Here is a 461373-nt window from a genome sequence, read left to right as displayed (position 1 = left end):
AACGGGTTCCGCTGATGCGCTTGCCAAATAAATATTGTTTGACTATCTATATATGTGTGACGGCCATGGGGTCAACCCGTGCAGTCATAACTTTGAGAATAGGAGGAAAAACAATTTTTAAGAGCTAATTCCGGGAAACTTATCCCCTAAATTCGTTTGATATAATAATAATTTTGCAAACTAAGGATATTTGATAATATGGCGCAACTTTCTGAAGGATTTGAGTCGGTGCGTCTGTCTGCGGCGCATGCCGATACCTGGAGCGAAGACATGCAGGATCAGGCTGAAACAGCGCTTGTTGCGCTCCGGCGCGTATTGAAGGCGACCGCCAGCAACGTCAAAGCGGTGGCTACAAAGACGGGGCTGACGGCCTCGCAGCTTCTGGTGCTGCAGGTGCTGCGGACCCAAGGCGAAACGCTGACGGGTGACCTCGCTCGCGCGGTCGATCTCAAGCAGGCAACGATTTCCATTCTTATAGACAAGCTGCAGGAGCAGGAACTTGTCGTGCGCCGGCGCGGAGAGACAGACCGCCGCCGCGTATGGGTGAAGCTGACCGAGAAAGGCCTCGCGGCCCTCGATGGCGCGCCGGACCTTCTGCAGGACACCTTTCGCACGCGCTTCGGTCAGCTGGCCGAGTGGGAGCAGGCAAGCATCACCGCTGCGCTTCTGCGCGTCGTTTCGCTTCTCGACGCTGAGAAGATTGAAGCTTCACCTATTCTCGATGTTGCTGACGTGAACGATCCGCTGGTCGCGAACGGGCAATAATCGGCGATCGCTGTCGCTGGACGGATTTCTTTTCGGCTCGCATCTCATTTTCTTTTGCAAGCTGTGCGCGCTGGCCTAGTGTTAGGCGGTGATTACTGACCAGGTTGATGGGAGACACACCATGACACTACGCACGAGCATGATTGCCATCCTTCTCGCCGCCGGCCTCAGCGCCTGCGGGGGAAGTGAAGAGCCAGCCGCTCCGGAGGCATCAACGCCGCCGGCTGACATGGATGCGGATACGGCTGAGACGCCTGCCGAGACCGCGCCAGAAGAGGTTGAAACCGCTTCGGGCCCAGCCGAAGAAGGCACGCAGTTTGCTGGCTTTCCTGAGCCTTACGCGTCTGCAGACTACGCGACGGGCAAGCGTCTCTTCATGCAGTGTTCTTCCTGCCATTCGCTGACCGAAGGCGGCCCAACGCTGCTCGGTCCGAACCTTTACGGCATGTTTGACCGCAAGGTCGGTGAGCAGGAGGGTTTCGACTATTCCAAGGCTCTGCAGGACGCCGATTTCGAGTGGACGCCTGAGCAGCTTGACCAGTGGCTAGCCAGCCCGCGCAACTTCCTGCCCGGTAACCGCATGAGTTTTGCAGGCGTGCCGCGCGAAGACCAGCGCGCCGCTATCATCGCCTACGTCATGAGCGAAACGGGGTATACGCCCGGATAAGCATCCCGCCTATTGAGGCCTCAAAGGCGCGGCAGGCTGGTCAGGATGATGTCCTCCAGCCCGCCGCGCTTTTTTTCAGGCGCATTCGGGAGGCGCCGCAGGAGCGCGGCACTCGTCACGAAAGGTTTGATCAGCGAACTGTCCTGATCAGGTGCCGGATCGACGCTCAAACCGCCATCATCGGTAAAAGCCGCGAAGGCGCGCATATAGTGTTCGCGGGGTCCGTTAGGTTTGAGGTCGCAAGCGAGGCGCGCCTTGATGAGGCGATGGCGTTGGCCCGTAATGAGTGGCTTCAGGAAAAGCTGGGCGCAGACCAGCGCCGAGGCCGGGTTGCCTGGCAGTCCGAGGACGCGGGTGTCGCCGCGCGTTGAAAACCAGGTCGGCTTGCCGGGGCGCACGGCAATCTTCTCGAAAACAGGCTCAAAGCCCGCCGCGGCAAAAGCTGGGCGCATCAGGTCATGATCGCCGACGGAAGCGCCGCCGACGGGCAGGAAGATGTCGATGTCTTCGGCGCTTTCGATCCGTTCAGAGATCGCGTTCAGCGTGTCTTCTGCGATGCCGAGATCTACGGGTTCAGCGCCCCAGGAGCGGACAAGCTCTGCCAGCGCGACGGGGTTCGAATTCACGATCTCACCGCGCTTCAGCTCACTGCCGGGCGGCTTCAGCTCATTCCCGTTCGCAAGGATGCCGACGCGAGGGCGGCGACGCACTTTCACTTCGGCGATGTTGCCAGCTGCGAGCAGGCCGAGCTCTCCTGCGCCAAGGATGGCGCCGGCTTCCAGAAGCGTGTCGCCCTCAAGAAAGTCGCGGCCAGCCTTCCGGATGAATTGGGGCGCCTCGTAGCCTTCGGCGCAGGTGATTTCGTCGCCTGATCGGGAACTATTCTCCTGGATGACGATATGGTCCGCGCCCGCAGGGATTTCGCCGCCCGTGAAGATCCGGACAGCCTGCCCCTTTCCAAGCGTCTGCTCAAACGGGGTGCCCGCTGGCGCTTCGCCGATCACGCTCAGGCGAGACCCGGCCTTGCGGACATCCTCAAGGCGAACGGCATAGCCATCCATGGCGGACATATCGGCGGGTGGTCGACTGACATGTGCCGTGACGGCTTCGGCGAGCTGGCGGCCATGCGCCTGCTCAATGGCGACAGTCTCGGCGCGCGGGGGTAGGGCGTTCTGCGCGAGCGCATCCAGAGCGTCGGCAACACTGATGAGGCCGCTCATGTCGCTGCCTTCCGGTAGTCGCCGGACTTGCCGCCTGTCTTCTCCAGAAGCTCGACGGCGTCGATCCGCATCGCCTTGTCGACAGCCTTCAGCATGTCATAGAGGGTGAGGCAGGCAGCTGAAACAGCTGTCAGCGCCTCCATCTCGACGCCCGTGCGACCGCTCGTTTTTACCCTCGCCGTAACGATGAGCGCGTTCGCCTCGGAGTCCGGCTCGATCTCCACCTTCACCGATGAAAGAGCGAGGGGATGGCAGAGCGGAATCAGGTCTGAAGTGCGTTTGGCCGCCATGATGCCGGCGAGTTCCGCAATAGCGATCGGGTCGCCTTTCTTGGTGTCTCGGCCGATGGCGAGTTGTAGCGTTTCGGGCTGCATGTGCACGCGCCCATGCGCGAGGGCGACGCGTTCAGTGACGTCCTTGTCGCCGACATCGACCATGCGGGCGCGCCCGTCAGGCCCGATATGCGTCAGGCCGCTCAATGCGAATGCCCCATATGCTCCATCAGGCGGGGCATCAGTTCGACGAGGTTGCAGGGCTTGTGACGGCTGTCGAGCTGGTGCGAGATAACCTTGTCCCAGCCATCCTTCACCGCGCCGTTCGAGCCGGGCAGGCAGAACACGAATGTGCCGCTCGCAAGGCCCGCAATCGCACGTGACTGCAGCGTCGAGAGACCAACGCTCTGATAGCTCACCTGATGGAAGATGACCGAAAAACCATCGATGACCTTGTCGAAGAGGGGGGTGACGGCTTCCGGGGTGACGTCCCGGCCCGTCAGACCCGTACCGCCGGACGTGATCACTACGTCGACCGCAGGGTCTGCGATCCATGCCGAAACCTGCGCGCGGATAGCGGCCTTGTCGTCTGCAACGATCTTGCGGTCAGCGAGGATGTGACCAGCGTCCTCAATGCGTCGGGCGAGGGTGAGGCCGGATGTGTCGGTCTCGAGGGTTCGTGTGTCGCTCATCACCAGTACGGCGACGCGTACCGGATGGAAGTCGAGGCTTTCATTTATGCCGTGCATGGCGGTCAGTCTCCGTATCAGTCTGCGTCCAGCGGGCGCTGTCGCTATAGTCTTCAGCGCGCGGTTCTATCCAGCGGCTGCCAGTCTTGGTGAATTCTTTTTTCCAGAAGACGGCTTCTGTCTTTAGGTAATCCATCAGGAAGTCAGCCGCCTCAAATGCGGCTCGCCTGTGCGCAGAGGCGGTGGCAACAAAGACGATGGGCTCAAACGGGGCCATGTCGCCAATGCGGTGAATGATGCGCAGCGCCGTCAGCGGCCAGCGCTGACGGGCATCTGCGGCGGCTTTCTCGATGCCGTTCTCTGTCATCGGCGAATAGGCCTGAAGATGCAGGCCATCGACGTCAGTCTCACCTGCCCGGTCGCGGACGAGGCCGGTGAAGCTCACGATCGCGCCGGCGCCGCGCGCCTCTTTCTCAAAGGCGGCGAGCGCCTCCGATGGGCTGAAAGGGGAAGGCGTGAGCGTGATCATGTCTGGCAGGTCAGCCGCCACCGACGGGTGGCATGAAGGCGATCTCATCGGAGGGGGAAATGGGGTGCGGGTCGACGACGATTTCGCTGTTCACGGCAAGCCGGACGCTCGCTTCCAGAAAGGCGCCGCCCGCCGACTTTTCAGCGTCGAGCCAGCGGCGGAGCGCGGCGGTATCTGTAATAGCGGCAGGTATATCGAGCTTTTCGGCTCCTGTGCCCGCGACGTCTCCAAGTCGCCCGAAATAAAGGATGTCCGCCATCTCTTCAGCCCCCCGTTACGGACATGTGGCGATCGAGGGCAGGGCCCTGGCCGCGCTGGTTGATCTCGAAATCATGGCGCTCCGGCTTCGCGATCAGCGCGCGGTCCAACGCCTCGTCGAGGGCGGCCTGTGGGTCGCTGCTTTCGCGCAGCGCGGCGCGCAGGTCGACATGATCGTCCTGGCCAAGGCACATATAGATGCGACCTGTACAGGTGACCCGAACGCGGTTGCAGCCTGCGCAGAAATTATTGGTCAGCGGCGTAATGAAGCCAAGCCGGCCGCCGGTTTCCGCGATGCGCACATAGCGGGACGGGCCGCCATTCGCGTCGCGGGCATCTTCCGGGGTGAGCGTCCAGCGTCGTTCCAGCTCGTCTCGGATATCGAAGAGTGGAATATACTGGTCATAGCGGTCTTCGCCCGTAATCCCGAGCGGCATAACCTCGATCAGCGTCATGTCATAGCCGCGCGTATGCGCCCATTCGACCATTCGCGGTATATCGCCCGCGTTCTGGTGACGTAGGGCGACCGTGTTGATCTTGATCTTGAGGCCTGCTGCCGCGCCAGCCTCAATGCCGCGCATGACCTTCTCATAGTCGCCGCGGCGCGTGATCTCGCGAAACATGTCAGGGTCGAGCGTGTCGAGCGAGATGTTCACGCGTTTCACCCCGGCCTTAACCAGGGCTTCGGCGTGGGTTTCGAGCTGCGTCGCGTTCGTCGTCAGCGTCAGCTCATCAAGGCCGGATCCCAGTCTGTCGCCGAGCCCTTCAAACAGGCCCATAATATCCTTGCGCACGAGGGGTTCGCCGCCGGTGATGCGGATCTTGCGCACGCCGCGCCGGATGAACGCGTCTGCCACGGTCTGCAGCTCTTCCAGGCTGAGCAGATCCTTCTTCGGCAGGAAGGTCATGTGTTCTGCCATGCAATAGGTGCAGCGAAGGTCGCAGCGGTCTGTGACCGACAGGCGCAGATAGCTGATCTCCCGGCCGAAGCGGTCGGTCAGCGGTGCAGGCTTCAGGGCGGTATGTCCGTCAGGCATGCGTCAGTCCTTTCGCGCGTTCGAGATCGGCTAGCGTGTCGATATCGAGCGCATTGTCGGGTGGGAGGTCGACCAGGGCGGTATTGGGCAGCTTGGCGAACAGGGACTTCGCGCCTGCATCACCAGAGAGCGCCATAAGGTCGTCGAAGGTCGTTTCGTGAAAGATTGCGGGTGGACATAGGATGTCGCCCGCCTTGCTCATTGCCGCCCGGTGGCCCCGAGCCATTTCCGTCTGCAGCGCGCGCAGTTGGAGTTCGCCGATGTGGGGCATGTCGCCCAGCAGGATAAGCGCCGATTTTGCGCCCGAAGCTTTCGCAGCGCGGATACCAGCGCTGAGTGAGGTTGCCTGGCCATAAGCAGCGTCGGGGTTCTCGACCACCTCCCAGCCTTGCTCTTTGAGCGCGGCTGCGCGCGCCGTGTCGCTCGGGCCGGTCACGCCAATCCTGGCAGCCACTTTCTCATCCGCGAGCAGTCCGGCAACGTTCTCTAGGACGGGTTTACCTTCAAGCTCGGCCAGCAGTTTGTCACCGTGTTCAAAGCGCTTCGACTGGCCTGCGGCGAGCAAGATGATGGCCGTCTCGGCGAATGGCTGGCGAAGCGTTTCGTGATAGCTCGCCACGACTTCTGCGAGGACCGAGATCGCGAGCATGGATGCGTCGCGCATGGACGGGATGAGGCCGATGGGGCCGTGGATGCGGGCGATCGCTACCTCGTCGATACCGTCTGCTTTGAGCGCCTCGGTGCGGCGGGCATGCGTTTTCCGGCTTCCGACGGCGCCGATATAGAAAGCGGGGCCTTCGAGCGCCTGCTCCAGAAGCGGGCCTTCCCAATGGGTGTCGTGAAACATGAGGATGAAGGCGGTCCATTCATCATCATTGGCCGCGGGAATATCTGAAGGAGTCTCAAGCGCTGTCACATCGGCAAAGCCTTGTGCAGACGCGGCGGCTACGTCTTCGCCGTCACGCAGTTGTAGCCGGACATCCAGTCCAGCGGCGCTCGCAACACGGGCAAGGGCAAGGCAGTCCGCGCCACGCCCGGCAATACGAAGACGAGGCTTGGGAACGTAGTGAGGCTTGAAGTCACAAAGCGCCTCAAGGCTTAGCTGCGCGGCCTTCCGCGCGCTGAGCTGATCGCGAACGGTCTTGATCTCATTCCGGTCCGCATCCGGAATGATGATGACCTCGATCGCTCCGCCGCAGGGCAGGGGAAGGTCTGTGAAGGGAGAGCCTGCGCCATAGCGGAGCTGTTTGGCCTTACCGGCGCGCAACGCGTTCTGCGCCTGCAGGGCGACGTCGGAGTCGATACAGCCGCCAGAGATGTAGCCCGCCATGGCGCCGTCTTCGCGGACCGCCATCAGGGCGCCCGGTGCGCGCACCGCGCCGCCCTCGATCCCGGTGACAATAACGAGCGCCACAGGACCCGCCTCGTGCCAGTCCAGCCATTGACTGAGCACGTCTTCGGGGTGTTCTGGATAGGTTTGTTGCATCGTCACGATACCCGCCGTTCTAAACCATCATTTAGAACGATGCCAGCAGACTTCTATTCCTGCAGGCTGCAAAGCTTGCCTATGGCTGCAGATGAGGCGGTGCTGGCGGCGTCAGTTATCTCTGCATAGAGCGCCAGCACGTTTTCGCCCATTCGCGTGAGCTCGGAGCCACCACCGCTGGCGCCGCCATGGGTGGACGCGATAAGCGGCGCGGCGAAGTCGCCATTCATCTCATCAATCAGCTTGAGCGCGCGCGGATAGGACATGGCCAATGCGGCTGCGGCTTTGCGTATGGAGCCATGCTCTGCGATGGCGCGCAGGAGGGTCGCCTTACCTGGGCCAAAGCGCCCGCCATTGGGCAGGTCAATCCGCACGCTAAGCTTTGCTTTCCCGTTCATCGACGAACCCCCGGCGTTTCGATTTCAAGGCCTTCGGCGCGCTTTGCGAGATAGAGTTCGACGGCAAGATAATCGTCCGATCCATAGGGGCGCGGTTCTGCCCGTACACCTGCATCGCAATCGCGCAGGCGCCGGTGGAGCGAGCCGAGCGACTGCCATTCAAGCCGGTAGGCCGGAAATCCCGTCCCGTGGCCTTGGCTAATCGTATCGCCGCGCAGTTTCTTTCCCCAATTGTCGTCATGGCACTGGGTGCAGGAGAGATTGAACTGGCCGCGCCGTGTTTCGAAATAGTCGCGTCCACGGGCGTACCAGTCTGCCGCGGCACCTTCGATATCGACAGAAATGGGCGTGCCGCGCGAGAGGTAAGCGACATAGGCCGTCAGCGAGAGAAGCTCATCGCTCTCATATTCGAAGGCCGCTTCGTTCTGATGGCGCGTCCGGCAGAGGTTTATTCGCCCCTCCAGATTGATGAGGTCGCCGCTTTCGGCGTCAATCTTGGGGTAGTGGGCGGCAGCGCCCGCGAGCGGCAGCGACGCATCAGTGTGGCACTCGCTGCATGCGCTGCCAGAAGCGGTAGCTGTAGAGAACAGGGCCTCGCCCCGGTCGATCCAGAGAAAGCCCGGATTGGCAAAGTCATCATCCTGCAAGGCCTGCGTCTGCGGCTGCAGGAATTCATACCCAGATTGCAGGGGCTGAGGCTGTGCCGGGGGCGATTTAGTATCGGCCACGACATCTCCGCACGCAGTCAGGCAAAACGCCGAAAGGAGTGCGAGCCCCGCCTTCATTCCACGGTAAGGTCGTGCGTCTCTGACCAGCTTTCGCCGTCCTGGTCTGTCCACTTGAAGACAATCGGGCCAGAGGCGGTCGCGCGGGTGTAGAAGGTGAAGATCGGGTTGGCGGCGATGCCGGGCTGGAGGTCTGCCTCGAATACGGTTTCGCCGTCATAGGTGACTTCGAATTTCTCGATGATGTCGCGCTCGATCCGTTTCCCGTCGGGGCCGCTACGGTAGCCTGTTTCCATCGGATGCTGGATCAGCGCTTTCAGTTCGATGACTTCGCCAGCGCTCGCCGTGTCGGGGGCCGCTATACGTATGGTCGCCATGGGTTGCTCTCCTATCCGATCAGGCAGGCAGCCAGCGTGACCACCGTGCTTGCTGAGCCATGCCAGAGAGTGCCGTCGCTCATCTCGGCGACGGCGCGAATGCGCTGCGTCCCAGCCATGCGGATGCGGGTGGAAATCTCTGCCTTGCCTGCGCGTGGGCCGAGCTTGAACAAGGCGACCTCGGCGATCGGGTTGCGAGGCGAAAAGATCGCGATGCGGCGGACATAATCGTCAGGTGACATGAGGCTCTCTGCTGCCACGGTAATGGCGACGGAGTTTCCATTTTCGGCGATCGGCGGAAGCTTCACGCTCACGCGCCCTTCATTGAGCGGCTTGTCGCCGAAGATTTCGCGGATGGCCGCATCTGCGTCTGCTGCGTCGGCGGCGGCCTGGAGAGGGAGCGCTGCTGCAGCGATACCTGCGGCGCCAAGCTGGAGGAAGCTGCGCCTCGCGAGGGCTGTGTGTCTGCTAGGGGTCTTCATGTGCTTTCACCGTCGAGTTGTCCGAGGTAGGCAACGAGGTCCTCGATCTGTTGGGCCGAAAGTGCAGGCTCACCCGCGTAGGCCGGGGCGACCTGGTTCAGCCCGCCTGTTCGATAATATGATGGCATCAGCGTATCTGGCCAGAGGGGCTGGATGTCGGCGATACGAAGCCTGATCTGGCCCTCGCTCAGCCGGGCGCCAACGCCGGTGAGCGCGGGGCCGACATTGCCCTGGAATTCAGCGTCCAGACCTTCGACGGCGTGGCAGAGCACGCAGTGGCCTTGCTCACGTTCTGCGAACGCAGCTTCGCCGCGCGCCGCGTCGCCTTGCAGGCCGAGAAGTGGGGCCGTGATCTCGTCACCTGTTATCTCGACGGCTGTTGCGAGCCGCGACGTCGTTTCGCCGCTGCATCCAGCGAGGAGCGCTATCGTGAGGACAGGAAGCGCCGGTCTCATCCAAAGGTCTGCTGCGTGATCTGCTGGAACCAGGCTTCGGCTTCGGCAGCTTCTGCAGCGCGGACGCTGGACGCCGGGCCGGCCGGGCTGAGGCCGCCAGAGCCCTCGATGCTGGAAAGCTGTCCGCCTTCATTGCTGTAGACGCCCGTGATCGAGACGGCCGCACCCGGCGTGACATAGGAATAGCAGGTGTTGGCGAGGATGGTTGGCGCGAGCGCTTCGCCCTTCAGTTCCCGCGCAATCTGCAGCGCGCAAAGCTTGGCTTGCAGATTGGCTGAGAAGGCTGATTTCGGCATTGGCGCGGCGATGGTCGCGTCCCCGATCACATAAACGTCCGGCTGCAGCGTGGAAGAGAAGTCGACCGGGTTGATCGGGCACCAGCCCGTCTGGTCCGCAACGCCAGCGCGCGCGGCAATCTCACCTGCCTTTTGCGGTGGAATGACATTGGCGACATCGGCGTCATAGGTGTCGAAATCGGTCGAAAGCGTCATGGCGCCCGGGTCGACCGATATGACGCGCCCGAAGTCGCTCGCACCAATCCATTCAAGGTGATCCGGGTAGTGTTCGGCCCATGCCTCAAGGAAGAGTGGCTGTTTGGAAAACTCATCCTTGGCGTCGAGAATGATGAGCTTCGAGGCTGGCTTCTGCGTCTTGAGGTAATGGGCGATCAGGCTGGCGCGCTCATAGGGGCCGGGTGGGCAACGATACGGCGCGGTCGGAACGGACATGATGACCGTGCCGCCATCGGGCATGGCTTCCAACTGCTCGCGGAGGAGCGAGGTTTGCGGGCCTGCCTTCCAGGCATGCGGCATGATGCTCGCCGCCGCTTCGTCATAGCCTTCAAGCGCGCCCCAGCGAATGTCGATGCCGGGCGAAAGGATCAGCTTGTCATAGGAAAGCGTGTCGCCGGAGCTGAGTGTGACCGTCCGGGCCGGTGCGTCCACATCATCCGCCCTGTCGCCAATGACCTTGATGCCGATGGCCTTGAGGCCGTCATAGCCAAACTGCTGCGCCTCCAGACTGCGAAGCCCTGCGATGACGAGGTTGCTGAACGGGCAGGCAGTGTAGTGCGCCTGCGGCTCGATCAGCGTGACTGAGGCACCGGGCACATAGGTCTTCACAAAGCGCGCGGCGGCTGCCCCGCCAAAGCCGCCGCCGACGATCACGATCTTTGGTTGGGCCTGCGCAATTGCTGGGGAGCCGAGAAGCGGTAGTGACGCTGTTCCTGCAAGACCAGCAAGCACATCTCGTCGTTTTGGGGACCAGGCCATCACCCCTCCTCCGGCGCAGTCAGATAGGCAGCGACCGCGGCAATGTCGGCCTCGCCATAGCCGCGCATCAGACGATGCATGACTGTCGTGCCGCCGCTTTCGGACTTGTAGGCGAGGAGGCGTGCCTCAAGCGTCGCGCGGTCGAGAGCATTATAGTCCGGGATGTCATCGCCAGCGCCGCCATGGCAGCCAGAGCAGGTGAGGGCGAGTGTCTGGCCTCTCAACATGTCGCCATTGGCTAAAGAGGTCTCAGCCGCCTCTGCTGGCGTTTCAGCTTTGGTGTCCCCAGCGCTGCATCCGGCGAAAGTAAAGGTCATCGCCGCACTGGTGGCGGCGATGGAGATTGATTTCAGAGCTTTCGGGCTCACGCGTCCCTCAGGCTCTGATCCTTGATCGGCAGGTTGCGGATCCGCTTGCCGGTGGCTGCATAGATTGCGTTCAGCACGGCTGGCGCGGCCACGGCAATGGTCGGCTCACCGACACCGCCCCAGAACCCGCCCGATGGCATGACGATCGTCTCGACTTCCGGCATGTCCCGCAGTCGCATGGAGTTATAGGTGTCGAAGTTGCGCTCCTGCACCTCACCATTTTCGAAGGTGATCTCCTCGAAGAGAGCAGCCGAGAGACCATAGACGAAGGAGCCAGCGACCTGCGCATCGACCTGCTGTGGATTGACGGCGTAGCCCGGGTCGGTCGCGGCAACGATGCGGTGGATCTTCAGCTGGCCCGCATCGTCCACCGTCACTTCGGCGCATGCGGCGGTATAGGCGCCGAACGAGTAGAAGGCGCATAGGCCACGCGACTTGCCGTCATCATTGCCCCAGCCAGACCCTTCCGCTGCAGCGCGCAGGACGGCGGCCAGCTCAGGCGCGTCACCCATATAGGCGAGGCGGAACTCCAGCGGGTCCTTTCCGGCTGCATGGGCAAGCTCGTCCATGAAGCATTCCAGGTAGACCGCGTTCTGGTTCGCGTTCACGCCGCGCCAGAAGCCCGGACGCACAGGCGGATTACGCATGGCGTGGTCGAACTTGAGGGCCGGGAAGGTGTATTTCAGCGTCTGGTCCTCGACACGCTCATCGAGGCCACTTGGCAGGAGGCCCTGGAAAGCAAACGGGTCCATCCCATTCTGAAGTGCCTGTGGCATCAGACCAGCCAGAATGGACTGGCCCGCGATGCGGATCTTGATGGCGGTGAGATTGCCATCGGCGTCCAGCGCGCCTTCGCAACGTGCCCGCGTGGTCGGGTGGTAGAAGCCATGCTGCATGTCTTCTTCGCGCGTCCAGAGAAGCTTGATCGGCGTGCCAGGCATCTCCTTGGCGATCTTCACGACCTGGCTGACATAGTCGCTCATGCCGCGCCGGCCGAAACCGCCACCGAGCAGGAGCTTGTAGACGTCACACTGCTCAATCGGCAGGCCAGCCGCTTCAGAGGCGGCACCGAGCGCGGCCTCACCATTCTGTGTCGGGCACCAGACTTCGCACTTGTCCTCGGTCCAGATCGCCGTGGCGTTCATCGGCTCCATGCAGGCATGGTTCTGATGCGGGACGCGATAGGTCGCTTCGACCGTCTGGGCTGCGTTGGCGAACGCTGCGTCGACTTCGCCGCTCATATTGGCGACGGACGCGTCGTCTGCGGTTAGCGCGTTTTCAAGCTCGGTTTCAAAGGCGGCGCTTGAATAGTCAGCGCCTTCGCCGTCCGTCCATTCGACGGGGAGGGCGTCGAGCGCGGTCTTCGCTTGCCACCACCTGTCGGCGACAACGGCCACGGCGGTATCGTCGACCTGTACGACCTTGCGCACGCCCGGCATCGACATGACGGCATCGGCATCAAAGGAAGCGAGCGTGCCGCCGCGCTTCGGGGCCTGTTTGATGGCGGCATTCAGCATGCCGTCCATCTGGAGGTCAGCGCCATACTTCTGGGCGCCGGTGACCTTGTCGGCCGTATCGAGGCGTTTGACCGGCTGGCCGATGATCTTCCACTCGGACGGGTCCTTCACTTGCACACCAGTTGGCGGCGTCAGGGCGCTGGCGGCCTCTGCCACTTCGCCATAGCGCAGCGTATTGCCGCTCGGCCCATGCGTGATGACACCCTTCTCGACAGAACATTCGCTGACGGGGACTTCCCACTGGTTCGCGGCGGCCTGGATGAGCATGGCACGCGCAACGGCGCCGCCCTCGCGGACGTATTCCACGCTGCCACGAATGCCGCGTGAGCCGCCCGTGGAGAAGTCGCGCCAGACGCGGTCACGGGCAAGGTTCTCGCCGGGCGTCGGATATTCGGTGGTGACCTTGTCCCAGTCGCAGTCGAGTTCGTCGGCGACCAGCTGGGCGAGACCAGTCAGCGTGCCCTGACCCATTTCAGAGCGGGCAATACGGATCGTGACCGTATCATCGGGGGCGATGTGCACCCAGGCATTCACTTCGGGGTTTGGTTCGGCATTTGCGGCCTGGTCTGCTTCGGTGCCATCCTCACTATTGTTCGAACACGAAGCCAGAATACCGATGGTCAGACCGGCAGCGCCGGTGCCGATAATGAAATTGCGGCGTGAGAGCTTGATCGTATCAGCCATGTGTCAGCCCTCCCTCAGGCTTTTTTCGTCTTGGCGAGGTGGATGCCTTTGCGCACCCGTGCGAGCGTCCCGCAGCGGCAGATATTCGTGACCTGCGCGTCGATGTCCTCATCGGTTGGGTCCGGCGTGTTGTTCAGGAGGCCTGCGACCGCCATGATCATGCCGGGCTGGCAGTAACCGCATTGAGGAATGTCGAGTTCGACCCATGCCTGCTGCACAGGGTGGCTGCCATCTTCGGACAGGCCCTCAATCGTGGTGATTTCCTCTTCGCCCGAGAGCGCGCCGACCGGGTAGGTACAGGAGCGGACAGGCTGGCCATCAATGTGGATCGTGCACGTGCCGCATTGGGCGATGCCGCATCCATATTTTGCGCCCGTCAGCCCCAGATGTTCACGCAGCACCCAGAGAAGCGGTGTGTTCTCTTCTGCGTCGACGCTTACGGTTTGCCCGTTGACCTTGAGTTCTGCCATGCGCTGATCCTCCTCTCGCACTGCGAAAGACACCGGTTCGAAGCGATGGACGCTTGCTGAGCGCGCGAGCCGACTAGTCAGGCTTGGCCTGTGCCACGATGGCTGCGGCCCCCCTCATCCGGGCCTTAACATGGGTTAGACTAGTCCGCTTGGCGGTGGCCTGCCAGAGAGTTGACCAAAAAAATCGATCAATTCTGCTTGAGGCGGCCATAGCCGCCGCCGCCTGGAGTCTCGATCGTGATCGTGTCGCCAGCTTGCATGTCTTGTGTGACGATGCCTTCAATCGTGTCGCGGCGGCCATCAGCCCGCACGATCCATTGACGTCCGCAACTTGCATCCCCGCCCCCTTCGAGGCCGAAAGGTGCGGTCTGGCGCGACGAAGAGACGAGCGTGCAGACTGTCTCGGACAGCGCGCGGATGGTGCGTACGACGCCGTCTCCGCCGCGATGTTCGCCATTTCCGCCGGAGCCGCGACGCAATGAGAAGCGCTCAAGACGCAGCGGGTAGGTCATCTCCATGATTTCAGGATCGGTGATGCGGGTATTTGTCATGTGCGTGTGTACGCCGGACGTGCCGTTGAAGCCCGGTCCTGCGCCGCTGCCGCCGCAGATCGTTTCGTAGTATTGGTAGTCATCATTGCCGAAGAGCAGATTGTTCATCGTGCCTTGCGCTGCCGCGCTGACGCCCATGGCGCCGAACAATACATTGCAGACCGCCTGGCTGACTTCCGTATTACCTGCCACGACGGCCGCGCCATGCGACGGAGACAGGAAAGACCCTTCCGGTATCACCAGCTCCAGGGGGCGCATGCAGCCCTCATTGAGCGGCAATTCATCTGCCACAAGGCAGCGGAACGCGTAGAGCACAGCAGAGCGGCATACCACGGGCGGGGCGTTGAAATTGCCGGGACGCTGTGGGCCCGTGCCAGTGAAATCGATTGTCGCTGACCGGGCCTCTCTGTCGACCTTGATCGAGACGCAGAGCGGCAGGCCATCATCCATCGTGATCTGCATCTCGCCATCGCTCAGCCGGTCGATAACCCGGCGCACGCTCTCTTCGGCATTGTCGAGGACGTGGCCTGCATAGGAGGTGACGCCTTTGCGGCCATACCGATCGATCATGGCGAGCAGGTCCTTCGCGCCAGCGATATTTGCGGCCATCTGTGCGCGGAGGTCGGCGACGTTCTGATCCGGTTTGCGGGCAGGCCATAGCGCATCGCTGAGCATCTGGCGCAGGGCATCTTCGCGAAACTCGCCTTCGCTGAGCAGTAGGAAATCGTCGATGACGACGCCTTCCTCTTCCAGTTTCGTGGCGCGCGCCGGAGTCGACCCGGGGGTCAGCCCGCCAATGTCAGCGTGATGTCCGCGATTGGCGACAAAGAAGCGAATGTCCTTTCCGTCCTTGTCGAACACTGGCGCGATGACGGTAATGTCTGGCAGGTGCGTGCCGCCGTTGAACGGATTGTTGAGGCAGATCATGTCGCCGGGCTTCAGGCTCGCCCCGCGGCTTTTGAGGACGGTTCGGACGCTTTCGCCCATCGCGCCCAGGTGAACCGGCATATGAGGCGCATTGGCGAGGAGGCGGCCCTGCTCGTCAAAGACGGCGCATGAGAAGTCCAGCCGCTCCTTGATGTTCACGCTGGTCGCTGTGTCGCGCAGCACCGCGCCCATCCGCTCTGCGATTGCCATGAACATGTTGTTGAACAGCGACAGGAGCACCGGGTCTGGTGTGTCGGTGGCCTGGACCAGCTCTCGCCTTGCGGCGCCACTCCGCTTCATGATGATTTCGCCGCCGGGCGCGACGCGTGCCGACCAGCCGGCGTCGATGACGGTCGTGCCGGTTTCTTCTGTGATGAGGGCGGGGCCTTCGATCTCCCTGCCGGGTGACAGGGCGGCACGCGCAATCATAGGCGCATCGACCTCCTCGCCGCGGCTCCAGAGCTTGACCGTTTTCTGCTCGCCGGGTGCGCTACTCGCTTCTGGCGGCGCCTTCTCAAACGCGGGAGCCGGGCGGCGCGCTTCGCAGGTGAGGGATTCGAGGACCATTTCGCGCCCAGCGGTCCTGAAGCCGAAACGCGCTTCGTGAAGCGTCTCGAATGCCTCTCGCATTGAGGCCAGGTCGCCAAACTCTACAGGCAGGCTCGTATCGGTCCCGGCATAGCGGATTGCCGCACTGACGGTCCAAAAAAGTTCGCCAGCGCCAAGTCTTTCGCGCTGCTGGCCCTTCAGGCCTTCGATCCGCGTGTGGGCGCGCTCGAGCGACTGGTCATTGAGCGTTTCTTCGACGGAGGCCCGGGCAATATCGATTTCATCTGAAAGGCCGATGCCAAGCGCTGACAGGACGCCTGCCAGGGGGTGGATAATGACGGTCTGTATGTCGAGTTCATCCGCAACGAGACAGGCATGCTGGCCGCCAGCGCCGCCGAAAGCCTGCAGCGCAAAGTCGGCTGGGTCGCGGCCTTTTTCCAGCGTCACCTTACGGATCGCGCGAGCCATGTTTGCGACCGCGATCTGCAGGAAACCGGCTGCAAGCTCTTCCGGGGATCGGGCGAGCCCTGTTTCTGCCTCAACTTCCCGCGCCATCTGATCGAAGCCGGTGCGCACCGCATCAAGCTCGAGCGGCTGATCCTGCTCCGGCCCGAAGACGGGCGGAAAGGCGCTTGGCTGGATCCGGCCAAGCAGGATGTTTGCATCGGTGACGGTCAGCGGGCCACCCCGCCTGTAGGCAGCAGGGCCAGGATTTGCGCCTGCGCTTTGCGGACCTGCCTGCAGCTGGCCCTGATCAAAGCGAAGGACCGATCCGCCGCCTGCGGCAACGGTATGAATGTCCATCATGGGCACGCGGAGCGGCGCACCGGCAACTTCGGTTTCGGTGACGCGCTCAAACTGCCCATCATAGACAGAGATATCGGTTGATGTGCCGCCCATATCGAAGCCGATGATCCGGTCATGACCTAGCGCGGCTGCGGTCTTTGCCGCGCCAACGACGCCGCCAGCGGGACCTGACAGGACCGCATCGCGCCCCCGGAAGCGGCTCGCTTCCATCAGGCCTCCATTAGACTGCATGAAATGAAGCGATGCGTCGCCAAGACGGCTTGCCACCTGATCTACATAGCGTTGCAGGACCGGGGTGAGGTAAGCGTCAGCCACGGCGGTGGCAGAGCGCGCGACATAGCCCGCCAGCGGGTCGGCTTCATGGCTGAGCGTCACCGTCTCGAACCCGGCCTGCCGGGCGAGTGCGCCCACCTGCTGCTCAAGTTCTAGGTGTTTCCATGCGTGAAGCAGAGAAATTGCGCAAGTCTCGAGGCCGCGCTGGCGCGCCTCTGACAGGGCTTTCGCAACGGCTTTTTCATCCAGCGGCTGCAGGAAGTCGCCATCAAGATCGATGCGAGCGCCGATTTCGAGGACGTCGTCATTGAGCGGGGCGGGGCGCTGGATATCGAGGTCAAACAGACGCGGTCTCGACTGGCGCCCGATGATCAGCAGGTCGCCGAACCCCTCATTCACGACGAAGAGGGTCGGCGCGCCTTTCCGCTCCAGCAGCGCATTGGTGGCAACGGTCGTGCCCATGCGGACCTGATCGATTTCGTGGAAGGGGAGTGGCCGTCCTTCCGGCGCATTGAGCGACCGCCGGATGCCCTCAATGGCGGCGTCCTCATAGGCGCCGGGATTTTCACTGAGGAGCTTCAGAAGCTCATAGCGTCCCTGGGGTGTGCGAGCGACGATGTCGGTGAACGTGCCGCCCCGATCAATCCAGAACTGCCAGCCACTCATGCGCCAAGCACCGTGCTGAGTGCTCTCCAGATGCCGCGAAGGCCGATCATCAGCGTGATCAGGATGACCAGCCCGCCCGCAATGTTGGCCGCGAGCCCGTTCACGCTATCGCCGAGCAGAGCCTTGCGGTTCATCACATAGAGAAGAAATACCGCGATGATTGGCAGGAGCAGTCCATTGGCTGCCTGCGCAGTCACAATCAGGGAAACCGCATCGATACCAAGCAGTGAGATAGCCGCGCCGATGGCGACAATGGTCAGGGCGATCGCGCGGAAGCGTCCGGTTTGTCCGCTTTCCGATTTGGCCGGAAACATCTCGGTGATGGCATAGGCGGTCGCCATCGGGGCTGTGATGGCTGAGGTGAGGCCAGCTGCGAAGAGGCCGATGCCAACGAGATAGCGCGCCGTCGGACCGAAAGCCGGTTCCAGCGCGATCGCCATGTCGCGCGCATTGCTGACCTCCATGCCCGCCACGAACAGGCTACCCGCTGCTGTCGACAGGATCAGGATGGAGACAAGCCCGCCGAGCCCGATGGAAATGGCAGAGTCGCGCCGCGCCTCGCTGAGCTTGCTGGCATCGGTCCAGTGGTTTCGCGCCGCCGCCGCGTGCAGGAAAAGGTTGTAGGGCACGATCGTCGTGCCGATCAGCGCAACGGCTGTGAGCTGCGCGCCGTCCGGTATCGATGGCACAAGGCCCGCTGCAAAAGTCGAAAGGTCCGGTCGCACGAGAATGGCCGAGATGATGAAGGCGAGGCTCATCACGAGGACGAGCCCGATCAGGATACGCTCGATGGGCTTGTAGGCACCGATCAGCAACACGCCTGCCGCGATGATGGCGAGACCTGCCACCAGAAGCCGCCGCGTGCCCTCACCAAGCAGCGCTTCCAGCCCCATGACACCGCCTGCGAGGTTGCCGCCTTCATAGGCCGCATTGCCGACGCCAATCGCGAGCAGGACCAGAACCGCTGCGCCCGCCTTGCCGATGGGGCCGCTGACGCTGGCCATCAGCGCTTCGCCGAGACCGCGCCGCGCGCCTGCGCCAAGCCGCGCCGCCATGTCCTGCAGCACAATGGTCGCAAGCGTCGCAAAGACCAGCGCCCAGACGAGCGCATGCCCGAAACTCGCCCCGGCAACGGTGCAGGCAGTGACCGTGCCCGGCCCGATAAAGGCGGCGGCGACAAGTGCGCCAGGCCCGAAGGATAGTTTCATGTCGTGCCCCGCAGCGTCATGGGGCAGAGCCTGCACGGAGCAGCCTGATTTGTCGATATGGCTGGAGTGCCCGCCTGTCCTAGCTGCCGCCGTCGACGCGCAGGATCGTCCCCGTCGTAAAGCTCGATGCATCGCTTGCGAGGCAGAGCGCGGCGGTGACGATCTCTTCGGGCTTGCCGGGGCGTCCGAGCGCATTGTCAGCAGACTGGCGCATCTCTTCGGGCCACGCCTTCGAAATGTCGGTCAGGAACGGGCCGGCAGAAATCGTATTCACGCGCACTTTCGGCCCGTACTCGCGGGCAAAGGAGACCGTCATCGCGTTCAGCGCGGCCTTCGCGCCGCTATAGGGAACGACCTGCGGAAGAGGCATGAGCGCGCCGGTCGAGGAGATGTTGATGATTGATCCGCCATCACCGTCGGCCATGCGCTTGCCGATCTTCGCGCCGATCCGGAAGGGGCCCTTGAAGTTGAGGTTCAGCACGCTGTCGAACAGACTTTCCTCGACCTCGTGGCTCGGCACGCGCGGGCTCATGCCCGCATTGTTGATGAGGATGTCGATCTTGCCAAAGGCGTCATAGGCCTTGTCGATCATTGGGTCGATCTCTTCCCACTTGCCGCAATGGGCGCTCAGGGCCAGAGCCTTGCGTCCGAGACTGCGGACCTCTTCGGCAACTTCTTCGCAGGCGTCGAGCTTGCGGCTGACGATGATCGTATCGGCGCCCTGCTCAGCAAAGGCTTTCACCATCTGGTAGCCAAGCCCACGGCTGCCGCCCGTCACCAGGACCGTCTTGCCGGTAAAATCGAATAGCCTGCTTGCGAGGTCTGCCATCTGCTCTGTCTCCCTGTGTCTGGCGGCAAGTTCGCAGGAAGCCTTGCCCATGACAATCTGCCGTGGCGCTTTCCCGCGCGGCAGGCGCTCGACATCTCGTCGCCAATGACCTTAGGGTCGGCCACCAGCCAGAAGGAGACGCCCCCTTGCGCCAGATCGTGACCGGATTACTCGCAGCTCTGATACTTGCCCTGTCGCCGCCCGCAGGCGCGCAGTCGGGCGGCGGCGACGGCAACGGCTTCTTCGACCTGGCGATCAATGATGAGAACAAGGTCATCGCGACGCTGCCTCCGCCCGGCGATGACGGCGTCATGCTGCGGATGATCCATGCCGTCAGGCTGAAAGCTGGCCTTGGGTCCAACCCGGTAGGACTCGACCGGGGATGGGGCTCCAGCGGCGAAATCCTCGTCTTCCGCAAGATCGGCAACCGGGTCGTTCTGGAGGTCGAAAACCAGACCTATCGGGCAAACCCTGAAAATCCGCTGGAAGCGCGGGCCGTGGCTGAGAGCTTTGCAAATTCGTTCGTCGCCGCTGCAGACATTACCTCGCAGAGCGCGGGCTCTGTTTCCTTCGACATGACCGGCTTTCTAACCGGCGACCGGCTGAACCTCGTCCAGCATTTGAAGGATGCTGGCCAAGGCACATTCAGCCTGAAGGAAGACCGTTCAATGGTCGATCCGGACGGCATCCTCGCTTTTCCGGACAATGTCGAAATCGACGTGTTCCTGACCCTGTCGAGCAGCGATCCCGGGCGCGAGGTCGCAACCACGGCAGCCAACGGGACCGACATGACACTGGTCCAGCATCACTCCTTCGTACGCCTGCCCGAAGAGGGCTACACGCCGATCGAGTCCGACCCGCGTGCAGGCATCATTGATCAGGTTCGCTTCGATTATAGCGCAGGCCTTGCAGAGCCGGTCGTCACGCGGCTGGCCCGGCGCTACCGCCTGCAGAAGAATGACGCAGGCGAGACAATCAATCCGATCGTCTTCTACATCGATAGCGGCGCGCCGCCCCAGATACAGGACGCGCTTCTCGACGGCGCCCGCTGGTGGGCTGATGCGTTCGCAGCCGCTGGCTACCCAGACGGCTACCGCGTCGAAGTTCTGCCTGAAGACGCGCACCCGCTCGATATCCGCTACAATGTCGTCCAGTGGGTCCACCGCCAGACGCGCGGCTGGTCCTATGGTGGTGGCATTTCCGACCCGCGCACAGGGGAGATGCTAAAAGGCCATGTCATTCTTGGCTCGCTGCGCGTGCGACAGGACCGGATGATCTTTGAAGGCCTGACGGGGACCGGAGAGACGGGCACGGGATCTGAAACCGACCCTGTCGAGCTTGCCCTTGCCCGCATCCGCCAGCTCTCGGCCCACGAGATCGGCCATGCGCTCGGCTTCCAGCACAATTTTGCGGCAAGCACTTATGGCAAAGGCTCTGTCATGGACTATCCGGCCCCTGATGTTCGGGTCCGGCGCGGCGCGCTGGACTTCAGCAATGTCTACGGTGTCGGCATTGGCAGCTGGGACAAGTTCACGGCGACGTGGCTCTATGGCGACCTGACCGAGCAGGAGCGCGATAACCTCGTCCTGGAGGCGCGGTCCAATGGCCTTATCTATGTCGCCGACCAGGATGCGCGGAGCGCGTCTACTGGCCACCCCCTCGGCAATATCTGGGACAACGGGCCAGACCCAGTCGCCGCGCTCCGTGAGACGCTGGAAATCAGGCGCATCGCACTGGAGAATTTCGGCGAGGACCGCGTGCAACAAGGCCAGCCCCTGTCTGACCTCAACGATGTGATCGTGCCCATCTACCTCTATCACCGCTATCAGACGGCCGCCGCGGCCAAGCTCGTTGGCGGTATGAGCTTCAATTATGGAGAGCGCGGCGATGGCCAGCCTGCGGCAGAGATCGTCTCGCCGGAACGCCAGCTGGAGGCACTGGATGTGCTTCTGGAAACAGTGGCGCCCTCGCGTCTTGATCTTAGTGACGAGGTTCTAAACCTGCTGACGCCTGGCATGGCGAATTATGCGCTGGCCGATTGGGACCGCGAACAGTTCGCCGGATCGGCGAGCCCCGCCTTCGATCTGATCGCCGCAGCCGATACCGCCGCCGCGACGACATTCGGCATCCTTCTGGAGCCGCAGCGCGTTGCGCGCCTGATCGAGTTCAACCGCCGCGATCCTGCAAACCCGGGGGCAAGCGACGTGTTCGCGCGCATCCAGCAGGCGGTGATCGCAACACCCAACTCGGCGCGAACGCGGCCCATCGCTGAAGCCGTTCGGGCGCGCTACGCCTTCGCCCTGATGGACCTTGCAGGTGCCGACACGACGGCCGTCGTAAAGGCGTCTGCTTCTGCCGGCCTGGAGGATCTTTTAGGGGCGCTTGAAAGCAGGCGCGATAGTCATGCGGTCTGGCTCAGTGGCCGCATTGAGGATTTCCTCGACGCCCCGGCCGATATCGATCCGCCAGCTGTGACCGCGAAGGCGCTGCCACCGGGCGGGCCAATCGGTTACACGCCTTATGCGACCTGCTGGCACTGCGACTAGACCTCAGGCCATCGCGAAGAAGGCCTGCCAGCTCTTCTGGCCCGCCTCATTATACCGGCGCATGGTCTCGACCATGTTGAGGAACCCCTTCTGGTCCACCAATTCCGGTGGCAGAAGCGGGTCATAGTTAATTAGGCGGATGACGGCCTGCCCGATGAGCAGGGACTCACGGGCAGCGTCCGGCACTGGGAGGGCCCCAAGCCGCTCGAGGCTGTCCTTCATGGCGCGTGTCGCCTCGACATAGGTTGCGGCAAGCTCATCAGCTGACCAGAGATCTGGCCATACGGATGCATCTGGCATTTCAATTGCGTCGGCATGGAGCAACAGAATGTCTTCATCCGCGCCGATAGCGATAAGCTCGCGCCTATGCTCATCCAGAGGCTGTGACAGGTTTGCCGGGCGCGCCCAGACCCCTTCGGGCGTGCGTCTATAGCCTGAAAGGCCCAATGCACGCTCGCGGGCGGTGAGCTGCTTGCGATCAGTCCGTCCAAGATGCTGGGTCAGCGCAATAAGCCAGCCGCCATCCCAGCGCACAATCTTGCTGTCCACATTCTGCCAGTCCTGCAACCGGCGCACGAGTGAGCGCGATTTCGGACCGGGCTGATAGAGGCCGCGCGATGGGCTTTCGAGAAGGCCGTCCTTGATAAGCCGGGTGACCGCGACGCGCAGGGTGGAAGCTTCGATATCGAAAAGGCTCGCCGCTTGTATGAGACGCGAAATCGTCTCTGGCTCGCTTCGTCGGCTTGAGAGCAGGGACAGCACCATCGCGCGGGCCGTCATGTTGTTTCTGTCGAGAGGTTTAAAATAATACGACATTTGACAGAAACTTCTTATATATGTAACAAACGTGAAAGGCTAGGTATCAGGAGTCCGCTCATGCAACAGGGAATGAAGCTTTCGCAAGCGCTGTCAAAGAGTGAGCTGCGTGCCTTTCAGAAGAAATCGAATTTGCGGGCCCTTGGCGGCCTTGCCTTCAATTGGGGCATGATCGTCTTTGCATTCGCGATTGCGATTATCTGGCCGAACCCGCTGACGATCCTTGCTGGAATTATCCTCCTTGGTGGGCGCCAGCTTGGCCTCGGCGTTCTGAACCATGACTGCGCCCACCACGCTTTCTTCAAAAGCCCGAAAGTCGATGAGTTCGTCGGACACTGGCTTGCCGGCGCACCCATGAACACCTCGCTCAAGGCTTACCGCGCCTACCATTTGAAGCACCACAAGTTTGCGGGCACGCCGAACGATCCGGACATCGGCTTTGTGAAGAACTACCCGGTCTCCAAGTCGAGCCTGAAGCGCAAATTCATCCGTGATTTCACCGGCCAGACCGGTTTTCGCGACACGATGAATGACCTCAGAAAGTTCAAGCTTTCGCGCAATTATCCCTGGTTGATGTTTCACATTGCGTTGCTCGGCACACTCACACTGGTTGGTGCGCCTTGGGCATATCTCATGTGGTGGGCGGCGCGCCTCTTTGTGTTTCCGGCCATCGTGCGTCTTCGCCAGATTGGCGAGCATGGCACGGCGCTGGACCGCACCAGCCTCGATGCCCGGCTGAATACCGGCACGACGGTCGCGCCACTCTGGCAGCGCGTGATCGTAGCTCCGAATGATGTGAATTATCACCTCGAGCATCACCTGCTTGCTAGCGTGCCGCCCTACAGGCTCGGCCGCTTGCACAGGCTGCTCAGTGAGCGCGGCTATTATGATGGCTATGACTGTATCTCGAAGGATTATTTCGACGTGATCCGCCGGGCGGTCCGGCCCGATGAGCCAAAGATGGTTGCTGCCGAATAGACAAGCTTAGGCCGCGCCTTCGATTTCGACGGCGCGGCCCTCGACCTTCGCCTTAACGCCGAACACGTCTGCCATGTGCTCAGTGCACGAATGGCGAGATTAATCCCCTCCGACCACCCGTTCGGGTGATGCACGCCTCGTTCCGGGCCTCTAGCCTCGCACTCGGGACCAGACTGGGTGGGGGGACGCACATGTCCAACTCTGAAACTGAACGAGCAGGGCTGATCAGGGTGTCGGCGGTGGATCGGCTAGCCTCGGGTCTAAGCAGATTGAAACGCCTTGTTTCGCCGAAACGCCTGGTCGGCCTTTCGCTAGTGGCAGCGCTTTCTAGTCTTGCGTTGCCACAGGCAGCATCTGCACAGGTAAGCTGCCCAGACGCAGGAAATGGGTTTCGAACAATCGCGAGTGAGGTGACGCTTACCTGTTCCGAGTTTGATGAAAAGGGCGTAAATCCCGTCCCCTATATTGTTTTCGGCAATAACTTGCGCGACTACACTCAAGTAAGCGCCACCCAATCCACTTCGGGTGGGAGCGGTACACCGGCGGGCTGGAGCTGGACCTGCACAGGCGATGGTTGCGGGGCTGCCAGCGGTACCGCGCAGGTGATCCCTTGCAGTACCTATGGCGGACCGTCTTCAAGTTGCGCGGTTTCCTATTCTTTTCAGGATCAGAACAGCGATGTGGTGAGCGGTTCCTTTTCGGTGGCTGGTGGGTCATTCACGATGGAGTCCCACACGCTATCGGGCGGCGTTTTCACCCCTTCCAGCCCACCAACATTCAGCATGGCGATCAACCCGTCTTCGACGAGCGATAATGACAGCGCTCAGATTACTTACACGATCGGTAACGTGCTAAATTCAACTGCGACCACAGCATTGGACTTCGCGCACAATCTCAGCCCCAACCTTGTTGTTCATAGCTCGCCGAATGCGTCGACGACATGTACGGGCGGCACGCTGACTGCGGTGGCGGGCAGTAGCTCCATTTCTTATTCTGGCGGCTCCGTCGCGGCCGGCGCTTCCTGCACGGTGCAGCTTCTGGTGAGTTCGGATCAGGCGGGCACTTACAACGAAACAACAGGCGATCTCACCTCATCAAAAGGCAATAGTGGAACGGCATCGGGCACGCTGACGGTGACCGATGAGACCGCGCCGCGCGTGCAAGCTATTGAGCGTGCGGACCCATCGGGTGCCACGACCAGTTCCGACGAACTCACCTGGAGGATTACCTTCACCGAGGCGATGGACCTCGCAACAATTACATCCGACCAGTTCTCGCTCACCGCGTCGGCTGAAGCAGTCACGGCAGGCCTTACCATAGTGAATGTGAGCGGGACGCAAGTTGAAGTGCGCGCGAGCGGCGGGAACCTGCCCGATTACAACGGGACAGTTACTTTGGGATTCAATTCGCCATCATCCATTGCAGATGTGGCTGGCAATGTCCTGGTCAGCTTCAACCCAACGGCCATCAGGCAGGACACTTACGATCTGGTCAATGATACCACCCCGCCAATGGTGACGGCTTTCGAGCGCTACACACCGCTGGATGAAAACACCAATGCCGATGAGCTGGTCTTCAAGATCACGTTCAGTGAAACCGTTCGCAATGTAGGTACGGGTAGCTTTCAGGTGACGGGTACGACGGCGACAGGCACGGCACTCGCGACCTTTGGAGGCAAGGGAGAACTCGGCGGCGATATGGGCATGATGGTCCAGAAGCAGCGCATAGGGTTTCGGGGCCTAACCGGTGAGAGCTTCCTGCTAACCGTCTCAGGCGGGAATCTGGCGTCCTATAATGGCGTTGTCGGTCTTGACTTGGCGTTTGGCGGTGGGGCCACGGACGCGCGTGATGATGCACCACCAGCGCCGATCGTTTTCGGCGTTACCGACCTCTCCGGCAACGCGCTGCTGACGGGCGAACCGGCCACGGACGAAACATACACCGTCGACAATAGTGGACCTGTTCTCGCTTCCATTACGCGGTCTGCTCCAACGAACGAATTCACCAATGCCGATACGCTGGTCTGGGACTTCCAGTTCAGCAATATCTCGCCGCTCTATAATGTGAAGACGAGCGAATTCACGCTGACAGGGACGACGGCGACGCTGTCCGTCGAACGCTACAGCATCGGATTTTATGTGACGGCATCGGGCGGCGACCTTGCGAGCGTGAACGGCCCTGTCACGATCACGATGAAGGCTGGCTCAACGGATGAGTTCGGCAATGCCCTGCTCAGCGGTGAGCCGTCAGGCACGAATGAGAACAGCTATACGCTGGACAATACGGCACCGACCATCACCAGCATCGACCTTTTTGAAGGGACGCAGAGTCCGACCGATGCCGACACCCTGGCCTGGGGCGTGCGTTTCAGCGAGCCAATGGAAAGCGCGTCAGTCGGTGCGGCCGACTTCAGTATCTCTGGTACGACGGCAACGCTCAGCCTCGAAGCGATCAGTGCAGATTATTACAAGCTGACACTTGCGGGCGGTAACCTTGCCGATCTGAATGGGACGGTGACGCTTGCTGTCGCAGATGGAAGCGGGCTTCTGGACGCGGCAGGCAATGGGCTCGCCAGCAAGACGCCGACAGGGACGAACAACAATCAGATCGTCGTAGACAATGACTCCATCGGGCCATCGATCGTCATCTCAAGCTCAACAACGGGGCCGGTGCCGGGCGTCTTCCCGGTGACATTCACCTTCACTGAAGATGTCACCGGATTTGCCGCAGAGGATGTGACAGTCGGCAACGCAAGCCTCGCGAATTTCGCCTCAACCAGCGCGAAGGTGTTCACAGCCGATATAACGCCGTCGGCCGATGGTGAGGTAACGCTCAACATCGCGGCCAATGTGGCAACGGATGCGGCGGGCAATGGCAACAAGGTGGCAGCTCAATTCTCGATCCTCGCGGACGCAACACCGCCTGGCCTTTCCATCACCTTCCCTGACGCTGAAACGACAGGCGCTTTCACAGCGACGTTTACTTTCACCGAGGACGTGACGGGTTTCGAGCTGGCGGATATCGTTTTCGGGAACGCAGCGGCGAGCAATTTCTCGGCGACCAGCGGATCAGTTTATACGGCGCTGGTCACGCCATCGGCGCCAGGGACCGTCAGCATCGCGGTCGCGGCAGCGGCGGGTGTCGATGCGGCGGGTAATGATAGCCTGGAGGCGAGTGTGTCTCTGGCCGCTGTTTCCGAAATTCCTGAAGTGGTCATCGACCTAAGTTCCAACATCGCTGACCCTGAACAGGCCGCGACGGTTGCGACCATTTCCAATCCGGGCAGCGCGCCTTTGCCGTTCACCGTGCAGGTCGATGTGCCGTGGATTACGGTGACGCCGCTATCTGGCACGATTTCACCGCTTGGTACGTTCGACCTGTCGGTCAGCCTCAATGATGAGGTGAACAGCCTCGGTGCGGGCGACTATGTCGGCACGGTCACGGTGACGGTGGGCGATGCGCCTGTTGCGCTCGCTTCGCTCGGCGGCGCTAATGGTCAGCCTGTTCAGTCCGGCGGTGGCGGCGCGGTTGGCGTCGGCCTGACGGCAGGTACGATCCTGGTAGAGCTGCCGGTGAATGTCGCCGTGCAGGAACGCTTCGGTAATGTGCAGCTGATTGCGGCGACAGAGGCAGGGCCGTCTGGCGAGGCGAGCTTTACCTATACCTCCGACGTGCCAGCCTTTGACGGTCTCACGCTTTCGACACGCAATAACCGGGCGAGCGCCAGTAGCGGCGACATCCTGTTCGGCAGCTATGACATCACCCAGACGGCGCCTCCGGGCTGGCGGGTGAAGGCGTTCAACTGTTCGGGCGATCTGGATGGTGCGACGCGCTATGACGCGGCGACTGACACGGCAACTGTGGATGTCGATCCAGGTGAGAGCATTGTCTGCGTGTTTGAGAATGTGCGCGATGAGGATGCCGTGAGGCTCGCGACGCAGCGCGCGATCCGCAACTTCATGTTCCGCCGGGCTGACCGCATCATCGATGCCGCGCCGAAACTCTCGCGCCGTTTCGCTGACCGTAACTCAGCCCAGCGGGGCGGCATGTCGGCCAATGCATCGGGGGCAGGCTTCTACCAAATGGACTTCAGTGTCTCGCTGGCTGGCGCCCGCAACGCTGTCGCTGCTGAGGAGGCTGACACGGGGGCGCGGTTCGGCAATGCGGATGCGCCTTTCCTTGATGGCTGGGACATCTGGCTGGCGGCTGAGGCTTCTGGCGTGCGCGATGACAGGGCCGGTGAGCGGTCCAAGACCGACTTCGCGGCCGTGCAGCTTGGCGTGGACTATCTGGTCGGTGAGGACCTGATTGTCGGTGCGATGGCGCAGTATGACTGGATGGAGGATGAGGCGCGCGAAGTGTTCACCGATGCTGGCGCGGTGCGGGGGGCGCAGGTGCAGGGCACGGGCTGGATGGCGGGTCCATATGCCGTCTGGCGGGTGAAAGACAGCCTGACCGTCGACGGCCTCGCCATGTTCGGGGAATCCGACAACCGCGTGAACCCGCTCGGCCTCTATAGCGATGATTTCGAGACAGAGCGCTACATGGTTCAGGCCAATGTGACGGGGGAGATGCGCTCTGGCCCGTGGACGGTGCGTCCGCAGGCAGGCATCACCCAGTACAAGGAAACGCAATCTGCCTACACCGACAGCCTCGGCATCAAGATCCCGTCGCAGGATATCAGCCTTGGCCGCTTCCGGGCGGGGCCTGAAGTGGCGTGGCGCAATGAGTTCCGGGATGGCAGCTGGCTTCAGCTGAGCGGCCGGTTGGACGCTATCTGGGACTATGACAGCGCGGACCTACTGACTGAGCGCGGCTTCCTGAGCAGGGATGATACCGACCTTCGTGCAGATGCGCGGATCGGTGTGGCGGCGCAGACCAAGTGGGGCCCGCTGGTGCGTCTTGAGGTTGGGATCGCAGGTGTGGGCGCCGGAGACTTCCGGGCGGAGACGGCGCGGCTTGAGATCCGTATCCCATTTGGATCTGGCGGTCTGGCCCAGGGTGTCCAGCAGATGGCCTTCGGCCCGGCCACTATGGGTATGGGCGGACGCTGCGACGTGCCGGGCGGCGGCGTGCATAGCGCGTTTGCGAGCCAGTCTGGCTGCAGCGGCGGCGAAATGCGGGGTATCTGGTAGCCGGGGCAGTTCCCCTAGCTGCTAGCCCCAAGTCCGGCGGCGAAAGCGATACGAAGGGCGGCAGAAAGGCTATCGACGCCCAGCTTGTCCATCATGTTGGCCCGGTGAATCTCTACCGTGCGCGGTGAGATATCGAGCGAGTTGGCGATACCCTTATTGGTCAGTCCGTCGACGAGGCCATCGAGGATGTCGCGTTCACGCGGGCTGAGATGCGCGAGGCGCTTTTCGGCCTCGGCTTTCTGGACTGCGCCCTGATGGAGGCTGGCGAGGTGTTCGAAGCCTTCATTGATCGCCTGAAGCAGGACCTGCTTCTCATAAGGCTTTTCGACGAAGTTCACCGCGCCGGCCTTCATGGCCTGCACTGCGACAGACACGTCGCCATGCCCGGTGAGGACGATGATCGGCATTTCGCAGCCGCGTTCATTCAAGGCCTTTTGCACGGCGAGGCCGTTCATCTGCGGCATCTGGACGTCGAGAAGCACGCAGCCTGATTCCAGATCGTCGAGCTTGGCCAGAAAGCTCACGCCATCCGGATGGGTCTGCACGCGGTAGCCTGCGAGGCGCAGCATGAAGCTGGCGGAATGACGGATGGCTTCGTCATCGTCGACGAGGTGGACGAGTGGCTTTTCTGAATCGGTCATGCGTCGGTTTCTACAGGTTCAAGCGTGAAGGCGAAACGCGTTCCCGTGTCGCCTGCGGGCATTGCCTCGATGGTGCCGCCATGGGCTTCGACGATGGTACGGCAGATGGAGAGGCCAAGGCCCATGCCAGTGGATTTGGAGCTGGCAAGCGGGCGGAAGAGGTGTTCGGACACCTCCCGGTCTATGCCTGGGCCATTATCTTCAATGGTAACGAGGACCATGCCATTGCCGCCGATCATCGCGCGGATTTCGATCTTCGGATCGATTTGCGTCCCCATCGCCTCAATGGCGTTGCGCACGATGTTGATGATAACCTGCTGAATCTGGATCGGGTCGATCATCACATGCGGCGTGCTTTCCGCCACGCTGACCGAGATGGCACCTGTTGCTGTGCTCATTTCGGTCTGGACGAGGGCGACGGCGTCGCCGAGCAGTGGGACAAGATCTGTCGGACGCTTCTCGACTTCGCCGCGAGAGACATAATCCCGCAGCTTACGGACGATCTGGCCTGCACGAACAGACTGTTTCGCTGCCTCGCTCAGCGCTTCCTGCACCATCTTCATGGTTTCTTCGTCCGGCGCGTCGAGCAGGTCGCGGGCAGCTTCGAGGTAATTGGTCACGACGGTGAGCGGCTGGTTCAGCTCATGTGCGAGGGCAGATGCCATCGTGCCAACGGAACTCAATCTCGAGAAATGGACGAGCTCGGCCTGCAGGGCCTTCATGCGCGTTTCATTACGCCGCTGCTCGGTCAGGTCCCGCATGAATGCCGTGAAGAGATAGTGATCGCCGATCTTGGCTTCGCCGATCTTGAGGTCGATGGGAAACAGGGAGCCGTCTGAGCGCCTTGCGGTAACCGTACGGCCAATGCCGATGATCTGGCGCTCGCCGGTGCGAAGATAGCGCGAAATATAGCCGTCATGCTGCGACTTGTCGGTTGGCGACATGAGGATGCTGACATTGCGGCCGAGCAGCTGGTCCGCTTCGTAGCCGAACAGGGTCTCTGCCGCCTTGCTGACAGCCGTGATGATCCCGGCGTCATTGATGACGACCATGGCATCCGGCACCGATTGGAGGATGGACCGGAAGTGCTGATGGAGCGCATCAACGTCCATCTCCGCCATATCGTAGATTAGGTCCCGGCTTTTCAGTGTTCACACCCCGTCCGTCTGCACATTCGCAATGCGACAGGCAGGGCCGGGAGGTCAACAAGTAGCGTGACGGGAGGTGTTGAATTCTCATGGCATGACCCGGGCCAGTCGCTCCGCCAGCATCCGTGCATGCTGAAGGAAGGGGCTGACGATCATGACGGCGATACCGGAGACGAAAACCGGGCACCACACGCAGTGCATTCCGAAAAGGCTTTGCGTGCCCGGCGCCTGGCCTGACGATGAGCACCAGGCAAGCTGCAGCAACTCATCGCGCAGGTGATGCGACTGGACTTGTGGCCACGCGATCATCGCAATGGCCAATCCGACGGTGAAGATGATGACACGGTTCATGCGGGGGCCTCCTATTGCCCGCAACCTACTGTGTCTGCGACAGGCTGGCCCATACGTATGAGCCCGTATACCGGACATCCCGGTCCTTACGTAATCCCTCAGCCGTGATGAGGCAGCCGCCGCTTCCGGTGGCGTCTGAATGTTGAGGGGTAGGCAAATTGAGCACCAACATCCTTAAGAGAGGGGCAAGGGACAGCAGCACCGGAATGGTGTCGGCTTTCCTTTGCGTCTTCGCTGTCCTGGCGATCCTGATCGCCGGTAACGCAGCAGACAATCTGATGGGCGTTCACGCGCTCCTGTTCTTTTCCGCAATCATCGCCTGGCTGGTGGGGATTGCGCTCTGGGCCGGCAAGCTCGGCGACCGCAATCCCTTTGACGAGACCCTGTATGAGGACACGCTCGTCAAATTCGGTGTGGCCGCTGCCATGTTCTGGGGGCTCGCAGGCCTTCTGGTCGGCGTTCTCATTGCGTGTCAGCTGACCTGGCCAAATCTCTTCTATGTCGAGGAGCTCGGCTGGACGAACTTTGGCAGGCTACGTCCGCTCCATACGTCCGCCGTGATCTTTGCCTTTGGTGGCAACGTCCTTCTCGCCACCAGCTTCCACGTCGTCCAGCGCACCACGCGCGCACGCCTGTTCGGCGGCATGTGGCCATGGTTTGTTTTCTGGGGTTATCAGCTCTTCATCGTGATCGCCGCGACCGGCTATCTGATGGGCATCACCCAGTCGAAGGAATATGCCGAACCAGAATGGTATGCCGACCTCTGGCTGACCATCGTCTGGGTCGCCTATCTTATCATCTTCCTCGGCACGCTCTGGAAGCGGAAAGAGCCACATATCTATGTGGCAAACTGGTTCTACCTGTCTTTCATCGTGACCATCGCGATGCTGCACATCGTGAACAACCTTTCGCTGCCGGTCTCGCTCGGATCGTCGAAAAGCTATCAGCTGTTCGCGGGTGTGCAGGATGCACTGACCCAGTGGTGGTATGGCCACAACGCCGTCGGCTTCTTCCTGACGACCGGCTTCCTCGCCATCATGTATTATTACATTCCCAAGCGCGTGGACCGCCCGGTCTATTCCTACCGCCTGTCGATCGTGCACTTCTGGTCGCTGATCTTCATCTATATCTGGGCAGGTCCGCATCACCTTCACTACACCGCTCTTCCGCAGTGGGCGCAGACCCTCGGCATGACCTTCTCGATCATGCTGTGGATGCCAAGCTGGGGCGGCATGATCAACGGCGTGATGACCCTGTCAGGCGCCTGGGACAAGCTGCGCACCGACCCTGTAGTCCGCATGATGGTCGTCTCGCTCGCCTTCTACGGCATGTCGACCTTTGAAGGTCCTCTCATGTCGGTACGGGCGGTGAACTCGCTCAGCCACTATACTGAATGGGGCATTGGCCACGTGCATTCCGGTGCACTCGGCTGGGTTGGCTTCATTTCCTTCGGGGCGCTCTACTGCCTCACCCAGTGGCTGTACAAGCGCAAGAGCCTCTACTCGATGGCTCTGGTCGAGTGGCACTTCTGGCTCGCGACGATCGGTATCGTCTTCTACATCGTGTCGATGTGGTTCGCGGGCATCATGGAAGGCCTGATGTGGCGCGCCTATAACGACTTCGGCTTCCTTGAATACAGCTTCGTGGAAACGGTCGAGGCCAAGCATATCAGCTACATCATCCGCATGGTGGGCGGTCTGCTCTACCTCAGCGGCGCTGTGATCATGTCCTACAACCTGATCCGCACCGCGATGGGCCATGAGCGCATCAACCAGCCCGCCGATGCAAATCCCGTAAGCCAACCACCGGCAGCCGCTGAGCTGCAGCCGGCCGAATAGGAGCGTCGAAAACAATGGGACTGCTCAACAAACACGGCGTGTTCGAACGCCACTCGCTCATCCTGACGATCGGCATCCTGATCACGGTCTCGATCGGTGGGCTTATCCAGATGGCACCGCTCTTCTACATGGAGAACACCATCGAGAAGGTGGAAGGCATGCGCCCCTACACCCCGCTCGAAGTGGCTGGCCGCAACATCTATCTGCGCGAAGGCTGCTATGTCTGCCACAGCCAGATGGTGCGCCCGCTTCGCGACGAGGTGGAGCGCTATGGCCACTACTCTCTGGCGGCAGAGTCGATGTACGACCACCCGTTTCAATGGGGCTCGAAGCGGACAGGGCCTGACCTTGCCCGCGTCGGCGGCAAGTATTCCGACGAATGGCATGTCGATCACCTGATCGACCCCCGTGCCCTAGTGCCGGAATCGATCATGCCGCCCTATGCCTTCCTGGCGGAGAAGTCGCTCGACTTCCGCAATATCCAGGATGACCTGAAAGCGCTTCGTGCGGTCGGCGTTCCCTACACCGACGAGATGATCGAGAATGCCAGCATGGACCTTCGGGCCCAGGTGGACCCCGACATCTATTTCGATGAGCAGGACGCGCTGGTGGCTCGCTACACCGAAGCATCCGGCCGCGAAGGCACCGTCCAGATCCGCGACTTCGACCAGGATCCAGACCGGATCACCGAGATGGATGCGCTCGTCGCCTATCTGCAGATGACCGGCACGCTGGTGGATTTCTCCACCTACGAAGCCGAAGACCTGATGAACGCGCGCTAGGGAGAAAGTGACATGTACGAACGACTGTCCAGCTTCGCCCAGACCGGTGGCCTGATCTACTTCGTGGCGATTTTCGCCGCCGTTCTGGCCTACGCGCTCTGGCCCAAAAACCAGAAAAAATTCGACAAGGCGGCAAGCCTTCCACTTTCAGACCGGGAGCCGGGAGATGAGTGAACACCACAAGGATATCGACCAGCCAACCGGCGTAGAGACCACGGGCCATGAATGGGATGGCATCAAGGAGCTGAACAATCCGCTCCCGCGCTGGTGGCTCTATATCTGGTACGGCACCATCGCCTTCTCGATTGGCTATATGGTCGTCATGCCAGCCATTCCGGCCCTGCCGGGTCTTGGCACCAATACGCGTGGCCTTGCAGGCCAATCTGACCGGATCGCGGTGGCTGAGCAGGTCGAAAGCCTGCGGTCGCAGCGTAGCGCATCTGGCGCAGCCCTGTTGACGGCGAGCCTCGAAGAAATCGAGACGGACCGTGAGCTGCAGCAGTTTGCGATGGCATCTGGCGAGAGCGCCTTTGGCGACAATTGCGCCACCTGTCACGGCGCTGGCGGCCGGGGTGCCAAGGGCTATCCGACGCTCGCCGACGATTCCTGGCTCTGGTCAGGTACGCTTGAGGGCATCGAGTACACACTCCAGCACGGCATTCGGCATGAAGAGGATGCGGACACCCGGTTCTCCCTGATGCCAGCCTTTGGCCGCGACCGGCTTCTGGAGCGCCAGCAGATCGACGATGTCGTCAATCATGTCCTGTCGCTGTCTGGTCGCGAGGTGGATGAGGCAGCGAGCAAACGCGGCGCCGACATCTTCGCCGCGCAATGTGCTTCCTGCCACGGCGCAAACGGGACCGGTGACCGCACTGTCGGTGCGCCGAATCTGACGGACGATATCTGGGTGTTCGGCGGCGAGTACCGTGATGTCTACAACACCGTCTACAACGCCCGAAATGCGCACATGCCTGCCTGGGGTGAGCGTCTCGACGAAGCGACGATCAAGTCGCTGGCGGTCTATGTCCACTCGCTTGGCGGCGGGGAGTAGGGGCAGAGCCAATGAGCCGTGTCACCCTCATAACGCCAAAGTCTCCGCCACCGGCCCCTCCGCCGCAGGATCTCTATGCCAAGCGCAAGCAGATCTATCCGAAGCTTGCCCACGGCAAGTTCCGGACGGTGAAATGGGTCGCCATGGCGGGGATGCTGGGCATTTATTACCTGGTGCCATGGCTGCGCTGGGACCGCGGGGCAGGGGTTCCTGACCAGGCGGTGCTGGCGGACTTTGCGGGTGAGCGGTTCTTCTTTTTCGGGATCGAGATCTGGCCGCAGGAGGCTTATTATCTCGCAGGCCTGATGATCCTTGCCGCGCTTGGCCTGTTCCTCGTGACATCGCTGTTCGGGCGGGTCTGGTGCGGCTATGCCTGCCCGCAGACGGTGTGGACCGACCTCTATATCTGGGTCGAGCGGGCGTTTGAGGGCGACCGGGCGGCGCGTATGCGGCTCGATGCCAAGCCCGTGAGCTTCAACAAGGCCTGGCGGAAAGTTGGCAAGCATGCGGTCTGGCTGCTTATCGCCTTCGTGACGGGCGGCGCGTTCATTCTCTACTTCCATGACGCCCAGATGATCGCGCAGACCTTCTTTATCGGCGAGGCGCCGCTCTCGGCCTACTGGTTTGCTGCCATCCTGACGGGGACGACCTATGCGCTCGCCGGGACCATGCGTGAGCAGGTCTGCACCTATCTCTGCCCGTGGCCGCGTATCCAGGCCGCGCTGACCGATGAGCACGCCCTCAACGTCACCTATCGCTATGACCGGGGGGAGCCGCGCGGGCCTCACCGCAAGGGTGAGAGCTGGGAGGGGCGCGGTGATTGTATCGACTGCAAGCAGTGCGTTCAGGTCTGCCCGATGGGGATCGATATCCGCGATGGCGCGCAGCTGGAGTGCATCCACTGCGCGCTGTGCATCGATGCCTGCGACGAGATGATGAAGAAGGTCGAGCGCCCGACAGGTCTCATTGCTTATGATACGGACATTGCGGTTGCGCGGCGTGCAGCGGGCATGCCGGCGCAGTACCGCCTGATCCGTGCCCGGACCGTGCTCTACGCGGCGCTGATGGTGGCCATTGCGGTGCTAATGGCCTGGGGGCTGCTCAATCGCGGCACGTTCGAGGTCAATGTGCTGAAGGACCGCTCGCCGCCTTATGTGCGCCTGTCTGGCGGCGATGTCCGCAACGGCTATACGCTGAAGCTGGTCAACAAGTCCGGCGAGGCGCGCGAAATGAGCCTTGAAGCCAATGGCATTGATGGGCTTGAGCTGGAAGTGATCGGTCTCGAAGCCACTGAGGCAGGCCGTATCTTCCTGCCGGTCGCAGCGCATGGCGTGGACCGTTACCGCATCTTCGTGACCGTGCCGCAGGAAACCGCAGGCGGGCGCGACCACTTCACCCTTCTTCTTCAGGACACTGCCACAGGCGAGCTCCATGGAAACCGCACGAGTTTCATGGCGCCGGGAGACTAGATCATGACCACTGCAACGCTCATCGACGCCCCGCGTGAACGCCAGCTCAAGGGCTGGCACGTCCTCCTGATCATGCTCGCCTTCTTCGGCGTCATGTTCACGGTGAACGGCTTCTTTCTCTATTCGGCGATCACCAGTTTCCCCGGTGAGGATGTCGAGAAGTCCTATCTTCAGGGCCTCAATTATAATCAGACACTCGAAGCCCGCCGTGCGCAGGCAGAGCTTGGCTGGACAGTGCGGGCAGGCCTGTCGGGGCTGGAAGCGGTTGCTGTGCAGGTCGCAGATGCAGACGGCGCGCCTGTCGGTGGCCTCAGCGTTGAGGCGAAGCTGCGCCGTCTTGCGACGGGAGCGCAGGATGTGACCGTCTCGCTCACTGCTGCTGGCGCGCCCGGCCTCTACCGCGCCGACCTGCCAGAGCTTGAGAGCGGTCAGTGGGAGATGATCGTCACCGCTACGGATATGTCCGGCGACGTCACAATCGAAGCGCGCAAGGATGTGAGGGTGCCGTGACCGCTGCGGGAAATCCCTCTGCAGGCTGTCCCAGAGGGCTCGCGCCCGCTGAACAGGCGCATGCGAGCGACATCAGCGCGTTCGTCCGCCGCTCGCCTGAAGGCAATACGCTCCAGCTGACGGTGCGTGGCGCAAAATGCGCTGGCTGCCTTTCCAAGATCGAGAAGAGCGTGCAGGCCCTGCCCGGGGTGACGCAGGCGCGGCTCAACCTTTCCAATGGCCGCTTCGACGTGCGCTGGCGCGGTGACCTTTCGGCAAACGACGTCGCAGGAACGGTGTCTGCGCTCGGGTATGGGGTCGCGCCATTCGCACCCGACGCCGCAGACAGCGCCGCCAAGAGCGAGGAGCGCAAACTTCTTATCGCGATGGCCGTCGCAGCTTTCGCGGCAGCGAATGTCATGCTGCTCTCTGTTTCGATCTGGTCGGGTCATGGAGAGATGGGTGAGACGACCCGGCGGGTCATGCATGCGATTTCTGGCGCCATTGCGCTTCCGGCGGCGCTGTTTTCGGGCCGCATCTTCTTCCAGTCGGCTTGGTCAGTGCTTCGCCGGGGCCATGCGAACATGGACGTGCCGATCTCGCTCGCCGTTCTGCTCGCGCTCGGCGTGAGTGTCACCGAGACGATCCGGGGCGGCGAGCATGCCTATTTCGACGCCGCCGTCATGCTGCTCTTCTTCCTGCTGATCGGTCGCTTCCTTGATGCGCGCCTCCGCAGACGGACCCATGCCGCCGCGCAGGATCTGGCGGCCCTGCAGGCGCGTACCGTGACCCGTCTGGAAGGCACTGAAGCGCGCTCTGTGCGTGCCGATGAGATCATCGCGGGCGATATCGTGCTGGTCGCACCGGGTGAGCGCCTCACCGTCGATATCGACGTGCTGGACGGCGTCAGCGAAGCTGATGAGAGCCTTGTCAGCGGTGAGAGCCTGCCGCGTGCCGTTGCGCCCGGAGCGCGGCTCTTTGCGGGTTCAATCAACCTGACGCAGCCCCTGCGTGGGCGCGCAATCTCAGCCGCAAGCGACTCCCTGCTCGCCGACATCGCGCGTATGCTCGAGGCAGGTGAGCAGCGTCGTTCAAAGTATCGCCGCATCGCAGACAAGGCGGTCTCGCTCTATATTCCGCTGGTTCATACAACCGCTGCGCTGACCCTGATCGGCTGGCTTCTGGCCGGGGCAGGGGTGCGTGAAGCGATCATGATCGCTGTCTCGACGCTGATCATTACCTGTCCGTGTGCGCTCGCGCTGGCTGCGCCTGTCGTACAGGTGGTCGCCGCCGGTCGCCTGTTCCGCAAGGGCGTCTTCCTTCGCTCCGGCGATGCGCTTGAACGCATTGCAGAGTGCGATCACGTCGTCTTCGACAAGACCGGCACGCTGACCCTCGGAGAGCCTGAACTTGTGCGCAGTCCCCATGACCAGGACAAACTTCAGCGCGCAGCCCGTCTTGCGCGCGCCTCCCGCCATCCGCTGTCACGCGCGCTCGTCGCTGCGGCTGGCGCAGGCAGCGTGGCCGCCCACGTGAAGGAACATCCAGGGCTAGGTCTTGAGGCTGAGATTAATGGCGTGCGCTGCCGTCTTGGGTCTGCCGAATGGGTGGGCGAGGAAGCCTCTGCTGCCACCACCAGTCTTCAGCTCTGGTATGTTGAGGGCGATTCGTCCCCACATCGCTTCCTGTTCGAGGATGCGCTGCGCCCCGGCGCGGGCGATGTCGTCGAAACGCTGCGTCGCCGCGGCATTGGCGTCGAGATCCTGTCGGGCGATCGCCAAGATGCTGTGGCCACGATTGCATCGGCGCTGTCGGTGACCGATTGGCGTGCGGGCGCAAGCCCGGCCGACAAGGTTGAGCGACTGGAACAGTTGCGCGCTGAAGGCCGCAAGGTTCTGATGATCGGCGACGGCCTCAATGACGCTGCCTCGCTTTCGCTGGCGCATGCCTCGCTCGCGCCGGGCGGTGCCATGGATGTCAGCCAGTCTGCGAGTGATGGTGTCTATACAGGAGCGGGCCTCGGCGCGATCCTGACCATGATCGACGCGTCGAGCCTTGCCCGGCGCCGGATGGTGCAGAACTTCTCACTGGCTGCGATCTATAATTTCATCGCGGTGCCGATTGCGGTGGCAGGTTTTGCGACGCCGCTGGTCGCAGCGATCGCCATGTCCGGGTCGTCCATCATTGTAACGCTGAATGCGCTTCGCCCCGGCTGGAAGAGATTCTGATATGGAAATGCTCGCCTTTCTTATTCCCGTTGCTCTGATGCTGGGTCTGGTTGGCCTCGTCAGCTTCATCTGGGCAGTCCGCGAAGGCCAGTTCGATGACCCGGACGGCGCCGCAGCCCGCATCCTGATCGATGAGGATCACCCCGCCGAACAGGCCTGTAAGTAGGTCTACCTAAAGACCCTCAGCCTCGCCGCAGCTAGTTTTCTGCCAAGACCGAAACAAGGGATTGGCAGGCATGAGAGACGACTGGATCGAGTTCGCTGGCGCGCAGGTGCCCCGCTATACAAGCTATCCGACCGCGGTTGATTTCGATTCATCCGTGACCGCTGAAACCGTGAAGTCATGGCTGTCTGCAATCGAGGAAGGCGAAGGCCTCTCGGTCTATGTCCATATCCCGTTCTGCCGGAAGCTCTGCTGGTATTGCGGCTGCGCGACCTCTGTCCCGAACGGTTATGACCGGATCGCTTCCTATTTCGACGTCCTTCTGAAAGAGGTCGATCTCTGGTCGGAGCAGATCGGTGAGGGCAAGGTCCGTCATCTTCATTTTGGCGGCGGCACACCGAACGCGCTGTCGCCAGACGATTTCCGGCGCCTCACTCGGCATATCCGTTCACGGTTCCGAGTTGCAGCAGATGCAGAGTTCTCGGTTGAGCTCGACCCCCGCGTCCTGAGTGACGGGATGATCGAAGCGATGGCCGATAGCGGTGTGACGCGCGCCAGCCTGGGCGTTCAGACGCTGAGCCTGCCTGTCCAGAAGGCCATCAACCGGATCCAGCCGCGCTCGATGATCACCCGGCATATCGCATCGCTTCGACGGGTCGGCATCCGGGCGCTGAATGCTGACCTCATGTATGGCTTGCCCCTTCAGACCGAAGCCGATGTTGCGGAAGCAGCCGACTATTGCGCTGAGACCGGTATCAATCGCATTTCGGTCTTCGGCTATGCGCACGTGCCGTGGTTCGCCAAGCATCAGCGCGCCATCGCCGAGGCGGACCTGCCGGGGCTCGCTGAACGTATGCGCCAGGCTGAGGTCGCAGAACGCATTTTCGAGAAGGCAGGCTATTCGAGCATCGGCTTTGACCATTATGCCCTGCCGACGGACAGTCTTGCTATCGCGGCGGCCGACGGACGGCTGCGGCGCAATTTTCAGGGTTATACGGACGATCAGAGCCGCTACCTCATCGGTATCGGGCAGACAGCGATCTCAGGCTTCCCGCGAGGCTATGCCCAGGGCCAGAAGGGCCTTCTGGAATGGCGCAATAGCGTGCTGGACGGCGAGCTGCCCATCGCACGCGGCATTGCGAAGACGGGCAAGGATGAGATGCGGGCTTATGCGATCGAGCGGCTGCTCTGCGATCTGAAAGTCGATCTGGGCGATGTGCTGCATCGCTTCGGCTATGACCGCCATGAGTTCGACGCCGCGCTAGCGCGGATGCGCCAGCTTGAGGCGCATGACCTTTGCGTCATCGATGGTCTGAAAGTCAGCGTGCCTGAGACCGCGCGCCTCCTTATCCGCAATGTGGCGGCGGCCCTCGACCCGCGTCTCGTCCAGGCTGCCAAGCGCCACGCCATTGCGGGCTAGGCGCTGAGCGGCTTTTCAGTATTCAGGAATTCAGGGGCAGCCGATAGCGCGCGCGAGGCTGTTGCGGTGAATTTCGCTCGTGCCGGAATAGATCGTCGCGGCGCGGGTAAAGAAGTATTTCGCGAGTGCTTTTTCATCGTGCGGCGCAGCTTCGAGCGCGACTTCGGTGATCTCCTGATGCAGCTCGCTGGCGCGTAGTTTCATCATTGCGGAGCGGGCGGCGTCGTTGAGTTGGACGTGCTCCTTTGAGAGCCGTGCCTCCAGCGCCTCGAACCCGGTGATGTCTGCCTCGAGCACGTCCAGACGGCGCTTGAGGTCAGGGTCATTCTCTGCTGCGACCACGAACCGCGATGCAGCGCGCCAGGCCTGTCTCAGCGTCCCTGTGGTCGTGTTGTTTGAGCGGGCGATCTTCATAAGGACGCGCGCGATGCGCCAGCCATCGCCGGCCTTGCCGAGCGCGCTACTTGCAGGCGCCTTCACATTGTCGAAGTGGACTTCGCAAATCTCTTCCGAGCCGTCGATACAGCGGATCGGGCGGACCTTGATGCCGGGGAGCGACATGTCCAGCAGGAGGAAGACGAGCCCGTCGCGGCCGCTTGAGCCCGGCTCACTGCGGGCCAGCATATACATATGCGTCGCCATCTGGGCGAAGCTCGTCCAGAGCTTGGTGCCATTCAGCAGGAAATGGTCACCGGTCAGCTCTGCCTTCATCGATAGGGCAGGGAGGTCTGATCCGGCACCGGCCTCGGAGAAGCCCTGACACCATTCATGCTCGCCGGTCAGGATGCGCGGCAGGTAGCGGGCCTTCTGGGCTGGCGTGCCTTCCTGCATCAGCAGTGGTCCGATAGTGCGGATGCCGGACGACATGATGAGGGGCGCATCATTGGCGGCGCAGGCCTGCTCAAAGTAGAGCCGCTCCGCCGTCGACCAGCCTGCGCCGCCATGCATCTTTGGCCAGCTTGGCGCGAGCCATCCCTTGTCGAACAGCTTCTGGCGCCATTCCTTGCACGCCCATGAGGGTGATTTGAGTCCGGTCGTTGCGCGTCCGGCGTCTCTCAGCTCCGGCGTCAATTCTTGCATTAGAAAGCGGTCGACCTCGCGCCGGAAACGCTCCGTTGCGCCGCGATCTGTATCGGTCGCTGTCTGGCTAAACTGCGAAGAAAATGATCCATCCATGGGCAAGGGCCCTCACGTTTCAGCGTGCGCCCAGCAGACGCGTCATGAGGACAATCGCCAATGAGGAACACTACCTAGCGCGGCGTCAGGCGCACGCGCAGTCCATTCGGCCTTATGCCGCCCCCAACGAAAAGGCCCCCTCCCGGTGAGGGGAGGGGGCCTAATTTAGTAGATGCTCCGGGAGCCTCAGAAAGCGATGGCGATGCGGGCATTCACGCTTTGCTGCTCTGTTCCGTCGCCAAACTGACCTTGATAGCCAAAGCCTAATGTCGCAGCGGACGAAATATCCAGATCGAGCCCAGCATCGACCACCGCTGCATCGCGCGCAGCGGTCACGCCCTGAACCGTGAAAGCAACGCTGTTCGCGAACCTGTTGGTCGAGAAGGTATCAAGGTCGCCATGGGCACGCTGCCACCCGGCTGAGGCGTGGAATCTGCCCGTCATATTCGAGAGATTGAAGGCAGAGGAGGACAGCCGTGCGCCGAGTGTGGTGAGGGTCGTGTCAACTGTGTCGCCTTCCACAGTAAGTGCACTTGGCCCGCCATTTTCGGTGAAGCCGTCCGTCTCTAGATTGACGTAGGCGACATTCGCGAAAGGCTCGATTTCGATGCCTCCCGTCGCAAAGCTGTATCCGATCTCCCCGAAGGCTTGCGCCGTCCGTGCGTCTGTGCTGCCCTTTGTGCGATCGTTCAGGTTTGCGCTGACGATGCGGCGTGAAACCTCGCTGTCGTGCCAGCTATAGGCTGCGCCGGTGCGAAGTGACAAAGCCCCCCAAGTCTTGCCGCCATAGACGCCAAGATGGACATTGTTGCTGTCACCCGATGACGCGAGCGCCTCGACATCATGACCTGACTGGCTGAAGCTGCCCATGACGCCGGCGCGCCAGCCATTAGAGAAAGCTCGATCTGCGCCCAGCAACACCCCTGCGGCATCGGTGTCGAGGGAAGCAATGTTGTCGGTTCCGTCCGTATTGCCCCATCCGCCCAATACTGTTGACCAGACGGCATCCACCGAGGCGCTGCCTGTCTGGTCGACAGGGGCGCGCAAACGAAGGTTTACCGCGTCGCGGGTCAGGCGACTTTGCGCGATGTAGGCAGCTTTTCGTGAGGCGTAGATCTCACCGGACAGAAGATCATACGAGGCGCGCGCAACCGAAGCATCCTGCACGATGACTGCGCCGAAGAGGGCATCGCTGGTCGCGAGACCTGCAAGGCTGGTTGCGACGGAGAGCTGGTTCGCCGTCTGGGCGACATCCGTCAGCGCAACACCATTTCGGGTAAGCGTTAGAGCAACGGAGTTCGCGCCATAGCTGAGAGAAGCGTCAAGGAAAGCGAAGTCTGACGTGACGCCGCCAAACGTTCCGTTTACCCCACCATCAGCCGTCAGGATGGTGTATGTGCTCGTCGGCGCGTAGATGCCGTCTAAGCCGATGTGCTGGACCGACGTACCGCTATCGATGGTGGCAGTGCCGGAAACCGCAATCAGGTCACTTGCAGAGCCCGCCGGGTCCACTTCGACTTCATAGACGGCCCCCGCGCCAAAGCTTGCATCGCCCGCGACGGTCAGCGTTCCAATTGAGTTGCCCGGCGCGATGGTGCCGCTGACATCCAGACTGCCAAGTGACCCGCTCCCTTCAAGCGCGCCATTTTCGCCGATGGTGATGTCGCCGCCTAGTCCAGGCGTGGTTGCATCGCCGCCATTGATAATAAGCGTGCCCTCGGAGATCAGCGTGTTGCCGGAGAAAGGATGCAGGCCGTTCAATGTGACAGCGCCGCTGCCCGTTTTCTCAAGGGAGCCGTCTCCTGACAGCGTACCGTTGAAGTCGCCATCACCATCCTGATCAAAGATGAGCGCGCTTGCGTTCGCAATATCGCCGAACAGGGAATCGGTATCGCCGATCAATGTACCTGCCAGGATCTGCGTACCGCCCAAATGCGTATTTTTCCCGCTGAGGCGCAGGCGCGCATTCCCCTGTTTGATTAGAACGCCAGAGCCGGAAAGATCGCCGCTATACTCATTATCTATGCCCTGATCGAAGATCAGTACGCTGTCATTGACGATCGGGCCGACCAGCCTGCTGGAGTCGATGATGAGTGTGCCTTCGCGAATTTCCGTGACGCCTGTGTAGGTATTGAACCCGCTGAGCCGCAGACGACCGTCGCCAGTCTTGATGACACCGCCTTCGCCCTCAACGCTATTGGTAAATCCAAGTTCAGTTCCGTTGGCCACATCGACAATGCTATCGGCGGTCAGGATGACTTTTCGGTCGGTGTCAAAGGTCGCGGTGGTAAAGAGCCTACCGCCAGCGAGGACCAGTTCGCTGGCTACGTCACCAAGGTTGCGGTCCTCGGTTACCAGCAAGGTACCCGCTTCGATGATCGTGCCGCCGGTGTAAGTGTTATTGCCCAGAAGGCTGAGGACACCGTCGCCACGTTTGATGAAGGTGCCGCTGCCCGACACGTTATACCCATATCGACGGCTGGCACTCTGGTCGAAGACGAGCTCGCCCGAATTTGCGACGTCGCCCCGGATAGAGGATGAGTTGCCAATCAGCGTGCCTTCGACAATTTCGTGGTTGAAGACCCCATTCGCGCCGGTCAGGCGCAGCGTACCGCCTCCGAGTTTCCGGAACTTTCCTGAACCAGTCAGCCGGCCCGAAAGGTGGAGTTCGGTGTCGGCAGCGACATTCACGCTGCCGTTCGTCGAGATTAACACGGAGCGCGCGCTTTCGAAGCTCTCCGTCGTTGCCAACGTGCCGCCATAAAGCCGTAGGCTTCCGTGGCTATCCCCAAGATTGGCGTCAGACGAAACTGAAACGGTGCCGCCTTCGATACGAGTTGTACCTGTATAGGTATTCTGGCCCGCAAGGATAAGAGTGCCAGCCTCTCTCTTTATCAGGCTCGCGTGTCCGGTGAGACTAGACGAGATGGTTGCGGTCATATCTGGATCGCCCGATCCGTCGCCAACCCTGAATATGTTCTGGCCGTTCGAACCAGCAAGCCTTAGCGCGTCGCCCTGAACCAGGATGCCATCACTGGCGAACTGCATGCCGGATGTAGAGATCTCGCCGTTCGAATTATCGACAGTGATCGTGATGTCCCGGCCCTGAATGACAGCAAAACCGCCTTGCCATTCATCATTCGTATTCCCGTCAGGCCGGGTCCAGTTGGTCTGCCCAAGGCTCCAGGTGCCAGATCCTGTATCGATTGCGCCATTCGCCTCAGTCTGCGTCCCATCCCAGAATTGAACCGTGAGGACATCGGGGTCTGGACCCGGAGCAGCCGTGTCGACAACTAGATTGATGCGGTTGGCTAGCGCAGTCTGAACGATGACATTGTTTGTGCCGGCCGGCACCGAACCAACCTCCAGTCCATTGTCGGTGAGAGACCCGCCAAAATCCATCAGGCGATACACGCCGGGACCGAATTGGCCTGCGTCGGCAACGTTTACCGTGCCATCAAGTGTCAGATCGCCAGATATGTCGAACAGGGCAGTGTCTGAAGGCGTGCCGAGGGCAACATCTACATTTGAGCCCTCTGACAGTGTGAGGCTCCCCATTGAAAGAGTTTGGCCAGTATTGCCTTCTAGTGTGCCACCATCTGCGATGGTCACCAGTCCCCCCACGCTGCCAGCACCCGAAAGACTGGCGCCTGTGCTGACATCGGCATCACCTTCTATTGAGCCATCGACGATCAGCGTGCCGTTCGCGACGGTTGTGCCGCCTGAGTGTCGATGATTGCCAGTCAGGCGCAGAGCACCGACGCCTGTTTTCAAGACGCTTCCGCTCCCGATGATTTGCCCGTCAAATGTTAGCGCGTCGCTTCGGCTGAAAATCAACGAGCCATCATTGGTGACAACTCCGGTGATGGAACCGCTTGTGCCGCCATCGCCGATCTGGAGGGTGCCACCATCAATTGATGTACCCCCAGTATGGGTATTTTCACCCGTCAATATCGTCGTGCCTGCGAACTGCCGGATTACGCCACGTCCGCTGATGTCCGCTGAGAGAATATAGTCGTCTTCAGAGTGGCTGAGTGAAACTGCACTCCGCTCGCCTGTCACGACAATAGCGGCGGCATCTACATTGCCGGCACCTGCGGCTCCTGAAACTGAGCCGATATAGAGTGTACCACCCTCTCCACCAATCTTGATCGTTCCAGCGCCATCACCCGCGGAAATGGTCGCGCCCTCGCTGACTGTCAGCCAGCTGCTGTCGCTGATCCCGAAAGTGTTCGCGGCTGAAAGAAGCGAGTTTTCGCCAGAGACTGTCGCCTCCCCGTTGCTGATTACAACGTTGGTTGCTTCGACAACACCGCCATCGATGATGTCGAGATACCCTCGAGCTTCCACTCGTCCGATACCGAGGGTAGACGTAGTTATCGAAGTCCCTGCGCCACTGACGGAGATCCACGCAGATTCGAACGGGTCAAAGCCACCAGCAATTATTCTGTTGGCGGTGACGGTGCCGCCATCGAGAACTTTTAGCGATCCACCGCTGAGACTCACCGAATTCGTATGGTATGAAGCGCCGCTACCGGTCACTGTCACGCCGCCGCCGCGGCTAATATCTCCAGGAAACTCGGATACGCCGATCCGGTCGAAGCCGGATGGGCTGGACAGCGTGCCATTTTTAACGATGACTTCGCCGCCATTGATGGACATTCTCGACGCAGTCGTCAGTGTTGTATTGTCGATGATGACGTCACCCCCAGTGACAATAAAATCATCGCTAAGTGTGCTGCTCCCTGTCAGGGTGAGCGTTCCATCCTCTTCTTTTTCCAGCGTGCTGATATTCGACAGCCCATTGATCGTTGTGTCGCCATCTCCCCGAATGGTGAGTTGCTGGTCAGCCCCATTTCCCGTCACTCCGCCAGACAGGGTCAAGGATCCGTTGAAGGACAGGATATCCGCAGAGCCACCAAGATTGACCACACCGGAAAAAGAGTTGTCGCCGGTGTCGCTTTGAAGAAGCGCTAACGCCGTATTGTCACCGATGGAGTTGAGCGCCTGCTTGTCGATTGTGACGCCACCCCGAAGCAATAGCCTCCCGTCAGATAAAACATCGACGCTGCCCGATGCGGCACCAAGCGAATTGTCGCTCTGAGCGACGATCGTGCCGCCGGAAATAGAAGTATTGCCAGTATAGGTGTTGTTACCAGAAAGCCTCAGGATGCCTGTGCCCGACTTCGAAATGGATCCCGATCCGGAGATTTCGTTTGAGAGCGTGTAGGTTTCCTCAGTTGATATATCGAGCGCTCCATCGGTCCAGATACCGCCCGTAATCACGCCGGTCCGGTCAAGGGACAGCGAATTTGTGCCGCCCGTAAAGTGGAATGCGTTTGCCGTTTCCGTGCCTGCGCCGTTGGAACCGCCTGCCACCGTGCCGGCAAGCGTGACATCCAGATTTGCGCCTTCCATTCCGGTCCCGCCAGCACCCCCACCACCTGCGCCGTCGCCATCAGCGCCGCCATCGCCGCCGCTGATTATAGAGCCGGCAGCGATCGTCACGGATTTTTCGGATGGATCGGTAAAAACGAGGCCCTTGCCGCCATCTCCGCCGCGGCCAGCGGGCTGTCCGCTCCCGCCAAGGCCGCCATTCCCGCCGGTTACACTTGCTGACAGTGTACCGAGGGAGCCTGAGCCGGTGACAACATAACCATAGCCGCCAGCGCCGCCGCCCCCACCGCCGGAACTGGCTCCGCCGTGTTCGCCATTCCCGCCATTGGTGCCGGTAACGGATGCGGTGGGCAGGCTAGTCCCCACACCACCATGTGCACCGCCATCGCCGCCTGATGCGGGGCTTGCACCAGAGCCATCACCCCCATCGCCGCCGACCTCTCCGGCACCGCCGCCACCGCCGCCCGATGTCCCAGACCCCGCCGTTCCATTGTTGCCGCTGCCCGTGGCGACGCTTTGACCGCCCTCTCCGGCGTTGGCACCGCCGCCATCGCCACCCCTCTCCGCGTGGGCAAGGCCGACGGGAAGCGCAACTATAAGGACCAGTAGCGCAGTCGATTTCATCAACTGGCCTCTGACAGCCTTCGTGGATCGTTTTGTCATGGTCCCCTCCATCGCGAATTTCTGGCGCAACGCGACAGGTAATCCCGTAGCGCACGACAAATCGTCATCTAGAGGGGAGACGGTCTATCACCCAGAAATAGAATGCAAGCCAATTCAGATCGGCGCGAGACGGCTTGTGCTCTCAATATTCGCAATGGTCATGAGAAAAAGCCCCCTCCCGATCTTGGGAGAGGGCCTGATTTGGTGGATGCGCCGAGAGCCTCAGAAAGCGAAGGCGACGCGGGCGTTCACGCTTTGCTGGTTTGAGCCGTCGTCGAACTGGCCCTGATAGGTGATGCCGAGCTTCGCCGAGCGCGACAGGTCGAAATCGACGCCGGTTTCGACCACGCCTGTGTCGCGGGCCAGGGTGACGCCTTCGACTGTAAAGGCATCACCGCCGCTGAGACGATTAGTCGAGAAGCTGCGCACGTCGCCAAAAGCGTGTTGCCATCCGATTGAGCCTTTCAGGCGGCCGGTCACGCCGGCCACTGCGAATGGATAGGACAGGCGCGTTCCGAGCGTGGTGAGCGTGCTGTCTGCGGAACTGCCATTCACCGTAAGGGAGCTTGGCCCACCGACCTCGCTGACCCCGTCGAGATCAATATTGACGTAAGCGACATTGAGGAACGGCTCGATCTGAGCCACGCCGGTGCTCATGTCATAGGCGATTTCTCCATAGACCTGCGAGGTGGTGGCATCGGCGCCGGACCGTGCACGGTCGAACAGGTTCGCGCTGAGGATACGGCGGCTGGTCGAGATATCGTGCCACGAATAGTCAGCGCCGCCGCGCAGCGAGATCATGCCCCACGCCTTGCCGCCATACACGCCGAGGTGGACATTGTCGCTCTTCGCAGAAGAGGCGCGTTGGTCCACATCGTGGCCAGAATGGCTGACGCCGCCCATGATGCCGGCCTGCCAGCCTGAAGCGAACGTGCGGTCGAGGCCGAACAGGACGCCGTCAGTGTGGTTGTCCATCGTCGCGGTATTGCCCTCTCCATCAACGGTGCCCCAGCCGCCAAAAGCGTGAGCCCAGCCGGTGAAGCCCTGACCGTTCTCTGGCTGGGCAGTCTGTGAGCGCAGGCGCAGGCTCGCTGCGTCACGCGTATGGCGGCTGTCATTGATGAGGGCGGTCTTGCGCGAGGCGTAAACCTCGCCCGAGACCATGTCGTATGATGCGCGGGCCGACACCTCATTCTGGACGAGGATGGCGCCGTAGAGCGCGTTTCCGAAACCGAGGCTCTCAACGCTGCCCGCTGCAGCGCGCTGGTTCATCGTCTGGGCGACGTCCGCCAGGTCGATGTCATTGCGCGTGAGGGTCAGCGCGACCGAATTGGCGTCATAGCCAAGCGCCGCGTCGAGGAAGGCAAAGTCGGTATCGACGCTGCCGAACGTGCCGTTGACCCCGCCATCAGCAGTCAGGATCGTATAGGTGCTGGTCGGTGCGTAGACGCCATCTAGACCGATATGGCGAACAGATGCGCCGCTATCGATATTGGCGCTGCCCGAGACGGCAATCAGATCGCTTGCGGTGCTGGCAGGGTCAACTTCCACTTCATAGACAGACCCGGCGCCGAAGCTCGCATCGCCCGCTACGGTTAGAGTGCCGATGGAGTTGCCCGGCTTGATCGTGCCATTGACCACGAGGTCGCCAACGGAGCCGCTACCGCCGAGCACGCCATTCTCACTGACGGTCACTGTCCCGCCTAGCCCGGCTTCATCGGCGCTGCCACCATTCACGACAAGCATGCCGTCAGAGATCATCGTGTCGCCGGAGAAAGGATGGAGCCCGTCAAGCGTGACCGTCCCGCTTCCCGCCTTCTCAAGCGAGCCGGAGCCGGAAAGCGTGCCGTCGAAGGCGCCGTCTTCATCCTGATCGAAAATGAGCGAGGCCTCATTGGTGATCCTGCCCGAAAGCGACGTGGTGTTGCCGATCAGCGTCCCCGCGAGGACCTGCGTGCCGCCAGCATAGCTGTTCGCCGCGCTGAGGCGCAGGCTGCCATCTCCGAGCTTGATGAGGGCGCCAGCGCCTTCAATGGCGCTGGTGAGGTCGAGTTCGGTATCGCCAGCGACGTCGATATTGCCGTCGGCATTGAGGGCGAATGAGCGGGCAGACTCGAAGCTGGCTGTCGTTGCCAGCGTGCCGCCGTTGAAGGTCAGCGCGCCTGCGTCAGCACCGAGATTTTCATCGGCAGAGATCGAGAGAATACCGCCAGCAATCTCTGTTCCGCCTTGATAGGTGTTGGTGCCAGCAAGGCGCAGCGTGCCGTCGCCGCTCTTGGTCAGTTTACCTGCGCCCGAAACTTCGCCGTTCAGAGCGAGTTCGGTGTCGGCGTCGGTGCTGACTTTGCCGTCGCTCTCGAGCACGACGCTGCGCTCGCTTTCGAACGAGCCGGTCGTGATGAGTGTGCCGCCAGCAAAAGTCAGCGTGCTGCTGGCGCCGCCAAGATTGTTGTTGGCTGAGATAGAGAGGCTTCCGGCCTGGAGGCGCGTGCCGCCAGTGTACGAGTTGGCGCCTGAGAGCGTCAGGATACCGTCGCCGCTTTTGACGAGGCTTCCCGTGCCGGAAATCCGGTTAGCGAACGCGCCTGCAGCGTCCTGATCGAAGACCAGCTCACCCGCATTGGCGACGTCGCCGCGAATGGAGGTGGTGTTACCTATCAGCGTGCCTGCAGTGATCTCTGTGCCACCTGTATAGGTGTTCGTGCCAGTCAGGCGCAGCGTGCCATTTCCGAGCTTGATGAGACGTCCAGTGCCGCTCACCGTGCCGGATAGACCGAGGCTGGTATCGGCCGCGACGTCTACACCGCCACTGGCCTCCAGAAACACCGCCCGTGCACTGTCGAAACTCGCTGTTGTGGCAAGCGTGCCGCCCGACAGTGTCAGTGCGCCGGACGTCGCCCCGAGATTGCTGTCGGACGAAACCGACAGAGCTCCTGACGCGATATCGGTGCCCCGGGTATAGGTATTATCGCCCGAGAGAACGAGCGTCCCGAGGTCCGATTTGACGAGTTCGCTCGCGCCGGTGATCACCGATGAAATCGTAGCCGTCATCGAAGCTCCGGCCGCGGTGCCGTCACCAACACGGATGACGGTTCCCCCATTCGCGCCTGCCAGTGTCAGTACATCGCCTTCCACGGTCGTGCCGGTATTGGCGAACTGCATGCCGCCAATGGTGATCGCGCCGTTGGAGTTGTCGATATTGATAGTGCCAGCCGGACCCTGGAATACCGCGAAGCCGCCGTCCCATTCATCATTCGTATTGCCGTCGGCACGTGTCCAGTTGGTCTGATCCAGCGTCCAGGTACCAGAGCCGCCGTCGATCGCGCCATTCGCGCTGGTCTGCGAGCCATCCCAGAACTGGATATAGGGAGTCGGTGTCGGGCCCGGGGTTGGATCCGGCGTGGGCCCTGGACCTGCAGGAGGTGGAGGAGGGGGCGGCGGTGGCGGCGTCCCACCAACGACCAGATTGACCTGATTGGCCAGCGCGGTCTGAACGACGACATCGCTGCTACCTGCCGGTGTTGAGCCGACTTCCAGTCCATTGTCTGTGAGGTTGCCGCCATAGCTCATGAGGCGATAGACGCCGTCGCCATAGCCGCCTGCATCGGTCGCGTTGACGGTGCCGTCCAGGGTAAGGTCGCCTGTGACGTCGAAAAGAGCCGTGTCCGAGGGCGCACCAAGTGCGACGTCGATGCTTGATCCGCTTGAAAGCGACAGGGAACCCATCGAAAGGCTTTCGCCGCTGCTACCCTCCAGCGTGCCGCCATCCGCGATGGTGACAAGCCCGCCGACACTGCCATTGCCAGAGAGGCGTGCGCCGGTGCTGACATTGGCGTCGCCAGCGATTGAGCCATCAACGACAAGCGCGCCGTCAGAGACGGTCGTGAGGCCTGAATAAGTGTTAGCGCCCAGCAAGCGAAGCGTGCCTGCGCTTACCTTGGTAACGCTGCCATTGCCGGAGATGATGCCGTTATAGTTAAGGTCGTCACTACGGCTGAAAACGAGCGAACTATTATTGACCACATCACCGAGGATCGAGCCGGTGGTGCCACCATTGCCGATTTGAAGCGTACCGCCCGAAATGAGCGTCCCGCCAGCATAGGTGTTGGCGCCAGTCAGGATGGTTGTGCCGGCAATCTGACGAACTTCACCATCGCCGTCGATATCAAGCGCAAACGTGTATCCAGCGTCGGTGTGATTGAAAACGATTTCACCATCACCCGCGCCGAACTGAATTGACCCAGCCGATACTGTGCCGACGCCGGCGGCTGCATCACCTGCAGCGGCACCGATGTTCAGTGTGCCTTCGGACCCTGCATCTCTTGCGATAATCAAAGGTCCTGCGCCACCGGCAACGGATACGTTGCCGCCTTCGGCAACCGTCAGGGAACCTTGCCCGCCATAACCGAGGGTGAAGTCACCTGAAGAAGAGATCTCAGAATTCGCTCCGGTGACGAGTGTCGTTGCCTGAGAGCCACCATTCAGCGCGATGTGGAAGGTGTTTGCCGAAACCTCCCCACCATCAGCTACGGTCAAGTCTGCGATAGTCGAAAGGCCGTGGAAGAAAGTATCAGTTGCGGTCCAGCTTGACCCACTGCCACTTACAAGGGCGCTTCCGCTTGAAGGCCCGCCATTGCCTATATTGGAAGAGTCCGTGGACAGCGTGCCACCGCCCAGGATTTCAAGGCGGCCTTGTCCACCGGCGGCGCCAACGGAAAAGTCTCTCGCGCCTGTCCAGCTCGCATTCGGCCCATTGATTGTAAGGGTGGAAACTGTCGTGCCCAAACCAACAATGGTTTGGAAGCCATTCTGTATCACGGCCGAATTGTCGACGATAAGTTCGCCTTCCGATATCCGGAAGTTGTTGATGGTTTTGTCAGCGCCAGTGAAAGTCCAAGTGCCTGCGCCGTCTTTTCTGACAGCAATCGCATTGTCGAATGCGCCGAAAAATGTCCCGTCGCCTGCACCACCGAAATATACAGTGCCGGTGCCGTCGATGTTGCCCGTTAGCGTCAGGCGGTCAGCGTCGGAATTGATCCGCGCATCGGCGACGGTGATGTCACCGCCATAGGCGTTGTTGCCTGAGATATTCCGCAGCGCGCCGCCGTTTGACACGCCGGTACCGTTGAGAGTGAGCGCTTCGCCCGTAATGTTGATCCCGCCTGCGAGTTCCAGAGCGCCGCCGCTCTGCACGAGCGTGCCTTGCGCCGCGCTACCGAGTGCAGCGTCACTTTCAGCACGCAACGCGCCTGCCCGTATGGTCGTCTGTCCGGTATGAAGATTATTGCCGCTGAGCGTCCAGGTGCCGGCGCCATCCTTCAGAAGCTCAATGATCTGTGAGCCAAAAGTCCCACTTACGACCCCATTTCCTGCACCACCGAGTGCGAGATCGGCGTTCAGCGGGCTGCCACCCCCCGTTTCACCATTGATTTCACCGGCGAGGGTCAAGGTTCCAGCTTCAGAGTTGACGCGAGAATCCGCGTTCAGCACGAGATCGCCTGAGATTGTATTCGCCCCCGAAGCATTACGGATCGCCCCGTCGCTGGAAACGCCATCTCCGAAAAGCACCACTGTTTCGCCGGTCGTGATATTGCCTTCAAGCTCAAGTGCTGCGCCGTTTCTCACCGCGGTTTCAAATGCCCCGCCCAGAGCCTGATCGCTGCGGATGTTCACGACGCCCTCGCGAATATTTAGAAAACCGAGGAAGGTATTATCGCCGCTGAGGACAAGTGTACCTTCCCCCGTCTTTGCAAAGCCGAAGCCACCCGAAATTTCACCCGAAAGCGCGAGCTCAGTTGAGGCGGCAACATTGATATCGTCCATACCGCTGCCGATCAGGAGTGTTATGTCACGAGCAGAAGCAAAGCTTGCTGTTGTTGCCAGCGTGCCGCCGCCCAAAGTCAGCGTGCCAGACGATGCGCCGAGATTGTTGTCGGCAGAGACTGAGAGCGTACCGCCTGAGATGGTAGTGCCGCCGGAATATGTGTTAGCCCCGGTAAGCGTTAGTGTTCCCGTATCAGATTTGGAAATAGAGCCCGTTCCAGAGATCACGTTTGAAAGCGTGTAGGTCGCATCATCGTGGGCGATGTCTAGATCGCCGTCGGTGCGGATGCCGCCCGTGATAACCCCTGTAGATGTAATGGAGAGCGTGTTCGTGCCGCCGGTGAAGTTGAAGGCGTTTGCTGTCGCGCTTCCAATGCCATTCAGTCCGCCAGATACGGTCCCTGCGAGCGTAACATTGAGGTTGGAGCCTTCCAGACCGGTGCCGCCGGAGCCGCCTGCGCCCGCATAAGGTCCGCCATTGGTGCCGCCGTTGCCGCCAGAAACGGTGGTGCCGGATGCAATCGTAAAGGTTGCGCCTGCCGCGTCAGAGAAGACAAGCCCCTTGCCGCCATCGCCGCCGCGCCCGCCGGAAAAGCCATTTGCACCATTGCCACCATTGCCCCCCGTTCCGCCGTATGCATCCGCCGCAAGGTTGCCGAGATTTCCAGTACCTGTGACGACATAGCCATACCCACCAGCTCCGCCGCCGCCGCCATTGCCGGAGCCCGTAGCGTTTCCACCATCGCCCCCATCACCACCGGTGAAAGTCGCAACGGGAAGGCCAGCCCCAACGCCGCCATGCGCTCCGCCTCCTCCGCCCCCGCCACTGGTAGTACCATTTTCGCCGCGCCCGCCGTCGGCGCCCGCTGTCTGGCCGCCTTGGCCGCCTGCCCTGAAAGCGTCTCCTGCGCCGTCGCCGCCAACTTCCCCGGCACCACCGCCGCCGTGGTCTGCAAACGGTCCTCTTTGACCTGTCTGACCTGTGCCGAGCGTTCTGCTTTGTCCCCCACCGCCACCGCCACCACCATCACCGCCCTTTTCGGCATGCGCGAGCCCGGCAGGAAGGATGGCAACAATAGCCGCAAGCGCGGTCGTTATCATAAGGCGGCCTTTGACGGCCTTGGTGGTGCGTGCGGTCATTTCTGGTCCTCAGATGCTGGGGGCAGGCGCCGAATGTGGCGGAAACCGGTCGTGCGGATCGAGCAGACAGGGTTCACCCGGTGGTTCAGGCGGCATTTGAGCTCACGCGCGCCATCGCTACTTGAGGTCGTCTACCGTGCGGGAAATGAACCGGACGGGCGCGTCACGGCAATGGCCAGTATTTGAATATGAAATATTTTAAAATTGAATATGAGGCTTAGGGGGCGCCCAATTCGCGTGCAAACTGTACAGTATATTGCGTACCGCTGAATAACCTATAGAGGGGGTTATAGGTTATCGTTTATTCGTTTGGGGAATGATTTAACAATGGCTAAAGAAGTTGTAGCTGACCGGCATATCCGCGATTTGCGGCGTATCGATCTTAACTTGCTCCTGGTCTTCGAGGCGATCTTCAAAGCCGAGAGTGTCAGCCAGGCCGCCCAGACGCTTGGTATGGCGCAGCCGACCGTCAGCAACGCGCTCAACCGGTTGCGGGAGCAGTTTTCCGACCGCTTGTTCGTGCGCTCTGATCGGGGGGTCCGTCCGACGCCACTTGCCTTGAGCCTTGCTGGTCCGATCTCGGATGCGCTTAATCTTCTGCGGAGCGGCCTACAGGCAGAAGCTGACTTCGACGTTGCAACGGCCAACCGTCATTTCAAACTCATCCTGCATGATTACAGCGTGCCGTCCGTCCTGCCGCCGCTTCTGAAGCTGCTGGATCATCGCGAATCCAGCTGCAAGCTGGAGGTCATTACGCCGGACTGGCAGCGCCCGCATGACGCGCTGACGAATGGCGAAGCCGATCTCATGCTGGATGTGTACCCGGTAAAGACGCCGGGCCTTGTGTTTGAGCCGATCACGGATGTGGAAGCATCATATATCGTTCGCGAAGGTCATCCCGTCGTGACGCATGAGATGACGAGAGAGCATTTCGAAACGCTGGGGCACGCAGTGTTGCAAACGCCAATCCAGCAGCGCCTGCAGGTGCCTCACATGTTGATGGCCGAGCAGCTGAAGCGCAGGGAGGTCTGCATTCTACCGAATGCGTCGGATCTGGCGCTGACAATTGCGACCACTGACCTGATCGCGGCCGTTCCGAAGCGTTTTGCGACGCTGGTGGCGCCATTCTACCGGCTTCGGGTTCTGCCGGCGCCCTTCGATTATCCGAAATTCAAGATGTTCCTGTCCTGGTCTAGTGACAAGAATGATGACCCCGGCCTGCGCTGGATCCGCAATGTGATCCGCAACATCTTTATCGACTAGTCGAAAGAGGCTACCGCGCGAGGCCGGGCGTCTATATTCGGGCGAGTTTATTCGCCGCTGACGATGGTCATTTCCTCGATCAGGCGATCAGCGGCATCAACCTTGTCCATGACCCAGAGCATGTAGCGGGAGTCGACATGAATGGTGCGCGTGGTGCGTGGGTCGAAATCCCAGTCGGAATTCACGCTCTCGATCGTGCCATCAAAAAGAAGGCCGACCAGTTCGCCCTTGCCGTTCATCGTCGGCGAGCCGGAGTTGCCGCCCGTCGAGTCGAGATCAGACAGGAAGTTGACCGGCACAGAGCCGAGCGTGTCGAGCGCGTACTGGCCGTAATCGCCTGCTTCGATCAGGTCGAGCTGGCGCTGCGGCGAGTTGAATGGCTCTTCGCCTGTGTCTTTCTCGGTGATGCCTTCCAGCGTCGTGAACGGCGTGTAGACGAGGCCATCCTTCGGTGAGCCACCAAGGACGGTGCCGTAGGTAACGCGAAGGGTCGAGTTGGCGTCAGGATAAGCTGCGAAGCCTTCGCTGGCCTGCCAGTCGATGATGGCCTGCATATAGTCAGGGCGAAGCGAAGCCATGCGGCCTGCGCGGTCCTTGGCGGCGGCTTCCATCTCGCGGTCGGTTTCATAAAGGGCGACGGCGAGTTCGATGAACGGGTCGTTGCTCTCTCCGAAGAAGCTCGGCTCCTGCTCCATCAGGGAGAGGCGGAACTCGGTCTCATCGAGCTCAGTTTCGGCGTAATAGGTGTCGAGAATGTCCGACACCGCTTCTTCGTCCCAGTTTTCCGGCAGGCCGAGCGCTTCATCGAAAGCGGCGACGCGCACGGTGTCGCTCGCGGTCATGTAGTCCTTCAGGAAGAGCATCCACTCTGCCTTTTCGACGGCTGGGTCGAAGCGGCGATCGAGCGCCTGCAGACCCTGGCGGAAGAAGGTCATATCGCGTTCCTGATAGCCGCTTTCGCGTTCTTCATTCGGCTTCTGACGCTCCAGCGACAGGCGGTAGAGGCGCTTTGCTGCAGACAGGAGCTGCGACCGGTTGGCGTTGGAGTAACCCCAGTTCTCACGGCTGACCTCCGCGCTTTCGGCGCTGAGGGCGTCGAGTGCGGCAAGGGTCGCTGCATAGTCGGTGCCGCCGGACTGCTGGGCGATCCAGGTGTTGAGCGCCGCTTCGCGCTCTGCGCGCCGGCCCACGAGGTCAACGCGGCGCGCGCCTTCGATCTGGCCGCCAAGGTTCTTCATGTAGTTGTTGAGACCAGCAAGGCGCGACTCATACTTGATGCGCGCATCGGAGCCAGCAGGTGCGGCGTCTTCGATCGCAGCGATCCAGTCTGCGAGAAGCGCCTGAAACTCCGGATACTGCCAGTTGAAGGTCTGCTCGACCTCGGTCAGGCGGGTATAGCGCTGGGTGGAGCCTGGGTAGCCAGCTGCCATGACGAAGTCGCCATCATTCAGGCCGCCCGCTGACACTTTAAGGACGTGCTCTGGCTTAAACGGGACGTTCTCTTCGGCATAGTCTGCTGGCAGGCCGTCCGGGCCGACATAGGCGCGGTAGAACGCGAAGTCGCCGGTGTGACGCGGCCACATCCAGTTGTCGATGTCGCCGCCATATTTGCCGATGCTATCGCCCGGGCCGTAGACGAGCCGGACGTCGCGGATCTCCAGACGGTCGATCAGCTTGTACTGAAGGCCGCCATAGAAGGACGAGACCTGACAGCGGTGCCCGGCCTGCGCTTCACACTCAGCGACAATTGCTTTCTCGGCATTGTCGACGACGGCGAAGATTTCCTCGCCGGACATGCCTTGCTCGATATTGCCGCGCACGCGTTCGGTGACGTCCTCGACGTTCACAGTGACATAAACGCGGGTGCCGGGTGCTGCGGCGCGTTCGTCTTCAAGGCTGCCCGCCAGGAAGCCTGTCTCGAGGAAGTTCTCTTCCTCGGTGGAGTTGTACTGGATAGAGCCGCGGGCGCAGTGATGGTTGGTCACGACGAGGCCGGTCGGCGACACGAAGCTGGCGGTGCAGCCGCCGAGCGAAATGACGGCGCCCATGGGGAATGCGGTAAGATCGGTCAGCGAGGCGGGGTCAAGCTCCAGCCCTAATTCGCGAAGGTCATCAGCAATCTGAGGCAGTTGGTCCGGCGTCCACATGCCTTCCTTGGCTGAGGCCGTCTGGGCCATGCCAGCAATGCAAAGCGCGACAACTGAAACAGTGCCGAGGCGCGCGGCCAATTGTTTGGTCTCAGATTTTCTGGATGACATGAATAGCTCCGGTTTGGGCAAAAGGATGCAAATGAAACTATTCGATATCCGCCCAATCGGAGGCCCACAAGCCGGGAGCGGCAATGTGCCCGCTTCTGATGCAGCCATTACACAGCGAGGCTGCGCCGACTGTCGGTTCGCGCACTAAAAAACGGCCGGAAGCGGGCAAAGCTTCCGGCCGTCTTTGTTAGGCTAGTTAATCAGTTAGTGGTCGCCCTGGATCACAAGCGTGACATTGCCGCGACCAGACTGGCGGACATTGGCGGTCTGGCCTTCGCCAACCTGAATGACGCCGAGGCCGTTATAGGCGCCGGTCTGCGTGGTGACGGCGGTGTGGCCGTTGCCGATCTGGGCGACACCTGTCGTGCTGGCATAGGCGTTCTGATAGGTGTCGGCGTAGTTGTAGGCACCGTTCTGGCCAACGACCGTGGAGTTGCGGCGGCCATGCTGGGCCACGATGGCGTCATTGCTTCTGCCGTACTGGCCAACCGTCGCGCCGTTGCGTGCGCCGTTCTGATAGGTGCTGATGAACTGGCCATAGCCGTTCTGACGGACCGACAGCGACTGCTGGTAGCCGGTTTGACGGCCAGCGATCTCGTTCGAGTAACCGGACTGGTTGATGCGCACATTGTTGCGCGACTGGGCGTCGGCGGTCGAAACGGTGGCGGCGACGGAGACAACGCTGAGCGATGCGGCGAGAAGAATACGGAGGTTCATTTTCTGGTCCTTTCAGGGTCAAGTGCGCGCGATGACCGCGTCACAGATCCCTGTCTAGGAAGCCCGCACTTAACCAAAACGGAGTGGGGCGTTCACCTTCCGCTCACCAAGAAGATCGGGTGTCTGGGCTGCTGATCTTGTGAATGTTTCCGGCCCGTTCAAACGCAAAAAGCAGGAAAGGCGGGGCCTTTCCTGCTTTGTCGAAGCAGTCTGATTTTCGCAGTCTGTTCAGAAGCCGCCTTGAATGACGAGCTTCACTTCACCGTCCCGCGTCTGGGTGACGTTGGTCGTCTGGCCATTGCCGACCTGAATGACACCGAGCGCGCTGTAGGATCCGGTCTGCGTTGTCACGGCCGTGTTGTTCGACCCTATCTGGGCGACGCCGGTAATGTTGTTGCTGCCGGACTGGTAGGTGCTGTTGCGATTATAGGCGCCGAGCTGACCGATGAATGACCGGTTGCGCCAACCGTCCTGCGTCAGGGCCGCTTCGTTTCGACCGCCATACTGGCGGATTGCAGCGACGGTTCGGGCGCCTCGCTGGGCCGCCTGAATATATTGCCCATATCCGTCCTGCTTTACAGAGAGCGAAACCTGATAGCCGCTCTGACGGCCTGCGATCTGGTTATTGGTGCCGGTCTGTTCGATGCGGATCTGACTGCGTGGCTGTGCGTCGGCGAGTGGGGCGGCAGCGGCAACAGAGGCAAGGCTTGCTGAAGCGGCAAGAAGCAGGCGGAATTTCATTTTCGGTTTTCCTTTCAGGGTCAAAGGCGCGCTGGCAACGCGCAGTGATGCCTGTCTAGGAGCCTGGCACTTAACCAAGCCGGAGCTCGCCGTTCAGCCTGTGGTCACGTCTCGTGCCGCGAGCGGACAAGTTTGGTCGTGGCTCTGACCCGGCGAAAACGCTTGTGCACAATATCAGAACGTGTTCTAATTTTCTCAAAATTTGACGGGAGCGAAACATGTCTGACACCATACTATCGGTCGTCCGGAAATCCATCAGGCCACAGGCTGGCGACAGCTGGGCCACGATTGCCGAGCGGGAATTGCCAAAGTTGAAAACCGAAGATGGGGTCTCCAGCCTGCAGAGCTGGAACCTTCACGTTTATATGCGCGCACCGGCCCCGGAAGGCAGCCCGCGCGCCGGCAATCCGATCCTGCCGAGCGACGTGATCTTCATCGAGCCACCCATGGCGGCCGCATGAGCAGCGCAATCATCAAACACGTCCAGATCGCCGCCGCCCATGATGGTATCGCCGAACTGATTGTGACGCTCGCTTTTGAAAATGGCGGGCAGTCACTCGTGACGCTTGATGAGTACGCGACAAGCCAACTGATGGAGTCGACCGGCGCAGACCAGCCGGAAGACCTCACTGGAACCGGGTGGGAGCATGTGCGCGACGCACTCGCCGCCTCTTCGGCCCGATATCTCAACGAAAAAGAACAAGACCAGAGGGAAACGCCCCATGTATGATCTCATTATCCGCAACGGCACTGTCGTCGATGGCTCCGGCCTCCCAGGCTATCAGGCCGACGTCGCCGTCAAAGGCAACCGCATCGCCAAGATCGGCAAGATTGCTGAGACCGCAGACAAGGAAGTCGATGCGGCCGGCAAGGTTGTCGCGCCAGGCTTCATCGACCCCCACACGCACTTCGATGCGCAGCTTCTCTGGGATGGTGCGGCAAAGCCTGCGCTGTCGCATGGCGTGACCACCATCGTTCCGGGCAATTGCTCTCTCTCGCTGGCGCCGCTGAAAGCTGACCACCGCATGCGCCTCGTTGGCATGTTCAACCAGATTGAGGAAATGCCGTACAAGGCTTTCCGCGAAGGTGTGGTCTGGGACTGGGAAACCTTCTCCGAATATATCACGCGCATCCGCAAGGGCCTCGCGATCAATGTCGCGCCACTCGTCGGCCACAGTGTCATCCGTCTCTGGGTTATGAATGATGCGGCGACAGAGCGGACGGCGACGGACGCGGAAATTGCGGAGATGCAGGACGTCCTGCGCGAATGTCTCGACGCTGGCGCGGCGGGCCTTTCCACCAGCTATGTCGACATGGACGAGACGCTTCAGCCCGTGCCGAGCCGCTATGCCGATGCGCGCGAAGTTGATGCGCTCGCAGCTGTTCTCGGTGAGTATGGCCGCATGCTGCAGATCGTCCCGGAATTCTACGAGCCGGACCTCACGATTGCGCGTCTCGACCAGCTGGCAGAAATGTCGATCAAGTATCAGATTCCGACGACCTTCTCGCCGCTCTTCGTGAACTCGGACAATGTCGACGCTGTGGACAAGGTGATGAACCGCGTCGATGAGCAGTTTGCGCGCGGTGCCCGTGTGTGGCCGCAAGTCCAGACGCGCCCGATCGACATTTCATTCTCCTTTGCCGTTCCAAGCCTCCTCTTCATCCGCTACCCGAACTGGTACCGGATCATGCGCTTTGGCACCCCGGAAGAAATCAAGGCGCACTTTGCCGATCCGGAAAACCGCAAGGCGCGAGCCGCTGAGGTTGCAGACGCCAAGGACCTCTGGCCGCGCCTGGTGCTGCGTCAGGTCAAGACCGACGCCAACCAGAAGTATGTCGGCAAGACGCTCGCTGGAATCGCTGCCGAGCGCGGTGTCACACCGGTCGAAGCCATGATCGATATTTCGGTTGAAGAGGACCTCGAGGCGCATTTCCTTGCGGCTGACATGGGGCACAACAATGACGACAAGGTCGTCAGCCTGCTGAAGCATCCTCGCGTCCATATCGGCGCGAGCGATGGCGGGGCGCACATCCTGTCATTCTCGACCTATGGCGATACGGGCTACCTGTTCGGCCACTTCGTGCGCAATCTGAAGACCATGCGGCTTGAGGATGCGGTGAAGAAGGTAACGTCTGACACGGCCTCCATCTGGGGCATTCCGGAGCGGGGCCTGCTTCAGCCGGGCTATATCGCAGATATCGCTGTCTTCGATCCGCAAACGGTTGATCGCGGCGTTGAGAAGTTCGTCCAGGACGTGCCGGGTGATGGCAGCCGCTATGTGCGCGACTCCCGCGGCGTCGATACGGTCATCGTAAGCGGTGGCATCGCCTGGTCGGCGAAGGGCGGCTATCAGGAAGCTCGCGGCGCTGTCCTGCCGGGCGAGACGTCCCGGCAGCCTGAGCTGGTCGCAGCCGAATGAGCTGGCCGGGGGTGAGTGAGCGCCGTGTCGCAACGAACGGGATTGAGCTCAATATCGCAGAAGCAGGCGAGGGGCCTCTTGTCCTGCTTCTGCATGGCTTTCCGGAGTCGTGGTATTCCTGGCGCCATCAGTTCAAACCGATTGCTGATGCTGGCTACCATGTCGTGGCACCGGACATGCGCGGCTATGGCAAGTCCGACAAGCCGCATGAGATCGAGGCGTACAATCAGGTTGAAGTCCGCAAGGACATCATCGGTCTGATCCCAGCGCTGGGCTATGATGAGGCGATCGTCATCGGTCATGACTGGGGCGCGCCGACGGCGTGGGCGACGGCGCTCCACCATCCAGACAAGGTGCGTGCGGTGGGGGCGCTGTCTGTGCCCTTCATGCCGCGCTCTCCAGTCCAGCCGATGCCGGCCATGCGCGAGATGTTCAAGGGCCAGTTCTTTTACCAGCTCTACTTCTTTGAACCGGGCGTCGCCGAGGCTGAATTCGAAGCTGACATCCGTACGTCTCTGAAGAAATTTCTGGTTCTTGCGGGCGGTGAGACGGACCTTACACAACTCACGCCGAAAGGCCCGGACGACGACATGTTCAGTAGTCTGCCAGACCCTGAAACGCTTCCACCTTGGTTGAGCGAGGAAGACCTCGACTTTTATGCTGGCGAGTTCGGGCGGTCAGGTATGCGCGGGCCTCTCAACTATTATCGCAATCATGACCTTGCCTGGAAGCTGACCGAAGGCGCGCCTGAGCATATTGGACAGCCGGCCTTCTTTCTTGGCGGCGCAAATGACGGCGTGATCATGATGGCCGCTGAGGCCTATCAGGCGATGCCGACTTATGTGCGCGATCTGCGCATCAATGAGCTCATCCCTGGAATCGGGCACTGGACGCAGCAGGAAGCGCCCGAGAAGACCAATGAGGTCATTCTCCGCTTCCTGAAGGAGGTGGATGGATGACTGAAACAGTTCTCGTAATCGGCGCTGGCATCGGCGGTCTCTGTACCGCGCTGTCACTTGCGCCAACCGGCCGACAGATCACGGTGCTGGAGCGCGACGCGCCGCCGCCAGCCGATGACCCAGATGTCGTCTTCCTCGACTGGCACCGGCGGGGGGCAGGGCATGTTCGCCAGAGCCATGCCTTTCTAGCCCGACTTCGCAACATCATCAAACAGCATCACCCAGACCTGCTTGAAGAGCTGAAGGCCCTCGGCACCCGCGATCTCACTTTCGACATGATGTTGACGGAGCAGCAGCGGGATCAGTATGAGCCGCTACCGGAGGATGCTGATCTAACGATCATCACCAGCCGCCGGACGACGCTTGAGCTTGCCATTCGTCGTTATGTTGAGGGGCTCGAGAACGTCACGATCCGATCCGGCTTTTTTGTGCGCAAACTGACGACGCAAATGGCTGAGAAGGGTGTCATCAAGGTTTGCGGCGTTAGCGGTGAAGAAGGCGAGAAGCCGGCGGCGCTTTCGGCAGACATTGTTGTGGATGCTAGCGGCAAGTCTGGATTCCTGATCAAGCAGCTGATGGATGAAGGCGCGGCAATCGCTGAAGAGAGCGAGACGGCGGGTATTCTCTACTTCACGCGCCACTATCGCCTGCGGCCCGGCCAAGATGAACCATCGCGGACGGAGAACCCGCCGGCCAGCGGTGATCTTGGTTATATCAAGTTCGGTGTGTTTCCCGGCGACAATGGCTGTTTCTCCGTGACGATCTCTGTGCCCGAGGTTGAGCTTGAGCTTCGCAAGGCGATTATGAACCCCGACGTCTTCCACGCGATTACGCTTCAGCTTCCGGGAATTAAGCCATGGACCAATGACAGCCGGTCCGAACCACGCGGCAAGGTGCACGGCATGGGGGACCTTCATAGCCGCTGGCGGGACATGGTGGTCGATAATGTTCCGGCGACGTACAACTATTATCCGCTCGGCGATACGCTGGTGCGAACTAACCCGCTCTATGGCCGGGGGTGTTCATTCGCTGCGGTAAGTGCAGAAATGTTGCGCGAGACGCTGGAAGAAACGTCGGACGCGACCGAGCGGCAGCGCATCTATCATGCAAAGCTACGTACGGAGCTTCGGCCCTATTACATGAACCAGCGCGCGCAGGATCGCTCTGCGATCAAACGGGCTGAAGCGGCCCTGACGCCGGGCTACAAGAAGAGCTGGCGCGGCAAACTGGTAGAAAGCTTCTTCGAGGATGGCGTGCGGATCGCGCTGCGCTCTGACGTCGATCTTCTTCGTCAGGCCATGCGGGGCTTCCACATGCTGGAACACCCCAACAAATGGCTGGGCAAACCTGCAAATTTTGGACGCGTGCTCTGGTACTGGTCGCGCGGAAAGAAACGGAATGCGGCGGCCTATCCCCCCAAGCCCGGGCCCGAGCGCCAGCAGATGATGGTGGCACTTAAACTCGACCCGAAGGCCGATATGCGCCAGACACCCGTTGAGGCCGGACTTGCGGCCTGAGGGATCGGCAGTGAAGGGGCTTCAAACCGTGGAAGACTTGGGCAAGCGCGAGCAGGCCAAGGCGCGGCGGCGTACTGATATTGTGCGTGCGGCGCGCGACCTCATCCGCGAGACAGGCGAAACCGACCTCTCCATGCGGACGCTGGCCCAACGTGCAGGTGTCAGCCTGTCGACGCCCTATAATCTGTTCGGGTCTAAGCGCGCTGTCGTGCTGGCCGTCCTTGAGGATGAGCGCGATTTCGCTGAGCGTTTCCGTAAGCTCGATAGCGGCAACAGCGTCGACCGCATCTTCGGCGCCCACGACCTTGCTTTCAGCTATTATACAAGCGACCCGGAATTCTATCGCACGCTCTGGCGCGCGCTGCTGTCGACATCGGGGCAGGATGATACCGGACTCGCGACACCAGAGCGGCTCGCCCAGACGCGCGCGATCTGGCTCGGCCTTGTCAGCAACGCCGTTCGTGATGGCTATCTGGCGGAAGATATTCCGGCAGAGCTGATCATGCAGTCCATGGCGCACGTCACGGGCGGCGCGCTTCTTTCGTGGGCGATGGGAGGGCTACCGACCTCGGCGCTGACGGCGACTGTGGGCATTGGCTATGCGCTATGCCTGAAGGGATCAGCGACCGCGCAAGGCCTCAACCTGCTACAGGAGAGAATTGAGGCCTATCAAGCCAAGCTTTCCAAAGCCGGCCCAAAAGCGAGCGAGCGCGCGCCGGAAACGCTCTAACTCTGTAGTGATGCCTCAGCCTGAGGCGTCGCTTGGCTGGCCTTGAACGCGCTCATACAGGATCTGCGTCTCCAGCAGATTGGAGATGCGCAGAGCAATCTCGATTACATCGAATGGCTTGGACACGAAATCCTTAGCGCCAAGCGAAAGGGCGCGGCGGCGGGCTTGCAGAGTCGTGTCAGCCGTTAGCACGAGCACGGGCCGGAATTCATCTGGACGGCTCTGCCGCCGGAAGGAATCGAGGAGCTGATAACCATCGATGTCTGGCATCATCAGGTCCAGAAGTATGATGTGCGGATCGACCTCAACGAGTTTCTCGATGGCCTGTGAGGGGTCAGACAGGCAGTGGATGTGGGAGTATCCCTCTCGCTTCAGCAGAGTTTCCAGAAGCAGGAGGTTTGCTTCTTCATCATCGATGACGAGGATCCGGCGTTGCAGGATTTCCTCATAGGGGACGGCGATGGAGGTCATGGTTGCTCTTCAGACGTCTCGGCTGACGGGACTTTGCGAGGTGCTGCTTCAGCGCGGGCCAATCCTAGTGTGAACCAGAAATCGGCACCTTTCGGAATGTCGGTGCGATGAGTGTATCCGATTTCGCCGCCCATCGACTCGACTAACCGCTTTGAAAGCGCGAGCCCAAGACCGGTCCCCTCGACGCCCTTGATCTTTTGTCGACCCAGGCGGTCAAATGGCGTGAACAGGCGAGAGATATCGGCGTCTTTTACGCCCGTACCATCATCGAGAACATGGACGCGCACCGCGTTTTCAACCCGCTCGGCGGTAATCCGAACAGAGGTGCCCTCGCGATTATATTTCGCGGCATTTGAGACAAGATTCAGGATCACCTGAATGATGCGGCGGCGGTCTCCCATAATCAGCGCGTCCTCCGGCAGGAGAGACAGGTCATAATCGAGGTTTGCTGTCCGCAGGATCGGACCTGATAGATCATAGGCTTCAGCGAGAACGTCATTAATGCTGAGTGCTTCTTCCTTCAGTTCAGCGCCGCCCGCTTCGATACTGGAGATGTCGAGCAGATCATTGATGAGTGAAAGAAGGTGGCGTCCAGCCTTCAGAATCTGATCGACAGACGTCTGGTGCGTCTCAGAGAGTTCCTCCCGGTCAAGTTCCAACACCTGTGCGAAGCCGAGAATTGCGCTCATTGGCGTGCGAAGCTCGTGGCTGGTGCGAGATAGAAATTCGCTTTTGGCAACGCTCGCGGCGACGGCTTGCTCGCGCGCCAGTTTCAGAAACTCTTCGGCGCGCTTGCGCTCTGTCATGTCGCGCGTGACCTTTGCAAACCCTCGAAGCCTGCCGGTTTCGTCGCGAAGCGCAGTCACGACGACGTTGGCCCAGAAGCGCGTGCCATCCTTGCGCATGCGCCAGCCTTCATCCTCTGTCGTTCCATCGCGCCGCGCCCGTTCGAGGATTTCCCTTGGAAGGTAATCGCGCGTTTCTTCGGGATAGAAGGTGCCGAAGAACCTGCCCAGTATCTCCTCGGCGCGCCAGCCCTTGATACGCTCTGCGCCCGTGTTCCAGCTGGTCACATTGCCGTCCGGGTCGAGTGCGAAAATCCCGTAATCGCGCACGCCTTCCACGACCAACCGGAAGCGCTCTTCACCTTCGCGGAGATCGCGCTCACGCGCCCGCAATAGCTCGCTTGCACGGTCGACTTTCTTGGCCAGCCTGCCAATCTCATCGCGCTCATCGGGAAACGGATTCAGCGGGTCGCCAGCTTGCAGCTTCTCCGCATTCGCCTGAAGCATCCGGATGCGGCGCACGACGCCAGTGGAAAAGAGGAAGACCGCGGCCAAGCTGCCCAGAAGGCCGACCACAGCGCTGATGGCGGTCAGGGCGAGAAAGCGGGCGCGAACGGTATCGACCCGCGCGCGTCTGGCGTCGAGCAGAATGCCTTCCTGGCGCTGAATTTCTTCGATCTGGCTGCGCAGCTCATCCAGAACGGCCTTGTTCGCGATCAGCGCTGAAAGTACGGCGTCGGACCGCGCTGGACGTTCACCCTCGCTGCGGGCCAAGGCGATCAGGGCGTCGAGGCCAGACTGTTTTCTTTCGGTTATCTCCAGAAATCGCTCGAACTCCAGCCGCACGCCTTCATCTTCGATCGCGTCATCCAGCCTCGCCAGCGTCAGAGGTAATTCGCGTTCAGCCTTGTAGAATGGCTCAAGAAACCGGTTCTGATCTGTAAGAAGATAGCCACGCACGCCACTTGCGGCTTCAGCGAGCAGGGCATGTACTTGATAGATGTCGCGCTGAATGGCGAACGCCCGTCGGACATCATCCTCGGCCCGTGCTTCCGCATCGCTCGCAATATAGAGGCTGCCGAGCGATCCGATGAGAATGACGAGCGGCAGGGCGACGAGGACGAGACCCTTGAAAGGAAGGGAAAGGTCGGCCCAGTAGCAACCGATTCCCGACTTGCGTGCAGGCCCTTTAGACATCGTTCAGCCCTGCCTTTCGCGCCAGCGTGTTGCAAGAACCGCTGCCTGGGTGCGATCGGCCACGCCTAGCTTGGCGATGAGGCGTTCCACATGCGCCTTGACGGTGGCGGGACTTATCGAAAGTTCCCGCGCAATCGTCTTGTTCGTCATTCCTTCTGCGACAAGGTCCAGCACAGCGCTTTCTCGGGGCGTCAGTCGCTCCAGCGCCGCTTCATCATCATCACGACGCCGATCAGGTCTGGCGAGAAGCGAGGATAATAGCGCTGCGGGGATCGCGGTGCCGCCCGCCATGACCTGCCTCGCTGCTTCGCAAAGTTCATCCAGTGAGGCATCCTTGAGAACGTATCCGGTCGCGCCAGCGTCCAGTGCGGCGCGCACATAGTCCGGATCGTCGTGCAGGGTCAGCATCATGATCCGAGGTGCATTCGGCAGTTTGGATACCTCCCTTGCAACGCCAAGCCCGTCCATGCCCTCGCCGAGCCTGATATCGAGAACGACCAGGTCAGGCCCATGCTCGTTAATCATGTCTAGCGCTTCTGGCCCGTCTTTCGCCGCTGCGACCACGTCCATTCCGCCGCGGATGAAAGCCGATTTCAGCCCTTCGCGCGCCAATTCATGATCGTCGACAATAAGAAGCCGAATTGGAGCGCTCATCGAATGCCCTCGATTTCGGCGCGGACGCGAACGCCGCCGCCGGCCATCTCGGCGACATCAAGCGTTCCGCCAATCGCCAGCATTCTCTCTTTCATCATCTCTATGCCGACACGCTCGCCGGGGAGGTTGGAGGGCGCTTCGCCCTTTTTCAGGCCTATGCCATAATCGCGGACGGTCATGGTCCAGCGTCCGTCAGCGGGATCCGACTTCAGTGTGATATCTACCCGGCACGCACCGCCAGCATGCTTGCGGACATTCATCAAGGCTTCTTGGGCGATCCGATAATAGGCCGTTGTGAGGCCGGTCGGCCAATCATGGTCAGAACTGGTCTCGACGGAAATGTCGAAGCCCTCACCTCTCATCTGGTCACTCATCACCTTTAACGCGGAGGCCAGACCAAGATCGTCTAGCGCAGTCGGCCTTAGTCCTGCGATCACGGCACGAAGTTCGCGTATGAGACCCTGCGACATTGAAATCAGTTGAGAGCGATCATCGGGAGAAATTGCTTCACTGGTTGGAACGGCCTCGAGGCGGCGAAACAGGGCGCCTGCCGTCTGCGCGACACCGTCATGCAGGTCTCTCGACACCCGGCGACGTTCCTCTTCCTGCGCATTGAACAGATTGCCGATCACATGCTCCAGACGTCTCTCTCGCTCCTGTACAGCGTCCAGCAGAACGTCATTCTCCTGCTGCTTGGCAACGCGTTGGATCGCGGACGCCATCAACTGACATAAAAGAGCAAGGGCCTGGCGGTCTTCTTCGTCGGCGAGCGCATCAAGGCTCTCGAGCTCTGACAGACAAAGCGTGCCGACCCTCTCATCTGTAGTGCCCGGTGCAATGAGGGCAATGCCCCCTGCGTCAAGGTCATCCGACACTTTACCTTCACGGCTGCCTGCGAAATGAGCGGCGCGCATCGCGCTTTGCTGAAGCGTATCCGACAGCGTACTGGCCTCTGCCGCTGACAGGTCCCTGCTCGCTTCGACCAACAGTCGCAGACGGGCGGCCCGAGCCTCGGCTGACCTGTATAGGTCTCGCATTTCGGCAACTGTTTCAGGTTGGCCGGAGAAAGATGAAGTCTGCTTGGACACCCGGGTAATCTAGGTCGGCCTGGCGCAAACGCATAGGCCATTCGGCCTAGGCCGCGAGACCTGCTACCTAGCCGAATTCAACGAAGGTCCAAAAAGCCATTTCTTCGCCACGGGCAATGAAGCCCGCCAGAGATCGGCAGCAACGGCATGGGCCGTGCGCCGTCAGAAACAAAAGGCGAGTAATGACCATGATTAAATCAATCCCGAAGACCGCGCTTATCGCAGCTCCGCTGGCAATTGCCTTCCCTGCTTGCGCTCAGACCCAGGCAATCAGCTCGAGCGCTTCAACGGCTTCTGCCGCACCGATTACGAAGGCTGACGTTGCCGAAGCGCAACAGGCCTGGGGCGAGGGTATCGTTACCATCGGCAAAGCTTTCTCGGAGGGCGACGACTACACCGAAGCCGCTGAAGCGCACATTGAGCGTTTTTATGCCTACGGCTCGCACCCGGTCCTCTTCAAGCCGACCCTCGCGGCCGAGGAACAGTTCCGCGGCGACTTTGATGGTGCACTGTCCTACTTCGTTGGTGGCTCTATCGACGAGGACAATGGATTTGCGATCGCCCCTTACACCGATGTGCGCTGGGAGAATGAGGCAACCTTCGTCGACTCCGACAGCGCGATGGCCATGGGCAACTACTACTTCACCCGTACCAGCGGTGAGGAAGTGAAAGTTGAGTACAGCTTCGGCTATGTGCGCGACAATGAGGGCGATCTGAAGATCGTTCTTCACCATTCCTCACTGCCATATGCTCCAGAATAATTAGCACCTTTCATCCCTGAGAACTCGGCGCGCCAGAGTGTTCCCCTCACTCGCACACTGGCGCGCCTTTTTTGTTGAGGTCAAAATCTGAAATGTCGAAGTTCAACCTTCTATTCGCGCCCTCCATGCTTGCTGTTGGCGCATTCCTCATATCGCAAGCTGCCGAAGCTCAGTCCCTTACCGGTAATGTTGGCTCTGCTGGCATATCCGACGGTGAGCAGTCCATTGAGACCCGCTTCGGGATCAATGATGATGGTGATGCTGGCGCGCGCGTGCATTACGATTATGCGGCAACGGGCTGGTACCAGCTTCGCCTTATCAGTTCCTTTTCGCGTCCGGATGACGAGGACTGGGACTTCAGCGCTTTTACGGTCGAGAACTGGTTCCAGTGGAGCGAAGAAGCGCGCTCAGGCGAAGGGTTCAATGGCGGTCTTCGGTTCGCCTATGGCTTTGCCGATGGCGGCGGCCCTGACGAAGCTGAAGTCAGGCTGACCATAACTGACAAGTTCGCGGGCGACTGGGAGTGGCGCGCCAATGCCATTGGCGAAGTTGAAACGGGCTCGGGAAGCGAAGGTGGCGTTGAGATCGAAACGCGGGCACAGCTCACACGCGGGGTGGACACAAGCTTGCTCGGTGCCGCCGGAGCGCGCTTCGGCGTGGAAGTTTTCAGTGAATGGGGCAACAGCCGCGACATCGGAGGTCTCGATGAGCAGGCCCATCAGATCGGGCCAGTTCTCAAGCTTGATTGGTCGAACGGCGTTTTCCTTCAGTCGGCAATTCGCGCCGGTCTGACGGATGCGAGCGATGACGCCATGTTCAAGGTCTTCATCGGCCGCGAATTCTGAGGACTCAGTGTCCCAGATGAAGCAGTGAAAGCGTTAGCTGCTCGCAATAAAAAAACCGCCCGGGTTGTCCCGGGCGGTTTCGCTTTGCGGATAGCGCTTCAGCAAAGGCTGGCAGGTCTTTAGTGGTCGTCGAGCGTCCCGTTTCAGGCGAGCGCTTTTGCCCCGTCCGCTTGCGTCGCGGAGGTTGCGCCTGATTGAACGGTCATTCGCGCAGCCAGCTTGAGAGCAACGACGCCAGCGATCGCAGAGAGTAAGGAGCCTGCCAGCACGCCGATGCGGACCTGGTCGAGGCTGTCTCTCGCGTCGAAGGCCAGCATGCCGATGAAGAGGCTCATCGTGAAGCCAATACCGGTGAGGCATGCGACGCCATAAATGTGCGCCCAGTTCGTGCCTTCCGGCCGACGCGCGATCCCCGCTTTGACGGCAAGAAAGGTCGCGCCAAACACGCCGATCTGTTTGCCGATGAAGAGGCCTGCGGCCACACCAAGCGTAATAGGCTCAGCAAGATCCTCCAGCGAAAGCCCAGTGAGCGACACGCCGGCATTCGCGAAGGCGAAGATCGGCAATACGCCTAATGCGATCCACGGGTGCAGGCCATGCTCAAGCTTGTGCAGCGGTGACTGGGCCTCCTTCGTCTTGCCATGGATCGGAATGGCGAGCGCCGTCAGAACGCCGGCAAGCGTTGCATGGACACCCGATTTCAGGACGCATACCCAGATGAAAAGGCCGATCAGCGCATAGGGTGTGATCGTCTTCACACCGGACCGGTTCAGGACAATGAGTGAGGCGAGGCCCAATGCAGCCAGACCAAGCGCCGTTGTCGACAAGTCAGACGTGTAAAAGAGGGCGATCACTGTGATTGCGCCGAGATCATCGATGATGGCGATGGCTAGCAAAAACACTTTGAGCGAGGTCGGTACGGACCGGCCAAGGAGCATCAGCACACCAAGGGCAAAAGCAATGTCGGTGGCCGCTGGAATAGCCCAGCCGTTCATTATTTCCGGTGTCGACCAGTTGATGAGCACATAGACGAGCGCTGGCCCGGCCATGCCGCCAATCGCCGCTATGAGCGGAAGAGCCGCCTTGTCAAACGACGAAAGCTCGCCTTCCAGGATCTCTCTCTTGATCTCCAGACCAATCAGGAAAAAGAACACGGCCATCAGACCGTCATTGATCCATAGCAGGAGTGGTTTTGCGATTTCCAAGGCGCCAACCTGAACGACAACGGGCGTCGTGAGGAAACCGCCATAAAGTCCGCTCAGCATGGAGTTGCTGGCAATCAACGCCATCAGGGCGGCGATCATGAGTAATATTCCGGCGGATGATTCAAGTTTGAGGAAGTTCTGTATCCTCGCGGCAATCAGGGACATGTCAAAAAGTCCTTCCAATAGGGCAAGTTAGCCAGGATGCGCTTGGCAGCCTGGCTTTGATTGAGGGTTCAGTGTGCTGGAGAGAGATTACCAGTCGAAGTCGGCAAACCTGTCGGCGGCCCGCTGCTTCTTGTTTTTCTTCGCGTAATGCGGTGGAGGTTCAGGTGGATGCGCAAACTTGCGGCCTTCCTGACGATGCGACTTCCGTCTTTCCTCGAAAGGTTCGTTCTCACCCATGACTTTGTCGGAGAATTCCGAAAACATCTCCATTAGCCAGTTCATTTCGGTTATCCTTCTGTTTCGCAGATAAATTTGGCGAAACTGATCGATAACTTCCAATCCAACTTTTCTGTCACATGGATAGTAATAAGCTATCATTCGTGGGGCTCATCGATAGACCCTGGTATCAGGCGTAGGACCCTAGAAACGATCTGGCCTGAGGACGTTCACGTCGCTGACACTGAGGACGCCGATATGTGCGCCAAGAAGCTTCTGTAGCTCGTCTAGTGCGGCTTGCATCACGGCCTCGCGACTGATCGCAATCATGACCACCATGTCCTGGCTTGCCGACATGTCTCGGTCGCGCTGCCAGTAAGTTCCCTGGCCGAAGCCCGCAAGTGCGGGAACGACCGTGTAGCCCTTCACGCCGGCACTTTCGAGAATGCGGCCAGCGCGCTTCATGGCCATGCGCTCGATGATGAGTTCCAGCCGTTTCATTGCGTGCATGATCTACGCGCCTCCTTGGAGCCACTGTGCCACTGTCAGGTACAAAGGTATCCCGACGGCGATGTTGAATGGGAAAGTAATACCGAGCGACAGGGTTAGGTAGACGCTGGGTTTTGCCTCGGGCAGCGCGAGACGCATGGCGGCAGGGACGGCGATGTAGGACGCCGATGCAGACAGGACCATGAGCAAGGTCATGTCGCCCGTATCGAGACCGAGAAGGATCGATGCAACGGCTGCGAGTGATGCAGATATGAGCGGCATGTAGATGCCGAAGCCTAGCGCTGCGCCATCCAGTTGCCGCCAGCCATGCCGCAGGCCGCGCCCGGCCGATAAGCCCATATCGAGAAGGAACAGGCACAATACGCCCTGGAACGGGTCAACAAAGAACGGAGAGATCTGTGCGGCGCCATCCGTTCCAATAAGGGCGCCGATGATGAGTGCACCTACGAGGACGACGACGGACGCATTCAGAAGAACCTCTCGGAATAGCTCGCCGCTTTCGGAACCTGCGACAGGTTCAGATTTCTGTTTGCCGCGCGATGCTAGAAAGAGCGCCGTGATGATTGCGGGTGCTTCCATCACGGCAGCTACGGCCACCATGTAGCCGGAGCTCTCAATATTGGCGGACGCCAGAAGCTGCGTTGCCGCAACGAATGTCACGATTGAGATCGAGCCATAATGCGCGGCCGTTGCGGCGGCGTCCGTCCGGCTGAGCTTGCTTGTCACGCGCAGGGCGCCATAGGCGATTGCTGGCAGCGAAAAGGAAAGCGCGATTGCTATCGCAAATACGCCGATCATCGCCAGAGTGACCGGACTTTCCGACATCGCAATGCCGCCCTTCAGGCCAATCGCCATCATGAGGTAGATAGCCAGGCCTTTGGCGAAAGCTTCTGGAATGCTCATTGATGAGCGAAGCAATGCCGCGATCAAGCCCAGAACAAAAAACAGGACAACAGGGGACAGAAGGGTGGCGAGCGCCAGATCGAGCATTGCTGCGGCCTTTTCTTGCTTTCGTCAGAAAGCCGCACTTCGCGCGGCGTCTACGCTTGCTGGCAAACCAGCTCGGCAGCGTAAGTAACGGGGCAATTTATAAGCACAATTTCAAATAAGTTATGGTTTCGATAGCTAGAGGCTATGGGCTGGAACGGCCTGCCACCTGGCAAGGGAGTCGAGAACAGTCTTCACATTCTCGATAAGGCGCGCACGATCCCTGACTGGCCCGAAATAGCGGAATTTGCAAAGCCACTTGGCCTGGTCCGTCTCATCTATGATGGGAGTAGGGCGTTCCAGTATCTCTACAGGCGCCCAGCTGATCAGGGACTCAGCATGAAAAGCGAGACTTTCTCCGCTTCTTGACCACTCCGCCACCATCCAAAATTCATCACCTGAGCTCAGGATGCTCGAGTTGCCAGTTTCTATCGTGTCGGCATTTTCCGCCGCAATGTAAGCAAGCCTCACTGCGCGTGCGGGGGCTATCTGCTTTCTTGCAAAGCTCATGATCAGTCTCCTTCTGCGAAAGAAACCTATGCAGGCAGCATTGTTCTGAAAAATCGAATAAAACAGGCGAAGGCATAGCTTGATGCTATGTTAGGCCTCAGCGCCGGCCGACCAGGACGGACACGGCCGCTGTTTTCAACTCTTCCGCCAGCCTGACCAGCCGATCGCGAAGCGGCGACGTTTGGCGCCAGATCAACGAGATTTCACGTCGTGCCAGCGGGTCATCGATTTTCCTGACCACGAGGTCAGGATCGCGTCTTGCTTCAGTCAGCGCGTAAAGGCTCGGAAGGACGGCAACCCCGGCCCCCATCTCAGCCATTTGCCGGATTGCATCCAGACTGGTGCCTTCATACTCACTGCTGACGTGGGCCCCGGCTGCTTCAGCAATCGACTGGATCTTGAGGTTAAAGCGATGGCCATAGCCGAGCGTGAGGAGTGGTCTGTCTCTAAGGTCAGACAGTTTCACGTCGCCATAGCTCTGGGCGATCGGGTCGTCCGGCGCCGCGCAGATCCATAGCTCCTCCTCAAAAAGGGGCATGTGCTCGGCGTTTGCATGGTCTTCAATTGTCGAGATGACGGTATCGAAACGGCCGTCATGCAGGTGTTCCTCAAGGTCGATCGTGCGTTCCTCACGCACGCTCAGTCGAAAATCCGGATATTTGGCGTGCAGATGGCGGGTGACGCCGGGCAGCAAATAGGGCCCAATGGTCGGAAGTACGCCGAGCCTGATCCGCCCCGTCAGCGCATCATTCTCTGATGCCAGCACCGCTTTCAGATCCTCGACATCGCGCAGGATCATCCGCGCGCGCCGGACGGCTTCTTCCCCCAGAGGCGTGAGAAACGCGCCGTGCCGCCCCCGTTCTATCAAGACGTTCCCAAGATATGCTTCCATATCGGCGACCTGCGCCGAGAGACTGGGTTGGCTAACATTGGTGCGCTTGGCCGCTTCACCGAACTTTCCGGTGTCAGCAATCGCAACCAGATACTGAAGCTGTCTGAGTGTAGGACGCATGCATAACCTCTGCCTATGAAGTCGAGAGATAATTTCACTTTGAGCTATGGACTAGTTTGGCCCAAATCAAGGGCGTCCGCCACGGAGCGGATCTACAAACGGAGAAAAAAATGAGAAACCTGCAGTCGCCCCCTCCCGCCTACGCTTCGGCAAAGGCCGGTTCGCCGGCACTGCTCGCGCAGAGCCCATCCTTCCTACGTCGTCTCTGGCGGGAACGACGGGTGCGCCGATACGCATCCACGCGTTTCTAATGCTCTAGCGCTTCAAACACGCTGGGTTGGGCCTACCCACCCCTCATCCCCCCACCACCCAGCTGCCGCCCGGATTGAACATCCGGGCGGTTTTCGTTCGTATCGCAATGGATTTTCATGCTCTTGAGCCAGTTTACAATCTGAGTGCCAGGAAAGGGCCCGGAAGCGCCAATATGAGCACTGCTGAGCGATTTGTATTAGACTGATATGTGAATTCATCTATCTATAGCGGATGGATCGATCATTCCATGATGTGCTGGATGCAGCTTACGAGTTGCCGGAAGAACCAGAAGCTTTTGACCGCTTTTTGAACGAAGCCAAACGCTATCTCTTCGGCGATGAGGCAGGAGCGGTCATTGCAGATCATGTCGCCATGGTTGAGGACGATGATCCCTCGCTGGACCGTCACACCAACCGGCTCGACAGATTGATCCAGAAGCTGGTCCAGGCTGAAGGTCCGACAGCCACGCGCTTTCACGCCATCCTCAACATTTCATCCTCAGGTTCGGTCAAGGGTAATGGCGCGGCCGAGCGGCTGTTTCATTGCGAGTTTCCCATGACACTTGATGCCTTGCCGCTGGATCATGAGGCACTGAGGTTTATCCGCCGCTATCTGTCGATGACGCCCATCAATCAGGTCGACGATCAGGTGTTTCTGGCAACGGTCGAAGCCGATGACACACGATCATGTATGGCACTCATTCAACGGCCTGCAGATGCTGACGGTCTGGCGCGTATCAGTGTTTCGTACATCGACTGGTCTGAGCGTCTCCTGACCCGGATCGGCGCGGCTTTCGGCCTGACATCGACAGAAACCTCGGTGCTTTCCGGGTATCTTCATAACCAGACACCGGGTGACATTGCAGAGGAGAGGGGGCGCTCGCTCGAGACGATCAAATCGCAATCGAAGTCGATCCTGAGGAAGAGCGGTTGCGCGCGGATGAGCGATGTCATCCACATCGCAGCGAGCATCGCCTATCTGCTCCGTGAGATGCCCGACACGGCCGTCGAGAGCTCGGCGCCGCTACGCTGGGAAACCCCGAAAGACGGGCTCCAGTTCTGTCAGGATCGCGATGGCCGAGAGCTTGCCTGGTACCGCGTCGGGAGCGGGACCCGTCCGGCGCTCTTCATTCATGGTCTTATCCAGGGTCCTTTCTTCTCAGAAGCATTCATCCAGCGCCTCAATGAAAATGACCTCTTCCTCATCTGCCCGTCACGGCCAGGTTTTGGATACTCCCAGCCCAGTCTGACGCGGAAAGAGTATAACCAGACAGTCGTAAACGACTGCGTTGATCTGCTGGCACGTCTTAAGGTCTCCTCATTGCCGGTTATTGTGCACCAGGGCGGCTCCAGCCACGGTTTCCGTATTGCGACAGAGCTCGGAGATGCTTGCGAGGGCCTGTTGATCGTCGATGGCGGCGTTCCAGTGCATGACGAGGCAAGCCTCCGCTATATGGATAGCGGTTCTAGAATGATGGCCGCCGCGAACAGGCGTTCGCCCAGCTTCCTAAAGATGCTGACCCGACTTGGCCTCGCAACTTACCGCGTGCGGGGTATCGACGCCTTCCTGCGCGAGCTTTACGGCAATTCGGCGCCTGACATGGCTGCACTTGAGAATGCTGAAATCTCTCGCCTCGCCGCTGAGGGCATTTTTCACGTCACCGAGCAGTCAGCCGAGATCTGGGTCCGGGATGGCAATGCCGCGATGGCGGATTGGGAACAGGACTTCGAAGCCTATCGCGGCGCTCAGGCCTGGTTGCTCGGCGAGGATGCGAAGATCCTCGATCCGGCCTGGGTCCAGACGCGGCTTGATAAATGCGATCCGGAGAAGGTCAGCCTGTCCGTGATTGCAAATTCCGGGAACACGTTGCTGTACACGCACCCAGATACCATCGTGGCCGAACTGTTGCGTCTTCACGCACCTTGAACTTTTCTTTTCTGTTGTGGGGCTTGCTCAGTCGGCCTCCATTGCCTGAGCGAACAGCCAGCCCTGCCCCAGGGCAGGACTGGTCTTGGCGCGGCGTGATCGAGTGGCGTTCTAGTAGTCCGCACACTCCGGGCGCGTCGTGAAAAGACCATCCCGAGAGGTGATAGAGCTATTGCTGCAATAGCTGGGCTTCCAGTCTTTGAAGCTGTTGCCGAGCGCCTCGATCTGTTCACCTAGAGTCGGCGTCCGCTGAATAGGCTGCACAGGGCGTTGAAGGTCAGCGATCATCTGCTCATTGCGGCGATCGATTTCAGCGTTCCGGGCTGCCCGCGCATCAAGCTCCTCAACAAAAGCACACCCTTCAGCAAAGCCGAGTGAGCATGATTTTGCGTAGAGGTGCCGGTTGTGATTATCGCCATCCAGCCAGAACGTATTGCTGGCATAGGTGTAGCAAGCCCAGCCATCGCCGGTGTCGCAAGCAGCTCTCGCATATTCGGTCGTCTTGGCATTCTCCGCGCCAAACCCTCGATAGGCCGCGACGGCAGCCATGGGGCAGTTGGCGTCTGACGGCTCGGCGTCGCACGCCTGTTGATATGCGGCGAAACTCTTCGCGTAGTTTTCGTCGGTAAAGGCAAGCTGACCTTCAATGGCGCAGGCGCCCATATTGCCTAGTTCGCAGCCTTTCTGGGCCATTGTCCGGGCCGAAACGGGGTTCTTCTCGACGTTGTTGACGCCGTGATGAAATGCTGAGGCAGCAAACTCGCAGTTCTTCGCATTCCCCATCTCGCAGGAGCGATAGAGCGCGTGCTCAGCTTGCTCAGGTTCCGCTGGAACACCTTCGCCGCCGCGGAGGAAATAGTAGGACATATAGCATCCGAACGATACGTCCTCGGCGTCAAAATAGGCATCGTCACCGGGCTCTGAGATGCAGGCGCGCCTGTACCCGATCAGAGACTTCTCAGCATCCACCTGAACGCCTTCTTGCGGACTGTACGGACTGAACCACAGGCCTTGAGCGAAACATGCTGACGGTGAGCCACGTTCACATCCAATGGCGTAAGAATTTCCAACATAATCAGGGTCATAGGCGGCGTGATCTTCGTCATTGAACGTAATCGCGCCTGCAATGCAGGTGACCGGGTCACCATTTATGCAGCGTACGGCCATCGCCTCTTTGAAAACGCTGAGCGCGGCAGGTTCGTCGACCGGTTTGTTGTCATCGCCGACAACCATTCCGGTTGCATACTCGCACATCTCCAGATTGCCATAGCGGCAGGCCTTGAGAAGATAGTAGCCCGTATAGGTCCGGCTTACTGGGACGCCATCGAGTCCCTTCAAGTGTTGATTGGCAAGGTTCTCACAAGCCTGGTAGCCGCCTTCCTGACCGCATTGCGCAACCCACTCAGGATTGCCGCGGTCGGGCAGGTTGGCTGGCTCCATGGCCATCGCAGTCGGCTCGACAACACCGTGCAGGGCGACCACCGACGCAACCGCTTTCCAGTGGCGGATAAAAGGCATCATCTACTTCCTCCATCAAATGATGGAAGAATAGACGGTCCCTACTTCTCTTCGCCTCACCCCAGAGGGTGAAAACGCATCTGGAGGTCAGCGTGATCTGTAATGTTTCTGGACATGCTGGCGAGTGATGATCGAGTTGCGTTGCTACAGTGGCCAATCGGCGGACGGGACCTCACGAAAAAAAACTTTCTGGCTCTGCCCCCATCGGGACGATAGAGCGGCGGCATGACCATGCCCAATGAAGACTTTCAGACATCTCTGCAACGCGCCATTGATACCAAGACGAAGCCCGTCGGATCGCTTGGACGCATGGAGAAGCTGGCCGCCCGTATCGCTACGGTCCAGAACTCGCTGCAGCCTGTTATGTCACGTTGCCAGCTCTCGATTTTCGCGGCCGATCACGGGATGGCGGTGGCCGGCGTGTCTGCCTTCCCGCAGGACGTTACGCGGCAGATGGTGGCTAACTTTTTGGCCGGCGGGGGTGCAGCAAATGTGTTCGCGCGCACGCTGGATGTCGACGTGCAGGTGGTCGATTGCGGTGTGGCGGGCGAGCTTATGGCGAACCCCGCCCTCGTGTCGCGCCGGATAGACGCGGGGACGGCTAATGCGATAGCCGGGCCCGCAATGACAGCCGCCGAACGGGACCAGGCGCTGGCCAACGGCCACGCAATTGGCGGCGCCGGTGATCACCACGCTGCGTGTTTCGGCGAAATGGGTATCGGGAACACGTCGTCGGCAAGTCTTGTTGCTGCAAAGATTCTGGGACTTCCGGTCGAAGCGCTTGTTGGGCGGGGCACAGGTCTGGACGGGGAAGGCTTGCGGAAGAAAAAGGCGCTGCTGGAGGACGCGGCGGAGCGTACGCCAGACAAACTTTCGGCGGCCGCGGCGCTGATGGAATATGGAGGCTTCGAGATTGTCACCATGACCGGCGCCATGATCGGGGCGGCCGAAACCGGAAAGATCGTTATCGTGGATGGCTTCATTGCAACCGCTGCAGCGCTATGCGCGCGCCACATTGCACCAGACTGCGAGCGCAGCTTCATCTATGCCCACCGCTCCGCCGAAGCCGGACATTCAAGAGTTCTCTATGCACTGGGAGCCGATCCGCTGCTCGATCTCGATATGCGGTTGGGCGAAGGCACCGGCGCTCTGCTCGCCTGGCCGCTGGTGAAAGCGGCGGCAGCGATGTTGCGTGAAATGGCGAGCTTCGACAGCGCGGGCGTCAGCGGCCCGGCATGAAGCACGAATTTGCCAAACTTGCCCTTGCTATCCAGTTCCTGACGCGTATTCCCCTGCCGGTCGAGCCGGGTTACACGCCTGAGCGAATGGCGGGCACGCCTGCATATTATCCCTTGGTCGGGGCATTGGTTGGCGCTGTGTGCTCCGGGGTCTTCTGGTTAGCTTCACTTGGCCTTCCCGTCTTCGTTAGCGTCCTTTTGGCGCTCGGCGCGGGAATTCTGCTGACAGGCGCGTTTCACGAAGATGGCCTTGCTGACACGTTTGATGGCATCGGTGGTGGGCTGACCCGCGAGAAATCGCTCGCGATCATGAAAGATAGCCGGATTGGCACTTATGGCACGGCGGCGCTGGTGGTCATCCTGTTGCTGAAGACGGCGGCCTTGGCGGCCATGTCCGTTGGTATGATAGCCATTGTGCTTATCGTCGGCCAAGCTTTGTCGCGGCTTTCAGCTGTACTGGTGATCGCGACCAGCCGGTACGTGCGCGACGAAGGCACGGGCAAGCCAGTAGCGACGGGCCTGTCGCTTGCCGGACTCTCCGTTGCCTGTCTGACAGGTGCGCTGGTCATTTCCCTCTGGCCACTGCTGCAACCCTTCCCAGCGATGCTTTGCGGTCTCGCAGGATTGATGTCTGGTCATGTCCTCATGAGGCTGGTCTTCGAGCCCAAGCTCGGCGGTTACACGGGTGACACGCTGGGCGCGGTCCAGCAGGTCAGCGAAACCGGTTTCTATCTTGGTCTCCTCGTATGGCTGTGACGCTGCTGCGCCATACCCGCCTCAATGTGGCGCCAGGCATCTGCTACGGCGTAAGCGATATCGAGCTGGCAGAAAGTTTCGATCGAGAGGCCGGTGCGATCCTTGAGGAGCTTCCCGACTTCGACCGTATCGTGACCAGCCCGCTATCGCGCTGCCGGCGGCTGGCCGATTACATTGCCGCGCACACAAACCGGACGGTCAGTGAAGAAATCCGCGTGCGTGAAATGGATTTCGGTCGTTGGGAAGGCCAGCCATGGAGTGATATCCCGCGCGTCGAAATCGATGCCTGGGCGGAGGACTTTCTGCATTCTTGCCCACACGGCGGAGAGAGCGTCGCCATGTTGCGGGCCCGCGTGCTGGACGCGCTGCGCGATTATCGCACCACCGACGGGCATACCTTGATTGTCACGCATGCTGGCGTCATCAAGGCAGCCCTCGCCGCCAACGAGACCGCCGAAAGCCACGCCGTCGGCATAGACTTCGGCGCCTTTGTTACGCTGATCGACTGAAAGGACATCTCATGACTACCGAGCAGACTCATAGCGACAGGATGAAGGCGCTCCAGGCCGAGCAGCAAAAGAAAACCTCCGAGGCCCGAGATCCGGGCCGAGGCCTCGTGCTGGTTCACACCGGTAATGGCAAAGGCAAATCCAGCTCAGCCTTCGGGGTGATCATCCGGGCTCTTGGCTGGAAGCAGACAGTCGGTGTTGTCCAGTTCATCAAAGGCAAATGGATTACCGGCGAGAAACAGTTCTTCATGAGCTTCAAGGACCAGGTTGACTGGCACACTATGGGTGAAGGCTTCACTTGGGATACGCAAGACAAGGATCGCGATATCGCGGCCGCCGAAGCGGCATTCGCACGCGCCGCTGACATGATGCAAAGCGGCGCTTATGACCTCATCGTACTCGACGAAATCAATATCGCGCTGCGCTATGACTATCTCGATGTCGCTGCGGTTATCGAGACCCTTAAGGGCCGTTCGACACGCACGAGTGTCATTCTGACGGGCCGAGACGCAAAACCAGAACTCTGCGAGTACGCTGATCTCGTCAGCGAAATGACCGAAGTGAAGCACCCGTTCAAAGCCGGCATCAAGGCACAGCGCGGCATCGACTTCTAGGCGTTGCCGCCGCGTCAGAAGCGATAACAAGCCTATTGACAGGCGTTCGCACTTGCAACATCAGAGCGCTCAGATGGTGCTCCCCTAACAGGGGGCTAAGAGGGAAGCCGGTGTAAATCCGGTGCTGTACCCGCAACTGTCAGCCGGGAGCTGATGGCCAACCAAGCCACTGGGACACTTGACCTGGGAAGGCGGCCAAAGGCGATGATCGGCGAGCCAGGAGACCTGCCATCGCGTCGTTCGTCCGGAGGCCGGGAAAAGTTCTCAGCGGGCGGGAAGGCTGATGCCTCTCCTTTTGTAACGACATCCTGAAAAGAAACCGGCTGGCCGCCCGCATGAACCATTGGGTCATGGGCCAGATTTTGTCGTTATAAATAGCACCTGTCTTAACGGGCGGCGGGGTGCGAAGAGGGGAATTCCCATGTCGTACAAAACGGCACTTCTCGGCGCGGCTGCCATAAGCATTGCCATGCCTGCTTTCGCGCAAACCGAACAGACAGAGGAAAGCCGGCTGGGGCCGGTTATCGTGGAAGGCTCGCGGCTCGATCAGACCGCGACCGAGATTGGCTCGAGCGTCAGCATCATTTCGGAAGAGGATCTTGAGAAGCTAGACCTCGATTTCGCAATTGACGCGATCGCGACGGCACCAGGCGTCACGATTAATCAGAATGGTAGCTTTGGCGGCTCTGCCAGTGTCCGCATCCGTGGGGCTTCCTCTGGCCAGACTCTCGTCCTGATCGACGGTGTCCCTGTTGGCGACCCGTCCGCCACCGACGGCAGCTTCAACTTTGCCTTTCTCGACACCGCCAGCATTGAGCGGATCGAAGTTCTCAAGGGCCCGCAATCGACCCTGTGGGGCTCCGACGCCATTGGCGGTGTGGTGTCGATCACCACAAAAGAGCCAGAGCCTGGGTTTGGCGGCAACGCCTTTGCCGGATACGGTTCGTTTAATACGTTGCGCGGCGGCGCTTCGGTCGAAGGCGCAAACGAAACTGGCGACTTCCGACTTTCGGCGTCTGGCATTTCGACAGACGGCATCTCCAAAGCCGACGAAGACAACGGCAATACCGAAGACGATGGTTATGAGTCGACCACCCTGTCCGCGAAGGGTGGCCTGAACCTGCCAAGCAATGCGCGCCTGGAAGCCACTGTCCTCTACACTGACGCTGAATCCGAATATGACAGCTATTCGGGGGGTGCTCAGGGCAATGTCGCGGATGGCGACGAAGTTACCCAGAACGAGACACTGGCGGGCAACCTCTCGCTCCAGCTGCCGCTGTTCGACGACCGCCTGGAAAACCTCTTCCTCGTTGGTTATTCCGATATCACGCGCGAGAATTTTACCAACGGCGCCCAGAGCTATTTTGCTGAAGGCGACCGGTCGATATTCCGGTACCAGGGGACGTTCGAGATCAACGACATGAACACCGTGTCGTTTGGTGCTGAGCGTGAGGAAACTACGGCTAATGGCGAAGACGCCGATACCGACAGTCTGTTCGCCCTCTACGAATTAAAGCCTGTCCAATCGCTGACGCTGACTGCTGGCATCCGCAATGATGATGATAGCCGCTTCGGCTCCGAGACGACGGCGCGTCTGGCTGCGGCCTGGAACCCGACGGATCAGGTCACTGTCCGGTCAAGCTGGGGGCAGGGCTTCAAGGCGCCAAGCATATTCCAGTCAACTTATATTTGTACCTTCTGCGGCCTTACCGAGCCGAATGCGAACCTCAAGCCTGAGACATCGGAAGCATTCGATATCGGAATTGAATGGCGTTCGGCCGATGGACGGGCGGAAGCCGGCATCACCTATTTCGGCCAGGACACAGAGAACCTGATCGATTTCTCCTTCACGGCCGGATACGACAATATCGCAAAAGTCGAGAGCAAGGGTGTCGAACTCTTTGGTGCCTATGTTCTGACAGACTGGCTGAGCGTGAGCGGCAATTATACCGTGATCGACGCCGAGGACGGCAATGGCAATGAGCTGAGCCGGCTGCCAGAGCAGTCTGGCAATGTAACACTTGCCTTTGATCCGGATGGCCCATTCTCCGGTGCTGTCCTTGTCCGCTACAATGGTGATGAAGCCAATACCAATGGTACGACGCTCGATGGCTGGACCCGTGTGGACCTGACCGGCCGCTACGCACTCAATGAGAGTGTTGAGCTCTATGGCCGCGTCGAAAACCTGTTTGACGAGGATTACCAGCAGATTCTCGGCTATGGCACGCCGGGCCTGTCCGGTTCGGTTGGCATCCGGCTGCGTTACTAGGAGCAGCTCATGTCGAGACTGGCGACCCTTTCTCTTGCCGGACTTTGTCTGGCTGCCTGTGGCGCTCCTCCCACGCCGCAAGCGGGCAACACAGACCGTCCGATGCGGATCGTCAGTCTCGACTATTGCGCCGATCAGTATGTGCTGAAGTTCGCAGACCCGGAACAGATCCTTGCGATCTCGCCCGATGGTGTGAAGGACTTTTCCTATATGCGCGACCAGGCCGTCGGTGTCCCGACTGTGAGGCCTGTTGCTGAAGACGTTCTGATCCTGAAACCTGACCTCGTCGTTCGCGCCTATGGCGGCGGTCCCAACGCCGAAGCGTTTTTTGAGCGAGCAGGCGTGCCGGTTCTGACAGTGGGGTGGACATCGAACGTGGACACCGAGGAAGTCGGCTCGATTCCTAGCCTCATTCAACAAATGGCAGACGGACTTGGCCAGAGTGAACGCGGACGCGCGCTCGTGACCGATTTCCGCGCAAGGCTCGCGGCTATCGACAGGAGGGCAGGCGGCGAAGAAGCGCTTTATCTGACGCCCGCCGGTGTGACGACGGGACCGGGTGCCATGGTCCACGAAATGCTGGTCTCGGCAGGCTTCGAGAACTTTCAGGAGCAGCCAGGCTGGCGCTCCATTCCGCTGGAGCGGCTCGCCTATGAGCGACCGGACGTCATCGCCGCCGCATTCTTCGACCAGCAGACCAATCACCCGGACTCCTGGAGCCCGATGAATCATCCTGTTGCCGAACGGCACATGGACGAGGTGCCGGTCGTCCCACTGAAAGGCGCGTGGACGGCCTGCGGCGGCTGGTTCATCCTGGACGCAATCGAAGCGCTTGCAGAAGGGGGCGCATCTTGAGCGGACGTCTTCTCGTTCCCATTCTCGCTGCAGCCTCGCTTCTGGCTATATTCGCGGCCTGCCTGCTTGGCTCCACCCCTCTGCCGGCAGACCGCGTTCTTGCAGCCTTTTTCGGGGGGGCGGACGTCGGCGACCGGCTCGTCGTCTGGCAGATCCGGCTTCCGCGGGCCATTGCCGCATTTGTAACTGGCGCAGCTCTCGGGATCAGCGGCGCAGCGCTGCAAGGCCTGCTTCGAAACCCGCTCGCTGAACCGGGCGTACTTGGTGTTTCCGCCTCGGCCTCGCTGTTTGCCACCTTTTCTCTCTATTACGGTTTGGCTACGCTCTCCTCCTGGGTGCTGCCGATCGCAGCGATAGCGGGTGCCCTGGCCGCGACAGCGCTCATCGCACTGGCAGCAATCAGGACACGCTCGGTCGTGACACTCATCCTCATCGGTGTCGGCCTTTCAAGCTTCTCCGGCGCGGCGATGAGCCTTCTCATGAACCTCGCGCCGAACCCGTTCTCCCTGTCGGACATGATCAACTGGATGCTTGGTTCAGTTGCAAACCGCAGCTTTCAGGAAGTGGGGCTAGCGGCTCCTTTTCTCATTCTCGGCGGCGGCATTCTTCTGTTCTCCAGACGCGGGCTCTCAGCTCTTACGCTCGGTGAGGAAGCGGCAAGCGGGATCGGTCTGAACCTGCGCAACCAGCGCATACTGACGGTTCTAGGCGCTGGCCTTGCGACTGGGGGCTCGGTTGCTCTCGCTGGTGCGATTGGCTTTGTAGGCATTGTCGCGCCGCACATCATTCGCCCATTCGTCAGGCACGATCCGGCCCGCTCGCTCCTTCCCTCGGCACTTCTTGCCGGACTGATCCTTGTCCTCGCTGACATCGGTGTTCGCCTGCTGCCAACCTCGAACGAGCTCAAACTTGGTGTAGTTGCCGCACTCATCGGCGCTCCGGCCTTTGTCTGGATCGCAATCCAGAGGCGGGCGCTCAATGGCTGAACTCCTGACACGCGATCTCACGGTGATTGCTGGCAAGGCTACACTTGTTCGCGCAGCAAACCTGTCCCTCCGCACCGGGGAATTGGTTGCGTTGCTCGGACCGAACGGTGCCGGCAAGACAAGTCTGCTACGATCGGCCCTTGGTCTGGAAAAGCGAGCGACCGGATCCGCATTGCTCAACGGCGCAGACAGCGAACGCCTCTCTCCGATGCAACGCGCCCGCCAGGTCGCCTACCTGCCTCAGCAGCGTCCACTCGCATGGCCGAACACGGTCCGCGATGTCATCGCTCTTGGTCGCTTCGCGTATGGCGCGGCTCCCGGCCGGCTGAGTGCCGCGGATGCCGAGGCTGTCGATCGGGCGATTGGAGTATGCGACCTCTCGACCTTGACCGAGCGCCAGGCCGATACGCTATCTGGCGGCGAGCTCGCCCGCGTACACTGCGCCCGCGCCTTTGCAGCGGAAGCGCCGCTCCTTGTGGCCGACGAACCGGTCGCGGCGCTCGATCCACGCCACCAGTTCCGGATCATGGACATGATGCGGACCTTTGTGAACGATGGCGGCGGCGCCCTCGTAGTGTTGCATGACATCGCACTTGCGGCGAGATATGCCGACCGCATGGTCTGGATGAAGGATGCAGAAATCGTGGCGGATGGGTCGCCGGAAGACACGCTAACGACTGAACGCATGGCTGAGATCTATGGCGTCCGGGCGCGGATCGACGGGCGCTCGGTGGAGATCGAAGGCGCTATATGACGGCGAAAGCCTTGATGCTGCAGGGCACCGGCTCTGATGTCGGCAAGTCCGTCCTGACAGCAGCCCTATGCCGGATCGCGAAACGCCGCGGTCTCAGCGTGGCGCCGTTCAAGCCGCAGAACATGTCGAACAACGCTGCTGCCTGCGCGTCGGGGGGCGAGATTGGCCGCGCTCAGGCGCTCCAGGCACTAGCTTGCGGCCTGGAACCCCACACTGATTTCAATCCTGTTCTACTGAAACCTGAGACAGACAAACGCGCGCAACTGGTCGTGCACGGCAAGGCAATCGGGGCGATGGAAGCAGCGCATTACATGGCGCACCGAGGTGACCTCATGGACCGGGTCATGGAGAGCTTTGAGAGGCTCGCTGCTGCCCACGACATCATCATGATTGAAGGCGCTGGCAGCCCGGCGGAAATAAATCTACGCGCCCGAGATATCGCCAATATGGGCTTCGCCCGCCGCGCTGGAGTTCCTGTCTGCCTTATAGGGGACATCGACAAGGGCGGCGTCATTGCCGGCCTCGTCGGCACAAAGACTGTACTGGACCCGGCTGACGCCGCGATGATCACCGGCTTCCTGATCAACAAATTCCGAGGCGACCCGGCGCTGTTCGACGACGGTGTGACTGCAATCGAGGAAAAGACCGATTGGCCCTGCTTTGGCGTCATACCGTGGCTGAAGGCGACGTCGCACCTTCCAGCTGAAGACGCTGTCGTGCTGGAACGGCCCGCAGCGCTCTCGGGCGGTCAACTCAAGATCGCCGCGCCCATGCTGTCGCGAATGGCGAACTTTGACGATGCTGATCCACTCAAGCAGGAAGCCGGGGTGGAGTTTGAGTGGGTCCGTCCTGGCAGGCCAATCCCGCGCGACGCTGATGTTATCATTCTTTTTGGCACCAAATCGACCTTGGGGGATCTTGGCTTCCTGCGCGAGCAAGGCTGGGACCATGACATCATTGCTCATGCGCGCGGTGGGGGCCGTGTGCTCGGCATCTGCGGTGGCTATCAGATGCTCGGCAAGCGGATCGCAGACCCTGATGGGGTCGATGGGGAGCCCGGCGAGGCACCCGGTCTCGGACTTCTCAATGTTGAGACCCAGATGACAGGTCGAAAGCAGGTCGCGCCAGCGAGCGCTCACTGCTCTCAGACCGGGGCGTTTGTAAGTGGATACGAAATCCATACGGGGCGGACGACGGGTCAGGATACCGCTCGCCCAATGTTCGATCTGGCAGGAGCCATTGAAGGGGCGCGATCGGCAAATGGGCGCATCGAGGGCACCTATCTGCACGGTGCGTTTTCGAGCGATGTTTTTCGCCGCGATTGGCTACAGCGGGCTGGAGGTGTGGCCGATGCTGGGTACAGCCATGCCGCAGCAATTGAGCGTGCACTCGACGAGTTGGCCGATGGCGTCGAAGCCAGCGTCGATATAGACAGGCTCTTCAGCCTGGCGAGGCAGCCGGGTTGGAAACCGACACCCGGGTGACCTCAGCAATGCTCATGCTGATTGCCTGGGCTGTCGAGGCAGTCTTTGGTTGGCCTGACTGGCTTTACAGGCGCGTGCGCCATCCAGTTGTCTGGTTCGGGGTCCTTGTCGGTGTGCTTGAGAAGCTTCTCAACAGGCAGACTTGGCCGCACTGGACCCGGTATCTCCTCGGCGCAGCGTCCAGCCTGCTGGCGATCACACTCGTTGCGGGCTTGGCGCTTATGGTTGCGCAGGCTCTCTCCGATAGCTGGGCAGGTTTCGCGGTTCAGGCGGTGATCGCGTCCAGCCTTTTGGCGTCGCGCAGCCTCTACCAGCATGTCGCGAGCGTCGCCGCGCCCTTGTCGGCGGGCGACCTTTCAGCCGCGCGAAAGGCCGTATCTCTCATCGTTGGCCGCGACCCTGCGAGGCTGGATGAGGCGGGCATTGCGCGCGCCTCAATTGAAAGCCTCGCTGAAAATGCATCTGATGGCGTTATCGCGCCGCTTTTCTGGGGCGCGCTTTTCGGCCTTCCCGGCATCGCCGCCTACAAAGCCATCAACACGCTCGACTCCATTATCGGTCATCGAAATGAGCGTTACGCCGCCTTCGGAGGGTTTGCTGCCCGGCTGGATGATGCCGTCAACATTTTCCCCGCCAGATTGACAGGATTTCTCATCGCCGTGGCATCAGCAAGGCTTTTCACGCTCAGGGTTATGGTTCGCGATGCGCGAAAACACCGTTCACCGAATGCTGGATGGCCCGAAGCGGCAATGGCGGGGGCTCTCGGGGTTCGTCTCTCCGGGCCGCGCATCTATGGCGACAGACACACCGAGGAGCCCTGGCTCAATCGAGGCGCGCGCGATCCTCGCAGCACAGATATTCGCCGCGCACTTCGCCTCTATATTCTTGCACTGTTCGTGGCGGCGCTAGCCTTGATGGGCGTGGTAATAATAGGGGAGAGGCTGTGACACACGACTTGCTCCACGGGGGCGCGCTCGACCGAATGCGGGCCGCCTTCCCCAATGCGCCAGAGCCATGGATCGATCTTTCGACGGGGATCAATCCGTGGCCCTATCCGGTGGGCACCATCCCGGAAGCGTCGCTTCGGCATCTGCCCACACAAGGCGCCTACGAGGCTTGCCGCCAAGCGATGGCGAGGAGCATGATGGCACCGCCAGAGAGCCTGGTCCTCGCCCCAGGTAGCGAATTACTCATCCGCCTGCTGCCGACCATTATCAGGCCGAAGAAAGTTGCCGTTCTGTCTCCGACCTATGGCGATCACTTAGCTGTCTGGAGCCGCGCAGATACCGACATCGTGGAAACCGCCGACCCGCTAGCAATGCCGGGTGAGGTTGATGCCATCGTCATCTGCAATCCGAACAATCCTGATGGACGCAGCTTTGAACCAGGCATCTTGTTGCAGACCGCCGCCAGTCTCGCTGAACGAGGCGGCTGGCTCATCGTCGACGAAGCCTATGCCGAGCTTGATCCACGCTTGAGCCTTGCGTCGTCAGGAGGTGCAGACAGTCTCATCGTCTTGCGCTCGTTTGGCAAGTTCTTTGGCTTGGCAGGTCTCCGGCTTGGCGCGCTTCTGGCCCCGAAACCGGTTCGTGTCGCAATGCAAAACTTGTTAGGTGTCTGGCCGGTGTCCGGCCCGGCCCTTCATATCGGCGCCAAAGCCTGCGGCGACCTCGCATGGCAGGACAGGACACGTCATCAGCTGACTGAAGCCAAGGCGCGACTGGACACCATTCTCCGATCACATGGTGTTAAAATTGTCGGGGGAACGGCTCTCTTCCGTCTCGTCGAGACAGACGACGCAAGTGCCTTCTGGGAAAAACTCGCCCAAGCCGGGATATATGTGCGCCGGTTCGCCTGGAATGACCGGCTAATACGGATCGGGCTTCCAGAAAAACGAGCGGCGGAAGACCGGTTGGCGGCAGCCCTCAGCCCTTGAGCCTCAAGGGCAAGCCAGCGGCGACAAACTCAACCACGTCGCAGACGTTTGCTACCTGCTGATTGAGCCGGCCTTGCGCGTCGCGGAAGTTCCGGCCGAGCCTCGTGTCGGGTACCAGTCCCATCCCCACTTCATTGGAAACCAGAAAGACTGGCTGGGTCATCGCTTGCAGCGCCGAACAAAGCTTTTCTGTTTCGGTGTCCACGTCGCGCCCGTGATGCATCAGGTTGGAAAGCCACAAGGTCAGGCAATCAACGAGGATTGCGTTTTCCCCGCCCGCACTGCCCAGTGCGGAGACGAGATCCAGCGGCGCCTCCACGGTTTGCCATCCTTCGGAGCGGTCTGATTGATGCCGGGCAATCCGCTGCGCCATTTCATCGTCCAATGCCTCCGCAGTCGCGATGAAAAGGCGATTAGGCGACGCTAGCTCGGCCAAGTTCTGCGCCCGCCGGCTCTTGCCGGACCGAGCGCCTCCCAGAAGTAGTGAGACTGTCATGGGCGTAGCTACCTTGCACAGAAGCAGTGGTCCATAGGGCCCTTCGTAATTGCTCTTCGGCGATCTGAAATCAGAAGTGACATTCAGTCCGCTCAGCCTGGCAGATCAGCTTTTACAAATGCGAATTATTCTCAGTTGCAATCTAGGCAGGGTCAACTTGCAAGGTTATCCAGCAGCAGACCGGTAAGGCGGGCAAGCCGCATCATGACAAGGGGAATGAGATGATACGCACACCAGAACTGTTGAGAGCTGCAGCAATGCTGGGCACCGTTTTATTGGCGTCCTGCACGGCGACGCCCGAAGCACCGCAAGCTGCAACAAGCTCAAGCTCGCCGTCTGCGGCTGTGGAAGACGCCCAATTCCAACGCGATCGACAATCGATCCTTGCAATGGCCGGAAACTATGATGTGTCGTTCGATTTCACCGAAACCGTGTCCTTTGTCGAAGGCTATGACCTCAAGGAGCCGAAGCGTTCAGGTGGGCATGAGACAGTGATCGTGGTTGAGGACCGCGGAGATTTCATTTCGCTCCAGCACCTGCTTGTCGTCGGGCCGGATGAGGCTCCGTTCGTGGTAAAGCACTGGCGCCAGGACTGGCAGTACGAACCTGCGCGAGTGCTGACCTTCATTGGTGGTAACGCATGGGCCTGGAAGGATGTACCGTCCGAGGCCCGGGAAGGGGCGTGGTCCCAGACCGTTTACCAGGTCGATGACGCGCCAAGATACGGCGCCGTCGCCGAGTGGACATATGAAGACGGGCTCGCTGCCTGGTCGGCACCGCGTGAATGGCGACCACTGCCGCGGCGCGATATGACGACCCGTGATGACTATCATGCCGTCGACGCCGTCAATCGCCACGTCCTGACACCGACCGGCTGGGTACACGAGCAGGACAATTCCAAGCTCGTCCTCAGGGGAGAGCCGCAAGTCCTGGTGCGCGAGTCCGGACTGAACACCTATCGCCGTTTCGATGATTACCCGGTCGCCGAGGCAGAAGACTACTGGGCCGGGACCGCAGATTTCTGGGAAGGCGTTCGCGCTGAATGGAGTCGTATTGCCTCGGAGAATGACGGGTTCGCCATCACGCTTAAAGGCGAAACCGAGGATCTATATATGCCTCTTCTTGAGCTGGCTGGGCAGGTCCAGGCTGGCGAGATGGCTTTGGACCCAGCGCTCCAAGAAGCGCGGTCGGTGATAGGCAAGTACGTTACCGCTGACATAGGCGATTTGCAGGACCGGCTCCGCGAGACCGTAGCAGACTCCGTTTCGGCGAACTAGGCGAGTAAATCGCGCACACCATGCCGTTCATGGGGGAACGGCATGGTGGCGTAGCCTCTCGGATTCTCATGTCGAGGCCATTCAAGACAGGCGTGCAAACTACCGATTAGCACCTTTTCTGAAATTGAGAAGCATTTTCAATTGCATTGATTGGTTTGATCGTATACCCGCTCCGTATTGCGAATGAGTTGCATTAACGTTCATATGCTGAGGGGTTTATCATGAACATCACGACCTACCGCAGGGCTGCCCTGCTGGGCGCTACCGCACTGATTTCCAGTTTCGCTTTGCAGGCAGCAGCGCAGGCGGCAGACCAGCAAGCTGGCGAAGACGGGGAAGAGTTTATCGGGACCGTGGAACTGGGCGAGAGCAAGCGCGACGTCCAGACAGATACCGCAACGCCGGTCACCCGCATTGACAAGGACGAGATCAATGATCGCCAGGCGAGCTCGATTGCCGAGCTGATCGACTCCGTGCCCGGCGTCTCGCTCGTAAATGGCTCGACGCCGATCGGTTCGGGGATCAACATTCGCGGCTTCGGCGCGAATGGCACCTACGGCACCGACCAGAAGGTCGCGATCCAGATTGATGGCGCGAGCGTGGGCTCAGAAGAGATTTACCGCGTCGGCACCCAGCTCTTCACCGATCCCTATCTCTACAAGAACGTGGAAGTCATCCGCGGCACCGTTGGCAGCTTCGAATATGGTTCCGGCATCATCGGCGGCGTGGTTCGCCTCGAAACGATTGACGCATCGGACATGACAGGCGGAGAGCCGGGCTTCAAGCTGGGGCAGACCCTGGGAGCCTATTCGAACGAAGGCGGCTTCAGCACGTCCACGACCGCGGCCTGGCAGCCTACCCAGAATCTGGAGTTCGTCGGGAATTATTCCTATCGCGAACAAGGTGACCAGGAAGACGGCGACGGCAACGCGATCCTGAACAGCGCCTTTGAGCTTCCGTCATGGTTGCTGAAAGGCAAATACAGCACGGGCGCCCATAGCCTTACGGCCAGCTACACGGAAACGGAAACGCAGGAGCGTGACAAGCCATACGACTCCTTTGGCACGACAGGTGGGTCTTTCGGCAATGTGGACCGTGATACGAAGTCCCGGTCCGGCAGCCTGCGCTACAATTACAATCCGTTCGAGAATGATCTCGTCAATATCGATGCAATCCTGTCCTATGCTGATCAGAAGATCGACGCAGAATATGTCGCGGGGAGCTCTCCACTTCCGCCCTTCATCATCGAGCCTATCGTTGGCGCCGATAACCGCTACGAAACCACGAAACTGACAGTCAAGAACACGGCGTTCATTCAGACGGGAAGCCTCGTTCACGACCTGCGCACCGGCATCGAATACATCAAAAAAGATCGCAAAGATGCGAACTCGGCGCCCGGGGGCACTGATGATCGCCTCGCGGCTTTCATCGTTGACCAGATTGAGTTTGGAAATGGCTGGGTCTTCTCGCCTGCGCTACGCTACGAGACATCCGAGATTGAGGGCACGCTCGATAACGGTGCCGACGTCAGCTATGACAATGATGCGCTCATGGGCGGTGCTTCGCTTCGCTACGAGTTCACTAATGGCTTTTCACTCTTCGGTAGTTATGCCTACACTGAATCCCTGCCGATTATCGACGACCTGCAAAACCCTGCTTTCATGATGCAGCCGGAGATCGGCAAGACGGTGGAATTCGGTGGCTCCTATGACCGGGTTGGGGTCTTCGGCCCGAATGATCTTCTCGCCCTGAAGGTGAACTACTATCAGACCGATCTGGAAGACAACACGTCATACTCTGGCGTTGATTCCATCGAATTGCATGGCTTCGAAATTGAAGGCTCCTACGCCCGACGCAGTGGCTTCTACATCGACCTCAACGCCAATATCGTGGACGGCGAGCAAACCAGCCTCGCGGGCGCAGTGTCCGATTGGGTAAACGCGCCGGCCGATACGGTACGGCTGACCGTGGGCCAGCGGGTCTCCCGCTTCGCCGATATCTCAGCGGAGGTGCTTCACGCGGCAGATACCGAGGTCAACGGGACCAACAATGAGGGGTACACAGTCCTGAACCTGCGTACGACGCTTACCGCTCATGAGGGTGTGCTTGAGGGAACATCACTACGGCTTGGCGTTGAAAATCTGCTGGATGAGTCATTCACGCCCTACCTCTCAACCCGCCCAGCGCCGGGCCGGAATCTGAAGGTGACGATCTCAAAGGCTTTCTAGAGCTGGTCGCTCTTGAGCATGAACATCGAGGAAGCCGCCATGCTGACCGGCATGGTGGCTTCTGAGGTGAAAACGCTGGCCCGAGCCATTGGCTGGTCGGCGAACCCGGAAGGAGAGACGGATGACCAAAAGTCTCACAATTGTGTACGATACTGGCGGGCCGATCCTCGTTCTGCTGCTGCTCGTATCGATCTTCACTACGGCACTTGCCCTCTACAAGTTCGGGCAGTTCCTCACCGCAAGGGTCGGCCGCCACAAAGCGCTGAGCGAAGCGGTGAAAGCAATCGATGCGGGAAGGGACGCGGAAGCACGGATCTCGCTTCTGGCGGAAAAGCACTGGCTGGCGGCCATCCTTCTGCGCGGGATGGATCTGCGCCAGCGTGACGGTGTGGTCGACCGACTGGAGTCGGAGGCTGAAATGGCCTTGCAGCCGCTCGAGGGCGGGTTTCGTACACTCGACACCGTTGCGCAACTCGCACCTCTCTTGGGGCTGCTGGGTACGGTTATCGGCATGATCGAGGCCTTCCAGGCCCTGCAGTCGGCGGGCTCGCAGGTCGATCCTTCGACTTTGGCTGGCGGTATCTGGGTCGCCCTGCTCACGACGGCGGCCGGTCTGGCGGTCGCCATGCCGACGTCCATTGCTCTGTCGTGGTTCGAGGCACGCGCCGACCGGGAGCGCGCCTTTGCCGAACATGCTTTCGCTGTTCTCACAACGCCTGTCTCGGACAGGCCTGCAAAAGCGCAAGTCAGCTAGGTTTTCCCATGGCGCTTCGAAAGGTAAGGCCTCGAAAAGCCGCCTCGATCACATCTCTGATCGATGTGATCTTCCTCTTGTTGCTCTTCTTCATGCTGGCATCGACGTTCAGTCATTTCTCAGAGCTGGAAATCGTTGCGGCAGATGGTGGTAGATCAACTTCATCACCCGATGATCGCGGATTGAGCCTGCTTGTCAGTGCGGATCGTTTGAATCTGGATGGCCAATTCATCGAGGAAGCAGACTTGGCAGTAGCGATCGAGAGACGAATGGCGGGCCTGGGCGGGCAGGTAATGCTCTCGGTGAGTGTCGATGAGGGGGCTACCACACAGAGGCTGGTGGATATCCTGTCCAGCTTGCCCCGCAAGAGCAGTCTGGACGTCAAGGTCATGGAGCCAGCATGAAGAGGTCAAAGCGGCGAACGCGGCGCGATCCGGTCGTTTCGCTCATAAATATCGTCTTCCTGATCCTGATCTTCTTCATGGTGGCGGGCACACTTGCGCGCGCGCCAACGGATGCCATCAGCTTTGTTCAGACCTCCAGCAATGATTGCTGCGTCCCTCCCGACGCGCTCGCGATCACGCGTGAGGGCGCGTTGCTGAAGGACGGTGTGCCGCTACAGCGTCTCGACGCCGTTGTCGCAGCAGCGACACATGCCGGCGAGCCCGTACGCTTGCTTCCCGATCGGGATCTTCCCGCACGGATCCTGCTCTCAAGGGTCAGCGAATTGCGGGCTGCAGGTGCCGGAGCCGTTGTGATCCTGACAGAGGACACTGGCGAATGAGACACAAGAATGCGGTCAGATTTGGTGCCGCCATCGTGTGTGCATCCGCTGCACACGCCGCAATGGTCGTTTACATTGCCGATGGAACGCCGCCTGAGGCCAAAATAGCGGGCGGAGCTATAAGTGTAAGCTTTGGCGCATCTGACGCATCCTTGATCGACAGCGAGCCTCCCGATGATCGGGGCCGTGTGCCTGCGCCAGCGGAAAGTTCGTCCCCAGAGGCGCCAGATGAGGCGGTCGAGGAACATGTCCCGGCACCGTCAACCGCGGCGCCAGAACCGGTCCCCGTTCCACCCCCCGAACCAGAATTGGCCCCAACGCCAGATCCGGTGGAACCGATAGAGCCTTCAGAAACAGCAACCAGCAAGCACGATGCTCCGCAGCCTGCCCCGACTGAAGTTGAGCCCTCGCGGCAGGTCAAGGAGCGGGATGATAGCGGTGAAGGGCATCCAGGGCCGACACCTGCCGACGATGCGGTGGCAGACGCAGGCCGGTCTGAAACGACAGAAGAAAGAGCTCGCGATACTGAACCGCCGGTTCACGACCGGGGCGCCGACGCCGATCTGGATGCAGGGCCAACAGGTGGTCACGACAGCGAGATTGCTGAGCCCGACCAGACCGGAAATAGTGCGGACAATGCGGCCTATACGAACTTTGCGGGAGAGCTGATGCAGCACCTCTCGCGTCGCCGCCGACCGCGGGCTTCGGGGCCCGGGTCTAGCTATGTCACATTTTCACTCGATAGTGAGGGGCGGGTCAGAACCATCGAGATAAGCCGGAGCTCCGGGTCCGCCCGTTTTGATAGGGATGCTGTCAAGTTCGTCGATCGCGCATCACCCTTTCCTGCACCTCCACCGGGCGTTAGCCGGACTTTTACGGTTGAAATCAAGGGCCGCTAGCGCTCGCCGCGAGGCAATTAAGCCGATCAGGTTCACTTGCCCGTTCTCTCTATTTGACGGCGAATGACACCGTAGTTTCGCCGAGCTCTTCCCCGGCTTCGGCAGTCAGCGTGAAGGGCTCGTCGGCTAGCGAGAACGCCAGGCTCTCATGCTGGTGGCCGCCATGTTCGCGTGACGCTTCTATGTGAAGGACATAGTTGCCGTTCGGTACGGGCGCGCCGTCATCATCGAGCCTGTCCCATTGAAGCTCGTATTCTCCCGGTCTGCGCGTGGGGCCGGCGACTGCGTCTACCAGACTACCGGCCTTTCGGGCGAAGCGGCGATACCAGTAATAGTTTTCTTCCATCCAGCGGCTCTCATCCCCAGCGAGCATCAGGACCCTGACCAGATTTCGGCGTTCATCGGCAATCCAGACCGCCACATAGGGACGCTCATAGGCGGCCACACTTTTTGACGGAATTTCGAAATCAATCTCGAACGAGTACTTATCAGCCTCTGGGTCGGGTATTGGCGATGTCTCGCCCGTTGAGAACTGGCTCCAGCCCGATGACGCATGACGCCGGCCGTCATAGGTGACGATTTCGGCCTCAACGCTGTCCATTGTCTCGATATAGGCGAGACCGTCCTTGATCCCCATAACCATCAGCGCTGTTGCGAGCGCGTCTGCATCCATGGCTTTAGGGGCATAGACCGAGGCGGAAAAGACCTCTTCGACCGGCCATCCGTCTGCCGGTGACAGAACATGTCCAAAGAACTGACCCCCGATTTCCCGATCACGCAGGCCTTGCGCGCTGGTTGCGACAGCACCCTCATCAATCAGCATCATCTGACCTGGTGCGCTGGCGCCATCTCCGATCTGAGAGGACGAGGTTACAGCAATGCGCCACTTTCCCGCGTCTGGCCCTTCTCCCCATGTGCGGATGTCGCCGCCAATATTGACCAGCATGCCCGAGATGTCGGGAGAAGCTTGCCGCGCCGCTTCGAGTGCGGCGTCGAGGACGTAACCTTTGGCGAGTGCGTTGAGATCGAACAGGACAGAGGACGGGCGCTCAACAGTGCCAGCTGGGTCGTCGAGACGGACGTTGGCCCGTTTGATCTGGCCTGCCATGATCCTGAGGCTTGGCCGGTCTGGCGCAACGCCGGACGCTTCAGCTTCTGCCCACGTTTTGAGCAGGCTGCCGATCCGGCAACTGAAGGCATTTCCAGTTTCGTCCATATAGGTTTCGCAACGCGACAGCACCGTCAGCATGTCTGATGAAACACTGGAGCTCGCCTTGGCATTAAGCGCAGTCAGTTCCGAGGCGCGATACAGGCTGAAGACGAGGTCAAGGCGCTCAATCTCATCCAGAGCTGCCGCTTCTGCCGCGTCAGCATCGCTGGCCGTCGGGGCCATGATAACCAGGTCCAGCGAGGTGCCCAGAATACGCTCGTGGTGGCGCTTGAACGGTTCTGCCTCGGCAGGAGAGAGGAGGCTAGCGGACGATAGGCCTGAGAATAGTAGGCAGATAATGGCGTGACGGAACATGAGGGTGCCTGCGATTGAGAAGAGACAGCCCGACTTCCAGGCTGCCAAGAAATTCTTACTTGCGAATAAAACTCATTTGCATATGCTGCAAGCGTCGCCACTGAAATTTCTACTATCGAGGTCCCCTATGTCCGTTCTCAAGCTTGGAGCCGTGTCAGCAACAGCCTTCGGGGCTGTGCTAACGGCGAGTGCTCATACCTCCTATCTCCTACCAAACGTCTTCGTGACGACCGAAGGGGAGTACGTCACCCTTGAGGCATCGTTTACCGAAGACGCTTTTGTGCCCGAGATCGCTGTAGTGTCTGACGATTACCACGTGATCGCGCCGGATGGTTCGCGCGACGAGTACAGCGCGATTACGCCTTTCAGGCAGCTTGTCCTGCTTGAGGATGAGATGTCGGAAGATGGCACCTACCGATACACGACCGGCGTTCGCCTTGGACGCTCAAGCACAAAGGCGCTCATCGACGGGGAATGGCAAACGATCCTTGGCGCAGAGGCTGAAGTTCCCGAAAATGCGACGCAGGTCATGACCAGCCAGACCGAAACCGTTGCCGATGTTTATGTGACAAAAGGCGCATCCACCTGGGAAGCGGTCGAGGCATCTCTGGGGCGTCTCGTCATCAGGCCGCTGACCCATCCCAACGAGATCTATCTCGACGAAGGTTTCGAGTTCGAAGTGTTGTTCGATGGCGAGCCGCTCGCCAGTCAGTCGATCGAGATCAAGCGGGGCGGTGGGGCTTATGAGGCGCCGAAATACGAAAAGCATGTTGAAACTGATGCCGAGGGAAAGATCGCCCTCACCTTCGACAGGCCGGGGCCGTATCTCGTGATGACCCGGCATGCTGCCGACGCTCCGGAAGGGGCTGAAACCGATGAGCGTAGCTACACCACCTCGCTCACATTCGAAGTTGCCCGATAAAAACCCATCTGGATGGACCACATGCAATACAAGAGAATTCTAACTGTCGCCGCGCTGCTCGTGCTCTTTGCCGGTGTCGCCTGGGCCGATGATGCTGCCGCTGAAGCTGCGACCGATTCTGGCGCAGGGGTAGCATCGCAGGCCGTGCAGGACGTTTCCGCCGATGAAGCCGCGCAAGAAACCCCATCCCGAAGATCAGGCGGGCACAGCAAGCAGGCCTTTTTCGAGAAGTACGACGTCAACGGTGATGGCAAGGTCAGCGAGGCTGAGTTCATGGCCGAACGCCAGGTTGGCTACATCCGGCGCGATGCCAATGCCGACGGGGCAATTCACTCGGAAGAATATGTATCGGAATATGAGGTTCGTCTTCTGAAGGACCTTGAAGATCAGCGTAAACGCCAGATCGATCAGGCCGAATTCCGGTTCAATGTACTGGACAAGGACGAGGACGGCATCCTGTCCGAGGATGAATTTCACGCATCAGGAACCCGGATGTTCACTTCGCTCGACACGAATGGGGACGGCCTTGTGGACGAAGCGGACGGGGCTGACAGCTACTAGTTCGAGGACGATCTGGTTCCGCGCTGAACGATTAGGCGAAATTGACGGCTCAGGAATTCGGCGGGAAGGCTGCGGGTGACCGGAGTTTTCCCGCAAGACTGAGACCCGAAGAACAGGAAAAGGCCCGCCCAGCGACGGGCCTTTACTCCGTTTCCGCATCCAGTCTTCACCACCAGGTCAGGGCGGCGTTGTTGTCACGTTCTTCCAGATTGTAAGGTCTGATGCCTTACCTGTCGGTGGAGGGGTCGTCTTCACCGCCGACATGTTCCATCCAGGTTACTGCCGACCCGTTCTCGGCCTCAGCGATTGCAACGTGGCTCAAGCGAGCGTCCGGATAGGCGCCATGCCAATGCCGGCTATTCGGCGGGATCCAGACGACGTCGCCTTTCCTGATAGTTTGAACCGCATCGCCTTCGCTTTGCACTCGTCCGACACCTTCAGTCACGATGAGGGTCTGGCCAAGCGGGTGAGTGTGCCACGCAGTTCGAGCGCCGGGAGAGAAGTGCACGATTGCGCCGCCATGTCGGGCCGGCGGCTCGGCACTGAAATATGTGTCGACTTGTACCTGCCCCGTGAAATTGTCGGCCGGTGCAGTCACGCTGCGATTGTCCTCTGCCCGATTGACCTGCACCGAACCCGAATCGGCCTGGTCGTCGATGTTGAAGACGTCTTCCAGAACGCTGACCGAGGAGACCGCTTTCGGCCAACCAGCGTAAAAGGCAATGTGGGTAACAGCGCCAGCGATTTCCTCGCGCGACAGTCCGTTATCGAGGCCGCGCTGGGCATGGAAGCGAACCTGCTCCGCTTGCCCGGTTGCGACCAGTGAGACGATTGTTACCAGGCTACGGTCTCGGGGGCTGAGCTGAGGGCGAAGCCAGAGATCGCTGAAGAGTGCTTCATTGGTGTAATGGCTCAGACGAGGAAGGACGGGAGAGATCGAAGTGTCGACGCTGCGACGGCGGTCTGCTTCTGCATCAGCGTCTGGCGCGAGCTCTGCGGGCAGTTCCGTGGCATCGGAAATGCCATCGATGCCCCGTTCATCGAATACCTTCTCGACTTCAAACACCGAAGATATGGCGTTCGGCCAACCCGTGTAGAAAGCGAGCTGCGTAATCATCTCTCCGATCTCTTCGGGTGTAACCCCGTTATCCAGGGCTCGCCTCGTGTGGCTGCCAACCTGCGCGAACTTGCCGGTCGAGATAAGGGTCGTGACAGTCACCAGGCTTCTGTCGCGAGGTGTCAGGTCGGGGCTTTCCCAGACCTCACCAAAGAGCAGGTCATCCGTGTACTGTCCAAGCCCGGGGGCAACCTTGTACACGGCGGGAGGGGCGATGCGTTCTTTGGCTTGGGCAATGGCGCCGCAAGCCGATACAGCGAGGGCTGATCCCACCAGGGTACCTTTGAATGTCTTCATGATATCTCTCCCTCAGTCGACGCGCAGCATGGTTTTGATGGCGCGGCGTTCATCCATTGCCTTGTAGCCTTCGGCGACCTGATCCAGCGGAAGCACATGATCAAAGACCTTGCCGGGCTTGATGGTGCCTTTCAGCACTCGGTCCATGAGGTCGGGCAGGAAGCGGCGTACCGGTGCTGGACCGCCAAGCATTCGCTTCTGGGCAAAGAACATTTCCTGCCCGTCGAATGAGACACCGTGCGGAACGCCGACATAGCCTATGGTGCCGCCGGGGCGGCAAACGCCAATGGCTTGTTGCATGGACTGCTCCATGCCAACGCATTCAAGAACAGACTCCGCGCCGATGCCCTTCGTCAGCTCTTTCACACTTTCGATGCCTTCCTCGCCTCGGGCTTCAACGATGTCGGTCGCGCCGAATTCGAGCGCGAGCTTCTGACGGCTTTCATGTCGGCTCATCGCGATGATGCGCGCCGCGCCGAGCTCCTTCGCGGCCAGTACCCCCATTAGCCCAACCGCCCCATCGCCGACGACCACAGCCGTTCCGCCTTCGCGGACCTGCGCAGCGACCGCTGCATACCAGCCAGTGCCGAGTACATCTGAGACCGCAAGCATGTGCGGTATCAATTCCAGGTCGGGCATCTCACTGGTCGCCACGAGTGTACCATCCGCCAACGGTACGCGGGCGTACGGCGCCTGCGCACCGGTCATGAATTCGACCTGCTCGCAGGATGACTGAAAGCCGAATTCGCAATGCGGGCAGGTATTGTCAGACAGGCAAAAGGACCCGACTACAAACTGGCCAGGCTTCACGTTCCGAACCTCTGAGCCGACTTCTATCACGACGCCGCAGTATTCATGTCCCATCTGTGCGGGCTCATCCTGAGGCTGGAGACCGCGGTAAGGCCACAGATCAGATCCGCAGATGCAGGTGGCAGATAGCTGGATGATGGCGTCTGTTGGCTTAAGTAATTTCGGGTCGTCGATCTGTTCGAACCGAACGTCGCCAGGTCCGTGCATGACGGTTGCAAGCATGGGGTTTGCTCCTTGGATTTCACGATTAGCGCACGGGGGCGCGCTCACCGTGACCGAAGATGGCGGCTGAAACTCATATGATTAAGTGCAAAACCAATAAGGGGCTTATGCGCTTCGTTCATGAAACGCCTCGCGCGCTCAATGCGTTCGGCAGACTGCACCTGCTGCGTATTTATGAACCAGGCTCATAAGGCTTTGCAGTCTCATGATGGTTCGAATTGGTATCTTGCGCGTTAGGTCAATTCTGTACCCACGCAAAAATTGGAGCCTCAATTGATCCAGGACGAAGATTTCAAAGTCTCGAGGCGGGGTGTGCTGCTCGGCGGTGTCGCCACAACCGCCATAGCCTCAACACTATCGCCCACATCCTCCGCGCAGACTTCATTGCCTCAGGTCGAGCCGGTTTCTCTTCGTTTTACCGTCAATGGGCAGTCGCGTGAGCTGATGCTGGACACGCGGGTGACACTGCTGGACGCGCTCCGTGAGCACCTTGACCTCACCGGTACGAAGAAGGGGTGCGACCACGGACAATGCGGCGCCTGCACGGTGATTGTGAATGGCCAGCGGATCAATTCCTGCCTCAGCCTCGCTGTCATGCATGAAGGCGATGAGGTCACGACAATCGAAGGTCTTGGGACTCCTGAAAACATGCATCCGATGCAGGCGGCCTTCGTCAAACATGATGGCTATCAATGTGGTTACTGCACGCCCGGACAGATTTGTTCTGCCGTTTCCGTGCTCGAAGAGATCAAGGCTGGCATACCGAGCCATGTCACCGAAGACATCACCGCAGAAGTCGGCATGACGAACGATGAAATGCGTGAGCGTATGAGCGGTAATATCTGCCGTTGCGGTGCCTACTCCAACATTCTGGACGCGATGTCCGAAGTCGCAGGAGAAATCGCATGAGACCGTTCACCTATGAGCGCGCAACTTCCCCTGCAGATGCCGTATCCAAGGCAGCCGGGCGTCGGAACGTCAAATTCATCGCGGGCGGCACCAATCTGCTCGACCTGATGAAGCTGGAGATCGAAACCCCCACCCACCTGATCGACATCAGCGGGACCGGCCTCGACCAGATCGAGCCCACCGAAGATGGCGGGTTGCGGATTGGGGCACTGGTCTCGAATACGGCGCTCGCGGCTGATCCACGCATCAGGCGAGACTATGGCGTTCTGAGCCGTGCGCTCGTCGCCGGGGCGTCTGGCCAGCTGCGCAACAAGGCGACAACGGGTGGTAACCTTCTCCAGAGAACGCGCTGCCCGTATTTCTATGACACCAACATGGCCTGCAATAAGCGCGAACCAAATTCCGGTTGCGCAGCCATCGGCGGCTTCAGCCGTCAGCTTGGCGTGGTCGGAACCAGCAATGCCTGCATCGCAACCCATCCGAGCGATATGGCTGTAGCGATGCGTGTCCTTGATGCCGTCGTGGAAACGCAGATGCCCGATGGGGCGACGCGCTCTATCCCGATCGCGGAGTTCTACGAATTGCCGGGCGGTGCGCCCTATATCGAGACTGTGCTTGAACCTGCGGAGATGATCACGGCTGTCACGTTGCCAAAACCAATTGGTGGCAAGCACATCTATCGTAAAGTCCGCGACCGCGCCTCGTACGCGTTTGCCATCGTGTCGGTGGCTGCCGTCCTTCAGCCGGACGGATCAGGGCGTTTTGCGTGCGGTGGTCTTGCGCCACAGCCCTGGAGGGTAGAAGCGGCAGAACAGCTTCTGCCGCAAGGCGCATCCGCGGCGGCCCAGCGCCTGCTTCGGGACGCGCAGCCCACTGAGGGCAATCGATACAAACTGAAGCTCGCTGAGCGCACGCTCGCAGCTGTCCTGGCAGAAGCGAGGTCATAAGTCATGAAATTCATCAAACCCGCCCAACAGAACCCGATCGACCAGGGGCGCGTGGTTGGCAAGCCGACGACGCGAATTGATGGCCCACTCAAGACCACAGGTACCGCAGTCTATTCCTATGAATGGAAAGACGTCGCGCCCAACGCTGCCTATGGCTTTGTCGTCGGCGCCGCAGTCCCAACAGGACGTATACGCAGCTTTGACCTCGCGGCCGCCCAAGAGGCGCCGGGAGTTCTGGATATCGTGACCTATAAGAATGCTGGCCCGCTCGGTCTTGGTGACTTCAATACCGCGCCGCTGCTCGGCGGCCCAAAGATCACTCACTACCATCAGGCCGTTGCGCTCGTCATTGCAGAGACTTTTGAGCAGGCCCGCGCCGCCGCTGGCCTGGTGAAGGTCGACTATGCCAGAGGCGAGGGCGTCTACGAGCTCAGTGATCAGAAAGACTCCGCTGACCCGACAGATGCTGCACCTGATTCCTCGCAGGGTGATTTCCAGTCGGCATTTGAGAGAGCGGCGGTCAAAATCGACGAGACCTATGAGACGGCGAATCATGCCCATGCGATGATGGAGCCGCACGCCACTATCGCGGTTTGGGAGGGTGATGAGCTGACCGTCTGGTCGTCAAACCAGATGGTTGAGTGGGGCCGTCAGGATATTGCCAAGACGCTCAAGATATCGCCTGATAAGGTCAGATTGGTTGCGCCTTACATCGGGGGCGGTTTCGGCGGGAAGCTGTTTGTCCGGGCTGATGCGATACTGGCAGCGCTTGGCGCGAAGCTTGTGCAGCGGCCTGTGAAAGTGGTGCTCCAACGGCCGCTGATCTTCAACAATACCGTCCATCGCCCATCGACAATTCAGCGCATTCGTCTTGGTGCGTCTCAAGACGGCAACATCACCTCGGTCGCCCATGAAACCTGGTCGGGTGATCTTGAAGGCGGCGGCCCCGAGGCGTCCACGCAAGCAAGCCGCCCAGCCTATGCCGGCGAGAACCGCCTGATGCAAACCAGGCTGGCTGTCCTCAACTTGCCAGAGGGAAATGCCATGCGAGCGCCGGGCGACATGCCAGGCTCCATCGCCATTGAAGTGGCCATGGATGAGCTTGCTGAAAAACTCGGCATCGACCCGGTTGAGTTTCGCGTGATGAACGACACGCAGGTCAACCCGGACGACGGAAAGCCTTTCTCGCGTCGCAAACTGGTGGAATGCCTTCAGAGAGGCGCAAGCGAGTTCGGCTGGGAAAAAAGACCGTCCCCGCCCGCTAGTAAGCGCGATGGACGCTGGCTCGTTGGCATGGGCGTCGCAGCCGCCATTCGCGGCGGTCCAGCCACGAAATCTGCTGCGCGTGTCCGGCTTGAGTCCTCTGGAAAGCTGGTCGTCGAGACTGACATGACGGATATCGGTACCGGCTCCTACACCATCCTTGCGCAAACAGCGGCTGAGATGCTGGGGCTGCCCCTGGAGCAGGTCGAGGTCAGGCTTGGCGATTCTTCCTTCCCTGTTTCTGCGGGGTCTGGCGGCCAGTGGGGCGCGACAAGTTCGACGTCTGGTGTTTATGCCGCCTGTGTCGAGCTGCGCGAGAAAGTTCGCATGGCGCTCGGCCTCAATGCTGAGGCGGAGCTTAACTTCGCGGATGGATCAGTCAGTGACGGATCGGCTGAGAGGCCGCTCACCGACGCCCTTGCCACTGGTCCACTGGAGGCTGAGGGCGAGATTGATTTTGAGAGCAGGGGAGACGACCACTCCTACTTTACTTTTGGCGCGCATTTCGTCGAAATTGGCGTTGATGTGCATACTGCTGAGATCAGGATCCGCAGAATGCTCGCCGTGTGTGATGCGGGGCGGATATTCAACCCGGTATCGGCGCGCAGCCAGGTCATCGGCGGTATGACGATGGGCGCAGGCGCAGCACTCTTGGAAGACCTCCACGTCGATGCGAGGCAAGGCTTCTTCGCCAACCATGACCTCGCCTCCTATGAGGTGCCGGTCCACATGGATATCCCGCATCAGGAATGCATCTTCCTGGACGGGGATGATCCGCTTGCCTCTCCAATGAAGGGCAGCGGCGTCGGTGAGCTTGGTATTTGCGGTGTCAGCGCGGCGATCGGGAATGCGATTTATAACGCGACCGGTATCCGGGTCCGCGAGCATCCGATCACCCTCGACAAGCTCCTCGACCAGATGCCTGAACCTGTTTAGGGCGACGTTCAGAGTGGCAATGTCGGCATTCTTGGCGCCAAAACCTTCGGCGTGCGGAATGCGTTTAGGCCTGCGCTAGCTTCGTAGCCGGATTATGCGCTGGAGATATAAATGCGCCGCGACGAACTCGGAGACCTGATCGCCTTCCTCGCGGTTTGCGAGGAACGGAGCTTCACGCGCGCAGCGGCAAGGATTGGCACCTCTCAATCTTCGCTCAGTCACACGGTGAAGCGGCTGGAAGAGCGGATGGGTATTCGCTTGCTCACGCGCACTACGCGGAACGTGTCGCCGACGGAGGCGGGTGAGCAACTGGCAGAAACACTGCGTCCAGCCTTCGATAATATCGAGTCTACGCTCGATACGCTGAATGAGTTGCGGCAGAAGCCGGCGGGCACCATCCGGGTCACGAGCAGCCATGATGCTGCTATGCAGCTATTGATGCCGGTGGTCGACCAGCTGCTCGCCGAACATCCCGATCTGAATATAGAAATCTCGGTGGACAGCAGCCTGGTCGATATTGTGAAGCACCGGTTCGACGCTGGCGTCAGATTGGGTGAACGCGTCGACAAGGACATGATCGCTGTACGCATCGGGCCTGACGTCCGTATGGCGGTCGTGGGCGCTCCCGACTATTTCGCTGATCGGCCCACACCAGAGACCCCTTACGATCTGACCGATCACATTTGTATAAACCTTCGCCTGAACACCTATGGTGATCTCTACACCTGGGAATTCGAGAAGGACGGAAGACCTCTGAATGTTCGCGTGTCTGGACAGTTCACATCGAATGACGTCGAGGCGATCATAGACGCGGCCGTGCGGGGCAGGGGCCTCGCCTGCATGCCGGACTACCTGGTCGAGGACCTGGTGGCCAGGAAGAAGCTGGTCCGGGTACTGGCAGACTGGTGCCCACCGTTTCCAGGCTTCCACCTCTATTATTCAAGCCGACGCGAGGGGTCGCGAGCTTTTCGACTATTCGTCGATCACCTGCGGAAGCAGGCGAAAACCCAGCGCCGCTCAACCTAGGACGATAGCATAGCACCTGTCAGGCAGACTGACGGGGCCATGAGCGAGCAGCCCCCCACGCGGTCGTCTTGTCATGATGTTCAGGGAAAATGTGGCGGAGAGAGAGGGATTCGAACCCTCGGAGCCCTTGCGAGCTCACTAGTTTTCGAGACTAGCCTATTCAACCACTCTAGCACCTCTCCGTAGGGGCGGGGAGATAGCGTCACATGAGAGTGCATGCAAGCCCCCCGATTCATGCAGGACGGGGTTTGACATCACCGGGCTGATAGTGTTTATCCGCGCCTTCATGTCCGGCGCCATGCGCGTGCGGACACTCAACTAATTCACCTTCCGGAAGGATGAGGCCATGTTCGCGGTCATCAAGACTGGTGGCAAACAATACAAGGTTGCCGAAGGCGACCAGATTGTTGTCGAGAAACTCGCAGCCGACGCTGGCGCTGACGTTACGTTCGACGTGCTGATGCTGGGCGACGGCGACTCCGTCACGCTCGGTGCGCCTGTCGTTGATGGCGCAAGCGTCGTCGGTGAAATTGCCGCCCAGCGTAAGGGCGACAAGAAGCTGATCATGAAAAAGCGTCAGCGTAACACCTACCGCCGCAAGAAAGGCCATCGCCAGCTTGAGAGCGTCGTCACGATCACCTCGATCCTGACCGACGGCAAGAAAGCTCCGGCGAAGAAGGCTGCTGCGCCTAAGAAGGAAGAGGCTCCAAAGGCCGAAGCCAAGACCGAGGCACCTGCTGCCAAGAAGGAAGCGGCTCCCAAGAAGGACGCTGCACCAAAGGCAGAAGCCAAGGCTGACAAGCCGAAGACCGACGAGCGCGGCCGCCTCGCAAAGGCAGAAGGCAAAGCCGACGATCTGAAAAAGATCTCTGGCGTTGGCCCGGCCATGGAAAAGAAGCTGAACGCAGCTGGCATTTTCCACTTCTGGCAGGTTGCTGACCTCAACAAGACGCAAGCCCAGGAGCTTGACGACGAAGCCGGTCTCGGCGGTCGCATCGAGCGCGACGAGTGGGTCAAGCAAGCCAAACAACTGGCAAAAGACGCCTGAAGCCTGATATAGGCTTCACTTAAGGATCAAGGAGCGCCCTCATGGCACATAAGAAATCAGGCGGCTCGTCACGTAACGGTCGCGATTCAAACCCGAAATACCTTGGCGTGAAGAAGTATGGCGGCCAGCACGTGGTCCCAGGCAACATCATCATCCGCCAGCGCGGCACCAAGACCTATGCAGGCAAGGGTGTCGGCATGGGTAAGGATCACACTCTCTTCGCGCTCGAAGAGGGCCGCGTTGAGTTCAAGCGCACCCGTGGTGACCGTCAGTATGTGTCGGTCGTCCCGATGGCTGACGCTGCAGAATAAGCGATCGGCTGCAGGCGGCCGGGGTGCTGCCTGACAATCGAACCGCACAAGATGTGAAGGGGAGACAGGCGGCTGTCTCCCCTTTTTCTTATGCCGCTGGCCGTGAAGGGCCTGGAGAGAGACGGATGGTTCAGGAGTTGAAGACGCCAAGGCTGCGCCTTCGCCGCCCCATGGTGAGCGATGCGCCGCTCATCACCGCCTGCGTCAACGATCCGCGAATCTATGAGAAGGTCGCCCGGATTGCGCCGGGCCAGACGGTAAAAGTCACAACTGGCTGGCTGGAATCGGTCGCGCGCAATGAGGCGAGTGGCCTCGACCATGTCTTTGCGATCGAGGTGGATGGGGCCTTTGCCGGCGTTGTTGGCGCACATCGCACGCGCAATGGCGACCCGTTCGAGATCGGCTACTGGCTCAGCCCCGGCTTCTGGGGGCAGGGCATTGTGACCGAAGCCGCTGAGGCCCTGATAGACTGGCTGGAATCCACCGGCCGCGGCGAACGCTTCACGTCCGGCTATTTCGCCGACAATCCGGCGTCGGGCCGGGTGCTGGAGAAGCTCGGCTTCCGAAAAACCCATAACTCCCCTGTCTTCTGCCTTGGGCGCGGGCAGGATGTTGATCATGTCTTCATGGTGCGCGAGCCAAAGACGCGCTAAGGACCACAAAATGAAATTTCTCGACCAGACCAAGATCTATGTGAAAGCCGGCGATGGCGGACGGGGCAGCTCCTCGTTCCGGCGCGAAGCCTATGTCGAGTTCGGCGGCCCCGATGGCGGCGATGGCGGGCGCGGCGGTCATGTCTATGCCGAAGCCGTCGAAGGGCTCAACACGCTGATCGACTTTCGCTACCAGCAGCACCACAAGGCTGAACGCGGCGGCCACGGCATGGGTAAACAGCGCCACGGGCGCAGCGGCGAGGACAAGACGGTCAAGCTGCCGGTCGGCACGCAGATTTTCGAGGAAGATCAGGAGACGCTGATCGCGGACCTTACCGAAGTTGGCCAGCGCGTGCTTCTAGCGCGCGGCGGCAATGGCGGCTGGGGCAATCTTCACTTCAAGACGTCGACCAACCGCGCCCCGCGCCGCGCCAATCCCGGCGAAGAGGGCGAAGAGCGCACAGTCTGGCTGCGCCTGAAGCTGATCGCGGACGCGGGCCTTCTCGGCCTGCCAAATGCGGGCAAATCCACCTTCATGCGGGCGGCCACAGCAGCCAAACCGAAGGTCGCGGACTATCCCTTCACAACGCTTCATCCGGGTCTTGGTGTGGTCGAGCTCGGGCCGGGCACGCGTTTCGTGCTGGCGGACATCCCCGGCCTCATCGAAGGCGCGGCGGAAGGCGCTGGCCTCGGCCATCGCTTCCTTGGCCATGTGGAGCGCTGCAAGGTTCTGCTTCACCTGATTGACTGTACGCAGGACGATCCAGCCGGTGCATGGCGCACCATACGCAAGGAACTTGAGGACTATCAGCCAGAAATGGCGAACAAGCCTGAAATCGTCGCGCTGACCAAGATCGACGCCCTCACTGAAGAACTGGTCGATGCGCAGGCCGCAGAACTCGAAGCCGCCTGCGGCCATAAGCCAATGCGGCTCTCTTCTGTTGCCCGGACAAATGTGCGTGAGGCGCTGATAGCGCTCGCCCGTCATCTTGGCGATCTCCACATTGCAGAGATCGAGGCCTCTGGTGAGGAAGAAGAGGAATGGCGCCCCTGATGGGGTCTCCGCTCGATAGGGCCCGCCGGATTGTCATCAAGACCGGCTCTGCGTTGATCGCCGCAAAGGGCGCGCCGCGCCGCGACTGGATTGGCGGGCTTGCCGCTGACATCGCCGCCCTGCGCGCGGCAGGCAAGGAAGTTGTCTGGGTCTCGTCCGGCGCTGTGGCGCTCGGTCGCCCGCATCTCGGCAAGGGCAGCCAGAAGAAACTCGAGGAAAAACAGGCTGCCGCCGCACTCGGCCAGCCGCTTCTTATGTCGGCTATTGCCGACGCGCTCGCCCCGCACGGCATCAAGGCGGCGCAGGCACTCCTCACCCTCGAGGATACTGAACGCCGCCGACGTTGGCTGAATGCGCGCGCCACATTGGATACGCTTCTGGCCGCTGGCGCCGTGCCCATCATCAATGAGAATGACACCGTCGCGACCGAGGAAATCCGGTATGGCGACAATGACAGGCTTGCAGCTCGCGTCGCCCAGATGCTGAGCGCGGACGCGCTGGTGCTTCTGTCTGACATTGACGGGCTCTACACCGCAGACCCGCGCAAGGACCCCGAAGCCACCCACATTGCCGAAGTGCTGGAGCTGACAGAGGCGCATGATGCCATGGCGGGCAGCGCGAACGCCGATTCGGGTGTCGGCACGGGCGGCATGGCGACCAAGATCGCGGCGGCGAAAATCGCGTTTGGTGCTGGCTGCGCGACCGCCATCACGCTCGGCGACCGGCCACACCCGCTAGAAGCCCTCCGGTCAGGTGAGCGCGCGACTTGGATCACGCCTTCGGTCTCGCCAGATACCGCCCGCAAGGCCTGGCTCAAGGGGCACCTCACGCCGGAAGGCGCGGTTCTGGTTGATACGGGTGCGATGGGCGCGCTTCTAAAGGGCTCCAGCCTTCTTGCTGTCGGTGTCACCGGGGTTGAAGGCCGGTTTGAAAAAGGGGCAGCCGTCGCCATCAAGGGGCCAGACGGGGACGTCGTCGCCAAGGGCGTCACGGCCTATGACGCTGCCGATGTGCAGCGTCTCGCCGGGGCCCATAGCGACGACATCGAAGCGCGGCTCGGCTATCGCGGCCGGCCCGCCATCATCCACCGCGATGATCTCGTTCTGGGCAGCTGACCACCGCAAAGCTTGACGAAGCGGGCGCTCCCTGACCAGTGTCGGCGCGAAACGTCTTTGAGGGAGGACGCCCATTTCACCGAAGATTATCGGACTTTGGCTAGGCCCGCTCCTGGCGATCGGTATGGCTCTGGCCGGACCGCCCGAAGGGCTCGACTGGGCGGCCTGGGGCACGGGCTGCCTGCTGGCCTGGATGGCTGTCTGGTGGATGACAGAGCCGATCCCGATTCCAGCGACTTCTCTCCTGCCGCTTGTCGTGCTCCCGCTGGTGGGGGCGGGCAATCCGACTGTCGTTGGCGGTGACTATTTCAACCATATCGTCGTGCTTCTGCTTGGCGGTTTCATCGTCGCCATGGGCATTGAGCGCTGGGACCTGCACAGGCGGATCGCGCTTAATGTCGTGGTCCGTGTCGGCACTGAACCGCGCGCGCTGATTTTCGGCTTCATGGCCGCCACGGCGCTCCTGTCCATGTGGATCTCGAATACGGCGACGACGATCATGATGGTGCCGATTGCGCTTTCTGCCGCAGCGGCCCTGCCGGGCGACACCAAGATGTTCAAGACGGCGCTGCTGCTTGGGGTCTGCTATGCAGCCTCGATTGGCGGGGTCGGCACGCCCATCGGCACCCCCACAAACCTCATCGCGATGGACTGGCTTCAGAACAATGCGGATGCGCAGATCGGCTTTCCGCAATGGATGGCCTTTGGCGTTCCTGCGGCCTGCCTGCTGGTGCCGGCTGCCTGGTGGTCAGTGACCCGTGGGCTCGCCGCCCGTCGCAGCACAGAAGATGTGGCTGATGAGATCAAAGGCCAGCTGAGCGCGCTCGGGGCCACCACCAAGCCCGAGGCCCGCGCCGCGACCGTGTTCGCGATCGTCGCAACTCTTTGGGTCCTCCAGCTGCCTCTGCTTGCGTTGGCCGAACGCGCCGGTCTTGATCTCCTCGTGTCCTACAAGGGCGCCCGTATGGACATGATCACGGCCATCTTTGGCGCGGTACTGATGTTTATTGTGCCGGCAGGCAGTGGGGAGAAGCGCGCACTCCTGAACTGGGAAGAGGCGGAAAAGCTGCCCTGGGGCGTGCTGATCCTGTTTGGCGGGGGCATTGCGCTCGGCAAGGCGATCTCGCGCACGGGCCTGTCTGAGTGGATTGGGAACCAGCTGGAAGCCGTTTCGGTTCTACCGCCCCTCTTGATCATCGTCGCCGTCGTGGCGCTCGTCATTTTCCTGACAGAGCTAACCTCCAACGTCGCGACCATGACGACGCTCGCGCCCATCCTGGGTTCACTCGCGCTTGCCATTGGCGCTGCGCCTGAAAGCCTGCTTGCACCAGCCGCTGTGGCGGCGTCCTGCGCCTTCATGCTGCCTGTGGCGACCGCGCCTAACGCGATCATCTATGCGACGGGTGAGGTGTCGGTGGCGCAGATGATGAAACGCGGCCTGCGGGTCAACCTGATTGGCATTGTCGTGATCAGCGCGATTGGCTACTGGCTCGCGCCGATCTTCCTCTAGGCGGCGGGCCTAGTCGTCATCGTCGTTCTCGCCGAAGCCGTCCTCGATCATGGCGCAGACGGCGTCGACCGATGGGGCCGCATCAGGCCCGCTCGCGCGGACCTCAACCTCGCTGCCCTGATGGGCGGCGAGCATGAGGAGGTCCATGATGGAGTGGGCGTTCGCGGTCTCGCCGTTGCGCAGAACGAAGACCTGCGCAGGCAGGGTCATGGCAAGGCGCGCCAGCTTGGCCGAGGCGCGCGCATGCAGTCCCTTGCGGTTTACAATCTGAACGCGGCGCTCGACCAGGCTTTCTCCATCAGCGCTCATGCTGTCTTGTCCATGACTTCAGAGGCAATGCGGATATAGGATTGACCGGCATCGCGCGCGGCCTTCACCGCATCGGCCAGCTTTGCTTCGCCGCGAACTTCCACGAGCTTGATCAGCATGGGCAAGTTCACGCCTGCGATCACGTCGATCCGGGCATCTGGCATGACAGAAATGGCGAGGTTGGAAGGTGTGCCGCCAAACATGTCGGTGACGATGATGACCCCCTTGCCGGTATTGCAGGCGGCGACCGTCTCGCGGATCTGCTCCCGGCGGGCGTCGATATCGTCTTCGGCCTCAATGGAGATCGAGCGGAAATACTCCTGCTCCCCGACGACATGCTCGGTGGCCCTGACAAGCTCGCGTGCCAGTTTCCCGTGGCTGACGACAACAATTCCGATCATCAGATAGTCTAGTCCGTATTCCCTCTCATTAAGGATGCTGACAGGGTTTGGGAGAAGGTCAAGCTTTAGCTACGGCGCAGGCCTTTAGCTGGCTGGCAATTCGACCACGAACCGCGCGCCGCCGCTGTCGCGGTTCTCGGCCCACACCTTGCCCATATGTGTTGCCGCGATCTGCTGCACGATGGACAGGCCAAGGCCTGAGTTGCGCCCGAACGCAGAGCCCGCAGGCCGGTCGGTATAGAAGCGGTCGAAGATCTTCTCCAGCTTGTCGTCCGGAATACCGGGGCCGGTATCTTCCACCACAATCCGCGCGGTCGTCTGCGGGCCGATCCTGTCCTGCTCGACGCGCACGGTAACGGTGCCATCGACCGGGGAGAAAGAGAGCGCATTGTCGATCAGGTTGCGGATTACCTGTCCAAGCGGCCCTTCGCGCCCGCGCACCCGCAGGCCCGCACCCATCGTGGCGTCATCAAAGCTCACCGTCGGGCCTGCCTCGTCGAGTTTCAGGTGCTCATAGGTCGAGACAATGTCCTGCACGAAGCGCGCGATATTCATCGTCTCGGTCGGCACGCGGGTGATCTCCGCCTCAAGGCGCGAAGCGTTGGAGATGTCGGTGATCAACCTGTCGAGACGGCCAACATCATGGGCGATCACCTTGTGAAGCTTGGCCATCGCTTCGGGATTGTCTTTGACGCGCTCAGCGGTTTCGACAGCAGAGCGGATGGAGGTCAGCGGGTTCTTGATCTCATGGGCGACATCGGCGGCGAATTGCTCGTTCGCGCTGATCCGCTCGAACAGCGCATCCGTCATCGACTCCATGGAATTGGCGAGTGCACCGATCTCATCGCGGCGCTTCGTGATGCGCGGCAGGTCCAGCCTCTGAGTAGAGCCAGAGCGCACATCATCGGCAGCAGCTGACAGCCTGCGCAGCGGCCGCGCGATACCAATGGTGAGGAGGGTGGACGTGATCAGCGCGACAAGCACCGCCACGCCAATAAAAGGGATAAGCGCGGCGCGTTCTGCCCGGATGATCTCATCAATGTCATTGGATTCTACCGTCAGCACACCGACCACGGCCGACACGTGCTGGACGGGGACAGAGACGGAAATGATGCGCTGGCCGCGGTCATTGAAGCGCTGACTGGCAGCTTCCGCGCCAGAGGCCGCGACGGCAAACTCATCCTCAAAGGTCTGCGTGCGGACCGCATCGCCGCCGCGGTCGGGCACGATGGCGCCAAAAGTAGAGACCGCCCATTCAGACAGGGACCGGCCCCAGCGCGACAGGCGGCTTGGCTCCTGCAGCGGCGGCAGCGAGGAGACCACCACACGGTCAGACAGGAAATAGCTGTCGCCGATCAGCCCGCCTTCAGGGCCATAGACCTTACCGCGCACCGAGATGGGCAGCGACAGGTCAGCTAGCGTGGCCCGCGCCAGGTCTTCGTCCATGACGGGCTGGGGCTGGCCGAATGTGGCGCCTTCTGCCAGCAGGTTCGAGAAGACCTGCGCCTGGCCGACAAGGTCCTGCTTCTTGGCGACCACAAAGCTGGCACGCATCTCATTGAGCACCATGGCGCCCAGAATGAGAATGGCGAGACCGGCAAGGTTCGATGCAAAGATGAGCCGCGCAATGCGCGAGGAAAGCGGGTTTGCGCCTTTCAGGTCAGGCAGCCGCCATTTTCGCTTGGGCTCGTCCATCTGTTCCCTGCCGGGCCTCGATAATTAATCGGCTGATCAGGCGTCAGCTTCGACTTTCAGCGACTTGATGGAGTCCGGCTCGCGAACTGGCTCGCCGCGTTTCAGCTGGTCGATGTTTTCCATGCCTTCGACCACCTTGCCCCAGACCGTGTACTGCTTGTCGAGGAAGCGGGCATCGTCGAACACGATGAAGAATTGCGAATTGGCCGAGTGTGGCTGGTTCGTGCGGGCCATGGAGCAGATGCCGCGCACATGCGGCTCGTCATTGAACTCTGCCTTCAGGTCCGGCTTGTCAGAGCCGCCCGTACCGGTGCCATTCGGGCAGCCAGCCTGCGCCATGAAGCCGTCAATCACGCGGTGGAAGACGATGCCGTCATAGAAACCTTCGCGGGCGAGTTCCTTGATGCGGGCAACGTGATTAGGGGCAAGGTCAGGGCGAAGCTCGATCTTCACCGGGCCCTTGGTCGTCTCCATCAGGAGCGTGTTTTCTGCGTCTGCCATGATGTGTCTCCGTGTTTCATCTGGTTGCAGCTGGCATAAGCCTGACGGGCCTGCCGGGCAAACCCCCTTCGCACTCTCTTGCTACGGCCTACATTGATCTGTAGCCCTCACGCAAAGCTGCAATCACGCAAGGAGCCCTGCCAATGAGCCTCTCACTTTACGAAGCTATCGTCGTCCCGATGCAACAGATACTCGGCTCGGTGCAGGGTGTCCTCGAAAAGGGCGCCCAGCATTACGAAGCCCGCGGCCTCAGCCCGGATGAGCTTCTCGGTGAGACCATCCATTCTGACATGGCGCCGCTGCCTTTCCAGCTCCATTCGGTCATGCACCATTCGCTCGGCGCACTGGAAAGCGTACGCCGCGGCGAAGCTGGCCCGCCAAACAAGCTCGAAACACTCGACTATGCCGGTTTTCAGGCCAAGCTCGCCGAAACGGCCCAGACGCTGGCAGCTATGAAAGCTGATCAGGTCAATGAATGGACGGGCAAGGACGTGGTCTTCAAGCTTGGAGAGATGTCGCTGCCCTTCACGGCAGAAGGTTTCCTCTTCTCTTTCTCGAAGCCAAACCTCTATTTCCACGCTACCACAGCCTATGACATCCTCCGCATGAAGGCCGTTCCGATCGGCAAACGCGACTATCTCGGCCAGATGCAGCTGAAAGGCTAGTCGCCGAGGGCGGCGAGTTCGTCCTCGGTAAAGACTCGCGAGCGGGTGAGAAATCTCCGCTCGCGGCCATTATCGAGAGAGAACATGCCGCCGCGCCCCGGCACAACGTCTAGTATCAGCTGGGTGTGCTTCCAGGCCTCGAACTGGCTGCCGGAAATATAGACTGGCACACCTGCGACCTCACCCAGCTTCACATCCCGCTCGCCGAGCTTGAAGTCGCTCACCGGGTAGCACATCGGGCTGGACCCGTCGCAGCATCCGCCTGACTGGTGAAACAGGATATCGGGGTGATCGGCCCGTATCTCTTCGATAAGCGAAGCGGCGGCCTCTGTGGCCAGCACGCGCGGCGGCGCCTCATTTCGTCCTGGCATATTGAACACCTTTCCTGGCCAGCAAGAACATTGCCCCGGCCAGCTGCTTCTTCGGGGGAAAGAGGTCGCAGCGGCCGGGGCTCTGGGAGGAAACGCGTTCTAGAAGAAGCCGAGCTTCTGCGGGGCGTAGCTAACCAGCATGTTCTTGGTTTGCTGGTAGTGATCCAGCATCATGCTGTGGTTTTCACGCCCGATGCCGGACTGTTTGTATCCGCCAAATGCGGCGTGGGCCGGATAGGCATGGTAGCAATTCGTCCAGACGCGGCCCGCTTTGATGGCGCGGCCAAAGCGGTAGCAGGTGTTCGCCTCACGCGACCACACACCGGCGCCAAGGCCATAGAGCGTGTCATTGGCGATGGAGAGGGCTTCGTCATTATCCTTGAAGGTGGTGACCGAAACGACAGGACCGAAGATTTCTTCCTGGAAGACACGCATCTTGTTGTGCCCCTTGAACACGGTCGGCTTCACATAGAACCCGCCTTCAAGGTCGCCCGGCAGGGTGAGGCTCTCACCGCCGATCAGGACTTCTGCGCCTTCCTGGCGGCCGATATCGAAGTAGGAGAGGATTTTCTCTCGCTGCTCGGAAGAGGCCTGCGCGCCGACCATCGTATCGCTGTCCAGCGGGTTGCCCTGCTTGATCGCGGCGACGCGTTTCAGGGCGCGCTCCATGAACTGGTCATAGATCGACTCATGGATGATGGCGCGTGACGGGCAGGTGCAGACCTCGCCCTGGTTCAGGGCAAACATCACAAAGCCCTCAATGGCCTTGTCGAAATAGTCGTCATCCTCACGGCAGACGTCCGGGAAGAAGATGTTCGGCGACTTTCCGCCAAGCTCCAGCGTCACTGGAATAAGGTTTTCCGACGCGTACTGCATGATGAGGCGGCCAGTGGTCGTCTCGCCGGTGAAAGCGATTTTCGCAATCCGGTTCGAGGAGGCGAGCGGTTTGCCCGCTTCAAGGCCAAATCCCTGCACGACGTTGAGGACGCCCGGCGGTAACAGGTCGCCGATCAGCTCCAGCAGGACGCAGATCGAGGCTGGCGTCTGCTCTGCCGGTTTCATCACTACACAGTTGCCTGCGGCCAGCGCCGGGGCGAGCTTCCAGGTCGCCATCAGGAGCGGGAAGTTCCAGGGGATGATCTGCCCGACGACGCCAAGCGGCTCATGGAAGTGATAGGCGACAGTGTCGTGGTCGATCTCGCTAATGCTGCCTTCCTGTCCCCGGATGGCGCCAGCAAAGTAACGAAAATGGTCGATGGCGAGCGGCAGGTCGGCGGCCATCGTCTCGCGCACGGGTTTGCCATTGTCCCAGGTTTCGGCAATGGCAAGCGCTTCGAGGTTCTCTTCCATCCGGTCAGCGATCCGGTTCAGGATAAGCGCGCGCTCGGCAACAGATGTCTTGCCCCAGCTATCGGCGGCCGCATGGGCTGCATCAAGCGCTGCCTCAATGTCCGCTGCGTCCGAGCGGGCGATCTGGCAGATGATCCGTCCGTTGACCGGTGAGATATTGTCGAAGTAGCGGCCGGCTTTCGGCGCGGTCCATTTGCCGCCAATGAAATTGTCGTAGCGCGATTTGTAGGGGGCCTTCATCTGGCCGTGCCCAAGCGTTTGCGTGTCCATGTCTGTCTCCCTGATGTTGTCGCCGCCCTCTCTGTTGGACGGCCTGGAAGGAAGTATTCATCGGGGTGCTGGGCGCGTCACGAGCGCCGGGCGATGGCCCGGTGGTGACATGTCTCACCTCTGAGACAACGGGCCTCTAATTCAGGCGGTCGAGGTCGATACCGAGCCGGTTCATGCGCCGGTACAGGGTTGCACGGCCAACGCCGAGGGCGCGTGCGGCCTCTGACATATTGCCATTCGCACGCAGAATGGCGCGGCGGAGCTCTGCGCGTTCGGCGGCGGCAAGGTCGCTCTGGGCCGGTGTGCCCGAGAGGACATCGGCCGCCGGGCGGGGTTCAAGCGAGGGCGCATCGCCAAGCCCGAACTCAATTCGGGCCGCACGGGTCGCGCCGATCACGACATCGTCGCTATCGATGGCCAGCAGCACGGCGCCAGCGCGGCCATGGCGTTCGCCCATGACAATGCGGGCCCCTTCGAAATGGGCCCGGAAATTATCGCTCTCGATGCGGCGCGCGGTGTCTGACACGGTCGCGGCGATCAGTTGAGAGAAGGCCCCGGTGAGGTCAGCCCGGCAGGATGAGACGTCGAGCGCGGCGGCGAGCATGCCCTGATGGTCATAGATCGGCGCATCGATGCAGCTCATCGCGGTGTTGCGGCTATGGAAATGCTGGTCCTGGTGAATGGTGATGGGTCGCTTCTCGGCGAGGCAGGTGCCGATGCCATTCGTGCCTTCGCGCGCCTCTGACCAGTCGGCCCCTTCCCAGAGGCCCCATGAGCGGAACGCTGCGTCGTCGCCTGCCATGCCGCGCCGCTCGACGATGATCCCGTCAGCATTGGTCATCAGCACGCAGCAGCCTGCCTCTCCGACAGAGCCGAACAGTCGGTCCAGCGACGGTGAGGCAACACGCAGCAACTGCTCCATTGGCAGGCGTGCATCCTTGAGCGACTGCTGGGTCATCAGGTCGGGTGCGCGGCGCGTGTCTGGCTCAAGGCCGTAGCGCTTCAGAGAGCGGCGCCATGAGGCAACAAGGGCTGAGGCCGCCGCGCCGCTTCGGGACTCGGCAGCTTCGCGCACGCGGTCAGCATGCGCAGCTGGGGCAGGGTGGCTGTTTTGCGCCATCTATCGTTTCCTCAGCCCCGAGCATAGCAGATCGCGGCGGAAAGCGAATGACTTCTTTGCAAGGCGCTGGAGGCCAGCCCGTCCGGGCTCAGCTTTCGTTGTAGCGGTAGCCGACGCCGTAAAGGGTCTCGATGGCATCGAATTCGCCGTCCACTTCGCGGAATTTCTTGCGCAGACGCTTGATGTGGCTGTCGATAGTGCGGTCGTCGACATAGATCTGGTCGTCATAGGCCGCATCCATCAGCTGGTCGCGGCTTTTGACATAGCCGGGGCGCTGGGCCAGCGACTGCAGGATCAGGAATTCGGTGACCGTCAGGCGGACCGGCTCGCCATCCCATGAACAGGCATGGCGGTTCGGGTCCAGCGTCAGGCAGCCGCGAACGATCGGCTTCTGATCACCGTCCTCGACCTGTCCTTCGGTCGTGCGCGAGCGGCGCAGAACGGCCTTTACGCGCTCTGACAGGAGGCGGTTGGAGCAGGGTTTGCGGACAAAATCGTCGGCGCCGATATTGAAGCCGATTACTTCGTCGATCTCTTCATCCTTGGAGGTCAGGAAGATGACCGGCAGCTCTGAGTTCTGGCGCAGCCGCCGCAGCAGCTCCATGCCGTCCATCTTCGGCATCTTCACATCGAGGATAGCGAGATCCGGCGGCGTTTCGGTCAGCCCCGACAGCGCAGACAGGCCGTCATGATAGGTTTTGACGTCGTAGCCCTCGGCTTCGAAGAACATTTTAAGCGAGGCGACAATGTTCTCGTCGTCGTCCACCAATGCCAGCGTTGTCATCTTAGCCTCCTCTCAACCCATTCCGGCTATACGTTTTACAAGCCGAGGATTTCTGTCCGGCGTTGAACCACGGTTCGCGCCATCGAGGAAGCCCCCGGCCCGCCGCCAAGAGACCCCCGGCCTGTGGCAAGGCTTGGAAGGCTCTGGGGCAATTTGGGGGCATGTGGCGGCAGGGGCTGCCACAATTCGGGACGGCATATCCTGAAAAGTGAGCACAGATCTTGCAACTCGCCTGACAGGCTAGTCTTGAGAGACGAAAAATGACCAAGAACCGCATTGATTGGGTCGATTACGGCAAGGGTATCTGCATCATCCTCGTGGTGATGATGCATTCGACGCTGAATTATGGCGAGATGGTCGGGGGCACCGGCTGGATGCACGACGTCGTCGCCTTCGCCAAGCCCTTCAGAATGCCGGACTTTTTCCTGATCGCAGGTCTTTTCCTGTCGCGCTCCATCAATGGGCCGCTGGTCGACTATATTGACCGCAAGGTCGTCCATTTTGCCTATTTCTACCTGCTCTGGCTGGGTCTTCAGACGGTCGCTTTCGAGGCTGACCTTCTCCTGTCGGACCCGGCCGACGTCGCCCTTATCTTTTTGAAACAGCTGATTTTCCCGGCCTCCAGCCTCTGGTTCATTCACCAGCTTCTCTTCTTCTACGTGGTCACCCGCCTCATCGCCCGCGTGCCTGTGCTGGCTGTCTTCGCGGTCGCTGCGCTGGCCCATGTCGCCTTCTATGCAGGCTGGATCGCGCCGTCCTGGTCGGTGACCGAGCGGTTTGCCAATTGGTACGTCTTCTTCTTCGCGGGCTATGCCTTCGCGCCGCTTGTCTTCCGCCTCGCAGTTGCTGTGCGCGGACATGGCATGGTGGCCGTTTCAGCGCTTGCTGTCTGGGCGATCTGGAACGCGCAGCTTGTCAGCGTTGGCCTTGGTGACGCGCCAGTGATCAGCCTTGTCCTTGGTTTTGCAGGCGCTTTTGCCATTGTCAGCGTTGCCTCGCTGCTCGCCCGCTTCGATGTCGGCAATGCGATCCGCTATGCTGGCAAGCACTCGATCGTCATCTATCTGACCTTCTTCATTCCGATGAAGGTGGCCCAGAAAGGTCTCGCCATGACCGGGCTTATCCCGGATGTGGGCTGGGCCTCGCTGTCGATCCTGGTCTTCGCGCTGGCTGCGCCGCTTGCCTTCCACTTCGTGGTCCGCAAGACGCCGCTCGCCTTCCTCTATGAGCGTCCGGCCATGTTCCGGATCAACAATGCGAAGACGCCGCGCCCGGCAAAGGAAACCATCGGGCCGGTGGAAGCCTGAGGGAAACCACCGCGCCATACCGTCGGATCGTGGGGTTTCCATCCTGCAAAACCCATGGTGCAGTGACGGTGTACTGGCGGTGTTTCTGAATAGTGTTCCGAAGCGACTACCAACAGTTTCTGTGGAAATCAGAAGTGACGCCCTCTCGCAGCGATAGCTGACGTGGGCGTCACCTTTGCTTCGCCAGAGACTTGCTATACCTCTCGCCCGGCATGGGTGCTTCACCTCCTCCTTCGTCCGGGCAGACGCCCGAGACACCAGACGCAGCCGCCCCGGCTGAGCGGCGTCTCTCTTCAACAGAGCTGCTTCTCCTGACGCTGGCCTCTGCCGTGGTGACAGCGAATGCCTATTACATTCACCCAATCATCTCAGAGGTCGCGCGCGGCTTTGAGGTGAGAGACGCGGTGATCGGCATTGTGCCGGGCGCCAACCAGCTCGCCCTGGCGCTGGGCGTGTTCCTGCTTCTGCCGCTGGGCGACCGGGTCTCTAACCGCAAGCTGGTGACCATCACGGTGGCCGGGCAGTTCCTGTCGATCACCGGCATGGCCTTCGCGACCGATTTCAGGCTGTTCACGCTGGCCTCGACCATTCTCGGCTTCTTCACGATCGCGCCATACCTCCTGCCAGCCTATGCCTCAAAACGGGTCGATCCGGGGCAGCTTGGCGCGGTGACGGCGATGCTGACGACCGGCGTCATTGGCGGCATTCTCGTCGCTCGCGCCGGGGCCGGCATCGTGGCTGAGACCTTTGGCTGGCGCACCGTCTACTATATCGCGTCCAGCTTCATGCTGATCGTCTCGATCCTGCTTCCCTTCATCATGGATGAGCGCGAGGCAGGTAGCGACGACGCGCCAAAGCAGAGCTATCTCAGCCTTCTTTTCTCCATGGTCGCGCTGGTGAAGCGCTATCCGGAGATCATCATCTCCGGCGCCATGCAGGGGCTTGGTTTTGGCGTCTTCCTGTCTGTCTGGATGGGGCTTGGCCTGCACCTGCCGGACATGGGCTATGGCGTCGATGTGGTCGGCTATCTCGCCGCCTTTGCTGGCTTCAACCTGTTCACGACGCCGGCGCTCGGGCGATGGGCTGACAGGGTCGGGCCCTACAAGGCTCGCATCGTTGCGGCGGCCGTCAATTTCGTCGCGGTCTGCCTGCTCTGGCCGCTCGGCTACAATCTCTGGCTGCTCATCATTCCCGTCGTTCTGATGACGCTTCTCGGACCGCTGGTCGATATCTGTAACCGGATGACATTCCTCTCTCTCGAGAAAAATATCCGCACCCGGCTCATGACCATCTATATTGTGATGATGTTCATTGGCGGCGGCATTTCGAGTTCTGCAGGCACCGCCGTCTATGACTATGCAGGCTGGGCCGGGAATGCGGTTCTCGCCATGTGCATGTCGGGCGGCCTGTTTACGCTGGCCATCATTTCGTGGCGTGTGTTTGGGAGGAAGATTGATGGGGCGCCTGCCGGGTAAAGGCCTGCTGAAGGGCGGACTTGCCAGTCCGGCGCGTATCTTGCTTTGGGAGTGGCAGCGCGCCAGTGCGAAGGCGCTTTGACGAGGGATCACTATGCGACACGCCGCTTTCACTGCGATCATGTTCACCGCTGCCATTGCAGGCTGCCAGACTCTGCCGGAAGAGCTCGGGCCGCAGGATTATAGCGCCATTGAAGCAGCCTCTGCCGACTGGGTTGCGGCTTATAATGCAAATGACTGGGAGCTGCTCGCCTCCTACTTCACCTCAGACGCGATCCTGATGCCGCCAAACGGCCCTGCCGTGACCGGACGTGACAACATCGCGGCATGGGAAGCCGAGAATGAGACAGGCTACCGTATCGCGCTCGATATCGAAAACATCGGCGGCAGCGGCGACACCGCCTATGTGCGCGGGCGCTCCTGCGTCTTCGTTCCGCTGGATGAGGGCGAATACGGCGTCGATGCAGGCAAATTCCTCGAAGTGCGCAAGCTTCAGGAAGACGGCGCCTGGCTGGTCGATGTCGACATCTTCAATTCTGACACGCCTGAAGAAGCTGGCCTGCAGGCAACCTGTCCGTTCGCGGATGGGTGGGAGTAGGGCGGGCTAAGTTCGCTGGCAGCCGCGCCGTTTTCAAAAATACCGGATAACCTCAAGGGTCGTCACGCCCGATGGGCGTTAGCCCATCTGGGTGTCCACCTCCGGATAGTGAAACTGGCGCATGGGGTTACGGCGGAAGCTGGACCCTCAGACGGCTGCGCCGTCGAGGGTGACGCGTCGCTGGCGCGTAGCGCTCCCCCCGGCACTTGGTGATCTCTCTTCAGGCGGTCCACCATGGACCCCTGTCTTCACAGGGGTCTTCGGAAACGAGCTGTTGAACTAGCGTTCAAGGTACCAGACGAAGCACATTGCCGCGTTGAGATTGCCCCCAGCTTTCTCGTATTCGCGCACTGCGGGGAAGGTGCGCCCTTCCCTGAACCAACTGTCTTTCGAGTAAATTGCATGGAATTGTGCAAGCGTACGGCGCGCTGCTTCATCCGGGTCTACTTCAGTTCCAAATTGGTCAACTTCTATCCAGTAGATCTCGCAAGTTGCGTCCGGAAGTCTGAATTGAAGCTGACCTCCAAGGCTTTTCAGTCCTGCAACACGAGCAGCTTCTATCACTTCTGGTATGTCATCCGGATGCCAAGCATATTCCAGTCCTCGAAGACTGGATTTCTCGAGGATTGCCTTCGGCAGCGATTGTTCGGCACGGCGTCCGGCCATCAAACCCCGGTCACGAAGGTCGAGATGACCTTCTTGAGGCCGACATTCTTGAAGTTGACCTGTAGCTTGGTGCCGTCGGCGGCGAGGACCTGGCCGTAGCCGAACTTTTCGTGGTGGACGCGTTGGCCGATCTTGAAGCCGGACTTGCCGGAGCTGGTTGCGATGAGTTCTGCCTTGCCATCGATGACGGGGCCGGTCTTTGAGCCTTTGCCGGCATTTTCCTTGAGGCGGCGCCAGCCCGGGGAGGTGTAGTTGGAGCGCTCTCCCAGATCCTCAATCGTGCCCTGGAAACCCTGATCGGCGCCGGGCATGGTGGAATAGCCGGTTTCGCTGCTTGCCTCGACGTTGTCATGCGGGAGTTCGTCGACAAAGCGCGATGGCAGGACCGACTGCCAGCGCCCGAAGATCATGCGGTTGGCGACAAAGCTGATCGCGCATTTTTCGCGTGCGCGGGTGATGCCGACATAGGCGAGGCGGCGTTCTTCCTCGAGGCCCTTCATGCCGGACTCGTCCAGAGAGCGGCGGGACGGGAAGACTTCCTCTTCCCAGCCGGGCAGGAAGACCATCGGCCATTCAAGACCCTTGGCGGCGTGGAGGGTGAGGATCTGGACCTCATTGCCAGACGATTGCCCGCCGACATCCATGACGAGTTCGACGTGTTCGAGGAAGCCGGCGAGGCTGTCGAACTGGCCGAGGGCGTGGATCAGTTCCTTGAGGTTATCGAGGCGTGTCTGCGACTGCGGGGAGCGGTCCTTCTGCAGCATGTCGGTATAGCCGCTCTCGTCCAGGATAACCTGCGCGAGTTCATGATGCGGCATGCCGTTATTGAGCCGGTCGCGCCAGAGATTGATCTGGTCGATGAAAGTGGTGAGGCCGCGCTTGGCCGGGCCTTTGACTTCATCGGTCTGCAGCACCATCGGCACGAGGGTAAAGAGCGAGCGGCCATCGGCGCGGGCAAAGGTCTGCAGCTTCTGGATCGTGGTGGCGCCGACGCCGCGTTTTGGCTGGTTCACGACACGCTCAAAGGCGAGGTCGTCATCGGGGCTGCGCACGAGGCGGAGATAGGCGAGCGCATCGCGGATCTCGGCGCGCTCAAAAAAGCGCGGGCCGCCGATCACGCGGTAGGGGATGCCCAACATGATCAGGCGTTCTTCGAAGAGCCGCATCTGCCATGAGGCACGAACGAGGATGGCGCAGTCTTCATACTGGCCGCCCTTGTTGATGTAGCTTTCGATGTCATCGCAGATGAGGCGGGCCTCGGCCTCGCCGTCCCAGAGGCCGCGCACCTGGACTTTCTCTGCGTCCGGATTGCCCTGTTCGCCGTCACCGACATAGAGCGTCTTGCCGAGCCGGCCCTTGTTGAAGTCGATAACGGAAGAGGCGGCAGCGAGGATGTGCTTGGTGGAGCGGTAATTACGCTCCAGCCGGATGACCTTGGCGCCCGGAAAGTCCTTCTCGAAGCGCAGGATGTTGTCGACCTCAGCGCCGCGCCAGCCATAGATCGACTGGTCGTCATCGCCAACGCAGCAGATATTGTTCGAGCCGCGCGCGAGCAGACGAAGCCAGAGATACTGGGCGACGTTTGTGTCCTGATACTCGTCCACCAGGATGTATTTGAAGCGCTGGTGATAGTCCGCCAGCAGGTCGGGATTCTTCTGGAAGATGGTGATGTTGTGGATCAGCAGGTCGCCGAAGTCGCAGGCGTTCAGGACCTTCAGGCGGTTCTGATAGGTCTCATAAAGTTGGATCGCCTTGCCGTCGGCAAACTGCCAGGCTTCGTCCTTGGGCACCTTGGCCGGGGTGAGCGCGCGGTTCTTCCAGCCATCGATGAGGCTGGAGAGGTGGCGCGGGGTCCAGCGTTTGGTGTCGATATTCTCTGCCTCGATCACCTGTTTGCAGAGGCGGATGACGTCGTCTGTATCGAGGATGGTGAAGCTGGACTTCAGGCCCGCAAGCTCTGCGTGGCGGCGGAGAATCTGGGCCGAGATCGAGTGAAAGGTGCCAAGCCAGCGAAGGCCTTCGCCTGCATCGCCGATGAGCTTCAGCGCGCGCTCACGCATTTCGCGGGCGGCCTTGTTGGTGAAGGTCACCGTCAGCGTCTGGCTGGGCCAGGCAAGTTTGGAGGCGATGATATGGGCAAGGCGGGTCGTCAGCACGCGCGTCTTGCCAGTGCCGGCGCCTGCAAGCACGAGGAGCGGGCCCTCTGTCGTCTCGACCGCATCGCGCTGTTCGGGGTTCAGGCCGTCCAGATAATTGGCGTTCGTGTCTGGCACGGGCGCACGGGCAGCGGCCATTTCCGAGATAGATGGGCGGCGATTCGGGCTGGAACTCATGGAGAACATATAGCAGGGATTGGCCCCAATGGCAGGGGCCGACTGTGCCCTTTGCTGAGCGGCATCAGAGCGAAATCGGCAGGCTGTCTGCGAACCGGTGCCTGCGCGGCGCGTTAGGGCTTGATGACGTCCGGACTCAAACGATCCTTCAAGATTGCCGGGTGGGTAATTGGCATCGTGCTGCTCGCCTTCCTGCTCTTCCTGCTCGCGATGACGCAGCCGCGTTTTGGCACGCCTGTGGCCAACGCATTGCTTGGCGCGTTCGGGCCGGATGGATCACGCGTCGGAACTGCGCATACGCGGTTTCCAGCGGTGTTGGTGGTTGAGGGTGAAGGCCTCGTCGTGCCCGGCCGGGTGAGCGCCGAGCGGATCGAGGCGCAAGTCAATCTGTTTGGCTTCCTGCCATTCGTCAGCTGGCTGTCCTATCTCGAGGCAGAGAATGGCTCTGTCCGAATTGAGGATAGTGGCGAGAGCGATGGCGACGGGCCGGGGCTGAAATCTGCGCGCCGTATCGTCGACAAGGTGTCGCTCACCTCCGTGACCATGCAGGTGGTGCGCCCTGACGAGACGCGCGATGTCGAGATCGAGACCGCGCGCGGGTCGCTGCGGTCTGGCGCATTCATGCTGGAGGCGCGCGGCGCAGGCTCTCGTCTCAGCTTTGATGGGCGCACGTCTGACGCGTTCAGTGAGCTGGATGGCGGACTGCGGCTGCGCGGTGAGAACTTTGCAGATGTCGCGGATCTTGTCGGTCTCGCGGCGCCGGATACGCCGCCTTACGATATGCGCCTCACCGTCGATATCGGGCCGGAGCGCTGGACGCTGAATGTCGACCCGGAAACGCGGATCGGCGATAGCGACCTTTACGGTGAGATCAATGTGATGCCGGGGGGCGAGGTGCCTGTGGTGAATGCAGAGCTTACCTCTGCCGCGCTCGACGCCGATGACCTCGCCATCGTGTTCGGTATCCCGATTGGCGTCGGTGAAGGCGAGACGAGCGGCACGCGGGCGAAAGCGGCGCGCGCGGCTTTTGAGCAAAGCGGGCGGCTTATCCCGGATGTCGAGATCGACTTTGCAAGGCTGGATGCTGTCGATGGCAGTGTCAGCTATACGGCCGAGACAGTGACCGACTCCTTGTTCGACATTGAGGGGCTTGGTCTCGATGTCGAGATTGAGGGCAGGCTGGTGCGGGCGCCGCGGATACATCTAGACTTCGCACAAGGTGAGTTTCGCGGCTATGCGACGCTCGACGGTACGCAGTCGCCGGCCCATACCGATGCGCGCGGCGAGCTTTCCAATGTTGCCTTCGATAACCTCTCGCTCTCGCCATACCTGCGCGGCGGCGCGGATGGTGAGTTCGAAGTGACCACGGATGGCAATGGCTTCCGCGACGCGGCCGCGACGATGAATGGCACGGTTTCGATCTGGTCGACGGATGCGGACATATTGGCGCTGGCAGCTGAAGGCGCGGCGCTCGACTTTGGAGAGGCGATCACGCTGCTGGGTGAGGCGCCGGGCGACCGGACGTATGTCGATGCGCGGTGCGCGGCGATCGTGGCGAACTTCGAGAATGGCGTCGGCACGCTGTCGCCAGCCGTGGTCGACACTGATGACAGCCTCGTCGTCGTGCGCGGCGATGTGAACCTGTCTAATGAGGCCCTTCGTTTGAGTGTGCGGTCCGAGGCCAAGGATGCCTCGCTGGGTACGCTGATCGGCGATGTCGCGATTGGTGGTACGTTGCGCGATCCCTCAATCCAGCCGTTCAGCGCGGGGACGGTGGCCCAGTTCGGGATTGCAGGTATTCTGGCGTCCGTGAGCGGCGGGCTGGCGGCCCTGCCATTCATCGAGCCCGGCATGGCGCAGGACGCCCCGTGCGGTGAGCTTCTGGCCCGTGCGCAAAGCGCGTCGGCGGAGGCAGAATAGGCCGCTCAAACTGACTTAACGCCTTCTGAATTCCGGCACGGAAATTGCGGATGCCTTGTTCTTTGTGCTGACAGAATGGGGCAAGTCATGGCGAAACCAGAACGGATCGTTTTCGAATATGGGTATGGGGCGAGGATCGCCTCTGTATTCGTGGCACTTCTGATGTGGGCGCTGGTGCTCGCCTCGCTTGCTGGTGCGGTCTATCTTCTGGTTCAGGGCGATGCGCTTGCCGCGACGATTGCCTGCGCGATCGGCCTCGTCCTTGCGCCGCTGACCATTGGCCATCAGCATATGATGCGCCTGAAGCATAAGTGGCACCTGTCGCTGCGCCCCGGCCATGTCATGCTGGTGCTGCCAGCCCACCGCGCCGCCCATCACAAGACAGAAGGCTTCGAAGGCGAGATCAACTATCGCAGCATCAAGGGCATCTGCCGCCGCCGTGAGACCCACAGCGTGCTCGGCCTGCGCATGACGGTAATGGCCTACTGGCTGGAGCTTCAGGACGGCCGGATGATGCTTCTTGGCGAGGACCGTAACCCGGGCGCCCATGAGAATGGCCGCAAGACTGTGGTGGCCCGCGCGAGCGAAGCGGTCAGCCGCACTTCGGGCCTGCCGCTCCGCCGGGCTGAGCCTGCCAATACAGACCGGCGCTTCTTTGGTCTGATCGGCAGCGGCGCCCCTTCCTGGACGCAGGACGCCTAGCCAGGCTTGCGGAAGGCGATGGTGACTTCGCCGATACGCAAGCCAAAACGCGTCACATAGGCCCGGTTCAGCAGCACCCCGTCCTGCAGCAGATACATCCAGTCATCAAAGCCGACATTCCAGGTGCCATCGCCTACCTTGAGGTCGACCCGGTAGGTCCAGTTGAACGCATTGCCGACCGCCTGGCCTTGCGCTGTGCCCGGCACATCATTGGCCGTGCCGCGATAGCGCCCGTCGCCGAGGATATCGATTGTCCAGGTGCGTGTGTCCTGTTCGCCGTCGCTATAGTCAAATTCCTCTACCAGGGTCAGCGTGTCGCCTTCGACAGTGCCGGTAATGTCCACCTTGAATTGACGCCTGATCTTGCCGAACCGGTCCTCGAAGATGCCATACGCCGTTGTCTCGCCGAGGAAGTACTCTTCCAGCCTGAGTGTCTGGTCTGCGCTGGAGAAGTCGTCTAGGGAGTTTGAGACGCAGCCGGAAACGGCAACGCCAGCGGCGAGAATGGCTGGGGCTAGGCGGGCTTTGAAGCGCATGGCAGAGGTCCTTTCTGACCGGTCTACGCATTCTCCTGAACGACGGATCATTGGACCGGCATTCACGCGCCAATCTTGACAGATTCCCATAATGCGGTCTGATAACCTTAACGTGCATGCAGGCTGTGAGTGGGGGGAGCACATCATGGCAAAATCTCAGGACGAAATGCTCGCGGCTCATATCGCCGGCATGGAGGCCAAGACCGGCAAACCGCTGGCGCACTGGGTGAAAGTCGTCCAGTCGAGCGGGCTCGAAAAGCATGGCGATCAGGTCAAGATGCTGAAGGAAAAGCACGGCTTCGGGCACGGCCACGCCAATATGGTCTGTCAGGCCGCAAAGGGCCGATTTGAGGCTGATGAAGGCGACATGCTTTCGGGTCAGTATGAAGGCAAGGAGAGCCTTCGGCCGATCTACGATGCGCTGGAAGCCTATGCGAAGACGCTGGGCGATGATGTTGAGATCTCGCCGAAGAAAACGTCCGTCGCGTTTCGCCGCTCAAAGAACTTCGCGGTCGTCACCCCGGCAACCAAGTCACGTGTGGACCTTGGCCTGAACTTGAAAGGTGAGGACGGCACGCTTCGCCTCGCCGAAGAGAAGCCGGGCAGCATGTGCACCCACAAGATGAAGATCCAGGCGGTCGAAGAGGTCGATGACGAGCTCAAGGCCTGGATGAAAGCGGCATACGAGCGGGCTTAGTGCGCATGTCGCTTGAGCGACCTCGCCCTTCGACAGGCTCAGGGTGAGGTCCTTGGGGGATGCGGCTGCAGCAGTGACCTCATCCTGAGCCTGTCGAAGGATGAAGCGTTGTGGTGCGACGCCCGCGTGGTTCGACTTCGCTCACCATGCGGGCTTGAAGACCTGAGAACCTGCTCAGTCAATCTTCGCCTGTGCCTTGTGGCGTGCCGCCTTGAAGTCTGGGGCGCGTTTTTCGGCGAAGGCGGCGACGGCTTCTTTGTGTTCTGGCAGGGTGTAGCAGACCTCCAGACTTTCATGTTCGCGCGCCTGGATGCGGGCCGTGTCGGTGTCGCAGCTATTGGCGCTGAGAAGCTGTTTGGTCATGCGCAGCATGGGCGATGGATTGGCGGCCATCAGGCCGGCAAGTTCGAGCGCGTCGTCGAGCAGGGTTTCAGGTTCTGAGAGGCGGTCAGCGAGGCCAAGCTCAACGGCCTCAGCGCCTGATACGGGCCGCGCGGTAAGCAGGAGGTCATGTGCCTTGCCCCAGCCGACGCGCTGGACGAGGAAATGCGAGCTCGCGAGTTCCGGCACGATGCCGACGCGTACGAAGACGAGGCCGAACTTCGAGATGGTCGAGGCGACGATCATGTCGAAGGGCAGGATCTGCGTGACGCCGATACCGAAGGCCGGGCCGTTGACGGCGGCGATGCAGGGTTTGGATGAGCGGATCAGAGAGATCCAGTCGATCCCGCCATCGCGCTTGTGCGCCTTGGTCTCTGAGGCATCGATATTGTTCTGGAAGTAGGACATGTCCGCGCCGGCGCAGAAGCCGCGTCCTTCGCCGGTCATGACGATGGCGCCGATGTCTTCATCCTCGTTCGCAGCGGTGATCGCCTTGCCAAGCTCACGGCTCATGTCCGGGGTCCAGGCGTTCAGCTTGTCGGGGCGGTTGAGGGTGATGAGGCAAATATTGCCGCGCGTCTCTACCTTGATCTGTTCGTAATTCATGGCGGTCTCCCTGATTTCTTTTTCTGTCAGGGTGAGGGGTCTGCCGCTGGGGTAGTCACGCGAATTTTTTAGGTGTGGGTCTTCAACGGGTGGAGCCGGAAAATGGTTCGGCTTCGGAACGGCTCCGGGAGGCGGCGCGTTGCAAACATGTACAAAACGAAAGAATTATCGATGTCACTTCTACAGATCATCTTGTCTGTCATCCTCCCGCCCGTCGCTGTCTTCCTCAAGGCAGGTGTCGGAGCGCAGCTCCTTATCAATATCGTGCTGTGCTTCTTCTTCTGGCTGCCAGCCGTGATCCACGCCCTGTGGGTCAACGCCAAGGGCGAGGCCCAGCCGGTCTGATCAGGCGCCAGCTGACGCAATAAAAAAAGGGGCGGACCTTTCACGAGGTCCGCCCTTTCTGCATTCGGGGTTGCGGCACGCCTAGTAGAGCGTCGCCATCGCCTTGGCGTCATAGTCTGCCAGTTCTTCGGTGCGGCCGTCCTTCACCTTGGTGGCCCATTCCGGGTCCTGCAGCAGGGCGCGGCCAACGGCGACGAGGTCAAACTCACCCTTTTCAAGGCGCTCAACGACATCGGTGATCGGGCGGGTCTTGGAGCCTTCGCCGCGCATCGCGCCGGTGAACTCTGACGACAGTCCGACAGAGCCAACCGTGATGGTTGGAAGGCCGGTGAGCTTCTTCGCCCAGCCTGCGGTGTTGAGGCCATTCTCACCATCGACTTCAGGAAATTCTGCTTCCCAGAAACGGCGCTGGCTGGCGTGGAGGATATCGACGCCAGCATCGACGAAGACTTTCAGGAAGGCTTCAAACTCCTGCGGGGTCTCAGCGAGGCGGGCGGCGTAGTCCTGCTGTTTCCATTGCGAGAAGCGCAGGATGATCGGCATATCGGGGCCGACGGCCTTGCGGATTTCAGAGATGATCTCACCGGCAAAGCGGGCGCGTTCCGGCAGACCGCCGCCATACTTGTCCTCACGCTTGTTCATCACGTCCCAGAAGAACTGGTCGATGAGGTAGCCGTGGGCGCCGTGGATTTCGAGCGTGTCGAAGCCGAGGTCCTTTGCGCTTTTCGCGGCATCGGCATAGGCGGCCACCATGTCGGCGACTTCCTCATCGGATGGCTCGTCGAAGATCTGCTTGCCCTTGTGGGTGACGCCGGACGGGCTGTCGGATGGGGCGTCAGGATAGTGGCCGGTGCCGGACTTGCGCAGGAGGCCCTGGTGCCAGATCTGCGGGCCCATCTTGCCGCCTTCGGCGTGGACAGCGTCGATGACTTTCTGCCAGCCAGAAAGAGCTGCATCCGTGTGGAAGAGGGGGTAGTTCGGATTGTCGGATGCGCCCTTGCGGCGTACTAGCGTGCCTTCGGACAGGATAAGGCCAACATCAGCTGCGGCGCGGCGTGCATAGTAAGCAGCGACATCATCGGTCGGCACACCATCCGGGCTGAAGCCGCGGGTCATGGGCGCCATGACGATCCGGTTGTCGAGCTCAAGCGATTTCAGCTTGAAGGGTTCAAACAGGGCGGCGGCTGAGGACATGCGGATACTCCCATTGCAAACGTCTGGTCTGGCAGATGGCGTATGAGGGGGGGAGGTTCAATATTTTTCTTATTGAGAAAGTATTCAGGGTCAGTTCACTTGATGATTGCGAACACTGATGCCAGTCTCGACAGATCAAAGGGGGGCGTGAAATGAAATTAGCATATAGTTTGATAGCTGTTGCAGGACTTGCGGCGTGCGCAACGCCAGGCATCGACTATTCGGCGCGGCTGGTGCCCCCGAACACTGAAGCGGTAGAGACGCGGACCGTAGATGTCGGCCGGTTCAATGGCCCTGCTGGTAACTGGTATGCTGATGAGTTCGAGGCCATGCTGGCCAGCGCGACTTTTGACGGCATGCCCTGGTTCAGCATTGCGCGCTATGGCGACGGTTACGTTCCCGAAGGTCAGCGCGCCGGCATCTATGAAGGCAGCATCAATATCGATGGCTATGACGCTGAAGAATATTCAACGCGCGAGACCGAATGCGTCGAGTGGGATGGCCCGTTCGACTGTGAGCGCCGGGCCGAAGTCGAGAAAGTCTGCCTGCGCGAGACGGTGAACGTGTCGGTGCGGCCGCGTCTGATCGAGTATGGCACCGGGCGCATGATCTATCAGGATACGTTCTTCGGAAGCTCATCGGCAGAGAGCTGCGAGGAAGTCTACATTGTCGGGCGGCGTGGCCGCCGTGGCTATGGCGGCGGCTGGACCTACGGGATGTCGGCAGGCATGCAGCCGCCTCCGGGACTGGTGCGGGACGCGCTGGTGACGACGCTGGGCGATATCAGGAATGAGATTGCGCCGCGCAATGCGGTCATGCGGGCTGTGTTCGTGAAAGATGCAATGGACCCGGTCGTTGCGGCTGATCCGCGCTTTGAAACGGCCGTCGATGCGGGGAACCGTTCACCCGACGCGTCCTGCGCTGTCTGGCAGGACCTGCATGCGCAATACCCTTCGGCGCCTGCGGTGACGCACAATCTTGCGGCCTGTTACGAATCTGCGGCAAATTTCGATGAGGCGCATGCGCTTTATGCGGAAGCTGCGCAGCAGGCGCGCGCCTCAGGCATGCCGGTGGACCGCCAGTACAATGAGTCCCTGTCGCGCCTGTCGGCCTATCGCAATGGGCTGCAGGTGCTGGACCGGTTGACGGGCTATGCGCCCGCCATCAACTAGGTGGGGTGGGCGTCGTTCAGGCGGCGCCCATCAGGAAGCCGATCATGGTTGCCAGCAAAAAGCTGACCGAGACGACGCTGGTGGTAAGCAGGATGCGGGACATGGGCGTGAATTCCTTTCTGGAAGTTAACGACCAGAATTGAACGCCGGTTTGACCGCTACTGTTCCCGCTTCGCGCCGTCGAGGCCCTTACTAGCGCGCTCTTTCTCTGATTTTTGAGCCGTTTTCTCAGCCTTGGTGCGGCCGAACTTCACGCGGTTCTCAGCGGCTTTCTTCTCCGCCTCGGCACGTTGTTTCTGCTTGCGGGCCTTGTTGAGATTGATCGGTGTCGTCATGGCGCCTTGCCTCCATTTGCGAGCCGCGCGTCGAGCCTTTCCCGCACGGCTGGCCATTCCTCTGCAAGGATCGAGAAGACGACGGTATTGCGCAGGAAGCCATCTGGCAGGATGCGGTTGTGACGGAGGACCCCTTCCTGCGTGGCACCCAGCTTCAGCACGGCGCGGCGCGAGCGCGTATTGCGCTCATCGACATGGAAGTAGACGCGGATCGCGCCAGCGTCGAAGGCATTGGCGAGCAGAAGCCGCTTGCAGGCAGGATTGACGACGCCGCCCTGGAACTCTGGCGCGTAGATCGTCATGCCGACCTCGACATTGCGCCAGTCCGCATTCGGGTTGAGGTAGGCCGTCATCCCGGCGAAGCGTCCGTCGGGCATGAGGACCGCAAACGGCCTCAGCGTGCCCGCCTCAGTGCGCTGGCGGATCGTCTTCGTCCAGGGCGTGATCCAGTCGCCCGGCGGGTTGTAGAAAGGCCAGGTGGCGAGGCGCTCACCGGAGCGCTCTGCCATGTCACGCAGCTGGCTCGCATGCACATCAAGATCGAACGGGACGAGCCGGACGTAGTCGTTGGAGTAGGGTGCCTGCGGTAGCTGCACCGGACTAGTCCTGGTGTTGGTCGCGCCACTGTTCCATGGCCAGCGAGATGGCAAAAGTTTCGCGATATTTCGGGCTCGACGCCGGGCGCGGCGCGCGGGCCGAGGTGAGGGCCATGATCTCTGCGAGCTTGTTGTGCGCGGCGCCCGCCTGGCCTGCGCCAATATAGGCGTGCAGTTCGACCAGAGCGGAAGACAGCGGGTCGTGGGCACGGATCACGAAGTAGGGCTCGTCCTCACCAAGCTTGGACAGGACGTCAAATTCGGACGGGTTGGCTTTGGAGCCGACAGGAGCTTTCGACATGGTCAGGCGTGCCTTCTTCGTGATTCGGATTGAAGTCCAGTCCAGCATATCCCATCGCGCGGGGCACGCCCAAGATGTCAGGCCGGGCTTACCAGTTTCAGCTTTTTGAGCATCACCCCGATATTGTTGTGGGTCACGATCCCCTCAACGCGTTCGCCGCCTTTGAGGCGTGTCCCGTCCTCGAGCAGGGAGTTGTCGAGCACGGCGAGGACAGAGGTATAGTTCTCATACCCATCCACGATTTCGACCAGGCAGGCACGGCGCGACAGCACCCGGCGCACGAAACCCTGGCAGGGCTTTTCGCGGGCGCAGACGAGGTAGGCCGGTTCGCGGTCGCCATTCGCGGCCGTTTTCTTGTTAGACGTCATGAATAGGACGTCGTCGCCAGTGTCCGGGAAGCCTTCGCTGCAGAGGCTCACCCGGTTGAAATAGAAGCGCTCACCCAGCTCACTGAGATTGGTTGAGGCGTTTGCGACCCGCTCATCAATGAAGCCAAACCGGTCATTGATCGCGTTCTGTACGGTGCCGATCTGCCAGGCGCGCTGTTTGCGACCATCGCGTATGCCCTTTGCGAGGACGGTCGGCATCTCCTTGCGCGGCGGGCTGAGGAAGGAGCTGAACCTGTCACTGGTGGCGGGGGACACGGCCTCTTCGGCGTCAACATCCAGCTGGGCGTCGCTCTTGTTGCTGACATTCAGGCGGCGACGCTTGCTGAGTGTCTTTTCCTGCAGGCGGACGATTTCGGCGCGGCGACGCTCTTCCCACTGGTCCCAATTGGCGAAGGTGCGTGTCCAGAGCCATCGATGGAGGAGGGCGGCGAGGGCGATGAGCGCGAAAATGATCGCACCCGCGAGCGCCATATCCTCGAATGTAACGCCGAACAGCGCGATGCCCTGGAGGGGGCCATACGTCCGTAGCCAGCCAAGTGCGCTGGCCAGGATTGAGAAGAGCGAGAAGGCCGCGAACTTCTGGTCAAGCAGGGAGGCATGCAACTGAGGGCAGTCGTGGATCTTACGCTTGGCGTCATAGTCCGCCTGCAGCGCGGCGATCCGGGCCGGGCGGGTCCGCTCTTGCCAGCGCCTGACATAGATCGTGGCAATAAAGCCTGCGACGATGACGAGCGTAGCGCCGCCGAGATAGGCGGCAGCCGATGGGTAAGCCTCAATGAGACGGCTGACCTGCCCGGCGAGCGAGCTGATCACATTCAACATCTGCTGCATGAAATCGTTCACGCATGCCCCCCGCTAACCCCGGCGCGTGGCTACCTGCTTAAGGGTTAGGGGCGCGAAACCCAAAGTAAATTCAGGTCTCAGGGGAAAAGTCCCCCGCCCGTTCGCGCGAGGGGGAATGAGGCCGATACAGCCTAGTGCCCGCCGCCGAAGGCGCCGGTGCGAACAGAATAATCCACGGCGACGGCATAGTCCGGGTCATCATCGCTATCGACCATGAGCTGTCCGGCGCGTTTCAGCAGCTTGTGGCAATCGCGCGAGAGGTGGCGCAGGCGGAGCGTCTTGCCGTGAGCTTCATACTTGGCGGCGAGGTCTTCGATGGCCTGCAGGGCAGACTGGTCCACGACGCGCGACCGCATGAAGTCGACGATGACGACGTCCGGGTCGGTTTCCGGGTGGAAGAGCTCAGCAAAGCCATCGGTCGAGCCGAAGAAGAGCGGACCTTCGATTTCATAGACGTGAGCGCCAGGCGTGCGCACTGAGTCGCGCTCAATGATGCGGATGCGGCGGGCATTGTTCCACGCGTAGGCAAGCGCGGAAACGATCACGCCGACGACCACGGCCGTGGCGAGGTCATAGAAAACGGTGACGGTGGTAACGAGCACGATGACGAGCGCATCGGTCAGCGGGATGCGGGTCATGATGCGAAGGCTGTTCCAGGCAAAGGTGCCGATTACGACCATGAACATCACGCCGACCAGCGCGGCCAGCGGGATCTGCTCAATCAGGCTGGAACCGACAAGAATAAAGGCCAGCAGGAAGAGCGCGGCAGAAATGCCCGAAAGGCGCGTGCGACCGCCGGACTTCACATTGATCATTGACTGGCCGATCATGGCGCAGCCGCCCATGCCGCCGAAAAAACCGGTGACGAGGTTGGCCGCGCCTTGCGCGACACATTCCTGGCTCGCGCCGCCACGCTTATTGGTCATTTCACCGACGAGGTTGAGCGTCAGCAGGCTCTCGATGAGGCCGATGGCGGCAAGGATCACCGCATAGGGCAGGATGATTTCGAGCGTTTCGAGGTTCAGCGGCACAGCTGGTATGTGGAAGGCAGGCAGGCCGCCCTCGATCGAGGCCATATCGCCGACGCGCGGCACGTCGAGACCGAAGACGATAACGATGGCGGCGACAATGCCGATGCCGGCGAGCGGAGCCGGGATGACCTTGGTGAACTTGGGCAGGCCCCAGATTATTGCCATCGTAACGCCAACGAGGATCAGCATGAGCGCCAGCGGCCAGCCGCTCATCCATTCTCCGCCAGCCATGCCATGACCGGAAACTTCAGCCGTGCCGGGCACCTGAAACTGGGTCAGCTGGGCAAGGAAGATCACGATGGCGAGGCCATTCACGAAACCGAGCATTACAGGATGGGGCACCAGCCGGATGAATTTGCCGAGTTTGAAGATGCCTGCGCCAAGCTGGAGGATACCCATCAGCACGACCGTGGCGAAGAGATATTCCACGCCGTGCTGGGCGACGAGGGCGACCATCACAACAGCAAGCGCGCCAGTCGCGCCCGAGATCATGCCCGGCCGTCCGCCAATGCAGGCCGTGATGAGGCCGACAATGAAAGCGGCATAGAGGCCGACGAGCGGATGCACGCCAGCGACAAAAGCGAAGGCGACGGCTTCCGGTACCAGAGCGAGAGCTACGGTCAGGCCTGAAAGAAGCTCAATCTTGATCCGGTTCGGCGTGAACTTGGCGAGGTTTTCCTGAGAAAAATTCTGCGCGCCGAGGCGATCTGCGAAAGCAGCGAATGGGGATTTGCTGGTCACGGGCTGGCTCAGTCTGTTGGCGTTTAACGTCAGGCGTCCGTATGACGGTCTTTATATTGCGGCGCAACATGCAGGCCGTCATCGGAGCTGACTTTGGTGCTGCGTGCCGGCTAGCTCGACGAGACGATGCCGCCGTCGCATGGGATGGTGTGACCTGAGATATAGGCGCCCGCGCGTGAGGAGAGGAACATGGCAAGGCCTGCAATGTCCTGCGGCGTGCCGACACGGCCGGATGGGTTACGGTCGCCAATGGCCTGCCAGTCGACGCCTTCAGTCTCACCGCCATAGCCGACACCGGTGGAGAGCATCCATGTCGGGAATGGGCCAGGTGCGATGCCGTTGACGAGGATATGCTCACCGGCGTGGGCCGCGCCCATGAAGCGGGTGAGGTGGATGACGGCAGCTTTGGACGTGCCATAGGCATAGCCGCTCATCGGCGAGGTGTGCATGCCATCAATGGAGGCGATGTTGATGACCCGCGCCGGGTCTTCGGCGCTGGCGGACTTTCTCAGAAGCGGTGCCAGCTTTTGCGTGAGGAAGAAGATGCCCTTCACATTCACGTCCATAACCTTGTCCCAGCCGCTCTCTGGAAAGTCCTCGAACTTCGCGCCCCAGGCAACGCCTGCATTGTTGATGAGGACGTCGACCTTGTCTTCGCGCTTGGCGATCTCGTCAGCGAGGTGCTGGATGCCGACCATCTGGCCGACATCGGACGGGATGGCGTAGATCTCGCCGCCATACTGGTCTTTCAGGCGCTTTACAGTTTCTTCGCAGGCATCGGCCTTGCGCGAGGAGATGATGACCTTGGCGCCATTGGCGAGATAGCCCGCCGCAAGCATCTCACCGATGCCGCGCGATCCACCCGTGATGACCACTGTCTTGCCCTTCACCGAGAAGAGATTGCTGAAATCATTGCTCATGGCGTGTCCTCCGCTTCGTTTGCTTCCTGCGGTTTGGAGGAGGCGTGCGGCGCTGGCAAGAGCAGTGGGCGTCAGTTGCCCGAGAAGAGCCGGGAGAGGGCCCGCTGAATGTCGTATTCGTGATCGATAAGAGACCCGACGCGCCTGCCGATGAGCTGCTTTGGAAATGCCGAAAGCTGGTGTGTCGCCAATATGAAAGACTTATCCCGGACGACTACATCAATCGTGACGGGTGGGATCGGTCGCAGGATTTTGTCAGCGAGAAGGGGCGCAACGAGGACCGCTGGTCCAGTGTCCACACGAGGGTATTGGAGAAGTACGATCAACTGCTCCGGATCGTCACTGATCTCGTGAACTGCGAAGCGTTCATCCATCAGAAAAGCCGGTACTTTTCGTTCCAGAGGCCGTGCTTCTTGTAGTGCTCGTTCCAGCTCTCGATGGCTTCGCGATTTTCTTCCGAGAAGCGTTTCATGCGCTCGGTTTTTACAGCGCGCTCTACAGCTGCACGCGCGATTTCTCCGGCATCGAGGCCGTATGATGCGGCTTCTTCGAGTAGGGCATCGTCAGATGCCCCAAAGTCGAAACGCTTCGACTCCTCCATGACTCCGCGGCGTTCGCCAGCTGCGTTAATACCGAGAAGTTCGGCGGCCGTTACCTCGCCCTCCGTTACGACTTCTATCCGCCGCGCTGTTTCCACAGATGGAGAACTCGACCGTCGTTCCAGCCTGGATATCTGGATTGCGCTCACGCCGACTGCAGCGGCCAATTCGCGCTGCGTCAGTCCCGCTGCAGTACGCCATGTAAGAAGCTCCATGCGATGTAGCTTAGCTTACATGGCGTGTAACAGCAATCACCCCGGCGAGATCATCTTGGATGGGTCGACGATGGCGTCGAAGTCGTCTTCGGGGATGCCGTCCTTGATGGCTTCTTCCTTGAGCGTCGTGCCATTCTTGTGGGCGTTCTTCGCGATCGCCGCGGCGCGGTCATAGCCGTACTTTTCCTTGAGCGGGGTCACCAGCATCAGTGAATTTTTCAGGCCGCGCTCGATATTGTCGAGGCGTGGCTCGATGCCGACGACGCAGTTCTCGGTGAAGGACACGGCCGCGTCTGCCAGAAGGCGAACCGACTGGAGGAAGTTGTAGGCCATCATCGGGTTGAAGACGTTGAGCTCAAAATGGCCCTGGCTGCCGGCAAAGCCGATGGCAGCATTGTTGCCGTGGATATGGGCGCAAACCTGGGTGAGGGCTTCGCACTGGGTCGGGTTGACCTTGCCCGGCATGATGGAGCTGCCCGGCTCATTCTCTGGCAGGGCAAGCTCACCAAGGCCGGAGCGTGGGCCAGAGCCGAGGAAGCGGATGTCATTGGCGATCTTGAAGCAGGACATGGCGACCGTGCTGATCGCGCCATGTGTGAAGACCATTGCGTCATGGGCCGCGAGCGCTTCGAACTTGTTCGGCGCGGTGCGGAAATTGAGGCCGGTGATCTGTGCGATCTTGTCGGCGACCATTGTGTCAAAGCCTTTGGGGGAGGCGAGACCTGTGCCGACAGCGGTGCCGCCCTGCGCAAGCTCCATCAGCTTAGGCAGCGTCATCTCGATGCGCTCGATGCCATTGGCGAGCTGCTGTGCGTAGCCGGAGAATTCCTGGCCGAGCGTGACCGGGGTCGCGTCCTGGGTGTGGGTGCGGCCGATCTTGATGATGTCGGCCCAGGCCTTTGCCTTGTCGTTCAACGCATTGTGAAGCTGTTGTAGCGCCGGGATGAGGCGGTGGGTGACTTCCTCGGCGCAGGCAATGTGCATGGCGGTCGGGAAGGTGTCGTTCGAGGACTGCGACATATTGCAGTGATCGTTCGGGTGGACGGGCGACTTGGAGCCCATCTCTCCGCCGAGGATTTCGATTGCACGGTTCGAGATGACTTCATTGGCGTTCATGTTGGACTGGGTGCCCGACCCGGTCTGCCAGACGACGAGCGGGAAATGCTCATCGAGCTTGCCTTCGATGACTTCGTCGGCGGCCTCAACGATGGCCTTGCCCAGTTTCTCGTCCAGCTTGCCGAGTGCCATATTGGTTTCGGCGGCGGCCTTCTTCACGATGCCGAGCGCACGGACGATCGGAGCAGGCTGCTTTTCCCAACCGATCTTGAAGTTGCCGAGGCTGCGTTCTGCCTGCGCGCCCCAATACTTGTCGCCCGGGACTTCGACAGGTCCCATCGTGTCGCTTTCAGTACGTGGTTTCGGCTGCTTGTCGCCAAAGATGCCCATCGGGTCGGCTCCTGTTCGTGTGTCGGTTGAATCTGTAAGGTCCCGGGCGCTTTAGCATGGCGGCGCGCCAGCGCAAAAGCGCGTTTGCGCGCGCATGTCGCAGTGCGTGGACTTGTCGCCCGGCCTGCTGCCCTATCTATGATGCCATGAGACGCGGAGGGGTATCCGATGGCTGAGACAGACACATTGCTTGCAGGCAAGCCGCCGCACGCGCCGGAGGGGCATCCGAGCGTGACGCAGGGCAAGACTGGCTTGCTGCTGGTCAATCTCGGCACGCCTGATGGCACCGACTACAAGTCGATGCGCCGATACCTGTCTGAATTTCTGTCTGACCGGCGGGTGATCGAAGTGAGCCCGCTGATCTGGCAGCCGATCCTTCAGGGGCCAATCCTGACCTTCCGGCCAAAGAAGTCCGGTGAGGCGTACAAGAAAATCTGGACCGATGAGGGCTCTCCGCTGCTGGTCTACACCAAGCGGCAGGCCGGGAAGTTGAATGCGCGGATTGGCAGTGAGCGATTGATTGTCGATTTTGCGATGACCTATGGCAATCCGTCGATCGCTTCGAAAATCGCTGACATGAAGGCAAAGGGCTGTGACCGGATTGCGGTGATGGCGCTCTATCCGCAGTACTCTGCGACGACGTCGGCCAGTGTCTATGACCGCAGCTTTGATGCGCTGAAAGACATGCGCTGGCAGCCGGCCGTGCGCACGGCCGCGCCTTTCCATGATCACCCCGCCTATATCGAGGCGCTGGCAGCATCGATTTCAGAACATATTGAAGGCCTCGATTTCGAGCCGGACCGTGTGCTGATGAGCTATCACGGCATTCCGAAGGCCTATTTCGAGAAGGGCGACCCGTATCACTGCCACTGTCACAAGACGACGCGTCTGGTGGCCGAGAAGCTTGGTTGGGCGGACGGGTTTGCGATGACCACTTTCCAGAGCCGGTTCGGGCCGACCGAGTGGCTGCAGCCCTATACTGACAAGACGTTGGAAGCGCTGCCGGAGCAGGGCGTTAAGAAGGTGGTGGCGGTGTCGCCAGCCTTTATTTCCGATTGTCTTGAGACGCTCGAAGAGATCGCCATGGAAGGCCGCGACAGCTTCATGGAAGCGGGCGGGACGCATTTCTCGGTGGCGCCGTGCCTCAACGACTCAGAGCGGGCGATTGACCTGCTTGAGACGCTGGCGGAGCGGGAGCTCGCTGGCTGGATCTAGCGCGCAAAGGAAAAGGGCGCGCCTTTCGACGCGCCCTTTAATGATTCTCTGAGCCCGAAGCCTAGAAAGACTTGCGGATGCGTGCGCCGTAAAAGGTTGGCGTGCCTGCGATGAAGGTCGGGATGCCGAAGCCATCGCCGGTATTGCCTGCATCGATGATATAGTCTTCGCCGGTGAGGTTGTTGACGTACGCCTCGACGCCGAAGCCGTTCTCAAGGTCGAGCTGGACGTTGAGATTGACGAGGCCATAGGCTTCCTGGCTGATCAGCTCGCGCTCTGTGTTGTCGAAATAGACCTGCGACTGCCAGGTGTAGCTTGGTACGAGGCTGAGCGTGCCGAAGCCCGCATCCATCAGGAAGATACGGGCCGCGAGGCTGGCCTTGTGGTCTGGCGAGAGACGCAGTTTGTTACCGCCGAACGGGGCGCCCGGCTCATCGTCGAAGCGGGCATAGTTATAGCCATAGCTCGCGATGATGTTGAGCGCGTCGGAGAGGTACCAGTTGGCCTGCGCCTCAAAGCCTTCAGCCGTCGCATCGCCAGCATTGATAGGCTCGATCAGCCCCTGTGCGTTGATCTGCGTCGACTGGAAGTTGTTGTATTCATAGTAGAAGGCCGAAGCTTCGAGGCTGAGGTCACCACCGAGAAGCGAGCTTTTTGCGCCGACTTCATAGGCGTCGACGATCTCTGCATCGAGGATGGCAAAGCCTGCTGCTGGTGCAGATGCTGAAGCCGTGATGACTTCCGGGCGGCGGCCACGGGCATAGTTGGCGAAGAGGTTGACCGAGTCGGTCAGTTCGAACTTCGCCGCGGCGCGCCAGGTGAGGTCATCGAAAGTTTCGCTGCGGGCGATGCGGCCACCCGATGGCTGGACGAAGAGACCAGCACCGGTCAGCGCGCTTGGGCCGTTCAGCAGCTCGACGAGCAAGCCGCTTTCCTTGTCTTCGGTGGTGTAGCGAAGACCGCCGGTGAGCTGCAGGCGGTCGGTCACATCAAATGTGGCGTCCGTAAAGACTTCGAAGGCCTGCGTTTCACCATCATTGACGAAGCGCTCATTATGAATCGGCTTCAGGGGTACGACGACGGTGCCACCAGACTGCTGGAAGACAGTCAGATTGATGCCCGGAAAGGCGCTTGCCGGCGGCGCATTTGGCGGGGTCAGGAAGCCGCCAAGAAGGGCCTGAACGGCACGCTCGTCAAAAGTGAGCGGGACATTCTGCTTGCCGCTCTCATCGAAATAGCTTGCGCCGATAAAGCCGCGAACCCGGCCGCCAGCATCATAGTTTGCGCGCAATTCCTGGCTGAACTGTTCGCCCGACGCGTCCTCGCCGAAGATGAGGAGGTCGAGACCGAAACCGTCCGGATCGAACACTTCGAGGCTGTCGAACTCGCGGTAGCCGGTGATCGAGGACAGCGTGATGTAGTCGGAAACCTGCCAGTCGCCGAGGAGCGTGACGTTGGTTACCTCGCGCTCAAGGCCAAGCGGCTTGCCACCGAGGAAGTTGCCAAAGGTGTTGAGGTTGGCCGGGTCCCATGGCGCGGCTGAGCCGTTTGGCTCTGGCAGGAAAGCCATGGATTTAAAGCTGGTGCCCGATGGGCTGTCTTCCTGATAGTTTGCGATGAGGTCAAAGCGCAGGTCTGCGGTCGGCGTGAAGGCGAGCGAGGCGCGCACGGCCGACATGTCCTGGCTGTTGAAGTCTTCCTCGTCCGGATTGACGCTTTCGACATAGCCATCGCGCTCACGAAGGCGGCCTGCGATGCGGAAGGCAAGCGTGTCTTCGACGATCGGGCCAGTGACGTAGCCGTCGAGATAGACCTCATCATAGTTGCCGATACCGGCGGTGGCCTGACCGGAGAACTCAAATTCCGGCTTGGCCTGAATGACGTTCACGCCGCCGATGAGCGCGCCGCGCCCGAACAGGGTCGGCTGCGGACCTTTGGCAACTTCGACGCGCTCAAGATCGAAGAGCTCAACGACAGAGCCGCGCGAGCGGGAGATTGAAACACCGTCCTGGAAGATCGCGATTCGCGGCTCGATATTCGATTCGCCGCTATCGGAGGTGATGCCGCGGATCACAAAACCCGGATTGTTCGGGCTCTGCTCCTGAACCTCGAAGCCCGGCACGAAGCGGGCGACGTCCGAGAATTCATCGAGGCCGAGATCGTCGAGAAGTTCGCTATCGACAGCGGACACCGCGACCGGCACGTCGCGCAGGTTCTCAGCGCGCTTCTGGACGGTAACGGTCACTGTCGTCTGGCGCAGTTCATCTTCGCTCGTTTCCTGCGCGAGGGCAGGGGCAGCGAAAGACGCGGCGAGGGCAAGCGTTGTCGTGGTGAGGAGGAAGTTTTTCATGGGAGGCTCCGCAATGCAGTTTTCTGCTGGCGAGCCTCCTATTTGTGCTTTGCAACAAGCGTGCGACGGTCAGGACGAATAAGACTCAGAACACCTCATTGTGGTTTTCAGGTCACGTGAGCCGTCACACCCTACGTGCGAGAGCGATGACTTTGCGGCCCCCCGCGCCTGTGCAAACTGTGCGATTGCGTCCGTGCCGCTTGGCGTCATAGAGGGCGTGATCTGCTTCGCTGAGCGCGCTGTGGAGCGAGGAAGAGGCAGTGAACGAGGTCACACCAAAGCTTGCCGAAACAGATAATCCTGGCGCGATCGTCTTGAAGCTGGCCTCTTCGATTACGGTGCGAAGTCGCTCGGTGACCTTGCAGGCCTGATCGAGATTGACGCCGGTCAGCAAGATCGCAAACTCTTCGCCGCCCCAGCGGGCAAGCGCGTCGACCGGAAGACGCAGGACGTTGCTTGCCAGTCGGGAAACGGTCTTCAGCACCTCGTCGCCTGCCGCATGGCCGTAATTGTCGTTGATCGACTTGAATCGATCGAGGTCGAAAAGAACCAGCGCAGCGGCATCGCCTGTTCGGCCCATGCGTATGCGTTCTTTTTCCGCGACCCGCTCAAATGTTCGCCGGTTCATGAGCCCCGTTAGGGCGTCGGTCGCGGCGAGCGCCTGTAGCTTCTCCTGATGCGCGGCAATCTCAATCTCTCTCAAATAATGAACGAGACCGGCCGGAATGGCGATCGCGCACGAGATGAAGATGACCGTGGCAATGAACAGTGCGCCATTGTGGTTCAGGCCAAGCGCTACGGTGACCGATGCGCTGACTGTTGCGAGTGTGATCGCCGTGCCGCTGACCAGGATGGGGAGACGGGTCGGCTTTCTTTGCACGAAGTCAGACAGGAGAGACGCTAATCTACGCATGTGAAGCATATCGCACATTAAGGATGACGTTCTCTGACCCCATCCTGTGAAATTTCATATTTCATGCGCAAAACGAAATCATGGGCAGCGTGACCATAGATGCTGGTCCGTTCTGAAAGACCGTTCTAGGTGTGTGCCTATGGATGACTGGATCAAGTCTGGGAAAGTGCGCGCGCGCATCACTGATGAGGGCGCGCTCGAGGTGCGCTGCTTCGGCCTGACAACGCAGGCGAAATACTACAAGCCGCTACTGAAGGAGTTCTTTCGCAAGGACTTCACCCGGCTTCGCCCGGGGCATGGTGATTACGCGGTCCATATCGTCATGGAATATACAGGCGACCCGCCCTGGATGGACCTCGACAATCTGGCAAAGGCGCTGCTCGACAGCGTGTCAGGCAACGCCTTTGCAGATGACCATCAGGTTGCGCGCCTTCTTGTCGAGCGTCGGGTGGGCGAGCGGGAAGGCATATATATGCGTGTTGAGGCGATGGATTGAGGGGCCGCGCCTAGCGGCCCCTGATCGGTCCTAATTCGCAGCTTTCGCCGTATCGACGGCCATCAGGAAGTCAGCCGGAAGCTGGCGTCCAAGCGGGCTGATCGAAGCCATCATGTTCTCTGCCGTCGTGTCGAACTCGCGATAGTCGCAGGTAAGCTCCACACCAGCGGGGATGTCGAAGAGGGCATAGCCAGCGTCGATCGAGGAGAAGTCGGTGTTTGGCTGCTCGCTATGGTTCATGTAGCGGCCTTCATCGCCGTCCAGAATGCAGACCTGACGGTCGTAGGGCGGGATGTAAGTATAGCGCTTCAGAAAATCCGAAAGCCGCTCATCGGCGTCGCTGAAGCTGTCGAGCGAGATCATCCGGTCGACGCGTGGATCGAAACGCCAGATGAGTTGGCCACGCTTAATTGGCTCACGAGAAAAGACGCCGAGGCCTTCGATGTCAGAGGCAGCAAGATAGCAGGGGACCAGCATCATGGACTGGCAAGCTCCTGAAAGGCCGGGTCGCCGCCCGGAAACGGAATCAGGGTTTTGCCCGCGCTGGCGTCGCGCAACGCTGTAGATGCCCGCAGCGTGGAAATATTCAAGTTAAATTATAGAGGGGTCTTATCGGTGCGAGACGGAGAATCAGAACCGCTTGAACGGCCGGGGCGAAGCGGTCGCCGTTGCGGTCGCCACAAGCTTTCCATCCGGGTCAAAGCAGCTGGCTTCGGAGAAGCAGACCGACTTGCCGAATTTGAGTATCTTCGCCTCTACCTTTGCCGGGCCAACAAATAACGGGGCGAGATACGACACCTTCATTTCAAGCGTCGGCGCCGTCATCGTGACATTGGAGGCTATGATAATGTTGGTCGAAATCGCCTCGTCCAGCATGGCCGCGATGAAGCCGCCCTGGATAGCGCCTGTCGGGTTGGCAAAGCTTTTGTCTGCAGTGAAATTGACCACCACCCGCATCTCATCCTGATGGACCTCAGCGAGATCCATGCCGAGCGTGTCGGAGCAGGCAGGGCGCTTCTTCGAACTGCGGAAGCGCGCCAGCATGTCGGCGTCGCTGAGGCGCGGCTTTTCAGTCTGTTCGGACAAAATCTATTTCCGGCGGAAAGCGTCGATGCTTACGACCGTTGAGCCGTTCGCGTCACCAGATGCTTTCGGCGCCGGTTTCGGCGCCTCTTCTTCTGCCTCGACAGAAGCTTCACTGGCCGGGCTGATGATCTCAGGTTCGCCCTTGGTCATCTCTTTCTCGAAGGACAGGCCAAAGTTCACGGCTGGATCAACGAAGCGCGTCATTGCCGCATAAGGGATGGAGAGGTGCTGTGGCACACCGCTGAATTTCAGGATCAGCTCAAAGTGGCCATCATGCACTTCCAGATCCCAGAACTGGTGCTGAATGACAATGGTCATCTCATCGGGAAAACGTTCGATGAGATGGTCGGCCATCTTCACGCCGGGCGCTTTCGTGCGGAAGGTAATGTAGAAGTGGTGCTCACCGGGAGCGGCGCCGTTTGCGGCCGTCTGACGAAGTGTTTCACGTACCACGCCGCGCATGGCAGCCTGGGTCAGTGCTTCATAGCCGATATAGTCCGTCATCGAATAATCCTCCCGAGAGGTCCCGGTTGTACCGGGAACAGCCGCCGGTTCAACATGCTTCATCCATGAGGCGAAGCGCAAAGCAGCGTTTCGCCCATACTCTCGATGACGATTGCGTCACAAACGAGGCAGTATGTGATGTGTTGAACCGGCAAGCGCGGCAGTATTAACCGCTCGGTTTGCCTTCGGTGGCGGGCGTTTCGTCCTTGCGGCGCGTATTGGTAACGGCGGTGATCAGGCCGAGACCGCCGAGAATGACTGCGCCGATGGCAACCCATTGACCGGGCACGCCAAGGGCAACTGCAGCCCAGATCAGCCCGCCCAGAAAGATGATGAAACCGATAGTATAAATCGCGAATGAAGACATCTGTTCTCTCCTTTAGATGAGAGGCAAACGCGGCTTGGCAGGCTCTCGTTCCAAATATGGGGACTGGATGCATTTTCGGGGATGAGGTGGAGGCTTCTGTTGCCAGGCGCCTCCGGGCCCCGCCTAAGGCGCTGAAGCCCTAGGAGTTAAGTTCGGTAAACCGAGCGCAGACTAGGCTGCGAGCAGTTCGCCTTCAGCAAAGTTGTCATTTGCAACTATTGTTGAGTGAGCTTCTAACGGAGCTCATCCGGGCGAAGGCATCGTCTTTACACGTCCGTCGATCCTGTTTCGCCCCCAAAGCCGTCCCGCTGAAGGAAGGGAATTTGGTGGAGGCGCCGGGTACCGCCCCCGGGTCCGAACCGCTTATTGCACGCGCGTTTATCGCCATAGTCCCCGAAGGAACGAGTTGAATATAGGCCGCACATCGCACCGATGAAAGGGGTCAGAGTGTGATCCGCAGGTCAGAAATTGAACTCGCGATGGACTGGTAGGCATCCTGAAGCTGTTGACCGTTCTCTGGCCGGAAGAAAAATTCCGAGCCGCTGGAGCAATATTGAAGCACTTCGCGGCCTGCCTCGGGGGCCTGGAAAGCCACTGAATAGATGCGGATGCCGGCGGCCTTGGCCTGATCGCAGAGCTGTTTGGCCTGCCAGGTGGAGTTACCATTCGAGCTGTCACCGACCGTGTTGAAGGCCCCATCTGTCATCAGGATAAGGGCTTTGGCGCTGTCTGGCTCATCATAGGCGAGGGGGGCGGCGCTTTCGGGGAAGACCGCGCTCCACGCTGGTGAAATCATGTACCAGCCCCAGGCGACGCCGAGATGGCCCGCTGTATTCCCTTCAGCGCCGAGCGCGGTGATGTAGTCATAGAGAGGCTGGCGCGAACTTGTCAGGGCAAGCGGCTCCGCGTCGCCGCAATCGTCGCGGCGATAGACATCCGCCTTCACGATGTACTGACCGGGGCCGGGTGCCGCATCTGTAAAGGCCTGGCTGCCTTCACGCTCAAACACACAGGTTGAGTAGTAGTAATAAGTGTACCAGCGCCCATTGTAGTAATAATTCACGCTCTGGGAGCTGGAGCTGCCCGTTGCCGCTTCAAAATAATCGCCCGCATTGAAGGCGCCATTATAGGCGACCATGGATATGCGGATGTCATCTTCGTGGCCGGGCTTGGGGTCTTCGACGAGCAATGTGTCGACGGCGTCGCGCGCAGCGATTTTGAGGTCGGCAATGCGCTGTCCGTCCATCGAGCCTGAGACATCGAATACGAAGGACACGTCGACCTTGCCGATGCCATAGGTCGTCGCCGTTTCAACGTCGAACTCGAATGTGTCGATGTCGGCAATCTTGGCGAGGAATGTGTCCATGGTGCAGCTGGTGGTCGCCTCCACATCGGTATCGTCGATGACGACGGCCGGGAGGGTGCAGGTCAGCGGGAAGGGGCCATTGGAAATCAGCGCGGTGAAATAGGTGCGTACGGTCTGCTGCACCTCAAGCTTCGTTGCGCCGTCCTGATAGGCGCGGGTGCCTGCAATGACAGCGGAATCGATGCTGCTTTGCGCCTTTGACTTGTTCGTTGTCAGCACCTGGAAGTCGACAGCGAAGCCCGCGATCAGCGCGATCGGGAACAGCGATAGCGCAAACAGGATGGCCATCTGACCATCGCTGTTTCGCTTGAAGCTGGGGTTCCAGATCTTGCCGCACATGGAAATGAGTCTGGACCAGCAGGGCTTTCGGGAGGCTTCAATTACATCTGGAAATTGAAACCCGCCCGGCAGGCCGCGATTAACCTTGCGTCCTGGTGTTAGCTCTTGATGCGAAGGTCCGAGATCGAGGTCGCGATCGACTGATAGCTTGCGCGAAGTTCGGCGCCATTTGAGGCCTTGAAGGCATGCTCCCCGCTCGACGCGCAGTAGTTGAGGACGTCTTCACCAGCAGGAGGTGCCTGGAAGGCGATCGTGAAGATTACGACGTTTTCTTCCTTGATGCTGTCGCAGAGCGCGCGGGCCTGTTCGGTCGAGTTACCCTGTCCGCCATAGAACTGCGAATTGAACTCACCATCCGTCATGATGATCATGGCCTTGGTGGTGTCAGGTTCGTCATAGGAAAGCGGTTCGGCGCTATTGTCGAAAACGTCTGACCATTCCGGCGAGATCAGATACCAGCCCCATGCAATGCCCTGATGACCGGCTGTACCGCCATTGGCGTAGAGGCTCTGGATGTAGAGCTGGATCTGCGTGGCATTATCGCTGAGCTCGAACGGCTTCACGCTCAGGCAGTCGTCGCCGACCACATTCCACGAATTGTAGTACGAATTATACTCCGCATAAGCTGTCGAGAGATATCCGTCAGAGTTCGTGCCGTCGGTGGTCGCCCTGCGCTGGCCGGCTGGAAGCGTGTCGATCAGATCAGGCGTGGACCGCTGGGTCGGTTGGTGATCATCAAATCGGAAATCGCCATCGCGTTCGTAGACACAGGTGGAGTTCACGGATTTTGTCGCTGTCATCTGGCGGTCGACATTACGGCACTGGTTCAGCCAGCTGAGGCAGTACCGGCCGATCGCGAACCGGCAGACCCACTCGCACTCCTCGGTCTGTCCGGTGTAAGTGGCGGTGTAGGTACGATTCTTGGTAAGGCCGGTCACTTCTTCAAAGTACTGACCCGCGTCGATCATGCCGTTATAGGCGACCATTGCGATCCGCACATCACCATCGCTTGAGGACCCCGGCAGCGGCAGCAGAGTTGTTGCCGCATCGGCTGCAGCCAGCTTCAGCGCGGCCAGTCGTCCATGCGAATTCATCGATCCGGAGATGTCGAAGACGAAGGCAACGTCGAGCTTGCCAACGCCATAAGTCGCGGTGGACGACACATTGAACTCAAGCTGCGAGCGCCCGACGATGCCGCTCATCGCGGTGTCCTGGAAGCAGCGTACGTCTCCCTGGATTTCTTCTTCAGCAGGGAAGGTAATAACGACCGGATCGCAGTTCAGGCCGGCGTTGTTCGCAACGAGCGAATTGAAATAGGTTTCGGCGTGTGTGCGCCCTTCATCCGTCGAGTTTGAAGCCTGCAGCATTCTGGCGCCTGCCAGAACCGCAGAGTCGAGGGAGTGCTGCACCCGCCCTTTCTTGCTGGACGTGACCTGCGTGTCGAGCGTCAGTCCGACAACAGCGAGGATAGGCAGGAGTGCAAAGGCCCAGATCACTGCGACATTGCCGCGCTTGTTCTTGAGCAGATGTGTCAGTCGGGTGGTCAGCATGGGCTTTCATCCGGGTAGAAGCGGTTCATTCGATCAGAGCTTCTACAAGCGGGGTATTAGGATGCCGCTTCGCCGACCTCGTTCTTTTGACTGGGGCAAGTAAGGTTGCGTTAATATCCTCCGCATGCCCGGTGCGTGCTGTGGGGCAGGCCCGGTCGGCCGGAAAAGTGCGCCGGGCCTCTGGACTCACGTGAGCGAGTCGTCATTGCTACGCCCATGCGCCAGTATCATGACCTGCTTAACGATGTTCTGGAGAACGGTGTCGCACGCGGTGACCGCACCGGCACGGGCACGATCGGTGTGTTCGGGCGCCAGCTCCGTTTCGACCTGGAAAACAGTTTCCCGTTGCTGACGACGAAGAAGCTGCATCTGCGCTCCATCATCATTGAGCTGCTCTGGTTCTTGAAGGGCGATACCAATATCAAGTACCTCAAGGATAATGGGGTCTCGATCTGGGATGAATGGGCTGACGAGAATGGAGATCTCGGCCCCGTCTATGGCAAGCAATGGCGCTCATGGGCCGCACCTGATGGCCGGACGATCGACCAGATCGAATGGGTGCTGAACGAGATCAAGACCAACCCGAATTCACGTCGGCTGGTCGTGTCTGCCTGGAACCCGGCAGATGTGAACGAGATGGCACTGCCGCCGTGTCACTGCCTGTTCCAGTTCAACGTTATGGACGGTAAGCTGAACTGCCAGCTCTATCAGCGCTCGGCTGACATCTTCCTCGGCGTGCCGTTCAATATCGCCTCTTATGCGCTGCTGACCATGATGATGGCGCGCGCGACCGGCCTCAAAGCCGGTGAGTTTGTCCACACGCTTGGCGATGCGCATCTTTATTCAAACCATATCGAGCAGGCCAAGCTGCAGCTGACGCGAGAGCCCTATGCGCCGCCGAAGATGGTCCTGAACCCCGACAAGACTGACCTGTTCGGCTGGGAGTATGAGGATTTCGAGCTGGTGGGCTATCAGGCGCACAAGCATATCAAGGCGCCTGTCGCCGTCTGATTTCATTTAAGGGATCGTCAGCCCGCTCGTCCTTCGACTTCGCTCAGGATGAGCGTGCTGATGAACGCCCTCATCCTGAGCGAAGTCGAAGGACGAGGGCGTAAAGCGGTTCAGAACTTATCTCGGCGCCATGCGGATTGCGCCGTCGAGACGGAAATTATGGCCGTTGAGATAGGTGTTGCGGGCGATCTCGACCGCGAGAGAGCCGAACTCGTCCGGATTGCCGAGGCGTTTCGGGAACGGCACGGAGGCGGCGAGGCTGTTCAGCACCTTGTCCGGTGCGCCCAGCATCAGCGGCGTCGCGAAGATGCCCGGCATGATCGAGTTCACGCGCACGCCTGCATCCATCATGTCGCGCGCCATTGGCAGGACGAGACCGTTCACGCCAGCTTTACAAGAGCCATAGATGACCTGGCCGATCTGCGCGTCCTGGGCGGCAACCGAGGCCGTCAGCGTGATCGAGCCGCGCTCGCCATCATCATTGAGCGGCTCGGCATTGGCCATGCCTTCAGCAGACATGGATGCAATGCGATAGGATGAGACGAGAATACCCTGCGCGCCGCGGTCATACTGGTCGGTCGGCGTGCGCTTGTACTTCATTGTCTCCTTGTCGAAGGCCAGCGTCTTGCCCCTGCCAGAGGTCATGGCGCAATGAACGGTGATCCGCTCCTGGCCGTGCGCCTCGCGTGCCTTCGCAAAGCCGGCCTCGCAGGAGGCTTCGTCCAGGATGTTCACATTGCAGAAGATACCGCCAATGGCTTTGGCGACTTCCTCGCCTTTTTCTTCCTGAATGTCGAAGATGGCGACTTTCACGCCTTGCGCGGCGAGCGCCTCTGCGGTTGCGCGTCCCAGGCCGGATGCGCCGCCGGTCACCACTGCGGGTGTGTTGCTGCCAAGTTTCATGAGGACCTCCCTTTGGTCTGACTGTTCTGATCAAACCATAACGAAGCAGAAGGCGGTGAAAACACTGTCGTGAGGTCAGGCCCCGGCAGGCTTGCTCTCTGGTGTGAAACCGTCATCGTCATACGGGTCGATCAGGCCCTGCTTCTCACGCTGGCGGATATAGTAGGAGATGACGGCCGCGCCGGACATCTTGCCGATGATGAAGACGATCCAGTTGGCGAGATGGAGCATATTGCCGGGCTCATCGCCGAGCTGCATCTGGCGGGCAAGGTCTGCGCCATAAAGGAAGATGGTCGTATCGACTGGCGCCGCCACTGCGCTGGAGACAAGGATCCGGGTCGACAGGCGATACTTCGTGAAGGTGAAGATCAGCCAGTCAGTGATTTCGGATATTGCAAAAGCGATGCCCGAGGCGAGCGCGATCACGGGCCACGCATAGAAGAATGACCAGGCGATGGCGAGCGCCATCACGATAAGAACCTTGTGGCCCATGCGGCGCTGGACGAAATCTCGGAAAACGAAGACGAGGCCGGTGACCACAGTCAGAGGATGAAGCTCTATGCCCCGCGCGAAGGTTTCGCCCGGCGTCGCAATCGTGATGCTGTCGACCATGCCAAAGGACCAGTTCAGGAACGGAATCGTCGCAAAGTACACAAACGCCCAGAAGCGGCCATTCGCGAGCCAGATCACTGCAGATGTCAGAACGAGGCCGAGAAAAACCGGAAATAGTAATGACGGTTGCGAATTGGTCAGTGCCGCGACGATGCCGTCCCAGAAAGTCATCATGAAAAACAGCAGCTCCTTGAGCAGGGCCGGCATTGAAGGTTTATCGAGTCCGCGTAATGACGGCCCGCCGGTGCGCAGAGGCGTCGCAAGACACGCCAGCTTTTGAGAGGTAACTTATGCCCATCTCACAGAATGTGAAGCTTGCCTTGATCGTGGCGCGTGACCGAAAAGGCGCCATCGGCAAGGATGGGACACTTCCATGGTCGCTGCCCGACGATCTTCAGCTTTTCAAGAAGGTCACGCTCGGCAAGCCAATCATAATGGGCCGCAAGACGTGGGAAAGTCTGCCGCGCAAACCGCTGCCCGGACGTCAGAACATCGTCCTGACGCGTCACTGGGACTATGCGGCGCCTGAAGCCCGGGTCTATTCCAACATGAATGCTGCAACCGCTGCAGCGCGTGCGATGGCGCAAAAGGCCGGTGTGGACGAGGTTTTTGTGATCGGCGGGCAAAGCTTGTTTGAAAAAGCCATGCCTCTGGCAGACAGGCTCTACATCACCGAGGTCGACGCTGACGTCGATGGCGATGTTTTCTTTTCAGCGGACGGGATCAGCAATTTCACTGCGGTCAGCGAGACCGCTTTCCCGGCTGATGATCGCAACCAGTATGCTTTCACACACCGCATCTATGAGCGTGCGGCTGACGAAGTGGTCCGCCGAGGCAAGTAGGCGCGGGCCCTAGCTGAAAATCCGAACTTCCGCGACGAGTCCGCTTGCAGCGTTCGGCGCCCCCCGGCACTGTCTGACGAAGAGACAAGATACGGGAGAAGCGCCATGGAATATGAAGTGATCGCAGAGGGACTCCGGTTTCCGGAAGGCCCGGTCGTGATGTCTGACGGCTCGGTTATCGTCGTCGAGATCGAGAGCAAACAGATCACGCGCTGCTGGCCAGACGGTAAGAGAGAGACCGTCGCAGAGCCGGGGGGCGGGCCGAACGGCCTCGCGATCGGGCCTGATGGCAAGCTCTGGTGCACGAATAATGGCGGCTTCATCTATCATGAGCGCGACGGGCTGCTGATCCCGGGTCATTGTCCGCCGGACTATTCTGGCGGCCGGATCGAGCGCATCGCTCTTGAGACCGGCAAGGTCGAGGTCGTTGCAACCGAATGCGAAGGTCGCCCGCTCAAGGGGCCGAACGATCTCGTCATCGACAAGGCGGGCAATCTCTATTTCACCGACCTCGGCAAATCATATCCGACCCACCGCGATACGGGCGGGCTCTATTTCCTCGCTTCCGGGTCCGATAAGGTTCAGGAGCTAGACTACAACCACATCTCGCCCAACGGTATTGGCCTCTCACCCGATGAGCAGACAGTTTACTTCGCTGACACGATGTCAGCGCGTGTCTGGGCCTATGACCTTGAGAGCCCGGGCGTTGCGAAACAGGCGACGCCGTTTTCGAAGGGGCGGGTCGTCGCTGGCATGCCGGACCTTCGCTACTTTGACAGCCTCGCCATCTCGGCCGCTGGCAATGTCTGCGTCGCGACCATTTTGCAGGGGGGCATCACGACAGTGAAGCCAGACGGCAATCATTCTCACATTGCCTTCCCAGACCCGTTTGTCACGAACATCGCCTTTGGCGGGGAAGACATGAGAGATGCCTACATCACGCTTTCAGGCACCGGGCAGCTGATCAAGTGTCGCTGGCCAGAGGCGGGGCTGAAGCTGAACTTCAACGCTTGAGGCCTATGGATGCGCCCGCGGGAATCCATGCCGGTCAGAGAGCGCAGCCAGAATGTCATCGCGAACATTGATGAATGCGCGGCCCTGATAAGTCCCGGTCTGGTGCGGTGAAGACGTTCCTTCCTCAAGCAAAAGCATGGGAAGCGACTGGTTCTCTTCTCCGACGACGGCCACCACGTCCTTGCGGGGACGCGGCCAGTCGACCCGCCGTACATCCAGCTTTGCAGCAAGCTCCGGGAAGGATGCGAGTACGCCTTCAACCATTGCGCATGGCGGGCAATAGAAAGTCTCACCGGGATAGGCTGGATCCTCGCCAGGTGTGAGCAGGTACAGAATATCCTTCGGCACGACTAGTCAGTCCTCAAAGATGATTTTCGGCGGGGCTTTTGTCTGGAGATTGTCCAGGTTGAGCGCGACAGACCGCGACAGCTCGTGAAAAAGTTTCGCTGACGGGCCGTCACCCGTTGCGGCTGGTTTGCCGCTATCGCCGCCTTCGCGAATTTCGTTGAGGATGGGCAGCTGCCCAAGCAGCGGCAGGCCGAGCGCGTCGGCGATTGTCTTGCCGCCGCCTTCGCCCATGATGTGGTGACGATTGCCTGCAGGGTCTTCGAACCAGCTCATCGTCTCGACGACGCCAAGGACGGGTACTGCCGTCTTGGCGAACATGGCCGCGCCCCGGCGAACATCGGCTAGGGCGACTTCCTGCGGCGTGGTGACGAGCACGGCCGCTGTGACGGGCACTTTCTGGGCGATGGCAAGCTGCGCGTCGCCGGTGCCGGGTGGGGTGTCGATGATGAGGAGATCGAGCGGGTCCCTTGGTGTGCCCCAGGCCGCATCGTTCAGCATTTGCGTAATGGCCGACATCACGATTGGGCCGCGCCAGATCATCGGGGCGTCCGGGTCTGAGAGATAGCCGATGGAGAGCGAATGGATGCCATGCGCCTCAACCGGGATGAGCTTGCCTGCTGCGTCCGTCTCAGGCGAAGCATCGCCAGTGCCGAGCATGGTCGGCGCGCTCGGCCCGTAGATATCGGCGTCGAGCAGGCCGGTCTTGAGGCCGAGCTTTGCGAAGGCGGCGGCAAGGTTCACCGCCACTGTGGATTTGCCAACGCCGCCCTTGGCACTCGCTACGACGAGAATGCGAGAAATGCCGGGGATGCGGTCCGTTGTCGACTGGCCGGGCTGTCCCTGAGTGATCGCTTCATCAGACAGGCGAGCACCTTTCGACACCCGGCGCTGACCGGGCTTGGGAGCGCTTTGCGTCGGGGAGGGGTGAGCATGCGCGGCAGGCGCAGCTGCTTGCGGCGCGCTGCCGGCCGGGCGTTCCGCCGTCAGCATGGCGCGGACTTCGGTGACATCAGCCACATTCATGGCGCGGGCCTCTGCCTCGATACGGCGCGCTTCGGAGCTCTCAAGGTCGCCGGGGTCGCCTTCGAGGATCAGGGTTACACGCCCACCATCCTGTACCCGGACGCCCTGAAGCCATTCCGGCGTGCCGAGGGCAGCGCGGACTCGCTCTTCGAGACTGCCAGATTGTCGCTGTTTACGCCGAAACATGCGGGCTACTCCTTGATGCACGCGATCTGGGGTGCACATATTCTCTCAACGCCTATATGGCCATAGACGGACAGTCGTGAAGGAGGGGCGATGCCCTGGAATGATAATAAGGACGGAGAGGGTTCGTCCAAAGGCAACAGCCCATGGGGTTCCCAGGGCAAGAAGTCTGATTCGCCCTGGTCCCGCCCCGGCGGTTCTGGCGGTGGCAACGGGTCTGGAGGCGGCGGCGGTAACAATCGCCCCGACCTGGAAGAACAAATGCGCCGCATGCAGGAACGGTTCCGCCGCGGACGCGGTGGCAATGGCGGCGGTGGACGTCGCGGCGGCGGTCAGAGTTTCGGCCCGTTTGGTTTCCTCGTCCTTGGTTTTGTCGCGCTTCTGGCCTGGCTCTTCTCCGGCGTCGTTGTCGTAGACGAAGGCGAGACGGCTGCTGTCTTCCGTTTTGGCCAGTGGCAGAAGAATTTCGGTCCGGGCCTCCACGTTCACCTGCCAACGCCGATCGAGACGCATGAAATCATGCCGTCGCAGCAACAGCAGGTCACCCAGATCGGTGCCAATGAAGACGAGAGCCTCATGCTGACCGGCGACGAGAACATCGTCGAAGTCCAGTACCGCGTCTTCTGGTATTACGATCAGGAAGATCCGGAAAACTTCATCCTGAACGTCGAAAACGGCGAAGAGCTTGTGAAAGCCGCCGCGGAAAGCGTCATGCGCGAAGTGGTCGGCAAGTCGAACCTCGACGATGTCATCACGACGGGCCGTAATGAGCTGCAGACGCAGGTGCGCGACCAGCTTCAGGCGCTGCTTCAGGACTACCGCGCCGGTGCGCAGATCCTGAACGTTGAGATTCAGGAAGCGCAGGCTCCGGCCGAAGTGCGGGCTGCGTTTATTGACGTGGTCAATGCCGGTCAGGACGCAGAGCGCGCCGTGCAGGACGCCAACCGCTATGCGAACGACATCATTCCGCGTGCACGTGGTGAAGCCCAACAGATCCTGCAGGACGCCGAAGCCTATCGTGACCAGGTGATTGCGGACGCGACCGGTCAGGCCAATCGCTTCACGCAGATCCTGACAGAGTATCAGCAGGCGCCGCAGGTGACCCGCGAGCGCATGTATCTTGAAACGATGGAGCGCGTTCTCAATCGCAGCGACAAGCTCATCCTCGATAATGACGCTGGTGCAGTGCCTTATCTGCCGCTCGACAGCGTCAATCGCAGAAATTCGGAGAACTAGGCCATGAAATCGATCGGTATCCTCGGGATCGTCGCGGCCGTCCTGGCAGCAATTGTCCTGTTCAATTCCTTCTTCATCGTCGACCAGCGCAAGCAGGCGCTTCTCCTGCAGGTTGGCCGCGCCGTTGAAGCCTATAATGAGCCTGGCTCTGATGAGGCGGGCCTCAAGCTGAAAATTCCGTTGCTGCAGAATGTCGTCATGTACGACCGCCGCAATCTCGGCCTCAATGTCGAAGGTATCGAGGCATATGCGTCGAACCAGGAGCAGCTCATCGTTGATGCGTTTGTGCGCTGGCAGATTTCTGATCCGCTGGCTTTCTATCAGCGCCTCAACAATGAACGCGATGCGCGCAGCCAGCTCAGCAACTTCACCAATGCGGCAATCCGTAACGCGCTGGCGTCGCGCCTGCCGGAGGAAATCATTTCTGGTCAACGCTCTGAGCTGATGGATGAGATCCGCCAGAGCCTTGCGGGCAACATCGCCGGCCGGGGCATCGAAATCATCGATGTCCGAATTCGCCGCGCTGACCTGCCTGACGATGTGTCCGAACGCGTCTTCCAGCGCATGGAGGCGACACGTGGCCAGGAAGCTGAAGAGATCCGCGCACAAGGTGACGAACGTGCACAGCTTGTCCGCGCGACAGCGGAACGTGAGCGTACAGTGCTTCTGGCAGAAGCGCGCCAGCAGGCTGAAGAAATCCGCGGTGAGGGCGATGCCCGCCGGAACGAAATCTACGCCAACGCCTATGAGCGTGACGCAGAATTCTTCCGCTTCTACCGCTCTCTGATCGCCTGTGAGCAGGCCTTCACCGAAGGCACCCGCATCGTCGTCGGACCAAACCAGCTTGGACTTTGTAATGACTTCATCGACCAGGCCCGCCAGAGCGGCTCACGCCGCTAACGCGCTCGCCTGTCCGTCAGCATATCAACGGGACCTGCCATGAGTTGGCAGGTCCTTATTGCTGCGGTGGGGTTATGGTTCGCGCTGGAGGGCATTCTCTATGCCGCAGCGCCAGAGACGATGCGGCGGATGGCAGCCTGGCTGTCGGCCTTGCCGCTGGACGCGGTTCGCAGCGGCGGCATCTGGTCTGCGATACTGGGCCTGATCCTGTTCTATTGCGCGGTGCGGTTTGGATGACGCGTTGCGTTCTGCCTGCGAACGGCCATAGTTCAGAAATAACAAGAATGCGTGTGTGATGGAGTACAGAGTATGAGACGTTTTGCGATGTCGGCCCTTGTCGGGCTTGCTGGCGCAGCCTTGCTGGCGGGTCCAGCAGGTGCGCAGCGATCGCAAGGCGGGGATCGTGGCTCTCTCTCCGACACTGTCAGCGTCATCGACCAGCAGCGCGCGCCGGACTCTTTCTCGGCGCTTGCGCGCCGCCTGATGCCATCGGTCGTCAATATCACGACAAGCCAGACCGTCGCGCCAAATGGCATGCCGGAATTCCCGGACGGATCTCCGCTCGAGCGGTTCAACGAGTTCTTTGGCCGTGACCCTGAAGGCTTCCGGCGCGAAGGCTCGCTTGGGTCCGGTTTTGTCGTGTCGGCTGATGGTGTCATCATCACCAATAATCACGTCATCGAGAATGCCGACGAGATCAACGTTATCTTCGCCTCTGGCCGCACGCTGCAGGCAGAGCTGATAGGCACCGATGTCGAGACAGATATCGCTGTCCTCAAAGTCGAGAGCGATGCGCCGCTGCCCTTCGTTGAGTTTGCCGACAGCGACGCAGCAGAAGTCGGCGACTGGGTCATGGCCATCGGTAACCCGTTTGGCTTTGGTGGCTCGGTGTCGGCCGGCATCATCTCGGCGCGCAACCGCGACATCCAGTCGGGTCGCTATGACGATTTCATCCAGACCGATGCTGCCATCAACCGCGGCAATTCGGGCGGTCCGCTCTTCAATCTGAACGGTGAAGTCGTAGGCGTGAATACCGCCATCATTTCGCCAACCGGCGGGTCGGTTGGTCTCGGTTTCTCTATCCCCGCCAATCTGGTCGAGCAGGTCTCTGCGCAGATCATCGAGTATGGGAAGCCGCGTCGCGGCTGGTTCGGTGTGAACGTGCAAGGTATCGATGAAGGCCTTGCGGACGCTTATGGCCTCGACGGCGCGGATGGCGTGATCATCACAAACATTGATGATGAAGGGCCGGCCGGGTCAGCCGATTTTGAAGTCGGTGATCTGCTTCTCACCTTTGATGGCAAGATGATCGAGAATGTGCGCGGTCTCACGCGCATCGTGGCTGAGACCGAGATCGGAAAACGTGTGCGCGTAGATCTGATCCGCGACAGAAAGCGTCGCACCGTGACGTTCGAAGTCGGCGAGCTTGCCTCCAATAATGAGTCCGAGACGCGCGAGCCACTGCCGGAGAATGCGCTGGCGCAGAACCCGATTGGTGCCGAGTTGAAGAACGTCGATGACGATGCACGGCGCCGCTATGGCATCGCACGCGGCGTTGATGGTGTTCTGGTAAACTCTGTTGCGGCCAACGGGCCAAGCTTTGGCAAACTGCGCAAGGGCGACGTCATCACGGAGATGGGCTTCAAGCGCGTTGCTGACCTTGAGGACGCATATGACGCGCTGTCGCCTGCCAATGCGCCGCCCGGTGCGCCATTGCTTCTGCGCGTAAACCGGTCTGGTCAGAACATGTTCTTCACCATCGACACAGAACGTTAAGACGCGTTCGCGACTATCGCGGTCACCTTGCTTTACGGCGCCCGCAAATCACACTCCTATGGAGTTGGAGGGGGTGTCGATCAGTTGGTCAGGAGCGTTACTGCATGGCGATGAGCGAAAGAGAAGCCCTCAATCTGTGGCGCCGTGCGTTGTCCTCCTATGTCCGCACCTCTGACGGCGACCTGACCGCACGCCAGCAGGCCATCCTTATGACTGTCGCACTCTCAGCCGGACCGCATACGATCCGCGGTCTTGCGACGGACCTTGAATTGGCCAAACCCGCCGTCACCCGGGCGGTCGATGCCCTTGAGAAGCTGGGCTTTGTACGCCGGCGCCGCGATGATCATGACCTTCGCAGCGTCATCATTGAACGCACCGTCGATGGCATGACCTGGCTTCGTGATTTTGCCGAACTTGTCATCGCTGCGGAGGCCGGTGAAGAGCGCAAGTCGCCAGCTGGTGCTAAACCACTGGACAAGGATGTCGCGGCCTGATTGAGGTGGCGCTGTGCCTGATTTTTCTGATCCAAGATTGACGCCGCCGCGACGCGGCCGAGGCCTGCGCATGCAGGTGTCGGCGGGTGTCGCGGCGCTGCGCGATGCTCCGCGGCCAGACGCCGAGATGGTGACGCAAGCGCTGCATGGCGAGACCATGACCGTGTTCAACGAGAGCGGTGAGTTCGGCCTCGTCCAGATGGAGCGCGATCGCTATGTTGGCTGGACGCTCATGGATGCGTTGTCCGCGCCCGTGTCAGAGCCGACCCACCGCGTCAGCGCCTTGCGCACCTATGCATACTCGCAGCCTCATCTGAAGTCGGCGCCATTCGGGCTGATCTCCATGGGGAGTGCCGTTACAGTTACCGGCGAGGAAAACGGGTTTTTCAAGACGTCCAGAGGCGGTTGGCTGACGGCAGGGCACGTGCAACCTTTGGGAACCTATCTTGATGACCCAGCGGATATTGCGCTTCGCTATCTTCACACGCCTTATCTCTGGGGCGGGTGTGAGAGCCTTGGACTTGATTGTACCGGTCTGACGCGGGCGGCCTTCCATGCTTGCGGTGTGACCCTGCCGCGCGACAGCGACATGCAGTTCGCCTGGAGCGGTGAGGCCGTTGCCGACTGGAACGCGCCGGGCGCTCTCAAGCGCAACGATCTTGTGTTCTGGAAGGGGCATGTCGGCATCATGCTTGACGACAAGACGTTGCTGCACGCGAACGGCCATCACATGGCGGTGGCGAAAGAGCCTCTCTTGATGGCCATTCCCCGGATCGCAAAAGAATACGGCGAGCCCAAAGGAGCCCGCCGTATCGATATTTCCAAAGAGAGAGAGCGGACGCCAGACTGGCTGACGGCCAAGTAGGCTTGTAGAGCCTACTCTTCGGTTTCGCCCTCGACGTCGCCTTCCGGTGCCAGCTCGACTTCGCTGACATTGCCTTCAGCTTCGGAGTCCTGGTCGTCAACGACGTCCTGGGTCTCAATCTCGCCGGTGGCTTCAGTCGGTGCGTCTTCGACCGTCTCAGCGTCCAGAGTTGCGTCAACCGCTTCGCCGTCTGTAGTTTCGCCCTCTGCAGGTGCTTCACCTTCAGCGCCTTCTTCCTCTTCAGGAAGTGGCTCCGGGAATGCCGGGGCGCCCGGGGTGTTCTGTGCAAGGTAGGCGATCACGTCAGCGCGCTCATCGTCACGGCGAAGACCTGCGAAGGCCATCGAGGTGCCACGGATATAAGAGGACGGGTTCTCGAGCCATGAGTCGATATTCTCATAGTTCCAGACTTCGCCCGACGTGGCTTGCATCGCGGAAGAGTATCCAAAGCTCGCGACGTGGGCGTGGCTTGCGCCGATAACGCCGTGAAGGTTGGGGCCGGTGCCGTTAGCGCCGCCCTGATCGATCGTGTGACAGGTCGAGCACTTTGCCTTGAATGCACGCTCACCGGAAGCTGGGTCAGCCGCGGCGAGAAGGGCGCCGAGGTCATAAACTTCCTCCTCAGCCGCGCCAGCGCCGCCGGTTTCGGCGATTTCGGTATAGTAGGCAAAACGGCTTTGCGCCCATTCATTCAGGCTGTGTTCTTCTTCGCCATGATGGCCGCCTTCACCAGACGAGAAGACCATGCCGGACAGCGTCTGCAGGCCCATCACGACGAGCACAACAGCGAGAAGTGCACCAAATACCTTGTTCCAGAAGAGATCGCCCATCGGGATCGTCCTTGTATCTTTGCCAGTCTTTGCGCGCCTTCTGGCACGCTATCGAGTCGCTGGCAATATAACGGGATGTGTTGCGGGATGCGTAGGTAAATACAGCGGCGAATAGGCGCAGGTACTCTGCCAGCCGGCCAGGTCGCCACGCGGCAGGACTTGCAAATTGCCTGCGCCTCCCGCATGGCAGGCCGCTCTTTCTGACAAGAGTTGGGAATCTGGACGAGGAACAGGCAATGGACACGCGGCAAGGGCGAATAGCCTATCAGGGCGAACCGGGCGCAAACTCCCACATCGCTTGCAACGAAACCTATCCCGGCATGGAGCCGGTGGCCTGCAAGACCTTTGAGGACGTGCTGTCGCTGGTCGAGCGCGGTGACGCCGACCTCGCCATGATCCCGGTCGAGAACACGATTGCCGGGCGGGTCGGTGACATTCACCACCTGCTGCCGGGCACGACGCTGCATATCATTGCCGAGCATTTCATGCCCATCCGGTTCCAGCTTATGGCTCTGCCAGGTGTGGAGCTGTCAGAGGTGAAGCAGGCGCATTCCCACATCATGGCGCTGGGTCAGTGCCGAGCCTTCATGCGCGAACACGGGATCGAACCCATAGTCGCTGCAGATACAGCCGGCGCGGCGCGCATTGTGAAGGAGCTGGGTGAGCGGACCACGGCGGCGATCGCGCCCGAGCTTGCGGCGGAGGTCTATGGCCTCAACATTCTCGCCCGCGACATCGAAGACGCTGAGCACAATACGACGCGCTTCGTCATCATGGCGCCAGAGCCGCTGGAGCATGAGGATGTTGGCGAGGATGCGGTGACATCGTTCCTTTTCCAGGTCCGCAACATTCCGGCTGCGCTCTACAAGGCGATGGGCGGGTTCGCGACCAATGGTGTGAACATGACCAAGCTTGAGAGCTACCAGATCGATGGCTCGTTCACGGCAACGCAGTTCTATGCCGAGATTGAAGGCCACCCCGATGAGCGCCGCGTGCAACTGGCGCTCGAAGAACTCGGCTTCTTCTCCACCTCGCTGAAGATCATGGGCGTGTTTCCGGCCAGCGCTGCGCGCTACGCAAACCGCTAGGGTCGGCGCCTCGCCCTAGTGCTTCCAGACGATCTCGCTGTCGGTGTAGCCCTGAAAATAGAGGGCAGCGGTCAGATCCGTGACGGCAATGCTGCAATCTGAGGCGGCGGCGACCACCGGCTTTGCGCGATAGGCTATGCCGAGGCCTGCAGCCTCAATCATGGCGAGGTCATTCGCGCCATCACCCATGGCAAGCGCGTCAGACACCGAAAGGTCCAGTGCGGCGGCCTGCTCATTCAGCGCGGCGAGCTTTGCCTCACGCCCAAGGATCGGCTCGGCAACATTGCCGGTCAGCGCATTGCCATCATCGAGCAGCGTGTTGCCGCGATGTGTATCGAAACCGGCAGCCTCGCCGATACGCGAGGTGAAGTAGGTGAAGCCACCAGAGACGAGCATGGCGTGCGCGCCATCGGCTTTCATGGTCGCCACCAGTGTCTTCGCACCCGGCATCAGCGTGATGCGCTCACGGTAGCATTGGTCCAGCTTCGACAGGTCGAGCCCGGCCAGCTTGCCGACGCGTTCACGCAGTGCGCCTTCGAACTCAAGCTCGCCGCGCATGGCCCGCTCGGTGATCGCTGAAATCTCTGCCTTCAGGCCGGCAAAGTCTGCCAGCTCATCGAGGCATTCCTGCTGGATGATGGTTGAGTCCATGTCGCAGATCAGCAGCTTTTTGCGCCGTTCTTTCGTGCTCGAGACGCAGATATCGGCGTCGCCCTTGAAGGCGACCTCCAACGCGTCGCGCACTTTCTGCGCGTCTGCGAAATTTCCTGCCTGCTCGACCGCTGTAAATTCGCCTTCACCGCTCAGCATGCGGACGGGTGCCTTTTCGCCCTGATCAGCCGCTGCCAACGCCTTTTCCAGCCTGTCGCCAATCTGCTGCAAGCTCTTGTCGGCGCGGGCGACAACAACCGCGACATGACTAAAATCCGTGGTTTTTCTGTCCATAGGCGCGGTCCTTACTTAACGTTCACGTCCAAAGTCCTTACGTCTAAACGCATGAAACCCGCTATCTTGATCCATGGACCGACTGCAAGTGGAAAAACGGCGCTCTCCATCGCTGTTGCCCGCAAGTATGATGGCGAGATCGTCAATGCCGATTCGATGCAGGTTTATGATCGTCTGAATGTGATTTCGGCGCGTCCGACAGAAGAAGAGATGGAAGGTGTTCCCCATCATCTGTTCGGGCACGTGCCGGTGGCAACCCGTTATTCGACCGGCGAATGGCTCGAGCAGGCGCGTACCGTTATCGAAGACATACAGAAACGCGGCAAGACGGCTGTCGTGGTCGGCGGGACGGGGCTGTACCTTCTTTCGCTGATTGAAGGGCTGTCGGACATTCCGCCCGTTCCCGAAGACGTGCGCCATGAAGTGCTGGAGATTGCCAAGACGGACGGGCTGCGCGGTCTCAAGATTCGCCTTCAGGTGGTCGACCCCGATGCGGCGACGCGCATCGACGACAATGACCGCCAGCGCCTGACCCGCGCGTATGAGGTGTGGCTCGCGACGGGCCGTTCGCTCACCAGCTTTCAGAACAACAAGACCAATGCCGTCCTCAACCCGGATGAGTGGCTGGGCGTAGCCCTGACACCGCCGCGCGCAAAGCTCTATGCGCGGATCGACCGCCGGTTCGAAGGCATGCTTATGGAAGGCGCCATGGAAGAGGCGAGGGAGCTGGACCGTCTCGGCCTCAGCCCGGAGCTGCCTGCCATGAAGGCGCATGGCATGCCTTGGCTGACAGCCTTCATTCGCGGTGAAATCGATTCTGCGACAGCCGCTGAAAATGCAAAGCGCGATACGCGCCGTTATGCCAAGCGCCAGTTCACCTGGATCGGCCGGCAGTTCCCGTTCTGGCCGCGTATTCCCTCCACGGAAATCGCGACGCGCATTAGGGTGATTTCTGCCCTCTATAGAGAGGTTGACCGCTAGGCTGAGGCACGTTATTGCGGCATTACCAATTTAAGGAAACAGTTTTGCGCAATCAGGACGTCGTCGTACTTATCAGCCCGTGACCGGCATCATCAGATGTCGGCGCGGGTGCGCATGGAAGGGTCTCCAAGGAGGCCCTTTTCTTTTGCGCCCCGGGCAGAGCAGGTAGGATCGACCAGAGAGAACGCAGGAAAGGCAGACAGGAACAGGTATATGGACACGCACACACTCAGCGACCAGACCCAGTCTTCCCTTGATGGGGCGCGTATGACCGGCGCCGAAATGGTGATCACCGCGCTCCGGGAGCAGGGCGTCGACACCATGTTCGGCTATCCGGGCGGTGCTGTCCTGCCGATCTACGATGCGCTTTATTCCGAGCCGTCCATCCAGCACATTCTTGTGCGCCATGAGCAGGGCGCGGGCCACGCCGCCGAAGGCTATGCCCGCTCGACTGGCAAGTGCGGTGTTGCGCTGGCAACGTCCGGCCCGGGCGCCACGAACATGGTCACGCCGATCACCGACGCGATGATGGATTCCATCCCGATGGTGGTCATCACGGGCCAGGTGCCGACCCACCTCATCGGCACGGATGCCTTCCAGGAATGCGATACGGTTGGCATTACGCGCTGCTGCGCCAAGCACAACTATCTCGTCACCGATGTGGATGACCTTGCCCGCACCCTGCATGAGGCTTTTCTTATCGCCACATCCGGCCGACCCGGCCCTGTCGTGATCGACATTCCGAAAGATGTGCAGTTTGCGACCGGCACCTATGTCGGCAAGGCAGGCGTCTACAAGCCGACCTACCAGCCGAAGACCGAACCGTCCGAACATGCCATTCGCGACGCGCTCGACATGATGGCGACCGCTCGGCGGCCCGTCTTGTATACCGGCGGCGGCGTCATCAATTCCGGCACCGAAGCGTCAAAGCTGCTGCGAGAGCTTCAGGCGGCAACAGGCTTTCCGGTCACCTCCACGCTGATGGGCCTTGGCGCGTTCCCGGCGAGCCATGAGGACTGGCTGGGCATGGTCGGAATGCACGGCGCCTATGAGGCCAACAATGCCATGCATGACTGCGATCTGATGATCTGCGTCGGTGCGCGGTTCGATGACCGGGTGACCGGCAAGATTTCGGCCTTCTCGCCAGGCTCCAGAAAGGTCCACATCGACATCGACCCGTCCTCGATCAACAAGATCATCCGCGTGGATGTGCCGATCATCGCAGACAGTAAGGCGGCGCTGAAAGCGCTGCTCGAGGGCTGGAAGGCCCGCCGTCTGCCAAAGCCTGACCTCTCCGACTGGAAAGAGCAGATCGAAAAATGGCGCGCGGTGGACTGTTTTGCCTATCCGGAAAATGATGGCGCGATCCGCCCGCAATATGCAGTCGAGCGGCTGTATGAGCTCACCAAGGACCGCGACACCTATATCTCGACCGAAGTTGGCCAGCACCAGATGTGGGCCGCCCAGCACTATCATTTCGAGGAGCCGAACCGCTGGATGACGTCAGGTGGCCTCGGCACGATGGGCTATGGCCTGCCAGCGGCCGTGGGCATCCAGGCGGCGCACCGCGATAGCCTCGTCATCGATATTGCGGGCGAAGCCTCGGTCCAGATGGTGATGCAGGAGGTTTCGACCGCTGTGCAGCACAAGCTGCCGATCAAGGTCTTCATCCTCAACAATGAATGGATGGGCATGGTGCGCCAGTGGCAGGAATTGCTGCATGGGGAGCGCTATTCGCACTCATACTCTGAAAGCCTGCCGGACTTTGTGAAACTGGCCGAAGCCTACGGCGCGCACGGTATCCGGTGTGACGACCCAGCAGAGCTCGATGCGAAGATCATGGAAATGATCGACCATGACGGGCCGGTGATCTTTGATTGCATGGTGGAGAAGGCGGAAAACTGCCTGCCCATGATCCCGTCGGGCGCGCCGCACAATGAAATGATCCTCGGCAAGATCTCCGGCGATGAGATCGACGAAGCCGGCCGGAAGATGGTTTGAGGCGATGAAGATTTTAGCATCCGGTTGCACATGCTTCGACAAGCTCAGCATGAGGTTTCTCTTTGCTGACACGGCAGCTATACGCCACCTCATCCTGAGCCTGTCGAAGGATGAAGCCGCGCAGAACGACACCGCAGGAGCCCGCGCATGAGCAAGGAACCGATCCCCGCCAGCGCCTATGACATGGACCACGCCGAAGAGGTCGAGGAGCGCCGAACGCTCGCCGTCCTCGTCGACAACGAGCCGGGCGTGCTTGGCCGTGTCGTCGGGCTGTTCTCTGCGCGCGGCTATAACATCGAAAGCCTGACCGTCGCCGAAGTGGACCGCGGCAAGCACCGCTCCCGCATTACCATCGTGACGACCGGCACCGCGCACATGCTCGAACAGATCGAGGCACAGCTCCTGCGGCTCGTGCCTGTGGCGGCGGTGATCGACATCACCAAATCCAAACGCGGCATCGAGCGCGAGCTTGCGCTCGTGAAAGTTGCAGGCCAGGGCGACCCCCGCGTCGAGGCGCTGCGCATCGCCGAAATCTTCCGCGCGCGCGTCATCGATACGACAAATGAGAGCTTCATTTTCGAGATCACCGGTGCATCGGAAAAGATCGACCAGTTCTGCGAACTGATGGAGCCACTCGGCCTCGTCGAAGTGAGCCGCACAGGCGTCCTCTCCATCCGCCGCGGCAAGGATGCCGGCTAAAGCGAAACAAACGAAATCCCAGAGACACCCAAGGAGTAACACGCAGTGAAAGTCTATTACGAGCAGGACGCCGATCTCGGCCTCATCACCAAGAAAAAAGTCGCCGTCATCGGTTATGGCAGCCAGGGCCATGCGCATGCGCTGAACGCCCGCGATAGCGGTGTCGCTGACATCGTCGTCGGTCTTCAGGAAGGCTCCACCAGCCGCAAGAAGGCCGAGGCTGAGGGCCTGAAAGTGATGACCCCGGCAGAGGCGACCAAGTGGGCCGATGTCGTGATGATCCTCATTCCGGACGAGAAGCAGGCCGTGCTCTGGGCAAACGAGATCGAGCCGCATGTCCGCGACGGCCAGCACATCATGTTCGGCCACGGCTTCAACATTCACTACAACCTCATCCGCCCATCCGCGAATGTCGACATTTCGCTGTCTGCGCCGAAGGGCCCTGGCCACACGCTGCGTGACCAGTATCAGCGCGGCTTCGGCCTGCCGGGCCTTATCGCGATCCATCAGGACGCGACCGGCACTGCAAAGGACGTGGCGCTCTCTTATTCCAAAGCCATCGGTAACACCCGCGCCGGCGTCATCGAGACGAGCTTCCGCGAAGAGACCGAGACCGATCTCTTCGGTGAACAGGCCGTGCTCTGCGGCGGTATCGTCGAGCTGATCAAGGCAGGCTTCGAAACCCTCGTCGAGGCAGGCTATGCGCCGGAAATGGCCTATTTTGAGTGCCTTCACGAAACGAAGCTGATCGTCGACCTCATCTATGAGGGCGGCATCGCCAACATGAACTACTCGATCTCCAACACGGCCGAGTTCGGTGAGTATGTGTCCGGCCCGCGCGTCATCACGTCCAAGACCAAGGCAGAGATGAAGAAGATCCTGACCGACATTCAGGACGGCACCTTCGCGCGCAATTGGGTGCTGGAAAACCAGGCCGGCGCACCGGGCTTCCACGCCAAACGCGCCCGCATGAACGACCACCTCATCGAGGAAGTCGGCGAGAAACTGCGCGGCATGATGCAGTGGGCGCAGAATGACCGCCTTGTCGACAAGGCGCGTAACTAGGCTTGGATGAGCAATTCCTGATTGCCCTCGCAAAACTGCCCACTGGCTATAGCCGTGGCAGTTATTGCGGGGGCAGTTGGGGTATCACGGTCGAGCGGTCTGCAGACGGCAGGCGTGTGAAACTCTACGGCGAAGCGCTTGGCGGCGACGACCATGTCAGCTTCAATCTTTACCGCGTCGCAGGTGAGCCCCGGCTGAAGCCGTGTGAGATGCCAGCGGCGAAAGTCATCGACTTTGTTCTCGGCTTCGAGCCAGCCCTGAATGTTGGCTGAACACCAGATTAAATCACTTTATCTTGCCGCCCATCGCGGGCAGGCGCATCTTCAGCGCGTAGAAATCCGCCGCTGCTGAAAGGCTTCCATGACCCTTCGTATGTCCCTCCTGGCGCTTGCCTCAATTGCTGCTGCGGCGACGCCCCCGGCCTTTGCCCAGTCCAATGTGGCTGAAGGTCTCTGGTCCTATCAGGCGCGCTACATGATCGGGCCGATACCGGCAGGCGACCGCGGCCAGTATTGTGTTGGTCCGGACATGTCGCAAAGCTCCTTCGACCAGCTCTTCAACGACATCAATTCACGTTGCCGCATCACCGATAGCGAGCTGACGCCCAGTGGCTATGACTTCACCCTGCAGTGCGCTGGCGGCCCTGACGGAGAGCTGGAAGGCCGACTTCAGGTTGGCGCTGACACGGCCGTGCTGAACGCGACCGGTTGGACGGGAACGGCAAGCGAGAACGTGCCGGTTATGCTGACCGCGACGGCAGAGCGCGTCTCCTCGAGCTGCTAGGGCAGGGCGCTGCCCTATTGTGCGCGCCACGTGCTCTCTGGTGTGATGATGGCCATCCGGGGCGATAAACGCCCTTTCTTGCGGGTCTTCCTTTGACAGGGGCGCTGGCCTTCCTAAGTCCTTTTCGACATGGCCAAATTTATTCCTGTCGGGACGTTCGACCTCGTCATTTTCGGAGGCACGGGCGATCTTAGCCAGCGCAAGCTACTGCCTGCGCTCTATCACCGCTATGCCGATGGGCAGATCCCCGAGGACTCCCGTATTGTCGGCGTCTCGCGGACGGAAATGTCAGACGAGGACTTCCGCGCTTTCGCCTTTGAAGCCTGCGAGGCGCACACAAAGGACAGCATCGAAAAGGATTGCTGGGCGAAGTTCGAGAAGCTGCTCTCCTTTGCAACGATGGACGCGACCGACCCCGATGCGGACTGGTCCGGCCTGAAAGAGCGCCTCGGCGGCGATGATCGGCCCGCCATTTTTTATCTGGCGGTGACCCCGAAAATCTATGTGCCGATCTGTGAAGCGATTGGCGCTGCGGGCCTCGCTGGGGGCGATGCGCGCGTCGTTCTGGAAAAGCCGATCGGCACGGATCTGGAGTCCGCAAAAGCGATCAATAGCGGTGTAGGGGCGGTGTTTGCCGAGGACCACATCTACCGCATCGACCACTATCTCGGGAAAGAGACAGTGCAGAATCTGCTCGTCCTGCGCTTTGGCAACACGCTGTTCGAACCGCTCTGGAACCGAACCGCCATTGATCATATCCAGATCACGGTCTCAGAAGATGTCGGCGTCGGCGAACGCGCTGGCTATTATGACAGCGCTGGCGCCGTCCGGGACATGCTTCAGAACCACCTGCTTCAGCTTCTGTGCCTGATCGCGATGGAGCCGCCAAATTCCATCGAGGCCGACGAAATCCGCACCGAAAAGATCAAGGTGCTCAACGCCCTCCGCCCGATGGTGGCCAAGTGCGTTGGTGAGGACACGGTGAGGGCGCAATATGGGCCCGGCACGGTCGATGGCGAGAAGGTCAAGGGCTATCTCGAAGAGCTCGATGAAGGTGACAGCAAGACCGAAACCTTCGTCGCCATCAAGGCATGGGTCGACAATTGGCGCTGGGCCCGCGTGCCTTTCTATCTACGTACCGGCAAGCGTATGCGGTCCCGCCATTCAGAAATCATGGTCCAGTTCCGCGAAGCGCCGCATGCCATGTTCGGAGAGGATCAGGCCCATTCCAACAGGCTGATCATCCGCCTGCAGCCTGATGAAGGCGTGCAGCTTTACGTCCAGATCAAGGAGCCAGGCCCGGGCGGCCTGCGCGTGCAGTCCTTGCCGTTGAACCTCTCCTATGCGGAATCGTTTCAGGTGCGGTATCCCGATGCCTATGAGCGCCTGCTCATGGATGTGGTTCGCGGAAATCTCGCCCTCTTCATGCGGCGCGAGGAAGTCGAGGAAGCCTGGGAGTGGGTCGATGGCCTGCTCGAAGGCTGGGCGGCGGCCAATACGCCGATCCATACCTATGCGGCCGGACTGGAAGACGGACCCGTGGAGGCGCGAATGCTGCTGCGCCAGGACGGGCGAGACTGGTGGAGCAACGGCAAATGACATCCCTGCATCCCAAAATTCAGGAAGTGACAGAGCGGATCGAGAAACGGTCCTCGGAAACGCGTGCGACCTATCTGGAGCTGATCCGCGGCCGCAAGCCTGACGGCTTTGCTCGCCAGAAGCTGGCTGACGGCAACCTCGCCCACGCCTCGGCAGGCTGCGCCGTCATGGACAAGACCCAGCTTCTGGGTGCGAACTGGCCGAATATTGGCGTCATCACCGCCTATAATGACATGCTCTCGGCGCATGCGCCCTATGAGGACTATCCAAAGATCATCCGCGATGCCGCGCGCAAGGTGAACGCCACCGCGCAGGTGGCAGGTGGTGTCCCGGCCATGTGTGATGGGGTCACGCAGGGCCAGCAGGGTATGGAGCTGTCGCTTTTTTCGCGCGATGTGATCGCGCTCGCCTCAGCCGTCTCGCTCAGCCATGATATGTTCGACGGCGCACTCCATCTCGGCATCTGCGACAAGATCGTTCCCGGCCTGATGATCGCGGCGCTCCGCTTTGGCTGGCTGCCACATGTCTTCGTGCCGGGCGGGCCGATGCCTTCCGGTCTGCCGAACCCGGAAAAGCAGCGCATCCGGCAGGAATACGCGCTCGGCAATGTCGACCGCGATGCCCTTCTGAAGGCCGAGGCCGAAAGCTATCACAGCCCCGGCACCTGCACTTTCTATGGCACGGCGAACTCCAACCAGATGCTGATGGAAGTCATGGGGATGCACATTCCCGGCGCAGCTTTCGAGAACCCCGGCACGCCGCTGCGCGAAGCGCTGACACGGGCGGCGGTGAAGCGTGTCGTCGAACTGACGGTAAAGCGCGACTACACGCCAATGGGCGAGATGATCGATGCGCGCAGTTGGGTGAACGCCATGGTCGGCCTGATGGCGACGGGCGGCTCCACCAATCATGCGCTCCACATTCCGGCCATGGCCGCCGCCAGCGGCTATCAGGTCGAGCTGGAGGACTTTGCAGATGTGAGCGAGATCACACCGCTTCTCTGCCGCATCTATCCGAACGGGCCTGCCGATGTGAACCATTTCCAGGCCGCAGGCGGGATGAGCTTTGTCATGCGCGAATTGCTCGGCGCCGGGCTCCTCAATGGAGAGGCGCGCGGCATCATGGGCACGATCGCAGACCACGCAAAGGAACCGTGGCTGAAGGACGGCGAGGTCGCTTTCCGGGATGCACCCGAAAGCAGCGGCGACACCGATATCGTTCGGCCCGCTAGTGATCCTTTCCAGAAGGAAGGTGGCCTTCGCATGCTGAACGGCCCGCTTGGGCGCGGGGTCATCAAGGTTTCTTCAGTCAAAGAAGACCGGCGCATCATCGAAGCGCCTGCGCGTGTTTTCGACGATCAGGAAGCCCTGAAAGACGCCTTCAAGGCTGGCGAGCTCGACAAGGACTTTGTCGCCGTCGTTCGTTTTCAGGGGCCAGCCGCCAATGGCATGCCAGAGCTTCATGCCCTGTCACCCGCGCTGGGCGCGCTTCAGGACAAGGGCTTCAGGGTCGCGCTTGTAACAGACGGGCGCATGTCGGGCGCGAGCGGCAAGATCCCGGCGGCGATCCATGTCAGCCCGGAGGCCGCACGCGGCGGCCCGCTGGCCCGCGTTCAGGACGGCGACATGATCCGGCTCGATGCGGAGACGGGCGAACTCGACATCGATTGCGATCCATCCGTGTTCGAAGCGCGCGAACCCGCCCAGTTCCGCCCGAACATTCAAGGTCAGGGCCTCGGGCGTGAGCTTTTCGGCGCCTTCCGTAACAATGCCAGCCGGCCAGACACGGGCGGTAGCCTGTTTGAATTCTTCCTGCCGCTGCCGGGTGGCAGCCATGGCTGATCCGGTCCTCGTCGGGGATATAGGCGGCACAAATGTCAGGTTCGCGGTTGCCAGTCAGGGCTTTGCGGGCAAGCCGGTCGTCTCTGACGTCTCCGTCATGCCGGGCGATGATTTTGAGCGGTTTGACGACGCGCTTGGCCTCTACCTGAACCAGCTCGGCAAGGGCGCACCCAAGCGGGCTCTGATCGCGCTCGCTGGCCCCGTGCAAAAAGGGCGCGTCAAGCTCACCAATCGCGACTGGATCGTCGACACCCAGCGCCTGCAGGAGAATTGCGGCCTCAGCTCCGTGCGCCTCGTCAATGATTACGCCGCCATGGCGCGGGCCATTCCGGAACTGCCGGACGACGCCTTCCGCCTCGTCCGCAAAGGCGAGCCCGATACGTCGGCGCGCCATCCCATTCTGGTGTCTGGCCCCGGAACCGGGCTTGGTATGGCAACGCTCATACCTGTCGGCACGACAGGGTGGAGGGTGCTGACGGGGGAGGGCGGCCATGCTGCGTTTGCTCCCGCGACCCCGCGTGAGTGGGCGCTGGCAGAGAAGCTGCGCGAAACGCATGCCTATGTCTCACGGGAGCTTGTCCTGTCTGGCTCTGGCTTCGACGCCGTCCACAAGGCGCTTTGCGACATAGACGGCGTTCAGTGGGAAAAGACCCATCCGGCAAAGGTGGAAGAGCTGGCGCGGCAGGGCGACCCGATCTGCCGCGATATGTGTGAGATCAGGGCGAGGGGCACGCTCTACGCGCTCGGCGATACGGCGCTCATGAATGGCGCACGAGGCGGTGTGGTCGTGACCGGGGGTGTGGCAGAAGAGCTCGCCGACTGGATTGCCGCACCTGAAGCCATTGACCGGTTTTTGCAACGCGGGCCAATGAGCGATTATATGCAGCCCATCCCGATCCGCATCCTGATGTCGGGGGAGGCCGCGCTCATCGGGGCGGCCGCACTGGAATATGACGAGGTGCCCGTCCCATGAAGACCATGACCGCTTTTCGCGCCGCCATAGACAAGGCCCCCATCGTCCCGGTGTTGACGGTCCACGAAGCCGACCATGCCGAGCCGCTTGCAGAAGCGTTGCTTCGCGGGGGGCTCTCTTCGGTTGAGATTACGCTGCGGACGCCCGCCGCCCTCGAAGTCATCCACCGCATGTCGCATGTCGATGACAGGTTGCTCGTGGGGGCGGGAACGATCATTTCTGAAGGCGATGTCGATGCCTCGCTCAAGGCTGGCGCTGACTTTCTGGTGACGCCCGGCGCATCGCCGCTTCTTCTGGATGCGCTCTCAAATCATGACGGTGTCATCCTGCCTGGCGTGTCAACGGCAAGCGAGGCGATGGCCCGTTTCGATGAAGGCTATGGCGTAATGAAATTCTTCCCGGCAGAAGCCGCTGGCGGGGCGAAGTTCCTTAAAGCGCTGTCGGCTCCGCTGCCCCACATTGATTTCATGCCGACGGGCGGCGTGACGCCTGAGAACGCCGCAGATTATCTGTCCCTGCCAAACGTCGTCGCTGTCGGCGGATCATGGATCGCGACGGCCGATGAGATGGCATCTGGCGACTGGCAGGCGATCAGCGACAAGGCTGCCGCTGCCGTCAAGCTTGGCCGCCGGGCCTGATCATTCGGGCAGGTCGCTCGCGGGCATCCGTGCGCCGCGCCGTGTCCGGAAGCGGCTTTCAAAGGCGACCAGCAGACAGCTTCCGATGATGATGATCGCGCCAATCCAGAGCGCCGGGCCCGGCCATTCGTCAAAGAAGAAAAGCCCGAGCAGGGCGCTCCACACCAGTGCGGTATACTCCAGCGGTGCGAGCACCTGCGCTTCGGCCTGCGCATAAGCCAGCGTCATCAAATACCAGACCGAATAGCCCAGCAGGCCCAGCAGCAGGAAGAAGGGGATGTAGGAAATCGATGGCCAGCCAAACAGGCCAAGCGTGACTGGCAGCAGCGCGATGGCCGGCACAATATTGGTGAAGAGGGCGATCGTCGTCGCATCTTCATGGCGTGCCCGCATCCGCAGGAAGACCAGAACAAAAGCATAGCCGATGGTGGAGCTGAACAGTGCTACATAGCCAAGCGTGCGTTCTCCGGGCGCTGCGCTCCCTTCCGGATTGGAGCCGAAGACGGCCAGCGCCACACCGCCAAATCCGATCAGCGCAGCAAGAACGGCAACGCCGCTAAGTCTTTCGCCGATCACCAGACGGGCCACCGGCGCAACCATCAGCGCCGCTGTAAAGCCAAGCGCGGTTGCCTCGGCAAGGCGAAGCTGCGTGAGCGCATAGAAGAAGGTGAAGGCGCAGAAGAGCTGAAGCAGCCCCCGCATCGTGTGAAACCGGATGGCTTCATTGGATGGGCGAGGGCGCTTCTTGGCGAGGAAGACCGCGCCGGCAATGACGCCGCCGAAACAAAAGCGCCACGCCAGCAGGTGGTGCAGACCCGCGCCGGGCGCGACGGCTTTAACCAGCGCATCGATGACAGCGCCCATCGCTATCGCGAAGGCGGCAATCAGCACAGGCATGGCAAGGAGGCGGGATCTAAGCATGGGCGCGCGGTCTAACGCGCCATCGCTTGTCCCGCCAGTAAATCTTTGGCGAAGCCTATTCGGCTGCTTTCGGTGCGCTGAGGCTTTCGCGGACTTCAGCGGCGATCTCATATGAGCGGAGCCGCGCCTTCTCGTCGAAGATATGGGCCGACAGGATCAGCTCGTCTGCACCCGTATCGGCGAGGAACGCTTCCACCTTTTCGCTGACGGTCCTGGGTGAGCCAATGGCGGTGCACGCAAGCGTCGCCTCCAGCATGGTGCGTTCATGCGGCTGGATTTCAGCGTCAAAGGACGGGTCAGGCGGGGCGAGGCGTGTCGGGGTGCCCCGGCGCAGATTGACGAATGTCCGGCGCAGCGACGAGGCAAGCCGGTCAGCCTCATCGTCGCTATCGGCGGCAATCATATTGTAGCCGAGCATCACATAAGGCTTCTTCAGCTGCTCCGACGGCTGGAACGTTTCGCGGTAGATCGAGATCGCCTGCTTCATCTGTTGCGGGGCAAAGTGAGATGCGAAGGCGTAGGGCAGGCCGAGATAGGCTGCCAGCTGTGCGCCGAATGTCGACGAACCGAGAATCCAGAGCGGAATGTTCGTATTGCCACCGGGCACGGCCTGAACGCGCTGTCCCGGCTGCACCGGGCCGAGAAAGGCCTGCAGCTCCATGACTTCCTTGGGAAAGCGATCCTCGCCGCCAACCATGGTGCGGCGCAGGGCCTGTGAGACAAGCTGGTCGCCGCCCGGCGCACGGCCAAGGCCAAGATCGACGCGGCCGGGATAGATGGCTTCCAGCGTCCCGAATTGCTCGGCCACCATGATCGGCGCGTGATTAGGCAACATGATGCCACCCGCGCCAAGGCGAATGTTCTCAGTGTCCTGTCCCGCATGGGCGATCATCACGGCCGTCGCTGCGCTTGCAATGCCGGGCATGTTGTGGTGTTCGGCCAGCCAGTAGCGGTTATAGCCGAGCCGGTCAGCGTGCGTGGCAAGGCGCCGGGCACGAGCGAGCGCATCCTGCGGATTGCTGCCTTCAACGATCGGGGCGAGGTCGAGAACGGAAAATGGTGTCATCACGCGCTCAATGTATGAGCCGCGATGTGGGTTCTCAATAGGTTAGAGGTCTGGGGCCGCGTGCGCGCCTTACGCGGCGCTGCGGATCTTCGGTTCACTGCGCACGCAGTTTCGCCCGCCATTCTTGGCCTCATAAAGGAAGCCGTCAGCCTTATCGATACAGGCGGCGAGCCCGTCTTCGGGACGCAGTTTCGCGAGGCCGAAGCTCGCGGAAACGCGCGTCGTCTTGCCATTGAAGCTCAGATCTGTGCCGGCAATGCGCTTGCGAAGGCGTTCGCAGACACCTTCGGCCTGCTGCTGATTCACATCGCTGAGCAGTATAATGAATTCCTCTCCGCCCCAGCGCCCCAGCCGGTCGAATGGCCCGCGCAGGGCTGCGTGGCTGAGATTGGCAATGGCAATCAGGACGCGGTCGCCGAATGCATGGCCATTCGTGTCGTTGACGGCTTTGAAGTGGTCCAGGTCGAACAGCGCGACATATACGCTGTTCTGTGTACGCTCCATACGCGCCAGCTCTTCCTCGGCAAGCGTCTTGAAGGAGCGGCGATTGAGCAAGCCGGTCAACGGGTCTGTCGAGGCCATCGCTTCCAGCGTGGTCTGATAGCGGTCAACGCGGTACTGGTTCTGCGCGGCAAGACCTGCCATCGGGCTCGCAACGCAAGCCGCAATCACCACCGTCATCAGCATGAAGTCATTGTTTCCGGCAGGAACGCCGAACATGTTGATGACCAGAACGGCAAACAGGACCGACAGCGACAGCGCGGCGGCGATCACGAACCCGAAGAAGATCAGAGCTCGTGAGACTGCGCCAGTATCGGCTTCAAGGAGACGATAGCCTTGTGTCATGGCCGCTCATCTAGCAGCCGAAAGCAAACATTGGCGTAATCGCAGGTTTTAAATTTTACCTATCTGCCGATCGGTTCGACATTTCTGGCTCGGGCGGCTCAGAGGCCGCGCCGGTCCGGAAAGCCGTAGCCGCGTGCACGCTCACAAGACCAGGTGTCTCCGGTTTCGCAGGCGCGCTGGATGTAATCCTTGCCCTCATCCCGGTTCATGATGCCGCCCTGGCCGCGATAGACCATGGAGCCATAGCCGCCACAACCGGTCTGATCGCCGAGGTCGCAAGCGCGTTTATAAAGACGGCGCGCGTACTCCAGATCCTCGTTTCCATCATTGCCGGTGAAGCTGACATGCGCCTGTTCGAGGCAGCTGTCTGCATCGCGGCCATCAAAGCAGGAGGTGTCATAAAGCTTGCGGGCGGCTTCATAATCCTGCGTGATGCCGAGACCGCGGCGGTAGATATTGCCAGCCTTGCGGCAGTTGCGTGACCAGACTTCGCGTTGCTGGCTCTTGTCTTCGCAGGCTTCCGAATAGCGCTCTAGCGCATCGTCGTACCAACCCTTTTGCATGGCACGGTCGGCATAGAGCTCATCAGCATCGGGTTTGGCGATGCGCTCTGGCCCGAATTGCGCGGACGCCGGAAGGGCGAACGCAAGGGCGGAAGCGCTGATCAGGCCTGCAACAAGCTGATGTCTGGCTTTCATGATGGGACCTCGCTGGCGATCATTATTCTAGTGATGCTCTTACAATTCGGGAGGATTGTGGCGGTTTCCTGTCGGTAACTGCAAGAGACCGAAGGTCGGATTTTCATTGTCTGCGCCGGGCGAAGCGCTTATCCCACTCCTTAAATGTATCGCCTTGCGAAGGAGGACATGAGCATGATCAAACGTCTGACAGGACTGAGCGCGCTTCTTTTGGCAGGCGCCTGTGCCACGCAAAGCGGCGATGATCTTCCACCAGCCGAAGCACCGCTTCCGCCGATGATGACATCGCGAAGTGTTGATGCAGCGCGCCTTCAAAGTGCGATTGCCAGCAGCGAGCGGCCTGAAACCGATGTTGAGCGCGACGAGCTGCGCCGCCCCGCTGGCGTGATCGAGTTTGCGGGTCTCCTGCCGGATGAGACGGTGCTGGAGCTTGAAGCAGGCGGCGGCTACTTCACCGAGATCCTGTCGCGCTATCTCAATGATGATGCGACCCTTTATATGCAGAACCCGGCGGCCTTTGATGGCTTTCTGGGCGACGCGGCAGAGATCCGGATGGATGGGCTGGATAATGTCGAGTACCTGCGGGCCGACTTTGATAGCTTCCCGCTGGACGACGAAAGCGTCGACGTTGTGACCTGGTTCCAGGGGCCGCACGAACTCTGGTACACGCCAGAGAATGGCGAGCCGCTCGTCGCGAATCCGGACGACTCCTTCCCTGAAATCTTTCGCGTGCTGAAGCCGGGCGGCAGCTTCGTCGTTCTCGACCATACGGGGCCTGAAGGCGCTCCGGCGACAATCGGCGGGGAGACCCACCGTATCGATCCCCAGATCGTACGGGACCTTGGCCGTGAAGCTGGCTTCGTTCTGGTTGCCGAGAGTGACCTTCTCGACAATCCGGGCGACGACCTTGATGCGAACGTGTTCGACGAGTCTGTACGTGGCCGCACCGACCAGTTCCTGATGAAGTTCGAAAAGCCGATGAGCGCGCCGCAATAAGGCTGCAGGGCGTTCTGTGAGGATCGCTTGACCGCAGCCAGCCGCTGGAGGACAGGGAGGCGGTTATGACGACCCCGACCGACCGTATTCCCGCTGCGCGTTCGCGCAAGGCACTCTGGCTGGGCCTGGGCCTAGGCGCTGCCGTGATCACGCTTTTCCTGCTCGGCAAGGCAGGCGTGCTCGGCTCACTCGAGGCTTTCATCGCGCAGATGCAGGAAATGGCCGATACGCCATGGGCGCTCCCGGCCGTCATCGCACTTTTCACCGGCGCGGCTTTTGTCGGCCTGCCGCAGTTCGGATTGATCGGGGCAGCAGTCGTCGCCTTCGGCCCGGTCAACGGCGCGCTCTATTCGTGGGTCGCGACCATGGTGTCCGGGACAGTGACGTTCTGGCTGGGCCGCTTCAGCGGTGAGGCTGCGGTGGCGCGCTTCTCCGGGCGCCGCGCTGCCCGGTTTGCCGAGTTTGTCAGCCGGAACGCGTTCGCAGCCAGCATGATCGTACGTAACGTACCGACGGGCCCCTTCCTGATCGTCAACATGGCCTTCGGGGCGCTGCGTGCAAACTATCTCGCCTTCCTGGGCGGTATGGCGATCGGGTCGCTTCCAAAGATCCTTCTGGTGACCTTTGCGGGTCAGAGCCTGATGTCCGCGATCACTGGCTCACCCCTTATTGCAGCCGCGCTTGCAGTGCTGGCCGCGCTGATATTTGGTGGCCTCTGGCTCTATGTCCGGCACCGTCAGAAATCTGGCAAGATCATTTCCCCGATGTCCATAAGGCCGGTTGACAGGGCAAGCGAAAAGCCGGAATAGGTCACTCATGCGCAAGAATTTGCCTCTTGAGGGACTAACGGACCTGCTACTTAGCAGCCCCTGGCTGGTGGTCGCTGGACGCTGATGGTCCGGCGCCTGGTCAGGGGATCGACTTAAACGCCCTTTCGCTGACATCTCAAAAGACCCCGCAGGCCCGTCCATGACCACCGAAAAAGACCGCATTCTGATCTTCGATACGACCATGCGCGACGGCGAACAGTCGCCAGGCGCGTCCATGACGCATAATGAAAAGCTGGATCTTGCCGACCTCCTCGAGACGATGGGCGTCGACATCATTGAGGCGGGCTTTCCCGCCTCCTCGCAGGGCGACTTCGAAGCTGTGCGGGACATTGCCCGCCGGTCAAAGTCGTCGGTGATCACCGGACTGTCGCGTTCAAAGCTGGAGGATATCGACCGCTGCGGGGAGGCCGTGCGTCACGCGGCCCGCCCGCGCATCCATACGTTCATCTCCACCAGTCCCGTGCACATGAAGCACAAGCTTCAGATGGGGCCGAATGCTGTGCTGGAGGCTGTTGGCCGGTCTGTAGCTCACGCCCGTAACCTGGTCGAAGACGTCGAATGGTCCGCTGAGGACGCGACCCGGACGGAGTTCGATTTTCTCTGCAAGTGTATCGATGCGGCCATTGCCTCCGGTGCGACGACGATCAACGTTCCCGATACGGTCGGCTACACTCATCCCGACGAATATGGCGGCCTGATCCGGGCTCTGCGGGAAACGATCCCGAACGCAGACAAGGTGATCTGGTCGACGCACTGCCATAATGATCTTGGCCTTGCTGTCGCGAACTCCATTGCCGGGGCGCAGAACGGCGCGCGACAGATTGAGTGCACGATTAATGGTCTCGGGGAGCGCGCAGGCAATGCGGCGCTCGAAGAGATCGTCATGGCGTTCAAGGTGCGCGGCGACACGCTGCCGTTCGAAACGGGCATCGACACCACCCGTCTGGCACGCGCCAGCCAGATGGTGAGCCGGATCACGGGCTTTCCGGTTCAGTACAATAAAGCGATCGTCGGTAAGAACGCTTTCGCCCATGAAAGCGGCATCCATCAGGATGGCATGCTGAAGAACACTGAGACCTATGAGATCATGAAGCCAGAGGATGTTGGCGTGTCCAAATCCTCACTTGTGATGGGGAAGCTGTCCGGCCGCAACGCCTTCCGGGACAAGCTCGCCTCTCTTGGCTATGAACTCGACCCTGATTCCTTGAACGAGGCGTTTCGCCGTTTCAAGGATCTCGCGGACCGCAAGAAGCATGTCTTCGACGATGACATTCTGGCGCTCGTCGATGACCAGTTGTCGGCGATGGGGGAGCGGGTCGGCTTCGATAGTCTGCGCGTCATTGCCGGCTCTGTCGGGCCGCAACAGGCAGACTTGTCTCTGCGTGTCGATGGAGAGCTTCTGGAAGCGAGCTGCACGGGCAACGGCCCCGTCGATGCCGTCTTCAACGCTATTCGCAAGATCGTGAACCACGAAGCCAAGCTGGACCTCTACCAGGTGCATGCTGTCACCGGCGGTACGGACGCTCAGGCTGAAGTCAGCGTCCGGCTGAACGGTGAGGGCATCATGGCTGTCGGGCGTGCATCTGACCCTGATACGCTGGTTGCCAGCGCCAAGGCCTATATCCACGCGCTGAACAAGCTAGAGGCGCGTCGCATGAAACGCCTCGCTGCTTGAGGCGGTGTGGGGACAGCGATAACTTCCCGCCGCAAGCCTTAACGTGTACGGATCGTACGGAAACTTCTCCATGATGTTTCAGCCGCTTACAGGCCTGTAACCTTGTGGAATATCGAACCTGTTTTGGTGTACGAGACGTACCTGTTTCGGGCAGCCTCTCACTTGCTTTCCGCAGAATAAGGCTGCATGGGGATTATGGGCTGGCAAAGAAAATTCCGCACGACTTCAGCTAATTTGGTCGTGCCTACAGTAAAGAAGCGACCTTACTCATGATCGGTAGCCTTCTCGGCATGCTCTCCACAGATATGGCGATTGACCTCGGGACAGCGAATACGCTCGTCTATGTAAAGGGTCAGGGGATCAAGCTCGATGAGCCATCCGTCGTCGCCTACATGAACCAGGGCGGCCGCAAGGTCGTGTACGCGGTTGGTAACCAGGCCAAGCAGATGCTCGGCAAGACCCCGCTCAACATGGAAGCCATCCGCCCGATGCGCGATGGGGTGATCGCCGACTTCGAAGTCGCCGAAGAGATGATCAAGCACTTCATCCGCAAAGTGCATAACCGCCGGGCTTTCGTATCCCCGCTGATCATCATCTGTGTTCCAAGCTCTGCAACGAACGTCGAGCGCCGCGCCATTCACCAGTCCGCTCTCGCGGCGGGTGCACGCGAAGTCCAGCTGATCGAAGAGCCAATGGCAGCCGCAATCGGCGCCGGTCTTCCGATCGAGGAGCCTGCAGGCTCCATGGTTGTCGACATTGGTGGCGGCACGACTGAGGTCGCCGTGCTCTCGCTGGGCGGTATCGTCTATTCGCGTTCGGTGCGCGTCGGCGGCGACAAGATGGATCATGCCATCATGTCCTATCTGCGCAAGAACCAGCAGATCATGATCGGCGAAATGTCGTCCGAGCGGATCAAGAAAGAGATCGCGTCTGCAAAAGCGCCAGAGAGCGGCGACGGCCTGACCGTCACCGTACGTGGCCGCGGCACGATCGACGGCGTCCCGAACGAGGTTGAAGTGAACGAGGCCATGATGGCCGAAGCGCTTGCCGACCCGGTCAACGAAATCGTTGATGCAATCCGTCTCGCGCTTGAAGCCATGGCGCCAGAGCTTGCTGCGGACATCGTTGATCGCGGCATAGTGCTGACCGGCGGCGGCGCGCTCCTGCGTAATCTCGATGTGGTCATCCGCGAACAGGCCAAGCTGCCTGTGATGATTGCTGACGATCCACTGAAGTGTGTCGCGCAGGGCTGCGGTTACGTGCTCGAAAATCTGGTGCGCATGCGCAACGTCCTGTCGCCGGAAGTCTAAGACCGGCGAGAAACGGGCGCGATCACACCAGCGCCGCTGAAAACCCGGTTGCACGCATTCGCGCTTCACTTCAGGATTAGCCCTGCCGTGGGGAGGCAACAAGGGACAACCATGGCCCGTTTGCGTGGAAAAAGACTGAAAGCCCGGCCAGTACGCCGATACGCCCTCATCGTAGGGCTTGTCGTGCTATTCGCTGTGCTTCTGGCCCAGACGTCTCCGCGCCTGCGCGCCTGGATTGATCCGGCGCGGACTGTCGCCGCTGATCAGCTGGCCAGCTCTGCCCGTCCCGGCCTCTGGGACCGTATCTCTGGCAAGGCCGCGCGCGATGAACGTATCCGTGAGCTTGAAGCAGAAGTCCGCGAGCTGACCCGCTATCGCTCCGTGGCGATTTCCATGGCCGCGCGCCTTGAAGCCTATGAGGATATGCTGAATGTCATGGGTGAACCGCCCGTACGCGGTGTGACGGCCAGAATCACTTCTGAAACGAACGGACCGTTCCGTGAGGCAATCCTTGTTAATGCCGGGACGCTACAGGGTGTGGAGCCGGGCGCCTATGCAGAGAATGAGGGCGGGCTCGTTGGGCGCGTTGTCCAGATTGGCGAGCGGTCGTCCCGCGTGCTGCTCGTGGCGGACTTCAACTCGCGCGTTCCTGTCATGGGCGAGGCGAGCGGCATGCGCGCTATCCTGTTCGGTGACCGCGATGACCTCGGCACGCTGACGGACCTTCCAGAGCGCGGCAACTTCATTCTGGGCGAGCGGGTTCTCACCTCTGGCGAAGGCGGAATCTTTCCGCGCGGCATCGTCGTCGGTGAGGTGGTTGAACGCGGCGGGACGCTTCGTGTTGAGTTCGGCATGAATCGCGGCCGCGGCGGCTTTGTGCGCCTGATGCCGAGCATGCAGATCCCGCGCCCTGAAGAGTTTCCAGCTGGAGTGCTGCCCGAGGAAGGTGAAACGGCTGTTGAGGGCGCGGCGGATGACGCTGCCGCAGAGACGGCTGCATCAGAGAACCTGCCTGACGCCGGCCCACCGGGGGGCGGTTGAGAATGGCAAGACGCCGCAAGTCTGAACGTCTCTCTGCCATTGCTGGTATCTGGGCCGAAACCGGCCCGACGAGCCGCTTCCTCATTGGCACGCTCATCGTCGCTGCCATCGGCCTGATCGGTCTTACTCCGAAAACGCTCTTCGATACCGAACTGGTCTGGCCATACGCCTCTCTCGTTGCCGCCATTGGTTGGGGGCGCAGCGGTCTTGGCTTCCGGCCAATGGTGGTGCTCGTGATCTTCGGACTGGCGCAGGACGTCAGCGCCTATGCGCCGCTTGGCTGTTTCGGCTTCATCAATCTGGCCGCCTATGGCGCAAGCTCGCTCATCGCGCGCAGTTTTGACCGGGAGCGCAATCCGCTGATCAGCACGGTCGCGCCCGTCGTGCTTTATGCAGTCTCATTCATACTCGTCTGGCTGTTTGCGAGCTTCTCAGGCAACCACCTCGTTCAGCTGTCGCCACTGGTGAATGTGTTTGTAGTCACGTATATTCTGCATATCCTTACAGCACCCGTCTTTGACCTTGGCCGTAGGGTCGGCCCACTCGCGGGAAGCATGTCATGAGCAGTGAACTCGACTTCGAATCCAGGCTCAACCGGCGCACCATCATCACAGGTGCGGCTGGCGGTGTCATGTTTTCTGGCCTGGTCGCCCGCCTTGTCCAGCTGCAGCTCTTTGAGGGCGAGCGCTACAAGGAAATCGCGAATGAGAATGGCGTAAAGCTCGACCTTGCGCCGCCAATCCGCGGTGCGATCTATGACCGCTTTGGTGTTCCGCTTGCCTCGCATCGTCAGGCAGGTCGCGTTTCCATTGTTCGCGAGCAGACCGCGGATATGGATGCGACCCTCGCAGAAATTGCGCGCCATATCGATCTGCCGATGGATGAGCGCCAGCGCGTGATCCAGCAGGCGCGTAGCCAAGCCTCTTTCCAGTCGACCATCGTCAAGAGTGAGCTCACCTATGAAGAGTTCGCCCGCATGACGCTGCTGGCAGCTGATATGCCGGGCGTTCGCGCTGACATGGCGGCAACGCGTTCCTATCCGCGCGGCCGCGACCTTGCGCATGTGCTGGGCTATGTGGCGAAGGCAAGCTCTGACGACCTGTCACGTCTGACAGAGAATGCATCGCCGGAAGAAGCCTCGCTGCTGGCGCGCCTCTTCCGCCACCCGGATATGCGCACGGGCCGTTCCGGCATTGAGCGTGCGGCGGAGACATGGCTGCGCGGAGAGCCGGGCTTCCGCCGTCTCGAGACAAATGCTGCTGGCCGCGTCATCCGCGAACTGGAAAGCGAAGACCTCGCGCCGACCCCGGGCCGCGACATCGGACTCACCATCGATGCGGAGCTCCAGCGCGCCGCCATTGATCGCTTCGGTGATGAAAGCGGCGCGGCTGTCGTGCTGGATATTGAGACGGGCGCAATCCTCGCCTTCGTGTCGACCCCCGCCTTCGATCCGAACGACTTCGTGAACGGCATTTCCTATGCCGATTACAATGAGCTGCGTGAGAATGACCGCTCACCGCTCTACCACAAGGCATATGACGGCACCTATCCGCCGGGCTCCACCTTCAAGATGGTCGTCGCGACGGCTGCGCTGGAAGCGGGGATCAACCCGGATCAGCGCGTCCACTGCAATGGCTATTATCGCTTCGGTAACCGTACATGGCACTGCTGGAAGCGCGGCGGCCACGGCAATGTCGACATGCACTGGGCCATGAAGGGCAGTTGCGACGTCTATTTCTATGAGATTGCGCGCCGCGTGGGAGTCGAACACCTGGCTGACGTCTCGCGCCGCTTTGGCTTCGGGCAGGTCTGGGATCTTGGCCTTACGGGCGGACGCGGTGGCACCGTGCCTGATGATGCGTGGAAACGCGCGGCCCTCGGTGAGCCATGGTATGAAGGTGAAACGCTGAACTACGGCATCGGGCAGGGCTACCTCTCCACCTCGCCGCTCCAGCTGGCCCTCATGTCTGCGCGCATCGCGGCAAAGGGCAGGCTGATCGAGCCATACATCATCGGCGAGGGCCCACGCCCGGACAAACCGATCCCGTATGCAGAGCCGCTCGACCCCGATCACATGCAACGCATGATGGACGGCATGTACGGCGTGACCTCAGAAGCAGGCGGTACGGCGTGGCGCTCAGGCGACCTTGGCCTTGGCGGACCGCGCCTTGCTGGCAAGACAGGTACCGCGCAGGTGCGCCGCATCTCCGAAGCCGAACGACGCTCGGGCGTGCTCAAGGGTGAGGAGATCGCCCGCCGTCTTCGCGACCACGCACTGTTCGTCGCCTATGCGCCTGCGGACGATCCGAAGTACGCCATCTCCGTCGTGGTCGAGCATGGTGAGGGCGGCTCCAGTACCGCTGCGCCGGTTGCCCGCGATATCCTCGCGACCGCAATCAAGCGCGACTCTCGCGCCGCCGCCCGCTGGCAGCAGACGGCTTCTGCGCCGCGCACCGGCAATAGCGGGGGCACACCATAATGGCGCGAGCTGCGCGCGCCTCTGCCATTAGATTTGAAGACCGGACCTTTGCAGGGACGCTGGGCGAGCTGCCTTGGGGGCTGGTCCTGATGTTGATCACCGTCGCCTGTATCGGCACGGCGGCGCTTTATTCCTCGACATTCACAAACCCCGAAGAGGCTGGCCTTCCGGCCCGTCACGCGGTGCGCTTCGCCATTTCGCTCGGCATCCTCTTTGTCATCGCACTCGTGCCAATCGGCATCTGGCTCAGGGCTGCGTGGCCGGCTTATTTCGTGACATTGGCCATGCTGATCGGTGTGGAGCTGTTCGGCCTGACGAGGGGCGGGGCGACGCGTTGGTTGCAGCTTGGCCCGATTGGCGTCCAGCCGTCAGAGTTCATGAAGCTTGCGCTCACGCTCGCGCTGGCGCGCTACTACCATAACAATCTTACCTTCCAGTCCGGTCGGTTCTTCATCCACCTGCCGGCGCTCTTCATTATCATTGTCCCGGCGGCGCTCATCTTCAAACAACCTGACTTCGGGACGACGCTGGCGCTCATCGCATCTGGCGCCGTCCTCATCTTCCTCGCGGGTCTCTACTATCGCGTCATCGCTGCTGTCTTCGTTGCCGGCCTCGCAAGTGTGTGGCCGATCTACATGTTCGTGTTGCAGGACTATCAGCGAGAGCGCGTGAACACATTCCTTGCCCAGTTGACCGGTCAGGCCGTGAACACGCTCGACGATGGCTACCAGATCGAGCAGGCGAAAATCGCCATCGGGTCTGGCGGCTGGCAGGGTAGGGGCTTCATGGAAGGTACCCAGGCCCAACTCGACTATATCCCCGAACAGCACACAGACTTCATCCTGACCGTGATCGCAGAAGAGTTCGGCTTTCTCGGCGCGACAGGGCTTCTGCTTCTCTGGGCGGTTATTCTCGCTTGGGGGCTTGTGATTGCGGGACGTTCGGCCTCGATCTTTGGCCGGTTCGCGGCTGTTGGCTGCGTCGCAACAGTCGCCTTCTTTATCCTGTTCAACGTCGCGATGGTGCTGGGGCTGGTGCCGGTTGTCGGGGTGCCGCTTCCGCTCGTATCCTATGGTGGTACGGTGATGTTCACGACAATGGCGTGTTTTGGCATCCTCCTTTCCGTGCACCTTGGCCGCGACGAGCGGCTCAGCACGCAGGGGATGATTTGACCTCTGTGTGGACAGCTGCGTTGACCTTTGTCCCACTAAAGCTAGTGTCCGGCAAAATTCATTTCACGAGGGGAGCAGATAATGGAAATTGGCCGCAAAACTGAGACATGGGGGTCGAAATTCGGCTTCATCATGGCCGCCGTCGGCTCATCGGTAGGTCTCGGTAATTTCTGGCGGTTTCCATATACCGCAGGTGAAAATGGGGGCGGTGCCTTCATCATCATCTACCTGCTCTGCGTTGCCTTTGTGGGTCTTCCGCTTCTGATGGCGGAATATTCGATGGGCCGGAAATCCGGCATGTCGGCCATTGAAGGCGTCCAGTCGCTGGCTCGCGCAGAATCAAAATCCCTGAACTGGGGCATTGTTGGCTGGGTCGGTACGATCACAGCCACCTTCATTCTCAGCTTCTACGTCGTCATTTCCGCCTGGCTCATGGCTTTCACGCTGCAGGCGCTTGGCGGCAATTTCACCGGGATGGATGCGGCAAGCTCTGGCGCGAACTTCAACAACACGATTGGTCAGGGCGAGCATCCGCTCGTGTCCAAATGGTATATGCTACTTCTGCTCGCCATCTTCCTGATCGCCAATATCGCGGTCGTGGGCCGCGGTGTGAAAGGCGGTATTGAGCGCGCGGCGACCATCCTGATGCCGGCCTTCTTCATCATGCTTGTCGTGGTGGTGGGCTTTGGTCTGGCGACCGGTGACGCTGCCAGCGCCGCAGAATTCCTGCTGACCCCGAAATGGGACCAGGTTGGCTTCAACACCTTCCTCGAAGCGATCGGTCAGGCCTTCTTCTCTATCGGTATCGGCGTCGGCCTGATGATCACCTATGGCGCCTATCTTTCGCGCTCGACCAATATCCCGCGCTCATCCGGTATCGTCGCAGGCTCCGATACGATGGTGGCGCTTGTTGCAGGCTTTGCGATCTTCCCGGTTGTCTTCGCTGCAGGCCTCGACCCTGCCGGCGGCCCAAGCCTCTTCTTCGTGTCGATGCCAGTTGCCTTTGGCTCCATCCCGGGCGGCGCGATCATCGCAGTGGTGTTCTTTGCGCTCGCTCTGTTTGCGGCATTCACCTCGTCCATCTCCCTGCTTGAGGTGTCTGTCTCATGGTTGGAAGAGCGTCAGGGCGTAACCCGTCTTGGCGCAGCGATGGGCATGGGCTTCATCCTGTTCGTCGTCGGCGCGGCCTATGTGTTCTCGCTCGAATATCTCGACTTTGTGGACTTCGTGACCGGCAACATCCTGCTGCCGCTCGGCGGTCTGCTCGCGGTGATCTTCGCCGGCTGGGTCCTGTCACGCGACATGATGACCAGCGAAATCGGCGAAGGCTTCACGATGAATGTCTGGCGCTTCCTGATGCGCTGGTTCGTGCCGGCCTTCCTAGGCTTCGTCCTGTTCTTCGGCTTCTTCGACAAGATCCAGCAGCAATACAACGTGCAGCTGCCGGGCTTCATGACCCAGCTGCTAGGCCCGAACAATGAGCTTGCTCCGGTGGAAGAACTCGACGTTCAGCCACCGGCAGAAGAAACGGAGACCGACGCCGGCGCGGGCTCTGAAACGCTATCCTGAGGGACGAAGCGGTCTGCGTGAGCTCAGGCTCACGCGGCCCGAACCCATACAAACAAAAAAAGGGCGCTCCTGATGGGGCGCCCTTTATCTTTTGGGGTAGACTGCGACTTTAACTGAACTTCTTGGCGAAAGCGCGCGTCGCGGTAATCAGCTGGTCCACTATACCGGGATCAAGGCTGGAGTGGCCTGCATCCGGAACAATGTGAAGCTTCGCGTCAGGCCATGCTTTTGTCAGCTGCCACGCGGTGCCGATCGGGGTCACAACGTCATACCGGCCGTGGACGATGATGCCTGGCACGCCGCCAAGCTTCTCCTTGGCCTGCTTCAATAGCCAGCCATCCTCAGGGAAGAAGCCCTTATTGACGAAGTAGTGGCACTCAATGCGTGCAAACGCGTCGGCGAAGCTGTCTTCTTCAAACTTGGCCGGGCGAGAATCCGGACCCTTGATCGAAATCGTCTCGCCTTCCCAGCACGCCCAGGCCTTGGCCGCTTCGATGCGCGCGCGCCGGTCGCTGCCGGTCAGGCGTTTGTGGAAAGCGGTCAGCAGGTCGCCGCGCTCTTCTTCAGGAATAGGGGTGACATAGCGGTCGAAAGCGTCCGGGAAGATGCGGCTTGCGCCATCCTGGTAGAACCACTGGATCTCTGCCTCGGTGATGAGGAAGATACCGCGCAGGATAAGACCAAGCACGCGCTCTGTGTGGGTCACCGCATAAGAGAGCGATAGGGTCGAGCCCCATGAGCCACCAAACACCACCCATTTATCGACGCCAAGCGCTTCGCGGATGCGCTCCATGTCACTGACCAGCGCCCAGGTATCATTCTCTTCCAGTTCCGAATGAGGCGTGGACCGGCCACAGCCGCGCTGATCGAACAGGATGATGCGATAGAGTTTCGGATCAAAGAAGCGGCGCATCTCCGGACTGGAGCCACCACCCGGGCCACCATGCACACCAATGACAGGGATACCGTCGGGGTTGCCCGATTCTTCCCAATAAATCTCGTGCAGGTCTGAAACCCTCAGGCGGCCTGACCTGTTAGTGTCAATAGGTGGGTAAAGTTTGAGCATCTATAAACCTTGTCTGAACGCTTACCGCTGTATGTGAACTAGATTGGCATAAGGGTCTGGACGTCAAAACTCCAACCTGTATGTGTAAACGCAGTAAAAGTATTAAGACCGCACGGGTCGTACCAGTATATGAAACCTCTTCTTTTCTGTCTTGCAACTCTGGCGCTGACTGGCTGCACCACAGTTTCGATGGTCTCCAAACAGGCAATCGTCGAGACAGAACTGACTGAGCAACAATCTGAAGTCCGCGAACGTGCAGAAGCCTTCGAAGCTATGGCGGCAGATGAAGGTTGGGTCATGCAGTCAGGCGGCCTGTCGGGCCTCGCTGACATGCTCTTCGGGGCCGATCAGTCTGCCGCGGACGTGACGTCGCAAAGCTATGCGCAGACCATCGCGGCCTCGGCCGAGGAACCTGCAGCTATTTTCGCGACTGTAGAGGCCGATGCGGCCACAGCTGCCCGCAGCCTTCAGGAACTTGATCTCATCGCGACGGCCCTGCTGGAGTCAGGCGAGGTGCAGCGCGCAGATCTGATTAGCTTTGAAAGCGCCCTTGTGACTGCTCAGAAATGCTATCGTAGCTTCGCTGAAGCGACGGGCGTGGTTGAAGGCGAAGCAAGCCGGGAGCGTCGCGAAACCGAGGCGGCTCTACGCGTGCTGGCAAATGTCATCGATGGCGCGCGAATTTCTGCTGACCAGATGGCTGCGGCCTATGCAGCGAACGACACGACTGGCGAGACGCTGAGCTAGTTCCGCTTTACCTGATCAGCCGAGCGGCTCAGGAAACCAGACTCCCATCAGAATATCGACAAGCTGCTCTGTGCGCTCGCGCACATCATCCGGCGTCCAGGTTTCTCGCCCGCGCAAGTCCTCTGTCAGCGCGAACACCCTGACGCCGTCAGCGAAATAGAGCTTCTTCTTCTCGCGAAACTCGAGCCTGTCCGCGATCCTGTTCACATGGCGCGGCACGATGACGAAATTGCCGGCCGTCTCTGCCAATTCCCGCTGCACGGCTGCGCTCGGCCAGATGCGGTTCCAGTGGCTCTCTTCTGGTACGATGCGCGGCAAGACGTGTTCGACGCTTGCATCCTCATCCGAAGAAATCTGCTGGCCGTTTTCAAGCGCGGCATTCAGGCGAAGTGCGACAGCTCTTCGCTGCATGAAATTGACGAACCGGCCCGTTAGCCGCTCGCGGATCCGGCGTTTGTCCTCCCGCGAGAAATTGAGCGGTCCGTTGCGATGGAAAAGCGGTTTCCCGTCCAGGATGGCCTTGGTCAGGCGCGCATACTGCTTGCGGCGGGCGTCACTGTTCGTGACGTACAGCATCATGACAAAGCCGAACCGCTCCAGCAGGCTGAAGAACTCTGCCGCTTCTGCGCCATTCTCGCGCTGGCGGTAGAGATAGGCCAGCGCGGGTACGCGCCAGAGATGGTGGTCCAGCAGCCGCAGATGGTTGATGGGGCTGCGCACGGCTTCACTAAAGGCGCCATAGTCCGGCTCACCGCGCAGGATAGCGTTGTAGGTGCTCACATAGTCCGGCAGGTGTTCGTCCAGGAATGTGCGCGCATCGACCTTGGAAAGCACGGCTTTCGAGAACTCCGCCGTGACCTTGCCCTTGGAGCTTCGCGAATAGAGTTGGCGGATATAGTTGAGTAGATCGTCCAGCCCGTTCGCGCCCAGCTTTGACTCATGGTCCAGCCATCGGCGCGCATGGGCGCTGGCCTCATCTTCGGTGAAGTCGCCGCGCTGCAGGATTTCTGTCTTGATGATGTCGTGCGTATTCGGCGCCTTGCCGCGCGTGTTCAGAACGCGGAACACGTCATAGCCGCCATCCCAGTCGGGCACGACGACACGCACCAGCATGATCCTGTCACGGATCGTCTCGAAGAGCTGCCTGCGTTGGCTAGCGCTTAGGCGTGAGAGGTGGCTCTCGATGAGGTCGAGATTGGTCGACATACGACCGTGATTGGTGGCTTGGCCCGCTTCGGCATCTCGTTGCCGGGTCGCGCCTTCGGTCTGCACGGCCTCACGGAAATAGGGGGTGTCGATGTGGTTCAGCGTCAGGCGCCAGGCATTGTCATCACCGTGATTGGCCCGGTCGGGGTCACCAATCATCGTGTGCGCCAGCGCTTTGTAGTGCGGATCGGTTTCCAGATCGCGCAGCACGGCAAGGATCATCGAGAGCGTGGTCAGGCGCTGCTGACCATCGACGACGAGGAAATTGCGATCATCCATCTCCACCAGAACGATAGCGCCGATGAAATGGTGCTTGCCTCGGCTCGCTGCGCGCCAGAGGTCGCTCAGCAATTCGCCAACTTCATCGCCCTGCCAGGCATAGCTACGCTGATAGGGCGGCATCCGGAGAAGAATACCCGGAGCGAGAATAGCCGACAGGCTGCATTCGCGTGCCCTGATCCCGGATTCCATTGCACTCCCGGAAATTCATACTAGACCTGAACGCCATCGTTAGAGGTGTATTGGCCGGGTAGAAACCTGCTACTGGCGCAACTCATCCGATTTCCATTGAAGGGAGGCAGATAAGCCACATGAGATGGGCAAATTTTGATCACGAAGGCGACGTCTGGTGCGGTCTTGTCGAGGGTGAGGCTGTCCTCGTAGCGGCGCGCGGCTGTCTAAGCCAGCACCTCGGCGACCTGCCAACGCTCGAGACGGCCGCCCGCAACGGGACGAAGCTTGCGCTGTCCGATGTGAAGCTGCGCCAGCCCATTATCAGACCGGGCAAGATCCTCGCCATCGGTCTCAATTACGCCGCTCATGTCGCCGAAAGCGTCAGCTTCATCTCGAACGACAAGCCGGAAGTGCAGAAGTGGTTCAACAAGCAGTCGACCGCCGCAAATGGCCCGGACGCGCCGATCCACGTGCCGAAAGTCTCCGAGCAGCTCGACTATGAGGCAGAACTCGTCCTCGTCATTGGCAAGTATGGCCGCCACGTCCCGAAGGAGAGGGCGTTCGATATCATTGCAGGGGTCAGCTGCGGCTGTGACTGCTCGGTGCGTGATTGGCAGAAGGCGAGCCCGACCATGATCATGGGCAAGGGTTTCGACACCCACGCGCCATTCGGCCCGCACCTCGTCACGCTGGACGAGCTGGGCGATCTCGGCCCGCTTGCCATTCGCGGCTACGTCAATGATGAACTGCGTCAGGAAGCCAAGCTCTCGGACATGGTCCACACGATTGAGGAGCAGATTGCCCACCTCACTGCCGCCTTCACGCTGGAGCCGGGCGATGTGATCTTCACCGGCACGCCTGCCGGTGTTGGCGCAGGCCACACGCCGCCGAAATGGCTGAGACCGGGCGACAGGGTCCGCGTCGAGATCGAGAATGTCGGAACGCTGGAGAACCCGGTGATCGCCGAACCTGATACGATGAGGATCGGCTGACCGCCCATGCGCGCTCCCCTTATCCTTTCGGTTCTCGTTCTTCTTCTGGCGGGCTGCGATATGCGCGGGCCTGAACTGCCAGGCCGTATCAATGCGACCGAAGAGGTCGCCCCGCCTCAGCGCGAGGTGCGCCCTGCAGATTTTGCGATACAGCCCTGCAGCCGGTCTGCGACCTCCATCTGCCTGTTCGCGCGGGCAGGGGGCAAACGCCTCCTCTTCGGCGCACCCGCAGGTGTTGGAAACGAGTTATCGAGCGCTGAACTTGCCCGCCTCGACGGGCTCTTCCTCTATTCGCTCCGCCCTGAAGATATCGAAGGGCTGGATGAGGTACGCAATCTCAGCTGGCAGGCAGGGCGGCCGGGCCCGCTTTCGGTTAGCGGGCCTTCGGGCACCAGTACAGTAATCGACGGGCTGAACCGCGCCTATGAAGTCTCTGACGCGCTCATCTTCGTTGAGGACGGCGCCCCCGCGGGAGGCTTTGATGCTGCCTTGCTGGAGACGGGGCATGAGGTGGTGGAGGACGCCGTCGTCTTCTATACAGGCGACCTCAAGGTCAAGGCGAGCGTGGGCATGAATGACCGCCTCAGCTACCGCGTCGATTACCGCGATGTGGATGAGAACTGGCACACGCTGGTCATCCAGCCCTGCGGTGCCCCTGATATCGCCCGAAACGACATCGCGGTGGACGTCTCACGTGTCGATATCGCCTGCATTGATGGGGAATTTGGTGGAAGCTGGCCCTTCAAGGGCACGCAGTTCCTGCACATGGATGGTGGCTAGAAAAGCATCGGGGTCCTGCTGGTGCAGGACCCCGGTCTCCCCCGAGACGCCCCCGTCCGGCCAAATTGGCCGCGGACATTCAGGCTTCGGTTCACACATCTTAACTAAAGCGGAAAGGTCCGGCCCGAAAGGGAAAACTGGGGCGCTGGCTGTCAATTATGAAACCTGTGTCATGTTTGCCACGGAGCTTCTCGCCATCTCGCGCATTGGCAACGAGCGCAAATCAGTTCCTATACTACCAATTCGTTAACATTTTGGGGCTTATTGTTAAGCTTCAGCGACGACGGGGCACATCACCAGCATGACCGGAATTCTCTTCATCCTGTACATCGCTCTCGGTAGCGCGCTCGGTTTCGGGCTCGTTTCCTATGCAGGGTTGAGCATTCCTGTCGCCATTGCGCTTGGCGCTGTGACGACCGCGCTGCTTGGCCAGTTCCACCTCCTCTTCTCCCACGTCATCACGGCGGCTGACAGCTCAGACCGGATGGACGCGCTGGAGCTGTCCTACGAGGAAAACGACAAGCGCATGACGCGGATTGAAACGCGCAGCGAAGAAGTCGAAGCCTCCCTCAAGAGTGAGCTATCTGAGCGCCGCGACGCCCTCGTCACAGAGATGCGCCAGCTTGAGGGCCTCATCGACCGCCTCGCCAAGAGCTTCGAGACCAAGCTGTCGCGTGAAACGAGTGAGCCCATCGCGCCGCAGGATGATGCCCTGCTGCGCACCGTAAAGGCCGCGCTTCAGGATGGCCGCGTTGACCTTCACCTTCAGCCGATCGTGTCGCTGCCCCAGCGCCGCGTCGCCTTCTATGAAGGCTTCACCCGCCTTCGTGAGGCGGATGGCTCTATCCTGCTGCCTGCCGACTTCCTCGATGCCGCCCGCCGTGCCCGCCTGCTGGGTGTGCTCGACAATATGCTCCTGTTCCGCTGCGTGCAGATCGTTCGCCGTCTCGCAGAGCGCGACCGCCGCGTCGGTGTCTTCTGCAACATCTCGCCGAACTCGCTCACCGACCCGCAATTCTTCCCGCACTTTCTGGAGTTCATGAAAGAGAACCGGGACCTTGCAGGTGCGCTGATCTTTGAGATTCCGGCGGATCGCTTCGAGAACCGCTCGCGCCAGATGCGTGAGGGAATGGAAAAGCTGATCCAGCTTGGCTTCCGTTTCTCCATCGACCATGCGAGCGACCTTGCCCTCGACCTGCCGCGCCTTCAGGAATCGGGCGTGCGCTTTGTGAAGGTGAACGGTGACACGCTGATCGAACAGCTGCGGGACCCGTCCGGACCGCGTCCTGTGTCCAATATCAATCGTCGTCTGTCTGGAGAGGAAGTCGCCGCCGTCTGCTCTCGCTTCGGCGTGACCCTCATCGCAGAGAAGATGGAAGAAGAAGTCAGCGTCGTCGAAATCCTCGAATACGACATTCCGTTCGGCCAGGGGCATGTCTTTGGCGCGCCAAAGCCGATCAAGTCGTCCCTGATGCAGGAAACGGCCCCGCCGCAGGATTTCATCGACCGCCTGTCTGCCTTTGGCTGAGCGCGCGCACATCCGGTTTGACCGGACATGCCCTGCCATCTAACTGACCGGCCATGACGAAACCTCAGCATATTTCCGGTCTCGGTGAGATCGCCGAAAAATACGACACGATCCTCTGCGATGTCTGGGGCGTGATCCATAATGGCCGCAAGGCATTCGAGCCGGCCTGCGAGGCACTGGTGAAGTTCCGCGAAGCCGGCGGGACAGTCGTTCTCATCACCAATGCGCCCGTGCCGAAGCAGCAGGTCATCTCCTACTTCCGTCCGATGGGCGTGCCGGATGCGGTCTTTGATGATTGCGTATCTTCCGGCGATGCGACGCGCGATGAGCTTTCGCGCCGCCGCGATGAGAAGATCTGGCGCCTCGGCGTCGATAGCGGCTGGGAGCGGGACAAATTCCTCTACGAAGGGCTCGACCTTAATTTCGCCTCCCCGGAAGATGCCGAAACAGTTCTCTGCGTTGGCCTCGAGGATGAAAAGAAAGACGATCCTGAAGCCTACCGCGAAGAGCTGAAACTCGGCGCAAAGCGCGGCCTGCCGATGATCTGCGCCAATCCGGACATCAAGGTGCGTGTGGGCGACCAGCTTATCTGGTGCGCGGGCGCACTCGCCGCGATCTATGAGGAAGAGGGCGGCAAGGTCATCTATCCTGGCAAGCCGCATGAGCCGATCTACCGCCTCTCTCTTGCGCGCGCCGCAGAGATTGGCGGCAAGGCGCCTGAAAGCGTCCTTTGTATCGGCGATAGTCCGGCAACTGACATGCGCGGTGCCGCAGATCAGGGCTTTGATGGCCTCTATGTTGGCACGGGCCTCGCAGAGCATGGCAATGACTTCGAAAGCGAACTCGAAGTCCTTCTGTCGGAGTATGACGCTGAGGCCCGCTGGGCCATGCCAGCCCTAAGGTGGTGACGAAACGTCCCGCCCATTGTAACAGACCGGAAAAATAGCTTCGGAGATACCCGCATGAATGCGAAGGATGGATACAAGTTTGAGGAACTCAGCGTCGGCATGGCGCATGAGACCGTCCATACGATTACGGCTGAAGACATCGACCTCTTCGCCAAGGTGTCGGGTGACTACAACCCCATCCACATGGATGAGGAGTATGCCAAGAAGACCCCTTTCGGTCAGCGCATCGCGCATGGTGCCCTGACCGCGTCCTATATCTCCGGCATCCTTGGCAATGATCTGCCAGGCCCGGGTGCAATCTTCACCCATCTCGAAATGCGCTTCCGCCGCCCGGTCTTCATTGGCGACACGGTCACGGCCCGCGCTGAGATCACTGAGATGTTCGAGCGCGGTAATCGCGTGACGCTCAAGATTACCTGCCTCGTCAAAGACAAGCCCGTCGTGGCTGGTGAGGCCAAGGTCATGGTTCCGAGCAAGGAGGCGTAAGGCGCGCTGATGGCGGTTCATGCCGACTATCGCAATCTGCCTGCCTCGGCGCGCGGTTATTCCGTGGCGCTTGGTAATTTCGACGGCGTGCATCCCGGCCACCGTGCTGTAATCGATGCCGCTCGCGTTGAGGCGCACCCGCTTGGTGTTGCGACGTTCGAGCCGCCGCCGCGCGCCTTCTTCCGGCCGAACGATCCGCCATTCCGCCTCTACCGGCCGGCCCGGCGCAATGCCCGCCTGATCGGGCTTGGCGCGAAGGCTGTGTTCGAGCTTCCGTTTAACGGCCAGATGGCGTCGATGACCGATGAGGAGTTCTGCCGCCACGTATTGCATGAAGGTCTGGGCGTCAGCCATGTCGCGGTCGGCTTCGACTTCCGCTTCGGCCGTGGGCGCATGGGGGATGCTGACAGGCTGTCATCGCTTGGCCGCTCCTTCGGTTTCGATGTAACCGTGGTCGAGAAAGTCGAAGGCCCCGAAGCCATCAAGGCTTCCTCCACAGCCATCCGCGAAGCCCTCATCGCCGGTGAGCCGCAGCGCGCTGCAGAGATGCTCGGCCATGACTGGATCGCGGATGGCCATGTGGAAAAGGGCGAGCAGCGCGGGCGCACCATCGGCTTTCCGACAGCGAACATCCGCCTCGGCTCGCTGATCCATCCGCGCCACGGTGTCTATGCCGTGCGTGCGCGTATTGCGGGCACGGGGGACTGGCTGGATGGCGTCGCCAATTTCGGTCGCACGCCAACGACGGGCCTGCGTGATCCGCTGCTCGAAACCTACATCTTCGATTTCGACCGGGACATTTACGGCCAGTATCTCGAGGTCGCGCTTGTCCGCTTCCAGCGGCCCGAAGCGCATTTCCCGTCGCTGGACGACATGGTCGAGCAAATGCACCGCGACAAGGAAGAGGCGCGCCGCCACCTGTCCGCAGGTCGCTAGCAACTCCTGACTTTCTGTCCCGTTCGTATAATTAAGTCAGGACGCACAGTCGAAGGGACACCCAGAATGAAACCAGTCTATGCGGTTGCCGCAATGCTCACGCTCGCCGGAGCGGCCAGTGCGCAGGCGACGGTCCAGTCCGTCACCCTGCAGGACCTTGAGCGCTTTGCGACCGATGCGGGCCACGAAGTCGTCGCCTTTGGAGAGACGACGGAGAACTCCCTTCGCGCCGAGACGCCAAACGGTGTCACCTATTACATGGAAGGGACCGCCTGCGACGATGGTGCCTGCCGCGGCATCATCATGAGTTCACGCTTTCAGGCGACCGATGCGGTCACGCTGGACAAGGTGAACCGGGCAAATCTGGAGCGCGCAGCGGTCAGCGTCTGGCGTCTGGAAGAGTCGGTCGGTGTCTCGCGCTATGTGATCCTCGATGGCGGGATGAGTGAAGCGAACATCAAGATCAATCTCGACAATTTCCTCGCCATCGTTCCCGGCGTCGTCGAGTACTTCTTCGAGCAGTAGGGCTGTGCCCGCCTTTGGCGGGTGACACATTGCAGGCTGCCTGCTAGAGGCTTCGCCCATGATGTATGGCGTTCCCGCTTTCATAATTCGAATTAGCCGCCCGGCGGCGTGCTGATCTGCCCTTGGGCAGGTGAAGCGCGGTGCCGGGGCCTTGCTATTTCCGCTTGCAACCGACCTGCTAATTCGAGACTGACTTACCTGCTATGACCGACGACACCAAGACAGCCGCGAACGACTATCGCGACACGCTATTCCTGCCGAAAACCGAATTCCCGATGCGCGGCGGCCTGCCCAAGGCAGAGCCGAAATGGATCGAGCGCTGGGACGAGATGCGCCTCTATGATCGCATGCGCGAAGAGGCAAAGGCGCGCGGCGCAAAGCCCTTCATCCTGCATGACGGCCCACCCTATGCGAACGGCCCGATCCACCTCGGCACCGCCATGAACAAGATCCTCAAGGACCTTGTTGTACGCGGCCACCAGATGCTGGGCTATGACGCCTCCTACATCCCGGGCTGGGACTGTCACGGCCTGCCGATCGAGTGGAAAGTGGAAGAAGAGTTCCGCTCCAAGGGACGCGGCAAGGATGACGTGCCGGGTGACGAGTTCCGCGCCGCCTGCCGCGCCTATGCGGCCAAATGGATCGAGGTCCAGAAGCAGGGCTTCCGCCGCTGCGGGGTAGAGGGTGACTGGGACAACCCATACCTCACCATGAACTTTGAGTCCGAAGCCGCCACGGTTCGCGAGTTCCTCTCGGTCGCCATGTCCGGCCGCCTCGTGCGCGGCTCCAAGCCGATCATGTGGTCTCCGGTAGAGCGCACGGCCCTCGCCGAAGCCGAAGTCGAATACCACGACCGCAAGGTCCCGGTGATCTGGGTGAAGTTCCCCGTTCAGGGCGAAGACTTCTCTGTTGTCATCTGGACGACAACACCGTGGACGATCCCTGCAAACCAGGCGGTCAGCTTCAATCCGAACATCTCCTACGGCCTCTATGAGGTCGAAACCGTGATGAGCGAGGAAGAGCTCGGCTTTGCGCCATTCGCAGCGCCCGGCGACAAGTATGTGCTGGCCGACGCCCTCGCTGAAGCCGTGATGGACAGCGCGAAGGTCTCCGGCTTCAAGCGCGTCAGCGATATCGACCCAAAGGGCTGGACGCTCTCGCACCCGCTGAACGAGCTGTCTGACTTCTACAAGCATGACGTGCCGATGCTTGCCGGCGACCACGTCACTGACGATGCCGGTACGGGCTTCGTGCACACCGCGCCTGCCCATGGTGAGGACGACTTCCTCGTCTGGATCGCGAATGGCCACACAGCCAGCGATATCCGCGACATCGTCAATGAGGACGGCGTCTATGAGCATCCCGAGCTGCCAGAGGCGCTGCAGGGGCTCGATATCATCCGCACTTCCGGCAAGAAGCGCGGTGAGCAGGGCAAGGCCAATCAGGAAGTCATGCGCCTGCTGACTGAGGCGGGTAACCTCCTCTCGCGCGGTGTGACCGTGATCCGCGATGCGCACTCCTGGCGCTCCAAGGCACCGGTCATCCGCCGGGCAACCCCGCAATGGTTCATCGCCATGGACAAGCCGGGTGCGAATGGCACCGCGCCGCTGCGCGATCTGGCGCTGAAGGCGCTGGAAGACACCGGCTTTGTGCCGCCGCAGCTGCGCAACCGTATCACCTCGATGGTCGCCGACCGTCCTGACTGGCTCATCTCGCGCCAGCGTAACTGGGGCGTGCCGATCACGCTTCTGGTCAGCCCTGACGGTGAGCCGCACACCTACGCACTGCCAGAAGACAAGGCGCTAGAGGTCAACAAGCGCATCCTCGATGCCATCGCGGCTGAAGGCGTTGAGGCATGGTTTTCGGCTGAGCCTGCCAAATTCCTCGACGGCATTGCTGATCCGGCAGGCTGGGAAAAAGTCACCGACGTGCTCGACGTCTGGTTCGACTCTGGCACCACCCACGCCTTCACCCTGCGCGATCGCGGCATCATCGATGAGAAGACCGGCCAGGCCGACGTCTATCTCGAAGGCTCTGACCAGCACCGCGGCTGGTTCCAGTCCTCGCTTCTCGAGAACTGTGCAACGCGCGGTATGGCACCCTACAAACAGGTCGTCACCCACGGTTTCATCGTCGATTCCGAGGGCAAGAAGATGTCGAAATCCCTCGGCAACACGGTTGAGCCGCAACAGGTCGCTGACCAGTTCGGCATCGAAATCCTACGCCTCTGGACTGCGTCTTCGGACTTCACCGAAGACCTGCGTATCTCTGACGATATCCTGAAGACGAACGCCGAATCCTATCGCCGACTGCGCAATACGCTGCGCTACCTTCTCGGTGCGCTCGACGGCTATGACGAGGCCGAAGCAGTCGACGCCAGGGACATGCCCGGCCTTGAGCGGTGGGTGCTGCACCGCCTTGCTGAAAGCGACGCACTGGTTCGCAAGTCCTATGCGGCCTTCGACTTCAAGCGCGTCATGTCGGCCATGCTGAACTTCTGCGGCGTGGACCTGTCGGCGATCTATTTCGATATCCGCAAGGACAGCCTCTACTGCGATGCGCCGTCCGATATCCGCCGCCGCTCGACCCGCACGGTCATGGCGCTGGTGCTGGAACGTCTTCTGGCGTGGCTTGCCCCGATCATGCCGTTCACGACCGAAGAAGCCTTCCTGATGAGCCATATCGCAGGCAAGGCTGACAGCGTGCACCTTCTGACCTTCCCGCAGACCCCCGACAGCTGGCTCGACGCTGCCCATGCCGCGCGCTGGGAGCAGATCTTCAAGGTCCGCCGCGTCGTCACTGGCGCGCTGGAAGTCGAGCGCCGCGAAAAGCGCATCGGCGCCTCACTGGAAGCGGCCCCCGAAGTCTACATCCAGGATACCTCGCTGATCGAAGCCTTTGATGGCGAAAGCCCGGCCGACATCTTCATCACCTCCGGCGCAAAGCTGATCGAGGGCGCGGGCACACTGGCTGCCTATCACCTCGATGATACGCCGGGCGTTGCTGTGCTTCCGAAGAAGGCTGACGGCGTCAAATGCGCCCGCAGCTGGAAGTATTTCGATCCGAAAACCGCTGATCCGGCCTATCCGGACATCACACCGCGCGACGCAGAAGCTGTCCGCGAAATCAGGGAAGCTAACTGATGAACGCTGCCGGGCATGTCTGGAGATGGGCGGCGCTGATCGCTCTGGTGATCATTGCCGACCAGCTCACCAAATGGGTGGTTCTGGAAACCCCGGCCTTCAACGCGCTCGGCTGTCTCGATCCGACCATTCGCTGTGGCCGGATCGAGCTCTCATCCGTCTTTGACCTCACCATGTTGTGGAACCGCGGCATCAGCTTCGGCACCTTTCAGTCTTCCGGCATCATGCGCTGGATCCTGGTGCTGGTGACGACTGGCATCGCGGTTGGTTTTGCCTACTGGCTCACACGGGCAGAACGCTGGTTCACGGCGCTCTCGCTGTCCCTCGTCATCGGCGGGGCGGTCGGGAATCTCATTGACCGCGTCCGCTTTGGCGCTGTCGTCGACTTCCTCGATTTTTCGGGGCCATGGTTCGGCACCTATATCGGCGGCGTCGCTGTTGGCTTTCCGTGGGTTTTCAATATTGCTGACGCGGCAATTACTGTCGGCGCGCTCTTGCTGTTTCTCGATCAGTTTTTAATGTCGCGCTCTAAACCGGATGAACGCAATCCCGCTTGAATGGAGTGGAGAGACATGAAGATGGCGCCTAAACAATCGATCCTGACCGCGGCCGCAATGAGCATGCTGCTCGCCGCCGGTGGCTGTTCCATCCTTCCAGGTGGTGGCGGCTCCAGCAACGCCGGCCCTGATGAGTTCCGTGTTGTGACGAAAGCGCCGCTTTCGGTCCCGCCGGAATACAATCTTCGTCCGCCGCGCGCTGGTACATCTGTTCCGGTTGAAGCAGACGCTTCGCGCGACACGACGGTTGCCGCTTTCGGTACCCAGCTCGGCGCCGATGCCAGCGCAGCAGAGCGCGCGCTCGTCACCGCAGCAGGTGCGAACGCCGTTAATCCACGCATCCGCTCCATCGTCGACTATGAAGAAGGCGGCCTCGTGCGCAAGACGCCAGAGGATTCCGACCAGATCATCTCTTACACCGGCGACGGCACGGTTTCTGACAGCGCCACGGGCGACCAGCCTGTTTCCATCCAGCGCGGCAGCGGGGAGCGGATCAAACTTCCAGGCACGTAAGCCAAAATCCTACATGCCAAAAAAACCAGACAGCTTTACGGAGGAATATGATGAAAGCTTTTCTTGCGGGGGGTCTGGCAGCAGCAAGTCTTGGCGCCGGCCTCGCCTTTGCTGACACGTCGGAGGCGGAATGGACGCCAACGACTTTTGAACTCGAAAATGGAATGGACGTCGTCGTCCTTCCCGACAACCGCGCACCTGTGGTCACACATATGGTGTGGTACAAGGTTGGCGCGGTCGATGAAGACGAGGGCAAGTCCGGCATCGCGCACCTCTTTGAACACGTCATGTTCAAGGAAACCGACGATATCGGCCCTGACGAGTTCACCACCATCGTCCAGCGCAATGGCGGTCAGCTCAACGCTTTCACATCCTGGGACTACACCGCCTATTATGAGCGCGTGGCAAAAGGCCAGCTTGAGCGCATGATGGAGCTCGAGGCTGAGCGGATGACCGACCTCATCATCAATGATGATCCGGAAGGCCCGTTCATCTCTGAGCGCGACGTCGTCAAGGAAGAGCGCCGCCAGCGCATCGACAACAATCCGGGCGTCATACTGCAGGAGCAGGTGATGACCGCGCTCTATCAGGACCACCCTTACAACATCACCGTTATCGGCAAGATGGAAGAGGTCGGCGCGCTGACCCCGCAGGACGGTCTCGACTTCTACAACAAGTGGTACACACCATCAGAGGCGATCCTTATCGTCGCGGGCGATGTCACCCCTGAAGAGGTCCGCACCCTAGCTGAGCGCACCTATGGTCAGATCGAGTCGACCAGCGATGAGATCCCGCAGCGTGGCTGGCAGGACGTCCAGCCTCTGGCTGAGACCCAGCTTATCACTCACAGCGATCCGAAAGTCCGCCAGCCAGAATGGGAACGCTGGTATCTCTCCACCTCCTTCACGCAGGACCGCGACTTTGCCTACGCATTGAACGTGGCACTCGACGTGCTGGGCGGTGGCCGCACCAGCCGCCTCTATCAGGCGCTCGTCGAAGACCAGAAGATCGCCAACAATGCCTCCGCAGGTGCATGGCTGTCGCTGCACGACACGGCCCCGGCAGTCCTGTCGGCCTCCCCAAGCGATGGCGTATCTCTGGACGCACTCGAAGAGGCCTATATGGCTGTCGTGAACGACGTTCTGGCCAATGGCTTCACCGATGAAGAGGTTGAGCGCTCGCGCAATTCACTCGCCGCGTCGGCCATCTATCAGCGTGACAGCCAGGCTGGCATGGCGAACCTCTACGGTCGCACGCTTGCTGTTGGCGGCACGGTTGAGGATGTCATGAACTATCCAGACGACATCCGCCGCGTCACCGCTGACGACGCCATTGCCGCGCTCCGCCGCGTACTCGGCGAAGACAAGAACTATATCGAGGCCCACCTGCTTCCTGAAGAAGAAGAGCAGACCGCTGAGGAGAGCCAGACCGATGAATAAGCTCAAACTAGCTGCGGGCAGCGCAATGGCTGCCGCCCTTTTCGCTGCCGCGCCACTTGCGCTTGCGCAGGAACAGGCAACCACCGAGGGCTCGACCGGTATCGACGTGACCGTGCACGAAGGCGACTTCGCGACGATCCAGCAATTCACCACGCCCGGCGGCATTTCCGTCTGGCTGGTCGAGGAGCAGTCCATTCCGATCATGGCGCTTCGCATGGCGTGGGAAACCGGCTCTGCGACAGACCCGGAAGGCATGGAAGGCCTCACCGACGCGGTCACCTACCTCATGAATGAGGGCGCCGGTGACATGGACTCGCTCGCCTTCGCGACCCGCATGGAAGAGCTCAATATGGGCTTTAGCTGCGGCGCCGATAGCGAGACGACTTATTGCTCAGCCAACATGCTGACCGACAATGCGAACGAAGCGATGGAAATGATCGCCCTCGCACTCAACGAGCCGCGCTTCGACCAGGAGCCGTTCGCCCGTTTCCAGCGTGAAGAGCTGATCGGCATCCGCACGCGCGAAACCAATGCCGGCTTCCTTGCCGGTCAGGCGCGCGCGCAGGCTCTCATGCCGGACCATCCTTTCTCGCGCATCAAGACCGCTGACAGCATCAATGCGCTCACCACTGAAATGGTGGCACAGCGCAAGGACGCGATCATGGCAGGTGACCGCCTCTATGTGACCGCTGTCGGCGCGATGACACCTGAAGAGCTGGCCCCGCTTCTCGATGAAGCGCTGGCAGGCCTTCCGGCAACATCGAATGTCGAAGGTATCGAAGACGTGGCGCTCAATGATCCGCTGACGGCCCCCGTCGTCGTGGACCTGCCACAGCCGCAAAGCCTCGTGACCTTCACCGCGCCAACCATGGCGCGTGACGATGACGACTTCTTCCCCGCCTATGTGCTGAACTACACCTTCGGCGGCGGCGGCTTTGAAAGCCGCCTGATGAAGGATCTGCGCGTCGAGAAGGGCCTCACCTACGGTATCTATACCGGCATTTCGACCAGCGATCATCTCAACCTCTGGACGGGCGGCGGCCAGACCAAGAACGAAAGCGCGGCCGACTTCATCGCGGGCATCACCGCCCAGATGGAAACGATCGTTGCCGAGGGCATCACCGAACAGGAACTGTCTGACGCAAAAGCCTATCTCACTGGCTCTTACCCGCTTTCCTTCGACAGCAATGCGAAGATCGCGTCCGGCCTGATGAGCGCGCGTCTCGAAGACCTCGGCGTCGATTATTTCGACCGCCGCAACGCAATGGTCGAAGCGGTGACGCTCGAAGATGTGAACCGCATCGCAGCTGAATACCTTCAGCCATCGAACTTCACCTTCATCGTCGTTGGTGAGCCAGAAGGCATCGAAGTGACCGCCGACCTGCCAATGCCTGTGCTCGGCCAGATCGATGTCGACGAAGCTGGCGACATGGAAGAGAGCAATATCGACGAGGCCCCGGACGCCGTCCGCGACCCGAACCGCTAGGGTTCACCTCGTCGCAGAAATCGAAAAGGGCGGCCCCAACGGGCCGCCCTTTTTTGTATCCACGCGCCCCCTCCGCCCTGCCGGGCACCTCCCCCGTAAACGGGGGAGGATGGCACACCATCAGAGTAAGTCCTTCTTCCCCCGCACGCAGGGGAAGTGGCCAGCGAATGCGGGTCGAAGGGGGCTCTCTCGCTAAGATCCGTCGGCCACCGTCCCGAAAATGCCTGCCACCACACCGCCATCGCCCCCTGCAGCCCGCCCTCAAAGCCTGATACACTGACCGGCTCATGCCTGATTCTGCACGCCTCTCCGCCCGGCCAACGATCCGCCAGCTGCCTCCTGATGCGGTGAACCGTATCGCGGCAGGTGAAGTCGTCGAACGCCCGGCGGCGGCCGTCAAGGAGCTGGTCGAGAACGCACTGGACGCAGGCGCGCGCGCCATTTCTGTCACCATCGAAGGCGGCGGTCTCAAGCGCATCATCATCGAGGATGATGGCTGCGGGATGAGCGGGCCTGAGATCCTGATGGCGCTGGAGCGTCACGCGACCTCAAAGCTTGCGCCCGGCGAAGATGGCCGGATCGATCTCCTCAACATTCATACGATGGGCTTTCGCGGTGAGGCGCTGCCGTCCATCGCCAGCGTCTCGCGCATGACGTTGACCTCCAAGGCCGAAGGCGAAGATGCGTCTGAAGTCTTCGTTGAAGCAGGCCGCGTTGAAGGGCCAAAGCCCGCCGCCTGGACGGGCAGGGGAGAGACCGGCACGCGCATCGAAGTGCGTGACCTCTTCCATGCGACGCCGGCCCGCCTGAAATTCATGAAGTCGGAACGCGCCGAGACAATGGCCGTTACCGACGCGGTCAAACGCTTGGCCATGGCCAATGCGGACGTCTCCATCTCGCTCGAAAGCAATGCCCGCAACGTCTTCCGCTATGCCGCCCATCAGGCAACTCCTGAGGGCGATCTGGAACGTCTCGGCTCCATCATGGGGCGCGAGTTTCGTGAGAACGCCCTCGCCATTGAGGCAGAGCGCGACGGCGTTACGCTCTCTGGCTTCGCAGGCCTGCCGACGCTCAATCGCGGCAACGCCCAGTACCAGTTCCTCTTCGTGAACGGCCGCCCGGTAAAAGACCGCATGCTGACCGGCGTGATCCGCGCGGCCTATCAGGATTTCCTCGCCCGCGATCGCCACCCCATGGCCGCGCTCTTCGTCGATTGCGATCCGGAACTTGTCGACGTGAACGTGCACCCGGCCAAGACCGAAGTCCGCTTCCGCGATGCCGGTAATGTGCGCGGCCTCATCATTGGCACGCTGCGCCATACGCTGGCAGCTGCCGGCCACCGCGCCAGCACGACAGTGGCAGGCTACGCCCTCGGCAAGATGCAGGGCGAGGAACGCCCCAAGGACCAGCCCCTGCCGCAGCCATCGGTTTGGGACCGCTCCAGCCTGTTCCGCGACAGCTATGGCAGCACGCCGCCACGTCCGCAGGCACCGTCCCAGCCAATGCCGGATTGGGCCGCGCCGCAGGCGTCTGCCTCTGGCTTTGCTGAGGATGGCGGCCGCTACGATGCCCCGTCCGCCCGGTTTGAGCCTCAGCCAGAACCAACACAGCACGACTTCCCGCTCGGCGTCGCCCGCGCCCAGCTGCACGAAACCTATGTCGTCGCACAGACGCGCGACGGCATCGTCATCGTTGACCAGCATGCCGCCCACGAACGCCTCGTCTATGAGCAGATGAAAGCGCAGATGGCTGCCGACGGCGTCAAACGCCAGGCGCTCCTCATCCCCGAAGTGGTCGAACTCACCGAAGACGAAGCCGCCCGCGTCATCGACCGCGCTGATGAGCTCGCAGAGATGGGGCTAGAGATCGAAGCCTTCGGGGCAGGGGCCGTCTGCGTCCGCGCAACGCCCGCCCTCTTCGGCAATATGGACGCCGCAGGCCTCATCAAGGACCTTGCCGATGACTTTGCCGAGTATGAGGAAGGCCTCGCCCTGAAAGAGCGGTTCGAGGACATCATGGGCAATATGGCCTGCAAGGGCGGGGCGGTCCGCGCAGGCCGCCGTCTCAATGCCGACGAGATGAATGCGCTTCTCCGCCAGATGGAAGCCACGCCCTATTCAGGCCAGTGCAACCATGGCCGCCCGACCTATGTCGAGCTGAAACTCGCCGACATCGAAAAGCTATTCGGACGCCGCTAAGTGGAAAAACCAGAAGCTATCATCTTCGATTGCGACGGCGTTCTTGTCGATTCCGAGGTCATCGCCATAGCGGTAGAGCGTGAGCACCTGTCCACCTGGGGCCTTGTCTATGACGATGAAGAGTACCTCTCCCGCTTTGTCGGCCTCCATAATCGCGACTATCACGCCGCCCTCCGCCAGGACGCGCACGACCGGCGCATGGACCTGCCTGAAAATTTCCCGGCGATCATTCAGGCTGCGATCTGGACGCGCTTTGAGGCGGAACTTTCGGCAATAGACGGCGCGCTCGACCTCGCGACGGGTTTCGATGGACCCGTGGCGGTTGCCTCTTCCTCAGAGCGGGACAAACTCCACCGCAAGCTTGAACTGACAGGCCTCGCGCCCGCCTTCGGGGCCCACGTCTATTCCGCAGACCTCGTCGCGAATGGAAAGCCTGCGCCCGATCTCTTTCTCTACGCAGCAGACAAGTTGCGCACGCCTCCCGCACGGTGCCTCGTCATAGAAGACAGCGAAAACGGTGTGAGGGCGGGGCGCGCGGCGGGGATGACGGTCGCCGGCTTTACTGGCGGCGCGCATGCCGATAGAGGTCTCGCCGCACGTCTCGAAGCGGCAGGGGCACACATGATTGCCGCCTCATTTTCTGAAATTATTCAGATTGATAAGGCTCCGTAGCCAGAACGGCTCGCCCCATTATTCACAATCAAAATATGACGTATTTTCATATACTTAAGGCGATTCTGGTTCTCAGATTTCCTCTTTCGTGCCAATAGCGCCGGACCAAGCATAGCGCTGTGATTCGTATCCAGCGTTCAGGGGTCGCGGACTGTGAGGGCAGTGCGCGAATTGAAGGGAAATCTGATGAAACTCGCCACCTCGCTTTGCAGCGGCGTCGCCATCGCTGCCATCGTCTCACTCGCGCCTTTTGCGAGCGCCCAATCGCCAAGCAATGTAGAACTGCTTGCGCGTATCGAAAACCTCGAAGCGCAGAACGCTGCCCTGATGGCGCGTCTCGACGGCATGATCGAGGACAGCCAGATCGAGCGCGTTCCTGCAAGCGACGGCCCAGAGGTCGCAACCGACACGCTCGCAAACCGCACTGGCTTTGTCAGCGCGGACGCCGCCTATGGCTTCGACGTGCTCGATGCCGCAGAACACGTCAACAAGAAGCCGATCATCCAGCTCAAGGCGCGTGCCGAAGACCGCCTCGCCACGCCGCTCACCATCAGCGGCTCGATCATCGGCATCGCAAACTATCAGGACAGCAACCGCGACTCAAAGTTCGGCTACCTGATGCGCAACCCGACCTCTGCGAACCAGATCGGCGATCACGTCTCCGAAGCGCTGATCCACTCCGCCCAGCTCGGCTTCACAGCGAACTTCTCCGACTGGCTCACCGGCTATGCAGAGATCCTCTACAACCCGCAGCAGAACTTTGGCCCGGGTACGATCACTGGCCGCGACCGCAACCAGCTTCTCATGCAGCGCGCCTATCTCATGATCGGCGATCTTGACCGTTCGCCTGTCTTCGGTGTCGTCGGTAAGGTCGATATCCCGTTCGGCCTCAACGATACGGTCAGCCCATTCACCAACTCGACCAGCTGGCACTCCTTCGCTGGTCTCGCCTATGGCGCGCAGCTTGGCTATGTCGACGAGAATCTGATGATCCGCGCCATGGCGATCCAGGGCGGCGCCCAGTTCCGTGCGGCCAACGCGCCGGTCGAAGGAACTGTGGTGCCATCGCGCATCAACAATTTCGCCGTCGATGCGAACTACACGTTCAACTTCAACGAAGCCGACTGGATGATGTTGGGCGCCAGCTACCAGCACGGGTCTGCCTACTGCCAGAACTATCCGATCTTCCACTTCAACCCGTGTGACGACAACAACCCGGCCTGGGCTGCCTATGCGCAAGGCTCGATCGGCAATCTTGAGCTCCTCGGTGAGTTTGCCGAAACAACCGACGTGTGGCCGGGCTCTGCCGTTCCGATCCCGACCAACCCGCTCAGCGTCTTTGACGCCCAGAAGACGCGGTCCTGGACTGTCGGCGGCCGCTACGGCTTTGGCGACACGCTGCTCTCGGGCAAGCGTGACCACTACATCTCACTTGAATTCAGCAAGTTCCGCGCTGGCGAAGAAGGTGCCCCATGGGAGCGCCAGAACCAGTTCGTGCTCGGCTATTCACGCTACCTGATCGACAATGTGAACCTCTTCGCCGAGGCGATCCATGTCGATGGCTTTGCGCCGCTCAACTTCCTGACCGGCGGCAACTTCCCGGATGGCAGCACCTGGTCTGACAATGACGCCAAGACTGAAGTCATCCTGATCGGCGCGCACACCGCCTTCTAGGCATTGCCCCTCCCAGAACAGTTGTGCCCGCATGCCGTATCGGCATGCGGGCGCATTCGTTTTAAGGTCCACCGGCCTCTAATAGTTCGCGGGTGGATCACTTGCCGGGAAGGTCTCATCAAGCTCTTCATCGACCTCATCCCAGTCCTTCGGCGGGTTCTTCTGCGACTCCTTGCCAGCAGGCCGGATATTCTGGTCCTTGAGGCCCTCAGAGGCTTCCTTCTCGATTTCCTTGTCTTTCATGGCGGTCTCCAAAACAGACGGGTGATGATCGCAAAAACGCCGCCCTTTGGTCAGGCGTTCCCGCCCCGATCAAGATTGACGCAGTCTGTGCGCGAGCGTTATCGATCAGGATCGCTGGCCCGCCTGAGACGAGAAGAGCAGTCCTGAAATGAAGCTCAACCGCGCCACCAATATCCATGACCTGCGCAGCATGGCAAAGGCGCGCCTGCCGCGCATGGTATTCGACTATATCGATGGCGGCGCTGAGGATGAGGTGACGCTGAAGCATTCGGTTACCCGGTTTGACGACTACCAGCTGACCTGGCGCACCCTCCGCGACGTCTCCAAGATCGATTGTTCGACGACGATCATGGGGCAGAAAACGCGCCTTCCCTTCTTCATATCGCCCACAGCATCGACGCGGCTCTTCCATCCGGCGAAAGGTGAACTGGCCATGGCAGGGGCCGCCGATACGAAGAAGGTGATCTACGCCTGCTCCACGCTCGCCTCGCAGCCGCTGGAAGCGATCGCCGAGGCCAATCCCGGCCCTAAATGGGTCCAGCTTTATGTCTGGCGCGACAAGCAAATCGTGAAGACCTTCCTGAAGCGGGCAAAGGCGGCTGGCTTTACTGGCTGTGTCCTGACCGTCGACATGCCGGTCGCTGGCAACCGGGAACGCGATCCGCGCAATCATTTCTCTATCCCGCCAACCCCGAACCTGAAGGTCGCCAGCCAGGTGCTCGCCCGCCCGCGCTGGCTCTGGGACCTGATGCGGAGCCCGAAGATCACGCCAGCCAACTTCACCCATCTTCGCGGCGGCAATGCAGGTCAGACAGGCGGTGTCATCGGCTTCGTGAATGAGCAGTTCTCACGCTCGATCACCTGGGATGATGTCAGCTGGATGCGCGATGCCTGGGATGGCGGCTTTGCGATCAAGGGCATTTCGCGCGGTGAGGATGCAGAGCGCGCCATCGAGATCGGTGCGAACGCTGTCTGGGTCTCGAACCATGGCGGGCGCCAGCTGGATACGGCCGTGCCGGTGATCGACCTGTTGCCAGAGATCGCAGAAGCGGTGGCGGGACGCGCGGACATCATCGCGGATGGCGGCGTTCGCCGCGGCGCGCATGTCGCGAAGCTCCTGATGCGCGGGGCCACCGGCGTCGCGCTTGGTCGCGCCTCGCTCTATGGCCTCGGCGCAGGTGGGCAACGCGGCGTAGAGAAGGCGCTCTCCATTCTGGAAGATGAGTTCCGGCGCACCATGGCCCTTCTTGGCGCAACCCGTCTGGAAGAACTTGACCCGGACCTTTTACGAGCGCCAAAGGCTTGAGATTACGCTTCGTGGGGGGACAGCGGAAAATGAGAACAGCATCGAAGAGCGATCAGCGCTTCTGGGACAGGCTTGCGTCAAAATATGCGCGCCAGCCCATCTCCGATCAGGAGACCTATGAAAAGAAGCTCGCCATTACCCGCAAATATCTGACGCCGCAGAGCAGTATCTTTGAGTTCGGTTGCGGGACAGGTTCAACGGCGCTCCTGCATGCCCCGCATGTCGACTATATTCTCGCCACCGACCTGGCAGAGAATATGCTCGATGTCGGGCGGGTCAGGGCAGCGGAAGCCGACATCCAGAATGTCGATTTCCAGCGTATCGGCATTGAGGAGTTTGACCCGGCTGGCCACAGCTTCGACGTCGTTCTCGGCCTCAATATTCTTCACCTCTGCCGCGACCCGGACGCCGTCACGAGAAAAGTCCGCGCCCTCCTGAAACCGGGCGGCCATTTCATCCAGAGCACCGCCTGTCTGAAAGACGCGTCCTTCATCCTGCGGCTCGCCATTCCTGTCATGCAGGCGGTCGGCAAGGCACCCACTGTCAGCTTCCTTTCAGAAGACGACATCCTTTCCATGCTGGACCGCAACGGCTTCGACCTCACCGAAAGCCTGCGCACCGACAGCAGCATGTCCGCAAACTTCTACGTCGCCCAGAAGCGACAAGCGTAAGCCCCCTCCGCCCTGCCGGGCACCTCCCCCGTGAACGGGGGAGGATGGCGGTACGCAAAGTTGGTTTCTTATTCCCCCGCCCGCGGGGGAAGTGGCCCGCGAATGCGGGTCGATGGGGGCTCTTCTCGCCTCCGCCCTCATCCTGAGCGAAGTCGAAGGACGTGGGCGCGCCGGATATTCCGGAATCGTCTCAAAGATCTGCGTCACGCCCGACCGCGTCAGCAGCCGCCTCAGCGTCCCCGCTTCAGCTTCTGGATTTCCACTTCCAGTGCCGACAGGAAGTTGGACCGGTCAGCGGGCTTGAAAGCCGCTGGCCCGCTTGTCTGCTCGCCCATGCCGCGCAGGTCTTCCATGATAGCCCGCGTGGCGACCGCCTGACCGATGGAGTTTGCTGTGAACGGCTTGCCTTTCGGCGAGAGGACGCGCGCGCCAACCTTGATGCAGCGCTCTGCCAAGAGGATGTCGGACGTGATCACGATCGTATGCGGCCCGGACCGCTCGGCGATCCAGTCATCGGCGATGTCGGGGCCTTCAGCCACCGTCACCCGCGTGAACAGCCTGTGCTGTGGCACGCGCATGAAGCTGTTGGCGACCACGTTCACCGCCAGCTCATGGCGCAGCGCGACCTTGTACACCTCGTCCTTTACCGGGCAGGCATCCGCGTCGACATGGATGACAATGTCCGTCACTCGGCCTCAGCGCCTGCCGGTGCCACCACTTCAGGCGCGTCTACAAACGGCTCGATGCCGAAGGCCGGGTAGATCTCGCTCGGGAAGTAGGCGGTGCCATCCTTCATGACGAGCTGCACGGTCTTGATCGCTGCGAGGTCTTCAAGCGGGTCGCCCGGCACGAGGAAGAAGTCAGCCTTCTTGCTTGGTTCGATGGAGCCGATCTCGTCGCCCATGCCGAGATAGTCGGCCGCTTCCTGCGTGGAGCGGGTCAGGATCTCGCCGGGGGTGAAGCCGACATCCTGATAAAGCTCCATTTCGCGGTGCTGGTTGAACGCGCCGCCCATATCGGTGCCGAACCAGATCGTGATGCCGGCCTCGCGCATCATGGAAAGCGTTTCGACGATCTGGTCGAACGCGCCTGCATAGGCGGCGTCATCTTCCGGCGTCTCGATGTTAGACCAGGCCTGCTTTGCGCCGCGCTGCACACCGACCGGCATATGGTCGATATAGTCGGCCACGCCGGCACGTGTCTCGCCATTGCGTGAGAGCAGAAGCGCCTCATGGATGGCCAGCGTCGGGTCGATGGAGACATCATTCTCGACCATCAGGTCGATCGTTTCCTGAACCTGCGGGCTATCAAGATCGACATCCGGCAGGCGCGAGAGTGCCGTCAGGCGCAGCAGCGTGCGCGTATCTTCTTTAGGCTCGAGCACCCAGCCGAGCATCACCTGATTGATATGGGTCAGCTCATCATAGCCTGCCTCGATCATCGCATTGGCGCGCGAGAAAGCCGGAACATGGCCCGCCACCTTCAGCCCGCACTCATGCGCGATATCGACCATTTCAGGCACCCATTCGCCCTTCATGGAATTGTAGATCTTGATCATGAAGAAGTGGCCCGCCTCACACGATGTGCGGACCGCCTCATTGGCTTCTTCCTGATTGGTGACGATGATGCCGTTATTGGAATTATAGGGGCTCTTGCCCTCGATGAAGCTGGAGCGGACGATGCGCGGGCCCGCCAGCGTGCCATTCTCGATCTTGTCGATCAGCTCCCCCAGCACCTCATTGTCATTGCCCATGTCGCGCACAAAGGTGACGCCAGCCAGCACGTTCAGAAGGGCTGAGTTCTGGCCCATATGGCCGTGCATGTCGGAAAGGCCCGCGATCAGTGTGCCGCCATTGCCGTCAATGACATACTCACCTTCGCCGCTCGCATCGGCTGCCTCGATGGCGGTGATACGGTCGCCTTCGACAACGATAGAGGACGGCTCGCTCAGCGCCATGCTGGCCGGGTCATAGATGCGCACATTGGTGATGCGGACAGGCGCATCAAAGTTCTTCGCATACTCGGCCTGCAACTCTTCAAAACGCTCGGTTGAGTATTGCACCGCGCGCTCGCGCAGCATCACATCGTCGCCTTCAAAGCCTTCCTTGATAATCAGGAATTCCGGCGTGATGAGACCAAGATATTCCTCGCCCTCTGCGTCCATCAGAAAGTACGTCGGGTCGAGCTCTGGCCCGATCAGGCCATAGACCATGGCATCGACCGTTTCCTCACCCGCCGACAGCTGCACCCGGTCCAGCTCCTCAAGGCTGAGTGAGCCCGCAGGCAGCGCCGGCATGGAGCGGTCATCTTCGGCCAGCAGCGCGCCGGCATAGACGGCCAGCGCATAGGGCGTGCCCGACTGGGCGATATACATAGATGGCTCGCTGACATCTGCTTCGCCGCTCCCCGTTGAGTCAGTCCAGCTCGCTGCGCCATCTTCCAGGCTGAAGCTCTCCTCGACTGCATTGCCGAAGGTCGTATTGCCCGTAACCGTCCAGGAGACAGGAACACCATCCTCGTCCAGCGTGATCTCTTCGGCCATGGTCGGCCCGCGGCCATTGTTGCGATACTCGTAATCGACGGTGATGTCGTTGCCCGCCCGGTCGACGACCATGTCGCCAATCTTCGTGCCGCTCACCATGATTGTATAGACGCTCTGGCTCGCTTCTGCCGCTTCACCGGCAGTCTCTTCGGGAGCGGTTGCTGCCTCGTCGCCTGACGGATTCGAACAGGCGCCCAGCGCCAGAAGGCCCATTGCGGCCAGCCATCTATAAGTCATCGTCGGATACTCCCTCAGCCCGAATTTCGGATTTTCCCCATCAAAGCAGACCCGCGCGATGAAAGCGAGGGGCAGGGCTTCCCTCCGCCCGGGCAAGCTGCTTTGTTGACACCTGAAATGGGCCTGCGGGGAAGGGGACTACCATGCGCCTTAAACACGTCCTGAAACTGGCAGGGCTCTCCATGCTTCTGGGCGCGGCTAGCTGTGTCGCAGGCGGTGAGGAAGCCAGCATCATGGATTGGTCCGGCATGGTCTCGGTCCAGTACATGGAACGGCGCAGCGCCATGCATCAGTGCGGCGGCACGCTGATCGCCGAACGCTGGGTGCTGACCGCCGCCCATTGCGTCGAATACGCCGGCTCAGGCCCTAACGGCCGCATGACGCAATACGCCCCGGCTGATGACGGCACGATGGACGAGCGCGGGCCCCTTCGCGTCGCTATCGGCCGCGAACATCTTGGTGAGGGCGAGGATACGGCCACCTACGCCGTGACAGACATCCACATCCATCCCGCCTACACGGCCGGACGCTTCATCGAAGGCGCCGACATTGCCCTGCTTGAGATTGAGGCGGGCTATACCGGCCCCGTCATGCCGCTCAACGTATTTGAGGAGACGGTGGTAGAGCCTGTTCCCGGCGACTGGGTCATGGTGGCGGGCTATGGCAACACGTCAGCCGATGACGATTATTCCGGCGCGCTCAATGCGCGCGGGCGCGGCGTCTTCGCCCCCAGCCTCGCTCTGATGCAGGCAGAGCTTGAAGTCATCGACAATGAAACCTGCCGGGCAGAGCTTGGCGGCAATATCACAGACGAGGCATCGCTTCCCGACTGGCCAGAGGACGCCGTTCTCTGCGCTCGCGCGCCCGGCCGGGACGCCTGTTCAGGCGATAGCGGCGGACCGATCACGCTCACCTCCTACGATGGTTGGCCGGTCCAGGTTGGCCTCGTCAGCTGGGGCGTAGGGTGCGCAGAGGAAAACCTGCCCGGCGTCTACACCGCCCTTGCTCCCTACCGCGAATGGATTGCCGAAACGATCGGGGCGTCAGGCGTGGCCAGCTGATCGGCGGCGCCGGTTCGCCTCACAGGGTAATCGCGCCATCTTCTCCTCTCGAAGGAGACCCCTGATGATGCGTTCTATTTCCATTTCTGCCCTGCTGGCTGGTACCCTCTCTGCGTGCGGCACCACCGCTGATGCCCCCGTCTCCATTGGCTACGGCCCGTCGCCAGAGCTACCTGCGCCGTCCAACAGTCTCCTGCCGGTCGTGAATGTTCAGGAAGCGACGGGCTGGCCAGACGGCGACATGCCCGTTGCCGCCGACGGGCTGAGCGTGCAGGCCTTTGCCACCGGTCTCGATCACCCGCGCTGGCTGCACGTCCTTCCAAATGGCGACGTGCTGGTCGCCGAAACCAATGCACCGCCAAAGACGGGGCCTGACGGCATTCGCGGCTTCTTCATGAAACAGGCGATGGAAAAGGCGGGCGCTGCCGTGCCAAGCGCCAACCGTATCTCGCTCCTGCGCGATCGTGATGGTGACGGCGTCGCGGACGAAAAGCACGCTTTCCTGACCGGCCTCAACTCACCTTTCGGTATGCAGCTCGTCGGCGACACGCTCTACGTCGCCAATACCGATGCCATCGTCGCTTTCCCCTATGAGGCGGGCGCGACGGAGATCACCGCCCCGGGTGAAAAACTGACCAGCCTGCCCGCCGGGCCAATCAACTATCACTGGACCAAGAACATCCTCGCCTCCGAAGATGGCACGAAACTCTACGCCACGGTCGGTTCAAACTCGAACATCGCCGAAAATGGCATGGAGGCTGAAGAAGGCCGCGCAGCCATCTGGGAAGTCGATATTGCGACCGGCGAGAAGCGCCTCTTCGCCACGGGTCTGCGTAACCCAAACGGCCTTGCCTGGGCCAGCGATGGCAGCCTCTGGACCGCCGTCAATGAACGCGATGAGCTCGGCAATAATCTCGTGCCTGACTATGTGACCTCGGTTCAGGACGGCGCCTTCTATGGCTGGCCATGGAGCTATTACGGCCAGACGGTCGACACCCGCGTAAACCCCGCCAACCCTGACATGGTCGCCGCCGCCATCCCGCCAGACTATGCCCTAGGCAGCCACACCGCCTCGCTCGGTATTGAGTTCGCAGCCGGTGCCGACCTCGGTGAAACCTTCTCCGAAGGCCTCTTCGTTGGCCAGCACGGCTCCTGGAACCGCAAGCCTGCCGTCGGCTACAAGGTCGTCTTTGTTCCCTTCGATGGCGCAGAGCCATCTGGCATGCCCGTCGACGTGCTCACCGGCTTTCTCGAAGAGGGCAAGGCTCGCGGTCGCCCGGTAGACGTCGCCCTCGCCGATGACGGCGCACTCCTCGTCACCGACGATGTCGGCAACGTCGTCTGGCGCGTGGCCGCCAACTAGGCGAACGCCTCACCGAACTGACCTCCAAGCCAATCGCCACCTCATCCTGAGCCTGCCGAAGGATGAAGCGGACATTTCCCATGCTTGTAAAAAATAATTGACAGGTCAAAAATCTTTGACTACCTGTCGTGTCAGATATTTTTTACACGAAAGGAAGGCTCCCATGTCTTTCAGGGAAAAGTTCAACTGGATCATCGTTGTCGCCACGGCGCTGACGCTTGCCGCGCTCGGTTACTGGTATGTCGGCCAGATAGGGGAAGGCTCACCGGCAGAGTCCGCCGGGCCGGTCATCATCGCCTACATTGCCTGGTTCATTCTCATGACCATCGGCGCCATCGTCATCGCGGCGCGCGACCCGAAAGACGCCGAAGCGCCAAGCGATGAGCGTGACCGCATTATCAACATGAAGGCGGCCCTGCCGACCATGCATCTCTACGGGTTCGCGCTGACCGGCCTCATCCTGCTCATCTTCGTCTTCGACCTGAGCAAATGGGACGCGCTCTATGCGATTGTCGCCATCCAGCTTGCTGCGACCCTGCTCGAGGCGGGCGCCAAGATCCGCTTCTACCAGATGGCCGTCTGAGCCACCCCAGCCAACTCAAGGACTTCAAACATGTCTTTTCACGAAAAATCCGCCTGGGTCATGGGGCTCATCATGATCGCTGGGATGGCTTTCTACTTCAGGACGGTCGCCGCCATGTCGGAAGGGCTGGAGCAGCTCGCACCGCCCGTCCTGCCACTCGTTGTCGTCTACATCGTGGTAATCGTGGTGCTGTCGATCATCGGCCACATCGTAATTGCTGTCAGCAGACCTTCAGAAGCCGATGACATGATGGATGAACGCGACAAGCTCGTGGCCGCCCGCGCCGGCAACATTGCCGGTCTCGTGCTCGGCATTGGCCTCATCAGTGCGCTTGGCGGCTACCTCATCAATTATGATGGCAACCAGCTTTTCCACGCGGCCTTCGGCGTCCTGATGGTTTCGCAGATCGCAGAATACGCCGCCCGCATCGTCTATTACCGCGCCGAGGTCTGAGCCGATGGCCAAGCGTCCCCCCATCACAAACCGGGTCAAGGAGCTACGCGAAGCCCACGGGGCGATGTCACAGGCCGCTCTCGGTGAAGCGATCGGCGTCACCCGCCAGACCATTATTGCGATAGAGCAGGGGCGCTACTCCCCCTCGCTGGAAAGCGCCTTCCGCATCTCTCGCGTCTTTGGCGTCGGGCTGGAGGATGTGTTCGGCTGGGCCGGCGACTAGCGGGAGAGGGCCGTTTAGAACGGCACGTTCGGATCGTCCTCACCGGTGCCGCCCAGCGCCAGGCCCGCAAAGTCGAAGACGCGCGGATCGTGCAGATGGCTTGGCCGCACGGTCGCCAGCGCGTGCGCCATCACTTGCCGCACGCCAGGCTTCTTGCGCTCCCACTCATCCAGCATGGCCTTCATGGCCTGACGCTGCAGCCCGTCCTGCGACCCACAGAGGTTGCAAGGGATGATCGGAAATTCCATCGCCTCGGCAAACTTGGCAAGGTCGTCTTCGGCGCAGGTGATCAGCGGGCGCAGCACGAAAAGATCGCCCGCATCATTGAGCAGCTTTGGCGGCATCGCTGCCATCCGGCCCCCATGGATGAGGTTCATCATGAAGGTCTCGAGCGCATCGTCGCGGTGATGGCCGAGCACGATGGCCTCACAGCCTTCCTCGCGCGCAATGCGGTAGAGAATGCCCCGGCGAAGGCGCGAACACATCGAACAGAAAGTCCGGTTCTCCGGCACTTTTTCGGTCACGATCGAATAGGTGTCTTCGGTCTCGATCCTGTATTTGACGCCCACCCTGTCCAGCCATTCCGGCAGGACATGTTTTGGGAAACCGGGCTGTCCCTGATCGAGGTTGCAGGCAATCAGCTCCACCGGAAGCGCGCCCTGCCATTTCAGGTCGATCAGCGCGGCCAGCAGGCCATAGGAGTCCTTGCCGCCTGACAGGCAGATCAGCCATTTCGGCGGCTCGCCCGTGCGGGCCCGGTCAACCATGCCATACTGGTCCACCGCCTGCAGCGCGCTGCGCACGATCCGCTTGCGCAATTTCTTGAAGGACACGCTTTTCGGCACATCGGCAAAAAGCGGCGGGACCATCCCCGTCATCACATCGTCAGCCATGAGGGCGTCTATGCCATGGCGAAGGTGTGATGGGGAAGGAAAGCTTTCATGTTGTGGGCGAAAGGCCCCCTCCGCCCTGCCGGGCACCTCCCCCGTAAACGGGGGAGGAAGGCATCACGCCGATGGTGGTCCTTCTTCCCCCGCTTGCGGGGGAAGTGGCCCGCGAATGCGGGTCGAAGGGGGCTCTTTTGAACAGGCCCGCCCCTATTCATACACCACGGTCACCACGACACGCCGGTTCTGAACCTCGTCAACGCCGTCTTCAGTCACAACGGCAAGGTCATCCTCGCCATGTGCTGTCACGGTGATGATGGACGGGTCGACATCGAGCAGAACCAGCAACTCAACCACCTCTGCGGCCCAGAGTGCTGTCATCGCACGGCTGTCATCCTCTGCGAGAAGTGTATCGGTGTAAGTGTCAACGCGGACTTCGATCGGTTCACCGCGGGCCAGCGCCAGCATCAGCTCACCAGAAAAGTCGACGGGACGGAAGCTTGCGCGATCCTCGACCAGATAGGTGATGGTCTCGTCCTCTGGCGCGCCGGGTTCAACGCTGCGCGCGCCTGGCTCTGGCATACTATCGGTATCGGTCGAAGCAGGTGGAGGCGGCGGCGGCGCCATTGGCTGCGGAACGTCGGCTTCAGGCGCTTGTGATATATCCGTTAGCGGGAAAGCATCGCGGTACAGCGAGCATTCTTCATAGCCGGGCTCGATATCCGGGCGCACCCGGAAATATTCGAGGCCATCAGGCGTGCCTGCATAGCGAAGCCGCTCCAGCGCGCGCGCTTCGGGGTTGGCTTGCGCCATGGCGCACAGCATGTCGCCAAGGATGAAGGGATTGTCGGAATAATAGTTGTGGCCAAGGCCGAACAGCTCGGTCGCGACGCCCGTCGCATCCACTGTCTGATACGACTCGTTTTCGCGAATATAGGGCCGGTTGGTGTCTGTATCGCCGAGGCGCATCTTCTGGTTCACGATGTTTGAGACCTGCAGCGCCTTGTCCGCGTCAGATGTATAGATCGTGATGTTGGCGCGCATATTGTCGATGATGCCAGCCGTTGCGTCGAAGATCTCGCGGTCCACATCGGCGGCAACCAGGATGATCCGGAATTCGATGCCGCTCTCGCCATGGGTTTCGAGATAATCGGCCGCGAAATCTTCAAGTGCCTGCGTCAGCACCCGGTTGCCCATGGAATGGGCGACGATGTTGATCCGGTCGACATCGGCATTGGCGGTCAGCAGCTCGAGAAATTGCTCAAGATAGGCCGCTGAGGCGAGAGACCGGTCGCGGTCGCCCTGATAATCGTCAAGCGAGACATTGCCCGCAGATGGCCAGCTGAACAGCACCGGCACACCGACATCGAAGACATCGCGGCGTGACAAGTCGGTCGAGAGCTGGGCAGACCGGATCAATGCATCCTCAAACGGTGTGTTGAAGCCATGCACGAAGAGGAGAAGCGAGTAGGAATCGCGATCGATCAGCGCGTCATCGAGCTGGCTCAGAAAGCGTTCCTGACCGGCCGCCGTGATGCGGGTGATGAGGGCGTATTTCGCCAGTTCGCTCGGCTCTTCAGGGGGCTCGCCTTTCAGGAAAGGCGTCTCGCCGCGCTCACGTGAGCCACCTTCCTCGATCAGCTTCGGAAGCCAGATATCAGCCCGGCCTAGCGCCAGGGTTTCGCTGTCCTCTGCGACGACATCCTTCGTATCAACTTCGTCATCCTCGCCCGGGGCCGTGCCATCGGTCACGACTTTGCGATTGGTGCCGAAGAAGACGCGAACGCAGTCGACGGCGTTCTCGGTCGCCTCGTCGACGAGCTCGGTGCAATCATTGCCGAAATCGGGGTGATGCATGGTGGTCTTTGGCTGGATAACGAACCAGCCAATGGCGCCCGCCAGACCTGCCAAAATGAAAAAGAAGCCCCAGATCAGAACACGCTTCATGATCGTCCCCCAAACTCCACCTTGTGTAGCTATCACCACAGTGGCACGGCGATATCAAGGCGAGGGCCGGTGGCAAGCGAGTCCTAGAAAACGTCCTCGCTGCCGCTGACCGTGATCGGCCGCACCCGTCGGTAGAGCCAGATGCCTGCCGTCATCGCGGCAGCGGCGATAAGGCCATGAATGGCGAGGAAAACGGGAAAAAAGATAATCATGGGCAGCATTGCCAATGTGGCTCCCGGACCGGAATAAGCCTCCCCATTTACAATCGTCGTACCTCCGCCTGCTGTCATGATCACCATGACAAGAGAAAGCGGGATGATCAGTAGGGCCCAGCCGCAGACCCAGCCGACGAAGAAGAGTTTGTAAGCGCTGCCATAGCTGAGCTGCCCGCCCTTTTGCCTGATCTGCATTCCCTGGCTCTCTTTCTTGCCGGATGGTTGGTTGCACGCGACACCGTCAACGGATTCGCGTCATTGGGAACATCGAACAGGGCCAAATCTGCCACAAGCGAGCGCGCTGTCTGATAATTCCGCAAGGTTTGCAGGCAGGGCCGGGCCGAAGCTCGGGAAAGCGGGCAAATCGTCCGCGAGCAGGCTCATCGCGCGGCTCGAATGGGTGGATCGCTACACTGGCAGAAACACCGCCAGTACACCGTCAGTGCACCATGAAAACAGCCGACTATCCGACCGGATGAAAACTGCTCACCCGGTCGGAAAATCTACCCGTGCGAAACCTCAGGCAGACACGCCGAGGCTGTCCATCGCGAACGACTTGATCGACTTGTAGTCTGCCTTGCCATTTGGCGCGCGGCCAAGGCTGTCCTTGAACAGGATACGCTTTGGCGCCTTGTAGCGGGCGAGCTGTGTCTGGACGAAGGCGCGCAGCGTGTCTTCGTCGACAGAGGCACCGTCATTGAGCTCGACAACCGCTGTCACCGCCTGGCCCCATTTCTCATCGGCGAGGCCCACGACCAGCGCATCTCGCACAGCGTCATGATTCTTAAGGGCTTCTTCGACTTCTTCGGGGTAGATCTTCTCGCCCGCCGAGTTGATACAGTTCGAGCCGCGTCCAAGAAGCGTGATCGTGCCGTCCTCCTCGACCGTGCACCAGTCACCCGGCACGGCATAGCGAACGCCATCGACCTCCCAGAATGTCTTCTTGGTCTTCTCGGCATCCTTGTAATAGCCGAGCGGAACGGCCCCGCCGCGTGCGATGAAACCCGGTTCGCCAGAGCCGGCTTTCACTTCCTTTCGGTCTTCGGTGAAGACCTTGCAATTGTCGCCGATCTCGAAGCGGGCCGTCTTCTGCGTGCCTTCTGCCGTGGTCACAGACATGCCGAAACCGACCGCCTCAGAGGCCCCGAAGCTATCCATCAGGGCAACCTGCGGCATGTGCTCGATCAGGCCGCGCTTGACCTCCATCGACCACATCACGCCAGAGCTTGTGATGGTCGCGACCGATGAAAGATCATATTTTCCAGGGTTCTCGTTGAGGACGCGGAGCATGGGCTTCGCAAACGCATCGCCCACAATTGCCATTGCCGTCACGCCGCGCCGGTCGACCGTGGACCAGAGCTCTTCGGGGTCGAACGTCTTGGTGTTCTGAAGCGTCACGATACAGCCGCCAGCGATGATGGAGCCCATCGCGGTGAACAGGCCGGTGCCGTGCATCAGAGGGCAGGCAGGTAGCTGGCGCGAATGCTTGCCGGCCTCATGCGTCCAGGCAATATGCTCGGCCATCGTCTCGGGCGCCGAGCCATAGATCTTGATCATCGACTCGCGAGAGCTCTCGCGCCAGATCTTGTGGCTCCACATCACGCCTTTCGGCATGCCGGTCGTGCCGCCGGTGTAGAGGAAGATGAGATCATCGTCGGAGCGCTCGATACCGAGCGGCTTGCCATCGCCCTTGGCCGCCAGCGTTTCATAATCGACCGCGAAGTCCGGCGTATCCGAGCCATCGCCGCCAATCTCGACCCAGACTTTCACCTTGGGCAGGCGGTCACGCACGCGCTCGACATGCTCGCGGAACTCGCGGTCGAAAAAGACAACGGCGGAGTCCGAATTGTCGAAAATATAGGTCAGCTCATCGTCAAGATAGCGATAATTGACGTTCACATGGGTGAAGCGCGCTTTGAAGCAGGCAACCAGCGCTTCCATATATTCTGGCTGATTGCGGAGATAGAAGCCGGCCTTGTCGCCTGTTTCAACGCCCATCGCGCGCAGCTCCCGCGCAAGATTGTTCGAGCGCTTTGTCATTTCAGGCCAGCTTATGACCCGGTCGCCGTGAATGAGGGCAGGGTGTTCCTCACCTAGTTCTGCGCCAACGGCGTCGAGCATATCGCCGAGATTATAGATGCTATCGCCCATAGTGTGACGTTCCTCCGATGAACTTTTCTGTTTGCGCTCATACTAGGCGCAAATCAGGCAGTTCACGAGGGGTTACGTGGCGTCGGGGGAGGGGTGTTCAGGCGGCTTTCAGCGCGCGGGCGACGGGCGCGAAGCTCTTGCGGTGACAGCCGCAGGGGCCAAGCGTTTCGAGCGCCTCGGCATGGGCTGCCGTGCCATAACCCTTGTGCTGACTGAAGCCATAGCCGGGGTAGCGGTGGCAAAGCTCTGCCATCGCCCTGTCGCGGGCAACCTTGGCAAGGATTGAGGCGGCAGAGATCGAAGGCTCTGTCAGGTCGCCCTTCACGATGGCGCGGGCCGGGCAGGGCAGTTCTTTTGGAGTGCAATTGCCATCAATGATGAGCTCGCCGGGGACAAGCCCCATGATCGCGATCGCTCTGGTCATGGCGACGAAGGTCGCTTCCCGGATATTGAGCTGGTCGACCTCGAGAGGGCTGGCCCAGCCAATACCAAACGCGACGGCCTTTGCCTTGATCTCGGGATACAGCGCTTCGCGCGCAGCCTCTGTCATCTTCTTGGAATCTGTCAGCCCCTCAATGGGCTTTCTCGGGTCAAGAATAACCGCGCCAGCCGTCACCGGGCCGGCCCATGGTCCGCGTCCGGCCTCGTCAACGCCGCAGATCATCGCTATGTCCCTCATCACGAAAACAGAACCACGATTCCTGAAGGATTTCCTTATGAGCGGCGCATATTGCATTCAGATGAGCGAACTTGGCGGTCCGGACGTGTTGAAAAAGACACAAATGGAGCCGCGAGAGCCAGGCCCCGGCGAGGTTCTGGTGCGCCAGTCGGCGGCGGGTCTCAACTTCATCGACACTTATTTCCGCACCGGCCTCTACCCGGCCAAACTGCCTTTCACGCCGGGCCAGGAAGGTGCTGGTGTAGTGGAGACTGTCGGCGAGGGCGTGGAGACGCTGAAGGTCGGTGACCGCGTCACCTATCTCGGTCAGGGCACCTATGCGACGCATTTTACCGGCCCGGCTTCGCGCATGCTGAAACTGCCGGACGGCATTAGCGAGGATGAGGGCGCGGCGACCGTGCTTAAGGGCCTGACCGCGTGGATGCTGCTGTTTGAAGTTTACCGCGCGCAGCCTGGTGAGACCGCGCTCGTCTGGGCCCCTGTCGGCGGGGTGGGGTCGCTGCTGGTGCCTTGGGCGACCTCGATGGGCGTGCGCGTGATCGCGGTGACGTCGAGCGACGAGAAGGCTGAGCTTGCCAAGAAGTCAGGCGCTGCAGAGGTCATCATGTCGAGCGATGATGTGGCGAGCCGCGTGCGCGCGCTCACCGACGGCAAGGGCGTCGATGTTGCCTATGACAGCGTCGGCAAGGACTCTGCCAAGGCATCGCTGGACAGCCTGAAAAGCCGGGGCTGGTTCGTCACTTATGGCAACGCCTCAGGCGCGGTCGAGCCGCTTGCCCCGGGCGAGCTGAACCGACGCGGGTCGCTGGTGATGACCCGGCCGGGCCTATTCCACTTCGTTGCCGACGAAGCGGGCCTCAAGCGCGGTGCAGCCGCCCTGTTCGGTGCCATGCGCGCTGGCACGCTTAAGGCGCAGATCGGCCAGACCTTCGCGCTCGAAGATGCTGCCGAGGCACACCGCGCCATCGAGAGCGGCAAGACGATTGGCTCGACGCTCCTGAAGCCCTGAAGCCCTGACAGGCCTTAATCTTCTTCAGGGGGCGGCGTCTCGCCGTCTTCCAGAAGGATACGCTCTGGCATCCCGTCGCGGTGGACGCGGAAGACAATGGCGCGTGCGCCGTCCGGGCCGCCTCGCGGCGAATGGGCGGCACGCGGCGGGATCACATAGGAATCGCCAGCCACCAGCTCGATATCTTCCTGACCGTCCTGAACATGCACGGCTGAGCCGGAGATCACGTACAGGAACTCCTCGCCGGGATGATAATGGCGCGGAACGGTCGCGTTGGGCGGGATCACGACATCGGAAATCAGCACTTCCAGCCCGTCAGCAGACGCGATCGGTGAGCGCAGCTTTTCGTTGGAGCCGGGCGGCGGGGTGGCCGCGTGATGTTCGGAATGTTGCGGCCCGTCATGGGCCTGTGCATGGCCGGAAAGCGCAAGCAGGATGGCTGTCGCCAGTATTCTTTTCATGAAAAACCTCCCTCAAGGTTGCTCGCAGGATGAACCTGCGCCCTGAGGGAGGCAATCAAATTCGGTCCGGAGCCCTAGTCTTCGTATTTGAAGCCGATCTCAATACAGACCTGATAGTATGCGACCTGGCCGTTCTCGATATAGCCGCGCGTTTCGGTCACATGAAACCAGTCCATATTACGGATCGTCTTGCTCGCGCTCTTCAGCGCGCCATTGATCGCTTCTTCAATGCTGGTTTTCGACGTGCCGACAACTTTGGTCATTGCATACGTGTCAGTAGACATGGGTATTCCTTTCTAGATCTATGACCCAAGCAACTAGCCCGTGCGCGCCGTGTTCCGAGTGACGCGCAAAAAAACTTCCGGTCAGCGCGGCGGCGGCTCCTCTGACTCGATCTGTTCCTTCAGCTCGGTAACCTTGTAGTTTGCATCATCTGAGCCGGGCGGGGCCTGGCGCTGGAAGGCATCATCAATCTCGTCCCAGCGTTCTTTCGCCCCTTCGCGGGCGACCGCGTGGGTCATGATTAGCCATTCGCCCATCATAGCCCCCTCGACAGCGGCGCCGGCCGCCTTCGAAGCGGGCATTCCTCTGGCCATCAGCTTTTCGCCTGTCCGGAGCGCTTCGGCATCCTCTTCCAGACCGGCCTTTTCGCGGCTGGCATAGAAGCCTGTATTCACGAGGCCCGGGCAGAAGACGCTGATGCCGACCGCTTCTGGCATCTCCCGGCGCATGACCTCGGCGAGGCCCAGAATGGCGTGTTTGGTGCCGGTATAGAGCCCCGCGCCGTCATGCTGAAAACCCAGGCTATGCTCGGAGCCGGTGAAGCAGATACGGCCCTGTTCGCCGCGCTCAATCCAGCGATTGGCAAAGGCTTTTGCGGTCATCCAGCTACCTTTGACATTGGCGCCGTACTGCAGATCAAACTCATGCGGCGTGGCTTCCAATAGCGGCGCATCAAACTGCAGACCTGCATTGGCGAACACGAGATCGACCTGACCCAGCTTGTCGAACGCTTCGTCGGCCATCGCCTCAATGTCCGACTCGCGGGAGACGTCGGCTTCGAACGTGAACGCCGCCTCACCAAGTTCGCTGGCGGCGAGTTTAAGGGCATCGCTGTCCATGTCCGCGATGAGGACCTTGCCGCCGCGCTCAACAATGTGCCGCGCCATCTCCAGTCCCATACCGGAGGCACCGCCTGTCACGACGGCATTCTTCGACTGTGCCATTTGGATTCTCCTACTGAGGCTCCAGCGCCAGAAGAAGCGCCGGGTCAATGTAGAAATCCGCATCCCGGTTCTGGGTTGCCTCATTTCTCCATTTTACTGCCCAGTGGAGATGGGGGCCGGTGGTGCGGCCGGTATTGCCGGAAAGCCCGATCTGCTCGCCAGCTTCGACTTCGTCGCCAGCGCTCACGTCGACTTTCGACATGTGCATGAAGACAGAGACAAGGCCCTGCCCATGATCGAGGAAGACTGCGCCGCCTTCGTAATAAAGGTCCGGGTCGCCAAGGATCACTGTGCCCGGTGCAGGCGCGATGATGGGCGTGCCGATCGGCGTCGCAATGTCATAGCCTTGGTGGACGGACACTTTCTCGCAGGTCTCACCGTCCGCGCCGGTACCGGTATATTTGCGTTCCGGCCCGAATGGCGAAGAGGCGCGCCCTTCTGCAGGACGCTTGAAACCGAGACTGGCGCCAGGACCATCATTGAACGTCTCGAAGGCGTCTTTCTTCTTCAGCCAGCTTTCCTCGACTTCGGCGAGCTGCTCCGGCGTGCGGGCATCGACCTTGTCGCAATCCAACCCGCGAAGAAGCCTGAAGTCATCGCTGCGCGGCGCGATATCGACGGAGATGGGCGCGCCGCCTGCTGGCGTCAGGATCAGCGGGCTCGCTTCAGTGCGGGTGAGGCCCACCGTCACGACGCCGTCCGCATTGGTGCGAACCTCGCGGGCACCGCTGCCATCCTCTCCAGCAACACGCACAGACGTATCGGCTGGGCCGGTGCAGATAAGAAGGCCGCCCTGCTTGGCAGCGCCGGAGCAGGAAAGGGAGGTGGCGTCAGCGATCGCCGGAAGGGCGAAAAGCCCGGCCGAGGCGATCAGTCCGAGACAGGCCGCCCACTTCATGCAGCGCCTTTGCCTTCAACCATGCGCGAGGCAGCTGCCGCGGCATCGATATAGGCTTCCTGGTGATCGACGCTCCAGTAGCGCAGCGCCATGATCGGGATCTTCCGGCCGGTTACCGCGCAGGTCACGTAGTCGCCAGGCTCGATAATGTCGATATCGCCGTCGAGATAGTGAAGCTTCGCTTCGCCGCCTGATTGTCCGTTTCGTGTCAGCATGGCCGATATAATGGGGCGAAGGCGGGGGCTTGGAAAGGGCACCTTGTCAGCTTTTGGCGCGCGCCCCGCCTATTCGATTTCGGCAAGGTCCGGTGTCGGCTCTTCTGGCGGCGGCGGTGCATCCGGATTGGGGGTGCGCAGGATGAGCGACAGCGTCCGGATATAATCATCAGGCCACTGGCCGAGCTTGTTTCGCTGCTGTGCGCGCACGACCATTTCGACATTTACATTCGGGTGGCTGAAGACCTGGTCAGAGATAAGCGCGCCATTGCGCTCTCCCGGTGTGTCGACCAGCTCTGCCTGCCATTCTGCGACAGCGGGGCAGGCGGCGATCCGGTCCTTCAGCTCGTCGCGGCGCTGGCGCATCGATTCGAGGCTCGCCTCATCCGATTGGTCGATCTGAAGCGTGCAGGTCACCTGATTATAGGGTGAGGCGGCGCTGAAAGGCGCTGCGCCCGGTATCGCGACAGCGCAATCGCCTGCGCCGAGCTCACTGAGGGCGTCGCCCGCAGGAAAGCTGCCAATGGCAGAGCCTGCGGCCGTCGACTGGCTAAGCGCGGCAAAGCGAGAGGCGCTCGCGCCTTCGCGGATATAGGGCCCGATCTCATAGCAGAGCGGATCGCCGGGCGGCGGAGGCGGCGCGGCCTGCGTCTGGGGCTGCGATGTCTGAGATGAGGGCTGCGGCGACCGGGTGGGCAGGTTCCCCGGCTGCGCGGGCGGTTCATATCCCGGCGGGGCAGATGGCACGGTTGGTTCAAAGGGCAGCGTTGTCGGCGGTGTGCCCTCATCCTGTTGCGCTTTCGCTGCGATGGGCAAGCCAAGCGCGGTGAGCGCTGCGAGGCTGAGGAGAAGCCCGCGACGAGGATGTCGAATCGATATCATATGGGTGGCAATGCCGCTCTGCTTGATCAGGTCCAGACACTAGGCGGGTTGCCCCGTCTTCGGCAAGCGTCTGGATGAGCTCCGAAGTTTTTGTTTTGTTCTCGTGAACAAGTGTGGTACAGACTGCGCTCTGACAAGAACGCCGGCCTTGCAAAGCCGGGCCATATATGAGGAGACTGAACATGGCCAAACGCGGCAATCTGCAACTCGTGGACAAGGAATCCGGCGTGGACAAGCAAAAGGCACTCGAGACAGCTCTCTCCAATATTGAGCGCTCTTTCGGCAAGGGCTCGGTCATGCGGCTCGGCGATCAGAAGTCGCTCGACATCGAAGCGGTGTCGACCGGTTCGCTCGGCCTCGATATCGCTCTTGGTATTGGCGGCCTGCCAAAGGGCCGCATCATTGAAATCTATGGCCCTGAAAGCTCTGGTAAGACGACGCTCTCGCTGCATGCGATTGCGGAAGCCCAGAAAGATGGTGGCGTCTGCGCCTTCGTGGACGCAGAGCATGCGCTGGACCCGACCTATGCTGCCAAGCTCGGCGTTGATCTCGATGACCTGCTCGTCTCCCAGCCGGACACTGGTGAACAGGCCCTCGAGATTGCCGATACGCTGGTGCGCTCTGGTGCGGTCGACCTTCTGGTCATCGACTCTGTGGCCGCGCTGACCCCGCGCGCTGAAATCGAAGGTGAGATGGGCGATTCGCTACCAGGTCTTCAGGCCCGCCTGATGAGCCAGGCGCTGCGCAAGCTGACCGCCTCGATCTCCAAGTCGAAATGTATGGTCATCTTCATCAACCAGATCCGCATGAAGATCGGCGTGATGTTCGGTAGCCCTGAAACGACCAGCGGCGGTAATGCGCTGAAATTCTACGCCTCTGTCCGCCTCGACATCCGCCGCATCGGCGCAATCAAGGACCGTGAGGAAACCATCGGCAACCAGACCCGCGTCAAGGTGGTGAAGAACAAGGTGGCCCCGCCCTTCCGGCAGGTCGAGTTCGACATTCTCTATGGCGAAGGCATCTCCAAGACGGGCGAACTCATTGACCTTGGCGTCAAATGCGAAGTCGTCGAGAAGGCTGGGTCCTGGTATTCCTACAAGGAAGAGCGCATCGGTCAGGGCCGCGAAAAGACCCGCCAGTTCCTCAAGGATAATCCCGATATCGCTGATGAGATCGAGCATGAAATCCGCCGCCAGTCGGGCCTTCTCTCTGATGTGATGCTGTCTGCCGAAGAAGAGGCAGAGCTCGAAGCGAGCAAGGATGATGACGATGAGGCGAAGGCTGGCTGAGGCCGCTACCCGGATCGGCGCGCTGCAGTGAACTGAGCCTGCGGCGTGGCTGCTTCTTGGCGGGCCTCGCTCAAGCCTTTATATCAAAAACAGGAAGCGCCCGGCTGACATTCGGCCGGGCGCTTGAATTTGGGCAAGCTGCAAGGACGGGCCAGACGAGAAGATGACGAGCGTCAACGAGCTTCGAGAAACATTCCTCTCCTATTTCGAGCGGCAGGGGCACACCCGCAAGCCGTCCGCGCCGCTGGTGCCGGACAATGATCCGACCCTCCTGTTCGTGAATGCCGGCATGGTGCCGTTCAAGAACATCTTCACCGGCGCAGAGACCCCGTTTGCACCGCGCGCAGCAACCTCGCAGAAGTGCGTGCGCGCTGGCGGCAAGCATAATGACCTCGACAATGTCGGCTATACGGCCCGCCACCACACCTTCTTCGAAATGCTCGGCAACTTCTCGTTTGGCGATTATTTCAAGGATGATGCGATCGCCTTCGCCTGGGAGCTGGTGACAAAGGAATTCGGCCTCTCGAAAGACCGCCTGCTGGTCACGGTGTATTCAGAAGACAAGGAAGCCGCGCAGATCTGGAAGAAGGTCGCAGGCCTTTCTGACGACCGGATCATCCCGATCTCGACTTCGGACAATTTCTGGTCGATGGGCGATACGGGCCCGTGCGGGCCGTGCTCTGAAATCTTCTTCGATCATGGCGACAAGATACCGGGCGGGCCTCCCGGTTCGCCGGATGAGGATGGCGACCGCTTCATCGAGATATGGAATCTCGTCTTCATGCAGTATGAGCAGGAGGCAAATGGCACTCGCAAGGATCTGCCGAAGCCCTCCATTGATACCGGTATGGGCCTCGAGCGCATGGCCGCCGTCCTGCAGGGCGTCCACAACAATTATGAGATTGATCTCTTCCAGGCGCTGATTGACGCCGAAGAAGAGGTCTACAGGGCAAAGGCGACGGGCGACCAGCTTGCCTCCTTCCGCGTCATCGCCGACCACCTTCGCACCTCCGCCTTCCTGATCGCCGACGGCGTGACCCCGTCGAATGAAGGCCGGGGCTATGTCCTGCGCCGCATCATGCGCCGCGCCATGCGCCACGGCCATATCCTCGGCGCGCGCGAACCGATGATGCACAAGCTTGTCGGCGCGCTGACCTCTGAAATGGGCGAGGCATATCCAGAACTTGGCCGCGCGCAGCCTGCGATCGAAGCTGCTCTCGAGCAGGAGGAAGCCCGCTTCCAGCGCACGCTGGGCCGCGGTCTCGCCCTGCTGGATGAGGCCACCGACGGGCTTGGCGAAGGCGCAGAGCTTTCCGGCGAGACCGCATTCCGTCTCTATGACACTTATGGCTTCCCGATTGACCTCACCGCCGACATCCTTCGCGGTCGTGGCATGAGCGTTGACCAGGCAGGCTTTGACACGGCTATGGCCGAACAGAAGAAGGCCGCTCGTGAGGCCTGGTCAGGGTCTGGCGACACCGCGTCTCAAGCGGTCTGGTTCCGGGTTCGCGACAAGATCGGCGCGACCAGCTTCCTTGGCTATGCCGGCACAAGCGATGAGGGCGTCTTGAAAGCCATCGTGTCGGACGGCGAGATGCGCGATGAAGTCGCCCCGGGTGACTGTGAACTCGTCTTCGATCGCACGCCTTTCTACGCCGAAAGCGGCGGGCAGGCAGGCGATCATGGTGAAATCCACTTTGCCTCTGGCGCCCGGTTCATCGTGCGCGATGTCCAGAAGCGCGCAGGTGACCTCCACGTTCATGTCGGTGAGCTGACCGGCGGTTCGGTGAAGCTGGGTGACAAGGCTGAGCTCGTTGCCAATGCGGCGCGCCGACAGCGCATTCGCGCCAATCACTCCGCCACGCACCTTCTCCATGCAGCGCTTCGCAATGTGCTCGGGCCGCATGTCACGCAGAAAGGCTCCCTCGTTGAGGAAGACCGGCTGCGCTTTGACTTCTCGCATGGCGGGGCGCTTAGCGCAGCCGAGATCGAAGCCATTGAGGATGAGGTCAACGCGGTCATTCGCCAGAATGATGAGGCCCGCATTCAAACCATGGCGCCAGACAAGGCGATTGAGGCCGGGGCGCTCGCCCTTTTCGGTGAGAAGTATGGCGATGAAGTCCGCGTTCTTTCAATGGGCCAGCCGCTCACCGATGAGAAGCGGCCCTATTCGGTCGAACTTTGCGGCGGCACCCATGTCGCGCGCACGGGCGATATTGCTGCCTTCGTCATCACGTCAGAGGGCGGTGTTTCTGCCGGTGTTCGCCGGATCGAAGCGGCAACGGGCGCCGAAGCGCTCGCCTTCCTGAAAGGCCGCGCGCAGGTCGCGCTCGACCTTTCCGATACGCTGAAAGTGCCGCTGAAGGATGTCAGCCGGAAGGTTGGCAGCCTGATGGAAGAGCGCCGCAATCTGGAGCGAGAGCTGGCTGAAACCAAGCGCAAGCTCGCCATGGGTGGAGGCGGCGGCGCCGCGCCATCTGGCCCGGAAGAGATTGGCGGCTTCAAGCTGATCGCACGTGTCGCTGACGGTGTTGGCGGCAAGGATCTTCGCGGTCTTGTCGACGAAGCCAAGGGTAAGCTCGGTTCCGGCATTGCTGTCTTTATTGGCGTCAATGAAGGCAAGGCGGCGGTCGCGGTCGGTGTGACAGATGACCTGACCGACAAGGTCTCTGCGGTTGACCTCGTACGCGTTGCTGCAGCCGAAGTTGGCGGCAAGGGCGGCGGCGGTCGCGCAGACATGGCGCAGGCTGGTGGCCCGGACGGCGACAAGGCCGAAGCCGCTCTGGACGCTGTGCGCAAGTCGCTGGCGGGTTAACAGAAATCTGGAAGTATTTTCCGTGTCCCCATCGAAAGGTGGGGTCCATGGCGGCTGGGCGACTGACCGGACGATCTGCTCTCGACCGCCATGGGTCCCAGCTTTCGCTGGGAAGGCGGGCACTCGCGGCGTCGCTTTATTTCGTTGAAGGAAAGACGGGCTCTTTGTCGCCGGTCTTCCACTGGTCGAATTTCGGCATGATGGACTTGAACCGCGAACTGGCAAGGTGCGCGGCAAGCCAGGCTTTCAGGGCCGGGTAGGGCGATGCGTCGAACCAGGCCCGGTCCGTATTTGCGAACTGGCGGATGAACGGCATCACGGCCATGTCGGCGAGCGAGACGCGCTCACCGAAAAGCTGGGGGCGCGAAGCGAGGCGAGAGTCCAGCGTCTCAAGAAAAGCTGAACCTGCCTTGCGGTGGTCTTCCGACACGGCGCCCTCGTCTTCGTATCGATTGGCGTATTTGTAGCGATCAAGGTGATGCTTGAACGGCCCATCGCATGCGGCGATCAAGTCCATCATCTCGGCCCGGCTACCTTCATCAGGGGACAGCCAGCCTTCGGGGTCGTTCTGCCCAAGCGCATGCAGCATGACGTCCAAGCTTTCGTCGATGACGGCGCCGTCCTGAAGAACGAGCACCGGCACGGTCCCCTTTGGCGAGGCGTCCAGCATCTCCTGCGGCTTGTCGCGGAGGACCACTTCCCTCAGGCGGCATTCAAACCCGGCGGACTGAATGGCGAGCCGGGCGCGCATCGCATAGGGGCAGCGGCGGAAAGAATAGAGCACTGGAAGCGTCATGACGCTTCGGTATCGGCCGGCTTTGCTTTCTTGCGCCCGATATGCGCTTCGCCGCGCTTCTTGGCGAGTTCGACCTGCTTCTGGCGTTCGGCGAAACGGGCGCGTTGCTCATCGGTGACTGTGTCGTGGCAGGCGGGGCAGCAGATGCCTTCTTCATAGCGGGGATCGCGGCGCTCAGCCTCGCTAACGGGGCGTTTGCAGCCATGGCAGAGCTCATAATCTCCGATTTCGAGACCGTGACCGACCGAGACGCGCTGATCGAATACGAAACACTCGCCCTGCCACTTGCTTTCGGCCTGCGGGACAGTTTCGAGATATTTCAGGATACCGCCCTTGAGGTGGAATACCTCATCAAGGCCTTCGGACTTCACGAAGCTGGTCGCCTTTTCACAGCGAATGCCGCCGGTACAGAACATGGCGACTTTCGGCTTGCGGCCTTCAGCCTCCAGCTTTGCGCGGAAATCGCGGAACCAGTCGGGGAATTCGCGGAATGTCGCCGTATTCGGGTCTATCGCGCCTTCGAAAGTGCCGATGCCGTACTCATAATCGTTGCGCGTATCGATCAGCACCGTGTCAGGGTCGGTGATCAGCGCGTTCCAGTCTTCCGGGGCGACATAGGTGCCGACGAGATCATTCGGGTCCGTGCCCGGCACACCCATGGTGACGATTTCCTGCTTCAGGCGCACTTTCAGGCGCCAGAACGGCATCGTCTCGGCGTGGCTTTCCTTGTGTTCGAGGGTGTCGCAACCGGGAAGCGCGCGCAGGAATGACATGGCCTCATCGAGCGCGCCGCCTTCGGCGGCGATCGTTCCGTTCAGGCCTTCGGCGGCGACCAGGACCGTGCCGCGAATACCAAGCGTCTCGAAGCGCGCTGCGATATCGGCGCGAATCGCTTCGGGGTCAGCGAAAGGGACGAATTTATAGAAGGCAGATACGCGAAAGCTCATGACCTGCCCCTTATGCCAGAGCCGGCCATGAGCTTCCAGACAGGCGCGTCAGCAGGCGTGCTGCTGACGCGCTCTGATCTTCAAGGATCAGGTTTCGCTTTCAGCGCCCTGAGCTGCGCCGCTGACGGCTTCGCCGGTTGCTTCAACGTCTTCGCCAACGCCTTCAACGGTGTTGCAGGCAGCGAGCGTGCCGAGGGTCATCAGGGCAGCGAGAGAAAGTGCGATCTTTTTCATTTTCGATTTCCTTCTTCGGATAATCCGTAACAGCCGGGCCGGACCTCCCGACCAGACCTGCTAATTAAATCCCACCGACATCTTTGGTTCCCAATTACATCGCAATCCTGCTAAAGGGGACGCCATGAAAAGCGCTGTGATTGTCTTTCCCGGATCGAATTGTGACCGCGACGCCCAGACGGCCCTGACAGAGGTCATGGGGACGCCGCCAGAGATGGTGTGGCACAAGGATGGCGAGCTGCCTCAGGACCTCGACCTGGTGGTCGTGCCGGGCGGGTTTTCCTATGGCGATTATCTGCGCTGCGGCGCGATGGCGGCGAACTCTCCGGTCATCGAAGGCCTGCGGCGTCATGCAGACCGGGGCGGCTATGTCCTCGGTGTCTGCAATGGATTTCAGGTGCTGACGGAGACGCAGCTTCTGCCTGGCGCGCTGCTGCGCAATGCGGGCCTCGACTTTGTCTGCCGCCCGCAGCCGCTTCGCATCGAGACCAGCAACTCAGCCTTCACCAGCGCCTATGGTGACCGCGCCGAGATCACGATCCCGATTGCGCACCATGACGGCAATTACGTCGCTGACGAAGAGACGCTGGACCGTATTGAAGGCGAGGGGCGCGTTGCCTTCCGCTACAGCGGCAACCCGAACGGCTCGGCGCGCGATATCGCCGGCGTCCTGTCGGAGAATGGCCGCGTCCTTGGCCTGATGCCACACCCGGAGCGCGCCATTGGCGGGCATGAGGGCGGCGATGATGGCCGCGGCATGTTCGAAAGCCTGTTGTCGGCGATCTAGTCTGGCAATTTTCCAGCGCTAGGGCATACTTCGCTTCGCTCTGGGGAGGGCGAGGCATGACTTATCTTGAAGAAACTAAAGCGGCAGGTCGGGAAATCTTTCCAGATCTGGCGCGCGCGTTCGCACTGATCGGTATTGCATTGGTCAATGTGGCGATCTTCGCCCATCCGATGACGACAGGTTATACAGACCTGCAGGGCGCCGACCAATGGGCGTATCTCGGCGTCACCTCTTTCTTCATGCTGAAGTCCTATACGCTGTTCTCATTCATGTTCGGCGTTGGTTTTGCCTATCAGATGATGGCGGCAGAGCGCCGAAGTGTCGGATTCGCCGGGCGGTACTGGCGCCGCATTTTTGGTCTTTTGATCCTCGGCTTGCTTCATGTGGCTCTGGCGTTCCAGGGGGATATCCTTGTCATCTATGCGATACTCGGCTGCTTCCTTTTCCTCTTTCGGAAGGCAAGCGCGAAGACGTTGGTGCGGTGGGGGATCGGCCTTTACGCGCTACAGTTCGTCGTCGTCCTGTCGGCGTTCGGCCTGTTCTGGCTTGGGGCGACCTTTGCGCCAGAACAGATGGCAGCAGAGCTTGAGGTGAACGCTGCCTCGGCGGAGGTCGCGCGACAGGCATTTGGCGAAGGCACTTTTGCTGACGCGATGGTCCAGCGGTTTGCAGACTGGTCGATGGTGCTCGTGGGCGGCCTGTTCATGCAAGGCATTGGCGCGATGTCCTTCTTTGTCTTCGGCCTCGCGGCGGTGCGCCATGAGGCGATCTCCGACCCGCGCAAGCCGATCTGGAAAACATTCAGGCGGTTTTTCCTGCCTGTCGGGGTGGCCGGAAGCATCTGGGGCGGATGGCTCATGGTCTCGTCAGGCAACGGAATGATGAGCGTGGACATGCTGGCGGGCATGACGGTCATCACGCTGTTCAGCCCCTTTTCAACGGCGGGCTATCTGGGGCTGATCGCCAAGTGGGCGGAAGTGCCCGAAGGCCGGATCAAGATATTCCTCGCGCGCGGCGGCACCGCGTCGCTGACGGCTTACATCCTGCAGAGCGTGCTGTTCTCGCTCATCTTCAACAATTACGGGCTCGGCCTCTATGGTGAGATTGGCGCATTGGGCTGCGTCGCCATCGCACTGGTTGTTGGGTTTGGATCTGTTGCGGCGGCGAGCGTCTGGCGGAAAGCGTTTTCACGCGGACCGCTGGAAGTTCTGCTTCGCGGCTGGACCTATCTCGGCGCGCGTTGAGGCGCGACACGCAGAGCGAAGTGGAAGTCCCCTTCAATCCCCGTGGGTGACCAGCCATCGGCAAATCTGCCATCATCGCCCGCGAACGAGGCGTGGGCCGGATCGTACGAGAACCGGCGGTGAAGGCGAAGGCCGGTGCCTTTCACTTCTGACGCTGCAAAGCGGTCTGAGAAGATCAGGCGAAGCCTGGCTGCGCCGCTCACCTTCGCGAGCTTGCGCGCGGCCCCGATCAGGTGCGCGATGGTGGCCGCGCGCGGCGCACCGGAAGCGAGTTCGAGGTCGACAATGTCGAGGCCAGCAGGCTCATACGCATTCGGTTTGCTCATGATTGTCAGCATCAGTCCTGAAATGCTGTCGCCCTCGCGGGCCGAGAGCAAGACGCTGCGACCGGGCGCGTCAGGATCGGTCAGCAGATAGGAATAGAATGCAGCGCTTCGTACTGGCACGACGCGGCGGCTGCTTCGCAATTCGGCATCGAAGTTTTCGATGAGGCGTGCGTGATCCGGTTTTGCGGGGTCGAGCCAGTCTCCGGTTGCGAGTGACTGCTGCGCATAGTCTGCGAGCGGCTTCGGCTTTGCGGCGAACCATTCACGGGCCGATAGCGCGTCATACATCCGGTCAGACCGGGCGAGGCGTGAGAAGGCAAGGCCGGTGCCCATTGCGCCGGGCCTGATGGGCCATTCAATCCGGTTCAGGGCGCCATCGCCCAGCCATGCCTTCATGCCCAGCTTCTTGTAGAGGCCCGCTGAACTCGCATTGTTATTTAGGGAATAGACGGATGCCAGGCCGGGATAGGTGATCGCGCGTTTGGCGAGCCGTACGCCGCTGCCGCGTCCCTCTGGCCCAGCAATGAATGTATGACCGGTTGCGGCTTTTACCGGTTCTCCCTCCAACGTGAAGTTCCGTGCCTGAAGCCCCACCATGGCGACGACACGGCCTTCCTTCTCAGCCACGAAGCCAGCCGGAATCTCCCCCTGCTGCGGGTTTTCGAACAGCGCCCATTGCCAGCCTGCATGACTGCGCCAAGGAAAATCTACCTTGGCGACGAGGTCCATCACGCGTGGAAGGTCGTCTGGGGTGATTGTCCTGATCTTGATCAAATAGGGCCTCGATTTTCGCGTGCGGTCAGCGCAGCGCCTACACCTCTATCGCAGAGAGGTTGAAAAAGAATTTGCCGAATTTGAACTGTTCGAAATGTGCGGGCAGGGTTACTCAGGGGTAACGAGGCAAGAGGGAGAGCTGATCGATGAGAATTCAGACGAGTGTATTCGCGGTACTCGGGCTGGCGCTGGCCGCCTGTGGCGGCGCAGAGGAAAGTGCATCACCAGGGGCAGCAGCGGCTGAAGAGGCGCAACCAGTCGAGAGCGAAGGTGACGCAGGTGCCGAGGCGGCGCAGACCGCGGATGCCGACTATGGCGACATGGCAAACTGGCTCTGCCACCCGGGCAAGGATGGCGATGCCTGTTCTGGTGACCTCAATTATACGCGTGTGAGTGCGGACGGCACGCTTGAACAGGTGGATTTCGAACGCGCGAACAATCCGCCGATCGACTGTTTCTACGTCTACCCGACAATCTCATTCGACGCGACGCCGAATAGTGACCTCAAGGCCGGGCCGGAGGAAGAACGCGTCGCGGCCTTGCAGCTTGGCGCGTTCGGTGAAACCTGCCGCCTTTTCGCCCCGGTCTATCGTCAGGTGACCCTGACCCATCTGCAGAGCCTGATGGGCGGAGCAGAGTTCTCGGCTGATCCTGAACTGGGCTTTAACGACGTCGTGGACGCGTGGAACACCTATCTTGAGACAGAGAATGACGAGCGCGGCGTGATCCTGGTCGGACACTCGCAGGGCGCACGCATGGTCGAGCGGCTGATGCGTGAGACGATCACTGGGTCTGACAGTGAGGACCTGATCGTTTCGGCCATGCCGATCGGCTATACGATGTATGCCGATGCAGACACAGGCGACGTCGGCGCCTTCCCGGTCTGTGAGACGAGCGGTCAGACGGGCTGCGTAATTGGATATGTGAGCTTCCGGTCGGACTCTCCTCCGCCAGCAGATAGCCGGTTCGGGGATACGAGTGCGGACGGTCAGCGGGCGATTTGCGTGAACCCCGCCGAGCTGTCAGGCGACGAGGGCGGGCTTGATGCCCGGCTGTCGCGAACCGGCTTCTTCGGGATCGAGAATGCGAGCTTTGTGGAAGGTGAGCGTGTGGCAACGGCTTACGCGGCGCTTCCCGGCATGCTGTCGGCCGAATGCGTCGAGACCGACGGGCATACCTATCTCGCCGTCGAGGTCACCGGAGACCCAAGCGATCCGCGGGCCGATGATATCCTCGGCGATGTCGTGGTCGGGAATGACGTCCTGCGCGACTGGGGGCTGCACCTGATCGATATCAATGTGGCGATGGGCAACCTGGTCTCTATCGCGGAAGCGCAAGCTGCCGCCTGGGCCACGGCTGACGCCGAGGACTAATCAGGGGTGCGCCGCCCGGTTCAGGCATTTGCGCTGAGCCGGGCCGCCAGCTCTGCGTGGCCTTCGACCATGCGTGTGATCTGCGCCGGGTCCGGCTCTAGCGTGTCATTGCCTTCATCATGCGTGCCGCCAAGGACGATGCCGGTCTTGCGCGGGAACATGTAGAGGACGCCGCTCGATGTGGGCGCGACATAGGAATAGGTCACGTTCGGCTGAGGCAGGAGGTGGCTGAGCTGGCCTTTGACAGGCACTAGCGTGTCGTCACCGAACAAGCCTGCCGCGCCAAGGCCGGTACAGTTCACTATGGTCTGTTCCGGCAGCGCCATCACATCATCGATTGAGGCCAGGCGCATGCGCACCGTGCGCGCGCCGGCAAGCTGCGCGTCCTGCAGGATGGCGTCGAGATAATAGTCCGGGTCGATGATCATCGCCTTGAAGCGTTCTTCATAGGCATAGCCGAACAGCGTGTTCTCGGTCGACGTGTGAAGGGCGGGATAGATATCGTCGCCGCCGGGCAGCTCATAGCGCGGTGACGGGATGCGTCGGCCGAGCTGGTGATGGTCGGCCCAGTAGACGCCATATCCCGGCCGGTTCACGTAAGGCAGGAAGCCGTAATAGGCGAGGCGAATGAGCTTGCGGTTCATCGCCAGCCATTCCTGGCTGACAGCCGAGCGATCAAAATAACCTGTCGGCATCCAGAGAACGCCAGCGACATTGGATGTCGTGTGCGGCGGTAGCTGTTCTGCATAGATCGTGACGTTGTGACCGCGCCGGGCAAGGATGAGGGCGGAGGTAAGGCCCTGAACGCCGCAGCCAAGGACGGCGATATCGCGCGCGCCGGTGGCGGTCGCTTCATCGGCAGCCACGGAGGCGGTGCCCCATGACATGGTCACGCCGCACCCGCCATGACCGTAATTGTGGATGACCGTCTTCTGGCCGAGCTTTTCAGTCTCCAGCCGGTAGCCCATCGGCCTGTAAGGGCGATGGCCGACAACTGTGCGGGTGACCCGCGACAGGCTGGACTGGAGCGGGACGTAGCTGGCGTAGGGGTTGGTGGGCGGTGGGGGTGCGAGTGTCTCTGCCGGTGCAGTGGCACATGCCCCCAGAGTTGCAAGTCCGAACCCACTGACAAAATCGCGTCGCCGCATCCAAATCACCTCGTCTTCGCATGACGCCCGCCCGTCGTCCGGGACACTGCCCGCAGCTTGTCTCCATAGCAAGGCATTCGCGCGCAGGGCCGGAACCGCGCCGCCCGTGCCCTGTTCATCAATGACCAAAGCAATTGAATGGAGCAAAGAATGTCCAAGGGAAAAGGATATAATGAAGGCGACAAGGTCGAGTGGGATTGGGGCAATGGCACCGGGTCTGGCAAGATCAAGTCGGTCTACACGCAGAAGCGCACCGTGAAGATAAAAGGTGAAGAGATCACCCGCGACGCCAGCGAAGATGAACCGGCCTATCTGATCGAGAGCGACGACTCAGAGGTTCTCAAGAGCCATTCAGAGGTTCGGAAGGCATCATGAGCACGCCCAAGAAGTATGAGGACATCGATTTCGAGCCGCCCCAGAAAGTCGCTGACGAAGCTGAAAAGGGTCTGAAACTTCGTGAGGAGTTTGATCGCGGCGGCACGGACGTAGGTGTCGCGCGGGCCCGGGATCTCAAAAATCGCAAATCGCTGTCGCCAGACACGATCGAGCGAATGGTAAGTTATTTTGCCCGTCATGAGGTCGACAAGAAGGCTGATGATTTCGGAAATGATGACGACCCATCGGCCGGTTATATCGCGTGGCTGCTATGGGGCGGCGACTCCGGCAAGGACTGGTGCGAGCGCGTGAAGTCCCAAATGGAAAAAGCCGACGCCTGAGACGTTAATAGCGACCAGAATTGAAAAAGGCCGGTGCGAACCTCGCACCGGCCTTTTCATTGTTCGGACCTAGAACCTTATTCTTCGGTTTCAGATTCCGTTTCTTCTTCCATTTCGCCTTCAGCTTCTTCTTCTTCAGCCACAGGCTCCGGACGACAATTGTCGACGAGGGTCTTCATCTCTTCGCCAGCGGGAACGACGATCTCATCCTGACCGGAACGGACGCGGATGGCGTCGTTCGCGTTGACCAGTGTCGCGACCCCGTTGGTGGACGGGTCAACCGAACCGCCAATCATTGGCGTTTCCATCTCCAGCGCTACTGCGTCGATGCTGACATTGCCAGCAGACGTGAGGAAGTCGATGGTGTCGCCGCCTTCGCTGGTCGCGCGCTGCACGACGAGCGTTTTGCCTTCGCCTTCGACCTGTTCTGCGCGGCAGATCAGCGTCAGCAGGGTTTCACCGTCTGATGAGAAGCTGGCGGCTGGGTCGCCGCGATCAGTAGACGTGGCCCAGCTGCCTTCCATTGGGGTCGGCATGTCGCTGGAAACGCCTGCGTTTGATTGCGCTTCGGCTGCGGCTTCTTCCATCGTCGGCTCAGGTGCCGGCATGGTGCCATCTTCGCTGCTATAGCCGCCATCATTGCCACATGCGGCGAGCGCGGCGGGCAGAAGTGCTAACAGGATCAGTCTCATGGAGGGTATCCTTTCCTTCACGTATCCAAGAACCGCTGCACCAACGCAAAAACATGCGCTCCGGTTTCGAGATTGGTCGTATTTGAAGTAGCGGCGGCCATCCGGCGGCCTCATTGCGGTAGCCTCAACTGGATAGAAGCGCGCAAATTCCGCATTGGAGCATTGTCCCCGGCCCGCGCGGCAAGTATCGAGCATCTCAGCAGACCCAATCAGAATCGAGCACCTCAATTGACCGACACTTCTGACCTCGCCAACCGGATCGTTTCTGCCATGCAGGCCGTGCAGTCCGAAACCGACGCTGCCGGCCACGGCATTAATGCAGAGGAGTGGGACCGGCTGGTCACAAGGCTGGGTCGCAGTCCGAACCTTGTCGAGCTCGGCATCTATTCGGTGATGTGGTCCGAGCACTGCTCCTACAAGTCTTCGCGCCGCCACCTGTCGAAATTCCCGACCAAGAATGAGCGCGTCATTCAGGGCCCCGGCGAGAATGCGGGCGTTATCGATATTGGCGACGGTCAGGCGGCGATCTTCAAGATGGAGTCGCACAACCACCCGTCCTACATCGAGCCTTATCAGGGCGCGGCAACAGGCGTGGGCGGCATCCTGCGCGACGTGTTCACCATGGGCGCACGCCCGATTGCGCTGGTCAATGCGCTGCGCTTTGGCTCGCCCGATCATCCGAAGACGCGCTCACTCGTGGCTGGCGTGGTCGCGGGCATCGGTGGCTATGGCAATTGCGTCGGCGTGCCGACCGTGGCGGGCGAGACCCAGTTCGACGAAGGCTATAATGGCAACATCCTCGTCAATGCGATGGCTGTTGGCCTCGCGGATCAGGACAAGATTTTCTATGCGCGCGGCGCAACGCCCGGAAACCAGATCTTCTATGTCGGCTCCAAGACGGGCCGCGACGGCATTCACGGCGCGACCATGGCGTCTGCCGAATTCTCCGAAGGCGATGAGGAGAAGCGCCCCACGGTTCAGGTGGGTGACCCCTTTACCGAGAAGCTGCTCATCGAGGCCTGCCTTGAGCTGATGGCAACCGATGCCATTCAGGCCATTCAGGATATGGGCGCGGCGGGTCTCACCTCCTCGTCGGTCGAGATGGCCGACAAGGGGGGCATCGGGATCGAGATGGACCTCGACAAGGTGCCTCAACGCGAGACCGGCATGACCGCCTATGAGATCATGCTGTCGGAAAGCCAGGAGCGGATGCTCATGGTGCTGAAGCCGGGTAAGGAAGACCTCGCCAAGGCGATCTTCGAGAAATACGACCTCGACGCTGAAGTCATCGGCATGACGACCGATACCGGTCACATGGTGCTGAAGCAGTTCGGCGAAGTGGTCTGCGATATCCCTGTCGCGCCGCTGGCAGAAGATGCGCCGAACTATGACCGCCCTTGGGTGGAGCCGAAGGCGCGCGCGCCGCTCGACATCTCGAAGTATCCAGAGCCTGAGGATTACGGCGACGTGCTGCTGAAGCTCATGTCCTCGCCGGACATGGCCTCCAAGCGCTGGATCTGGGAGCAGTATGACCGCCATGTGATGGGCGATACCGTCGACAGCTCACAGAGCATGGGCGACGCCGCCATTGTCCGCATCCACGGCACCAACAAGGCGCTCGCGATCTGTTCCGATTGCAACCCGCACTATGTCGCCGCTGACCCGTTCGAGGGCGGCAAGGCTGTGGTGGCAGAGGCATATCGGAACCTGTCCAGCGTCGGCGCGACGCCGATCGCCATCACCGACAATCTCAATTTCGGCAATCCGGAAAAGCCCGCAACGATGGGCTATATCGTGAAAGCCATCGAAGGCATGGCCGAAGCCTGCCGCACCCTCGACTTCCCCGTCGTGTCCGGCAATGTCAGCCTCTATAATGAGACCGATGGCAAGGCGATCCCGCCGACGCCAGTGGTCGGCGGCGTTGGCTTGATCGAGGATGTCTCCAAGATCGCGACGCTGAAGGGTGCGCAGCCGGGTGACAAGCTTGTCCTGATCGGGGAAAGCGCCGCGAGCCTGGGCGCATCGCTCTATGGCCGCGCGTTTCTTGGGCTGAGCGGCGAAGACCTCGGTCCGCCACCCGCGATGGATCTGGGCGTTTCGATGAAACACTCTGATTTTGTGAGGTCGCTGGTTGAGCAGGGTCTGGTGAACGCCGTTCATGACGTGTCCGAAGGCGGCATTGGTTGTGCGGCAAGCGAGATGGCGCTTGCAGGTGCGGTCGGCGTCACGCTTTGCGCGCCGGAGCCGGGTGAGGTAAGCGAACTTACGCAGATCTTTGGTGAACGCACTGACGCGTTCCTGGTCGCCGCCACTGATGACCAACTGGCCAAGTGGGAGTCCAAGGGCTTGTTGCCTTCGGTGATTGGCACCTTCGGCGGCGATGAAATCGCCTTCGACCTTGGGGTCTCGCCTGACGTCACCAGAACCAAGATAGCTCTGTCCACCCTCCGGGACGCCCACGAAGGCTGGCTGCCGCGCTATATGAAGGGCGATGACTAAACCCGCGGGATGCCCGTATCCCGTGTAGATGTATAAAATTTCACTGTTTTCTGATCCGCTATAGTTTATGCAACGTATGCGTGTGCGAGAGGAAAACCGTCGATGGTGGCCTTGCGCCTCTTCTTCTCGCGCGCGCGCCAGTGTCCTTGCGGATGCTGGCGCGCCAAATTTTTCAGGCCTTTGAATTTTTTGATGCCCGGCGGGCGGCTCAACTTCCCGCCGCTCTGGCATTGACCTTTCATGCGGCTGGCGCTTCGGTGCTGCCATCATGGAGGTTCCCCAATGAAAACCAGTCTGATTTCTACCAGCGTGCTTGCGCTCAGCGCGGCGCTGCTTGTGTCCTGTACGAATAATTCCGGCGACGTGCCGCCTGCCGAAGTGCCAGTTCCGCCAATGGCGGGCGACCCGGTCGAGGCAGAGAGCACTGAAGTTGCAGAGGCCCGCGCCTTCCTGGAACGCGCCGATGCTGAGCTTGGCCAGATGTCCAAGGAGATCAGCCCGATCTTCTGGGAGCAGGCGACCAATATCACCGATGAGACGAATGCGGCCGCAGCCGAGGCGGGTGCCCGCGCAACGACCCTGGCCGTCTCGCTCGCCAATGAGTCCAAGCAGTTCAATGATGTCGACCTGCCAGCAGACCTCGCGCGTAAGATGCAGCGCCTGCAATCCGGCGTCACCATTCCGGCCCCGTCGACCGAAGGCGCAGCCGAAGAGCTGTCGCAGATCACCACCGGCCTCGAAGCGACCTATGGCACTGGCACGTTCAATTATAAGGGCGAGGATCTGAACCTCGACCAGCTGTCGACCATCATCGAGACGAGCCGCGACCCGGAAGAGCTGCAGGCTGTCTGGGAAGGCTGGCGCACCGTGTCGCCGCCGATGAAGGATGACTATGCCCGCATGGTGGAGATCGCCAATGAAGGCGCGACCGAGCTTGGCTATGACAATCTGAAAACGATGTGGCTGTCGAAATACGACATGCCGCCGGAAGAAATGGCGACCGAGGTCGACCGCCTCTGGAGCCAGGTGTCCCCGCTCTATGAGGAGCTGCACTGCTATGTGCGCGCAGAGCTGAACGAAGAGTATGGCGACGATGTCCAGCCTGCCACGGGCCCGATCCGTGCCGACCTCCTTGGCAATATGTGGTCGCAGCAATGGTCGAACATCTACCCGCTGGTCGAGCCGGAGGGCCTGCCGGGGCAGGGCTATAATTTGACGGACGAGCTTGTCGCGGCTGACTATGACGCCATCGAGATGGTCGAGACCGCTGAGGCCTTCTTCGTCTCGCTCGGTCTTGATCCGCTGCCGCAGACCTTTTGGGAGCGGTCGATGATCGTGCGTCCGGAAGACCGCGAAGTCGTGTGCCACGCATCCGCCTGGGACCTCGATGACGAGGAGGATGTGCGCATCAAGATGTGTACCGAGGTGAATGCCGAGGACTTCTACACCGTCCACCACGAGCTGGGGCACAACTACTACCAGCGCGCCTATAAGGACGTCGATTACCTCTACAAGGACGGCGCCCATGACGGCTTCCACGAGGCGATTGGTGACTTCATCGCGTTGTCGATCACACCGTCCTATCTCGTCGACATTGGCCTGATCACCGAGGATCAGGTGCCGGGCGAAGAGGCCGACATCTCGCTTCTGATGAACACCGCGCTTGACAAGATTGCCTTCCTGCCATTCGCGATCACGGTTGATAGCTGGCGCTGGGACGTGCTCGACGGCACGACGCAGCCTGCCGACTATAATGACGCCTGGTGGGCAAAGCGCACGCAGTATCAGGGCATCGTCCCGCCGGGCCCGCGTCCGGCAGACGCGTTCGATCCGGGTGCGAAGTACCACATCCCGGGCAACACGCCGTATCTGCGTTACTTCCTGTCCTATATCATGCAGTTCCAGTTCCATAAGGCTGCCTGTGAGCAGGCTGGCTGGGATGGCCCGCTGCACCGCTGCTCGATCTATGGAAACGAGGAAGTCGGCGCACGCTTCAATGCGATGATGGAAATGGGCGCATCAGAGCCTTGGCCAGACGTTCTGGAGACTTTCACCGGCACGCGTGAAATGGATGGCTCTGCGATCATCGAGTATTTCGATCCGCTGATCGGCTATCTGGAAGAGCAGAATGAAGGTCGCAGCTGCGGCTGGAAATAGGGGCGTTGCCCTCTAGGAATTGAAAAGCCCCGGGCGAACGATCGTCCGGGGCTTTTTATTGGCTGCGAGCGGCCTGCCTATTCGCCGTTGCTGGCGACGTGCTCATCAATGGCTTCGGCAACCATCAGTACGGTATCGACCGCCCTTGCGAAGGTGTTCGGGTCCACCTTGTCGAACGTGTCTGTGACCTTGTGATAGTCGGCATGGTCTTCGACGCCGAGATAGATGATCGGCACGCCGGCGCGCAGGAAAGGCGCGTGGTCTGACATGGTCGACCAGTTCTGATTGCCCCATTCCGGGCTGTCATGCCCCTTGCTGAGAGTTAGCGGCGCTTCGGCCGCGACCGCATCGATCACCGGGACCAGCTCAGGATAATGATAGGTGCCGACAGCAAAGATATCGCCCTTGTCAGCGCGTGAGACCATGTCGAGATTGAGATTAAAGGCGAGGCGGTCTTCGATCTCCTCGGGCAGGTCGTGAACAAAGGCGGCAGAGCCTGCAATTCCCATTTCCTCGGCATCGAAGAAAGCGAAGACGAGCGTGGTCTCTGGCGCGTTCTCCTGAAACCAGCTGATCGCTTCCAGAAGTGCAGCCACGCCGGAAGCATTGTCGTCCGCGCCATTGTAGATGCCATCCTCACCGGTGCCGACATGGTCATAATGGGCCGAAATGACGATGACTGGCGCGCCCGGCTGGTCATTGATGACGGCGAGAAGGTTGATGCCGCTGACGCCTTCCTTGCCCTCGGAGAAGCTGGCGGTCGAAAACGGGGCTTCAAAGCCATCAACCAGCAGCGGGTCCACGCCGCGCGCTTCGAGCTGATCGATGATCCATTCGCGTGCCTTGAGATTGCCCGGCTCTCCGGTCTTGCGGCCTTCGAATTCGTCAGAGGACAGTGTTTCGAGCGCGGAGCGCGCCCGCGCACTGTCATGGAACTGCGCAGTATAGGCGGCGGTCGCGGTTGCTGTCTCTCCCGCAGCGGGATCGGAGGCAGGCGGGCTTGAGCAGGCGGCGACCAGCAGGACGGCGGCGAGGACGGATCGGATCATCTAGGCTGAGAACTCCATGGTATGTCGCCTTGACCATAGGCCCATTGGCCGCCATGTGCGAGCGGCAAAGGAGACTGTCATGGCAATGGACCGCGAGACCCTCGAGACCTATCTGAAGGACGCCTTCCCGGAGGCGGACATCACGCTGACGGATCTTGCCGGTGACAATGACCACTGGCAGGCCGAGATCGTCTCACCGCAATTCAAGGGCGTTCCGCGCGTGCGCCAGCACCAGATGGTCTATGCGGCCCTCAAGGGGAAAATGGGCGGCGAGCTACATGCGCTTGCGCTCAAGACGCGGGCGCCGGACTAGGCGCGCCTAGTCCTCATCCATGACAGTGCTGCCGATCGGGCCGCCGAGTGGGTCTGGATACTCAGGATAGCCTTCTGGCCAGCTGGCCTCCTCGTCGCTGCCATTCTCATCATCTGAAGAACGCTCACGCTCGCGATTATTGCGGGCGATTGGCTCTACGCGGCTATTGGCTGGCAGGCCGTCGACATAGCCTGCGGCAGCTTCGGCGTCGCCCGGCATGTTGCCCATGCGCTGAACGGAATAGGCCGTGCCGTTGCGCTGCAGCGGGCTTGGCAGGGATGGCAGCCGGCTCGGACGCGGCAGGGGCGGTCGCGTATCGACCGCTGCGCTCGTTGGGGGCGCCGTGGGGCGCTGCGTGCTCGTCGATGCGGCTCTCGAGACATTGGACGTAGCGGCGGCCGCCGCAGCGGCTTGGCGTTGCGCCTGGGTCGGTGCCGGCGTCGAAGAGGAGACAGTGCGGCGGGTGACCGCGCGGGTTGGCGCCGATGACGCTGCGGGGCGCTGTGCAGCCACGGCCGTGGCGGCAGGCGACTGGACCGGGCGGGTCGTCACGCGGCTGGTGATGGTGGGCGTTGATGCGCTTGGCTGACGGCTCACTTGCTGGGTGCGGGCCTGAGAAGCGACTGATGTGGTTGCAGCGCGCGTCGTGGTATTGCTGGCGAGCTGTGTCCGCGTTGTCGGCTGGGCTTGCTGACGAACAGGCGCCCTTTGCACAGACGGCGTAACCGGCGTTGGCAGCATATGGCTGGTTGCGGCGCCGTTGGGTGATGGGGGCATGGAGGCTGTCGTTGCTGCGGTCTGACGGGTCTGGGCATAGCCGCCCGCCAAGGTCTGCGACCGTGAAGGCCGTGTCTGCGTGGTGGCAGCAGACTGGACAGGTGCCCGGCTGATCTGCGGGGCCGCGCTCACGCCGCTAAGTCCGGATGTGTAGCCGGGGCGTGACTGGCTTTGCCCGGCGCTGCTCTTCAGTTCGCAGCGGGGACCGACGCGGAAAGTCGGCGGCGTCAGCGACCAGGCGACACAGCGCTGGTCTTCGGCGCAGGACTGGGCGCAGGCCTGCAGACCGCGCGCGCGTTCTGATGAATAGGTCTGCCCGACACGGTAGCTGTCAGTTTCAACCGCGTCGTCGGCCAGGGCAGGGGCGGTGAGGCCCGTTGCCATGATGGCGAGTGCTGTAAGGCGGCCCAGAAGGGCGGGCTTGGCAGAAAATGACATCTTCATACCCAGCAGAATACACGGGCATGGATTAAGAGGTGGTTAGGCTCCAGAGGCCTTCTCAAGCTCTTCTTTCATGGCCTCGATTTCCAGCCAGACCATTTCTGCTTCTTCCAGTTCGCTACGCGCGGCCGCGAGGCGATCACTGACTTTCTGGAAACGGCCCGGATCCTTGTTGAACAGCTCAGGGTCAGAAAGCTCGCTTTCCAGCTTCTCGATCTCGGCGCTGAGACGCGGCATTGCGGCCTCGGCTTCCTTCAGGCGGTGCTTGTCCTTGAACGAGAGCTTGGCTTCGCGTTTCGAGCCGCCTGAAGCTTGGGCGTTCGCCTGCTTCTTCTGCGCCTTGTCTGCAGGTTTCGCAGCCGTCCGCGTGCTGAGTGAGGGCACCTGGCGTGCCGCATCACTCCAGCCGCCTGAAGTTTCCACCCAGCGTCCACCGCCCAGAGGCACAAGGCAGCTCGTCACGATGGCATCAAGGAAGGCGCGGTCGTGGCTGACGAGGATCAGCGTGCCATCATAGTCGCTCAGCATCTCCTCAAGCAGGTCGAGCGTCTGCATGTCGAGATCGTTGGTTGGCTCATCGAGGACGAGGACGTCGGCAGGCTGGGCGAGGGCGATCGCCATGGTCAGCCGGTTGCGTTCACCGCCTGACAGAGCCGAAACGGGCTGGCGTAGCTGTTCTGGTGAGAACAGGAAGTCCTTGGCATAGCCGGCGATATGCTTGGGCTGGCCCTGAACGATAATGGAGTCGCCACCTGCAGGCGTTAGCGCTTCCCACAGCGTTTCGTCGGGCTTCAGCGTGTCGCGCGTCTGGTCGAGATAGGTGACGTTCAGCGTTTGGCCGATCTTCACCGAGCCCGTGTCTGGTGCGAGCTCCCCCAGCAGGATCTTGAGAAGCGTCGTCTTGCCGACGCCGTTGGGGCCAACGATGCCGATCCGGTCACCCTTCAGGATACGAAGCGACAGGTCCTTTGCGATGACCGTGTCGTCGAAGCTCTTCGAGATACCGAACGCCTCGAGCACCTTGCGGCTCTGACTATCGCCGCTTTCGGCGCTGAGGCCTGCGGTCGACTTCGCGTCATTGACGAGGGATTTCTGCTTGGCGTGCTGGGCGCGCAGTTCGTGAAGGCGTGTCAGGCGGCCCATATTGCGCTTGCGGCGCGCCGTGACGCCGCGTGCCAGCCAGTGCTGCTCTTCCTTGAGATGGGTCTTCATCCGCTGAAGCTGCTTTTCTTCTTCAGCTTCGATGCCGGCGGCCCATTCATCGAATTCGGCATAGCCCTTGGGCGACTTCCAGACCTTGCCCTGACGAAGCCAGAGCGTGGTGGTCGTGACATTCTCAAGAAAGCGGCGGTCGTGGCTGACGAGGAGGACGGCGCCGGAGAAGGATTTGAGGCGCGTCTCCAGCGTCTCGATCATCGGGACGTCGAGGTGGTTGGTCGGCTCGTCGAGGAGCAGGATATCCGGGTCACGCGCAAAGGCGCGGGCCAGGGCGGCGCGCCTGATCTGGCCGCCGGATAGCGTCTTCGGGTCGGCTTCAGGGTCGATCCCGAACAGTCCAAGCTCGGCTTCAGCCATCCAGATTGCTTCAAGGTTTTCGGCGGCGTAATCGAGCACGGTGGCGAAAGCCGATAGGTCCGGCTCCTGCTCGACGGTCGCGACCTCAACGCCGGGCTGGCGCCAGAGATCGCCCGCATCCGGCGCATGCGTGCCCGTGACCAGCTTCATCAGCGTGGATTTTCCCGCCCCGTTACGGCCGACAAGCGCTGCGCGTTCACCGCGCGCAAGGGTGAAGGTCACGCCGGTAAAGATCGGTGTGCCACCAAAGGTCAGCTCGACATCGGCGAGCCGGAGGATGGGAAGGTCTGCCATGGGATGTGAGGTGCGGCCTGCGGGCAGGTCCCGTCAAGCCAGCTTTCTAAATGATCTCGGTTGACGTTTTAAAATAACAGACGGGTGATTTGGCCATGCAAGAAAGCGTAGGGAGCTTAGGTCACCGCGCTCAAGCGACGTTCTTCCAACAAGCCCTCTGCAGCTATCAAAGGAGCTGGCGGAAGTCTAGGCGCTACCAGAGCATCAATCGCTGTGATCCGACGTAGCTTCGTTGAACACCTCATAGACATCAACTTCACCTAGCCGCGGCTTGATATAATTACCCTCAATAGTAAGCCAATCTCCGGCCTCGAGGTCTACTCTCATACTCTCGGTGGGCTCAAACCCAATGAGCGTCCCGTCATCGACCCGAAGGAAGTGTGTGTCCGCCCATTCTCTAGTTTCGTAGACGCCGCTGGTCGTGCACACTCCGGTCGGGGCTGCGTTGGTGTTGCCTGCAATATCTTCGCATAATTGAAAATTGCTTTTGCTGCTCGTGCAGGCAGACACTGCAAAGAAAACTACAATGGTGGACGCAGCTCTAATCATCGACTGTCACTACATATCGCTGGACTTGACCGGTCCCGCCATAGTGCTGATTGGTGTGCACATTTACTTCAGGGGTACTCCTGCGTCATTTACCATACTCTGAACGTCAGCTGTAACACTGTTTGCATAGGCGCTAGCGACGTTCGCGGGAAATCCATTTTTACTGCCACGGACATGGCCACCAGGTTCGGAACCGACGCTGAATCAGGACTTCAGCTTGTAACCTGTCCGGAACAGCCACCAGACCCAGAGGCACGCGAGGAAGGTGAAGGCTGCCGAGGCGATGACGCCGGTCATCAGCGAAGAGTTGGACACCCCGATGAAGCCTGCGCGGAAACCGTCGATCAGGTAGAAGATCGGGTCGAAATGAGCCGCCGTCTGAAACGGCTCGACCAGCACCTTGATGTCGTAGAAGGTGCCCGACAGGAAGGTCAGCGGCACGATCACGAAGTTGGTGATGGCGGCCAGGTGATCAAATTTCTCTGCCCAGATACCGGCGATTGCGCCGAGGGCGGCAAGGAAGATCGTCGCCATCAGGCTGAACCAGATGATCGGCCAGATCATCGAGATGTTGAGATCGGCAAGACCGGAGAAGTGAATGGCCAGGCCGCCGATCACACCGACCATGAGGCCGCGCGTGACCGCGCCGAAGATAAAGCCCAGCGTCAGCTCCAGCGGGGATAGCGGTGGCATCAGGAAGTCGACCTGGCTGCCCTGTACCTTGGCGATGGTCAGCGAAGAGGATGTGTTCTGGAAAGCGTTCTGCAGCATCGACATGATGATGAGGCCGGGCGCGAGGAAGGCATTATAGTCGAGACCGGTAAAGTCACCCGTCAGCTCACCGCGGTTTCCGAAGGCCAGTTTGAACACGGTCATGAACAGAAGCGTCGTGATGACGGGGGCAAACAGGGTCTGCATCCAGACCTTCAGGAAGCGGCCGACCTCACGCTGGTAAAGCGTCCAGAGCCCGATCCAGTTGATCGCACCATAGTTGCGCGGCGGGGCGGGAAGCGGGCGGGCATCTGCAGAAATCTGATCGCTCATGCGCGCTATTTAGGGTCTCGGCTGGCCAATGACGATAGCTAAAAACTTCTGGCGCAAGGATTTTTCGATTCTATCCACAAGGCCATACTACATATAGAAAGGTTGTGGAGAACTCAGATCATCATGTTGTGTTTCGTTTCGCCTTAGATACGATATATAGATGTTAAGCACGGCGGCAAAAATCGGCCGTCACTATATCTAGGGTCGCACAACGCCAGGAGGCCATCCAAATGTCATGGACCGAAGATCGCGTCGATGTTCTGAAGAAACTGTGGGCAGAAGGTCACTCAGCCAGCCAGATCGCAAAGCAACTCGGGGGTGTGACCCGCAATGCCGTGATCGGCAAGGTGCACCGTCTCGGCCTGTCCGGCCGCGCAACGCCGTCGCGCCCGGTAAAACGCCCGCCGCGCCTGGCGCGTCCAAAGCCGCAAATCCAGGCCACAGGTAAGGTTGAGGTGCAGGCGCCAACAGCATCGCCCGAAGAGAGCCGGATTCGCCGCTCCGATCAGCAGGCAATCCTGTCCGCACTGGCGCCAGCGCCTGTCGCAGATGGTGAGGCTGCAACGATCCTCACCCTGCGCGACTCCATGTGCAAATGGCCGATCGGTGACCCGGCAGATCCGCAATTCGCTTTCTGCGGTCGCAAGTCGGACTGTGGTCCTTACTGCACCGAGCATGCGAAAGTGGCGTTCCAGCCGCAGCGCAAGCGCGACCGCAAGGGCGGCGAGGAAAAGGTCGCCCGCAAGATCGCTGGCTAGGCGGTCTTTTGAGACAGATCAAAGAAGCCGGGTGCAGGACGCGCCCGGCTTTTTTCGTGTCTATAATAGGGGTTTGAGAGCCGCTCAGGCCGATTTGAAGATCAGGCGGCTTCCGTTTCAACCCGTTCGCCGACGTCTTTCGGCTCATCGACCTCGAAACGGTCGGCTTCGCGCGACACCCAGTCCGCGACTTTCTCTTCTTCCACGCCGAGCTGGCGGAGGATGTCGGCCGCCATCTCGATGCCCTTTGGCTCTCCCATGGAGATCCAGGCGCGCATGCCGAGATTGGCGAATTTTCGCCGGTCCGCTTCATTGTCGACCGAGACAAACCGCGTCGTATTCGGGAATTCGCGCTGCGAGGCAGGCGTGAGATCTCGCGAAACCTCATAGCGGGGCGCACCGATGACAACAGCGCGCGGGTTCGGTCCGGCCACTGCCTCAACGAGGCGCAGGTTGGCAGCATTGCCGAAGGCGACTTTATAGCCATCCGCAATTGCGGACACGAACCGCTCCGGCTCTGCGTCGAGGCAGACATGGGGGATGTCATGGTCGAAAAGCGCATCGGCGGCGAGGCGGCCAGCTTCGGTCATGCCAAAAATGATGACAGGGCGGTCCGGGCCAATCGGCGTGATCTCGTTCACCGGGCGAGTCTGGCCCTTCAACATGTTGGCGACCTTGCGCGAGAGGCGCATGCCGCCTGCCGCCCAGAAAGGTGCCGCCGCAAGCGAGAGCGCGATGGAAGCGACCGCAATTGTATCAAGCGCGGGCGGGACGGCATCTGTCGTCATCACAAGAATGGACAGCACCACCAGTGTAAACTCCGACCCCTGCGCCAGCAGGAAGGAGAGCTGCACGCTTCCCGGATTGCTCCACTTGTTGAGGCGAGCGGCGGCAAAGCCGGTGAGCGTTTTCACGAGCAGGATCGCGACAGTAACGCCGAGCACGATAGGCCAGCGCGCGAGCAGAACGCCGAGATCAACCGACAGGCCGACTGACATGAAGAAGAAGGAGAGGAGCAGGCCGCGAAACGGACCTGTTTCCATCTGTACCTGATGCCGGAAAGCCGTCCCTGAAACCGCAAGACCGGCGAGGAAAGCGCCAAGCGTCAGGGAGAGGCCGAGGAAAGCGGTCGCCGAAGCTGCGCCAAGGACAAGCAGAAGCGTGACGGCTGTAAAGGCTTCCTGATTGCGCGTCTGCGCGAGCCCTCGGAAGATCGGACCCATCAGGTAGCGGCCAGCGGCAAAGGCGACGACGAAGGCGAGCACGGCGAGGCCGGCGGCCTTGGCCAGATTAAGCGCAAGCTGCATCCCGTCCCCTCCTGCGCCAAGCGAGTTGGCGAAGATGAGCAGGAAGATGGCGACGATGTCCTGAAAGATCAGAACATGCGTCGTGGAGCGGCCGAGCGGGCAGGAGCCAAGCCCCCGTTCCACCATGACGCGCGAGACGACGGCGGTCGATGACAGGCCAAATGATATGCCAAGCGCAAGCGCGATGGGCCAGTCGAGCCCGAATAATGTCAGCGCGATCGTGAAGGGGACGCTGGTCAGCACCAGGTGCGCAGGCGCAAGACCCATCAGGTCGCGCTGGCTTTCCTTCAGCTCTCGCAGGGAAACGTGGAGACCAATGTCGAAGAGAAGGAACACCACGCCCAGTTCAGCCAACAGATGCGTGGTCGAGCTTTCCTCCATGAGGCCGAAGACGTGCGGCCCCATCAGGATGCCAACTGCAAGATAGCCAACGATCGGGGAGAGTTTCAGCGCCTTGGAGGCCAGCGCAGCGGCGCCGCCTGCGGCGAGCAGGGTCATGGCTGGGATCAGCGCGTCAACTGGTGTTGTAGCCGGGTCTGCCATGCTGATCCTCCTCTGGCCCCTATATTGGAGCAATCTATGACTAAAGAAAGACCGCCGCTTCGATTGAAGCGGCGGTCTCTTGTCGGACCCAAGAACGAATTCTGTCGTTCTTACAGTCCGGTGAGGAGCTTGTTCCGTTACCTAGAGCGAACGCCCGATGGACACGACGAAGTACTCATCCAGCGAGTCGTCGTCAGTGCCGATGAAGCGGAAGTCGAGGTCAAAGCCTTCGAACGAGGTGGTCAGACCGAGCGAGTAATCGGTGTAGTCGCCGCCAGCGTCCACGAAGTCGGAATAACCGATGGTCGCGTCAACCGAGAACAGCTCGTTGATCGGAAGCGCAACGCTACCTGCGTAGTAGAAGGCATCGCCGATCTCATAGTAGAACTCAGGTGAGTAAGCGATCGATGCGCCAACTTCGAGTGTGTCGCCGAGCGTGGTGCTGGCACCGGCATAGGCTTCGAAGAAGTTCTGCTCTGGATTGTCCGGTGCATCCGGATACCAGTAATAGATGACGCCGAGATCAAGGTCGAATGCGCCAACAGTTGGCGTCCAGCCAGCATAAAGGTCGATCTCGGTGGACGTGCCGTCGCCGAAATCGACGCCGGATGCCCAGGTGCCGACATAGAAGCTGTCGCTTGCCCAGTCGAAACCGCCCTGGATCATCGGAGCTTCGTCAGTCTGCGTAATACCGCGGAAGACGTAGTTTGACGTGAGCGTAACGTTGCCGCTCCATTCGCCTTCTTCCTGCGCGAGAGCAGGTGTTGCCATGACCACTGTTGCAGCTGCGAGCGCCGCAAGGCGTGTGAATGATTTGAGCATTGTTACTACCTCCTTTGCATCCTCATCACGAGGCACAAACTGGAGGGGTGCTCAAAACTCAGCCATGATGAAGTAATCGTAACCGTAAAATTTTGCGCCGCAGCACGAAAATCAGGCACATGGCGCAAAAATCGCCTGCATAAGGTGCTGATTAGGTCGCTTATCTCGCAGCGAGAGGGGCGTAGCCGAGGTGAGTCCCTGCATCGACGAGCAGTGTTTCGCCGGTGACGTGGCGTGAAGCGTCGGTGAGGAAAAACACTGCAGAATCTGCGATATCGTCTGGTCCGCTGGCGGCGTTGAGCGGCGTGGACCGGGCTACGCTCGCCTCGAGGCGCTCATATTGCTCAGCGCCCATTTCATCCTTGAACCAGCGCGTGCCAATAAAGCCGGGGCAGACTGCATTCACGCGGATGGCCGGGGCGAGCGCGCGGGCAAGCGACAGGGTCATCGTGTTGAGTGCGCCCTTGGTCGCGGCGTAGGCAACAGACGATCCGATGCCCGTCACGCCCGCGATTGAGGAAATATTGAGCACGGTCGATGCCCGGCCTGTCTGCTCGAAAGCCTTAACCATGAGCGGCTTGCAGGCCTGCATGACCAGAAACGGCCCGGCGACATTCACGGCATAGGTGTCGAGAAAATCCTCCCGGCTGAGCGCGTCGAGGTCAGAATGGTCTCGGGCGTGGCGGGTGATGCCTGCATTGTTGACGAGAATATCTAGACGGCCCCAGGCAGAAGCGGCATCGGCCAGCTTCCTGGCACCTTCATCCGTCGATACATCGGCGGCGACCAGCTGGGCCTGCGCGCCAACTTCGTTACAGGCCGCCACTGTCGCTTCGCCATCGGCGATGCTTCGCGTGCAATTGATGATGACATCGGCGCCGCGTTCAGCAAGGCGCAGCGCGATGGAGCGACCAAGCCCGGTTGCTGAGCCCGTTACGATTGCCTTGCGTCCCGCCAGATCCTTGTCAGCCATGCCTGTTTCCTTCCCGGTTTTCTTTGGCGTCACTTGGCCCGGTGAGGGCTGCGGCGTCAATCGGGCCGCTCAGGCTTTGTGATAGGGAAGGCCCGCTTCCAGGCTTGCAGCCCGGTAGAGTTGCTCGGCAAGCATGACCCGGACGAAGCGATGCGGCCAGGTCTGGACACCAAACGCCATTGTGTGCGGCACTGCCTCCCGCACCGCTGCGCCATAGCCCTCCGCCCCGCCAATCAGGAAGCAGAGATCTGGCAGGCCCCTGTCGCGTTCATTGGCGAGGAGGCTGGAAAATGCGGTGGACGTGTATTGTTCGCCAAATTCATCGAGGCGGATCGTGCGCGCACCTGCAGGGATCTTTGCAAGGATACGGTCCGCCTCAGCATCGAGGCCACCAGAGGAGTCGACCTCAATCAGGTCAGCACTGCGAAAGCCGAGCTGGCGCCCGGCTTTCCTGAAACGGTCTATATAGTCGTCGAAGAGGTCGCGTTCGGGGCCTTTCTTGATACGGCCCACGGCGATTATCGAGATACGCACAAATCAGGACCGCCGATCAGGCGTGTCCATGCGAGCTGTCGTCTGCCCAGATCTTCTCAAGGTTATAGAAGCTGCGCACTTCCGGGCGGAAGAGGTGAACGATGATGTCACCGATATCGAGAAGCACCCAATCAGCATTGGGCAGGCCCTCGACCTTTACAGGGCGGCCTGTGACTTCTTTCATCGTCTGGGAAAGATGGTCTGCGATTGAGGCGACGTGGCGTGCTGAGCGGCCAGACGCAATGATCATCACGTCAGCCAGGGATGATTTCCCCTGAAGATTGATCGAAATGATATCTTCGGCCTTATCATCTTCAAGATTGTTGATGACGGAGTCGGCAAGCGCGCGAATGTCATCAGCACTGGCTTTGGCGGCCTTCAATGGCTGCGGGCTGGAAGAGGGCAGGGCTTAATCCTTTTTTCTCAATACAACCCGCTTCATAACATGCGAGGCCTAGCGGCTCTAGCCTTTTTGCGCGTGCGCTCGCAGTTGGGTTGAGGAGGTCGCATCGAAGGGGGCTTTCAGATAAACCCAGGCCGGCGGCGCCGTGAATGCCAGGCTGGCAGCGTCACGCTCTGCAAGGCGGAACTTGGCGAAGCGGCGCGCGAACGGAGAGCTGAGCGCACGCGGGCCTGCATCCGGGCGCGACACGATGCAGAGCGGCAGGGTCGCCGCGACGGATTCCCAGTTTTTCCAGTCGTGAAAGTTGCGCAGGCTGTCGGCGCCCATGAGCCAGACAAATCTGGCATTCCGGCTATGGGCCGTGAACGCCCGGACGACATCTGCTGTGTATCGAAGGCCCGCCCAATGTTCGAAATCGCTGACGAACATTTTCGGGTGGCCGCCTGCAAGCTCTCGCACGGCGTGTAGCCTGTCATAGAAATCAGCGGGCTTCGATTTCAGCGGATTACCGCTCGCCGGCAGCCAGTAGATCCAGTCGAGGCCCAGCCGCTTCATCGCCGTTTTCGCGACGTGGAGATGGCCCGAATGCGGCGGATCGAAGGATCCACCGAACAGACCGATACGCTGGGTGGTCTTTGCGGGCGGCAGCGTGCGCACAGGTGACAGGAAGTGGGAGGTCAAAATCGGCGGATTTCTTCTGTCTGCTCAGGGCCGGGTCTGGCCCTTGCCGCGTACGACGTATTTGAATGTCGTCAGCTGTTCGGCGCCAACCGGGCCGCGCGCATGAATACGGCCGGTCGCAATGCCGATCTCCGCGCCCATGCCGAACTCACCGCCGTCGGCAAACTGAGTCGATGCGTTGTGAAGCACGATGGAGGCGTCCACTTCGCGCAGGAAACGCTCGGCGGTGGAGTTGTTCTCCGTGATGATCGCCTCGGTGTGGCCCGTGCCATAGCGCGCGATGTGCGCGAGCGCGCCATCGAGGTTCTTCACCACTTTGACCGACAGGATCGGCGCGAGATATTCGGCGCGCCAGTCTTCTTCCGTGGCCGTCGTCATGTCAGGCAGTAAGGCCTTGGCCTGCGCGTCTCCGCGCAGCTCACACCCCGCGTCCCGCAAGGGTGAAGCAATGGCAGGTAGAAGTCTGGCGGCCACCGCCTCATTGATCAGCAGGGTTTCCATCGCGCCGCAGACGCCGGTGCGCCGCATCTTCGCATTGAAGGCAATATCGATGGCTTTCTGAGGGTCTGCATCCGCATCGATATAGATGTGGCAGAGACCCTCAAGGTGACCGATGACCGGGATGCGCGCATCCTTCTGGACCCGTTCAACAAGGCCTTTGCCGCCGCGTGGGACGACAACATCAAGGTTGCCTTCCAGCCCGCTCAGCATGTGCCCAACCGCTTCGCGTTCGCGTGTACCGACAAGCTGAAGCGCATCAGCGGGAAGCCCTGCGCCCTCAAGGCCAGACCTGAGCGCCGTTGCGATGGCGAGCGCAGAGTTGAGGCTTTCGCTGCCAGCTCGCAGGATCGCGGCATTGCCCGAGCGAAGACAAAGCGCCGAGGCGTCGGCCGTCACATTCGGGCGCGATTCATAGATGATGCCGATCACGCCCAGCGGCGTGCGAACCCGTGAAATGTCGAGCCCTGAAGGGACGGTCCAGTTCGCGATGGTCTCGCCGACGGGGTCTGGAAGACCGGCAATCATGCGAACGGCGCCTGACATGGATCGCATCCGCTCTGGTGTCAGCAGGAGCCTGTCCAGCATGGCGTCTGACAGCTGCTTCTGTTTGGCCTGCTGCATATCAAGCGCATTGGACTTCAGGATGTCGTCCTGCGACGTTTCAAGGGCATCCGCCATGGCGAGCAGGCCGCGGCTGCGGTCTTTTGCTGTGAGGTGCGACAGGCGCATCGATGCGGCGCGCGCACGCTTGCCCATGCCAATCATCATGTCGGCAAGGCTCGTTTCGGATGTCTGCATAATTCGGCTCATCGTGAGCAGTGTGTGCCGGAAACCCGATAGGCGTGCAAGCCAGTGAGGGGCACCTTGCGGAGCTGTAAGCCTTTAGCCGCGCCAGAAACGCGACGTCATCAGCGTAAAGACGGCGACAAACTCAAGTCGGCCAAGCAGCATCGTGGTCAGGCAGACCCACTTGGCGGCGGTTGGAATGTTCTGGAAGGTGGAGGACGGGCCGATTTCAGGGCCAAGGCCGGGGCCAACATTCGAGACGCTGGTCGCGGCACCGGAAATCGCCGAGAGCGGGTCCATCCCCGTCAGCGATAGGAGCACGGATGCCACAACGAAGGTCGCAAGGTAAAGAAAGACAAAGACCATGACCGACTGCAGTGTGTCAGAGGAGACGACGCGGCCTGCATAGCGCACGCGTACAATGCGGTTGGGGCGGACGATCTGGGCCGCATACGCGGCAACCGCCTTGAAGCTGATTTCCAGCCTGAACATCTTGATGCCGCACGCTGCCGACCCTGCGCAGCCGCCGAGGAAGGTCGCGGCAAGGAAGATGACGGTGACGGGGCTGCCCCAGGTATCATAAGGCGCTGAGGCATAGCCCGTGCCGGTCATGATCGAGATGATATTGAACAGGGCCTGCCTGAAGCCGTGAAAGATATGATCGAAGACGGGCGGGTCGACGACGGCTTCATGCCAGACGACGATGACGACCGAAAACCCGACCGCGAGCCAGAAATAAAGCCTGGGTTGCGGGTCAGACGCGAAGGGCCGCCAGCGTCCGTGCAGGATCAGCAGGGTAAGCAGGCTGAACGGCAGACCTGCGACGAACATGAAGAAGGTCGCCGCATAGGCGGCAGGCGTATCGCTGAAATAGCCAAATGACGCATCATGGGTGGAGTAACCGCCGGCCGACATTGTCGTCATGGAGTGGGCGATGGCATCGAAAGCGCTCATGCCGCAGGCCGCATAGACGATCGCGCAGATGGCAGAGATGAGCAGGTACACGATGCCGGTCTGCGCCGTGATCTCGGTGATACGAGGCAGGAACTTGCCGGACATGTCCGAGCTCTCGATCTGGAAGAGTTGCATGCCGCCAACGCGCAGCATGGGCAGGATCACGATCGCGGTCACGATAATGCCAATACCGCCAATCCATTGTAGGATAGCGCGCCAGAGCAATATGCCGCGCGGCGTGGAGTCGAGGCCGGTCATGACGGTCGCGCCTGTTGTCGTCAGGCCGGACACGGCTTCGAACGTCGAGTCGGTCAAACTCATGCCATAGCTGATGAACGGGATGGTCGCGATCAGGGGTAGGGCGATCCAGATCACGACGGTCAGTAAGAACGCTTCCCGTGCGCCGGTCGATGGGGGTGCGCCACCCGACAGGACGGCGAGGCCTGCACCGATCAGAATGCTGACGGCAGACGAGACCAGAAAGATCGGCCATTGGTCGGAATTGTCGGCAATATCCAGCAGGGCTGACGGGATCATCGCGGCGCCCAGCAAGGCAACCATGATCCCGATGGCAAATATGACGGCTCGAATCTGCATTCCAGACAGCCTCTAGCACCGAACCGGGGCGGAGGTCGTCAAAATCTTCAGGCCATGATCGAGCGTAAGAGAGGCCCGGCGCTTCGCCGGAAAAAACACACGGCGACGCAAAAAATGCAGGGAAGATTGGGTCAATTATTAACCCTTTGTAAATCAGTCACTTATTGCCTCTGCGGGGTGGCTTGGCACCTCTGATCACGGTTCCGTTCCGTTATATTCGGCTTATGTTCTTGTTCTGGTCGCTTGTGAATTACCCGAATCACCAAGCCGGCCCATTGGTGCCCTAGCTGACCCATGTTATCCCAAATCAGATCACAATAATCCCACGCGAATGTGGGCTCGGCTTAAGGGATAGTGGCTGGTGTTTATTTCCACCTATGAAACTGCGCTTGATGCAAAGGGACGGGTCTCCGTCCCGGCATCCTTCCGCGCAGCTCTGGGTGGTGGCTCTCGCCTCTTTGTGTGGCCGGCGATGGACGGTTCAGGCTGTCTCGAAGGCGGCGGCGACGAACTGATGGCGGTCTATCGCCAAACGCTCGCACGCATGGCGCCGACGGACCCGCACCGCCGCGCTTTCATGCATGCCATCTTCACGAAGTCCGCTGACCTGAAGATGGACGATACTGGCCGCATCACGCTGCCCGCTCATCTGCTTGAAGCCGCTGGCATCGAGAAGAAGCTCGTCTTCGCGGGCGCCTTTGACCGCTTCCATATCTGGGAACCATCGCGCTTCCACGCCTTCGATGAGAAGATGGCGCAGGCCGCGCTCGACAATCAGAGCGCGCTCGATGAGCCATTCCAGAAGGCGATGGCTTCGGGCAATCTGCCAGGCATCGGCGCCACCGGGACGGGGGACGTCTGATGGGGCATGTGCCGGTTCTTCTGAATGAGGTCGTTGAAGGTCTCGCGCCGCAAGACGGCGATGTGATCGTCGATGGCACGCTGGGCGGCGGCGGATATACCCGCGCCATCCTCAAGGCGGCCAACTGCCGCGTGGTCGGAATCGACCGGGATGAGACCGCGATCGACCGCGCGAACGGGGCAAGCGATTATGACGGGCGGCTCACGCCTGTGCTGGGGTGTTTCGGTGGCATGGCGACGCTGCTGCCTGCTGCAGGCTTCGACGCCGTCGACGGAATTACGCTGGACCTTGGCGTCTCTTCTTTCCAGCTGGATGAGGCCGATCGCGGCTTTTCCTTCATGCGCGACGGGCCGCTCGACATGCGCATGGGCGGCGATGGCCCGTCTGCTGCCGACGTGGTCAATACGATACCTGAAAAGGCGCTTGCCGACATCATTTTCCGCCTCGGAGAGGAAAAGCAGTCCCGCCGGATCGCAAAGTCGATTTCCGCGCGCCGTCTTAAGGCTCCGTTCACCACAACGCTCGATCTTGCCAGCCACATAGAAGATGCAATGGGCGGGCGCCGGGGCGCGCGGACGCATCCAGCAACCAGATCATTCCAGGCGATCAGGATGTTCGTCAATGATGAGCTGGGTGAGCTCGCAAGAGCTCTGGATGCCTGCGAGGCACTGATGAGGCCAGGAGGCCGGCTAGCCATTGTGACTTTCCACTCGTTGGAGGACAGGATGGTCAAGCAGTTCCTGAAGGAGAGGGCTGGCCAGACGGGCGGTGGCTCTCGCTATCTGCCCGCGCCAGAGGCTGGTCGCGCGCCAAGTTTTGATCTCGTAAAGAGAAAAGCAATCGAGCCGGGCGAGGCGGAAACGCAAGCCAATCCGCGTGCCCGGTCGGCAAAGCTTCGCCTTGCTGTTCGCACGGATGCGCCAGCATGGGGTGAGCCGGTCGATACCGGTCTCAATCTTCCGGACCTTGATAGCGTGGAGGTCTCCTCATGAGCCGCCGCGCATTCATGGTCGGTCTTGGCGTCATTGCGCTCCTGATCTTCAGCCTCTACCGGGCGAAGTACGGCGCCGCGGACAGCGCTGAGCGCATCGCTGGTATCGAAGCGGAGATCGAGCGCGCCATCGATGAGCGCCAGATCCTGCTGGGCGAGCTTAGCACCCTGTCGCGCGAAGACTGGGTCGAAGACTATGCCCGCAACGAGCTCGGCATGGTCACGCCGCGCGCCGAACAGTTCGTGCGGGCGGAAGACTTGCCACACATCTTCGGCGCCGTTGATGACGCCCGTGAGATAAGCCTCGCTGAAGGTGGCTCGCAGGGGGTGCGCCATGACTGATCACCTTGCTGTCAGTGAAGTCGAGGGTTCGGCCCTGCGTGCGCGCCTCGTCTCGCTGGCGCTATGCGTCGGCTTTCTGGCCGTGACGATGAAAGCCGGGTTCGTCGCCCTCGCCGGTCCGTCCGGGCAGGAAGGGGTCTCGACCGCTTTTGAGGAGCCTGCGCGCCGCGCCGATATTGTGGACCGAAATGGCGTTCTGCTGGCGACCTCTGTGAACGTTTATTCCCTGTTTGCTGACCCCCGCGCCATCTGGGAGCCTGAAGTCGTCGCTGCAGGTCTAGTCAGCGTCTTCCCGGAGCTGGACGTCGATACGCTGACGCGCCGCCTCTCCGACAATGAGCGCGCTTTCGTCTGGATCAAGCGCGGCCTCACGCCCCGCCAGCATAAAGCCGTGTTCGACCTCAACCTCGAGGGCCTCGGCTTTCGCGAAGAGAGCCGCCGCGTCTATCCGCGCAGGACCCTTGCGGGCCATGTGCTCGGCTATGCGGGTACGGACGGGCAGGGCCTTGCTGGTGTCGAGTATGCGCTGGACGCAGAACTGGCAGATGGCGGTGAGCCGCTTCGCCTGACCATCGATTCCAGCGTCCAGCACATGCTGGAGTCCGAGCTCTCCACGGCAGCCACTGAATATGAGATCGAGGGCGGCGCAGGCGTTGTGCTCAATGCGCGAAATGGCGAAGTGCTGGGCCTTGCAAGCTGGCCGCCTATCGACCCGAACCGCGCGCACACGCTAGCGAGCGATGACCCGGCCCGTGCCAACCGCGCCGTCAATTCCGTGTTTGAGCTTGGCTCCGTCTTCAAGCCGATCACCGTTGCAGCAGGTATTGATACCGGCGCCATCCGGCCGTCAGATACGTTCGACGTCGAAGAGCCGATCGTGATCGCTGGGCGCAGGATCGGCGATACGCACCGTATACCGGGCCCCATTTCCCCGGCAAAGATCGTTTCGGAAAGCTCCAATATCGGCACGGTGAAAGTTGCCCTGATGCTTGGCGCACGCCGCCAGCAGGACATTCTGGAGAATCTCGGCCTGTTCGAGCGCTCTCCGATTGAGCTTGCCGGAAGCGCAGACCCGATCCTGCCGTCGCGCTTTGACGATATCCATGCGGCCACCGTCAGCTATGGCCACGGCATCGCAGTCTCTCCGATTGCGTTTGCGGGCGCGTTCTCGATGTTCGCAAATAGCGGGGAAGTCATTGAGCCGACCATCCTCGCAAACCGGAACACCGAGCGCGAAGTGCGCCGTGTCGTTTCTGCGCCGACAGCCTCGCTTATTACGCACATGCTGCGCGAAGCAGTCGTCGACGGTACGGGCGGGCAGGCCGAAGTCGCGGGTTACCGCGTGGCGGGCAAGACCGGCACAGCGGAGAAACCTGTCGCTGGCGGCTATGCCAACAATGCGAACATCGCGTCCTTTGCGTCGGTTTTTCCCGCTGACAGTCCTGAATATGTCGTATTGATCGTGCTTGACTCCCCCAAGGCGGATGTCGGGCGCGGACGTACGGCAGCCTGGAATGCTGCGCCGACGGCAGGGCGGGTCATCAACCGGATTGCCCCATCGCTTGGCGTAGAGCCCAGCTTCGATGATTACGGTCCGTATGAAAGCCCGCTCGTTCGCTCCGTCGCAGAGAGAAGGAGTACGCTGTGAACCTCGCCGCCCTGTTTCCCGGAAAGAACCTGCCCGCGACCGTTGAGGTCAGCGGGCTGACGGCTGACAGCCGCAAAGTTGCGCCAGGCTTTGTCTTCGCCGCCCTGAAAGGCGTCGCCGCAGATGGCCGCAAGTTTATCCCGCAGGCGCTCGAAAAGGGCGCTGTTGCCATCATCGGCCATGACCTGCCGGAAGTCGGAAACGCCGTCGCCATTGAAGTCGAAGAGCCGCGCCTCGCGCTAGCAACCGCTTCGGCGGCGTTCTATGCGCGCCAGCCCCAGCACGTTGTTGCTGTTACCGGGACCAATGGCAAAAGCTCCACCGTCGATTTTCTCCGCCAGATCTGGGAAAGCGCCGGGATCACAGCGGCCTCTATGGGCACGTTGGGCGCCATCGGCCCGAACGGTCATATCGATCTTGGGCACACCACGCCTGACCCAGTGGCGATCCATGCGACGCTGGCGCAGCTCGCAGATGAAGGCGTGACGCACTGCGCGATGGAGGCGTCCTCCCACGGTCTGGTCCAGTACAGGCTGGATGCCGTCAAACTCGCGGCGGGCGCGTTCACGAACCTGACCCAGGACCATCTAGACTACCATTCGGACATGGATGAGTACCGCGCAGCAAAGATGCGGCTCTTCTCCGATCTGCTTCCCGCAGGCGCACCGGCCGTCATTAATGCAGACAGCCCGGAGCGCGGCGCCTTCGAGGCGGGCGCCAAGGCGCGCGGCCTGAAGCCGCTTTCGGTGGGCTGGCGCGGCGATGATCTCAAGATTGCCGAGCTGATGCCAAAGGCGACGGGCCAGACGCTGTTCCTGAAATGGCATGGCGAGGAAACCGAAGTCGAACTTCCGCTGATTGGTGAGTTCCAGGCGCTTAACGCGCTGACGGCGGCTGGACTTGCCCTGTCGCTGGGCGCGAGCCTTGCGGATGTGAAGAAGGGTCTTTCCAGTCTGAAGCCCGTGAAAGGCCGTCTCGAATTCGTCGGCGAAACCTCCGATGGCGCTGGCGTCTTTGTCGATTATGCGCACACGCCCGATGGCCTCGATACGCTGATCCGTGCAGCGCGCCCTCACACAGCGGGCCGCCTGTTCGTGATCTTCGGTTGCGGCGGTGACCGCGACCGCAAGAAGCGACCGATCATGGGCGAAGTGGCCGTGAAGCAGGCCGATGTCGTCATCGTGACCGACGACAATCCACGCTCTGAGGATGCCGCAGAGATCCGCAAGTCGGTGCTTGCCGGTGCCAAAGGTGCGCTGGAAATCGGGGATCGGGGCGAAGCGATCCAGCATGCCGTCGCGCAGCTTCAGGCGGGCGATACGCTTCTGATTGCGGGCAAAGGGCACGAAACCGGCCAGATTGTTGGCGACAAGGTTCTTCCATTCTCTGATCAGGACACCGCGCTTGCGGCGCTGGAGGCGCGCAAGTGATGGCACGCCCGCTCTGGACTTCTGACGAGATCGCCGAGGCAACTGGCGGACGCCTAACTGGCGCCTTTGAGGCAAATGGCGTGTCCATCGATACGCGCTCGCTTGAGAAGGGCGACCTCTTCATCGCCCTCAAGGATGTCCGCGACGGGCACGACTTCGTTCCTGCCGCTTTTGAAGCAGGGGCGAGTGCCGCACTCGTCAGCCGCGAGGTCGAAGGCGCGTCAGGTCCGCTGATCATCGTCGATGACGTCATGTCGGCGCTCGAGGCCCTCGGCCTTTATGCACGGGAGCGGGCAAAGCACGCTGTGCGGATCGCTGTGACCGGTTCTGTCGGCAAGACCAGCGTCAAGGAAATGATCGCACGCATCCACCGGGGCGCAGGCAAGGCGCACTGGTCGGTCAAGAGCTTCAACAATCACTGGGGTGTGCCGCTGACACTTGCGCGCATGCCAGCCGATACTGAATACGCCGTCTTCGAAATCGGCATGTCGACACCGGGCGAGATCGCGCCGCGCTCGAAAATGGTCGCTCCGCATGTCAGCGTCATCACCAAGATCGCGCCAGCGCACCTTGAGGGGCTAGGGTCGGTTGAAGGCGTTGCGCGCGAAAAGTCCGATATTGCTGCAGGTCTCCTCGAGCCGGACGGCATTGTGGTGCTGCCTGCTGGCGACAAGCTGCTGCCCGTTATAGTCGAAAGCGTTCGTGAGCTGAAGCCGAATGCCGCGATTGCTCTGTTTGGCCGGGATGGCGCGGGCTCAGACGTCGACTGGATCAGCAATCGCGACGGATGGTCGTGGGTCGAGTCCTATCGCAGCGCGGGTGGTATGAGCCACATTGCGCTCGACACGCTGACCTGCAAGCTGGATGTCGAAATCCATGCGGTCGGCGAACATTGGGCTGACAATGTCGCCTGCGCCTTGCTGGCCGTTGGCCTGAACAGCTCGATTGATCTCTACAAGGCTGCGCTGGACCTGTCTGGCTATGCGCCGCCTGCTGGCCGGGGCACGGCCGAACGGCTCAAACTGCCGGGCGGCGGCGAGTTCGTCCTTGTCGATGATGCCTACAATGCCAACCCGGAATCCATGCGCGCGGCCCTGTCCAGCTTTGCCTCAAGAGAAGGCAGCCGGCACCTCGTTGCGCTGGGTGAAATGCTTGAAGTTGGCGAAACGTCACAAAAAGAGCACAGCGAACTATCTAAACCAGTGATTGATAGCGGCGCCGTCGCCGCCTTCCTCGCGGGCCGGGGAATGCTGCCCCTGCAGGCAAGCATCGAATCACAGATAGAATCGCACTGGGTAGAGAAAGCCGACGGCCTCGACGAGGTGGTGAAAAACTCTCTGTGGGACGGTGATATCCTCTTGATTAAAGGCTCGAATGCCTCCGGGATGGGGAGGCTCGCAGACAGGTTGCGCCAGTGGAGCAAGACCGCGGACGAGCAGGTGATGGATAGCGGCTCGAACAGGGCTGCAGGGGGTCGCGATGCTGTATGAGCTGCTGGCCGCAGACGACGGGTTCTTTCGTCTTTTCAACTACACGACGTTCCGCACGGGCGGCGCGATCGTTACCGCATTCCTGTTTTCGGTGCTGACCGGGGACTGGGTCATCAGCCAGCTGCGCCAGCGTCAGGGCAAGGGGCAGCCGATCCGCGATCTCTCGCTTCAGGCACAGCTCGAAAAGCGTGGCACGCCAACCATGGGCGGCTTCCTTATCTGGATCGGCCTCCTCGTCGCGACGCTTCTCTGGGCTGATCTGAGCAATCCATACATCTGGACCGTTCTCTTCGTGACGGTCGCCTTCGCTTTTCTCGGCTTCCTCGATGACTATGCGAAGGTCACCAAGCAGACCGATGCAGGCGTGTCTGCGCAAGTCCGCCTGATGGTGGAGTTTATCGTCGCGGCGCTCGCCGGTGCCTTCATCATGGGTCTGCACGGCGCCAACACACCGCTTGGCCATGCTGAATGGGGCCCTCTGAACGGTCTGGCTGAGTTCATCGCCGCGCTCGCCCCGCCAACTTCGCTGGAGCCGAATGATCAGAGCTTCTCTGGCGGCGTCGCTGTGCCATTCGTCAATGACTACTTCATCCCGCTCGGCGGCTTCTTCATCATTTTCGCGATGGTGGTGATCGTCGGCTCTGCCAATGCGGTGAACTTCACTGACGGTCTGGATGGTCTCGCTATCGTGCCGGTGATCTTTGCGGGCGGCTCCTACGCGCTCATCGCCTACCTCACAGGCAACATCATCTTTGCCGATTATCTCGGCATCCAGTTCACCCCCGGCGCAGGTGAGATGAGCGTCCTTCTGGGCGCAATGATGGGCGCGGGCATGGGCTTTCTCTGGTTCAATGCCTTCCCGGCGACCGTCTTCATGGGCGACACCGGCTCACTTGGTCTTGGGGGCCTGATCGGCGTTGTCGCCGTCGCGGTGAAGCATGAGTTCGCGCTCGCTATTATTGGCGGTCTTTTCGTCATCGAGGCGCTGTCGGTGATGATCCAGGTCGGCTGGTTCAAGATCACCAAACGTCTGACTGGGACTGGCAAGCGCGTCTTCCTGATGGCGCCGCTGCACCACCATTTCCAGAAAGAGAACTGGCCTGAGACAAAAGTCGTCGTCCGCTTCTGGATCCTCTCCATCCTGTTCGCCCTTGCGGGCCTTGCCACGCTGAAGCTGAGGTAGCCCGCACCCTTATGATCCCGATTACCGAATATGCTGGAAGAGACGTTGCGGTGTACGGCCTTGGCCGGACTGGCCTTGCGGCTGCGCGCGCTCTGAAAGCCGGTAAGGCAAAGGTTCACGCCTGGGATGATAATGAGGCATCGCGGGCCAAGGCCGAAGCTGAAGGCATCCCGGTCTCGGATCTAAACAAGCGCGACTGGCAGAACTTCGCAGCGCTCGTCCTGTCTCCCGGAATACCGCTGACACACCCGCAGCCACACCGTCTCGTGCGCCTTGCGCAGATGACGAATGTCCCGGTCGTTGGCGATATGGAGCTTTTCGCGCGCGCAGTTCAGTCACTACCGGAACGTGGCCGCCCGAAGATCATCGGCATTACGGGCACCAACGGAAAGTCCACGACGACCGCTCTTATCGGCCACATCCTGAAAGAGTGCGGCCTCGACGTTCATGTGGGCGGCAATATTGGTACCGGGGTTCTCGACCTGCCGGCGCTGTCGGCGAACGGCTACTATGTGCTTGAGCTCTCATCCTATCAGCTCGACCTGACCAAGAGCCTGCATTGCGACGTGTCGGTCCTCCTGAACATGTCGCCAGACCATCTGGACCGGCACGGCGATATGGACGGCTATGTCACCGCCAAGAAGCGGATCTTCCGCAATCAGGGGCGTGGCGATACGGCGGTCATCGGGATTGACGACCACTACACGCAAGCCATCGCCATGGGTCTCGCTGGCAGCGGCGAAATGCGTCTGGCGCGCATCTCGTCAGAGTTTGCGCTAGGGCGCGGCGTCAGCGCGGTCGATGGCAAGCTTTTCGATAGCCTCGCCAACAATGCCGTTCGCGTCGGTGACCTCGGCGATTCCGCGACGCTTCCCGGCCGCCATAACTGGCAGAATGCAGCCGCCGCCTATGCCTCTTGCCGCGCACTCGGGCTCGACCCCGGCCGTATCTTCGGCGCCATCCTGACCTTTCCGGGACTTGCGCACCGCATGGAGCAGGTCGGAGAGATCGATGGCGTGCGCTTCGTCAACGATTCCAAGGCCACCAACGCCCAGGCTGCAGAGCAGGCGCTTCGGGCATATCCGCGCGTCTACTGGATCGCTGGTGGCCAGCCCAAAGCGGGCGGTATCGAGCCGCTCATGCCGCTCATGGACCGTGTCGCCAAAGCCTATCTCGTCGGTGAAGCGGCTGATGAATTTGCGCGCACGCTCGACGGCAAGGCCGCCCATGAAAGCTGTGGCACGTTGGACAAGGCAGTCGCCCGCGCCCTCGAAGACGCAAAGGCGTCGGGTGAGGAAAACCCGATCGTGCTGCTCTCACCGGCCTGTGCGAGCTTTGACCAGTTCAAGGATTTCGAGGCGCGCGGACAGGCCTTCCGTGAGGCGGTCGAAACACTTGGCGGGGATGCCCTCCGCCCGGTCATGCGAGAATCGGCATGACGGTCTCGGTCGGCAGCACGGTGATCGTCCCGCGCTCTGAGCGTTCGATCATCACCGAATGGCGCCTCAGCGTGGACTGGCGCATCATGGCGGCATCCTTCACGCTGCTCGGTCTCGGCCTGATGCTGTCGCTGGCGGCGGGGCCGCCAGCTGCTGAGCGCCTCGGTTATTCAGACCCATATCATTTCGTGAAACGCCACTGCATCTTCGCAGCTGGCGCATCGGTTGTGCTCATCGCGGCAAGCATGATGACGCGTGTCTGGGTGCGCCGGGTATCTGCACTGATCTTTGCCGGATCGCTCGTCCTGCTCGCGGCCATCATGTTGATCGGCCATGAGGCGAAGGGGGCAGAGCGCTGGGTCAATATCGCAGGCTTCACGCTCCAGCCGTCCGAATTTGTGAAACCCGTCCTGATCGTGCTGATCGGCTGGCTCCTCGCGCAGCGGCGTCTCTTTCCGGACGGGCCCTGGGCGGTCGTCGCGCTAGTCTTCTATGTCGTCGTCCTTGGCCTTTTGCTGCTCCAGCCGGATGTTGGTCAGTCGGCGCTAATTACAGCGGCCTTCATCGCGACATTCTTCGTGTCTGGCCTGCCCTGGCGTTGGGCGGCGGCCTTCTTCGCGGGCGGCGTGACGCTCAGCGGCGCGCTCTATGCGCTGCTGCCGCACGTGCGCTACCGGGTGAACAGTTTCATCAACCCGTCCGACTACGACACCTACCAGATCGACAAGGCGTCCGAAGCGATCTCACGCGGCGGGCTGCTGGGCGCCGGGCCGGGTGAAGGGACAGTGAAATCCAGCCTACCGGATGCCCATACCGACTTCATCTATGCCGTCCTTGGCGAAGAGTTCGGCTATGTCGCTGCGCTTCTGGTGATCGGCCTCTACGGCTATATCTGCTGGCGAGGTCTGCGCGCGGCCTCGCGCCTGCATGACCCTTATCCGCGTGCCGCTGCCTCCGGCCTCTTCACCCTGTTTGCCTTGCAGGCGGCCATCAATATCGCGGTGAATGTCAGCCTTATTCCGCCAAAGGGGATGACGCTTCCTTTCATTTCCTATGGTGGCTCATCCATGCTGGGAATTGCCCTAACGCTAGGCCTCGCGCTCGCCTTGATCCGCCGCCAGAGCCTTGGGACGAGAGGTCGACATGGCTGACAAACCCCTCGTGATTATCGCCGCCGGCGGCACGGGCGGACACATGTTCCCGGCTGCAGCCTTCGCCGAAGAGATGCGATCTCGCGGCTGGCAGGTCGGCCTGATCAGCGATGCGCGCGGGCTCTCATATGCCGGCAGCTTTCCAGCCGACTGGAAGGAAGAAGTCGCCGCCGCCAGCCCGAATGTCCGCAAGCCCTGGACGCTGCCATCTACTGCCTTGAAAATCTGGCGCGGCATCGGCCGGGCCAACCGTCTGATGAAGTCCAGAAAGCCTGCGCTTGTCGCAGGTTTCGGGGGCTATCCGGCTTTTCCAGCTCTCAGCGCCGCGCGCCGGTGCAAAGTGCCCATCATCGTCCATGAGCAAAACGCGGTTCTTGGCCGGGTAAACCGCCAGTTTGCGTCAAAAGCCGTATTCGTTGCCTCAGGCTTCCCACGCCTCGACAAGCTGCCCGCGGGCGTGCGCCACGAGCCGGTCGGCAACCCTGTCCGCGCGCCGATTGCGGCGATGCGCGATGCACCATTCCCGCCGACCAGCGGGGACCTCAATATCTTCATCACCGGTGGCAGCCAGGGCGCCCGTATCCTCGGCCAGATCATCCCGCTCGCCATTGCGTTTCACACGCCGGCGCCGCTCCGCGCACGCCTCAACATCGTCCAGCAGGTGCGCGAAGAACAGCTCGATGAGGTCAGCGCCATCTATGAAGAGGTCGGCCTGCGCCACGAGCTGCGCCCCTTCTTCGCCGACATGCCGGAACGCCTTGCAGCCGCGCATCTGATCATTGCGCGCTCCGGCGCGGGCACGGTCAGCGAGATTTCCGCTGTCGGGCGCCCGTCCATCCTGATCCCGCTCAAGATCGCGATGGATGACCATCAGGCCGCAAACGCTGAGGCCCTCGTCGATGTCGATGCTGCCGATGTGGTGCTTGAGGACAATCTCTATCCGAACCTCCTCGGTGAACTCATCAAGGTGCGGTTGGAAAACGGCGAAGAGCTACAGGCGCGCGCCATGCGGGCGAAGGACGCTGGCACGGTCACTGCGGCGCAGGACCTCGCAGACCTCGCCATAGAGGCAGCCAACCTCTGATCTCCCCCGACGGATTGCCCCTAAATTGCCGCGTCGCAGCCATCTCCGCATGCTCGCGCTTGCCTAGTCTGGCCTCCACACGTTACTGCGGAGGACCCATTTTCCATGCCCTACGAAGTCAGAACATTCATGCCAAACAAACCTTCGCCCTTTGATCTCGGTCCGGCCCACCTTGTTGGCATAGGCGGTATTGGCATGTCGGGCATCGCCGAGATCATGATCAATCTCGGCTACAAGGTCCAAGGCTCCGACGTGAAAGACAGCGCCAATGTGGAGCGTCTGCGCGCCAAAGGCGCGACCGTCCATATCGGCCACAAGCCGCAGAATGTGATCGGGTCAGGGGCGGTCATCATTTCTTCGGCCATCAAGGCAGACAATCCGGAAGTCGTCGCCGCGCGTGAGTCAGCCATTCCCGTGGTGCGCCGCGCCGACATGCTGGCAGAGATCATCCGCCTGAAATGGACGGTTGCCGTCGCAGGCACGCACGGCAAGACCACGACGACGACGATGGTCGCCGCACTCCTCGATGGCGCAGGAATCGACCCGACCGTTATCAATGGCGGCATCATCAACGCCTATGGCTCCAACGCCAAGGCGGGGAATGGCGACTGGATCGTGCTGGAGGCTGATGAGAGCGACGGCACCTTCACAAAGCTGCGCCCGACCATCGCGATCGTGACCAATATGGACCCCGAACATATGGAGCATTACGGCTCCATGGAGGCGCTGCGTTCGGCCTTCGACACCTATGTGAAGAACATCCCGTTCTATGGATATGGCGTCCTGTGCACCGATCATCCGGAAGTCTCCGCCATGGTGGCACGCGTGTCTGACCGGCGCATCCTGACCTACGGGTTCAACCGTCAGGCAGATGTCCGCGCGACCAATCTTGAATCCGATCCGGGCGGCGTGACTTTCGATGTCGTCCTACGTGAGCGTCTCGGCATTGGCGTGTCCTCGATTGAAGGCGTTCGTCTGCCCATGGCGGGCGACCACAATGTCTCCAACGCCCTCGCCGCCATCACCGTCGCGCTGGAGCTTGGCGCAACGCCCGACCAGATCCGCACCAGCTTCAAGAATTTCGGCGGCGTGAAACGTCGCTTCACCCCTGCCGGTGAATGGAATGGTGTCCGCATCATCGACGATTATGGCCATCACCCGGTGGAGATCGCAGCCGTCCTGAAGGCGGCCCGTGCCATGCAGGGGGACAACCGCGTCATTGCGGTCGCCCAGCCGCACCGCTATTCCCGCCTGCACGATCTCTTCAAGGATTTCTCCGGCTGTTTCCACGACGCCGACATCGCGTTCATCGCGCCCGTCTATGCAGCTGGTGAAGACCCGATCGACGGGGCGAGCCACACCGCGCTCGTTGATGCGATCAACGCGAAAGGGCATGCCGACACGCGCGCCCTCACATCTCTGGACGACCTTCCAGCGACCATCCGCGAGATTGCCCGCCCGGGAGACCTCGTCGTCTGCCTTGGCGCTGGCGATATCACCACGCATGCCAATGCGCTCGCCGGGAAGCTTGCCGAATAGATGGCAGACTGGCGCGATGACCTGCCCGACGTGCGCGGCAAGCTGCTGCTGGATCAGCCGCTGGCGCCCTATACCTGGTTTCGGGTTGGCGGGCCGGCCGACGCGCTCTTCCTGCCAAAGGATGAGGATGATCTTGCAGACTTTCTGAGAGTGCTGCCGGCCGAGGTGCCCGTTCACTTCATGGGTGTCGCCTCAAACTCCATCATCCGGGATGGCGGCATTGAAGGCGTCACGATCCGGCTGATGGGCGGCTATTGGGGCAGTGTTGAACCGGCCGGCTCACATTCCCTTTTCGCACGCGCTGGCGCGCTTGATCTTGCTGTCGCCAAGGCTTCGGCAAAGCACGGCATTTCTGGGCTCACCTTCTTCTCTGGTATCCCCGGCTCCATCGGCGGCGCGGTGCGTACCAATGCAGGCTGCTATGGCCGCGAGCTGAAGGACGTCGCCAACCAGATTGAAGGCATCACGCGGTCCGGTGAGAAAGTCCGCTTCGAAGCCGAGATCGCCCAGTATGGCGACCCGAAGATCGAGTTTTCCTACCGCCACACCAATTTCCCTGACGATGTCATCGTGACTGGCATCCTGCTGACCGGCTCGGGCGACGGCGACCCGGAAGCGCTTCAGGCCGAGATCGAAGAGCATCAGGCCCGGCGCGCCGAGACCCAGCCGATCAAGGACAAGACGGGCGGTTCCACCTTCGCCAATCCGGACCCGCCCGGCACGCCAGACCAGCGCTCCAGCTGGAAGCTGATCGATGCGGCGGGCTGCCGGGGCCTGAAGGTTGGCGGCGCGCAGGTATCCGAGAAGCACTGCAACTTTCTCATCAATACCGATGACGCCACCGCGGCAGACATTGAAGCGCTTGGGGAGCTGGTGCGCGCCCGCGTGCTGGATGTGACCGGTGTGGACCTTCGCTGGGAAATCCGACGCATCGGCCGCATCCAGGCGAAGGCCTAGAACGTCCCTCGCAGCGACACGGTCAGGATCGGCCCGGCGCTCCAGCTCCTGTCTTCGCTGAAGAGAAGGCTACCATCGCGCCGGGGCGTATAGACCTGCCGCGTGAACTGCTCATCGCCATCGGTCACGTTGAACCACTCGACCTTCCCGGTCATGCCGAAAATGTCTTTGTGCTCGACATAGAGGAAGGTGTAGATCGGCCGGAGCTCGAACAGCTGGCGCTCATCGAGCCGAACGAAAGGCGCATTGTCGTAGCGTTCCCCGCCAAAGCCGAGCGCCCAGTCTGTCTTTGGAATGTCGTAGCGAAGCTCAAAGAAGCCGCCCAGCATCAGGTCATCATTGATGCGGCGTGTTTCGCCCGTTAGCGGATCGTCCAGTTCGGACTGGCGCACTTCAAGCTCATACTCGAGCTGGAGGCCTTCAACGCCGACAGGCGCGAACTTGAACGTACCATTGGTCGCGATGCCGTAGCGCGTGGCCTGGTCCAGATTGCCGGGGCCTTCGGCATTCGGGCCAAAAGGGACGCGATCCACAATGTCCTCGATGGCCTCGTAGTAGACCTTCATCGTGTGTGCACCGGCAGCGCCGAAGTCGCGGTCGAATGAGACCTCGCCTTTCCAGCTCTGCTGCGGGACGATGTCCGGATTGCCCTGATTGCCATTGCCCGCATTGACGTTCACCGATGAGATGAAGTCGAAGAAGTTGAGCTGGCCCACTTCGCGTGCGGCCCGCGCATTGATCGTCAGGCGCTCATTCACTGTCCACGCGGCGGAGACAAAGCCCTTCGGACGCGTAAAGCTGCGCGTCTGCGCCGCCCCGCCTGACTGACTGAGCTCGGAATACTCCATGCCGAATGAGGCCTGCACCGAGAGATCTTCTGAAAGCTTGCGGCCGTGGGTGATGGAGGCGTCGAGCCGCTTCTCCTCGACGCGCGAATTGGCATTGGTCAGCGGAACGCGGACCAGCGCGCCCGTGGCATCAAGCGCCTGCAGGTCAGCTTCGGCTTCAAGGAAGTTGAAAGCCGCCTCACCGGCAATCTGCCAGTCCACTGTCTCGCTCGGCGCCCAGTTGTATTCACTGCGCAGGATGCTTTCGCCTTCATCGACCGTCTGCTCGAAGATGGAGCGTTCGCTCAGCGTGCCATCTGCCTCAGTCGTGCGGACACTTGAGATGAAGGGGCTGTGCTCAAAGCGCCAAAGACCGATCGTCTTCAGGCGGCCGGGGCCGAGATCGAACTCATAGTCGCCGCTGATTTCGCTATTCCACTCATCTTCGGAGTTTGCGAACTGGCGGATGCTCGGCTGACCAGCGACCGGAAACCGGTTCGACGTCTCCTCAGCATCGATCTGGAAGATATTGTACTCGGCATTGAGGTTGCCGACCGACCCATTGAGCGGTGTCCATTCCAGCGCGCCAGAAACGCCTGCGCTATTGCCGATATTAGTGACGCGTTCGTCGCGGGTCTCGATCAGGTTGCGATTGGCGTCACGCACGAATTCCGGCCCCGAAGCGCCGCCCCGTATCGGCTCGCTTGTCAGGCCAAGCGTCCAGCCCAGCGTGTTCTGCTGCCCGGTCACCGATACGCTGCCGCCATGATAGTAGGGGGGAAGATTGTCGCGAAACCGCGCCCGCCAGTCCCACGTGCCCGAGACACCATTCACCTTGGCCGTAATGTTGGCGACCTGCCCGGACAGGCCCGGCACGTTAAGCGTCGCGCCATCGACGATCTCGATCTTTTCCACATTGGTGGCAGGGATGCGGGCGAGCGCATCGCGGGGCGTCAGTGACTTGCTAGAGATGCGCCGCCCATTGATCAGCACATTGCCATCGGCCTGACCGAGGCCGCGTTCTGACAAGTCGCCATTGCGGATGGAGAAGCCGGGGATCCGCGTCACCATGTCGAGCGCGGTGTTTGGCGAATACTGCTCGAAATCGGGCAGTGTGTAGGTTCGCGCTGCCTGCGCCTGTGGGTCGCTTTCCTGTGTCTGTGCGTGGCCTGAAAGGCAGGCAAGCATCATCGTTCCCGCAAGCAGGTGGAGTTTGAGTTTCATGAGGGCGTTTCCGTTATCTCTACGCTTATTATTATCGAATGTCGCGTATCAGATATTGTTTATCGATACAACTACATTTGTAGTCGTATGGAATGCGTTTTAGCGCAACTTACGCATTTGTAATTCGGGCGCTTCGACAACTCGGGCCCGGATCGGTGCCACCTGACGGCGTGGGATGCAGCAAGTTCAGCTGAATTGAAGGACTGCCTTAATTTCTCGGCTGCTACGTGTTTGAGTCGCAGGTCAGGCCAGCAAGCATGCGGGCCAATTTTCTGTCTGGAGGTCAAATCATGAAGCGCGTTGCAGTCGTCTATGGGGGCTGGTCCTCTGAGCGGGAAGTGTCCCTGTCTTCGGGCGAGCAGATGCTGCGCGCCGCGCAGGCGGCCGGCTATGACGCTGTCGGCATTGACGCTAGCCGCGACCTCGCAAGCCAGATCGCAGCTGAAAAGCCGGATGTGATCCTCAACGGTCTGCATGGCCCCTGGGGTGAGGACGGCTGCGTGCAGGGCCTCTTTGAGATTCTCGCCATTCCCTACACGCATTCCGGCGTGACCGCGTCAGCGATTGCGATGGACAAGCGTAAATCCAAGGCCGTCTACAAGCAGGCAGGCCTCGACGTGGCCGACGATGTCGCCGTCACGCGCGCAGAGGCGGCCCGCGCCCACCCGATAAAGCCGCCTTACGTCATCAAGCCTGTTAACGAAGGCTCGAGCTTCGGCGTCGTCTTTGTCCGTGAGGAAAATAACGGGCCTTCGCAGCTGCTCCTGTCGGATGAATGGGCCTATGGCGACAATCTCATGGCCGAGGAATACATCCCCGGCCGCGAGCTGACCGTGGCCGTTATCGGCGACCGGGCGCTCGCCGTCACAGAGATCACGACATTAAGAGAGTTTTACGATTTTGATGCAAAATACGCAGCTGGTGGATCGCGTCATGTGGTGCCTGCAGACATTCCGGAACCGGTAACGAAAAGGGCTCTGGAAGCAGCGCTGAAAGCGCATCAGGCTCTCGGTTGCCGGGGGGTGTCGCGATCAGACTTTCGATTTGACGAGAAGAAGGACCGGCTCGTGATCCTGGAAACCAATACCCAGCCAGGCATGACACCTACCTCGCTCGTTCCTGAGCAGGCCGCCTATACGGGCATGACCTTCGAGGCGCTCGTCGCCTGGATGATCGAGGATGCTTCATGCCGAAGGTGAAAGGTCAGCCAAAGCAGGGCCAGCGCGCCCGGCCGCAGCCGCGCAAGCGTGCGCCTGCGCCGGTGCCTGTCGAACCTGCGCGTGCAGACCTTACCTCCGTCCTGACGGGTTTCGTCATGGTGGTCGCCCTCATCGTGGCAGGCGCAGCCCTGCTGGGCGGCTCGATGTCCAAGGTTGGCGACGGTGTCGGCAATGCTTTCGATAGCGCCGCCGTCGGCCTCGGCTTTGCTGTCCAGGACGTGCAGATCACCGGCCTTGGCGATGATGTTCGCCGCGCCAGCCTCGTTCAGCAGATGTCGGGCGTGGCGCCCGGCGACAACATGTTCCGCGCCGACCCGCATGAAATCCGCCGTCAGGTCCTCGCGACCGGGCAGGTGACGAGTGCGCATGTCTACCGGCTCTGGCCAAACCAGATCCTGATCAATGCCTCGCCTGCAAAGGCCAGTGCCATCTGGTTCGATGGCGAAGGCCAGCAGGTTGTCGACAGCACCGGACAGATCATGGAAGGCTTATCGGCCAAGGATTATAGTGAACTTGTTCTGCTCACCGGCGTCGATGCGCCTGAGGGCGTGCCAGCACTTCTTCAGTTTCTGGCGCGCGCTGGAAGCGTGAGCGAGCGCGTATCCTATGCAGAGCGCGTGTCGCGCCGCCGCTGGGACGTAAAGCTCCGCGACGGACTGCTGATCCGGCTCCCGGCAGACGCCAGCGTCATGCGCGCGACTGATGAACTCATCGCGCTCGAAACCTCTACCGATCTTTCCCAACGCTCGCTTGCGCGCATCGACCTTCGGGTCGCCGGGCGCACATTTCTTGAACCTCTCGATGAACAGGGTGCGTCCGGCACCGCTGCAGAAAGCTGACCATGGCCAAGGCAGACCTCCGCTTGAAACCATCCCGCGCCGCAAAAGTCGGCCAGCCTATCGCTTCGCTGGATATTGGCAGCTCGAAGATTACCTGCCTGATCGGGCGTTTTGATCCAGAGGCGAAAGCCGGGTTCGCGTTTCTCGGCGGCGGGCGTCAGCAGGCGCGCGGTTTCAAGGATGGCTCTATCACCGACATGGAGGCGCTGGAGCGGTCTGTGCGCCTCGCTGTTGAGGACGCCGAACGTCAGGCGGGCGAGCGGATTGATTCGGTCACGTTGGGCGTCACCGGTGCGCAGGTCGCCTGTGAGTTCGTTGGCGCTCTCAATGATATCGGCGGACGCGAAGTCACCGCCAAGGACCTCAAGAAGCTGCACGGTCAGGCCCTCGCCAAGATCGACGCCAAGCAGCGTGAAATCCTGACCGCGCATCCGGTCCTCTACAAACTGGATGAGCAGGAAGGCATCAGCGACCCGATCGGCATGATCGGCAGCAAACTGTCTGTCCTCCTGTCCGTCGTTTCGGCGCCGCAATCGCTTGTCCGCAATCTGGTAGAATGCGTTGGCCGCGCGCACCTCAACGTCGACCGCCTCATCCCGTCTGCGCTTGCCAGCGCCGCCGGTACGCTGATCGATGATGAAATTGAGAATGGCGCGATCTGTATCGACATGGGCTCTGGCGTGACCACTGCCTGCGCTTTCGTGAACGGCGTGCCGGCCTGGCTCGGCGTCGTACCTGCAGGCGGCGCCAAAGTGACGGGCGACCTCGCACAGGGCATTGGCACGACCTTCGCCGCCGCAGAGCGCATGAAGACGATTTACGGCCACGCCGACACGACCGGCACTGGCCTTACTGAGAAAGTCGAAGTAGCCCGCCTCGGCGATGATGGACGTCTTGCCGCCCATCACATGACGCGCGGCGAGCTGACCGGCCTCATTGCACCTCGCATTGAGGAAACCTTCGAATATGCCGCCAAGCTCATCGGCAAGAGCGAGCTCGCCAAGATCATGCCGCGCCGCACGGTCCTTACAGGTGGCGGCAGCCTCCTGCCGGGTGTGCGCGATGTCGCCTCCCGCGTCCTTGGCCAGCCGGTCCGCCTCGGCAAGCCAGTCGACGCCGACGTCCTTGGCGAATCACATGCCAGCCCTGTTTTTTCGACCGCCGCAGGGCTGTTGTCATACGAATCACGCGGCTTTGCAGACGTCTCGACCGCCAGCGGGGCATCTGCACAGGGGTCAGGGCCCGCAAAACGGGGTAAAATGAACAGTTTCTTTCGCTGGCTGCATGAAAATTTTTAACAGCGAGACAGAATCCCTTAACCCTCTCTTAGTGTGACGCAGGCAGTCTGCGCCTACAAACCTCTATAGGTAGATTGGCAAAGGCGGATTTTTCATGACTCAAGAACTCAAGCCGCGGCTCGTCGTGTTCGGTGTGGGCGGGGCTGGCGGCAACGCAGTCGACAATATGATCGAGGCGAACCTGCAAGGTGTTGAGTTCGTTGTCGCGAATACGGATGCTCAGGCGCTCGAGCGATCGAAATGCGAAACCCGCATCCAGCTTGGTCCTGAAGTGACCGCAGGCCTTGGCGCAGGCGCAAAGCCGGAAGTCGGCGCAGCCTCCGCTGAAGAGTCGATCGAAGAGATTAGCAAGTGCCTCGAAGGCGCGCACATGGTCTTCATCGCTGCTGGCCTTGGCGGCGGCACGGGCACCGGCGCAGCACCTGTGATTGCGCGCGCCGCCCATGAGCGCGGCATCCTGACGGTCGGCGTCGTTACCAAGCCATTCAGCTTCGAAGGCAATCGCCGCATGACCATCGCCGAAGATGGTCTCACCGAGATGCGCAAGGCGATCGACACCATGATCGTCGTGCCGAACCAGAACCTCTTCCGCGTTGCCAATGAGCGCACCACCTTTGCGGACGCCTTCCGCATGGCTGACGACGTTCTTTATTCCGGCGTTCGCGGCATCACCGATCTCATGGTCATGCCTGGCCTGATCAACCTCGACTTTGCCGACGTCCGTACAATCATGAAGGGTATGGGCGCTGCGATGATGGGCATGGGCGAGAGCGAAGGCGAAGGCCGCGCGCTCGAAGCTGCCCGCGCTGCTATCGACAATCCACTTCTCGACGACGTCTCGATGAAGGGCGCCCGCGGCGTTCTGATCAGCATCACCGGCGGCTACGACATGACGCTGTTCGAAGTCGACGAGGCAGCCAACGAAATCCGCAAGCAGGTAGACCCTGACGCGCACATCATTCTCGGCTCGACCTTCGACCCAGAGCTTGAAGGCAAGCTTCGCGTCTCCGTCGTTGCTGCTGGCATCGACTCCGAGGCCCGCATCTATGAAGAGCCAGTCCGCGAAGCATCAATCAGCGCCGCGCCGGTTGAGCCACAGCGGATCGAGGCAGAGCCTGTCGAAGCTGAGATCGAGCTCGCTGAAAGCGATGTCAGCATCGCAGAAGAAGAGGTCGAGATCGAAGAGCGCCCGCGCGTCGTGATTAACGATCTTGGTGAAGACGACGTGTTTGAAGCAGACACGCGTCCTGACTTCGTCAGCCGTAGCCTGCCAGCTGCAGAGCGCGAAAGTGTGTCTGGCAATGACCAGGTCAGCGCCGATCAGGTGTTCGGAGGCGGCAAGTCCCGCGGTCGCTCTGGCTCAGAAGGCAAGGCCGGTTTCGGCAACCTTTTCGGCTGGCCAAAACTGTCTTCGCAGAACAATGACGACCATCCCGTCGACGAAATCGAAGATGAGCCAGCCGCGCCAGCGCGTGACAAATTCACGGCGCCAGCTTCGTTCGACGATACCGACCTTGAAATTCCGGCCTTCCTCCGCCGCTCGGCAAATCGCTAGGCGTCAGGAAAGCCAACAGGACAGACAGAGCGCTTCCAACCGGGAGCGCTCTGTTTTTTTGTAATATTGCGACATATTCCTTGTTTTGAATCTTTGCGCCCGATCGCCTTCATAGGACCCTGAGAGATGAGGTCTTCATGAGTCGCGTTCAGTATCAGCAAACCATCAGCCATCCGGTCGTCTGTGCCGGCGTCGGTGTGCACTCCGGCGCGCGTGCGCGTATCGTGATGAAACCGGCTGCTGCGGGCACGGGTATCCGTTTCCGCCGTATGGATATTGAAGGCTGCGAGGATATCATCGCGCGCGGCGATTTTGTGACCGAAGTCCAGCTTGGCACGACGCTCACCAATGAAGCGGGCCAGTCCGTCGCAACGGTGGAGCATCTGCTGGCAGCCTGCGCTGGCGTGGGTGTCGACAATCTCATTATCGAAATCGACGGGCCTGAAGTGCCAATCATGGACGGCTCCTCATCGGTCTATTGCGAGCTGATGATGGCTGCGGGCCTGCGCGAACAGCGGGCTCTTCGCCGCCGTATCCGCATCCTCGAAGAGGTTCAGGTCACTGACGGCATCAAGACCGCCCGTCTTAGCCCGTCGGCCGACAATTATCTTTCGATCCACGCAAAGATTGAGTTTGAGAGCCGCGCCATCGGCACCCAGCAAATGTCGCTGCGCATGCTCCCGGGCATGTTCGCGCGTGACATCGCCTTCGCCCGTACCTTTGGTTTTGCGCAGGATGTCGAGAAGCTGAAATCCATGGGCCTTGCCCGGGGTGGCTCGCTCGACAATGCGGTGGTTCTCGATGGCGACTCCATCGTCAATCCGGAAGGCCTGCGCGCAAGCGATGAGTTCGTGCGCCACAAGATTCTTGATGCGGTGGGTGACCTGATGCTGGCTGGTGCGCCAATCGCCGGCGTCTATGAGGCTCGCCAGCCTGGCCATGCACTGAACAACAAGCTCGTTCGCGCGCTCATCGATGCGCCAGACGCCTGGTGCTGGGAAACAGATGAGGCTGAGGTCGAAGCCAAGGTCACCGCGCGCGCCTCAGCGGCCCGCTAGGCGGCTAACTCGAAATATTCGTAAGATCTGAGCGGTGCCCGGAAAGTAGCGCTAGTCAGCGCGCGGACGCGGTCGCTCTTCAACTGGGGCGGACTTCGCCTCACCGGCAAGCTCGGAATCGGCCAGCGCACGCACCATGTTGAGGATAGAAGCGCGAACCTTCTCGTCGCGGATACGCGTCAGGCTGCGCACACATTCGATTGCGAAGCGCGAAGACGCATCCAATTCGTCACCCGATTGTGCGTCAATGTCCGTCAGCCCTTCGAAGAACCAGCCCGGCGCCACGTTAAGACGCTCAGCGAGCAGGTAAAGACGGCCCGCGCTGACACGGTTTGCACCAGTCTCGTATTTCTGGATCTGCTGATAGGAGACGCCCAGGGCTTCACCAAGCTGATCCTGCGTCAGACCAGCAAGGATTCGTCGTTTACGGATGCGCTCGCCAACAAGTGTGTCGACATCCGATGCGGTGAAATCTGATAGTCCCTGTGTCATAATTTATTGCCTTGTAGGCGGCGGCACGAAATCCCTCGTACTGGCATCAACATAGGTCGATATGTATTCATACAACATAATAACTAGGAATTCACCTGGCTGTTCCTGTAGGCAATGACTTTACAAGCTGCCTGCCAGCGGCAAAGTGCGGCAAAGTCTGTTGAGAAACCGGTATCTGTTATGAAGCTTTCGCTCATTGGCTCCGTCGCAATCATGACCCTGGCTCTTGCTGCATGCAGCTCGAACCGGCAAGCGCGAGAGCTTGCCTATGTCGAACGCCCGGTCGAGGCGCTCTACAACGCTGCTGCCGACGAGATGGACGACAGCGACTACATCAGCGCAATCGAACTCTTCAACGAGGTTGAGCGCCAGCACCCATATTCGGAATGGGCCCGCCGCGCCACGCTTATGGCAGCTTACGCCTCCTATCGTTCGCGTCGCTACGACGATGCGATCGGCACCGCGCAGCGCTATCTCTCGCTGAACCCGGCAGGAGAGGGCGCCCCGTATGCCTATCACCTCATTGCGCTCAGCTACTTCCAGCAGATCGTCGACGTTGGCCGCGACCAGCGCACGACCGAACTGGCGCGCGACGCGCTGAACGATGTTGTTCGCCGCTTCCCGACCACCGACTATGCGCGTGACGCGCAGCTGAAGCTCGACATGGTCAGCGACCAGCTCGCAGGCAAGGAAATGGAAATCGGCCGCTGGTATCTTCGCCGCAACCAGCATCTCGCCGCTGTGAACCGCTTCAAGAAAGTGGTCGACGATTACGACACGACGACGCACACGCCAGAAGCCCTGCACCGCCTCGTTGAGGCTTATCTCTCGCTCGGCCTTCGCGGCGAAGCTGTGGCGGCGGCCTCAGTGCTCCAGTACAATTATCCAGACAGCCAATGGTATCGCGCCAGCTACGATCTCGTCGAAGGTGGCAGCAATGGCGGTCAGCAACAGGCGAGCGGCGAAAGCTGGCTCGGGCGCATCACGCCTTGGTAAGAACGTAGAGAGAACATGCTTGTTCTCACTTTGTTCTGATGATATTGAGGGCGCATGATCACTGCGCTCTCGATTCGATCCTTCCTGCTCATCGAGCGTCTCGACATTGAGTCGGCCGATGGCTTCACCGCCCTGACCGGGGAAACCGGTGCGGGTAAATCCATCATCCTTGACGCGCTTGGCCTTGTGCTTGGCGGCGCGGCGTCCAAGAAGCTGGTCCGCAAGGGCGCGGATCAGGCGAGCATCCTCGCGGAATTCGCGCTGGAGGCTGATAGCCCCGTCTGGCCAATTCTCTCCGATGCCGGCGTTGAGGCGTCCGCCGACGAGACGCTGACGCTGAAGCGCATCCTCTCTGCCAAGGGCCCTGCACGTGCCTTTGTGAACGACCAGCCGGTCAGCGCGGGCTTGCTGTCCCAGCTCGGGGAACTCCTCGTCGAAATTCACGGCCAGCATTCGGCCTCGACGCTGATGAAGCCAGCCAATCACCGCGCCCTGCTCGACACTTATGCGGGCAATGAGGACCTGATCGAGGCGTGTGCGCAAAGCTGGGATGACTATGAGAGCGCCCGCGATTCGCGAGAGGCCCTTGAGGCAAAGCTCGCTGAAGCTGAAGAAGAGCATGCCTGGCTTGCTGAGACGGTAGAGGCGCTCGACACGCTGGCCCCCGAAAAGGGTGAGTTTGACAGGCTGAGCGCCGAACGCGGCATCCTCATGCAGTCTGAAAAGATCGCAGAATCTGCGACCGAAGCCTTCGAGGCCTTTCAGGCGGGCGATGTTGAGACGGTCCTCGCGCAGGCCAGCCGCTCGGCCGAACGCATCCTGCGTATTGATGGACTTGATACGATGGAGAGCGATCTTTCCAAAGCCGCCCGCGCCGCCGCCGAAGCGCTTGACCGCGCGCTTATAGAGGCAGGCGAAGCGAGCGCCGCGCTGGAAAGCCTCGGTCTTGCCGCTGTGCACGACCCCGACGCACTGGAGCGGGTCGAGCAGCGTATCGTGGCGCTGCGGACAGCCTCGCGCAAATACAGCGTCGATGCCGATGAGCTGCCCGCCTTCTGGGAGGAAACCCGCCAGAAGCTCGAGCTTTGCGATGCGCCCGACGGCTCGCTCAAGAAAGCCCGCTCAGAAGAGCAGGCCGCCGCTGCCCGTTGGCGTACGGCAGCCGATCGCCTGACAAAGGCCCGTAAGGCCGCTGCCAAGCGCCTCGAAACCTCGATTGCAGCGGAACTCAAACCGCTGAAGCTTGAGCGGACCAGGGTGAAGGTTCGCTTCGATGAGATCTCTGATTCTCAGTCCGGCCGCGCTGGCCGTGAGAAGGCCGAGTTCGAGGTTGAAACCAATCCGGGCGCAGGCTTTGGCCCGCTTCGCCAGATTGCGTCCGGCGGCGAACTGGCGCGTTTCTCACTGGCGCTTCAGTGCGTCCTCGCTGAGAGCACGCAAGTGCCTGTCCTCGTCTTCGACGAAGCTGACCAGGGCGTCGGCGGCGCCGTCGCAGCGGCCATTGGTGAGCGTCTCGCCCGCCTTGCTGACAGCCGTCAGGTCTTCGCCATCACGCACAGTCCACAGGTTGCTGCATCGGCGTCCAGCCAGTGGCTGGTGACCAAGCAGGGCGTGAAGGGGAATGGCCTTGGCGAAACCCACCTCACCGGTCTAGATGCCAGCCAGAGACATGAGGAAATTGCCCGCATGCTCTCAGGTAGCAAGGTCACCGAGGAGGCAAGGGCCGCAGCAACGAGGCTCCTTGAAGATGTATGAGTTCGCAGAAACCGGCTGGAGACCTGAGCGAGGCTGAAGCAAAGCGCGAGCTTGCCCGCCTTGCGATCGAGATAAAGCTCGCCGATGCGGCCTATTACAAGGAAGACGATCCGCATCTAAGCGATGCGGAATACGACGCACTTCGCCAGCGAAACAGTGACGTGGAAGCTGCCTTCCCGCACCTGAAACGCAAGGACAGTCCGAGCGACCGGGTCGGTGCCGAAGTCTCCGAAGCCTTCAGCAAGGTCGAGCATGGCGTCCCCATGCTCTCACTCGACAACGCGTTCTCTGATGAGGATGTCGAGGAGTTCGTTGGCCGTATCCGCCGCTTCCTTGGTCTGGATGCCGATGAAGCGCTCACCATCACGGCTGAGCCCAAGATCGACGGACTGTCGTTGAACCTCACCTATCAGGATGGCGAGCTTGTTCGCGCGGCAACGCGGGGTAATGGGCAGGTCGGCGAAGACGTCACCGCCAACGCGCGTACCATTGATGATATTCCCGCAAAGCTGGCTGGTTCAGGTTGGCCTGCGCGCATCGAGATCCGCGGTGAGGTCTACATGGAAGGCGAGGCCTTCAAGGCACTCAACGCCGCCCAGGAAGACGCAGGCAAGAAGGTCTTCGCCAATCCGCGGAATGCCGCCGCAGGTAGCCTCCGCCAGCTCGATGTCGCCATAACCCGGTCGCGCCCGTTGCGCTTCTTTGCCTATGCATGGGGCGAAGCGTCCGAAAAGTTCGCGGACACCCAGACAGACGCCGTCGCAAAGCTGCAGGACTGGGGCTTCATCACCAACGACCTCTTCAAACCGTATCAGGACGTCAAAGGCTTGCTCGGCGCCTATGCAAACATGGCAGAGCGCCGCGCCATGCTCGGCTATGACATTGACGGGGTCGTCTACAAGGTCGACCGGCTGGATTGGCAGGAGAGGCTCGGTTTTGTCTCGCGCTTTCCGCGCTGGGCCATTGCTCACAAATTCCCGGCAGAGCGAGCGGTCACCAAACTCGAAGCCATCGAAATTCAGGTCGGCCGCACTGGGACGCTGACCCCTGTCGCGCGCCTCGCACCTGTCACGGTTGGCGGCGTCGTGGTCTCCAATGCCACCCTGCACAATGAGGATGAGATCGCCCGCCTTGATGTGCGTCCCGGCGACATGGTCGAGATCCAGAGGGCAGGGGACGTCATCCCGCAAGTGCTCGGCGTGGTCGACCCCGGCGAAGACCGGGCCCCGCCTTACAAATTCCCGCAAACCTGTCCCGAATGCGGCTCAGCTGCCGTGCGCGAGATCGACGACAAGGGAGAGGAAGACGTCCGCCGCCGCTGCACGGGCGGCCTCACCTGCCCGGCCCAAGCGGTCGAACGGCTGAAACACTTTGTCTCCCGCAAGGCGCTCGACATTGATGGCCTTGGCGCAAAACAGGTCGAGCTCTTCTATTCGAACGGCGCCGTCAAAGGCCCGCAGGATATTTTCCGTCTCGCCAGGCGGCTTGAGGAGGAGGGCCTGCCGCCGCTTAAAGACTGGGAAGGCTTTGGCGACACATCTGCCCGCAACCTGTTCGACGCGATCGATGCGCGCCGCAAGCCGCCCTTCCAGCGTTTCCTGAATGGCCTCGGCATCCGCCATGTCGGCGAGATAACGTCAGGCCTGCTCGCGCGCCACTATCTGGACTGGGAAAGCTTCTGGCAGGTCGTGGAGAAAGCCGCCGCTGGTGACGCTTCGGCTGAGGCAGACCTTCTCTCCATCGACGGCATCGGTCAGACCGCGATCACCAGCCTCAAGGATTTTGCCGCAGAGAGCCATAATCAGGACATGCTGGCGGGCTTGCTCGCAGAGATCGAGATCGAACCGGCAGAGGCCGCGGCCAGCGACAGCGCCGTGTCCGGCAAGACCATCGTCTTCACCGGCACGCTCGAAAAGATGACACGCGACGAAGCGAAATCGCGGGCGACCGCACTTGGCGCAAAAGTGTCCGGGTCGGTATCCGGCAAGACCGATATTCTCGTCGCCGGGCCGGGCGCGGGCTCGAAACTGAAAAAGGCCGAGGAGCTCGGTGTCCGCGTCATCACAGAGGATGACTGGCTCGAGCTCGCCGGCCTTTAATCAGATCGGATGTTCAGCGGCGCCCTATGACAGGGGCGCGCACTGGGCGTTCAGCCAGTCCAGAACCTCGCCATCGACGAGCGGACCAATCCTCGCCAGCACGTCATTATGATAGCGATTGACCCAGGCTAGCTCTGCCGGGCTCAGCAGCTCAAGATCGATGAGATCCCGTGCCAGCGGCGCCCAGGTAAGGTTCGCAAAGCCAAGCATCTTGCGCTCACCGCCCTCAATGTCGGCAGGCTCGGTCACATATTGAAGGTTTTCGATCCGGATGCCGTACTGGCCTTCGCGGTAGAAGCCCGGCTCATTCGAGACAATCATGCCGGGGCGCAGCGCAACGCTGTTCCAAGGCTTTGCGATCCGCTGCGGGCCTTCATGGACGCCGAGATAGACGCCGACGCCGTGGCCGGTGCCATGGTCATAGTCGAGACCAGCCTGCCAGAGCGGGTGGCGCGCCAGCGCATCGAGATGCGTACCCGTCGTTCCTTCCGGAAAGCGCACATCGGCCAGCGCGATATGGCCCTTCAAAACCAGCGTATAGTGCCGGCGCATGTCCGCTGATGGCTCACCAATCGGAACTGTCCGGGTCACATCGGTCGTGCCATCGAGATACTGGCCGCCGCTATCGACGAGGTAGAGCGAGCCGCGCTCCAGCTTCCGGTTCGACGCCGAAGAGACACGGTAATGGGGCAGGGCGCCGTTCGGGCCGGCGCCTGAAATCGTCTCGAAGGACAGATCGTTGAGGTCGCCCAGCTGCTCGCGGAAGCTTTCGAGCTTCAGCGCGGCGTCGATCTCGGTTGCCTCGCCAGACTGCGCGTCCGTGTCCAGCCAGTGCAGGAAACGCGTCAGCGCGGCGCCGTCGCGGATATGCGCGGCTTCGGTCCCGGCAATTTCCGTCGCATTCTTGCAGGCCTTGGGCAGCAGGACAGGATCTCGCTGGGGCAGGATGTTCGCGCCCGCTTTCTCCAGCTCACCAAAGAACCAGGCAGAGGCAAGCGCCGGGTCGAGGCTGACCGTCTGGCCAGACAGTTCCGCCAGCGCAGGTTCAACCTCTTCCATCGGGCGCAGGCGCACCTTGTTGCCAAGATGCTCACGCAGCTTGTCGCTGGTCTTGCGCGGGTCGAGGAATAGGTCCGCCGTGCCATCGGCTTTCAGGATGGCGCGAGACAACGGCAGCGGCGAGCAGGCGACATCGCCGCCGCGAATATTGAACGCCCATGCCACTGACGCCGGAGAGGTGATGATCGCCGCATCCGCGCCGTCTTCTTTCAGGGCCGCTGCGATCCGCTCGCGCTTGTCATCGGCTTCTTCGCCGGCATGTTTCACGGCGTGCGGCACGACCTGCTCGGTCGGCTCTGCAGGTCGGTCGTCCCAGGCTTCGTCGATCGGATTGGTATCGACCGCTTTCAGCGTGACGCCAGCCTTCTTCGCGCTCTCTTCCAGAACGGCCAGGTCATTCGGCGTCATCAGGCGCGCATCATAGCCGAGCGTTTCGCCCTTGCGCTTCTGGCCTGCGAGCCAGCCAAAAGGGCCCGGATCGGGTAGGCCGCTGATTTCAAGGAAGTCGCGGTCAGTCTGGTCGCGGACCTGCAGCGTGTAGCGCCCGTCAGCAAAGATGACGGCCGTGTCCTGAAACACCATGGCTGCACCGGCGGACCCGGTAAATCCGGTCGCCCAGGTCAGCCTGTCATTGCAGGCTGGCAGATACTCGTTCTGGAACTCATCCTCATGCGGGATGTAGAAGCCATCGAGGCCCTGGGCTTTCATCGCAGCGCGCAGGAGCGGCAGGTTCTTGCGGCCAAGCTGTGGGCCGCCTTTCACGTCGAAATTCTGTCTCATGGACGAAATCTAGTGCGAATGCGTCCCCAGCGGAAGGTGGCGTCTGCGTCCTAGCCCGCCTTGCGGAAAACCAGACTCGACCAGCCATCGCGGCGCACGCGCTTCACCAGAGCGAGGCCGCGATTGCCATAGGCCTTGCGCACCAGTGGTTCCTGCGGCGAGAGCAGGCCCGACAGGATGATGTGGCCGCCCGGCGCAGTCAGGCGCTCAATCTCTGATGCCAGCCCGACGAGCGGACGGAACAGGATGTTCGCGAAGACGAGATCGTATGGCGCATCCTTGCGGATGGTCGTGTTCATGCCGCCGCCGGTCTCGAATGTCTTGAAGGCGTTGGCGACATGGTTCTTGGCCGCGTTTTCATTGGCGACGCGCACACTGTCTGTGTCGATCTCGGTGCCCCAGGCACGCTTTGAGCCGGTCTTGACCGCAGCGATGGCGAGAAGTCCGGACCCGGTCCCGATATCCAGCACTTTTTGCGGGCGCGCGGTGCGCAGCACATGCTCCAGCCCGATCAGGCAGCCCAGCGTCGTGCCATGATGGCCGGTCCCGAAGGCAGGGCCCGCCTCGATGAGGATCGGCGTCTTGCCGGGCGCAGATTTCGCCAGAATATGGCTGCCCGCCACGATGAAGCGGCCAGCTTCCACCGGCGGCAGACCTTCCAGTGACAGGGTCACCCAGTCACGGTCTTCCAGCGCTTCGATGACAACGTTCAGCTGCGGCGAGACCTCTTCTATGATGACCTTGCAGGCGTCGGCTTCTTCGGCCGTCTCGCAATAGGCGTCGAGGCGCCAGGCGTGGCGGCCATCCTCTTTCGCATCAACGGCGCCTGCCGGTGACGGGTCGGTCCAGGCCAGGGCGTCCCAGGCAGGTTCGATGGCCTCACGCGGGCCTTTTGCAGAAATCTGATACATGACGGCCCGCCCATAGCAGAGCGCGCAGGAACGGGGTAGGGTCGCGCTCAGCAGATTTCGGGAAAGGCTGGGCTATGGGACAATCTATGAGACGCGCATTTGCGGGGCTGGCGGTGATCGCCGCAGCCACAATGGGCGCAGCGAGTGCGCAGGACGTTGCGGCCGAACCCGTAGCTGAGACAGCAGAGCCGGGCTGGCGCACCATCGCCCCTGAAAACCTCATGATGATTGAAACCGGCAAGGGCCCCATCGTCATCGAGCTCAACCCGGACTTTGCGCCGCGTCACGCCGAACGTATGCGGGAGCTTGCCGCCTCTGGTGAGTATGAGGGCGAGCACTTCTACCGCGTCATCGAAGGTTTCGTGGCGCAGGGCGGCCTGTTCGACGATATGCAGATCCTGCGCTGGGGCCCGCTCGAGAATGAGAATGACCGCCCTTATGGCGGCGAAGGCTTTGTCCCGCTTGGTAATGATGACCTGTTCGCAGCAGAGGTCGGCCATATTGGCGGCTTCCCTGTCGGGCGGGATGAGGCGCTCGGACAGGAATGGCTGCTCCATTGCCCGGGCGCGGTGGCGCTCGCCCGTAACAATGACCCCAATTCAGGCGGCACCGAAATCTACATCGTCCTTGATGCGCAGCGCTATCTTGACCGCAATCTGACCGTCTTCGGCCGCGTCATCGACGGAATGGAGCATGTGCAGGCCTTCAAGCGCGGTGACCGGGCCATCTCCAACGGTGTGATCCAGGCGCCGGAGCAGGGCGAGGAAATCCTAGGCCTCACCATCGCGGCGGACTTGGCCGAGGACCAGCGCCCCGTCTGGCGCACGATGACCAGCGAAGGCGAGCCATTTGCTGAGCACAAGCGCGCCCTTCGCGTCCGCGACAGCGAGTTCTTCTACAGAAAGCCGCCTGAGGTTCTGGATATCTGCAGCTTCAACACGCCCGCAGAGCGCGTTGCCGCTGCCGACTGATCAGCGGCGATAGCCGTTCCAAGGGTCTTCGCGGTCGAGGCTGAGCTCGGCTGCGTAGCCTGCAGATGGGGCCGGGTACGCCTCGTAATAGGCGTCGCCCTCATAATAGCCGTCATCGTAATACGCATCGCCATAGGCGTAGCCGTCGCTGCTGGCATAGGCGCTACCTGAATAGCTGCCGCCCTGGCTGTAGCCGGTGACTGTGCGGGTCGTGGAATAGGTCCGCGCGCCGGTATGGCTATAGGTGTGGTGGGCATGGTCATGGCCGACATGGCTGGTCGCCGTGCAGATTGGCGGGGCAACCCGCGTATAGGTCTGCACATAGCGGCGCACGACAGGCGCGGTCGTATAGGTCCTCACGACCTGATGGCCACAGCAGCAGCTGGTCACCGCGCAAGGCGAAGTCCCGCTCGTGTGGCTTGTTGTATAGCCATGGCTGGTTGAGGGCGCGGTGTAGATATAACCGTCAGCGGCTGCAGGAAGGGCGAACAGCGCCGCGAGCGCCCCGCCAATGAAGAGTCTGGTGCGCATACGGAATCCTTCCTGCTGCAGCTTCTGTGGGTAAACAGAAGGTTAACACAGAAATGCCGCTCGCAACCCAAAATCGTAAAGCCCCCTAATTTTTGCGTGTGGCGAGGTCTGTTCAGGCGGGGCGGAAAGGCGCTAAGGACGAGGCATGACAGGAACGATGAAACTCGCCATCGCCGGCGTCGCCGGGCGCATGGGTCGCCAGCTCGCCTCTGCTGCTGTTGAGGCAGGTCACACGCTAACAGGCGCCAGCGAAGCGCCGGGCAGTGACGCCCTCGGCGCCCCGCTCTCAAACCTCGTCCACGGCGCACCCGATGCCGTCCAGCCGCAATCTGATGTGGCGAAAGCCGCCAGCGGCGCGGACGTCTGGATCGATTTCACACGTCCCAGCGCCACGCTGGAGGCGCTGAAGCATCTCAAGTCTGCAGGCGTAAAGGCCGTCGTCATCGGAACGACAGGCTTTGACGCAGCGCAGGAGGCAGAGATTGCGGAAGCCGCTGGCGAACTTGCTATCGTAAAGGCGGGCAACTTCTCGCTCGGCGTCAATTTGCTCTGCGCGCTGACAAAGCGAGCCGCCGAAAGCCTTGGCGAGGACTGGGACATCGAGATCCTCGAAACCCATCACCGGCGTAAAGTCGACGCGCCATCCGGCACCGCGCTCATGCTGGGCGATGCCGCCGCTGCGGGCAGGGGCGCTGACCTCAAGGCCCTGCGCCAGGCCCCCTATGATGGCCCGGATGCCGCGCGTGAGGCTGGCAAGATCGGTTTCTCCGTCCGCCGCTCGGGCGGGGTCATCGGTGAGCATGAAGTCACGTTCGGTTCGGAGAAGGAAGTCCTCACGCTGGCCCATTCCGCGCTGAACCGGTCGGTCTTCGCGCACGGGGCTCTCGCTGCGGCGCGCTGGGCCCTCCGCCAGCCTGCAGGCCTTTATGACATGAACGACGTTCTCGGCCTCTAGACTTCCTTTCAGTCTTTGACGCTGGGGCAGAGATTGCCTTCCGTTGACGGAAAGGGGATTAGCTTTCCCCATCCGGTCCAATTCAGCATGTTCGGGAGGAATCTTATGGCTGAAGCATACATCATCGACGCGGTCCGCACGCCGCGCGGCATTGGCAAGGTTGGCAAGGGCTCGCTTGCCCACCTTCACCCACAGCATCTCGGCGCGACCGTCCTCGGCGCGATCCGTGACCGCAACAATCTCGACACGTCCACGATCGACGACATCATCTGGGGCACGAGCTCGCAGCGCGGCGCGCAAGGCGCTGACATGGGCCGCATGGCCGCTCTCGATGCAGGCTTCGACGTCAAGGCATCCGGCGTGACCCTCGACCGCTTCTGCGGCTCGGGCATCACCACCGTCTCGCTCGCAGCAGCACAGATCATGTCCGGCATGGAAGACTGCGTCATCGCAGGCGGCTGTGAGATGATGAGCTACACCGCCTCCACCGCGGACCCGAAGAACCCGCCAATGATGGACGCTGGCAACCTTCACCTTCGTGAAATGCACCCACAGTCCCAGCAGGGCTGCTGTGCTGACGCCATCGCGACCCTCGAAGGCATCGACCGCGAAGCCGTGGACCAGCTGGCTGTCGTCTCGCAAGAGCGCGCCAAGAAGGCGATGGATGAAGGCCGTTTCGACAAGTCCGTCGTGCCTGTCTACAACCGCGATGGCTCGCTGGCGCTCGACAAGGACGAATTCCCGCGTCCGGGCACCACGATGGAGAGCCTGTCTGGCCTCAAGACCGTCTTCAACATGTTCTGGGACATCCCTGTCGACGACAAGGGCACGACCTATGGCAACATGATCGAGAAGAAGTACCCGCAGATCAAAGGCAACGTGCAACACGTCCACCATGCCGGTAACTCCTCGGGTGTGGTCGATGGTGCAGCCGCCATCCTTGTCACCTCGAAAGAGTATGCCGACAAGAACGGCCTGAAGCCGCGCGCCCGCATCGTCGCAACCGCGAATATGGGCGACTGCCCGACCCTGATGCTCAACGCACCGGTCGCGGCTGCGAAGAAGGTCCTCGAAAAAGCCGGCATGACCACCGACGACATCGACGTCTATGAGATCAACGAGGCTTTCTCTGTCGTGGCAGAGAAGTTCATCCGCGACCTCAAGCTCGACCGTGAGAAGGTCAACATCAATGGCGGCGCAATGGCGCTTGGTCACCCGATCGGCGCGACCGGTTCGATCCTGATCGGCACGGCCCTCGATGAGCTTGAGCGCTCCGGCGGCAAGTACGGCCTCGTCACCATGTGTGCCGCTGGCGGTATGGCTCCTGCCATCATCATCGAGCGTCTCGACGCCTAGATCTTCGGGCGAGATCTCGCCTTGAAAAATCGAAGACCCCGCCACGGCTTGTCCGGGCGGGGTTTTTATTTGTTTGAAATTTGAAACATCGACTGAACCATAACCTCACACCTGTGTGCCATATCGGGCCGTAGCAAAATGACCCAACAGAGGTCGAACAGGCTTTCAGGAGTGATGTGACATGGCGAAGACGGTTCTGGTCATTGATGACGATCCAACCCAGCGCAGGCTGATCCAGGCTGCGGTGGAAAAGGCTGGCTTTGCCTGCCGCACCGCCCCGGATGGCGAAACCGGTTTCACGACCGCGACCGAAGCTGGCGCAGACGTCATCCTTCTCGACCTGACCATGCCTGGCCTGTCGGGGATGGAAACGCTGGAACGCCTTGGCGAGCGTATTCCCGACGTACCGGTCATCATGCTGACCGCAACCTCTGGCATCGACACCATCGTGACCGCCATGCGCGCAGGTGCCGTCGACTTCGTCGTCAAACCTGCCAATCCTGAACGTGTCGTCGTCTCGATCCGCAACGCCCTCAAAATGTCCTCACTGACCGGCGAAGTGAAACGCCTGACCCGCAAGTCAGAAGGCGGGATGAGCTTTGACGACATGATCGCCGCCGCCCCAGCCATGCGCCAGGTTGTCCGTCTCGGCCAGCGTGCGGCAAGCTCTGATATTCCGGTCCTGATCCTCGGTGAAAGTGGTGTCGGTAAGGAAGTGATCGCCCGCTGCATCCAGGGCGCGTCCGACCGGGCCGGCAAGCCATTCGTCACCGTCAACTGCGGCGCCATTCCTGAAAACCTCGTCGAGAGCATCCTCTTCGGCCATGAGAAGGGCGCGTTTACGGGCGCGGTCTCCAAATCCCTCGGCAAGTTCGTCGAGGCCGATGGCGGCACGCTTTTCCTCGATGAGATTGGCGAGCTTCCGCTCGACATGCAGGTCAAACTCCTGCGCGCCCTGCAGGAAGGTGAGGTCGACGCCGTCGGTTCGCGCCGTCCGACCAAGGTCGATGTGCGCATCGTCTCGGCGACCAACCGCGACCTTGCCGAGCAGGTAAAAGCGGGCAACTTCCGCGAAGACCTCTATTACCGTCTCAATGTCTTTCCGGTCGATGTCCCGTCGCTGCGAGAGCGCCGTGAGGACATTCCAGCCCTGGTGAGCCACTTCATCTCCCGCTTCAACGCGTCCGAGAACCGCGACGTCGAAACCGCCAGCGAGGAAACGCTGCAGATGCTGTGCGCCTTCGACTGGCCGGGCAATGTCCGCCAGCTCGAAAACGCCGTCTTCCGCGCTGTCATCCTTTGTGAAGGTGACACGCTGCAGCCGCACGACTTCCCGCAGATCTCCGGCGTCATGCCTGAGATGGTAGACCTGCCGCCTGTGCCAAAGCGCGTGCCGCCGGCAAATGACCTGCCAGCCGTCGAAAGCGAACCGCTCGCCGAGATGATGGCCGCGCCGTCGAGCCCCGTCACAATTAAGGACGAGGAAGGCGAGCTTCGCCCGCTGACCGACATCGAACGCGACATCATTGAATACGCGATCGACTTCTATCAGGGCCATATGTCCGAAGTCAGCCGCCGCCTCGGCATCGGCCGCTCGACCCTCTATCGCAAGATTCGCGAATATGAGCTCGACGGCGAAGAGAAACGCAAGGCGGGCTAGCGCCGGGCCGCGAACCCAAATCCGATCAGGGCCTCGCCAATGGCGGGGCCTTTTTCGTTTGGAGTGCGGGCGATGCGCAAGAAACGGGTGGAAGCGGCCCGCCGGTCGCGGCAAACTCTGCCCATGACGAACACTGCTCCTTCGCTTTCCGACCGCTCGGTCGCCTATGGCCGCATGGCCGACGCGCTCTCGCACCTCGGAGACACCTGGCGTGACTGGCCTGACCTCGCTGAGTGCGCGCGGGCTGTTGGTCTCTCGCCGCATCACTTCCAGCGCGAATTTACCCGCTGGGCCGGTATCAGCCCGAAGCAGTATCAGGCCGCCCTTGCTCATGCCGAAGCTGGCGACCTCCTGCGTCAGGGTGCAAGCCTGCTGGATGCGTCTTATGAGACGGGCCTTTCCGGCCCATCCCGCCTGCATGACCTGTTCATTGCGCATGAGGGCCTCACGCCCGGCGAAGCAAAGACAGGCGGGCAGGGCGCGGACCTTGTCATGGGAGAGGCCGAAACGCCTTTCGGGACGGCCATCCTGGTCATTTCGCCGCGTGGCCTTTGCGGGCTTGGCTTTGCCGATGACGGGGCGGATGCGAAATCCGGTTTCGAGCATCCGGGCTATGGCAAGCAGGCGGTGAAAGAGGACTTCGCCAGCCGCTACCCCAATGCCTCCATCAAGGAAGACAATAACGAGGCGGCCCGCTGGGCGACGCGCATCTTCGAAGGCACAGAGCCTGTACCCGTCGCGCTCTATGGCACGCCTTTCCGCCGTCAGATCTGGCGCGCGCTTCTCGATATTCCGCCCGGCGAGACGCGCACCTATGGCGAGGTTGCCGCTGCCGCAGGCCAGCCCAAGGCGGCGCGCGCTGCGGGAACTGCGATCGGGGCGAACACAATATCGTGGCTCATTCCCTGCCATCGCGCCCTTGCGTCAGATGGGCGGTTACATAATTACCATTGGGGTGTGGCGCGAAAGCGCGCCATGCTGACATTTGAGCGCGCACACGCCGCCTGAGGCCTCCGATCAGGTCTCGCGGCAGGCAAGGCGCCCGGCCAATGGAAGAGACATGGGATACCTTACATTTTACGCGATGATGTTCGTCGCTCTCGGGCTGTGGGGAATCTGGATTCTGATGAAGTGGCGTGAGCTGCCGACTTTCTCGAAAGCGGTCTACGACTCCATGCGCGAGAAGAAGCTACTTTCCGACCGTATCTCGCAAGAAGACTTCAAGGAAATCTTCATTCGCACCGAAGCGCCGCTGGCCGCCTCCTATCGCTGGGGCGCAGCACTGGTAAGCCTTCTGGCGCTGCCGCTCCTCATCATGGGGTTCAATAATCTGTGGGACTTCATGTGGCGACTTGGCGGCTCCGTCCCCGGCCCCATGGAACGGGGCTATATGTTCAACGTGTTCATGACTTTCCTGTTCGTCATGGGCGCCGTCGTTCTGTTCCTCTACGCGGTTACCTCTCACTATTACCGCAATGCCCCGCCATCATTGAAATCTGAAATCCGCCGCCTCGAAGGAAATGACGAATGAGTGTTGAATACCTCCACACCATGATCCGGATCAGCGACGTTGACGCGGCGCTGAAATTCTTCTGCGACGGCCTCGGTCTGAAGGAAATCCGCCGGGTCGACAATGAAGGGGGCCGTTTCACGCTCGTCTTCCTTGCTTCGCCAGAAGACATCGCCCGTCACAAGCCGGACCCGAACGAGACGGGTCTTCCACCCGGTCTTCCTATGATCGAATTGACCCACAACTGGGACCCTGAAGAGCTGGAAGGTGGCCGCAATTTCGGCCACCTCGCCTATAAGGTCGACGACATCTACGCCGCCACTGAGCGCTTTCAGGAGATCGGCGTGACGATCAATCGTCCGCCGCGCGATGGCCGCATGTGCTTCGTGCGCTCGCCGGACGGCATCTCGGTCGAGCTCCTGCAAAAGGGCGATCCGCTTCCGCCGAAAGAGCCTTGGGCCACGGCCGAGAATATCGGCACCTGGTAGGCAAAGCGCCGCCAGCGATCCTTCGTCACTCTCGATGAGCCGCAAGGCTCATCTGAGAGTCCATCTCCCGCCATTGCCCGGTGCGCCTTGTTTGAGGTCACTAGCTGGACCCTCAGACCGCGTACCGCGGTCGAGGGTGACGGCTGGGATTGTAGGATGTCCCTTCTCGATAGCCATTGCGCCGCAGTTGCCGCGCCCGAAAGCCCGCTTAAATCGCCGATATGGCAGACGATAAAGACAGAGAGCGAAACAGGTTCAGCGCCCGGTTGAGGCGGACCGCGCAGGTCGGCTCCAACCTCTCTGGCGCAGGTGTCGCCTTTGCCGCGAACCGTTTCTTTGGCGGCGATGAACGCGACGAGCGTGCCGCCCGCGCGCTCGCTTCGGCCCTTGGCAAGACCAAGGGACCGCTGATGAAGGTCGCGCAGATCCTGTCGACCATTCCTGATTTCCTGCCGCAGGAATACGCAGATGAGCTGTCGCAGCTTCAGGCGCAGGCCCCTCCAATGGGCTGGGCATTTGTAAAGCGCCGCATGCGCGCCGAGCTTGGGCCCGACTGGCAGGACAAGTTTGCAAGCTTCGGTCAGGAAGCGGCCCATGCGGCCTCCCTCGGGCAGGTGCACCGCGCAACGCTCCCTGACGGCCGAGAGGTCGCCTGCAAACTGCAATATCCGGACATGGCGAGCGCCGTTGAAAGCGATGTCGGCCAGCTAAAAAGCCTGCTCGGCATGTTTCGCCGCCTCGATGGCTCTATCGACCCTGAAGAGATCGTCGTCGAAATCTCTGATCGCCTGCGCGAAGAGCTTGATTACAAGCGCGAGCGCAAGGCGATGAACCTCTATCGCCACATGCTTGAGGAGAAGGATTTCGTCCACATCCCCCAGCCCGTGGATGAGCTGTCCACCGACCGCCTCCTCACCATGGAGTGGGTGACAGGCGACCCGCTGACTGCCTGGCAGGACGCGCCACAAGAGGTCCGCAACGGCATCGCCAAACGCCTCTACTGGACGTGGTGGCTGCCCATGCTGCGCTACGCCGTCATTCACGGCGACCCGCACCTTGGCAACTATCAGGTCACCGATGGCGGCGAGGGGCTCAACCTGCTCGACTTTGGCTGCATCCGCATCTTCCCGCCGAACTTCGTTGGCGGCGTTGTCGATCTCTACCGTGCCATCCGGGCGGATGATTTCGACGCGACTTATGCCGCCTATGAAAAGTGGGGCTTCAAGAACCTCAATAAGGACTTGGTCGAGATCCTGAACATCTGGGCAAAGTTCATCTATGGCCCGCTTCTGGAAGACCGGGTCCGCAGTGTCGCCGACGGCGTTGCCCCCGGCGAATATGGCCGCAAGCAGGCCTTCGAGGTTCGCAAGCGCCTGAAAGAGGCTGGCCCGGTTACCATCCCGCGTGAGTTTGTCTTCATGGACCGCGCCGCGATCGGGCTTGGTGCGGCCTATATCCGGCTTGGCGCTGAGGTGAACTACCACCGCCTGTTCGAGGAAAGCCTCGAAGGGTTCAGCGAAGACGCGGTCGCAGCCCGCCAGTCCGAAGCGCTTTCCAAGGCAGGCCTTACGGTCTAGTCCGGGCGTATGGAATCTAAGCCCTACAACACGCCCGAAGCGCTGGGCCGTGAGCCATTCACGGCTGCGTTCTGGACGCTTTGCGCGCCCTTCCTGTTTCCAGTTCTCGGCGCCTTCCTGATCGGCCTTGCCTGGCCGGGCTTCAACCAGGTTATCAACGGGACAGACAGAACCACAGAAGCCATCGGCCTCCTCTGGACAGCGCTTGCCGCGATCCATCTCGTCTACTTCGCGATCCTGAGCATCTGGTGTGAACGTAGGGGCGCAGGGGCCTTTGCAGGCTCAATGCGCGCCTCGCAGAACTGGATCGTCGCCTCCATCCTTCTTGGCCCGGTCATCCTGATCGCCCCGAACCTGATCGCGGCCCTCATCGCGGGCGGTGAGCAGGGCTGGGAGTATTCGCGCGATGTCGATACCAGCTTATTCGCACCAGAGAATTGGGGGCTGGCCTATTTGGTATTCACAGTTCTTCTAGCCCCCATCCTTGAAGAAGTGACCTTTCGCGGCGTTGCGCTGGGGGCGCTCGTTGTCCGGGGCATTCCACCGCTCATGGCGATGGCTCTCTCATCGGCTGCTTTCACTTTTATTCACCTGCAATACAGCATCCCGGCGCTGATCGTTGTCTTCGTTGCGGGGATGGGGTTTGCGTGGCTGCGACTGAAGAGCGGGTCCATGCTCGTGCCGATCCTCGCGCACATTGCGGCCAATAGCGTGATCACCTTTCTCGCCAGCCTCGCGCCTCCCGCTGGGTGAGGACTTGTTGGTCCCGGCGGCTTACGGCACACCGCATTCGAAATGACAGACGATCTAGACCGTTCCCAGACATTCGATCTTCCCGAAGGCTACCAGCTCCTGCCATGGCACAGGGGCTTTGGCCGCCAGGTCGGTCCGCTCTTCGAGAAGCGCGGACCAGATGGCATCACCCGCGCCTTCCGGGTCGAGGAGCATCACACCAATGGCATGATGAATGCCCATGGCGGTATGCTGATGACCTTCGCCGACATGGCTTGGGGCGCAGCCGTCGAAAGCGACGAAGATAGCTGGTGGGTCACCATCCGCCTTCTCTGTGACTTCCTGTCCGGCGCCAAGCATGGCGAGTTCGTCGAGGGCAAGGCCCGCATCGTGGCCGAGGAAGCGAACGTCTATACCGTAGAGGGCCGCATCTGGACCGGAGAGCGCACGCTTCTCACCGGCAGCGGCATCTTCAAGGTCATAGAGCGGCGCGGATAGGCAGGAGAAACCTCATGAGTGACGGCAACCTGCCGAACAAGGCGCCAGACGTACATCCCGCGCCCAAGGAAGAAGACATGACGCTCGCCCGCTATGGCGGCGAGAAGCCAGCTGCGCCGGACTGGTTCAACTGGGCCATCGCGCAGGAGGCCCGCGAGGCCAGCGTCGAAGTCGACGGCGCCACGATCGCCTATCGAAGCTGGGGCGACCCGTCCAAGCCCGGCCTGCTGCTCGCCCACGGAAATGGCGCGCATGCCCGCTGGTGGGACTTTATCGCGCCCTTCCTCGCGGCTGATTATCACGTCGTCGCCCCGACCTTCTCAGGCATGGGCGATAGCGACTGGCGCAAGGCTTACAGCTTCCCGCTGTTCAGCCGAGAACAGCACGCCGTCTGCGAACATGCAGGCCTGTTCGATCATGCCGAGAAGCCGATCATCGTGTCGCACAGCTTTGGCGGGATCATCTCGCTTTATACCACGATCAGCGAAGGCGGGGACAGATTTGCCGGCGCGGTCATCGTCGATAGCCATATCGAGCCGCCTGGTGAGGAACGTCCACGTCCGCCGCGCCGCACGCGGGCAAACCGCATCTATGCAAGCTTCAATGAGGCGCTGGCGCGCTTCCGCCTCGCCCCGCCGCAGCCTTGTGAGAACGACTATATCGTCGACTATATCGCCCGTCACAGCATCAAGGAGATGACGGGTGAGGATGGCGAGGAAGGCTATTCCTGGAAGTTCGATCCCTTCATCTTCAACTCGCTGATGGATGAGTGGAATGATGTCGACCTGACCGCGATGGAAACGCGCTGTCCCATCGTATTCATGCGAGGTGGGCTGTCAGACCTCGTGCCGGACCGGGTCGCGAATTATATGAGCTCGCTTCAGGACCCGCCGGTGCCGATGATCACGGTGCCAGAGGCCTATCACCATGTGATGCTCGACCAGCCGCTCGCCTTCGTCTCATCGATCCGCGGGCTGCTTGCTGGCTGGCCAGGGCGCCGCTGATTTGGCGTTTGCAAGCTGTGGCCGCGCGCCCTACACAGCCGCGAAATGATAGAGATCCTCCCTGAGACGCCCGCCCGGCATGCCGAGGCGATTGAAGACCTGTTCGACCGCACCTTCGGGCCTGGCCACTTCGCCAAGACCGCAGAGCGGCTGCGCGAATATTCCTGGACGCTGCCAGAGATAAACCGCGTCGCCGTGGTCGACCGCGACACGGTCGTCGGTGTCTGCCGCGTCTGGCCGCTCAGGGTTGGCGCGCGGCGCGACAAGGCGCTGTTCTACGGACCTGTCGCTGTCTCGCCAGCCTGGCGAGGGTCAGAGCTCGGCCTGCAGCTGACTGAAGCGGCACTGGAGGCTGGGAAGGAAGCGGGCTGGCCCGCAGCCGTGCTTATCGGTGCGCCGGCCTATTTCGGGCGGATCGGTTTTGAAGTGACCCCGCGCGGGCGCCTGACCTTTCCGGGCCCGCAGGACCAGTCCCGCGTCATGGTGCGGGATCTTGCAGGCGATGCCAGCCTGCTCGAAGGGCTCGTCACAGCGATCTAGGAGGTCTGCGCGCGTTCGACCTGCGGGACGACGTCGATCCCATCGACATCTTCGAGCGCGCGGATCTGGTCTTCATTGGAGCCCTTGGCGATAACGGAAAAGGATGCATTCGTCTCGAGGATGACCCACTGAACCTGCTGGGGATCGACGAGGCCTTTCTGGCGGATCGCCGACATGACTTCGCGCTTGGTGACCCGCTCGGCCCGCATGGCTTCCTCACAGAAAACGCCCCTATCAAGCAGCACGACCGGCTTCGCCTTGACCAGTTTTGACAGCCACTTGCTGTGAAGCACTGACTTGGTGAGCACCCATTGCAGGATCAAAAGCATCACGATGGCGGCGACCGCTTCAATGACGGTCACGCCTTTCAGCACAATACCGGAGCCGACCAGAGAGCCGATCGCCACGGTGACGATCCAGTCGAAATTGTTCATTTGCGAGGTTGCCCGCTTCCCCGAGAGCCGGATCGCGAAGATGATTGTCAGATACATGATCGGCGCAGAAATCAGAACGCGGACAAGGTCACTCTGCTGATCAAGAAGGATGGGGTCCATGGGGCTGCTCCGGCTGGCTTCGTCTGCAATTTCAATGTACTGGACGGTCGTGTGTTCCCAGGCGCGTACAATTTGCGCGTGTATATTCAGTGCGTGGCCAGCAAAGGCGGAATGCTCCAGAGGCAGAAGCCATTAGCACCAGGACATGTTCGGCATTATGAACGTGCCAACAGGGAGGAGGAACTATAAAGTTTTCCCTCTCACCTCATTGCGCCGGGGACGGTCCGGTCGCGGCGCACCTTGATTACGTTTCCCGGCCGACGGTGCCCGGAAAGGAGGCGCTCTGTCAGGCGCTGATAATGAAGGATGAAGCGTTCGACCCATTCGGTCTCTGCTTCGGTCAGCGTGCCAGGCGCCTTGCCAAGAGTTTCGGCTTCCTGTTGCAGTCGCCAGTCGAGGACCGTCTCGAAGCCTGGCGCATCGAGATGGATGAAGCTGTCGGCCATGTCCCAGAGGCGGGCATAGAAACCGCCCAGCTGTTCTTCCTGATACTGCCGCCATGCGCCAGACGGGTCTTCGGCCTCGATGCTGTTTAACGGCGCATCCAAAGGGGCGGACGGATCAGGCGCGGCGCCCATGAGCCAGCCTTCGAGAATGACGAGGCTGGGGCGGTCTTCCATCGTGAGCACAGTCGGCTCGGCGCGGTCATCATCCCGCTTGGAGAAGCGGGGCAGGCGGATCTCCTCGCCGGGCTGTGCGGTCTGGAGTGCGGTGAGCGTCTCCATGAGCAGTAGGACGTCATGCGTGCCGGGAGGGCCGCGCGTCGCGAACAGCGGGTGGACCTCAGCGGCGAGCCGCGCGCGCTCGGCCTTTGGCAGATAGAAGTCATCAATGCCGAGACCGATGGCGCGGGGGCCGAGCGCCTCCAGCACAGACCGGAGCGCCGTCGACTTACCGATCCCCTGCGCGCCCGAGATGAAGACGAGGCGCGGCGCGGTCCCGTCAGAGAGCTCTGCCTTGAGGAGCGGCAGGAGGGCGTCGGCAAGCTCGGTCATGACGCGCAGTTTGAGCAAGGCCGGACGGGGATCAAGAGCATTCTTGCGCACGCCACGGCTTCTCGATCTCACCGATCTGGATTGACGCGCTTCAATATTTCAACGATCATGGAAATATGGATATCAAGACTGCATTGCTCGCCTTTTCAGCCCTCTCCCAGGAGGGGCGGCTGGAAGTATTCCGGCTACTGGTGAAGGCAGGGCCGGATGGCCTCGCCGCGGGCCTCATCGCAGAGCGCGCGGGCCGGGCGCCCAATACGCTCTCGGCGCAGCTCAACCTGCTCCAGCAGGCGGGCCTGATCGAGAGCCGGCGCGAGGGGCGCTCCATTATCTACTCGGCCTGTTTCGATAAGGTCAGCGACCTCATCGTTTACCTGATGGAGGATTGCTGCGCCGGTGAGCCATGCGTTGCGAGCAGTGTTCAGGCGGCGGCAGAGCGCGCGCTCTGCTGTGCGCCGTCTTCCTCAGTGACTTCATAATACGCCAGCCGAGAAAGACGGGGAAACTCCATGGGTACTTTCGAGAGATATCTGTCGGTCTGGGTTGCGCTGGCCATTGTGGTCGGCATCGGTCTTGGCCAGTTGCTGCCTGGTGTGTTCGGCGCGCTGGCGGGATTTGAATACGCCAATGTGAACTTCGCGGTCGCCATCCTGATCTGGGCCATGGTCTGGCCGATGATGATCGGGGTGGACTTCTCTTCGCTCGCCCGGGTGGGGGAGAAGCCGAAGGGGCTTCTCATCACGCTGGTCGTGAACTGGCTGATCAAGCCTTTCACCATGGCAGCTCTGGGCGTTCTCTTCTTCCGCTTTGTGTTCGCGGGCTTCATCCCGGAGGCAGATGCCGAAGGATATATCGCGGGGCTGATCCTGCTCGGCGCGGCGCCCTGTACGGCGATGGTCTTCATCTGGTCACAGCTGACGCGGGGCGACCCGAACTACACCCTCGTCCAGGTCAGCGTGAATGACGCGATCATGGTCGTCGCCTTCGCGCCCATTGTGGCGCTGCTGCTCGGGATGACCGACATCATCGTGCCGTGGGAGACGCTGCTGCTGTCTGTCGGGCTATATGTCGTCGTACCGCTGGTGGCGGGGATCGCGGTGCGCCAGATGTTGAAGACGCGGGGCGGGGAGGCTGCCATCAATGGCGTCATTGAGCGGGTGAAGCCCGCTTCCGTGCTCGGCTTGCTTCTGACTGTCGTCCTCCTCTTCGGGTTCCAGGGCGAGGTGATCCTCTCCCAGCCGCTGGTCATTGCGCTCATCGCCGTGCCGATCCTGATCCAGTCCTATGGCATGTTCGCGGTCGCTTATGGCGCGGCCTATGCGCTGAAAGTCCCGCACAACGTCGCCGCGCCCTGCGCGCTGATCGGGACGTCGAACTTCTTTGAGCTGGCGGTTGCGGTGGCGATCTCTCTGTTTGGGCTCAACTCCGGCGCAGCGCTCGCGACCGTTGTGGGTGTGCTGGTGGAGGTGCCGGTGATGCTGTCTCTGGTGGCGTTCGCGAACCGGACGCGGGGGGCTTTTGTAGAGGGGGCGCAGGCCGACAACTGAGTGAAACGATTGTCCTTATCCGGCGGCGACCTCGTTATTCAGTTCTGTATTCCAACGGATACATGACCCCGAATTGTTCATAGACTGCGCCGTCGATGACCAGCGGCTCGAACCGCACGTCCTCAATCGCTTTCTCCGATGCTCGCCTGAAAGCGTCGTCAGTACACTCAGCTTCGATGTTGTAGGGGCGGCCCTCAGTGTCGACATCCATGAAGACATTGCATTCGCCCTCTTCACCGCGATTGGCTGGTCCGTTCGGGTAGGAAGGGACGGGGTGTCTGGTTGGTCTGGTTTCATGAAGGACCCCGGCGTTTCGCATGATCAGGGTTTCAAGAAGGTCGTCTCCGGCGAGCGGGTGAGGCGCGGGCATGCGTAGCGCCGTGAAAGTCGTACCAGCTTTTTCCCTCACCAATCGTTCGACCTCTGCATCTCCCAGTTCCTGGGCGAGCGCGATCGCCAGATGAAATGGATTGCGGTCGCGTCGTTTTGCAGCGGTGTTCAGCACTGGCAGGAGTGTGTTGAGCGCTTCGTCATACTGCCCCTGATCAGCCAGCGACGTCGCGTGGATGTTCGCAAGCCTTGTTTTCAGACCGTCGGGCGCAGCTGGAAGCTCCCGTGCGGCAAGGGCGGCAAGCGCGGAAAAATCGCGGCTGACTTCGAAGGCGTGGATGAGCGAATACATGTTCGAGACCTTGTCGCTACCATCGTCATAGGTCGTCGATTGAACGATAACCCCCAATGCGTGCGCTTTGACGGAGGGGGTCTTCGACTTCGCCCCTATAAAGAGAGAAGCGCCATAGAAGGCGTTTCGATCCGAGCAGTCATACCTGTCCTTGGCGTACTCCTCTTCGATTTTCTGAAGAATTTTGAGAACATCCTGATTGGCGCGCAGGGCGCGGCCTGCATCCTTGTACCAGCCCTCGATCTTTCTCGTTGCGTGTTTGCTTGCTTCGGTGCTGTCGCAGGCTTCCGGCTTCATGATCTGCGCGGTTGCCGGTGCGCTCAAAACGAAGGTGGCAGTAGCTGACAGGGCGAGAAGCCGGACAGAATTTAGAGGCATTGAATGACGAACTCACTGGTAGGTTTCCGACGTGTCGATCAACCTAAGAGGGTTGGACCACCAAGTCGAGTGAGCGGTCCTCTTTCTCCCACCCAGCACCAGCGCCCGCAGGCTCCGTTGGGTGGAGTGCGGGTGTCAGACTTTGTTGCACGAGATCCCGGCCTTCGCCGGGAGGAGCGAATATTGGTGGATCGGGGGTGCGCGGGCGGTGGTTTTGGTGGGGTGTGGCCGGGGTGTGCGGGCGGTGTGCCCCTGGTGCAGCGGCGGTGCAGGCGCGGTGCATAGGGTGAGCGCGGTCCAGGCAGGCTCAAGCTGCAAGGCGGGGTGTGTCCAGGGGGCGGGAGTGTGAGGGGCGGGCAGCGCGGCGCGCTGGGCCTGCTCGGCCTCTGTCAGTTCCCATGCCGAGACCCAGATGACGCCATCCTCGCGCACATGCCAGTTGAGCCAGCTGCGGCCGTCCGCCCTCGCTTCGTCAAAAGTGGCGCTCAGCCGGCCCAGATAATGAAACAGCGTCCGCCAGTGCCGCACCGGCACCCGCATCAGGCAGCTCCATATGATCGCCCAGCTCAGCTCCATGCGGCAGCGTTATAGACGGGCGCGCGGGGAGGGGGATGGAACTCGCGGCCCGGAGCTACAGAAAAGCTTCGAGCGCGCGGCAAGCTCTATCCAAGCTTTCACTTTTGCCGCGAGCCTCGTTTATGTCCCAGTGATCTTGGATAAATTCCGTCAGACGTGAATTGTATGCGGGGCCTATGGCAGACGAATGGTTAGCTGCAGGGAGCATGTCGTCGCGAACTCCTCGGTCGCGGCTCTTCCGAGCCACGCCGAGTAAAACCTCTTTCGTATCAGGTACGCTGTCGTCTAGATCAGGCACAACGTTGGGCGATACCGACAAAAAGTTCGCGAGATTCGTTCTATCGCAAATGAGCCAAGTCTCAACTTCGTGAATAGCAAATCTGAGGCACAAATTCGGTGGAACCGGGTCGCCGAACCATTGGTGGATTTGCTGTATGGGGCAGAGTTGGCCTAATTTATCGCCATCCAAGAACACAACAAACTTAATGCCGTTGAGCGAACGTTTGATGCTGGGTAGCGACTTTGCGAAGTAATTGTAACCTTTATTGCCCATCGTTGAACCAACGAAGACATTCGGTGCGATAGACGCAATTATCCGTCGAGCGGCCTGTTCTAGTAAGATATCTTCGGAAAAAAGAACCATTTACTTAGTCGGAAACTGTGGAGAATAGCTCGATCTGTCTCGGTATCGTCTTAGGCAGCACTGCTTCTCCTACCGAAAAGCCAGCTTTTACCAGACTATATGGCTCGTCTAAGTCCGATAGATTTACGGCTTGAGTCGATTCGCCGGAGGTATCGAGGAGCACAACTTCCTCAGGCGCAATTCCTTTGTCCGAAAGCAGGTCCACGCTATGCGTGCTCAGTATAACCTGACGACGTCTTTGGCGTTGCATCCTATAGATCAAAGGCGCCATTTGCTGAACGATGCCTGAGTTGAGAGACAGTTCTGGTTCTTCGAGGAGCAGTAGAGATTCATCTTCTAGAAGAGCCCACAATAACCCAATCAGCCTTAGCGTGCCGTCCGAAAATTGATCCTCTTGTTGCCATCCCGCGTTCGGGCGCCAATGTTCGTACAATGCAGCTAGATGAGGTCGCCCAGTAGCTTCATCACGTTCGAACTTAAGTTCGCGAAGGTTGGGAACCGCAATCTTCAGAGCAGCTTCAATTCTCTTCAGTCTGCTCTTTTGCGATCGCTCAGGAGTTTTCGCAACTCGCTCAAGAAACCCTTGGCCAAACGGATCAGTCTCGATGATACGCCCACTTATGGCGTCGGCGTACCTTAGTAGTTGCGGCACCAGATGCAGATAAGTAATCGCCCCGAAAAAGCGCGATATTTCTCGAAACTTAACGTTGTCGTTCACCTGCTCAAGATGGGTTTGGATCAGCCGCTCGGGATCAGCGTCATCGTCAGCATTTGGCCGTTTTAAAATTCGCTCATCGTTCTTGTAGACTTCCTCGCGTTCTACAATTGGTCGCCGAAAACCGCGAGGTTCTTGAGTTATAGATAGCCTATATCGCCAGCTATCCTCTGAATCCGAAGATGCCTTGAGAGTGATATCGATCTCTATGTACGGCCGCTGCCTTGCCGAGAGGCAGCGAACTTTCGAAAATCCGCCGCGGAGCTGAAGCGCACTTTGTAGCCCGCCCCCCTGAGATGAACATATGTCCCGCAGAAATCGAAAAACATCGAGTAGATTGGATTTTCCTGCAGCGTTTGCCCCTAGCACGAATGTTCGTTGAGAGAGGCTGATTTCAGAGGAACGAAAATTCCTCCAATTTCTCAATTTTAAGCTGGACACTATCATTCTCTTCAGATGCTTCATTTGCCCTAAATTGGCAAGCGACTGGAGAATTGCTGAGCTGGACTGGGTCCCGGATAAAGCCTGTCGGCTTTTCCGGGATGACGGGGTTGAGTTTTGTGGTGATTTGTTTCCGGCGGTGAACTCCCTTCTCCCGGATGCGGGAGTGGTTCGTCTTCGCTCACCATGAGGGGGCCGGGGATGAGGGCTCTGAAGTTCGAGGCGGTTTAGGCGTTTCACCAAGCTTAGACGTTGCTGCCCTCACCCCTGACCCCTCTCCCGAAAACCGGGAGAGGGGGAGGAAGTGCGGCTTCTGCAGCGTGCTTGGCTAGCGTGGTGGCCGCATACCCGGTGCATCACTGAGGCGACGACTTTCGTTGCAAGCGTAGCTTCCCCTCTCCCCTAGCCCCTCTCCCTGGGGGAGAGGGGAACGGGACCGGTTACCGCCCCTCGCGCCGCCAGGCCAAAATCAGGAAAACCAGAATGAGCGCCACTGCCAGAAGCCCCGGCAGAAGGGGCAGGCTGGTGGAGCTGCGGACGGCGTAGGCGCCGCGTTCCTTGAGGCCCAGCCAGTTTCCGCCGGCGGCGTTGGCGTTTTGCCCGACGCGGCGGATGTCCGGCAGGCTGGCGCCGGGGCGGGTCAACTCGTAGACGCCGCCGCCTGTGGCCGCTGAGAGCGGGGCGAGGACGTCGCCGGTCGCTTCGAGGGAGGCGTATTCCTTTGGATTGGCGGGGCCGTTCAGGGCGACGGCTTCAAGGCCGCCTGCCTCAGCGCGGAAGAGGCCGAGCTGGTCTATGGCGAGCTCTGCGGTGAACTCGCCGGGGCCGGTTTGCGTCCAACGGGGATTGAGGGTTTCGCCGTCCGGGGTCTCGACGCTCAAGGTCGGGGCGGTGTCTGACAGGGTGCGAAGGCGCGCGCGCATCGTGTCGCCCTGCGCTTCAAGGAGGAGCTGGCGCTCTTCAAGCTCTGGCTCTTTCATCAGCCAGTGGACGGTGCGGCGGATCAGCTCTGCAAAGGGGCCGCCGCCATCATAACCGCGCGCCCAGAGGAAGATCTGGCCTGAAAGGATCTGCGCGACGCGGCCTTCGCCGACGCGGTCGACGACCAGAAGCGGGTCTCCATTGCGGGCCGTCATCAGGACATCGCCGACTTCGGGCACGGCCTCGATATAGCGCACCCAGTCGCCCCATGACTGGCCGGTGAGGGTCTCTGTGATGGTGTGGCGCGCGCCGGTTTCAGAGATTTGCGGGTTGAACTTTCCGACCTGGATCGTGCCGGTGGGCAGGGCCGGAAGGACAGCGGAGAGCGGCGTGTTGGCGAGGGAGGCGGGGCCTGCGAAATCCTCACCCGCCGCGATCAAGAGGGCGCCGCCATCGGCCACATAGCGGGCCATATTCGCGAGGTAGGACATGGTGATGACGGTGCGCCGCTCATACTGGTCGAAGATGATGAGGTCGAACTCATTCAGCTTGCCCTCGAACAGCTCCTCTGTCGGGAAGGCGATGAGGGCCATTTCCTCCAGCGGGGTCACGTCCTGCTTGTAGGGCGGGCGCAGGATGGTGAAGTGGACAAGGTCGACCGAGGGGTCGGACTTCAGGAGGTCGCGCCAGACGCGGCCTGCGGCGTTCGGCTTGCCGGTGATGAGGAGGACGCGGAGGCGGTCGCGCACGCCGGACAGGGTGGCGGCGGTGCGGTTATTTGCGAGGGTCAGCTCCTGCTCGCCTGCCGGGGTTTCGACGACGAGGATGTTGTCGCCGCGCCGCTCAATCTCGACCGGGAGGGGGGTGTCGGTGCCGGTCTGGACGGTGATCTCTTCGGGCTCTCCGCCATTCATGGAATAGGTGACGGTGGCCTGCGCACTGACAGGGTCATCGACGCGCACGACGAAGGCGGCGTCCTCGCCGACAATGCCGAAGTCCGGCGAGCGGACGAGTGAGATGCGCCGGTCGCCGCTGTCCGGGTCGCCCGTGATGAGGCTGTGAATGGGGCCGAGCGCTTCAAGGCGGGCGGCGTCTTCGGGCACGTCATGGACCTGTCCGTCCGTGACGAGGACGGTGCCAGCGATGCGGTCGCGCGGGACGTCGGCCATCAGGCCTTCGAGGGAGGCGATGAGGTTGGTGCCACCGGCGCTGGAGCCTGTCTCGACGAAGCGGACCTCCAGCGAGGTGTCGGCGTCCATGTCGGCGCGCAGCTTTTCGAGGGCGGCGTCGGCAATGGCTTCGCGGTCACCAAAGCTCATACTCTCTGAGCGGTCGACGACGATGGCGGCGACGGAGGGGAGGGGGTCTCGTTCCTCGCGGACATAGGCGGGGTTGGCGAGGGCGGCGGCGAGCGCGGTCAGCACGGCGGCGCGCATCAGCCAGGCGCGGCCACGCCAGCGGATATAGGCGCCATAGGCGAGAAGGCAGAGCGCGAGCAGCGCCCAGAGCAGCGGCCAGCCGAGAAGCGGGTCGAGCGAGATTCGGCCAGCTTCGGTCATTCAGGCGTGCCTTCCTGCTGGCGGCGGAGCATTTCCCGGATGTCCGGCATGTCTTCCTGATCTTCGCTGCCGGGCAGGCGCGGCGGGATCTGGCGTTCGATACCGGTCGGGGCGGGCTCACCGCCGTCTTCGCCTTCGCCGAGGCGTTCCAGCAGGGCCGGAATGTGGACCTGGTCTTCCTTATAATTGCCGGTCAGCACGTACATCATGAGGTTCACGCCAAAGCGGCGGGCCATCTCGCGCTCCCGGTCGCCGCCATCGACGCTGAGCAGGGGGCGCCCGCTCTCATCAATGGCCCAGGCGGCGAGATAGTCTGCGTCCCCGATGATGAGGCCGGAGACGCCGTCGCCCCGGCGGGCCGAAGCGTCTGCCGCGCCTGCTGAGGATTCGATCCAGAGCTGGCGGTCCTGATAGCGCCCGGCGAACCCGTCGATCAGGTAGAAGCTGCGCGTCATCACATGGTCCTGGCTGACGGGCTGGAGCGGCGGGGTATCGAGGCCGGGCAGGACGCGGTCGAGGTCGGCAAAGCTGTTATTGCTGGCGACATTGCCACCCCGGCGCGTGTCGATGAAGAGCGCGCCGCCATTGCGCAGATAGGCGTTGAGGCGCTCCACCGCGCGGGAGCTGAGCGGGGCCGCATTATCCGGCAGCGCGAGCACGATCATCGGGTAGACGTCGAGCTCATCGGTTTCCGGGTCGACCGTGTGCGGCTCTGCCGGCTCCACCGAGGTGCGGCGGAAGAGGATGAGGGAGAGGCCGCGAAGACCCGCGCGGGTGACGGCGTCGACCTTGCTGTCGCCGGTCTCGATATAGGCTAGGCGCATTTCGAGCAGGGCTTCCATTGCCTTGTCGATCTCGCCGTTTTGCTCGATCTCCGTGCCGCGATAGCCGGGCGAGATGGCATAGCTGTAGGGGTTGGGGCTGATATCTTCGAACTGTGCGTGGGCTGGCGGCTGGGCGAGCGGTGCGAGCGTCGCTACGCCAGCGATCAGGACGGCCGCATGCGCGCCGCGGCGCAGCGACGGGAAGCGTCCGGCGAGTGCCAGTGCGACGAGAAGATCGATCGCGATCAGCAAGCCTGTGAGGCCGAGTAGGAGGCCGCCGAGACGGATGGTCTGCGCTTCGGCGTCACCAAGCAGCGTGGCGCTGGTCGGCCAGTTGGTGACGAGCGCGGGGACGCCTGCGGCTGCGGTGTTGATGGCGCGGGTGCCACCGGGGCCGCGATAGAGGCCGGGCGGGTGGGATTCAGAAGGGACGGCGTCTGCGAGGTCAGCTGCCGCGATGGGCGAGGCGTTCGGGCCGGGGCTGACAAGGCGGCCATAGCCGTTCACCGTCACCTCTGGCGTATAGGTGCCTTCCTCGTCCTGCATGGTTTCGCCGCGGCCAGCGGCTATGGCGCGTCTCAGCATCTCGACGAAGGTGCCTGAATAGGGAAGGTCGGACCAGTCGGGGCCCGCAGTGACGTGAAAGAGGACGAGCGTGCCCTGTCCGCGGCTCGCGCCTGTGACAAGTGGCGAGCCATCCTGCAGGCGCGCCCATGTGCGGCTGGCAAGCTCTGGGTCCGGGCGGGCGAGGACCTGCTGGCGGATCTTGATGTCGGCGGGTGAGGAGAGGCCCGCAAAGGGCGAGGTCTCAGGGTAGCTGCCGATGCTTTGCGGGTCTTCCCAAGTGAGTGCGCCGCCAATGGCGCGGGAGGAGCGGCGCAGCGGCGTCGGCACGAGGCTGTCGGACTGTGCAGCAAGGCGCGGGCCTGCAAAACGGATGAGCGCGCCGCCGCCTTCGACCCATTCGGCCATGCGCTCTTCAAGTTCAGGCGCAAGCTGGCCAATATCGGTCATGATGATCGCGTCTGGGTCGGCGGCGATCAGCTCTTCGATGGAGCCGTCCGTGATGTGGGCGAAGGGCTCCAGCGCCTGACGAACATAGTGCATGTCGGAGAGGAGCGGCTGAGCGGTCGAGTCGCCGGAGACAAGACCGACACGGCGGGAGCGGTCTGCCGAATCCCAGAGCCAGACGCTGCCTGCGCCCTGCACGCCGGTAATGGCGAAGCGTTCGACGCGGGCAAGGGCAGCTGCGGGGACGTCAAAGCGGGCGATGGCTTCTGCCTCACCAGCGGCGAAGTCTGCCTCTGCCGTTGCGAGGGCTGCACCGTCGAGGGTGAGGGCGGAGACATAGGTCTGCGCGCTGTTGGAGGTATCGGTCCGGCGGACCGTGACGGCGGCCCCGTCAGCGGCGGAGGAGAGGCCGGTAATCGCGAACGGCCCGCGCGGAGCGGCGGCGTAGATGCTGAGCGGGGCGATTGCGCCGAGGGCATCAGCAAAGGCGCGGGCATCCTCGCTGCCAAGTCCGTCACTGGCCCAGAGGATGCGGGCAGGCTGGATGCCGGAGGCTTCAAGACGCTCAAGCGCGTCTTCGCGGTCTGTGCCCCAGGAGACGGGGTCGAGCGATCCGATACGGGCAGAAAGGTCTGTCCGTGTCAGGCGGTCGGCCGGGTCTGCGTTAAGCGTGCGCGGGGCGGTCAGAAGGAGGTGGCCAGCGGTATCGCGGCTCGCCCCGTCGAGGGCGCTGGAGGCGGCGGATTGCAGCTCACCCCAGCGCGGGGTGCTGGTCCAGCCATTGTCGATGACGATGAGGACAGGGCCTGCGTCCTCGCTGCCGACCTGCGCGCCCGGTGCATAGACGGGGTTCGAGAGGCCAAGGATGGCAGCGGCAGCAGCCAGAAGGCGCAGGAGGAGAATCCACCACGGCGTGCGGGCCGGGGTTTCGTCTTCGGGCTCAACATCATCGAGCAGGCGGAGCGAGGGAAGGGCTGCTTCCTGCGGGGCGGGCGGCGTCGCGCGCAGGATGTACCAGATGACGGGCAGGGCGATGAGGCCGAGCAACGCCAGCGGTGCGCCAAAGAGAAACGGGCCAGGGCTCATAGGCGCGCCCCGAAGGCTTCGAAGGCCTGTTTCAGGTCTGCCGCGCCATAAGTGATGTCGTCACCAGTCGAATGGCGGACATATTGCCAGCCAAAGCTGGCTGCGAGGTTCTCAATGGCGGCGGCATGGGCGGCGAAGCGTTCGAGGTACTGATCGCGGATCGTTTCGGCGCGGCCAAAGAGGCGGAAGAGCGGGGTGCCCGGGCGGCTGAACCGCACGCGGCCCTGCCATGGGAAGGTTTCCTCGATAGGGTCGCTGAGCGCGATGAGAATGCCTTCTTTCGACGCGCGGGCGAGCGGCGCGAGCCTTTCGCGCCAGACATCGATCGGGTCATAGAAATCACTGGCAAGCGCAAAGATGGCGCGCGAGCGAGGCGGCGGTGGAAACTGACTGCTGCCAGAGGCGAGCAGGTCCTCGCCAAGCTTGTCGGCGGCGGCTTTGCCAAAGCTTGCCTTGCGCGCGCTGCCGAGAACGCCAATGCGCTCTCCCGCCTTGGACAGCATGAGGCCATTGGCCAGCATCAGGATTCGGGCTGTGTCTGCTTTCGTGCGGCGCTCAGTCGTGCCGCTCCAATCAAAGCCTTCCTGGGGGTCACACCAGAAGAGAATGGTGCGGGCGGTCTCAAGCTCTGTTTCGCGGACATAGACATCGTCACCGCGCGCCGAACGTCGCCAGTCGATCCGCTGGGCGGTGTCTTCCTGCGAGTAGTGACGATACTGCCAGAACTGTTCGCCTGTGCCTGCGCGCTTGCGGCCTGCCGCGCCCAGATGGGCAGCGTCGGCGGCGCGCGCCTTCAGATTGAGGCCCGGCAGGGCGCGCATGACGGCCTCTGCTTCTGCTCTGAGGGCCTCAAGCTTCATTCGCGGAGACCTCATCGGTGCAGTCGAGCGCGGCTTCGAATTTGCTGCGCCACTGGGCAGGCAGGCTGGCGGCGTCGGTCCGCTCACTCAGGCGGTCCTGATCGCTGAGGCCTGCTTCAGCTTCGACGCCGGAGAGGAAGCTCTCTGCCTCTGCCGACTCGTCTTCGATAGCGCCGACTGACAGGCCGACGCCTTCCCGGTTTGACCAGGCGTGGAGCACGCGAACGCGGGCGGCATCAAGCTCTGCGCGGACAAGGCGGCGATCCGAGGCCGAAAGACCTGTGCCGCTGACGTCTATGGCAAGCTCTGCGCGTTCGATCATGCGGTAGCATTCTGCCAGCGCATCGCCTGAAGGCGACGGCATGCCGGGATCACGCTCGCACGCTGCGAGGGCGGCTGCGCCAAGCGCGAGGCCAGCGGCCCAGCGCATCAGTTGCGGCGTTGCAGCCTGCATCTCAGCCTGTCGATCTGGCGAGGTCGCCGATCAGCTCACGCATGCTTGGCGCCTGACCGGTCGGGTCGTAGCGCATTGCCATACGGTGGCCGAGGCAAGGCTCTGCAAGGGCTTCGACATCTTCGAGCGATGGCGCGAGACGGCCGCGCAGGAGGGCGCGTGCCCGGCAAGCCAGCATCAGCGCCTGACCGGCGCGAGGCGACGGGCCCCAGTCGACGAAGCGGCGAACACGGTCATCCGAGCTCTGCTCAGGGCGGGCTTCGCGAACGGTTGCGAGGATCGCCGTCAGCACTTTCTCGCCAACAGGCATCTGGCGAACGAGACGCTGAAGCGCCATGAGCTGTTCGCCATCAATGGCGGGCTGGACGCTCGCATCAGAAAGGCCGGTCGTTTCAACGAGGATCTGACGTTCAGTGTCGATGTCCGGATAGGTGACATCGATCTTGAGAAGGAAACGGTCGAGCTGGGCTTCTGGCAGCGGATAGGTGCCTTCCTGCTCAATCGGGTTCTGGGTCGCGAGCACATGGAAAGGGGCGGGCAGGTCATGGCGCACGCCTGCAATCGTGACGTGGCGCTCCTGCATGGCCTGGAGGAGGGCGGACTGGGTGCGCGGCGAGGCGCGGTTGATCTCATCTGCCATCAGGAGCTGGGTGAAGATCGGGCCCTTGATGAAGCGGAAGCTGCGCTCACCGCCGGCGCCCTCATCGAGAACTTCAGAGCCCAGGATGTCGGACGGCATGAGGTCTGGCGTGAACTGGATGCGCTGTGAGTTGATACCGAGGGCCGTGCCCATGGCTTCGACGAGGCGGGTCTTGGCAAGGCCGGGGGCACCAATGAGCAGGGCGTGGCCGCCTGCGAGAATTGCCGAAAGCGCCAGCTCGATCACGCGGTCCTGACCGAAGACCGCTTTCGCGATCTCGGCTTTCACCTTCTCCAGCGTTTCGCCAGCGGCTTCAGCCTCCTGAACAACCACGTCATTATCGTCTGCCATGAGGTCTCCGTCTTTGCTCCGGCCCAGTTCAGACCTACGTCTAGGCAAAATGATGGCGGAGCGCGACGTGAAATCCAATGAAAACACTGCAATCAGCTTGAACGACCTGCTTAAAGTCATCGCGCCTGACCCGAGCGGGCGCAAACTGCCGCCTGTCGAGCAATGGTCGCCGGAACGGTCGGCCGATATCGACATGGAAATCCGCGCCGATGGCAGCTGGTGGCATGAAGGTGGACGAATCAATCGCAAGAAGCTGGTGAAGCTGTTCTCGACCATCTTGCGCAAGGATGAAGACGGCTCGCACTGGCTGGTGACGCCTTATGAAAAGGTCGTCGTGCATGTCGAGGATACGCCCTTCATTGCAACGCGCGTGGACCGGGCTGGTGAGGCGGGGGAGGATCAGAAACTGGCCTTTGTCACCAATGTCGGCGACGTCGTTATCGCTGGCGCAGACAATCCGCTGCGGATCGAGACGGACCCTGAGACGTTGGAGCCGTCGCCTTATCTACTGGTGCGTGGGCGCCTGGAGGCGAAACTGGCGCGGCCTGTCTTCTATGAGCTCGCCGGAATGGCGGTCACATCGCCTGAGGATGAAGGACGTCTTGGTGTCTGGTCAGATGGGGTGTTCTTTGACATAGGACCGGCCGAGGACTGAACCCCCTATGGCCTTTGTCGATCTCGATGATTTCCTGGCGCGTGCGCGCCTGCGCCTTGACCCTGTTGGGGGCGAGGAACGCCTGTCTGAAGGCGGCGATATCGAGTTTCTGGACGCTGACGGCATTGCGAATATTCGCCGGGCCGCTGTGCTGGTGCCGATCATCCCGAGGGAGGGTGGGCCGACCACGCTGCTGACCCATAGGCCCATGACGATGAAGGCCCATCCGGGGCAGGTTGCTTTTCCGGGCGGCAAGGTCGACCCGGTTGATGCCGATGAAATCGAGGCAGCGCTGCGCGAAGCCGAGGAAGAGGTTGGCGTCAATCCGGACGAAGTGAAGCTGATCGCACGGGGCGCACCTTATATTACGGGCACGGGCTTCCGGATCGTGCCGGTGCTAGGTGTGCTGCCAGAAGGTTTTGTTCCCCGGCCAGACCCGGTTGAGGTAGACAGTGTGTTTGAGACGCCGCTTTCCTTCCTGATGAAGGCGGCAAACCACCAGCGTCAGAAGACCAGCTGGAAGGGGCAGATGCGCCACTATTATGAGATGCCGTATGATGGCCACCGCATCTGGGGCGTGACGGCTGGGATCATACGCGCTTTATATGAGAGGCTGTACGAGCCCGGGGAGGAAGTGGTTTGACCTACAGGATCATCTTTCAGATCGTGCTGTTTTTGCTGCCCTTCTTCGCCTATGGCGTCTGGCGGCTGGCACGCCAGGAAGCCATCGAGGAAGGCCGCAAGCCGTGGCCGATCACCATCCTGTTCGCGACGGGCGCTGGTCTGGCCGTGCTGGCCTGGATCATCCTGATCTTCGTGGACCGGGGCGGACGCGACACATGTATCCAGCGCTCCTATACCGACCCGGAGACAGGCCGGATCGTGGCCGCGAGGGAAGTGCCTTGTGAAAAGCGCCGCGACGAGCTTGGCCTGCCGGCGAGCCGTGACCCGGGCAGCCGCGCTTCGGGGCTTGGCGGGACAGACCCTGCCGGGCCGAATGAACCGCCCGGCCCGCTTGACCCGGAAGCGCGTGATGATGCAACGGCGCTGGAAAGCGAAACTGCGGAAGACAGGACAACCGCCCCGCAATGACCGAACTTACCAAGACTGACTGGATCGACGCGCCCACAACGCGCGCCGTGATCGACGCCTTGCACGCTGTGCGCGCCGATTGCGCGCGCTTTGTCGGCGGGTGCGTGCGTAATTCCATCATGGGCCGCGAGGTGGACGATATTGATATCGCCACCCAGTTGGAGCCGCAGGCCGTTATCGATGCGCTGGAATCAGCTGGCATCCGCGCCATTCCGACAGGGATCGAGCATGGCACGATCACGGCCGTCATTGAGAGCAAGCCTTTCGAGATTACGAGCCTTCGCCGCGACGTGGAGACCGATGGCCGGCGCGCCGTCGTCGCCTTTACCGAGGACTGGGCAGAAGATGCCGGGCGGCGCGATTTCAGGCTGAACGCGCTTTATGCCGATGCGTCGGGCAAGATCTATGACCCGATTGGCGGCGGGCTTGAGGACGCCGAGGCTGGCCGCGTCATCTTTATCGGGGACGCCGATGAACGCCTGCGCGAGGATTATCTTCGTATCCTGCGCTTCTATCGCTTCAATGCCTGGTATGGTGCGGGGATCGACACCGAAGGCCAGGCGGCCTGTGAGCGCCAGAAGGAAGGGCTGCGCCAGATCGCGGTCGAGCGTATCTGGAAGGAGCTGCGCAAGCTGCTCAGTGCCCCGGACCCGGTGCAGGCTGTCGTTGCCATGGAAGAGAGCGGCGTGCTCGCGCTGCTCCTGCCGGAATGCGAGACGCTGGACGGGCTGCATGATCTGCGGGTGAGTGAGACGCTCGCCGGTGTCGGAGCTGACCCGATGCTGCGGCTCATGTCGCTGATCGACCGCAGCGCGCCGTCCGTTATGGCGGTGACCAAACGCTTGCGGCTGTCGAATGCGGAGGCTGATCGGCTGACCATGTGGGCAGCGGACAACCTGCCGAAGATCCCCGGCATGAACGGGGCAGAGCTTCGCCGCACGCTCTACTGGCATGGCAAGCAGGCCGTTGTCGACCGGGCGCTGACCTCAGGTGAGAATGTGCGCGACCACCTCTATGCGATCCGCGCCTGGAAGCGGCCTGAGTTTCCTGTCGGCGGCGATGATGCGCTGGCCGCTGGCCTCAAAGGCCCGCAAATCGGCGAGGCGCTGCGCGCGCTCGAGGAATGGTGGATGGGCCAGGACTTCCAGCCAGAGCGCGAAGAGCTGCTGGCGCGGCTGAAAGCCTAGTTCGCGTAGACGATGAAGCCGTTGAGATAGGCGGCAAAGCAGACCCAGGCGAGGTAGGGGACCTGGAGGATACCTGCGATGATCGAGTGGCGACTGAAGGCGCGGATCATCAGCACGATCAGGACGAGCAGGATTGCAATGATGACGAGCGCGATGAGCGGCGCCTGAAAGCCGAAGAATATCCAGCTCCATGAAAGGTTCACGGCAAGCTGGGTAAAGAAGATGCCGAAAGCGGCGCTGGCGGCGGCAAATGATTTTGCTTTCAGCCGCACAATGATCGCGCCGAGCGCAATCAAGGAATAAAGGACGGGCCAGACGATCGCGAAGGCGCGGTCGGGCGGATTGTAGGGGGCCTTGTCGAGCGCGGCATACCACGGGTCCTGGCTGCCGCTGGATACGAGGCCGCCAAGGGCGGCGACAGCTGCGGTCAGCGCGATGATGGCGATGATGATCCGCCAGGGGCTGTTCTTGGTCGTGTCGCTCATTTCGCTGTTATATCAGGGGTTTGCAGGCGGGTCACGGCCATTTTACGACCGGGGGCATGGACGAGAGGATCGAGTTGACGTTGCCGCCAGTCTTGAGCCCGAACGTCGTGCCGCGGTCATAGAGCAGGTTGAACTCCACATAGCGCCCACGCCGGACGAGCTGTTCCTCGCGCTCGTCGCTGGTCCAGCTTTCATTCATGCGGCGGCGGACGAGGGTGGGATAGATGTCACGGAAAGCGCGGCCGACATCCTGTGTGAAAGCGAAGTCAGCGTCCCAGTCTCCGCTATTATGGCGGTCATAGAAAATGCCGCCCGTGCCGCGTGGCTCATCGCGGTGGGCAAGATGGAAGTACTCGTCGCATTGCTGCTTCATGCGCGGATAGAAGCTCTCATCATGACGGTCGCAGGCGTCTTTCATGGCGGCGTGAAAGTCGACCGTGTCGGGATAGTCTGCCTCGCGCTGATAGGTCAGCAGCGGGGTAAGGTCGGCACCGCCGCCAAACCAGCTCTCGCTGGTGACCAGCATGCGGGTATTCATATGCACGGCAGGTACGCGCGGATTGCGAAGGTGGGCGATCAGCGAAATGCCGGAGGCCCAGAATCGGCCACCGGACTTGTCGGCGCCGGGAATCTGCGCGCGGAAGGCTTCTGAAAAGTCACCATAGACGCAGGAGACATGCACGCCGACTTTCTCGAACACCTTGCCCTTCATGATGGCCATGGTGCCGCCACCAAGGTCTTCTGTGCCATCGCCGCGTGTCCAGGGCGTGCGTACGAAGCTGCCAGCCGGACCGGTATAATGTGGCGGCTGGGCTTCGGCCTCGATGGCCTCAAAGCTGTCGATGATTTCGCCCTGGAGGGTTTCAAACCAAATGCGGGCGCGGGTCTTTTGTGATTCGAGGTCGTTTTCGGTCATGCTTACCTTCTTTGCCCGCTGGCCTTAGTCCATGCGCGCCGGTCGGAAAACAGGCATTCGCCTGACTTCATTGACGCACCCCGGCTTGTCGCGGCTGCCCGCGCCCCTGCGTCGCATGCGATGACGCACATGCGCGCCTTGCAAACCCCGCGCGCCCGCGCTAACCGCAGCGCAGATATATGCGGGGAGGTGCATTTCGCGGCGTTGCGCCGCAATGATTTTCCTCACCAATAATGTATGCATCTCGGAGAAATCCTTGGCCAGAGGACTGGAAGAGTGAGCGACGCGCAAACCAAACCACACGAGACGGTCGATGAAGACCGTCGCGATTTCATTCACATTGCTACGGCAGCGACAGCTGTCGCAGGCGCAGGTGCGCTGGCATATGTGTTCGTCGACCAGATGAATGCCGCCAGCGACACGAAAGCGGCATCGAGCCTTGATGTCGACGTTTCGAAAGTGCCGGTTGGCGGTGAGATCCGGGTTCTGATCGGCGGTCAGCCGTTCTTTATCCGTCACCGCACCTCAGCAGAGATTCGCGCCGCCCAGAGCGTCGACGTGTCCTCCCTGCCGGACCCGCAGAGCGATGAAGAGCGCCTCGTTCCGATGCAGAGTGGTGAATATAACGCTGCTATCCTCGTGACTTCGGGCAGCTGTACGCATCTCGGTTGCGTTCCGGTCGGCCCTGCGCAAGGCAATACGGGCGACTTTGGTGGCTGGTACTGCCCATGCCACGGTTCGCACTATGACACTTCCGGCCGTATCCGCCGCGGACCCGCTCCGTCGAACCTTCCGGTTCCGGACTATAACTGGGTCAGCCCGGCCGTGATCAACATTTCGCTTTAAGGAAGAGGACGTAACACAGCCATGAGCGGACATGCCTCTACATACGAGCCGAAGACCGGCTTCACGAAATGGCTCGATTCACGCCTGCCGGTTGTCCGGCTGGCCTATGACAGCTTCGTCGACTTCCCGACGCCAAAGAACCTGAACTACTGGTACACATTCGGTGGCATTCTTGCCGTCTGCCTTATGACGCAGATCCTGACCGGTGTGGTTCTGGCCATGCACTATACCGCTACCGTCGATGGCGCTTTCGCCTCGGTCGAGCGGATCATGCGCGACGTGCCTTATGGCTGGCTTATCCGCTACATTCACTCGAATGGCGCGTCGATGTTCTTCCTCGCGGTCTACATCCACATGTTCCGCGGCCTCTATTACGGCTCCTACAAGGCCCCGCGCGAGATCCTATGGATCCTCGGCGTGGTGATCTTCCTTCTCATGATGGGCACCGCCTTCCTCGGCTATGTGCTGCCATGGGGTCAGATGTCCTATCACGGCGCTAACGTGATCACCGGTCTGATCGGTGCCGTTCCTGTCGTTGGCGACAGCATCAAGGCCTGGCTGATGGGCGGACCGTCGATCGGTAACCAGACGCTGCAGCGCTTCTTCTCGCTGCACTATCTGCTGCCATTCATGATTGCCGGTGTTGTGATCCTTCACATCTGGGCGCTCCACGTGCCGGGCAATAACAACCCGACCGGCGTCGAAGCTCGCAAGGACAAGGAAGGCCTGAAGCAGGACACTGTCCCGTTCCACCCGTACTATACGGTGAAGGACGGCTTCGCGATCGTGGTCTTCCTGATCATTTTCGCGGCATTCGTCTTCTACATGCCAAACGTCCTCGGCCACGCCGATAACTATATCGAAGCCGACCCGCTGGTGACGCCTGCGCACATCGTGCCGGAATGGTACCTGCTGCCATTCTACGCCATCCTTCGTGCCATCACGTTCAATATCGGCCCGATTGATGCCAAGCTGCTTGGTGTCATCGCAATGTTCGGCGCCATCGCAGTGCTGTTCTTCCTGCCCTGGCTCGACACCTCGAAGGTGAAGTCGATGCGCTACCGTCCGGTGGCCCGTCAGTTCTTCTTCGGCTTTGTCGTGGCAAGCCTTCTGCTTGGCTGGTGCGGCGCGGCGAACCCGGATGACCCGATCATCCCGATGGGCTCTGACAAGCTGGTCGTCAGCTACACGGACGTGAACGGCAACGAAGCCACCCAGACCTATGAAGAGTATGAGGCTGCTTCGACCTTCCGCGACCAGAAGATGAGTGAGGGCGTTGAGGCGACCATCGCTGTCGAGAAAGCTGCAGCGTTCCGCTTCGTCCACCTCGCACAGCTGCTGACGCTCTACTACTTCGCCTACTTCCTGGTGATCCTGCCGCTTCTCGGTCTGCGCGAGAATCCGAAGGATGAGCCTGCTTCAATCCACAAGGCAGTTCTCGGTCACGACCGCGCTGCCCCGGCCCCTGCAGAATAAGAGGTCAAAGCACATGAAATTCCTGCGTTTTATCTCTGCTGGTCTCGGTGCGGCTGCGATCGCTGCGACGGCGAATGCTGCTGGCGGATCGCTGCACGCCCACGAGCCTGAAGGTGGCTGGGCGTTCGAAGGCCCGGTCGGTGAACTCGACATGGCCAGCGTCCAGCGCGGCTATCAGGTCTACCGTGAAGTCTGCGCCTCGTGTCACTCGATGCGCCTGCTCAGCTACCGTAACCTCGGTGAGCCAGGCGGCCCGTTCTACGATCCGGAATATCCGAACGCGAACAACAACCCGCTGGTTAAGTCGTTTGCGGCACAGGATGAGATCCTGAGCACTGAGCCAAACGATGTTGGTGATTACGACTATCGCCCGGCCCGCACGTCGGACACGTTCAAGTCGCCATATCCAAACGCGGCAGCTGCCCGCGCGGCCAATGGCGGCGCGCTTCCACCAGATCTTTCGGTGATCACGAAAGCGCGTCATGGCGGTGCGAGCTATATCTACAGCCTGATCTCTGGCTATCCGTCAGAAGACGTTTTCAGCACGCGTGAAATCCCTGCGGAGGAAATGCCCGCCGCAGAGTCAGAAGCGGAAGCTGAAGGCGAAGGCGCCGAAGCTGCAGAAGCCGGTGAGATGGAAGCAGCTGAAATGGCTGACACCGACGCCGCAGCTGCCGAAGCTGAAGGCGACGCAGAGCCTGCAGAGGCAGCCGCGCCTGCCGCGCCGATGATGGAAACCGTGCTGAAGGTCTCTGAAATCGATTCCTCGCACTACGACTTCAGCAAGTATAAGGGCGAGCTCGTCCAGCCAGTTGGCCAGTACTACAATCCGTACATGGCTGGCGACGTATCCGCTCAATGGCAGGGTGATCCACGCAAGACACCGCCAGGCGGCTTTCTTGCCATGCCACCACAGCTGTCTGATGGCCGCGTGTCCTACATGGACGGCACCGAAGCGACCGTCGAACAGATGTCGATCGATATTGCGAACTTCCTGCAGTGGGCTGGTGAGCCAAAGCAAAGCCAGCGCAAGTCCACCGGTCTCGCTGTGATGATCTACCTTCTGATCTTTGCCGTGCTGCTCTGGTTCTCATTCCACCGCATCTGGCGGAACGTGAAGCACTAGGCAGCAACGCGCTGCCAAGCTGATTACTAAGATGTGCCGCCCCTTGCAGAGGGGCGGCATTTTTTCATTGCGCGAACGTCAAGCTGGGCGACTTGACGCCTAATCGTCCGGGAAGCGGTGTGTCAGTGACTGGACGCCCGAATAGATCCCATACGCGCCGATGGCCGCGCTGGCGGCGATGAAGAGGAACAGACCAAAGGCTTGTGTTCTTATCCAGCCTAGCGTCGCTGCGAGACCTTTGACGTCAGATGGATCGGCATTGTAGGCGCCCAACAGCAGGAACAGGCCGATCAGGCCAAAGAGAACACCGCGGCCCGCGATACCGAATTCGATCACCGGCTTTGTCCGCTGAGCCCAACCGGAGAGATCGAGGCTTTTCTGCCACTGGTTCGACTGTGTACGCCACACCTGCGCAATACCGATGCCAATCAGACAGAGACCTGCAAGACCGACCATCCAGGGGCCGAAAGGCTGTTCCATCAGCCACTTGGCGGTCTCTTCGGTCTTGCCGCCGCCGCCGCCATCATCTGCGTCAAATGCAACTGCTGCGGCGGCGATACCGACTAGCGCGTAGCTGGTGCCCGATGAGAACATGCCGAGCCTTGCGAGGATGCCCTTGGCGTCTGTGCCCTGATTGTCGGTGTCGAGCGCGGCCTGCTGATAACGCCATAGGGCGTAGAGCATGAGACCAGCGGCGAGTGCGATGAGCAGAACGCGTCCACCCGTTGTTGCTTCAATCATCCGGAAGGCTTCACCGGGGGTAGCGCCGTCATCCTCTTCGCTGGTCGCGGCGGCCTTCAGAAGCAGGAAGCAGACGGCAAGATAGACGAGGGCGCGAGCGCCAAGGCCAATCCGGGCGAGAGGGCCCGAAACAGGCCGGGAGGTATCAATTGCGCTCATGCTGCTATGACGCGCAGCGGGGGTGAGGTGTTCCGGCGCGCCGGGTCGAACAAGACTTGATTTAAGCTGGTCAGGCTGCTTTCAGCCTTGGACAGTTTCAGGAGTTTGACGATGAGCGAATGGGTGATCGGCGTTATTGGCGGTTCGGGCCTTTACGATGTGGAGGGCTTTGAGGACCGCGATACGATGCGGGTCGAGACGCCGTGGGGCGAGCCGTCGGATGAGCTGACCACGGGGCGGATCGGCGATGTCCGCTTTGTCTTCCTGCCGCGCCATGGCCGTGGCCACCGGCTGACGCCGACGCATGTGCCTTACCGCGCCAATATCGACGCGCTGAAACGGGCCGGATGCACCGATGTGCTGTCGATTTCGGCCTGCGGATCCTTGCGTGAGCGCTATGCGCCCGGTGACTTCGTCATGGTGGACCAGTTCATCGACCGGACATTCGCGCGGGAGAAGAGCTTTTTCGGGCCGGGCATGGTCGCGCATGTCTCCATGGCTGACCCAGTGTGCGAGCGGCTCTCGCAGCTGGCTGGTGATGCCGCCGAGAAGGCGGGCGTCACGGTTCATCGCAGCGGGACGTATCTTGCCATGGAAGGCCCGCAGTTTTCCTCGCGTGCGGAAAGCTATCTTTATCGCCAGTGGGAGTGCGATGTGATCGGCATGACGAATATGCCGGAAGCAAAGCTCGCCCGGGAGGCAGAGCTGCCCTATGCGACGATGGCGATGGTGACCGACTATGATTGCTGGCGCGATGCGAGCGAGGCGGTGTCTGTCGCGAATGTGCTGGAGATCATGCAGTCGAACACGACCGCGGCGAAGAAGGCGCTGACTGAGCTGGCGAAGCTGCTTTCGGGTGTCTCGCGTACGCTCTCGCCGCAGGCCATTGAGAGGTGTCTTGATTATGCGCTCATCACGGCGCCTGATGCGCGTGATCCGAACCTTCTGGCCAAGCTGGACGCTGTGGCAGGGCGGGTGCTGAAGGCATGAGCTGCGCATGAGGTCCGGGTTTCGCGTTACGTTTGCACTACTTTTTATGGCAGCTTGTGAGACGCGGCCCCCTGCCACCCTGTCACCGCAGGATTTCGTTTTTGAGCACTTCGACCCGGCCGGTCCCGCTGAAAGCGTGGTCGTTCTGGCACCGGGATGCGGCGGCGTATCTGATCGCGCGCACACACAGCCCATGCGGCCCCTTGCGAGACGGCTGGCCGAAAGCGGGCAGCATGTCGTGATCGCTGATTATGAGAGCGCCTATGGTATGCGGAACACCTGCAATGGTGGTGCGCGTCTTGAGGATGTGGCCGAGGCGATAAGGCTGGCCGCAGCGCAAGGCACCAAGCAGGCAGGCGGCAGCGATACATTGCCAGTGTCGCTTGTGGGCTGGTCACTTGGCGGCTCTGGTGTCTTCCTTGCCGGTGATCGGACCGGTGCGGACCGCATTGCGGCGCTCTATCCAGACTGCAGCCCGTTCGCGTCGCTGTCGCACAATATCCAGTATCTGGTCCTCATTGGGGAAGAGGATCGCCTGACGCCGCTATCGGAATGCGACGCCATCCGGGCGATGAGCGAGCAGAATGGCGCCCGCTGGGTGGTTTATCCCGGCGTCTATCACGGCTTTGACTACAAGGCGTTCAGGGGCGGGCAGAGCGTGCAGGCAAACGCGTTTTCTGAAGGGTTTGTTGCTGTCGACTATGATGAAGACGCCGCGATCGATGCGCATGACAGGATCGTCTCATTCCTGGACCGGCTGCCCTGAAGCCGCACTGGCGGCAGGTGTGAGGCGGTCTGAAGGGCAACTCAATACCTGACAGCGGCGTCACGAATTCACTTGAGACGCGAACCTGTTCGACCCCGTCTGCCGACTGGGTTAACCTACCCTGACCGGGGCAGGGGTTGAGTAGAATGACAGAAGAAAATCTTGAAGTTTTGCTGGTGATCGGCGGCGGCATTGCAGCCATCGTGGTGCTGATGATCATCTGGTTTGTCTGGAAGAACATGCGGGCCAGCGGCCGAGCGTTAAAAATGGCGCTGGACGGGGTCGGCCACGAATTCAGGTTCAATCTGCAGCGTGTGCTGGCTGAGCTTCGGGATCTGAGCGCGAATGGCGATGTCAGTGATGATCTCGCCATGCCGCTGGCACGTCCTCAGCTGAAAAGCCTGCTCGCCCAGCCCGCCGTGAAGGACAAGCGCGCCCTCGAGCGGCTGGACACGATGTACCAAGCGCTGGAGGCCAGCCGCAGCAATGTCCGCCAGCAGGGCCAGTCCGGCGAAGCGGTCGATGCCTATAAGCGTAGCGCAGTTGAAGCGGTCGCAATCCTTTACCTCTGGGAGCAGCACAAGGGCGGACTGCCGGAGAAAGCGCCGTCGACGAGTAGCTCTGCGGTGCGCGACTGGATGAAGTCGCTCGGGTTTACGCAAACGCTCATTCCGGGCATGGCGCTGCGCGATGAGGTCATCCGGCAGCTGCGCGGTATGCGCATGCCGCTCAAACCGGGCGATCTGCGCATGACTGCGCAGGATTATTACGGGACGCCGAAAAAGGAGAACACTGCTCCTAAAGGTGAGCTTGTCGCCGGCGCGCCAGACCCCGTCGAACCGACAAATATGGCCGAAGAAGCCGCTCAACAGGCCGCTGAGCCTGAAGTTGAGGCGCCGCCCGCAGAAAATGAGCAGTCCGCGCCAGAACCCGAAGAAGACGTTGCGGAAGCTTCGCAAGAAGCTGAACCTGTAGTGGATAATGCAGTTGCAGAGCCGACGCCTGCGCCGTTGGCAGGCGACGCGGCACAACCTAGCCGTCGTCGACGCCGCAGACGCTAGCATTTGGGCTTCCCGGCCCGCGCTAAACGCAGCTAAAGTGACGAGATGGACTTCAAATCGACCATCCGGACCATCCCCGACTACCCTCGCAAGGGTATCATGTTTCGCGATGTATCGACCCTGATGGCCGATCCGAAGGCGTTTGGCGCAGCGGTCGAGAGACTGTCCGCCCCGTTTGAGAAGTTCGAGATTTCGAAGGTTGCCGGGATCGATGCGCGTGGCTTCATACTGGGCGGGGCGATCGCGCTTCGGCTCAAGGCGGGGTTCCTGCCCCTGCGCAAGCCGGGCAAGCTGCCTTACCGAACCTTCAGCGAGTCCTATGAACTCGAATACGGCTCTGATGCGCTGCATATGCACGTGGACGGCGTGGAGCCCGGTGAGCGTGTGCTGCTGGTCGATGACCTGATCGCCACAGGGGGCACAGCGGAGGCTGGCGTGAAGCTGCTTCGGCGGGGGCGGGCCGATATTGTCTCGGCTGTCTTCCTAGTTGACCTGCCTGACCTTGGCGGGGCGCGCCGAGTGCGTAATATGGGGGTCGAAGTCAACGCACTGGTCTCTTTCGACGGAGACTGACACGGCCGTTTTCAGGGGGACAACCAGATCATGAAACGCATCTCACTCGGGGCGACGCTCGTCCTGTCGACCTATCTCACCGCTTGCGACAATCCTCCGCGCGTACCGGAGCTAAGGCAGGGCGATGGCCTGTCAGGCCCCGAAACGTCTGAAGGCGGCGGGTCCGAATCGACAGGCTGGAGCGAGAAGTTCGCTGCCTTCGAAGCGTTTGAGGCCGAGGCCTATGCCGACCCGGGCAGCAGCGAGGCGGACCTTGCCAATATCCAGGGGCTGCTGCCAGACTTTGTGAGCGTCAGCTGGGACGAGCAGTCTTTCGACGAAACGACAGGTGCGACGGCTTTTGATAATTTACGGGTCACGATCAATACAGAGCCAGCCTTTGGCGTCGCGATGGATGAAGCGCGCGTCTGGGGGTTCGATGATGACCTGCTGATCGCCCGTCTGAACGGTGAGCGCCTCGACGAAACCGGCAGGGTCTTCGACCGGCTGGAGGCTGACGGCTATTCGCTGTTCGGCGCGGCGGGCGCGATGGAAGCGGTTTTCGACGTGATGGAAGCCCAGATTGGCGAAGAGGCATCGAGCGAAGTCGACTTTGGCGTCAATCAGTTCGACATGACCGTTGAGAGCACGGTGACCGGGCCACTCACCCTGCGCCCGTTCGAATATGTCCCGTTGAGTGAGGAGACGTACGCCCAACTTACGGACATGCTTGAGATGGAGCCTGGTGAGCTCGAGGAAGAAGGTTTTGACGGTCTCCAGGCCCTGCGCCTTGCGCAGCAGGTGATCGCTGTTGGCCGGTCCGTCGAGATTGAGCGCGGATCGGCGCGCAATATGGACATGACGATGCAGATCGACAGTCCTGAGGTGAGTCAGACCGTGTCCTACACGCTCGACTTCTATGGCTATGAAGGCCTTTCCGGCTACGACATCGACGGCATCTACTATGAAGGGATGCGCCAGCAGCAGGGCATGTCCTTCGACGGCGAGGCGCTTGAAGCCGAAGAGGTGTATCCAGACGGGCTGGACATCGATCAGCTGCTGACGGCCGACTACATGTCCTATGAGGGCATCCGTCTCGACACGCTGGCGGGTTTCCTGGCGCGCAGCGAGTTTCCGGGACTCGACCAGCGAGACCTGATCAGCCTCGGCCAGAGTGTGGTGACCAATTATACCTATCAGATGGGCGGGGCCGAGATGTTCCGCGTTGACGAAATGAGTGTCACTGCGAACGAGTTCGAATGGCTTCTGCCAGAAGAGATCCTCGTGGATATGCAAGGCGTCGCGGTCTATCCGGGCCAGATCGGCGAGACGGTCCTGACCTTCGTACCTTCCGGCGAAGATGAGGAGATGCAGGCCGTGCGCGCGGATATCGAAGCGGGTATCGACTTGCTCGATGAGCACGGCTTCAGCGAAATCCCCGCCAATATTCAGACCGCAATGACCTGGAACAAGGATAGCGGCGAAACGGAGTTTTCCTTTGCGGCCCAGTCGGACGGCTTTGGTGAGCGGATTGCCCGGCTTGGCATCACACTGCCGCCATATGATCCGATTGCGGCGGCTGCCGAGGAAGGCGAGCTCGACTCCGCGTTTGAGGATTTGTTCGAGACGCATTTCACCTTCAATGGCGCGCGCCTCTACGAGTCTGATGATGGCGGCTATGACAAGCTGTTCGGCTATCTTCATGCGCTCGGCCAGCAGCATGAGAGCGAAGGCTGGGGCGCAACGCTGGCGGGTATGCCACCAGAAGACCTGCGCCAGTTCATCGCGGTGATGACCCGATCGGCCAAGGGCCGCGTGCAGGACCAGTTCCCGCAAGCGGTCGACTGGATCGAGGCCGTCGCGGCATATTTCGAGACGTCTGGCGGTAGCCTGGATATTCGTCTCGATCCGCCATCGCCGCTGACGCCGGATCGTATCGAAGAACTGGCCCGGGCCAATGACATGGACGCATGGGTCGAACAGTTCGGCATCAGCGTTACGCATACGCCGGAATAGGTGAGTGAGGTGCTTGACCATAGCGCTGGCGCGCCTCACCTATGGCTTCTGACTGAATGCACGGGAGACGTCATGTATCGCCTCGACGATGAGACCGAACAGAAACCGCAAACTGAGCCGAACGCCTTTCTTGAAGAGGCGCTTTTCAAGGCCAGGACAATCATGCTCACGGGCGGCGTGGACGACAAACTTGCACGCCGGGTTTGTGAGCGCCTCCTCGCGCTTGATTCCGAAAGCGACAAGCCGATCCTTCTGGTCGTCTCCTCACCGGGGGGCCATGTCGAATCCGGCGACATGATCCATGACATGATCAAGTTCGTGAGCGCGGACGTAAAAATCCTCGGCTCCGGCTGGGTCGCCTCTGCTGGTGCGCTGATCTATTCGGCCGCCAAGAAAGAGAACCGCTACTCGTTGCCGAACACCCGCTTCCTGCTTCATGAACCGCGTGGCGGCTTTGGTGGCCAGGCGTCCGACATCGACATTCAGGTGCGCGAAATCGTGCGTATGCGCGAGCGCCTGAACAAGATTTTTGCCGAAGCGACCGGCCAGCCGCTTGAGAAGATCAAGGCTGACACGGACCGTGACCACTGGATGAGCGCTGAAGAAGCGGTTTCCTATGGCCTCGTCGGCAAGATCATTACCAGCCGCAAGGACCTTGCCTGATCAGTGCAGGGCGCTGCTTTCAACAGCAGCGGACATGGTTTGAACAACAGAAGTCCGGCCCAGGAAGGGCCGGATTTTTTGTGCCGTCAGCTCTGGTTTCAGGAAGGGGAAGAGATGTCCGCCATCTTCGATCCATTCCTGCCTCGAGCCAGGGATGAAGGTTGATAGCTGAAGCGCATTGGACGGCGCGATGATACCGTCGCGCGTGCCGGCAAGGATAAGCGTCGGCGCGGTGAGAAAGGGCAGGAAAGCGAGGCTGGACCAGCCCGTGAAGCCGAGTAGCTGACGCGACATAGCATCCGGCGGCGCGAAGGTTGCGGCATTGGTCGCGTGATGAAGCTTGCCGAGGTCACGCTCGAGCTCTGTCCAGAGTTTCAGAAAGGGGAATGCCGAAGAGAAGAGGCCCGCCTCGCGCCAGTCATGTGTGAGCATCGTGAAGCCGCTGCATGTGGCAGCAAGGATCAGGTTGGCGACTTCCTTGCGGTATTGGAGCGCGACCTGCTGGGCGAGGACGCCGCCTAGCGAAAAGCCCATCAGGTCAAACCGTCTTGCGCCCAGCTTGGCGCAGGCCTGAACCACGAGGCGCGCGAGCAGGATAGGTGAATAGACAATATCGGTTTCCGGCGTCTGGCCGCTGCCCGGCATTTCAATGGCGATCAGCCTGGTGTCAGCGAATTGGGCGGCGAAAGGCGGTATCAGCTCGAGAGGCGAGCCGATGCCATTAAGGAAGACCAGCGGCCGTCCCGGTGCCTCGTCATTCCAGATATGAATGCGCAGCTTTGTAGGCCCCGACTGATGCCAGGCTTCCAGAGGCGCTGTGCGAGGGGGCTGAGGCAAATCGACTACCATTTCGTGATGCAAGAATTTGCCGGGCGGCGCGGCGATAGTTGCAGACGGTTACAGCTTCGTCAAAGCGTGGCTGTAGCCCTGAATGGAAAAAGGGAGACCAAATTGGTCTCCCTGATCCACTCTACACGGTATACTCTACCAAGGGCTTCCTTAGTCTATCCGCTTTAAAAAATCCAGAGGCGAAACGCTTCGTACGCAGGGCCGGTGTGCAGATGATGCATACGGACTGCTCACACTCCCAGCAGCCGGTGAGAATGCAATTGACTCGCAATAGCGGCGCCTCTAAGGCGCTGGTGTTGAAAATCATTCGCATTCTCGGAAGTTGAGGGATCATGGGGTACAGAACATTCGCAGCAGCGCTGGTCATGTCGGCGAGCGCAGGCGCACTGGCCACCGCGCAGCAGGCGGACCTGCCATCGCAAGAGGCCGATAGCCGTCAGGAAACCGTTATCGTGACGGGTACAACCGCTTTCGGTGCGACGAAGTCCGACACGCCAATTGTTGAGACGGCACGGACCCTGTCAGTCGAAACTGCGGACATGTTCATCGACAAAGGCGCGCTGAACCTCGCTTCGGCGCTGGCCTATGTGTCCGGTGTGACGGCGGAGCCCTATGGCTTCTCGACGCGCGGCGACTTCCCCCAATCGCGCGGGCTGGAGCTGCCGCGTTATCGCGACTCCATTCAGGAGCTGTTCGGCAGCTATAATTCCACCCGAGCCGATCTCTATACGGTCGAGCAGATCGAAGTCCTGAAAGGCCCGGCTTCGGTGCTCTACGGGCAAGGGTCGCCCGGTGGTATCGTGAACTACGTCTCGAAGACGCCGCGCGACACGTTTGGTGGTGAACTGCGCGCCGAGGTCGGCAATTTCGACCGGTATCAGGTTGCTGGCGATGTGACTGGCCCGATTGGCGGCGAGGACAGCCCGTTCTCTTTCCGCCTGGTTGGCCTCTACCGCGATACGGGAACGCAAGTCGATCAGGTCGATGAAGAGACCAAGGTCATCATGCCGTCGCTTGCCTGGCAGGCCACGCCTGACACCCGCTTTACGCTGATCGGTCTGGTACAGGACACCGACAGTGACACGGCTGCGCAGTTCATTCCGATTAAAGGCACGCTCGAACCGCTCGACGACGGCACCTATCTCGACTGGCAGGTGTATGCCGGCGAGGAAGGTTTCAACCGGTATAATACGAGCTCTGATCAAGTTACCCTTCTTGGTGAGCACCGCATCAACGACAATCTGATGATTGAAGGCACCGCGCTCTGGCGTTCGGGCGAGGCAGACTATCATCAGGCCTGGCCAGCCTTCATCGGCGGCACGCGCTACATCAATGATGTGCTGGGCGTGAACCTTTTCTCCGACACGACGGTGGCTCGCACTTTCTATCAGGGTGACAACACGTTCGATCAGCTGGCCGGCGACATCCGCCTGCGGGCTGATTTCACGACCGGCGCGCTCGAGCATGAGCTTCTGGCTGGCGTCCAGCATCAGGATGTCGAGACCGACAGCAACACGTCCTACTATTTCGCAGGCGGAGCGCTGGCTGGTGACTTCCGCTATGTGCTGGACCTGAAGAACCCGGTCTACACAGGCGCCCCCGATCAGGCGGTGTTTGACGCGATCTATAATGATGCGCCAACGCAGACGACAAAGGATACGGGCGTCTATCTGTCCGACCAGATGGCCTATGATAAATGGCGCTTCACGGCTGGCATCCGCTTCGACAGCGTCGAGAATGAGGCCGGTGCCGTCAGCCAGGAAGATGACGCCGTCTCTACGAGCTTTGGCGTCCTCTATCGCTTCGACAATGGGTTCTCGCCTTATGTGAGCTATGCTGAGAGCTTCGAGGCGGTCGTCGGTACTGACATCAACGGCAATCAGCTGGAGCCTGAAGAGGCACGCCAGTATGAGGTCGGCTTCAAGTATGAGCCGCGCGGTATACCAGGCCTCATTACGGCTTCGTACTACGATATCGAGATTTCGAACCTGCCAAACCCGAACTCTCTGCCGGGCAATGCCGCCCAGCAGCAGGGCATCTCGACGCTGAAGGGTTTCGAAGCCGAAGCGCGCCTGCAGTTTGACGAGATCTATTTCCAGGCGGCCGCGTCCACCATCGATGCGGAAGACCCGAACGGCTTCAAACTGGCGGCGATTCCCGAAACGCAGGCTTCGATCTGGACGACGTGGCGCCCTGATGGAGCCTGGGAAGGCTTCAAGGCAGGCGCAGGTATCCGTTATGTCGGTGAAACCGTGTCGGAGAATGCGACCCTCTCCTACACGACGCCGGACTATACGCTGGGCGACCTTATGGTCGGCTATGAGTGGGACCAGTGGGACTTCTCCGTCAACGCCCGCAACATCACCGATGAAGACTATCTCACCGGCTGTCTGACGCGCGGTGACTGTTTCCCGGGCCTTCGCCGTACTGTCGTTGCGAGCCTGAGCTACGACTTCTAGCGCACCTGAAGAGGGAGACCGCCAGCCATGGGTACGTTTGAATGGACCCTGTTCCTCCTGGCCGCTGTGGCAGGGCTAGGCGGTCTCTACATGCTGTATGCAGCGTGGAAGCGGCCCGGGCGGCCCTTCCACGTGCTTGGCGGTTGGGGTTTGCTACTGGCGGCGGTCATTGCTGGATGTGTGGCCAATGCAGACCGTGGCCTGGCGCAAGTGAGCGTCATCGTCATGGTGGCGGCCTGCATCTATTTCGCCGTGCCGATGATGAGGGGCGTCGCCCTTCCTGTCGCAGATGCACGCCAGAGGGCAGGGGCCGCGGAGATGGCGATACCATCACGTCACCCGGTGCTCAGCGGGCTTGCCGGGGTCTGGACTTTCCTGCTCACCGGCCCCGTCGCAGGCGGGATTGCGCTGTTCGGCGCGGCGGGTTTGTTCAAGCTTCTGCGCGCCGTGTCAGTGAGTGTGGCGACCGCTGGCGCGAGCGCTATCATTGCCGCCGTTCTCATCTGGGCCGTGGTGTCGGTGCTGCTTCTGATTGAGCCGCGGGCGGGTCGACGCTCGGCCTTTGCCGGGGGCGCGCTCGTTCTCAGTCTCGTCGCCGCCTTCATGCCGCTCTAGAAAGGATTTCCTATGGCGACTTCCATCTGGCCAAAGTCCAGCAAGGCGCGCGTCGACAGGTCCCTGTCGGCGCATTCGGTTATGGGGCTGGTAATCAGTGCGCTCATGTTCATCGTCTGCCTTTCAGGCACGGTGGCCATGTTCGAGGACGAGATCGGCTGGTGGGAGAACCCGGTTCAGGCCCCGGTCGAAGCGGTCGGACCTCAGGTCGCGCAGGCGGCCGCCGTCAACGTCTTCGAGGCGCAGCCAGAGACAACACACCTCTACCTCTATCTGCCACGCGACAACTGGCAACGCTTTGTCATTGGCGGCGATGATGGGCTGCAGAGCGCGGACGCGCAGGGTGCGATGACGGGCGGGTATGAGACTGCCTGGAACGACTTCCTCATCCATCTTCACTATTATCTCAGCCTGCCGACCAGTTTCGGCATGATCGTGGTCGCCATCCTTGGCGTGATGCTGGTGGCGATGGCGGTGTCAGGCCTGCTGGCGCATCCGCGCATCTTTCGCGACGCGTTCCGCCTTCGCACAAAGGGACAGGCGCGGCTGGTGCAGGCTGATCTGCATAACAGGCTAAGTGTCTGGACGGCGCCTTTCACGATTGCGATTGCGCTGACCGGGGCAATGATTGGCCTGTTCGTTGTCGTGGCGGTGGTACTGGCGCAGACGAGTTTCGACGGCGACCCTCGGGCGTTGAGCGAGTCGATCTTTGGCGCAGAGGGCGAGATAGATGAGAGCCCGGCGCCGCTCGCTGATGTTGGCGCCGCGCTTGCCACGCTGGAAGACATCGAACCTGACGCAAACCCCTTTCTCGCCATCGTTCACGACCCGGGCACGGCCAGCCAGCATACGACCATCTATGGCGAGCATACGGACCGGCTTGTTTACGGCGAGATGTATGAGTTCGGCGCGGATGGCGCCTATGAGGGCAAAGCTGGGTATACGGACGGTGAGGCAGGCAAGCAGATCGCCATGTCGACCTATCGGCTCCATTTTGGCGACTTCGGCGGCTTCGCCATGAAGGTCGCCTATTTCGTGATGGGGGTCGGCCTCTGCATCGTCGTGGCGGCAGGCCTCAACATCTATTTCCTGAAGCGCGCAGAAGCCGGACGCGGCATGCCGAGGCTCGAAGCAGCCTGGGCGGCGCTCGTCTGGGGCAGCCCGGCGCTGCTGGCCGCGACGCTGGCGATCAGCCTGCTCGGTGTTGGCATGGTATCGCTGACGGCTTTGTTCTGGCTCGGCGCGCTCGCGCTGTGCGGGCTTGGCCTTGTGCTGAGAGATCAGGTGAAGACAGCGCGCTGGATGCGGCTCTGCTTTGGCGTGTCGCTGCTCGCAGCGGTTGGTGTGCACGCCGTGCGTTTTACTGAGAGCTATCAGTGGCTGCATATCTCGGTTGTGAGCGCCTGTTTCGTGGTGCTTGGTTTCTTCCTCGTGGCGAGGACGCTATCGTTCGGTCGCTCGTCGCAAGTAGCGGCTGAACCCTCTGCGGCTCCTATGACGTCGGCTCGTCGGTAAAGCGGCTATCGGGACCTAGAAAATAACCTCGGATAAGTTGTGGTGACATCGCCCCGGTCAATGCCGGGTGGTGCCGGAACTCTCGAACTTCTGCCGCAGTTAATGATGCGCTCGTCTAACGGAGACATCATATGACAAACGGCAAAGACCCGGTGATACACCGTTTTGAAGACTTCATTTCCTCCAACGGCTTTCCATGCGTTGGCGCTAAATCCGCTTTGGTGCGCCAGGGTCTGGAAACCCGCTGCTATCGCTCAATCCTCAGAACCTCAGACGATTTCGAACTTCAGCGAGAGCTGACGAAGTTCCTGAGCGGTATCGATGTGAGCAGCCCGGTCGTCAGATCTTTTGCGGCAATATTTCCTGACGAAATCCCGTCCACCGAAGCCGATTTCGAACGTGCCCTGTGGGACCGGCTGCAGTCGCTGCATAATCTTGACGTCGCGTCTGGCGGTGCCTGGGCAGATAACGTCTCGGAAGACCCTCAATCCAGCCACTTCTCGATGAGCCTCGGCGGCCACGCTTTCTTCGTTGTCGGCCTACACCCGGCCGCGTCGCGCCCGGCGCGCCGATTCGAGTATCCAGTGCTGGTGTTCAACTCACACGACCAGTTCGAAAGACTGCGTGAGGACAGACGATACGAAAAGCTGCAGAGCGTCATCCGCGAGCGCGACAAGGCTTTGGCGGGGTCCATTAATCCGATGCTTGCCGATCACGGGTTTGGCGCAGCGGCGGCTCAATATAGCGGGCGCAAGGTCAGTGCAGACTGGGTCTGCCCATTCGAAAAGAAGGAGTTGGCAAGTTGACAGTAAGAATCCCCCCAAGGTCCGGAAAGGGCTTCAGACTGAACAAGGGCGAAATCCTGAAAGTCACCGACCCTCAAGGTGAGCAGGTGTCAGACATGGTCGCATTCAATGCCGCCGATACGAAGGAATATATCTCATCGGGTCGCTCTATTGATTATGCGAGCAAGATGTTTCTCTCGACGGGAGACATCCTCTACTCGAACCGAAGTAATCCCATGTTTGAGATCATCTCGGACGATGTAAAGCGTCATGATTTCACGCTGACCCCTTGTTCGCGTGAGATGTTCCGAAAGCTTTATGGAGAAACCAATCCACCACCGGGTTGCCAGGGCAATCTGGAGATGGCGCTGCAGCCTTATGGTATCGCGCCCGACCAGGTCCCGATCGCTTTTAACATCTTCATGCATGTCGCCGTGAATGGAGAGACCGGTGAGATTGAAGTCCGGCCGCCTCTCAGCAAGGCAGGAGACTCCATCAAATTGCGCGCCGAGATGGACATGATCGTGGCGCTGACCGCCTGTTCGGCTGGCCAGTCAAACAACCACACCTACAAGCCGATTGACTTTGAGCTCCTGCCTGAGGGAGCTGCCGATGGTTGATGTTTTGACCTGGTTTGCATCCTTGTCGTGTATCGTCGCGGCGCTGCTCGTATCGCTGAATGCTGGCGCCAAGTGGTCCGGTGTCGGCTTCCTGGTCTTCTCGCTGTCTTCTGCGGCCTGGGTCTGGGCCTCAATGCTGGAGGAGGAGGCGCCGCTTGCCTTGCAGAACATCGTCCTGCTGGCGATCAACCTGTTCGGGGTTTATCGATACCTGTGGCAGCCGGCACAGAAAGAGAAGTCGCGACGTTCAACGCGAACAGCCTGATGAACGGCTTGGGCGCTGCTGCGGCCTTCACTTTCTGGGGCTGGTCCAATGGACCAAAAATTTTTCAAAGCAAACCGGAAATGAAGTGGTGGTTCGGGGGAGACTTGAACTCCCGACCTCACGATTATGAGTCGTGCGCTCTAACCAGCTGAGCTACCGAACCGATCGGCCCATGGGGCGATACCGCAGGACCCGCTAAGAGCGGGCTGCGAAGCGGGCTGAATACACATTGAAGATGGCTCGTGCAACCGCCTAATCCAGCAAGCCTGCGACATGATCGGCAATGGCGAGCGAGGAGGTGAGGCCCGGGCTCTCGATCCCGATGAGGTGGATCAGGTGTTCACTTTCCTTGCGGACCATGAAGTCGCCCGAGGGGGCACCTTTCTCCACGATCTTGGGGCGCACGCCTGCATAGTCCGGCGTGAGGGCACCGTCCGGGAGGCCCGGCCAGTAGCGGCGCGCGGAATCGTAGAAGAGTGAGGCGCGGGCTGGATCCACCTGGTAGTTGAAGGGCGGTTTTGCATCATCCGGCAGCCATTCTGCGTCCGGCCCGAGCTTGCCGCGGCCTGCAAGGTCCACGGTGAGGTGAAGGCCGAGACTGGCGCGTCCCGGCATCGGATAGATGAGGCGCGAGAAGGGCGTCTTGCCGAGAATGCTGAAATAGCTGCCCTTTACATAATGTGGCTCTGGCAGGTCGATGTCGGCATCGATGAGGCGCGCAAGTTCAATGGCGCGGTGGCCTGCGCAGTTGATGACGGTGCGGGCGCTGATCTTGGCGGGAGTCTCTCCGCCTGTGATGAGCTCCACGCTGTCGGCCGTGCGCGTGCCTTCGGTGACTGGAGTGCCAAAGGCGATCATGCCGCCAGCGTCTTCCAGCTCCCCCTGAAGGGCGAGGAAATAGCCATGGCTGTCGAAGATGCCTGAGACGGGCGAATGGATCGCGGCGGCGATGTCTTCGCTGAGGGCAGGCTCCAATCGGCGGGCTTCGACGCCGGGAATGATCTTGAGATCCTCGACATCGTTTTCGCGCGCGCGGTCGAGGATATCGGCGAGCTGGTCTTCCTCGTCAGGGTGGGCGACGACGAGCTTGCCGCAATTATTGTACTCGACGCCGTGATCCTGAAGGTAGGCGTAGAGTTTGCGGCGCCCTTCGACGCAGAAGCGCGCCTTCAGCGAGTCTTTCGGATAGTAGAGCCCGGCATGGATGACTTCTGAATTGCGCGACGAGGTATGGCTGGCGATGAGGTCTTCGGCCTCGAGCACGATGACATCACGCCCCGCCTGCGCGCAGGCACGCGCAACGGCAAGGCCAATGACACCGGCCCCGATGACAATGAGATCTGCGTCCAGCCTGTCCATCCATTCTCCTTAAGCGGCGCCGAGCGCCTGCCAGACTTCAGCCGCGAGCGTGATGGCCCGCATATCGCCGGTGGTCGTGCCCTGCATTCTGTTCATCGCATAGGCGATCGTGGTGCGCGCCGCCATATCGATGAGGACGATGGAGCCGCCATAGCCGCCCCAGAACATGGCCTGATCGTGGAGCGCTGGCGACATCGGCCCGGAAAGTCCGAACCCCATGCCATAGCGCACCGGCATATCGAGCACGAGATCGGTGCCTTCGACCTGGCATTCAAGCGCCTTGCGGCAACCTGCCTCGGAGAGGAAGCGCTTGCCCTGCGAGACGCCGCCATTGGCGAGGATGGTGTGAATTTCGGCAACCGAGCGGGCGTTGCCGGTCCCGCCGGCGGCCGGGATTTCAGCGCCGCGCCAGGCACGTGTGCGGGTCTCGCCGACTTCGATGGGCGGATTGGCAAAGGCGGCTTTCTTGTTGTCGGTCTCGAAGCTGAAGCCGCCGCCCGCTGCTGGTGGGGGCTGCAAGTCTGCGACGCGGTGATCCTCTGACGCCGGCAGGCCGATATGGAAGTCTGCGCCAAGAGGCTCTGCGATGTCTTCGCGGAAGACGGCGCCGACGGTGCGCCCGCTCGCCCGGCGGATGACCTCGCCAACGAGATAGCCTTGCGACATGGCGTGATAGCCGGGGGCTGTGCCAGGCTCCCAGAGCGGGGCCTGCGCGGCCAACAGGCTGACGGCATGGTCCCAGTCATAAAGCATTTCCTTAGGCGCGGGCTCGGTCCAGCCGGGCACACCAGAGGAGTGGCTCATCAGGTGAGAGACCTTCACCTTGTCTTTGCCATTGGCGGCAAATTCCGGCCAGTATTCGGCGACCGGCGCGTCGAAGTCGATCAGGCCCTTGTCCGACAGGTAGAGCGCCGTCAGGGCGGTCATCGTCTTCGTCGTTGAATAGACGTTGACGATCGTGTCCTTTTCCCACGGGCGGGTCTTTTCCGGGTCGGCATAGCCGCCCCAGAGGTCGATGATGGTCTCGCCATCCTTGGTCACGCAAAAGGATGCGCCGATATCGGTGCCGTCCTGCAGGTTCTTCTCAAATTGCTCGCGCACGCTTGCGAATTTCTCGTCAGCTTGTCCGTGCGCCATTCCCTCAGCCATGGCTTTTATCCCCCGTCTTCTTTTTCTTTGGCGAAACTAGGAGGGCGGCGTCTAACAGGCAACGAAGAAGGCGGCTGGCTGCTTGATTGGCGAGACGGACTTTCGCGCTATCCTCACCTCGCATGAGACAGATTGCTGTTTCCCTCGCGCTTTTGCTCATGGCCGCGTTGCCGGTCATGGCAGACCCTGCAGAGGAAGCCTTTGCCGCGGGACGCTACCTTGAAGCGGCAAGCATTGCCGAGCAGGCGGGCGGCGCGGACAATCTGGCGCGGGCGGCGCGCTGCCTTCTTGCAAATGAGGTTGCTGCCGGCGCGCTGGATGAAGCGGTGCTGCGACGGGCCGAGAAACTGGCGCGCGTGGCTTTGCAGGAGGACGCCGATCACGGAGAGGCGCGCCTGCAGCTAGCCATCGCGCTGTCCATGCGATCACGCCTGATGAGTACGCGCGAAGTGCTGAATGCAGGCTATGGCAAGACGGGGCGCGAGCTTGCCGAAGGTGTTCTGGAGGATGACCCCTCCAACGTTTATGCCCACGGCTTTCTGGCCGTCTGGAATGTCGAAGTGCTTCACCGGGGCGGATCACTGGGGGCGGCCTGGTTCGGGGCGAGCCTCTCGTCCGCGCGGGCGCATTTCGAAAAGGCGCGGCAGTTGGATGCGGACAATGCGTCGCTCTGCTGGCAGTATGCGCGGGCGCTGGCCGCTCAGGATTACCGGCGCAATCAGGACGAAATCTTCGAAGTCCTGACCTGCGCCCTGGAAGCGCGTGCCACTAGCGAAATGGACAAGCTCATGCAGGCGCGGGCGCGCGAATTCTGGAGCTTCGCGCGGGTCCATAGCGGTAGACAGATCGAAGCGCGCGCGGCGGACCTTCTTTAGGGCTTATCTCCGGAAGCTGACGCCAGAAGCGGCACGTAGTTGCGGCGGCAGTCGAGCGCGGTTGGCGCGCTAGACGGGCGTTGGCGCAGCGCAAATTCATGGCTGATGACGGCCATGGTCACCGCGTCCCTGTCGAGACCCCCATTACGGGTCGGGTCGTTGACGAGGCTGCGATAGGCGTTGGCGGCAACCTGCAGGAGCGCTGTTTCGGCAAGCTCGGAGCGGCCTGTGTCCAGCTCTTTCTCAATGACGAGCAGACAGGAGGCGGCAGCATCGCCGTTGGGGCTGAGTGGGGTATCGGCGAGGATGGCAAAGCGCTGACCGCTGGCGAGGGTAACCGGATCGGGCGTCGGCGCGCGGTCAAAGATGGCGTCGGCCAGGCTGGCGGCGAGCCGGCCGGGGGCAGGCGCGGCGTCTGTTGACTGGCTGGACGCAGCGGCGGCGGCGACCCGGTCGCGGGCTTCAAGCTGGATGAGGATATGCTCCTTCCCGGCCTCGCGAACTGCATCGCGAGGAAGGTCTTCGAGCATGTATTGCGCGCTCTCCAGCCCCATTTCGAATGCGTAGCCAATCCACTGGGCAGCGGCGACCATTTGCGGGGTGCCGCCCCATACACCGTCCCGGTAGATCGCGCCGAGTGTGGTGGCCGCTGACGGGTCCTTGCGTGCGGCGGCGACGAGGAGGTCATGTGCCTCAGTGCGGGTCGACGGGCACTGGTTTTGGCGCAGGCAGAAGCGGGCAAGAAGGCGCGCCGCATCGGGGCTTCCCGATCTTGCGCGGGTCAGAATGGTGCTTTCGCTGGAGGGCGCAGCCGGTTCGGGCACTGGTGCCTCAGCAGGGGCGGGCGAGGTGTCAGCGGGGGCAGGGGAGAGATAGGCGCCGCCGCCCGCAGCGATGACGAGCTCGCGCGGCATCTGGGAGAGGCGTCTTGGCCCGGCCGGGTCGCCCAGTTTCGCGGCAAGAACCGCGAACTCCGCCGACTTGGCCGCGTCCTTCGCCTGTCCGGCGTCGCCATAGGCATAGATACGGCTAAGCTGGACCGCCGCCGGCCAGTCGCCGGCTTCGGCCGCGCGGGTGAGATAGGTGACGCCAAGATCTTGATCGCGCGCATAGCCCATCCCGTAGAGATAGGCCTGACCGATAATGGCGAGAGCGTCGGCCTCGCCCGCATCGGCATAGCGGCGGATCAGCGCTATCTCGCTATAGTCTTTTTCCAGATAGGCATCGATTGCCGCATCAAGCTCTGGCGGGCCAGCAAAGGCTGGACCGGCAAGCAGAAGCGCAAGCCCGAGCAGGCCAGCAATGTGTTTTCGCGTCCCCATGAGGGGCGAGAATAGCGGTGATGCGGGGGCTGTCTACTGCCGGTCTATTCGGCCGCGACGGCCTCATTGATGGCGACCTGCTCTTCCAGCCAGTGCTCTGCTTCGAGGGCAGCCATGCAGCCCATGCCTGCGGCGGTTACGGCCTGGCGGTAGGTCTCATCGGTCACGTCGCCGGCCGCATAGACGCCCGGAATGTTCGTCTTGGTCGTGCCGGGTTCAGTGATGAGGTAACCGTTCGCTTTCATGTCGACCTTGCCCTTGAAGAGCTCGGTCTGCGGCGCGTGGCCGATGGCGATAAAGACGCCGTGAACGTCGCGGGTTTCTTCCTCGCCGGTCTTTACGTTTTTGAGGCGAGCTGCCGTCACGCCGGGAGGGTTATCCTCACCAATGACTTCTTCCAGCACGGTGTCCCAGAGGATTTCGACTTTCGGGTGCTTGAACAGGCGGTCCTGCAGGATTTTTTCTGCGCGGAAGCCATCGCGGCGGTGCACGACTGTGACCTTGGACGCAAAGTTCGTCAGGAAGAGCGCTTCCTCGACGGCCGTGTTGCCACCGCCAACGACGATGACTTCCTTGCCGCGATAGAAGAAGCCGTCACAGGTCGCGCAGGCGGAGACGCCGAAGCCCTGATACTTTTCCTCAGACGGCAGGCCGAGCCATTTGGCCTGTGCACCGGTACAGATGATGACGGCATCGCCGGTATAGGTCGTGCCGCTCTCGCCAATGGCACGGAAGGGACGGCTCTCGAAATCGACCTCAGCGATGTGATCTTCGGAGACCTTGGTGCCCATCTTCTCGGCATGGTCACGCATCTTTTCCATCAGCTCCGGGCCCTGGATTTCGGCGAAGCCCGGATAGTTTTCCACTTCGGTCGTGATGGTCAGCTGGCCGCCAGGCTGCAGGCCAGCAACGACGCGCGTGTCGCGCAGGGCGCGGGCGCCATAGATCGCAGCTGTCCAGCCTGCCGGGCCGGACCCGATGATCAGGATTTCAGAATGGATTGTCTCGCTCATCACCCGCTCCAGTCTTCTGGCCGGTTCGTCAGCCAGTCTTTGTTTTCTGGGCTACAGGTATGGGGATTCTTTGCCGGTGAATAAAGCCCCTGACATGCACAGCAGCAGTGCGGAAGGTCAGGGAAGGTCTGGCGCCTTGTGCACTTCGACAGTGGCGTGACTGACGCCAAACTGCTGTTGCAGCCGGGTTTTTACCGCGCGGCGGACCGTATCGAGGCAGGCACCATCGCGGGCAACCACTTCGAGGGTGACGAGCGGTTTCTGCTCTGTCAGCGCCCAGGCGTGGATGTGGGTGACGCGGGCAGCATCCTCGAGATTGGCTTCGAGATCCTTCTTGATGTCATCGGGGCTGAGGCCGGACGGCACGCCCTCGATCAGGATGTGCGCGCTTTCACGCGTAACGCGCCAGCCGCCGACAGCGATGATCAAGGCGACGACAACCGAAAGGATCGGGTCAATCGGTGTCCAACCCGTCGCGAGGATGAGGATGGCGGCCACGATGGCTGCGACAGAGCCGAGAAGGTCGCCAGCGACATGCCAGATCGCGCCGCGCATGTTGAGGTCATCATGATCGCCGCCATGCAGGATAAAGAAGGCGATGATGTTGACGACGAGGCCCGCGATCGCCACGCCAAGCAGGATTCCGCCAAGGATGGGCTGTGGCTCAAGAAGGCGGTGGATGGCTTCCCAGACGATCCAGACGGCGAGAGCGAGCAGGGCGAGACCGTTCACGAAGGCGGCGAGCACCTTGAAACGGGCAAAGCCGAAACTGCGAAGGCCATCTGCGGGACGCGCGGCAAGCCGGAAACCGACCCATGCAAGCGCCAGTGAGCCAGCGTCGGTCAACATGTGCGCCGCATCTGCCAGCAAGGCGAGCGAGCCGGAGATGATGCCGCCGATGATTTCCGCGCCCATGAAGGCAAAGGTGAGCACGGCAGCGATGGCAACGCGCTTGCGTGCGTCAGCCGTCTCCGTCACCGCATGATGGTGGCGGTGCTCATGGTGTCCAATGCCGTGCGAATGGGTGTGTGCCATGCCTGCAAGATCGTGGGACTCGCGTCGAAGTCAAGAAAAAATGCAGAAAAAACAGTTAGTTGAGAATGTGATTACGTCTCATTCCAGCCAGTCTGGCAAGACAACGGATTGATCTTTCACATCTTTCAGCGCGGGCTGGGGATGGCGGGCGATCAGTTTTTCGATGATGGCGTCAGCAACGCGGTCGGCTTCGCGAAGCGGCGGGTACTGCCAGTGGGAGAGCGTGCCATCGAACCAGCGCGCACAGCCGCGTGAAATCAGGCTTTCATGCAGCCGGTCGAATTTCGGGCTGGAGCCTTCAAGGCGGGCGATATGAATGGGCAAGGCGTGCCAGGCGGCGTCAGACAACATGTTCGCGCTGTCTTCTGTCACGATGGCAGCGTCCGAATAGAGAAGCCAGGCGAGGTAGGGGTTCTGGCCGTCCTGAGGACCGGACCAGAAGCGTGCGCCCACCTTGTCAGAAAAGGCGCGGAAGCGGGCGACGATCTCGACCGGGGTACGTCGGGACGCCGTGATGCGCAGGCGCCACTTCTGCTGGGCGAGGGCCGCAAGCTGCGCTTCGAGGCGATCAGCCGCGGCCTCCGTGAATCGGTGCGCCTTTGAATTGCCGCCGAGGATCACGATGCAGGATTTGCCCTGCTCATCGGCGAGGTCGGCGAAAGCCTGCCCGGCGGATTCTATGTCGTCGGCCGCAAAGTGAGAAGGCGACCCGACCGTCTGGATCACGTTCGAGCCGGTTACATCGTCATGCTGTGGCACGACGAGAAGGTCGAATTTGTCGGCTGAGGTCTTCGGGTCGAGGATCTGGACCGTCAGCGTGCGCCCGCCCGATAGCTCCCTGACCCGTGCCGTATAGGGCGCGCTGCGACGCCCGGCAGCTATCCAGACATCGGGGAAGGGGGGCTGGAAGAGGCTCCGCTGCTCCTTTGGAAGGGCGGCAAGCGGCATGGGCCAGTTGCTGCCTGGCAGCAGCGTCCATGGCGCACGCGGGGTGAGTACGATTGGCGTTTCGCGATGACCTGCGCCCGCGATATGGGCGATCTGCATCCAGCGCCCAGTACTGGACAGGGCACGCATGACGGCGCGGACCTGCGCGGCATTGCCTGCGCGTCCATCAGAGACACCCCAGACCGAAGGGCCTAGCTGATCATCTGCATGAGAGGCCGGAGCCATGCTGCTTGCGCCTTTCCATAGTGGTTATGGTTAAGGTGGGTTTGTGCCAGTTTTCGCCGCCACGTGCACCCGCGCTTTCATGTGGAAAAGAAAAAGCCGGCAAGGTGGTCCCTGCCGGCTCTTCGATCTTGTTGCGGAATGCCGCCCTATTTGAACTCGACGTTCTCAATCTCATAGACGCGGGCACCGCCGGGCGCGGCGACCTCTGCCTCGTCGCCAACGGTCTTGCCGATCAGCGCGCGGGCAATCGGCGACTGGATCGAGACCTTGCCCTTGGCAATGTCGGCTTCATCCTCGCCAACGATGCGATAGGTGACTTCCTTTTCGGTGTCGGCATCGATGAGCGTGACGGTCGCGCCGAAGACGACCTTGTCGCCCTTCAGCTTCGTCACGTCGATCACTTCAGCGCGCGCAAGCTTGTCTTCAAGCTCAGCCACTCGGCCTTCGATGAAGCTCTGCTTTTCCTTGGCAGCATGATACTCAGCGTTTTCCGACAGGTCGCCATGCTCACGTGCTTCGGCGATCGCAGCGATGACAGCCGGGCGTTCAACCGACTTCAAATGCTTGAGTTCTGCGTCGAGGGCAGCATGCCCTTCGGCGGTCATGGGTGTTCTTTGCATATCGAGAATAACCGTCTGTTTAACGTGTCAGCGTCTGTCTAAACGCGAATTCCGTCAAGTAGGGTTGTGTCAGGCCTGCTGCAAGGGGCGAACGGTGAGTTCGCGTTCGCGCAGTGCCCGAATGCCCTGCACCGACGCAATCGAGGCCGCAAGCGTCGTGAAGTAAGGGATCTTGCGGGTCAGCGCCGTGCGCCGGATCGAGGCGGAATCCTTGAGCGACTGGGCACCTTCGGTCGTGTTGAAGACAAGTTGTACGCCGCCATTGATCATCCGGTCGACAATGTGGGGCTGGCCTTCGATGACCTTGTTGATGCGTTCGACGGCGATGCCATTCTCTTCCAGGAAGGTAGCGGTGCCGCTGGTCGCGATGATGTTGAAGCCCATCTCCACAAGCTCTTTCACCGAATTGAGCACCAATGGCTTGTCGCTGTCCTTGAGCGAGATGAAGACAGCGCCCTCGCGCGGCAGGTGCACATCGACGGCGATCTGCGACTTCAGGAAGGCGGCGCCGAAATCATCGTCCCAACCCATGACTTCGCCGGTTGAGCGCATTTCCGGGCCAAGCACAGGGTCGACGCCCGGGAAGCGGGCAAACGGGAAGACCGCTTCCTTGACCGCGACGCGGCGCGGCTTGGCGTTGCTGAGGTCGAATTCGGTGAGCGACGCGCCAGCCATGACCTTTGCGGCGATCTTTGCGATCGGGGCGCCAACAGCCTTTGCCACGAAGGGGACAGTCCGCGAGGCGCGCGGGTTGGCTTCGAGCACGAAAATCTCATCATCCTTTACAGCGAACTGGATGTTGATGAGGCCGCGAACTTTCAGCTCACGCGCAAGCGCCGCGGCAGAGTCAGAGAGGCGCTGGATGATGTCGGCCGAAAGCGTGTAGGGCGGCAAGGCGCAGGCGCTGTCGCCGGAATGGACACCGGCTTCCTCGATATGCTCCATGATGCCCGCAACGTGGACGTTGGTCTCGTCACAAAGCGCGTCGACGTCGACTTCGATGGCGTCGGAAAGATAGCGGTCGAGGAAGAGCGACTGATCGCCAGAGACTTTCATGGCCTCTTTTGCAAAGGCCTTCACGTCGGCATCGTCGCGGCAGATTTCCATGGCGCGGCCACCGAGCACGAAGCTCGGGCGCAGCATGATCGGATAGCCAAGCTTGCGGGCCATCTCGAGGGCTTCTTCCTCAGAGCGGACAGTGGCGGACGGGGCTTGCTTGATGTCGAGACGGTCGAGCAATGCAGCGAAGCGCTCACGGTCTTCGGCAAGATCAATGGAGACCGGGCTGGTGCCAAGAATCGGGACGCCTGCATCGTGCAGCGGGGTGGCAAGCTTCAGCGGCGTCTGGCCGCCGAACTGGACGATAACGCCTTGCAGCTCTCCCTTGCCCTGTTCCTTGGCAATGATTTCGGAGACGTGCTCATGGGTGAGCGGCTCGAAATAGAGCCGGTCGGAGGTGTCATAGTCGGTGGAGACCGTCTCAGGGTTGCAGTTCACCATGATCGACTCGATGCCGACCTCTTCCATCGCGAAAGCGGCGTGACAGCAGCAATAGTCAAACTCAATGCCCTGGCCGATCCGGTTCGGGCCGCCGCCAAGGATGATCGCCTTCTTGCGGTCAGAGACGTTCGCCTCATCATCGGCTTCAGTCTTGCCGTAGGGCGGGTGCTCATAGGTCGAATAAAGATATGGCGTCTTGGCCGCAAATTCAGCCGCGCAAGTATCGATACGCTTGTAGACCGGGCGCACGCCGATCTCATGGCGTGCGGCGCGAACAGCCGTTTCAGTCTGATCGGTAAGCTGGGCGAGGCGGGCGTCAGAGAAACCCTGCGCCTTGAGCTCGGTCATGCTGTAGCGGTCTGTTGGCAGGCCATCGCGGCGCACATTGGCTTCGGTCTCGATGAGGCCTGCAATCTGGCGCAGGAACCAGCGGTCGATGCTGGTGATCCGGAAGACGTCCTCGACGCTGAAGCCTTCGCGGAAGGCCTGCGCCACGTGGAGCAGGCGGTCAGGGGTCGGGCGGGCGAGCGCAGAGTGAAGCGCTTCGCTGCCGGTGACTTCGGATTCGTTGAAGCCGGTGAGGCCCGTTTCGAGCGAGCAGAGCGCCTTCTGGACGCTTTCCTGGAAGTTGCGGCCGATGGCCATGGCTTCGCCGACGGATTTCATCGCTGTCGTCAGAGTGGGTTCTGAGCCGCGATACTTTTCGAAGGCAAATCGCGGGATCTTCGTGACAACATAGTCAATTGTCGGCTCGAAGGAGGCTGGCGTCACACCGGTGATGTCATTGTCGAGTTCATCGAGCGTATAACCAACGGCGAGCTTTGCGGCGATCTTCGCAATCGGGAAGCCTGTTGCCTTGGAGGCCAGCGCAGACGAGCGCGAGACGCGCGGGTTCATCTCAATGACGACGAGACGGCCATTGTCAGGGTTTACAGCGAACTGGACGTTGGAGCCGCCAGTTTCCACACCGATCTCGCGCAGGACCGCCAGCGAGGCGTTGCGCATGATCTGGTATTCGCGGTCGGTCAGCGTGAGGGCGGGCGCGACGGTGATCGAATCGCCAGTGTGCACGCCCATTGGGTCGATATTTTCGATGGAGCAGATGATGATGGCATTATCCGCCTTGTCGCGGACGACCTCCATCTCGAACTCTTTCCAGCCAAGAAGGCTCTCATCGACGAGCACCTGCGCGACCGGCGAGGCAGCAAGGCCGGAGCGGACGATCTCTTCATACTCTTCGATATTGTAGGCGACGCCGCCGCCCGTGCCGCCCAGCGTGTACGCAGGGCGGATAATGGCAGGAAGGCCTACCTCTTCCAGCACGTCCATAGCACGCTTGAGGCCTTCAATCCGGTCATAGCCGGTGACTTTGCCAGCTTCGTTCTTGATCTCTGGCGCAGAGACGATGGCCGCGCGCGGATTCTCAAGGCCGATCCGGTCCATGGCTTCGCGGAAAAGGCGGCGGTCTTCTGCCATTTCGATGGCTTCAGCGCGCGCACCGATCAGCTCAACGCCGTACTTTTCGAGAATGCCTTCCTTGAAAAGGTCGAGCGCGCAGTTGAGCGCGGTCTGGCCGCCCATGGTCGGCAGGATCGCGTCAGGCTTTTCAGCTGCGATAATCTTTTCGACGAAATATGGCGTGATCGGCTCGACATAGGTTGCGTCGGCCATGTCCGGGTCGGTCATGATCGTCGCCGGGTTCGAGTTCACCAGGATGACGCGGTAGCCCTCATCCTTGAGCGCCTTGATGGCCTGCACACCGGAATAGTCGAACTCACACGCCTGGCCGATAATAATGGGGCCGGCACCGATAACGAGGATGGATTTAAGGTCGGTGCGTTTTGGCATCTCATGTCCTCGTCATTTCATGACCAATGGTCAAACGGGTGCGCTATAGCGGCGCTTGAGGGCAGGGGGCAAGACCACAATCAGGGAAAACTGACGATTGTCTGCAGGCCGTTCCTGCGTGCAGGCCGGAAACTAACACGAGGGCGCGCTGCGCAAAGGTGCTGCAGACTGCTGCGGCCAAGAAAAAAGGCCCCCTGCAGTGAGGGGGCCTTCTTCAATCAATAATATGAGTGGGACCTACCAGCGGCGTGGGTCGGTCGGGTAACGGTCATATGCGTCTGCATAGCCGTCGCCGTCATAGTCCTGCTCATCGGCCTGGTCGCGAACGCCTGGCATGTCGCAGTCTTGGGCTTCAGTACAACCCTTTGCTGCGCCAGCTGCACCGCCGAGTGCCGCACCGATCGCTGCGCCACGTCCGGCATTGCCGTCGCCGGTATTGTTGCCGACGACTGCGCCAGCGACTGCACCAAGGCCTGCGCCAACAGCGGCGTTGCGTTCGGTGTAACCGGACTGCGTGCAGGCGGCCATCATCAGGCCGGTTGCGGCGATCGCGGTGGTTTTAAGAAGCGTATTCATGGGTAGACCCCTTCTCTTCGAATATGAACAGGTCAAACGAAGTTGAAACCTGCAGGTTCCAGTCGTGACAGAGAAAAAGTCCGATGCGGAGTTACAAATGCTTTAGATGAACAGAGCACAACAGAATTGGGCGCCGTTTCTACTCTATAAGCCGGGCAATACGCGCAGGTTGAATGGCCACAGGCACGTCGGTCTTGCCGGGGTTGAAGTCAATGCGCAGCAGGCCTGTGTCGCGCAGCGAGATCCGGTTCGCGACGATCTGCAGGAGTGGTGATGACTGATCGCCAGCCCCCGAGCCGCTGATAAAGAAGTTCTGCGTCGGCAGATAGATCAGCCCGATAATGCTGAGCGCGCCATGCCCGGTCAGGCGAGAGACAACCGGGACGCCATTCAACGCGGTGTTGCGACGCTCAGCGACCGCGATACCGGCCAGAGGGCCGTCGGTTGGCGCTGAAAGATCAAGACGCGCCTGATCGCTGACCCGCAAATAAGCCCCCGGCCCGGTGAAGACGATGGTCACGCCTTCGGCTTTGACGGTCGCCTTGCGGGTGACTGTCATCGGCGCGTCCTTGATGAAATAGGTTCCCGGCTGCATCCGAACGTGACCGTAAGCGATGTCGAGACCGCAATAGGTGCCCGGCGTCAGCGTGTCGGTTTCCATGTCGAACTGGCGGTCTAGGATGTAGAGCGCATTGGCAAGATTATCGGTTAGCGCCAGCAGGTCGAAATCGCTCAGACCACCGCCGGTTGCAGGCTCGCTCGGGCAGTTTGGATTGCTGGCCCCGGCCCGGTTGCTGCATGCATTCGCAAGCCCGGTCTGGCGCTCATCATCATCGTCGTCGTCATCATCATCATCGTCGTCGTCATCGTCATCATCATTGCGTCTGCCGCTATTCTGGCGACGCAACAGTTTTTCCAGCTGGCGTTCGCTCTGGCGAACTACGCTGAGAGGTGGCTCGAAATCTGGCGCTGGCGCACATGTCCCCGCGGTGGGCGGGGTCCAGTCTTTCAGCGGGTCCGGGATAGGATCACACTGCTGATCGGGTAGCGGCGACACGCTGGCGCGGTGTGAGCGGTCAACGAGGCCAGCGGCGCAGAAGCTCTTGGCTTCGGCTCGCCCGCCCAGAAGCGACAGGGACTGTCGCCCTGTATTGTTAGACCAGACGATGCAGCCGTCTGCGGTCAGGCGCGCAAGATGTTTCAGTGAGATGCCCGACTGCTCATTCGGGCTGAGGGCCAGAAGACAGAGCGGAAAGCCCCAGGTCGATGATGCGACTGCGCGGCGACGGATAGGCGCCGTGGCAGTATTGCCAGAGAAGCGCGCGAAGAAATTGACCGGCTGGAATTCAAGCTCGACTGCGAGCTGGGTGTGCTGACCATAGGCGTCTTCAGTGACTGCATCCACAACGAGGTCGGCGAGCGCGTATTCCGAGTTTCTTTCGGCGAGAACCTTTGCCTGATGATACGCTGCCTCCAGCCTGTCTGCGGCGCGCGGCGAGGAGGAGTTCAGGAAGGCCGTAGCCCCACCGAGCGCGGCGGAATCTGCGGCCTGCTGAACCTTGGAGCCGGACCGGGAATCCATTCCAAGTGCAAGCGTTGCCGCGACCAGTGCGAGGATTGCCATGATGCTGATGGCGAAGATGGGCATCGTACTCGCACGTTCACATGCGAGATACTGCCGGGATACAGAAGGGAAAGGCCTAGGGTTCACTTTCCCGTGATCTCACAATCAATTAAAGATCGCGCTAGCTGACTGAAACAAATTTCATCAAGTTGAGTATTCTGTCCGCTACATTTTACAGGCCGAGCACCCGTTTCGCGATGATGTTGTGCTGGATCTCGTTCGTGCCGCCATAAATGGACTGCGCGCGGGTCCCGAAATAGGTCGATACGCCTGGCGCCGCATGGCTGGTTGCCATCCCGCCTTCGAGCCAGTCCGGGCTGACAGAATCAGCAAAGCCGCGTTGGGCATTGAAGCCTGCGGTATCGAGATAGAGCGTCGTGATTTGCTGGGCCGTCTCCGTTGCAAGGATCTTCACGATGGAGGCTTCCTTGCCGGGCGCGCCGCCATCCTTCACCGCTGACAATACTCGCAGGACGGTCATTTCGAGGCCGTCCACGGCGAGGTCAGCCTCGGCCAGCTTGCGGGCAAAGGCCGGGTCATCGATCAGGCGGTGATTGCCGCCATCGGGCACAGATGACGCGATCTTGCGAATATGCGCGAGCTGCTTTCGCTTGCCGCCAATGCGCGCATAGGAGGTGCGCTCATGGCCGAGCAGGTACTGACTATAGGTCCAGCCCTTGCCCTCCTCGCCGATGAGATAGTCGGCGGGCACGCGAACATTGTCGAAGTGGACCTGGTTGAGCGCGTGCTTCCCATCGATCGTGATGATGGGCGCCACGGTGATGCCGGGCCGGTCCATCTCTGCGATGATGAAGCTGATGCCTTCCTGCTTCTTGCCGGAACTGTCGGTGCGCGCGAGGCAGAAGATCCAGTCGGCATGCTGGGCCGCCGACGTCCAGATCTTGGTGCCGTTGAGGACGTACTCATCGCCCTCTTTCACCGCAGAGAATTGCAGCGAGGCGAGGTCAGAGCCTGCTTCCGGCTCTGAATAGCCCTGCGCCCAGCCTTCGCGGCCCTCGCGGATGCCCGGCAGCCAGCGCTGTTTCTGCTCATCCGTGCCGAACGTATAGATGATCGGGCCGACATAAACGACGCCCATCGGGGTGACGGTTGGCACGCCTGCGCGCTCCAGCTCCTCATCGAAGACGTATTGTTCCTCAAGCGACCAGCCGGGGCCGCCATGCTCTGCCGGCCAGCCTGCCGCGAGCCAGCCCTTGCTGCCGAGCGCGGCTTCAGACTTTCGCACCTCTTCAGTCGTCAGCGAGGCGCCTTTCGCCGTCTTGGCGAGAATGTCTTTGGGAAATTCGTTTTCGAAGAAAGCGCGCACATCTGCGCGGAAATCCTCGAGCTTCGGGTCTGTCTTGAGGTCCATGAGCGCACATTAGCTGACGCGCCCGCCAACGTCAGCCATGACCCAAGGTCAGAGGCGATGGACGGGGATCAAGCCTGCTATTATCACCCGGAGAATAATGCCGATAGCCCTCGCCAAATTGACGACAGGACGACCACGGCAAAAGCGGCGGCGCCGATGAGCAGGATGATGCCGACCACTGACGCCAGCACAATGCCCCATGCCGAGGCGAATTCGTAGCCCTCGGGGTCGTGGGCGCTATAGGCAAAGGGTAGGGCAATCAATAAGCCGATGACCACGACTGCGCTAAGATACCGGCCCCAGCCGGAATCGCCGTCCGGCTTGAAATTCACTTCGCCGAATTCCGCCCAGCTTTTCACGACAGCGCCCGAATTTGCGCGCGTTGTTGGCGCGTCCCCGGCGGCGAAGGATATAGCGGATCGATGCCCTGCGCTTGGCTTCTTCGGGGCTGAGCGGCGTCTCAGGGTCGGTCATCAGACTATCGGCTCCCTCAAGACGCTTCAGATTGGACCTGTCAGGCTTAGCTATACCGCTTCGACAGCTTCTGGTCGATTTCGCTCGCGGCCTGCTTCGCTGCGCCAGCATAGCCGGTGAGGGCATCCGCGACGAAGGGATTGTCCTGACGCTCCTGCCCGAACGTGCTCATCGGGCCGTGGCCCGGGATAAAGCGGATTTCAGGTCCGAGCGGCCAGAGTTTCGAGGTGATAGAGTCGATCAGCTGGGTGTGGTTGCCGCGCGGAAAGTCGGTCCTGCCAATAGAGCCGCGGAAGAGGACGTCGCCCACAAAGGCCAGCGCACCGCTTTCATTATATATCACGACATGGCCGGGTGTGTGACCCGGTGTGTGGGCCACGCCGAACTTCACACCATCAAGCTCCAGCTCATCGCCATCATCCAGATAGCGGTCCGGCGTCACGTTCTTGCCGTCTGTGATGCCATAGCGCTGACCGGAGGACTCAATCTCGTCCAGAAGCCACTGGTCGTCCTTGTGCGGGCCGATGATCTCACAGCCGGTGCGCTCTTTCACGGCGGCGGCAGCGCCCGCATGGTCCATGTGGCCATGGGTCAGCCAGACGCCGACGATCTTCACGCCAAACTCCTTGGCCGCGCCCATCAGCTTGTCGATGTCCCCGCCTGGATCAACGAAGACGCCTTCCTTGCTCTCGATCGACCAGATGAGAGAGGTGTTCTGTTGCAGCGGCGTCGTCGGAATGACGCGGATTTCGAGCTTGGGCTTATTTTGGGCTTGGTCTGTCATGCGGTACATCTAGTCATGGAGGGCTGAAGCGCAATGCTATCGGCGCGGTAGGTGATCAGGCTAAGGTGGATGGTGATGTGAGACAAGCAGGGCCGGGGGACTTCCATGGCAAACGATGAAGGCGCAGCGAGCACGGCCGATCGGCTCTGGCGCGAAGCGATGCACCTCTTTTCGAACTTTCGCGGCATGCGCCCGCGCCGGTCGTGGGCGAGCGGGCTCAGCGTCGGCACCGGTCCGAAACGCCTTGAACGACTGACAGGCTCAAAGGGCGCCGCGCAACTCATGCCGAAGCTGAAAAAGCTCTCTGACAGGGAACTTGTCATCTTCCGGACCTATGCGCGGATCAATCTGGAGCAGGCAGAGGCGGCGATGCGGCTCAGCCTGATCGCAAACATCACCATCCCTGTCGGCTTTCTCGTGATCCTCAACCAGTTCTTTCCGGGCACGGTGCAGGCATTGTTCGATTATGCCGGCGTTGAGGCCATGCTGGGCGGCATTGCGGCTGCGGCCGTCATTCTGCTCCTGCTGATCTGGTACAGCTATGCTGGCGTATTTCAGGCGCGTGACATCTCGCACCTCGCTGCGATTGCAGCAGCCAGGCGCGGCGCGAGCGCATCTGATGACGAAGGCCATGGGAATGGCGACGAGGCAGGGCCTCTGGAGGCGGTTGAGCCGCTTCTCTAGCTGACCGGTTTCCAGCGCGCGAAGGATAGCCGCATGGTCGCGATATTGTTCAGGATCACGCCTGCCGCGAAATAGTAGAGACCAATTCGCGGATGGAAGCCGACATAGGCCATGGTCTGCGACAGGCCGATCAGCAGGGCGGCCAGAAACACGTCCAGCATTGACCATTTGCCGAGTACGTTGAGCCACAAGGCGAGCTTCGGGCTGGGCGGGGCGCCGCGCCGGAAGATGATGGCGGCGATGAATGTCTTGGCGAGCGGGAAGACGCCCGAGAAGAAGACCACCACCATGCCGAGGAAAAAGAGGTCGAGTTCAATCAGCGTCTCAACCAGTCCCCAGAGATTGTACTCGATCATGATGCCCACATAGTTCGGCTTCATGATGGAAGGCTGGGAGATACCCATGATGATGAGCGCAACGGACGCATAGAGCGCCCATTCGGCGACAACGTCGATGATCTTGCTGGGCAGCGGATCGCGGCCAAGCCTGCGGCGAACATGTTGTTTTGAGGTGTCGGTCATCGTGGGCGAGACTTGTCAGACATTGTGGCCTTGTCAACGCTTCCAGGCTTCAACTCTTTCAAGAGGGCGGCTTTGGAACTAGTTACGCGTTAAGGCTTATTATGCTCAGCAAAAAGTGAGGGACGCACTTGGGACGTTTCATTGTCATTCTTCTCGGCCTCGCGGGCCTCGCGCTGTACTATTTCAGCAATCAGGAAGTGAACCCCTTCTCCGGTGAGCGGGAATTCAACGCCATCTCGATCTCGCAGGCGAGTGAACTGGGCGCGCAGTCCTATGCGCAGATCCTGCAGCAGGAACGGTCGAACGTGCTCTGCCTGGATGGCTGTCAGAGCGAAGTCGCCCGCGATGTCGTGAGTGAAGTGCGGGAGATTGGTGAGCGCCTGCAGCGCGCTGCCGTGGAATATGAGCGCGACCTCCTCGCTGAAGGGTGGGAGTTTACACCCGTCTCAGAGGATTTCGCCTGGACCTATAACGTCATCCAGTCGGACCAGCCGAACGCCTTCTGCCTGCCGGGTGGCTATGTCGCCGTCTATACCGGCATCATGGATGTGACCGGCAATTTCGACGGTGAAGTAACGCTGGCCGACCTTGACGACCCTGACAAGCTGGCGGTCGTCATGGGCCATGAGATCGGCCACGCCATGGCGCATCACGGCGCCAAGCGGATGAGCCAGAGCCAGCTTGCGCAGCTCGGCATGGCAGCCGTCAGCGTGGGTGTCGGCGATATGGACCCAAGCCAGCGCCAGATGGTGCTGGGCGCGATGGGCGTGGCGGCGCAGGGCGGCCTCATGGCCTTCTCGCGCCAGCATGAAACTGAAGCTGATCGCATTGGCCTCGAGCTGCTCGTGCGGGCCTGCTACGACCCGCGTGAGGCGCCGGAGCTGTGGGAGCGTATGGGCTCGCTCGGCGGCGGTCAGCGCCCGCCTGAGTGGATGTCAACGCACCCGGCCTCAGAGACCCGCGCGCAGAACTTCCGCGACTGGATGCCGGAATATATCGAGATGTATGAGGCCAATTGCGGCCCGCTGCGCTAGGCGGCTGCGGCCGCCGCTTTCGCATAGGTCTCGATCAGCGGGCCCATATCGTCAGGTCCGGGAAAGCGCTCAAACCCGTGCGGCGCGCCGGTCTCGGCCCAGCTGAGCTTTTCGGCCGTCTGGGTCTCGACGAAAGGCGCGTACCAGCCTGTCTCATCGAAAAGGGTCGCGCGGACATTGACCATGAAATCGAGCGCGGCAGGGCGCGTGAACATCCAGCTCATGCAGTCCGGGCAGAAATAGTGGGGCAGCTCCTCGAGCTTCAGCCCGCCAATGACGGGCTCACCCTTGATGATTTCGAAGCCTTCCGTCGGAAAAGCAACGCTGGTTGAGAAGGCACTTCCCGACATTTTCTGGCAGCCCGTGCAGTGGCAGGCCATGGTGATGAGCGGTTGCTGCGTGACTCGGAAGCGGACTGCGCCGCAGCGGCATCCACCCTCGGCGGGCAGGTCGGGATGTTTCATGGTGTGCTCCAGTCACGAGAGGGCCTGCAATCTGTCTGCCCCATTCCCTGCGCCAGGTCCAACCAGGGCACACCTCATTAATCGCCTTCTGGACCGGCCTGCGGCCTTCACGAGGCAGGCGAGCCGCCTATACTCATTCCTGACAGGCTAGCGGCGTCCGTTGCCAGCCATTTCACGCGATCAGGAGACACTCAATGTTCTACAAGACGACCGCCCTTGCTGGTGTGGCTGCGGCAGCGCTCATCTCGGCCCCTTTCGCCAGCGCGCAGGAGGCCATGGCGCCGACGACTGCCGAACGCGTGACCGAAGGCAATCTCGTCATGGAGAACATTCCGGACATACCGGAAGCGGTGAGCGAGAAGCTGCGCCAGTATCAGAATGTGCGCACGCACGGCTTTGCCGACTGGACCGATGAGGGCGTGCTGATCGCGACCCGCTTTGGCGAGGTCAGCCAGATCCACCAGGTGAAGATGCCGCTCGGCGCGCGCCGTCAGGTGACCTTCTATGATGAACCGATTGGCGGCGCCTCTGTCAGCCCGGCGGGTGGCAGTTTTGTCTTCTCCAAGGATACCGGCGGGGATGAATTCTATCAGGGCTACCTCTTCGACATGGCGAGCGGCGGCGTCACACGGTTTACCGAAGCAGGTACGCGCAATGGCGGCTATGTCTGGACTGATGATGGCTCGCAGGTCTTCTTCTACGAAGCGCGCGATGGCGAGGCTGACTACGACCTGAAAATGGGCAATCCGGCCGATCCGGCCAGCATTGGGACTGTCTTCGAAGGCGACGGCACAGGCGCGCTTTTCCCCGTCGATTTCTCCGCCGATGGCAGCATGGTGACCATCCAGCGTTATATCTCCATTCAGGACAGCGACATCTTCACCTTCAATGTCGCGACGGGCGAGATGACCGAAATCCGCCCTGGCGAAGAAGTCGCCTATAATGGCCTCTATTTCCTGCCGGACGGCAGCGTGCTGACCTCCACCGATGCAGGTTCGGAGTTCAAGAACCTCGTCCGCCTCGTGCCGGGGTCTGATGAGATGACGGTCTATACCAGCGATATCCATTGGGACGTCGAAGGCTATGACCTGTCGCCGGATGGCAGCACGGTCGTCTTCACGGTCAATGAGGGCGGCCTTGGCACGATCAAGCTGCTCGATATCGAAAGCGGCGAGGTGACCGACGGCCCTGACCTGCCGACAGGGATCGCAGCCGGTCCGCAATTTGACAGCACGGGCGCCCGCGTCGGCTTTACCTTTGTCGGCGCGACCAGCCCGGCCGATGCCTGGTCCTTCGATGTCGAGACGCTGGCGCTCACCCGCTGGACCGAAGCCGAAGTGGGCGGGCTCGATACCGCCGCCTTCGTCGAGCCGGAGATGTTCGACTATCCGAACGCTGACGGCATGGACATTCCGGCCTTCATCTATCGCCCGGCAGGCGAGGGGCCCTATCCGGTCATCGTCTCGATCCATGGCGGGCCTGAAGGCCAGTCACGGCCTTACTTCTCTTCGACCTACCAGTATTGGGCGAATGAACTTGGCGCGGCCGTCGTCGTGCCGAACGTCCGTGGCTCTGCCGGTTATGGCAAGACCTATGTAAGCCTCGACAATGGCCTGAACCGCAAGAAGTCGGTCGAGGACATTGGTGCGCTGCTCGACTGGATCGACGGCCAGGGCGACCTCGATAGCGACCGCGTGCTCGTCTATGGCGGCTCATATGGCGGCTATATGGTTCTGGCCTCCATGGTCGATTACAATGACCGCCTCGCGGGCGGCATCGACATTGTCGGCATCTCTGACTTCAAGACCTTCCTTGAGAACACCAAGGGTTATCGCCGCGACCTTCGCCGGGCCGAATATGGCGATGAGCGCGACCCGGAGATTGCGGCCTTCTTTGAAGAGATTTCACCGCTGAACAATGCGAGCGAGATCACCAAGCCGCTTTTCATCATCCAGGGCGCGAACGACCCGCGCGTGCCAGCGTCCGAGGCAGAGCAGATCCTTGAAGCCGTGCGCCAGAATGGCGGCGAGGCGTGGTTCCTGCTCGCCATGGATGAAGGTCACGGCTTTGCCAAAAAGTCGAACCGTGACTTCCAGCGCGAGGCCGAAACGCTGTTCCTTCAGGACGTGCTGGAGCTGGACGGCGCGGAGTAAGAGCGCGCATTCAGGAGAACAATAAGGAAGCGGCCCCATCGCGGGCCGCTTTTTTCGTTGTGCGCCTCTCGAACATAGACCAGCCAAGAAATCGTACTTTGATTTACAAAGTGCTCTTGACGGCAGTCATAAGCTTTGCAATACAAAGTGCATTGCAGAAAGAAAGGAAACTGCCATGTTGAAGCAAATCATCACCACCGCCCTGATCGCTGGCGCTGTTGCGGCCCCGGCTATCGCCGCACCGCTGACCGTTACGCTTGAGGGCGTCGAGGATCGCGGCGTGCCGCTCTATGTCGGTGTTCAGACCGAAGAGCAGTTCATGAAATGGGACGGCATTGCCGGCGAGAAGATCGAAGACCCGGAAGCCGGCACGGTGACGGTCTCGTTCGACCTGCCTGAAGGCGAGTATTCGGTGTCTGTCTGGCACGACCTCAACAATAATGGCGAGTTCGATATGACCGAGGGCGGTTGGCCGGATGAAGGCTACGCGATGAGCAACCAGTCTGCGCTGCGCGGCATGCCGACATTTGATGTCGTGAAAGTCGCTGTCGACGCCGACGGAGCGGCCATCACCGAGACGGTCAACTATCCGCAATAGTCTGTACAGACACACATTATCGTGACCGGCTCTCGCAAGGGCCGGTCACTTGCTTTAGCGCTGGAGGTTGAACCAGACGCCGGGAAGCAAAATGCAGTCTATCTACTGGGTCCTCACCTGGGCCTGCCATCGCAAATGCAAGCACTGTTATGACGACCGTTTCCGGCCCTATGTGCGCGATGCCCTGAAGAATGTCGTTGCCGAGGGACAGACCTCGTACGAGCGAATTCTCGCCAATCTGCCCGACGATATGAGCTGGGCCGACCCGCAAAGCGGCACGCGTGAGCGCACAAACCTTATCCTTGCAGGCGGCGAACTGTTGATCGACGGGGTACGCGAGGAGTTGTTCTATCCAGTCCTCCGGGCGATCAAGTCGCGCTGGGGGGCGAAGGCGCCGAAAATCTCCATGCAGATGACAGGTGATGTGCTGACGCCGCAAATCCTCGACGAATGCCTTGAACTCGGCGTCGAGAGCATCGCCATCGCATCTATCGATGACTTCCATGTCGGCATGAAAGGCGAAAAGAAATTCCGCTTCATGCAGGAGATAAGGGACCTGATGGCGTCGCGCGGCGTCAGCGAAGTGTCTTTGGGCGGCGCAAAATCGAAGAAGCTGAATATGCCAGCACAACAGGAAAAGCGCCCGGAGGGGCCGACCTTCCTGTTCTTCGGCGCGCAGGAAGACCTCTGGATTGGCGAACTCTGGCCGCGTGGCCGGGCCTGGGCCAATGGCCTTTCCAATGCAGGCTATGACACGAATTTCTGCGCGCGCTGGTCTGGTGGCAAGAACTTCCTCCACCTTGGACAAGCAGGCTCAGAAGTCGCGATCGAGCCTGACGGGTCAATCTATCCGTGTTGTCTCAAGACCAAGGCCCCGCTTGGCAAGCTGACCGAGGAGCGGCTTGAGGACATCCTGGCCAGCGTCGGGACGCTGCCAGAGATACAGGCGATCAATCGCGGTGCGCCAGACGCCATGATGGAGGATGCTGAGGCCTTCAGGGAGATGTCGAGCGCCGTCGACGGGTCAGGGCGCACGGTCGAGAATATGTGCATCGGTTGCGACCGCTATTTCGAAACGACGCTTGGGCCGAAGCTGAAAGCGCTGCGCGAAGAGCGGTTGGGGGCGCGGGTTTAATCAAAATCCACCACAGCCTCATGGTGAGCGTGGTTCGTCAGGCTCACCATGAGGCTGTGTTGGGTGGAAAATCAGCTCAGCGGGTCAATGCGGCCGACGCCGGACTGGTTCACGCGCCACCAGCCGGCGAGGCCGTAGCGGGTTTCCTGCGTAACTTCGACTTCGTGTGGAATGGCTTCTGACAGCATGAGAACGACGCCGCCGGGCTGCGGAATGATGCGGGCGGCGGGGGCATCGTCCTTGCCTGCGCCTTCATTCCATACTGCCAGTGCACCGCCGCGCGCGTCGTCCCAGTCTTCATTGAGGTAGGCGACAAGGGAGACGACGCGGTTTCGCGCGCCTGCAAAACTGTCGAGGTGGCGGTCATAGAACCCGCCGGGCGGGTAGACGGCAAAGCAGACTTCCATCTCGAACAGGCCGAGCATCAGTTCGCGGTTGAGCGCATTGCGCAGCGTTTCGGTCCAGCCGCGAAAGTCCTGCTGGGCTGGCGTCGATCCATCAAACCAGGTGATGCGCGTGCGCCGGACAGACCGGTCGACATGGAAGTCGTCCTCGCGGCCAATACCGGCAGGGCCAAGGTCAGAGGCGGCATCGCGGACGATGAGTTCAGCGCGCAGCGCCGATGTCAGCGCATCCGGGAGCAGGCCGGGCTGCCAGCTCCATCCTTTGGTTGCGAGATCGTCGGCAATCGCGCCGATACGATTGTCCCCCACGCAAAGCGCTTCAGGGGGAGGGGAGATGGCGTTCAGCTCTGTTGGTCCTTCATGAAGCCTGCAAAGCGCTGGAACAGGTAGAAGCTGTCCTGCGGGCCGGGGCTCGCCTCGGGGTGGTGCTGGACCGAGATGATCGGCTTGCCTTTGACCCGAAGGCCCGAATTGGTGCCGTCGAAGAGCGAGCGGTGGCTTTCCTCGACGCCGTCCGGCAGCGTCGCCGTATCGACGGTGAAGCCGTGATTCATGGACACGATCTCGACCTTGCCGGTCTCGAAATCCTTCACGGGATGGTTCGCGCCGTGATGGCCCTGCGGCATCTTCTTGGTCTGAGCCCCCAGTGCGAGCGCAAGAAGCTGGTGGCCAAGGCAGATGCCGAGCAGCGGCTTGCCACTGTCGATCAGATTCTTGATCGTGTCACCGCAGCGTTTGATGGTCGCCGCCGGGTCACCGGGGCCGTTCGACAGGACAACGCCGTCCGGGTTGAGCTTCATGATCTCTTCAAACGGGGTGTCGCCGCGAACGATGGTCGCGCGCGCGCCAACATGGGCGAGGTTGCGCAGGATGTTCTTCTTCACGCCATAGTCGAGCACGACGACGTGGAAGTCTGTCTGCTCATTATTGGCAAAGCCGGTGGCAAGGTCCCAGAGGCGCTCTGAATTGTCATAGGCGGCATCGCCAACGACGTTCAGTGCAAGGTCGGCTGCTTCTAGGCCTTCCCAGGCCCGCGCCGCTTCGATCAGTGCTTCGACGTCGATCTTGCCGTCCGGTGCGTAGGCGACGGCGCATTTCGGCATGCCGCCCTCGCGGATGATGCGGGTCAGCGCGCGCGTGTCGACATTGGAGACAGCGGTGATGTTCTTCTTCGCCAGCCAGGCGTCGAAATGGTCGCGTGAGCGCCAGTTGGACGGCGGCGAAATTGGCTCACGGAAGACGGCGCCGGTGGCGGCGCGGCCTGCCTCAGCGGAGGATTCCTCATGGTCTTCCGGGTTCGCGCCGACATTGCCAACATGCGGGAAGGTGAACAGAACGACCTGGCCTGCATAGGACGGGTCGGTGAGGATTTCCTGATAGCCGGTGATCGAGGTGTTGAAGCAGAGCTCCCCCACTGCAACGCCTGCGGCGCCGGAACCGTGGCCCAGGAAAACCGTTCCATCTGCCAACGCAATCGCGCCGGTTGCTGGTGAATCATGTTGATTTCCGGTGGTCATGGGCGTATCTCCTCGCGTCCTGTCAGACGCCATTAGGGTTTCGGTCACAAACAGACCTCATCCTTCGGCGGCGTGAGATAGGCGTGCAGTGACCCGGGCGTCAAGTTCGAGGTCCATGTATAAAAGAGCAGGTATGGGACAGACAGACGTTTCTCCAGCTAACACGATCCGCGACCGTGTTTTGATCGCACTCCAGAAAGCTGAAGCCGACGATGCCGAAGGCATTCGTGCGCGCACGCTGCGTCTGGTAAGCTGTGCCATGCGCGACCGTGATGTCACGGCCCGTGGACAGGGCCAGTGCGCGGGGTGCGAAGACACTGAGGTTCGCAAGCTGCTCGAGATCATGGTGGCCCAGCGCGAAGTATCAGCGCGTGAGTTCGACGAGTCAGGCCGCATCACGGATGCAGAGCGCGAGCGCGAGGAAATGGAGATCCTCCAGTCCTTCCTGCCGCAGCCGCTTAAGGGTGCAGCACTCGAAACCGCTGTCGATGCCGTGGTGAACGATCTGGAAGCGACCAAGCTGAAAGATATGGGCCGCTGCATGGCGGAGCTGCAAAGCCGCTATCCCGGCCGTATCGACACAGGCACCGCCGGCAAGGCTGTCCGTCAGGCGCTGCGCTAGGCACGGGCTGGCTCAGGCAGGCCCGAGCGACAGATACCCGTAGACAATATCGGCAATCTCGTCCGCGAAGGCATCGCCTTCCGCTGAGACGACGTAACCCGGGCCGTCCTCATTGAAGAGGGCTTTTTCGACGAGCGCCGTATTGGCGATGTAGATCATCATCTCTGCCGCGCGGTCGAGATCTGACTGGCCGATCCTGTCTTTCACAAGCTCCAGAAAGGCCCGGTTGCCTGCCAGCGCATCTTTCCAGAGCTGTTTCCAATCCTCGCCGATCAGCTGCGGGCGAAGCCGTCCCTGCAAGTGCACCGCGCGCAGGATATGAGCTTGCTCGCGGATGAAGCTGTAGGCAGCGCGCATCTGTGTGCGCAGAAGCTGGCGAAGGTCTGCGGATGTCACTTCCTCGGCCTTAACGGCGGCGGTTTCCATCTGCAGCGCGCTGCGGGTCGTCCAGAGCTCGAACAGAAGAGGGATCAGCGCCTCCTTGTTCTCAAAGCGGCGGTATACGGTGCCGACCGCGACGCCTGCCTCGGCTGCAAGGTCAGGCACCGAGATCGCGTCAAAGTCTTTCTCCCGCAGCAGCGCCTCGAGGGCGTCCATCAGCTTTTGCTGGGTCTTGATGGACCGCGTCTGCGTCGCTGGCCGGGCAAAGCTGTTTGACATCGAAGCTTCTTTCTCATATGTGAATGTGAATTCACTTTCATGTTAGGCGAGAGTGAGCGAGCTTTCAAGCAGCAGAGGGCTCAACGACACCGCCGCGCATACGGTTTGCGAAACGCGGCGCCGATAGGTGCAACATGGAAACTTTCATTCAGACAGAACGCGAACTCGCCATAGGCCTTGGGGCGATCCTGCTTCTCTGGGTCTGCGGCATGGCCTCGGACATCTATCGGCGCATCCGCAAGCCCGCCCGGCCGACGCGCAGTCCTTTCATTCACTGGACGGTGACAGGCTCACTTCTCTGGTTGCTCTGCGGTATCAGTGTCTGGGCATGGACCTCGTCAGGCCGGTCATTGGAGACGCTCGGTGTCGCGTGGGGCAGTGGCATCGGCATGTTCGCGGCCTGGGCGATCGCGCTCGGCTTCCTGGCGCTTCAGTGTGCCCAGCTGCCAGCCATACGCCGTGATGCAGAAGTCCAGGAGACGCTGCGCCAGTCCATGTTCGGCTCTGGCGACTATGACGCGCTGATGCCGCGTCGCCGCCGCGACTGCTGGGGTTTCTTTCTGGTCGCGATTACGGCAGGCATCACCGAGGAAGTCATCTTCCGCGCCTTCCTGATTAGCGTACTGGCCCTTGTGATGCCGCTCTGGGTGGCGGCACTGGCGGCGATTGGTGTCTTCATCCTCGCCCACATCTATCAGGGCGTGCAGGGGCTGGTCCGCATTCTGCCGGTCACGATCATCATGACCCTGACCTATGTCCTCTCTGGCTCGCTCTGGCCGGGCATCATCGTGCATGTGGCGGTCGACGTCATGGCGGGGATCATTGCCTGGATCCTCCTGCCGCGCGAAGGCTATATCCGCGTTGAGGAAGAGGCAGCGGCAGGCGCCGTTCCCGCCTAGTTATCCACAGGCCGGGGCGGGGCTGTGGATCGCCGCATTGGAGAGTGGCCCTTGGGGCGGCATCTGCGTTACACTGGGCGTTCATGTCAGCTTCCATTCGCATACCAGATGGCTTCGTCGAGGAGTTGAAGGCCCGCATCCGGCCGTCCGATGTCATCGGGCGCAAGGTGAAGCTGAAAAAGCAGGGCAAGGAATGGGTCGGCCTGTCGCCCTTCACCAATGAGAAAAGCCCGAGCTTTTACGTCAACGACCAGAAGCGCATCTTCAAGGACTTCTCATCCGGTATTGGCGGGGACGTCATCTCTTTCGTCATGGAGACCGAGCGGCTGTCCTTCATGGAGGCGGTCGAGAAGCTAGCCGACGAAGCTGGCATGCAGCTGCCCAAGGCAACGCCGCAGGACGAAGAGACCTATGACCGTCGCAAGCGGCTCTATGCCTGCTGCGAAGCGGCCTGCCAATTCTTCGAGGAGCGGCTGCGCACCGCCGAAGGCACCGAAGCGCGCGAATATCTTGAAAATCGCGGGCTAGGCGCGGCGGCCTGGGCGCGTCACCGGCTTGGCTATGCGCCCGATGACTGGCGCAAGACGATCGACCATCTGAAGGCCGAAAGCTTCGGCATGCAGGAAATTATCGATGCGGGCCTCGCTGTCGTGAGGGAGGGCGGGGGCGATCCGTATGACCGCTTCCGTGGGCGCGTTATCTTCCCGATCACCGATGTGCGCGGTCAGGTCATCGCCTTCGGGGGCAGGGGGCTACAGCCGGATGCCAAGCCGAAATACCTCAATTCCAATGACACAGAGCTCTTTCACAAGGGGCGGGTGCTCTATCGCTACAAGGATGCGCGCGAAGCGTTCGGCAGCACCGATGAAGGCGGGCTGATCGTCACCGAAGGCTATATGGACGCCATCGCCATGGCAGAGGCGGGGATCGGTCATGCCGTCGCCCCGCTCGGCACGGCGCTGACCGAAGACCAGCTCAGTCTTCTGTGGCGCGCAGGGCCAGAGCCTGTGCTCTGCTTCGATGGCGACGCAGCGGGGCTTCGCGCCGCTTACCGCTCGATTGAGCGCGCGCTGCCACATCTCCAGCCAGAGCGGACCCTGTTCTTCTGTCTGCTCTCTGGGGGGATGGACCCCGATGACCTCATCCGCCAGTCCGGCGCGGAAGCGATGAAACAGGCGCTGTCCAACTCAGTACCGCTGATTGAGGTGCTCTGGCGCCGGGAGCGTGACGCCGAACCGCTCGATACGCCCGAAAGGCAGGCCGGGCTCGAAGCGCGTCTGATGCAGGCGGCGGCCACGATCCAGCATGCAGGTGTGCGCGCGGCCTATGAGCAGGAGCTGAAATCCCGCAAGAATGACCATCTCTGGCAGATGCGCCGGCGCGCGCGTAGCCCCGCTGGGCGGTCCGACGCGCCGGTCAAAGGAGCCCACCAGACCAGCGCACCGGCGAAGACGCGGGGCCTCGGCCTGCTGGTGCGCGCCATTGATTCGCCCCATCTGATCGATGTCGGATTTGAGCTACTCTCCATGGCGATCTTCCTTGATGAGGATGTCGCAACCTTGCGCGATGTGATCATTTCGTGGCCTGACGCAGGCGCAGGTGTTGACCGCAGCGCAATCGCGACCCATTTAGTGCAGTCTGGAAACATGCGCGCTGCTGACTTGCTCAATTCTTATCCCGCAACAACTGCTATAGCTCCCGATGGAGCTGACGAACGGGAATGGCTTATCGCCCTCGAGCAATACGTGGCCCGCGACGACGCCAGCGCATTTGGCGACGTGGCCAAGGCTGAGGTGACAGCGTCACCTGAGAATTGGCGACGGCGTCGGCATGAAGTGGCGGAACGTGAGGCACGTGTGGCGCGTCTCAATGAAGCAGCAGAACAAACCGATCAGGACTGATCGGCCAGTTGATTGTTTGAATGTTGCAGGGGGCAAGCTGCAACAGGCGGGAGAGTTAGATGGCGAAAGCCCAGAAGCGTGACAATGAAGGCGCCGAAGTCGAGACCGACGACCGTCCGGTGCTCGATCTCAACGACTCGAAGATCAAGAAATTCATCAAGCAGGCAAAGTCCAAGGGCTATGTCACGCATGAAGAGCTGAACAACGTCCTTCCATCGGAGGAGCTGTCCTCCGACCAGATTGAAGACACGATGTCAGCCCTTTCTGAAATGGGTATCCAAGTCGTCGAGAACGAAGACGAAGTTGAAGGCGCGTCCAAGGGCACGGCTGTTGCCAAGACGGGCACCACCGGCGCTGTTGCCAAAAAGGGCAATGCGCGCGGTTCTGACCGCACCGATGACCCCGTGCGCATGTATCTGCGCGAGATGGGCGCGGTTGAACTTCTGTCGCGTGAAGGCGAGATCGCGATTGCCAAGCGTATCGAGGCTGGCCGTGATGCGATGATCCGCGGCCTCTGCGAGAGCCCGCTGACCTTTGAGGCCATGATGGTCTGGCGCGATGAGCTCATGAATGAGCGCATCCTCCTGCGCGACCTTATCGACCTTGAAACGACCTATGGCGCGGAAAACCCGACGCCAGAGCCGCGCGAGAAGACCGAGGAAGAAAAAGAAGCAGAGGCCAAAGAGCGCGAGAACGAAACGACCGAGGAACGCCTTGCCCGCGAAGAACGCGAGGACGAGGAAGAAGGTCAGGCCATGTCCATGTCTGCCATGGAGGCCGAACTTCGTGACGGCGTGCTTGGCAAGCTGGACGAGATCGCGCTCGCCTTCGGTCAGTACCGCAAGCTGCAGGAGCGCCTCGTTGAGCGCCGCATGGCTGGCAAGGCGCTGACCGCCGATGCCCGCGAGGAATACGACACGCTGGCTCAGTCCATCGTCGACAATCTCAAGACGATGCACATCAACAATGCGCGTATCGAAGCGCTTGTTGAACAGCTCTACGCCATCAACAAGAAGCTGATGGGCCTTGAAGGCAAGCTGATGCGTCTGGCTGACGCCAAGGGCGTGCCGCGCAAGGAATTCCTCGAAAGCTATTTCGGCAATGAGCTCAACCCGAACTGGCAGGAAGAAACGCTCGAGAACGCCAAGTCCAAGAAGAAGTGGGAAAGCTTCTTCGAGAGCCAGGGCGATCAGATCGGCGAAATCCGTGACGAAATCACGGCCGTGTCGCAGGAGATCGGTATTCCGATCGACGATTTCCGCCAGATCGTCCAGCGCGTCCAGAAAGGTGAGCGCGAAGCCCGCGTCGCCAAGAAGGAAATGGTCGAGGCAAACCTGCGCCTCGTGATTTCCATCGCCAAAAAATACACCAATCGCGGCCTGCAATTCCTTGACCTGATCCAGGAAGGCAATATCGGCCTCATGAAGGCGGTCGATAAGTTCGAATACCGCCGCGGCTACAAATTCTCGACCTATGCGACCTGGTGGATCCGTCAGGCGATTACCCGGTCCATCGCTGACCAGGCCCGCACGATCCGTATTCCGGTGCACATGATTGAGACGATCAACAAGATCGTGCGCAGCCAGCGCCAAATGCTCCATGAGATTGGCCGTGAGCCGACCCCGGAAGAGCTTGCTGAAAAGCTTGGTCTGCCGCTGGAAAAGATCCGCAAGGTTCTGAAGATCGCGAAAGAGCCGATCTCGCTGGAGACGCCTATTGGTGACGACGAGGACTCCAACCTCGGCGACTTCATCGAGGACAAGATGGCGCTGCTGCCTGTCGACAGTGCGATCCAGTCCAACCTTCGCGAGACCACGACCCGCGTGCTCGCATCGCTCACCCCGCGTGAGGAACGTGTCCTGCGTATGCGCTTCGGCATCGGCATGAACACTGACCACACGCTGGAAGAAGTCGGCCAGCAGTTCAGCGTGACGCGCGAACGTATCCGTCAGATCGAGGCAAAGGCGCTACGCAAGCTCAAGCACCCAAGCCGAAGCCGGAAGCTGCGGAGCTTCTTGGATACTTAAGTTTGAAAAGGCGGTCCCACGGGCCGCCTTTTTTAATCGGAGCATTGATCTATGATCCACCCCATACGCATCGGCATTGGAGGCTGGAATTATGAGCCTTGGGAAGAGACCTTCTACCCGGCTGACCTCGCGAAGAAGCGCCAGCTTGAACACGCCTCGCGCCAGCTGACGGCGATCGAGATCAACTCGACCTTTTATCGCAACCAGAAGCCACACGTTTTCGAGAACTGGGCAGAGCAGACGCCCGATGGCTTCAAGTTCACAGTGAAGGCGCAGCGTTTCACCACGTCTCGCAAAGCCGCCGCTGAGATGAAGGAGGCGATCGACTGGTTCGTCTCCGGAGGCGTCACGAAGCTTGGTGACCGGCTCGGTGCCATCAATTGGCAATTTCCTGAGAGCCGCAAGTTCGAGGCCGATTATTTTTCAGCCTTTCTCGGCGCGCTTCCAGCAGAGAGTGACGGCGTGCAACTGCGCCACGCCATCGAAGTGCGCAACGACACGTTCAAGACCGAAGCTTTCACCGACATGCTGCGCCAGCACGATTGCGCGCTTGTCTATTCTGACGCCGAGGACTGGCCGATGCCGGACGTGGAGACGGCGAGCTTCGCCTATGCGCGCCTTCAGGAGAGCCGCGAGACATACAAGGCAGGTTATGCGCCCTCAGCGCTCGATAAGCGGGCGGGTACGCTGAAGGCGTGGTCGAAGACGCGCGATGTTTATGCCTTCTTCATCTCAGGCGCAAAGGCCCGCGATCCTATGGCGGCGCTGGAACTCATTGATCGGATAGGACGGCCTGACTGATCATCCGTCAGGAGTCTCGGTTGTGGCGCGCCAACGTCGCGACCAGCGCCTGGACGCTGTCGCGGAGCTTTTCGACTTCAGCAGGGTCGCCCTCGAAGCCGGCGGTCAGGCTTTCCGGGACGCGCTGGGCCTCGGCTTTCAGGGCGCGGCCTTCGCTGGTCAGGGCGACCTGCACGCGGCGTTCGTCTTCCGGGTCGCGCTTGCGCGTCAGAAGCCCGGCCTGCTCCATCCGCTTGAGCAGCGGGGTCAGCGTCCCGCTATCGAGATAGAGCGCTTCGCCGAGGGCCCCGACCGTGCGCGGCGCCTGTTCCCACAGGGCCAGCATGACGAGGTATTGCGGATAGGTCAGGCCGAGCTTTGACAGCACCGGACGATACAGCCTGTTGATCAGGTTCGACGCTGCATAGAGCGGGAAACAGATCTGACGGTCGAGGCGAAGTGGATCGTCCGGGTGCTGGTCTTCAGTCATGATGGACGCGATATCACCGCGTCTTCACGCTATACGCAACATCCACATTGCCGCGCACCGCATTGGAGTAGGGGCAGACTTTTTCGGCGGCTTCGACGAGTTTCTCGGCACCGTCCCGATCGAGGCCTGCAATCGTGGTCTCAAGCGCGACGCTCAGGCCAAAGCCGCCAGTGCCGTTCGGGCCGAGACCGACGCGGGCGACGACTTCAACGTCGCGGTCCTTTACCGGTAGCTTTTGCGCGCGGGCCGTGTGGATCACGGCATTGCCGAAACAGGCCGCAAACCCGCCGGCAAACATCTGTTCCGGATTGGTCTTGCCACCCGGGCCGCCGAGGCCTGCTGGCGGGGCGAGTTCAAGCTGCAGGATGCCATCATCTGATTTGATGTCGCCCTGACGACCGCCCGTCGCCGTCACTTCCGTAACATAGAGTTCGCTCATTCCATTCTCCTTTATCGCTGAGCAATAATATTGTGCACAATATAAAGGAAGGCTGGTCAGCGATGTCAACGAAAAAGCTTGCAGTTCCGGCAACCACAAGCTCTTGAACCGCGTTCAATGAACAGGTAACAGCGCGCCGCCAGAGTGCCATCCTACATTGAAAGTCTTCCCCATGCGCGTGACGATCGACGCCCGCCTTGACTATCGCTTTCCGCACGAATCCGACGTGCTGCTGGCCCTGCGCGCGCGGCCGGGACGCGACCAGTATATCGTCAGCGAAGAGCTTTCCTCTAATGGGCAGAGCCTTCTTCAGGGCGTGCGCTATGCAAGCCGCAATGACCGGCGCAACTGGATGGTGGCCGAAGGCGACGTTTCCCTCCGCTATCAGGCGACCGTGAATGTCCTGCGGCCCAAGCTTTCCATCGCCGGGCGCCGTGTGCCGCCCCGTCCGCATCTGCCAGCCAGCGTGATCGGCTTCCTGATGCCGAGCCATTATTCCGCCGGCGCAGACCTTGAGAGCTTTGCCTGGACAGAGTTCGCGCACCTGAATGGCGGCGATCAGGTGCTCGCCATGATCGACTGGATTCGCGGTGCCTTCACCTACACGCCCGGCGCGAGCAACGCCAAGACGACGGCGGCCGATACGTTCGCCTCGCGCGCTGGCGTCTGCCGTGACTATGCGCATGTCCTGATCAGCTTCTGCCGCGCGGTCGGTATCCCTGCGCGCATGGTGTCGGCCTATGCACCGGGGCTGACGCCGCCTGACTTCCATGCCGTCGTCGATGTCTGGCTGGACGGCAACTGGCACCTGGTCGACCCGACGGGCATGGCAGAGCCTGAAAAGCTCGTCCGCATCATCTGCGGGCGTGATGCCGCCGATATCAGCTTCATGACCATCTTCGGAGAGGCAGAGCTGATCTCTCAGTCTGTCGCGGCCTGCGAGGTGCCTGGAGAGTTGGAAGCCGCCTGAAGCGCGGTTGCATTCCTAGGGCTGATCACGGCACTCTTCAGCGAAGGGAGCCGCCATGATCACCACGCTGACACTGCAGACATCCGGGCCCGGCCTTTACGACTTCACGGCGCAGGTCGAAGCCGCGCTGAGCGATGCGGGCGTCCATGAGGGTCTGCTCACCCTCTTCGTGCGCCACACATCCTGCTCTCTGCTCATTCAGGAAAATGCCGATCCGGACGTACTGGTTGACCTCAATGAGTTCTTTTGCAGGCTGGTTCCGCATACCGATAAAGCCTCGATGCGCTGGGTGCGCCATAATAGCGAAGGGCCTGACGATATGCCCGCCCATATCAAGACAGCGCTGACGCAGACATCGCTCTCCATCCCGGTACAGAATGGCGCCATGATGCTGGGCACCTGGCAGGGCATCTATCTGTTCGAAAACCGCGACCGCCCACACCGGCGCGAAGTCGTCCTGCATCTGGGAGGGTAGAGACCATGAGGCTTAATCAGGTCACTGTGCCGTGCGTCGACTACGCCGCCAGCGTTACCTTCTACAAGACGCTCGGCCTCATCCAGATCGTCGACAGCCCGCCGCGCTATGCACGCTTTGAGTGCCCGGACGCAGATGGCGGCGAACCAGCGACCTTTTCTCTGCACCATGTCGAAGGCTGGCAGGGATGCGACGAGCCGCTCATCTATTTCGAAATGGATGACCTTGATGCCGAATATGAGCGTCTGACGGGAGCGGGGCTCGACTTTCTGAGCCCGCCCGAAGACCAGAGCTGGGGCTGGCGTGAAGCCTATCTGAGAGACCCGGCAGGTAACCGGATCTGCCTCTATCAGGCGGGTGACTATCGCAGGTTTCCGCCTTGGCGGATCTAGAAAATCGCGGCGGCAGGGCTTGCCGATAGGGATGCGCGGGCCAACCTCTGGGGCGCAGACAGATATCGCAGGAGCCTTGCCATGAAAGCCGTGAAGATTGCCGCCCCGGGTGGTTTCGACAAACTCAACCTCGTCGATATCGATGATGCCGGAAAGCCGGGGCCGGGCGAGATCCGCGTGCGCCTGCATGCGACGTCGCTGAACTTTCACGACCTCATCGTCTGTTCTGGCCAGAGCAAGCCAGCCGACGGACGCATCCCCATGTCAGATGGGGCAGGCGTCGTTGAAGCGATCGGCGAAGGCGTCAGCGACTTTGCTGAAGGCGACCATGTCGTCTCGACTTTTTTCCCGCAATGGCTGGCCGGTCCGGCGCGCGTGTCAGACTTCTCCGGCACGCCGGGCGACGGCATTGACGGCTATGCGCGCGAAGCTGTGGTGGCAAAGGCGACGAGCTTCACCAAAGCGCCGACGGGCTGGAGCCACGCTGAAGCGGCCACGATCACGACGGCAGGCCTCACAGCCTGGCGCGCCCTCGTGGTCGATGGCGGCCTTAAAGCCGGGGACACGGTTCTTGCGCTCGGAACAGGCGGGGTGTCGATTTTCGCGGTCCAGATCGCCAAGATGATGGGCGCTGAAGTGATCGCAACCTCTTCCTCGGATGAGAAACTGGAGCGGGTCAAAGCGCTCGGCGCCGACCATGTGATCAATTACAAGAGCGACGAAAAATGGGGCTCGACGGTTGGAAAGCTCACCGGTGGTCGCGGCGCAGATGTCGTGGTCGAGGTTGGCGGCGCTGGCACTCTGTCGCAATCGATCAAGGCGGTGCGTGTCGGCGGTCATATTGCGCTGATCGGCGTGCTGACCGGCGTTAGCGGCGATGTGCCAACGGCGCTCCTCATGCAGAAACAGGCGCGACTGGAAGGCCTCATCGTCGGCTCGCGCGCAGACCAGCAGGACTTCATCCGCGCCATCGAACATGGCGGCCTGAAGCCTGTCATCGACAAGAGCTTCGGCCTTGGAGAGCTCGGCGACGCCTTTGCCTATCAGCAGGCCGGCAAGCACTTCGGCAAGATCGTCGCCGAATGGTAGGCTGAGCTACAGGAAGAACATCCAGATCGCCGTACATGAAGCGAGGCCTGCTATGACATTCATAGGCAGGCCGACCTTCAGGAAGTCGGCAAACCTGTAGCCACCCGCCGTATAGACGATCGTATTGGTCTGATAGCCTATGGGCGAAGCAAAACTCGCGCTCGCCCCGAACATTACCGCCAGCACCAGCGCGCGCGGATCCATGCCGAGATTGCTCGCCAGCTCGATCACAAGCGGCGTCATGATAACAGCGACAGCGGCATTGGTGACAAGCTCGGTCAGGACCGATGTCAGCGCATAGATCAGCAACAGCACGATGAAGGGCGAGGCCGCCAGCAGGAGCGGCGATACGCCCGACACGATCACGTCGACGGCACCGGCCTGTTCCAGACCCTGACCGACGATCAACATGGCGACGATGAGGGCGAGCACGTTGGCCTGAAGCGAGCGCCACGCGTCGGTGGCCGTAATACATCCCGTCGCCATGACGACCCCCACACCGATCAGCGCAGAGAGAACAATCGGGAAGCTGAACAGCGCGCTGGCAAGGATGACAGCCGTCAGCGTGCCGATGGCGATCGGCGCATGTCCGCGCCGGAAAGGAACAGCGTCGATTTCCTGTTCGATCACAAGAGGCGTTGAGTTTGCGAGCGAGCGAAGCGTGGCCTCGCTGCCTTCCAGCAACAGTCTGTCACCGGCGCGCAGGCGGCAACTCGCCAGCGTCGGTCCCGGCTGATTGCCCGGACGCGCCAAGCCACGCACAGTAATCTGATAATCAGACAGATAGGACAGGAGCGAGAGCGGGCGGCCGATATTTGAGTCGGTTGGCGTGATCGTCGCCTGAACCTGCTTGGGCTCATCGGCATGGTGACGGCGAAGGCGCAGCCCCGTCTTGAACGTCTCGCTGCCCGCGAAGGTCAGCAGCTCTTCCAGCGTCGCGCGGATGGTCAGGCGGTCACCGGCGGCGAGCTCGCGGTCATCATCCTTGGCTGTCACGATCCGGTTGCCGCGCCGCTGTGAGACGAGCTTTACGCCTTTCACCTTCAGCGCTGGCAGGTCATCAGGGCTGACACCGATTGCCTTGGTATCTTCATTGGGAAAGATATCGGTCAGGAAGGTTTGAGGCCTGATGTCGGCGTCTTCATCGGTTTCGCCTGATGGCAACAGCCACCGTCCGAAGATCAGCAGAAAGCCGAGTGTCACCCCGAGGGTCACAAGGCCAACGCCGGTAATCTCGAAGATGCTGAACCGCTCCAGCCCGCGTGAAAAGGCGACACCGGCAACGATCAGGTTGGTGGACGTACCGATCAGGGTCAGCGTGCCGCCAAGGATCGAGATGTAGGAAAGCGGGATCAGAAGCCGCTTCTTGGACACCGATAACTTCTGCGCCAGCGCAATGACGACGGGCACCAGGATCACGACGACAGCAGTGTTGTTCACAAAGCCGGACGCCGCGATGGTCACCATGGCCACGAGTACGATGGCACCCAAGCGCGATGTATCTGCCAGGGCGAGTATGCGTGAGGCGAGATGCTCCAGCACGCCCGTCCGCTGCAAGGCTGCGGCGAGGATGAACATCGCGCCAATGGTGATCGGGGCGCTGTTGGCAAAGGCTCCGAGTGCTGGCTCCTCACCGACATAGCCGAGCGCAAGAAACGCAGCGGCGCCTGCAATGGCGGTCGCGGCTGGCGGCAGGCGTTCCAGAAGGAAACTCACCAGCATGACGAGGATGATCGCGATGGCGACCCATTCAGAATAATCTTCGAGGAACATAAGCTCCGAGGTGTCCTTTTGCGCCCGGCTTGCCATGGCTGTCATGGGTCTCGGATCAAGGTAATCTACGTCGACGGGTGACGTCTAACAGGGGTGCTCATGCATAATTTCATGGCGCATTCTCGTGAAACCCTTCACCCGCGCCATCCATTATGCTTTAAGGCGCTGGTTGTTGCGGCGCGTCATACATCTTTACGTAGGGGCAATCGCGCCCATATATATCTTGGGGCAAATGCAGAGAGCCATTGGAGACCCGAAATGCTTCTCAACATGCTGAAAGCGAAACTGCACTCGGCCACTGTGACCCAGTGCGACCTTCACTATGAGGGCTCGGTTTCCATCGACCAGGAACTGCTCGACGCATCCGGCATCCTGCCGAATGAGCGCGTCGACATCTGGAACGTCACCAATGGTGCCCGTATCCAGACCTACGCAATCGAAGCGCCGCGCGGCTCTCGAACGATTGGCGTGAACGGCGCTGCGGCCCGCCACTTCTCGGTTGGCGACAAGGTCATCATTGCCGCCTTCGCGTCCATCGAGGCAGAAAAAGCCCGCCAGCACGCACCGACCGTCGTTCTGCTGGACGATGCCAACGAACAGAAAACGCCGAGCGCGGCTTACTAGGCCAGCGCTGGCGCATTCAGATAAAAAGAAGGGCGGACCCGTGATTGGGCCCGCCCTTTTTTCATGTCTCGCGTGGGCTGCGGCTGCGCCTATTGGCGAAGCTCGAACGTCACGTCGACCGTCACCGAATAGCTGACTTCGCCGCGGGCGACCTTGGTCGAGGCATCGGCGGCCTCGGCGCGCATCGCCATCATCGGCTGGGGCTGATAGCCGCCGCTTGATTGCTCATTGATCGTCACGATGCGCGCAACGCGGTAGCCGGTTTCCTGCGCGTAGAGATTAGCGCGGCGCACAGCGGTCTGGATTGCCTGACGGCGGGCCTCGTTGCGCGCTTCGGTCGGGTCATCGAGGCTGAACTGGAGCCCGGAAATCGTATTGCCGCCTTCCTGCACAATCGCATCCATCGTGCGGCCGAGATTGTCGAGGTCACGGACTTTCACGCTGAGCTGGTTGCTGGCCGTATAGCCAACGAGGCGGGGTGGGGCGCCGTCGCGGTTGGAATAGTCATAGCGCGGCTGCAGCGACAGGTTCGAGGTCTGCATGTCGCGCCCTGCAACACCTGCTGCCTCAAGCGCGGAATAGACGCCGTCCATGGACGCTGCATTCTGGCTCATCGCGGCAGATGCTGTCTCTGCTTCGGTCTCGACGCCGGCGGTTATCGTCGCGATATCAGGTGCGCGCGAAACCTCGCCGGAAGCAGATACGGACAGCGTCGTTTCAGGCTGGATGGAGTTTGCGTGGTTGGATGGCACCGGCTGCTGGTTCGGCACGCCCTGTGACGTGGCCGATTGCTGGGCGATCGCGGCACCGCCGGCAAGGGCGGCTGCGACGACCGAACTGGCGAGCAGGGTGCGGGCTGATGGCATTTTCATCTTCTACGTCTCCTTTAGCGTCCACGGGGGGATGCGGACTTGCAGTCACCATTCAATTAGGCCATTGCGGCACGATCGTGACGGCGTCATGTTGCAAACCGCACATTCGATGCGATCAGGGCCTGTAGCTCAGTTGGTTAGAGCGGACCGCTCATAACGGTCTGGTCGGGGGTTCAAGTCCCTCCGGGCCCACCACCCCGCACTTCGGGGCGCGCAAATCCTCTAAAAGCCTGAATGGCGCTGCGATTCCGGCGGTTCGGTAGCCGCCATTTCTAGCGTATTGAATTTTGTTCGGAAATAGCATTCTGAGCAGCCTTTTTTGCTCCATAAAATCCGCCTTTCTCCAGAGATTCCAAGGGCTTGATAGCAACCCGGACGCGGTTCGGTATAGATCTTCGAATGATCGCGCAGGAGACTGGTTCGAATGCGCTTCCTGGAGCTTGGCTTTCTCCATTTCGTAGGTTTTCACCTTCGTCTCATAGGCGTTGATGATCGCAGGACTGTCCGTTTCCATAATGCGATCAACTAGCGTGCTGATCTTGCGATCGAGGGCGGCGACTTCGGCACGACTATCAGATGCCACATTGCGGCTCGCATCAGCTTGTTGCTCCCACAGGTCTTTCAAAATAGCGCGCGCAAGCTTCAATAGACTGCCGCTTGGCTGCATCTTTTTGAGTAGCTCGTCGAATTCGCCATGAATGTTTTCGGCGCGGATCGTCTTTTTCCAGTCAGCGCAGCCTGTGTTCTGGCAGTAATAATATGGGTAATGTTTGCTCCGGCCTTTCGTCCAGCCCGCCGTCATAGGATGGTCACAGGTGCCACACGTCACAGCACCCCGCAGGATGAAGTCCTCATTGATGTTCGATTTCGCAGGCCGATAGGAACGGCCCTCGATCTTCTCCTGAATCTTGAGCCAGGTCTCGAAAGAGATGAGCGGCTCGTGCTTTCCTGGATGAAGATAGAGATTCCACTTTTCGATAGTGATACGCCCGCAATAGAGCGAACGCTGAAGCAGCTCATAGGCACGTTGCCGAACAACGATGCCTTTTCCGTTCTTGGGGATTGAGGGAAACTGCGTTAGCCAGCGCGCGACTTCTGCGGCGCTTTCAAAGCGATTACTCGCATAGCCTTCGAGGGCTTCCTTGATGATCGGCGCGTTTTCGTCAGGGACGAGTATTTTTGCGCCACTTGAATGCTTGCCGTAGCTATAACCCCACACTGGCGCAAAAACGTAAAAGCCATTCATCACGCGCGCCCGCATACGATTGCGTGTTTGCTCAGCATTCTTTTCGCGGTGGTGCTGAGAAATGGTCGCGAGAATATTTTCGATCATGCGGCTATCGGCGTCATGACCAAACTCAATCGCGGGGCTTTCGAGGTTCGCGCCGGTTTTTGCAATCGCATCACGCAAATCGAGGTGCTGTCGTATGCCACGCGCGAGGCGCGAGATGTCGTCGATGATCACGACATAAGGGCCGGAATTGTGGTTGCGCTTCAGCCAATCCAACATGGCTAGCATGCCGGGGCGATCAATCAAATTTCCCGATACGCCCTCATCGGAAAAGACTTCGGCGACTTCATATTGCTTGTGCTTGGCAAATTCACGGCAGCGCGTGAGCTGGCTATCAATGCCTTGGCCACGCTTGACCTGAGAAGGCGCGCTTACGCGCGCATAGAGGACGGCTTTGCAGCCTGTCTTAGGTTTTTTGTCTGTCCATTCGAATTCCAGCATGGCTACCTCGCATCGTCGGCGGTCTCCAAAGCGCGCGCCTCTTCGCCAAATCTCGGCGCGAGCGTATCTGCCTCCGATTTTACGCTATTTCCGGAATCCGGTGTGAATTTTCTGGCCGCCTTCGAGACTTGTCCACACCCGTCTCCAATCGGATGGATGTCGAAGCCAATATCGACTAGGCTTCGCATGATCGCATAGAGCGTCTCGATAAGCTGAAGCTTCTCGCTTTCCGGGATTTCGCTATCTTCCAGATAAGGAAGATACTTGTCGAAATCGATTGAGAAGCTTGGCTTCTTCTTTTCGGCCTGTCGCTCTTTTTGAGCCTTGTTGATTGCTGATTGTAAATCTGTCTTACCCATATCACCTCTTAGAACAAATATAGAACATTATGCTTCATTCTCCGGTCTGTAAAGGAAAATATTCCTAAGATCGGAAGAACGGTAAAATATTATGCCCGCTCGCGGCCACGAGACTTGGCGCGAAACGCGCCGCGAGCGCGGCCTTTGTGGGATGATTTTTTGTGAGCTTCGGTGAGCTGACCGCGCATCTCTGAAAGGCGCTTTTCGATTTCGCTGATGCGCTTCTCGCGCAGGCGCTCGATGCGCTCATGGACGGACTGAACGGTTCGGCCATTAGGGCGTAGCTCTGGCGCGAGGGTTGGCTTCTGCCTACCTGCGACGAGATGATCACGTTCTGCTTTGCTTACGGGTGTATGCGGGCTGCGTGATGCTGCTGCTTTGCCAAATTGTTGCTTCAAGGGGACCTCCGCTTATCAATCGAGTGGATAGCCCTCAATTTCTAAAGCAGAGCCGGAGGCGTATTGTGGGAAATGACGATATTTCTCGGGCACATCCCGCTCGTAAACGCGCAGCATCTTTGAGCCAAAACGGCCCGGAACGCTGATGCGATCAAGCGGTGGATGGTATGGATTGGGAAGGTAGCGCCCCGCCAACTCGCGCCGTGAATAATACGGGTACTTCTTCGCGCGGATGGGCGGCAGATTTCGGCCAGAGACAAAAGCGATCTGTTCATCCTCTGGAAGGCCCAATACCTCGCTTGGTGTAATTAAAGGCCTGCGCACATGCCGCTTGCGATTGGCGGCGCTGCTTGCGTGCGCAAACTCACGCGCGGCCGCCATTGGGTCCGCTCCAAACAAAACCGATTGTGCCTGCGCCTGGCGCGCTTTCCGCGCATTTGCTTGAGCCTCTTCGTCATCATAGGCGAAAGTGGCTTCGCCGATCAGGTTTGAGATGAGCCTCGCGGTTTCGTAATCACGCACACCGAAGAACTGACGCAGTGCAGCAGAGCCCAGAAAGGACTGAATGGCCTCGCGCCCGAAGTTGCGCATGATCTGGCCTGTATCCTGGAAAAAGGCCCATGCTGAAATACCTGCGCCGCGCCCGAATGTGAACGCCTGAAGCAGGCTCTCAAATTTGCCAAGCTGGCCCGCTTCGTCCACGAGAAGATTGACCCGCCGCGCCGACGGACGGCGCGATTTGTAGAGCATGGTTGTTTGAAAGAGCGTCCTGATGAGCGGAGCCCAAACCGATAGGAACTCTGCCGGGACGATGAAGTGAACGCGCGAGGTTGGGCCGTCTTCGCTCAGCACTGAAAGTGAAAAGCCGCCGCCCGCCAGCGATGCTCTCAAGGTGGGGTCATTGAGCCAGGCGAGATTGGCGAACATCTCGCCCATAATACCGCTAAACTCTTTCGGTGCCTCATGCTGCTTATCATACATTTGCTTGGCCGTTCGCCAGACATCGTCGAATTGGGACTTCGACAATTCTTCGATCTCGTCCGCCCAAGCGTAAGGATCTGTCTCGATAATATTGAGAAGATCATAGAGGCACGCAAAGCTAACAAACCCGCGTCGCTCAGCGCGCCCCTTCATGAGCGCGGCGAGGCAACTTTGGGCTGTCAGTTCAAAATATCGTCCATTGCTACCCTCTGGAGATGGAATGAGACTCGCGGCTACGGCTTGAACGTCTGAGTGGAAGGTAGCGCTAGTTGGGTCGAGTATATCTAGTGGATTACAGGCGAGACCACGAATGCCAAGCGTGCCCATTGGGCACCACGGATAAGCATGGATGCCTTGGCTCGCGAGCGTGTAGATACTGGTCGAGAAAAGCTCACCGCGCGGATCGAGAATGGCGAAGGACTCTTGCGATGGATGGCACAACATCGGGACAATCAAATCCCGCGCTTTGCCCGACCCCGCGCCGGCGATCGTAATCTTGGGAGCGTCTGCATCAAGCAGCGTTTGACTCTGCCCCGCATATCCAAAGGGCAAACCGTTCGGCCCGAGCAGACCCGCCGCCTTCAGCTCTGAGTGTTCTGCCCAGCGCGCCGAGCCGAAGCGCGCATATTCACCGCCACTCGCATAGTCGCTCATTTCTAATTCCTGATTGTGTAAAGAATAAAAAAAAGGGAGCCGGCTTGCGGCTCCCTTTCGACTTTTTCGTGCATGCAATACGAATTTATCCGCCGCACTGCGAAAGCAGCGCGAAAATAGCGAATACGAGAAGGACGCCGCCGCCGATAGCCTGCCAGTCGATGACTTCCTCGTATTTTTCGACGCGGACGTTACGTCCACCTTTGTATTTGAGCTTCTTCATTGTGACTCCCTTTTTGAGTTAGGCGAATATGCGGGCGGCTAACGCGAGCCCGCCCATGACAAGCGATGTTGTGAGAGTAGCCCTGGCAAAAGCGAAGAGCGTGAGTGCCACCACGGCGATCCACACAAATTCGATAAGCCCTGCGAGGCCTGACCCGTATTGAGTGACGGAAAAATTATAGACCCAGCCAATAGACCATGAATAAACCGGGCCTGTTCCGAGCAATGCCGCGGCAAACGCCAAAACATTCGCAAGCAGAACAATAGAATCTTCGAAAATCGATTTGGCCGCTTTCTCGCGGCCTGCTTTTCCGGCCAAAACGTGCCTCCAATCTGCGGCGGGGCTACATGCGAAATTGCGCGCCGCATGGAGGTTTTCTCATGCGTTGGCGGACAGATCGGGGGAAATGGGAAGAATTCTCGAAGCTGGCGTTTGAAGCCGGTGAGTTGTCCCCAGCTCAAACGGCGTGACCGAACATCTTTCTTTGACCATGCGCGGCCTCGTCTGCGAGGCTTTTGCATGAAGAACACACCGCTCAACGATGAGATCCGCAAGCAGCTTCGTTCGCTGCACGAAGCGAGCGGCGTCGGCCCTCAGCGCCTTTTAAATGGGAAAGTGGATCGCCCGCGCGGTCTAAACTCAACGCGTATCTATCACTGGATGGACGGCACCGCGAAAACGGCCTGGACCGAGCATTTGAATTGGGTTTTGGCGAACTGGCAGGCAGAAGAACCACTGGAGCCATTCACGCAAGCCGATAATGAGCGCCTGGATCGAGAACTAAAACGCACCGGCTATACGCAGACCACTTTGCTCAATCGGCTCTCGCCAGTGCCTGAAGGGCTGACGCCTGACATCCTCCACAGGCTCAAAAGCAGGCGGCTCCACAAACTACCTTCCGCGCACAAGAAATTTCTCTTCAAAGGCTTATCAGCTCTGCCCGACAGATAGATAAAATTTGAGATAAATGCATCTCAAATGCCATCAATTCCTAACAAAACCTTAAGTGATTATGTCGTATTATAGGTATGCGCATGGGGAAATGCGCCAACGATAAATAAACAGGGGTGTGGGGAAATGGCGATTACGCTACCGCAAGATATACAGGATTTAGAGATTCCGCCGGGCATGGATGCGCGGGGCGGGGATCTCAGTGCGAGAGAGACATTCGAGCGTGCTCAGAAGGCTGATTTTGCGGCCCGTGACGCGCAACAGCTATTCGAGCGCCAGATATCAGGCGCAACTGAGCTAACAGGTGAGCAAGCCAATACGGCCTCTGCGGCACATACCGCTCAGCGCGATGCTGAAGAAAAAGCGAAACGCAAGCAAAGCTCTGACACGCTTGAGATGCAGCTTCTATTAGCTACGCAGCACTTGCAGGACTACGAGGCAGGCCTCGCTCAGCAATATGGCGAAGACTTCGACCTCGATCTTTTGGGAGAGCTTGCTGAAAAGGGCTATTTTACCGACGAGCAGTACGCAGAATTCGCCTCAATCGAAGACATTGAGGCGCGTCGCGTCGCGATTGCTGAAGCAATCCAAGAGGGCATCGACTCAGGTCGAATTGATCCAGCAGACCTAAAGAACCATCCTTGGGCTCAAGAGTGGCTGGAGAAGCATGAGCGTGTGGCGGATATCAGAAAAATGCAGGCTGAGAATGCTTTGGAGGGCAACTACAACCGCGAAACAATGGCGTCAGCGATGGACCAGGCGCTAACCGGCGAAGGCGAACAAAATGCAGAGATTGCCGAGAAAATTGAGGACGATATTGTAGCTGAGGATCAAGGTGCTCAACAGGTGAGCGAAGTCCAATCGTTTAGTTCTCCGCCACCGATTCTAATTTAAGGAAGTGCAGGTTCGCGATCTGTCAGAGCAGCGCTTGTTAGAACAGCGGTGCCCGTCTTTGCTTCAGCAACGACCGACCTCAAGCGGCTAACCTCTCGAACTTCATTTAGGTTAAACGGCACGTCGCGACCTTCGACATCCTTCCAGGATGAACTGTTCACTTTGAAATCTATTCCCGTCCCCTTTGAACCATACTCGTCATGGATGAAGCATTCTGCTTCGACGCCAGCAGTCGCAAAAGCATCGACCAGCCAATTGCCCACTTCTTCCGGAGAGTTGCTGCCAAGGTCCTGTCCAGGGAATATCGAAATCCCGACTTTTCCAGGGTTTTGATTAGAATAATCCCACGCGCTTGAAGATGCATTCATAGTTCTGCCAACTGAATTGGTACGAAGAGGAGCACATGTGGGTGCTTGGGTCATCGAAACAGGTTGAACGCTCGCACTGCGAGAATCCTGCGCATTTGCCGCCATAGGCGAAACGACCATTGCGGCAGCCATAACGGCACCTGCAAACTTACCTGTAAGTGGGAGTATTGAACGGTTTGCGCGATTTTCGCCCGCGCTTTGGCTAAGAGTTTGTGTTCTCAAATATCTGTGTGGCGGCTTATCGACCCCGCCAAAGTCAACAAAACTATACGCCCAATTGGGGATAAATGCAAGTTTTAGTGTATCTGCACTTGATTGTGTTCTTTTCAAAATCGATCATTATTGACACTGTATATCCTATTCATTGACCGATTATTATGGTATGAGGAATTTCAATCACTTAGTCTCAGAGCGACCAGTTGGAGCGTGCCATCATGCCGCCATTTCAAAACCGATCGGTTTTGAACGGAAAGGTCACGCCCTATGAGTGCGTCATCTTCTGAAAGCTTGCGCCCCCGCCTGATCGGCTATGCCCGCGTTTCACGCGCTGACATGAAAGAAGATCGCCAGACGCAGCGCCTGAAAGAGATGTGCGAGCGGGTCTATACCGAGAAGGCTTCTGGCGCGGCGAAATCACGGCCTGTGTTTGAAAATGTGCTCGCGGGTTTGCGCGCCGGGGACACTATTGTCGTGCTCGACCTGGACCGTGCGTTCAGAAGTTCGCTCGATGCGCTCCGCACGATAGAGACCTTGCAGGCACGCGGCATAAATCTGCGTATCCTCAATATGAATCTCGACCTTTCGACCGAGTTCGGGGAGGTGGTGTTTGGCATTCTGGCAGCCCTAGCGCAATTCGAGCGCAAGATGCTCGCGCGGCGTACCAAGGAAGGCATCGACGTCGCCCGCAAGAAAGGAAAGCAAATCGGCCGGCCACGCGCCTTGAACGCCCGTCAGGCGCGAGAGGTCAGGCTTGCAGTATCTGAACGGCGGCTATCCCGCCCCGAAGCCGCCAGAGCCTACGGCGTCTCAGAGACCACTGTTTGGCGTGTTTGCCGCCGTGCGGCCTAGACAGAGGAAAGCGATCTCTCAGCGCCTCTTGCACTCGCAATACGACCTCTCCCCGATTGCAAACTGGGCGGAACTAAGTCCCGCCCAGCATTGATAAATCTCTGTTTAGCGCATTTACGCGTAACTTTTTCCTCCACCTGCCGAGTCGATCTTCGGTGCGAACCAGCGATGGAGCGCTGGAAGCACGAGAAGCGTCAGCACCGTCGAAGATATCAGGCCGCCCATTACGACTGTGGCCAGCGGCCGCTGGACTTCGGCGCCAACACCATTTGCAAAGAGCAAGGGCGCCAATCCAAGCGCTGTCGTCAGTGCTGTCATCAGCACAGGGCGAGCCCTCATTCCGGCCGCCTCGACGGCGAGCTCGTCACGGTTGCGGCCTTGACGCGCGAAGTCGTCCATAAAGCTCACAAGCACCATTCCGTTGCCGAGCGCGATACCAAACAGCGCGATAAATCCGACTGTCGCAGGCACGGATATCGGCAGGCCCGCCAGCCATAGCGCCATAGCGCCGCCTGTCAGGGCCAGAGGGATATTGAGCAGGATGAGAATGGCCGACTTGATACGCCCGAAGGTCAGCAGCAAGATCAGAAACACAATGGCAAGCGTGATTGGGACAACCACGGCAAAGCGGGCATTTGCTTCCTGCTGAAGTTCAAATTGTCCGCCCCATTCGACGCGATAGCCAGCGGGTAGATCAAGTCCTTCGGCCACCTCCTTTTGAGCAGCGGCAACATAGCTGCCGATATCACGCCCGCGCACATTGAGCTGGACAGTGATGAAGCGCTCGCCATTTTCGCGCGTGATCTGACGCGGGCCGACGATCTTCTGGATATCTGCCACGCTTTCCAGCGGAACTCTCGCCCCACTGGAGGATTCCAGAATGATCCGTCCGATGGCCTCAGGCGTGTCGCGGTCACTCTCAGAATACCGCACAATCACCGGAAATTGACGTACGCCCTCAAAAACTGCGCCTGCCCGGGCGCCGCCGACGCCCGAGCGCAGGGCATTGAGCGCGTCCTCGACGCTGAGACCATACCGACCCAGGGCGGAACGGTTCAACGAGATGACGAGTTGCGGCGCGCCCGTGATCTGATCGGCTTGAACGTCAGTCGCATCAGGAACCGACTGAAGGATGGATTGCAACGTCTGCGAGCCCTCGAGAAGGGTGTCCGTATCGGGGCCGAAAATTTTCACGGCAAGCTGCGCTTTGGTGCCAGTAAGAAGCTCGTCAACCGACATAGCGATTGGCTGACCGACATTCACTCTGACACCTGGAAAGTTAGCAAGATTATCGGAGATAGACGCTCGTAAGCCGTCAGGGCTGAGCCCAGCCCGCCACTCGCGGCGAGGTTTCAGCGCCACGAACGCTTCGATGCTGTTGACCGGATCAGCATGCGCGCCGACTTCGCCGCGCCCGATACGGCTCACGATTGAGCTGATCTCCGGAAACGTCCCCAGCAACCTTGTCTCAATACGTGTCGATGTCTCTTTGGCCTCCGTCAACGAGATGGACGGTGCCATGGTGACGCGAAGCAAGACGTCACCTTCCTCCAGCGCAGGCGTAAACTCGGAACCCAGGCGCGTAGCCGACAAGCTTCCCGCCAAAAGAAGTATTCCGGCCAAAGCGAGAGCGGCCATGCGACGCCGGACAAAAAAGGCAGCGAGAGGCTTGATTGCCGATGCCAGACGGCTCTTACCTTTCCTCTCCGTTTTCTTGGGCGCTCGCATAAGTCCACACGCCATCGCTGGCGCGATCAGAGCCGCATAAATCAGTGAACCGGTCATGGCGAGAGCAGCCGCCGCCGCGAGCGGCCTAAACGTCTTGCCTTCCGTCCCCTGCAAAGAGAAAAGCGGCAGAAACACGATGATAACCACCGCGACCGCAGCAATGAGCGGGGCGATCACTTCGGCGCTAGATCGTGCAACTGTCGTGCGGGCGTCCTCTTCGGCGCGCCGCTCGCGAAAACCGCGATCCACATTCTCCGCGATGACAATGGCTCCATCCACCATCATCCCGATTGCAATCGCTACACCCCCGAGCGTCATCAGATTAGCCCCGATGCCGAGAAGGTTCATTGAGATAAAGGCAAAGCCGACCGAGAAAGGAATGGAGAGCACCACAACAAGGCTTGGTCGCCATCCTCCAAGAAACAAAAACACGATCACAGCCACCAGAAGCGCGCCTTGCCAGAGCGCCGTGGTGACGGTCGCAGCCGCCTTTTTCACCAGCGTGCCCTGATCATAATAGGGGACCGCCTTTACGCCCTCAGGAAGCGAGCCATTGATCTCATCGAAGCGCGCCTGTGCGTTTTCAATGACCTCGGACGTATTCGTGCCATAGAGTTTCAGCACCAGTCCTGCGACGGTTTCTCCTTCGCCATTTGCCGTTGCAAGTCCCTGACGTACGCCGCCACCAATAGCAACGTCACCAAGATCGCTGACGCGTACCGTCCGGCCGTCCACCGTCTTGACTGGGGTTTCCCGTAAATCGCTCAGACTACGCGCAAGGCCGACGCCGCGAACTGTGTACTGTTCAGCGCCGATCTCGATGAACTGCGCACCAGCCGTCCGGTTGGCGGACTCCAGAGCGGCGATTACCTCGTTCACACTTAGTCCATAAGAGGTCAGCTGATCGGGATCGAGCTGGACCTGATACTGCTTTTCAAACCCGCCAAGCGAGAGGACCTCAGTGACACCCTCAACAGATTGCAGGGGATATTTGATCATCCAGTCCGCGATCTCGCGCAACTCTACGAGTGAGCGTTCGCCCGTCTCATCGACAAGGCGATAGTACATGATAATCCCGAGCCCGGTTGAAATCGGTCCCATCTTGGGCGTGCCGAAGCCTTCCGGTATCCCTTCGCCGGCTTCACCGAGGCGCTCGCCGACGACCTGACGAGCAAAATAGACGTCCGTGCCATCCTCGAAATAGATGTTGATAACCGATAGTCCGAAGTTCGAGGTGGAGCGGATTTCCTCGACCTTTGGTAGGCCGGACATCGCCGTTTCAATCGGATAGGTCACATAGCGTTCAACCTCTTCCGGTGAGAGACCTTCGGTTTCGGTGAAGACCTGAACCAGCGAGGGGGATGGATCGGGGAAGGCGTCGACAGGAAGGCTGCGAAACGCAAACACGCCGCCAATTGTAAATGCGAGTGCAATGACAGCCGCAAGAAGACGCCCGCCCGCAAGTTTATGCATGAGTTTAATCATCGGGCGCCCTCCTAATGTGCGTGACCATCACCGAAAGCGTCTTTTTCAAGCTGCGCTTTCAGGGTGAAGGCCCCGTCTGATACGAAGGTTTCGCCAGCCCGAAGCCCTGACAGAATTTCGGAATAGCCGCCCGCACTTGCCCCGGTCTCGACGCTGCGAGGCTCAAAGCCATCTTTGGTTGGCACGAAAACAGATTGCCTGTCTTCTACGCTCACGATTGCGCGGGAGGGGACTCTGATCACTGACCTGCGTTCACCGGTCTCGATTTCAGCGTTGACGAACTGACCGGGCTTTAGCTTGCCTGAAGAATTATCGACAATCACGCGCGCCGTCGCCGTGCGCGATGTCTCGTCAATGACAGGCAGAACGGTTGATATCTGACCGTCTGCCAGCAGGCTTCCATGTTGGCGGAGGGTGACCCTCTGTCCCTCGTCGACCTTGCCGAGATCTTCCTTATAAACGGCGATATCAGCCCAGACGACACTATCATCCAGAATAATGAACATCGGCTCGCCATCGACCGACACGGTTTCACCGACGGCAACGCCGCGCTTGATGACAGTCCCGGCGATTGGTGCGGTAACGTAGGCATGGGCTAGCGCGCCATCACTGGCCTCATCCAGCCGATCGAGCGTGCCATGGCCGACACCCACCGCGTGAAGCCTGTTCTCCGCTGCTTCTCGGGCGGCGTGGGCCGCCGAGAAGGCAGCCCGCGCAGACTGAACATCAGCTTCTGACGTGATCTGCTGATTCCAAAGGTTTTCTTCGCGCTGGAGCCGCGCTTTCGCCAGCTCCTCGGCGCTAAGCGCATTGAGGTAATCTGCCTTCAGTCCAGCAAGCTCTCGGCTATTCAGTCGGGCGAGCGTCGATCCGGCCTGCACTTGATCGCCTTCACCAGCGTGGAGTTGCGCAACAAGCCCCTCTATTTGTGGAGATACGCGCGCAATACGATCTGCGTCGAACCGAATTTCTGCGGGCAGTTCAAGCAAGGTCGAAATTGCCCCGGCCTCGGCTACCGACAGCTGGATGCCAGCGGCCTCGGCTGCTTCAGCGTTTAGCTCGATATGATCGCCATGGTCTGTATCCGGCTCCAAGACTTCGTTGTCACTATGCTCATCATGACCGGTTTCGCTATCTTCAGCTCCATGGACCGCAGCAGCAGAGCTACTATCGCCTTCATCGCAAGCTGAAAGCGGAACCAGCATCGCCATTAATAAAACAATCGGGATAAGGGGGTTTGTCATTGTATGTCTCCTTCGAAGGGCGCTGCGCCGATCAGCGCGCGCAGCCTCAGGGTTTGGGTGTGGAGCGCCATGCGGGCATCAATGACCGCAGTGCGCGTTTCGATAAGGCTTCGGCGTGCTTCGAGCGTGGCCGTGAGGTTGAACTTGCCAACCCGGTAGCCTTCTGCGGCTGAGGCGTATGCGCTTTCGGAAAGCGGCAGCGCTTCACTCTCCAGTCGTTCGAGGCGCGATTGGGCGGCTCTGACTTGAGAGACCAAACGTGTTTGTTCGGCGAGCAAGCGTGCTTCGGTCGCTCTAGAGCTGATTTCTGCTTTCTGAGAGCGCAGCTTTGCAGCGCGCACGGCGTCCTGATTGGAATCGAACAAAGGTAGCGGCAGGCTAACGCCAGCCAAAAAGGCTTGATCTCCGGTATCTTCAAATCGGCGTACACCTGCGGACACCGTGACGTCGGGCCAAGCGCCGGCGCGCGCTCTTTCAGTCTCAGCGGCCCCCGCATCTATCGCGGCCCGCGCAGCGCGGATTTGAGGATGCGTTGTTCCGGACGGCTCTGAATCCAGGCGATCTGCGCCCAGCATCCATTGCTCTTGGTTGGGCAGAAGAAAATCTACTGCTGGGCTTCCCCATACCGAAGCAAGTTCAAGGGCACGGGCCTCTGCCTCTCCGCGCGCCATATCCGCCGCTGCCTGTAAGATAGCGGCTTCAGCTTTGGCTCTGGAGAGTTCTGGGGGCGCTGAAGCCCCCGCATCGACACGCCGCGCTACAAGGCTTGCGAACTCTTCGGCAAGGTCTGCCGAAGCACTTGCGACCTCACTCAGTGCGATTGATGCCTCTAGCTCAATGAAAAGCTCACCAGCCAGGCGCTGAGCTTCGAGCTTCTGAACCTCGCATTCAGCGCTGGCGAGGGCAGCTTCGGCTCGCGCTGCGCTCTCGGACAAAAACCTTTTACGTCCGAGTCTAAAGGTTTGCTCAACGCTGAGCGTGGTTTCAAAAGCATTGAAACCGTCCAGCGCGCCTGACCCGGCAAAATTTTCTGCCTCCAGTGTGACCGCCGGATTAATGCGGCGGCCCGCTTGATCGGCATCGGCCATCGCGGCTCTGGACTCAAGAGCTGCCTGACGCACCTCAGGAGAAGAATTGCCGGCCCGTATGACGGCTTGTTCAAGCGTAAGTGGCTCGGATTTATCGAACTCGTTGCTACCACTGGGCGCAGGTCCGCACCCTTGGGCAGCAGCCATGCCGGTGACGCCCAGCAGGGCATATGCGGCCATCATGCCGCAGATTAAATATTTCATTTTCGAATTGGTTACCTCGTCTAGATTCAACGACGGCGCGGCCATAGCCACGCTTCAAAAGTTCGGTGTCGTTGTGCTAGACGCGGGGAGGCCGATAGAGCCCGTCCGGATGCAGGCTCACCGGAGGCAGAAAGTCTGAAGAACGCCAATTGCCTGAAATGGCGTATTGCAGACCAGGGCCAAAATTATTGCTGCCAATCATATGAACATGACAGCTTCCACAATGATGAGCCACGTGATCGTGGGCATCCTTTGCAGGTTTTTCGTCTGGCTCGGTTTGTTCGCTATGTGTGTCGACGCACTCGGCCGCAGCCTCATCAAAAGCGTGCTGGACATCTGCAGCCGAACTCATAGGTGCAACAAAAACCGCAAGCGTCATAATCATGACGAGCAGTGTTCGAAAACGCCTGAATGGTGTGGTGCTGCACATAGCTTAGCGAAAGTACTCTTTTCGGAAAAAGGTTTAGCCTACGACTAGCGTACCATTTCAGGGGGTCTCAGGGTCAAGCTTTTTATGCGTTCGGCTGTGAGGCGCGTAATCCCTCAGCCTAAGCTCCTCAGGCTTTAGTCTGGTTATCTTTCCTGTCCGCGCGCGGTTAATTGCCATCCATCCTTGAAAGTCTGCCGCCCTTGTCCGGGTTAAAGCGCATGCGCGCCCGTCAATGGTCTGCCCGCTCCAAAAATCCGTGTTGACCATGACGGCCCCGGCCTCTCGGTCGGCTGCCCGCCTTTCATCGGATCGGAATGAACCGGCCCGACCAACAGAAAGGCAAAACCATGAACAAGCCCATTCAAACCCTGCGAGATGGATTGCTCACCGCAACCATCTGGCGAAACCAGAGCCAAGACGGAAACGCATTCTACAATGTCCGTATCGTCCGCTCCTACCTCAAAGAGGACACGTGGCGCGAAGCCAGCTCATTCTCAGGCTCTGAGCTCTTGCGCCTCTCCCGTCTCAGCCAGGCCGCCTACGACGCCATCGCCCGCCACCGCAAAGCTGAGCGCCAGGCTCAGAAGGAGGCAGCATGAGCACGGACATCATCACCGCACGCCTTATCCCGCTCTCAGAGCGGGAGGGCTTTCTCCCCAAACATGCCGGAGGCACCTTCATCCGCTACGAGATGCTGACATACGCTCTCATGGACAATGCTTGCGAGAGCTATGGCGGCGGTCTTTGGAGATTCTACGAACTCAGTAATGGTGGCTTCTTCATGGCTCCCGATATCGAGGAAACGCTCGATCTAGTCTGGCCCGACAATTTCTTCGAAGGCTCAATGAGCGCCGAAGCCGCTGGCATCGGCATTTCGCTGATGGCGCAAAGCCAGATGGCCTTCATCGCCGATAGTCAGCGCTTTTCCGAGAGCTTTCACAAGCTTCGCGATTACGCGCTTGATCACACGGAGGCCGGAGTGATCTTCCGGTTTATCGACTAATGAGCGGGGATCATTCCCCGCTCACTCACGCCGAGCGTGAGGTAGCATTCCGTCAGGCGACGCGCTGCCTCATTGCCTGGCACGGCGATGAGTTGAAGCAAGGTGTGAGCGATGATCGCTTAGCCGAGCTTCTGAAGCGCGCTCTCGGCATCTTCGGCGGTAGCTGCGGCCCGAACCGGTTGCATGTTAGCCACCAAGGCTCTGGCCTGAAAATTTGGGCATCTCGTGAGATCCATAATCACTGTCAGATGGCTCCCACATTTCAGGGCGCGCAGACCGTCAACATGGCGCGGGAGGTCTACGGGATCACTGATCCGAACTCGCCACAAGCCTGCCTTCTCTGAGCTGTCTGGTCACGACCAAGCACACGGCGCTCGTAGTCCTCCCACGCGTTGATACGCTGCGCTATCTCCATGCTCCAATTACGAGCGGTATCAGGCTCGCTGATGGCAACGATCGTCCCAAGCGCAGACAGTAAGGGCCTGTACCGATGTTGTGCTGAAAGTGTTATTCCCCTCTGCAACTCAGAAAACCACTGTCGGCGCTGCATCTCCTTGTGGGTCTCTTTGTGTCCCGCAGAGAGCGGGAGATTCATGTACATGCGATCAAGCGCCGGATCATCGACCAGCTCGCTAGAGCGCCGCAAGCAAACTGCTAGAGTGTCGGCAACTGCCTGTACGTACAATCGCTCCGAATGCCTTGCGAGAATAGTCTCGGCTTGTGTCGCAAATCGACTTGGAGCCATATTTTGAAATGTGCCGCTTTCCGCGATTAGCCCGGTTAGCCTTCTGTTTGTTTCGAAGTCCTCGACGCGGACGATGGGCCTTACATCTGAAGCCATATCAATGTTCCTCAATCTGTAAGGCGATCACCCGGGAGACCGCCTTAATGAGGACGCTTAGCTAGAGCGCCCAGCACCGCGATTGCGCTGCTTGACGACCAGCAATGCATATCGATCACAGGATCGCGACAAGATACTAATCTTGCTTCCAACCCAACAAGATCCAGCCGACATCCCGTTATTAGTGCCCTGTAATTTATGTTTTTCTTTTATTCTTCTGCAAAATGTAATACTATTACATAATGAGTGATAAATTTGAATATTCAGTTTTGGTGGAGCCTTATATCCCTTCAGGTGAAGATAGTTTCGAGTTCCTTACGCCGCTCGAACGTGAAGTCTGGACGCTCAATGGAAAGCTTCACAATCACCGGGGGCCGGCGGTCGTGATCAGGCAAACGGAAACCGGTCGGGTTGTGCAGGAAGAATACTATGTAGAGGGGCTACGGCACCGGGACGACGCCCCTGCTTTTATCATTCGATCGGATTCTGAAGAGGAGCGTCACTGGTATAAGGATGGCAAGTTTCATCGCAAAGGCGGACCAGCCATTGAAGTTGAATGTCTTCTAAACGGGATTCTGACCCAAGACGTTTGGTTGCAAGAGGGAAAAATTCATCGAGTGGGAGCGCCGGCCCGAGTCTGTCGGGATGACGCTGACGGACTTGAGCACTCCATCGAGTATTTTGAAAATGGTGAACGTCACCGCACAGATGGTGGTCCCGCCCTGATCGAAAGAGACGTCTGGTCGCATTTCGGGGTCATAAAGTCTGCATGGTACAAACACGGCAAACTTCATCGAACTGATGGCGGACCGGCATTGATTCAGAGGGAAGTCCTTCACAGCGATAACGTCGTAAAATCTGAGTGGTATCGAGACGGCGAATTATTCCGTGAAAATGGCCAACCAACCACAGTTCGCAGCGACTACGACGAGAGTTCTCCTATTGCCGACGGCTTAAGCTCAGGCCCTTACTAGCCAACAAACATCTAAAATTGCATCCTCCTCACAAGCGAGGGGAATTTATAGCGAATGGCTCAAACACTCGGAGGTCAATTTGATCTTCATGCTAGGCTCATTTGGGAGCATGCGATTGACGCAATCGACGACCTGCGTGAGCGAACGCAGTCTGTGTTCGAAACACAATATGAACTGTTACCTTTTCGCCCAATAGATTTTTTCGAAAGACTCAATGGCACCTTTGATACTTACAACGTATCTAAGCCATCGCACTTGTCGAATGCGAAGTCTTCAGTCCCTGGCAAAGTAAGCGCCGCCAGAGCTACAATTCGAGACCTGAAGTCCAACTCAAGCCTTCAGGGCAAAAACGCGACCGGCAAAAAGCAGCTGCCTGCCGTGTTGGCCTTTCTGTGGGATTATCACCCTGAAACTGCGCAAGAATTCTACAAATACGTGGCCGATCAGATGCCTGATCAATATGCGGACACGTTCCGACGTTTCGCAAATGCATCGGTACATGAGATCGGCGCTGCCCCAACAACAGAAAACGACAACGACAGCGCTAAGAAAGAGTACCTCGAAAAAGATGCCAAGCAGAACGCTAAGCGTTTCACTGGAGCTTGGTGGATAGCTGGCGCTGTAATCCTGTTGAGCTTAATTGGAAGCGGAATTCTGTTAGGTCCGTCAATTCTTGGTGACGATCAGATCGAGATACCTGAAGATGATGCTCAGGTGGATAATGTCAGCCAAGTATCCGGAACCTGGGATGAAATAACAGAGGCGCAATGGGCGGCGGCGCCGAATTCCTACTTTAAAACAATTGCGACGTACGCCGAAAGCTGACGTAGAAGCGGCAGCGGCCTCAGGTGATGCGGACGCGATGACACTTGCCGCTTTCGGGCACTTTTATGGCCTCTATTCTCAATATGATCATGGATTAGCGATTCGTGATTTTTTGACCCCTGCTTGTGAGGCCGATCACGGTCGTGCCTGCACTCTTCTTGGAAGGCATTACACGTGGGGTTGGGTTGTTCCGGCCGACAATGCGCGATCTCAAGACTTTCATCGAAAAGCGTGCAGACTTGGTAATGCTGTTGGGTGTTTCTTCGTCGAGCATCAGAGATATCGTCAAAACGTGGGAAACGATCAAATTCGCTCGCGAGCGTTGGCGAGGCTAAAAAGCTATTGCGATTTAGGGGAAGTGGAGTCGTGTTACGCGGTTGGCCATTTCTATGAGTATGGAAATGGTGTCCCCAAGGACTTATCAATCGCTTCACTCTATTACAAAAAGTCATGTGAAATTCATCCTTGGTATTGTGTGATAGAAGACCAAGATTGAAAGCGAGCGCTCGCACTTCTGACGGGGGCGAGAAGATGCAATTGGCAATAAGAACATTAGTTCGTTCAGACGGCTGCTAAGGAGCTAGCGCAACGGTGTGCGTGGTAGTACCACGCCCGTTGGCAGGAGGCCCGCTGCGCGCCTCCGTGCACCTCCCGGCATTTGGTGCGATTTCACGACCCTGAGCGCTTCGCCTTCCAATTGCTTTTCACTTCCGCGAGATCCCGTGGCCGGGACCGCTCCAATTCCACTCCAATTCCAGGCTTCGGCTGGCAGGGCCATCTTCGACCAATTGACCGTATCGCCGGTCAATCCCTCGCAGACCTTTGGCGGTCATGCGCTCACCAGTCAGGGTATTGGCCCCCGACACCCGCCGGCATGGAGACTTCAGCTCTCCCTGCACCCATCGCCCTGGGAGCCTTCAGCGCCCCCAAGACCCCTCGACCATTTCATAGGGACAACTCCATTGGGACCAATCATACGCCGATTGGATGGCGGAGGAAAAACGACGCTCAACCTACGAAACGGGGGCCAATCTAAAGCACAGACAAATAGAAAGTTTTTGCTTAGCCACTTAGAGCTATGCTAATCAAAGATTGAGCTTGCGGGTAGATTTGTTGTCCGGATTCGAGACATATGAAGAAATGCGGGGGAACATCTGTGCTTCCCTGAACCATACTGCGGCATACTGTGTGCTGTGTTACGGTGATCGTCGTGATCGCGTATGAGTGCCCGCAAGCCTTTTTTTTGAGGCGTAAAGTGAGTCAGCTTGAAAATTTAAGATCAGCCAAAAACCGTAAGGAGCTTGCTTCTCTATTGGGGTTTCAGCCTAGCGCTCTGACCTCGATAATATACAAAACACCGCTTGCAGACCGCTATTCGACCTTTGAAATTCCAAAGAAAAGCGGTGGAACTCGCACGATTAAGGCACCGAACGACAAGCTAAAAAAGCTTCAGCGCCATCTTGCCCATTTACTCTACAATTGCCTTGCAGAGATTGAAGACGAGCTGTCTATTGCTTCAGTTTCTTATGGATTTCGACAGAACGGGTCCATCATTGCTAACGCTAAGAATCACAAACGCCGCCGCTACGTCCTTAATATAGATATCGAGAACTTCTTTCCCTCATTCCATTTTGGAAGGGTGCGCGGTTTCTTTCTGAAAAACAAATTCTTTGCTCTCGAAGATGAGGTTGCTACCACCATCGCGCAAATAGCGTGCGATGGAGAGGCCTTGCCACAAGGAAGCCCATGCTCGCCCGTGATCTCTGAGCTCATTGCCAATATACTTGATCTTCGTCTGTTGAGGTTAGCAAAAGAACACGGAGTGAGGTACTCCAGATATGCAGATGACCTCACGTTTTCTACGAATAGCAAGAAGTTTCCGGACGCTATTGCCTCTGAAGGGGCGTTAGGCAATTGGACATTAGGCAACGAGTTGGTCGAGGAAATCGACGACGCTTGGTTCACCATAAATCATGCCAAAACGCGTATGCACTGTCGGGGCAATCGTCAACTTGTCACGGGCTTGGTTGTAAACGAAAAGGCCAACATCAAAAGCGAGTACTATCGAAATGCGCGCGCTATGTGCGATTCACTTTTCACGCAGGGGCGATATTACAAATCAAAGACAAGCCCAGAGGATGCTGATGCTGTGCCCCAGCCAATTTGGACTTCTAACTTAAATCCACTAGAGGGCATTCTAAGCCACATATATGATGTGACGCAGTCGGAAGAGCGCAGGCCGGTTCCTGAGCAGCGGAACGCTCCGAGAGCAATTCGTGCTCTTTATCGACGTTTTCTTTTTTACAAAAAATGCGTTGCCCTGACCGCGCCTCTCATCATTACAGAAGGCAAGACAGACCCAATCTACCTGCGAGAGGCAATTCGTCATCGAAACGTCTTCCAGCCTGTGCTTGGAAGTATGGGTGATGAAGCTTTCGAATTTGCGGTGAATTTCTTCAATTACGAAGGTAGTTCTCATGAACTTATGGATCTGGGGGGAGGCTCTGGCGACCTGCGCTCAATTCCCTTGGATTATCGTAGGAACTTAGCACCCGCTAAAGAAAAGAAGCGCAAGCCGATGATCCATACGCCAATGTCCTACCCGGTGATATTGGTTCTCGACAATGATGATGGGTTGAGTGCGGTTACCGGAACCATAAAGAAGAATTTTGGGGTTCAAATAGACAAAACTACCACTGATGACTTCTATCAGGTGATTCAAAATTTGTATGTCGTGAAAGTACCCGAGACGACGTCGGACGCTCAGATAGAATCGTTATTCCCTGACAGTGTTCAATCGATCAAACTCAACGGCAAAGCATTCAGCACAAAAGACAAAATCGATCCTGAAAAAGAATATAGCAAGGCGATCTTTGCCAAGTCTGTCGTAAGACCTAATGCTGATAAAATCGATTTCTCCGGATTTGATCCCTTATTGCACAGAATAGTCGCTGCGATCGATCACTACGACGCCAATGGTCCGAAAGCTTTCAGTTAGCAGGCGATAGCAAAGCGGACATATCCTCAACTCTTATCTCTGAGTTCATTTTTGTCCTGAGCAGCGCGGCCAGACTCGTGCTAAGGTTAGAAGCAATGATTCCTATCAACCAAAAATTGCGCACACGAGTATTAAAAGTAACGCAAATAAGCGCTGTAACCAGCGAGCGTGAGGCGGTTACATGAATCAGACACGCTCTCTTAGAGATACAGTTTTTATTAGCAAGGCCACGCCTGGCGATGACGACTTTGCTCTTTGGTTAGCACCACGGTTAGAAGCCGCGGGTTATAAGGTTTTTGCTGACATACTCTCTTTTGATGCTGGCGATCGCTGGAGATTAAAGCTCACATCGACTCTACAAAACTCAGCAACCAAAATGCTGCTCTGCTGCCGCGACAGCTCACTTGTGCGGCATGGCGTTGACGAAGAGATCTCGATCGCTCAGGACCTATCAAGAGAACTCGACGATCCTAATTTCATACTTCCGCTTCGCTTGGAACGGTTCAAAAAACTGTTTGGAATTGGCGGGCTTCAGTACATTGATTTTGAGAAAAGCTGGGCAGACGGCTTGTCCGAACTTCTTAAGAGTCTGGACCGACAAAACACTCCCAAAGCCAACTCGCCGGCGCAAATCAATCCTGAATGGGAAAACTATCAGAAGCGTCAGCAAGTTACACTTGAGCAAATTCCCGAGCCTTTAACGTCAAATTGGCTAAAACTCCTCTCTGCGCCTGACACGATTAAGTATCTGACCCCGAAGGGATCGGTGATACACTCCGTTATGGCGAGAGAGGCGAAATCCTTTGAGTTCCCGCTCGTTCAACATAATCGAGGCTTCTTCGGTTTTTGTGATCCATCCCAGATGGAAAGTCACTTTAAGGGTACGGGTCCGTTTCTAATTGAGCGGGAGCTCTCGCTCGATTCTTTCCTAAATGAAGGCGTTCAAGAGATGGGGCTCGCTGATCGGGCTGCCAAAAATATATTTGTCCAGATCATGCGAATGTCTTGGGAGGCATTCTGCCGTCAGCGCGGTCTCATAAAGTACGAATTTTCTGCAGGCGCCAGTTATCACGTGAGTGATTCTGTAGCTCGAATTGGGCAAAGAATTCCTTGGGGACGCCAGGGAAGCAGACGATCATCTATGCTTCGAAACATCGCCAAGAAAAAGGTTTGGGAGTTTGGAATGAGCGCAATTCCTAGCTTATTTCCATTTCCTCACTTTCGGCTGAAGAGCCGAGTGCTTTTTTCAGATGTTATTGATGACGATAAGCGAGGCGCAACCATTTCTGATCCGAAAGCTCAACATCGGCTTCGACGATCAGTCTGCTCACCATGGCGCAATCCAGCCTGGCACGGACGGCTAATGGCATACTTGGAAGTCCTCGCCCCTGAAACGGCCAACATAAATTTGCCCGTCGCTCCCGGTTCCCATCTTGCGGTAGAGGCAACGCCGCTTGCGGTAACGAGCCCGGTTTCCACACGACAGGCCGCAATTTCAGACGGTGATGCAGAAGAAGCCGACGCCAGCACGCTACCTCCTTACTTTTCAGACGAGGAGGAGGACTGATCGTGGAGTTTGAGGACAAGCAGCTCTTTGCAGAGCATATTGAGGAGCCAGTACTTGAATTCGGTCACGGTCAAACAACTGATCATCCAAAAGACGGTTTATTTCTCTATGGACCTCGCCGCCAAAACGCTGGTGTATCGGCACTTAGAGTTGGCGTTATAGGCACTCCGTCGGGTCTGAGTTTGTTTCGCGACTGGGCCAATGAGATTATGGGTCGCATCCAGATTCCACCGCCCGGACCAAGAGATAAGGAAGTTCGCCTGCACCTCTCGGCATTTCCTGGGCTCCAAGAAGCGTTTGGAATATCGCTTGATCCTGACGCGTTCACCGAATGCGAGATCAATGAAAAGCGTTTGGAAACTGTTACGCGTATTGTGAACCAACACGAAGCTGTTTCAAAAGCAGCAGACATCTATGTCGATCGTGTTCGTAATCACGCTAAAAATGAAGAACAGCCGATCGATATATGGATATTTGTTGTACCAGAATTTATCTTTGAGCGCTGCAGGCGACAATCCCGTCGACAAGGGCTCGCGCTTGAAGTTGGCGAATTCATAAAGTCACAAAAAGCGAAGTTTGATGCGCCTCTTTTTGCGGGGGCACTGGATGTCGAAGGAGAACAGGTTTTTGAGGATATCCCTGATTTTCATCGGCACATCAAAGCTAAATTGCTCGATCTAAACTACACCTCCCAGCTCGTGCGCGAGACGACGCTAAAACCTGAGAACTTTTTAAATTTAGCCGGTCACCCTACACGCCGCACACAAGACCGCGCGACAATAGCGTGGAATTTTTGCAGCAGTCTTTTTTACAAGACCCAAGCTGACCCGCCGTGGAAGATTGCGAATATGCGTCCCGGGGTGTGCTATGTGGGACTAGTATTCAAGGTTCTGCCGGACCACGAGCAGGGACACGCCTGTTGCGCGGCTCAAATGTTTCTCAGCGAAGGCGATGGGGTTGTTTTTAGAGGGGCTGTTGGTCCCTGGAAAACGGAAGACAAGACTTTTCATTTGTCAGCTGATGCTGCGAACAAACTCATGCGAATGGTGCTTGAGACTTACAAGGATAAGCACGGGCAATTCCCCAGTGAACTTTTCATTCACGGCCGCACCTCCTTCCGAAACGATGAGTGGGATGCTTTCTGTGAGGCTGCCCCGCCGGAAACAAATATTGTGGGCGTTAGAATTCGATCGACCACTGGCGAAATGAAGCTCTTTCGTGACGGTGATTATCCGTGCTTGCGCGGGACCGCACTAATACTGGACGAGAGAAACGCTTACCTCTGGTCCTCAGGCTTCGCTCCGCGCATCGGGACATATATAGGGCCAGAGACGCCAAACCCGCTTTTTGTGACGATCCTGAAAAGTTCGAACGATGCACCTGAGATGAGGACCGTTCTGCAAGACATATTGGGTTTGACGAAAATCAATTACAATTCCTGCAATTATAATGATGGCAGACCTGTCACTATACAATTTGCTGATAAGGTCGGCGACATATTGATTATGGGAAGCGCAAAAAATGCGGTGCGCCAACCATTCAAATTTTATATTTAAGTCACGCTCAGTATGCCCCAGATAACGTCTTTTTCTCCTGAAACCTGGCAGCAGTTAGAAGAGGTCGTGCGGGATATATTATCTGAGTGCGGAATGGATGCGCAGCGTAACGTAAGCCTCTCACTCCCTAGAGGTGGGGTGGATGTCGATGTCCTTGCAACGGAGACGGTAGATGGCATTACGCATCGCACCATTTGCGAATGCAAAAATTGGAACGCTAGCGTGCCACGCTCCGTAGTTCATGCATTTCGTACAGTTATGATCGAAACAGGCGTAAACACTGGCTGCGTCATTTCCCGAAACGGTTTTCAGACAGGGGCTTTGGAGGCAGCTGACGCCACAAACATTAAGCTATTCACTTTTGATGAATTCCAGAACTTTTATTTCCTAAAGTGGTTCAAAAGACAAATCTGGGAATTAGAAGACTATCTCGATGGTTTTCATGAGTACTATGAACCGCCGCCGTTTGGAAAACCGGGCTATGAGAAACTGCAAAGCGACGACCAGCGACAAGCGTACGATAGCGTTTGGGAGAAGTACCATTTTGCGGGTCTTATTTTGCCTCAGTTCTCTCCGTATTTAAATATAATCGGCCAGTTAAACGTCCCCACTCTACCCTTGAATTTTTCTGAAATTGATCGCTTCAAAATACGCGTTCCTCAAGAGATACGCGAAGCTTCCGCTCATCGAGAATTGTTCGCGGCACTCAAGAGCTACGGGCGGGAAGGTTTGGAAGAGCTTCGGTCAGTAAATCCCAACATTTCTTGACATGCCGCATGACGATTGCGCGCCCTTCGGGCTGGGCTCTCGTGAACCAGGCCAGCAAGCGGTCCTGGCCATTCGGCGTCGATCCCTCGCGCGGGCGCGTTACCGCTGGCTCCGATGTGCGTCGTTGCTTCGAGGCTGCGCCTGAAATCGTCGTTACCACTGGTCTTTGCCCAGAGGCCGACTTCTTGTTTTGAGGTAAGCTTAGGGCTTTGCCCTCACCGCGCGTGCAAGAGCAATAGGCGGTTCCCGAGGCTCGGAGCCTTGCTCCTGCGCCCGCCGCCCATTCCTCTTGACGCTTGGACACCCATCCTCGCCGGATCGGCAGGCCGCCAGATGGCGGCTTTTTTGATTTTAGCGTTCGCGATCCGGCGTCGGTGGGCCACGCTCGTCGCGGCGAAGCCAGTCGAGACGGACCTGAATTGTGGTTTCCGCATTTGGCTCGGGTTGAGGCTGCGGCTTTCGCATCTCCTGGTATTTGCGCCAGTCTTCGCGCAGGCTCGAACGCGTTTCTCTCGATGTTTCCCGCATCTGCTCGTAACGCACCGACAGCTCGCGCCTTTGGTCAAGATGCCGCTGCACGAGCCGATCCCGTTCGGCCTGATCGCGTTTGTAAGCCTCATAAGTTTCACGCTCATTTTGGGCTTTGATGCGAGCGTGCTCGCCGCGCATCTTGTCCCAGAGGCCGCGCAGACCTTCGCGGTAGCGCTCCTGACGTGCTTTGGCTTCTGCAACGGAGCGTATCTCTTGGTCGCTACGAAGTGATTCACGCGCTGTGCTTTGCCGTTCGACAAGGCTCATGCGCTGACGGTCGAACGTCGCTTTCCGCAAGCGCGCTTTTCCGATTTCAGCGCGGCGAAACTCGCCAACCTTACCAAGCATCTCTTCCGCAATGCGATTGCGCGTTTGCTCAACACTTGAGAGCGCCTCGGTCTCTTTTAGTCGAGCGCGAATATCACGCGCCTTGATGCCGGCGCTGCGCGCGAGAGAGCGGACCTCACCATCCTGATCTATGACGACCACACCTTTACGGTCGCCCCTGGCGAGCCTGAAGCCGCGCGCTTCAAGAGCATGTGCCAAGGTAGCTTGCGTGTCTGAGGTTGCCCAAGCGTCCTGAATGGCCGTCTTAATCTCGCGGGGATCGCGGCCCTTACGTTTAGCTTGCTGCCATTCTTCAAGGGTGAAATTGCGTGGATCGCGTTCTTGGCTGTTCGCCAGCCCGCGGGGCAGAGTCCAGCCATGCTCGATGAAGAGCTCGCGGGAGACTTCCCGCATTTTCATCTTCGAGTGAGAGAGTTGGATCGCCTTCATGTTTTCGCCGTCGATACGGCTCCACACGGCATGCAGATGACGGCGCGCCTCCTTCTCATGAAAGATCAGTGCGCGCGGTTGTCCTGATAGGCCGAGCGCTTCTTCTGCCTGAGCAACGGCGCGCTCGAAATCCTCTGTCGAAACCTCCCGTCCTGGAGGAGGATTGAATGACATGGAAAAGAGATGCTGACGGCAGCGTGTACCTTCGGACAGTGCTTCCGACTCCAGAAACGCGCCCATCAGGTCTTCGCAGGCAAACCCGCGCAGCGAATGAACCTCGATATGCTCATTTTCGGGCTTCATGAGATGAACGGCGAGGTCTCTTGCCCCACCGCGCTGATTGCCGTGCAGGATCATGGCTCAGCTCTCCGGTTGCTTGCCGAGCGCCTTCATGAGCGTCATGCGGATATAGGCGATGTCATAACAGGCCTTGCGGATCGCTTCGTCGGTCTCGGGGATCGCGGGCAGCGTGCCGGTATTCATGCCTTTGGCGAGTTGATTGACGTTCGCGGCAAGAGATGAACGACCCAGAGCGGCGAGCACTTTCGCAAGCTCTTGGCGGTCCTGCACGGGCGACTTCTTCACGCGCCGACGTGGCGAGGCATGCTCACCAAAGAGACGGCCACGTATATACGCATTAAGGGAAAGCGAGCCCGCATCGCGTTCAAGCCGTGCGCGCTCCGCCTTGGTCAGACGCAGCGAAAACGGTGCAGGCCTTTTGGGTTTCGGATTGGCAGAGCGTTGAAAGTCGTGATCGATCATGACGGCCCTCCGCCAAGGTCGAACTCTTCTCCGTTCATGATCACTTCCCAGTCAGAGAAAGTGTCAAAGATTTCCTTGATTTGGTGTTGCTCTAGATCGTTGAGCTCCACCACTCCTTCAAACACGATGATTGCGTCTGGTCAGGCGCTAGGCGGCTTCAGGTACCCAGCTGAGGTCGAGGCGCTCATACCGGTTCACATAGCCGACCAGCCTGTTCAGCCCATCCTCGTCCTTCAGGCGGAAGAAGCGCTTGTGCCGCTCGATCAGGCCAAGCTCCAGCAGCTTCTTGACGGACCGGCTGACATGTACCGCCGACAGGCCGGTTGCCGCGCCGATCTGCTCCTGCGTGAGCGGACAATGAAACTGGTCGCGGAGAAGCGGCTCCATGAGGCGCAACCTCGACATTGTCTGCAACAGGAACAGGACAAGCCTTAGATATCCGTCCGTACGTCGGCTGACGACCACGCGGTCGTTCATCATCGCCTGATCGATCATGCTGAGCGCAAGGATTAGCCCGCTAATGCGCGGCGACTGGTTCAGGACATCGGTGAGGCGCTCTCGCGGGAACCGGCAGACCACCAGCCTTGTGGCGGCCACCGTCGTGTTTGGTGTCTCAGCGAAGGCTGCATCGCTAAGGCCGATAATATCGCCGGGGTGATAGACGGTCGGGATGTGTGGACGCCCATTTTCTTCTTCGCGGGTCGCGATCACCCAGCCCTTTTTCAGGATAAAAAGCTCGTCCAGTTTCTCACCCTCTCGCACGAGAGTTTCGCCCTGTTCCAGCTCTTCCTTCTCTTTCTCCAGAGTGGCCAGAAGATCAGCCTGTGCCTGCGAAAGTGGGGCGAGTTTTTCGAGTTTTGCCGCGAGGCAGGACTCTGTCTCGACGCAAATGTCTTCATTCTGCGAATTGATCGTCCTTCTCCCTGTCTGTCACCGGTCCTTGGTGGGCTATCGGTGCTTCGAACGCAGAAAAAGGGGAGGGTGTTCCGGGAAAACCCGATCAGCGCGTGTCGAACTTGTCGGTCTTGCGCTCGCCGAACAGCATGCGCTGTTCAAGACGCGCACGAAGCGCGGCGTAATAGGCTTCGAGGAAGGCAAGGTCGTCCGGCGTCTGCGGTGTCTCGCGGCCGATCTTGTTACGAATCCGGTCGGCGACCTTGGCCTTGATCTCGGGCGTGGACTGGCGAAGCACATCTTCCAGAACGTGAAGCTCATGGATGCCATAGGCATCAAGTTCGGCGGTGGTGAAGCTGTGCTGGCTCGCCGTCGCAAGTGGCTCGGCAGAGGTGATGTCCTTCTTCAGCTTCACGCGCGGGGCATGGATGACCATCGTCCCCGCGATAAGGTCGCCAACACGCAGCTTTTCAGAATTGAACAGCGGGAAGAGAACGAACGTCCCCGCCCAGACCAGCGCAATGAGGCGGATCCACGCACCAATCGCGTCTTCAGACCCCATGACCAGCAGGGTAAGCGGCAGGAAGACTTCCAGCTCCCGCATGAAGTTTCGCGCCAGCACAGCGTTCGCCGTCAATCGGCCACCGCTTCGGGCGGCAACCCGCAGGCCCAGCGCGCGCTTGCCCGGTGTGGCCGCCTTCCGGCCAATCTCGAAAAAGGTGAAGTAGAAGACCCGCAGTATGAAGATGACGACCGCCGCGATTGAGCCTGCAATCTGCCAGCCACGAAACCCCATCTCCGAAAAGACGATGGCGATCATCCAGCTGAAAGCGATGACCGTGATCACCAGGATAGAGAAGTCGAGAAGGAAGGCGCCCGCGCGCTCTGAGGCGGTCGCCACGCGCAGGTTCAGCGCCGCGCCTTCAGGTGTTACCAGCGGGCGGATGCGCCTCGCCTGTCGTTCCTGCTCTTTCACGCGCATGTCGCGCCGGCGTAGCGCCTCGCGCCGGGCTTCGGTTTCGTCGCTGCCCTTCTGTACTTTGCGTCTCGCCATTATTCGGCCTCACCCTTGCGGCGGGGCCAGTAGAAATAGGCGAGCCAGAAGACCAGCGTCGCCAGCGCGATGATATAGCGCGTCATGTCGCTATTGATCAGCTGGCGGCCAAACCCTTCCAGAAGCGCGGCCATGAACAGCATGATCACCGCGCCCATGATGACGAGGGCCGCCTGATTGCCCGTATCGCGAAGCGACTGCATCCGCGTCTTCTTGCCGGGGAAGGCTACGGCCCCGCCAATCATGAAGCCCGCCGCACCGGCAAGGACGATGGCGAACAGCTCAGTAACGCCGTGGATGAACAGCCAGCCGGTCAGCTCTGCGCCAAGGCCCTTGGAAAAGAACACCGCCATGAAGCTGCCAATGCTGAGGCCGTTATAGATCAGCAGGATGGTCGTCGGGATGCCGAGACAGAATCCCAGCGCAAAGGCTGTGACCGCGATCGTACTGTTGTGCGAGAAGAGCTGCGCGGCGAACGCGCCCAGCATGTCGGCTATGTTCGTCTCTTCCGTGTAGAGGGTGGAGCGCAGATAATCATAGCCTGCATCAGGGTTGCGGCTGTCCCAGCCGGAATTGAACGTCCAGAACCATTCCGGGTCCTGCATCGTCAGAATGAAGGCGAGGAGCCCGCCGCCAAACAGGCAGAGCGCAGCAAGAAGCGTCGGCAGGACGGCGCGTGACACCGCGTCTGGCCAGTCCCGCCTGAAATACTGCGCGATCCGTGAGCCCATGCTGGCGCGCGTGCCATAGACGAAGAAATATGCGCGCGCGCAAAGCGTCTCGAGATAGGCGAGCAGGTTCTGGTCGAGCGAGATGGACCGCGCCATGGACAGGGACGAGACGGCCTGGCGGTAAAGCCGGGGCAGGGCCAGCATGTCCTCGTCCGAGAGGCGTTTGACGCCGCGCTTCTCGGCCCGTGTCACGATACGGTCCAGCGCCTGCCAGTCGGCCTCGCGCTCCTCACGGAAGCGGTAGGATTTCATCACACGGTCGTTCAAATGAGCTCCCTCCGCTTGATGTCGAGATAGCGCGAGACAAGCTCTGACCCGAACTTCTCCGGCGTTGTCTCCACGATCTGCACGCCCATGCGCTGCAGCTTGCGGAAGACAACCTCGCGTTCCTGCAGCAGCGTATCGGCGATGACGGCGCGGCTTACATCTTCTGACTGGAGCGGTTCGGCGTCGATCATCGAGGAAAGCGCCTCATCCTCGAACGTGGCAAAGACAACGATGTGTTTGTCGGTGAGGCGGCGGACATTCTCCAGCATCAGCTCAGCTGAGATCGTGTCGACGAAGTCGGTAAACAGGATGACGAGGGAGCGCCGCTCCAGCCGCCCGGCGAGCGAGGTCAGCGCAAGCGTGTAGTTCGCGTCCTCTGCCGAATAGTCGAGTTCTGAGGCAAGCTTCTGCACATGCGGGAAGGCGCCAGGCCCGGTCAGCAGGCTGGAGGCGACGCCGGGGCGCGCATCAAAGCCGAATATGGCGGTGCGGTCGCCAGAGCGGAGCGAGACATAGGCGAGCAGCAGGGCGGAGTTGATCGCGCGGTCGATCTTGGGGACGCCTCGTAGCGGCTCACTCATCAGCCGGCCCGTATCGAAGGCGAAGACGATATTGTGATTGCGCTCGGTGCGAAATTCCTTGGCGAGCAGCGTGTTGTGACGGGCCGAATGCTTCCAGTCGATGGCGCGCCGGTCCATGCCAGCGGTGAACTCACGCAGCGCATCAAACTCAGACCCGTCGCCGCGGTCGATCTGCATCTTGATGCCAAAGTCTGCGTCGCGCTGGTAAAGCCGCACGGCCTCATCCTTCACCCAGCGTGTGTTTGGCGTGATGGCGAGTTCGGTGCCGAGCGTCTCGGTCTTGCGAATGGCCACAAGGCCGAGCGGGCCTTTCCAGCGCGCCCAGATCCGCTCGATACGTCCGGTCCCCCGGCGCAGCGGCGTCAGCGTATATTCAGCCGTGTGTGCGTTGTCGTTGAAGCCTTTCAGCCATTTGCGCACAGGCGGCTCGATCAGCTCATTGGTCTCCATTTCCGTCTCGACCAGACGAGGCAGAGGCCCCCGGCGAAACCGGTAGGTAGCCTCCACCGGGTCATCGCCTGAAATGTAGAGAAGCGGCGGCGCATCGACCTCGATGCTGAGGTCTGAGGCACGTGCGACAAGCGCGGTGTCTGCCAGCATCAGCGCCAGCACCCCTGCGATCCACCCAGCAGACAGCGTCCAGAGCCCCGGCGCGGCAATCGCAATCACCACGAGCACAGGCAGCCCGGCCAGCATCAGGAAAACGGCGCGCAGGGTCGGTGCGATCATGCGTTCGCCTCGCCCGAGCTTGCGCCACAGGCCCCCTCCGCCCTGCCGGGCACCTCCCCCGTAAACGGGGGAGGGAGACACACCATTGGCGTTAGCGCTTCTTCCCCCGCGGGCGGGGGAAGTGGCCCGCGAATGCGGGTCGAAGGGGGCATCCTTGATATCATCGCGGCGCAGGCGTCTGGTCGATCAGGGCCGCGAGCGTCTCGTCCGTGCTGCGTCCTTCAATCTCTGCAGCAGGCGAGAGGATAACGCGGTGGCGCAGCGCTGGCCGTGCCAGCGTCTTCACATCGTCAGGGATGACAAAGTCCCGCCCGTCGAGTGCGGCGCGCGCCCTCGAAGCGGCCGCAATGGCCGCAGCGGCGCGCGGGCTCGCCCCTGTTTCAAGCGCTGGCGTCTCCCGCGTGGCGCGCACGATATCAACGATATAGCCCGCGATATCTTCCTTCACCTTCACATTGGCGACGCTGGCGACAGCCTCATTCAGCTCAGCCGCGGTCACAACAGCAGACACGCCGAAGGCGGTTGCGGTGCGCATGCCGGTGCGGTTGCCATGGCCGGTCACGATGGCAAGCTCTTCGTCGCGGGTTGGATAGTCGAGCACGTGCTTGAACAGGAAGCGGTCGAGCTGGGCTTCGGGTAGGGGGTAGGTGCCCTGCTGCTCGATCGGGTTCTGCGTCGCAATCACCATGAAGCGATCGTTCAGCGTGTGCGCCTTGCCATCGATAGTCACCTTCCGCTCCTGCATGGCTTCGAGCAGGGCGGCTTGGGTCTTCGGCGGCGTCCGGTTGATCTCGTCGGCGAGCAGGATGTCGGTGAAGATCGGCCCCTTGGTGAGCGAGAACTCATTGGTCTGGAAGTTAAAGAGGTTCGTGCCCAGCACGTCGCCCGGCATCAGGTCCGGGGTAAACTGGATGCGCCCGAAGTCGAGATCGATGGCAGCAGCAAAGCACTGGGTCAGCAGCGTCTTCGCTGTGCCCGGCGGGCCTTCGAGCAGGATATGGCCTGCCGAGAAAAGCGCCGTCAGCATGAGGTCGACCGTATCGGCCTGGCCGATCACGGCCTTGGAGACCTCAGACCTGATCCGGCCGGCGAGGCCCTGAACTGTCTCATTGCTCATGTGTCATCTCCTTGCGCCAGCGCCAGAGCGCGCGGGCCTTGTTCCTGAGGTCATCGCGGGAGCTTGCAGGCGAAGAGAGGCCCGCCTGAAGCTTTGAAAAACTCGTCTCCATGCCCTGATGCTCGGCCATCCGGTCGAGCAGGGCCTGATATTCTTCCTCCGAGAGGGTACGCGGTAGGCCAAGCTCCCGGCTTAAGGCGCGGCGGCTTAGGGCGAGATAGCCGGGCGCCATTCGCCGCTCGCGACCTGCCATTGCGATGAGGCCTGCCGAATTGTCCGCCAGCGCGCGTTTGCCGGCCTGGATGGCGCGGGTCTCGCGTTCCGGCGCGCCAAACCGCACGGCAGACGCCCAGCCGACCAGCAGCATCGTCGCAAGGCCAATCAGCGTCGCGCCGAGATAGGGGATATCGAGAAGGATCTTGAGAAGGTTCGTTGAGTGCTCGAACCCGTGAAGCGTCGCATCGAACACGATCGGGCGGCTACCATTCTCAGAAAGGTCTGCGAGGATGCCGAGGCCAAGCCGGGCATTCTCCAGCCGCGACAGTCCGAAATTGTTGAGAAGGTCAGGGTCGGACAGGACATAAAGCTCGCGGTCGGGGATCTTGCCGAGAAGCACGCCGCCCGGTACCGAAATCAGCGGCTCCAGCTGCTCGGCTTCGATGACCTGCATCTCGTCTTCAAAGTCCGGGCTGAACGTGCCGAATTCGGTCGTGATGTCGCCCGGGTTCTCTTCACGCGTGAGGTCAGCGTCCTCATCGAACTCGCGCAGCAGGATGCGCACGCGTTCTGTCGACGCGAGGTCTGATGTCGCCTCCCAGCTGCGCTTGGCGGGATTGGCGCGGTAATTCCATTTCGGCAGCACGATCAGGGCGGGGCCGGAGATGTCGTCCGGGTCGAGGCTACGGCCGCTAATCCCCAGCGTCGCAATAACCATGCGCCGCCCGCCCGTCTCCATGGTGCGGGGCAGGCGCGAGACGCTGACATCGCGCCCCTGCGCCTCCAGCATGTTGATTAGCCCTTCATACCCGGTCGCGGATCGCGAATAGGGCGTCGGGCCCGCGCGGTCACGGGAGGCAAGGTCTGGCGACCACGCCATGAGGGTCAGCACAGCGCCAAGAGACAGTAGCGAGACGACAATCAGGATGATGATGACGCGGCCGGTAAATGGCGTGCGCGCCTGTGGCAGGCGTTCACTCATGCGCGTGCCTCCTTGAAGGCGAACGCCTCATAGGAGGCCCGCGCTTCCTTCCAGCCGCTCTGGTCCACGGGCCGGTCGCCAAAGAAAGACTTCTCGACCAAGCGGATGATCGGCGACAGCGCGGCGCGCGCGCGTTCCGGCAGGTCTCCGAGGCGTTCAATCTCCCGCGCCGTCAGCGATTGCGGCACGCCCCCTGCGCGCCGTGCGTTGAGGTCGGCAATGGAGCGGAAGAGGAGGAGGTGGACCGCCTCGGCATAGCGTCCGTCCGCGGCCAGCGCGTCGGCCTGCTGCAGGAGGGCTTCCGCCTCTTTCCGAACGGGCCTGCCTTCGTCGATCTCGGAAACATCCGCGGCCGCCTTGTCCTTGCGATCGCGTCTGCCCGGCAGGGTCAGTCCGCCCAGCATGTACCAGAGCGCATAGGCGAGAACGGCGATAACGGCGCCGATCAGCAGATAGCGGATAAGCCAGCCGAAATTCTGGAAGATCCAGGCAAAGAACTTGCCGATGGCTTCGATGATGCCGTTATTGCGACGTGGTGGGGCGTCGTCCAGTTCCGGCTCCAGGGTCGGGCGTTCAGACTGGATGCGGCTGTTGGATGTGTGCGCCTCGACCAGTGCCTCGACATCAGCCTCATTGCTGGCTGCCTCCTGCGCATGCGCCACGGCGCCCGGCACAGGGCTGGCGAACACCAGAACAACAAGAAGCGCGCTCAGCAGAATGGACTTCAAGCAATCGGCTCCTCTTGCGTCTTTTGCATGCGCCCATTCCCTCCAGAATGTTATGACTATTTCAGAGCGGCAGCGCGGCGTCCATGGGGCATTGAGATTAGCGCCGTGATCACCGATATGCGGGACCTGACATCAAGGAGACGCCAATGGACCGCGCCGAACGCTATGCAGAGCTGAAACTCGAAATCGAAAGCCTTGTCGCGGGCGAGACTTATGTGCCGGCCCGCTATGCGTCTGCGGCCTGCCTTCTGGCCGAAGCCTTCCGGCCGCGGTTTTTCTGGACGGGCTTCTACGTGGTTGATCCGCAAAAACCTAAAGAGCTTGTCGTTGGCCCGTATCAGGGCACGCTGGGCTGTCTGCGTATCCCGTTCGGCAAGGGCGTCTGCGGGGCATGCGCGGCGAACGGCGAAACACAGCTTGTGCCCGACGTTCACGCCTTCCCGGGCCACATCGCCTGCGATTCCCGCTCCAACTCAGAGATCGTCGTTCCGGTCTTCGACGCAGACGGCAAGCTTGCCGCCGTCCTCGATGTCGACTCCACCGAATTCGACGCCTTCGACGAGGTCGACCGCGAAGGCCTCGAGGCGATCTGCAAGGTCCTGCTGACCGCTTGAGGTTTTACTGACTGTCATCTCACACCGTCATCCCGGCCGGAGCGAAGCGGAGAGCCGGGACCCATGGCGGCTGGATGCGCCCCTCTCAACCGCCATGGGTCCCGGATATTTGCTGGCGCAAATTCCGGGATGACGGGCCGGGTCGTGCGAAGTCAGGCCTTAAGAAGCGCAGCATTCTCACCAATCATGGCGGCCAGCTTCTCCCGCGCCTCTTCCGGCAGATCCTTCCACGCCTCGCGCAGCGCCATCAAGCAGCGCAGCTGGTATTTGAACACACCCTGCGTGTACGGCTTGCCATCAAGCTCAAGGCTGAACGTCTCATGGCCAGCTTTCAGCGCTTCCTCATTCGCGCTGAGGAATGGCAGATACGTGTCGCCCGCGACCGCCAGCAGCGCCTTTGCCGGGGCTGATGGCTCATCCGTCCAGTCGCCCTCGATACCCGACGCATCATCGACCATGTCGAGCCAGCGATAGAAATAGGGCCGCTCCTTGCGCAGGAAGTCCATCGGCGTCGGGTCAACGCTCATCACTTTCACCTGTCCATAGAAAGCGAGATCGGCGAGCGAGGGCCGGTTGCCGAACAGGAAGAGCGTCTCGCCAAGGGCGACGTCTTCCAGATGCTGGGTCACGCGTCTGAAAGAGCCTTCGATGACAGGCTTTGTCTCAGGCGTGCAGCCGACCAGCGCCATACGTGAGATCTGGCGCTCGCGGATGACCGCTGCGGCCTGCTCAACCTGCTCACGGCCCGCCAGCGGCAGGCTGTCATACATCAGCCAGTTCGCGCACCATTCTGCGTCTTCTGCATAGTGCCAGCGATAATGGAACATCGCCTTCATGGTCCATTCGTCGGCCATGTCCTCAAGCAGCAGACAGGCAAAACGCTGGACCGGGTCTGGCGGGAGCAGGGCGTGGCCTTCATCTTCGAGCGCCAGAAGGAAGGGCGTGGAATCATTGGTCCACTGGCCGTCCGGCGTCCTGATCACCGGGATGACCGGCGCCTTCACCTGGCTCAATACGTCGCCGCGAATATTCGCCGTCATGGGCACCCAGACATGTGGCAGCCCCTTGGCGCGCATCGCCGCGCGCACTTTCATCGAATAGGGCGAACCGAGCGCGCCGTGGACCTTGTAGACGTCTGACATCAGTTCATCACCGGCTGGGGCCGCTGCGCGCACGGCGTGCCATACATGCCGCCCTGATCGATGCAGAAGAACTTGTCATCCGCGCTGATCGGCTGCGGCCGGTCGTGGCGGTTGTCGCCGATGAAGGCGACGATCTCGACACCCGGATAGCCCTGCGCCGCCAGCATGGCAGGCACCACATCGAAGCGCGGTGTCTTGTCGGACGCGCCTTTCGGCTGCGCGCGGGTCAGCAGGACGCGGAAGTCTTCATTGCGCTCCAGCCCGACGCTGGCGAGGTTCTCCTCGGTCCAGAGCTGTTCGGTGTCAGCGCGGTTGGTCACCAGCGCGACATGGCCGCCAAGTTCATTGACGCGTTCGATGAAGGGCTTTGCACCTGGCACCAGCGTCGCAGATTTCTCCGAGGTCCATTCGTGCCAGCTTTCTGGCGTAAAGCCTTCGCCAATGCGCTCACGCCTGATCTGGTACTCGACATTGTTGAGCACGGTCTCATCAATATCGAGCGCGACCGCCCAGGTGCCAGCCTCATGGGTCGCGGCGACTTCTTCGACATAATCAGTGGCCAGCGCGAAGACTTGCTCTGCCTTCTCGCCCCATTCCGGATGGTTCGCGACCCAGTCGACGCCTTCGCTGAGCGCAATGTCGCTCTCAACCGGTGCGGCGGCAGGCGTCGTGCATGCCGCGAATGAAGCTAGCGTGATGGCCGCTAGAAACTGTCTGAAGTGCATGGGGTAGGGTCCTGTCTGTCAGATAGGCTGGGATGTCTCTGCGCTTTGGCCCCAGCCAATAAGGTTTTCAAATTCTTCAACTTCCAACATGAACCAGCCGAGCGTATCGACGAAATTCTCGCGCGTGACGCCGTGCAGCATGTTGATTGAAAACTCAATGAATGGGTCGTTCTCGTCGTCTATATATGCCTTTGTATAGCGGCTCTGGTTCCAGGCATTCACAACATCCTCAAGGTTCGTCCAGTTGAGGTCATAGCCTGACGAAAAGGTGATGACTTCGCACGTGTCCGGCCCTTTGCTGCAGGCCTGGAAAAAAATCCAAAACCTGATCTCACCATCATCGACCTTGATTTCTGCGGCGCCGTTGTCGCTGCGCGTAACCTCGGTTGTAAATCCTGCACTGTGAAGCAGGTCGAGCACGACTTTTTCATCGCTCGCGTCCAGCATGGTTCGCGGTATCTCTGCGGGCTCTGCAGTCCCAGGATCGCCGCTGGCTGAAAGCGCGAGCGCACCGGCGCAAAGAACCGCGCAAACAGAAGACATTCCAAATCGACGCATGGTCAGCCTGCTGCTCCCATTGGGTGTGTTTCGATCAGTTCCTGATACTTCAGGCCCGCCTCGCGGTGGCGGTGGGCCTTCTGATAGCGCGGGTCGCGCATCATGCGCCGCATGTGCTGACGCGAGGGATAATGGACGACCAGAACCCGGTCCCATTCCTCGCCGCCGCCGATGAGATAGCCTTGGCCACTGCCCGCATAGACGGGCTTCACGCCGATCTGGGGGTCATTCCCAAGCTCAACAAGGCCTGCGCCATAGCGGTTATAGGCTTCCTCGCCGGTCAGGCCTTCCTTGGCCTCCGGCGCGTCTGCCGGATACTCGGCCTTGTCCTTGAATTTCAGCAGATTGATCATGACGATTGGCCCGTCATGCGCATCCTTGGCGAAGCGGGTCATCTGCTCTGTATTCGGCTGGACGGCTGGCATGGATCTCTCCCTTTTTCAGCCAACCATCGCTGATCAGGAGGTCTCAGACAACCTCATCCCAGTCGCGGCTCAGCCTGTTAGCAGCATTGATAATGCCGACCATTGAATAAGTCTGCGGGAAATTACCCCAGAGCTCACCCGTCGACGTGTCGATGTCTTCGGACAGCAGCCCAAGGCGCGTGCGATGGGCAAGGACGTCCTCAAACATGGCGCGGGCCTCGTCGATCCGGCCAATGCGGGCGAGGGCATCAATGTGCCAGAAGGTACACGCCGTGAACGCGGTCTGCGGCAGGCCGAAATCGTCTTCGACGCGGTAGCGATAGACGTGATAGCCGTCGCGCAGCTCCTCGTCGATCCGCTCCACCGTCTTGATGAAGCGCTCGTCCGCAGCATCGATAAAGCCGATCTCCGCCATGAGCAGGACGGACGCATCGAGGGCGTCCTCACCGAAGGCTCCGGTGAAGGCCTGACGCTTCTCATTCCAGGCAAGGTCGAGGATGCCGGTGCGCATCTCGTCTGCCTTGGCGTTCCAGTAATTGGCGCGCTCAGGCTTACCTAGAAACGTGGCGATCCGGGCCAGCCGGTCGCAGGCCGCCCAGCACATAATGGCTGAGGAGGTGTGAATATGCGCCTTGCCGCGAAACTCCCAAATGCCAGCATCGGGCGTATTCCAGACGGCATAGGCCCGCTCGCCCACGCCCTCGAAATGCTCAAACTCCAGTTCGCCTGCCTTGGCGTGAAGGCGGTCATCGAAGAAGGCCTGGCTCGCGCCTAGGACGACATGACCATAGACGTCATGCTGTATGTGCTCGGCTGCCTGATTGCCAAAGCGCACCGGCCCCATACCGCGATAGCCGGGCAGGGCATTGGCAAAGCCTTCGGTCAGGTCATGCTCCAGCGCGATGCCATAGACCGGCTGGATATGCCCGCCCTTGGTATGGGCGACCGTGTTGCGGAGATAGGCGAGATAGTATTCCAGCGTCCCCACGGCAGAGAGGCGGTTGAGCGCGGTCACCGTGAAATAGGCATCCCGCAGCCAGCAGAAGCGATAGTCCCAATTGCGCTGTGAGCCTGCATGCTCCGGTATCGACGTCGTGAGCGCCGCGACGATGCCGCCAGTCTCTTCATAGACGCAGAGCTTGAGCGTGATGGCGGCGCGGATCACCGCGTCCTGCCAGTCTGGCGGGGTGGCGAGACGGCGAGACCAACTCATCCAGTGGTCGGCAGTGCGTTCCAGCCATTCCAGCGCGATGACACCGACCCGGTCGGACAGGCTTTCATCAGGGCCCATAAGGAAGCTCAGCTCACGGTCGAGCACGAAGTCCCGCCCATCCATCACATAAGAGACGGGCGCGTCGGTTGTGATGCGGAAGCCTGCATTCTCATCCAGGAACTTGATGTGGTTCACGCCCCGGCGGGTGACCATATTATAGTCGCCGCGCTGGCTTTGCGCGAACAGGTCCACCCGGATGCGCGGCATGCCCCGCAGCGGCGTGATCCGGCGCACCATGGAGGCGGGGCGGAACATGCGGCCCTTGTCCATGAAGCGCGGACAATAGTCTGTAATGCGGATGGCAGAGCCGTCCTCGGCTTCCAGTTCGGTCTCGATGACGGCGGTGTTGCGGCGATAGCGCTGCGTGCTCTTGCAATGGCCCTGCAGCGTGATGGCGAACTTGCCGCGTCCGCCAAGCAGGCTGTTGAAGACGGGCTCACCATCCAGACGCGGCAGGCACATCCAGACGCATTCGCCATGTTCATTGATCAGGCCCGCGACCGTGCCATTGCCGATAATACCGAGTTCGAGATTACTCATTTGCGCCCCTGACGCTTGATCCAGTCTGCCACCGCTTCCGGGCCTTCCAGCCGGTAAGTGGCGCGTGTTTCGCCCTTGCCCACTTTTATCGACACCCCGCCGAGCCGATTGACCACGTCGAACGCGTCCTCGTCGGTCGTGTCATCGCCAACCATGACGGGCATACGGTCCTCCAGCGCGGCCAGCACGAGGAGCTTTTCGACCGCCTTGCCCTTGTTCGCGCCGGCAGGCTTTGCCTCAAAGATCATCTTGCCCGCTTGCAGCTTGTAGCCGTCAATATTGGCGAGCCCTGCTTCCAGCCGCGCCTGCAATGTCGGGGCGGCTTCGGGGTTCAGGCGATAATGAAAGGCGATCACCTCGCCCTTTGTCTCTGCGTGCACATGGTCCAGCCCCGCTATCGCTGTCTCGGCGAGCGCCGTCAGCGTGGCCGGGGCTGCAGAGCGCGTGTCTTCGGGGCTCTCGCCTGGGGCGCATATCTCCAGACCGTGCGTGCCAGCGCGCCAGAGCGTGTTCGGTACACGCGAGGAGAGGTCGCGCACGTCACGCCCGCTGATGATGATTAGCGCGCCGCCAAGCGCGTCCTTCAGCCGGGTCAGCTCTTCAGCGATCCCATCCGGCAGCTTCACCGTCGACGCATCGTCCTGCAGCGGGGCGAGTGTACCGTCGAAATCAAGGAAGAGGGCGTGCCGATGATCGAGATCTGGCAGGTCGGTGAGGGTATTCATCAACAAGTATCGACGTCCAGATCATCGAGGAATTTCTGTCGCCACCAGGAAATGTCCTGCTCGACAACGGTCCGGCGCAGTTTTTCCCAGCGTTCCTGTCGCTCTTCAAGTGGCATTTCGAGTGCTTTGTAGATTGTCTCGGCGACGTGATAGCGGTCATGCGGATTGACGATCAGCGTGTCGGATAGCTGTTCGGCGGCGCCTGCAAACTGCGACAGGATCAGGACGCCGGGGTCGTCCGGGTCCTGCGCCATGACGAACTCCTTGGCGACGAGGTTCATCCCGTCCCGCAGCGGTGTGACGAGGCAGACCGACGCGATGCGGTAAAGCCCGGCGAGCTCTTTCCGGTCATAGGACCGCGCAAGATAGCGAAGCGGAATCCAGTCGAGGTCGCCATAATCGCCATTGATGCGGCCAGCCAGCTCATCGAGCTGGACGCGGAGATCCTGATACTCTTCCACCTTTGAGCGGGACGGCGGCGCGATCTGCGTGAAGGACACCCGTCCGCGCGTCGAGGGGAAGTTGTCGAACATCTTGCCGACCGCCTCGAAGCGTTGTGGCAGGCCCTTGGAATAGTCCATCCGGTCCACGCCGAGGACGAGCTTTCGCCCACCAAGGAATTTCCCGATGCGAGAGGTCGCTGTCTTGGCGCGCTGACCCGTCGCCAGTTTCGCGAAACTCTCTGCCTCGATCCCGATCGGATAAGCGTTCGCCCTGATCCGCCTGCCGAAGACACTGATCCAGCCATCGCCCTCATCGACCCCGTCGCAGGATCGCACGAGGAATTGCACGAAGTTGGAGCGGTCATTCTCTGACTGGAAGCCGAGCACATCGAAGGCGCACATGGCGCGGGCAATTTGCTCATGCTCTGGCAGGGCGCGGAAAACTTCAGGCGAAGGGAAAGGGATGTGGAGGAAAAAGCCGATCGGGCCGTCCCATCCGCCTTTCCTCAGATAGTCGCCCATCAGCAGGAAATGGTAGTCATGCACCCAGACGCTGTCGCCCTTTTCAAGGTGCGGCACGACCATGTCGGCAATGCGCTTGTTCACCTTCTCATAGGCGTCAAAATCGGTGTCGCCGAAATGGGCAAGATCCACCCGGTAGTGGAAGACTGGCCAGATGACGCGGTTTGCGTATTGCAGATAGAAGCCGTCATGCTCGGCCTCGGTAAAGTCGGTGACGACGAAGTCGACGCCTTCGTCGGTGATATGCTCGGGCGGGCCCGGCTCACCTTTGACGATATTCCCTGACCAGCCGAACCACATGCCGCCTGTCGATGTCAGCGACTCCCAGACCGCGACGGCAAGGCCGCCTGCGCGGGCACTCGGATCAGCAGCGGTGCGGTTCGAGATGGCAATCAGTCGGCCCATGCGAAACCCTTCCTTCTGGTAATGAAGATGCCGCAGGAGGAAAGCGCATCAACCCCAAAGGTTCGATTTCACGTGAGTTTTTGCGCACACGCCAAGGCGTTGGCCAGTGCGCTCAGTCTTTGAGCGACGTGATTGAGGGCACGTTGGTACCTCGCTCCCGCGACTAGTAGAGCGCTACAAAAGCAGTGAGGCAGGCGAGCCAGAGATTTGCCAAGCCGTACTTGACCGCAAAGACACGGGCGCCTTTGAGCCACACGGCCAACGCAAAAAGGATGGGGATCATCATTGGCAGAGAGAATGTCACTACCTGAGTGACCCATTCGGGCTTTCCCGGCTCTCCAGTCACCCAGTCCACTATGTGATCACTTCCCCAATACATGTAGAAGACCCAAAAGAGGGGCAGGACCGCCAGTACCCATACGCGGCGGTACGACCCGGAAATGCGTGGATAGTAGGACATCCCGAACGCTCTCATGAAGATCGCGAGCGTTGCGAGCAGAACCCACAGAAACAGCACAAGTGTGAGTGCCACGAGCAGGGCGGTTAAGACGGCGCCGACAAGACTTGCGCCGTGCGCCAGAAAGCCGCCGAAACCTTGCTCCAATCGCCTATTCCTTGAGCTGCCTGTTGAGGAAGGCCATGCGGGTCTTCATCAGATGGGTCTGAAGGGCCTGACCGCGGATGCCGTGGCGCTGGCCGGGATAGGTCATCAGCTCGAACAGATGACCTTCCTCCTGCATCTCCGCCATCAGCCTTGTCGTATTGTCGAAGGTGACATTGTCGTCGGCCATGCCGTGGACGAGGAGGAGCGGCGGCAGCTCGGCTTCCAGACGCTCAAGATGATAGAAGACAGATGACTTGTCATAGCCGTCCGCATTGTCCTGCGGCGTGTCCATATACCGCTCTGTGTAGAACGTATCATAGAGCGACCAGTCGGTGACGGGCGCGCCAGCGACGGCAGCGGCAAACGTGCCTTCCGGGGCCTGCAGGATCGTCATCAGCGTCATGTAACCCCCATAGGACCAGCCCTGGATGGCAACCCGGTCAGCGTCGACGAAGGGCTGGGATTTCAGCCACTCGACGCCTTTCAGCTGGTCGCGTACTTCCGGCCCGCCGGTCTGGCGATAGATGACGTCCTCAAACGCCTTGCCCCGGTTTGCCATGCCGCGATTGTCGAGGCGGAAGACGATGAAGCCCTGCCGCGCAAGATACTGGTCCGACAGGCTCTCCCAGTCGCGGTCCACCGTTTGCGCATGCGGGCCGCCATAGACTTCGACGATGGCCGGATAGGTCTTCGACGCGTCGAAATCAGCGGGCTTCAGGATGGAGTAGTAGAGCGTCTGGCCATCCTCGGCCTCCAGCGTGCCAAACTCAGGCTCGGCATGAGTGTCGAGATAGGGGGCGTATGGGTGATCCGCATTGAGTGCGTTTTCCTCGACCCATGCGATGAGTTCACCGCTGGCCGTGTAGAGACCCGTCTGCGGCGGCTGGTTCGGGGCCGATGACGTCCCGACAAAGGACTGCGCATCCGGCGCCATGCTGACCGACCAGGACTTGCCCGCTTCAGTGATCTGCTGAGGCTCACCGCCGCTCAGCGGCACCGAATAGAGGTGCTGCTCCAGCGGCGTGTCGGCATAGCCGGTGAAATAGACGATGCCATTGTCCCGGTCGACGCTTTTGAGGCTATCGACGGCCCAGTCGCCGCTGGTCAGGAAGTGAAGCTCGCTCGCCTTGCGGCCGTCTGGTGAGATGGCGAGATGACGGTAGCCGGTCTCCTCGGTGGTCAGCAGGATGCCTTCATCGAGGCCGACAAAGTCGTTAGATAGATTGACCCAGTTGTCTTGCGTTTCCGTCAGCGGCGACCAGACCCGCCAGGGCTTTCCGTCAGTGCGGTTATACCGGATTTCTGTCTGGTCGCGGTTCACCGTCTGGAACCAGAGGCTGCTGCCTGCCCAGTTCACCCGCGCGAGATAGGTGTCCGGCCCGACTGAAGTCAGGCGCGCATCCTCACCGCTTTTCAGGTCATGGACGAAAAGTTCGACAAGCGCATTCGGCGTGCCAGCGCGCGGATAGCGCTGGTCGATGACCGTGGTTTCCTCGGCCTTGATGTCGAAGCGCTCAATAATATCGACCGTGCTTTCGTCGACCTTGGTAAAGGCGATGTGGCGCTCATCCGGGCTCCACCAATAGCCCGTATACCGGCTCATCTCTTCCTGCGCGACGAACTCGGCAACGCCATAGGAGATCGCATTGTCAGGCTCGGCGTCCGGCGTGATCTGGCGTTCCTCGCCGCTCGCAAGCTCGATCACGAACACGGCGCCGTCACGCACAAAGCTCACATAATTGCCGCGCGGGGAGACGCGGGCATCATATTCAAAGGCCTCGGTCTCAGTCAGCTGGCGCGTTTGCGCGCCGTCAGCGCCAAGCGTGACCAGGTGAAGGTCCCCGCCCAGCGGCACGAGGATCGTATCGGCCGTGCCCCAGTCATAGTCCACAATACCTTTGCGGCCTGCAATGCGGCGGCGCTCACGCAGCGCCTTTTCCTCTTCCGACAGCTCCACCTCTTCAGGCTCCAGCAGGGTGGAGTCGACCAGCATCGACTGTGCGCCCGTCTGCACATCGAACTGCCAAAGGTCATAGCGGCTGGAATCATCCTCGCGCGCCTTGAGGAAGGTCACGCGGCTGCCATCAGGAGAGTATTTCACGCCCGTTGGCGCAGGCCCGCTCAGCGAAGGCGAGGCATAGAGACGTTCGATCGTCAGCTCTTTGGAGGCCATAGTGTCCTGTCCGGTCTGTGCGATTGCGGGGGAGGCGAGAAGAAGGGCGGCAGCAAGGCCTGAAACGAGATTACGCATGACGGCCATACCTAGCGTAGTTCAGGCAGGTGTCAGCCCCCGCAACTGGTAGTCGTCGCACAATCCGCCCGTCCCGCGAAAACCCGCCCGCACACCTTCTACCTTGATCTTGAGGGGCCCCAGCGACTACATCGGCGGTTTCCGATTTCCAATCCAGATCAGCGAGCGTTCTCACCCCATGGCCGGTCAACAATACGTCTTCAACATGCAGGGCCTGACCAAGACCTATCCAGGCGGCAAGAAGGTATTCGAAAACATCCACCTTTCCTTCCTGCCAGACGCCAAGATCGGTGTCGTCGGCGTGAACGGTGCCGGTAAGTCGACGCTGCTGCGCATCATGGCAGGTCAGGACACCGAGTTTAACGGTGAGGCGAACCCCGCACCCGGCACCAAGGTCGGCTACCTGCCGCAGGAGCCAAAGCTCGATGAGAGCAAGACGGTGTTCGAGAACATCGCTTCGCAATGCCCTGAGAAGCAGATCTTCGACAAGTTCAACGAAATCTCGATGAAGCTCGGTGAGGAATACACTGACGAGCTGATGGAAGAGATGACGGCCCTGCAGGAGCAGGTCGACCAGGCCGATGCCTGGGACATCGATTCCAAGATCGAGATGGCGATGGTCGCCCTCGGCTGCCCTGAAGGCGATGCGCCTGTCACCAACCTGTCGGGCGGTGAAGTCCGCCGCGTCGCGATCTGCCAGCTGCTTCTGTCCAAGCCTGACATGATCCTGATGGACGAACCGACCAACCACCTCGACGCCGAGACGGTCGCCTGGCTGCAGAACTATCTCATCAACTTCCCGGGCTGCGTGATCCTCGTCACCCACGACCGCTACTTCCTCGATGAGATCACCGACTGGATCCTCGAGCTCGATCGCGGCCGCGGTGTGCCTTACAAGGGCAACTATTCCGACTGGGTCGAGCAGAAGGCCAAGCGGATGGAGCAGGAAGCCCGCGAGGATGCTGGCAAGAAGCGCACGCTGGCCAAGGAACTCGAATGGGTCCGCGCTGGCGCAAAGGCCCGTCAGGCCAAATCCAAAGCCCGTATCTCTGCCTATGAACAGCGCGCCTCCGAGGCGGAGCGTGAGAAAGTGTCCACGGCACAGATCCGCATCCCGCCCGGCCCGCGCCTTGGTAATATCGTCATTGAGGCCGAAGACCTCCGCAAGGCGTTCGGCAACAATCTTCTCATCGACGACCTTTCCTTCAAGCTGCCACCCGGCGGTATTGTCGGCGTGATCGGCCCGAACGGTGCCGGTAAGTCGACCCTGTTCAAGATGATCATGGGCAAGGAAACGCCCGATAGCGGCGCGATCCGCGTCGGTGATACGGTGAAGCTCGGCTATGTCGACCAGTCCCGCGACCAACTCGACGACAAGAAAAATGTCTGGGAAGAAGTCTCCGATGGCCTCGACGTCATCGACCTCGGCGGCGTCGAAGTGAACTCCCGCGCCTATGTCGGCGCCTTCAACTTCAAGGGCTCTGACCAGCAGAAGAAAGTCGGCCTCCTGTCCGGCGGTGAGCGCAACCGCGTGCACCTTGCCAAGATGCTGCGCCAGGGCGCGAACTGCCTCCTGCTCGACGAACCGACCAACGACCTCGACGTGGAAACCCTTCAGGCGCTCGAAGAGGGCCTCGACGGCTTCCCGGGCTCTGTCGTGGTCATCTCGCACGATCGCTGGTTCCTTGACCGTATGGCGACCCACATCCTCGCCTTCGAAGGCGACAGCCATGTCGAATGGTTCGAAGGCGACTTCTCGTCCTATCTCGAAGACAAGAAGCGCCGTCTCGGCCCGGATGCGGTTGAGCCGAAGAAGCTCAAATTCAAGAAGTTCCAGCGCGACTAGGCTGCTGCGGCGGGTCAACTGGCTGTCGCTTTCTGATCGGGAAGCGCACAGCTCGTATTTGAAAAACTCTGTTGGCCCGCCAAATCGTCCGTATGCGTCACACACGATCTCATCTTTTGCCGGCCGGTCTGGCCGCTATCGCCTTCATCGCACTTGCCCTTGCCGTTACGAATGAGGCGATGCTGGTCTCTGTCGATCTGGCGGTCAGTGACGCGGTGCAGGCTGCGCGCAGCCCGGCAACCGACTGGATCGTGGTGCTCGTCACCCTGTTTGGCGATGCGGTTGCCCTGACCCTTATTGCAATAAGCGTAGTGATTGCGCTCCTCCTGCGGCGGGCCTGGTGGGCAGCGGCGATGAGCGCCTTTGCCTTCATCACAACACCGCTGACGGTAAAGCTGATCAAGCTTCTCATCGCGCGCGACCGGCCAACGGCAGACCTTTATGCCGGGGTGGAGAGCTTCAGTTTCCCATCTGGTCACATGACGAATTCGGCTGTCATCTATGGCGCGCTGGCCATCTTTGCGGCCTATGCCCTCAAGGGCGCCGTGCAGAAGCTGCCGGTCGCCGGCTTCATCCTGCTCATCGGCCTGATCGGCTTTTCCCGTGTCTATCTTGGCGCGCACTGGCCAACCGACGTCATTGGCGCGGTGATCCTCGCTAGCGTGATGCTCTTCCTCATCGCATGGGGCTTTGACCAGGTGCGAAATGCCGACCGGCTCGCCAAGCCGTTCGCGCTTGCGATGCTGGTCATGTTCGCGGTCTGGGCAGTCTATGGCTTTGTCACGCTTGAGGTTGCCCTCGACATGTATGCGCTCGATGTCACGCCGGAAGGCACGATTGAGGTCGAGCCTGTCCCACAGGAATAAGCGCCGTATCCGGACGGAAAACAGTGGTTTAACCCAACGATAACCGCTTTTGTCCACAGTGGGCCGAACCCGTATTAGGGTGGGGGAACAAACACACTGGAAGGCGTAGCCATGACAGGGTACCCCGCAAAGCAGAACGTCCCCAATACCGGTGTCATTCCTGACGAGAACTCGCGCCTGCGCGCCGTTCGCGAACTGGGCATCATCAATACGCCAGCCGAGAAGTCCTATGACCGGATCGTCGGTCTCGTCAAAAAGATCTTCAAGGTCGAGATTGCCGCGATCTCCATCATGGATGGTCACCGTTTCTGGCTGAAATCCGCGGTTGGCACGCCCGTGACAGAAGCGCAGCACGCTGACAGCTTTTCCCAGTTTACGCTCGCGATTGATGGTCCGTTCGTGGTGAACGACACGCGCGAAGACGCTCGCTTTCGCGACAATCCCTTTGTCGCCGGGCCGCCATATGTCCGCTTCTATGCAGGCGTGCCGGTCCGCTCCAGCACGGGGCAGGGCATCGGGACGCTGTGCGCCGTCGATACAAAGCCGCGCAAGATCACTGAGGGGCAGCTGGCGGTGCTTCAGGACTTTGCCGACATCGTTGCCGAGAATTTCCAGCTGCGGCGCGTGGCGATGCGCGATGAGCTGACCGGGACGCTGTCGCGCCGGGCCTTCCGTGAGCAAGGCACACAGATCGCCTCGCTGGCGGCGCGGCATCGGCATAATCTCACGGCGATCTGTTTCGACCTCGACCATTTCAAATCCATCAATGACACGTTTGGCCACGCCGCTGGCGATGAAGTCCTGCGCGAGATGGCGAAGGCGGCGCAGACGCGTCTTCGAACGAGCGACCTTCTGGGGCGTATGGGCGGCGAGGAATTTGCTGTCCTTCTGCCGGAAACCGACAGGCAGGGCGCGCTGGAGGCGGCTGAAAAGCTTCGCCGGGACTTCTCAGCTCTCCGCTTTGAGTTCGGCGGCCGGACCGTCGGCATCACAGCGAGCTTTGGTGTCGGCACGTTCGATATAGAGACCCGTGACCTCGACGGTCTGCTGGAGCGGGCCGATGCGGCCCTCTATCAAGCCAAGACCGAAGGGCGTAACCGCTGCGTTGCGTTTGGCAAAAGCGATGTGACCATTCGCGCGGCGCGTCGCCGGGTCCTGAAGGCTGGCAAGATAAGCTTCCGCCGAGGCGGAGCCTCTATCGACTGTACGGTCCGTACCCTTGGCCATGAGGGCGCGGGTCTCGACATGATCGCAACGACCGATGTGCCGAACGAATTCAGGCTGCTCATCAAGGCTGATGGGCTGGACGCGAACTGCCAGGTCACCTCACGCACACGGACCCATCTGGAGGTGGAGTTCGTCTAAAGTAGGTTCGGACCAAACGGAATCGGTTGCGAACGGATAATTGCGCCAAAACAAGGACATAAAGCGGCGGGCCGAAGTGAAACGAAGGACCGACGCTTTAGTCGCCGCGCCGGAAAGGCGAGGACACGACCAGACGACGCGCGCTTTCTTCTTCCTGCGGCGCCGGGCTGGAGCTGGCGGCATCATCGTCTGCGCCCGGCAGATACGACTCGCTGCGCGCATAGACAGAGGGTGATGGAGGCGGGGCCGCGGCGGCGACTTCGCTTCGCGGCACAATCTCGAAGCCCAGAAAGCCGAGCAGGTAGTAGAAGCCGATACCGGTCAGAATGGCCGTCGCGAAAATGCGAACAAGAAATTTCAGGATCGCGCCCGAAAAGGCCTTCACGACGATGGCACTGATTACCCCGCCGCCAAGCCCCGCCGTAGAGGCGACGGCCGCAAGGTCGAAAAGCTCATTGAACCAGTCCATCAGATCACTTCCCCCAAATGCTGTGGCAGGTGGCGTGTTCAGCCAGCGCTCGCCGTTTCAAGATTGTTGAGTTCGAGCCGGACCCCGCCAATGACAACGCCGTCGCCATCACTGTGGAGATCGAGACGGTCTGCCCGCTCCAGCGCCTTCATGGCATTGTGCAGGCTGATACAGAAGGTCGACAGGGCCTCGCGCTTGCCATCCTCAAAAATGAGGCGTTCGCTGTCATTCAGCTGGATGATGGTCTGGCCTTTGTTCGTCGTGACAGGCTTGCCGATCGCGGCTGTCCAGCGCGACGCGAGCGCGCGCGGATCGGGCGCGCTGAAGATAGCGCCGGCAAGGTGGCCTCTCACCGACTGCTTCTCCCAGTTCGGCCCGCCCCAGCGCCAGCTATTCCAGGGGTGCGCCTCATCGAGGGAAAGGATCGCCCCGCCAACATCAGCCGGGTGCACATGGCTGGCCGCGATGTCGTCGAGATCGATATTCCAGACGCGGCGGATGCCTGCATTGTCGAGGCGGGTGCGCGCGCCTGCGAGGTCTTCTGTCTGGAAGATGGCCATATACCCGCCCTCGCCATGCTTATCGAGAAAGCGGCGGACGGGAGCGTCCTTTGTGGTCGGGGCAACGACTTCGAGGAACTGGTTGCCGATCGAGAAGACGGCATTCTCCAGGCCAAACTCGGCAACCCCTGGGTCGGCGAATGGCTTGCCGAGGCCGAGCACCGTGCGAAGGTAATCAGCCGTCTTGAGGCTTTCAGCGGCGATAACGAGTTGGCGCATACGTATCCGGGTCATGGATGCGGGGTATCATACATGACGGGTGCGCGCCTAATGCTTTCGGGGTCTGGCGGTGGTCGGCACCTGATCTGCGCGTTGAGGTCATCAAGCGCGGCGACAAGCCAGTCCGGCGTCTCACGGCCATGGATGCCGGGCGGCCATCCGGGGCGAAGCGGGGTGAGGCGGGGACGCGGCGCGTCGCTTGAAAGTGCGCGTGCACGCCGCCGGGCAAGCCGAATTGCATGACGTTCCGGGGTCTCCAGCGCGCCTTGAAGCGCAGCGATCCGGGCGCTGAGGGGCGGCTCGCTCGAAACGGCCTGCTTTTGGGGCAGGGCGGGGTGAGCACCAAGCAGGTCCACGATGCGCGGGCCGGACGAAAATCGCCGTCTGCGCCCGGCTTTGCCGATAGAGGCAGCGCAGGTGGCAACAGGTTCGAAGAGGATGAAGCCGGTAGAATGACGTTTTCTGGTTAGTTTTCTGTTGGCCCTAACGCCGCGTGGATCTGAAACCAGCGGGGCCGAGTCCATCTGGTCAGCAAGCAGAGTGATGAGCCGGCGGGCAAGCGCTTCAGCTGGCCGCAAGAGGCGCATCGCCTTCAGGCGTACGGCGCGGTCCTGAGGGGACGCATGCGCCACCATCGCGGCAATGTGCGCGGCCAGCGCGACAAGGCGTGGCCAGACCCTCGCAATCAGCGGGGAGAGATCAGTGACGGTGCATCCCATGGTGCAGTGACAGTACACGGGAGGTGCGGGGGTGGGATGCGCGCAATTCTTCCCCGCCGCGCCGCCCATCGAAGCTGCTTGCTGCTTTGCAGGCGCTGAGCGTAATGTGTCTATCCGGGCTACAAGTGGGGGGCGGCATGCTGTTGAAATTCATCCTGCCGATTGCGGCAGCGGCGGTCATGTCGTTACCGGCTCTTGCAGACAAGCTTCCTGCCCAATGGCAATCACACGCCTGCGAAGACGCCTTCGCCGCCCGCCTTGCCAGCAATGCACCTGAAGACGAGGCCTATGCTGACGCCATTGGCCGTGGGCAAGGTAACGACAAGGACCTCGCTTGCGCATTCTTCCATTATGCCAAGGTTTTCCACCACGGCACGGATGGCGAGTCCATTGACCTCGATATGGCACGGCGAAACTATCAGGCCTCCGCTGCCAAGGGCCACCCTTACGCAGCCACCATCGTTGGCGCGGAGATCAATCCTGACCGTTATGACTATCTTGAGCGCGGCGCCAATCTCGGCGTCGCTGTCGCGGGCCTGGTCCTCGGAAACCGTTATGCCGATGCCTATAGCCAGATGAAGACTGACGCGGGCCGCTATGCCACTTCGCGCGCCGCTCGCAAATGGTATGCGGCTGCGCTCAACGCCAACCCGACCGACGAAGAGCGTGCCCACGCCGACAGCGTTCTGGCAGAGATAGACGCAGAGCTCGCGCGCAATCCTATTCCGCTATACGCCCAGCGCTACAGTGCTCTCGTTTCGGAATGGAATGAGAGGTTGGCGATCGACGGTTGGAGCGCTGATCCCGATATTGAAGGTCGCTGCGGTCCCCAGCCAGAAGATCCCCAGCACTTCGATGATCTCTCTGCCCTCTCGACTATCAGCTCTGTTGACACCTTCAACGCACAGATCAATCAGGGCAATGCCGTCACCGTCTGGATGCAATGCGCCATGCAGGCCCTCGATGCGCATGAAGACGCTGCCGATGCGCGCGAGGCCATGATTGAAAGGTTCAACCCGCTCAGCCGTGCCCGCTTCGCCAAACGCTTCCACGGCCATCCGCTACTCGCCATTGATGAATTCCTGCAGGAATGGTCAGCCTATCCCGACCAGCTTAACTACTGGCGGGCTGCTGCCATGCGCGACGCCGCAGACGGTTCTCGCAACCAGGTAAAGGCTCTGAACCAGCGCGTACTGGACTATCAGGCCGCGCTTGAGCAGCGCCGCTCTAGTGTGCGCGCCAGCGCCCAGGCATCGAACAGGGCAAGCCGTCCGGTGCGCTACGGCTATCGTGAACGCCGCTTCAACAACCGCACCGAATGCGAGAACGCCGCTTGGAATGTGATCGACCTCACGACGCGTCTTGCAATGCTGGACCGCTGCGCCCGGGACTATTGAGGTCTATTCCGAGCGGTAGTTCGGAACGAGATCGATGGCGAGTTCGCGCATCTTCTGGACGTCGCCTTGCGTCATCGGCGGGCGACCATTGCGGTGCCAGGTCCAGAGATTGTGAGCATCGTTGAAAGTGTTGGCCTGGCTGCTCTGGAGCACGCCGTCCTTTTGCAATACCTCAATAAGGGCAGCGATTTCATTGTTGGAGAAGCCAGCATAGCGGGTGCGCGTGCGGCCATGAATATTCGGGTCTGAGGCGCGGCGCTGCAGTTCATCGCGAATGGCGTACCAGTGGTTCTTGAAGGCCTGACGCATCTTGCCAGCCTCATCGGTCACCTTCTCCTCAACATCGGTGCGAAGGTCGAACACGCTGGAGCGTAGCTGGCTGACGGCGCCAAGCGTCGCGCTCATCTGCTCTTCCATCACCTTCAGCTGCGCCTTCGCCTCATCCTGATGCTTCTGGATGACCTCATTGGAGGCTTCGAGCGCGGATTTGAGGTTCTTCACCCGCCCGCCAAAAAGCGCCGCACCCAGCAGGACGCCAAGGCCGCCTGCAACGATCAAAACGGCTGTCGAGATCAGGGATGCCTGCGCATCCGTCAGATTGATCCAGTAGTCTTCCAGCACCTTGTCCCCCCGGCCGCCGATTTCTGGTCGAGCTGTTTTTCGCGCTAAAGGCGCGCGCGTCAAGTCGGGGTGATCCCGGATGGACAGGGCGGCCAGCGCGGATCAGGATGGCGCAAGGTAAGAAGGGAAGGGATGAGGCATGAAGACGAGCTGGCGGATGATGGCAATTCTGGCGGTGGGGCTGTTGCCTCTCGCCGCGTGCGGTACGTCCGAGGAGATGGGCGCGCCCGCCTCAGCCCCGGCCAGCGAGACGGCGAGCCTTCCCGTCGATGAACCGGCTGGCGAGGTAGAGGCCATGCCGGCAAATGAAATGGTCGGTCAGGGGCAGGCGATAGCTGAGACGCTCTGCGCAGGCTGTCACGCGATTGGCCTCACCGGGGAAAGCCAACACGCCCAGGCTATGCCCTTCAGGGAAATCTCCTGGCACTATCCGGTAGAGGCGCTGGCTGAACCTTTTGCCGAAGGCATCATGGTCGCCCACCCGGAAATGCCGCAATGGCAGTTCGAGCCAGAACAGATCGATGCGCTGCTGGCGTATATTGAGACCGTGCAGGTGCCGGAAGAGAGGTGAGGGCTTTCTTCCTTCTTCTTGGGTAGAAGGGCCGGGGACGAAGGGGCGCGCCTTTTGAAGGTCGAGCGCCGGAGTGCCGTGATTTCGGTTGTTCAAGTTAGATCCGACGTTTGAGCGTCACTGAGAAGGCCAGTGCGATCGAACGGTCAGGCCCCCTCACCCCTGGCCCCTCTCCCGCGGGAGAGGGGAAGGTTTAGTGCGACATTGAAATCTCGCGTCACGCTCGACCGCGCCCGCGGTCTGAGCGTCCATCTTCTGCGACTGCGGTTTGCGCAGAGTTGAGTGGGCGGGAGCTGGACCCTCAGATGGCTTCGCCATCGAGGGTGACGCCTGATGGGGCGGTAGCTATTGTTCAGCTCGCTCCCGACGATACCTGCGCAGGCAGGTATCCATAGTGGTCGTTTCCAGCCAAGCACTAAGTCGAACTTTCCCACCATGGACCCCTGTTTTCACAGGGGTCTTCGGGAGGGGAGCAGGCTGAATTGCGCGCCGCCTCAAATATGAAACCGCTCATCCCCGCGTAGGCGGGGATCTCATGCATCAGGCGCTGCGCTTGATCTGGCTGAGGCCCCCGCCTTCGCGGGGGTGATCGGAGGCGGGTTTAGTGCGCCTCAGCCCAAGTCTTCGCGGCGTTCGCATCAACGTCCAGTGGGACCGATAGGTCCAGTGCCGGAAGCGGCGCTTTCTGCATGACGCGGCGGATGACGGCGATGGTGTCTTCGGCTTGATCCTCGGGGCATTCGAAGACGAGTTCGTCGTGGACCTGTAGCAGCATCTTTGCGTCGAGCTTCTTGGCCGCCAGCGCGCCCGGCATTTCGATCATGGCGCGTTTGATGATGTCGGCAGCCGAGCCCTGGATGGGGGCGTTGATGGCCTGGCGCTCTGAGAAGGCGCGCATGGCGCCGTTCTTGGAGTTCATGTCTTTCAGGTGAAGCTTCCGGCCGAAGGCGGTCTGGACGTAGAGATTGTCCTTCGCGAATTCCTTGGTCTCATCCATGTATTTGCGGATGCCGGGGAATTTCTGGAAGTAGGCCTTGATATAGTCCGATGCCTCGCCGCGATCGATGCCAAGCTGGTTGGCAAGGCCAAAGGCGGATATGCCGTAGATGATGCCGAAATTGATCGCCTTGGCGCGGCGGCGCACCATCGGGTCCATCCCCTCGATGGGTGTGTCGAACATCTCGCTGGCCGTCATGGCGTGAATGTCGAGGCCTTCATTGAAGGCGGTCTTCAGCGCGTCGATATTGGCGATGTGGGCCAGCAAGCGAAGCTCGATCTGGCTGTAGTCGGCGCTGATGATGACATTGCCGTCTTCGGCGATGAAGGCTTCGCGGATCTTGCGGCCTTCTTCGGTGCGGATCGGAATGTTCTGAAGGTTCGGGTCTGTCGAGGAAAGTCGGCCCGTCTGCGCGCCCGCCATGGAGTAGGAGGTGTGGACGCGCTTGGTGTTCGGATTGATCGCGTCCTGAAGGGCCTCTGTATAGGTCGAGCGCAGCTTTGAGAGGGTGCGCCAGTCGAGGATGATCTGGGGCAGTTCGTGGCCTTCGGCGGCGAGGGTTTCAAGCTGGCTTGCATCCGTCGACCATGCGCCGGATTTGGTCTTCTTGCCGCCGGGCAGGCCCATCTCTCCGAAGAGGATGTCGCCGAGCTGTTTGGGCGAGCCCATGTTGAATTCGGTGCCCGCAGCCTTGTAGGCGGCGTCTTCATAGCCAGCCATGCGCTGCTGGAAGTCTGCCGAGAGGCGCGAGAGGAAGTCGCGGTCCACCTTGATGCCGTGGCGCTCCATGTCGGCGAGGACAGGGATGAGCGGGCGGTCCAGCGTTTCGTAGACAGTCGTGACCTTCTCCTTGTGGAGATAGGGCTTGAGGTAGGTCCAAAGACGGAGGGTGACGTCCGCGTCCTCGGCGGCGTATTCAGTGGCCTTGTCGAGAGGGACGCGGTCAAAGGTGATCTGCTTCTGGCCCGAGCCGCACACTTCCTTGAAGGGGATGGGCGTGTGGCTGAAATAGCGTTCCGAGAGCTCATCCATGCCGTGGCCGTGCATGCCGGCATGCAGCGCGAATGAGATCAGCATCGTGTCGTCGACGGGCGCAACCTCAATCCCGTTGCGGTGGAACACGGTGAGGTCGTATTTGAAGTTCTGGCCCACCTTGAGAACGGCCGGGTCTTCGAGCAGCGGTTTCAGCGCAGCGAGCGCGTCTTCCTTGCGGACCTGACGCGGCGGAGCGGCATCGAACATGTCATCGCCGCCCGAATGGTCCGGGTCGATATGGCCAAGCGGGATGTAGGCGGCTTCATTCGGCGCGATGGCGATGGAAACGCCGACAAGGTCGCAGGTCTGGCAGTCGAGGCTGTTGGTCTCGCAATCGACGCCGATAACGCCTGCTTCATAGGCGCGGGCGATCCAGTCCTCGAGGGTCTTGAAGTCGCGGATGCAGGTATAGGCCTCGCGGTCGAAGCCGATATCGCCTGCGGTGGTTTCCTCGATGACGCCGTCAGCCTCGAACGTCTCGCGCACGCGGCGGGTGATGGTGCGGAACTCCATCTTCTCGAGGAAGTCGATGAGCGTTTTGGGGTCCGGATCGCAGACGGCGAGGTCCTCGACCGGGACTTCAACGGGCACATTCTCATCGAGCTGGACGAGCTTTTTCGAGATGCGGACCTGATCGGCATGGTCGATCAGGGTCTGGCGGCGTTTGGGTTGCTTGATCTCTTCGGCGCGGGCGAGAAGCTCTTCGACGGTGCCGTACTCATCGAGCAGCTGGGCGGCGGTCTTCACGCCGATGCCGGGCGCGCCGGGGACGTTGTCTGTGCTGTCGCCTGCGAGCGACTGGACATCGACGACCTTTTCCGGGCCGACGCCGAACTTCTCGAAGACCTCATCGCGCCCGAGCGTCTTGTTCTTCATCGTGTCGAGCATGGTGATCTTGTCGGTCACCAGCTGCATCAGGTCTTTATCGGACGAGACGATGGTGACGCGCGCGCCCTTGGCTTCGGCCTGGCGGGCATAGGTCGCGATCAGGTCGTCGGCCTCATAGCCTTCAAGCTCCAGCGCATGGCAGGCAAAGGCGATGGAGGCTTCGCGCACGAGCGGGAATTGCGGGCGGAGGTCCTCTGGCGGCTCATCCCGGTTGGCCTTGTAATCGGGATAGAGGTCATTGCGGAACGTGTAGCTGCCCTTGTCGAAGATACAGGCAAAATGGGTCGGGCGATCATCGCCTTTCAGCTCTTCCAGAAGCTTCCAGAGCATGTTGCAGAAACCGGCGACCGCGCCGACCGGCAGGCCGTCAGAGGCGCGGCTCAGCGGCGGCAGGGCATGGAAAGCGCGGAAGATATAGGCGCTCGCATCGATCAGGTAGAGATGGCTGTCTTCATTGATCGGCGCGGTGGGCATGGGCGATTCCTTTCAGGCTCTGGGCTCATTTAGCCCCGCCTGACGCCAAGGTCACGCCGCCGAGCAGTTATTGGGCCTTGAGCTGTGGAATGGTTGACCCGGCCCGAGTGGAAAGCTCGCCGTCAAGGAGGTTTGGAAAGCGGTTCTTTTTTTCCTCTGGTGCCTTGAGGTCTGAGATCCTGAGGACGTCGTCACCATCGGCGCGGTAATCGGTCCATAGATCTGTGATGACAGCGGAGAATTCCTCGAAGCTGACCCGGCGGTCGAGATTGGGGTCGAAGCGGACCGGGTTGGCAAGTGAGTTGTCGCGCGTGGGCAGGCTGCGCGCCCAGGCTTGCTGTTCGAGCGCGGTCAGTTCGCCGTCGCCATTCGCATCAGCGTTTGCGAAGGCCGCTTCAATGCCTGCCGCAAGGTCTTCGCGGCTGACAATGCCGTCTTCATCGGTGTCGAAAGAGGCCAGAAGACCGCCGCCGGGCTTCAGCTTGTCGGCCTTCAGGCGCTCACGGTCGCGCGGAGAGCGCACTTCGCCATCAGCGGGCAGGCGGACAATCGCGTCTTCATCCTCTGTGGTGACCTCTTCGGCGCTGATGGCTTCGACCACCAGAAGCTCCTCGCCGAGCGAAGGCAGGGCGCAGGCAAAAGCGATGAGGCCAAGGCTCAGAAAACGGGGCATGAAGTCTCCAATCTACCAGCCCGACATCCAATCTAGCGTCGGCGTTGCAGAATTACCACAACCAGAATGCGTCATAAGTGCGGCTCGCCTGCTTGATCCCGGCAGGGCGCTGGGTTAAGGGGCAAAATAAATCATATAAAGGATCATTGATATGGCTAATGATTACGCCGTCGCGGATATCTCCCTGGCCGGATTTGGCCGCAAGGAAATCGCGATCGCTGAAACCGAGATGCCGGGCCTGATGGCTGCGCGCGAAGAGTATGGTGCAGAGCAGCCGCTGAAAGGCGCACGCATCGCTGGTTCGCTGCACATGACCATCCAGACCGCCGTGCTGATCCAGACGCTGGAAGCCCTCGGCGCAGAAGTGCGCTGGGCAAGCTGCAACATCTATTCGACGCAGGACCACGCTGCAGCCGCGATCGCGGATGCTGGCACGCCGGTCTTCGCCCACAAGGGTGAGACGCTGGAAGAGTACTGGGACTTCTGTGACAAGATCTTCGAATGGCCGAATGGCGAGCTGATCAACCTCATCCTCGATGATGGCGGCGACGCGACCATGTACATCATCCTCGGCGAGAAGGCCGAGAAGGACCCGTCCATCCTCGACAAGCCGAAGTCGGAAGAAGAGATCTACCTCTTCAAGCAGATCAAGAAGCGTATCGCTGAGACCCCGGGCTGGTTTGCCAAGGTGAAGAAGGAAATCCGCGGCGTGTCCGAAGAGACCACGACCGGCGTGAACCGTCTTTACCAGCTCGCCAAGCGCGGCGAGCTGCCTTTCCCGGCAATCAACGTCAACGACTCGGTCACCAAGTCGAAGTTCGACAACAAGTATGGCTGTAAGGAATCGCTCGTTGACGCGATCCGCCGCGGCACCGATGTCATGATGGCTGGCAAGAAGGCATTCGTGGCTGGCTATGGCGATGTGGGCAAAGGCTCTGCCGCTTCGCTCGCAGGCTCTGGCGCACGCGTCACGGTGTCTGAAGTCGATCCGATCTGCGCCCTGCAGGCGGCCATGGACGGCTTCGATGTCCAGACGCTTGAGGACTATGTTGGCGAGGCTGACATCTTTGTGACTGCAACCGGTAACAAGGACATCATCACGGTCGACCACATGCGCGCCATGAAGGACATGGCGATCGTCTGTAACATCGGTCACTTCGACAATGAGATCCAGGTCGAAGGCCTGCGCAATTTCAAGTGGGACAACATCAAGCCACAAGTCGACATGATCACCTTCCCGGATGGCAAGCGCATCATTCTTCTGTCGGAAGGCCGCCTTGTGAACCTCGGCAATGCGACGGGCCACCCATCCTTCGTGATGTCGGCATCCTTCACCAACCAGACGCTGGCCCAGATCGCCCTTCACAAGAATGATGGCGAGTACAAGAACGAGGTCTACACACTGCCCAAGCACCTGGACGAGAAGGTGGCTCGCCTGCACCTCGCCAAGCTGGGCCTCGGCCTCACCGAACTGTCCACCGAGCAGGCCGACTATATCGGCGTGACCACGGAAGGCCCGTTCAAGCCGGACCATTACCGCTACTAGGCGGACGCTGTTTTCCGCACAGTCCAAGAGGGCGCTGGAGAAATCCGGCGCCCTTTTTTTACGCCGGGTTGCCGAAGCAGGCGGAAATGGCGAAAGTGGAGACCGATTTATCAGTTGAAGGAATGAGTTATGCGCAAACTATTGTTCGCCGCAGCGAGTGTGAGTGTTCTGGCTGCGTGCGGCGGCGCGGGGGACGGCTCTGAAGGTAATGGTTCGGGGGGTCGGGCTTCGGTAAACGGTGGGGCCACCGGCGCCTCGTCCGTCACCATCGACGTCGGAGATGACTTCGCCCTGCGCCTTCAGACGGCGCTGATCCAGGCGTCGCCAGGCAGCACGATCACACTGCCTGCAGGGACGTTCGCGATGACGGACGGTCTGACGCTGGACGTGGATGGCGTGACCCTTCGCGGGGCATCGCAATCGGAAACAATTCTCGATTTCAAGAATCAGATGGGGTCCGGCGAAGGGCTTCTGGTGACGTCTGACGATGTGACGCTGACGAACTTCACGGTTCGCGACAGCAAGGGCGACGGCATCAAGTCCAAGGGCGCAGACCGCATCACCTATTCAAACGTGACGGTCGAGTGGCTGGGGGAGCCAAGCGAGTCCAATGGCGCCTACGGTATCTATCCTGTCGAGAGCACCGACGTGCTCGTCGAAGGCGCGCATGTACGTGGCGCTTCGGACGCAGGCATCTATGTCGGTCAGTCCAATAATATCATCGTTCGTGACAACCTTGCAGAGTTCAATGTTGCGGGGATTGAGATCGAGAATTCCACGAATGCGCTCGTGAACGGCAATGTCGTTCGCAACAATGCTGGCGGCATTCTGGTCTTCGACCTGCCAGACCTTCCAGTCATGGGCGGCAACACGACGCTGATCCGCAACAATCTGATTCAGGACAACAATACCCGCAACTTTGCGCCTCCGGGCAACATCGTGGCGAGCGTCCCGTCGGGCACTGGCGTCATTGTCATGGCCAATGAAAAGGTCATGGTGCGCGACAATAATTTCGCTAACAACCAGACCGCGCACGTCCTGATCACCGCCTATTCGCAGGCCTTCAGCGATGCGGACTACAATCCGCTGCCGCGCAATATCGAAGTGCGCAACAACACCTATGGGGAGAGCGGCTACAACCCGCAGGGCGACCTTGGTGAGCTGGCTTCGATGATTGGCGGCAATCTGCCACCGATCATCTGGGACGGTGTCACAAGCTGGGGCGGCAATGACGAGACGGATGTGAACATCTTCATCAATGAGCCTGAGAGCGTTGGCTTCGTGAACCTTGGCCTCGGCTCTTATCCGATCGATGTGTCGGCTGCCTCGCCGAGCATGGATCGCCCGGACGGCGAAAGCATTGGGAACATCCCGACTGTGAACCTCGCTCACGCCGAATGAGAGTAGCGCTCGCCGCTTGCCTTGCCCTGTTGCTGCCTGCCTGCGGGCAGCAACAGGAGCCAGCGGGGCCGGATATGGAGACGATCCTTGCGGCGGGCCCGGCAGAGACGCTGGCCGACTATGGGCTGTTTGCGGATGCGTCCGCGCGCCAGCCTTCGGCGGGCGTTTTGCCTTATGACCTCATCAATCCACTCTTTTCCGACCATGCGAGCAAGCATCGCCTCGTCTATGTGCCTGAGGGCGAGGCAGCGGCCTATCGCGGCGGCGAAGAGGTGCTCGACTTTCCGGTGGGCACAGTCCTCATCAAGACATTCGCCTTTGCCCCGGACATGCGCACGCCTGCTGAGGGTGAACGCTACCGTGAGACGCGGCTGCTGATCCACAAGGCAGATGGCTGGGCAGCCTACCCATACGTCTGGAACGAGGCTGAGACGGAGGCGCGCTATGCGCCTGCCGGGGCGTGGCTGGACCTTGCCTACACCGACCCGTCTGGCGCGCCGGTCGAGATCGACTACCGCGTCCCGAACCAGAACCAGTGCAAGACCTGCCACCAGCTTGGCGATGCCATTGCGCCGATCGGTCCGAAGGCGCGCAATCTCGGCCATGAGGGGCCGCTGGGCGTCGAGCAGATCGAGGACTGGACGGCGCGCGGCATGCTGACCGGGGTGCCGGGAAACGTCGACGCAGTTGCCGACGTGCATGATGCGAGCCTGCCTTTGGATGCGCGGGCGCGGGCCTATCTCGATATCAACTGTGCACATTGCCACCGGGCAGAGGGTTCTGCCTCCAATTCGGGCCTCTGGCTCGGCTGGGAAGTGGACGAGCCAGTAAAGCTGGGTGTCGGCAAGCATCCGACAGCGGCGGGCCGGGGCTCTGGTGACGGGACAGTGGTGATCGAGCCGGGCGAACCCGATGCCTCGATCATGGTCTACCGGATGGATTCGAGCGAGGCGGGTGTTGCCATGCCAGAACTTGGCCGCGCGCTGATCGATGATGAGGGTGTCGAACTGGTCCGGGCTTGGATCTCTGACATGGACGCGGCGGGCTGACCGCTGACTGACAGCGGCCTGTTCAGGAACCTCCGATAATCCCTACCTGTTAGGTCTCCACGATAGACAGGAGGCTTTCATGGCAGGTGGATGGTCGCGCGATGGCGCGGTGCAGGATCAGATCGACGATTCCATCAAGGACGAGCTCGCGCGTATTCAGGCGGCCCGCCCTGTCGGCGAGAGCCTGACCCATTGCGCTGAATGCGGTGAGCCCATTCCTGAAAAGCGCCGCGAACTGGTCGCGGGCGTTCGCCATTGCGTCGAGTGCCAGCGAGAACTCGACGCCGAAGCCGCATCGCGCAGCGGGATCAATCGCCGTGGCTCCAAGGACAGTCAGCTCAAATAGCGCGCAGGCCTGCATGAGAGGCTGAAGGCACGCTTGCCCATGAGACCGGCTGCACGCATGATGCCAGCGGGTTCGCGCAGCTGGGGTCGAGGCATGGCATCTTCGCTTTTTCGGAAGCTGGCGCTCATCATTGGCGTATCGGTGTCGTTTCTGGCCGCGCAAGCTGTGGCCGAGGAGGCGACTGTTCCGCAGAACCAGGCTGCGGCAGCTGAAGAACCGGCAGAAAGTGTTGAGGCGGAAGACCGTTCTCCGGTGATGTCATCCCTCAGCGCCTGGATGGATAGGCCGAAGCTTTTCCTTCCCGATGATTATCCAGACCGAACGCGCATCCTGCGCGGCGATGTCGACCCGTATGATGTCTTCTGGGAAGTGCCGGAAAGCTGGGCAGTGCGCAGCGGTATGTATGCCGAGTATGACACGCTGGAGGCCTATGGCCGGATGCGTGAGGCGGCGGCGCGCGACGGGGTGCACCTTGTGATCCTGTCGGCGTTTCGTTCATTCAGGCACCAGCGCTTTATCTGGGAAAACAAGTGGCAGGACCGCTATGAGCGGCTGGCCGGTGTCAGCCCGCGCGACATCGCGCTCAACATCATGCGCTATAGCGCCATGCCGGGGACGTCGCGCCATCATTGGGGCACGGATCTTGACCTTAATGCTTTCAACAATGCGTATTTCGACACGCCGGAAGGCAAACCTGTCTATGACTGGCTGAAGGCGCATGCCGGTGAGTATGGCTTCTGCGAAGTCTATTCGCCGCGCGCCAGCGGCCGCCAGATCGGCTACGAACCGGAACGCTGGCACTGGTCGTACATCCCCACGGCTTCGCGTTATCTTGCGGCCTATGTCGAAGCTGCCGAGGCCGCGCCCCACGGTTTTGCAGGCGATGAGGCGGTGCCGGAGATCGACTGGCTGTCAGAGTTCGTTCTCGGCATTGATCCTGAGTGCCTGTGGGACCCGGAGCAGGAGGGCAAGGGGCGCGCCTTGCCTGCGCCGCTTATCCTTTCCTCAATGGACGCGCCGGCCGATGAGGCAGTAGCGACGGACAGGCCGTTGCTGGAGGCGGGGCAGTGCATCCCGGAAGGCTGGACGCATGACATCCTGCTGCGCTGGAAAGAGAGCGGCTATCCGCTGACAGAGGGCGAGGGCGCGGCGGGCTATCTGGCCATGCTGGAGCATTGCCTTGCCGACCCGAACCCCGACATTCGCGATGGCATCGCCTATGAGGGCATCACCGACATTCTGCGGTCTGACCGCGCTGAAGAGGCAGAGTTGCGCGAATTGAAGCAGCGGCTGCTGACCCGTCTCGCGAACACAGAAAACGACCCGCTTGGCTTTTCGCGTCCCTTCGCAGCGCTGGCGCTGGCTGAAGTCGCGCGGACCGACCGGATCGAGGCGTGGATGAGCCAGGGCGAGCGGCGCACGCTGCTGGCGGCCGGCGCGGACTATACGGCGAATGTACGCGACTATCGCGGCTTCATCGAAGGCGAGGGCTGGCGGCACGGTGTGGCGCATGGCGCGGACCTTCTGATGCAGCTCAGCCTCAACCCGGAAATTGGTGAGGGTGAGGCGTTCATGATCGCCAAGGCGGTGTTCGACGCCATCGGATCGCGCGAGGCGCCGGTCTTTGTCTCTGAAGAGCCCCAGCGTCTTGCCCGCCCGATCCTGTTTCTGGTGCAGCGCGGCCTGCTGACCGAGGAGCAGATCGCGATCTGGATGGAGGTGCTAGCCGACCCGGCGCCGCATGAGAGCTGGGAGGAGGCGCTCGCAGATGGCGAGGCCAAGGCGCGGCGCGAAAACATCCGGGCGTTTGCGGCCATCCTGCTGGAGACGGCAGAGGGGAAGGAAGAGGCCGACCTCGACGCGGTGGTCACGGGCGCTGAACATCTGCTGGACCGCGTGCCATAAGGGTTACCACGGCGTTAACCCGGGCTTAACGCGAACGGGTCAATCGGTTAATATTTACGCGTTGCGGCGCGGCCTGTTCGAAAGTGGCGAAGGTAACGGATGACTGCAGAATACGTCTCCCTGATCATCTCTGGCGGTGCGCTGGCGCTGGGCCTCGCCTTTATCCTATGGGCCTTGCGGACGTCGGATGGCGCGCGCGGCGCTGCCCGCAAGTATCGTGACCGTGCCTCAGAAGCAGAGACCGGTCTGGCGGCGCTTCAGTCTGTGCTGGGTGCGCATCCGGGTGTCATCCTTGTCTGGCAGGGCGATGAGCTTGAGGACGAAGACGACGATATTGCGCCGCCGCAGATACATGGCTCTCCGGTCGCGCTGGCGGGGCTGTTGAAGTTCACCGACGAGGCGGTGTCCGAGGACCCGTCCATCCGGATCATCGAAGGCCTTGCTGATCTTGAGGCGCGCGATGGCGCCGGCAAGGACACGACGCTGCGTGAGCGCCTGCGTGAGCTGCGTGAGCATGGCCAGCCTTTCTCGCTGACGCTGATCGGGCCGTCGGGCCGCTTTCTCGAGGCGGACGGACGCACCGCTGGCGCGCGGGCCGTTGTCTGGATTACCGATTCGACCATCAAGGGGCTGGAAGAAAGCTCTGCGCGCGGAAAGCTGGAAGAGACCCGGCAGATTATTGCGCGCGACCCCACCGCATTCCTCGACATGCTGGGCAAGCTGCCTTTCCCGGCCTGGCGCGTTTCAGGCGTCGGGCGCCTGCAATGGGCGAACGATACTTATCTGAGAGCTGTCGACGGCAAGTCGCTCGACCAGGCGCTGGATCGCCAGCTCAAGCTCGATGACAAGACCGATGAGCAGCTTCGCCGGACGATCACAGAGCAGCGCGACATTGATGCGGTGCGCAACCTCGTCATCGATGGCGAGCGCCGCTCCATGCGCATATTGAGCTTTCCGCTGTCTGGCGGGGCAGGGGCGATTGCTTTCGACGTGTCCGAACAGGAAGCCGCGCGTGATGAGCTGAACCGCCATGTGCGCGCGCATGATGAAACGCTGAACCATGTGGCAGACGGCGTGGCGATCTTCGGCCCGGACCGTCGCCTGACCTTCTATAACCGTGCCTTTTCCCAGATGTGGGACTTCGACGAGAGCTATCTGCTCGATTCGCCAGCCCATGGTGAGTTGCTGGACCGGCTGCGTCAGGACAGGAAGCTGCCGGCGCAGGCCGAATATGCGACCTGGCGGGCCGATGAGCTGTCTCACTACCGCGAGATTAGCGGCATCGAGGAAGATACCTGGTCGCTGCCGGATGGGCGCACGCTTTCGGTCACGCGCCAGCGCCACCCGATGGGTGGCCTGCTGCTGCTGTTCAAGGACATTACTGGCGAGCTGGACCTGCAGACGCGCTTCAATGCGCTGATCAAGACGCAGACCTCGACGCTCGACAGTTTGCGCCAGGCGGTGGCTGTGTTCGGTTCTGACGGGCGGCTGAAGCTGTCCAACAAGGCGTTCGAATCGCTCTGGCAGCTTGATTCGGGCGATGTGAAGAACACGCCAGACTATGATGATGTGATCGAGGCGTGCCTGCCGCTGTTCAGTGATCGCACGCGCTGGAGTGAGATCAAGGGCCACATTACGGACCCGTCCGCCAATGCGCGCCGGACAACGGAAGGCGAGATGCAGCGCGCGGATGGCACGGTGCTACACTACATTACTCAGCCCCTGCCGGATGGAAACACGCTGATCGCGTTCGCCGATGAAACAGCCCAGCGGGCCGTCGAGGGCGCGCTTCGTGGACGCGCTGAAGCGTTTGAGGCGGCTGACCGGCTGAAGACGGAGTTCGTGCGGAATGTCAGCTATCAGCTGCGCTCCCCGCTGACGACCATTCTCGGCTATGCAGAATTTCTCCAGTCGGAAACTAATGGTGAACTAAATTCGCGTCAGATGGACAATGTGAATTCCATCCTGACCGCCTCCGACCATCTCAACAAGCTGATTGAGAACATTCTCGACCTCGCCCTGATCGAGGCCGGACGGATGGATCTCGACCTTGAGGATTTTGCGCTTGCCGAAATCGTGCAGGAAAGCATCGACCTGACCGTAGGCAAGGCGTCGGACACTGAGATCCATGTCCACGCAGAGATCGGCGACAACCTTGGCACCATCCATGCCGACAAGCGCCGCATCCGCCAGATCCTGTTCAACCTGCTCTCGAACTCGATGCGCTTTACCGAGCCGGGCGGCGAGATCACTGTGTCTGCGACGCGCGTCGAGAACATGGCCATCCTGTCTGTGCGCGACACAGGCAAGGGCATCGACGCCGAGCATCAGGCCTCCAGCTTTGACAGCTTCACTTCGTCGGATCAGCGCGGTGCGGGCCTTGGCCTTGCGCTGGTAAAGAACTTTGTCGACCTGCATGGCGGTAATGTCGGCATAAAGTCGACCCCCGGTGGCGGAACGGAAGTCGTCTGCTGGCTGCCAGTGACTGCAACGGTCAATCGTCAGACCGACTGGGACGTCGCGCCCGCACGCGCATCTGCGTAAATTTCTCGGGCCCAAAAAAGGACTGCGCCATGAAAGTGGCGGGTTGAACCGCGCCAGCTTTGCCTTGAAAACTCATCCTGAGACCTGACGCCTATGCCGCTTTGCATAGCGTTAGGGTGCCAAAGGGAGGTGTGTTTTATGGCGTTTACGGGATTAACACCGCGGCATGATTGGTCGCGCGAAGAGATTGCGGACCTTTACACTCAGCCCCTCGACAGTCTGATGGGGCTGGCACTCAGCGTGAAATCAGCGAACTGGGCGGATGGAAAGGTTCAAAAGAGCCAGCTGCTGTCCATCAAGACGGGCGGCTGCGCTGAAGACTGTGGCTATTGCAGCCAGTCGGCCCACTTTGACACTGGTCTGAAGGCCGAAAAACTGATGCCGCTCGAGGACGTCGTTTCTGCCGCGCGCGAGGCAAAGGCTGGCGGGGCAGACCGCTTTTGCATGGGCGCGGCCTGGCGCAATCTGAAAGAACGCGACGTGCCGAAGATCGCGGCGATGATCTCTGCGGTGAAAGCCGAAGGTCTGGAGACATGTGTCACTGCCGGCATGCTCGAGCCGCAACAGGCCGTCGCGCTCAAGGAAGCGGGGCTCGACTACTACAACCACAATCTCGATACCTCACGAGAGTATTACACGAGCGTCGTGTCGACCCGAACCTACGAAGACCGGCTGGACACGTTGGCGCATTGCCGGGAGGCAGGACTGAACCTGTGTGTCGGCGGTATTCTGGGCATGGGCGAGGGGCGCGATGATCGCATCGGTCTCATCCATGAGCTGTCCAAGCTCACCCCACATCCAGAAAGTGTGCCAATCAACATGCTGGTGCCGATCAAGGGGACGCCGCTTGGTGAGAGCCCGCCCGTCAGCGTGATCGAGATGGCGCGCGCAATTGCAGTCTGCCGCATCGTGTTTCCCAAAAGCTGGGTGCGTCTGTCGGCCGGGCGTGAAGCAATGAGTGAGGAAGGTCAGGCGCTTTGCATGCTGGCGGGCGCAAATTCTATTTTCGTCGGCGACCGGTTGCTGACCACTGACAATCCCGGCGAGACGCGCGATGAGGCGCTGCTGGGCGCGATGGGCTTTGAGCATGCCAGCCGGGAAGAGACGGCAAAGCCGACGCAGGCCCCCAAGCGCAAGCAGACGCTCATCGATGCCGGGTAATGATGTCCTCATCCGCCGGGCAGGGGTTCGCGACGAAAGCGCCGTCTGGCAGATCGTAGAGCCAGTATTCCGGGCAGGCGACACTTATGCAATTGCAAAGGATATCAGCCGCGAGGCTGCGCTTGCCTACTGGTTCGGGGACGACAAGCAGACCTACGTGTTCGAGGACGAAAGCGGCGTCCTCGCCACCTATTATCTGAAGGCCAATCAGGGCGGCGGCGGCGCTCATGTCTGCAATTGCGGGTATATGACGTCGCCTCTGGCGCGCGGCAGCGGCATTGCGGGGCTGATGTGCCAGCACAGCCAGGAGGAAGCGATCAAGGCAGGCTTCCGGGCGATGCAGTTCAACTTCGTCGTGTCGACCAATGAAGGCGCGATACGCCTCTGGCAGAAACTGGGATTTGAGATTGTCGGCACGCTGCCCAAAGCGTTCGCGCATCCTGAAAAAGGGTTCGTGGACGCGCATGTCATGTACAAACGCCTGAATTCTGACGGTTAAATTTCCTCAGCTGACCTTGCGACAGGCCAGCGAATTAGCGGGCTGACGGTACGTGATAGGCGGTCGACGCCGCCTGTCGAAGCCGCTACAGCTCTTGCCATGACAGACAATATCCAAGCCGTGATCTGGGACTTTGGCGGTGTGCTCACCTCCTCGCCCTTCGAAGCGTTCAACCGCTATGAGGCCGAAAAGGGCCTTCCCAAGGACTTCATTCGCGGCGTTAACGCCGTCAATGGCGACACCAATGCCTGGGCCAAGCTCGAGCAGTCAAAAGTGAACGCTGAAGAGTTTGATGAGCTGTTCCGCAAGGAAGCCGAAGCGCTGGGGCACTCTGTGCCGGGCAAGGATATTCTTGGCCTCCTGTCGGGCAACCTGCGCCCGCGCGTCGTCGAGGCGCTGAAACGCTGCAAGGCGAAGGTGAAAGTCGGCTGCATCACGAACAATGCGCCGGTCGGCAAAGGTGCAGGTATGCAGACCGACGAAGGCCGCGCCAGCGAGATCGAGAAGGTCTTTGGCCTGTTCGACGAGATGATCGAGAGCTCAAAACTCGGCATCCGCAAACCTGATCCACGGATTTATGCGCTGATGTGTGAAGCGCTGGATGTGGACCCGAAGAATTGCGTCTATCTTGATGATCTCGGCATCAACCTGAAACCTGCTAGGGCGATGGGGATGACGACGATCAAGGTACTTAATGAGGACCAGCTTCTGTCTGACCTGGAAGCTGCGACCGGATGGACGCTGACAGACTGATCTCAATCCGACTTCTTGCGGGTATCGTCCTGATTGCCGGGCTGGTGGCTTGCGGTGAGGAAGATGTCCGTGAGACGGTCACGCTGCAGGTTGAGCAGGCACCGGAATATATGGTGCCGAACCGTGAGCCAGAGAGTGTTCGAACAGTTCTTAGCGCGCCTGCGCAGGAAAAGATCAGCCAGCTTCGCGGCATCATCGAAAGCAATTCGCTCCGCCAGTTGACGCGGCTTGCAAGCTCGCAATCTGGCTTCGTCTCGAACTTTGCTGGTGCGTCCCATGGCGAGCACTGGGACCTTCTGCGCCGGACGGGCTTCGACCCTATCCTGCGGCTGGATGAGCTGCTGGACGGGCCATATGGCGTGAAGATGGTAGCGGGCGAAACCTGGTATGTCTGGCCGGAACTCGCCGCGCTGGAGCCTGAAGCGCTGCTGCCGGAACGGCTGAACTTCAGTCAGAGGGCACGGCTTGAGGAACTGGTCGGTGAGGCAGGGATTGCACAGGTGAGAGAAGGGCGCGGTTATCCCGGTATCCGCACGGCGATCGCCGAGGACGGTCGCTGGCTCTATTATGTTCACGAGATAACAGGCGAGGAATAGCAATGGCCGACAAGATGAAAGTCGAAGACGTTCTGACCAAGGTCAAAGGCTGGAAAGCCGCAGACGGCGATACGGACGCGATCACCAAGACGTTCAAGTTCGAGGATTTCGCGACGGCCTTCGGGTTCATGAGCGCAAGTGCGACGCAGGCAGAGAAGGCCGACCACCACCCTGAATGGTTCAACGTCTACAATACGGTTGAGGTCACGCTAACGACCCATGATGCGGGCGGTGTCACCCAGAAAGACATCGACCTTGCCAACAAGATGGATGGCTTTGCCGCCAAGCTTGCCTAGGCGCTCATCCGCTGGATCAAGCTGTCGATGGCACCCAGCGTTTCGGTATCTTCGGCGCTGCGGCGCGCAGCGACTTCAGGCCCGGCAGCGGACATGCACCGGCTCATCGTTGCGATAAGCTGGCGCTCATCGATCGGCTTCGACACATAATCCGACATGCCTATCTTCATATAGCGCTCGCGGTCGCCGGCCATGGCATCTGCTGTGAGGGCGATGACAGGCACGCTTTCAAAGGCGCCGCCCATCTCGCGCAGGCGTTTGAGGGTTTCCGGCCCGTCCATCTTCGGCATGTGGATGTCGAGTAGCACGATGTCGATCTTCGAGGTCTGGAGGACTTCAAGAGCCTCCTCGCCGCTCGATGCTTCAAGGACGTGCAGCCCGACCGGCTCAATGAAGAGGCGTGCGACGCGGCGGTTGATGCGGTTGTCATCGACGACAAGCGCGGTCTTGCCGCGAAAGTCGACAACGCGCTCGTCGCGAACCTTGACCTCGTGCGGCTTGAAGCTTTCCGGGATCTGCGGAGCGGCTTCATATTCAGGAAGCGCTGCTTCAAAGCTGAGCGTGAAGATGGAGCCCTTGCCCGGTTTGCTGACGACCGCCACGTCGCCGCCCATCATGCGGGCAAGCTTTCGCGTGATGGCAAGGCCAAGGCCCGTGCCGCCGTAAATGCGGGTGGTTGAGCGGTCGGCTTGCTGGAAATTTTCGAACAGGCTCGCGACCTGGCCGTCATCCATCCCAATGCCAGTGTCGGACACATGGATCTTCAGCCGGACATGGCCTTCGGTGTCCGTTGGTTCGCAGGTCGCCGCGACGATGACGCCCCCTTCTGAGGTGAACTTGAGCGCGTTGGATACGAGGTTGTCGATGCACTGGCGGAAGCGGACGGGGTCGAATTCGAGAACGGAGGGCACGGACTTGTCCACAATCACACGCAGGAAGAGGCCCTTCTCCTCGGCCTTCGGGCGGTAGAAGCGCTCGGTGCGTTTCAGCTTGTGCCGGAAATCATCGGCGATTGGCGCGATGTCGAGCTTGCCCGCCTCGATCTTTGAGAGATCCAGAATGTCGTTCAGCAGCGTCATCAGCGACTTCGAGCAATCAAGGATCGCCCCAACCATCTCGCGCTCGTCGGTGTCGAGCTTGCGGGAGGCAAGTGCCTGCGCCATGCCGAGTATGCCGTTGAGTGGTGTACGGATTTCATGGCTCATCGAGGCAAGAAACTCGGACTTCGCTTCACTGGCTGCCTGCGCCTCGCGTTTGGCATGACGCAGCTTGCGCTGGTTTTCCTGAATGTCGGTGATGTCGTGGCTGAGGCAGAGAACATTGCCGTCCGGCATGGGCGAGAAGCTGGCCTTGATGGATTTACCATCGTCTGTCAGCACATCGATAGAGCTGAAGGCACGGATTTTTTCCACCAGCTTGCGAGAGTATTCCAGCGAGCTGAAGCGCTCGCTGTCTTCGACAATTGTGCGCGTGCTGGCGAGCATCGCGTCGTCCAGATTCTTGCCCGCCGATAGCTGACGATAGAATTCGGGGAAGTGCCGCTTGGCCGTTTCGTTCACGAAGAGAAGTTCGAAGTTCGGACCATGCAAGGCAAATCCGTTCTCGATGCTCGCGACGGCATCAAGGACCTGGTTCAGCGAAAGATTGATTTCGTTGCGGTGCGGCACGCGCCTTCCCCCCTTATATTTTTGCCAGTGAGTAGACCGCAAAATCATTTAAAAATGCTTCACGGTGGGGAAGGCGGCCATGGCGCTGGGGTGGTTGAACCTTGACGCAGGGCAAGGAAGCTGGGACTGCAGCCGCTGCAACAGACAAGAACAAGGCGAGAGGAGCGCGCATCATGGGCAGAGTTTCAGGCAAGAAGGCATTCATTACAGGCGGCGCGCAGGGGCTTGGCGAGGCCACCGCATGGATGCTGGCGCGCGAGGGCGCGAAGGTCACTGTGACCGACATCAATGGAGACGGCGCAGACAAGGTTGCGGCCGCGATCAATGCCGAACTTGGTGAAGGCACAGCCTTTGCCTGGCAACATGACGTCACCGATGCAGAGCGCTGGCAGACTGTTCTGAAAGAAGCCCATGACGCGATGGGCGGACTAAACGTGCTGGTCAATAATGCCGGTATCGGTTCGCTCGGCTCTGTCGAGGACGAGAATTACGAGATGTTCCGCAAGGTGCAGGAGATCGACGTCGATTCGATCTTCCATGGCTGTAAGTACGCGCTGCCCCTGATGCGCGACCATGGCCTTGGCTCGATCGTGAACATTTCGTCCATCGCGGGCATCATCGCGAGCGGCAACTATATCGCCTACAATACGGCCAAGGCGGCTGTGCGCCACATGTCAAAGTCGATTGCGCTTCACTGCGCAAAGACTGGCGGCCAGATCCGCTGTAACTCGGTCCACCCTGTCTTCATCAACACGCCGATCCTCGACCGGACCAAGGAAATGTTCGGTGAGGAAGAGGCGCTGAAGAAGCTTGGCCGCCAGATCCCGCTCGGCAAGGTGGGTGACCCGGACGATATCGCCTATGCGGTTCTCTATCTTGCCTCCGATGAGAGCAAGCTCGTCACGGGGATCGAGCTGAAAGTGGATGGCGGCATCTCTGCGATGTAAGCTCGCCGCGAGTAGAGAGTGGGGGGACATATGAAACACGCACTATTCGCCAGCCTGCTTGCGGCCGGTGGCCTTTTCGGCGCACCGGCCTGTCAGGCGAGCCCTAACGACCCGCAAGAGGCTGCGCGGCGCGCGGTGCTGACCGGCGAGGCCTGCCCGGCGGTCGGCGACAAGGTTTTCTTCTTCTGGATGGAGCCGCAGTCCGCCGAACCGGGCGAGATGATTTCCCTCCAGCCTTACTGGACCGATATGCCGGGCGGCTACAATTCGGTGCCTGCGGGCTGTATCGGCGACCTCAACGTCGTTCCTGCGGAGGCTGGCAGCTTTTCGCGCGATGAGACAGGCACAGCGTTCCTGACCATTTCGCCGGATGTCGAGGCAGGCGCGCGGGTGCGTGTCGAGGGCACCTATCGGGGCCGTCATCCGATTGGCGGGCCGATCGAGGTCTTCAGTGCAGAGCAAAACCCCCTTGTAGGCTATTGGCGCCAGGATGATGAGACTTGCCCGCCCGATAGCGCGGTGAAAGAGCTGGTCTTCAGCGGCGGCGGCGACCTGACGGTCACCTGGACGCCGTTCGAGGTCTACAAGGATTACTGGGCAGCTTTTGACTATGATCCTGCGACCGGCGCGTTCAGCTTTGAGGTCGAAGGCGGAAACCAGATACCGGAAGACATGGTGACCGAAGGTCGCGCGAGAATCGAGGGCGACCGGCTGATCTTTGAAGACATCTTCCTTGGCACGCCAAGCCAGGCAAAGGGCGGCTGCCGGAGCGACTTTCTCCGTTAGGCCAGCGGGCCCAGATTTCGCTCGCCAAAAGCTTATTGTTCGTGTTATGTTCCTGCTCCGAAACAGGAGGTGGGACAATGATCGGTTATGTGACCTTTGGCACGAATGACATCCAGCGCGCGGCGAAATTCTATGACGCCATAGCCGCCGAGATGGGCACCGGGCGGATGATGGACTTCGAGACATTCATCGCCTGGGGTGCTTGGGATGGGCCTGCTGGCATCGCGGCGACCAAGCCGTTCGATGGCAAACCGGCAAGCGTTGGCAATGGCACCATGGTCGCGCTGCAGGCCAAGGACCGCGCGCAGGTGGATAAGCTCTATGAGATCGCGCTTGCCAATGGTGGCAGCGATGAAGGGGCGCCGGGGCCGCGCGGTGAAGATGGCTTTTACGCCGCCTATTTCCGCGACCCGGATGGCAACAAGCTCAACGCCTTTACCACCGGCGCGTAGAAAAAGGGCCGGAGGCTTGCCCGCCTCCGGCCCAGTCTTTTTGTCGTGGCTGCGTGCCTATTGCGCGTCGCTTTCGGTGACCGCTGGCATGCGGATATAGGTGAGCGTGTTGCCGCGCGGATATGAGGTGAGCTGCAGCTCTGCCTCGGTCAGCGCGATGATGCCGTAGCAGAGCGTTTCGTTACCTTCTGCCGATGTCATCGTGATGAGCTGCATGTCGCTGGTCTCGCCGACGGCGTCCGGGCAGCTGTCGACGGCCTGGAGCGTCTCGGTGCTCAGTACCTCTCCGTCATACATCATCGTTACGGTGCCATCGAGGATTGACATCTCAGAGAGATTGTCATCGCCGGATACCCAGTCACCTTCGAGGGCCGACAGCGTCTCATTGCCCACGTCGGCGTCGGCATCAGACATGCTCATATCCATGTCGCCGCCCGGCGCTTCGTCCATGCCAATTTCAGGGTCTTCAGTGAGCGAGCCTTCGCTTTCGATCGGGTCTTCTGCAGCTGGCGTTTCATCGACGGTTTCAGGACCGCCGCAGGCCGCCAGCGCAATCGCCGTGGCGCAACCCGCCAGCAGTTTCAGGTTCAGTTTCATTCGATCAGCCTCCATCGCTTTGTGATGGAGCTAGCCGAACACGCTTGATCGGCAAGCCCCCGCCAATGAACGCCGGACAGAGGCGGGCGGTTGCTCAGGCCGCGCGCCGTGTTTCGCGGACCAGCCGGTAGCCGAGCAGGGAGAGCATCATCGCCGCGCTGACGAAGAGCGGCAGGCGGCTGTCGAGCGTATAGAGAGCCGCGCCGAGGAGCGGGCCGAAGATGAAACCAGATGGCGGCGCGGCCGAAAGAAGGGCGGCGGCCTTGCCCTGTTCGTGGCGCTCGACCGAAAGACTGCCAAGCGCGTTAGCCGCGGGTACAGCCATGGCAGAACCAGCGCCAACCATGCAGAAGGCGGCGCACATCGCGGCGAAGTCGTTCAATAGCGCTGCGCCGATATAGCCTGCACCAATCAGGGCGAGACCAATCGGGAGGATTTTGCGCGGCGAGGGATTGAGGCGCTGCACATAGCCGAACTGGATGATGATCATCATCACCGCCATGCAGGAAAAAACGATCCCCACGGCCTGCACGGTGTCCGCCTGCGCCGTGTTGAACCGGTCTTCCATAAGCCAAGCAAGTGTCTGTTGAATGGCACCGACGGCGATGAAGTAGCAGAGCAGGAAAGCAAGGTGCGGGAAGACGCGCGGGTCGCGAATGCGCAGCGGTTCTGGGCGGCTGCTGTCGCGGTGTCCGCGTGACTTGGGCAGGGCGAAAGCGATGATGACGCCTGCTGCCGCGCAGAAGATGATGGAGCCCCAGATCGGGGCGAGCGCGCCCAACTTGGCGAGAACGCTGGAGCCTGCAGGCCCGAGAATGGAGCCGAGCGCCATGCCTGCGCTAAGCATGCCGAGCCCGCCAGCGCGGGTGGCAGGTGTGGTCGCATCCGTCATGGCGGCCATGGCAGCTGGCTGCAGTCCGGGCGAGAGGAGGCCAAACCAGAGACGCATGAAGGCGAGCAGGAAGAAGGTCGATAGCCCTGTCACCAGCCCGGCCAGGGCGGCCTTGAGCGCAAGCACGAAAAGCGTGTTCGTTCCCGCCATCGCCATGAGGGAGAAGACCATGACGCGCTTGCGCCCGAACCTGTCGGCCCAGCGGCCCCATTGCGGGATCATCAGCGCGTAAATTGCGGCTGAGAAGGTGAGGATGCCCGCAACCTGAATTTCTGTGAGGCCAGCTTCCCGCGCGAGCGGCGCGACCACGACGAAATTGATCGTCATGCCGGCGCCCATGGCCACGTTGGCGAATGCGATGATGCCTTTCTGCCATCCGCTTAGCGGTCGCAAAGGTTGTTCGATTTCGCCCTGATGCAGCATGTGCCCCCACTTCGTGCGCAGGTTGAAGATGGAAGCGTTTCCCGCCCGCGGCAAGCAAGCTTCTCGAAAAAGCGGGCCTTCCCCAGAGTGAACCTGCGCAGCTTTCGAGTTGCAGTGAGCAGCGCATTCAGCTTAGTCAGGCGTCTCAATTGGAGGAGATCAGACCCGTGCAGGAACTCGCTTTCGCGCTATACCAGTACTTCGTTTACCCGATCCTGACGCTGATCCTGTTTGCGCTGTTTGCTTATGTGATCATGAGCTGGCTGTTCATGTTCAACGTGCTTTCGCCTTACGGTCAGATCGCCCGTCAGGTCTATTCCACGCTGGAATCGGTGCTTGAGCCCCTGCTGCGCCCGATCCGAAATACGATCCCGCCACTCGGTCAGCTGGACCTTTCAGTGTTTATTCTGGCGCTGCTGATCCTGTTCTTCCGCGACTGGCTGTTCCCGCAGCTGCTCATTGCGATGCCGGGCTAATGCGTCTTTCGGTCCGGGTAACGCCGAATGCGTCGGCTGACCGTATCGAAGACCTGACCCATGACGCTGACGGGCGACCAAGCCTGAAAGTCCGCGTGCGCGCGGTGCCTGAAAAGGGCAAGGCGAACGTCGCTGTCGAGGCGCTGCTCGCCAAGGCGCTGGGCCTGCCGAAATCTGCCGTAAAGGTGGTGACCGGGCAGGCGAGCCGCACTAAAGGCGTGGACATCGAGACCGAAAACGGCAGCGCGGCAGCGCGCCAGATCGAGGAGTGGATGGGCGATGGCTGAACGTATCGATGGCAAACAGGTCGCCGCAGATGTGCGCGCGAAAGTGGGCGAAGCGGTCAAAACGCTTCCGGGTCAGCCGACACTGGCTGTCGTGCTCGTCGGCGAGGACCCTGCAAGCCAGGTCTATGTGCGAAACAAGGTGCGCCAGACCGAAGAGGCTGGCATGCGCTCGCTGCACCATCATCTGCCAGTCGACGCGAGCCAGGATGAGGTCGAAGCGCTTATCTCCCGTCTGAACGGTGATGATGAGGTGGACGGGATCCTGCTCCAGCTGCCACTGCCCAAGGGCCTCGATGAGCAGCGCGCTATCGAATGCATCGCGCCAGCAAAGGATGTCGATGGTCTGACAGAGGCGAGCGCCGGGCGGCTGGTCCTTGGCAAGGATGGTCTTCGTCCATGTACGCCGACGGGCTGTGTCATCCTCGCCAAGTCGGTTCTGGGGGACGATCTTTCCGGCAAGAATGTCGTCGTGATTGGCCGCTCCATTCTGGTGGGCAAGCCTGCCGCGCTTCTCTTCCTTGCAGAGAACTGCACGGTGACGATCGCGCATTCACGCACCAAGGACCTCGCTGCGCTGTGCCGGACGGCGGACATCCTTGTGCCTGCGGTCGGGCGGCCTGAAATGGTGAAGGGCGACTGGGTGAAGCCGGGTGCTGTGCTGATTGATGTCGGCATCAACCGGATCGATGCGCCTGAGAAGGGCGAAGGCAAGACGCGCCTCGTTGGCGATGCGGACTTTGGCGACTGCGAGAAAGTCGCTGGCCATATCACGCCAGTGCCGGGCGGTGTCGGCCCGATGACGATTGCCTGTCTGCTGCGCAATACGGTCATCGCAGCCTGCTATCGCCGCGGCTGGGCGCTTCCGTCTGGTCTCTAGGCGGGCTTTGACCTGTTGAGGTGTGCCATGAACCAGCGGGCGGCAAAGCCGTTATAGAAGCTGGCAAGCGAGCAGGAGAGACAGGACCATGCAAAAGCCGAAAACATTTCTGGGCTGGGCCGGTGTGGTCTTCATGCTGACCGTCATCGCGGTCATCGTCATGGTGGCAGCGAGTATTGCGTTTGTCGTCGTCGCAGGCGTTGCGATCATCGGTGCGGTAATCTCGCTCCTGCTGCTGCTGGCGAAGCGCAAGACGAGCGATGACGGCTGAACTTCGTCCGCTGAGCCGTGATCACTTCGATCAGCTTTGGAAAGCGCAGGATGGTCAGTGTGCCCTTTGCGGCAAGGCCATGCCGCGTGTCCGGTTTGATGTGGCGCATGCCAGCATCTGGAAGAAGCAGCGTCCCACCTTCGATCACATCATTCCGAAGGCAGGCGGTGGGCCTGACAGGCTGGAAAATCTCCAGCTGGCCCATGCGGTCTGTAACAAGCGCAAGGGCAAGCGTCAGGCAGGCGGATCGGATGGGCGGGTGGCTACATAAGCCATGCCGCAGGCGATGAGAACGAGCGCGGCGGCAAGCCACGTCCATCGGCCCCAGAGGAAAGCGGTCGAGATACCGCCAGCCAGCGTCATGCCGACGAGGGCACCTGACTTCGACTTGCGCGAAAGTGTGCCATCTTCAATGAAGTCGCGGATAGGCGGGCCAAAGCCCGGCCGCCCATAGATCCAGTCGCGCATGGCGGGGCTGGAGCGGGCAAAGCAGAGCGCCGCGCCGATCCAGAATACAGTTGTGGGCCAGACGGGCAGGAAGATGCCGATCGCGCCAAGACCCAGCAGTATAAATCCGAGGAAGCGGGCGATCATCATGGCGGTGTCTTCGCGCTCCTCAAAGCATGCTCGCTCTCATGTGAAGACGGGCGGCATATATTGGCAAGTGCCAGATACGCCGCCCGCCGACAAGCTGGATGCAGGATCAGCCGTTATTCGGCCGGGACGGTTTGCGGGGTCTTGTCAGTGACCGGCGCTGCGTTCGGCTTGTAGTCGCCGTCCGCTTTCACCTTTTCCCAGGCCTTGCGGACACCGGCTTCATAGTCAGGATGGACCTTCTTGAACTCTGCCAGCTGACGCTCGCAGATTTCTTCGGGCACAGCGCCCCAAGTGCCGGCGATGTTCATGAACAGGCGCTCCTTCTCGTCATCCTCGAGCACTTTCTCGAAAAGGACGCGCACCTGTGAATAGTCGTCTTCCTTGCGGTGGTTGTACCGGTCGGCATCTCCGCTAATGCGAAGCGGCGGCTCCTGAGCCTCTGGCACTTCGACCGGCCCCTTGAAGGAGTTCGGCTCATAATAGGCGTTCGGATCGCCCGTCTTGATGCCGCCATAGACGTTCATCTCACCATCCTTGTGGTAGTGATGGACCGGGCATTTCGGGCGATTGACCGGGATCTGGTCATAGTGCGTGCCGAGGCGATAGCGGTGCGCGTCAGCGTAGGAGAAGATCCGCGCCTGAAGCATCCGGTCAGGGCTCCACGAAATGCCGGGGACGATGTTCGACGGCGAGAAGGCGACGTTCTCGATCTCGGCGAAATAGTTCTCCGGGTTCCGGTTCAGCTCGAAATGGCCAACATCGATTGGTGGATAATCGGCGTGCGGCCAGACCTTGGTGAGGTCGAACGGGTTGAAGTCGCACTGTTCGGCTTCAAGCTCTGGCATGATCTGGATCTGGAATTTCCAGCGCGGGAATTTGCCGTCTTCGATCGCGTTGAAGAGCCGCTCCTGATAACCTTCGCGGGTCTTGCCGGTGACCTCTTCGGCCTCGTCATTGGTATAGTGCTCGTGGCCCTGTTCAGTCTTGAAGTGGAACTTCACCCAGAACCGCTCGCCCTCATCATTCCAGAGCGAGAAAGTGTGCGAGCCATAGCCGTTCATGTGCATCGGGCTCGTTGGCAGGCCGCGGTCCGACATCAGGATGGTAACCTGATGCAGGCTCTCCGGGCTGAGCGACCAGAAGTCCCACATGGCGGTCGGGGAGCGCATATTGGTCTTCGGGTGACGCTTCTGCGTGTGGATGAAGTCCGGAAACTTGTACGGGTCACGCACAAAGAAGACCGGCGTATTGTTGCCGACCATGTCCCAGTTGCCTTCCTCGGTGTAGATCTTGAGCGAGAAGCCGCGCACGTCGCGCTCATGGTCAGCGGCGCCGCGCTCACCAGCAACGGTTGAGAAACGCGCGATGAGTGGGGATTTGGCCCCCTTCTGCAGCACTTTGGCCTTGGTATATTTCGAGATGTCTTCGGTGATGACGAGCTCACCATGCGCGCCCCAGCCTTTGGCGTGGACGGTCCGCTCCGGGATACGCTCCCGGTTCTGGTGGGCGAGTTTTTCGATGAGCTGGTAGTCCTGCATCAGCAGGGGGCCGCGCTCACCGGCAGTCAGGGAATCCTGGTTGTTCGGCCACGGGGCACCGGACGTCGTTGTCAGCTTCTTGCTATTATCGGCCATGTGGGGAGCTCCTTTTGAGATCTGGAACTTCCGCAACGCCGGGATGCTCGCATGTGTTGCATTAATAATTGGGCGCACACCTATTGAGAATTCAAATGGCTCGCTGCAAACGCTAACAGCGCTACCCGCATGGACAACTCGTAACACTTGCAGCTATCAAATGGTCTGAACTCGTGGTTAAGCCGGGTGAGGGGATATCGGCCGGCTAGTCGTTTCGGTAGAGGTTTCGAGGGAAATGATGTCAGGACTCCGTCTATTTTCTGCACTTGCGGTTAGTGCGCTGATCGCCGCTGCACCGGCCGTGGCGCAAGCCGGGCCGCAGGATGAAAACTATGTCCGTATGG

The 461373-nt window shown here is 60.6% G+C and carries 435 protein-coding genes, 3 tRNA genes, 1 other RNA gene and 1 riboswitch (1 of these 440 running past the window's edge); of the genes, 236 read left to right on the top strand and 203 right to left on the bottom strand.

Going from position 1 to position 461373, the window contains the following annotated elements; genetic code table 11:
- The first annotated feature begins 198 nt into the window (after positions 1-198).
- Together D1222_RS03795 and D1222_RS03790 are read left to right on the top strand one after the other, a co-directional pair.
- Positions 199-765 carry a MarR family winged helix-turn-helix transcriptional regulator gene (locus D1222_RS03795; protein ID WP_119452886.1) on the top strand — a complete coding sequence of 189 codons (567 nt, stop codon included), beginning with the start codon at positions 199-201 and terminating at the stop codon, positions 763-765.
- Positions 766-886: 121 nt separating this feature from the next.
- Positions 887-1432, top strand: a complete 546-nt coding sequence (locus D1222_RS03790; RefSeq protein WP_119452885.1) for a c-type cytochrome — start codon at positions 887-889, stop codon at positions 1430-1432.
- Between the two features lie 20 nt (positions 1433-1452).
- On the opposite strand, the gene D1222_RS03785 is transcribed toward D1222_RS03790, so the two are convergent.
- The 19 genes from D1222_RS03785 to D1222_RS03695 all read right to left on the bottom strand — a co-directional run bounded on the left by D1222_RS03785 (position 1453) and on the right by D1222_RS03695 (position 19480).
- The gene (locus tag D1222_RS03785) at positions 1453-2652 is read right to left on the bottom strand and encodes a molybdopterin molybdotransferase MoeA (RefSeq protein WP_119452884.1); all 1200 of its coding nucleotides are present in this window, start codon (positions 2650-2652) and stop codon (positions 1453-1455) included.
- Positions 2649-3131 (bottom strand): cyclic pyranopterin monophosphate synthase MoaC, encoded by a 483-nt coding sequence (moaC, locus tag D1222_RS03780; protein WP_119452883.1) that lies wholly within the window; start codon positions 3129-3131, stop codon positions 2649-2651. Before moaC ends, D1222_RS03785 begins: the two co-directional genes overlap by 4 nt.
- On the bottom strand, positions 3128-3673 hold the full coding sequence (gene moaB / locus D1222_RS03775; protein ID WP_119452882.1) for a molybdenum cofactor biosynthesis protein B: 546 nt from the start codon (positions 3671-3673) through the stop codon (positions 3128-3130). The genes moaC and moaB overlap by 4 nt, the downstream gene beginning before the upstream one ends.
- Positions 3657-4142, bottom strand: a complete 486-nt coding sequence (locus D1222_RS03770; protein ID WP_119453712.1) for a molybdenum cofactor biosynthesis protein MoaE — start codon at positions 4140-4142, stop codon at positions 3657-3659. Before D1222_RS03770 ends, moaB begins: the two co-directional genes overlap by 17 nt.
- A 10-nt stretch (positions 4143-4152) precedes the next feature.
- Entirely contained in the window at positions 4153-4401 is a 249-nt protein-coding gene (moaD, locus tag D1222_RS03765; RefSeq protein ID WP_119452881.1) for a molybdopterin converting factor subunit 1, read from the bottom strand.
- A gap of 4 nt (positions 4402-4405) precedes the next feature.
- A complete protein-coding gene (moaA, locus tag D1222_RS03760; RefSeq protein WP_119452880.1) occupies positions 4406-5437 on the bottom strand; it encodes a GTP 3',8-cyclase MoaA in 1032 nt (343 codons plus the stop codon).
- Complete coding sequence (locus tag D1222_RS03755; protein WP_119452879.1) at positions 5430-6923, bottom strand: NTP transferase domain-containing protein; 1494 nt, start codon at positions 6921-6923, stop codon at positions 5430-5432. Before D1222_RS03755 ends, moaA begins: the two co-directional genes overlap by 8 nt.
- A gap of 53 nt (positions 6924-6976) precedes the next feature.
- Positions 6977-7321 carry a winged helix-turn-helix domain-containing protein gene (locus D1222_RS03750; protein ID WP_119452878.1) on the bottom strand — a complete coding sequence of 115 codons (345 nt, stop codon included), beginning with the start codon at positions 7319-7321 and terminating at the stop codon, positions 6977-6979.
- Entirely contained in the window at positions 7318-8049 is a 732-nt protein-coding gene (soxA, locus tag D1222_RS03745; protein ID WP_233348500.1) for a sulfur oxidation c-type cytochrome SoxA, read from the bottom strand. Before soxA ends, D1222_RS03750 begins: the two co-directional genes overlap by 4 nt.
- Positions 8050-8102: 53 nt before the next feature.
- Positions 8103-8423: a thiosulfate oxidation carrier complex protein SoxZ gene (gene soxZ / locus D1222_RS03740; protein ID WP_119452876.1), complete on the bottom strand. Its 321-nt coding sequence runs from the start codon at positions 8421-8423 to the stop codon at positions 8103-8105.
- Positions 8424-8434: 11 nt separating this feature from the next.
- Entirely contained in the window at positions 8435-8905 is a 471-nt protein-coding gene (locus D1222_RS03735) for a thiosulfate oxidation carrier protein SoxY (protein ID WP_119452875.1), read from the bottom strand.
- Positions 8902-9360 (bottom strand): sulfur oxidation c-type cytochrome SoxX, encoded by a 459-nt coding sequence (gene soxX / locus D1222_RS03730; RefSeq protein WP_119452874.1) that lies wholly within the window; start codon positions 9358-9360, stop codon positions 8902-8904. The genes D1222_RS03735 and soxX overlap by 4 nt, the downstream gene beginning before the upstream one ends.
- A complete protein-coding gene (locus tag D1222_RS03725; protein ID WP_119452873.1) occupies positions 9357-10631 on the bottom strand; it encodes an NAD(P)/FAD-dependent oxidoreductase in 1275 nt (424 codons plus the stop codon). The genes soxX and D1222_RS03725 overlap by 4 nt, the downstream gene beginning before the upstream one ends.
- The gene (locus D1222_RS03720; RefSeq protein ID WP_119452872.1) at positions 10631-10999 is read right to left on the bottom strand and encodes a c-type cytochrome; all 369 of its coding nucleotides are present in this window, start codon (positions 10997-10999) and stop codon (positions 10631-10633) included. Before D1222_RS03720 ends, D1222_RS03725 begins: the two co-directional genes overlap by 1 nt.
- Positions 10996-13200 (bottom strand): xanthine dehydrogenase family protein molybdopterin-binding subunit, encoded by a 2205-nt coding sequence (locus D1222_RS03715; RefSeq protein ID WP_119452871.1) that lies wholly within the window; start codon positions 13198-13200, stop codon positions 10996-10998. Before D1222_RS03715 ends, D1222_RS03720 begins: the two co-directional genes overlap by 4 nt.
- Before the next feature lie 14 nt (positions 13201-13214).
- Positions 13215-13670, bottom strand: a complete 456-nt coding sequence (locus D1222_RS03710; RefSeq protein WP_233348499.1) for a (2Fe-2S)-binding protein — start codon at positions 13668-13670, stop codon at positions 13215-13217.
- Between the two features lie 188 nt (positions 13671-13858).
- Positions 13859-17443 (bottom strand): hydantoinase B/oxoprolinase family protein, encoded by a 3585-nt coding sequence (locus D1222_RS03705; protein ID WP_119452869.1) that lies wholly within the window; start codon positions 17441-17443, stop codon positions 13859-13861.
- Positions 17440-18651: an NRAMP family divalent metal transporter gene (locus D1222_RS03700; protein ID WP_119452868.1), complete on the bottom strand. Its 1212-nt coding sequence runs from the start codon at positions 18649-18651 to the stop codon at positions 17440-17442. The genes D1222_RS03705 and D1222_RS03700 overlap by 4 nt, the downstream gene beginning before the upstream one ends.
- Positions 18652-18730: 79 nt before the next feature.
- The gene (locus D1222_RS03695; RefSeq protein WP_119453711.1) at positions 18731-19480 is read right to left on the bottom strand and encodes an SDR family NAD(P)-dependent oxidoreductase; all 750 of its coding nucleotides are present in this window, start codon (positions 19478-19480) and stop codon (positions 18731-18733) included.
- Between the two features lie 146 nt (positions 19481-19626).
- Between D1222_RS03695 and D1222_RS03690 the strand changes: the two genes are divergently transcribed.
- Entirely contained in the window at positions 19627-22026 is a 2400-nt protein-coding gene (locus D1222_RS03690; protein ID WP_119452867.1) for a zinc-dependent metalloprotease, read from the top strand.
- Between the two features lie 3 nt (positions 22027-22029).
- On the opposite strand, the gene D1222_RS03685 is transcribed toward D1222_RS03690, so the two are convergent.
- Positions 22030-22842, bottom strand: coding sequence for a hypothetical protein (locus tag D1222_RS03685; protein ID WP_233348498.1), 813 nt, complete (start codon positions 22840-22842; stop codon positions 22030-22032).
- 60 nt (positions 22843-22902) lie between these two features.
- On the opposite strand from D1222_RS03685, the gene D1222_RS03680 reads away from it, so the two are divergent.
- Entirely contained in the window at positions 22903-23820 is a 918-nt protein-coding gene (locus tag D1222_RS03680; RefSeq protein ID WP_119452866.1) for a fatty acid desaturase family protein, read from the top strand.
- 683 nt (positions 23821-24503) lie between these two features.
- Complete coding sequence (locus D1222_RS03675) at positions 24504-28955, top strand: DUF7933 domain-containing protein (protein WP_147371810.1); 4452 nt, start codon at positions 24504-24506, stop codon at positions 28953-28955.
- A 14-nt stretch (positions 28956-28969) separates the two neighbouring features.
- Here D1222_RS03675 and D1222_RS03670 read toward each other — a convergent pair whose 3' ends face one another.
- The 3 genes from D1222_RS03670 to D1222_RS03660 all read right to left on the bottom strand — a co-directional run bounded on the left by D1222_RS03670 (position 28970) and on the right by D1222_RS03660 (position 31095).
- Entirely contained in the window at positions 28970-29596 is a 627-nt protein-coding gene (locus tag D1222_RS03670) for a response regulator transcription factor (RefSeq protein ID WP_119452864.1), read from the bottom strand.
- Complete coding sequence (locus tag D1222_RS03665) at positions 29593-30717, bottom strand: PAS domain-containing sensor histidine kinase (protein ID WP_119452863.1); 1125 nt, start codon at positions 30715-30717, stop codon at positions 29593-29595. The genes D1222_RS03670 and D1222_RS03665 overlap by 4 nt, the downstream gene beginning before the upstream one ends.
- 114 nt (positions 30718-30831) lie before the next feature.
- Positions 30832-31095, bottom strand: a complete 264-nt coding sequence (locus D1222_RS03660; RefSeq protein WP_119452862.1) for a hypothetical protein — start codon at positions 31093-31095, stop codon at positions 30832-30834.
- Between the two features lie 278 nt (positions 31096-31373).
- Here D1222_RS03660 and ccoN point away from each other — a divergent pair, with 278 nt between their 5' ends.
- From ccoN to hemN, 9 genes are all read left to right on the top strand, one after another.
- Positions 31374-32933, top strand: coding sequence for a cytochrome-c oxidase, cbb3-type subunit I (gene ccoN, locus D1222_RS03655; protein WP_407646734.1), 1560 nt, complete (start codon positions 31374-31376; stop codon positions 32931-32933).
- A gap of 14 nt (positions 32934-32947) precedes the next feature.
- Positions 32948-33715: a cytochrome-c oxidase, cbb3-type subunit II gene (gene ccoO / locus D1222_RS03650; protein ID WP_119452860.1), complete on the top strand. Its 768-nt coding sequence runs from the start codon at positions 32948-32950 to the stop codon at positions 33713-33715.
- 12 nt (positions 33716-33727) lie between these two features.
- On the top strand, positions 33728-33889 hold the full coding sequence (locus tag D1222_RS03645) for a cbb3-type cytochrome c oxidase subunit 3 (protein ID WP_119452859.1): 162 nt from the start codon (positions 33728-33730) through the stop codon (positions 33887-33889).
- Positions 33882-34766: a cytochrome-c oxidase, cbb3-type subunit III gene (ccoP, locus tag D1222_RS03640; protein WP_119452858.1), complete on the top strand. Its 885-nt coding sequence runs from the start codon at positions 33882-33884 to the stop codon at positions 34764-34766. The genes D1222_RS03645 and ccoP overlap by 8 nt, the downstream gene beginning before the upstream one ends.
- Before the next feature lie 11 nt (positions 34767-34777).
- Positions 34778-36235: a cytochrome c oxidase accessory protein CcoG gene (ccoG, locus tag D1222_RS03635; protein WP_119452857.1), complete on the top strand. Its 1458-nt coding sequence runs from the start codon at positions 34778-34780 to the stop codon at positions 36233-36235.
- A gap of 3 nt (positions 36236-36238) precedes the next feature.
- A complete protein-coding gene (locus tag D1222_RS03630) occupies positions 36239-36745 on the top strand; it encodes a FixH family protein (protein WP_119452856.1) in 507 nt (168 codons plus the stop codon).
- Positions 36742-38952 carry a heavy metal translocating P-type ATPase gene (locus D1222_RS03625; RefSeq protein ID WP_119452855.1) on the top strand — a complete coding sequence of 737 codons (2211 nt, stop codon included), beginning with the start codon at positions 36742-36744 and terminating at the stop codon, positions 38950-38952. Before D1222_RS03630 ends, D1222_RS03625 begins: the two co-directional genes overlap by 4 nt.
- A gap of 1 nt (position 38953) precedes the next feature.
- Positions 38954-39118, top strand: a complete 165-nt coding sequence (gene ccoS, locus D1222_RS03620; protein WP_119452854.1) for a cbb3-type cytochrome oxidase assembly protein CcoS — start codon at positions 38954-38956, stop codon at positions 39116-39118.
- A gap of 70 nt (positions 39119-39188) precedes the next feature.
- Positions 39189-40535: an oxygen-independent coproporphyrinogen III oxidase gene (gene hemN, locus D1222_RS03615; protein ID WP_119452853.1), complete on the top strand. Its 1347-nt coding sequence runs from the start codon at positions 39189-39191 to the stop codon at positions 40533-40535.
- A gap of 30 nt (positions 40536-40565) precedes the next feature.
- Here the strand turns inward: hemN and D1222_RS03610 are convergent, their stop codons facing one another.
- The 3 genes from D1222_RS03610 to D1222_RS03600 form a co-directional block, all read right to left on the bottom strand.
- The gene (locus D1222_RS03610) at positions 40566-41711 is read right to left on the bottom strand and encodes an acyl-CoA dehydrogenase family protein (RefSeq protein WP_119452852.1); all 1146 of its coding nucleotides are present in this window, start codon (positions 41709-41711) and stop codon (positions 40566-40568) included.
- A 186-nt stretch (positions 41712-41897) separates the two neighbouring features.
- A complete protein-coding gene (locus D1222_RS03605) occupies positions 41898-47771 on the bottom strand; it encodes an autotransporter domain-containing protein (protein WP_147371809.1) in 5874 nt (1957 codons plus the stop codon).
- Between the two features lie 222 nt (positions 47772-47993).
- The gene (locus D1222_RS03600) at positions 47994-54734 is read right to left on the bottom strand and encodes an autotransporter-associated beta strand repeat-containing protein (protein WP_119452850.1); all 6741 of its coding nucleotides are present in this window, start codon (positions 54732-54734) and stop codon (positions 47994-47996) included.
- Positions 54735-55061: 327 nt separating this feature from the next.
- Here D1222_RS03600 and D1222_RS03595 point away from each other — a divergent pair, with 327 nt between their 5' ends.
- Positions 55062-55997: a LysR family transcriptional regulator gene (locus D1222_RS03595; RefSeq protein WP_119452849.1), complete on the top strand. Its 936-nt coding sequence runs from the start codon at positions 55062-55064 to the stop codon at positions 55995-55997.
- A gap of 47 nt (positions 55998-56044) precedes the next feature.
- Here the strand turns inward: D1222_RS03595 and D1222_RS03590 are convergent, their stop codons facing one another.
- The 3 genes from D1222_RS03590 to D1222_RS03580 all read right to left on the bottom strand — a co-directional run bounded on the left by D1222_RS03590 (position 56045) and on the right by D1222_RS03580 (position 59713).
- Positions 56045-58174: a S46 family peptidase gene (locus D1222_RS03590; protein WP_119453709.1), complete on the bottom strand. Its 2130-nt coding sequence runs from the start codon at positions 58172-58174 to the stop codon at positions 56045-56047.
- A gap of 285 nt (positions 58175-58459) precedes the next feature.
- The gene (locus tag D1222_RS03585) at positions 58460-58972 is read right to left on the bottom strand and encodes a curlin-associated protein (RefSeq protein ID WP_119452848.1); all 513 of its coding nucleotides are present in this window, start codon (positions 58970-58972) and stop codon (positions 58460-58462) included.
- Between the two features lie 228 nt (positions 58973-59200).
- Complete coding sequence (locus tag D1222_RS03580; RefSeq protein ID WP_119452847.1) at positions 59201-59713, bottom strand: curlin-associated protein; 513 nt, start codon at positions 59711-59713, stop codon at positions 59201-59203.
- A 218-nt stretch (positions 59714-59931) separates the two neighbouring features.
- Between D1222_RS03580 and D1222_RS03575 the strand changes: the two genes are divergently transcribed.
- The 6 genes from D1222_RS03575 to D1222_RS03550 are packed head-to-tail and all read left to right on the top strand — an operon-like array spanning position 59932 to position 65339.
- On the top strand, positions 59932-60174 hold the full coding sequence (locus tag D1222_RS03575) for a hypothetical protein (protein WP_119452846.1): 243 nt from the start codon (positions 59932-59934) through the stop codon (positions 60172-60174).
- Entirely contained in the window at positions 60171-60443 is a 273-nt protein-coding gene (locus D1222_RS03570) for a hypothetical protein (protein WP_119452845.1), read from the top strand. Before D1222_RS03575 ends, D1222_RS03570 begins: the two co-directional genes overlap by 4 nt.
- Positions 60436-62133, top strand: coding sequence for an N-acyl-D-amino-acid deacylase family protein (locus D1222_RS03565; protein ID WP_119452844.1), 1698 nt, complete (start codon positions 60436-60438; stop codon positions 62131-62133). The genes D1222_RS03570 and D1222_RS03565 overlap by 8 nt, the downstream gene beginning before the upstream one ends.
- On the top strand, positions 62130-63092 hold the full coding sequence (locus D1222_RS03560) for an alpha/beta fold hydrolase (RefSeq protein WP_119452843.1): 963 nt from the start codon (positions 62130-62132) through the stop codon (positions 63090-63092). The genes D1222_RS03565 and D1222_RS03560 overlap by 4 nt, the downstream gene beginning before the upstream one ends.
- Positions 63089-64609, top strand: a complete 1521-nt coding sequence (locus tag D1222_RS03555) for an NAD(P)/FAD-dependent oxidoreductase (RefSeq protein WP_119452842.1) — start codon at positions 63089-63091, stop codon at positions 64607-64609. Before D1222_RS03560 ends, D1222_RS03555 begins: the two co-directional genes overlap by 4 nt.
- 28 nt (positions 64610-64637) lie before the next feature.
- On the top strand, positions 64638-65339 hold the full coding sequence (locus tag D1222_RS03550) for a TetR/AcrR family transcriptional regulator (RefSeq protein ID WP_119453708.1): 702 nt from the start codon (positions 64638-64640) through the stop codon (positions 65337-65339).
- 15 nt (positions 65340-65354) lie between these two features.
- On the opposite strand, the gene D1222_RS03545 is transcribed toward D1222_RS03550, so the two are convergent.
- Genes D1222_RS03545 through D1222_RS03530 form a run of 4 tightly spaced genes read right to left on the bottom strand, consistent with a single transcriptional unit; the run spans position 65355 to position 69483 of the window.
- The gene (locus tag D1222_RS03545) at positions 65355-65810 is read right to left on the bottom strand and encodes a response regulator (protein WP_119452841.1); all 456 of its coding nucleotides are present in this window, start codon (positions 65808-65810) and stop codon (positions 65355-65357) included.
- Positions 65807-67792, bottom strand: a complete 1986-nt coding sequence (locus tag D1222_RS03540) for a sensor histidine kinase (protein WP_119452840.1) — start codon at positions 67790-67792, stop codon at positions 65807-65809. The genes D1222_RS03545 and D1222_RS03540 overlap by 4 nt, the downstream gene beginning before the upstream one ends.
- A 3-nt stretch (positions 67793-67795) precedes the next feature.
- The gene (locus tag D1222_RS03535) at positions 67796-68446 is read right to left on the bottom strand and encodes a response regulator (protein WP_119452839.1); all 651 of its coding nucleotides are present in this window, start codon (positions 68444-68446) and stop codon (positions 67796-67798) included.
- Positions 68443-69483 (bottom strand): sensor histidine kinase, encoded by a 1041-nt coding sequence (locus D1222_RS03530; RefSeq protein WP_119452838.1) that lies wholly within the window; start codon positions 69481-69483, stop codon positions 68443-68445. The genes D1222_RS03535 and D1222_RS03530 overlap by 4 nt, the downstream gene beginning before the upstream one ends.
- 233 nt (positions 69484-69716) lie before the next feature.
- Here D1222_RS03530 and D1222_RS03525 point away from each other — a divergent pair, with 233 nt between their 5' ends.
- On the top strand, positions 69717-70295 hold the full coding sequence (locus D1222_RS03525) for a phosphoribosyl-AMP cyclohydrolase (protein WP_233348494.1): 579 nt from the start codon (positions 69717-69719) through the stop codon (positions 70293-70295).
- Positions 70296-70387: 92 nt separating this feature from the next.
- The gene (locus D1222_RS03520; RefSeq protein WP_119452837.1) at positions 70388-71140 is read left to right on the top strand and encodes a hypothetical protein; all 753 of its coding nucleotides are present in this window, start codon (positions 70388-70390) and stop codon (positions 71138-71140) included.
- Positions 71141-71283: 143 nt separating this feature from the next.
- On the opposite strand, the gene nhaA is transcribed toward D1222_RS03520, so the two are convergent.
- The 6 genes from nhaA to D1222_RS03490 form a co-directional block, all read right to left on the bottom strand.
- Positions 71284-72510, bottom strand: a complete 1227-nt coding sequence (gene nhaA, locus D1222_RS03515) for a Na+/H+ antiporter NhaA (RefSeq protein ID WP_119452836.1) — start codon at positions 72508-72510, stop codon at positions 71284-71286.
- Positions 72511-72597: 87 nt separating this feature from the next.
- The gene (locus tag D1222_RS03510; RefSeq protein ID WP_147371808.1) at positions 72598-72792 is read right to left on the bottom strand and encodes a hypothetical protein; all 195 of its coding nucleotides are present in this window, start codon (positions 72790-72792) and stop codon (positions 72598-72600) included.
- Positions 72793-72930: 138 nt separating this feature from the next.
- On the bottom strand, positions 72931-73236 hold the full coding sequence (locus tag D1222_RS03505) for a DUF190 domain-containing protein (RefSeq protein ID WP_119452834.1): 306 nt from the start codon (positions 73234-73236) through the stop codon (positions 72931-72933).
- Between the two features lie 3 nt (positions 73237-73239).
- Positions 73240-74226, bottom strand: a complete 987-nt coding sequence (locus tag D1222_RS03500; RefSeq protein ID WP_119452833.1) for a sodium-dependent bicarbonate transport family permease — start codon at positions 74224-74226, stop codon at positions 73240-73242.
- A 135-nt stretch (positions 74227-74361) separates the two neighbouring features.
- Positions 74362-74733, bottom strand: a complete 372-nt coding sequence (locus tag D1222_RS03495; protein WP_119452832.1) for a hypothetical protein — start codon at positions 74731-74733, stop codon at positions 74362-74364.
- Positions 74734-74830: 97 nt separating this feature from the next.
- Entirely contained in the window at positions 74831-75745 is a 915-nt protein-coding gene (locus tag D1222_RS03490) for a hydrogen peroxide-inducible genes activator (RefSeq protein WP_119452831.1), read from the bottom strand.
- 483 nt (positions 75746-76228) lie between these two features.
- Here D1222_RS03490 and D1222_RS03485 point away from each other — a divergent pair, with 483 nt between their 5' ends.
- Positions 76229-77923: an alpha/beta hydrolase gene (locus D1222_RS03485; RefSeq protein WP_119452830.1), complete on the top strand. Its 1695-nt coding sequence runs from the start codon at positions 76229-76231 to the stop codon at positions 77921-77923.
- 111 nt (positions 77924-78034) lie between these two features.
- Here the strand turns inward: D1222_RS03485 and D1222_RS03480 are convergent, their stop codons facing one another.
- Positions 78035-79444 carry a tetratricopeptide repeat protein gene (locus D1222_RS03480; protein ID WP_119452829.1) on the bottom strand — a complete coding sequence of 470 codons (1410 nt, stop codon included), beginning with the start codon at positions 79442-79444 and terminating at the stop codon, positions 78035-78037.
- 222 nt (positions 79445-79666) lie between these two features.
- Between D1222_RS03480 and cobT the strand changes: the two genes are divergently transcribed.
- The 11 genes from cobT to cobD all read left to right on the top strand — a co-directional run bounded on the left by cobT (position 79667) and on the right by cobD (position 90842).
- Entirely contained in the window at positions 79667-80680 is a 1014-nt protein-coding gene (gene cobT, locus D1222_RS03475) for a nicotinate-nucleotide--dimethylbenzimidazole phosphoribosyltransferase (RefSeq protein WP_233348492.1), read from the top strand.
- Positions 80677-81435 (top strand): adenosylcobinamide-GDP ribazoletransferase, encoded by a 759-nt coding sequence (cobS, locus tag D1222_RS03470; protein WP_119452828.1) that lies wholly within the window; start codon positions 80677-80679, stop codon positions 81433-81435. Before cobT ends, cobS begins: the two co-directional genes overlap by 4 nt.
- A complete protein-coding gene (gene cobC / locus D1222_RS03465; protein ID WP_119452827.1) occupies positions 81426-81944 on the top strand; it encodes an alpha-ribazole phosphatase in 519 nt (172 codons plus the stop codon). The genes cobS and cobC overlap by 10 nt, the downstream gene beginning before the upstream one ends.
- A gap of 11 nt (positions 81945-81955) precedes the next feature.
- Complete coding sequence (cobO, locus tag D1222_RS03460; protein ID WP_119452826.1) at positions 81956-82558, top strand: cob(I)yrinic acid a,c-diamide adenosyltransferase; 603 nt, start codon at positions 81956-81958, stop codon at positions 82556-82558.
- Between the two features lie 57 nt (positions 82559-82615).
- A riboswitch (cobalamin riboswitch) is annotated at positions 82616-82805 on the top strand.
- A 174-nt stretch (positions 82806-82979) separates the two neighbouring features.
- Positions 82980-84827 (top strand): TonB-dependent receptor plug domain-containing protein, encoded by a 1848-nt coding sequence (locus D1222_RS03455; RefSeq protein WP_119452825.1) that lies wholly within the window; start codon positions 82980-82982, stop codon positions 84825-84827.
- Positions 84828-84836: 9 nt separating this feature from the next.
- Entirely contained in the window at positions 84837-85682 is an 846-nt protein-coding gene (locus D1222_RS03450; protein ID WP_119452824.1) for an ABC transporter substrate-binding protein, read from the top strand.
- Positions 85679-86668 (top strand): FecCD family ABC transporter permease, encoded by a 990-nt coding sequence (locus tag D1222_RS03445; RefSeq protein WP_119452823.1) that lies wholly within the window; start codon positions 85679-85681, stop codon positions 86666-86668. Before D1222_RS03450 ends, D1222_RS03445 begins: the two co-directional genes overlap by 4 nt.
- Positions 86661-87422 carry an ABC transporter ATP-binding protein gene (locus tag D1222_RS03440; protein ID WP_119452822.1) on the top strand — a complete coding sequence of 254 codons (762 nt, stop codon included), beginning with the start codon at positions 86661-86663 and terminating at the stop codon, positions 87420-87422. The genes D1222_RS03445 and D1222_RS03440 overlap by 8 nt, the downstream gene beginning before the upstream one ends.
- Positions 87419-88906, top strand: a complete 1488-nt coding sequence (locus D1222_RS03435) for a cobyric acid synthase (protein ID WP_119452821.1) — start codon at positions 87419-87421, stop codon at positions 88904-88906. Before D1222_RS03440 ends, D1222_RS03435 begins: the two co-directional genes overlap by 4 nt.
- A 14-nt stretch (positions 88907-88920) precedes the next feature.
- Complete coding sequence (cbiB, locus tag D1222_RS03430; RefSeq protein ID WP_119453705.1) at positions 88921-89853, top strand: adenosylcobinamide-phosphate synthase CbiB; 933 nt, start codon at positions 88921-88923, stop codon at positions 89851-89853.
- Complete coding sequence (cobD, locus tag D1222_RS03425; protein WP_147371807.1) at positions 89850-90842, top strand: threonine-phosphate decarboxylase CobD; 993 nt, start codon at positions 89850-89852, stop codon at positions 90840-90842. The genes cbiB and cobD overlap by 4 nt, the downstream gene beginning before the upstream one ends.
- On the opposite strand, the gene cobU is transcribed toward cobD, so the two are convergent.
- Entirely contained in the window at positions 90832-91338 is a 507-nt protein-coding gene (gene cobU / locus D1222_RS03420) for a bifunctional adenosylcobinamide kinase/adenosylcobinamide-phosphate guanylyltransferase (protein ID WP_119452819.1), read from the bottom strand. The two genes, cobD and cobU, sit on opposite strands and share 11 nt — an antisense overlap.
- A 221-nt stretch (positions 91339-91559) precedes the next feature.
- Here cobU and D1222_RS03415 point away from each other — a divergent pair, with 221 nt between their 5' ends.
- From D1222_RS03415 to D1222_RS15950, 6 genes are all read left to right on the top strand, one after another.
- Positions 91560-92615 carry a DUF6607 family protein gene (locus D1222_RS03415; protein ID WP_182481857.1) on the top strand — a complete coding sequence of 352 codons (1056 nt, stop codon included), beginning with the start codon at positions 91560-91562 and terminating at the stop codon, positions 92613-92615.
- A 221-nt stretch (positions 92616-92836) separates the two neighbouring features.
- Positions 92837-94843: a TonB-dependent receptor domain-containing protein gene (locus tag D1222_RS03410; RefSeq protein WP_119452818.1), complete on the top strand. Its 2007-nt coding sequence runs from the start codon at positions 92837-92839 to the stop codon at positions 94841-94843.
- 121 nt (positions 94844-94964) lie between these two features.
- Positions 94965-95597, top strand: coding sequence for a MotA/TolQ/ExbB proton channel family protein (locus tag D1222_RS03405; protein WP_119452817.1), 633 nt, complete (start codon positions 94965-94967; stop codon positions 95595-95597).
- A gap of 8 nt (positions 95598-95605) precedes the next feature.
- A complete protein-coding gene (locus D1222_RS03400; protein ID WP_119452816.1) occupies positions 95606-96001 on the top strand; it encodes an ExbD/TolR family protein in 396 nt (131 codons plus the stop codon).
- Positions 95998-96381: an ExbD/TolR family protein gene (locus D1222_RS03395; RefSeq protein ID WP_119452815.1), complete on the top strand. Its 384-nt coding sequence runs from the start codon at positions 95998-96000 to the stop codon at positions 96379-96381. Before D1222_RS03400 ends, D1222_RS03395 begins: the two co-directional genes overlap by 4 nt.
- Positions 96378-97280, top strand: coding sequence for a TonB family protein (locus D1222_RS15950; RefSeq protein ID WP_147371806.1), 903 nt, complete (start codon positions 96378-96380; stop codon positions 97278-97280). The genes D1222_RS03395 and D1222_RS15950 overlap by 4 nt, the downstream gene beginning before the upstream one ends.
- Positions 97281-97329: 49 nt before the next feature.
- Here D1222_RS15950 and D1222_RS03380 read toward each other — a convergent pair whose 3' ends face one another.
- Positions 97330-98853 carry a DUF2271 domain-containing protein gene (locus D1222_RS03380; protein WP_182481856.1) on the bottom strand — a complete coding sequence of 508 codons (1524 nt, stop codon included), beginning with the start codon at positions 98851-98853 and terminating at the stop codon, positions 97330-97332.
- 103 nt (positions 98854-98956) lie between these two features.
- On the opposite strand from D1222_RS03380, the gene D1222_RS03375 reads away from it, so the two are divergent.
- On the top strand, positions 98957-99727 hold the full coding sequence (locus D1222_RS03375) for a DUF4198 domain-containing protein (protein WP_233348490.1): 771 nt from the start codon (positions 98957-98959) through the stop codon (positions 99725-99727).
- A 21-nt stretch (positions 99728-99748) separates the two neighbouring features.
- Positions 99749-100288 carry an EF-hand domain-containing protein gene (locus D1222_RS03370; protein ID WP_182481854.1) on the top strand — a complete coding sequence of 180 codons (540 nt, stop codon included), beginning with the start codon at positions 99749-99751 and terminating at the stop codon, positions 100286-100288.
- 226 nt (positions 100289-100514) lie between these two features.
- Here the strand turns inward: D1222_RS03370 and D1222_RS03365 are convergent, their stop codons facing one another.
- Positions 100515-101702: a (R)-mandelonitrile lyase gene (locus tag D1222_RS03365; RefSeq protein ID WP_119452809.1), complete on the bottom strand. Its 1188-nt coding sequence runs from the start codon at positions 101700-101702 to the stop codon at positions 100515-100517.
- A 12-nt stretch (positions 101703-101714) separates the two neighbouring features.
- Complete coding sequence (locus D1222_RS03360) at positions 101715-102734, bottom strand: zinc-dependent alcohol dehydrogenase family protein (RefSeq protein WP_119452808.1); 1020 nt, start codon at positions 102732-102734, stop codon at positions 101715-101717.
- 273 nt (positions 102735-103007) lie between these two features.
- Between D1222_RS03360 and paoA the strand changes: the two genes are divergently transcribed.
- The 4 genes from paoA to D1222_RS03340 all read left to right on the top strand — a co-directional run bounded on the left by paoA (position 103008) and on the right by D1222_RS03340 (position 107815).
- Complete coding sequence (gene paoA, locus D1222_RS03355) at positions 103008-103643, top strand: aldehyde dehydrogenase iron-sulfur subunit PaoA (RefSeq protein ID WP_119452807.1); 636 nt, start codon at positions 103008-103010, stop codon at positions 103641-103643.
- Complete coding sequence (locus D1222_RS03350) at positions 103640-104590, top strand: FAD binding domain-containing protein (RefSeq protein ID WP_119452806.1); 951 nt, start codon at positions 103640-103642, stop codon at positions 104588-104590. The genes paoA and D1222_RS03350 overlap by 4 nt, the downstream gene beginning before the upstream one ends.
- A 3-nt stretch (positions 104591-104593) precedes the next feature.
- Positions 104594-106789 (top strand): aldehyde oxidoreductase molybdenum-binding subunit PaoC, encoded by a 2196-nt coding sequence (gene paoC, locus D1222_RS03345; RefSeq protein WP_119452805.1) that lies wholly within the window; start codon positions 104594-104596, stop codon positions 106787-106789.
- Positions 106790-106900: 111 nt separating this feature from the next.
- On the top strand, positions 106901-107815 hold the full coding sequence (locus D1222_RS03340) for a LysR family transcriptional regulator (RefSeq protein ID WP_119452804.1): 915 nt from the start codon (positions 106901-106903) through the stop codon (positions 107813-107815).
- Between the two features lie 92 nt (positions 107816-107907).
- Here D1222_RS03340 and D1222_RS03335 read toward each other — a convergent pair.
- Positions 107908-107997: transfer RNA gene (locus D1222_RS03335), tRNA-Ser, on the bottom strand.
- Between the two features lie 164 nt (positions 107998-108161).
- On the opposite strand from D1222_RS03335, the gene D1222_RS03330 reads away from it, so the two are divergent.
- The 6 genes from D1222_RS03330 to D1222_RS03305 all read left to right on the top strand — a co-directional run bounded on the left by D1222_RS03330 (position 108162) and on the right by D1222_RS03305 (position 113506).
- Positions 108162-108863, top strand: coding sequence for a 50S ribosomal protein L21 (locus tag D1222_RS03330; RefSeq protein WP_119452803.1), 702 nt, complete (start codon positions 108162-108164; stop codon positions 108861-108863).
- Positions 108864-108904: 41 nt separating this feature from the next.
- Entirely contained in the window at positions 108905-109174 is a 270-nt protein-coding gene (rpmA, locus tag D1222_RS03325; protein ID WP_119380404.1) for a 50S ribosomal protein L27, read from the top strand.
- A gap of 125 nt (positions 109175-109299) precedes the next feature.
- The gene (locus D1222_RS03320) at positions 109300-109827 is read left to right on the top strand and encodes a GNAT family N-acetyltransferase (RefSeq protein ID WP_119452802.1); all 528 of its coding nucleotides are present in this window, start codon (positions 109300-109302) and stop codon (positions 109825-109827) included.
- 10 nt (positions 109828-109837) lie between these two features.
- Positions 109838-110881, top strand: a complete 1044-nt coding sequence (gene obgE / locus D1222_RS03315) for a GTPase ObgE (RefSeq protein WP_119452801.1) — start codon at positions 109838-109840, stop codon at positions 110879-110881.
- Positions 110869-111996: a glutamate 5-kinase gene (gene proB / locus D1222_RS03310; RefSeq protein ID WP_233348489.1), complete on the top strand. Its 1128-nt coding sequence runs from the start codon at positions 110869-110871 to the stop codon at positions 111994-111996. Before obgE ends, proB begins: the two co-directional genes overlap by 13 nt.
- Positions 111997-112120: 124 nt before the next feature.
- The gene (locus D1222_RS03305) at positions 112121-113506 is read left to right on the top strand and encodes an SLC13 family permease (protein ID WP_119452800.1); all 1386 of its coding nucleotides are present in this window, start codon (positions 112121-112123) and stop codon (positions 113504-113506) included.
- A gap of 9 nt (positions 113507-113515) precedes the next feature.
- Here the strand turns inward: D1222_RS03305 and D1222_RS03300 are convergent, their stop codons facing one another.
- The 4 genes from D1222_RS03300 to D1222_RS03285 all read right to left on the bottom strand — a co-directional run bounded on the left by D1222_RS03300 (position 113516) and on the right by D1222_RS03285 (position 116412).
- Entirely contained in the window at positions 113516-113815 is a 300-nt protein-coding gene (locus D1222_RS03300; protein ID WP_119452799.1) for an HPr family phosphocarrier protein, read from the bottom strand.
- Complete coding sequence (locus D1222_RS03295; RefSeq protein WP_119452798.1) at positions 113812-114216, bottom strand: PTS sugar transporter subunit IIA; 405 nt, start codon at positions 114214-114216, stop codon at positions 113812-113814. Before D1222_RS03295 ends, D1222_RS03300 begins: the two co-directional genes overlap by 4 nt.
- Before the next feature lie 84 nt (positions 114217-114300).
- Positions 114301-115911, bottom strand: a complete 1611-nt coding sequence (locus tag D1222_RS03290; protein WP_119452797.1) for a stimulus-sensing domain-containing protein — start codon at positions 115909-115911, stop codon at positions 114301-114303.
- A gap of 36 nt (positions 115912-115947) precedes the next feature.
- Entirely contained in the window at positions 115948-116412 is a 465-nt protein-coding gene (locus D1222_RS03285) for a peptidylprolyl isomerase (protein ID WP_119452796.1), read from the bottom strand.
- A 143-nt stretch (positions 116413-116555) separates the two neighbouring features.
- On the opposite strand from D1222_RS03285, the gene D1222_RS03280 reads away from it, so the two are divergent.
- Positions 116556-117077: a DUF1993 domain-containing protein gene (locus D1222_RS03280; RefSeq protein ID WP_119452795.1), complete on the top strand. Its 522-nt coding sequence runs from the start codon at positions 116556-116558 to the stop codon at positions 117075-117077.
- Here D1222_RS03280 and D1222_RS03275 read toward each other — a convergent pair.
- From D1222_RS03275 to D1222_RS03260, 4 genes are all read right to left on the bottom strand, one after another.
- Complete coding sequence (locus tag D1222_RS03275; RefSeq protein WP_119452794.1) at positions 117074-117448, bottom strand: DUF779 domain-containing protein; 375 nt, start codon at positions 117446-117448, stop codon at positions 117074-117076. The two genes, D1222_RS03280 and D1222_RS03275, sit on opposite strands and share 4 nt — an antisense overlap.
- 99 nt (positions 117449-117547) lie before the next feature.
- Entirely contained in the window at positions 117548-119068 is a 1521-nt protein-coding gene (gene adh / locus D1222_RS03270; RefSeq protein ID WP_182481853.1) for an aldehyde dehydrogenase, read from the bottom strand.
- 136 nt (positions 119069-119204) lie between these two features.
- Positions 119205-120188, bottom strand: coding sequence for a GAF domain-containing protein (locus tag D1222_RS03265; RefSeq protein WP_119452793.1), 984 nt, complete (start codon positions 120186-120188; stop codon positions 119205-119207).
- Between the two features lie 88 nt (positions 120189-120276).
- On the bottom strand, positions 120277-120972 hold the full coding sequence (locus D1222_RS03260; protein ID WP_119452792.1) for a response regulator transcription factor: 696 nt from the start codon (positions 120970-120972) through the stop codon (positions 120277-120279).
- Between the two features lie 260 nt (positions 120973-121232).
- On the opposite strand from D1222_RS03260, the gene D1222_RS03255 reads away from it, so the two are divergent.
- The 3 genes from D1222_RS03255 to D1222_RS03245 all read left to right on the top strand — a co-directional run bounded on the left by D1222_RS03255 (position 121233) and on the right by D1222_RS03245 (position 124352).
- A complete protein-coding gene (locus tag D1222_RS03255) occupies positions 121233-122279 on the top strand; it encodes an acyltransferase family protein (protein WP_119452791.1) in 1047 nt (348 codons plus the stop codon).
- A gap of 212 nt (positions 122280-122491) precedes the next feature.
- A complete protein-coding gene (locus D1222_RS03250; protein WP_233348488.1) occupies positions 122492-123754 on the top strand; it encodes an MFS transporter in 1263 nt (420 codons plus the stop codon).
- Positions 123755-123848: 94 nt separating this feature from the next.
- Entirely contained in the window at positions 123849-124352 is a 504-nt protein-coding gene (locus D1222_RS03245) for a YybH family protein (protein ID WP_119452790.1), read from the top strand.
- A 279-nt stretch (positions 124353-124631) separates the two neighbouring features.
- Here the strand turns inward: D1222_RS03245 and D1222_RS03240 are convergent, their stop codons facing one another.
- Both D1222_RS03240 and D1222_RS03235 read right to left on the bottom strand, forming a co-directional pair.
- A complete protein-coding gene (locus D1222_RS03240) occupies positions 124632-125018 on the bottom strand; it encodes a hypothetical protein (protein ID WP_119452789.1) in 387 nt (128 codons plus the stop codon).
- Positions 125018-127360, bottom strand: coding sequence for a UvrD-helicase domain-containing protein (locus tag D1222_RS03235; RefSeq protein WP_119452788.1), 2343 nt, complete (start codon positions 127358-127360; stop codon positions 125018-125020). Before D1222_RS03235 ends, D1222_RS03240 begins: the two co-directional genes overlap by 1 nt.
- A gap of 114 nt (positions 127361-127474) precedes the next feature.
- Between D1222_RS03235 and D1222_RS03230 the strand changes: the two genes are divergently transcribed.
- A complete protein-coding gene (locus tag D1222_RS03230; RefSeq protein ID WP_119452787.1) occupies positions 127475-129271 on the top strand; it encodes an AsmA family protein in 1797 nt (598 codons plus the stop codon).
- An 87-nt stretch (positions 129272-129358) separates the two neighbouring features.
- A complete protein-coding gene (locus D1222_RS03225; protein ID WP_147371805.1) occupies positions 129359-129973 on the top strand; it encodes a hypothetical protein in 615 nt (204 codons plus the stop codon).
- Here D1222_RS03225 and D1222_RS03220 read toward each other — a convergent pair.
- Positions 129970-130509: a DUF3833 domain-containing protein gene (locus tag D1222_RS03220; RefSeq protein WP_119452785.1), complete on the bottom strand. Its 540-nt coding sequence runs from the start codon at positions 130507-130509 to the stop codon at positions 129970-129972. The two genes, D1222_RS03225 and D1222_RS03220, sit on opposite strands and share 4 nt — an antisense overlap.
- A gap of 145 nt (positions 130510-130654) precedes the next feature.
- Here D1222_RS03220 and D1222_RS03215 point away from each other — a divergent pair, with 145 nt between their 5' ends.
- Positions 130655-131206, top strand: a complete 552-nt coding sequence (locus D1222_RS03215; RefSeq protein WP_233348486.1) for a DUF4287 domain-containing protein — start codon at positions 130655-130657, stop codon at positions 131204-131206.
- Positions 131207-131380: 174 nt separating this feature from the next.
- On the opposite strand, the gene D1222_RS03210 is transcribed toward D1222_RS03215, so the two are convergent.
- On the bottom strand, positions 131381-132193 hold the full coding sequence (locus D1222_RS03210) for an enoyl-CoA hydratase/isomerase family protein (protein WP_119452784.1): 813 nt from the start codon (positions 132191-132193) through the stop codon (positions 131381-131383).
- A gap of 171 nt (positions 132194-132364) precedes the next feature.
- Between D1222_RS03210 and D1222_RS03205 the strand changes: the two genes are divergently transcribed.
- Complete coding sequence (locus D1222_RS03205) at positions 132365-132538, top strand: YqaE/Pmp3 family membrane protein (protein ID WP_119452783.1); 174 nt, start codon at positions 132365-132367, stop codon at positions 132536-132538.
- 81 nt (positions 132539-132619) lie between these two features.
- On the opposite strand, the gene D1222_RS03200 is transcribed toward D1222_RS03205, so the two are convergent.
- Entirely contained in the window at positions 132620-133732 is a 1113-nt protein-coding gene (locus D1222_RS03200; protein WP_119452782.1) for an NADH:flavin oxidoreductase, read from the bottom strand.
- 152 nt (positions 133733-133884) lie between these two features.
- Here D1222_RS03200 and D1222_RS03195 point away from each other — a divergent pair, with 152 nt between their 5' ends.
- The gene (locus D1222_RS03195; RefSeq protein ID WP_147371804.1) at positions 133885-134904 is read left to right on the top strand and encodes a hypothetical protein; all 1020 of its coding nucleotides are present in this window, start codon (positions 133885-133887) and stop codon (positions 134902-134904) included.
- Between the two features lie 158 nt (positions 134905-135062).
- Here the strand turns inward: D1222_RS03195 and D1222_RS03190 are convergent, their stop codons facing one another.
- The 9 genes from D1222_RS03190 to fumC all read right to left on the bottom strand — a co-directional run bounded on the left by D1222_RS03190 (position 135063) and on the right by fumC (position 142320).
- Entirely contained in the window at positions 135063-135239 is a 177-nt protein-coding gene (locus D1222_RS03190) for a DUF4169 family protein (RefSeq protein ID WP_119452780.1), read from the bottom strand.
- Positions 135236-135835, bottom strand: a complete 600-nt coding sequence (locus tag D1222_RS03185) for a GNAT family N-acetyltransferase (protein WP_119452779.1) — start codon at positions 135833-135835, stop codon at positions 135236-135238. Before D1222_RS03185 ends, D1222_RS03190 begins: the two co-directional genes overlap by 4 nt.
- 4 nt (positions 135836-135839) lie before the next feature.
- Positions 135840-136136 carry an aspartate decarboxylase gene (locus D1222_RS03180; protein WP_119380427.1) on the bottom strand — a complete coding sequence of 99 codons (297 nt, stop codon included), beginning with the start codon at positions 136134-136136 and terminating at the stop codon, positions 135840-135842.
- A 77-nt stretch (positions 136137-136213) separates the two neighbouring features.
- On the bottom strand, positions 136214-137368 hold the full coding sequence (locus D1222_RS03175; protein ID WP_119452778.1) for a hypothetical protein: 1155 nt from the start codon (positions 137366-137368) through the stop codon (positions 136214-136216).
- A gap of 131 nt (positions 137369-137499) precedes the next feature.
- Positions 137500-139140, bottom strand: a complete 1641-nt coding sequence (locus tag D1222_RS03170) for a SulP family inorganic anion transporter (RefSeq protein WP_119452777.1) — start codon at positions 139138-139140, stop codon at positions 137500-137502.
- 110 nt (positions 139141-139250) lie between these two features.
- Positions 139251-140060 (bottom strand): SDR family oxidoreductase, encoded by an 810-nt coding sequence (locus tag D1222_RS03165; RefSeq protein ID WP_119452776.1) that lies wholly within the window; start codon positions 140058-140060, stop codon positions 139251-139253.
- Positions 140061-140131: 71 nt separating this feature from the next.
- Positions 140132-140434 carry a CcdB family protein gene (locus D1222_RS15945; protein WP_119452775.1) on the bottom strand — a complete coding sequence of 101 codons (303 nt, stop codon included), beginning with the start codon at positions 140432-140434 and terminating at the stop codon, positions 140132-140134.
- Entirely contained in the window at positions 140434-140874 is a 441-nt protein-coding gene (locus D1222_RS03155; protein ID WP_119452774.1) for a type II toxin-antitoxin system CcdA family antitoxin, read from the bottom strand. Before D1222_RS03155 ends, D1222_RS15945 begins: the two co-directional genes overlap by 1 nt.
- 36 nt (positions 140875-140910) lie before the next feature.
- On the bottom strand, positions 140911-142320 hold the full coding sequence (gene fumC / locus D1222_RS03150; protein ID WP_119452773.1) for a class II fumarate hydratase: 1410 nt from the start codon (positions 142318-142320) through the stop codon (positions 140911-140913).
- A 168-nt stretch (positions 142321-142488) separates the two neighbouring features.
- Here fumC and hemH point away from each other — a divergent pair, with 168 nt between their 5' ends.
- Positions 142489-143535, top strand: a complete 1047-nt coding sequence (gene hemH, locus D1222_RS03145; RefSeq protein WP_119452772.1) for a ferrochelatase — start codon at positions 142489-142491, stop codon at positions 143533-143535.
- A gap of 61 nt (positions 143536-143596) precedes the next feature.
- On the opposite strand, the gene D1222_RS03140 is transcribed toward hemH, so the two are convergent.
- A complete protein-coding gene (locus D1222_RS03140; RefSeq protein ID WP_119452771.1) occupies positions 143597-145885 on the bottom strand; it encodes a TonB-dependent receptor in 2289 nt (762 codons plus the stop codon).
- Between the two features lie 124 nt (positions 145886-146009).
- Positions 146010-146798, bottom strand: a complete 789-nt coding sequence (locus D1222_RS03135; protein ID WP_182481852.1) for a GGDEF domain-containing protein — start codon at positions 146796-146798, stop codon at positions 146010-146012.
- 139 nt (positions 146799-146937) lie between these two features.
- Between D1222_RS03135 and D1222_RS03130 the strand changes: the two genes are divergently transcribed.
- Positions 146938-147294: a RusA family crossover junction endodeoxyribonuclease gene (locus tag D1222_RS03130; RefSeq protein WP_119452769.1), complete on the top strand. Its 357-nt coding sequence runs from the start codon at positions 146938-146940 to the stop codon at positions 147292-147294.
- Positions 147295-147324: 30 nt separating this feature from the next.
- Here D1222_RS03130 and D1222_RS03125 read toward each other — a convergent pair whose 3' ends face one another.
- The 7 genes from D1222_RS03125 to D1222_RS03095 form a co-directional block, all read right to left on the bottom strand.
- Positions 147325-147774 carry an SET domain-containing protein gene (locus D1222_RS03125; RefSeq protein WP_119452768.1) on the bottom strand — a complete coding sequence of 150 codons (450 nt, stop codon included), beginning with the start codon at positions 147772-147774 and terminating at the stop codon, positions 147325-147327.
- Between the two features lie 150 nt (positions 147775-147924).
- Positions 147925-148380, bottom strand: a complete 456-nt coding sequence (locus D1222_RS03120; protein WP_119452767.1) for a PaaI family thioesterase — start codon at positions 148378-148380, stop codon at positions 147925-147927.
- A gap of 3 nt (positions 148381-148383) precedes the next feature.
- Positions 148384-148884, bottom strand: a complete 501-nt coding sequence (locus tag D1222_RS03115; RefSeq protein ID WP_119452766.1) for an SspB family protein — start codon at positions 148882-148884, stop codon at positions 148384-148386.
- A gap of 166 nt (positions 148885-149050) precedes the next feature.
- Positions 149051-149251, bottom strand: a complete 201-nt coding sequence (locus D1222_RS03110; RefSeq protein WP_119452765.1) for a hypothetical protein — start codon at positions 149249-149251, stop codon at positions 149051-149053.
- An 85-nt stretch (positions 149252-149336) separates the two neighbouring features.
- Positions 149337-149693, bottom strand: a transfer-messenger RNA (tmRNA) gene (gene ssrA, locus D1222_RS03105).
- Positions 149694-150956, bottom strand: coding sequence for a vWA domain-containing protein (locus D1222_RS03100; RefSeq protein WP_119452764.1), 1263 nt, complete (start codon positions 150954-150956; stop codon positions 149694-149696).
- A gap of 98 nt (positions 150957-151054) precedes the next feature.
- The gene (locus D1222_RS03095) at positions 151055-152506 is read right to left on the bottom strand and encodes a TadE/TadG family type IV pilus assembly protein (protein WP_119452763.1); all 1452 of its coding nucleotides are present in this window, start codon (positions 152504-152506) and stop codon (positions 151055-151057) included.
- 216 nt (positions 152507-152722) lie between these two features.
- Between D1222_RS03095 and D1222_RS03090 the strand changes: the two genes are divergently transcribed.
- On the top strand, positions 152723-153517 hold the full coding sequence (locus tag D1222_RS03090; protein WP_119452762.1) for a thymidylate synthase: 795 nt from the start codon (positions 152723-152725) through the stop codon (positions 153515-153517).
- A 117-nt stretch (positions 153518-153634) separates the two neighbouring features.
- Here the strand turns inward: D1222_RS03090 and D1222_RS03085 are convergent, their stop codons facing one another.
- Together D1222_RS03085 and D1222_RS03080 are read right to left on the bottom strand one after the other, a co-directional pair.
- Positions 153635-154420, bottom strand: a complete 786-nt coding sequence (locus D1222_RS03085; RefSeq protein ID WP_119452761.1) for an SDR family oxidoreductase — start codon at positions 154418-154420, stop codon at positions 153635-153637.
- Between the two features lie 75 nt (positions 154421-154495).
- Positions 154496-155206: a VUT family protein gene (locus D1222_RS03080; RefSeq protein WP_233348485.1), complete on the bottom strand. Its 711-nt coding sequence runs from the start codon at positions 155204-155206 to the stop codon at positions 154496-154498.
- A gap of 116 nt (positions 155207-155322) precedes the next feature.
- On the opposite strand from D1222_RS03080, the gene D1222_RS03075 reads away from it, so the two are divergent.
- Both D1222_RS03075 and D1222_RS03070 read left to right on the top strand, forming a co-directional pair.
- On the top strand, positions 155323-155874 hold the full coding sequence (locus D1222_RS03075; protein ID WP_182481851.1) for a dihydrofolate reductase: 552 nt from the start codon (positions 155323-155325) through the stop codon (positions 155872-155874).
- Between the two features lie 105 nt (positions 155875-155979).
- Complete coding sequence (locus D1222_RS03070) at positions 155980-156888, top strand: SMP-30/gluconolactonase/LRE family protein (RefSeq protein ID WP_119452759.1); 909 nt, start codon at positions 155980-155982, stop codon at positions 156886-156888.
- A 3-nt stretch (positions 156889-156891) separates the two neighbouring features.
- Here D1222_RS03070 and D1222_RS03065 read toward each other — a convergent pair whose 3' ends face one another.
- Complete coding sequence (locus D1222_RS03065; protein WP_119452758.1) at positions 156892-157236, bottom strand: DUF3088 domain-containing protein; 345 nt, start codon at positions 157234-157236, stop codon at positions 156892-156894.
- A gap of 6 nt (positions 157237-157242) precedes the next feature.
- Positions 157243-158445 (bottom strand): Mrp/NBP35 family ATP-binding protein, encoded by a 1203-nt coding sequence (locus D1222_RS03060; RefSeq protein ID WP_119452757.1) that lies wholly within the window; start codon positions 158443-158445, stop codon positions 157243-157245.
- 90 nt (positions 158446-158535) lie between these two features.
- Between D1222_RS03060 and hflK the strand changes: the two genes are divergently transcribed.
- The 6 genes from hflK (at position 158536) to D1222_RS03030 (ending at position 163713) form a co-directional block, all read left to right on the top strand.
- Positions 158536-159678, top strand: coding sequence for an FtsH protease activity modulator HflK (hflK, locus tag D1222_RS03055; RefSeq protein WP_119452756.1), 1143 nt, complete (start codon positions 158536-158538; stop codon positions 159676-159678).
- 3 nt (positions 159679-159681) lie between these two features.
- Entirely contained in the window at positions 159682-160578 is an 897-nt protein-coding gene (hflC, locus tag D1222_RS03050) for a protease modulator HflC (RefSeq protein ID WP_119452755.1), read from the top strand.
- A gap of 39 nt (positions 160579-160617) precedes the next feature.
- A complete protein-coding gene (locus D1222_RS03045) occupies positions 160618-160815 on the top strand; it encodes a DUF2065 domain-containing protein (RefSeq protein WP_119452754.1) in 198 nt (65 codons plus the stop codon).
- Between the two features lie 72 nt (positions 160816-160887).
- Positions 160888-162354 (top strand): Do family serine endopeptidase, encoded by a 1467-nt coding sequence (locus D1222_RS03040; protein WP_233348484.1) that lies wholly within the window; start codon positions 160888-160890, stop codon positions 162352-162354.
- 104 nt (positions 162355-162458) lie between these two features.
- Positions 162459-162848, top strand: coding sequence for a MarR family transcriptional regulator (locus D1222_RS03035; protein ID WP_119452752.1), 390 nt, complete (start codon positions 162459-162461; stop codon positions 162846-162848).
- A 70-nt stretch (positions 162849-162918) separates the two neighbouring features.
- A complete protein-coding gene (locus D1222_RS03030; RefSeq protein ID WP_233348483.1) occupies positions 162919-163713 on the top strand; it encodes a C40 family peptidase in 795 nt (264 codons plus the stop codon).
- 11 nt (positions 163714-163724) lie between these two features.
- On the opposite strand, the gene D1222_RS03025 is transcribed toward D1222_RS03030, so the two are convergent.
- A complete protein-coding gene (locus tag D1222_RS03025; protein ID WP_119452750.1) occupies positions 163725-164543 on the bottom strand; it encodes a c-type cytochrome in 819 nt (272 codons plus the stop codon).
- Positions 164544-164779: 236 nt separating this feature from the next.
- On the opposite strand from D1222_RS03025, the gene D1222_RS03020 reads away from it, so the two are divergent.
- A complete protein-coding gene (locus D1222_RS03020) occupies positions 164780-165631 on the top strand; it encodes a prephenate dehydratase (protein ID WP_119452749.1) in 852 nt (283 codons plus the stop codon).
- Positions 165632-165646: 15 nt separating this feature from the next.
- On the opposite strand, the gene serB is transcribed toward D1222_RS03020, so the two are convergent.
- Entirely contained in the window at positions 165647-166576 is a 930-nt protein-coding gene (gene serB / locus D1222_RS03015) for a phosphoserine phosphatase SerB (RefSeq protein WP_119452748.1), read from the bottom strand.
- 66 nt (positions 166577-166642) lie between these two features.
- Here serB and miaA point away from each other — a divergent pair, with 66 nt between their 5' ends.
- The 10 genes from miaA to D1222_RS02965 all read left to right on the top strand — a co-directional run bounded on the left by miaA (position 166643) and on the right by D1222_RS02965 (position 177156).
- Positions 166643-167557: a tRNA (adenosine(37)-N6)-dimethylallyltransferase MiaA gene (gene miaA / locus D1222_RS03010; RefSeq protein ID WP_233348482.1), complete on the top strand. Its 915-nt coding sequence runs from the start codon at positions 166643-166645 to the stop codon at positions 167555-167557.
- A gap of 213 nt (positions 167558-167770) precedes the next feature.
- Entirely contained in the window at positions 167771-169558 is a 1788-nt protein-coding gene (locus D1222_RS03005; RefSeq protein WP_119452746.1) for an acetolactate synthase 3 large subunit, read from the top strand.
- A 147-nt stretch (positions 169559-169705) separates the two neighbouring features.
- The gene (ilvN, locus tag D1222_RS03000) at positions 169706-170257 is read left to right on the top strand and encodes an acetolactate synthase small subunit (protein WP_119452745.1); all 552 of its coding nucleotides are present in this window, start codon (positions 169706-169708) and stop codon (positions 170255-170257) included.
- A 45-nt stretch (positions 170258-170302) separates the two neighbouring features.
- Positions 170303-171322, top strand: coding sequence for a ketol-acid reductoisomerase (ilvC, locus tag D1222_RS02995; protein ID WP_119452744.1), 1020 nt, complete (start codon positions 170303-170305; stop codon positions 171320-171322).
- Positions 171323-171324: 2 nt separating this feature from the next.
- A complete protein-coding gene (locus D1222_RS02990; RefSeq protein WP_119452743.1) occupies positions 171325-171594 on the top strand; it encodes a hypothetical protein in 270 nt (89 codons plus the stop codon).
- Between the two features lie 88 nt (positions 171595-171682).
- Positions 171683-172105 carry a DUF3617 domain-containing protein gene (locus D1222_RS02985; protein ID WP_119452742.1) on the top strand — a complete coding sequence of 141 codons (423 nt, stop codon included), beginning with the start codon at positions 171683-171685 and terminating at the stop codon, positions 172103-172105.
- Positions 172106-172234: 129 nt separating this feature from the next.
- Positions 172235-173704: a glucose-6-phosphate dehydrogenase gene (gene zwf, locus D1222_RS02980; protein WP_119452741.1), complete on the top strand. Its 1470-nt coding sequence runs from the start codon at positions 172235-172237 to the stop codon at positions 173702-173704.
- Complete coding sequence (gene edd, locus D1222_RS02975) at positions 173701-175545, top strand: phosphogluconate dehydratase (protein WP_119452740.1); 1845 nt, start codon at positions 173701-173703, stop codon at positions 175543-175545. The genes zwf and edd overlap by 4 nt, the downstream gene beginning before the upstream one ends.
- A complete protein-coding gene (locus D1222_RS02970; RefSeq protein WP_182481850.1) occupies positions 175538-176518 on the top strand; it encodes a glucokinase in 981 nt (326 codons plus the stop codon). Before edd ends, D1222_RS02970 begins: the two co-directional genes overlap by 8 nt.
- Entirely contained in the window at positions 176515-177156 is a 642-nt protein-coding gene (locus tag D1222_RS02965) for a bifunctional 4-hydroxy-2-oxoglutarate aldolase/2-dehydro-3-deoxy-phosphogluconate aldolase (RefSeq protein WP_119452738.1), read from the top strand. Before D1222_RS02970 ends, D1222_RS02965 begins: the two co-directional genes overlap by 4 nt.
- Here D1222_RS02965 and D1222_RS02960 read toward each other — a convergent pair whose 3' ends face one another.
- The 4 genes from D1222_RS02960 to D1222_RS02945 all read right to left on the bottom strand — a co-directional run bounded on the left by D1222_RS02960 (position 177157) and on the right by D1222_RS02945 (position 180687).
- The gene (locus D1222_RS02960; protein ID WP_182481849.1) at positions 177157-178077 is read right to left on the bottom strand and encodes a DMT family transporter; all 921 of its coding nucleotides are present in this window, start codon (positions 178075-178077) and stop codon (positions 177157-177159) included.
- Positions 178078-178132: 55 nt separating this feature from the next.
- Positions 178133-179143, bottom strand: coding sequence for an LLM class flavin-dependent oxidoreductase (locus D1222_RS02955; protein WP_119452736.1), 1011 nt, complete (start codon positions 179141-179143; stop codon positions 178133-178135).
- 69 nt (positions 179144-179212) lie between these two features.
- The gene (locus tag D1222_RS02950; RefSeq protein ID WP_119452735.1) at positions 179213-179989 is read right to left on the bottom strand and encodes a GGDEF domain-containing protein; all 777 of its coding nucleotides are present in this window, start codon (positions 179987-179989) and stop codon (positions 179213-179215) included.
- A 98-nt stretch (positions 179990-180087) separates the two neighbouring features.
- Positions 180088-180687, bottom strand: a complete 600-nt coding sequence (locus D1222_RS02945; protein WP_119452734.1) for a tetratricopeptide repeat protein — start codon at positions 180685-180687, stop codon at positions 180088-180090.
- Positions 180688-180861: 174 nt separating this feature from the next.
- On the opposite strand from D1222_RS02945, the gene D1222_RS02940 reads away from it, so the two are divergent.
- The 9 genes from D1222_RS02940 to D1222_RS02900 all read left to right on the top strand — a co-directional run bounded on the left by D1222_RS02940 (position 180862) and on the right by D1222_RS02900 (position 191759).
- Entirely contained in the window at positions 180862-181683 is an 822-nt protein-coding gene (locus tag D1222_RS02940; RefSeq protein WP_182481848.1) for a class I SAM-dependent methyltransferase, read from the top strand.
- Between the two features lie 65 nt (positions 181684-181748).
- Positions 181749-182492 carry a TVP38/TMEM64 family protein gene (locus D1222_RS02935; RefSeq protein ID WP_119452732.1) on the top strand — a complete coding sequence of 248 codons (744 nt, stop codon included), beginning with the start codon at positions 181749-181751 and terminating at the stop codon, positions 182490-182492.
- A 160-nt stretch (positions 182493-182652) separates the two neighbouring features.
- The gene (locus D1222_RS02930; RefSeq protein ID WP_119452731.1) at positions 182653-184188 is read left to right on the top strand and encodes a 2-isopropylmalate synthase; all 1536 of its coding nucleotides are present in this window, start codon (positions 182653-182655) and stop codon (positions 184186-184188) included.
- Positions 184189-184457: 269 nt separating this feature from the next.
- The gene (locus D1222_RS02925; RefSeq protein ID WP_119380476.1) at positions 184458-185498 is read left to right on the top strand and encodes a rod shape-determining protein; all 1041 of its coding nucleotides are present in this window, start codon (positions 184458-184460) and stop codon (positions 185496-185498) included.
- Positions 185499-185609: 111 nt separating this feature from the next.
- Positions 185610-186539 (top strand): rod shape-determining protein MreC, encoded by a 930-nt coding sequence (gene mreC, locus D1222_RS02920; RefSeq protein ID WP_119452730.1) that lies wholly within the window; start codon positions 185610-185612, stop codon positions 186537-186539.
- A 2-nt stretch (positions 186540-186541) separates the two neighbouring features.
- Positions 186542-187102, top strand: a complete 561-nt coding sequence (locus D1222_RS02915; RefSeq protein ID WP_119452729.1) for a hypothetical protein — start codon at positions 186542-186544, stop codon at positions 187100-187102.
- Positions 187099-189018, top strand: a complete 1920-nt coding sequence (gene mrdA / locus D1222_RS02910; protein ID WP_119452728.1) for a penicillin-binding protein 2 — start codon at positions 187099-187101, stop codon at positions 189016-189018. Before D1222_RS02915 ends, mrdA begins: the two co-directional genes overlap by 4 nt.
- On the top strand, positions 189018-190190 hold the full coding sequence (rodA, locus tag D1222_RS02905; protein WP_119452727.1) for a rod shape-determining protein RodA: 1173 nt from the start codon (positions 189018-189020) through the stop codon (positions 190188-190190). Before mrdA ends, rodA begins: the two co-directional genes overlap by 1 nt.
- Before the next feature lie 81 nt (positions 190191-190271).
- Entirely contained in the window at positions 190272-191759 is a 1488-nt protein-coding gene (locus D1222_RS02900; RefSeq protein ID WP_119452726.1) for a sodium-dependent transporter, read from the top strand.
- Positions 191760-191868: 109 nt separating this feature from the next.
- Here D1222_RS02900 and pip read toward each other — a convergent pair whose 3' ends face one another.
- Positions 191869-192825: a prolyl aminopeptidase gene (pip, locus tag D1222_RS02895; RefSeq protein WP_119452725.1), complete on the bottom strand. Its 957-nt coding sequence runs from the start codon at positions 192823-192825 to the stop codon at positions 191869-191871.
- A 129-nt stretch (positions 192826-192954) separates the two neighbouring features.
- Here pip and D1222_RS02890 point away from each other — a divergent pair, with 129 nt between their 5' ends.
- Entirely contained in the window at positions 192955-193572 is a 618-nt protein-coding gene (locus D1222_RS02890; RefSeq protein WP_147371803.1) for a hypothetical protein, read from the top strand.
- 15 nt (positions 193573-193587) lie between these two features.
- On the opposite strand, the gene D1222_RS02885 is transcribed toward D1222_RS02890, so the two are convergent.
- Positions 193588-195249 carry a DUF262 domain-containing protein gene (locus D1222_RS02885; RefSeq protein WP_119452723.1) on the bottom strand — a complete coding sequence of 554 codons (1662 nt, stop codon included), beginning with the start codon at positions 195247-195249 and terminating at the stop codon, positions 193588-193590.
- Positions 195250-195368: 119 nt separating this feature from the next.
- On the opposite strand from D1222_RS02885, the gene D1222_RS02880 reads away from it, so the two are divergent.
- The 15 genes from D1222_RS02880 to D1222_RS02810 all read left to right on the top strand — a co-directional run bounded on the left by D1222_RS02880 (position 195369) and on the right by D1222_RS02810 (position 213068).
- Positions 195369-196223 carry a fumarylacetoacetate hydrolase family protein gene (locus D1222_RS02880; RefSeq protein WP_119452722.1) on the top strand — a complete coding sequence of 285 codons (855 nt, stop codon included), beginning with the start codon at positions 195369-195371 and terminating at the stop codon, positions 196221-196223.
- A gap of 6 nt (positions 196224-196229) precedes the next feature.
- Positions 196230-197003 (top strand): hypothetical protein, encoded by a 774-nt coding sequence (locus D1222_RS02875; RefSeq protein ID WP_119452721.1) that lies wholly within the window; start codon positions 196230-196232, stop codon positions 197001-197003.
- Between the two features lie 301 nt (positions 197004-197304).
- On the top strand, positions 197305-198531 hold the full coding sequence (locus D1222_RS02870) for an EAL domain-containing protein (protein ID WP_119452720.1): 1227 nt from the start codon (positions 197305-197307) through the stop codon (positions 198529-198531).
- A 53-nt stretch (positions 198532-198584) separates the two neighbouring features.
- The gene (locus D1222_RS02865) at positions 198585-199439 is read left to right on the top strand and encodes a TIGR01459 family HAD-type hydrolase (RefSeq protein WP_119452719.1); all 855 of its coding nucleotides are present in this window, start codon (positions 198585-198587) and stop codon (positions 199437-199439) included.
- A 54-nt stretch (positions 199440-199493) separates the two neighbouring features.
- Positions 199494-199925 carry a MaoC family dehydratase gene (locus D1222_RS02860; protein ID WP_119452718.1) on the top strand — a complete coding sequence of 144 codons (432 nt, stop codon included), beginning with the start codon at positions 199494-199496 and terminating at the stop codon, positions 199923-199925.
- 9 nt (positions 199926-199934) lie between these two features.
- Positions 199935-200861, top strand: coding sequence for a riboflavin biosynthesis protein RibF (gene ribF / locus D1222_RS02855; RefSeq protein ID WP_119452717.1), 927 nt, complete (start codon positions 199935-199937; stop codon positions 200859-200861).
- Between the two features lie 66 nt (positions 200862-200927).
- Positions 200928-201386: a YbjN domain-containing protein gene (locus D1222_RS02850; protein WP_119452716.1), complete on the top strand. Its 459-nt coding sequence runs from the start codon at positions 200928-200930 to the stop codon at positions 201384-201386.
- Positions 201387-201589: 203 nt separating this feature from the next.
- Positions 201590-204529 (top strand): isoleucine--tRNA ligase, encoded by a 2940-nt coding sequence (ileS, locus tag D1222_RS02845; protein ID WP_119452715.1) that lies wholly within the window; start codon positions 201590-201592, stop codon positions 204527-204529.
- Positions 204529-205086, top strand: a complete 558-nt coding sequence (gene lspA, locus D1222_RS02840) for a signal peptidase II (protein ID WP_119452714.1) — start codon at positions 204529-204531, stop codon at positions 205084-205086. The genes ileS and lspA overlap by 1 nt, the downstream gene beginning before the upstream one ends.
- A gap of 21 nt (positions 205087-205107) precedes the next feature.
- Positions 205108-205599: a DUF3035 domain-containing protein gene (locus D1222_RS02835; RefSeq protein ID WP_119453699.1), complete on the top strand. Its 492-nt coding sequence runs from the start codon at positions 205108-205110 to the stop codon at positions 205597-205599.
- Between the two features lie 50 nt (positions 205600-205649).
- Entirely contained in the window at positions 205650-207038 is a 1389-nt protein-coding gene (locus D1222_RS02830; RefSeq protein ID WP_119453698.1) for a M16 family metallopeptidase, read from the top strand.
- A complete protein-coding gene (locus D1222_RS02825) occupies positions 207031-208524 on the top strand; it encodes a M16 family metallopeptidase (RefSeq protein WP_119452713.1) in 1494 nt (497 codons plus the stop codon). Before D1222_RS02830 ends, D1222_RS02825 begins: the two co-directional genes overlap by 8 nt.
- Positions 208525-208811: 287 nt before the next feature.
- Complete coding sequence (gene mutL, locus D1222_RS02820; RefSeq protein WP_119452712.1) at positions 208812-210722, top strand: DNA mismatch repair endonuclease MutL; 1911 nt, start codon at positions 208812-208814, stop codon at positions 210720-210722.
- Positions 210723-211394, top strand: a complete 672-nt coding sequence (locus D1222_RS02815) for an HAD family hydrolase (protein WP_119452711.1) — start codon at positions 210723-210725, stop codon at positions 211392-211394. It begins immediately after the preceding gene.
- A 186-nt stretch (positions 211395-211580) separates the two neighbouring features.
- Positions 211581-213068, top strand: coding sequence for a hypothetical protein (locus D1222_RS02810; protein WP_119452710.1), 1488 nt, complete (start codon positions 211581-211583; stop codon positions 213066-213068).
- 78 nt (positions 213069-213146) lie between these two features.
- Here the strand turns inward: D1222_RS02810 and D1222_RS15710 are convergent, their stop codons facing one another.
- A complete protein-coding gene (locus D1222_RS15710; protein ID WP_182481847.1) occupies positions 213147-213311 on the bottom strand; it encodes a hypothetical protein in 165 nt (54 codons plus the stop codon).
- Positions 213312-213459: 148 nt separating this feature from the next.
- On the opposite strand from D1222_RS15710, the gene D1222_RS02805 reads away from it, so the two are divergent.
- Together D1222_RS02805 and D1222_RS02800 are read left to right on the top strand one after the other, a co-directional pair.
- Positions 213460-214617 carry an alpha-hydroxy acid oxidase gene (locus tag D1222_RS02805; protein WP_119452709.1) on the top strand — a complete coding sequence of 386 codons (1158 nt, stop codon included), beginning with the start codon at positions 213460-213462 and terminating at the stop codon, positions 214615-214617.
- Between the two features lie 29 nt (positions 214618-214646).
- Entirely contained in the window at positions 214647-215288 is a 642-nt protein-coding gene (locus tag D1222_RS02800; RefSeq protein ID WP_119452708.1) for a class I SAM-dependent methyltransferase, read from the top strand.
- 230 nt (positions 215289-215518) lie between these two features.
- On the opposite strand, the gene D1222_RS02795 is transcribed toward D1222_RS02800, so the two are convergent.
- Complete coding sequence (locus D1222_RS02795; RefSeq protein ID WP_119452707.1) at positions 215519-215977, bottom strand: YaiI/YqxD family protein; 459 nt, start codon at positions 215975-215977, stop codon at positions 215519-215521.
- Entirely contained in the window at positions 215974-218067 is a 2094-nt protein-coding gene (locus tag D1222_RS02790) for an amidohydrolase family protein (RefSeq protein WP_119452706.1), read from the bottom strand. Before D1222_RS02790 ends, D1222_RS02795 begins: the two co-directional genes overlap by 4 nt.
- A 143-nt stretch (positions 218068-218210) precedes the next feature.
- Here D1222_RS02790 and D1222_RS02785 point away from each other — a divergent pair, with 143 nt between their 5' ends.
- The 5 genes from D1222_RS02785 (at position 218211) to D1222_RS02765 (ending at position 221750) form a co-directional block, all read left to right on the top strand.
- Entirely contained in the window at positions 218211-219128 is a 918-nt protein-coding gene (locus tag D1222_RS02785) for a S1 family serine peptidase (RefSeq protein ID WP_119452705.1), read from the top strand.
- A 64-nt stretch (positions 219129-219192) separates the two neighbouring features.
- Complete coding sequence (locus tag D1222_RS02780; RefSeq protein ID WP_233348481.1) at positions 219193-220491, top strand: PQQ-dependent sugar dehydrogenase; 1299 nt, start codon at positions 219193-219195, stop codon at positions 220489-220491.
- 163 nt (positions 220492-220654) lie between these two features.
- A complete protein-coding gene (locus D1222_RS02775; protein WP_119452704.1) occupies positions 220655-221074 on the top strand; it encodes a DUF2178 domain-containing protein in 420 nt (139 codons plus the stop codon).
- Between the two features lie 30 nt (positions 221075-221104).
- Positions 221105-221527: a hypothetical protein gene (locus D1222_RS02770; protein WP_119452703.1), complete on the top strand. Its 423-nt coding sequence runs from the start codon at positions 221105-221107 to the stop codon at positions 221525-221527.
- Positions 221528-221531: 4 nt separating this feature from the next.
- Positions 221532-221750, top strand: coding sequence for a helix-turn-helix transcriptional regulator (locus D1222_RS02765; RefSeq protein ID WP_119380508.1), 219 nt, complete (start codon positions 221532-221534; stop codon positions 221748-221750).
- Positions 221751-221764: 14 nt separating this feature from the next.
- On the opposite strand, the gene ttcA is transcribed toward D1222_RS02765, so the two are convergent.
- The 5 genes from ttcA to rnhB form a co-directional block, all read right to left on the bottom strand.
- Complete coding sequence (ttcA, locus tag D1222_RS02760; protein WP_119452702.1) at positions 221765-222643, bottom strand: tRNA 2-thiocytidine(32) synthetase TtcA; 879 nt, start codon at positions 222641-222643, stop codon at positions 221765-221767.
- Between the two features lie 204 nt (positions 222644-222847).
- Complete coding sequence (locus D1222_RS02755; RefSeq protein ID WP_119452701.1) at positions 222848-224584, bottom strand: alpha/beta hydrolase; 1737 nt, start codon at positions 224582-224584, stop codon at positions 222848-222850.
- Between the two features lie 83 nt (positions 224585-224667).
- The gene (locus D1222_RS02750) at positions 224668-224994 is read right to left on the bottom strand and encodes a hypothetical protein (protein ID WP_119452700.1); all 327 of its coding nucleotides are present in this window, start codon (positions 224992-224994) and stop codon (positions 224668-224670) included.
- Between the two features lie 324 nt (positions 224995-225318).
- The gene (locus tag D1222_RS02745) at positions 225319-226950 is read right to left on the bottom strand and encodes an acyl-CoA synthetase (RefSeq protein WP_119452699.1); all 1632 of its coding nucleotides are present in this window, start codon (positions 226948-226950) and stop codon (positions 225319-225321) included.
- A gap of 97 nt (positions 226951-227047) precedes the next feature.
- A complete protein-coding gene (gene rnhB, locus D1222_RS02740; RefSeq protein ID WP_119452698.1) occupies positions 227048-227614 on the bottom strand; it encodes a ribonuclease HII in 567 nt (188 codons plus the stop codon).
- Positions 227615-227666: 52 nt separating this feature from the next.
- Between rnhB and D1222_RS02735 the strand changes: the two genes are divergently transcribed.
- Positions 227667-228638 carry a quinone oxidoreductase family protein gene (locus tag D1222_RS02735; protein ID WP_119453696.1) on the top strand — a complete coding sequence of 324 codons (972 nt, stop codon included), beginning with the start codon at positions 227667-227669 and terminating at the stop codon, positions 228636-228638.
- 14 nt (positions 228639-228652) lie between these two features.
- Here the strand turns inward: D1222_RS02735 and D1222_RS02730 are convergent, their stop codons facing one another.
- The 6 genes from D1222_RS02730 to D1222_RS02705 all read right to left on the bottom strand — a co-directional run bounded on the left by D1222_RS02730 (position 228653) and on the right by D1222_RS02705 (position 232320).
- Positions 228653-229099 carry a cupin domain-containing protein gene (locus tag D1222_RS02730; protein WP_119452697.1) on the bottom strand — a complete coding sequence of 149 codons (447 nt, stop codon included), beginning with the start codon at positions 229097-229099 and terminating at the stop codon, positions 228653-228655.
- 74 nt (positions 229100-229173) lie between these two features.
- On the bottom strand, positions 229174-229383 hold the full coding sequence (locus D1222_RS02725) for a dodecin (RefSeq protein ID WP_119452696.1): 210 nt from the start codon (positions 229381-229383) through the stop codon (positions 229174-229176).
- Between the two features lie 81 nt (positions 229384-229464).
- Positions 229465-230325, bottom strand: coding sequence for an SDR family oxidoreductase (locus tag D1222_RS02720; RefSeq protein WP_182481846.1), 861 nt, complete (start codon positions 230323-230325; stop codon positions 229465-229467).
- Between the two features lie 10 nt (positions 230326-230335).
- Positions 230336-231223, bottom strand: coding sequence for a M23 family metallopeptidase (locus D1222_RS02715; RefSeq protein ID WP_119452694.1), 888 nt, complete (start codon positions 231221-231223; stop codon positions 230336-230338).
- Entirely contained in the window at positions 231220-231438 is a 219-nt protein-coding gene (locus tag D1222_RS02710) for a DUF2093 domain-containing protein (RefSeq protein WP_119452693.1), read from the bottom strand. Before D1222_RS02710 ends, D1222_RS02715 begins: the two co-directional genes overlap by 4 nt.
- A 69-nt stretch (positions 231439-231507) precedes the next feature.
- Positions 231508-232320, bottom strand: a complete 813-nt coding sequence (locus D1222_RS02705) for a hypothetical protein (RefSeq protein ID WP_119452692.1) — start codon at positions 232318-232320, stop codon at positions 231508-231510.
- A gap of 182 nt (positions 232321-232502) precedes the next feature.
- Here D1222_RS02705 and recA point away from each other — a divergent pair, with 182 nt between their 5' ends.
- Positions 232503-233609 carry a recombinase RecA gene (gene recA / locus D1222_RS02700; protein WP_119452691.1) on the top strand — a complete coding sequence of 369 codons (1107 nt, stop codon included), beginning with the start codon at positions 232503-232505 and terminating at the stop codon, positions 233607-233609.
- 163 nt (positions 233610-233772) lie between these two features.
- Complete coding sequence (gene alaS, locus D1222_RS02695) at positions 233773-236424, top strand: alanine--tRNA ligase (RefSeq protein WP_119452690.1); 2652 nt, start codon at positions 233773-233775, stop codon at positions 236422-236424.
- A gap of 136 nt (positions 236425-236560) precedes the next feature.
- On the opposite strand, the gene D1222_RS02690 is transcribed toward alaS, so the two are convergent.
- From D1222_RS02690 to D1222_RS02680, 3 genes are all read right to left on the bottom strand, one after another.
- Positions 236561-237220: a glutathione S-transferase gene (locus D1222_RS02690; protein ID WP_119452689.1), complete on the bottom strand. Its 660-nt coding sequence runs from the start codon at positions 237218-237220 to the stop codon at positions 236561-236563.
- A complete protein-coding gene (trhO, locus tag D1222_RS02685) occupies positions 237217-238167 on the bottom strand; it encodes an oxygen-dependent tRNA uridine(34) hydroxylase TrhO (protein ID WP_119452688.1) in 951 nt (316 codons plus the stop codon). The genes D1222_RS02690 and trhO overlap by 4 nt, the downstream gene beginning before the upstream one ends.
- 87 nt (positions 238168-238254) lie before the next feature.
- Positions 238255-238401 (bottom strand): entericidin A/B family lipoprotein, encoded by a 147-nt coding sequence (locus D1222_RS02680; RefSeq protein ID WP_119380524.1) that lies wholly within the window; start codon positions 238399-238401, stop codon positions 238255-238257.
- A 124-nt stretch (positions 238402-238525) separates the two neighbouring features.
- Here D1222_RS02680 and purQ point away from each other — a divergent pair, with 124 nt between their 5' ends.
- Both purQ and D1222_RS02670 read left to right on the top strand, forming a co-directional pair.
- Positions 238526-239188: a phosphoribosylformylglycinamidine synthase subunit PurQ gene (purQ, locus tag D1222_RS02675; RefSeq protein WP_119452687.1), complete on the top strand. Its 663-nt coding sequence runs from the start codon at positions 238526-238528 to the stop codon at positions 239186-239188.
- A gap of 56 nt (positions 239189-239244) precedes the next feature.
- Positions 239245-240432: a DUF418 domain-containing protein gene (locus D1222_RS02670; protein ID WP_119452686.1), complete on the top strand. Its 1188-nt coding sequence runs from the start codon at positions 239245-239247 to the stop codon at positions 240430-240432.
- Here the strand turns inward: D1222_RS02670 and D1222_RS02665 are convergent.
- Positions 240414-241532, bottom strand: a complete 1119-nt coding sequence (locus tag D1222_RS02665) for a GNAT family protein (RefSeq protein ID WP_147371802.1) — start codon at positions 241530-241532, stop codon at positions 240414-240416. The genes D1222_RS02670 and D1222_RS02665 overlap by 19 nt on opposite strands.
- A gap of 146 nt (positions 241533-241678) precedes the next feature.
- On the opposite strand from D1222_RS02665, the gene D1222_RS02660 reads away from it, so the two are divergent.
- Entirely contained in the window at positions 241679-242905 is a 1227-nt protein-coding gene (locus tag D1222_RS02660; RefSeq protein WP_119452684.1) for a DUF3089 domain-containing protein, read from the top strand.
- 20 nt (positions 242906-242925) lie between these two features.
- Here the strand turns inward: D1222_RS02660 and D1222_RS02655 are convergent, their stop codons facing one another.
- Positions 242926-244053, bottom strand: coding sequence for an FAD-dependent oxidoreductase (locus D1222_RS02655; RefSeq protein ID WP_119453695.1), 1128 nt, complete (start codon positions 244051-244053; stop codon positions 242926-242928).
- A gap of 150 nt (positions 244054-244203) precedes the next feature.
- On the opposite strand from D1222_RS02655, the gene D1222_RS02650 reads away from it, so the two are divergent.
- Together D1222_RS02650 and D1222_RS02645 are read left to right on the top strand one after the other, a co-directional pair.
- The gene (locus tag D1222_RS02650; RefSeq protein ID WP_119452683.1) at positions 244204-244428 is read left to right on the top strand and encodes a hypervirulence associated TUDOR domain-containing protein; all 225 of its coding nucleotides are present in this window, start codon (positions 244204-244206) and stop codon (positions 244426-244428) included.
- Positions 244425-244769: a hypothetical protein gene (locus tag D1222_RS02645; protein ID WP_119452682.1), complete on the top strand. Its 345-nt coding sequence runs from the start codon at positions 244425-244427 to the stop codon at positions 244767-244769. The genes D1222_RS02650 and D1222_RS02645 overlap by 4 nt, the downstream gene beginning before the upstream one ends.
- 77 nt (positions 244770-244846) lie before the next feature.
- On the opposite strand, the gene D1222_RS02640 is transcribed toward D1222_RS02645, so the two are convergent.
- Positions 244847-245461 carry a hypothetical protein gene (locus D1222_RS02640; RefSeq protein WP_119452681.1) on the bottom strand — a complete coding sequence of 205 codons (615 nt, stop codon included), beginning with the start codon at positions 245459-245461 and terminating at the stop codon, positions 244847-244849.
- Between the two features lie 270 nt (positions 245462-245731).
- Between D1222_RS02640 and purL the strand changes: the two genes are divergently transcribed.
- Positions 245732-247960, top strand: a complete 2229-nt coding sequence (gene purL / locus D1222_RS02635; RefSeq protein WP_119453694.1) for a phosphoribosylformylglycinamidine synthase subunit PurL — start codon at positions 245732-245734, stop codon at positions 247958-247960.
- A 282-nt stretch (positions 247961-248242) separates the two neighbouring features.
- Positions 248243-250117 carry a M2 family metallopeptidase gene (locus tag D1222_RS02630; RefSeq protein WP_119452680.1) on the top strand — a complete coding sequence of 625 codons (1875 nt, stop codon included), beginning with the start codon at positions 248243-248245 and terminating at the stop codon, positions 250115-250117.
- Between the two features lie 77 nt (positions 250118-250194).
- Here the strand turns inward: D1222_RS02630 and D1222_RS02625 are convergent, their stop codons facing one another.
- Positions 250195-251166 carry a M20/M25/M40 family metallo-hydrolase gene (locus D1222_RS02625; protein WP_119452679.1) on the bottom strand — a complete coding sequence of 324 codons (972 nt, stop codon included), beginning with the start codon at positions 251164-251166 and terminating at the stop codon, positions 250195-250197.
- Positions 251167-251245: 79 nt separating this feature from the next.
- On the opposite strand from D1222_RS02625, the gene D1222_RS02620 reads away from it, so the two are divergent.
- Positions 251246-251479, top strand: coding sequence for a BolA family protein (locus D1222_RS02620; protein WP_119452678.1), 234 nt, complete (start codon positions 251246-251248; stop codon positions 251477-251479).
- A 6-nt stretch (positions 251480-251485) separates the two neighbouring features.
- Here D1222_RS02620 and D1222_RS02615 read toward each other — a convergent pair whose 3' ends face one another.
- From D1222_RS02615 to D1222_RS02600, 3 genes are all read right to left on the bottom strand, one after another.
- On the bottom strand, positions 251486-252694 hold the full coding sequence (locus D1222_RS02615; protein ID WP_119452677.1) for a PAN domain-containing protein: 1209 nt from the start codon (positions 252692-252694) through the stop codon (positions 251486-251488).
- A gap of 42 nt (positions 252695-252736) precedes the next feature.
- Positions 252737-254566, bottom strand: coding sequence for an ABC-F family ATP-binding cassette domain-containing protein (locus D1222_RS02610; protein WP_119452676.1), 1830 nt, complete (start codon positions 254564-254566; stop codon positions 252737-252739).
- A gap of 753 nt (positions 254567-255319) precedes the next feature.
- Positions 255320-256159, bottom strand: a complete 840-nt coding sequence (locus tag D1222_RS02600; protein WP_119452674.1) for an ABC transporter permease — start codon at positions 256157-256159, stop codon at positions 255320-255322.
- Between the two features lie 230 nt (positions 256160-256389).
- Between D1222_RS02600 and D1222_RS02595 the strand changes: the two genes are divergently transcribed.
- A complete protein-coding gene (locus tag D1222_RS02595) occupies positions 256390-256917 on the top strand; it encodes a GcrA family cell cycle regulator (RefSeq protein ID WP_119452673.1) in 528 nt (175 codons plus the stop codon).
- A gap of 101 nt (positions 256918-257018) precedes the next feature.
- Here D1222_RS02595 and D1222_RS02590 read toward each other — a convergent pair whose 3' ends face one another.
- The 8 genes from D1222_RS02590 to D1222_RS02555 form a co-directional block, all read right to left on the bottom strand.
- The gene (locus D1222_RS02590; RefSeq protein ID WP_119452672.1) at positions 257019-258767 is read right to left on the bottom strand and encodes a cation:proton antiporter domain-containing protein; all 1749 of its coding nucleotides are present in this window, start codon (positions 258765-258767) and stop codon (positions 257019-257021) included.
- A 141-nt stretch (positions 258768-258908) separates the two neighbouring features.
- Positions 258909-259589 carry a TorF family putative porin gene (locus D1222_RS02585; protein ID WP_119452671.1) on the bottom strand — a complete coding sequence of 227 codons (681 nt, stop codon included), beginning with the start codon at positions 259587-259589 and terminating at the stop codon, positions 258909-258911.
- Positions 259590-259749: 160 nt separating this feature from the next.
- Positions 259750-260562, bottom strand: a complete 813-nt coding sequence (locus D1222_RS02580; protein ID WP_119452670.1) for an SDR family NAD(P)-dependent oxidoreductase — start codon at positions 260560-260562, stop codon at positions 259750-259752.
- A 69-nt stretch (positions 260563-260631) separates the two neighbouring features.
- Positions 260632-261096 (bottom strand): 23S rRNA (pseudouridine(1915)-N(3))-methyltransferase RlmH, encoded by a 465-nt coding sequence (gene rlmH, locus D1222_RS02575; protein WP_119452669.1) that lies wholly within the window; start codon positions 261094-261096, stop codon positions 260632-260634.
- Positions 261097-261112: 16 nt separating this feature from the next.
- The gene (gene rsfS / locus D1222_RS02570; RefSeq protein ID WP_119452668.1) at positions 261113-261478 is read right to left on the bottom strand and encodes a ribosome silencing factor; all 366 of its coding nucleotides are present in this window, start codon (positions 261476-261478) and stop codon (positions 261113-261115) included.
- Between the two features lie 81 nt (positions 261479-261559).
- Positions 261560-262180, bottom strand: a complete 621-nt coding sequence (gene nadD, locus D1222_RS02565; RefSeq protein WP_233348479.1) for a nicotinate (nicotinamide) nucleotide adenylyltransferase — start codon at positions 262178-262180, stop codon at positions 261560-261562.
- A 24-nt stretch (positions 262181-262204) separates the two neighbouring features.
- Positions 262205-263479, bottom strand: coding sequence for a glutamate-5-semialdehyde dehydrogenase (locus D1222_RS02560; RefSeq protein ID WP_233348478.1), 1275 nt, complete (start codon positions 263477-263479; stop codon positions 262205-262207).
- An 84-nt stretch (positions 263480-263563) separates the two neighbouring features.
- Complete coding sequence (locus D1222_RS02555; protein ID WP_233348477.1) at positions 263564-265018, bottom strand: TrkH family potassium uptake protein; 1455 nt, start codon at positions 265016-265018, stop codon at positions 263564-263566.
- Positions 265019-265379: 361 nt separating this feature from the next.
- Here D1222_RS02555 and D1222_RS02550 point away from each other — a divergent pair, with 361 nt between their 5' ends.
- From D1222_RS02550 to murB, 12 genes are all read left to right on the top strand, one after another.
- A complete protein-coding gene (locus D1222_RS02550) occupies positions 265380-265880 on the top strand; it encodes a division/cell wall cluster transcriptional repressor MraZ (RefSeq protein ID WP_119452666.1) in 501 nt (166 codons plus the stop codon).
- Complete coding sequence (rsmH, locus tag D1222_RS02545) at positions 265880-266872, top strand: 16S rRNA (cytosine(1402)-N(4))-methyltransferase RsmH (RefSeq protein WP_119452665.1); 993 nt, start codon at positions 265880-265882, stop codon at positions 266870-266872. Before D1222_RS02550 ends, rsmH begins: the two co-directional genes overlap by 1 nt.
- The gene (locus D1222_RS02540) at positions 266869-267213 is read left to right on the top strand and encodes a septum formation initiator family protein (RefSeq protein WP_119452664.1); all 345 of its coding nucleotides are present in this window, start codon (positions 266869-266871) and stop codon (positions 267211-267213) included. The genes rsmH and D1222_RS02540 overlap by 4 nt, the downstream gene beginning before the upstream one ends.
- The gene (locus tag D1222_RS02535) at positions 267206-268861 is read left to right on the top strand and encodes a peptidoglycan D,D-transpeptidase FtsI family protein (protein ID WP_119452663.1); all 1656 of its coding nucleotides are present in this window, start codon (positions 267206-267208) and stop codon (positions 268859-268861) included. Before D1222_RS02540 ends, D1222_RS02535 begins: the two co-directional genes overlap by 8 nt.
- Positions 268858-270291 (top strand): UDP-N-acetylmuramoyl-L-alanyl-D-glutamate--2,6-diaminopimelate ligase, encoded by a 1434-nt coding sequence (locus tag D1222_RS02530; RefSeq protein ID WP_119452662.1) that lies wholly within the window; start codon positions 268858-268860, stop codon positions 270289-270291. The genes D1222_RS02535 and D1222_RS02530 overlap by 4 nt, the downstream gene beginning before the upstream one ends.
- Entirely contained in the window at positions 270291-271781 is a 1491-nt protein-coding gene (locus D1222_RS02525; RefSeq protein ID WP_119452661.1) for a UDP-N-acetylmuramoyl-tripeptide--D-alanyl-D-alanine ligase, read from the top strand. Before D1222_RS02530 ends, D1222_RS02525 begins: the two co-directional genes overlap by 1 nt.
- A complete protein-coding gene (gene mraY, locus D1222_RS02520; RefSeq protein WP_119452660.1) occupies positions 271771-272964 on the top strand; it encodes a phospho-N-acetylmuramoyl-pentapeptide-transferase in 1194 nt (397 codons plus the stop codon). The genes D1222_RS02525 and mraY overlap by 11 nt, the downstream gene beginning before the upstream one ends.
- An 11-nt stretch (positions 272965-272975) precedes the next feature.
- On the top strand, positions 272976-274403 hold the full coding sequence (gene murD, locus D1222_RS02515; RefSeq protein WP_119452659.1) for a UDP-N-acetylmuramoyl-L-alanine--D-glutamate ligase: 1428 nt from the start codon (positions 272976-272978) through the stop codon (positions 274401-274403).
- Positions 274400-275554 (top strand): FtsW/RodA/SpoVE family cell cycle protein, encoded by a 1155-nt coding sequence (locus D1222_RS02510; RefSeq protein ID WP_119452658.1) that lies wholly within the window; start codon positions 274400-274402, stop codon positions 275552-275554. The genes murD and D1222_RS02510 overlap by 4 nt, the downstream gene beginning before the upstream one ends.
- Positions 275547-276638: an undecaprenyldiphospho-muramoylpentapeptide beta-N-acetylglucosaminyltransferase gene (gene murG, locus D1222_RS02505; RefSeq protein WP_119452657.1), complete on the top strand. Its 1092-nt coding sequence runs from the start codon at positions 275547-275549 to the stop codon at positions 276636-276638. The genes D1222_RS02510 and murG overlap by 8 nt, the downstream gene beginning before the upstream one ends.
- 129 nt (positions 276639-276767) lie before the next feature.
- A complete protein-coding gene (gene murC, locus D1222_RS02500) occupies positions 276768-278177 on the top strand; it encodes a UDP-N-acetylmuramate--L-alanine ligase (RefSeq protein WP_182481845.1) in 1410 nt (469 codons plus the stop codon).
- A complete protein-coding gene (murB, locus tag D1222_RS02495; protein WP_119452655.1) occupies positions 278178-279134 on the top strand; it encodes a UDP-N-acetylmuramate dehydrogenase in 957 nt (318 codons plus the stop codon). It abuts the gene before it with no gap.
- On the opposite strand, the gene D1222_RS02490 is transcribed toward murB, so the two are convergent.
- Positions 279131-281185 (bottom strand): TonB-dependent receptor plug domain-containing protein, encoded by a 2055-nt coding sequence (locus D1222_RS02490; RefSeq protein ID WP_119452654.1) that lies wholly within the window; start codon positions 281183-281185, stop codon positions 279131-279133. The two genes, murB and D1222_RS02490, sit on opposite strands and share 4 nt — an antisense overlap.
- A gap of 290 nt (positions 281186-281475) precedes the next feature.
- Between D1222_RS02490 and D1222_RS02485 the strand changes: the two genes are divergently transcribed.
- The 5 genes from D1222_RS02485 (at position 281476) to lpxC (ending at position 287155) form a co-directional block, all read left to right on the top strand.
- A complete protein-coding gene (locus D1222_RS02485) occupies positions 281476-282384 on the top strand; it encodes a D-alanine--D-alanine ligase (RefSeq protein WP_119452653.1) in 909 nt (302 codons plus the stop codon).
- Positions 282372-283244 carry a cell division protein FtsQ/DivIB gene (locus D1222_RS02480; RefSeq protein ID WP_119452652.1) on the top strand — a complete coding sequence of 291 codons (873 nt, stop codon included), beginning with the start codon at positions 282372-282374 and terminating at the stop codon, positions 283242-283244. The genes D1222_RS02485 and D1222_RS02480 overlap by 13 nt, the downstream gene beginning before the upstream one ends.
- 2 nt (positions 283245-283246) lie before the next feature.
- A complete protein-coding gene (gene ftsA, locus D1222_RS02475; RefSeq protein ID WP_119452651.1) occupies positions 283247-284542 on the top strand; it encodes a cell division protein FtsA in 1296 nt (431 codons plus the stop codon).
- 94 nt (positions 284543-284636) lie between these two features.
- Positions 284637-286097, top strand: coding sequence for a cell division protein FtsZ (ftsZ, locus tag D1222_RS02470; RefSeq protein ID WP_119452650.1), 1461 nt, complete (start codon positions 284637-284639; stop codon positions 286095-286097).
- 137 nt (positions 286098-286234) lie between these two features.
- Positions 286235-287155: a UDP-3-O-acyl-N-acetylglucosamine deacetylase gene (lpxC, locus tag D1222_RS02465; protein WP_119452649.1), complete on the top strand. Its 921-nt coding sequence runs from the start codon at positions 286235-286237 to the stop codon at positions 287153-287155.
- 51 nt (positions 287156-287206) lie between these two features.
- Here the strand turns inward: lpxC and D1222_RS02460 are convergent, their stop codons facing one another.
- A complete protein-coding gene (locus tag D1222_RS02460; RefSeq protein ID WP_119452648.1) occupies positions 287207-287647 on the bottom strand; it encodes a helix-turn-helix domain-containing protein in 441 nt (146 codons plus the stop codon).
- Positions 287648-287827: 180 nt separating this feature from the next.
- Here D1222_RS02460 and D1222_RS02455 point away from each other — a divergent pair, with 180 nt between their 5' ends.
- Genes D1222_RS02455 through ligA form a run of 3 tightly spaced genes read left to right on the top strand, consistent with a single transcriptional unit; the run spans position 287828 to position 292497 of the window.
- Complete coding sequence (locus tag D1222_RS02455; RefSeq protein WP_119452647.1) at positions 287828-288643, top strand: outer membrane protein assembly factor BamD; 816 nt, start codon at positions 287828-287830, stop codon at positions 288641-288643.
- 54 nt (positions 288644-288697) lie between these two features.
- Positions 288698-290398, top strand: a complete 1701-nt coding sequence (recN, locus tag D1222_RS02450; protein ID WP_119452646.1) for a DNA repair protein RecN — start codon at positions 288698-288700, stop codon at positions 290396-290398.
- Positions 290395-292497, top strand: coding sequence for an NAD-dependent DNA ligase LigA (gene ligA, locus D1222_RS02445; protein WP_119452645.1), 2103 nt, complete (start codon positions 290395-290397; stop codon positions 292495-292497). Before recN ends, ligA begins: the two co-directional genes overlap by 4 nt.
- A 24-nt stretch (positions 292498-292521) precedes the next feature.
- Here the strand turns inward: ligA and D1222_RS02440 are convergent, their stop codons facing one another.
- Together D1222_RS02440 and D1222_RS02435 are read right to left on the bottom strand one after the other, a co-directional pair.
- Positions 292522-294336, bottom strand: a complete 1815-nt coding sequence (locus D1222_RS02440) for an aminopeptidase P family protein (RefSeq protein WP_119452644.1) — start codon at positions 294334-294336, stop codon at positions 292522-292524.
- Positions 294337-294386: 50 nt separating this feature from the next.
- Entirely contained in the window at positions 294387-295247 is an 861-nt protein-coding gene (locus D1222_RS02435; protein WP_119452643.1) for a 50S ribosomal protein L11 methyltransferase, read from the bottom strand.
- 86 nt (positions 295248-295333) lie between these two features.
- Here D1222_RS02435 and D1222_RS02430 point away from each other — a divergent pair, with 86 nt between their 5' ends.
- Positions 295334-296218 (top strand): peptidylprolyl isomerase, encoded by an 885-nt coding sequence (locus tag D1222_RS02430; RefSeq protein WP_233348476.1) that lies wholly within the window; start codon positions 295334-295336, stop codon positions 296216-296218.
- On the opposite strand, the gene D1222_RS02425 is transcribed toward D1222_RS02430, so the two are convergent.
- Entirely contained in the window at positions 296219-296749 is a 531-nt protein-coding gene (locus D1222_RS02425; protein ID WP_119452642.1) for a hypothetical protein, read from the bottom strand.
- Positions 296750-296894: 145 nt separating this feature from the next.
- Between D1222_RS02425 and dapB the strand changes: the two genes are divergently transcribed.
- The 11 genes from dapB (at position 296895) to D1222_RS02370 (ending at position 307069) form a co-directional block, all read left to right on the top strand.
- Positions 296895-297704: a 4-hydroxy-tetrahydrodipicolinate reductase gene (gene dapB / locus D1222_RS02420; RefSeq protein WP_182481844.1), complete on the top strand. Its 810-nt coding sequence runs from the start codon at positions 296895-296897 to the stop codon at positions 297702-297704.
- Positions 297705-297809: 105 nt separating this feature from the next.
- Positions 297810-299060 (top strand): acetyl-CoA C-acetyltransferase, encoded by a 1251-nt coding sequence (locus tag D1222_RS02415; RefSeq protein WP_119452640.1) that lies wholly within the window; start codon positions 297810-297812, stop codon positions 299058-299060.
- A 181-nt stretch (positions 299061-299241) separates the two neighbouring features.
- Complete coding sequence (locus D1222_RS02410) at positions 299242-300720, top strand: sigma-54-dependent transcriptional regulator (RefSeq protein WP_119452639.1); 1479 nt, start codon at positions 299242-299244, stop codon at positions 300718-300720.
- 123 nt (positions 300721-300843) lie between these two features.
- Complete coding sequence (locus D1222_RS02405; RefSeq protein WP_119452638.1) at positions 300844-301728, top strand: methylated-DNA--[protein]-cysteine S-methyltransferase; 885 nt, start codon at positions 300844-300846, stop codon at positions 301726-301728.
- A gap of 52 nt (positions 301729-301780) precedes the next feature.
- Positions 301781-302251 (top strand): hypothetical protein, encoded by a 471-nt coding sequence (locus tag D1222_RS02400; protein WP_147371801.1) that lies wholly within the window; start codon positions 301781-301783, stop codon positions 302249-302251.
- Positions 302248-302718 carry a VOC family protein gene (locus tag D1222_RS02395; RefSeq protein ID WP_119452636.1) on the top strand — a complete coding sequence of 157 codons (471 nt, stop codon included), beginning with the start codon at positions 302248-302250 and terminating at the stop codon, positions 302716-302718. The genes D1222_RS02400 and D1222_RS02395 overlap by 4 nt, the downstream gene beginning before the upstream one ends.
- A 221-nt stretch (positions 302719-302939) precedes the next feature.
- On the top strand, positions 302940-304295 hold the full coding sequence (locus D1222_RS02390; protein WP_119452635.1) for an ABC1 kinase family protein: 1356 nt from the start codon (positions 302940-302942) through the stop codon (positions 304293-304295).
- A 9-nt stretch (positions 304296-304304) separates the two neighbouring features.
- The gene (locus D1222_RS02385) at positions 304305-305048 is read left to right on the top strand and encodes a CPBP family intramembrane glutamic endopeptidase (protein ID WP_119452634.1); all 744 of its coding nucleotides are present in this window, start codon (positions 304305-304307) and stop codon (positions 305046-305048) included.
- Positions 305049-305090: 42 nt separating this feature from the next.
- On the top strand, positions 305091-305525 hold the full coding sequence (locus D1222_RS02380; RefSeq protein ID WP_119452633.1) for a PaaI family thioesterase: 435 nt from the start codon (positions 305091-305093) through the stop codon (positions 305523-305525).
- Between the two features lie 14 nt (positions 305526-305539).
- Positions 305540-306529, top strand: coding sequence for an alpha/beta fold hydrolase (locus D1222_RS02375; RefSeq protein WP_233348475.1), 990 nt, complete (start codon positions 305540-305542; stop codon positions 306527-306529).
- 45 nt (positions 306530-306574) lie between these two features.
- Complete coding sequence (locus tag D1222_RS02370) at positions 306575-307069, top strand: GNAT family N-acetyltransferase (RefSeq protein ID WP_119452632.1); 495 nt, start codon at positions 306575-306577, stop codon at positions 307067-307069.
- Here the strand turns inward: D1222_RS02370 and D1222_RS02365 are convergent.
- Together D1222_RS02365 and D1222_RS02360 are read right to left on the bottom strand one after the other, a co-directional pair.
- On the bottom strand, positions 307066-307623 hold the full coding sequence (locus tag D1222_RS02365) for a DUF421 domain-containing protein (RefSeq protein WP_119452631.1): 558 nt from the start codon (positions 307621-307623) through the stop codon (positions 307066-307068). The two genes, D1222_RS02370 and D1222_RS02365, sit on opposite strands and share 4 nt — an antisense overlap.
- A gap of 200 nt (positions 307624-307823) precedes the next feature.
- Positions 307824-308669, bottom strand: a complete 846-nt coding sequence (locus D1222_RS02360; RefSeq protein ID WP_119452630.1) for a hypothetical protein — start codon at positions 308667-308669, stop codon at positions 307824-307826.
- A 65-nt stretch (positions 308670-308734) separates the two neighbouring features.
- Here D1222_RS02360 and D1222_RS02355 point away from each other — a divergent pair, with 65 nt between their 5' ends.
- Positions 308735-309097, top strand: coding sequence for an ArsR/SmtB family transcription factor (locus D1222_RS02355; RefSeq protein ID WP_119452629.1), 363 nt, complete (start codon positions 308735-308737; stop codon positions 309095-309097).
- A 30-nt stretch (positions 309098-309127) separates the two neighbouring features.
- Positions 309128-310165: an ACR3 family arsenite efflux transporter gene (gene arsB, locus D1222_RS02350; RefSeq protein ID WP_119452628.1), complete on the top strand. Its 1038-nt coding sequence runs from the start codon at positions 309128-309130 to the stop codon at positions 310163-310165.
- 34 nt (positions 310166-310199) lie between these two features.
- On the opposite strand, the gene D1222_RS02345 is transcribed toward arsB, so the two are convergent.
- From D1222_RS02345 to D1222_RS02305, 9 genes are all read right to left on the bottom strand, one after another.
- Positions 310200-311225: an energy transducer TonB gene (locus D1222_RS02345; protein WP_119452627.1), complete on the bottom strand. Its 1026-nt coding sequence runs from the start codon at positions 311223-311225 to the stop codon at positions 310200-310202.
- A gap of 135 nt (positions 311226-311360) precedes the next feature.
- On the bottom strand, positions 311361-311801 hold the full coding sequence (locus D1222_RS02340) for a hypothetical protein (protein WP_147371800.1): 441 nt from the start codon (positions 311799-311801) through the stop codon (positions 311361-311363).
- A gap of 55 nt (positions 311802-311856) precedes the next feature.
- Positions 311857-312444: a hypothetical protein gene (locus tag D1222_RS02335; protein ID WP_119452625.1), complete on the bottom strand. Its 588-nt coding sequence runs from the start codon at positions 312442-312444 to the stop codon at positions 311857-311859.
- A gap of 4 nt (positions 312445-312448) precedes the next feature.
- Positions 312449-313606: an AAA family ATPase gene (locus tag D1222_RS02330; protein ID WP_119452624.1), complete on the bottom strand. Its 1158-nt coding sequence runs from the start codon at positions 313604-313606 to the stop codon at positions 312449-312451.
- A 434-nt stretch (positions 313607-314040) separates the two neighbouring features.
- Positions 314041-316080 (bottom strand): DUF7408 domain-containing protein, encoded by a 2040-nt coding sequence (locus D1222_RS02325; protein WP_119452623.1) that lies wholly within the window; start codon positions 316078-316080, stop codon positions 314041-314043.
- On the bottom strand, positions 316077-319001 hold the full coding sequence (locus tag D1222_RS02320; RefSeq protein ID WP_119452622.1) for a DUF4159 domain-containing protein: 2925 nt from the start codon (positions 318999-319001) through the stop codon (positions 316077-316079). Before D1222_RS02320 ends, D1222_RS02325 begins: the two co-directional genes overlap by 4 nt.
- The gene (locus tag D1222_RS02315; RefSeq protein ID WP_119452621.1) at positions 318998-319861 is read right to left on the bottom strand and encodes a DUF58 domain-containing protein; all 864 of its coding nucleotides are present in this window, start codon (positions 319859-319861) and stop codon (positions 318998-319000) included. Before D1222_RS02315 ends, D1222_RS02320 begins: the two co-directional genes overlap by 4 nt.
- Positions 319851-320315: a hypothetical protein gene (locus D1222_RS02310; protein WP_119452620.1), complete on the bottom strand. Its 465-nt coding sequence runs from the start codon at positions 320313-320315 to the stop codon at positions 319851-319853. Before D1222_RS02310 ends, D1222_RS02315 begins: the two co-directional genes overlap by 11 nt.
- A 1-nt stretch (position 320316) precedes the next feature.
- Positions 320317-321306, bottom strand: a complete 990-nt coding sequence (locus D1222_RS02305; protein WP_119452619.1) for an AAA family ATPase — start codon at positions 321304-321306, stop codon at positions 320317-320319.
- A gap of 49 nt (positions 321307-321355) precedes the next feature.
- Between D1222_RS02305 and D1222_RS02300 the strand changes: the two genes are divergently transcribed.
- From D1222_RS02300 to D1222_RS02285, 4 genes are read left to right on the top strand one after another with little or no spacing between them, the layout of a single operon-like run.
- The gene (locus tag D1222_RS02300; RefSeq protein ID WP_119452618.1) at positions 321356-321961 is read left to right on the top strand and encodes a DUF1285 domain-containing protein; all 606 of its coding nucleotides are present in this window, start codon (positions 321356-321358) and stop codon (positions 321959-321961) included.
- A 7-nt stretch (positions 321962-321968) separates the two neighbouring features.
- Positions 321969-322604: a CoA pyrophosphatase gene (locus D1222_RS02295; protein ID WP_119452617.1), complete on the top strand. Its 636-nt coding sequence runs from the start codon at positions 321969-321971 to the stop codon at positions 322602-322604.
- Entirely contained in the window at positions 322601-323053 is a 453-nt protein-coding gene (locus D1222_RS02290) for a hypothetical protein (protein ID WP_119452616.1), read from the top strand. Before D1222_RS02295 ends, D1222_RS02290 begins: the two co-directional genes overlap by 4 nt.
- Positions 323050-324240: a CCA tRNA nucleotidyltransferase gene (locus D1222_RS02285; protein ID WP_119452615.1), complete on the top strand. Its 1191-nt coding sequence runs from the start codon at positions 323050-323052 to the stop codon at positions 324238-324240. Before D1222_RS02290 ends, D1222_RS02285 begins: the two co-directional genes overlap by 4 nt.
- On the opposite strand, the gene D1222_RS02280 is transcribed toward D1222_RS02285, so the two are convergent.
- Entirely contained in the window at positions 324237-324725 is a 489-nt protein-coding gene (locus tag D1222_RS02280; RefSeq protein ID WP_119452614.1) for a TspO/MBR family protein, read from the bottom strand. The two genes, D1222_RS02285 and D1222_RS02280, sit on opposite strands and share 4 nt — an antisense overlap.
- Before the next feature lie 31 nt (positions 324726-324756).
- Entirely contained in the window at positions 324757-325641 is an 885-nt protein-coding gene (gene hemF / locus D1222_RS02275) for an oxygen-dependent coproporphyrinogen oxidase (RefSeq protein WP_119452613.1), read from the bottom strand.
- A gap of 276 nt (positions 325642-325917) precedes the next feature.
- On the opposite strand from hemF, the gene petA reads away from it, so the two are divergent.
- The 3 genes from petA to D1222_RS02260 are packed head-to-tail and all read left to right on the top strand — an operon-like array spanning position 325918 to position 329089.
- Positions 325918-326487, top strand: a complete 570-nt coding sequence (gene petA / locus D1222_RS02270; RefSeq protein ID WP_233348472.1) for a ubiquinol-cytochrome c reductase iron-sulfur subunit — start codon at positions 325918-325920, stop codon at positions 326485-326487.
- A 21-nt stretch (positions 326488-326508) separates the two neighbouring features.
- Entirely contained in the window at positions 326509-327963 is a 1455-nt protein-coding gene (locus tag D1222_RS02265; protein ID WP_119452611.1) for a cytochrome b, read from the top strand.
- Between the two features lie 13 nt (positions 327964-327976).
- A complete protein-coding gene (locus tag D1222_RS02260) occupies positions 327977-329089 on the top strand; it encodes a cytochrome c1 (RefSeq protein WP_233348471.1) in 1113 nt (370 codons plus the stop codon).
- Between the two features lie 99 nt (positions 329090-329188).
- On the opposite strand, the gene D1222_RS02255 is transcribed toward D1222_RS02260, so the two are convergent.
- Positions 329189-329989, bottom strand: a complete 801-nt coding sequence (locus tag D1222_RS02255; RefSeq protein WP_119452609.1) for a DUF1206 domain-containing protein — start codon at positions 329987-329989, stop codon at positions 329189-329191.
- A 111-nt stretch (positions 329990-330100) separates the two neighbouring features.
- Between D1222_RS02255 and D1222_RS02250 the strand changes: the two genes are divergently transcribed.
- The 6 genes from D1222_RS02250 (at position 330101) to D1222_RS02225 (ending at position 336037) form a co-directional block, all read left to right on the top strand.
- Positions 330101-330979, top strand: coding sequence for an S-methyl-5'-thioadenosine phosphorylase (locus tag D1222_RS02250; protein WP_119452608.1), 879 nt, complete (start codon positions 330101-330103; stop codon positions 330977-330979).
- Positions 330980-331025: 46 nt separating this feature from the next.
- On the top strand, positions 331026-331745 hold the full coding sequence (locus tag D1222_RS02245) for a dienelactone hydrolase family protein (protein WP_182481843.1): 720 nt from the start codon (positions 331026-331028) through the stop codon (positions 331743-331745).
- Positions 331746-331891: 146 nt separating this feature from the next.
- The gene (locus D1222_RS02240; RefSeq protein ID WP_119452606.1) at positions 331892-332806 is read left to right on the top strand and encodes a hypothetical protein; all 915 of its coding nucleotides are present in this window, start codon (positions 331892-331894) and stop codon (positions 332804-332806) included.
- Between the two features lie 45 nt (positions 332807-332851).
- Positions 332852-333379: an adenine phosphoribosyltransferase gene (locus tag D1222_RS02235; RefSeq protein WP_119452605.1), complete on the top strand. Its 528-nt coding sequence runs from the start codon at positions 332852-332854 to the stop codon at positions 333377-333379.
- Positions 333380-333409: 30 nt separating this feature from the next.
- The gene (locus D1222_RS02230) at positions 333410-335374 is read left to right on the top strand and encodes a hypothetical protein (protein ID WP_119452604.1); all 1965 of its coding nucleotides are present in this window, start codon (positions 333410-333412) and stop codon (positions 335372-335374) included.
- 72 nt (positions 335375-335446) lie between these two features.
- Complete coding sequence (locus tag D1222_RS02225) at positions 335447-336037, top strand: ATP-dependent Clp protease proteolytic subunit (protein WP_119452603.1); 591 nt, start codon at positions 335447-335449, stop codon at positions 336035-336037.
- Here the strand turns inward: D1222_RS02225 and D1222_RS02220 are convergent, their stop codons facing one another.
- Positions 336038-336874: an alpha/beta fold hydrolase gene (locus D1222_RS02220; protein WP_182481842.1), complete on the bottom strand. Its 837-nt coding sequence runs from the start codon at positions 336872-336874 to the stop codon at positions 336038-336040. It abuts the gene before it with no gap.
- Positions 336875-337218: 344 nt separating this feature from the next.
- Here D1222_RS02220 and D1222_RS02215 point away from each other — a divergent pair, with 344 nt between their 5' ends.
- The 6 genes from D1222_RS02215 to D1222_RS02190 all read left to right on the top strand — a co-directional run bounded on the left by D1222_RS02215 (position 337219) and on the right by D1222_RS02190 (position 343145).
- Positions 337219-339345, top strand: a complete 2127-nt coding sequence (locus D1222_RS02215) for a TonB-dependent siderophore receptor (protein ID WP_233348470.1) — start codon at positions 337219-337221, stop codon at positions 339343-339345.
- Positions 339346-339372: 27 nt separating this feature from the next.
- Entirely contained in the window at positions 339373-339960 is a 588-nt protein-coding gene (locus D1222_RS02210) for a hypothetical protein (RefSeq protein ID WP_119452601.1), read from the top strand.
- Between the two features lie 12 nt (positions 339961-339972).
- Entirely contained in the window at positions 339973-341475 is a 1503-nt protein-coding gene (locus D1222_RS02205) for a PepSY-associated TM helix domain-containing protein (protein ID WP_119452600.1), read from the top strand.
- A 131-nt stretch (positions 341476-341606) separates the two neighbouring features.
- Positions 341607-342281: a guanitoxin biosynthesis heme-dependent pre-guanitoxin N-hydroxylase GntA gene (gntA, locus tag D1222_RS02200; protein WP_119452599.1), complete on the top strand. Its 675-nt coding sequence runs from the start codon at positions 341607-341609 to the stop codon at positions 342279-342281.
- The gene (locus tag D1222_RS02195) at positions 342278-342880 is read left to right on the top strand and encodes a DUF1989 domain-containing protein (RefSeq protein ID WP_119452598.1); all 603 of its coding nucleotides are present in this window, start codon (positions 342278-342280) and stop codon (positions 342878-342880) included. The genes gntA and D1222_RS02195 overlap by 4 nt, the downstream gene beginning before the upstream one ends.
- Positions 342873-343145 carry a hypothetical protein gene (locus tag D1222_RS02190; RefSeq protein ID WP_119452597.1) on the top strand — a complete coding sequence of 91 codons (273 nt, stop codon included), beginning with the start codon at positions 342873-342875 and terminating at the stop codon, positions 343143-343145. Before D1222_RS02195 ends, D1222_RS02190 begins: the two co-directional genes overlap by 8 nt.
- Positions 343146-343231: 86 nt before the next feature.
- On the opposite strand, the gene D1222_RS02185 is transcribed toward D1222_RS02190, so the two are convergent.
- The 3 genes from D1222_RS02185 to D1222_RS02175 all read right to left on the bottom strand — a co-directional run bounded on the left by D1222_RS02185 (position 343232) and on the right by D1222_RS02175 (position 345653).
- Positions 343232-343308 (bottom strand) — tRNA-Met (locus tag D1222_RS02185).
- Positions 343309-343397: 89 nt separating this feature from the next.
- The gene (locus tag D1222_RS02180) at positions 343398-344504 is read right to left on the bottom strand and encodes an NAD(P)/FAD-dependent oxidoreductase (RefSeq protein WP_119452596.1); all 1107 of its coding nucleotides are present in this window, start codon (positions 344502-344504) and stop codon (positions 343398-343400) included.
- A 9-nt stretch (positions 344505-344513) separates the two neighbouring features.
- Complete coding sequence (locus D1222_RS02175; protein ID WP_119452595.1) at positions 344514-345653, bottom strand: serine hydrolase domain-containing protein; 1140 nt, start codon at positions 345651-345653, stop codon at positions 344514-344516.
- Positions 345654-345829: 176 nt separating this feature from the next.
- On the opposite strand from D1222_RS02175, the gene D1222_RS02170 reads away from it, so the two are divergent.
- Positions 345830-346528, top strand: coding sequence for a tetratricopeptide repeat protein (locus tag D1222_RS02170; RefSeq protein ID WP_147371799.1), 699 nt, complete (start codon positions 345830-345832; stop codon positions 346526-346528).
- Here the strand turns inward: D1222_RS02170 and D1222_RS02165 are convergent.
- The 11 genes from D1222_RS02165 to D1222_RS02115 all read right to left on the bottom strand — a co-directional run bounded on the left by D1222_RS02165 (position 346525) and on the right by D1222_RS02115 (position 359869).
- Complete coding sequence (locus D1222_RS02165; RefSeq protein ID WP_119452593.1) at positions 346525-347850, bottom strand: tetratricopeptide repeat protein; 1326 nt, start codon at positions 347848-347850, stop codon at positions 346525-346527. The genes D1222_RS02170 and D1222_RS02165 overlap by 4 nt on opposite strands.
- Before the next feature lie 44 nt (positions 347851-347894).
- Complete coding sequence (gene trxB / locus D1222_RS02160) at positions 347895-348863, bottom strand: thioredoxin-disulfide reductase (RefSeq protein ID WP_119452592.1); 969 nt, start codon at positions 348861-348863, stop codon at positions 347895-347897.
- Positions 348864-348980: 117 nt separating this feature from the next.
- Positions 348981-349898, bottom strand: a complete 918-nt coding sequence (locus D1222_RS02155) for a cation diffusion facilitator family transporter (protein WP_119452591.1) — start codon at positions 349896-349898, stop codon at positions 348981-348983.
- 78 nt (positions 349899-349976) lie between these two features.
- A complete protein-coding gene (locus D1222_RS02150) occupies positions 349977-351071 on the bottom strand; it encodes a mitochondrial fission ELM1 family protein (RefSeq protein WP_119452590.1) in 1095 nt (364 codons plus the stop codon).
- A gap of 146 nt (positions 351072-351217) precedes the next feature.
- Entirely contained in the window at positions 351218-351691 is a 474-nt protein-coding gene (gene greA / locus D1222_RS02145; RefSeq protein ID WP_119452589.1) for a transcription elongation factor GreA, read from the bottom strand.
- 69 nt (positions 351692-351760) lie between these two features.
- The gene (carB, locus tag D1222_RS02140; RefSeq protein WP_119452588.1) at positions 351761-355039 is read right to left on the bottom strand and encodes a carbamoyl-phosphate synthase large subunit; all 3279 of its coding nucleotides are present in this window, start codon (positions 355037-355039) and stop codon (positions 351761-351763) included.
- Between the two features lie 237 nt (positions 355040-355276).
- The gene (locus D1222_RS02135) at positions 355277-355615 is read right to left on the bottom strand and encodes a glycine zipper family protein (RefSeq protein WP_119452587.1); all 339 of its coding nucleotides are present in this window, start codon (positions 355613-355615) and stop codon (positions 355277-355279) included.
- Positions 355616-355754: 139 nt separating this feature from the next.
- A complete protein-coding gene (locus D1222_RS02130; protein ID WP_119452586.1) occupies positions 355755-357263 on the bottom strand; it encodes a hypothetical protein in 1509 nt (502 codons plus the stop codon).
- A 148-nt stretch (positions 357264-357411) separates the two neighbouring features.
- Positions 357412-358611: an acyl-CoA dehydrogenase family protein gene (locus D1222_RS02125; protein WP_119452585.1), complete on the bottom strand. Its 1200-nt coding sequence runs from the start codon at positions 358609-358611 to the stop codon at positions 357412-357414.
- A gap of 83 nt (positions 358612-358694) precedes the next feature.
- A complete protein-coding gene (locus D1222_RS02120; RefSeq protein WP_119452584.1) occupies positions 358695-358970 on the bottom strand; it encodes a hypothetical protein in 276 nt (91 codons plus the stop codon).
- A gap of 161 nt (positions 358971-359131) precedes the next feature.
- Positions 359132-359869: an MBL fold metallo-hydrolase gene (locus tag D1222_RS02115; RefSeq protein ID WP_119453688.1), complete on the bottom strand. Its 738-nt coding sequence runs from the start codon at positions 359867-359869 to the stop codon at positions 359132-359134.
- Positions 359870-359974: 105 nt separating this feature from the next.
- Here D1222_RS02115 and D1222_RS02110 point away from each other — a divergent pair, with 105 nt between their 5' ends.
- Positions 359975-360553 (top strand): hypothetical protein, encoded by a 579-nt coding sequence (locus D1222_RS02110; protein ID WP_119452583.1) that lies wholly within the window; start codon positions 359975-359977, stop codon positions 360551-360553.
- Here D1222_RS02110 and D1222_RS02105 read toward each other — a convergent pair.
- Positions 360550-361074, bottom strand: coding sequence for a paraquat-inducible protein A (locus D1222_RS02105; RefSeq protein WP_119452582.1), 525 nt, complete (start codon positions 361072-361074; stop codon positions 360550-360552). The genes D1222_RS02110 and D1222_RS02105 overlap by 4 nt on opposite strands.
- Positions 361075-361202: 128 nt before the next feature.
- On the opposite strand from D1222_RS02105, the gene D1222_RS02100 reads away from it, so the two are divergent.
- Positions 361203-362108, top strand: coding sequence for a M48 family metallopeptidase (locus tag D1222_RS02100; RefSeq protein ID WP_119452581.1), 906 nt, complete (start codon positions 361203-361205; stop codon positions 362106-362108).
- On the opposite strand, the gene D1222_RS02095 is transcribed toward D1222_RS02100, so the two are convergent.
- A complete protein-coding gene (locus D1222_RS02095; RefSeq protein WP_119452580.1) occupies positions 362105-362572 on the bottom strand; it encodes a GFA family protein in 468 nt (155 codons plus the stop codon). The two genes, D1222_RS02100 and D1222_RS02095, sit on opposite strands and share 4 nt — an antisense overlap.
- A 194-nt stretch (positions 362573-362766) precedes the next feature.
- Between D1222_RS02095 and D1222_RS02090 the strand changes: the two genes are divergently transcribed.
- The 3 genes from D1222_RS02090 (at position 362767) to D1222_RS02080 (ending at position 366458) form a co-directional block, all read left to right on the top strand.
- Positions 362767-364725, top strand: coding sequence for a S9 family peptidase (locus D1222_RS02090; protein WP_119452579.1), 1959 nt, complete (start codon positions 362767-362769; stop codon positions 364723-364725).
- 175 nt (positions 364726-364900) lie between these two features.
- Entirely contained in the window at positions 364901-365323 is a 423-nt protein-coding gene (locus tag D1222_RS02085; RefSeq protein ID WP_119452578.1) for a DUF2141 domain-containing protein, read from the top strand.
- 91 nt (positions 365324-365414) lie between these two features.
- Complete coding sequence (locus D1222_RS02080; protein ID WP_119452577.1) at positions 365415-366458, top strand: SPASM domain-containing protein; 1044 nt, start codon at positions 365415-365417, stop codon at positions 366456-366458.
- Between the two features lie 71 nt (positions 366459-366529).
- Here the strand turns inward: D1222_RS02080 and D1222_RS02075 are convergent, their stop codons facing one another.
- Together D1222_RS02075 and carA are read right to left on the bottom strand one after the other, a co-directional pair.
- Positions 366530-367171: a 2OG-Fe(II) oxygenase gene (locus D1222_RS02075; protein WP_233348469.1), complete on the bottom strand. Its 642-nt coding sequence runs from the start codon at positions 367169-367171 to the stop codon at positions 366530-366532.
- Between the two features lie 32 nt (positions 367172-367203).
- Positions 367204-368379, bottom strand: coding sequence for a glutamine-hydrolyzing carbamoyl-phosphate synthase small subunit (gene carA, locus D1222_RS02070; protein ID WP_119452575.1), 1176 nt, complete (start codon positions 368377-368379; stop codon positions 367204-367206).
- 133 nt (positions 368380-368512) lie between these two features.
- Between carA and D1222_RS02065 the strand changes: the two genes are divergently transcribed.
- Positions 368513-369001 carry a GatB/YqeY domain-containing protein gene (locus D1222_RS02065; RefSeq protein ID WP_119452574.1) on the top strand — a complete coding sequence of 163 codons (489 nt, stop codon included), beginning with the start codon at positions 368513-368515 and terminating at the stop codon, positions 368999-369001.
- A 12-nt stretch (positions 369002-369013) separates the two neighbouring features.
- Here the strand turns inward: D1222_RS02065 and D1222_RS02060 are convergent, their stop codons facing one another.
- The gene (locus tag D1222_RS02060; RefSeq protein WP_119452573.1) at positions 369014-369661 is read right to left on the bottom strand and encodes a TetR/AcrR family transcriptional regulator; all 648 of its coding nucleotides are present in this window, start codon (positions 369659-369661) and stop codon (positions 369014-369016) included.
- Between the two features lie 134 nt (positions 369662-369795).
- On the opposite strand from D1222_RS02060, the gene D1222_RS02055 reads away from it, so the two are divergent.
- The 4 genes from D1222_RS02055 to D1222_RS02040 all read left to right on the top strand — a co-directional run bounded on the left by D1222_RS02055 (position 369796) and on the right by D1222_RS02040 (position 375289).
- Entirely contained in the window at positions 369796-370560 is a 765-nt protein-coding gene (locus D1222_RS02055; protein WP_119452572.1) for a CPBP family intramembrane glutamic endopeptidase, read from the top strand.
- An 83-nt stretch (positions 370561-370643) separates the two neighbouring features.
- The gene (gene dnaG / locus D1222_RS02050) at positions 370644-372461 is read left to right on the top strand and encodes a DNA primase (RefSeq protein ID WP_119452571.1); all 1818 of its coding nucleotides are present in this window, start codon (positions 370644-370646) and stop codon (positions 372459-372461) included.
- A 59-nt stretch (positions 372462-372520) separates the two neighbouring features.
- Positions 372521-374488 carry an RNA polymerase sigma factor RpoD gene (gene rpoD / locus D1222_RS02045; RefSeq protein ID WP_119452570.1) on the top strand — a complete coding sequence of 656 codons (1968 nt, stop codon included), beginning with the start codon at positions 372521-372523 and terminating at the stop codon, positions 374486-374488.
- A 51-nt stretch (positions 374489-374539) separates the two neighbouring features.
- Positions 374540-375289, top strand: a complete 750-nt coding sequence (locus D1222_RS02040) for a DUF72 domain-containing protein (protein ID WP_119452569.1) — start codon at positions 374540-374542, stop codon at positions 375287-375289.
- A gap of 7 nt (positions 375290-375296) precedes the next feature.
- On the opposite strand, the gene D1222_RS02035 is transcribed toward D1222_RS02040, so the two are convergent.
- Both D1222_RS02035 and D1222_RS02030 read right to left on the bottom strand, forming a co-directional pair.
- A complete protein-coding gene (locus D1222_RS02035; RefSeq protein WP_119452568.1) occupies positions 375297-375758 on the bottom strand; it encodes a MarR family winged helix-turn-helix transcriptional regulator in 462 nt (153 codons plus the stop codon).
- Between the two features lie 13 nt (positions 375759-375771).
- A complete protein-coding gene (locus D1222_RS02030; protein WP_119452567.1) occupies positions 375772-376197 on the bottom strand; it encodes an organic hydroperoxide resistance protein in 426 nt (141 codons plus the stop codon).
- A gap of 172 nt (positions 376198-376369) precedes the next feature.
- Between D1222_RS02030 and D1222_RS02025 the strand changes: the two genes are divergently transcribed.
- The 4 genes from D1222_RS02025 (at position 376370) to D1222_RS02010 (ending at position 379123) form a co-directional block, all read left to right on the top strand.
- Entirely contained in the window at positions 376370-377167 is a 798-nt protein-coding gene (locus tag D1222_RS02025) for a transglutaminase-like domain-containing protein (protein ID WP_119452566.1), read from the top strand.
- Between the two features lie 55 nt (positions 377168-377222).
- A complete protein-coding gene (locus D1222_RS02020) occupies positions 377223-377642 on the top strand; it encodes a secondary thiamine-phosphate synthase enzyme YjbQ (protein WP_119452565.1) in 420 nt (139 codons plus the stop codon).
- 5 nt (positions 377643-377647) lie between these two features.
- Positions 377648-378034: a VOC family protein gene (locus D1222_RS02015; RefSeq protein WP_119452564.1), complete on the top strand. Its 387-nt coding sequence runs from the start codon at positions 377648-377650 to the stop codon at positions 378032-378034.
- An 81-nt stretch (positions 378035-378115) separates the two neighbouring features.
- Positions 378116-379123: a zinc-dependent alcohol dehydrogenase family protein gene (locus tag D1222_RS02010; RefSeq protein WP_119452563.1), complete on the top strand. Its 1008-nt coding sequence runs from the start codon at positions 378116-378118 to the stop codon at positions 379121-379123.
- 6 nt (positions 379124-379129) lie between these two features.
- Here the strand turns inward: D1222_RS02010 and D1222_RS02005 are convergent, their stop codons facing one another.
- A complete protein-coding gene (locus tag D1222_RS02005; protein WP_119452562.1) occupies positions 379130-380941 on the bottom strand; it encodes an SLC13 family permease in 1812 nt (603 codons plus the stop codon).
- Between the two features lie 213 nt (positions 380942-381154).
- On the opposite strand from D1222_RS02005, the gene panD reads away from it, so the two are divergent.
- Positions 381155-381520, top strand: a complete 366-nt coding sequence (gene panD, locus D1222_RS02000; protein WP_119452561.1) for an aspartate 1-decarboxylase — start codon at positions 381155-381157, stop codon at positions 381518-381520.
- An 89-nt stretch (positions 381521-381609) separates the two neighbouring features.
- Here panD and D1222_RS01995 read toward each other — a convergent pair whose 3' ends face one another.
- Positions 381610-382392 (bottom strand): SIMPL domain-containing protein, encoded by a 783-nt coding sequence (locus D1222_RS01995; RefSeq protein WP_233348468.1) that lies wholly within the window; start codon positions 382390-382392, stop codon positions 381610-381612.
- 118 nt (positions 382393-382510) lie between these two features.
- Between D1222_RS01995 and D1222_RS01990 the strand changes: the two genes are divergently transcribed.
- Positions 382511-382587 (top strand) — tRNA-Ile (locus tag D1222_RS01990).
- Here D1222_RS01990 and D1222_RS15940 read toward each other — a convergent pair.
- The 6 genes from D1222_RS15940 to D1222_RS01955 form a co-directional block, all read right to left on the bottom strand.
- Positions 382544-384124 carry a recombinase family protein gene (locus D1222_RS15940; RefSeq protein ID WP_407646733.1) on the bottom strand — a complete coding sequence of 527 codons (1581 nt, stop codon included), beginning with the start codon at positions 384122-384124 and terminating at the stop codon, positions 382544-382546. The two genes, D1222_RS01990 and D1222_RS15940, sit on opposite strands and share 44 nt — an antisense overlap.
- Positions 384125-384126: 2 nt before the next feature.
- Positions 384127-384483, bottom strand: a complete 357-nt coding sequence (locus D1222_RS01970; RefSeq protein WP_119452559.1) for a hypothetical protein — start codon at positions 384481-384483, stop codon at positions 384127-384129.
- A gap of 89 nt (positions 384484-384572) precedes the next feature.
- Positions 384573-384881, bottom strand: a complete 309-nt coding sequence (locus D1222_RS01965; RefSeq protein ID WP_119452558.1) for a hypothetical protein — start codon at positions 384879-384881, stop codon at positions 384573-384575.
- Between the two features lie 15 nt (positions 384882-384896).
- On the bottom strand, positions 384897-386516 hold the full coding sequence (locus D1222_RS01960) for a type IV secretory system conjugative DNA transfer family protein (RefSeq protein ID WP_119452557.1): 1620 nt from the start codon (positions 386514-386516) through the stop codon (positions 384897-384899).
- Positions 386517-386601: 85 nt separating this feature from the next.
- Positions 386602-386739, bottom strand: a complete 138-nt coding sequence (locus D1222_RS15705) for a hypothetical protein (RefSeq protein WP_182481841.1) — start codon at positions 386737-386739, stop codon at positions 386602-386604.
- An 18-nt stretch (positions 386740-386757) separates the two neighbouring features.
- Positions 386758-387057 carry a hypothetical protein gene (locus tag D1222_RS01955; protein ID WP_119452556.1) on the bottom strand — a complete coding sequence of 100 codons (300 nt, stop codon included), beginning with the start codon at positions 387055-387057 and terminating at the stop codon, positions 386758-386760.
- 201 nt (positions 387058-387258) lie between these two features.
- On the opposite strand from D1222_RS01955, the gene D1222_RS01950 reads away from it, so the two are divergent.
- The gene (locus D1222_RS01950; protein WP_119452555.1) at positions 387259-387690 is read left to right on the top strand and encodes a hypothetical protein; all 432 of its coding nucleotides are present in this window, start codon (positions 387259-387261) and stop codon (positions 387688-387690) included.
- 126 nt (positions 387691-387816) lie between these two features.
- Positions 387817-388584, top strand: coding sequence for a hypothetical protein (locus tag D1222_RS01945; RefSeq protein WP_119452554.1), 768 nt, complete (start codon positions 387817-387819; stop codon positions 388582-388584).
- Here the strand turns inward: D1222_RS01945 and D1222_RS15635 are convergent.
- Positions 388581-389282 (bottom strand): hypothetical protein, encoded by a 702-nt coding sequence (locus D1222_RS15635; protein WP_147371798.1) that lies wholly within the window; start codon positions 389280-389282, stop codon positions 388581-388583. The two genes, D1222_RS01945 and D1222_RS15635, sit on opposite strands and share 4 nt — an antisense overlap.
- Positions 389283-389435: 153 nt before the next feature.
- On the opposite strand from D1222_RS15635, the gene D1222_RS01940 reads away from it, so the two are divergent.
- Positions 389436-390020 (top strand): recombinase family protein, encoded by a 585-nt coding sequence (locus D1222_RS01940; RefSeq protein ID WP_119452553.1) that lies wholly within the window; start codon positions 389436-389438, stop codon positions 390018-390020.
- 114 nt (positions 390021-390134) lie between these two features.
- On the opposite strand, the gene D1222_RS01935 is transcribed toward D1222_RS01940, so the two are convergent.
- The 4 genes from D1222_RS01935 to D1222_RS15630 are packed head-to-tail and all read right to left on the bottom strand — an operon-like array spanning position 390135 to position 396154.
- A complete protein-coding gene (locus tag D1222_RS01935; protein WP_119452552.1) occupies positions 390135-393233 on the bottom strand; it encodes an efflux RND transporter permease subunit in 3099 nt (1032 codons plus the stop codon).
- Between the two features lie 11 nt (positions 393234-393244).
- On the bottom strand, positions 393245-394477 hold the full coding sequence (locus tag D1222_RS01930) for an efflux RND transporter periplasmic adaptor subunit (protein WP_119452551.1): 1233 nt from the start codon (positions 394475-394477) through the stop codon (positions 393245-393247).
- Entirely contained in the window at positions 394474-395814 is a 1341-nt protein-coding gene (locus tag D1222_RS01925; protein WP_233348466.1) for a TolC family protein, read from the bottom strand. The genes D1222_RS01930 and D1222_RS01925 overlap by 4 nt, the downstream gene beginning before the upstream one ends.
- Positions 395815-395845: 31 nt before the next feature.
- Positions 395846-396154 carry a hypothetical protein gene (locus D1222_RS15630; RefSeq protein WP_147371797.1) on the bottom strand — a complete coding sequence of 103 codons (309 nt, stop codon included), beginning with the start codon at positions 396152-396154 and terminating at the stop codon, positions 395846-395848.
- Positions 396155-396546: 392 nt separating this feature from the next.
- Between D1222_RS15630 and D1222_RS01910 the strand changes: the two genes are divergently transcribed.
- The 9 genes from D1222_RS01910 to D1222_RS01865 all read left to right on the top strand — a co-directional run bounded on the left by D1222_RS01910 (position 396547) and on the right by D1222_RS01865 (position 406731).
- Positions 396547-396798, top strand: a complete 252-nt coding sequence (locus D1222_RS01910; protein WP_147371796.1) for a hypothetical protein — start codon at positions 396547-396549, stop codon at positions 396796-396798.
- The gene (locus D1222_RS01905; RefSeq protein WP_119452547.1) at positions 396795-397202 is read left to right on the top strand and encodes an antirestriction protein; all 408 of its coding nucleotides are present in this window, start codon (positions 396795-396797) and stop codon (positions 397200-397202) included. Before D1222_RS01910 ends, D1222_RS01905 begins: the two co-directional genes overlap by 4 nt.
- 1083 nt (positions 397203-398285) lie before the next feature.
- On the top strand, positions 398286-399017 hold the full coding sequence (locus D1222_RS01895; RefSeq protein WP_119452545.1) for a BRCT domain-containing protein: 732 nt from the start codon (positions 398286-398288) through the stop codon (positions 399015-399017).
- 54 nt (positions 399018-399071) lie between these two features.
- Entirely contained in the window at positions 399072-399842 is a 771-nt protein-coding gene (locus tag D1222_RS01890) for a hypothetical protein (RefSeq protein WP_119452544.1), read from the top strand.
- A gap of 37 nt (positions 399843-399879) precedes the next feature.
- Complete coding sequence (locus tag D1222_RS15935; protein WP_119452543.1) at positions 399880-400338, top strand: tetratricopeptide repeat protein; 459 nt, start codon at positions 399880-399882, stop codon at positions 400336-400338.
- A 759-nt stretch (positions 400339-401097) separates the two neighbouring features.
- Complete coding sequence (locus tag D1222_RS01880) at positions 401098-402840, top strand: retron Ec67 family RNA-directed DNA polymerase/endonuclease (RefSeq protein WP_199288459.1); 1743 nt, start codon at positions 401098-401100, stop codon at positions 402838-402840.
- A 181-nt stretch (positions 402841-403021) separates the two neighbouring features.
- A complete protein-coding gene (locus D1222_RS01875; RefSeq protein WP_119452542.1) occupies positions 403022-404407 on the top strand; it encodes a toll/interleukin-1 receptor domain-containing protein in 1386 nt (461 codons plus the stop codon).
- A 2-nt stretch (positions 404408-404409) separates the two neighbouring features.
- Positions 404410-405963 (top strand): argonaute/piwi family protein, encoded by a 1554-nt coding sequence (locus D1222_RS01870; protein WP_119452541.1) that lies wholly within the window; start codon positions 404410-404412, stop codon positions 405961-405963.
- Between the two features lie 12 nt (positions 405964-405975).
- Complete coding sequence (locus D1222_RS01865; protein ID WP_119452540.1) at positions 405976-406731, top strand: restriction endonuclease; 756 nt, start codon at positions 405976-405978, stop codon at positions 406729-406731.
- A 351-nt stretch (positions 406732-407082) separates the two neighbouring features.
- Here the strand turns inward: D1222_RS01865 and D1222_RS01855 are convergent, their stop codons facing one another.
- The 9 genes from D1222_RS01855 to D1222_RS01815 all read right to left on the bottom strand — a co-directional run bounded on the left by D1222_RS01855 (position 407083) and on the right by D1222_RS01815 (position 416100).
- Complete coding sequence (locus D1222_RS01855; RefSeq protein WP_119452538.1) at positions 407083-408396, bottom strand: relaxase/mobilization nuclease domain-containing protein; 1314 nt, start codon at positions 408394-408396, stop codon at positions 407083-407085.
- Between the two features lie 3 nt (positions 408397-408399).
- A complete protein-coding gene (locus D1222_RS01850; RefSeq protein ID WP_119452537.1) occupies positions 408400-408801 on the bottom strand; it encodes a hypothetical protein in 402 nt (133 codons plus the stop codon).
- A gap of 147 nt (positions 408802-408948) precedes the next feature.
- Positions 408949-409584, bottom strand: coding sequence for a Crp/Fnr family transcriptional regulator (locus D1222_RS01845; protein WP_267896082.1), 636 nt, complete (start codon positions 409582-409584; stop codon positions 408949-408951).
- Positions 409585-409801: 217 nt separating this feature from the next.
- The gene (locus D1222_RS01840; protein WP_119452535.1) at positions 409802-410749 is read right to left on the bottom strand and encodes an RDD family protein; all 948 of its coding nucleotides are present in this window, start codon (positions 410747-410749) and stop codon (positions 409802-409804) included.
- Positions 410749-411747: a stage II sporulation protein M gene (locus D1222_RS01835; RefSeq protein ID WP_119452534.1), complete on the bottom strand. Its 999-nt coding sequence runs from the start codon at positions 411745-411747 to the stop codon at positions 410749-410751. Before D1222_RS01835 ends, D1222_RS01840 begins: the two co-directional genes overlap by 1 nt.
- Positions 411744-413057 (bottom strand): DUF58 domain-containing protein, encoded by a 1314-nt coding sequence (locus tag D1222_RS01830; RefSeq protein WP_119452533.1) that lies wholly within the window; start codon positions 413055-413057, stop codon positions 411744-411746. The genes D1222_RS01835 and D1222_RS01830 overlap by 4 nt, the downstream gene beginning before the upstream one ends.
- A 160-nt stretch (positions 413058-413217) precedes the next feature.
- Positions 413218-414174, bottom strand: coding sequence for an AAA family ATPase (locus tag D1222_RS01825; protein ID WP_119452532.1), 957 nt, complete (start codon positions 414172-414174; stop codon positions 413218-413220).
- On the bottom strand, positions 414164-415372 hold the full coding sequence (locus D1222_RS01820; RefSeq protein WP_119452531.1) for a DUF4350 domain-containing protein: 1209 nt from the start codon (positions 415370-415372) through the stop codon (positions 414164-414166). Before D1222_RS01820 ends, D1222_RS01825 begins: the two co-directional genes overlap by 11 nt.
- On the bottom strand, positions 415369-416100 hold the full coding sequence (locus tag D1222_RS01815; protein WP_119452530.1) for a DUF4129 domain-containing protein: 732 nt from the start codon (positions 416098-416100) through the stop codon (positions 415369-415371). The genes D1222_RS01820 and D1222_RS01815 overlap by 4 nt, the downstream gene beginning before the upstream one ends.
- Before the next feature lie 146 nt (positions 416101-416246).
- Here D1222_RS01815 and D1222_RS01810 point away from each other — a divergent pair, with 146 nt between their 5' ends.
- Positions 416247-416714 carry a GAF domain-containing protein gene (locus tag D1222_RS01810; protein WP_119452529.1) on the top strand — a complete coding sequence of 156 codons (468 nt, stop codon included), beginning with the start codon at positions 416247-416249 and terminating at the stop codon, positions 416712-416714.
- Positions 416715-416866: 152 nt separating this feature from the next.
- Here D1222_RS01810 and D1222_RS01805 read toward each other — a convergent pair whose 3' ends face one another.
- The 9 genes from D1222_RS01805 to D1222_RS01765 form a co-directional block, all read right to left on the bottom strand.
- The gene (locus tag D1222_RS01805; protein WP_119452528.1) at positions 416867-417856 is read right to left on the bottom strand and encodes a glutathione S-transferase family protein; all 990 of its coding nucleotides are present in this window, start codon (positions 417854-417856) and stop codon (positions 416867-416869) included.
- A complete protein-coding gene (locus tag D1222_RS01800; protein ID WP_119452527.1) occupies positions 417856-418581 on the bottom strand; it encodes an HAD family acid phosphatase in 726 nt (241 codons plus the stop codon). Before D1222_RS01800 ends, D1222_RS01805 begins: the two co-directional genes overlap by 1 nt.
- A gap of 18 nt (positions 418582-418599) precedes the next feature.
- On the bottom strand, positions 418600-419028 hold the full coding sequence (locus D1222_RS15700) for a YbjN domain-containing protein (RefSeq protein WP_182481839.1): 429 nt from the start codon (positions 419026-419028) through the stop codon (positions 418600-418602).
- A gap of 113 nt (positions 419029-419141) precedes the next feature.
- A complete protein-coding gene (locus D1222_RS01790; protein ID WP_119452526.1) occupies positions 419142-419564 on the bottom strand; it encodes a DUF1330 domain-containing protein in 423 nt (140 codons plus the stop codon).
- Positions 419565-419607: 43 nt separating this feature from the next.
- Positions 419608-421377: a glycoside hydrolase family 15 protein gene (locus D1222_RS01785; RefSeq protein ID WP_119452525.1), complete on the bottom strand. Its 1770-nt coding sequence runs from the start codon at positions 421375-421377 to the stop codon at positions 419608-419610.
- Positions 421374-422102 (bottom strand): trehalose-phosphatase, encoded by a 729-nt coding sequence (otsB, locus tag D1222_RS01780; protein ID WP_119452524.1) that lies wholly within the window; start codon positions 422100-422102, stop codon positions 421374-421376. The genes D1222_RS01785 and otsB overlap by 4 nt, the downstream gene beginning before the upstream one ends.
- Positions 422102-423472 (bottom strand): alpha,alpha-trehalose-phosphate synthase (UDP-forming), encoded by a 1371-nt coding sequence (locus D1222_RS01775; RefSeq protein WP_119452523.1) that lies wholly within the window; start codon positions 423470-423472, stop codon positions 422102-422104. Before D1222_RS01775 ends, otsB begins: the two co-directional genes overlap by 1 nt.
- Before the next feature lie 163 nt (positions 423473-423635).
- On the bottom strand, positions 423636-424076 hold the full coding sequence (locus D1222_RS01770; RefSeq protein ID WP_119452522.1) for a hypothetical protein: 441 nt from the start codon (positions 424074-424076) through the stop codon (positions 423636-423638).
- A gap of 4 nt (positions 424077-424080) precedes the next feature.
- Positions 424081-426327 carry a DPP IV N-terminal domain-containing protein gene (locus D1222_RS01765; RefSeq protein ID WP_233348465.1) on the bottom strand — a complete coding sequence of 749 codons (2247 nt, stop codon included), beginning with the start codon at positions 426325-426327 and terminating at the stop codon, positions 424081-424083.
- Positions 426328-426505: 178 nt separating this feature from the next.
- Between D1222_RS01765 and ettA the strand changes: the two genes are divergently transcribed.
- From ettA to D1222_RS01750, 3 genes are all read left to right on the top strand, one after another.
- Positions 426506-428173: an energy-dependent translational throttle protein EttA gene (gene ettA / locus D1222_RS01760; RefSeq protein WP_119452521.1), complete on the top strand. Its 1668-nt coding sequence runs from the start codon at positions 426506-426508 to the stop codon at positions 428171-428173.
- Positions 428174-428265: 92 nt separating this feature from the next.
- Positions 428266-429039 (top strand): phosphatase PAP2 family protein, encoded by a 774-nt coding sequence (locus D1222_RS01755; RefSeq protein WP_119452520.1) that lies wholly within the window; start codon positions 428266-428268, stop codon positions 429037-429039.
- Positions 429040-429150: 111 nt separating this feature from the next.
- Positions 429151-430404, top strand: coding sequence for a sensor domain-containing diguanylate cyclase (locus tag D1222_RS01750; RefSeq protein ID WP_119452519.1), 1254 nt, complete (start codon positions 429151-429153; stop codon positions 430402-430404).
- A 97-nt stretch (positions 430405-430501) separates the two neighbouring features.
- On the opposite strand, the gene D1222_RS01745 is transcribed toward D1222_RS01750, so the two are convergent.
- Genes D1222_RS01745 through D1222_RS01735 form a run of 3 tightly spaced genes read right to left on the bottom strand, consistent with a single transcriptional unit; the run spans position 430502 to position 432371 of the window.
- A complete protein-coding gene (locus tag D1222_RS01745; RefSeq protein WP_119452518.1) occupies positions 430502-430873 on the bottom strand; it encodes a hypothetical protein in 372 nt (123 codons plus the stop codon).
- A gap of 38 nt (positions 430874-430911) precedes the next feature.
- Complete coding sequence (locus D1222_RS01740) at positions 430912-431667, bottom strand: VOC family protein (RefSeq protein WP_119452517.1); 756 nt, start codon at positions 431665-431667, stop codon at positions 430912-430914.
- Complete coding sequence (locus D1222_RS01735) at positions 431664-432371, bottom strand: hypothetical protein (protein ID WP_119452516.1); 708 nt, start codon at positions 432369-432371, stop codon at positions 431664-431666. The genes D1222_RS01740 and D1222_RS01735 overlap by 4 nt, the downstream gene beginning before the upstream one ends.
- 137 nt (positions 432372-432508) lie before the next feature.
- On the opposite strand from D1222_RS01735, the gene D1222_RS01730 reads away from it, so the two are divergent.
- A complete protein-coding gene (locus D1222_RS01730) occupies positions 432509-433768 on the top strand; it encodes a hypothetical protein (RefSeq protein ID WP_119452515.1) in 1260 nt (419 codons plus the stop codon).
- Positions 433769-433771: 3 nt separating this feature from the next.
- Here D1222_RS01730 and D1222_RS01725 read toward each other — a convergent pair whose 3' ends face one another.
- Entirely contained in the window at positions 433772-434389 is a 618-nt protein-coding gene (locus tag D1222_RS01725) for a hypothetical protein (protein ID WP_119452514.1), read from the bottom strand.
- 139 nt (positions 434390-434528) lie between these two features.
- On the opposite strand from D1222_RS01725, the gene D1222_RS01720 reads away from it, so the two are divergent.
- Positions 434529-434960, top strand: coding sequence for a c-type cytochrome (locus D1222_RS01720; protein ID WP_119452513.1), 432 nt, complete (start codon positions 434529-434531; stop codon positions 434958-434960).
- Between the two features lie 601 nt (positions 434961-435561).
- Here the strand turns inward: D1222_RS01720 and polA are convergent.
- Entirely contained in the window at positions 435562-438354 is a 2793-nt protein-coding gene (gene polA, locus D1222_RS01715; RefSeq protein ID WP_119452512.1) for a DNA polymerase I, read from the bottom strand.
- 67 nt (positions 438355-438421) lie between these two features.
- Positions 438422-439027, bottom strand: a complete 606-nt coding sequence (locus tag D1222_RS01710; protein WP_119452511.1) for an EF-hand domain-containing protein — start codon at positions 439025-439027, stop codon at positions 438422-438424.
- A gap of 151 nt (positions 439028-439178) precedes the next feature.
- Between D1222_RS01710 and ahcY the strand changes: the two genes are divergently transcribed.
- The 11 genes from ahcY (at position 439179) to D1222_RS01655 (ending at position 451123) form a co-directional block, all read left to right on the top strand.
- Positions 439179-440573 (top strand): adenosylhomocysteinase, encoded by a 1395-nt coding sequence (ahcY, locus tag D1222_RS01705; protein ID WP_182481838.1) that lies wholly within the window; start codon positions 439179-439181, stop codon positions 440571-440573.
- Positions 440574-440702: 129 nt separating this feature from the next.
- Entirely contained in the window at positions 440703-441974 is a 1272-nt protein-coding gene (locus D1222_RS01700; protein ID WP_119452509.1) for a parallel beta-helix domain-containing protein, read from the top strand.
- Between the two features lie 74 nt (positions 441975-442048).
- Positions 442049-443023: an SO2930 family diheme c-type cytochrome gene (locus D1222_RS01695; RefSeq protein ID WP_233348464.1), complete on the top strand. Its 975-nt coding sequence runs from the start codon at positions 442049-442051 to the stop codon at positions 443021-443023.
- Positions 443024-443102: 79 nt separating this feature from the next.
- Positions 443103-443369, top strand: coding sequence for a DksA/TraR family C4-type zinc finger protein (locus tag D1222_RS01690; protein ID WP_119452507.1), 267 nt, complete (start codon positions 443103-443105; stop codon positions 443367-443369).
- Positions 443370-443462: 93 nt separating this feature from the next.
- Positions 443463-445274: a DUF2785 domain-containing protein gene (locus D1222_RS01685; protein ID WP_182481837.1), complete on the top strand. Its 1812-nt coding sequence runs from the start codon at positions 443463-443465 to the stop codon at positions 445272-445274.
- 99 nt (positions 445275-445373) lie between these two features.
- Positions 445374-447818: a sensor histidine kinase gene (locus D1222_RS01680; RefSeq protein WP_119452505.1), complete on the top strand. Its 2445-nt coding sequence runs from the start codon at positions 445374-445376 to the stop codon at positions 447816-447818.
- Positions 447819-447956: 138 nt separating this feature from the next.
- Positions 447957-448979 (top strand): biotin synthase BioB, encoded by a 1023-nt coding sequence (gene bioB / locus D1222_RS01675; RefSeq protein WP_119452504.1) that lies wholly within the window; start codon positions 447957-447959, stop codon positions 448977-448979.
- Positions 448969-449478 carry a GNAT family N-acetyltransferase gene (locus tag D1222_RS01670; RefSeq protein ID WP_119452503.1) on the top strand — a complete coding sequence of 170 codons (510 nt, stop codon included), beginning with the start codon at positions 448969-448971 and terminating at the stop codon, positions 449476-449478. Before bioB ends, D1222_RS01670 begins: the two co-directional genes overlap by 11 nt.
- Before the next feature lie 99 nt (positions 449479-449577).
- A complete protein-coding gene (locus tag D1222_RS01665; protein ID WP_119452502.1) occupies positions 449578-450231 on the top strand; it encodes an HAD-IA family hydrolase in 654 nt (217 codons plus the stop codon).
- The gene (locus tag D1222_RS01660) at positions 450213-450827 is read left to right on the top strand and encodes a hypothetical protein (protein ID WP_119452501.1); all 615 of its coding nucleotides are present in this window, start codon (positions 450213-450215) and stop codon (positions 450825-450827) included. Before D1222_RS01665 ends, D1222_RS01660 begins: the two co-directional genes overlap by 19 nt.
- Positions 450828-450829: 2 nt before the next feature.
- Positions 450830-451123 (top strand): 4a-hydroxytetrahydrobiopterin dehydratase, encoded by a 294-nt coding sequence (locus D1222_RS01655; RefSeq protein WP_119452500.1) that lies wholly within the window; start codon positions 450830-450832, stop codon positions 451121-451123.
- Here D1222_RS01655 and D1222_RS01650 read toward each other — a convergent pair.
- Complete coding sequence (locus D1222_RS01650; protein ID WP_182481836.1) at positions 451120-452790, bottom strand: response regulator; 1671 nt, start codon at positions 452788-452790, stop codon at positions 451120-451122. The two genes, D1222_RS01655 and D1222_RS01650, sit on opposite strands and share 4 nt — an antisense overlap.
- A gap of 173 nt (positions 452791-452963) precedes the next feature.
- Here D1222_RS01650 and D1222_RS01645 point away from each other — a divergent pair, with 173 nt between their 5' ends.
- From D1222_RS01645 to D1222_RS01635, 3 genes are all read left to right on the top strand, one after another.
- Positions 452964-453737 (top strand): SDR family oxidoreductase, encoded by a 774-nt coding sequence (locus D1222_RS01645; protein ID WP_119453681.1) that lies wholly within the window; start codon positions 452964-452966, stop codon positions 453735-453737.
- Between the two features lie 30 nt (positions 453738-453767).
- On the top strand, positions 453768-454523 hold the full coding sequence (locus D1222_RS01640) for a hypothetical protein (RefSeq protein WP_119452498.1): 756 nt from the start codon (positions 453768-453770) through the stop codon (positions 454521-454523).
- Between the two features lie 77 nt (positions 454524-454600).
- Positions 454601-454975 carry a VOC family protein gene (locus D1222_RS01635; protein ID WP_119452497.1) on the top strand — a complete coding sequence of 125 codons (375 nt, stop codon included), beginning with the start codon at positions 454601-454603 and terminating at the stop codon, positions 454973-454975.
- A gap of 57 nt (positions 454976-455032) precedes the next feature.
- Here the strand turns inward: D1222_RS01635 and D1222_RS01630 are convergent, their stop codons facing one another.
- Together D1222_RS01630 and D1222_RS01625 are read right to left on the bottom strand one after the other, a co-directional pair.
- Positions 455033-455572 (bottom strand): hypothetical protein, encoded by a 540-nt coding sequence (locus tag D1222_RS01630; protein ID WP_119452496.1) that lies wholly within the window; start codon positions 455570-455572, stop codon positions 455033-455035.
- Positions 455573-455666: 94 nt separating this feature from the next.
- Positions 455667-456887, bottom strand: a complete 1221-nt coding sequence (locus tag D1222_RS01625; RefSeq protein WP_233348463.1) for an MFS transporter — start codon at positions 456885-456887, stop codon at positions 455667-455669.
- Positions 456888-457054: 167 nt separating this feature from the next.
- On the opposite strand from D1222_RS01625, the gene D1222_RS01620 reads away from it, so the two are divergent.
- From D1222_RS01620 to D1222_RS01600, 5 genes are all read left to right on the top strand, one after another.
- Positions 457055-457363, top strand: coding sequence for a YggT family protein (locus D1222_RS01620; protein ID WP_233348462.1), 309 nt, complete (start codon positions 457055-457057; stop codon positions 457361-457363).
- Positions 457363-457650 (top strand): DUF167 family protein, encoded by a 288-nt coding sequence (locus D1222_RS01615; protein ID WP_119452494.1) that lies wholly within the window; start codon positions 457363-457365, stop codon positions 457648-457650. The genes D1222_RS01620 and D1222_RS01615 overlap by 1 nt, the downstream gene beginning before the upstream one ends.
- Positions 457643-458527: a bifunctional methylenetetrahydrofolate dehydrogenase/methenyltetrahydrofolate cyclohydrolase FolD gene (gene folD, locus D1222_RS01610; RefSeq protein ID WP_119452493.1), complete on the top strand. Its 885-nt coding sequence runs from the start codon at positions 457643-457645 to the stop codon at positions 458525-458527. Before D1222_RS01615 ends, folD begins: the two co-directional genes overlap by 8 nt.
- Before the next feature lie 88 nt (positions 458528-458615).
- A complete protein-coding gene (locus D1222_RS01605; RefSeq protein ID WP_119452492.1) occupies positions 458616-458798 on the top strand; it encodes a hypothetical protein in 183 nt (60 codons plus the stop codon).
- The gene (locus D1222_RS01600) at positions 458788-459069 is read left to right on the top strand and encodes an HNH endonuclease (RefSeq protein WP_119452491.1); all 282 of its coding nucleotides are present in this window, start codon (positions 458788-458790) and stop codon (positions 459067-459069) included. Before D1222_RS01605 ends, D1222_RS01600 begins: the two co-directional genes overlap by 11 nt.
- Here the strand turns inward: D1222_RS01600 and D1222_RS01595 are convergent.
- Positions 459033-459395, bottom strand: a complete 363-nt coding sequence (locus D1222_RS01595) for a YbaN family protein (RefSeq protein WP_119452490.1) — start codon at positions 459393-459395, stop codon at positions 459033-459035. The two genes, D1222_RS01600 and D1222_RS01595, sit on opposite strands and share 37 nt — an antisense overlap.
- A gap of 113 nt (positions 459396-459508) precedes the next feature.
- Complete coding sequence (locus tag D1222_RS01590) at positions 459509-461029, bottom strand: catalase (RefSeq protein WP_119452489.1); 1521 nt, start codon at positions 461027-461029, stop codon at positions 459509-459511.
- 235 nt (positions 461030-461264) lie between these two features.
- On the opposite strand from D1222_RS01590, the gene D1222_RS01585 reads away from it, so the two are divergent.
- Positions 461265-461373, top strand: the 5' portion of a protein-coding gene (locus D1222_RS01585; protein ID WP_119452488.1) for an SGNH/GDSL hydrolase family protein. The gene runs 743 nt beyond the window's last position; only the first 109 of its 852 coding nucleotides appear in the window; it begins with the start codon at positions 461265-461267; the stop codon falls past the right edge of the window.

Origin of the sequence: Henriciella algicola, from assembly GCF_003576245.1 — a bacterium.
Taxonomy (GTDB): domain Bacteria; phylum Pseudomonadota; class Alphaproteobacteria; order Caulobacterales; family Hyphomonadaceae; genus Henriciella; species Henriciella algicola.
This window is presented reverse-complemented; position numbering and strand designations above follow the sequence as displayed.

Coding starts and splice junctions, on each gene's coding strand:
- D1222_RS03750 (WP_119452878.1), bottom strand. CDS start 7,321: ATGAACGGGAAAGCAAAGCTTAGCGTGCGGATTGACCTGCCCAATGGC.
- D1222_RS01710 (WP_119452511.1), bottom strand. CDS start 439,027: ATGCCCCGTTTTCTGAGCCTTGGCCTCATCGCTTTTGCCTGCGCCCTG.
- D1222_RS15945 (WP_119452775.1), bottom strand. CDS start 140,434: ATGGATGAACGCTTCGCAGTTCACGAGATCAGTGACGATCCGGAGCAG.
- D1222_RS02580 (WP_119452670.1), bottom strand. CDS start 260,562: ATGGCTGACAAGGATCTGGCGGGACGCAAGGCAATCGTAACGGGCTCA.
- D1222_RS01940 (WP_119452553.1), top strand. CDS start 389,436: ATGAGTGCGTCATCTTCTGAAAGCTTGCGCCCCCGCCTGATCGGCTAT.
- D1222_RS02170 (WP_147371799.1), top strand. CDS start 345,830: ATGGCAGACCCTGCAGAGGAAGCCTTTGCCGCGGGACGCTACCTTGAA.
- D1222_RS03210 (WP_119452784.1), bottom strand. CDS start 132,193: ATGAATTACGAACAGATCAAGGTAGAGACGCGCGGCAATATTTGCCTC.
- rpoD (WP_119452570.1), top strand. CDS start 372,521: ATGGCGAAAGCCCAGAAGCGTGACAATGAAGGCGCCGAAGTCGAGACC.
- D1222_RS02190 (WP_119452597.1), top strand. CDS start 342,873: ATGGTTGATGTTTTGACCTGGTTTGCATCCTTGTCGTGTATCGTCGCG.
- recN (WP_119452646.1), top strand. CDS start 288,698: ATGATCACTGCGCTCTCGATTCGATCCTTCCTGCTCATCGAGCGTCTC.
- D1222_RS02660 (WP_119452684.1), top strand. CDS start 241,679: ATGAGAATTCAGACGAGTGTATTCGCGGTACTCGGGCTGGCGCTGGCC.
- D1222_RS02555 (WP_233348477.1), bottom strand. CDS start 265,018: ATGCAGATTCGAGCCGTCATATTTGCCATCGGGATCATGGTTGCCTTG.
- D1222_RS01670 (WP_119452503.1), top strand. CDS start 448,969: ATGCCGGGTAATGATGTCCTCATCCGCCGGGCAGGGGTTCGCGACGAA.
- D1222_RS01740 (WP_119452517.1), bottom strand. CDS start 431,667: ATGACCCGGATACGTATGCGCCAACTCGTTATCGCCGCTGAAAGCCTC.
- D1222_RS03535 (WP_119452839.1), bottom strand. CDS start 68,446: ATGAGCGCTCCAATTCGGCTTCTTATTGTCGACGATCATGAATTGGCG.
- D1222_RS02970 (WP_182481850.1), top strand. CDS start 175,538: ATGGCTGATCCGGTCCTCGTCGGGGATATAGGCGGCACAAATGTCAGG.
- D1222_RS02585 (WP_119452671.1), bottom strand. CDS start 259,589: ATGCTCAAATCATTCACACGCCTTGCGGCGCTCGCAGCTGCAACAGTG.
- D1222_RS03260 (WP_119452792.1), bottom strand. CDS start 120,972: ATGACAACGCTGGCATTGGTGGACGACGACGAGAACATTGTCGCCTCG.
- D1222_RS03365 (WP_119452809.1), bottom strand. CDS start 101,702: ATGAAGACATTCAAAGGTACCCTGGTGGGATCAGCCCTCGCTGTATCG.
- D1222_RS03410 (WP_119452818.1), top strand. CDS start 92,837: ATGAACATCACGACCTACCGCAGGGCTGCCCTGCTGGGCGCTACCGCA.
- D1222_RS01735 (WP_119452516.1), bottom strand. CDS start 432,371: ATGGGATGCACCGTCACTGATCTCTCCCCGCTGATTGCGAGGGTCTGG.
- D1222_RS01745 (WP_119452518.1), bottom strand. CDS start 430,873: ATGGACTGGTTCAATGAGCTTTTCGACCTTGCGGCCGTCGCCTCTACG.
- D1222_RS01910 (WP_147371796.1), top strand. CDS start 396,547: ATGAACAAGCCCATTCAAACCCTGCGAGATGGATTGCTCACCGCAACC.
- ccoO (WP_119452860.1), top strand. CDS start 32,948: ATGGGACTGCTCAACAAACACGGCGTGTTCGAACGCCACTCGCTCATC.
- purL (WP_119453694.1), top strand. CDS start 245,732: ATGCAGGCCGTGCAGTCCGAAACCGACGCTGCCGGCCACGGCATTAAT.
- serB (WP_119452748.1), bottom strand. CDS start 166,576: ATGGACAGAAAAACCACGGATTTTAGTCATGTCGCGGTTGTTGTCGCC.
- D1222_RS02770 (WP_119452703.1), top strand. CDS start 221,105: ATGTCTTTTCACGAAAAATCCGCCTGGGTCATGGGGCTCATCATGATC.
- D1222_RS03135 (WP_182481852.1), bottom strand. CDS start 146,798: ATGCGTAGATTAGCGTCTCTCCTGTCTGACTTCGTGCAAAGAAAGCCG.
- D1222_RS03280 (WP_119452795.1), top strand. CDS start 116,556: ATGAGCCTCTCACTTTACGAAGCTATCGTCGTCCCGATGCAACAGATA.
- D1222_RS03500 (WP_119452833.1), bottom strand. CDS start 74,226: ATGCTCGATCTGGCGCTCGCCACCCTTCTGTCCCCTGTTGTCCTGTTT.
- ileS (WP_119452715.1), top strand. CDS start 201,590: ATGACCGACGACACCAAGACAGCCGCGAACGACTATCGCGACACGCTA.
- D1222_RS02285 (WP_119452615.1), top strand. CDS start 323,050: ATGACCGAACTTACCAAGACTGACTGGATCGACGCGCCCACAACGCGC.
- D1222_RS02600 (WP_119452674.1), bottom strand. CDS start 256,159: ATGAGCGATCAGATTTCTGCAGATGCCCGCCCGCTTCCCGCCCCGCCG.
- hemH (WP_119452772.1), top strand. CDS start 142,489: ATGGCTGAGACAGACACATTGCTTGCAGGCAAGCCGCCGCACGCGCCG.
- D1222_RS02750 (WP_119452700.1), bottom strand. CDS start 224,994: ATGCAGATCAGGCAAAAGGGCGGGCAGCTCAGCTATGGCAGCGCTTAC.
- ttcA (WP_119452702.1), bottom strand. CDS start 222,643: ATGGCTGACGATGTGATGACGGGGATGGTCCCGCCGCTTTTTGCCGAT.
- D1222_RS03070 (WP_119452759.1), top strand. CDS start 155,980: ATGGAATATGAAGTGATCGCAGAGGGACTCCGGTTTCCGGAAGGCCCG.
- D1222_RS01855 (WP_119452538.1), bottom strand. CDS start 408,396: ATGATCCTGCACGGCAATCAGCGCGGTGGGGCAAGAGACCTCGCCGTT.
- D1222_RS03405 (WP_119452817.1), top strand. CDS start 94,965: ATGACCAAAAGTCTCACAATTGTGTACGATACTGGCGGGCCGATCCTC.
- D1222_RS02535 (WP_119452663.1), top strand. CDS start 267,206: ATGACTGATCACCTTGCTGTCAGTGAAGTCGAGGGTTCGGCCCTGCGT.
- D1222_RS01960 (WP_119452557.1), bottom strand. CDS start 386,516: ATGAGCGACTATGCGAGTGGCGGTGAATATGCGCGCTTCGGCTCGGCG.
- D1222_RS02130 (WP_119452586.1), bottom strand. CDS start 357,263: ATGCCCATCTTCGCCATCAGCATCATGGCAATCCTCGCACTGGTCGCG.
- D1222_RS03285 (WP_119452796.1), bottom strand. CDS start 116,412: ATGGCAGACGCAGAAAACACGCTCCTGATGGAGACGACCAAGGGCCCG.
- D1222_RS01790 (WP_119452526.1), bottom strand. CDS start 419,564: ATGCCAGCCGTCCAGCCGAATACAGAGCAGATGACCCGCTTCGCCAAG.
- D1222_RS03795 (WP_119452886.1), top strand. CDS start 199: ATGGCGCAACTTTCTGAAGGATTTGAGTCGGTGCGTCTGTCTGCGGCG.
- D1222_RS01810 (WP_119452529.1), top strand. CDS start 416,247: ATGGACCGCGCCGAACGCTATGCAGAGCTGAAACTCGAAATCGAAAGC.
- D1222_RS02510 (WP_119452658.1), top strand. CDS start 274,400: ATGACGGTCTCGGTCGGCAGCACGGTGATCGTCCCGCGCTCTGAGCGT.
- bioB (WP_119452504.1), top strand. CDS start 447,957: ATGGCGTTTACGGGATTAACACCGCGGCATGATTGGTCGCGCGAAGAG.
- D1222_RS01875 (WP_119452542.1), top strand. CDS start 403,022: ATGAATCAGACACGCTCTCTTAGAGATACAGTTTTTATTAGCAAGGCC.
- D1222_RS03005 (WP_119452746.1), top strand. CDS start 167,771: ATGGACACGCACACACTCAGCGACCAGACCCAGTCTTCCCTTGATGGG.
- D1222_RS15950 (WP_147371806.1), top strand. CDS start 96,378: ATGAGACACAAGAATGCGGTCAGATTTGGTGCCGCCATCGTGTGTGCA.
- alaS (WP_119452690.1), top strand. CDS start 233,773: ATGACGAGCGTCAACGAGCTTCGAGAAACATTCCTCTCCTATTTCGAG.
- D1222_RS02355 (WP_119452629.1), top strand. CDS start 308,735: ATGGATATCAAGACTGCATTGCTCGCCTTTTCAGCCCTCTCCCAGGAG.
- D1222_RS01775 (WP_119452523.1), bottom strand. CDS start 423,472: ATGGGCCGACTGATTGCCATCTCGAACCGCACCGCTGCTGATCCGAGT.
- D1222_RS01690 (WP_119452507.1), top strand. CDS start 443,103: ATGGCAGGTGGATGGTCGCGCGATGGCGCGGTGCAGGATCAGATCGAC.
- D1222_RS03580 (WP_119452847.1), bottom strand. CDS start 59,713: ATGAAATTCCGCCTGCTTCTTGCCGCTTCAGCAAGCCTTGCCTCTGTT.
- D1222_RS02875 (WP_119452721.1), top strand. CDS start 196,230: ATGCGCGCTCCCCTTATCCTTTCGGTTCTCGTTCTTCTTCTGGCGGGC.
- D1222_RS03040 (WP_233348484.1), top strand. CDS start 160,888: ATGAGACGTTTTGCGATGTCGGCCCTTGTCGGGCTTGCTGGCGCAGCC.
- D1222_RS02590 (WP_119452672.1), bottom strand. CDS start 258,767: ATGGCAGACCCGGCTACAACACCAGTTGACGCGCTGATCCCAGCCATG.
- D1222_RS01765 (WP_233348465.1), bottom strand. CDS start 426,327: ATGCGTAATCTCGTTTCAGGCCTTGCTGCCGCCCTTCTTCTCGCCTCC.
- D1222_RS02365 (WP_119452631.1), bottom strand. CDS start 307,623: ATGGACCCCATCCTTCTTGATCAGCAGAGTGACCTTGTCCGCGTTCTG.
- D1222_RS01720 (WP_119452513.1), top strand. CDS start 434,529: ATGAAGACGAGCTGGCGGATGATGGCAATTCTGGCGGTGGGGCTGTTG.
- D1222_RS02540 (WP_119452664.1), top strand. CDS start 266,869: ATGAGCCGCCGCGCATTCATGGTCGGTCTTGGCGTCATTGCGCTCCTG.
- D1222_RS01730 (WP_119452515.1), top strand. CDS start 432,509: ATGCTGTTGAAATTCATCCTGCCGATTGCGGCAGCGGCGGTCATGTCG.
- D1222_RS02615 (WP_119452677.1), bottom strand. CDS start 252,694: ATGTCATTTTCTGCCAAGCCCGCCCTTCTGGGCCGCCTTACAGCACTC.
- D1222_RS02670 (WP_119452686.1), top strand. CDS start 239,245: ATGACTTATCTTGAAGAAACTAAAGCGGCAGGTCGGGAAATCTTTCCA.
- mreC (WP_119452730.1), top strand. CDS start 185,610: ATGGCCCGTTTGCGTGGAAAAAGACTGAAAGCCCGGCCAGTACGCCGA.
- D1222_RS03085 (WP_119452761.1), bottom strand. CDS start 154,420: ATGAAACTTGGCAGCAACACACCCGCAGTGGTGACCGGCGGCGCATCC.
- D1222_RS03685 (WP_233348498.1), bottom strand. CDS start 22,842: ATGTCGTATTATTTTAAACCTCTCGACAGAAACAACATGACGGCCCGC.
- D1222_RS03155 (WP_119452774.1), bottom strand. CDS start 140,874: ATGGAGCTTCTTACATGGCGTACTGCAGCGGGACTGACGCAGCGCGAA.
- D1222_RS01890 (WP_119452544.1), top strand. CDS start 399,072: ATGGCTCAAACACTCGGAGGTCAATTTGATCTTCATGCTAGGCTCATT.
- D1222_RS02150 (WP_119452590.1), bottom strand. CDS start 351,071: ATGGCTCCGGCCTCTCATGCAGATGATCAGCTAGGCCCTTCGGTCTGG.
- D1222_RS02915 (WP_119452729.1), top strand. CDS start 186,542: ATGGCAAGACGCCGCAAGTCTGAACGTCTCTCTGCCATTGCTGGTATC.
- D1222_RS02080 (WP_119452577.1), top strand. CDS start 365,415: ATGCAGTCTATCTACTGGGTCCTCACCTGGGCCTGCCATCGCAAATGC.
- rsmH (WP_119452665.1), top strand. CDS start 265,880: ATGGGGCATGTGCCGGTTCTTCTGAATGAGGTCGTTGAAGGTCTCGCG.
- D1222_RS02385 (WP_119452634.1), top strand. CDS start 304,305: ATGGAATCTAAGCCCTACAACACGCCCGAAGCGCTGGGCCGTGAGCCA.
- D1222_RS02720 (WP_182481846.1), bottom strand. CDS start 230,325: ATGGCACAGTCGAAGAATGCCGTCGTGACAGGCGGTGCCTCCGGTATG.
- D1222_RS03075 (WP_182481851.1), top strand. CDS start 155,323: ATGCCCATCTCACAGAATGTGAAGCTTGCCTTGATCGTGGCGCGTGAC.
- D1222_RS01665 (WP_119452502.1), top strand. CDS start 449,578: ATGACAGACAATATCCAAGCCGTGATCTGGGACTTTGGCGGTGTGCTC.
- D1222_RS02805 (WP_119452709.1), top strand. CDS start 213,460: ATGAAGCTCAACCGCGCCACCAATATCCATGACCTGCGCAGCATGGCA.
- D1222_RS03350 (WP_119452806.1), top strand. CDS start 103,640: ATGAGACCGTTCACCTATGAGCGCGCAACTTCCCCTGCAGATGCCGTA.
- hflC (WP_119452755.1), top strand. CDS start 159,682: ATGAAATCGATCGGTATCCTCGGGATCGTCGCGGCCGTCCTGGCAGCA.
- D1222_RS02395 (WP_119452636.1), top strand. CDS start 302,248: ATGAGTGTTGAATACCTCCACACCATGATCCGGATCAGCGACGTTGAC.
- D1222_RS01640 (WP_119452498.1), top strand. CDS start 453,768: ATGAAACACGCACTATTCGCCAGCCTGCTTGCGGCCGGTGGCCTTTTC.
- D1222_RS02340 (WP_147371800.1), bottom strand. CDS start 311,801: ATGGAGCTGAGCTGGGCGATCATATGGAGCTGCCTGATGCGGGTGCCG.
- ccoP (WP_119452858.1), top strand. CDS start 33,882: ATGAGTGAACACCACAAGGATATCGACCAGCCAACCGGCGTAGAGACC.
- cobS (WP_119452828.1), top strand. CDS start 80,677: ATGAAGCACGAATTTGCCAAACTTGCCCTTGCTATCCAGTTCCTGACG.
- D1222_RS01895 (WP_119452545.1), top strand. CDS start 398,286: ATGAGTGATAAATTTGAATATTCAGTTTTGGTGGAGCCTTATATCCCT.
- D1222_RS01635 (WP_119452497.1), top strand. CDS start 454,601: ATGATCGGTTATGTGACCTTTGGCACGAATGACATCCAGCGCGCGGCG.
- trhO (WP_119452688.1), bottom strand. CDS start 238,167: ATGAGCTTTCGCGTATCTGCCTTCTATAAATTCGTCCCTTTCGCTGAC.
- D1222_RS03195 (WP_147371804.1), top strand. CDS start 133,885: ATGAAATTAGCATATAGTTTGATAGCTGTTGCAGGACTTGCGGCGTGC.
- D1222_RS02390 (WP_119452635.1), top strand. CDS start 302,940: ATGGCAGACGATAAAGACAGAGAGCGAAACAGGTTCAGCGCCCGGTTG.
- lpxC (WP_119452649.1), top strand. CDS start 286,235: ATGAGTCGCGTTCAGTATCAGCAAACCATCAGCCATCCGGTCGTCTGT.
- D1222_RS02560 (WP_233348478.1), bottom strand. CDS start 263,479: ATGCAGACATCCGAAACGAGCCTTGCCGACATGATGATTGGCATGGGC.
- D1222_RS02015 (WP_119452564.1), top strand. CDS start 377,648: ATGAGGCTTAATCAGGTCACTGTGCCGTGCGTCGACTACGCCGCCAGC.
- D1222_RS02300 (WP_119452618.1), top strand. CDS start 321,356: ATGATGGCGGAGCGCGACGTGAAATCCAATGAAAACACTGCAATCAGC.
- D1222_RS01595 (WP_119452490.1), bottom strand. CDS start 459,395: ATGATGATCGCCCGCTTCCTCGGATTTATACTGCTGGGTCTTGGCGCG.
- D1222_RS02425 (WP_119452642.1), bottom strand. CDS start 296,749: ATGCGCACCAGACTCTTCATTGGCGGGGCGCTCGCGGCGCTGTTCGCC.
- D1222_RS02965 (WP_119452738.1), top strand. CDS start 176,515: ATGAAGACCATGACCGCTTTTCGCGCCGCCATAGACAAGGCCCCCATC.
- D1222_RS02810 (WP_119452710.1), top strand. CDS start 211,581: ATGAAACTCGCCACCTCGCTTTGCAGCGGCGTCGCCATCGCTGCCATC.
- D1222_RS03480 (WP_119452829.1), bottom strand. CDS start 79,444: ATGATGCCTTTTATCCGCCACTGGAAAGCGGTTGCGTCGGTGGTCGCC.
- D1222_RS01685 (WP_182481837.1), top strand. CDS start 443,463: ATGGCATCTTCGCTTTTTCGGAAGCTGGCGCTCATCATTGGCGTATCG.
- murG (WP_119452657.1), top strand. CDS start 275,547: ATGGCTGACAAACCCCTCGTGATTATCGCCGCCGGCGGCACGGGCGGA.
- rodA (WP_119452727.1), top strand. CDS start 189,018: ATGGCGCGAGCTGCGCGCGCCTCTGCCATTAGATTTGAAGACCGGACC.
- D1222_RS01830 (WP_119452533.1), bottom strand. CDS start 413,057: ATGATCGCACCGACCCTGCGCGCCGTTTTCCTGATGCTGGCCGGGCTG.
- D1222_RS02985 (WP_119452742.1), top strand. CDS start 171,683: ATGACCCTTCGTATGTCCCTCCTGGCGCTTGCCTCAATTGCTGCTGCG.
- D1222_RS03250 (WP_233348488.1), top strand. CDS start 122,492: ATGGGTGCTTCACCTCCTCCTTCGTCCGGGCAGACGCCCGAGACACCA.
- hflK (WP_119452756.1), top strand. CDS start 158,536: ATGCCCTGGAATGATAATAAGGACGGAGAGGGTTCGTCCAAAGGCAAC.
- D1222_RS02630 (WP_119452680.1), top strand. CDS start 248,243: ATGAAAACCAGTCTGATTTCTACCAGCGTGCTTGCGCTCAGCGCGGCG.
- D1222_RS03770 (WP_119453712.1), bottom strand. CDS start 4,142: ATGATCACGCTCACGCCTTCCCCTTTCAGCCCATCGGAGGCGCTCGCC.
- D1222_RS02435 (WP_119452643.1), bottom strand. CDS start 295,247: ATGTATCAGATTTCTGCAAAAGGCCCGCGTGAGGCCATCGAACCTGCC.
- D1222_RS02775 (WP_119452704.1), top strand. CDS start 220,655: ATGTCTTTCAGGGAAAAGTTCAACTGGATCATCGTTGTCGCCACGGCG.
- D1222_RS02595 (WP_119452673.1), top strand. CDS start 256,390: ATGTCATGGACCGAAGATCGCGTCGATGTTCTGAAGAAACTGTGGGCA.
- D1222_RS03605 (WP_147371809.1), bottom strand. CDS start 47,771: ATGACAAAACGATCCACGAAGGCTGTCAGAGGCCAGTTGATGAAATCG.
- D1222_RS03455 (WP_119452825.1), top strand. CDS start 82,980: ATGTCGTACAAAACGGCACTTCTCGGCGCGGCTGCCATAAGCATTGCC.
- D1222_RS02260 (WP_233348471.1), top strand. CDS start 327,977: ATGAAATTCCTGCGTTTTATCTCTGCTGGTCTCGGTGCGGCTGCGATC.
- D1222_RS02020 (WP_119452565.1), top strand. CDS start 377,223: ATGATCACCACGCTGACACTGCAGACATCCGGGCCCGGCCTTTACGAC.
- D1222_RS02780 (WP_233348481.1), top strand. CDS start 219,193: ATGATGCGTTCTATTTCCATTTCTGCCCTGCTGGCTGGTACCCTCTCT.
- D1222_RS02305 (WP_119452619.1), bottom strand. CDS start 321,306: ATGGCAGACGATAATGACGTGGTTGTTCAGGAGGCTGAAGCCGCTGGC.
- D1222_RS03220 (WP_119452785.1), bottom strand. CDS start 130,509: ATGCGCTTCAAAGCCCGCCTAGCCCCAGCCATTCTCGCCGCTGGCGTT.
- murB (WP_119452655.1), top strand. CDS start 278,178: ATGGCAGACTGGCGCGATGACCTGCCCGACGTGCGCGGCAAGCTGCTG.
- D1222_RS02705 (WP_119452692.1), bottom strand. CDS start 232,320: ATGATATCGATTCGACATCCTCGTCGCGGGCTTCTCCTCAGCCTCGCA.
- D1222_RS02835 (WP_119453699.1), top strand. CDS start 205,108: ATGGCGCCTAAACAATCGATCCTGACCGCGGCCGCAATGAGCATGCTG.
- lspA (WP_119452714.1), top strand. CDS start 204,529: ATGAACGCTGCCGGGCATGTCTGGAGATGGGCGGCGCTGATCGCTCTG.
- D1222_RS02645 (WP_119452682.1), top strand. CDS start 244,425: ATGAGCACGCCCAAGAAGTATGAGGACATCGATTTCGAGCCGCCCCAG.
- D1222_RS03575 (WP_119452846.1), top strand. CDS start 59,932: ATGTCTGACACCATACTATCGGTCGTCCGGAAATCCATCAGGCCACAG.
- moaA (WP_119452880.1), bottom strand. CDS start 5,437: ATGCCTGACGGACATACCGCCCTGAAGCCTGCACCGCTGACCGACCGC.
- D1222_RS02825 (WP_119452713.1), top strand. CDS start 207,031: ATGAATAAGCTCAAACTAGCTGCGGGCAGCGCAATGGCTGCCGCCCTT.
- D1222_RS03790 (WP_119452885.1), top strand. CDS start 887: ATGACACTACGCACGAGCATGATTGCCATCCTTCTCGCCGCCGGCCTC.
- D1222_RS03700 (WP_119452868.1), bottom strand. CDS start 18,651: ATGAAACTATCCTTCGGGCCTGGCGCACTTGTCGCCGCCGCCTTTATC.
- ribF (WP_119452717.1), top strand. CDS start 199,935: ATGGCGGTTCATGCCGACTATCGCAATCTGCCTGCCTCGGCGCGCGGT.
- D1222_RS02345 (WP_119452627.1), bottom strand. CDS start 311,225: ATGCCTCTAAATTCTGTCCGGCTTCTCGCCCTGTCAGCTACTGCCACC.
- D1222_RS01970 (WP_119452559.1), bottom strand. CDS start 384,483: ATGGGTAAGACAGATTTACAATCAGCAATCAACAAGGCTCAAAAAGAG.
- D1222_RS03490 (WP_119452831.1), bottom strand. CDS start 75,745: ATGCGTCCTACACTCAGACAGCTTCAGTATCTGGTTGCGATTGCTGAC.
- rpmA (WP_119380404.1), top strand. CDS start 108,905: ATGGCACATAAGAAATCAGGCGGCTCGTCACGTAACGGTCGCGATTCA.
- D1222_RS02005 (WP_119452562.1), bottom strand. CDS start 380,941: ATGACAGCCATGGCAAGCCGGGCGCAAAAGGACACCTCGGAGCTTATG.
- obgE (WP_119452801.1), top strand. CDS start 109,838: ATGAAATTTCTCGACCAGACCAAGATCTATGTGAAAGCCGGCGATGGC.
- D1222_RS02865 (WP_119452719.1), top strand. CDS start 198,585: ATGACGAAACCTCAGCATATTTCCGGTCTCGGTGAGATCGCCGAAAAA.
- ilvN (WP_119452745.1), top strand. CDS start 169,706: ATGAGCAAGGAACCGATCCCCGCCAGCGCCTATGACATGGACCACGCC.
- D1222_RS03275 (WP_119452794.1), bottom strand. CDS start 117,448: ATGCCAGGACGAAATGAGGCGCCGCCGCGCGTGCTGGCCACAGAGGCC.
- D1222_RS01645 (WP_119453681.1), top strand. CDS start 452,964: ATGGGCAGAGTTTCAGGCAAGAAGGCATTCATTACAGGCGGCGCGCAG.
- D1222_RS02180 (WP_119452596.1), bottom strand. CDS start 344,504: ATGGACAGGCTGGACGCAGATCTCATTGTCATCGGGGCCGGTGTCATT.
- D1222_RS02655 (WP_119453695.1), bottom strand. CDS start 244,053: ATGCGGCGACGCGATTTTGTCAGTGGGTTCGGACTTGCAACTCTGGGG.
- D1222_RS02525 (WP_119452661.1), top strand. CDS start 270,291: ATGGCACGCCCGCTCTGGACTTCTGACGAGATCGCCGAGGCAACTGGC.
- adh (WP_182481853.1), bottom strand. CDS start 119,068: ATGGACACGCAAACGCTTGGGCACGGCCAGATGAAGGCCCCCTACAAA.
- D1222_RS03205 (WP_119452783.1), top strand. CDS start 132,365: ATGTCACTTCTACAGATCATCTTGTCTGTCATCCTCCCGCCCGTCGCT.
- D1222_RS02025 (WP_119452566.1), top strand. CDS start 376,370: ATGCGCGTGACGATCGACGCCCGCCTTGACTATCGCTTTCCGCACGAA.
- D1222_RS03400 (WP_119452816.1), top strand. CDS start 95,606: ATGGCGCTTCGAAAGGTAAGGCCTCGAAAAGCCGCCTCGATCACATCT.
- D1222_RS02415 (WP_119452640.1), top strand. CDS start 297,810: ATGGCTGAAGCATACATCATCGACGCGGTCCGCACGCCGCGCGGCATT.
- D1222_RS03440 (WP_119452822.1), top strand. CDS start 86,661: ATGGCTGAACTCCTGACACGCGATCTCACGGTGATTGCTGGCAAGGCT.
- D1222_RS02175 (WP_119452595.1), bottom strand. CDS start 345,653: ATGGCTGAGGGAATGGCGCACGGACAAGCTGACGAGAAATTCGCAAGC.
- D1222_RS01935 (WP_119452552.1), bottom strand. CDS start 393,233: ATGATTAAACTCATGCATAAACTTGCGGGCGGGCGTCTTCTTGCGGCT.
- purQ (WP_119452687.1), top strand. CDS start 238,526: ATGAAAAGCGCTGTGATTGTCTTTCCCGGATCGAATTGTGACCGCGAC.
- D1222_RS01850 (WP_119452537.1), bottom strand. CDS start 408,801: ATGATCGATCACGACTTTCAACGCTCTGCCAATCCGAAACCCAAAAGG.
- D1222_RS03215 (WP_233348486.1), top strand. CDS start 130,655: ATGGCAAAATCTCAGGACGAAATGCTCGCGGCTCATATCGCCGGCATG.
- D1222_RS01660 (WP_119452501.1), top strand. CDS start 450,213: ATGGACGCTGACAGACTGATCTCAATCCGACTTCTTGCGGGTATCGTC.
- D1222_RS02010 (WP_119452563.1), top strand. CDS start 378,116: ATGAAAGCCGTGAAGATTGCCGCCCCGGGTGGTTTCGACAAACTCAAC.
- D1222_RS02230 (WP_119452604.1), top strand. CDS start 333,410: ATGAAACGCATCTCACTCGGGGCGACGCTCGTCCTGTCGACCTATCTC.
- D1222_RS02040 (WP_119452569.1), top strand. CDS start 374,540: ATGATCCACCCCATACGCATCGGCATTGGAGGCTGGAATTATGAGCCT.
- D1222_RS03565 (WP_119452844.1), top strand. CDS start 60,436: ATGTATGATCTCATTATCCGCAACGGCACTGTCGTCGATGGCTCCGGC.
- D1222_RS02850 (WP_119452716.1), top strand. CDS start 200,928: ATGAAACCAGTCTATGCGGTTGCCGCAATGCTCACGCTCGCCGGAGCG.
- D1222_RS02680 (WP_119380524.1), bottom strand. CDS start 238,401: ATGAAAAAGATCGCACTTTCTCTCGCTGCCCTGATGACCCTCGGCACG.
- D1222_RS03725 (WP_119452873.1), bottom strand. CDS start 10,631: ATGGCCTGGTCCCCAAAACGACGAGATGTGCTTGCTGGTCTTGCAGGA.
- D1222_RS02490 (WP_119452654.1), bottom strand. CDS start 281,185: ATGAAACTCAAACTCCACCTGCTTGCGGGAACGATGATGCTTGCCTGC.
- nhaA (WP_119452836.1), bottom strand. CDS start 72,510: ATGTCCCTGATTGCCGCGAGGATACAGAACTTCCTCAAACTTGAATCA.
- D1222_RS03510 (WP_147371808.1), bottom strand. CDS start 72,792: ATGAACTGGCTAATGGAGATGTTTTCGGAATTCTCCGACAAAGTCATG.
- recA (WP_119452691.1), top strand. CDS start 232,503: ATGGCCAAACGCGGCAATCTGCAACTCGTGGACAAGGAATCCGGCGTG.
- D1222_RS01630 (WP_119452496.1), bottom strand. CDS start 455,572: ATGAAACTGAACCTGAAACTGCTGGCGGGTTGCGCCACGGCGATTGCG.
- D1222_RS01865 (WP_119452540.1), top strand. CDS start 405,976: ATGCCCCAGATAACGTCTTTTTCTCCTGAAACCTGGCAGCAGTTAGAA.
- D1222_RS02035 (WP_119452568.1), bottom strand. CDS start 375,758: ATGACTGAAGACCAGCACCCGGACGATCCACTTCGCCTCGACCGTCAG.
- moaB (WP_119452882.1), bottom strand. CDS start 3,673: ATGCACGGCATAAATGAAAGCCTCGACTTCCATCCGGTACGCGTCGCC.
- D1222_RS15700 (WP_182481839.1), bottom strand. CDS start 419,028: ATGCTGGACGCGAGCGATGAAAAAGTCGTGCTCGACCTGCTTCACAGT.
- D1222_RS02095 (WP_119452580.1), bottom strand. CDS start 362,572: ATGAAACATCCCGACCTGCCCGCCGAGGGTGGATGCCGCTGCGGCGCA.
- edd (WP_119452740.1), top strand. CDS start 173,701: ATGACATCCCTGCATCCCAAAATTCAGGAAGTGACAGAGCGGATCGAG.
- D1222_RS02165 (WP_119452593.1), bottom strand. CDS start 347,850: ATGGGGACGCGAAAACACATTGCTGGCCTGCTCGGGCTTGCGCTTCTG.
- D1222_RS02265 (WP_119452611.1), top strand. CDS start 326,509: ATGAGCGGACATGCCTCTACATACGAGCCGAAGACCGGCTTCACGAAA.
- polA (WP_119452512.1), bottom strand. CDS start 438,354: ATGCCCACCGCGCCGATCAATGAAGACAGCCATCTCTACCTGATCGAT.
- D1222_RS01950 (WP_119452555.1), top strand. CDS start 387,259: ATGAAGAACACACCGCTCAACGATGAGATCCGCAAGCAGCTTCGTTCG.
- D1222_RS03265 (WP_119452793.1), bottom strand. CDS start 120,188: ATGGCGCAAAACAGCCACCCTGCCCCAGCTGCGCATGCTGACCGCGTG.
- D1222_RS03235 (WP_119452788.1), bottom strand. CDS start 127,360: ATGTTCTCCATGAGTTCCAGCCCGAATCGCCGCCCATCTATCTCGGAA.
- D1222_RS02935 (WP_119452732.1), top strand. CDS start 181,749: ATGACGACCCCGACCGACCGTATTCCCGCTGCGCGTTCGCGCAAGGCA.
- D1222_RS01750 (WP_119452519.1), top strand. CDS start 429,151: ATGACAGGGTACCCCGCAAAGCAGAACGTCCCCAATACCGGTGTCATT.
- D1222_RS02625 (WP_119452679.1), bottom strand. CDS start 251,166: ATGATCCGATCCGTCCTCGCCGCCGTCCTGCTGGTCGCCGCCTGCTCA.
- D1222_RS02460 (WP_119452648.1), bottom strand. CDS start 287,647: ATGACACAGGGACTATCAGATTTCACCGCATCGGATGTCGACACACTT.
- D1222_RS02755 (WP_119452701.1), bottom strand. CDS start 224,584: ATGAAGCGTGTTCTGATCTGGGGCTTCTTTTTCATTTTGGCAGGTCTG.
- D1222_RS02315 (WP_119452621.1), bottom strand. CDS start 319,861: ATGAAGCTTGAGGCCCTCAGAGCAGAAGCAGAGGCCGTCATGCGCGCC.
- D1222_RS01820 (WP_119452531.1), bottom strand. CDS start 415,372: ATGAGTGAACGCCTGCCACAGGCGCGCACGCCATTTACCGGCCGCGTC.
- D1222_RS02155 (WP_119452591.1), bottom strand. CDS start 349,898: ATGGCACACACCCATTCGCACGGCATTGGACACCATGAGCACCGCCAC.
- murD (WP_119452659.1), top strand. CDS start 272,976: ATGATCCCGATTACCGAATATGCTGGAAGAGACGTTGCGGTGTACGGC.
- gntA (WP_119452599.1), top strand. CDS start 341,607: ATGACAAACGGCAAAGACCCGGTGATACACCGTTTTGAAGACTTCATT.
- D1222_RS03020 (WP_119452749.1), top strand. CDS start 164,780: ATGGACACGCGGCAAGGGCGAATAGCCTATCAGGGCGAACCGGGCGCA.
- D1222_RS03415 (WP_182481857.1), top strand. CDS start 91,560: ATGATACGCACACCAGAACTGTTGAGAGCTGCAGCAATGCTGGGCACC.
- carA (WP_119452575.1), bottom strand. CDS start 368,379: ATGACCACCGGAAATCAACATGATTCACCAGCAACCGGCGCGATTGCG.
- paoC (WP_119452805.1), top strand. CDS start 104,594: ATGAAATTCATCAAACCCGCCCAACAGAACCCGATCGACCAGGGGCGC.
- D1222_RS02640 (WP_119452681.1), bottom strand. CDS start 245,461: ATGAGACTGATCCTGTTAGCACTTCTGCCCGCCGCGCTCGCCGCATGT.
- D1222_RS03165 (WP_119452776.1), bottom strand. CDS start 140,060: ATGAGCAATGATTTCAGCAATCTCTTCTCGGTGAAGGGCAAGACAGTG.
- D1222_RS01680 (WP_119452505.1), top strand. CDS start 445,374: ATGACTGCAGAATACGTCTCCCTGATCATCTCTGGCGGTGCGCTGGCG.
- cobT (WP_233348492.1), top strand. CDS start 79,667: ATGACCATGCCCAATGAAGACTTTCAGACATCTCTGCAACGCGCCATT.
- D1222_RS01825 (WP_119452532.1), bottom strand. CDS start 414,174: ATGAGCAATGAGACAGTTCAGGGCCTCGCCGGCCGGATCAGGTCTGAG.
- cbiB (WP_119453705.1), top strand. CDS start 88,921: ATGCTGATTGCCTGGGCTGTCGAGGCAGTCTTTGGTTGGCCTGACTGG.
- D1222_RS01600 (WP_119452491.1), top strand. CDS start 458,788: ATGACGGCTGAACTTCGTCCGCTGAGCCGTGATCACTTCGATCAGCTT.
- D1222_RS01755 (WP_119452520.1), top strand. CDS start 428,266: ATGCGTCACACACGATCTCATCTTTTGCCGGCCGGTCTGGCCGCTATC.
- dnaG (WP_119452571.1), top strand. CDS start 370,644: ATGTCAGCTTCCATTCGCATACCAGATGGCTTCGTCGAGGAGTTGAAG.
- D1222_RS02455 (WP_119452647.1), top strand. CDS start 287,828: ATGAAGCTTTCGCTCATTGGCTCCGTCGCAATCATGACCCTGGCTCTT.
- D1222_RS03295 (WP_119452798.1), bottom strand. CDS start 114,216: ATGATCGGAATTGTTGTCGTCAGCCACGGGAAACTGGCACGCGAGCTT.
- D1222_RS02860 (WP_119452718.1), top strand. CDS start 199,494: ATGAATGCGAAGGATGGATACAAGTTTGAGGAACTCAGCGTCGGCATG.
- D1222_RS03665 (WP_119452863.1), bottom strand. CDS start 30,717: ATGGCGGAGATGGACGTTGATGCGCTCCATCAGCACTTCCGGTCCATC.
- D1222_RS02730 (WP_119452697.1), bottom strand. CDS start 229,099: ATGAAAAGAATACTGGCGACAGCCATCCTGCTTGCGCTTTCCGGCCAT.
- mutL (WP_119452712.1), top strand. CDS start 208,812: ATGCCTGATTCTGCACGCCTCTCCGCCCGGCCAACGATCCGCCAGCTG.
- D1222_RS03180 (WP_119380427.1), bottom strand. CDS start 136,136: ATGTCGAAAGCTCCTGTCGGCTCCAAAGCCAACCCGTCCGAATTTGAC.
- D1222_RS03095 (WP_119452763.1), bottom strand. CDS start 152,506: ATGCTGACCACCCGACTGACACATCTGCTCAAGAACAAGCGCGGCAAT.
- D1222_RS03660 (WP_119452862.1), bottom strand. CDS start 31,095: ATGAACCGTGTCATCATCTTCACCGTCGGATTGGCCATTGCGATGATC.
- D1222_RS02335 (WP_119452625.1), bottom strand. CDS start 312,444: ATGGTTCTTTTTTCCGAAGATATCTTACTAGAACAGGCCGCTCGACGG.
- D1222_RS02055 (WP_119452572.1), top strand. CDS start 369,796: ATGGAAACTTTCATTCAGACAGAACGCGAACTCGCCATAGGCCTTGGG.
- greA (WP_119452589.1), bottom strand. CDS start 351,691: ATGCAAAGAACACCCATGACCGCCGAAGGGCATGCTGCCCTCGACGCA.
- D1222_RS03110 (WP_119452765.1), bottom strand. CDS start 149,251: ATGTCTTCATTCGCGATTTATACTATCGGTTTCATCATCTTTCTGGGC.
- D1222_RS03705 (WP_119452869.1), bottom strand. CDS start 17,443: ATGAGTGGCTGGCAGTTCTGGATTGATCGGGGCGGCACGTTCACCGAC.
- D1222_RS01995 (WP_233348468.1), bottom strand. CDS start 382,392: ATGAAAATGCCATCAGCCCGCACCCTGCTCGCCAGTTCGGTCGTCGCA.
- D1222_RS02030 (WP_119452567.1), bottom strand. CDS start 376,197: ATGAGCGAACTCTATGTTACGGAAGTGACGGCGACGGGCGGTCGTCAG.
- D1222_RS03025 (WP_119452750.1), bottom strand. CDS start 164,543: ATGGGCGATCTCTTCTGGAACAAGGTATTTGGTGCACTTCTCGCTGTT.
- D1222_RS15710 (WP_182481847.1), bottom strand. CDS start 213,311: ATGAAAGACAAGGAAATCGAGAAGGAAGCCTCTGAGGGCCTCAAGGAC.
- D1222_RS03115 (WP_119452766.1), bottom strand. CDS start 148,884: ATGACGGACTATATCGGCTATGAAGCACTGACCCAGGCTGCCATGCGC.
- D1222_RS01605 (WP_119452492.1), top strand. CDS start 458,616: ATGCAAAAGCCGAAAACATTTCTGGGCTGGGCCGGTGTGGTCTTCATG.
- D1222_RS03230 (WP_119452787.1), top strand. CDS start 127,475: ATGACGTCCGGACTCAAACGATCCTTCAAGATTGCCGGGTGGGTAATT.
- D1222_RS02400 (WP_147371801.1), top strand. CDS start 301,781: ATGGGATACCTTACATTTTACGCGATGATGTTCGTCGCTCTCGGGCTG.
- proB (WP_233348489.1), top strand. CDS start 110,869: ATGGCGCCCCTGATGGGGTCTCCGCTCGATAGGGCCCGCCGGATTGTC.
- mraY (WP_119452660.1), top strand. CDS start 271,771: ATGCTGTATGAGCTGCTGGCCGCAGACGACGGGTTCTTTCGTCTTTTC.
- D1222_RS02255 (WP_119452609.1), bottom strand. CDS start 329,989: ATGAGCGCAATTGATACCTCCCGGCCTGTTTCGGGCCCTCTCGCCCGG.
- D1222_RS02250 (WP_119452608.1), top strand. CDS start 330,101: ATGAGCGAATGGGTGATCGGCGTTATTGGCGGTTCGGGCCTTTACGAT.
- pip (WP_119452725.1), bottom strand. CDS start 192,825: ATGCTCAAACTTTACCCACCTATTGACACTAACAGGTCAGGCCGCCTG.
- D1222_RS03525 (WP_233348494.1), top strand. CDS start 69,717: ATGACCATGATTAAATCAATCCCGAAGACCGCGCTTATCGCAGCTCCG.
- soxX (WP_119452874.1), bottom strand. CDS start 9,360: ATGAGACCGGCGCTTCCTGTCCTCACGATAGCGCTCCTCGCTGGATGC.
- D1222_RS03590 (WP_119453709.1), bottom strand. CDS start 58,174: ATGGCCCAGACGGCCTCAGCCAAGGAAGGCATGTGGACGCCGGACCAA.
- D1222_RS03395 (WP_119452815.1), top strand. CDS start 95,998: ATGAAGAGGTCAAAGCGGCGAACGCGGCGCGATCCGGTCGTTTCGCTC.
- D1222_RS02620 (WP_119452678.1), top strand. CDS start 251,246: ATGGCAATGGACCGCGAGACCCTCGAGACCTATCTGAAGGACGCCTTC.
- D1222_RS15705 (WP_182481841.1), bottom strand. CDS start 386,739: ATGAAGAAGCTCAAATACAAAGGTGGACGTAACGTCCGCGTCGAAAAA.
- D1222_RS01905 (WP_119452547.1), top strand. CDS start 396,795: ATGAGCACGGACATCATCACCGCACGCCTTATCCCGCTCTCAGAGCGG.
- D1222_RS01945 (WP_119452554.1), top strand. CDS start 387,817: ATGGCGATTACGCTACCGCAAGATATACAGGATTTAGAGATTCCGCCG.
- D1222_RS03450 (WP_119452824.1), top strand. CDS start 84,837: ATGTCGAGACTGGCGACCCTTTCTCTTGCCGGACTTTGTCTGGCTGCC.
- D1222_RS03520 (WP_119452837.1), top strand. CDS start 70,388: ATGTCGAAGTTCAACCTTCTATTCGCGCCCTCCATGCTTGCTGTTGGC.
- D1222_RS03485 (WP_119452830.1), top strand. CDS start 76,229: ATGGATCGATCATTCCATGATGTGCTGGATGCAGCTTACGAGTTGCCG.
- D1222_RS02225 (WP_119452603.1), top strand. CDS start 335,447: ATGTATCGCCTCGACGATGAGACCGAACAGAAACCGCAAACTGAGCCG.
- ftsZ (WP_119452650.1), top strand. CDS start 284,637: ATGACTCAAGAACTCAAGCCGCGGCTCGTCGTGTTCGGTGTGGGCGGG.
- D1222_RS02790 (WP_119452706.1), bottom strand. CDS start 218,067: ATGACTTATAGATGGCTGGCCGCAATGGGCCTTCTGGCGCTGGGCGCC.
- D1222_RS02210 (WP_119452601.1), top strand. CDS start 339,373: ATGGGTACGTTTGAATGGACCCTGTTCCTCCTGGCCGCTGTGGCAGGG.
- D1222_RS02610 (WP_119452676.1), bottom strand. CDS start 254,566: ATGGCAGACCTTCCCATCCTCCGGCTCGCCGATGTCGAGCTGACCTTT.
- ccoG (WP_119452857.1), top strand. CDS start 34,778: ATGAGCCGTGTCACCCTCATAACGCCAAAGTCTCCGCCACCGGCCCCT.
- D1222_RS02735 (WP_119453696.1), top strand. CDS start 227,667: ATGAGCGGCGCATATTGCATTCAGATGAGCGAACTTGGCGGTCCGGAC.
- cobC (WP_119452827.1), top strand. CDS start 81,426: ATGGCTGTGACGCTGCTGCGCCATACCCGCCTCAATGTGGCGCCAGGC.
- D1222_RS03595 (WP_119452849.1), top strand. CDS start 55,062: ATGGCTAAAGAAGTTGTAGCTGACCGGCATATCCGCGATTTGCGGCGT.
- D1222_RS03505 (WP_119452834.1), bottom strand. CDS start 73,236: ATGCACGCAATGAAACGGCTGGAACTCATCATCGAGCGCATGGCCATG.
- D1222_RS02785 (WP_119452705.1), top strand. CDS start 218,211: ATGCGCCTTAAACACGTCCTGAAACTGGCAGGGCTCTCCATGCTTCTG.
- D1222_RS01700 (WP_119452509.1), top strand. CDS start 440,703: ATGCGCAAACTATTGTTCGCCGCAGCGAGTGTGAGTGTTCTGGCTGCG.
- D1222_RS03715 (WP_119452871.1), bottom strand. CDS start 13,200: ATGGCTGATACGATCAAGCTCTCACGCCGCAATTTCATTATCGGCACC.
- D1222_RS02105 (WP_119452582.1), bottom strand. CDS start 361,074: ATGACCGACACCTCAAAACAACATGTTCGCCGCAGGCTTGGCCGCGAT.
- D1222_RS02330 (WP_119452624.1), bottom strand. CDS start 313,606: ATGATAGTGTCCAGCTTAAAATTGAGAAATTGGAGGAATTTTCGTTCC.
- D1222_RS03545 (WP_119452841.1), bottom strand. CDS start 65,810: ATGACCTCCATCGCCGTCCCCTATGAGGAAATCCTGCAACGCCGGATC.
- D1222_RS01695 (WP_233348464.1), top strand. CDS start 442,049: ATGGAGACGATCCTTGCGGCGGGCCCGGCAGAGACGCTGGCCGACTAT.
- D1222_RS03200 (WP_119452782.1), bottom strand. CDS start 133,732: ATGTCCTCAGCCGCCGCCCTGTTTGAACCCTTCAAGCTGAAATCGCTT.
- D1222_RS02110 (WP_119452583.1), top strand. CDS start 359,975: ATGGCAAACGATGAAGGCGCAGCGAGCACGGCCGATCGGCTCTGGCGC.
- carB (WP_119452588.1), bottom strand. CDS start 355,039: ATGCCAAAACGCACCGACCTTAAATCCATCCTCGTTATCGGTGCCGGC.
- D1222_RS03320 (WP_119452802.1), top strand. CDS start 109,300: ATGGTTCAGGAGTTGAAGACGCCAAGGCTGCGCCTTCGCCGCCCCATG.
- D1222_RS03670 (WP_119452864.1), bottom strand. CDS start 29,596: ATGACCGATTCAGAAAAGCCACTCGTCCACCTCGTCGACGATGACGAA.
- D1222_RS03100 (WP_119452764.1), bottom strand. CDS start 150,956: ATGTGCGGCAAGATCTGGAACCCCAGCTTCAAGCGAAACAGCGATGGT.
- D1222_RS03300 (WP_119452799.1), bottom strand. CDS start 113,815: ATGAGCGCTGATGGAGAAAGCCTGGTCGAGCGCCGCGTTCAGATTGTA.
- D1222_RS02765 (WP_119380508.1), top strand. CDS start 221,532: ATGGCCAAGCGTCCCCCCATCACAAACCGGGTCAAGGAGCTACGCGAA.
- D1222_RS02240 (WP_119452606.1), top strand. CDS start 331,892: ATGACAGAAGAAAATCTTGAAGTTTTGCTGGTGATCGGCGGCGGCATT.
- D1222_RS02710 (WP_119452693.1), bottom strand. CDS start 231,438: ATGCTGACACGAAACGGACAATCAGGCGGCGAAGCGAAGCTTCACTAT.
- D1222_RS02235 (WP_119452605.1), top strand. CDS start 332,852: ATGGACTTCAAATCGACCATCCGGACCATCCCCGACTACCCTCGCAAG.
- D1222_RS02725 (WP_119452696.1), bottom strand. CDS start 229,383: ATGTCTACTGACACGTATGCAATGACCAAAGTTGTCGGCACGTCGAAA.
- D1222_RS03645 (WP_119452859.1), top strand. CDS start 33,728: ATGTACGAACGACTGTCCAGCTTCGCCCAGACCGGTGGCCTGATCTAC.
- hemF (WP_119452613.1), bottom strand. CDS start 325,641: ATGACCGAAAACGACCTCGAATCACAAAAGACCCGCGCCCGCATTTGG.
- cobU (WP_119452819.1), bottom strand. CDS start 91,338: ATGACAGTCTCACTACTTCTGGGAGGCGCTCGGTCCGGCAAGAGCCGG.
- D1222_RS02410 (WP_119452639.1), top strand. CDS start 299,242: ATGGCGAAGACGGTTCTGGTCATTGATGACGATCCAACCCAGCGCAGG.
- ahcY (WP_182481838.1), top strand. CDS start 439,179: ATGGCTAATGATTACGCCGTCGCGGATATCTCCCTGGCCGGATTTGGC.
- D1222_RS03710 (WP_233348499.1), bottom strand. CDS start 13,670: ATGGCAGAACTCAAGGTCAACGGGCAAACCGTAAGCGTCGACGCAGAA.
- D1222_RS02745 (WP_119452699.1), bottom strand. CDS start 226,950: ATGGGCGATAGCATCTATAATCTCGGCGATATGCTCGACGCCGTTGGC.
- D1222_RS02930 (WP_119452731.1), top strand. CDS start 182,653: ATGACCACCGAAAAAGACCGCATTCTGATCTTCGATACGACCATGCGC.
- D1222_RS03240 (WP_119452789.1), bottom strand. CDS start 125,018: ATGGCCGGACGCCGTGCCGAACAATCGCTGCCGAAGGCAATCCTCGAG.
- D1222_RS02440 (WP_119452644.1), bottom strand. CDS start 294,336: ATGAGACAGAATTTCGACGTGAAAGGCGGCCCACAGCTTGGCCGCAAG.
- D1222_RS03140 (WP_119452771.1), bottom strand. CDS start 145,885: ATGAAAAACTTCCTCCTCACCACGACAACGCTTGCCCTCGCCGCGTCT.
- trxB (WP_119452592.1), bottom strand. CDS start 348,863: ATGAGCGAGACAATCCATTCTGAAATCCTGATCATCGGGTCCGGCCCG.
- D1222_RS03540 (WP_119452840.1), bottom strand. CDS start 67,792: ATGTCTAAAGGGCCTGCACGCAAGTCGGGAATCGGTTGCTACTGGGCC.
- D1222_RS01655 (WP_119452500.1), top strand. CDS start 450,830: ATGGCCGACAAGATGAAAGTCGAAGACGTTCTGACCAAGGTCAAAGGC.
- D1222_RS03060 (WP_119452757.1), bottom strand. CDS start 158,445: ATGTTTCGGCGTAAACAGCGACAATCTGGCAGTCTCGAAGAGCGAGTC.
- D1222_RS03245 (WP_119452790.1), top strand. CDS start 123,849: ATGCGACACGCCGCTTTCACTGCGATCATGTTCACCGCTGCCATTGCA.
- D1222_RS03695 (WP_119453711.1), bottom strand. CDS start 19,480: ATGGCAGACCTCGCAAGCAGGCTATTCGATTTTACCGGCAAGACGGTC.
- D1222_RS02950 (WP_119452735.1), bottom strand. CDS start 179,989: ATGACACAAGGCTATCGTCTCCTTGAAGCCGATACTGGCGCAGTCTCA.
- D1222_RS03130 (WP_119452769.1), top strand. CDS start 146,938: ATGGATGACTGGATCAAGTCTGGGAAAGTGCGCGCGCGCATCACTGAT.
- D1222_RS03530 (WP_119452838.1), bottom strand. CDS start 69,483: ATGCGAGACCTATACAGGTCAGCCGAGGCTCGGGCCGCCCGTCTGCGA.
- D1222_RS02690 (WP_119452689.1), bottom strand. CDS start 237,220: ATGACGCTTCCAGTGCTCTATTCTTTCCGCCGCTGCCCCTATGCGATG.
- D1222_RS02940 (WP_182481848.1), top strand. CDS start 180,862: ATGATCAAACGTCTGACAGGACTGAGCGCGCTTCTTTTGGCAGGCGCC.
- D1222_RS01930 (WP_119452551.1), bottom strand. CDS start 394,477: ATGACAAACCCCCTTATCCCGATTGTTTTATTAATGGCGATGCTGGTT.
- D1222_RS03435 (WP_119452821.1), top strand. CDS start 87,419: ATGACGGCGAAAGCCTTGATGCTGCAGGGCACCGGCTCTGATGTCGGC.
- D1222_RS02650 (WP_119452683.1), top strand. CDS start 244,204: ATGTCCAAGGGAAAAGGATATAATGAAGGCGACAAGGTCGAGTGGGAT.
- D1222_RS02890 (WP_147371803.1), top strand. CDS start 192,955: ATGAAACCTCTTCTTTTCTGTCTTGCAACTCTGGCGCTGACTGGCTGC.
- D1222_RS01785 (WP_119452525.1), bottom strand. CDS start 421,377: ATGAGTAATCTCGAACTCGGTATTATCGGCAATGGCACGGTCGCGGGC.
- D1222_RS02880 (WP_119452722.1), top strand. CDS start 195,369: ATGAGATGGGCAAATTTTGATCACGAAGGCGACGTCTGGTGCGGTCTT.
- rnhB (WP_119452698.1), bottom strand. CDS start 227,614: ATGATCTGCGGCGTTGACGAGGCCGGACGCGGACCATGGGCCGGCCCG.
- D1222_RS02485 (WP_119452653.1), top strand. CDS start 281,476: ATGAAGCGCGTTGCAGTCGTCTATGGGGGCTGGTCCTCTGAGCGGGAA.
- D1222_RS02065 (WP_119452574.1), top strand. CDS start 368,513: ATGGGACAGACAGACGTTTCTCCAGCTAACACGATCCGCGACCGTGTT.
- D1222_RS03495 (WP_119452832.1), bottom strand. CDS start 74,733: ATGAGCTTTGCAAGAAAGCAGATAGCCCCCGCACGCGCAGTGAGGCTT.
- D1222_RS02125 (WP_119452585.1), bottom strand. CDS start 358,611: ATGGACCTCAAGACAGACCCGAAGCTCGAGGATTTCCGCGCAGATGTG.
- murC (WP_182481845.1), top strand. CDS start 276,768: ATGCCAAACAAACCTTCGCCCTTTGATCTCGGTCCGGCCCACCTTGTT.
- D1222_RS02295 (WP_119452617.1), top strand. CDS start 321,969: ATGGCCTTTGTCGATCTCGATGATTTCCTGGCGCGTGCGCGCCTGCGC.
- D1222_RS02830 (WP_119453698.1), top strand. CDS start 205,650: ATGAAAGCTTTTCTTGCGGGGGGTCTGGCAGCAGCAAGTCTTGGCGCC.
- D1222_RS03630 (WP_119452856.1), top strand. CDS start 36,239: ATGACCACTGCAACGCTCATCGACGCCCCGCGTGAACGCCAGCTCAAG.
- D1222_RS03785 (WP_119452884.1), bottom strand. CDS start 2,652: ATGAGCGGCCTCATCAGTGTTGCCGACGCTCTGGATGCGCTCGCGCAG.
- otsB (WP_119452524.1), bottom strand. CDS start 422,102: ATGAATACCCTCACCGACCTGCCAGATCTCGATCATCGGCACGCCCTC.
- D1222_RS02115 (WP_119453688.1), bottom strand. CDS start 359,869: ATGACAGACCAAGCCCAAAATAAGCCCAAGCTCGAAATCCGCGTCATT.
- D1222_RS02370 (WP_119452632.1), top strand. CDS start 306,575: ATGATAGAGATCCTCCCTGAGACGCCCGCCCGGCATGCCGAGGCGATT.
- D1222_RS03255 (WP_119452791.1), top strand. CDS start 121,233: ATGACCAAGAACCGCATTGATTGGGTCGATTACGGCAAGGGTATCTGC.
- dapB (WP_182481844.1), top strand. CDS start 296,895: ATGACAGGAACGATGAAACTCGCCATCGCCGGCGTCGCCGGGCGCATG.
- D1222_RS03290 (WP_119452797.1), bottom strand. CDS start 115,911: ATGGACGAGCCCAAGCGAAAATGGCGGCTGCCTGACCTGAAAGGCGCA.
- D1222_RS02925 (WP_119380476.1), top strand. CDS start 184,458: ATGATCGGTAGCCTTCTCGGCATGCTCTCCACAGATATGGCGATTGAC.
- folD (WP_119452493.1), top strand. CDS start 457,643: ATGGCTGAACGTATCGATGGCAAACAGGTCGCCGCAGATGTGCGCGCG.
- D1222_RS03225 (WP_147371805.1), top strand. CDS start 129,359: ATGGCGAAACCAGAACGGATCGTTTTCGAATATGGGTATGGGGCGAGG.
- ligA (WP_119452645.1), top strand. CDS start 290,395: ATGAGTTCGCAGAAACCGGCTGGAGACCTGAGCGAGGCTGAAGCAAAG.
- D1222_RS02090 (WP_119452579.1), top strand. CDS start 362,767: ATGTTCTACAAGACGACCGCCCTTGCTGGTGTGGCTGCGGCAGCGCTC.
- zwf (WP_119452741.1), top strand. CDS start 172,235: ATGGCCAAATTTATTCCTGTCGGGACGTTCGACCTCGTCATTTTCGGA.
- D1222_RS02900 (WP_119452726.1), top strand. CDS start 190,272: ATGGAAATTGGCCGCAAAACTGAGACATGGGGGTCGAAATTCGGCTTC.
- D1222_RS02380 (WP_119452633.1), top strand. CDS start 305,091: ATGACAGACGATCTAGACCGTTCCCAGACATTCGATCTTCCCGAAGGC.
- D1222_RS03560 (WP_119452843.1), top strand. CDS start 62,130: ATGAGCTGGCCGGGGGTGAGTGAGCGCCGTGTCGCAACGAACGGGATT.
- D1222_RS03305 (WP_119452800.1), top strand. CDS start 112,121: ATGGCTCTGGCCGGACCGCCCGAAGGGCTCGACTGGGCGGCCTGGGGC.
- hemN (WP_119452853.1), top strand. CDS start 39,189: ATGAGAGACGACTGGATCGAGTTCGCTGGCGCGCAGGTGCCCCGCTAT.
- arsB (WP_119452628.1), top strand. CDS start 309,128: ATGGGTACTTTCGAGAGATATCTGTCGGTCTGGGTTGCGCTGGCCATT.
- D1222_RS03360 (WP_119452808.1), bottom strand. CDS start 102,734: ATGCTTGCAACCGTCATGCACGGACCTGGCGACGTTCGGTTCGAACAG.
- D1222_RS02870 (WP_119452720.1), top strand. CDS start 197,305: ATGACCGGAATTCTCTTCATCCTGTACATCGCTCTCGGTAGCGCGCTC.
- ccoS (WP_119452854.1), top strand. CDS start 38,954: ATGGAAATGCTCGCCTTTCTTATTCCCGTTGCTCTGATGCTGGGTCTG.
- ettA (WP_119452521.1), top strand. CDS start 426,506: ATGGCCGGTCAACAATACGTCTTCAACATGCAGGGCCTGACCAAGACC.
- ftsA (WP_119452651.1), top strand. CDS start 283,247: ATGGCCAAGGCAGACCTCCGCTTGAAACCATCCCGCGCCGCAAAAGTC.
- D1222_RS03610 (WP_119452852.1), bottom strand. CDS start 41,711: ATGGATGGATCATTTTCTTCGCAGTTTAGCCAGACAGCGACCGATACA.
- D1222_RS15630 (WP_147371797.1), bottom strand. CDS start 396,154: ATGATTATGACGCTTGCGGTTTTTGTTGCACCTATGAGTTCGGCTGCA.
- D1222_RS15935 (WP_119452543.1), top strand. CDS start 399,880: ATGACACTTGCCGCTTTCGGGCACTTTTATGGCCTCTATTCTCAATAT.
- D1222_RS02085 (WP_119452578.1), top strand. CDS start 364,901: ATGTTGAAGCAAATCATCACCACCGCCCTGATCGCTGGCGCTGTTGCG.
- D1222_RS03035 (WP_119452752.1), top strand. CDS start 162,459: ATGGCGATGAGCGAAAGAGAAGCCCTCAATCTGTGGCGCCGTGCGTTG.
- D1222_RS02245 (WP_182481843.1), top strand. CDS start 331,026: ATGGCAGCTTGTGAGACGCGGCCCCCTGCCACCCTGTCACCGCAGGAT.
- D1222_RS02375 (WP_233348475.1), top strand. CDS start 305,540: ATGAGTGACGGCAACCTGCCGAACAAGGCGCCAGACGTACATCCCGCG.
- D1222_RS01805 (WP_119452528.1), bottom strand. CDS start 417,856: ATGTCAGACGTCTACAAGGTCCACGGCGCGCTCGGTTCGCCCTATTCG.
- D1222_RS02800 (WP_119452708.1), top strand. CDS start 214,647: ATGAGAACAGCATCGAAGAGCGATCAGCGCTTCTGGGACAGGCTTGCG.
- D1222_RS03735 (WP_119452875.1), bottom strand. CDS start 8,905: ATGAAGACCCCTAGCAGACACACAGCCCTCGCGAGGCGCAGCTTCCTC.
- D1222_RS02325 (WP_119452623.1), bottom strand. CDS start 316,080: ATGACCGAAGCTGGCCGAATCTCGCTCGACCCGCTTCTCGGCTGGCCG.
- D1222_RS03555 (WP_119452842.1), top strand. CDS start 63,089: ATGACTGAAACAGTTCTCGTAATCGGCGCTGGCATCGGCGGTCTCTGT.
- D1222_RS03600 (WP_119452850.1), bottom strand. CDS start 54,734: ATGACCGCACGCACCACCAAGGCCGTCAAAGGCCGCCTTATGATAACG.
- D1222_RS02955 (WP_119452736.1), bottom strand. CDS start 179,143: ATGACACCATTTTCCGTTCTCGACCTCGCCCCGATCGTTGAAGGCAGC.
- D1222_RS02280 (WP_119452614.1), bottom strand. CDS start 324,725: ATGAGCGACACGACCAAGAACAGCCCCTGGCGGATCATCATCGCCATC.
- D1222_RS03570 (WP_119452845.1), top strand. CDS start 60,171: ATGAGCAGCGCAATCATCAAACACGTCCAGATCGCCGCCGCCCATGAT.
- fumC (WP_119452773.1), bottom strand. CDS start 142,320: ATGGGCATCTTTGGCGACAAGCAGCCGAAACCACGTACTGAAAGCGAC.
- D1222_RS01800 (WP_119452527.1), bottom strand. CDS start 418,581: ATGCACTTCAGACAGTTTCTAGCGGCCATCACGCTAGCTTCATTCGCG.
- D1222_RS02960 (WP_182481849.1), bottom strand. CDS start 178,077: ATGCTTAGATCCCGCCTCCTTGCCATGCCTGTGCTGATTGCCGCCTTC.
- D1222_RS03340 (WP_119452804.1), top strand. CDS start 106,901: ATGCGCCGCGACGAACTCGGAGACCTGATCGCCTTCCTCGCGGTTTGC.
- D1222_RS02885 (WP_119452723.1), bottom strand. CDS start 195,249: ATGGAATCCGGGATCAGGGCACGCGAATGCAGCCTGTCGGCTATTCTC.
- ccoN (WP_407646734.1), top strand. CDS start 31,374: ATGGGCGTTCACGCGCTCCTGTTCTTTTCCGCAATCATCGCCTGGCTG.
- D1222_RS15940 (WP_407646733.1), bottom strand. CDS start 384,124: ATGCTGGAATTCGAATGGACAGACAAAAAACCTAAGACAGGCTGCAAA.
- D1222_RS01625 (WP_233348463.1), bottom strand. CDS start 456,887: ATGCTGCATCAGGGCGAAATCGAACAACCTTTGCGACCGCTAAGCGGA.
- moaD (WP_119452881.1), bottom strand. CDS start 4,401: ATGGCGGACATCCTTTATTTCGGGCGACTTGGAGACGTCGCGGGCACA.
- D1222_RS03030 (WP_233348483.1), top strand. CDS start 162,919: ATGCAGGTGTCGGCGGGTGTCGCGGCGCTGCGCGATGCTCCGCGGCCA.
- D1222_RS03125 (WP_119452768.1), bottom strand. CDS start 147,774: ATGATGCTGGTCCCCTGCTATCTTGCTGCCTCTGACATCGAAGGCCTC.
- D1222_RS02405 (WP_119452638.1), top strand. CDS start 300,844: ATGACGAACACTGCTCCTTCGCTTTCCGACCGCTCGGTCGCCTATGGC.
- D1222_RS02135 (WP_119452587.1), bottom strand. CDS start 355,615: ATGAATACGCTTCTTAAAACCACCGCGATCGCCGCAACCGGCCTGATG.
- D1222_RS03585 (WP_119452848.1), bottom strand. CDS start 58,972: ATGAACCTCCGTATTCTTCTCGCCGCATCGCTCAGCGTTGTCTCCGTC.
- panD (WP_119452561.1), top strand. CDS start 381,155: ATGCTTCTCAACATGCTGAAAGCGAAACTGCACTCGGCCACTGTGACC.
- D1222_RS03045 (WP_119452754.1), top strand. CDS start 160,618: ATGAGTTGGCAGGTCCTTATTGCTGCGGTGGGGTTATGGTTCGCGCTG.
- D1222_RS02215 (WP_233348470.1), top strand. CDS start 337,219: ATGGGGTACAGAACATTCGCAGCAGCGCTGGTCATGTCGGCGAGCGCA.
- mrdA (WP_119452728.1), top strand. CDS start 187,099: ATGAGCAGTGAACTCGACTTCGAATCCAGGCTCAACCGGCGCACCATC.
- D1222_RS01925 (WP_233348466.1), bottom strand. CDS start 395,814: ATGGCCGCGCCGTCGTTGAATCTAGACGAGGTAACCAATTCGAAAATG.
- cobO (WP_119452826.1), top strand. CDS start 81,956: ATGACTACCGAGCAGACTCATAGCGACAGGATGAAGGCGCTCCAGGCC.
- D1222_RS02060 (WP_119452573.1), bottom strand. CDS start 369,661: ATGTCAAACAGCTTTGCCCGGCCAGCGACGCAGACGCGGTCCATCAAG.
- D1222_RS01840 (WP_119452535.1), bottom strand. CDS start 410,749: ATGGCGAGACGCAAAGTACAGAAGGGCAGCGACGAAACCGAAGCCCGG.
- D1222_RS01590 (WP_119452489.1), bottom strand. CDS start 461,029: ATGGCCGATAATAGCAAGAAGCTGACAACGACGTCCGGTGCCCCGTGG.
- D1222_RS03755 (WP_119452879.1), bottom strand. CDS start 6,923: ATGCAACAAACCTATCCAGAACACCCCGAAGACGTGCTCAGTCAATGG.
- D1222_RS03370 (WP_182481854.1), top strand. CDS start 99,749: ATGCAATACAAGAGAATTCTAACTGTCGCCGCGCTGCTCGTGCTCTTT.
- D1222_RS02310 (WP_119452620.1), bottom strand. CDS start 320,315: ATGCAGGCTGCAACGCCGCAACTGATGCGCTGGGCCGCTGGCCTCGCG.
- D1222_RS01615 (WP_119452494.1), top strand. CDS start 457,363: ATGCGTCTTTCGGTCCGGGTAACGCCGAATGCGTCGGCTGACCGTATC.
- D1222_RS02205 (WP_119452600.1), top strand. CDS start 339,973: ATGGCGACTTCCATCTGGCCAAAGTCCAGCAAGGCGCGCGTCGACAGG.
- D1222_RS02945 (WP_119452734.1), bottom strand. CDS start 180,687: ATGAAAGCCAGACATCAGCTTGTTGCAGGCCTGATCAGCGCTTCCGCC.
- D1222_RS02320 (WP_119452622.1), bottom strand. CDS start 319,001: ATGAGCCCTGGCCCGTTTCTCTTTGGCGCACCGCTGGCGTTGCTCGGC.
- D1222_RS02430 (WP_233348476.1), top strand. CDS start 295,334: ATGAGACGCGCATTTGCGGGGCTGGCGGTGATCGCCGCAGCCACAATG.
- D1222_RS02480 (WP_119452652.1), top strand. CDS start 282,372: ATGCCGAAGGTGAAAGGTCAGCCAAAGCAGGGCCAGCGCGCCCGGCCG.
- D1222_RS03680 (WP_119452866.1), top strand. CDS start 22,903: ATGCAACAGGGAATGAAGCTTTCGCAAGCGCTGTCAAAGAGTGAGCTG.
- soxZ (WP_119452876.1), bottom strand. CDS start 8,423: ATGGCGACCATACGTATAGCGGCCCCCGACACGGCGAGCGCTGGCGAA.
- D1222_RS03330 (WP_119452803.1), top strand. CDS start 108,162: ATGTTCGCGGTCATCAAGACTGGTGGCAAACAATACAAGGTTGCCGAA.
- D1222_RS03080 (WP_233348485.1), bottom strand. CDS start 155,206: ATGATGACTTTCTGGGACGGCATCGTCGCGGCACTGACCAATTCGCAA.
- D1222_RS03190 (WP_119452780.1), bottom strand. CDS start 135,239: ATGACGACACCGATCAATCTCAACAAGGCCCGCAAGCAGAAACAACGT.
- D1222_RS02715 (WP_119452694.1), bottom strand. CDS start 231,223: ATGAAGTGGGCGGCCTGTCTCGGACTGATCGCCTCGGCCGGGCTTTTC.
- D1222_RS03090 (WP_119452762.1), top strand. CDS start 152,723: ATGCGCCAGTATCATGACCTGCTTAACGATGTTCTGGAGAACGGTGTC.